Raw genomic sequence first — 461,373 nt, forward strand, 5'->3', positions numbered from 1 at the left:
GCACTGCGTCGCGGTCACGATGGCGATGGACATCACGTCGGCCGGGAAGGCCGGCCAGGGCTGATCCTCTAGCTTGGGCACGGCCCCGCCGAGATCCGACTTGATGCGCAACTCCTGCTCCGCCGGCACGACGAGGTGCTTGCCCTGCACCTCGGTGCGCACCCCGAGGCGGTCGAAGCCCAGGCGGATCGAGCGCAGGTGCTGGATGCCGGCATCCTCGATGACGAGCCGCGAGCGCGTCACCGCGGCCAGGCCGATGAACGAGCCGACCTCGATGTGGTCCGGCCCGATGCGGAAGCGGCCGCCGCGCAGCGGGCGGCCGCCCTCGATCGTGAGGAGGTTGGAGCCGATGCCCTCGATGCGCGCGCCGATGGCGATGAGCATCTCGCAGAGGTCCTGCACGTGCGGCTCGCAGGCCGCGTTGTGCAAGGTGGTCGTGCCCTTGGCGGCCACCGCGGCCATCACCGCGTTCTCGGTGCCGGTCACTGACGGTTCGTCGAGGAAGATGTCCGCACCCTTGAGTTGCTTGGCGCGGAACACGATGCGTTCCCCGAAGTCGTGGGTGGCCCCGAGGGCCTCGAGCGCAAGCACGTGCGTGTCGAGCCGCCGCCGCCCGATGACGTCGCCGCCGGGCGGGGCCAGCGTGACCTCGCCGCAACGCGCGAGCAACGGGCCGGCGAGCAGGATGGACGCCCGGATGCGCGCGCAGAGTTCCGGCGGGAGTGTGTCCCCGCGCACGGACTTGGCGTGGATGACGAGCGTGTTCGGCCCGGTCCAGTCGGCGGAGGCGCCGGCCGCCCGCACGAGGCTGAGCAGGCTTTCGATGTCCCGGATGCGCGGGACGTTCTCGAGCGTGACGGGCTCCGACGTGAGCAGCGCGGCGCAGACGATCGGGAGGGCGGCGTTCTTGTTGCCAGTGGGCGCGATGGCGCCGGCGAGGGGGCGGCCACCCTCGACGATGAACTGGGGCGTCGACATATGTGCGGGAATATATGCTTGACGAAGGAAGGGCGTCTGGAGACCATTCGGTATGCTTCTCCTGCAACTCGCCGCCGCAGCGGACACCGTGCTGGTCCGCCAGGTGAGCCCCGTGCGCACGGGCTTCGAACAGCTGGTGTTCGTGGCGTCGGGCCTGACGTCCGTCCTGACGCTGCTGCTGGTGCTCGCCGTGCTCCTCGCCCTCGTGGGGATGCGGCAGACGGCGATCGCCCTGCAGGCCAAGCTGGACGAGGTCCTCGGCGAGCTGCGCCCGATGACGCAGAACGTGAACGCGACGTCGGCGGACGTGCGGGAGGCCGCGGCGGCGGCGAAGGCGATGGTGCTCGAGAGCCGCGAGACGGTGGCGATGGCCAATGCGCGGGTGCGCGTCACGGTGGACGACCTCGCGGACCGCGTCGACGAGCTGAGCGAGATCCTCGCGAAGATCACGCGCGTGGCGACGCGCGTCGCCGGCATCGCCGGCACGGCAATCGGCGGGATCAAGGCGGGCGCACGCGTGTTCGGCATCGGCCGCAAGTCGAAGAAGAAGCAGCGGGCGGTGGACGCGGACGTGGAGTCCCGCCCGCGGCTGCGCCGTCGCCGCTGACCGCGCCACGCCGATGAACCGCAGGGCCGTGGGCATCGCGCTGGGCGCCGTGGCCCTGCTCGCGCTCTTCCCCACGGACGCGCTGGCCTGGACGCCCGGGACGCACGTGATGCTCGGCGAGGCGCTGTTGCGCTCCGCGGACCTGCTGCTCCCGACGGCGCTGGCGCAGCTGCTCAAGACGCATCCGTTCGAGTTCCTGTACGGCTCGATCGCGGCGGACACGAGCTTCGCCAAGCGCTACGCGCGCATCGGGCGCCACTGCCACTACTGGCACGTCGGCGACGAGATCCTCGACCGTGCGCGCGACGACGCGCTGCGCGCCTTCGGCTACGGCTACCTCGCGCACCTGGCCGCGGACGTGGTGGCGCACAATCACTTCGTACCGCACCAACTGGCGATCTCGAGCACCACGAGCGGCGCCGGGCACGCGTACTGGGAGGCGCGCTTCGAATCGGCGCTCGGGGAGCAATGGTCGCGGCGCGCGCGCGAAGTGATCCTTCTCGATCACTGGCAGGCGGACGACCATCTCGACCGCATCCTGTCGCCGACGATCTTCAGCACGTCGACCAACCGGCGGATCTTCCGCGGGATGGTGCACGCGTCGGACCTGTCGCCGTACCAGCGGATGCTCTCGCTGATGGCGACGAACAGTCGCTGGCCGTTGCGCGCGCCCTCGGTCACGGCGCACCTGGACCGCGCCTTCGACCACATCGTCGACCTGCTGGTGCGCGGCGCCGATGCCGACGCGCGGCGTGCCGACCCGAGCGGCGAGGAGGCGCTGCACGAGGCCAAGCGCATCCGACGCGGGGCGCTGGAGCGCGGCGGCGAGCGCGCCGCACGGAAGGACGCGGCGGACCGCTTCGCGCTTCCGCCCGCCGAGTTGCAGTGGGTGCGCCGGCTGCCGAAGCCGCTCTACGAGCCGCTGGCCGACGTCGCGAGCTGAGCCGGCGCCGACAGGCGCCCGCTACTCGAAGGCGCGCTGCAGCCCAGCGAAGGCGATGACGAGGCGCTTTCGCCCCACGGTCTCGTCGTCGAAGTCCACGGTGACCTTGGCGTCCTTCCCCGTCCCGCTGACCTCGGCGATGGTGCCCGATCCGAAGCGACCGTGCGCGACGCGCTCGCCGGGGACGAAGCGCGGCAAGTCCTGCGAGGCTTCCTCATCCGCGACGAAGCTCGGGATGTCCGCCTCGCGCGGCGACCACTCGGCCTTCGGGCTGCGCCTGACGAAGCGCGCGCCGCCCGCGCCCGCGCCCGCGGCGCTGTCGCCGCGCGGGCTGCGACGCCACGAGGGTTCGCGCGTCGGCGCCGCGAGGCGGGAAGTGGATCGCAGGCGGACCGTGCGGCGGTAATCGACCGTCGACTCATCGACCTGATCGAGCAGGCGCGAGCGACGCGACTGAAGAATCGTGCCGCCACGCAGCCGCTGGCGCGCCCAGCTCAGCACCAGCCGCTCGCCGGCGCGGGTGATGGCCACGTACAGCAGCCGCCGTTCCTCCTCCATCGCGTCTTCGCCACCCGCGTCGTCGTACTGATCGGCGAAGCGAATGAGCGGAAAGAGCCCATCCTCCAACCCCGTCACGAACACGAAACCGTACTCGAGCCCCTTGGCCGTGTGCACCGTCATCATCGTGACGGCGTCGGCATCGGGCCCGAGCTGGTCGAGTGCGGTGACGAGCGTCACGCCCTGCAGGAAGTGGTCGAGCGGGCGCTGGCCGACCTCACCGCCGTCTTCGATCACGACTTCGGCCGCGGAGCTCTTCAGTTCCTCGACGTTCGCAAGCCGTTCCAACCCCTCAGGACCATCCTTGCGCAGCGCCGCCGCATAGCCCGAGTGCTCGATGATCTCCGCCAGCAGCCGATCCACGCTCATATCGGTGGCGAGCGTGCGGAGTCGGTCGACGAGCGAGACGAAGACGTCGAGCGCTTCCTTCAGCGCCGGCCGGATGCCGGGCAGGAGCCCCTGCGCGGCGCGGCGGGACGTCTCGAGCAACGGTACCCCGGCCTGCGTCGCTTCCGCGGCGAGCAGCTCCACGCTGGTGTCGCCGATGCCGCGCTTCGGCGCGCTGATGGCACGGCGGAAGGCTTCGTCGTCCTGCGGGTTCGCGACCAGGCGGAGCCAGGCGATCAGGTCGCGAATCTCCTGACGGTCGTAGAAGCGTGTGGCGCCCACCAACCGATACGGCACGCCGGCGCGGCGCATCGCGTCTTCCATCCCGCGACTCTGCGCGTTGGTGCGGTAGAGCACCGCCGCGTCGGAATACCGGTGCCCGCTGCGTCTCCATTCCTGCATCGCCTCGGCCACGGCTTCCGCTTCGTCGCGGTCGTCTGCGGCCTCGAGCAGCACCACCGGTTCGCCGCCGTCGCGGGTGGCGCGCAGCGTCTTGCCCCGACGCGACAGGTTCGCCGAGATGACGGTGTTGGCGAGCTCGAGAATCCCCGCGGACGAGCGATAGTTCTCCTCGAGCCGCACGACCTTCGCGTTGGGATAGTCACGCTCGAAGTCGAGGATGTTGCGGATGTCCGCCCCACGCCAGCCGTAGATGGCCTGGTCGTCGTCCCCGACCACGGCGACGTTGCGGTGCTCGCCGGCGACGAGCCGCACGAACTCGTACTGCGCGCGGTTGGTGTCCTGGTACTCGTCCACGAGGACGTGCCGGAAGCGGCGCGCGAGCCGCAGGCGCACGTCCTCGTGCTCGCGCAGGATGCGCACCGGCAGCACGAGCAGGTCGTCGAAGCACACGGCGTTGGCCGCGCGGAGCGTCTCCTCGAGGTCGCGGTACACCTTGGCTGCCGCCTGGGCTTTGCCCGTGCGCGCCAGGTCCTCGAACTCGGCCACGCCGACCAGCGCATTCATCGCTGCGCTGATTTCGGCGGCGATGCCCTTGGGCTCGTACTCGTCCGTGGAGATGCCGTGCTTCTTCATCAGGCGCTTGATGACGCCGAGCAGGTCGTTCTGGTCGTAGATCGTGTACTCGGGCGTGCGCCCGACGAGCGCTGCGTTGGCGCGCAGCAGCCGCGCGCCGATGCCGTGGAAGGTCCCGATCCACATTCCCGTCGGCGCCTCGCCGAGCGCACGGCCCACGCGCTCGCGCATCTCGCCGGCGGCCTTGTTGGTGAACGTGACGGCGAGGATCTCCTGCGGCGCGATGCCGCGCTCGGCAATCAATCGCGCGATGCGCGCGGTGAGCACACGGGTCTTGCCGGAGCCCGCTCCGGCCACGACGAGCAGCGGGCCGTCCTCGTGTTCGACGGCGGCGCGCTGGGCGGGGTTGAGCGAGGGGAACGGCGAAGCGCCGTTCACCCGAGCCGCTCTCGGCCGAACACCGCCGCCAGTGCCGGCGGCAGGACCACTGAGCCGTCCGCCTGCTGGCCGTGCTCGAGCAGCGCGGCGATCACGCGCGGAAAGGCGAGGCCCGAGGCGTTGAGCGTGTGCACGAAGCGCGGCTTCTCGCCTGGCGCCGGACGGTAGCGGATGTTGGCGCGTCGGCCCTGGAAGTCGGTGAACAGCGAGCAGGACGACACCTCGAGCCACTTCCCGACCCCGGGCGCGAAGACTTCGAGGTCGTAGGTCTTGGCGCTGGCGAAGCCGGTGTCGCCGGCGGCGAGCAGCGCCACGCGGTACGGCAGGCCGAGGCGCTGAAGCACGGCCTCGGCGTGCGAGAGCAGCAGCTCGAGCTGCGCCTCACCGTCTTCCGGCGCGCAGTAGCGCACCAACTCGACCTTGTCGAACTCGTGCACGCGCAGCAGGCCGCGCGTGTCCTTGCCGGCCGAGCCCGCCTCTCGGCGGAAGCAGGGCGAGTACGCGCAGAGCGACTTCGGCAGCTCGTCCGCCGCGAGGATCTCGTCGCGGTAGAGGTTCGTGACCGGCACTTCGGCCGTCGGGATGAGGAAGAGGTCCTCGTCCCGCAGGGCGTACATATCGTCCTCGAACTTCGGCAGCTGGCCGGTGCCCGTCATCGTCGCGCGGTTGACGACGACCGGCACCCAGGTCTCCTCGTAGCCGAACTCGCCCGTGTGCAGGTCGAGCATCAGGTTCATCAGCGAGCGCACGAGGCGCGCGCCGGCCCCGCGGTACACGATGAATCCAGAACCCGAGACCTTCGCGCCGCGCGGCAGGTCGAAGAGCCCGAGCCGCTCGCCCAGCTCCCAGTGCGGCATCACACTCTCGGCGGCACGCGGGGTGCCCCAGCTGCGAACGATGACGTTGTGCGACTCGTCGCCGGCGGGGACGTCGGGGAGCGTGACGTTCGGGATGCCGAGCAGGAGCTCGTCGAGGCGCGACTGCGTGACCTCGAGCTGCGCTTCGAGCGCGGCAATCTCCTCGCCGATGACGCGCGCCGCGCCCTGGAGCTCGGTGGCGTCTTGCTTGGCCTTCTTGAGCCGGCCGACTTCCTGGGTGACGCGGTTGCGCTCGGCCTTGCGTTCCTCGACGCGCGTGATCGACGCACGGCGCGTGCGGTCCAAGGCCTCGGCCTCGTCGATCAGGGGACCGTAGAGGTCGAGCTTGTCGCGACGGCGCATCGCCTCGCGGAGCGCCGCGACATCGTCGCGGACGAACTTGGGATCGAGCACGGATTAGAAGCGCGGAATGCCGTCGGCGAACGACCGGAACCCGCAGTTCGGGTTAATGCGGGCGCTCATAAAGATCCGGCGGTCAGCGACGATGATCGACTCGGCGACGAACTTCCCGTACAGGACCTGCTGCGTGTTGAACGGACAGATGACCGAGGGGACCTGCAGCACGAAGGCCTGGCCGACCGTGACCTCGATCGTCGAGTCGGCGTTCCAGCCCGAGCGCGGGGCAGCCGTGATCGCTTGATACGAGACGCCCGGTACGTTGATGCCGATCGGCCGCGGTCCCGTGGGCGGGCTGACCACGGCACCCATCGGGAGAATCTGCAGCTTGCCCTCGGGCGTGATGTCGAAGGCGATGTCGAACGACCCTGACGGCTCGAGGCGCAGGGGCGAGTTGGCCGGCAGCGAGAACGCCGTCGGGAACGGCGGCGGCGTACCCGTGATCGCCCACACCGTGAACGTCGTGAGCACCACGGGCGAATCGGCCACGGGCGCGAAGGGGTCCGGGCCGCAGGCCGACAACGAGGCGCCACCAAGTGCCGCCGCGAGGACGGCGGCGCGCAGGGTCCGGCGGGAGGTCAGACGGGGAGTGTTCACGCCTGAAAGCTAGCGACCGCGCAGGCCACGTATCAAGCGATGGATGCTTGACTTGGATGACTCGGCACGTACACTTCGCTCGACCCCTTTCCGGAGCCTCGGTTGGCCACGATTCGTGACCTCGTAGCGACCCTTCGCCGCTTTGACGGCGTGACGGTAGCGGCCGTCCTCGGCCGCGACGGGCTGCTCATCGACAGCGACGCGAATGCCGGGGTGGACAGCGAGCAGGTGGCGGCCCACGTGCCGTCCATCCTGCAGTTCGCGGACGAACTGGGGACTGCGGCCGGCGCCGGTGCCCTGCAGACGGCGATTCTCGAGCATCTCGAGGCGACGGTGGTCGTGGCGGCGATGAGCGCCGAGGTGGTGTTGCTCGTGCTGGTGCGCCCCGATGCCAACATCGGCGCCCTCGTGTACGACATCCGGCGCCACCGCGCGGGCTTGGCCACGCTGGTCTGAGACGCGGACCGTGGCCGTCGCCGACGCCGCCGCCCGCACCCGGATCCTCGTCGCCGACGACGAGCCGCACATCGGCCGCATCATCAAGACCAAGCTCGAGCAGGGCCCATTCGCCGTGGACCTGGTCTACGATGGCGCCGAGGCGCTGGACGCGCTCGACCGCGGCCCGGACGTGGGGCTGCTGATCCTGGATTTGATGATGCCGCGCGTGTCCGGGCTCGAGGTGCTGGACCGTGTGCGGGCCGATGCGCGCTACGACCGCGTGCCCTGCCTCATCCTCACCGCGGCCGGACAAGACCATCAGGAGACGGACGCGCGCCGCCGCGGGGCCGATGAGTTTATGACCAAGCCTTTCAGCCCGAAGCGCCTCTTGGCGCGCGCCATCGAGCTGGTCGAGTCCGGTCGATGAGCGCCGCCCTCTTCGCCGTCGTGCTCGCCGGCGGCGTGGGGTCGCGTTTTTGGCCGCTGTCAACGCCGGAACGGCCCAAGCAGCTGCTCCCGCTCGTCGGCGACCGATCGATGCTGGAGGAGACCGTGGCGCGGCTCGACGGCCTCGTGCCGCGTGCACAGATCCTCATCCTCACCAGCGAGGCGCTCGCTCCGGCGGTGCACCGCACGCTCCCGTGGCTGGCCGAGGACCAAGTCCTGCAGGAGCCCCGCCCCGCCGGCACCGCCGCCGCCCTCGCTTGGGCCGCGCTCGAGGTGCGCCGCCGCGGGGACGCGGACACGGCGATGCTCTCCGTGCACGCCGACGCCGCCATCGGCAACGCCGCGCGCTTCCGCCAAGTGCTCGCGGAGGCCGTGGAGGCCGCGCGCCGCCACGACACGCTCGCCACCGTCGGCATCGTACCGACCGAGCCGAATCCGGGACTCGGGTACATCGAGCCGGGGCCGGCCCTGGACGCCGGCGCCTGGCGCGTGGCGCGCTTCCTCGAGAAGCCGGACCGCAGCACCGCCGAGCGACTCGTCGCGGCCGGCTGTCTCTGGAACTCAGGCATCTTCGCGTGGCGGGCACAGACGTTTCTCGACGAACTGCGGGCACACACACCAGAGTTGCACCCGGCGCTCGACGCCGCGCCGCGCGGCCGCATCGCCTTCTTTGACGCCGTGCGCCAGGCGGTGAGCGTGGATGTCGGCGTGCTGGAGCGCAGCAGCAAGGTGGCGGTGGTGCGCGGCGACTTCGGCTGGGACGATGTCGGCACCTGGGGTGCGCTCCGGCGGGTCCGAGCACGCGACGCGCACGGCAACGCGACGCACGGTGCGGTCTCGCTGGTGGAGGCGCAGGACAACGTGGTGCACGCCGAGTCCGGCCGCGTCGTGTTGTATGGCGTGAAGGACCTCGTGGTGGTGGTGCGTGACGGCCTGACACTGGTGACCACCGTCGACGCCGCCGATTCGCTCAAGACACTGCTCGACCAACTGCCCGCCGAGGTCCGCGACCACCGATGAACGGCTACGTCCTCTACGATGACGCGGCGGCGCGGGCCTTCGCCCCGTTCGCCCTGACGCGGCCCGCCGGTGAACTCCGGGCCGGCGCCGTGCTCACGCGCGAGCGCTGGTCGCAGGTGCTGCGCCAGCCGGTCCTCGGCTTCGTCGGCGCGGAGCACCTGCGCGACTTCACCGAGGTCGACGCGCCGCCAATGGCGACGGGGCACGTGTCGGCCGGTACTTGGCTCGTGAACGCGCGCTTCGCGCCGAGCCTGGCTGCGCCATCGCCGACGCCGGGCGTGTCCGTGCTGCGCTGCGCCGACCGCGTGGCGGCCGTGCGGCTCGTGCACGACCTCCCGCTGGTCGACCTCGGCGACGGCGAGCTGGACCTCGCCACGCTGGCAGACGGCGAGGCCGCGGAGGTCGAGGGTTGGTGGCTGGACCACGCCTGGGACCTCGTGGCCCTGCTCCCCGCGATGCTGAAAGCCGATGCGATTGCCCTGCTGCCCTCGGCGCCCGACGCCGGCGGCATCACGGTGATCGGTGATTATCTGGTGCACGTCGAGCCGGGGGCCCGCGTCGAGCCGTTCGTCGTCGCTGACACCAGCGGCGGACCGGTGCTGATTCGCGCCGGCGCGCAGGTGCACGCCTTCACGCGCTTTGTCGGCCCCTGCGTGGTCGGCGAGGAAAGCACGGTGCTCGGCGGCAAGCTCGCGACCGTGAGCGTGGGCCCGCAGGTGAAGGTGAGCGGCGAAATGAGCGTGACCATCGTGATCGGCCACGCCAACAAGGGGCACGACGGCTTCGTCGGCCACAGCGTGATCGGGCGCTGGGCCAACCTCGGCGCGGGCACCATCACCAGCAACCTCAAGAACTCCTACGGCGAAGTCTCGATGTGGACGCCGCAGGGTGTACGACGCACGGGGCAGCAGTTCCTGGGCAGCCTCATCGGCGACCACGCGAAGACGGGAATCGGGACGCGCCTCAGCACGGGCAGCGTCATCGGCGCGGGGGCGAACGTGTTCGGGTCGCGGATCCCGCCGCGGCACGTGCCGCCCTTCGCCTGGGGCGATGGTGACCCCTGGGAGACCTTCGCGCTTGACCGCTTTCTCACGGTGGCAGCGCGGGTGATGGCGCGTCGCGGGGCGCAGCTCGGCGAGCGCGGCGCGGCGCACTGGACCCGGCTCTTCGCGGCCCGCGACGGGTGGTGAAGGCCTGGTCGCTGGGTAGCGGGAGCCGCGGCAACGGCTTGGTCCTTGCCGCCGGCGACCGTGCAATCCTCGTGGATTGCGGCTTCGGCCCGCGCGCCATCGCGACGCGACTCAAGCGGCTCGGTCTCGTGCCGGAGATGATCGAGGCGCTGGTCATCACGCACGAGCACCAGGACCACGCCGACGGCGCGGCCAAGGCGCAGCACAAGTGGCGCTGGCCGGTGTATGCCAGCGCCGGCACGCACCGCGCGCTCCGGGAGATCCCGGGCAAGTACCGGGTGACGCTCTCGCCCGGGGCGGCGGTCGCGGCGGGGGCGTTCACCGTGGAATCCTGCGCCATCCCGCACGACGCGGCGGAACCGCTGGCGGTCGCGGTGACCGCGGCCAACGGCGCGCGCGTGGGCATCGCGCACGACCTCGGCGCGGTGCCGGCGCCGTTGGAGGCGCTGTTTGCGCGCTGCGATGCGCTCTGCCTTGAGGCGAACCACGACGTGGCGATGCTGCGCGATGGTCCGTACCCTCCCGCACTGCAGGCGCGCATCCGGGGTGGCCGCGGCCACATCAGCAACGCCGAGGCCGCGGCGCTGGCGCTGCGGCTCGCCCACCGCGGCCTGCAGGCGCTGGCCCTGCTGCACCTGAGCGAGACCAACAACACGCCGGCCCTGGCCGAGCGCACGGTCAACGAGGCGCTTCGGCGCGGTCGGCTGGCACTGGAGGCTCGCGCCGCCGCCGGGCGGACGCCCGCCCCGCTGTTCGCCCTGCGCGGCGCGGCACCGCAGGGCCAACTGACACTGGCGTTGTAGCACAGCATATTGTGGGTGGCGTCCGTAGCTGGGACGTCCGGCCGGCGCTCGACCCCACCCGCAGCCCTCGCTATGCACGATCGTATTTCCTGGCGCCACGATGCGCCCGCATCCGTCGTCGTGTTCCTCGTGGCGGTGCCGCTGTGCCTCGGCATCGCGCTCGCCTCCGGCGCCCCGCTGTTCTCCGGCATCATCGCGGGCATCGTCGGCGGCATCGTGGTGGGCACGATCTCCGACTCCCAGCTGATGGTCAGCGGGCCGGCCGCCGGGTTGACCGTCATCGTCCTGGCGGCGATCACCGAGCTCGGCGGGTTCGACACCTTCCTCGCGGCGGTGGTCATCGCCGGCGCGATGCAAGTGCTCTTCGGTGTGCTCCGGGCTGGCGTGATCGGCTACTACTTCCCGTCAGCCGTGATCAAGGGAATGCTGACGGCCATCGGCCTCATCCTCATCCTCAAGCAGATTCCCCACGCGCTCGGCTACGACGTGGACGCGATGCGCGACGATGCGTTCATGCAGTCCAGCGCCGAGTCGACGGTGACCGGGCTGGTGCAGGCGTTCCGGCAGCTGCAGTGGGGCGCCGTCATCGTCGCCGGCATCTCGTTGCCGCTGCTGTTCCTCTGGGGCAAGGGACCGCTGGCGCGGTTTCGCGAGGTGCCCGCGCCGCTGGTCGTGGTGCTGCTCGGACTGGTGCTGAACGCGCTCTACGGCGCGTTCGCTCCAGGGCTGGTGATTTCCGAGACACACCTGGTCTCGTTGCCGGTGCCCGACTCCGTCGGCGCGTTCTTCGGACAATTCGCATTCCCGCGCTGGAGCGGGATGTTTGAGCCGACCGTCTGGAAGGTCGCGGTGACCCTGGCGATCGTCGCGTCGCTCGAGAGCTTGCTCTCGTTGCAGGCCACCGACGATATGGATCCGTGGCATCGCGAGGCCTCGACGGACCGCGAGCTCCTGGCACAAGGCACGGGCAATATGGTGAGCGGGCTCATCGGCGGCCTGCCCATCACCGGCGTCATCGTGCGCTCGGCCACCAACATCTCGGCCGGCGCCAAGACGCGGTGGTCGGCCGTGCTGCACGGCGTGTGGTTGTTGGTGGCGGTGCTGGCCTTCCCGGGCTTGCTGAACCGCATCCCGCTGGCCGCACTCGCCGCGGTGCTCATCCACATCGGCTACAAGCTCGCGAGCCCGGCGCTGTTCCGCTCGGCGGTGGCGCGCGGACGCGCGTACGCGTTCTCGTTCGTGTTCACCGTGGTGGCGATCATCGCGACCGACCTGCTACGCGGCATCCTCGCGGGCCTGGCGGTGGGCGTCATCGTGATCCTGCGCGACCACGTGCAGAGCCCGCCGTACACGGAAGTCAGCGCGCCCGGCGCCGTGCTGCGGCGTCTGCAGCTGCACGACAACGTCAACTTCCTGCACAAGGCGGCGCTGGCCACGATGCTCGAGGCCCTGCCGCGCGGCTCGCGCGTCGAGCTCGACGCACGGCGCACGCGGCGGCTCGACGCCGACGTGCTCGAGGTGATCGGCAACTTCCGGCGCCTGGCGCCGCAGCGCGACATCGACCTCCGGCTGGTGGGCTTCCCTGCCCCGAACCAGCCGCCACAGTAACGGAGCGCAGCCCACGTGGAAACCTTCAAGAAACTGATCGCCAATAACCGTGCCTGGGCGGAAGAGATGCTCTCGCGCGACCCGGAGTTCTTCAGCCGGACGGAGGGCGGGCAGGAGCCGCACTTCCTGATGGTGGGTTGCTCGGACAGCCGCGTACCGCTGGAGAAGATGACCGGGGCGCTGCCGGGCGAGATGTTCGTGCACCGCAACATCGGCAACCAGGTGTGGAGCACGGACCTCAATATGCTGTCGGTGCTGGCGTACGCGGTGAACGTGCTGGACGTGCCGCACGTGATCGTCTGCGGGCACGACAACTGCGGCGCGCTGCGGGCCGCGATGGGACCGGCGTCGAACGGCGTGGTAGACCACTGGCTCAGCGACATCCGCAACACCATCCGCTGGCACCGCGACGAGCTCGATGCGCTCACCGATCCGAAGGTGAAGCTGGCGAAGCTTGCGGAGCTGAACGTGTTGCAGCAGCTCGGCATCCTCTCGCGCACGCCGGTGATCCGCGAGTGCTGGGAGCGCGGCAAGCGCCCGATGCTGCACGGCTGGGTCTACGACATCGCGTCGGGCCTGATCCGCGTGGTCGCCGAGGCGATCGACTCCCCCGAGAAGGCCGCCAGCGTCCTGCCCAATAACTGAGTCGCACGCCGATGGCGCAGGCGGCCGCCGCAGTGTCGGTGGCCGGAAGGACAAGAGGGGGGCAGACCATTGGTCCGCCCCCCTCCCGTCTCCCTTCGCCTTCTCCCTCGTCCTTAGTACATCCCGCCCATCCCGCCACCCGGCGCGGCCGGGGCGGGCTTGTCTTCCTTCTTCTCCACGATCAGGCACTCCGTGGTGAGGAGGAGCGAGGCGATCGACGCGGCGTTCTGCAGGGCCGTGCGGGTCACCTTGGTCGGGTCGATGACGCCGGCGAGGACGAGGTCCTCGTAGGTGTCAGAGAAGGCGTTGTAGCCGAAGTTCTTGTCCTTCGAGGCGCGGACCTTCTCGACGACGATCGAGCCTTCGCCGCCGGCGTTGGCGACGATCATGCGGATCGGCTCCTCGATCGCGCGACGGATGATCTCGACGCCGATCTGCTCGTCCTCGCCGAGCTTGACGCCCTTGAGCGCGGCCTGGGCGCGGATCAGCGCCACGCCGCCGCCCGGGACGATGCCCTCCTCGACGGCCGCGCGCGTCGCGTGCAGCGCGTCCTCGACGCGGGCCTTCTTCTCCTTCATCTCGCTCTCGGTCGCGGCACCGACGTTGATGACGGCCACGCCGCCCGCGAGCTTCGCCTTGCGCTCCTGGAGCTTCTCCTTGTCGTAGTCGCTCGTGGACTTCTCGATGGCGACCTCGATCTCCTTGATGCGGGCCTTGATCTTGTCGGCCTCACCGTGGCCGTCGATGACCGTGGTGTTGTCCTTGTCAATCACGATGCGCTTGGCGCGGCCCAGGTCCGTGAGGACCGTGTTCTCGAGCTTGAGGCCCATCTCCTCGGAGATCACGATGCCCTTGGTGAGCGTCGCGATGTCCTCGAGCATCGCCTTGCGGCGATCGCCGAAGCCCGGCGCCTTGACGGCGGCCACGCGCAGCGTGCCGCGGAGCTTGTTTACCACGAGCGTGGCCAGCGCCTCGCCCTCGATGTCCTCGGCGATGATGAGCAGCGGCTTGCCCGTCTGCGCGACCTTCTCGAGCACCGGGAGCAGGTCCTTCATCGAGGAGATCTTCTTGTCGTGGATCAGGATGTGGGCGTCCTCGAGGACGGCTTCCATCTTGTCCGGATCGGTGATGAAGTACGGCGAGAGATAGCCGCGGTCGAACTGCATCCCGTCGACCGTCTCCAGCGTCGTCTCGAGGCCCTTGGCCTCCTCTACCGTGATGACGCCGTCCTTGCCGACCTTCTCCATTGCATCGGCGATGAGGTTGCCGATCTCGGGGTCGTTGTTGGCCGAGATGCTGCCGACCTGCGCGATCTCCTTCTTGCCCGAGGTCGGGACCGAGAGCTTCTTGAGCTCGTCGACGATGGCACCCACGGCCTTGTCGATGCCGCGCTTGATCGCCATCGGGTTGGCGCCGGCCGTCACGTTCTTGAGGCCTTCGCGGAAGATCGCCTGCGCGAGCACCGTGGCGGTCGTGGTGCCGTCACCGGCCAGGTCGGAGGTCTTCGTCGCGACCTCCTTCACCATCTGGGCACCCATATTCTCGATCGGATCGACGAGCTCGACTTCCTTCGCGACCGTCACACCGTCCTTGGTGACCGTCGGGGCGCCAAACTTCTTGTCGATGACGACGTTGCGGCCCTTGGGGCCGAGGGTGACCTTCACCGCCTCGGCGAGCTGATCCACCCCGCGCTTCAGGGCGGCACGGGCATCAGTGTTGAAATGGAGTTCCTTCGCAGCCATATGAAGTCAGGTCCTCTGGTTAGTTGTTGACGATGGCGAGGATGTCGCTCTCGCGGAGGATCAGGTACTGCTCCCCGTCGATGGTCACCTCGGTGCCGGAGTACTTGCCGTAGAGCACCTTGTCGCCCGCCTTCACTTCCATCGGGACGCGCTTGCCGTCCTCGGTGCGGCCGGGGCCGACGGCGATCACTTCACCCTGCTGCGGCTTCTCCTTCGCCGTGTCCGGGATGTACAGCCCGCCGCGCATCGTTTCCGTCTCTTCGAGCGCCTTGACGACGACGCGATCGGCGAGCGGCGCGACCTTCTGGGCCGACGCAGTCTTTGCTGCCATAGATATCCGTCCTCCTGCTTGGTGTAGGTGGGTGGTTGTTGATTGCGCTGGCACTCACGGGCAGTGAGTGCTAACAACACCGGAAACTACCAGCAAGCGGCGTGCCAGTCAACTCGGCTCGCCATCTTGCCAAGCACGCATAAACCGTTGTTCCACAACACATTATGCGGTGGCGAGTAAGCCAGATTGGCGCGCTGGCTTGCCGAGTCGGCGAACGAGGTCGGCCGCTTTGGCGCCCGCAAGTTCGTCCCTGCTACATTCTCTCGGGATGACGCGAACAGCCGCCCTGCTCGGGATTCTCCTCATCGGTACGCTGGCCCAGCCGGCACTGCCGCAGGCGGCGACGATCACCGGTGGCGTGATCGACAGTGCCGGTCGCCAGCCGCTGAGCGGCGCGGTCATCCAGGTGTACGGCGAGGGCGAACTGCGGGGCCGAGGGCTCAGCGATGCGCAAGGCGAGTTCCGGATTCGCCCGTCGGGGCCGGTCGACGAGTTTCGCGTGGTGCGAATCGGATTTCGCCCGCAGACTCAGCGCCTCGCGGCACTCTCGGCGGCGTCCCTACGAGTGGAGTTCCAGATGCAGCGAATCCCCGCGTTCCTGGACCCGGTGCGGGTAGTCGCGGCACAATGCGGAGGGCGACGCGTTCGTGGCCCGTCACCGGTCGCCTTGATCGAGCAGGCACGCGCGGGGCTCCTGGCCACAATCGTCTCGCGCGAGCAGAATCCGGCGCGGATGGTCCGTATTCTGTACGAGCGGCACGGCACCAACCTGACGGGGCGCGGCGGTGCACAGCACGTACGCCTCGACACCGCGACCGCCGCAATCCGGTCGTTTTCCGCCGTCCACGACGCCGAAGGCTTCGTGCGTCGAGGATTCCTCGAGGAGATTGACGGCGAGCAGGTCTACTACGCCCCTGATGCCGAAGTCCTGCTGGCCGACGAGTTCGCCGCAGGCTACTGCTTCCACGTCGTGCCGCGGGTCCGAGACCGGCCCAATCAGGTGGGCCTGGGCTTCGACGCCGCGGACCGCCGCCGCGGACGCGTCGACGTCACCGGCGTCCTGTGGATCGACACCCTGGCGCGCGAACTCCGCGAGATCGAGTTCCGCTACGTGGGGCTCAACCGGTACTTCGAGCAACTGCGGCCCGGCGGCAACGTCGCCTTCCGAGCGCTCCCCAACGGGATGGTGGTGATCGACGACTGGTCGCTGACGCTGGTGGGAATGCAGACGGACTCCGTTGCCGACCAGGGCGCGCGCGGGCGCGCGACGACACGCGTCATCCTCGTCCGCAGCGGTGGCGTTCTTGCAGAGGCCGAATGGCGCGACGGCACGCGCTGGCGCGCGACGCTTCCGACGCTGGAGGGCCTGGCGCGGTGGGGCGACGGCCAGCCGGCCGCGGGCGTGCAGCTTTCCCTCCGGGGCACGCCGTTCGCCGCGCGCACGGACAGCGCCGGCGCATTCCGATTCGAGAACATCGTCCCCGGCCGTTACGAGATCCTCGCGATGGACGAGGAGCTCCTCGCCATCGGCCTGGCGACGCGCACGAGCGCGATTGTCGACGTCGGTGCCGCCGGACTCAGCACGGCACCCGTGATGGTGCCGAGGCGCGACGGAGAAGTGGCACAGCGCTGCCTTGAAGCCGGTGCACAGAACGTCAACAACAACTCGACGATGCTGCTCGCCCGCGCCCTGCACGACGATGGGACGCCGGTCGCCGGCGCGGAGTGGAACGTGCGGGTTGTCGACCACACCGGCTGGCGAGACGCCGCCACCGACGGGCTGACCGGTGGCGACGGGGTAATCCTGGTGTGCACGCGGCTGCTACGCGGTGCGGAGTTCGAGCTGACCGTGCGCGCGGCGGGCGACCTCACGAACGTACAGCGCGGTACGCTGACCCACCGCGCAACAGTCCTCGGCGTAGTCTTCCCGCGCCGCTAGCCAGCCGCCGCCTCAGCCGGCGGCGGTGAGCATCGCGTGCGCCATCCGCAGGCCGTGCAGCGTGAGGTCCGGGTCCACCAACTCGATCACCGGACAATGCGGCTGGATGACGGGCGCGAGCCCGCCCGTGGCCACGACTTTCGGGCGCCCGGGGTTCGGCCAGTCGGCAATGATGCGCTGCACGAGACCGGTGACAGCATCAGCGGCCCCGAACACGACGCCGGCGCGGATGCACTCCTCGGTGCGCGTGCCGATGACCTTCGCCGGCGCGGTCAACTCGGTAGCCGTCAGCTTCGCCGTGCGCCGGAACAGCGTCTCGGCGGAAGTCCGCACGCCCGGCTGGATCACGCCGCCGAGAAAGACGCCGTCCTTTGTGATGCAGTCGTAGGTGGTGGCGGTACCGAGGTCGACGACAATGCAGTCGCTCCGGTACAGCCGGCTGGCGGCGAGCGTGTTGATAATGCGATCGGCGCCCACCGTCAGCGGTTCATCCACGGCCAGCCTGATGCCCAGGGGCGACTTGGCGTCGATGATCACTGCCGGCGTCTCACAGATGCGCGAGGCGGCCTCGGCCAGGGACGGCGTCACGCCCGGCACCACGGACCCGATGGCCGCGCCGCGCAGCTTGGTCCCCGCGCGCCCCGACGCCTGCAGCAGGTTGTGCAGCAGCAGATGCACTTCGTCGGGCGTCCGGCCGGCCTCGGTTGTCACGCGCCAATGGGCGACGACGCGATCGCCCTCGGCCAGGCCGAGCGTGGTTTCGGTATTGCCGACGTCCGCGACGAGAAGCATTCGGGCGATCCTCAGGAGAGAAACTGCAGCGAGCCACTGCGATGCGCCGTGACCACGCCATTGGATTCTATCAGCACGGCGCCGTCGGCGGCGATGCCCTGCACCGTTCCGCGGGCTGGCGAGGTGACGGCCCGCCCCGCCGCGACGTCGCGGGCTTCGTAGGCGGCGAGCTCGGACGCCGACAACGGACCCGTCGCCGCGGCGGCGGCGCGCATCGCAGGCAACACTTCAGCCAGCACCTCGGGAGCAGACGCGTCAACCAACGCCGTGGCCTCGTGCGCCGACGGAACGACGAGGTTGATGCCGAAGCCGATGGCCACCCAATCCGGGCGCTGGTCGCGCCAGCGAGCCTCGATGAGCACACCGGCGAGCTTGCGGTCGCCGATGAAAAGGTCGTTGGGCCACTTGAGTCCGATGCCAGCGTCCGTCCAACGCTCCAGCACGGCCGCGAGGCGCAGTCCGACGCGCAGCGAGAGGACCTCGAGCGCCGCCGGGTCGTTGGGACGCTCGATCAGCGTGGCCCAGATGCCAGCCCGCGGCGCCGACTGCCAGCTATGCCCGCCGCGCCCCCGCCCCGCGCGCTGCTCCTCAGCGAGCACCAAGGTGCCCGGCGCCGCCCCGTCGGCCGCGAGGGCGTGCGCGAGGTCCATCGTCGAGGGCACGGATGCCTCCGCCAGCACGCGCGGCAGGTCGAGTCGGCGCGCCAGCGCCTCGGCCGACTCTCCGAACCAGCTCACCAGCCCCCGCGCGTCGCGATGAGGGCGAAGATCACCGCGGCCAGCGCAAAGCGGTACACGGCGAACACCGCGTAGCTGCGGCTGCGCACGAAGCGCAGGAGGACGGCGATGGCCACCCAGCTCGACGCCGCCGCAGCCGCGATGCCGACAACCAACGGGAGCGAGAGGCCCGTCTCGCGCAGCGCGTCGGGCACCTTGAAGATGGCCGCTGCGGAAATGATCGGCAGCGACATCAAGAAGGAGAACACCGCGGCCGAGCTGCGATCGAAGCCGAGGGCGCGGCCTGCCGTGATCGTCGCGCCGGAGCGCGAGACGCCGGGCACCAACGCCAAACACTGTGCGAGGCCGACCAAGAGCGCATCGCGCGCGGTCATCTGCTCTCGCGCCCGGGCAATGCCGGCCTTGGCGTCCACCGCCCAGAGCGCCGCGCCCATCACGACGAGCGCGATGGCCGTGATGATCGGGGCGCGGAAGGCCGTCTCGGCCAAGTCCTCGAGGGCGAGACCGGCGATGCCCGCGGGGATCGTCGCGATGACGATGAACAGCGCCTGCCGCGAGGCATCATCGACCGGCCGACGCTGGCGCAGGAGGGTGATCGCCCCGACCGCCAAGCGCAGCCACTCCGCGCGGAAGTACCAGACCAGCGCCACCAAGGTGCCGAGGTGCAGCGCCACATCGAAGGCCAGCCCGGCGGGTTGCCAGCCCAAGACCCAAGGCGTGAGCGAGAGGTGCGCGGAGCTGGAGACGGGGAGGAACTCGGTGAGTCCCTGCAGCGTACCGAGGACCAGCGCTTGCCAGACTGAGGGTTCGTGCATCGCAGAAAACTAGCGGTCGGCGCGTTTAGCGCAGGGCGGCGAGGGCGTCGGCGTAGATGGCCTCGTACTGCGCCACGATCTGCGCGGTGCTGAAGCGGGCCCGGGCATCTGCGGCGGCGGCCGCCGAGGCGGCTGCCCAACGCGTTGGCTCGAGCAGCGCGAGCGCGGCGCTGGCCATTCCCTCGACGTCGCCGAGGGGCAGCAGCGCGCCGGTGACGCCGTCGCGGACGACCTCGCTGACGCCGCCGACGTTCGAGCCCACGACGGGCACGCCCGACGCCAGCGCCTCGAGCGCACTGAGCCCGAAGGACTCCGTCTCCGACGGGAAGAGATACAGGTCGGCCGCCGCGAGTAGCGGCGCGACGTCGTCGATGCGTCCGAGGAAGCGCACCTTGTCGGCGACGCCCAGCGTGCGCGCCTCGTCCTCGGCGGCGCCGCGGTCCGGTCCGTCGCCGACCATCACCAGGGTGCAGGGGCGCTGCGCCAGTACCTTGGCGAAGATGCGCACGACGTCGCGCACTCGCTTCACGGGCCGGAAGTTGGAGATGTGCATCAACACCGGCGTGCCGCGTCCCAGCTCGGCGCGCAGGCCGTCGCCGTGCCTTGCGCGATCGAACTCAACGGGATCGACGAAGTTCGGCACGACGTCCACGCGACAGTTCTCGCAGCCGAAGGCCTTCACCGTCTCATCCTTGAGCCACCGCGACACGCTGGTGATGCGGTCCGAGCGCTCGATGCTGAATCGCGTGATGGCGTGATACGAGTGGTCCTGCCCGACGATGGTGATGTCCGTGCCGTGCAGCGTCGTGACGACGGGCAGGCGTCGCCCCTGCGTGGCCAGCATCTCCTTGGCGATCCAAGCGCTGGTCGCGTGCGGAATGGCGTAGTGCACGTGCAACAGGTCGAGGCCCTGCGAGAGCGCGACGTCGTGCATCCGCACCGCCAGCGCGAGGTCGTACGGTGGGTACTCGAAGAGCGGATAATTACCGATGTTGACTTCGTGGAAGCTCACGCGCGGCAGGAAGTGCGGCAGGCGGAACGGATGCTCATACGTGATGAAGTGCACCTCGTGTCCGCGCGCGGCCAAGGCAATGCCGAGTTCCGTGGCGACCGCGCCGGATCCGCCATAGGTGGGATAGCAGGTGATGCCGAGCTTCACGTGTTGCCCTCGTTGAACCAGCGTTCGCCTGCCTCGGCCGCATCCGGCGCCGTGGGGTCGAGCCGCGTGACCGGCCCGACACCCGCGAGTTGATTACGGAACCAAGTGCGCTGGCGTTTGGCGTACTGCCGCGTGCTGATCCGCAACGCATCCAGCGCTGCCTCGAGCGTCGCCGTACCGCGCACCACCTCACGAATCTCGCGGTAGCCGCAGGCGTTCCACGCGGGCGCGCCGTCCGGCACGGACGCGGCGAGGCGTTCCACCTCCGCGACCCACCCGGCATCGAGCATCGCGGCGCGACGCGCGTCGAGCCGGGCCGCGAGCGCGGGACCGGGGTCCACGATCAGCCAGCGTGCAGGCCTCGGCGGCGTCGCGCTCCCGCGCCGATGCCAATCGCTGAGGCGCTCGCCGGTCACCAGCCCGACCTCCGCGGCGCGCAGCAACTGGGCGCGCCCCAGCCCCGCGCGCTCCGGGTCGAGTCGCTCGACGAGCGAGCGCAGCGCGGGCGTCGCCATCGTCGCCAGCTCCGCCTGCACCTCGGCGCGGCGCTGCGGATCCATTGGCGGCTCATCGGCGAGCGGCTGGACCAAGGCTCGCAGCCATAGCCCCGTACCACCGACGATGAGACTCGGGCGCCCAGCGGCCGCGTCCTCCGCCAGCCACCCGGCGGCGGCCGACGCCCAGCGCGCCGCGTTCCATCGCTCAGTGGGGTCCGCGAGGTCCAGACCGGCGTGCGGCACCCTCGCGCGCTCGGCCGCCGAGGGCTTCGCGGTGCCGATGTCGAAGCCGCGGTAGATCTGCCGTGAGTCGGCGCTGATGAGGCGCGCGCCGTGCCGTGCCGCCAGCGCCAGCGCGAGGGCGGACTTCCCCGCCCCGGTCGGCCCGGCGATGATGCGCAGGTCAGCTGCGGCCGAATCGCCGGTCAATCTCGCCCCAGCCAAGCTGGAGGATCGTTGCGCGACCGTGCACGTCGTGCGCCGGCAACGTCGTCCGCGCGAGCGCCACGTACAGGGCGCGCATCTCGTCGAGCGCGAGCAGATCCCCGCCCTTCACGGCGGCCTTGCAGGCCACGGTGGCGATGAGCCGAGTATGGCGCGCGTGGGCACTGGGCTCGCGGTCGCCGGTGAGCGCGGCCAGCGTCTCGCGCAGGCAACGCTCCGCGTCGAAACGCGGATGTGGTGTCGGGACGGCGTGCACGAGCACCGACGAGCCGCCAAAGGACTCGCCCTCGAATCCCAGCCGTCCCAGCGCATCGCGCTCGGCCTCGAACACCTCCGCCTCGGACGGCGACAGATGCAGCGTCAGCGGGAACAGCAGGCGCTGGCTCGGCATCTGCCCGCCCTCGAAGGCGCCGAGAAAGCGCTCATACAGCACGCGCTCGTGGGCCGCGTGCTGGTCAATCAGCACCAAGGCGTCGGGGCGCTCGAAGGCGATATACGTGCGGTGGAACTGGAACAGCGGCGGCACGATGATCTCGTCATCGGCGCGACCGGCCGCCTCGACCGCAACGGCGGGAGACTCGGCGTCCTGCGGCGCGGCGTCGAAGAGCGGCGCCGGAGCCGTCGGCATCGCCTGCCGCAACGCTTCCACGCCCAGCGCACGTCCCAACGTAGGCTCCGACGGCACGCCGCGCACGATGCCCACCGCCGCGATGGCGTCCTCAGTGCCAAGCGCACGGCGTACAGCACGCTCCACGGCACGCTCGAGGTTCCAGCGGTCGCGGAAGCGCACCTCCGCCTTGGCCGGGTGCACGTTCACGTCCACGTCGCCGCCGGGCAGATCCAGTTGCAGCAGCAGCGACGGCCGCACGCCGGCCGGAATCGTCGAGCGATACGCCGCTTCGGCGGCGCGGATCACGCCGAGATCGCGCACCGCGCGGCCATTCACAGTGACCAGCGTGCGGCGCGTGCCGAGTCCCACGTCGCTGGGCCGTTCGGCCAAGCCGCTGATGCGGATGCTGCCCTGCACGTCCTCGACCGGCACCAGGCGGTCGGCGGCGTCGGCACCCCAGAGCGCCGCAACGCGATCGGCGAGCGTGCGCGCCGGCACCAACGCGAGCTGCTCCTTGCCGTCGTGCGTCAGCGTGAGGCGCACGTCGCGGCGCAGCAGCGCCACCGTGTGCAAGAGCTCGAGGATCGCGCGCCATTCCGACCTCGCGCCGCGCAAGAATTTCTGCCGTGCGGGCGTGTTGTAGAACAGCGACTCCACCGTCACCGTCGTGCCGCGTCGGCGTGCCGCGTCGGTGACGCCGCCGAGCGCACCACCGTGCACCTCCACCCGCGTCCCCGCGCCGTCGCCGGTGGCGGTCTCGATCGTCAGGCGCGAAACCGAGCCGATGGCCGGCAGGGCCTCGCCGCGGAAGCCGAAGCTGAGCACGCCGACCAAGTCCTCGGCATCGCGGATCTTGCTGGTGGCGTGACGCGCAATGGCCAGCTGGGCTTCGTCGCGCGTCATCCCGCCGCCGTCATCACTGATGCGGATCAACGCGCGTCCGCCCTCGCGGACGTCGATGTCCACCTGCGTGGCGCCGGCATCGAGGGCGTTCTCGACGAGTTCCTTCACCACCGACGCCGGGCGCTCCACGACCTCGCCGGCGGCGATGCGGTCGGCGACGTCAGGCGGCAGGATGGCGATGCGCGGCGCGGTCATCCCCGCAATCTCCGGGAGCGCGGGGCCGGAATCAATCGCGCGCCAGCGAGAGGACCCGCTCGGCCGGATACCAGCCCTCCCGTCCGCCGTCGAGATTGATGCGTAGCCACACACCCCGCCGCTCGACCACGCGGCCGACTTCGCCGGTGATCGGCATCGCCCCGGGGTCCGCACCGAGGGCCGGCAGGGCGCGCAGCGGCGTGGGCGAGGCGAGCACGACGAGGTCCCGCGCCTCGAGCGTGGCGTCCTGCCAGGCGCCGAAGGCGATGCAGGCCGCCCCGGGCAGCACCAGGAGCAACGGCCAGCGAGTCCGGCGGCGACGGCGCGCCGCGGCGCCGGCCCAGCCCCAGCCGGCAAACCACAGGAGCAAGCCCATCGCCAACACCGGCAATGCGGGCACTGGCAGGACGCGCGCCGCACCGCGGTGCTGTGGTGCGGGCACGCGAGCCAGCCACTCGCGCGCGTCGCCGTTGCGCGGATCGAGCCGCAGCGCGCGCTGCCAGCCGAGCACGGCGGTGGCCGTGTCGTGCGCCTGCCACGCGGCGGCGCCGAGGTTGTGCCACACGGCCGGGTCGCGGGGACTGCGCTCGGCGGCGGTGCGGAAGGCATCGCGTGCGCGCGCGTAGTCCGCCCCGACGTAGGCCGTGCGCCCGTCTGTGAAGGCCTGCAGCGTCTCGATATCTCCGCCCGGCGCGCAGGCACCGAGCGCAGCCGCGAGGAGCAACAGCGTCAGCACGCGCCGCCGCGCCTCGGCATCCACCTTGGCGAGGACAAGCTTCGCCTTGTCGAGCACGTCGCCGCCGGGCTTGCGGGAGTAGCCCTGCGCGTCGCAGGCATCGCGCAGCGCCTCGACTTCCCGCGCCGTCTCCTCCGTCACGCCCTCACGCCGGAGCGCGCTGGCCAGCGCCCCCGGATCGGTGTGCTCGGCGAGAGCCAGGCCGGTGCGCGCAAGCAAGGTGCGCTCGAGCATCGCACGAGCCGTTCGCGGCGGCTCGGTCCTGGCACGACGGCGTGGAATCAGCTGCGGCGCGACCCGCCACAGCAACCACGGCAGCGGCGCGAGCAACGCCAGCCAGGTGAGGAACACCGCAAACGGCAGTCGCGGGCTGCGGCTGCCAGCAAGGCTCGGGCGAATGGGCGGCGATGCGGTGTCCCCGCGCGCCGCTGCGCGCGGCGGGACTGCGACGAGCGCGCCCGCCCGCACGCTGACGGCCAGCGGCGCCGTGCGGACCGCCACATATCGGCGCTGCGCGGGGTCGAACACCGGGTAGGTCACGGCGGGCACCGTCTGCGGTCCGTCTTCGCGCGGCGTGACGAGCCAACTGAACTCCTTGGCCCCGCCGAACAGCGCCGGGGTCGAGTCGAGTCGGACGCGCTCGTCCTGCGCGACGACGTCAGCCCAGGGGATGCTCAGCGGCGGCCGCGGGAGCAGCGTGGCGTTTCCGCTGCCTTCAAGGCGCAACGTCAGCACGAACGGGTCGCCTACGCGCGGGGCCAGCTGGTCGCTGCGCAATTCCGCGCGCCACTGCCCCACCGCGCCCAGCCAGTCACTCGGGCGCCCGCGTGAGGGTGGATTGATGGCGACGAAGTGTACGCCGTCGGCCCGCAGCGTCCGGTCGTCCTCGCGGCTGAAGAAGCTGGCGCTCTGCGGCAGCGCGTAGGTCAGTCGCGCCGACCCCAGCGAGTAGCGTCCGGGCGTGAGGACGAACAGCGCCCGCCTGAACGTGTGCACCTCGACGTCCTCGGAGGCATCGCCGACGCGAGAGAGCGGCAGGTCGTAGGCCAGCATCGCCCGCGGTTCGGGCGGGACGAACTCCGGGTTGCGGCGCAGGCGCTGCCGCACCGCCGTCGGGATGCGCACGCTGAGCGTGTACGTCACCTGCTGGCCCACGTAGACCGTATCGGGCGCGACGCTGGCGCGGAACCCGACCCCGTCGGGGTTCTGCGCGTCGGCCGTCGCGACGGTGAGCAACGCGAGGGCAGCGATGGCTGTGGCGACGCGCATCACCAGTCCTTCTGTCCCGCCGAGCGGATCGGCGTGCCGCCGCGCTGGCGTCGCGCCTGCGTGTCGCGTTCTTCGCGGGCGGCGGCATCGAGCAGCGCCTCGGCCTGCTGCCGCGACATTGCGCTGGGCTGCGGCGGTGCGGGCTGCGGCGGCCCCTGCGGCGGCGAGTTCGTCGAAGAGCCACCGCCGCCGCCCGTGGGCGCGCGCAACGCAAGCTCGTAGTTCCATTGCGCGTCACGGTCGCCCGGCGTCTCGAGCAAGACCGTGCGGAAGGCACGCCGTGCGCTCTGCAGCGCGGCCGAGCGCGAGTCGCCATCGAGGCGCAGGCCACGCTTCAGATACGCCAAGCCAAGGTTGTAGCGCGCGCGGGTGCGCAGCGCGGGGTCGCCGGTGAACAGCGCGCGTTCGAGCGCCTCGACCGCGCCGTCGAGCGAGTCCGCGGCGAGCAAGGCGCTGCCGAGGTTGTAGAGCACGACGGGCCGGCGATCGCCGTCGGCGACGATACGGCGGTAGGCGCGGATCGCCTCGTCCACGCGTCCGGCGCGCTGCGCCTCAAGTGCTTCGCGCAGCGACGGCACCTGCGCGTGCAGCGTGGGGGCAGCGAACAGCAGCGCCAGCAACACCGCGACCGATGAGGAGCGGCGCAGGCGCAGCCACGACGGCCAGCGCGCGCCGTCGGCAAAGGCGGCATCGAGCAGGAGCAGCAGCAAGGCGACGAGAGCGAACCACTGGTAGCGCAAGGGGCGACTGAGCCGGATCGCCTCTTCGCGCGACGCCGTCTCCAGGCCCGCCAGCACGCGGCGGACGCGATTGCTCTTGTCGGTGGCATCGGCGGGCACGAACTCGCCTTCGGCGGCCTTGGCCAACGCCGAAAGGAACGTCGGGTCATAGCGCGTGATCACGATCTCCCCGTTCTCGTCGCGCTTCACGTCGGCGCCGCCGGTGCCTGGCAGCGGAATCGTACCGCCACCGGGAGTGCCGAAGCCGACGGTGATCAAGCTGATGCCAGCATCGCGCGCCTCGGCCGCGAGCACGAGGGCCTCTTGGTGGTCATCAAAGGCCTCGCCGTCGCTCATCACCACCAAGGCGCGGTCGGCATCACCGCGGCTCGCCATCAGGAGATCGATGCCTTGGCGCAGCGGCGGCGCGATCGCCGACCCCGCCTGCCCCACGATGTTCGGGCTGAGATTGTCGAGGAAGAGGTCGATGGCGCCGTCATCTGCCGTGAGCGGCGAGAGGATGTAGCTGCGCCCGGCGAAGCCGAGGAGCGCGAAGCGGTCGCCAGGGCTGCTGGCGCGCAGGCGCCGCACTTCCTGCTTCATTCGTTCGAGGCGGCTGGGGCGCTCGTCGTCCGCGAGCATCGAGAGCGAAAGATCAAGCGCGATGGCGACGTCTACGCCCTCGACTTGCAGCGTCTGCGTGGCACGCCCCCAGCGCGGGCCCGCCAGCGCGACACCCAACGCCAGCGCCGCCGCTCCCAGACGCCAGGCCCGTGCGGTCGGCACGAGCGCAGCCTCCGGCGGGGCCAAGCGCGCCAGCGCCTCGGGCGCACCGTAGCGCAGCAGTCGCGCACGCCGACGCGCGTGCCCCAGCCGCACCAGCGCGAACGCCAGCACCGCGACGGCAACGGCGGCCAGCAAGCCCCACGGCCGGTCCACGAAACGCATCACGGCAACGGCCCTCGGCGCCAAAGCAGGCCCAACTCCAGCAGCAACGCGAACATCGCGATGCCCAGCGGCCACAGGTACCAGTCGCGGAATCGCACGAGGCGCGCCTCGCGCATCGGAGCGCGCTCGAGCGCGTCGATCTGCTGATAAGTGCGACGCAGCGCCTCGGCGTCGCGCGCCCGCTGGTATCGGCCGCCGGTGGTGGCGGCGATGTCCTCGAGCAAGGCCTCGTCGATACGCACCGGTCGGTTCTCATACCGCAGGCCGAAGACGCCCCGCCCCACCGGCACCGGGGCCACACCTTCGCTGCCGATGCCTACCGTGTGCACGCGGATTCCCATCGCGGCGGCGGCCTGGGCCGCCGTGCGCGGGTCGATCGCGCCGCGGTTGTTCTCGCCGTCCGTGAGCAGGATGACCACGCGGGAGCGGCCGGCGGCATCGCGCAATCGGTTGGTCGCCGTGATGAGGGCCGTACCGATGGCCGTGCCGTCCTCCAGCTGCCCGGGCTGCAGGTTGTCCACCGCCGCCAGCACCACGGGGTAGTCGAGCGTCAACGGCACCTGCGTCAGCGCCTCGCCGGCGAAGGAGACGAGCCCCACCTGGTCGGTCTCGCGGGCGGCGATGAATTCCTTCGCCGTCTCCTTCGCCACCTGCAGGCGGTTGGCCGGCTGGAAGTCCTCGGCCAGCATCGAGCTCGAGATGTCCATCGCGAGCACGATGCTGATGCCGTCCCCGCGGAGCGTCTCGGTGCGCGCGCCGGTGCGCGGCCGTGCGACGGCCACCACGAGCGCCAGCAACGCCACCGCGCGCAGGAGTACCAGGGCGCGTGCCGTCCAGCGCCCGCGCCGTGGTCCCTCGGCGAGCAGCGCCGCGCGGGCGTGCACCAGCGCCGGCGGACGACGGCGACGGCGCCAGAGCATCCACCCGAGCACCGGGAGGAGCCCGAGCAGCGCCCAGGGCGCCGCGAAGGCGAGTCCGCCGACCGTCATCGGAGCCTCTTGCGACGAATGCGGGAGCTGCCCGCATCACGCGCGCTGCGTGCGCGCACGGCCTGCTCCAACTCCTCGATGATCGTCGCCGCTTCGATGCCTGCGCGCTCCGCGTCCGGTGCCGCGAGTGGCGCGCGGGCGTAGGCCACCGCTTCGGCCCGCTCGACCAGCGCCACCACCCGCTCCGGCAGGATCGGGAAGTCCTCCTGCGCGAGACGCTGCGCGAGCTCCGACGCGGTCAGCGACCGCGGAAGACTCGGCCAGCGCTCGGCGACGTAGCGGCGCAGCACCTCCACCTGGGCGATGAGGTGCCGCCCCGGTTCACCGGCGCTGAGCAGTTCCAGCTTGCGCACGTGGGCGAGCGCGTCGCGGGCACGGGCATACGCACCCGGATCGAGGGCCGCCTGCGCCTCGCGGTGTGCGCGCCAGCGGCGCCAGCCCCACCACGACACGGCCGCGAGCACGACGGCGGCGACCCACCAGCGCCAGGGCATCGTCGGTGCGTCGATGGGGGCGCGGGCCGGCCGCGGCGCGTGCGATGACGAATCGCGCGGCAACACGCTGTGGATGCGCAGTTCGCCGACGTTCACCGGGTAGCGCGTGAGGCGTCCGTCTCGCTCCACCGTGATGTCGCCGAAGTCGAGGGCCACGCGCCCCGTATCCCACGCGATCAGCCGGTACGTCGCGACCTCCAGGACGCCGTCGGACACCGGCTCCCGCCGCACGACACGCGGATCCAAGGGCTCGATGCGGCTGCCGGTGTCAGGCAGCACCGGAAAGCGGACCAAGGTGCCGCGCGGGGCGTTCACCCGCAGCTCGATCGTGATCGGCTCACCCACCGCCGGAAACTCCGGTGCCACGCGCGCGCTCACGGACGGCGCGCGCACGGGATCCGCGGCCCCCTGCAGGAGCAGGCCAAGGGCGAGCGCGGCGATCATCGGCGACGGGCCCGCGTCTCGCGTGCGCGGAAGAACTTCACCATCGCCTCGACGTAGCCCTGCTCGAGCGGCACGAGCACCTCGTCCACGCCAAGGCGCCGCAGCAGCGCCTGCCGCGCCTCACGTTCCTGACGGAGATGCGCCGCATAGCGCGCGCGCACGGTCGGATCGCTGGTATCGACCTCCGCCAGCGCGCCAGTCTCGGCATCGCGCAGGCGCGCCACGCCGACGTTCGGCAGCTCGCGCTCGCCGGGATCGTCGAGCACCACGGCGATGACGTCGTGCCGCCGCGCGAGGCGGGTGAGCGGTTGCTCGTAGTCCGGCGACACGAAATCCGAGACCACGAACACGATGCTGCGGTGCGGCAAGAGGCGGGCGGCATAGTCGCACGCCGCGCCGAGGTCGGTGCCGCGCTCCAGCGCCCGCGCCGCGAGCACGTCGCGCACGAGCCGCAGCGCGTGCCGGCGGCCCTTCTTGGGCGGCACCACGTGCTCCACGCGATCCGAATGCAGCAGCAGCCCGACGCGGTCGTTGTTGCGCGTGGCGGTGAGCGCGAACACCGCCGCCATCTCGGCGGCCATCCCGCGCTTGTCCTGCACGCCCGAACCGCCTCGGCTGGAGCCCGAACTGTCCACCAGCAGCAGCACGGTGAGCTCGCGCTCCTCGACGAAGCGCTTGACGAAGAGCTTGCGCATCCTCGCCGAGACGTTCCAGTCGATGGTGCGCACTTCGTCGCCCGGCTGGTACTCGCGCACCTCGGCGAACTCCATCCCCATCCCCTTGAAGACGGAATGGTACTCGCCGGTGAAGCGCGAGTTCACGAGGCCGCGCGTGCGCAGCTCGATGCGCCGCACCTGCCGCAGGACTTCCGGCGGCACGGCCGCACTGCGGCCGTGATCGGCCGCGGCGCGCGTCACGGGGCGGCGATGCGGTCGAGGATGCGCGTGATGACCGCGTCGCTCGAGACGTTCTCGGCCTCGGCCTCGAAGGTCATCAGGACGCGGTGCCGCAGCACGTCGGGCGCGATGGCCTTCACGTCATCCGGCGAGACGAAGTCACGGCCGCGCAGCCAAGCGTGGGCGCGGGCGGCCTGGGCCAGCGCGATCGTCGCGCGCGGGCTCGCGCCGTACTCCACCAGCGGCGCGATGTCGTCGAGCCCGGCCTCGCGCGGGACGCGCGTGGCGTGCACGAGGTTCACGATGTAGTCGACGAGGCGGTCGTCGAGATGCAGCGCGGCGATGGTCTTGCGGGCCGAGAGCAGCTCGGCGGGATCGGCCACCGCGTCCACGGGGATGTCCTCGCCCCCGGCCATCCGCCGCATAATCTCCCGCTCCTCGTCGCGCGTCGGATAGCCGACACGCAGCTTGAGCATAAAGCGGTCCACCTGCGCTTCCGGCAGCGGGTAGGTGCCTTCCTGTTCGATCGGATTCTGCGTGGCCAGCACGAGGAATGGCTCCTCGAGGACGAAGCTGGTCCCGCCGATCGTCACCTGCTTCTCCTGCATCGCCTCGAGCAGCGCCGCCTGCACCTTGGCCGGCGCGCGGTTGATCTCGTCGGCGAGCACGATGTTGGCGAAGATCGGCCCCGCCTTCACGGAGAACTGACCGGTGCCCTGGTCGAAGACCTGCGTGCCGATGACGTCGGCCGGCAGCAAGTCCGGCGTGAACTGGATGCGCGAGAAGCTCGTCCGCACCGTCTCGGCCAGCGTGCGCACCGTCAGCGTCTTGGCCAGGCCCGGTACGCCCTCGAGCAGCACGTGCCCGCCCGTGAGCAGGGCGATGAGCAGCCGTTCGACCATCTGCTGCTGGCCGACGACGCGCTGGGAGACCTGGTCGAGGATTGCCTTCGGGAGCGGAGAGGGTGCGGCCATCGGGATTGGTTCAGGTGTGGAGGAGCGCGTCGAGCAGGGTGCGCTCCTTGGTCGTCAACGTGCGAGTGGTACCCGCGGCGAGGCTGCCGAGTTGCACGGGACCGAAGGACGTGCGCACCAGGCGCAGCACCTCCAGTCCGACGTGCTCGCAGAGGCGGCGGACTTCGCGGGTGCGCCCTTCGCGGATGGTCAGCGTGAGATCCCAGGTGCGCGGCCGCTCGCCAGGCTCGACGGAGACGCTCTCCGGGCGCACCGGGCCGTCTTCCAGCTCCACGCCGGCACGGATCTCCGCCGCCGCGGCCTTCACCGAGCCGCGTACGGTGGCCACGTAGGTGCGCGGCACCTGCGAGCTGGGATGCGTCAGCGTGTGGGCCGCGTCGCCATCGGTGGTGAGGAGCAGCACGCCTTCGGTCATATAGTCCAGACGCCCGACGTACGTGAGGCCGGGCTCGTCCTTGACGAGGTCGAAGACGGTGCGGCGTCCTTGCGGATCGCTGCGGGTGGTCAGCACGCCGGCCGGCTTGTGGAGCACGAGCCACTTGGCCGATGCCGGCAACTCCACCGGCTTGCCGTCCACCGTGATGCGGTCACTGCCGGGCGTGACGGTCTGCCCGGTGCGGGCGACTTCGCCGTTGACGCGCACGCGCCCGGCCGTGACCAACTCCTCTGCCTTGCGCCGCGACGCGATGCCGGCGCGCGCCAGGGCACGCTGGATGCGCATCGCCTCGTGGGTCACGCGGCCGGCACGCCCTCAGTCGCCGCGGCCTCGACTGCCGGCTCGGTGGCCGGAGCCGCCGTAGCGCCGTCGATCTCGTCGACCGCCATCACCGGTGGCTGTCCGTCCTTGCGCAGGGCGATGGCGAGTTCGTCCACGCGCGGCAGTTCACCCAGGTGCCGCAGGGCGAACTGCTCGAGGAACATCGCCGTCGTGCCGTAGAGCAGCGGGCGTCCGAGCCCCTCGGCGCGGCCGACGACGTCGATGAGGCCGCGCTCGTGCAGCGACTTGATCACCGCGCCCACGTCCACGCCGCGGATCTCCGAGACTTCGGCGCGGCCGATCGGCTGCCGGTAGGCGATGATGGCCAGCGTCTCCAACGCCGCCGGTGAGAGCCGCTGCGGGCGCACCGCCATCTGCGCGCGCTCGATCGCCTCGGTGTACTCGGGGCGCGTCAGGACCTGCCAGCCGCCGCCGACTTCCACCAGCTCGACGCCGTGGCCGTCCACGTCATAGTGCTCGCGCAACTCGTCGAGCGCGCTCTGCACCGCAGCCGGCGAGGCCTCGGGGTCGAGTGCGGCAAGCTCGTCGGTCGCGATGGGGCGCGGGCTCGCGAAGAGCGCGGCCTCAAGCAGCTTCGCCAGCGGATTCACGGCGGATCTCCACGTCTGCAAACGGTCGGGGTTGGGTCAGGTGGACTTCGTTGCGCTTGCCCAGCTCGAGCAGGCCGAGCAGCGCGCTCAGCACCTCCCACGGCTCGGCGTCGTCGCGGACGAGTTCACGGAAGCGCAGGCGGGCGCGCAGGGCGAGGATGGCGCGCACGGTCTGCATCGCACCGTCCACGTCGAGGGCCCGCGGGATGACTTCGTGGATCGTCGGGCGCTTGGCGGCGCGCAGGACGCGGTCCACGGCGATGAGCAGGTCGCCCAGGGCCAGGGCCAACGGCGCCGGCGGCGGTGCCGCGGGCTGGCCGGTGTAGGTGCGCGCGAAGCGCGAGCGACGGTCCTCGCCCAGGCGCTCGAGCACGTCGACGACCTCGCGCATCTGCTGGTACTCCAGCAGGCGGCGGACGAGTTCGGCCCGCGGATCCTCCCACTCGTCGCCCTCGGCCTTCCGCGGCAGCAGCATCTGCGCCTTGATGCGGATGAGCCGTGCGGCCATCTCGAGGTACTCCGCCGCCTCGTTGAGCTGCAGCTCGTGCATCTTGCCGAGGAACTGCTCGCAGATGCGGGCGACTGGGATGTCGTAGATGTCGAGCTGCTCGTCGCGGATGAGCGAGAGGAGCAGGTCGAGCGGGCCGTTGAAGCCCGTCAGGTCAACGACGAAGGGGGTGCTGCCCTGGGCGTCGTTGGCGGGAGAAGTGAGCAATGGCGGCGCGGCGTGGGAGTGAGGCCCGTCACGGGCAGTCGCGGTCAAAGCTACACGCGAAGCGCCTCCGTTCCAAGCGTCCCATCGCTTGACGTAAGACCCGATGGCGACTACACTTCCGAGGCTATGGGAGGGCGCATCGGCCCTCCGCGACATCACATCTGCTAGAGAGTTTGGACCAGTGCCGAGAATCGCGTCCGCGAAGAAGAACCTGCGCAAGACCAAGACGGCGACCGCGCGCAACCGTGCGCAGCGTTCGACGCTCCGGACGGCGCTCAAGACGGCCAAGGCCGCCAGCGCGAGCCCGGCCGAGAAGCTCAAGGCCACGCAGCTGCTCGACCGTGCCGCCCGCAAGGGCCTGATTCATAAGAACGCCGCCGCGCGCCAGAAGTCGTCAATCGCGAAGGCGAAGTAAGCCGAAGCGTCGCTTCGAGGCACCACCCCGCTGCCTTCGGCTGCGGGGTGGTTTTGTTTGGAGACGGAAGACTGAAGACGGAAGAGAAGAGCGTACACTCCTTCCGTCTTCAGTCTTCCGTCCTGATCCCTAGAGCGCCGCCAACTCTCCGCCGCAGCGTTCGCAGTACCACTCCGTCGGGTAGTTCATCGAGCCGCACTCGGCGCACTTGAGGGTCTTGACAGCCTGCGTGGTGCGAGGCGTCGGGCGGCCGAGGGGGCCGGAGGCTTCTTCCTCATCCTCGGCATCGGCCGCTGGTGCGGTAGGCTCAGGCTCCGCTGCCTTGGCAACCGGTGTGGGCGCCGATGGCGCCTCGAGCGGAAGCGACGACTGCGCCGGCGGTTCCGGTGTGGGCGTCGGTTCGGGCGCCGTGGCGGGCGCAGGCTCAGGAACTGCGGCGGCGGCCGGCGGAGGCGGCGCGGGCGACGGCGGGATGCTCGGCGGAAGCTCCGGGTTCGCCGCCGGGGGCTCCTTCGCCTCCGCTGGCTGCGACACCGGCTTGCTGGCCCGCGGCGCAGGGACGCCAGAAGTGCTCGTGCGCCCGACCACCGAGTTCAAGAACGCGAGTTCGTCAAAGTTCGGGCCGCCCGCGATGCCGGCGGTGGTCGGACGCATCGGCGGAGCGCCGGGCACGCTCGCCTGCGGACGTGGCGGCGTGCCGCCTCGGGCCTCAGCCAGCAGCGCCCGCGTGCGCTCGGCTACCGTCTTCCGGGCGTCGCGTTCCTTCTCGGCCATACTGATGGCCGCGTTCATCGCCGTGAGCTTCTTCTGCGCTTCCTTCGGGTCCCACTCCTCGACTTCGGCGCGGATCTGGGCTTCGGCGCGCTCTTCCTCGAGAGCCACCAGCTTGGCCTCGACCTCGACTACCGCCGCCTCATCGTCCTCGAGCCCGCCCGACAGCGACTCCGCCTCGGCCGCGGCGCGCACCTGCGCGTCGGTCAGCTTGGTCAGGTACTCGTCGCGCAGGCGGTTGAAGACCTGTTCGGGCGTGGCCGCACGGCGCTCCTCGAGCTTGGCGAGGTGCGTCTCGTGCTTGCGCTTCTCGGCGATGAGCGCCTCAAGCGTCTCCAGCCGGGAGGAATCGGCCTTTCGCATCCGGTCGGGTGTCAGGGGTTAGTCCACTCGGTGGACGATCTTCCCGCCCACGATGGTACAAATCGCCTGACCCGTAAGGCGGTGCCCGCCATAGGGCGTGTTGCGGCCCTTCGACTTGAACTGCGCGGGGTCCACGACCCACTGCCGCTTGGGGTCGAAGACGGTCACGTCGGCGATGCTGCCCTGTACCAGCGTGCCGCCTGGCAGGTGCCAGATCTTCGCGGCCAGACAGCTCATCCGGTTCACCATATCGTTGAGCGACAGGATGCCCGTCTCGACGAGATAGGTGATGTTCACACCGAGCGCCGTCTCGAGCCCGACGATGCCGTTGGGCGCATCGGCGAACTCGCGTTCCTTCTCGTCGTAGTGGTGCGGTGCGTGGTCGGTCACGAGCAGGTCGATCGTGCCGTCCTTGAGGCCCTGCTGCAGCGCCTCGACGTCCGCCTTGGTGCGCAGCGGCGGATTCATCTTGGCGTTGGTGTTGTAGCCTTCCACCGCATCTTCGGTGAGGGAGATGTGGTGCGAACAGACTTCCGACGTGACGTTGATGCCCTGAGCCTTGCCCCAGCGCACCAAGTCCACCGAGCCCTTGGTGCTCAGGTGGCAGAGGTGCACGTGGCCACCGGTGCGCTTGGCGAGCAGGATGCAGCGCGCGACGTCGATCTCCTCGGCCTCGGGGGGAATGCCCTTGAGGCCCAGGCGCGCCGAGACGATGCCTTCGTTCATCGAGCCGCCGTGCGCCAGCGACATCACCTCGCAGTGCTCGACGATCGGCACGTTGAACGTGAGTGCGTACTCCATCGCGGTGCGCATCAGCTGCGTGTTCTCCACCGGCTTGCCGTCGTCGGAGAACGCGACCGCGCCGGCGGCGACCATCTCGCCGAACTCGGCGAGGGTCTCGCCCTGCTGGCCCACGGAGATGGCGCCGATGGGATACACGCGGGCGAAGCCTGCAGCCTCACCCTGCCGCTTCACGAAGCCCACCGTTGCCTGGTTGTCGGTCACCGGCTTGGTGTTGGGCATCGCGCAGACGGCCGTGAAGCCACCGGCCACGGCGGCGTGGGCACCGCTGGCGACGGTCTCGACGTCTTCCCTACCCGGCTCGCGCAGGTGGACGTGGACGTCGATGAGTCCTGGTGCGACGACGAGCCCCTTGGCGTCCACGACCGTCGCGCCCGCAGGCGCGGAGATCGAGCCGCCGCACTGGGCGACCTCGCCGTCCACGAGCAGCACATCGCCGACAGCGTCGAGGTGCTGCGAGGGGTCGATGATCCGCCCGCCCTTCACGAGTAGCGCGCTCACGCGGCACCTCCCTTGGCGACGTCAGCGAGCGCGGCCTTCTGGCCGGCGAGGAGATAGAGCACGGCCATACGCACGGCCACGCCGTTGGTCACTTGGTCGAGGATCACGGAGTGCGGCCCATCGGCGACGTCGGAGTCGATCTCGACGCCGCGATTCATCGGCCCGGGATGGAGGATGAGAAGGTCGCGCGGGGCCTTCTCGAGCCGCGCACGCGTGACGCCGAAGACGCGGTTGTACTCGCGCAGCGACGGGATGTAGCCGGCCTGCATCCGCTCGAGCTGCAGGCGCAGGACGTTGAGCGCGTCGGCCCACTCGATGGCCTGTTCGATGCGGCTGAACACCTGCACGCCCATTTCGCCGATGGCGTTGGGCAGCAGCGAGCGCGGGCCGCAGACGGCCACCTCGGCGCCCAGCGCCTTGAGGCCCCAGATGTTGCTGCGGGCCACGCGCGAGTGCAGCACGTCGCCACAGATGCAGACTCGCTTGCCCTCGAGCGTGCCGAAGCGCTGGCGCAGCGTGAGCAGGTCGAGCAGGCCCTGCGTGGGGTGCTCGTGCGTGCCGTCGCCGGCGTTGATGACGTTGCTCTCGATGCGTTCAGCCAAGAATCGTGCGGCGCCCGACGAGCCGTGGCGGATGACGACCATATCGATCTTCATCGCCTCGAGGTTCCGCGCCGTGTCCACGAGGGTCTCGCCCTTGGAGACGCTGGAGCCGGAGGCGGCCACGTTGACCGTGTCGGCGCTCATCCGCTTCTCGGCGAACTCGAACGAGATGCGCGTGCGGGTGGAGGCCTCAAAAAAGAGGTTCACGACCGTCATCCCGCGGAGGGTCGGAACCTTCTTGATCGCGCGCTCAGAGACTTCCCGGAGGGGCTCGGCGACGTCGAGGATGGTGCTGATTTGCTCACGGCTCAGGCCGGCGAGCCCGACCAGGTCCTTGCCGAGGAGGCTCACGGTCCACCTCCGACCATCGTGACCTCGTCCTTGCCGTCGAGTTCCGGCACCAGGACGTCGACGCGGCCGCCGGGCGGCACCGTCACCGTCTGCCCGACGACGTCAGCGTGGATGGGCAGCTCCCGGCCGCCGCGGTCCACGAGGACGGCGAGCATAATGCGCGAGGGGCGACCGAAGTCGGCGAGCTCGTCGAGCGCGGCGCGAATGGTGCGCCCCGTGAAGAGCACGTCGTCGACGATGACCACCGCCTGGCCCTCGAGCGCCTTCGGTAGGTGCGTCTGGCCGACCACCGGGCGCGGCCCGACGGTCTGCAGGTCATCGCGGTAGAGCGTGATGTCGAGGGCGCCGAGCGGGACCGAAGCGCCTTCGCGCTCCTGGATCACCTTGGCGATGCGCTCGGCGATCTGGACGCCACGGCGCTGGATGCCGACGAGGATGAGGCGGTCGGTGCCGGCATTTCGCTCGAGGATCTCGTCGGCCATACGCGAGATCGTGCGCGCGACGGCGCGCGCATCCAACAGGACCAAGGGGGCGGCGGGCATTCCCCCAAATATGCGCTCCCGACCGCAGTGGCGGGAGCGGCAACTGAGGATTACGCGGCCTGGTTGCGGCTCGGGCGCTCGCTACGCGCCATTGGGCAGCGGGCGAGGTACACCTTCTCGCGACCGGGGCCGAGCGCTTCGGGCTCCACGGGCCGGGAGATGCTCCCGATCAGCTGGCCGTGGGCGTCGAAGAGGTCGATTCGGGAGTCGGAGTTGCGCTTCACGTTGGTGGTCATAGGGTCTCCCCTGCGTTCACCGATATAGACACCGGGGACGCGGGAAAGGTTTGCGGGGCGTGTCACGGAACGCCCAGTGGCCGTGTCGCGGCTTGGCGAAGGTGGGCCGGCCTGCCGCCTGCCGTGGCGGGCGGCGGCGTTACGCGGTAGTGTCTCCTTGACCCCCGGCGCATTCCCACCACCGACCCCACCGTGCGACTTCGTGCTTCGTCCGCGCTCCTGGCAGTTGCCGTCCTGGCCTCGGCCTGCGCCACGCGCCGCACCTTGGTGAGCGCCGGCGCGTTCGAGGTGGTGCGCAAGTCCGATCCGAGCCGCCTGCTGTTTCAGCCGCACTATGAGTTCTGGCGCGTCGAGCGGGAGGCCCGGTCCGGCGCGAGAGTACTGCTCGGGGTGTGCCTGGCCCCGCAGTTCGTCACGGAATCGATGGGCCTGCCAGGCGACCCCGCGTGCTTTGCCCTGGCACCGGACGGATCCGCGCTCGTGTACTTCCACCGTCCAGAGATCGCTGGCGCGGCGGCCGCAATCCGCGGCAAGCCGTCGGGACTGTATCGCTCAGGCAGCGCAGGCGACTCGCTCGTGTATACGCGGAGCCAGATCGGCCAGCTGTTCAGTCGCGCGCCCGTGCCGGCGGCGGCAATGCGCGTCTCGTGGCACGCGCGCACCCCGAGCGCCGGCGGGGCGCGCTGCGGCCAGCGGCTGGTGGTGTTTGCCGCCGGCGGCGAGCAGGCCGAAGGGGAGCCGCAGCCTCGCTGTGCGCAGGACAGCGTCCCGCCGTCGCCCTGAGAGCACTGCAATCGCTGGCGGCGCCACAATGGTGGACGTACCTTCGCGACACCCTTCCCGGAGCGACCGGTGCGCCTGAGCCTCGTGCTTTCGTTCACGCTTCTCCTCTGCACCGCGCCAGTTGCGCTGGCCCAGCGCACCCCGGCCCCGTTCCGCAGCGCAGACGGTGACTTCGCGGTTCCGGTTCCACGCTACAACTTCGGCTATGCGCGGTCGGAGCGCGAGCGGATGCGCGAGGGCACCGCCGTGCACTTCCGCGGCGACGCGGGCGAGATGCACTACATCGAATCGCTGCGTGCGCCCCGCGGGTGGACGGCACCGACCGACTCGGCAGAGTTGGTGGAGTTCCTCTCGCAACGGCCGCGGGAGATCCATCGGACGAACCCCACGTCACGAGTGCTGGCAGAGCTGCCGATCGTGCTGGATGGTGCGCCTGCGATGCTCGTGGTGCTGGAGTTTCCGGAGGGCCACACGCTGATGGACCAGTCCACGCGCAAACGGCTCGACTCGGTGCGCGCGTTCGTCGCGTTCACGCGCAACGGCTACCTGTACTTGGTGGGCACCGAGCTCAACGGCGCGACGTCCCGACCACGCAGCGCCGAGCAGCACGCGACCCAGGGTGAGCAGGCGCTGCGGCGCTTCCTCGAGACGATGCGCTTCACCGCGCCGAGTCGCTAGCCGCCCAGAATGGCAACGTCCCGCGCAGCCAGGCGGCTGCGCGGGACGCGACGGACAGGGCGGGATTCGAACCCGCGATACGCTATTAACGTATACACGCTTTCCAGGCGTGCGCCTTCAACCACTCGGCCACCTGTCCCGGGCGGGCGTGCGAGGCACACCCCTGCAAACGACGACGCGCCGGGGTCGCCAGCGCGTCGGGTCCTACACGGACAGGGAGAGATTCGAACTCTCGATACCGTTGCCGGTATGCCGGTTTTCGAGACCGGTGCCTTCAGCCACTCGGCCACCTGTCCAGCAGACTGCGGAAGTTAGCGGGGCGCGGGGCTGGGTTCAACGGGTTGAGCGCGCCGAACCGATCCCGCGGAAGTCGACCCGGAGCCCGACGCTAGGCGCGATGGGTTGCTGGTAGAACCCGAGGATGAGGCCGGCCGCGTACGGCGTCCCCGTCTCGGGATCATCTCCCGAGGACCGCGCGAAGGTCAGCAGGTTCTGACCGATGAACGAGAGGGACATCCCGCCGAGACGCCCGTCGGATGCCTCCCAGCGCAGCCAGACTTCGCGCACCCGCACGAAACTCGCATCCTCGAGCGTCGAACCGAGGGAGATTGCGGCAGCTTGGTCTTCGAGTGACGTGTTCGGGTCGTAGCGCGCCTCACAGCGCTGCCCGCTACACAGGCCGGCGTCATTGCGGACGCGCACGTGACCAGCCTTCCCGTCGAGCGTGCCGCCGACGGACACGGGGCCTCGCACGGCCTCGAAGGTGGCGCCGTACAGACGGGTCGGTACCAGCGACCCGCGGTCGGCCACCTCCCAGTCCCCGAGCTCCGATGGCTCGACGACCCCATTCAAGTTCGCGTCGACGAAACTGCGACGGTGGACACTGATCTCGCCGAACGGGGACTGGGGGGCGATGCGCAGCGACACGTTCGGAACGCCGCCCGGGCCAAAGAGAATCATCGATGAAAACGTGCCGACGTGCTCGCTGCCTGCGACGGCCGCCCATACGGTCGAGGCTACGCGCGAGCGCTCGCCGATGCGTCGACTCAAGCGCAGCGCAATCTCCCCACCGCGCGTCGCGATGCCGCCCGCGCGCACGACATTCTCGGGCTGGCCAGGGAATCCGCCGAGCTCGTATCGAACCGCGTCCGAGACGTCGCGGCGGAACAGCCGGCCGGAGAGCAGCACCGCGTCGCTGAACCATCCGGCCTCAGCGCCGAGCTCGCGTTCGCGCGTCCGTTCGAATCCCGGAACCAGTAGCCCGGAGAACGTCGCCGTGCGACGCCCGAGGATGTGGAGTTCACCTTGTGGGTCCACTGCCTCGCCGTACGCCGTCCAGATGCCAAGTCGCGAGCGTGCGGCCCCCGACGGCGGCGACCAATCCCAGCGGAGGTCGGCGAACGGCAGGACGGCGGCCTCGTCCGGGGCGAAGCCGGCTTCGCGACGTACCCCCGCACCGCCGCTGACACCGCTGCGATCCACGAGTCGCGCCCCGAGTCGCTGCACGCTGCGATCCTGTGTCAGGCGCTGGCGGCTCTCGGAACCGAACGCCTCCCCAACGTCGGGATAGACATCCGTGCGAAACGAGTCCGCCTGCACGATGGAGTTCTGCAGGATGGATGCGAATGCCGTGAGGCCGATGCGACCGAGCTGTCGCTCCTCACGCGCCTCCAGCGACACGGTCCACGCGCGCCGCAGCGACTCGAAGTCGGCCTCGTAGACGGCGTCTCCACCGCCCGTCCAGGGCCACACGGCCGAGCGTGCGGCGTAGCGCGTGAGCCACTCGCCACTCGTATGCAGGGCCAGTGAGGTCGTCCGCGTCAAGGACACGCGTGTGCGACTTCCCACGCTCGACCGCCGACTGGCCCACGCCGGGGCCCACGCCACTTCCCGCGCGTAGGTGGTCTGCTGATCGAGGTTGGAGTCGGCATCGTAGGGCCCGTAGGTCGCCGCTCGGCGCAACGTCGAGTACTGCAGGAAGTCACCGCTGAACTGCTGGACGCGGAGGTCGAGCTCCGACTCCCAGCGCCCGCGCCGCGGCAAGGCCAGCGCGAGCGACACATCGTGCCGCGCGATGGCGGAGCCCATCGCGCCGGGATCGGATTCGGTGAGGCCGGACACTCGGCCCTGCAATCCGAACGGCAGTCCACCGGCCGCCGATGCGCCGGCGCGTACGCGCTGGCCGGCAGCGAACGGCGAACCTGTCGGGAACGGATTATGGGTCCACGTGCCCGTCGGGACGCAGTCGCCCGCGGCCTCGAGTTGCAGCGTGCAGTAGTACGTGCTGCCACCGCCACTGAGGTCCCCGGTACGCGTGCTGGCAGGGCGGATGGCCGTTCCCGCGCCCACGGTGCGCGCATCGGCAAACACGCGACCGGTCCACGCGCCACCGTGCGCACGATGCGTCGTCACGACGACGGCGCCTCGACTGGCACCAGGGTCCAGCGCCATCCCGCCTGCGGCACCGAGCACGACCTCGACGCTCGCGATTTCCTCGACCGGCAAATTCCAGTGATCCGCGAGCATCTGCCCATCCGGCCGCTCACCGATAAACTGCTGGTCATCGCGCATCAGCACGCCATCGACGATCAGCGCGGGTCGACCCGACCCGGAGAACCCGACACTCGAGCGCGCTGACACCTGTGCGCCGATTCCGGGCGCTCCAGTGAGATACGTGACGCTGAGCCCGGGCACCCGCGCGGCGAGCAGGTCAGCCAACGTACGCGCGCCGCTCGACGCTACGGCTGCGGAGTCGATGGTCAACCACGGAGACGTTTGCGCGGCGACTCGACCCGAGCCGTCGAGCGTGATCCACGCCGTAACGAGTAGGCAGTTGCGCAGCGCGCGATGGAAGGTCATCGGGGCGACTGGAATCGGGGGACGGTGCCGTGCATACCGACCGGCGTGGCGACCCGCAGAATCGGGCCGGGACCACGGCGCGTCAATCCCTAGGGCGACCTAGTCCCCTCGCCTGGCCCGGAAGAACTCTGTCAACAGCCGTGCCGCATCCTCCTCCCGTACCCCGCCCTGTACTTCCGGCCGATGGTTGAGCTTCGGATGTCGCAGCAGGTCGTGGATGGACCCGACCATCCCCGCCTTCTCGTCCCACGCGCCGAAAACCACGCGCGCCAGCCGCGTGTGCAGGATGGCGCCGGCGCACATCGCACAGGGCTCCAGCGTCACGTACAGCGTGGCCGAGGTGAGTCGCGTGTCGCCGATGGCGTAGGCCGCCGCCTTGAGCACACGCAGCTCGGCGTGCTGGGTCGCGTCCTTGCTCGCCACCATCGCGTTGCCGGCGCGAGCCATCACCTGACCGTTGTGCACGAGCACCGCGCCCACCGGGACTTCTCCCGTGCGCGCGGCCTTCTCAGCCTCGGCGAGCGCGAGGCCCATCCAATACGCGTCTTCCTCGGCGCGCGAGGAGAAGGTGACGGGTCCTGGGCTCGTCACGCGGCTGATTCGAACTTGAGGGCGCCGCCCTGCACCGTCGCGACGATCGTATCGCCGTCGTGGAACTTGCCCTCGAGCAGCTCAAGCGCGAGTGGATTCTGCACCAAGCGCTGGATGGCGCGCTTGAGCGGCCGCGCCCCGAAGGCGGGGTCGTAGCCCTCGGCGGCAATCAGCGCCTTGGCCTCGTCGCTCAGCTGTAGCGTGATCTTGCGGTCGGCCAGCAGGCGGTCCATCCGCGCGAGCTGCAAGCCGACGATGTGCCCGATCTGGTCGGCGCCGAGCGGACGGAAGATGATGATGTCGTCCACACGGTTGAGGAACTCGGGACGGAACTGCTGGCGCAGCGCCGCGGTGACCTGCGACTCCACCAAGGCCCAGTCGCTGCCGGCGTGCTCGAGGATCCAGGTGGAGCCCACGTTGCTCGTCATAATGATGACGACGTTGCGGAAGTCCACAGTCCGGCCCTGCGAGTCGGTGAGGCGGCCGTCGTCGAGGATCTGCAACAGGATGTTGAACACGTCCGGGTGCGCCTTCTCGATCTCGTCGAAGAGCACGACGCTGTACGGACGCCGGCGCACGGCCTCCGTGAGCTGGCCGCCTTCGTCGTAACCGACGTAGCCCGGCGGCGCGCCGACGAGACGGGAAACGGCGTGCTTCTCCATATACTCGGACATATCGATGCGCACCATCGCGTGCTCATCGTCAAACAGGAACTCGGCGAGCGCCTTGGCGGTCTCCGTCTTGCCGACGCCGGTGGGGCCGAGGAAGATGAACGAGCCGATCGGGCGATTGGGATCCTGCAGGCCGGCGCGCGAGCGGCGCACGGCGTTGGCCACGGCTTGCACGGCCTCGGTCTGCCCGACGACGCGCTTGGCGAGTTCCTGGTCCAGCTTGGCCAGGCGCTCGCGCTCGCCCTCGAGCATTCGCGACACCGGAATGCCCGTCCAGCGGGCGACGATCTCGGCGATGTCGTCGGCGCTGACTTCTTCCTTGAGATACCGCGCCTTGCCCGCCTGTTCGGCGAGGCGTGCCTCTACCTGCTTGAGCTCCTGCTCGAGCTTGGGAATCTGCCCGTACTGGATCTCGGCGGCCTTCTGCAGGTCGCCGCTGCGGGTGACCTGCTCGACCAGCGTGCGCGACTCCTCGATCTTGGCCTTGATGCGCCCGACCTCGCCGAGGGCCTCCTTCTCGAGCTGCCACTGCGCCTTCATCGCGGCGCTCTGTTCCTTGAGCTGGGCGAGTTGCTGTTCGATGCTGCCGCGGCGCTCGACGCTGGCAGCGTCCTTCTCCTTGGCCAGCGCCTGCCGCTCGATCTCCAGCTGCACGACCTTGCGCTCGACCTCATCGATCTCCTGCGGCAGCGAGTCGATCTCGATGCGCATCCGCGACGCGGCCTCGTCCATCAGGTCGATGGCCTTGTCGGGAAGGAAGCGGTCACCGATGTAGCGGTTGGAGAGCGTGGCCGCCGCGACGACGGCACCATCGGTGATGCGCACGCCGTGGTGCGACTCATAGCGCTCCTTCAAGCCGCGCAGAATGGCGATCGTGCTCTCGACCGTGGGTTCACCGACGAAGACCGGCTGAAAGCGACGCTCCAGCGCCGGGTCCTTCTCGACGTGCTTGCGGTACTCGTCCAGCGTGGTCGCGCCGACGACGCGCAGCTCGCCGCGGGCCAGCATCGGCTTGAGCATATTGCCGGCGTCCATCGCACCCTCGGCCTTGCCTGCCCCGACCAGCGTGTGCAGCTCGTCGATGAACACGACGAACTTGCCTTCGCTGGCGGTGATCTCCTTGAGCACGGCCTTGAGGCGTTCCTCGAATTCGCCGCGGAACTTGGCGCCGGCGATGAGCGCGCCCAGGTCCAGCGAGATGAGGCGCTTGTTGCGCAGCGACTCCGGCACATCGCCGTTGACGATGCGCTGCGCGAGGCCCTCGGCGATGGCCGTCTTGCCGACGCCGGGCTCGCCGATGAGCACGGGATTGTTCTTGGTGCGGCGCGAGAGCACCTGCATCACGCGGCGGACTTCCTCGTCGCGGCCGATGACCGGATCGAGCTTGCCCTTGCGCGCGTCCTCCGTGAGGTCGCGGGTGAACTTCTGCAGCGCTTGGTACTGGTTCTCGGGCGTCTGGTCGGTGACGCGATGCGAGCCGCGGACGCTCTCCAGCGCCTCCTCGAGCCCGGCCTTGGTGACCCGCTGCGCCTTGAGCAGGTTGGCGGTCTCGGATCCCTTGGCCGTGGCCAGACCCAGCAGCAGGTGTTCGGTGGAGACGTATTCGTCCCCGAGCCGCTTGGCCTCGGCTTCGGCGGCATCGAGCACGGCGCTGACCTCGCGCGCCAAGGTGGGCTGCGCGTCGCTCTGCTTGGGGTAGCGCGCGATTTCGCGCTCAGCCGCCTGCGTCAGCGCCGGAATCCCGACGCCCAGCTTCTGCAGGATGGGCACGACGATGCCTTCGTCCTGCCGAAGCAGTGCGAGCAGCAGGTGCGTGTCGTGGACCTGCGGATTGCCAGCCTGACGCGCGATGGTGACGGCGTCAGTGATGGCTTCGCTGGACTTTACGGTGAGGCGGTCGGGGTTGAGCATTTCGGGACGGATGACGGAGGACGGAAGCTACGAGACCTACTGGGAGACGCGAGGTGATCAACGTGCGAGCGCCTCCTGACTCCGCTTGTCGCAACTCCTACGCCTTTCAAGTTACGCCGTTTCGGCAGGTTGGGACGTCAGGCGCTCAGCCGCTCCCACGACTGGAATGCCTGGAAGGCACGTCCGTCGCCCAAGTGCTCCTCAAGAAACTCGCGTAGCAGGCGCTGATGCGCCTTGGCTGTGGGGATATCCTCTACAGGAATCTCCTGGCCGTGCATCCACCCGATGAGGGTCGTGCGCGCGCTCGCTGGCAGGGTGCGTGTACCGGGTACCAGCGTGCGGCAGGTCGCGCAGACGGCGCCGCCGCTGCGGTGCGCGAAGCGAACGTCCTCGTCTGGCCCGAGGTCCCGATGGCAGAGGGCGCAGGTCTCTAGCGTGGGCGCGAAGCCGAGTTCGGCGACGATGCGCCAGCCGACGGCGAGGGCTGCCGCCGTGACATCACTCTCAGCGCATGCGGTGAGCCGATCGAGCCCGTCTTGCAGGGCGTCGTGCACGCCCGCCGTGGCGTCGGTGCCGAAGCGCAGGCTGAGCTCGGCGAGCGCCGATGCGGCACCGAAGCGCTGCAGCGATCCAGCGAGCGCTGGCCGCGCCCGCTGTGCGTCGAACGCAACGAGGGTGTGCAGGTCCTTGCTCGGATGGATGAGCAGTTGCGCCGCGCCGCCCGTGAACAGGTCTAATCCTTGCCCGAAGCGACTCTTCGGCCGCTTCGCGCCCTTGGCGACCGCCGCCAGCACGCCCGCGTCCCGCGTGGCGAGCCGCACGATGCGGCTCGTCTCGCGATAGTCGAAGGCGTGGAGGACGATGGCCGCAGTCTCGATCACCACTCCAATCTAAGTCCCGCGTAGAGGATGCGGCCCGGGCTCTGGAACCCGGCGATCTGGGTGAAGCGCACGTTGGTCAGGTTGTCCGCCCGCAGCACGAGCCGCGCGTCGGCGCCCAAAGTGCGAGGCAAGCGCAGGTCGGCACCGAAGTCCAAGGTGGTGAAGCCGCCCAGCGTGACGACGCCGGCCGGGAAGGTCGCGAAGTCGCGATCCTCACGCTCGCCAGTGCGCACGACGAGCAGCGAGAACGTCCCGAGCCCCTCGACGCCGCGCCGCAGTTGCAGCGTCGTCACGTTGCTGGGTCTCCGCAGCAGGCACCCTCCGGCCACGAAGGTCGCACTCGCGGTGGTGTCGAAGCCCGCTTGTGCCACGCGCGTGCTGGTCCAGGTGTGCCCCAGCGACGACTCGATGCCTACGACGGCCGGCAACGAGAGCTCAACTTCGACACCGCCGGCATTCGCGGCCACGATGTTCTCGTAGTTCGGCTCGCCGAAGGGCACGGCGCCGTTGTACTGGATCAGGTTGCGGAATCGCTGCGCAAAGCCGGTGACGGAGAACCGCGCCCCGGTCGCGAGCGAGACGTCCACACCGAGGTCGGCGGAACGCGACTCCTCGGGCTTGAGGTCGGGATTCCCGACCACGAAGCCGCCGGCAAAGTTCTCGAAGAAGTTCGGGGCCTTGAAGGCCGTGCCGACCGAGGTGCGCACGCGCAAGCCATCCGACACGCGCCAGCCCGCGCCGGCACGCGCCGTCTGGAATCGGCCGAAGGCGGAGTTGTCGTCGAGGCGTGCGCCCACGGTGTAGGCGAGTCGCCCGACCTCGCCCTGCCCCTGCGCGTACAGCGCACGGTTCTCGCGGGCTGCACGGAGCTCATCGGGGAAGTCACCGAACTCGCTCTGGCTCACCGATGTCGTCCGCTCCTGGTCGCGTGCCCACTCGGCGCCGAACGTCACCGCGTGCGCGTCGCTGAGCCGCAGGATGCTGCGCGCGTCGGCCATCCGCCGCTTCACCGCCCCGCGCGCGTAGTAGCCGTAGAAGCCGAAGGTATCAGCGGGCGTGTCAGGGCCGTCGTTGGTGCGCGGAAGCAGGTCCATCCAGGTGTACTGGGCACGCGTCTCGAAGCGATCGGTCCAGCGGCGGCCGAGGTCCAGGCCGGCCAACACACGGTTCTCGGTGCGCTCGGCGTTGCGATCGTCGAGCTGCCCCGCCGAGCCCGTCGGATACTGGTACATCGAGTTGTTAAAGCGGCCGGTGACGCGCACATCCGTGCGCGCATCTGGCGTGAAGTCGAGCGCGCCGGAGACGCCGTCGTTGCGGTAGGCATTGTTGAACGCGAGGACTCCGTCCATCGCGTGACGGTCCGCTTGCAGCGTCCAGCCGAGCGCACGCGCCGAGCCGCTGGCGCCGAGCGACCCGCGCAGGGTGCCGAAGGACCCGCCACCGACCTCGCTGCGCAACCGCGTGGCGCCTGCGCCGCGTCGCGTGAAGATCTGTACGACGCCGGTCACGGCCTCGGAGCCATAGAGCACGCTGGCCGGGCCACGCACGACTTCGATGCGCTCGACGTCATCGAGCGTGAGGCGGCCGAGGTCGAGCGTGCCGCCCGGTTCGTTGATGGCGACGCCATCCACCAGTACGCGCACATAGTTGCCCTGGCCGCCGCGCAGGAAGATCGTGTGCTGCGAGCCGATTCCGGAGCTGCGGGCCATCGCGATGCCGGGGATGCGGCGCAGCGCATCGCCGACGTGCGTGACGCCTTCGGCGCGAAGTTGGTCGCCGCCGAGGACCGAGACGGTGGCGGTTTGGGCGGTGAGCGGCGTGGGGGTGCGGGTGGCGGTGATGATGAGGGGGGGGAGGGAGTCTTGTGCTTCGACTCTAGGGTGGATCGCAATCGTGAATGCGAGCGCGATCAGGCTGAGAGACGGGAGGCGGGAGGTGGACAGCACGGTTGGGAGAGGGGAGATGGGAGACGGTTGGGAGAGGGGAGATGGCGGGAGACGGGAGATGCGAGACGGGCGCGTTCCCGCTGGTTAGCGGGTGCCGCGGCCTCGGAGCGGGACGAGGACCGGCGCGCCGACCGCGGGGTCGCGGGAGACGACGAGGGGCCATTCGTAGACGCGTTCGAGCACTTCGCCGCGCATCACGTCGGCCGGTGTGCCGTCGGCGGCGACGCGGCCGCGGTGCATCAGCACGATGTGGTCGGCGAAGCGGGCGACGAGGTTCAGCTGGTGGCTGACGAGCAGGACCGCCTGCCCTGCGCGTGCGAGCGCGTCGAGGAGCTCGAAGACGGCCATCTCGTGGGCCACATCCAGGAACGTCGTCGGCTCATCGAGCACGAGCGCCCGCCCGCCCTGGGCCAGGGCGCGGGCGATGCGCACGCGCTGCCATTCACCGCCGGAGAGTTCGTCGGTGCGGCGCTCCGTGAATGCGGCGACGTCGGCGCGGACAATGGCGCGGTCGATGGCCTCGCGATCGGCGACGGCGCGGCCGGCAAAGGGGCCCCCGTGCGGATGCCGCCCCAGCGCGATGTAGTCCCGCACCGCGAGCGGGAACACCGGTTCTTCGCGCTGCGGCACGACAGCCATCACCGTGGCGATTGCGCGGCGCTCGAGATCGGCCAAGGTTGTACCGTCGAGCGCGATGCTGCCCCGCTCCAACGGAATGCGGCCGAGCAAGGCGCGCACGAGCGTGCTCTTGCCGCTGCCGTTGGGGCCGACGACGGCGGTGATGCGGCCGGCCGGACTCTCCAGCGAGACGCCCTGCACCGCTGGCGACGGCGCGCCGCGGTAGCGGATCACCACATCCTCGAAGCGAATCATCGCGCGCTCCGGAGTCGCCAGAGGAAGAACGGCACGCCGATGAGCGCGGTGACGGCGCCAAGCGGGAGCTCGGCCGGCCGCAACACCGTGCGCGCGGCGAGATCCGCGAGCACGACCAGCGCCGCGCCCGCCAGCGCCGCCGCCACGATGGTCTCGCGTGTGCTGCGCGCGCCGAGGGCGCGGGCGATGGCCGGCACGATGAGCCCGACGAAGCCGATCAAGCCGGCGCCAGCGACCGTCGCCGCGGCGAGTAGCGAGGCCGCGAAGTAAATGCGCCGCGTGACACGCTCCACCGGTAAACCCAGCGATGCGGCTGCTTCGTCGCCGAGCGCCAGCACGTCCACGTCGCGGGCCCAGAGGACGAGCAGCGCGACGCCAAGCGCTACGTACGCAGCGACCCAGCGCACGGAGCGCCACTGCGCGTCGCCGAGCGAGCCCATCATCCACCACAGTGCGCCTCGCACCGTGTTCTCGGGGGCGGTCGCGAGAGCGACCATAATCAGCGCCGTGCAGAACGCACCGACCACGACGCCGGCCATCAGCAGCACGCGCGGGTCGGCGTGGCCGGAGACGGCGCGGGCGACGAGCAGCACGACAATCACCGCGGCGACGGCGCCGGCGAAGGCCGCCAGCGGCAGCAACAAGGCAGAGGCGAGTCCGAGCGTCACGGCGAGCACCGCACCGGCGGCAGCACCGCCGGAGACGCCGAGTAAGTAGGGCTCCGCGAGCGGATTGCGCAGCGTGGCCTGCAGCGCCGCACCGCTCACGGCGAGCCCCGCCCCGACGGCGAGGCCCAGCGTGACGCGCGGCAACCGCAGTGTGCGCACGATGGCGACGTGCGTCTCGTCGCCGCTGCCGGCGAGCGCCTGCAGCACGTCGCCGAGCGGCATCGGCACGGCACCGCCAGCGATGCCCAACGCCGCCGCGACGACGACGGACGCGAGCAGCAGGGCCCAGATGCGCCAGGTCACGGGAGTCCTGCGCCAGGGTTGGGCAACGCGTCCACGAGCTCGCGTCGCAGGAAGCGCGCGGCCTCACCCATCCGCACACCGGGGCGCCCGACGATGGTCGTGTCGATGGCCACGACGCGGCCGGCGCGCACGGCTGGCACCACGCGCCACGCGGGGCTCGCCAGGATCTTGCGCGCATTGTTGGGGCCCGCGAGGATCACGTCCGGATTGCGGCGGGCGATTTCCTCAAGCGAGACCTGCGGCGACGGCGCGCTCAGGTCACCGAAGACGTTGGCTGCGCCGGCGACGTCCAGCAGCTCGCTGAGATAGCTGCCGCCGCCGATGGTGAGGATCGGCGCGTCCCAAACGTGCCAGTACGCGCGCAGCGGCTCGCTGGGCCGCGGCAGCGCGCGCACGGCATCCACGGACGCCTGCACCGAATCCGCCACGACGCGTCCGACAGCTTCGGCGCCGAGCGTCGCTGCGATCACCGGGAGGACGCGCTGCAGGTCGGCGATGCGATCCGTGCGATGCGTGAGCGTCGCGATGCCCGCTGCGTGCAACTGCCGCACCGCGACGCGGTTCATCTCGCTGGCGTAGAGCAGCACGAGGTCCGGGCGCTGGCCGAGGATGGCTTCGACGTTGGGGCCCATCCCCGCCCCGAGGTCGGGGATGGCGCGCGCGGCCTCGGGGTAGAGATCCCAGCTCGTGCGTCCGACGAGGCGGTCCCCCGCCCCGAGCGCGAAGAGCAGTTCGGTGGTGACCGGGTTCAGCGAGACCACGCGCTGCGCCGGCGCCGCGAGCCGCAGGGTGTCGCCGAAGTCATCGACGATCGCCTCACCACCGGCGGCGACTGATGTGCGCTCCCCTCCGCAGGCGAGGACCGCGAACAGCATCAGCGCAGCGGACCAACGAATGAGTCGAGACACGAAAATGGGCTCCGTTCCAGGTGAGGAAGGAGCCCTGCTGCACGTCGGCACGGTCCGGCCAATGGCAGACGGACCTACGCAAACGCCACGGACCCTCCCCCGAGGGTTGTTGCTGTGGCGCGAACGTGGGTCGTCTCCTGGCTCCGGGCCGTCTCACTCACCTTCCCGCATCCCGCAGGATGCAGTGGCTGTGCTCGAGTGGACGTCTGTTGATGCCCGTTACAGTGGCGGGGCCGCGCCGGCATTGCACCGGCTTCCGTGTCCCGCGTTCGCTCTTCAGTTGTTGGACGGAATCCTACGCGAGCCCGTCCTGCTTGGCAAGCACGGCGGTCAGGCGCCCCTTCAGCTGCGCGCGCTTGAGGTAGTGCTCGGCCTTCTGCGATTCCGTCGGCGCGTCGAGGCGTTCGAACGCCGCGTCGAGGGCGGCGATCTGCAGCGCCAGCGACTCGGGCGTCTCGGCCCGGTTGCGGGCGAAGGCACGCGGGCCGCCGCGCAGGAAGGCCATTCCCAAGCCCAGCAGCATCGCCGCGCCCACGGCCGTGAGGATGAACAGCAGCCGCAGCCTGCCCGCACTGCGCGGGCTCCCCGGCGCCGTCACCGTGATCTCCGTCGCTGCCACAATGTCCTGCGCGAGAAAGCGCTTGAAGGGCCGACCCTCGATCTGCACCGGATCGACCTCCACCAAGCCGCCGCCCACGGCCGTGCCGCGCGGATCCTCGACCAGGACTTCCATCACCGGCACGGCCTCCTCGAGCAGCACGCTCAACGAGGTCTGTGAGACGGGCAGGTCGTAGCTGAACGAGAACTGCTTGACGCCCGGCGCCAGCGGCGCCCACACGCGCACGCGACCATCATCGGCACGTACAGCTTCGGGTGAGATGTCGCCCTGCCCACCCTGCACTTGCGTGACGCCGGGGGGCAGCGCGACCTCGAAGGTCGGCCGCTGCCCCGCGCCCGCCACACGCGTGCGCGAGCTGTCGTTGCTGAGCTCGAACACCTCGATCACCGAGCGTCGCGGCTCGGTGGAATCGGGTGCGGTGAAGATCAGGTGGCGCCCGCGCACGGTGATCGGGATGGGCGCACTCGTGGTGTCGTACACCACCAGGTCGGCCATCCCGCCCTGCACCACGCGTTCGCGCGTGGGCGGGGTGAAGTACGCCACACCACCGCGCGAGGTGCTCACGAAGTACACGGCGTTGGTATCGCCGGTGGCGCGGTAGCGGAACGCGTACGATCCGTCGCCGCGCGTGCGCATCGAGTCGATGGGATTGGCCGCATCGACGCCGACGCGATGTAGCACCACCCATTCCCCCGACACCGGCAGCTGCGCATCCCCACGCCCGGGGCGCGTGATGCGACCGCCGAGCTGGCGATCGCCGCCCTGCGCCGCGAGGGCATCGGGGAGCAGCGTGAGCGCCGCGACGAGGGCGATGATGGCGGGCTTGGTGGTCATTCGATCACGGGATGAAACGTCCGAAGTCTTCGGGACGGAGCTGCGCCAGACGGCGCTGCAACTCCTCGGCGGAGAGATGATCGCCGTCGGCCGGCGACTCCGCCTGGCTGCCGGGTTCGTCGTCGTCGAGCAGATCATCGGCGACGAAGACCGGTGCGCCGAGGCGCAGGGCGATGGCAATGGCGTCCGACGGCCGTGCGTCCACCACGATGGTGCTGCCACCGCGCGTCAGGTGCAGCTCGGCGTGGAACGTGCCCTGCACCACGCGCGTGACCTGCACGCGGCGCAACAGGCCATCGAGGCCGCTGACAAGCGCGGCCGCGAGGTCGTGCGTCATCGGGCGTTCGCGCTTGACGTTGTTGAGGTGCGCCGCGATGGCCTCGGCCTCAGGCCGCCCGATCCAGATGGGGAGCACGCGGTTACCCGCGCGCTCCTCAAGGATGACCACGAAGGCCTGCGACTGGGCGTCGAGGCCGATGCGGCTGACGGTGACTTCCACCACGGCCGCGGCGCGGGCCTCAGCCCGCGCGCACAGCGCGCCGGAGGTCGGCCACCTTGTTGGTGCGCTCCCAGGTGAAGAGCGTGACCTTGCGGCCGAAGCGCTCCACCTTCTCCGAGCTGCGACCAAAGTGTCCGTACGCGGCGGTGGGACCGTAGATCGGCTTGCGGAGGTCCAGCGCCTCGATGATGCCCTTCGGCGTGAGGTCGAAGACCTCGTTCACGGCCTTCATAATCGCGCGCTCGTCCACCGCGTTGGTGCCGAAGGTGTCCACCATCACCGACACCGGCTTGGCGACGCCGATGGCGTAGGCCACCTGCACCTCGCACTTGGTGGCGAGCTTGGCGGCGACGACGTTCTTGGCCACCCAGCGTGCGGCGTAGGTCGCCGAGCGATCCACCTTGGACGGATCCTTGCCGGAGAAGGCGCCGCCGCCGTGCCGGCCCATTCCGCCGTAGGTGTCCACGATGATCTTGCGGCCAGTGAGGCCGGCATCGCCGTGCGGGCCGCCGATGACGAAGCGGCCGGTGGGGTTGATGTGCACCTTCATCTTCTTGGCCTGCAGCTCCTTCGGGATCACCTCGTCGATGATGTCCCGCTTCACCGCCTCGTGGATGGTCTTGTTCTTGACCGAGTCGGCGTGCTGCGTCGAGATGACGACGGTGTCCACCTCGACCGGGCGGCCGTCTTCATAGACCACCGAGACCTGCGACTTCGAGTCCGGACGCAGCCAGGGCAGCGTGCCGTCCTTGCGGCGGTCGGCGAGCACCTTCACCAGGCGATGCGAAAGCGTGATCGGCAGCGGCATCAGCTCCGGCGTCTCGTCGCAGGCAAAGCCGAACATCATCCCTTGGTCGCCGGCACCGCCGGTGTCCACGCCCACCGCGATGTCGTTGGACTGCTGCCCCAGCGCATTGAGCACACCGCAGGAGTACGCGTCGAATCCGATGCCCGCCTCGGTGTAGCCGATCTGCTCGATCGTGTCGCGCACGACCTTGCGCAGGTCGACCCACGCGTTGGTCGTCACCTCGCCGAAGATCGTGGCGAGGCCGGTGGTAACCATCGTCTCGCAGGCCACGCGCGAGCGCGGGTCCTGGGCCAGCATATGGTCGAGCACGGCATCGGAGATCTGGTCGGCGACCTTGTCGGGATGCCCTTCGGAAACGGACTCAGACGTGAACAGATGGCGGTGGAGCATACAAGGTTCTGGGCTGGGATAAGGAAACGGCCGGCACAGGGCCGGCCGCAAAGCAGGTGTAGCCGCGTGCTGAAGGTTAACGCGCCTAGCTGAGGCCGAGCAACCCGTCGAGCAGCTCCTCACCCAACTCGGCTTCGAGGTCTGCGCGCAGGATGGCTTCGGCCTCGCTTGCCGTGGCGGCGTCCACTGCCGCACGCGCGGCGCGGGCGGCTGCGGCCACGCTCACCCCACGCACGATGCGCTTGACCGCCGAGAGCCCCACCGCGGCCACGCTGAGCTGCCGGACGCCGAGGCCGATGAGGGCGTAGGCCATCATCGGCTGCGAGGCCATCTCGCCGCAGACGCTCACCGGCAGGCCAGCACCCTGCCCCACTTCCACCGTGCGCGCGATGAGGCGCAGGACGGCGGGATGCAGCGGCGTGAAGCGAGTCACCAGCGAGGCGTTGCCGCGGTCCACCGCCAGGGTGTACTGCACGAGGTCGTTGGTGCCGATGCTCAGGAAGGCGACATCCTGCACGAAGGTGTCGACGCAGACCGCGGCGGCGGGCGTCTCGACCATCACGCCCAACGGCACGTCCGCGCGGTGCGGCACCGCCTTGGCCGCGAGCTCGGCGGCCGCCTCCTGCATCAGGTAGCGCGCCTGCCGCACTTCATCCACCGCGACGACGAGCGGCAACATCACCTGCAGGTCGCCGTGCACGGCCGCCCGCATCAATGCCCGCAACTGCACCTTGAACAGTTCGGGCTCGTCGAGGCACATCCGGATGGCGCGCCAGCCCAGGAAGGGATTGGGCTCGTGCGGAAAGCCGCCGACCGGCAGCTTGTCGCCGCCTACGTCGTAGGTGCGAATCACTACCGGCTGCCCCGGGAAGGCCTCGACCACCTTGCGGTACGCGGCGTACTGCTCGTCCTCGGTGGGCATCGCGGTGCGACCGACGACGAGGAACTCGGTGCGCATCAGGCCAACGCCCTCGGCGCCGTGTCCGGCGGCGACGCCGGCTTCGTCAGGCAGGTCCACGTTGGCGCGCAGCGTGATGTGCGTGCCGTCGGTCGTGCGCGACTCGACGCCGACGAGCGTCGCCAACTCGGCCTGTGCCGCGGCCTCGCGCCGCGCGCGGTCGGCGAACTGCGAGAGCTCGGCGGCGGTGGGCTTCACCACGAGGCGGCCGTTGGTCCCGTCGAGGATGACGCGCTCGCCGGACTGGATGCGGCCCGTGGCGTCGATGAGCCCGACGACAGCCGGCAAACCGAGCGAGCGCGCGAGGATCGCCACGTGCGAGGTGCGCGTCCCGGCATCGGTGGCGATGCCGGCGATCGCACGACGGTCGAGCTGGATGGTGAGGCTGGGCGTGAGGTCGTGCGTGACGAGGATGGCGTTGGCGCCGGGCTCGAGGTCCACCGGGTCGTGGTCGGGGAGATCGAGCAGGATCGTCAGCAGGCGGATGTGCACGTCCACGAGATCGCCGACCCGCTCGCGCATCATCGGGTTGGTGCTGCGCCCGAAGTGGTCACGCCAGTCGAGCATCACGATGTCAAACGCCTTCTCGGCCGCCAGCTTCTTCTCCACCAGCGACTCGACCTGCTCGCGCAGGGAGGGATCCTCGAGGATGGAGATCTGCACGTCGAAGATCGCCGACTCGGCCTCACCGGCCTTCTCGGCGGCGCGGGACTTCACGGCGCGCAGGCGCTCGACGGCCTTGGCGCTGGCGGCGCGATAGCGGGCCAGTTCGTCGCTGACCTCGTGGTCGCCGAGCACACGGGCGTCCACGTCCGGCACCTCCCACCTGAGGAGGTGGGCGATGCCCACGACGATGCCCGGCGAGGCCGGGACGCCCGTAAGCGCGGCTGGCACCCTCAGTGCTCCCCGAAGCGCGAGGCGATGAGTTCCGCCAGTGCCTCGAGCGCGGCGGACGCGTCGTCGCCCTCGGCCTTGATGGTCACCGTCGACCCGCACTCGGCCGCCAGCATCATCACGCCCATAATGCTCTTGCCGTTCACCTCCAGCCCATCACGGCCCAGCGTGATGTGCGCGCCGAACTTCGTGGCGAGCTTCACGATCTCGGCGGCCGGGCGGGCGTGGATCCCGTTGGCATTCACGACCTCGACGTCACGTTGCAGCATCAGCGGACCACGGAGTAGAGGAGAAAGGCGGCGAGCACAAAGATGGCGAGACGCCAGCCCTCGTACTTGCCTTGGAGGCGGGTGACGATGACCGCACCGACAGCGACCGCCGCCAGCACCCCGCCCAGGAGGACGCGGCCCGGTCCCAGAATCTCTTTCGCGGCCACCGGAAGCGCGACCCCGGCCAGCAGGGCCAGGGCGCGCGCCACGTGCGGCGGCCCGTTGCGGAGGATGGGGTTGCCAAGCGCCTGCGCCATCCGCAGGCCCGCCTGCCACCCGGCGTGCAGGCCCCAGATCCGCAGGCCTAGGTGGCCGACATTGTAGGAAATCAGGAAGAGCAGGACGACTCCAGTCGGGGACATCCCCAATCCGAAGCCGAGCAGGGCGAGGGCCGAGCAGAACGGCAGCCACCCGGCCCAGACCAGCCGGTCGCCGACGGAGCCGAGCGGCCCGGGGGCGGCCACCCGGAAGCGGTCGATCTGCTCCGGTGGAGTGCCATCGAGCTCGGCGCGCACCAGCGCACCCACGGCCACCGAGGCGAGGTACGGGTGGGCGTTGAAGTAGCCGCTGTGCCGCAGCATCGCAGCGCGGTACGCCTCCCCGCCCCGCCCGCCGGGCAGTTGCCGTAGCGCCGGCTCCATCGCGAACGCGATGCCGTTGCCGAGCATCGTCTCGTAGTTCCAGACGCCTTGGATGCCGAGCAGGCGCACCAGGATTGCGGCGCGGGTGGACCAGGGCAGATGCGGCGCGTTCACCAGAGCCCTCCCGCAAGCGCAAAGCCGAGCACGAGTCCGCCGAGCAACCACCAGCGCGCGCCGGCGGTGGTGGACGTGACCTTCCAGACGGCGGCGAGGCCCACGGCCGAGGCAGCCGAGACAACCACGGCGCGCGAGAGCGTCCCGGGAAAGGTGAAGGTCTCGAGGATCGCGATGCGCAGCGGCGCGAACACCGCCAGCGCGGCGAAGGTCAGGATGCCACCGCGAATGAGGTCGGCGGTCATTCCGGCGAGCTGCAGCCCGATGACGGTGCGTCCGGATCCACGGGCGATGCCCGCCTGCTGCCGCCGCGCCCACTGCGCGTTCCAGCGTCGCAGCGCGATCATCGACAGCCCGCCGATCTGCGCGGTCACGAGGGCGGCCAGTGTCGCGATGGTCATCGCGGCCGGCGTGTTGTCCGGCGTGAGGGCGAAGAGCGCTCCGCCGACGACGGCGGCCGATCCCCACTCAGGATAGCGCGAGGCCCCGAAGGGCATCGACTCCAACGCGAAGAATTCCAGCGCGACGCCGACGACCAGACCGCGCAGCGGAAATCCCAGCATCGCCCCCGAGAGCGTGGCGGCGACGATGGGCCGCGAGATCATCGCCTGCGGGAAGCTGACCACGTCGAGCCCGAGCACCGCCCCGAGCACGGCGATGGGCACGAAGGGCAGCAGCTCCACCGCCAGTTCGGGCATCATCCGCTGCCGTCTCCGGTGAGGACCTGCTCCAGCGGGATCGGCGGCGCGGACGGCACGTCCTGCGCGCGCACCGTGACGCCACGCTCGGCCAGCGCGCGCAGCTCCGCCTCTTCGTCCGGCGTGAGGAACACGTAACGGAGGCGCGCCGTGCGCCCTTCCTTATGATGAATGCCGCCGATGGTCACGCAACGAATGTCCGGCACCTTGGCCTGCAGGGCCGCCATCGTCGCGATGTCGCCGGTGAGCAGCAGGCCGGCGCGCGCATCGGCGCGGTAGTCGGGGAGGCGGCGCGCGGCGCTCTCGACCGAGTCGAAGAACAGGTCCATCTCCGGCGGCACGCCCATCCGGTACAGCTCCTGTTCCCACTCCGAGTCCACGACGGCATCGTCCACCAACACGAGGAAGCCAAGATTGCAGGGCTGCCCCCACCCGACGACCACCTGGCCGTGGATCAGGCGGTCGTCGATGCGGAAGTGCTCAAGCGCCACGCGGCGGCTCCAGCGCGGCCAGCGCCTCTCGGCCCTTCGCGACGGCTTCCTCCACGCTGGCACCCATCGCGAAGGCGAGCAGCGTCGGCAAGGTGACGCCGGTGACGAGCGTGATGCCGGGCTCGAGCTTGGTCATTCGGCGCACGGTCATCGTGCAGCTGCCGGCGGGCAGGTCGGTGAAGACGACGGTGGCGCCGCTGGCGGCTAGCGCCTCGCGGATGGCGGCGTCGATGGCGGCGGGGGCGAGGCCGGTGTTGCTCACCGGCACGAACTGGTGCCCGAGCCCAGTGATCTGATCGACGGCGGCGATCAGGCCCTGTGCGAAGGTGGCGTGGCCCGCGACCACGGCCCGCGGTGCGTCACTCATCGTCGTCGAGCAGGTAGCGCTGCACGTCGGCCTTCTCGCGCAGGTGGCCCTTGAGGCGCTCGTTGAAAGTGTGCGCCGGATCCTCCCCGCTGTAGCGCAGCAGGTGGTTCATCGCGATGACCTCGGCCACGACCGTGATGTTCTTGCCGGGATTCAGCGGCACGGTGATGCGCGGGATCGGCACACCGAGGATCTCGGTGGTGACGGTGTCGAGCCCGGTACGCTCCACCGGCATCCCTTCCTTCCACTGCTGGAGGTGCACGATCACCTCGATGCGCTTCTGCTGGCGCACCGCGCGGATGCCGAAGATCGCGCGCACGTCGATCAAGCCGACGCCGCGGATCTCCATAAAGTGCCGCTGCAGCGGGTGGCCCGACGCGATGATGACATCGGCGCCCTTGCGGCGCGCGATGACGACGTCGTCGGCGACCAGCCGGTGCCCGCGCTCCACGAGGTCGAGCACGCACTCGCTCTTGCCGATGCCGCTCTGCCCGGTGAAGAGCAACCCCACGCCGTACACGTCGGCGAGCGATCCGTGCAGGTTGGTGGACGGCGCGAAGCTGTCCTCGAGGAAGGGCGCCAGGCGATGGTAGAAGTCCTGCGTCTTCAGCTGTGAACGCAGGATGGCGATGCCAGACTCGCTCGCCAGCTCAGCCATTCCCTCGGGGAGTTCCTGGCCCTTGGTCACCATCACGCAGGGAATCGGAAAGCCGAAGAAGGCCTTGAGATTGTTGCGACGCTCGGCCGGGCTGAGCGACTTGAGGTAACTGACTTCGGTCTCGCCGAGCACCTGGACGCGTTCGTGGACGAAGCGACCGGTGTAGCCGGCGAGGACGAGCCCCGGGCCCGACGCATCGTCGGTTTCAATGGGGCGCTCGAGCCCGGCGGCGCTGCCGAGCAGGTCGAGCTGCAGCTCGTCCTTGAGTCGCTCAAAGAGGGCGCCGACCGTCAACGTGGGCATCAGCTCAGACGCGCGGGGAACGCTTGCCGCCGGGCCGGCCGTGCGAGCGCTTCTCGCGCGAGGCCTGGGCGTTGACCTTGGCAATGGCGGCGGTGAGTGAGGGGCCGTAGAAGCGCCCTTCGCCCTTGCCCATCAGGTCCTTGTGCCTGGGTGCCCGCAGCGTGACGGTGATGCGGCGCGTCTTGCCGTCCTGCTCGAAGCGAATGATGCCTTCCACGATCCGCGGGATGCGCGCGGCCGCCCGTTCGACGGCGCGAAGGGCGCGCTTGCGCATATACGGCGAGACGTCCGCGTGATGCGAATGGATGACGATTTCCACTAGGCCGCTCCTCCCCCGTTGATCACCGAGAGCAGGTGCGCCTCCGTCTCGCGGGCGCATCGGTCCCAGGTGAAGGACTCCGCGAAGGCCCGTGCCTTCGCGCCCATCTGCACCACCATCGCGGGATCTGCCGCGAGGCGATCGTAGGCCGCCGCCATCGCCGCCACGTCGCCGTGCCGCACCAGGAACCCCGTCTCGCCGTGCCGCACCGACTCGCGGATGCCCGGCGAATCCGACGCCACCACCGGCGTCCCGCAGGCCTCCGCTTCCACGTTGGTCAGGCCCCACCCTTCCTTGGGCGACGCCAAGGACACCACCCAGGCGCGGCGCAGCAAGGCCAGCTTCTCTTCCTCGGTAACGAAGCCAAGAAAACGTACGCGCGCACCGAGGGCAAGCGAGTCCGCCAGGCGCTCCAGCGCCGGCCGATAGTCCCCCGCCCCGGCGATCTCCAGGATGGCATCGGGACGCGCCATCTTGGCGAAGGCCCGGATGACCAGGTCCACACCCTTGTACTTCTTAAGGCGGCCGAGATACGCGATGGTTGGCACGGGAGCCCGGACGCTAGCATCCGGCGTGTAGTAGTCGAAGCTCACGCCAGGCGGGATGACCCGCACCAGCCCGCGCGCGATGCCTCGCGCGACGAGGTCATCGGCCGTGCTCTCGCTGATGGCCTGGAACGGGACGCCGCGGTACATCCACGGGATGGGCCGCTCGGAGAGCCAGACGGCGCCGGCCAGGACGGGATTCAGTTCCTGGAATGCCGCGCCGCCGAACAGGTGCGGCACCACGACGACCGTGCGTTGCGGCCCGCTCCAGCGCGTGGTGAACAGCGGCATCTTGTTGATGTCCTCGTACAGCACGTCAAAGCCGCGATGGGCCAGGTGCCGCTCCCAGTAGCGGCGGGCGAGCAGCGCGAAGGTCTGCCGCGTCCCGACGCGATGGATCTCGACGCCGCCGCGCTGCCCGCGCACCGGGCAGCCGGGCCAACCACCGCAGAGTAGCACGACCTCGTGTCCCCAAGCCGCGAGGCGCTCGAGGATCTCGTGCAAGTGCGTCTCGGCGCCACCGCCGAGCGGATTGTCGAGGTCCTGCCAGTTGACCGCGACGAGCTTCAAGAGAGCTGACCCATCCGCCGGGCCAGCGCGTCGAGGACTCCGTTCACGAAGCGGGCGCTGGGCCCAGACCCAAAACGCTCGGCGAGCCGCACGCATTCCTGGATGACCACGCGCGGCGGCGTGCCGCCCTGCGTGAGCTCGGCGGCGCCCAGGCGCAGCACGCAGCGCTCGATGTGCCCGAGCCGCTCCAGCCGCCAGTTCGTGGTCACCTCGGCGAGCTCGGCGTCCATCGTGGGTTGGTCGGCGACGATGAGCTGGATGAGGCGCTCGGCGAACTCCCGCTCGTCGGGTGCGATGGCGAGGTCGTCCCACACGAGATGGGCGACGCGGGGCAATGGCGTGGATTCCTTGCGCACGTCCCAGGCGTACAGCGCCTGCAGGGCGCGCACGCGCCCACGGGTCTCGACGCGGGCCATCAGTCGTCCGCGCCGGCGGCGAGGTCGAGGCGGCCGAAAAGGTCGGCCATCTCGAGCGCGGCGAGTGCCGCGTCCCAGCCCTTGTTGCCGTGCGCACCGCCGGCGCGGGCCTCGGCCTGCGCCATCGTGTCCGTCGTCAGCACGCCCATCCCGATCGGCACGCCAAACTCGCCCTGCAGCAGCGCCAAGCCGCGGTTGGCCTCGCCCGCGACGAAGTCAAAGTGCGGCGTCTCGCCGCGGATGACCGCCCCGACGGCGACCGCGCAGTCGTAGCGCTCCGTCTGCAGCGCCTTCATCACGGCGGGCGGCAGCTCCCAGGCCCCCGGGACCCAGATGACGTCTACGTCATCGAGCTTGGCCCCGTGCTTGAGGCAGCACTCCAGCGCGCCGTCGGCGAGCTTCTGCGTGACGTGCTCGTTGAAGCGGCTGACGACGATGACCACCCGACGGCCCTCGGCCGTCGGCACCCCGATGAACTCCGGCATCAGACCGCCCGCAGGTGACCGAGCTTGGTGCGCTTGGTCTCGAGGTACTCGGCGTTCTCGCCGTTGGACGGCGAGATGATCGGCACGCGCTCGCCGAGCGTGAGGCCGTAGCCTTCGAGCCCGACGAGCTTCTTGGGATTGTTCGTGATCGGCCGGATGGAGTGCAGGCCGAGGTCGAGCAGGATCTGCGCACCGATGCCGTAGTTCCGCAGGTCAGGCGCGAAGCCCAGCTTTTCGTTGGCCTCGACCGTATCGGCGCCTTCGTCCTGCAACTGGTAGGCCTTGAGCTTGTTGAGCAGGCCGATGCCGCGGCCCTCTTGGTCGAGGTACACGATCACGCCCTTCCCCGCCTGCACGACGAGGCGCATCGCCTCGTGCAACTGCCAATGGCAGTCGCAGCGCAGGGAATGGAAGGTGTCGCCGGTGAGGCACTTGGAGTGCATCCGCACGAGCACGTCGTCGGCGCCAGCCACGTCGCCGTACACCAGCGCGACGTGCTCGCGCTGGTCGACGTCGTTCCGGTAGCCGACGAGGCGGAACTCCCCGTACTCGGTGGGCAGGCGAGCCTCGGCCTCGCGGTGCACGAGCCGCTCGTGCTGCAGGCGGTGGGCGACGAGCTGGGCCACGGTGATGAACGTGAGGCCGTGTTCCTTGGCGAAGGCCTCGAGGTCCACGCGCTTGGCGGTGGAGCCGTCGGCCTTGAGGATCTCGCAGATGACGCCGGCGGGCTGGAGCCCGGCGAGGCGCATCAGATCCACAGCCGCTTCGGTGTGACCGACGCGCTGGAGCACGCCGCCCTCACGCGCACGCAACGGATGCACGTGGCCGGGGCGACGCAGGTCCGAGGGGGCGCTCTTGGGGTCGGCGACGAGCCGGATGGTCGTGGCCTGGTCGCTGGCGCTGATGCCGGTGGTCACACCGTGGCGCGATGCGCCGTCTACGGTGACGGTGTAGGCCGTGCGCAGCGCATCGGTGTTCTCCGAGCCCATCATCTCGAGGTTCAGCGCGGTGACGCGCTCCGGGCTCAGCGCGACGCAGATCATCCCCTTGGCCTGCATCAGGAAGTTGACCATCGGCGGCGTGATGAACTCCGCCGCGCAGATGAGGTCGCCTTCATTCTCCCGGTCTTCGTCGTCGGCGACGACGATGAACTTGCCGGCCTTGAGGTCGTCAATGGCCTGCTCGATGGTCCCGAACATATTCACGTCTTGAGTAAGGGCGCCGCGAGGCGCTTGAGATGCTTGGCGAGGACGTCCGCCTCCAGATGAACCCGGCTCCCGGGCCGGAGGCTCCCGAGCGTGGTGTGTTGCAGGCTGTGGTCGATGACGCTCAGCCGCAACACGTTGGCGGCGGGCAGGTCCACGACCGTCAGGCTGACGCCGTCCACGGCGATGGAGCCGCGCGGCACGAGGAGTTCGTCCACCTCGTCCGGCACGCGCAGGTCGATGATGCAGGCGTCGTCACGGCGCTCGGCGGCAATCACCTCGCCCACGTCGTCCACGTGCCCCTGCACGATGTGGCCGCCGAGGCGGTCGCCGACGGCTAGCGCGCGCTCGAGGTTGAGTCGCGTACCCACCGTCCAGCTGCCGATAGTCGTGCGATCCAGTGTGGTGACGACCGCGGCGACGGTGAAGCGCCCGGGCGCGAACTCGCGCACCGTCAGGCAGGCGCCGTTGCAGGCGATGCTCTCGCCCAGCGTGAGTCCGTCGTAGGGCGCGGCGATCACAAGCTCACGCCCAGCCTCCGTGGTGGAGACTGCGACGACCTCGCCGACCGCTGTGATCAAGCCTGTGAACATCGAGCCCCGCAGGGTGGAATCAGCGGGATGCCGACGCGTAGACGGTAAGCCAATCGGTGCCGAGACGCTCCTCGTGCAGCACCGACCACGCGGCATCCCCCTCGGCTGGCGGCAGGACCTTCCCGACACCGGCGAGGGCGTCGGCCCCCAGTGGGACCGGCGTCCGAAAGATAACCAAGCGGTCGACGAAGTTCCCCTCGATGAGAGCCGTGGCCAGCCGGTCCCCCGGTTCGGCGAAGAGGTGCCGAACACCGCGGGCGCGCAGGGCCGCGAGGTGCGCGGCCAAGCCGTCGGCCACGCTGACCTCGACGCCGGCGGCGGTGAGCGCCGCCAGCCGCTGCGGGTCGGGCCGCTCGGCCAGCACCGCCACCGGCAGCTCGCGAGCCGTGCGCACCAGTTGCGAGGTCAGCGGCAGGCGGGCCTCGCGGTCCAGCACAAGGCGCTTGGGCGGCACCCGAGGCTCCGGCGCGTCGCGGACGGTGAGGGCGGGATTATCGGCCAAGACCGTGCCGATCCCGACGAGAATCGCATCGGCACCGGCACGCAGGTGATGCACGTGGCGGCGCGCCTCGGCGCCGGTCAGCCACTGCTGCCGCGCGCCGCCAGCGGGTGCAACGGCACCCTCGGCGGAGAGCGCGAGCTTGAGCGTGATGAAGGGGCGGTCCTGCCGGCGCGCGGCGAAGAGGAACGGCGCGTTGAGGTCCTCGGCGGCCGCAGTCTCCACGCCGACGGTGACTTCGATGCCGGCCGCCTGGAGCGCTTCGATGCCCCCGGCCGCGACGGGATTCGGATCACGCACGGCGACGATGACGCGCCGGACCTTGGCCTTGATCAACGCGTCCGTGCAGGGCGGCGTCTTGCCGTGATGCGCACAGGGTTCGAGCGTCACGTAGACGTCGGCGTCGCGCGCGCCCTTCTTGGGCAGCGCGGCAAGCGCTGCGGCTTCCGCGTGCGGCCCGCCGTAGCGCGCGTGCCAGCCTTCGGCGATGACCTGTCCATCGCGAACGACGACGGCGCCGACCATAGGGTTCGGCGCCGTCTGCCCCCAACCGCGCCGCGCCAAGTCGAGCGCGCGGCGCATATAGGCCGCGTCTTGCGCGGCGTCGGCTGGGGTCACGAGGTCAGCAGCGGTCAGAAGTTGATGCGGATACCGACGGTCCCGTACGTCCGCGAGGCATCGGCCGGCGTCGAGTAGTTGTTGTACGTCGGTGCGCTGCCACCGCTCACCTGGCCCACCTCACCCACGATCTTGATGAGGAAGAGGTTCAGCGCCACGGTGCCGTACATCGTGGTGCGCTCCATCGCCTGGTTGGCCGAGAACGAGCCGGTCTGGCTGCCGCCGTCGACCGACGCGGTGACGTCGGCGCCGAAGTCATACTTGTCGCGCCCGTAGCCGGCGCCGAGCTGGAGCAAGAAGAGATTCTTCTGCGCCGAGATGCGCCACGACGACGTCTTCACGCTCAGGTTGTTGATGGCCAGGTTGTCACCACCATCCGTGTATGCCTGGAGATCAAGCGTCGGCATATTGCGCCGCATATACGAGACGGCGATGCCCGGGAGCAGCGCAGACTGCTGGAGCAGCCCGACGCGGGCGCCAAGGCCGATTGCCAGCGAGCCGCCGGGCGCCGCAACGCTGAAGTCGCCCTCGGAAATCTCCGGCACGTAGGTCGCGCCGCCGATGAGATCGATGCCGCCGATGCGGGTGATGCCGAGATTGAAGCCCTTGGTCAAGCCGAGTGCGAAGTCCACCGTGGGCAATCCGACGATCTGGTCCTCAGTTTCATAGTCTTGCGCCGGCCCGACCGGTCCCGCCGCGAGGTCGTCGATCACCGGACGGCTGCCCATAATCGCGTTCGCGCGCAGCGCGATCGCGAAGTGCGGAAAGCCACCGAGGTTCGTTCCGATGCCCAGCGTGTGGCTACCGCCAACGAGGGAGGTGCCGAGTTGCGGGGCCATATACAGCAGGTAATCGCGGCCGACGGCGCAGGCGTTGCCGGCGTTCGCATCACCTGTGGTGCAACCCTGAGCAATCGCGGCGGACGGCGCAGAAAAGGTCAGCGCGGCAGCGGCGAACGAGGCAACGAGAATACGACGCATTGAGTTCAGCTCCGTGGCTAAACGAGGTGGACCCGCCCCGTACCGGGACGGATGTGGCCGATGGTCCAGTTTGCGACACCGGCCTGCGTTGCAACATCACGAATATAGGATGCACCGGCTGTGTCGGTAATCACAATCATCCCGATGCCCATATTGAAGGCGCGGTACATCTCCGCACGGTCAACCTGCCCGGCCTGCTCCAGTACCCTGAACAAGGGTGGAATGTCCCAACTGCCCGTGTCCACCACGGCGTCAAGATGTGACGGCAGGGCGCGGTCGAGATTGCCGGGGATTCCCCCGCCGGTGATGTGGGCCATCGCGTGAATGCGACCTAGCGCACCACCGAGCACCGGCAAGTAGGAGCGATGGACGGCCAACATCACGTCGGCGACGGTCTTGCCGCCGTGTTCGGGGAACGGATCGTGTGGCCCGAGCTTGAGGCGCTCGCTGATGATGCGCCGCGCCAACGAGTAGCCGTTGGTGTGGCAGCCGGTGGACGCGAGGCCGACGAGCACGTCGCCGTCCTTGACGCCCGCGCTGGTGATGACCTCGTCCTCTTCCACCCAGCCGACGATGAAGCCGGCCAAGTCATAGTCCGGCGGCGTGTACACGCCCGGCATCTCGGCGGTCTCGCCGCCGATGAGCGACGCGCCGTTCTCGCGGCAGCCTGCGCTGACGCCGGCCACGACGCCCTCCACCACCGACGGAATCAGCTTGCCGAACGCGACGTAATCCAAGAAGAACAGCGGCTTGGCGCCCTGCACCAGAATGTCGTTGACGCAGTGGTTGACCAGGCAGTGCCCGATCGTATCGTGGCGGTCCGCCTCGATGGCGGTCTTGATCTTGGTGCCCACGCCGTCGGCGCTGGCCACCAGCAGCGGCTGGCGCGCACCCTCCGGCACCCGGAACATCCCACCGAATCCACCGAAGGCACCGCGCGCGCCGGCCGTGAACGTGCTCTCGACCAGCTTCTTGATGCGGTGCTTCGAGTCGTCCGCGGCGTCGATGTCGACGCCGGCGCTCGCGTAGGTCAGCTTCTCGTCGGCGCTCACGCGTTCAGCGCCCGGTCGAAGGTGACCAATTGGTGGAACTCCCCGACGCGGCGCTCGATGTCGTCGGCGCTGACCTCCAGCAGCCGCTGGAGCGAGAAGCCCTCGACGACGAACGATCCCATCGCCGAGCCCACGACGACCGCGCGACGCATATTGGCCTCCGAGAGATCGCCCGTGCGAGCCAACCAGCCCATAAAGCCGCCGGCAAACGAATCGCCAGCCCCAGTCGGATCGAAGACGCTCTCCAGCGGGTACGCCGGCGCGAAGAACACGCTGCTCGCGGTGAACATAAACGCGCCGTGTTCCCCCTTCTTGATGAGCACGGTCTTAGGCCCGCGGGCGAGGATCCAGCGCGCCGCCTGCACGAGGTTGGCCTGCTCGGTGAGCTGCCGCGCCTCGGCGTCGTTGAGCGTGATGAGGTCCACCTTGCCGAGCAGGTCGAGCAGGTCCGCGCGGCGCGACTCGATCCAGAAGTTCATCGTGTCGCAAGCCACCAGCCTGGGCTTCTCGACCTGTCCGAGCACCTCGAGCTGCAGGCGCGGGTCGATGTTGGCGAGGAACACATACTCGGCCGAGCGGAACTGCGTGGGAATCTTGGGCCGGAAGTGCGAGAATACGCCGAGGCGCGTCTCCAGCGTCTCGGCGGAGTTGAGGTCGTGCCGGTAGCGACCGCGCCAGCGGAACGACTCGCCCTCGGCCGTCTCGAGGCCGGCGAAGTCGATGCCGCGGGCCTTCAGCGGCTCGAGCTTCTCCATCGGGTAGTCGCTGCCGACGACGCCGACAAGCTGCACCGGCGTCTGGTGCGAGGCCGAGGCGGCGAAGTAGTTGGCCGAGCCGCCGAGGACCTCGTCGGCTTTGCCGAAGGGAGTCTCAACGGAATCGAGGGCGACGCTACCGACAACGAGAACGGACATTGGACGGAAGACGGAGGACTTAAGACGGAGGACGGAAGGGAACGGCACCTGCCACGGCAACTGCAGCCGCACCTGCAACTGCGACCGCACCTACAACTGCGACCGCACCTACAACTGCGACCGCACCTACAACTGCGACCGCACCTACAAACCCAACCGCGCCTACCATCCCAACCGCAGCCGCAGGAAAACTACATCCTCTCCGGGGCGGCGATGCCGAGCAGGGCGAGGCCGTTGCTGAGCGTGATGCGCACCGCCTTGGCGAGGGCGAGGCGGGCCTGCATCACTTCCGGCGCCTCGCCGAGGACGTGGTGCTTGTGGTACCAGGTGTGCACGAGGCGCGCGGTTTCGAGCAGCCAGTTGGCCACGCGATGCGGCTCGAGGTTCTCGGCCGCCGTCGCCACGAAGGCCGGCCAGTCGAGGATCGCCTTCACCAGCTCGCGTTCCTCAGGCGTGTCGAGCGCGGCCCAGTTCACGCCGTCGCCGGTGATGGCGTTCACGTCCACCTCGCCGACGCGAAAGATGCCGCAGACGCGAGCGTGGGCCATCTGGATGTAATAGACCGGATTCTCTTCGCTCTGCGAACGCGCGAGGTCCACGTCGAACACCAGCTGGCTGTCGCCTTTGCGCATCAGGAAGAAGTACCGCACCGCATCGCGACCGACTTCGTCGATGAGGTCCCGCACGGTGACGTAGCTGCCGGCGCGCTTGGAGATCTTCACCTCCTCGCCACCTCGCACCACCGTGACCATCTGGTGCAGCACATACTCCGGATAGCCCTGCGGGATGCCCATCTCCAGCGCCTGCAGGCCGGCGCGCACGCGGGCCGTGGTGCCGTGATGATCCGCGCCCTGCACATTGACGGCGCGCGTGAAGCCGCGCTGGAACTTGGTCACGTGATAGGCGACGTCCGGAACGAAGTACGTGTAAGTGCCGTCGCGCTTGCGCATCACGCGGTCCTTGTCGTCCCCGTAGTCGGTGGTGCGCAGGTACAGCGCGCCATCGTCCTCGAAGGTGTGGCCCTTGGCCTGCAAGGCCGTGACGGTCTTTTCCACCAAGCCGTCGGTGTACAGCGAGCTCTCGAGGTAGTAGACGTCGAACTTCACGCCGAAGGCGCGCAGGTCGAGGTCCTGCTCCTTGCGCAGCTCGCGCACGGCCACCGTCTGCACCTGCGCGAGGTCGTCGCCGCGCGGATCATTCGGGAACTCGCGGGCGTAAGTCTCCGCGATGTCCTTGATGTACTCGCCGTGGTAGCCGCCCTCGGGAATCTCGAGCGGCTCTCCGGCGCGCTCACGCAGCCGTGCCTGCGTGCTCTTCGCCAGGTTGGCGATCTGCACACCGGCATCGTTGTAGTAGAACTCTCGCGTGACGTTCCAGCCCTGCGACTGCAGCAGCGCGGCGATCGAATCGCCCAGCGCGGCCTGCCGGCCGTGGCCGACGTGCAACGGGCCCGTGGGATTCGCCGAGACGAACTCCACGTTCGCGACCTTCCCCGCCCCGCCGGTGCCGCGGCCGTACTCGCTGCCCGCGGCGAGCACGCGGGCGAGTCCGCTCGCGAGGTCACCGGCGTCGAGCCGGAAGTTGATGAAGCCCGGGCCGGCGACGCTGATGTCCGACACCCCGGCTGCCTTGCGGTCCAGCGAAGCCACCAGTTGCTCGGCGATGTCGCGGGGCTTCTTGCCCAGCGGCTTGGCCAGCGTCATCGCGACGTTCGAGGCCCAGTCGCCGTGCGCGGGATCGCGCGGGCGTTCGAGCGCGACCTTGAGGTCGTCGGGGGCACCGAGCGAGACGGCGGCGCGCAGCAGCGCGTCGCGGAGGCGGTCCAGTTCGCTCACGAGGCGCTGCTCGCGCCGCCGCTGCCGGAACCGCCAGAGGTGGGGGACGACGGTGCGGCGCTCGCTGGCGCCGACGCCGGTGCCGCTGCAGGCGCGGGCGTCGCCGGTGTGCCACTGGGCTTCGCGGCACCGCCGCCCGACTTGTCCGTCGTGGCGCGCTGGTCCTTCTTGCCGTCCTTGCCGTAGTCGGTGATGTAGAAGCCGGAGCCCTTGAAGAGCAGGCCCGATCCCGCGCTCACGCGGCGCGTGGCCGCGGCCCCACAGCTGGGGCACGGAATCTCGGGCTTGGCATCACTGATCTTGAGGACGAAGTCCTCGGACTCGTGCCCCTCAGGGCAACGGTACTCGTACGTCGGCATCGGTGCGGAACAGGCGTAAGGTGTGGAGCCTGTTAAACTTAGCGGTCCCGCAGGAGGCGTTCAAGCCGCTGGGTGACGCGTTCGGGGAGCGTGAGCTCGTCGGCGATGGCCGCAATCTCCTCGGCTTCGCGCCAGACGGCCTCGAGCGCGGCAAGTTCGCCTTGCAGCGCGCGACGTTCGGTTTCCTCGTGGGCGGCCATCTCGAGGGCGAGGCGGATGGGCTTGTCGAGTTCGCCGAGCTGCCAGCTGCGCTCGAAACTCGTCGAGCGCCCGGACCACTTCACGCCGTCGATGAACATTCGCTCCGGCCCGCCTTTGGACTCGAGCCAGTGCACCGCCTCCTGCACCGTGCCCTTGAGGCCTCCGGAGGCATTGACCTCCGGTAGAATCGCGCGGAGCGCGTCGAGCGCTGCCGGGCCGCGGACGCGCCGCACCTTTTCCAGACTGCTGTCCTTGCCGAACATCTTGTGGCTTGGCCCGAAACCTCGGCGGTCCGGGACGCCGGGGCGACTCATTGCCTCGATGCTCCAGCCCGACGGAGAATCCGCGTCTGCCACGATCCGCGTGCTCCGGATATGGCCGCGCGTCAGGATGAATGGCCCGAACTCGTCCCGGTGACTGACCACGACCTTCCGGTCGTCGTACGAGTTCTTGAGCATCGAGTAGATGTTGAGCGGCATCGAGGCGACGCCACCAAAGGTGACGCCAAGCAACGGTCCCGCCGCGGCGTATCCCGCGAACGCTGCCGCACCAACGCCGAACCACATCGCGGTCCTCCGCCAGCGCGTGCTGAACCGCTCGCCGTAGCGCCACGCCGCGAACTCCGGCCGCAGTGGCTCGCCGATGCGGATCAGCTCGGTGCCGTCGCGCAGCCTGGCCAACCCGATGTGGTCGGTGGTGACCCGCATCCGGGCGTCGCGGTACAGCCGCTCCCCTTCCTCGATGGCCTCCCAGCGCGTCTCGAAGGGCGAGAGGTTCCACTGGCGGCAGGCCGGGCAGACGACCCACAGCCGGCCCTTCGCTTGGTCAAAGGCGAGACGACGCCCGACCGGGAAGTGCTCGAGGCATTCGTTGCGGCCGAGCGGCGCGTGGCAGAAGGTGCAGGTGGAGTACATCCCGCTACGCCGGCCGGTACTCTCCCCACACCCCGCGCAGCACATCGGAGATCTCCCCGACGGTCGCCCGCGCCTTCACCGCTGCGATGATCAGCGGCATCAACGGTTCGCGCGTCGCAGACTCCGAAGCGTAGGCCGGTGCCGCCGCCGCAATCGCATCCAGCGCCGCCCGCACGGCCGTCGCGTCGCGCACGGCCTTCACCTTGGCGAGCCGCTCGCGCTGGCCTTGCTCCAAGGCCGAGAAATCGGGCGCGGGAATGATCGGCGGCTCGGCGCCGTCGCCGAACTTGTTCACGCCGACGATCACGCGGCTGCCCTGCTCCACCGCGAGCTGGAACTCGTACGCCGACCGGCCAATCTCCTCTTGGAAGAACCGCGCGTCGATCGCCGCCGAGCTGCCGCCGAGCTCCTCGACCTGGCCGAGCAGCGCGAGGGCGCGGCGCTCGACCTCATCGGTGAGCGACTCCACATAGTAGCTGCCTGCCAGCGGGTCCACGGTCTGCGCGACGCCGCTCTCATACGCGGCGATTTGCTGCGTGCGCAGCGCCAGCGTCGCGGCCTCGGCGGTGGGAAGCGCCAGCGCCTCGTCGTAGCCGTTGGTGTGCAGCGACTGCGTGCCGCCGAGTGTGGCGGCCAAGGTCTGCACGGCGACGCGCACCACGTTGTTGAGCGGCTGCTGCGCCATCAGCGTGACGCCGCCGGTCTGCGTGTGGAATCGCAGCTTGCAGGAGGCATCGCTGGCGCCGTAGCGCTGGCGCATCAGCGTGGCCCACATCCGGCGCGCGGCGCGGAACTTGGCGACTTCCTCGAAGAGATCGTTGTGGCAGGCAAAGAAGAAGCTCAGCCGCGGCGCGAAGTCGTCCACCTTGAGGCCGGCGTCCACGGCGCGCTGCACGTAGGCGAGCGCGTTGGCGAAGGTGAAGGCCAACTCCTGCACCGCGGTGGCGCCGGCCTCGCGGATATGGTAGCCGGAGATGGAGATGGGATTCCAACTCGGCATCTCCGCGGCGCAGAACCGGAACGACTCGGCGATCAGCGCCAGCGAAGGCTCGGGCGGATAGATGTACGTCCCGCGCGCGATGTATTCCTTGAGGATGTCGTTCTGGATGGTGCCACTGAGCTTGGCCCGAGGAATGCCGCGCTCCTCGGCCACCACGACATACATCGCCAGCAGCACGCAGGCCGTGGCGTTGATGGTCATTGACGCCGAGACGCGGTCCAGCGGCAGGTCGGCGAGGAGCAGGTGCATATCCTCGACCGAATCGATGGCGACGCCCACGCGACCGACTTCGCCCAAGGCGCGCGGCGAGTCGGAGTCCAATCCCATCTGCGTGGGCAGGTCGAAGGCGGTGGAGATGCCGGTCTGCCCCGCCTCGAGCAGCAGCTTGAAGCGCGCGTTGGTCTCCTGCGCCGTCCCGAAGCCGGCATACTGGCGCATCGTCCAGAGCCGGCCACGGTACATCGTGGGCTGCACGCCGCGCGTGAACGGGAACTGCCCGGGATCGCCAAGCCGCGCGGTGTACGCCGCATCGGGCGTGGCCGGGCGGTACACGGGCGCGATCGGGATGCCGCTCGGGGAGAGCGCTTCCGCCGGCGCGGACTTCTTGTCGCTCACGTCGCTCACCCCTTGGCCAGCATCTCGGCCGCAATCTCCACGTCGGCCTTGGAGCCGACGAAGTACGGCGAGCGCTGATGCAGCTTGGTCGGCTGGACCTCGAGAATGCGACGCTGGCCATCGATGGCCGCGCCGCCGGCCTGCTCACAGATGAAGGCGAGAGGGTTGCACTCGTAGAGCAGGCGGAGCTTGCCGTCGGGGCTCTTCGTGTTGGCGGGATACGCAAAGAGACCGCCACCCAGCAAGTTGCGATGGAAGTCCGCCACCAGCGAGCCCACGTAGCGCACGTTCATCGACTGGCGCTTGCCGTCGAGCCCGCGGTAGCGGCGCATCAGGGCGCGCACCGGGTCGGACCAGTCCTGTTCATATGCATCGTTCACGCTGAGATACCGGCCGTGCTCCGGGATCCGCATATCGGGATGCGAGAGCAGGAACTCGCCGATCGAGGGGTCGAGCGTGAAGCCGTGCACGCCGCGGCCGGTGGTGTACACCAGCATCGTGCTCGAGCCGTAGATGACGTAGCCAGCCGCCACCTGCTTGAGGCCCGGCTGCAACGCGTCTTCCATCGTGGCGCGTTCCCCCTCGCTCACCTTCTTGAGCACCGAGAAGATCGTCCCCACCGGCACGTTCACGTCAATGTTGGACGATCCGTCGAGCGGGTCGAAGAGCAGCACGTACTTGCCGCGCTTGAACTTCTCGGGGATGTGGATGAGTTCCGGTTCCTCTTCGGACGCCATCGCGCAGAGGCGGCCGCCGTGGTCCAGCGCCTTCACGATGATGGTGTTGGCGATGACGTCGAGCTTCTGCTGGGCCTCGCCCTGCACGTTGTCGCTGCCCTGGGCGCCGAGGATGTCGACGAGGCCGGCCAGGCGCACCTTGCTGGCGATCATCTTGCTGGCCAGCGCGAGGTCGTAGAGGATGCCCGAGAGCTCACCGGTGGCGTCGGGGAAGCGACGCTCTTGTTCGATGATGTAGCGCTCGATGGTGACGACGGAGTAATCGGTGTGGTTGACCACGATCGGACGGATGACGGAGGACGGAGGCGACAGGCCGATTGAGTAAGGTCTCGCATCTCGTTGGCTACGGCAATGGCGAGAGCCTCTCCCGAATGCTCCAGCGGTGACCGGCAGCTTCCACCTCCAGGCGCTCGCCGTCGGTGCGGACGATCACGGTGCCGAGTTGGTCGGTGCGGAGGACAGTGGCACCCAGTGCCACGAAGCGTTGCATCACCTCGGCGGCCGGGTGGCCGTAGGTGTTGGCGGTGCCGACGGAGACCAGGGCGAGACGAGGCGAGACGGCCTCGACGAAGGCGGGCGTGCTGCTCGTGCGCGAGCCGTGGTGGCCGGCCTTGAGCACGTCGGCGCGCAGCGCGTCGGGGTCCTGCGCAAGCAGCCAGTCCTCCAGTCGGTGCTCGGCGTCGCCGGTGAGCAGGAACCTCCGGTTGCCGTAGCGCACGCGGAGCACGGTGCTGGCCTCGTTGGGATCGCTGAGCGCGACGGTCCACGCGGAGTCGGGCGCGAGGAAGTCGAAGTGCGCGCCGTCGATCTCCACGGACTCGCCGGGCCCGACGCGCTGCCAGCGGGCGCCGACATCGCGTGCGGCGCGCAGCATCTCGGCGTAGGGGCCGCTGCCGGCGACGAATGCGGCATCGCGCAACTCCGACGGACGCAGCGCACGTACGACGCTGGCCGCGCCGCCGACGTGGTCGGCGTGCGGATGCGTGAGCACGAACATCGCCAACGCCCCGCCCTGCCGACGCAGGTAGGGCACCACCGTGCTGCGGCCGGCGTCACCGCTGCGCCAGGTGCGACCGGCGTCGATGACGACCCAGCGGCCGCGGGGTGTGCGCACGGCGATGGCATCACCTTGGCCGACATCGAGCAAGTGGAGCTCGAGCGGCCCGGCTCCACCGAGGCGCGGATCAGGCACCCACACGAGGAGGCCCGCGAGCGCGACGGCGACGGTGGCCCACGGTGCCCAGTGCCGCGCCCAGGCCGCGGCCACCGCAGCGCCGACGGCCGCCGCCGCGATGCACGCCGCCACGAACGTCGGTGCGACGGTGATGGCCGCGAACGGCATCGCGGCGGATACACTGGCCACGGCATCAAGCGCACCAAGCAGCGGGGCGGCGGCATCGGCGACGAAGCGCCCGATGGCGTCACCGGGGACGAGCATCGCGAGAAACAAGGTCGGCTGCATCACGGCCACGACTGGGCCGGCGGCCAGGTTGCTCACCACACCCACGAGACTGAGCCGTCCGAAGTGCCAGGCCACCAAGGGCGCGGTCGCGGCCGTGGTGTAGAGGCCGACCATCACCTCGCCAAGCACGCGGGCGCGCCACCCGCGCCAACGCTCGGGCGTGAGGCGTCGCGCGGTGCGTCCGGCTGCCATCACGCCCGCGTAGCCGGCGACGGAGAGTTGCCATCCCAGTTCGAGCACCGTGCGCGGTTGCAGCAAGGGCGCCGTCGCCGCGAGAGCGAACAGCGCCCACGGTGAGGTCGGACGCTGCATCCAGCGCGTGCTGCTCACGGCCGCGAAGAGCGCCGCACTCCGTAGCGCGGCCGGCGGCGCGCCGATGGCCAGCACGTACAGCGCGACCAACACCACCGCCAGCGCGCGCCCGCCGCGCGGCGGCAGTCGTAGCGCTTCGACCAACAACAGCAGCGCCCCCGCGATGATGCCCACGTGGAGGCCCGAGATCGCCAGCACGTGCACGAGACCGGCATCGGTGAAACGTTCGCGCAGTTCCGGCGCCAGCCCCTGCGTGTCGGCGATGAGCAGCGCCCGGGCGAGACCCGCCCGCTCGCCAAAGCGTCGGTCGAGCGAGGCGGCCACGTGATTGCGCCAGCGCGCCAGGGGCCGCGGCCCGCGGCGCAGCTGAACCGTCCCGTCGCGCAGCAACAGGCCGCGCGGCCCGGCCGAGGGCTCCGCGCCGGTGACCATCACCACGCTGCCGGCGGGCGCCCTGCCCTGCCGCACCGCAATCGACACGCGAAGCACGCAGGCGTCGGTGACGAGCTTGGCGGTCGCGAAGCCCCCGGGCGCGGCCTCCCGCAGGAGGCGTACCTCCCAACTGCGCGCGGCACGGGCCTGCTCCAAGCAGGCGGCGTCGGCCGCACGCAGATCCGCCCCGAGCGTCAGGGCTGCGGCGCCGATCAAGCCCAACGCGGCAGCAACCGCCCACCGCGCAGCCAGCGCAAGGAGCGCAAGCCCGGCGAACGCCGAGAGCAGCGCCAGCGCGCCGGTCCACGCCGAGCCGCCGAGTCCGAGCGCCGTCCCCGCCGCCCAGACCACCGCCGCAATGAACACGAGGGGCATCGAGACGCATCCTGCCGTCTCCGACACCCCTCATCGCATCACGACACCGCCGTCAGTGCTCTCGCGACGCGCGCTACCCCGCCATCGGCAGCGGCTGCCGTTCCTGCACGGGGGTGCCGGTGAAGGTCGCGCCCGTCGTGCCGGTGAGCTCCACCGTGAGATAGCTGCCGATCAGTTCCGGACTGCCGGGCACGAGCACGGTCTTGAAGTCGCGCGAACGGGCCTGGTAGAGATCGCCGCCCTTGCGCGCCTCCTTCTCCACCAGCACCTCCATCCGCTCGCCGAGGCGCCCGAGGTTCTTCTCGCGCGAGATGCCGCGGATGGTCGCCAACAGCTCAGTGTAACGCGCATCGACCACCGCGTCCGGAATCGTCCACTCGGCCGGCATCCGCGTGGCGGGCGTGCCTTCGCGCGCGGAAAACTTGAACGTGAACGCGTCGTCGAAGCGCACCTCGCGGCAGAGCGAGAGCGTGTCGGCGAACTCGTCGTCGGTCTCGCCCGGAAAGCCGACGATGATGTCGGTGGTCAAGCCGAGGCCCGGCATCGCGGCGCGCAGGCGCGCCACGCAGTCGAGGTACTCCTCGCGCGAGTAGCGGCGCAGCATCCGCTTGAGCATCGAGGTGGAGCCGGACTGCATCGGCAGGTGCACGTGCTCGCAGACGGTCGGCGTCTCGGCCATCGCGGCGATCACGCGGTCCGAGAAGTCGTTGGGATGGGGACTGGTGTACCGCACGCGGCGAATGCCGTCCACACGACCCACCGCGCGCAGCAGGTCGGCGAAATCGTGCGTGCCGTCGTGGTAGGAGTTTACCGTCTGACCGAGCAGCACCACCTCGCTGATGCCGCGCTGCGCGACCTCGGCCGTCTCGCGGACGACGTCGGCCAGCTTGCGCGAACGCTCGGGGCCGCGCGTGGTCGGCACGATGCAGTAGGTGCAGCGGTAGTCGCAGCCGCGCTGCACCGGGATCCAGGCCTTCACGCCCTCAAAGCGCCGCGCCGAGAAGTCCTCGTAATGCTCTTCGAGGTCGAAGTCGGTGGCGCTGAAGCGTTCGCCGTTGCGCGCGCCGTCGATCAGCGCCGGCAGCGAACGGTAGCCGTCGGGGCCGACGACCAATTGCACGCGCGTGTCCGTCTCGAGCAGGCGAGGGCCGAGGCGCTGCGCCATACAGCCGGTGACGCCGAGGACGGCGCCGGGCTTCAGGTCACGCCGCAGCTCGCCGAGGCGGCCAAGGACGCGCTGCTCCGCGTTGTCGCGGATGGCACAGGTGTTGACCAGCACCACGTCGGCGCCGTTGGGCGAATCGACCGCGGCATAGCCCTCGGCCTCCAGCCGCCCGTACATCAGCTCGGAATCGCTGACGTTCATCTGGCAGCCGTAGGTCTCGATATAGACGGTCGGGGAGGTGGTGCCCATAGCCGGAAATCTAACCGCGCCGCTCAGGCCGCCGAACCCACGGGCAGCCAGATGGAGAACGTGCTGCCCTGCCCTTCGCTGCTGCGCACCCAGATCCGGCCGCCGTGGCGCTCCACGGCGACGCGGCAGAACGCGAGGCCGAGGCCGCTGGAGAACACCCGCGGCGCGTTGGGGACGCTGAGCTGGGTGAAGGGCGCGAAGATCGTGTCTTGGTATTCGTCCGGGATGCCCGGCCCATCGTCGCGCACGGTGAAGCAGATGCCGTCGGCGTCGCGGCGGGCACCCAAGGACAGCGTCACCGGCATCGGCGAGTGCGTGATGGCATTCTGGATGAGGTTCGAGAACACCCGCTTGAGGATGGCCTTGTCGCCGTGGAAGATTGGCGCGTCGTCGGCGACGTCGGTGCTGGCGGTGGTCTGCTCCTGGTGGAAGCGCAGGGCCCAGTCGAAGCTGAGCTCGGCGAGGAAGGCGGCCGGCGCGATGGGCTCCGGTGCCAGCACCAGGGGCGTGGCCTCGGCGCGATCGACATCGAGCAGGTTATGGATGAGCCCGAGCAGGTCCTCGGCCTTGCCTTCGACGTCCGAGAGGGCGCGGGCCGCGCGATCGCCCAGCGTGCCGAAGTCGCCGTCGCGCAGCATCTCGAGCGTCGCGAGCATCGAGGTGAGCGGCGTCTTGAGGTCGTGCACGACCATCCGCGTGAGGTCGTCGCGGGCCTTCTGCATTTCGCGCAGCCGGCGCAGTGATTCCTCGAGCGCGTCGGTGGCGCCCTTGAGCTTGAGCAGCGAGCGCACGCGCGCGCCGAGTACGTGGCGGTTCTGCGGTTTGACGAGGAAGTCATCGCCGCCGCACTCGATGGCCTTCAGGCGGTCGGCCGCGTCGTTGAGCGCGGAGACGAAGATCACCGGGATGCGCGCCGTGCGCGGGTCGCGCTTGAGGCGCCGGCAGACCTCGAAGCCGGCGTCGCGGTCGGGCACGCCGAGGGCGCCGGCGGGCATCGAGACGTCGAGGATGCAGAGGTCCGGTCGACGCTCGGTCGCGAGCGCGAGCGCCGCGGGCGCGTCGGCGGCGCGCAGCGTGCGAAGTCCGAGCGGCGCGAGCTGGTCCTCCAGCAACTCGACGTTGGCCTCGACGTCGTCGGCCAGGAGGACGCAGGCCGCGGGCTCCATCGCTTAAGGCCGGATGCCGAACCCGAGGCTGAAGAGCCAGGCGGTCTCGCTGGCGCCCGGCGTGCGTCGCGCCATCCGTTGGCCGCCGATGTCGATCTGCGAGCGCCCCCGCGAGAGCGGGAGGCCGATGCCGACGGCGAAGCCGCGTTCCGTGACGGCGCTGCCGTTCACGCCGAAGGGCAGCGTACGGTCGCGGAGGCCGGCACGGAAGACCGTGTTCGCGCCGAACAGCTTGGGGCCGAGCGCCTCGGCGCCGAGCGAAATCTCTGTCGCGTCGAAGACCGAGACCGAATCGCTGGCGAGACCCTCGAGGTCAGACCAGCGCGTCTGGTCGAGGCGCGCGTACATCGTGAAGCCGGGAATCCCGAAGTACGTGACGCCGATGCCAACGCGCCCAGGCACCGTGGCGGTGCTGAGTTCGCTACCCTCGAGTTCGAGGCGCATCTCCTGTCCCACGCGCGCCGACCCGGCGAGCACGAGCCCGCTGATCGGCTCAGCCGTCACGCCAAAGGACAGCGCCGACCCGCCGTAGCCGAAGGAATTGTTCTGCCCGATGCCGATGATGCCGGTCGTGTCGTCGAAGGTGCGGGAGTAGAGTGTGCGGTTCTCGCCAACCAGTGAGTGCAGGGCGAGGCCGACCTGGAGCTTCTGCGAGACCACATAGCCGAGGGCGATGCGGGCGTCGCTGACAGCCCCTTCGCTGCCGGACTGGAGGCGCGAGCGATACAGCGTGCCGTCGACGAGGACGCTATCGAAGATCTGGTTGCGCCAGGTACGGTCGAGCATCGTCGTGACGCCGACGGACCCGACGAACTTTCCGTAGGCGCCCGTCGCCTGGAAGGCCGGGAAGCGCATCACGGAGGCGTTAGAGCCCAGCGAGCCGACCCGCGTGTCGCGGAACTCAGGCTCGAAGCGCAGCATCACCGAGAACCGGTTGCTGCGCGTGAGGGCGGCCGGATTGACGGCCGAGTTGGGGTCGATCTCGGCGTTGGCGCCGGCGAGGCCGGCGGCCGCACCGGAGAGCCCGCCGAGCGGGTACCCCAGACCCTGCGTGCCGACGCTGCCCTGAGCGGAGAGCGGGGCGGCGAGCGTGAGGGCCGCGAAGGCGATGACGAGGTGGCGCATCACGGCTGCCCCAGGATGCCGGCTGGCACGTACGAGACGCGGAGCCGCGGGCGGAGGGCCGGGTCGGTAGCCGTCATCGAATGGAAGCGCAGGGCCGTCGGGGTTCCTCCTTCATCACTGATGCGCAAGATGATCGCCGTCGGCCGCGCCGCGGCCGTGTTGTTCGTGTTCCACAGGCGCACGAGTGGGTTCACGAGGATGCGCACATTGGAGCTGTCATTTGCGATGAGAAACGTGCTCTGCATATAGACACCGGCGCCTGACAAGATGGTCGCGGCGCGTCGGAGGTCCGTCACGACGCCGGTGGCTACCACGAGATGGCCGTCGAGTCGCAAGGTGTCGCTGCTGGAGGGACCGGTGACCGGATGCTGCGAGAGCTCCAGCTGGGCGCGCAGCACGCCGACCGAATCGGTGAGCCAGGCCGGGAGTTCGAAGCGCAGGTACGCGCGCGAGCCGGGCAGGCCGCCGACCGTGAACGTGTTGGGGACGATCTCACTGGTCGCCTGCACCACGATCTGATAGTCGGCAAGGTCGCTACCGAGCACCAGCGGCACCCTCGGGAACAGCGAGTTGGGCTGTGTCGTGAAACGCGTTCGGGCCAAGGTGTCGGGGTCGGCGATGGTATCCACCGCCGACGGCAGATACGTGAGCACCGGGCCATCGCCGGACTCGATCGGCCGCACGTTGAATTGCACCGAGCTAGCCGAGCGCACGCGGAAGCCGACGCGCAGACGGCGCTCCTCGGTATTGAGCAGCACACGGAGGTAGGCCGTGTCGATCGGCACCTGCACGCGCAGCGTGTCGGTGAAGGCCGTGTCGCCTTGGTAGGTGCCGAGGAAGCGACCCGGCGTGAACAGCGGCAGCACCGCCGAGGGAATCGTGTCCACGAGCGTCGAGTCGTACACGTCGTAGGCGTCGATGAACCACTGCGCCGGCGTCGGGACGTTGGTGGCCGTGAGGAACAGCGTCACGTACGCCGAGTCGATGTAGTCGATCTGGCTGAGCGTGTCGTCGTTGACGCGACGGAAGACGCGCGTGAGCGAGTCGTAGCGCACGACCATCCGCACGTCGAGCGTGTCCGGCCGGTCGGCGAGGAGCAGCGGATCCTCGCTACCCTGTAGCGGAAAGCCGACGAGATTGGTGTCGAAGACGATGGCGGGATTGATCACGGTGTCGCGGACCACGATCCCCTGCCCTGGGCAGAGCGTCGGGCAGGCGCCACCAGTCTGGAGGTCTTCGGAACAGGCGCCGAGCACCGCCGCGAGGGCGAGCGCCGCGAGGGACCAGGCAGTGCGGAAACGACGGGGCATCAGCGATGGAGCGAGGCGGGCGTGAACGGGATCGGCAACAGGTCGGCGAGCGACCACCGGGTCACCTGGCCCTTCGCGTCGATCGCGAGGACGGGCAAGCCGGGGTTGAACTCAGCGAGGGCCTGTCGGCAGATTCCACAGGGAGGAGTCGCCGCGGGAGCGTCGGTCGCGATGGCGACCGCCGTGAACTCCCGGTGTCCGGCGACGACGGCGGCACCGAGCGCGACGCGTTCCGCGCAGGTGCCGGCGGGATACGACGCATTCTCGACGTTACAGCCGTCCACGATGGTCCCGTCGGCGCAGAGCAGCGCGGCGCCGACGTGGAAGGACGAATACGGCGCGTAGGCGCGGGCCTTGGCGGCACGCGCGCGCTCCGTGAGGAGATGCTCCTGCGCCGCCGGCAGGCTCATCCGACGAGCTGCGGGCAGAACGAGGTACCGCGGCCGCGGTAGGCGACGCCCAGCCACTCGCCGACGCTGGCCCCGAGATCCGAGAAGGTCCGCCGGGCGCCCAGCGCCTGCGGACGCACGCGCGCGCCCAACGCCAGCAGCGGGACGTTCTCCCGGGCGTGGTCGGTGGACGGCGTGGTCGGGTCGTTACCGTGGTCGGCGGTGATGAACAGCAGGTCGTCCTCGCGGAGGGCGGCGATGAGGTCTGGCAGCGCGGCATCGAAGTCGCGCAGTGCTTGATGGAACCCCGGAACATCGTTCCGGTGCCCGAAGGCTTGATCGAAATCTACAAGGTTGGCGAACAACAACCCATCCGGGCCGGTCCTGAGCCAGTCGAGAATCCGGGCGATGCCCTCGGGGTTGCCGCTGGTATGCCCGCCCTCAAGGCCACGCCGCGCGAAGAGATCGTCCACCTTCCCCACCCCCGTGCGCGGGATGCCGGCAGCCATCAGCGCGTCGAGCAGGGTGTCCTCGGGAGGTGCGATCGAGTAATCGCGGCGGTTGCCCGTGCGCACCCAGCGCCCCGGCGTGCCCACGAAGGGCCGCGCGATCACTCGGCTCGGGTTGTGCGGCGCGACGAGCATCGCCCGCGCGGTCTCGCAGGCGGCGTAGAGTTCCTCGAGCGGGATCGTCTCCTCGTGCGCCGCCACCTGGAAGACGGAATCGGCGCTGGTATAGACGATCCACTTGCCGCTGGCCTGATGCTCGGCGCCGAAGTCCTCCAGCACCTTGGTGCCGCTGCCGACGACGTTGCCGATGACGCCACGCCCGGTGCGCTGCGCGAATTCCTCCAGCAGTTCCGGCGGGAAGCCGTTCGGGTACGTGGGGAACGGCCGCGCCAGATGCACGCCGGCAATCTCCCAGTGGCCGGTGGTGCTGTCCTTGCCGGCCGAGCGCGGCTCCATCAGGCCCCAGGCCCCGCGCGGCGCCACCGCAGGCGTCACACCCTGCAGCGGCTTGATGTTGCCGAGGCCCGCCGCCGCCAAGTTCGGGACCTGCAGCCCGCCCACTGCCCGAGCGAGGTTGCCCAGCGTGTCGGAGCCTTCGTCACCATAGGCCGCCACGTCGTGCGCCGCCCCGATGCCGACGCCATCCAAGACCAAGATGACCGCCCGATGTGCCATCACTGCGCTCCGGAATAGATCCGCTGCAGCCGCTGACGCAGCCCAGTGATCACTTCGTAGTTGGAAAACCCGCCCGTGGTCGCCACCGACTCGATGGTCAGCAGCGCCGCACCGTCGCGCCCCAGCAGCGTGAGCACGTCGCCCTCGCGTGCCTCCACCCCGGTGACGTCGAACATCGTCATATCCATCGTGACTGCGCCGGCCACCCGCACCTCTCGGCCGCCCAGCAGCCCCCGCCCCACATTACTCAGCAACCTCCGGTATCCGTCAGCGTAGCCGACGGCGATGGTTGCAATGGTGCGTGGTTCTGGCGCGGTCCAGAGGGCGTTGTAGCTCACGGTCTCCCCTGCGGCCACCTCGCGCAGTTCCAGTACCTTGGCGCGGATGTGCACCACGGGCTCGGGCTGGAGAATCGCACTGGACCCGCTGCCGATCCCGAACAGGAAGGCCCCGGGGCGGATGCAGTGCCAGGGCGAGGGCGTGCGCCGCGCGCTGGCCGCGCTGTTCTCGGTATGCAGCAATGCCGGCACGGCGGGCAACGAGCCCAGCGCATCGCGGAAACGCTGCTCCTGCCGTGCCACCGAGCCGTCGTCCGCCTCCGCCGAGTGGAAGTGCGTGAAGGCGCCCGCCGGCGGGCAGGCCCGCAGCGCGTCGGCCAGCTCGCCCACGCGGTCCCACGCGATACCGGCGCGGTGCATCCCCGTCTCGATCGCCAGGTGCCAATCGCCGCCGCCCAGCTCGGACCAGCGCTCGATGCTCGCCACAGACTCCAGCGAGGGCGTCAGGGCCGCCGCGCGCAGCCGCGGCAGGTCGGAGGGCAGCGTCGGAGTGAAGACGATGATCGGCCGGCTGAAGCCCGCGCCGCGTAGTTCCTCGCCCTCGACGATGGACGAGACGCCGTAGGCGATGGGATCGACGGCTTCCAGCGCCCCGACCACCGGCACGACGCCGAGGCCGTAGGCGTCGGCCTTCACCATCGGGAGCAGCCGCGCCTGGGAGTGTTTGGCCAGTGCCCGCGCGTTGCGCACGAGCGCGTCGAGGTCGACCTCGACCCACGCACGGGGCAGCGCATCCCGACTAGATTGGGTGGGCATCAGAATCCACAAGATACCCGGACCGCAAAACGCGATGCAAGACAAAGCCACGCTTGAAGATGCGCTCGCGATTATGCGCGACCTCCGCGCCCGCGACGCCTGGGATCGGGCCCAGACCCACGACTCCCTGCGGCCGTATCTGAACGAGGAGATGCACGAGCTGGACGACGCCCTCCGCGAGGGCGACGACCCAGCCATCTGCAGCGAGCTGGGCGACGTGCTGCTCCAGGTACTGTTCCACGCGGTGATCGCCGAGGAGCGCGGCGCGTTCTCGCCGGAGCACGTGGCTGGGTCGCTGGTGCGCAAGATGACCGTTCGCCACCCCTGGCTGTATGGCACAGACGCCGAGCGCACGCCTTGGGAGCAGATGAAGGCCAAGACGCGCCGCTCGCTGGCCGACGGCCTGCCGAGCGGCCTGCCGGCGCTGCACCGGGCACACCGCCTGCAGGAGCGCGCCGCCGGGGTGGGCTTCGATTGGCCGGACGTCGCCGGCCCGTTGGAGAAGGTGGCCGAGGAGCTGGAGGAGGTGAAGGCGCAGATCGCCAAGGACGGCGCGCAGTTCGACACGCACGGCGTCCCCAGCGCCGACGCCGCGCACGCGCGGCTTGAGGAGGAACTTGGCGACCTGCTCTTTGCGGTCGTGAACCTCTGCCGCAAGGCCGGCACGCATCCCGCGCTGGCCCTCGACCGCGCCAACGCCAAGTTCCAGCGCCGCTTCGAGGCGATCGAGCAGTTGGCGGCGGTGCGCAACATCGACGTGCGCACTGCTGGGCTCGAGGCGCTCGACAAGCTCTGGGACGAAGTGAAGGCCGGCGAGGCCAAGGCGTGAACGCGTTTGCATTCCGCACCGCCGACGAAGCCGGTGCCGCCCGACGCGGCTGGTTCGACACGCCCCACGGCGTAGTCGAGACGCCCGCGTTTATGCCGGTGGGCACGAACGCCACCGTGAAGGGCCTCAGCGTGCACGAGTTGGAAGAAACCGGCGCGCAGATGGTGCTCTCCAACGCGTACCATCTGTATCTCCGCCCCGGCGACAAAGCGGTGCGCGCGCTCGGCGGCCTGCACGCCTTCGCGCGCTGGAAGGGCCCGATGCTCACCGACTCCGGCGGCTTCCAGGTGTTTTCGCTGGCGCAGATGCGCAAGGTGCGGGAACAAGGCATCGAGTTCCAATCGCACCTCGACGGCAGCAAGCACGACTACACGCCCGAGGCCGTGATGCGCATCGAGCGCAACATCGGCGCGGACGTGATTATGCAGCTCGACGAGCTGATCGAAGGCAAGTCGGAGTTCGGGCCGAGCAAGGACGCGATGGAACGCTCGCTGCGTTGGCTGGAACGCTGTCGCGTGGAGTTCGAGCGGCTCGGGCGCGAGGGCCGCGAGCCGCTGACGCCGATCGACCTGCCGCCGGGCGCGCCCGCGCTGCACGGCGGCGACCTCGATGCCGAGCGCGCGGCACCGCCGCAGGCGCTGTTCCCCATCGTACAGGGCGGCATCCATCCGGAGCTGCGCCGTGCCAGCGTGCGCGGCATCCTGCAGACGGGCGATTGGCACGGCATCGCGATCGGTGGCCTCAGCGTGGGCGAGGCCAAGCCGGATATGTACGCGACGATTGCCGTCTGCGATCCCGAGCTGCCGCGCGACAAGCCGCGCTACCTGATGGGCGTGGGCTTCCCCGACGACCTCGTGGAAAGCGTGCGCCGTGGCGTGGACCTCTTCGACTGCGTGGTGCCCACGCGGATGGGCCGCCACGGCACGGCCTTCACGCCCGACGGCACGGTGCAGATCCGCCGGGCCGAGCATCGGTTCGACAAGCGGCCGCTGGTGGAGGGCTGCGACTGCCACAGCTGCACGCATTACGACCGGGCCTACCTGCGGCACCTCTTTGCCGCTGAGGAGATGCTTGGGCTGCGGCTGCTCTCGCTGCACAACGTGCACCATCTCGTCGGCCTGATGCGGCAGGCGCGCGTGGAATTGGCGGCGGGACGCTATGAGAGCTGGGCGACGGCGTATCTCGAGCGGTATCGGGCGCGGGGCGGGCGCAGCTGACGCAGGCGGCGTTGCTTGCCGCAGCGCCCGTCACTGCGCAGTTTGCTTCAATGCCGAAAGCCAGTCCCAACGACAAGCTGCTCGCCACGCTCGAGCAACGCTTCACCAAGCACGCCGCGCGTCACCCGGGCCTCGCGTGGGACGCGGTGCGCAAGCGCCTCGATGCCAACGCCGCCGCGCTCACCGCGCTCCGCGCGATGGAAGACACGGGCGGCGAGCCCGACGTGACCGGCGTCGACAAGAAGAGCGGCCGCATCACCTTCACCGATTGCTCACCCGAGAGCCCCGCCGGCCGCCGCAGCCTCTGCTACGACCGCGCCGCGCTCGACGCGCGCAAGGAAGCCAAGCCCAAGAGCTCGGCGCTCGACGTCGCTGCGAAGATCGGCATCCGCATCCTGTCCGAAGCCGAGTACCGCGCGCTGCAGACGCTCGGCGCCTTCGACCTCAAGACCTCGAGCTGGATCCTGACGCCGGCGCCCATTCGCAAGCTGGGCGGCGCGCTGTTCTGCGATCGCCGCTATGACCAGGTGTTCACGTATCACAACGGGGCGCAGTCGTACTATGCGGCGCGTGGGTTCCGGGGCGCGCTTGAGGTCTGATCGCGCCCTGCTCGCGGCGGTCGCGGCGACGTTACTCGCCTGCGGAGACGCGCACGAGCGTGCACCTTCGATTGCCACGTGGGTGCTGGACACGGCGGCGGTCGTTTCGATCGGCGGGTCGGAGGACGATGCAGTCGAGGTCACGTTCGAGCGCCTTACCGGCGCCACGCGCTTGCCGGACGGCCGGCTGCTCGCGACTGATCTAGGAGACGCACCGCTGCGGCGATTCACCGCCGATGGCCAGTATGAGCGCAGTCTCGCCCGTGCGGGCCGGGGTCCGGGAGAGATTATTTACCCTGCCGACCTGTTCCGCTGTGGGTCCGCCATCTTCACACACGACATCGACGGCCGCCGCGTCATCGAGTGGTCGATGGACGAGGGTGAGCCGCTACGCGAGTTCCGATTCGAGTTACCAGCCGGCCAGCAGGCCCCGTACATCTCAGCCTGCAACGCCAAGGGACGCTTCGCGCACTTGGGCTGGGGGATAATCGCGAGGCCGACGGCGGGCGCTCATCGGGATACTGTCCCCGTCTGGACGAACGTGACGGCCGATGGCGCTCCCCTGCTGCTCGACTCCGTGCCGGCATCGGACCGCTGGGGCCAAACGCACGAGGGTCGCGTCGTCGGGACGCGGCCGCTGCCCTTCGGGAGGCAACCGCACATTGCCGTGGGACGGCACCACGTGTTCATCGCCACGGGCGATACTACCTCGCTGCACCGTTACTCGTTTGACGGCGAGCGCCAGATGCTGACGTTCTCCGCCGCCCCGCCGGCCGCGGTCACGGCGGCGGACATCCGCGACCTCGTCGAACGGGAGGTCGCCGAGCGCGGAGCCTCGCGCCGCGCATCGCTCGAGCGCGAGTACGCGAGCATCGCCTATCCAGAACGACACGCGGCGGTGACGGGCTTGCTCGTGGACGTGGATGGACTCGTGTGGGTGCGCCGCTACGCCCCGCCCGATGCCGAGAGCGTCGAGTGGCTCGTGCTGCGCGACGACGGCGCCGTCATCGCGCGCGTGAGCGTGCCCCGCGCCTTCCAACCCTTCGAGATCGGCAGCGACTACCTGCTCGGCAAGCGCGTGGACATCGAGGCGGGCGTCCCGCTGCTGGAGCTGTACCGGCTGCGCCGCGGCGGATCGTAGCGCGTGGGCGCCTCAACGCGCACCTGACGCCGCGCGTTCTCGAGGATAAGCTTCGATGATGCACTTCTCCCAAGACGACGCCGACCGGCGACCCCGCCGCGCCCGGACAGCGCTGCTCGCAGTCACGGCGCTGCTGCTGCTGCTCGGCGCCTGTGCCGGACGCGGGTCGGCCATCGCGACCCCGGCGGCCTCGACGACCGCCGCTGGAGCGCCGCCGAGCCAGGGCGAAGATGCGCACGCCGGCCACGACGCCGACGCGCACGCCGGCCACGTGATGCACGATCTCCCGCCAGTCACGCTGCCCGCGGGTTCGCTGGTCACGGAAGCGGATGTGCGCTTTATGCAGATGATGATTGGCCATCACGCGCAGGCCGTCTATATGACGCGCCTCGCCGAGCACGCGGGCGCCAGCGACCGTGTGCTGAAGCTCGCGCAGAAGATCGACCTCTCGCAGGCCGGCGAGATCGCGCTGATGCAGGGCTGGCTGGTGGACTACGGCCAGCACGCGCCGGACACGGACTCGTGGCGACGGATGTCGATGCCCGGGATGCTCACCGCCGCACAGCTGGAGCAGCTCAGCGCCGCGCGCGGGCGTGACTTCGACCGATTGTTCCTGCGCCTGATGATCGCGCACCACGAAGGTGCGATCCAGATGGTCGCCGACCTGCTCAAGAGCCCGCGCGCCGGGCAGGAAGTAGACATCAACGTGCTCGCGAACGAAATCGAGGCCGCGCAACTGGCCGAGATCGAACTGATGTGGCAGATGCTGGCCGAGTTGCGATGACCCCCTCTATGGAGTGTTTCACGATGCGCGTGTTCGCCCTCGCTTCCCTTTCCGCGCTGGTGCTGGCCGCCGCGCCCCTCGCGGCGCAGACGTATCCCAGCGCGACGGATCCGCGCAACAACCTGAAGCCGGGCCTGCACGACGCCGGCATCGCGATCCAGGGGATGCGGCTCATCACGACGGCGCCGAAGCCGCCCGCGTTCGACTCGATCCGCGGCCTCACCTTCGTGAACTCGGATCTCGCCTTCCGCGGCAATCTCGTCTACCAAGGCAACTTCGCCGGCTTCGTCATCTATGACGTCTCGAATCCCGAGCGCCCGCAGATCCTGAGCACCGTTGAATGCATCACCTCGCAGGGCGACCCGAGCATCGTCGGCAACCTGCTGTTCGTCTCCGCCGAGGGCGCGGGCAACCGCAACGACTGCGCCAAGGGCGGCGTGCAGGACCCGGCCGACCATATGGCCGGCGTGCGCATCTACGACGTGAGCAACCCGCGCGCGCCGCGGCTCGTGAAGAACGTGCAGACCTGCAAGGGCTCGCACACGCACACGGTGATCCCGCACCCGACCGACCGCGGCACCATCTATATCTATGTGTCGGGCAGCCAGGGCGCGCGCCCGGAGACGGAGCTCGCCGGGTGCCGGAACGGCGCCGATCCGGCCGACGAGACGAACTCGCTGTATCGCCTCGACGTCATCAAGGTGCCGCTCGCCCGACCGCAGGACGCCGAGGTCGTGACCGGCGCGCGCATCTTCACCGGACTGGGCCCTGCCCCGGCCCGCGGTGGCCGCGCCCGCCCCGTGCGTGCCGCTGCCGGCGCCGACAGCGCCGAGATGGCGCAGATGCGGATGAACGGCCCGCGCAACTGCCACGACGTCACCGCCTACCCGGCGATGAACCTGCTGGCCGGCGCCTGCTCCAGCTACGGCATCCTGGTGGACATCTCCAATCCCGAGAAGCCGGTGCGCCTCGACGCCGTGGCGGACACGAACTTCTCGCTCTGGCACACGGCGGTGTTCAGCAACGACGGCAAGAAGGTCGTGTTCACTGACGAGTGGGGCGGCGGCACCTCACCCAACTGCCAGGCGCAGCATCCGCTGGAGATGGGCGGCAACACGACGCTGATGATCGGCGCCGACCGCCGGCTCACGCAACACGCCTACTTCAAGATCCCGACGGCGCAGACGCCACAGGAGAATTGCGTCTCGCACAACGGCGGACTCATCCCGGTGCCGGGCCGCGACATTATGGTCCAGGGTTGGTATCAGGGCGGCGTGAACGTCATCGACTTCACTGACCCCGACAAGCCGTTTGAGATCGCATTCTTCGACCGCGGTCCGGTGGATGCGGCGCCGGTCGAAGGGCAGGCTCGCGGTCGCGGAGCCATCGCCGGGTCCTGGGGCGCCTACTGGTACAATGGCCTCATCTACTCCGCCGAAATGGCGCGCGGACTCGACATCCTCGAGCTGTTGCCGAGCGAGCACCTCTCGGCGAACGAGCTGGCGGCAGCGAAGCTGGTGATGATGGAGGAGTACAATCCGCAGAGCCAGCCGAAGCTGGAGTGGCCGGCGGCGTTCCCTGTGGCGCGGAGCTTCCTCGACCAGCTCGCGCGCGGCAACGCACTGCCGGCGGCGCGACTCGCGGAACTCGCGAGCGCCATTGACGCAGCCGAGCGGATGACCGGCACGGCGCGGCGCGGCGCGCTCACGAACATCGTGACCAGCCTGCGACGCGACCTGGAAGGCTCAAGCGATGCCGCGCGTGTGCGTGGGCTGGCGGACGCGCTGCGCGGGTTGGCGATGGCGACGAACTAGCTCGTCGGTGGCGCCGGCGGCGCCGGGCGCGCACCGTGCGCGGTCTCGGCGTCGTACCGGCGCTGCCGCTCGTTGAGATCGTCGAGGAGTTGCCGCCCGACCTGGTTGGCGCGGTTGCCCAGCTCGTCGCAGGCCGAGCCCTGGAGGAACCGCAGGCGCTGGTAGATCTCCCGCGCGCCGTCGCGGGCGAGCTTGGCGTGTCCGACTTCGTGGTGGAAGAGCCGGTCGAACCACGACTCGTACCAGAGTCGCGTCGCCGCATCGGCACGGGCTGAGTCCGACAGCACCGGCAGGTCCACCTCGAGCGACACGGCGACGGTCAGCGTCTTGAACTGGCAGGAGGTCGCGCGCTCGTACTCGTAGTTCCAGCGCAGGCGCCAGCGCGTGTATCCTGCCCAGCGACGGCCATCCGCATCGGCGCGCCCCTGCTGGCCGATGACGGCCTGCGCGTCACGGATCGATCGCGCATCGAGCTGATACGTCGTCACGCGCGTCTCCACGCGCACCCCGGCAGGAATCGGGCGCAGGGACTCGTCCAAGCGGCGCTCGAGCAGTCTCACCGCCTCGGCGGCTGGAACCGCGCCCAGCGTGACGGCCACCGCTGCGGGTGGCGATTCGCGCGGTGCGGCGCAACCGGCGACCAAGAGGACGCCGAGCGCCGCGCCGCGCCGGCGGGCTACTCCCCGTAGGGGATCCAGATGTTCTTCACCTGCGTGGCCTCGCGCAGGAACTCACGTCCTTCGCCCTCGGCCACGGCATACCAGTCGGTGAGACCAGCGTGGCACCAGGTGCGCTTCATATTGTGGGCGCTGGCCAGCTCCACGGCCTTCACGCCCTCGCGCGTGCCCCAGTACCAGATGCCCTCCACGTCGTCGTGCTCGGCCAGCGTCTTGGCCAGCGCGTCCTTGCCGCCGGTGACGATGTTGATCACGCCGCCGGGCAGGTCGGAGCTCTCGAGCACCGTGTAGAGGTCGGTGGCCGAGAGCGGATGCGGCTCGCTGGGCAGGGCGACCACGGCATTGCCCGTGGCCACCAACGGCGCGACCGCTGAGATGAACCCGAGCAACGGCGCTTCGTTCGGCGCTGCGACCGCGACGACGCCGATCGGCTCGTTCATCTGCAGCGCCACGCCGCGGATCGGCACATTGTGCACCGCCCCGTCCCACTTGTCTGCCCAGGCCGCGTAGCTAAACAGCCGCGCCACGGCGGCCTCGACTTCACGCTTGGCCTGCGCCGCCGTCGCGCCGGTCTGCGCCCGCAACCGCGCCGCAAACTCGTCGCCGCGCGCAGCGAGGTTCTCGCCGATGTAGTAGAGGATCTGTGCGCGCAGATGGCCGGTGGACTTGCTCCAGCCCTTCGCAGCCGCGTGGGCGGCTTCGACGGCGTTGCGAAGATCCTTCCTGTTGCCTTCACCGACTTCTCCGAGCTTCTGGCCCTTCGGGCCAGTGACTTGGCGTGAGTAGCCGCTGTCGGGTCGCGCTTGCTTGCCAGCGATGAAGAGCTTGGGGGTGCGGTCGACTCCGTCACTGGACGTGAGACTTGAGACGTGAGACGTGGGAGCGCTGCGCTTCTCCACCGCTCGACGAACACTCACGTCCCCCGTCCCCCGTCTCACGTCTCGCTTCACATACTCATACATCCCTTCCCGCCCACCCTCGCGTCCAAACCCAGACTCCCGGTACCCCCCAAACCCCGCCGCCGCATCAAACAGATTCGTGGCGTTGATCCACACCACGCCCGCCTTGAGCTTGGGCGCGATATCCAGCGCGAGATTGATGTTTTCGCTCCACACGCTGGCCGCGAGCCCATACGGCGTGTTGTTCGCCAGCGCGACCGATTCTTCCGGCGTGCGGAAACTCATCGCGACGAGCACGGGGCCGAAGATCTCCACCTGCGCGATGGTGCTCGCGGGTTCCACGTTGGTGAACAGCGTCGGCGGATAGAAGCAACCGTTCTTCGGCACGCTCCAGCTGGGCTGCCACATCGTGGCGCCTTCGTCGCGGCCCTGCTTCACCAGCGCGGTGATGCGCTCCAACTGCTCGGGCGCGACGATGGCCCCCATATCCACGGCTTTATCGAGCGGCTTGCCAACTCGGAGCTTCTCCATCCGCGCGCGGATCTTCTCGATGAGGCGGTCGTGGATGCCCTCCTGCACCAGCAGGCGCGAGCCGGCGCAGCAGACCTGCCCTTGGTTGAACCAGATGGCGTCCACCACGCCCTCGACGACGGCGTCGAGGTCGGCGTCCTCGTACACGATGAACGGCGACTTGCCGCCGAGCTCGAGCGAGAGCTTCTTGCCGCTGCCGGCCGTGGCGCGGCGGATGATCTTGCCGACGTCCGTCGAGCCGGTAAACGCAATCTTGTCCACGCCCTTGTGCTCGACGATCGCTGCGCCCGTCTTGCCGTCGCCGGTGACGATGTTGAGCACGCCCGGCGGCAGCCCGGCCTCGTGCGCCAGCTCCGCGAAGAGCAGCGCGGAGAGCGGCGTGAACTCGGCGGGCTTCATCACGACTGTGTTCCCGGCGGCGAGCGCGGGCGCGACCTTCCACGCCAGCATCAGCAGCGGGAAGTTCCAGGGGATGATCTGCCCCACCACGCCCACCGAGCCGTAGCCGGCGAACTCCTGCTCCATCAACTGCGCCCAGCCGGCGTGATGGTAGAAGTGCCGCGCCACGAGCGGGATGTCCAGGTCGCGCGTCTCGCGGATGGACTTGCCGTTGTCCATCGACTCCACCACCGCGAGCAGGCGCGAATGCTTCTGCACCATCCGCGCCAGCGCGTACAGGTGCTTGGCGCGCTGATGCCCGCTGAGCTTGCTCCAGCTGCGATGCGCCTTGCGCGCCGCGGCGACGGCGGCGTCCACGTCCTTGGCCGTGCCCTGCGTGACCTTGGCGAGCACGTCCGTCGTGCTCGGATCGATGACCTCGAAGGTGCTGCCGGGCTTGGTCCAGGCCCCGTTCACGAAGTGCCCGAACTTGCTGCCGTGCTCGGCGAGCCAGGCGCGCGCCTCGGCGTCGCTCTCCGGCGCCGGGCCGTAGTCCATCGTCTTGAAGATCTCGGCGACTGTAGGCATCAGGGCATCGGATGGCGATGGGCCGCGGCGTAGCGCCCCGTGACGAAATGCTCGAGCTGGCGCTCGATATCGGTGAGCAACGCGCTGGCGCCGAAACGGAACAGGTCCGGCTCCAGCCAACGGTTGCCAAGTTCTTCCTTCATCAGCATCAGGTACTCGAGCGACTGCTTGGCCGTGCGGATGCCGCCGGCGGGCTTGTAGCCCACCTTGAAGCCGGTAGCGCGCTCGTACTCGCGGATCTGCCGCACCATCACCAGCGAGAACGGCAGCGTGGCGTTGGTGCCTTCCTTGCCCGTGCTGGTCTTGATGAAGTCCGCGCCGGCCTGCATCGCCACCCAACTCGCGCGCGCCACGTTCGTGAGCGTCGCGAGCTCGCCGGTGGCGAGGATGGCCTTGAGGTGCGCCTCGCCGCAGGCTTCGCGGAAGGCCTTCACCTCGTCGTAGAGCGCCTGCCAGTCGCCCGTCAGCACGTGCCGGCGCGTGATGACGATGTCGATCTCGCGCGCGCCGGCCTTCACGCTCTCGTGGATCTCCTCGACGCGCTGCTTGAAGGGCGAGAGCCCGGCCGGAAAGCCGGTGCTCACCGCCGCCACCGGAATGCCCGAGCCTTCGAGCGCTTCGACCGCCGTCGCCACCCACTGGTGGTACACGCAGACCGCGCCGACGGTGATGCCGAGCTCGGCCACGCCCAGCGCGTCCACGAGATCGTCGCGCAGCGGACGCTGCGCCTTGGCGCAGAGCCGCTTCACGTTGCTCGCGGTGTCGTCGCCGGAGAGCGTGGTGAGGTCCATCAGCGTGATGGCCTTGAGCAGCCAGGCCGCCTGCCACTGCTTCTTGACCGTGCGGCGCGTGGGAATGGTCGCCGAGCGGCGCTCGGCGGCGCTCTTGTTGACGCGGATGGCCCGCACGACGTCGAGGTCGAGCGGGCCGCCGGGATTGCGGGGGAGGTCGGAGGCGCTCACGTGATGGGCGGGACGGTGTCGCGCACGATTACGGATGCAGACGCGTCATCAGACGCGGGAAGGGGATGCACTCGCGGATGTGCGGCGTACCGCAAATCCACGCGATGGTACGCTCAAGCCCGAGCCCGAAGCCCGAGTGCACGAAGGTACCGTACTTGCGGAGGTCCAGATACCACGAGTACGCCTCCAGTGGCAACTGCTCCTCCTTGATGCGGTGCAGCAGCTTGTCGTAGTCGTCCTCGCGCTGCGAGCCGCCGATGATCTCGCCGTAGCCCTCGGGCGCGAGCATATCGTCGCAGAGCACCGTGCGCGGGTCGGCCGGGTTCTCCTTCATATAGAAGGCCTTGGCCTCCTTGGGGTAGTTGCAGATGAAGATCGGCGTCTCATAGTCCTCCACGAGCAGCGCCTCGTCCTCGGCCCCGAGGTCCTCGCCCCACTGCACCGCGCTGCCCTTCTTCTGCAGCGTGGCCACGGCGTCGGAGTAATCGATGCGCGGGAACGGCGCCTTCACCTTCTCCAGCTTGCTGACGTCTCGCTCCAACTCCTTGAGCGCCGGCATCTGCCGTTCCAGCACGCGCTGCACGAGGTAGGACACGAAGTCCTCCTGCAGGTCCATATTGGCGTGCGTGTCGTTGAAGGCCACCTCGGGCTCGATCATCCAGAACTCGGTGAGGTGCCGGCGCGTCTTGGACTTCTCGGCGCGGAACGTCGGGCCGAAGGTGTAGATCTTGCCGAAGGCCGCCGCCAACGCCTCGCCGTAGAGCTGGCCCGTCTGCGCGAGGTAGGCGTTGCCTTCGTCGAAGTACTCCGTCGCAAAGAGCCCCGAGCGCTCACCGATGGCCGCCGTCAGGATCGGCGTGTCGGTGCGCAGGAAGCCGCGGTCATAGAAGAAGTCGTGGATGGCCTGCTCGATCTCGTTGCGGATGCGCATAATCGCCACCTGGCGCGGCGTGCGCAGCCAGAAGTGGCGATTGTCGAGCAGGAAGTCGACGCCGTGTTCCTTGGGCTGGATCGGATAGTCGAGCGCGCTCGGCCCGATCACGCGCAGCTCCGTGACGCCGAGCTCCACTCCGCCCGGCGCACGGCCGTCGGCCTTCACTTCACCGGTGACGCTGAGCGAACATTCGAGCGTCAGCGACTGGAAGGCCTCCCAGGTCTCGGCGCTCACCTGCGGCTTGACCACGACGCATTGCAGGATGCCCGTGCCGTCGCGCATCGTGACGAAGGCGACCTTGCCGGAAGAGCGTGTGTGGGTAACCCATCCGCCGAGCGTGGCGGTCTGGCCAGCGAGGCCCGGAAGGTCGGAAATTCGAGTCGGCGGGGCGGTGCGAGTCATCCCTGTAAGCTACGATACCGCAATAGGATGGGAAAGCGGCACGCCCCGGCGGCTAGCGCAGTTGGGCGGAGAGTCCGATCCCGTAGCTCCAGTGTGCGAAATCGAATCCATACAGCGCCGTCTCGGTGCGCTGGACGTCGACGCGGACGGCCCAGGTCTGCCTAGTTCCGAAGAAGTAGCGCGCCCCCCCGCCGACCACGAGTCCACTGGCGCGCTCGTCCACATTATAGAGCTCGTCCTGCGAGTCCAAGTCCCAGAGGGAGATGCTTCCCCCCACCTTGAGGTAGGGCCAGAGCCGAGCCGAGACCCGGACGGGCACGACGGCGTTCAGCGAGCCGATGCAGAGCGAGAAGAAGCGTTCCGGCGTGACGAAGTTGGCGTACTCCGTGCCCCGGGCGCAGTTGGCATCGGCCTGCAGCCCCACCCAGCGGTGGAAGGAACGCTCGACCACCACGGCAAAGCGCGTGCCCCGGTCCTTGAGCGCCGAGGGGTTGAAGGTCGAGACGCCGATGTCCAGCCCCAGCATCCACTCCCCCCGCTCCGGCCCCGTGGCCGTTGGGATGTAGTTGGGCAGGTCCTCGGGGAACGGGAGACCCTCTTGGGCCTGGGCAGGAATGGCCAAGGCAACGATGGCGAGCGCGCTGAGGAGTCGCATAGGAAGATGATAGTGGACGGAAGACCGCGGGAGGAAGGCGCTGGCATTTAAGACCGGGACCCATCAGCTTGTAGCGCTATGTCAGGCACCCCGCAGCGTGTGGCCGCCGCCGAAGTCCCCTCCTCGTACCCCGCTGGAACCGTAGTTGCCACCGCTTCGCCCAACGTGGGCGTGCTCATCGAGGCCTCGCAGCGTCGCCTGGTCGCCGTGCGCGACATCGCCGCCGGCACGGAGATTTTCCGGCTGGTAGGGCGCGAGACGCGCGTGCCGACGCGCTACTCGATCCAAGTCGGGCCGGAGATGCACCTCGACTCCGACGACCTCGCCACCGACGCCGAGCGCATCCGCGAGCGGTACTGGATGTACCTGAACCATTCCTGCGAGCCCAGTGCCTGGGTGACGGGGCTGGCGGTGGTCGCGCTGAAGGACATCGCTGCCGGCGAGGGGGTAACCTTCGACTACAACGCGACGGAGTGGGATATGGCGGAGCCGTTTGACTGCCATTGCGGGAGCGAGTTGTGCGTGGGGCTCGTGCGGGGGTACCGGCATTTGGGCGCGACCGAACGGCAGCGCGTCGGGGCATACCTCTCGCCGTACCTCGCGCAGAACCTCGAGCCGTCGGTCACCCCGCCGCGCTGAGCACATCACGTAGCGCGGCTTCCAGGTCCGCCTGCGTGAATGGCTTCGCCAGCCTCCGTGCGGCGGCCGTGAGTCCATCCATCGCCGCCGGTGGCGTGTCGAGGTGCCCGCTTGCGATGACCACCGGCACCTCTGGCATCACCTCGCGTAGCCGTGCGAGAAAGGTCGGTCCATCCATTGTCGGCATATGCAGGTCAAGCACGACCGCGGCGAGTTCCGCGTGGTGCTGGGCGACGCACACCAAGCCCTCCGCGCCATCACCGGCCGTGAACGGAGTGAAACCGAGGGCGGCCAGCGCGGAAGACGCCGCGAGGCGGACCTTGGCATCGTCATCCACGACAAGCACCCCGCGCCCATCGCCGCGCAGTTCCGTTGCAGGGCGCGCCGCTGCGTTGGCGCTCGAGTCAGCGAGCGGGAAGAAGACGCGAAATGTGGTACCGTCGCCCACTTCCGAGTAGACGTGCACGAAACCGTTGTGGCTTCGTACGATGCCCAGCGATGTCGAGAGGCCGAGCCCCGTGCCCTTGTCCGGTCCCTTGGTCGTGAAGAACGGCTCGAAGATGCGCTCAAGGATGTCCGGGGCGATGCCATCGCCGCTGTCGCGCACGGCGATCGAGAGGAATCGGCCTGCGCGTCCGTCCACCACCGCGCTGGCGTAGGTCTCGTCGACGTCCACGACATCCGCCTCGATCGTGAGGCGCCCGCCGTCGGGCATCGCGTCACGCGCATTCACGCAGAGATTCAGGAGCACCTGGTGCAGTTGCGTCGGGTCGCCGTACAGCGCCGGGAGCTCACTGGCATAGCGAAATCGCGCATCGATCTCCTTGGGAAAGGTGCTCTGCACCATTCGTTCGAGCTGCCGCAGCACCTCCGCAGGCGCTACCGAGATGCGCTGGCCATCGGAGCCGCGGGCGAAGATCAGCAACTGCCGCACCAAGTCGATTGCGCGTTGGGTGCACTCCGCGATGGTCGCCAGGTCGTCGTCCGCGAGACTGCCAGACTCCCGGAGCATTTCCGTCGTAATCAGCACCGGGGCGAGGGCGTTATTCAGGTCGTGCGCGACGCCTCCGGCGAGCGTGCCAAGCGACTCCAGCCGCTGTGCGCGGCTCGCGACGCTCTGCGCCTTCACGCGCTCGGAGATGTCGATGGACAGGATGAACACACCTTCGGGAACGGGCTGCAGGCTCAGCTCAAACCACCCGGCAGAGCCGTCTGGGTAGACGAAGCGGTTCGTGATGGACTCCGGCCCTGCACCGGCGAGTACGCGTTGGATTGCCTGGAAGACCTCGCTGTGCTCGATACCGGGATATACCTCCGGCATCGTACGGCCCACTAGCTGTTCGCGCGACTGCCGCCCGTGGCGGACCACGGCATCGTTCACATACAGATAGCGCAGGTCGGGCCCGATAATCTGGCAGCCCTCCAGCATCCGGTCGAGCGTGCGGCGGCACACGGAGTCATCCAGCGCCAGCGCGACTCCGCTCGAATCCTGCGGTGCTGCTCGGGTAGGTTCCACGAGTTCGTCCGCCGGGGGAAGAGAATCGGTAGACTCTCGTCCAAAACTGCAATCGGGTCAGGACGGGCGCAATCTCGGGGATTCGTGACCCTATCGTATGGAGGACATTGCCCGCGACCGGCAAATATTGCTGTGTGCCGGCTAGGCCATCTCGTCCCCTGCGAACGGCGGCAGGAAGATCCAGAAACGGCTGCCCTGCCCCGGCGTGCTCTCCACCAGCGCCTGCCCGCCGGCCGAACGCACGACGCCGTGCACCACGGCGAGCCCGAGCCCCGTGCCCCGCGCCTCAGCCTTGGTCGTGAAGTAGGGCTCGAAGATGCGGCGGCGCAGGGACTCGTCCATTCCCACGCCGCTGTCGGCTACCTCCAACGCCACCCAGTCCCCGGCCGGGGCCCCGCTCGGGCGCATCGCGCTCGGCGTGAGGCGCTGCAGGCGCAGTGTCACCTCGCCCCGATCGGCGATGGCATCGCGGGCGTTGACCACGAGGTTCAACACCACCTGCGTGAACTGCGAGGGGTCGATCCACACCGGCGGGACGTCCCACACCACATCTATATGAAGAATGATGCGCTTGCCGAGCAGACGTCGTAGCAGCGGCTCCAGCTCGGCTACCGTCCGCGCCAGGTCCGCACGCCGCGGCTCCGACGCTGCCCCGCGGCTGAACGCCAGGAGTTGCGCCGCGAGGCCCCTGGCCCGTGCCGCCACCTTCAGCGCCTCGTCGAGGTCCTCGCGCACCGCACGCAGCTGCGGGTCCGCTTCCACGTGCCCCAAGCTTTCCTTGGCCAGTTCCGTAAACGAGATGATGGCCGTGAGCAGGTTGTTGAAGTCGTGGGCGACGCCGCCGGCCATCGTCCCGATGGTCTCCACGCGCTCGAGGTGGCGTGCACGCGCCTCGATGGCGCGGCGGTCCGAGGCGTCGGAGATGATGCCCTGCGCGCGCGGCGCGTTGCCCGCGGCATCGCGCTCGATCTCGCCGATGACCAGCACCCAGCGCTCGCCGCCGTCTGGCAAGATGATGCGATGCTCTAGCGTGTACTCGCTGCGGTCGGAACCGAGGATCTCGAGGAACACGCGCGCGACGAAAGCCGCGTCTTGCGGATGCAGCACCGCGAAGAGCTTCTCCAGCGAACCGTCCACTTCGTGCGGCGGGCGGCCGAGGATGGCGGCGCCGTTGGCGTCGAAGTGCAGGCGATCGCCGCGGACATCAAGCTCCCAGGTGCCCATCTTGCCCGCCTTGAGCGCGACGCCGAGCCGCGCCGTGCGCCGCGCCAGCACGTCCGCCATCTGCGATTGGCGCAAGCCGATCAGCACGCCGATCAGTGTCAGTGCGAGCACTGCCACCACACTGGCTGCCCGTGCGGCTCGGCGCTGCGGCGCGAGGACCGCGGTCCAGCCCCCGATCGGTGCCGCGCGCAGCGTCCAGTCACCGTCCGGCACCTGGACTCGCAGAATCTCCGGCTCGAGGCCCGCCACCAGCGTATCGCCGCCGAACCAGCGCCCCTGCCGGTCGCGCACTTCGAGGTACAGGCCCGTCCGCCGGTCCGGCAGGCCCGCCTCACGAACGATGCTCGGGACGTCGAGAATGATTGCTGAAAGATCCGGGAAGCCCAGTCGCCGTGCGAGGCGTCGCCGCACGAGCAGCCCGTCCCCGCCCTGGACCAGCACGATCGGGCCCGTAACCACCACCGAGTCGGTGCTCATCGCGCGGCGCACGTCGCCGGAGATCTCCTCGCGCGGATCCGCGAGCAGGTTGTAGCCCAGCGCGCGCTCATTGCCAGCGAGCGGCCAGGTGTCGACGATGACGCCGCGCTCGACGAACTGCAGCGCACGCACGCCCTCGGCGCTGAGGACGATGCCCTGCGCAAAGGTCGGGAACTCGGCGTCGAGCCGCGCACGCGTCGGCTGCGCTTCGGCAAAGCTGCGCAGGCCGTCGAGCAGGGCGACGCGGCGTTCGACGGCGGAGCGAAGTGCGGAGGCGGTGGGGCCCATCGTGCGGGCGACGGCGACGCGGGCTTCGGCCTCGAGGTGCGCGCCGTACCAGCGGTCGAAGGCGAGCACGGCGGCCGAGGCGGTGAGGAACGCGGCGGCAGCCCACCAGATGGGGAGGCGCACGCGGGACCGGCGGGGTCGGGCGAGGGGCTCAGGGGTTGCCGCCACGCTAGATGATGGGCGTGGGGGTGGGGGGGCGCTAGCCTCTCCGGCTCATCCCACCCGAAACAGCTCCAACGCCCGCCCATACTGCCGCCGCAGCACCTCTTGCATCCCCTGATGCTCCGGCCGCTTCAACTCCGGATCCGCCGCCAGCACCTGCACCGCCCCCTGCCGCGCCACCTCGCCGAGCTCCTCATCCCGCAGCGGGTCTGCCACCTTGAACATCGGCACCCCGCTCTGTCGTTCGCCGAATAGGTCGCCCATTCCACGCTGCTCGAGGTCGGCGCGCGCGATCGCAAACCCGTCATCCGTCTCGAGGAATGGCCGCAGCCGCTCGGCGGACTCCTCACCGACGTCGCCGAGCAGGATGCAATAGCTCTCCTCCGCCCCGCGGCCGACGCGGCCGCGCAACTGGTGCAACTGCGACAGCCCGAAGCGTTCGGGATGCTCGACGACCATCACGGTGGCGTTGGGCACGTCGATGCCGACCTCGATGACGGTGGTCGCGACGAGGAGGTCGAGCTGCCCGGCGGCGAAGGCGCGCATCACGGCATCCTTTTCCTCGGGCTTGCGCTTGCCGTGCAGCAAGGCGAGCCGGCGGCCCTTGAAGGGACCGTCTGACAGCTCCTCGAAGGCCTTGGTCGCGGCCTTGAGCGCGACCTTCTCGGACTCCTCGATGAGCGGGTACACGAGATACGCCTGCCGCCCCTGCTCGAGCTGCCGGTCCACGAAGGCCATCACCCGCGCGCGGGCGTTCTCGGGCCGCAGCGCGGTGGTCACGCTCTGGCGCCCGGGCGGGCGCTCGTCGAGGATGCTGACGTCGAGGTCGCCGTACATCGTCAGCGCCAGCGATCGCGGGATGGGCGTGGCGCTCATCAACAGGACGTCGGGCTTTGCGCGCGCGCCGCTGCGCTCCACGAGCGCACGGCGATGCTCGACGCCGAAGCGGTGCTGCTCGTCGATGATCGCGAGCCCGAGCTTGGCGAAGCCGGTGCCCTGCTCCTGCAGCGCGTGCGTGCCGATAGCAATCACCGGCTCCCCGCCCTCGAGCCGCGCGGCGGAGAGCTTGCGCTCCTTGGCACTCAGGCTTCCCGTGACGAGCACAGGCGTGATGCCCAATGGCGCAAGCAGCGCCGTGAAGGTGCGCGCGTGCTGCTCGGCGAGCAGTTCGGTGGGCGCCATCACGGCCACCTGGTAGCCGTTCTCCAGCGCGAGGAGCGCAGCGAACACGGCGACGACGGTCTTGCCGGAGCCGACATCGCCCTGCAGCAGGCGGTGCATCCGCTCCGGCGCGCACATATCGGCGACGATCTCGCGCACGGCGCGCACCTGCGCCTTGGTGAGTTCAAAGGGCAGCACCTCCCGGAAACGCGACGTCAGCTGCTTCTTGTTCACGAAGCAAATGCCGTCGCGCGCCTGCTTGGCCAAGTCGTGCGCGCGGCGCTGCAGCAAGTGCACGAAGAGCAGTTCCTCGTACGCGAGGCGGCCGCGGGCACGCAGCGCTTCCTCCACGGAGCTGGGCCGGTGCAGCGCGCGCAGCGCCTCGGGCAGGGGCGGCACGCCCGCCTCGGCGAGCAAGGCCGCGGGGAGGTACTCCCGCACCAGCGGCAGGAATGCGTCGAGGTGCTTCTCGATCAACTGCCGGATGAGCTTGAAGCTCAGCCCCTCGGTGGCGCGATACACGGCCAGCACGCGGCCGGCCGAGGTGGGGTCGCCCTCGGCGCCGAGGTTGACGAACTCGCGCGGGGCGAACTGGCGGCCGTGGTAGAAACGCACGGGGCCGCTGAGCAGGAGTTGGTCGTCCTTATGGATGCTGCGGTCCAGCCATGGCTGGCCGGGCCAGCTCACCTCGATCATCCCTGAGGCGTCCTTCACGACGGCCTGGAAGATCCGCAGGCCTTTGCGCGTGGGCAGGACGCCGGTGGAGATCACCGTGCCGATGATGGTGGCATCGTCCCCCACGCGCAGCTTGGCGATGGGCGTGACGGTGCTGGCATCCTCGTAGCGGAACGGGATGTGCAGCAGCAGGTCGCGCGCGGTGAAGATGTTGAGCCGCCTCAGCGCCTCGGCGCGGCGGGGGCCAACGCCGGTGAGGAACTCCACCGGCGTCTCGAGCGAGCGCCGCGGGCCTGCGGCGGCGGGGCTCATCCCGCGAGCAGCTCCCCGGCGAAGGCCGCGGCATCGAAGGGCAGGAGGTCCGCAACCTGCTCACCCAACCCGAGGAACTTCACGGGCACGTTCACGGCCTCGTGCACGGCGACGACAACACCCCCGCGCGCGGTGCCGTCGAGCTTGGTGACGATGAGTCCGGTGATGGGCACGGCCGCCGCGAACTGCTTGGCTTGCTGCACGGCGTTCTGGCCCACGGTGCCGTCGAGCACGAGCAGGGCCTCGTGCGGCGCGCCCTCGAGCCGCTTAGCGACCACGCGCTGCACCTTCTTGAGCTCGTCCATCAGGGCGGCGCTGGTGTGCAGGCGGCCGGCGGTGTCGATGATGATGACGTCCACGCCACGCGCGATGCCGGCGTCGATGCTCTGGAATGCGACCGCGGCGGGATCGGCGCCCGGCTGCGCCCCCACGAACTCGGCGCCCGTGCGCTCGGCCCACACCTTGAGCTGGTCGATGGCGCCGGCGCGGAAGGTGTCGCCGGCACCGAGCAGCACCGACTTCCCTTCCCCCCGCAGCTTGGCGGCCAACTTGCCGATGCTGGTCGTCTTGCCGGCGCCGTTCACGCCGAGCACGAGGATGACCGTGGGCTTGGCGGCGAGGGCGAGCGTGGCGTCGGCGTTGCCGGCGCGCAGGGCCTCGGTGATGAGCTCGGCGATGGCGGCGCGGAAGTCGTCGCTCGTACGGATCTTGCCCTGGGCGGCGCGGCGGCGGACTTCCTCGACGAGACGCATCGTGATGGGCACACCGAGGTCGGCTTCGAGCAGCGTCTGCTCGAGGCGCTCCAGCGTGAGGCCGTCCACGCCGCCGCGGGCGAGCACGCCGACGTCGGTGAGGGCGACTTCCTTGATGCGCTGCCAGAGCGAGCGCTTGCCGAGTAGGTTCGGGGCCATTCAGGTCAACAGGTAAGGGTCGGGCCGGCGCTCAGCGCCATCCCATCCTGCGGCGCAGCATCCATTCCGCGCTGAGCGCGAGCAGGGCCAGCGCGGCCAACCACCAGGCCCCGCGGGCTCGCGGGGCTGTGTCGCGGGCCGGACTGCTGCCCACCGGGCCGGCGGCGGCGTTCGGCGCGCGCGGCAGGAGTTCGCGTTGCAGTGCCGATGCCGATGCCGCCGATTCCGGCGCGGACGTCGGCGCCGCGACCCAGTCGAATATACTGCCCCAGAGGGCGTCGAATCCCTCGGCGGAGCTGCCACCGCGCGACTTCCAGCGCCAGGTGCCTGCGGCGGTGACGACGGCGCGCCGCGGACGCGCATCGTAGAGCGTGACGATGGCGCGCTCTTCACCGCGGCGCGCGCGGCGGGCCAGCAGCGTCGGGATCCCGCCGCGGGCGGAGGTGCCGACGCGCAGGGGCGGCAGCGCGTCCCAGGGCAGGTCGGCGAGGGCCGCCCGCAGCGGCGAGTCGCCGGCGCCGGTGGCGTAGTACTCGTCGCTGCCGTCCACCTGCGGCAATAGCACGAGCGGGCCGCGCGTGCGCGATATGGGCTGGCCAAAGTACGACGTGTCGCCGTGCAGCAGGACCAACGAGGCCGTCGCGAAGGCGCGCCGCACGGCCTCCTCTGGCACGGGGCGCAGGGCCTCGCCTTCGCGCCACTGGCCGGGCGCGACTCGCCAATAGGCGCGCAGCGCGCCGCGCTGGGTCTGCCGCAGCACGGCGAAGGCAAAGCGTGCGTCCTGATCCGGCGCGGTGCTGATGAGCGCCACCGAGGCAGTGCCGACCACCGCGAGCGGGCGGCTGAGCGTGTCGTTGGCCGGCTGACCGTCACCGGCGGAGAGCGCTGCCGTGAGGGCGAGACTGCCCTCGCCCGGCGGGAGGGCGCCGCGCAAGAGGAGTTCGCGCTCGCCGTAGGGCTCCAGCGGGTTGATGGCGACCTCGTGCAGCACGCGTCCGCCCAGCGTGACCGAGAGCCGGCGCGCAGCCGCGCTGGCCACGGCCCCAGCGCGCAGCGTCACGCGCAGCTCCAGCGTGTCGCCCACGAGCACCGAGGCCGGCGCGGCAAGCGCGGCGACGGCGAGGTCGGCGGCGTTATGCGCTGGCGGACGGATCAGCGCCGAACCGATCGGGAGATCGGCGAGGCGCTCGGGGTCATCGAGCTGAGCGTCGGTGACGATCAGCACCGGCCGCCCGAAGGCGCGCATCTGCTCCACCAGCGGCCCGATGCGTGAAGTTGAGTCCGTTGGGGAGTCTGGAGTCGCGCCACCGCGCAGCGCGCTGCCGAAGAGCAGGAGCGAATCGGCGCCGCTGCGGCGCAGGGAGTCGGCGATCGCGCGGGCCTGCTGCCAGGGGCTGGCGTCGAGCGCGGGCGCCCAACTGGCCGACACATCCAGCGCCACCCAAGGCGCCAGCGGCCTCCGGGCCGCCAAGGGCGCGTCGAAGAGCAGCGCCAGCAGCAGGATGGCGGCCAGCGCGCGCAGTGCGGCCAAGGGCAAGCGCGGCCGCCGCAGGCCGTAGGTGAGGCCAGCCAGCAGCGCGCCGAGCGCGAGGGCAAGGGCCCAGGAGAGCATCTATGGGGTGTGGATCAACGACGGCGCGCGGCGCCGGCGCTCAGTTGCCCAACGCGCGGACGATGCCCGCCGGCTGCTCAAGCGCGAACACCACCGCGTCGCGGGCGGCCTCAAAGCGGGCGAGGTCGCGGCCGGTGAGCGCCGGGCCGGCTTCGGCGTTGGCCAGGGCGCGGCGCGGGTCGCGGTGTACACCGCCGACGAGCACCTCGAAGTGCAGGTGCGGCGCGGTGGAGAGGCCCGTGGAGCCCACATAGGCGACGGTCTCGCCAATGCTGACGCGGCTGCCACGGCGGATGCCCGACGCGAAACCCCGCAGGTGCGCGTAGCGGGTGACCATCCCGTTGGGGTGCCGCAGTTCCAGGAGGTTGCCGTAGCCGCCGCGCACGCCGGCGAAGATCACCGTGCCGTCGCCGATGGCGCGCACCGGCGTGCCGGCGTTGGCCGCGTAGTCCATCCCCTGGTGCTGGCGCATCGTGCCGAGGATGGGGTGGCGGCGGTTGCCGAAGTTGCTGGAGATGCGGCGGAACTGCAGCGGGGCACGCAGGAAGGCAGCCGCGAGCGAGCGCCCGCGTTCGTCGTAGTAGCGCACGGCGCCGTCGTCCTTGACCACGCGGAAGGCCTGGATCTCGGTGCCCGCGCGCTGCAGGCCCGCCGCCAGCACGATGCCGATCTTCATCGTGCCGTCGGGCGCGATGTGGCGTTCGAAGAGCGCGCGGACCTGGTCGCCCTGCTGCAGCTCGCGCGACATATCGATCTTGTACTCGTAGATGTCGGCGATCACCCAGGCGAGCTCGTCGCGGGCGCGGCCGGTGATGACGCCGTCGCTGCCCTCGTAGATGGCGCCGTAGAGGTGCTCGCGCACCGTGCCACGCACGAGCACGGTGTCCACCTTCCAAGGCAGGATCTCCTCGGTGGCAGCCCAGTCGTCGCCGTCGCGGGCGAGGCGCACGATGCGGTCCACGCCGAGGCGGAAGCTGATCTCGCGCGGGCGTGCATCGGTCGTGTCGCCGCGCAGCTCGATGGGCATCCCGGCGGGGATGCGGCGCGGGTTCAGCGGCGTGGCGGCGCGGACGACCTTGGCCGCCTCGGCGGTCGAGAGTCCGCGGCGCGAGAGCAGGCCGGAGAGCGTCTCCCCGCGGCCGAGCGTGTCGTGCTCGGTCCAGGGCTGGAGGTCCGGCTCCTGCAACTGCGCCAGCAGCGCGCGCGGCGAGGCGAACTCGGGCGTGGGCAGGCGAAGCGCGGCGATCGCGAGTGCCGCGACCGCCGCGCCGAACAGGAGCCGCGTCGTGCGCGGGCTCAATCCATCTGTCTCCGGATGAACGTCGGGATCTCGAGGTCGCTGAGATCCTCCATCGGACGCGCCGCCGAGGGGCGTGGCTTGGCGGCCGGCACTGCGCCGCCGGCGTTGTTGGTGAGGCCCGCGCTGGCCGGCCGCGCGTTGCGCGCGGCATCCAGCGGAATCACCGGCGTGCTGCCCGAGGAGGCGCGGCTGCCGATGACCGGCTGCGACGCGGCGCGCCGGGCGAAGCCCGTCGCGATGACCGTCACGCGCACCTCGCCCTGCATCGCCGGCTCCGGCATCGCGCCGAAGATGATCTCGGCGTCGTCACCGACGGCGCTGCGCACCAGGTCGCTGATCGCCGTGTATTCGTCGAGCGAAGTGTCGAGGCCGGCCGTGATGTTGATGAGCACGCCACGGGCGCCGGCGATCGAGACGCTGTCGAGCAGCGGGCTCTCGATGGCCATCTTGGCCGCATCCACCGCGCGGTTGTCGCCGCGGCCGATGCCGGTGCCCATAATGGCCGAGCCGCCGTCCTTCATAATCGTGCGCACGTCGGCGAAGTCCACGTTGACGAGGCCGGCCTTCGTGATGATGCCGGAGATGCCGCCCGTGGCCTGCAGCAGCACTTCGTCCGCCTTCTTGAGCGCGTCCTGGAAGGGAATCCCCTTGCCCACCACCGCCAACAGGCGCTCGTTGGGCACGACGATCATCGTGTCCACGTGCTTGGCCATCTCGGCGATGCCCTCGTCGGCCTGGCGCATCCGCTTGCGGCCTTCGAAGAGGAAGGGCTTGGTGACGATGCCGACGGTGAGCGAGCCCTGTTCGCGGGCCAGCTCGCAGACGATCGGCGCGGCGCCGGTGCCGGTGCCGCCGCCCATACCGCAGGTGACGAACACGAGGTCCGCGCCGGCAATCGAGCGCGAGACTTCGTCGCGGTTCTCCTCGATCGCCTGACGCCCGATTTCCGGGCGGGCGCCGGCGCCGAGGCCACGCGTGAGCTTCTTGCCGATCTGGATCTTCACGTCCGACTTCGAATTCAGCAGCGCCTGGGCGTCGGTGTTCACCGAGATGAACTCCACGCCCTCGAGCTGCTCCTCGATCATTCGATTGACCGCATTGCCACCGCCGCCGCCGACGCCAACGACCTTCATCTTGGCGTGCTGGGCGTTGGGCTCTTCGAATTCGAATAGGGACATAAGTCGGATGACGGATGACGGAGGCCGGTCGGCGCTCACCGATCCCGGCGTACGCACGGAAATATAGCCGGACCGGCGCCCGGGTTACACGGGAATGACGACGCAGGGGGCGCGGGGAAACGCGGGTGCGGCCCGGGAGAGTCCACTTCGGGGTGGCGCCGCAAATATTTGTGATATACCGGAACGGCGGTCACCACAGAGGGCACAGAGAACGGCAACTGCTGTTTAACGCAGAGGCGCAGAGGTCGCAGAGAACTACAACTACAACGGCAACAGCTCTTAGGGGGTCCGAACCGAAATTTCGGTGCGGACCCCCTAAAAGCAGTTGCCGTTCTCAGCAGTTCTCTGCGTCCCTCTGCGCCTCTGCGTTCAAAAAGGCTGTGGCAGTTCTCTGTGCCCTCTGTGGTGAACCGCAGTTACGGGGACTAGAACCAATCCTGTAACCAGGTCTTGAACCGCTGCGCCATCGAATCCATACTCGGCCCGGACCCACTGAGACTGAGCCGGCGGCCCTTCCCCGCACTCCCCCCGAGGGCCACACGATGCGCCCCGTACTGGACGAGGCCGGTGACGGTGCTGAAGCGCGGGCTCTGGATGCTGTCGGCCAGGCCACCGAGGAGGTCGCCGGGGACGCCGATGCGCGCGCCCATCCCGAAGACGTCGCTGGCGAGCAGGTCGGTGCCCGGCTGCGCGGCCGCGCCGCCCGTCACGACGATGCCCGCCGCGAGGCGCGACACGAGATGGTGCTCCTCCAGGTCGCGCAGGACCATCTCGAAGATCTCCTGCGTGCGCTGGTGGATGATGTGCGCCAAGAGCTCGCGCGGGATCTCGCGGTCGCCCTGCGCGCCGGTGCTCGGCAGCTTGATGATCTCACCGGTCACCTTCACCAGCGGCTCGTAGGCGGCGCCGTACTGCTCCTTGAGGCGTTCGGCGTCGAGCGCCGTGACCCCGAGGCCGTGGACGATGTCGCTCGTGACGTTGAGGCCGCCGAAACCGATGGTGCCGAGGTGGCGGATCTTGCCCTCGTGGAAGACGGCGACGTCGGTGGTGCCGGCGCCGATCTCGACGAGCGCGACGCCCAGCTCCTTCTCCTCCTCGGTGAGCACGCTGAGTGCGCTGGCCAGCGGCTCGAGCACCAGCTCGCCCACACGGTAGCCCGCGCGCTCGACGGCCTTGCGCAGGTTCATCGCCGGCGAGGAGCCGATGGTGACGAGGTACATCTCGGTCTCGAGACGCGTGCCGATCATCCCGACCGGGTCGCGGACGCCCTGGTTCTTGTCGACCGTGTATTCCTGCGGGATCGCGTGGATGAGCTCGCGGTCCTGCGGGATGGCCTGCGCGCGGGCGACGGCGTTGGCGCGGTCCACGTCGGCGCGGGTGATCTCGTGGCCGGTCACCGACGCGATGCCGGTGGAGGTCATCGCCTGCACGTGCTCGCCGGCGATGCCGGCATAGACGGTCTCGACGCGGGCGCCGGCCATCCGCTCGGCGTCCTGCATCGCCTTGGTGATGGAGCGCTGCGTCTCCTCGATGTCGGCGACGACGCCCTTGCGCAGGCCGGTGGTGCGGGCCTGGCCGACGCCGAGGATGTTGACCGAAGGATGCTTGGGCAGGTCCCCCACGACCTCTGCGATGACCGCAGTGGTCTTGGCGGATCCGATATCGAGGCCGGCGACGAGACGGTCGAGGTTCATTGGCGCTGGAGGCGGACGATGACCTGGTCACGGAAACGCAGGTCGAGTTCGCGCGGGCGCCAGTTGCGGCGCGCCGCATCGAGCTCCACCGGGAGCACCTCGGCCAACCGCGCGGCGTGTACCGTGGAGTCGGCGAGGATCCGGAACTCGGGCAACTGCAGCAGCAGTTCCCCCCGCTCCGTGCGGCCCGCCTCGCTCACCCGAGCGAAGAGCGCCGGCTCCTCGACCTGCGTCTCCGCCAGGAGGCGGAGCAGTACGAGATCCTTCCGCGCGAGCACCGGCAGGTCCACATCCATCGTCGTGGGGTCCACCGGCAACGAATCACCATCGGCATCGGTGACGACGAGGCCGCGGGGCGTGGCGACCAGCGCCACGGGCGGATTCTCGGTCACGACGACGACGAGGGTGCCGGGGAGCTTCCGCCGGATGCGCACGCTGCGCACCTGCGGATGCTCCGCCACCCGCGCTTCGAGAGGGGAGACGTCGTCCCAGACGGACGCGAGCGTATCCACTCCTAACCGCGAAACGATTTCGTCGGGGGTGGCGTAACGGACGCCCTGCAGCTCCACACGTCGTACGCGGAAGAAATCCATCGAGCGCAGCACGGTGCGTCCCCAGAATGGGGAAGACACGAGCGCCAGCAGAATTGTGATGCGCGTGGCTGCCCGCAGCGCCCGGCGCCAGCGCGGGAGATCCGCGGGGTTCGGCGGGGCCGTGCGGGCGCCGTCCATCCGTCAGCCGGCCAGCACGGCCAGCAATTCCGGCCCAGTCCTGGTGATGTCCCCCGCCCCGACCGTGAGCACGACGTCGCCCTCGCGAAGCTCCGCCGAGATCGCGGCCGCCAGATCGCCGCGCGGCCCCATCCAACGCGGTGGCAGACCGCGGCGCGCCATTGCGTCGGCCACGAGCTGGCTGCTCACGCCCTCGATGGGCTTCTCGCGCGCCGGATAGATGTCGGCGAGGTACACCAAGTCCGCCACCGCCAACGCATCGCCGAAATCCGCAGCGAAGTCGCGCGTGCGCGAGAACAGGTGCGGTTGGAAGGCCACGACCAGGCGGCGGTTCGGAAAGGCCTCGCGCGCGGCGGTGAGCGTGGCGCGCAGTTCAGTGGGGTGATGCGCGTAGTCGTCCACGACGTCCACGCCCCGCTGCGTGCCGAGGCGCTCGAAGCGGCGCTCAACGCCGGCGAAGGCCTCGAGACCCGGCGCCATCTGCTCAACCGTCAGCGCCCAGGGCCCGATACCGCAGGCGAGCGCCGCGAGCGCGTTGAGCACGTTGTGCTGACCGGGCACGTTGAGGCGCACCTCGCCCAGCGCCTTGCCGTCGTAGCGCACCTTGAAGGCGCTGCCGCCGTGGACGGCGCGCAGGTCGTGCGCCACGAGGCGCGCATCGGGGCTGGCGATGCCGTAGCGAATCACCTCGGCGGTGGCCGGGCTCGGCAGGGCGTTGGCGCCGGGATCGTCGGCGCAGAGCACCACGTAGCGGGCGCGGCGCACGTACTCGCTGAACGTGGCGTGGATGTCCGCGAGGTCAGCGTAGATGTCGAGGTGATCGGCCTCGACGTTGGTGACGACGGCCACCGTGGGCCACAGCGCGAGGAAGGAGCGGTCGTACTCGTCCGCCTCCACCACGAAGAGCTCGTGCCCGCCCTCGCTGAGGTTGCCTCCCCAACTGCGTACGCGCGCGCCTACAACACCGGTAGGCTGCTTGCCGGCGGCGGCCAGCGCGGCGGTGGTCATCACCGTGGTGGTGCTCTTGCCGTGCGTGCCGGCCACGCCAATCAACGTGCCGCCCGCCGTGGCCTCGGCCAGCGCCTCGGCGCGGCGGATCACCGGGATGCCGGTGGCCTGTGCGGCGAGAAGCTCGGGATGGTCTTTGGGAACCGCACTCGTGACGACGAGTGCGCGGTGGCCGGCGAGGTGCGCGGGATCGTGACCAGCGTGCACGGGAATGCCGAGCGCGGCGACGTCTGCCGCGCCGGCGCTTTGCTGGTCACAGCCCGTGACCTGCGCGCCGCGACGGTGGCAGAGCTCGGCCAGCGCGCTCATCCCCGCCCCGGCGATTCCCATAAAGTGGACCGGCCGCGGATCTGCGGCATCGAGCAATGGCATCACTCAAAGATATGCGGCGATGTCGCGCGCGATCTCGGCCGCCGCCTGCGGGCGCCCGCGCGCCTTGGCCGCGTCGGCCATCGCGGCCAGCCTGGCTGGATCGCCGAACAGCTCCCCGAACTCGCGCGCCAGCCGCTCCGCCGAGAGCTCCGTCTGCGGCAGGCAGCGCGCGGCACCGGCCGACTCGAGCACGCGCGCGTTGGCCGTCTGGTGGTCGTTGGCGGCGCTGGGCAGCGGCACGATGACGCTGGGGATGCCCCAGGCGCAGAGTTCGCTGGTGCCCATCATCCCGCCGCGCACCAGCGCCGCGTCGGCTGCGGCGTAGGCCTCGGCGATCGGCGAGAGGTACGGCAACACGCGCACGTCGGCGCGATCGAACTGGCTGTACGAATCGAACTGCGCCTTGCCCGTGGCCCAAAGCACACAGAGTCCGGACGGAATGCCCTGCTCCACCCAGGACGCCACCGCTTGGTTCAATGCGCGGGCGCCCTGCGAGCCGCCGAAGACGAGGAGCACCTTGGCGTGTGCCGGGAATCCCCAGCGCGCGCGAGCCTCGGCCGCAGCCGGGCGGATATCCGGCGGCGGCTCGATGGGGTTGCCGCTGGCGCGCATCGTACCGCGCGCTGCGGAGAGGTAGCGCGCCGCCTCGGGGAAGCCGAGGAAGTTCTCTTGCGTCACGCGCGCGCCCCAGCGCGCCGTGATGCCGGGCACGGCATCACCGATATGTTGCACGGCGGGAATGCCGCGCCGCCAGGCCCAGAGCAGCGCCAGCCCGGCCGCGTAGCCGCCGGTCCCGACGACGAGCTTGGGCGGCCGTGTGCGCGCCGCGGCGTCGAGCTTACTCCACGAGGCCAACGCGCCACGCAGGGTCTGCCAGTTCTTCCAGACCTGCGGGCGGTACAGCGGGTGCAGGTCGAGCAACAGGTGCGGGAACTCAGTCGTCGGCAGCACGTCGCGCTCGATGCCGCGCAGCGCGCCCACGAAGAACGGCTGCACCTCCGGCCGCAGGCGCTGCAGCGCGCGCGCGATCGCCAGCCCGGGGTAGAGATGTCCCCCCGTGCCGCCGCCGCTGAACCAGACGTGCGTGGCGCTCATAGCGCGGAATCTCGCCGCATCAGACGATGCGGGCCACGGCTAGCGCCGCGCGGCCAGGGGATCCGTGGCGCGATCCCCGACCACCCGCTCGGCCACGCTGCCGATGTTCAGCAGGATGCCCGTCGTGACCAGCGTGAGCAGGATGTTGGAGCGGCCGTAGGAGATGAACGGCAGCGTGAGCCCCGTCGTCGGCAGCAGGCCGATCACGACGCCGATGTGCAGGTAGGCGGTCACCACCGTGGTGATGGTGATGCCCAGCGCCACGAGTTGCGTGAACGGCGTGCGCGCCTGCTTGGCGATGCGGAAGCCCAGCCAGGCCCAGAGCGCAAACAGGAGAATCACGCCGAACATCCCGACGAATCCCCACTCCTCGCCGATGTTGCTGCCGATGAAGTCGTTGTACGGCAGCGGCAGGAAGCCATACTGCTGGCGCCCCTGCCCGAAGCCCAGTCCCCAGAGCCCGCCCGAGCCCACGGCGATGAGCGACTGGTTGAGCTGGTAGTTGATCTCGGCCTCGGCGCCGGCGGCGCCGGTGAAGCCGAGCAGGCGGCGCATAATGTATTCGAGGCGGTTGATCTCGCTCCAGACGATCGGCAGCGCCAGCGCACCGAGGAACACGAAGTGGCCGATGCGCGCGCCGGCGGCGAAGAGCATCGCCCCCATCACCAGCGCGTAGAACAGCACCACCGAGAAGTCGGGCTGCAGCGCGCAGAGGATGCTGAGCCCCACGAGGATGATGCCGAAGGGCATCAGGCCCTTGGTGAGGCGGCGCAGGCCCTCGGCCCCGCCCTTCTTCACGATGAGCATCGCCGTCCAGATCACTACGGCAAGCTTGGCGAACTCCGACGGCTGGATGGAGCCGCCGAGCAGGAATCGGCGCGAGCCGTTGATGGGCGGCGCGAGACGCTCGAAGGGTCCCGGCAGCACCGTCATCAGCATCGTCGCGAAGGCCAGCGCCATCAGCGGCCAGGCGTAGTCGCGCCAACGCTCGGCGTCCCACTTGGCCAGCACGGCCAGCGCGACGATGCCAGCCGCGACGCCGGTGAGCTGGCGGTAGAGGAAGAACCAGCTCGGCCGCCCTTCCTGCACCGCCACGATGGCGCTGGCGGAGTAGAGCGTGGTGAGACCGAACACCAAGAGCACGGCGGTGATGACGAGCAGCACGCGTGCCTCGATCGTCATCCGCCAGCGCAGGCGCTCCTGCGACACCGCGCGCGAGCTGCGCTCCGGCGTGGCGCGGGTCCCGGCGGGCGAGAAGATGTCGCCGACGGCGGTCACGGCGCGATCGCCTGGCTGCGGAAGGTTTCGCCGCGCTCTTCGTAGTTGGCGAACATATCGAAGCTGGAGCAGGCAGGAGCGAGAAGGACGGCATCGCCCGGCGCCGCGAGGGCGCGCGCACGGGCGATGACTGCCTCAAATGACGATCCGGCCCGCTCGACGGGCACGTGGCCCGCGAGGTCGGCGGCCACCAGCGGCTCGGCCTCGCCGTAAGCCACGACGGCCTTGACTCGGCCGGCCATCGCCGGTAGCAGCGCGGTGTACGGCTCGCCTTTATGCTTGCCGCCGAGCAGCAGCACGGTGGGCCGCTCCATCGCTTCGATGGCCACGCGCGCGGCACCGATGTTGGTGGCCTTGGAGTCGTTGATCCACAGCACGCCGTCGCGCTCGCCGACAATCTCCAGCCGATGCGGCGGTGCGACGAAGCTGCTCAGCCCGTCGGCGATGGCGCGCAGGCCGGCGGCGTTGCGCGCCTCGGGGATGGCTGCGTACACGGCCAACGCGGCGGTGAGCGCATTGGCCACGTTGTGTGCACCCAGCAGCGGCAGCGCGTCGCGCGCGAGCAGGTCTTGGCCGGCGAGGACGAGCATCCGGCGCGCGGTGTCGTAAGAGGCGTCAGCGTCGGTGCGTTGCAGCGAGAAGGTCATCGCCTTGCCCCGCACCGCGGCCGTCCGTTGCATCACGGTGTCGTCGTCGAGGTTCACCACGCGCAGGCTCTGGCCATCGGCGTTGGCAAAGATCAGGTCTTTGTCGCGGTAGTAGCTCTCGAGGTCGGCGTAACGGTCGAGATGGTCCGGCGCGAGGTTCGTGAGCACGGCGACGGCCGGCTTGATGCCGGGCGTGTCGTGCAGCTGGAAGGAGCTGAGTTCGAGCGCCAGCCAGGCCGGCTGCTTCTCGCGCAGCGCAATCTCCGACACCGGCGTGCCGATGTTGCCCGCCGCCTCGGCCTCGAGACCAACAGCGCGCAGCACTTGCGCCACGAGCGCGGTGACCGTCGTCTTGCCGTTGGTGCCGGTGATGGCGACATAGCGCGTGGCGCCGAGGTGGGCGAGGCCGAGCTCGACCTCGCTGTACACCGGCCGGTCGGCGGCGCGCGCGGCCTTGAGCGGTGGCGCATCCGGAGGCACACCCGGGCTCACGACGACGCAGGCCGCGCGCGCGAGGCGCTGCAGGTCGTGCCCACCGAGCTCGACCTTGACGCCAACGTCGCGCAGGGCCGAGGCAGCGGCGGAGAGCGCCTCACCGCGTCCGGCATCCGAGGCGTACACGGGCAACTGCAGCGAGCGCAGCAGGCGCGCGGCGGCCACGCCACTGCGCCCGAGCCCGACGACCGCGACCTCCACCGAACTGCCCTGCCCCGCCTCCGTCATCTGGCGGAGCCGGGCCCGCATCCGCGCCCAGGTCTGCATCAGCGGATCTTCAGCGTCGAGAGCGCCAGAAAGGCGCAGAGGATCCCGATGATCCAGAACCGCACCACTACCTGCGTCTCGGGCCAGCCCTTGAGTTCGAAGTGGTGGTGGATGGGGGCGCGCAGGAACACGCGGTGCCGCTGCGCGTACTCCAGCCCGAATCGCCGCTTGCGCCACTTGAAGGCCGAGCGCTGGATGACCACCGAGACCGTCTCGGCGACGAACACGCCGCCGACGATCACCAGCAGGAACTCGCTCTTGAGCAGGATGGCGACCGCGCCGATGGAACCGCCCAGCGCCAGCGAGCCGGTATCGCCCATAAAGACCTCGGCCGGGTGCGCGTTGTACCACAGGAAGCCCACCGCCGCGCCGAACACCGCCGAGCAGAACACCGTCAGCTCGCCGGCGCCGCGCAGGTAGATCAGGCCGAGGTACTCGGTGGCGTCCACGCGGCCCATCACGTAGGCGAAGATCGCCATCGTCAGCATCGCGATGGCGATGAGGCCGGTGGCAAGCCCGTCGAGTCCGTCCGTGAGGTTCACCGCGTTGCTGAAGCCCGTCATCACGAAGGTGACGAAGGGCACGTAGAGCCAGGCGATGGTGGGGACGATGAGCACGTACTTGTAGAACGGCAGCGTCGTCGATGCGCCGGGCAACGAGTTGATCGGGTATTGCCAGAGGTAGTAGCCCAGCGCGAGGCCGATGGTCACCTGCCCCGCCAGCTTGTAGCGCTCCACCAGCCCGCGGTTCTCCCTGCCCTCGCGCTTCTGCTTGAGCTTGAGGTAGTCGTCGAGGAAGCCGATGGCGCCCATCAGCACGGTCACGCCGAGCGCCAGCCACACGTACTTGGAGCGCAACTGCATCCAGAGCAGCGTCGAGGTGACGACCGCCGAGAGGATGATGAGGCCGCCCATCGTCGGGGTCGTGCCCTTGCCGGCGTGCGAGTCGGGCGTGCCGGCCCGCACCACTTGATGCACCTGCATCGCGCGCAGGCGCGCGAGGATCCACGGCGCGACAACGAAGCACACCAGCAGCGAGGTGATGGCCGCGCCGGCCGCCCGGAACGAGATGTACCGGAAGATGTTGAACGCGCTCTCGTAGGTCGTGAGCGGCAGCAGGAACTCGTACAGCATTACGCGTGGGCCCAGGTGGTGAGGTGCGGCACGAGACGTTCCAGCGCGACGCCGCGCGAAGCCTTGAGCAGGATTGCGGCGTCGGGCGCCAGGCGCGGCTCCAGCAACGGCCAGAGATCGTCCACATCGCGCGCGACGAGGACGCGCTCGCCCGCGCCGGCAGCCCGCAGCGGCGCAGCGAACTCGCCCAAGCCGACGACCAGCTCCGCCCCGCTCGCCAACGCCGCCTCCGCCACCTCGCGGTGCGCCCGTTCGCTCGCGGCACCGAGTTCACGCATCGTGCCGAGCACTGCAACCCGTTGACGCCCCGCCCCGACATCCCGCAACAGCGCCAAGGCCGCTACCGCCGAGCCCGGATTGCTGTTGTAGCAGTCGTTCACCAAGAGCGCGCGGCCCAGCGGCGCCACCGCCGAGCGCATCGCGGGCTGCGGCATCGCGGCGATGCCCGCCGCCGCCTCGGACGCCGGCACGCCGAACTCCGCGGCTACCGCCATCGCCAAGGTCGCGTTGCGCAGGTTGTGCGCGCCGGGCAGCGGCACGCGCAGGCGCACGCCTTCGCACTCGGCCCAGCCCCGCCCGTCAGGCTCGAGGCCGTGCTTCGTGGCGCGATGGTCGCCGGCGTCGAGGCCTGCCGTCACGCAGCGGCCGGCGCGGCGCTGCGCCTCCGCCACCACCTCAGGCTCCTCGGCGGGCACCACCGCCAGCGGCACCTCGTCGCAGAGCGACATCTCCTCGGCCATCACGCCGGCCAGGTCGCCGAAGCCCTCGAGGTGTTCCTCTTGCACCGTCGTGATCACCGCGACGTCTGGCCGGATGATGGCGCGCAGCGCAGCGATCTCGCCCGGTTCATTCGTCCCGGCCTCGACCACCGCGAGATCGGCGTCATCGGGGAGCGCGAGCAGCGTCAGCGGCACGCCGATGCGGTTGTTCAGGTTGCCGGTGGTGGCGTGCACGGCATACACGCTGCCGAGCGCGGCGCGGAGGAGTTCCTTGGTGCTCGTCTTGCCGTTGGAGCCGCCCACCGCGATCACCGGCTTGGCCCAGGCGTCGCGGCGGTAGCGCGCGAGCTGGCCGAGGGCGACGAGCGTATCGGGGACTTCGAGCACCGGCACGCCGCCCAGCGGTGCGCGACGGGCGTCAGCGACGATGAGCGCCGAAGCCCCGGCAGCGAGGGCGGCTTCGAGATGGTCGTGCGCGTCGAAGCGTTCGCCGCGCAGGGCCACGAAGGCCGCACCCGCGGCAAGCGTGCGCGTATCGGTGGAGATGCCGGCGACGGGACGGGCGTCCAACTGCAGCGGCAGGTCGAGGGCGCGTACGAGGCGCTCGAGGGTCCAGAAGGCCATCAGGCGGGCGATCGGCGGAGGGTGGGCAGCAGCTCCCGCACGATAGCGGCCTCGTCAAACGGATACGAGGTCTGCCCGCGGATCTGGTACGTCTCGTGTCCCTTGCCGGCCAGCAACACCACATCGCGCTCGGGATCGGCCAGGGCCAACGCGTGCGCGATGGCGGCGCGGCGGTCCTCGATGCGGTCGTAGCTGCCCGGCGCCAGCGGCGCGCAGATGTCGTCAAGGATGCGCTCGGGATCCTCGGTGCGTGGGTTGTCGCTGGTGACGACGAGATGATCGGCACCGTCGCGCGCGGCGGTGGCCATCAGCGGACGCTTGCCGCGGTCGCGGTCGCCGCCGCAGCCGAACAGCACGATGAGCCGCCCGGGCGTGAACGGCCTCAGGGCTGCCAAGGCGCGCGTCAGCGCGTCCGGCGTGTGGGCGTAGTCGCGCAGCACGGTCGGGCGCTCGCCGAGCAGTTCCAGCCGGCCAGGCACCTGCGGCACCGTGGCGAGACGCGCCGCGACGGTATCAAACGGCACGCCCACCGCGATGGCTGCCGCTGCGGCGCCAAGCGCGTTGGCCACATTGAACTCGCCGATCAACGGCAGAGCCACCGGCCGCGACTGCTCGCCCTGCCGCAGCAGCCAGGCGCTGCCCCGCGGCGTGAAGCGCAGTTCCTCGGCGCGCAGGTCGGCCTCGGCGCGCATCCCGAAGCGCAGTGTTCGCGGTGCCGGCGGCAGCCCGCGCCACGCGGGGTCATCGCCGTTCACGACCGCGACGCCATCGTCGGCGAGCAGCCCCACCAGCCGCGCCTTGGCCGCGAGGTAGGCGTCCATCGTGCCGTGGTAGTCGAGATGGTCGCGCGTGAGGTTGGTGAACACCCCCGCCGCGAAGCGCAGCGCGCCGACGCGCTGCTGGTCCAGCGCGTGTGAACTGACTTCCATCGCCACGCGTCGCACGCCGGCGTCCACGAGCGCGCGCAGCAGGCGCTGCAGCTCGATCGGCCCCGGTGTGGTGAGGCCGGCGCCGCCCGGCAGCGGCTGACCATCGCCGAGCAGCACGCCCAGCGTGCCGATGCTGGCGGACGGCGCGTCGGGTGCGTCCAGCAGGTGGCGCAGCAGGCCGACGGTGGTCGTCTTGCCGTTGGTGCCCGTGACGCCGACCAGCGTGAGCTGGCGCGCGGGATCGCCGTAGTAGGCGGCGGCGAGCGTGGCCGCGGCCGCGCGCGTGTCGCTGACGAGGAGTGCGGGAAGGTCGGTCGTTGCATCCGCCGCGACGACGGCCAGCGCCGCGCCTGCAGCCGCCACCTGCGGCAGGAACTCGTGACCGTCGCGCGCACTGCCCCGCACCGCCACGAAGCATCCGGCCGCGACGACGGCCCGGCTGTCGTCCGTGAGTCCAGCCACGGACGCGGGCAGCGCGCCGCGCTCGCCGACCAAGAGACCCGCCGCCTGCAGCGCGTCGCGCAGGACGGCGCTTGGCGCGCTCATCGATTGTTCCCGAGCCGGACCACCGAGCCCGAGCGCAGGTAGGTGCCCGGGGCCGGCGACACGTCGCCGGCGCGCCCGCTCACGAGCTGCACGCGGAAGCCGGCGCGATGCAGTTCGCGCACGGCGCGGCGCGTCGGCAGGCCGCGCACGTCCGGCACCGGTCGCTCGCTGACGAGCGCGGCCGCCGGCTCCGGCGTGTTGCCGAGCTCCACCACGTACGCCGGTGCCGCGCGCGACTCGGCGGCCGCGGCCGTGGCCACGGCGCGCGCGCTGTCGGCGGCGGGGCGCAGGTCCGCTGCACGGCGGCGCGGTGCGGCCGCGAGGCGCGAGCGATCCAGCGACGCATCGCGCGCCGCGATGGCGGCTTCCAGCACCACCTTGCTCACCGGCGCGGCGACGCGACCGCCGTAGTACGAGGCACCACGCGGATTGTCGAGCTTCACGAGAATCACGTACTGCGGGTTGTCGGCCGGGAACAGGCCGACGAAGCTCGCCGTGTACGCGCCGGACTCGTAGCCGCGCCCGTCGGCGCTGGTGCGGCGGGCCGTGCCGGACTTTCCAGCGACTTCGAAGGTCGCCAAGTTCGCCGTCGTCGCCGTGCCGCCGGTAACGACATCGCGCAGCAGGTCGCGCATCACGAGCGCGGTACGCTCGCTCATCATCCGCCGGACCACGCGGCGCTCGGCGCGCCAGAGCGTCGTGCCCGACGCATCGCGCAGTTCCTGCACCAGATGCGGCTCCACCAGCACGCCGCCGTTGGCGAAGGCGGCGTAGGCCGCCGCCAGCTGCACCGGCGTGACCGACACCTCGTAGCCCATCGCCATCGAGGCCCGCGAGGTCCCCGACCAGCGCGACACCGGGTACAGCCGGCCCGGCGACTCACTGGGATACGGCAGGCCGGTGGTCGTGCCGAAGCCGGCGTCGCGCAGCGCCTCGTACTGCTCGCGCGCGCTCAGCCGCTCGTTGAATTGCACGATGCCGATGTTCGACGATTGCTGGATGACCTCGGCGAAGCTCATCGCGCGCGCCTTGTGCACGTCGCGGATGGTGCGCCCGTTGGCGCGCCACTCACCGTTGTAGGTGGGCACGGAATCCTGCAGGCGCACGCGGCCGCGCTCGAGCAAGGCTGCGGCGATGAACGGCTTGATCGTCGAGCCGGGTTCGTAGGGCTCGGTGAGTGCGGTGGCGCCGGTGGTGGCGGCGCCGGCGCGGCGGCTGGCCAACGCGCGGATCTCGCCACCGTGCGGGTCGAGGATGACGATGTCTCCCCCGCTGGCGTCCATCGAGCGCACCGCTTCGGCCAGCGCGCGCTCGGCGATGTCTTGCAGCCCTTGGTTCAGCGTCAGCACCACCGTGTTGCCTGGCAGCGGCGCGTTGCCGCGCACTTCCGGCGACTCGAGGCGGCGCCCGCGGCCGTCGCGCAGCAAGGCGCGCCGGCCCGACTGCCCGCGGAGGACCGAATCCAGCGCCGACTCGATGCCGCCCACGCCGTTGCCGTTCGGATCGATCGTCCCAAGCAGGCGGCGCAGTCCGTCAGTGGGTGGTGCGACGCGTTCGATGCTTTCGGTGGGATGCACGCCGCGCATCGCCAACACCTCGGCGACGTCGGTGCTCGCGTAGCGGCCCGGCAGTTCCACCCACTTGCGGCTGCGGTCGGTGGCGCGGCGCACGAACTCGGCCGGAACGCCGGCGCGGCGCAGGCCCTCGGTCAGTGCCTCCGGCTGCCGCACTTCGGAGGGCGCGACGGCGAGGCGCACGACGGCGCGGCTCTGCACCAGCACCGAGCCTGAGGCGTCGAGGATCGGCCCGCGCAGGGCCGGCAGCTCGACGTTGGCGACCTGCTGCACCTCGGCGCGCGCGCGCCAACGGTCCGTCTCGCGCAGCTGCACCCAGGCGGCGCGCCCGACGAGCGCCACCGCGAAGCACACGAAGGCGCCGTGCACGACGCCGACGCGGCTGACGTGGATCACCGGCGCGGCGTCGCCCGCTCGGGGCGCGGGATGATGATGACCAGGCTCTCGGGCGGGACGCGCATTCCGAGCTTCTCTTCGGCGATGGGGGCGAGCCGGGCCCGGCTCGAGGCGTCCCGGATCGCCCCTTCGAGGGCGGCTTCCTGGGCCTCCAGCGCGGTCCGGCGTTCTTCGAGTTCACGTAGCTGCCGAGCCTGGGCAATGCCGAGACTCCGCCTCCATATGACGCCTGTGGCCACCACAAAGAAACCGATCAGCGCGAGGAAGATGATGCTGCGGCCGCGCATCGTTCAGCCCTCCCCGCCGGCGCGGCGCCAGACGCGCAGGTGCGCACTGCGCGCGCGTGGGTTGAGCGCGACCTCTGCCTCGCCGGCGAGCACCGGCTTGCGCGTCAGCGTCTCCCCCAGCGCCACGCCGCCGCAGGTGCACATCGGCTGCCGCGGCGGGCAGGTGCAGGCCGTGCTCCATTCGCGGAACAGGTGCTTGACCACGCGATCTTCGCCCGAATGGTAGGCGATGACGGCCAGCACCCCGCCCGGCACCAGCCGATTGCGCAGCGTCACGAGGCCGGCGGCCAAGCCTTCCAGTTCCTCGTTGACGGCGATGCGCACGGCTTGGAACAGGCGCGCAAAGTCGCCAGGCCCTGAGCGCGGTCCGAGCACGGCGCGGATCGCGCCGACCAAGTCGTCGCTGGTCGCGAAGGGGCGCCGCTCGCGGCGATGTACGATCTCGCGCGCCAGCCGCCGCGCCTTGGGCTCGTCGCCGGCCGACTTGAACACGCCGGCGAGCGTGGCCTCGTCGCTGTCGTTGAGCCAATCCGCCGCGGTGACGGCGCCATTGGGATCCATCCGCATATCCAGCGCCACGCCTTCGCGGAACGAGAAGCCGCGCGCGTCGTCGTCGAGCTGGCGCGAGCTCACGCCAAGGTCGAGCAGGATGCCGTCGAAGGTCTCAGCTGCGAGCGCGGCGATGTCGTCGATGCGGTCGTGGTTGCCCTGCAGCGCGCGGAAGGCGCCGCTGTCGGCGAAGCGCGCGAGACGTTCGCTGGCGATGGCCAGGGCCTGTGGGTCGCGGTCGATGCCGGTGACGCGATGCCCGCGTTCGAGCAACGCCTCGGCGTGTCCGCCGCCGCCGAGCGTGCCGTCGAGCACCTGCGGCACGCCGTCGAGCGCGGCGCAAACTTCCGCGACGAGCACGGGTGCGTGCCACGCGCTGGCGTGCGAGCTGAGCTTGGCGTCGGAGGCGGAAGTCACGGGTGAAAGATGTCACAGCGGTGGCCAAACGACGAAGCCCGCCGTCGCGCGGAGGCGACGGCGGGCTTCGGCTGCCCGAGGGGAGGGCTTAGCGGCAGACCTGCGCGGTCAGTTGGCTGATGTAGGCCTGATACTCCGGAATGGACTGGAGCAGCTGGACCGCAGCCGCCTGGTTGAACGCCGCGCCCTGCGGCAGATAGATCTGGGCGTTCACCAAGGCCTGGTCCGCCTCCTTGGCCATATCGCAGCTGCGCGCCTGCCCGGCATTCGTCGCGAGTTGCGTCGCCAGCTGCACCGAGGTCAGGCCCACGAGGAACTTCACGCGCGTCTTCGTTTCGAGCGTCGCCGGCGCACGTTGACGCCGCGCGTCGGCTGGACCGACTTCGTCCGCAAGGGCCGCAACGCTATCGGCCCGCAACATCAGGGTCGATGCCTGCCGCATCAGCTCGAGATCCTTCGCCGCATCGCCACGCACGCGGTACCCGTTGCCGATCGACGACAGCAGCGTCGCGATCGCGTCCGCGTTGTCACCGGCCTCGGTCGCACTGTGCAAGGCGATGACCGCGCTGTCGTTCTGCTGCAGGCTGATATAAGCCTGCGCGATCTGCAGCCAGCCAGCCGGCTGGTACGGGTTGATCTCCAGCGCCTTGCGCGCCGCGGCGATCGAGCCCGGAATGTCACCCGCGCTGCGCAGCGCCTGCGCCTGGAACTGCCAGAGGCTGGCCTCGGCCGGGAACTTCGTCGTGCCGCGGCGCGCCGCGCCCGCCGCCAAGCGGTAGAGGCTGTCGGCCGCGGCGCGATCCGGACGGGCCTGCGCGCGCAGGGCCGTCGCCCGCGCCGAGTCCGGCGGCGTCGCCCGCGCCAGCGAGTCGGCCTGGCGCTCGAACGGCTCGGCCTTGGCGGCCTCCGCGTTCGCCGACGCCAGGTACAGCGCCGCCAATCGCGTGAAGAACTGGATATCCCCGACGGCTGTGTCGAGCTGGACCAGCTCCTCACCGGCGCGGATGGCCGGGATGTAGTCGCCGGCCGAGGCCAGGATGAGGAAGCGAAGCTTCAGCAGCCCGATGTCACCCGGGTTGTCCAGCACCGCCTGCTCCACGATGCGCTTGGCGACGTCGTACTGGCGGCTGGCGGCAAGGGCGTCCACGACGCGCTGCGCCAGCGAGGCGTTGTTCGGGTCCGCGGCGAGCAGGCGCACCAGATACTCGTTCGCCTTCTCCGTGTTGCCATCCGCTTGGTAGGCGTCGGCGGCCACGGCCAGCGCGTTGTACGAGTTCGGATCGAGCGCGAGGATCTCCTCGGCCAACGCGACCTTCGCGGCGTTCGGCGCTTCCTGCGCGATCAGCACGTTCAGCTTGCAGTAGCGGACCAGCGTCGCACCCGGGAAGGCGGCGATGCCCCTGTCGGCTTCGGCGATGGCTTGGTCATAGCGCTGGTTGCGCGCGTGATCCATACACCGCTTTTCCTGCGGCAGCTGGTCGCGGGCCTGGTTGAGCGTGCGAACCAGGTTGCGGGCGGCGCGGTCCGGGCGGTTGCCGAGGGCCGGCGCCAGCGGCTGGACCAAGCGCATATCGCGCGTGAGCACGAGCTGCGCATCGATACGGTACTGTCCGTCATCCTGCTGCACCACCGAGCCGCGCACGTACTCATCGGCACGCTGGAACTTGGCCAGCGCGTTCTCGTCGGAGCGCGCGAGCTGCTCGTTGGACGGATAGCCCGACTGCTCGAGCAGCTCGACCAGCCGTTCCTTCTCGATCACCCAGAGCACAGGGCCGGGGTAGGTGCGGATGAGCTCGTCGCGGAGCGCGTCCGAGGCCTGGGGCCCGGCGATCTTGTCCGCAGAACGGAACACCTGGACCGTCAGGAACGGCGTATCCGGACGGGGCGGGCGACGCTGGGCGTCAGCCGTACCGATCGCAACCGCGAGAAGCGCCGCCGCAGCGGCCAGGGGACGGAGATGGAACCGAACCGTCACAGGCGAATCCTCACAAGGTGTTGAAATTCCTATCCCAGCGGCTGTACCACGGTTCCGCGGGTTCCGGACCGGACCGTCACTTCATTAAACAGATGGGCGAAGAGGGACTCGAACCCCCGACACCCTGCGTGTAAGGCAGGTGCTCTAACCAACTGAGCTATTCGCCCAGCAAATCGGTTCCCGAGGCACCCGGGGGGCTACTTCAGGATGGCAATCGGAACCAGAATGCAGTACCCGACGACCAGCAGGATCGGAGCGATGGTATCCCCGCCCCGCCAAAGGTCCGCATAGCCCAGCAGCAGGCTCGCGGCCGACAACCCCCACCATACTGCCGGTCGGGAAAACGCCCCTCCGGCCGTTTCGACACGCTCTGACATAAGGTTGGGGAGTCTACGGCTCCCTAAGATGAGTGTCAACCAAGGCTTGGACTTGTTCACGAACCCTTAATGCGGCCGTCACTCTCGGGGTCCGAGGCCCCCTCCCCCAACAAGGCGGCTAGGGCGCTTTCCCGTTCCCTCGCTTCCTGCTGGCGGTCCGCCTCGCGCATCGCCTCCAGCCGCCGCCGCAGTCGCTGCCGACGCTGCCACCACATCGGGCCGAGCAGGATGGTCAGGAACAGCGTCAGCGCCGTGAGGTCGGCCGCTAAGGCTAGTACCCCGAACTGCCGCCGAATCCTCGACTTCCAGTGCCGCTCGAAGTCCAGGGACGACATCCCGTGGGCTCGGCGCAGCGCCCGCTCAAAGCTGCCCTCCGTGCGCCAGTGCCCGAGCAGCAGCCCGATGCCGCGCTGCGGATCCAGCGCGGCGAGTTCGGCCACCGCCCGGTGCGCCAGCGCGTACGAGCGCTGGGCCCGTTCGCTGCCGGCGTAGAACCCGGAGTCCAGCGCCGCGAGGCTGGGAAGGCCCCGCCACACGAGCCCGAAGCTCGTGGCCAACACCTGGTCGCGCCCCCACTCACCGGCGGCATAGGACGCGTAGCCTTCGTCGAACCAGCGCGGGATGCCCGGGCCGATCCCTTCGGTGAGCGCGAGATGTGCCAGCTCGTGGCGCAGCGTCACCAGCGGGTCGCCGCCGGCCGCCGCCGCGTTGCGGCCCTGCATCACGATGCGCTGCAGCGCCGGGAACGCGATGGCCGCGCCCCACTCGGGCGCCCCGCGCCCGATCCAGGCGCGGAATGTGGCGTCATCCGGCGCGATGAGCAGCAGCACATCGGCGCGCGGCCGCGGCAATCCCGGGAAGCTGTCGTTGGCCAGCGCCGCGCTGAGGTAGCTCTGCGCGAGCCGCGCCTCATTGGCGTAGTGCACCACGACGAAGCGGCCCTCGACGCGTACCGTCGCACCGGGCGGCAGGACCTCGCCGGGCTGCAACAGCGCCTCGAGGCGCGCCGCATCGCTCTGCGCGCCAATCGCGCGGGGCGCGACCGCCGGCGCCAGCGCGAGGCAGAGCCACGCGAGCGCCGCGCGCCAGCTCACGCCTTGGTCAGCTCGCCGCCGCCGTCCACCAGCGCCAGCGTCTCCGCGCACTTCTTGCCCCAGGGATTGAACTTGTTGGTCGCGTGCCCCTTCTGCCACGCGGCCCGCGCCTCGTCGCGCTCCTCGTTGAACCAGTGCGCGCGCCCCAACTCGTAATACGCCTCGATCAAGTTCGGCCCGAGGTTCAGCGTCTTCTGGAAGAAGGTCTGCGCATCCTCGTACATCTCGCGCTCGAGGTACACGAGCCCGAGGTAGAAGTGCGCGTACAGCGTGGCCTTGCGGTCGTTGTCCAGCCGGATGGCCTTCGACAGGTGCTCGATCGCCTCGCCGAAGATCTGCTTCTTGAGGCAGATGTAGCCCACGTTGATGCGCGCCAGCGCGTTGGCCGGCTCGCGCATCAGCACCTTCTGGAAGTTGAGCAGCGCATCGTCGTACTTCTCCTGCAGCATCTGCGCCCAGCCAAGCAAGGCCTCGCTCTGCGGGTCGCCCGGGGACAGTTCGATGGCCCGCAGCAACGCCTTCTCCGCGCCCTCGTAGTCCCCGAGCGAGAGCCGGCTCCAGCCCTTCTCGATGAACGTGCTGGCGCCGATATGGTCGGCGTGGACGACGGGCTTCTCCCCCTGGAACTCGGGCGCGGCCGGGCCGTCGGTGGCCTGCTGCGCCTTCCATTTGTCGACGAGCTGCTTGATGTCGTCCTTGAGCTGACTCAGGTCGGCGATCTGCGCTTCGAGTTCCTTGAAGAGGCCGACGATCTCGCCCTTGACGGCGGCGCGGTCGTTGGCGGCGACGCCGGCGTCGAGCCGCGCGTCGATGGTGGCATAGCGGGCCCTATAGCCCGCGAGGGTCTCACCGTCGGCCATCGAGGACCTCCTCCACGGCGGCCCGCAGCGCCAGCCGCTCCTGTGATGTCAGCAAGTGTTCGGTGGCGAGCAGGATATACAGCTCCTCGCCACGCCGGACGATGCCGTCCACGTAAGCTTTCGCGAGGCCGCGGTACACCGCGGGTGCAGGCTCGACTTGCCCCGCCTCCACAGTGGTCACTTCGTCCACCGTATCCACGATGAAGCCCACCGAGCCGTCAGCGCGGGCCAGCACGACGATGCGCGCCGCAGGTTCTGGCGTTGGCGCCGGCAGTCCCAGCCGCTCCCTGAGATCGAGCACCGGTACTAGGCGTTCGCCCACGACGATCACGCCCCGCAGCCACGCGGAGCTGTTGGGCAACTGCCGCGGCGTGGTGTAGCGCAGCACCCGCTCGACGCTGGCGACGTCGAGCGCGAAGCGCTCACCGGCGGCAGCGCAGGTGAGAATCGGGCGGCGGGTGTCGGCGGAGGTAGTCATCGGGGAAACTCTCGCAATGTAGCGACCACCGCCCGCGAGAGCGCAGTGGGATCCACCAACGCGGCCACCTCCGCGCCACGCTGGAGCAGGCCCTGCAGCACACCCACGCGGTCCGCGCCCGACGGCACTCCGCGCCGTTCGGCGCTGCTCGCATCCCAGATGTCCTGCGCATCGTCCACCCAGAGCGCCACGGCCGGCTCGCAGAGCACCAGCGCCACGCCCGCACCGCGTGCATCGCGCGCCGCACCGAGGAGCACCGCAGGGTCCAGCACGGGCAGGTGCGCGTCGCGCAACGCCACCTGCCCGGCGATACCATCGGGCGCGAGCGGCACCGGCTGCACCGCCGGCGCGTCCACCACCTCGCGCACGCTCTCCACCGGGAACGCGACGCGCTCCGCGCCGACGCGCGCCACCAGCACGCGGGTGAGCACGCTCACGCGCCCTTCTCCGCGCCGACGCGCGTGAGCGCGGCCTCGATCGCCACCGCCATCTGCGAGAGCGGCCACTCGTCCCCATCCGCGAGCAGGCTGCGCGCGTGTCCCGGCATTCCGTACACGGCGCTACTCAGGCGGTCCTGCACCAAGCCCCTGCCCCCGGCCGCCAAGATCGCGCGCAGCCCGTCGCTGCCGTCGCGCCCCATTCCGGTGAGCACCACCCCCACGGCGCGCGGGCCGAAGGTCCGTGCCACGCTCGCGAACAGCGGATCCGCCGCCGGGCGCACGCCGTGCACTGGGGCGGCATCGCTTAGGTGCAGGCGCGCCCCGCGGCCTTCGGCGGTCATCTCGAGATGCCGCCCGCCCGGTGCGATGTACACGTGGCCCGCGAGCAAGGGCTCGCCCGACTGCGCTTCGCGCACGGGCAGCACCGAGAGCTGATCGAGCCGCCGCGCCAATCCAGACGTGAATCCAGGCGGCATATGCTGCACGACGACGACTCCGGCGTTGCAGCCGGCGCTGAAGCCCGGAATCACCTCCGCCAACGCGCGCGGCCCACCGGTGGATGCCGCGATGGCCACGACCTCGGTGGCCGACGTGAGCTTTCGCGCGGTGCGGCGCTGGCCCCGCAGCACGGGGCGAGCCAACAGCGGCAAGCCCACATTCGCTGTGACGGCCGTGCGCAACGCCTCGCGCAGGCGCGGGGCCACCTGCGCCCACCCCTCGCTCGTCGCGTGCTCCGGCTTGCGCACGAACTCCACGGCACCGAGCTCGAAGGCACGGATCGTCAGGTCCACGTTGCCGCGCACGGTCGCGCCGCTGAGCATCACGACCGGCCGCGGGCACTCGCTCATTATGTAGCCCAGCGCGTGCAGGCCATCGAGGCCGGGCATCTCGATGTCCATCGTCACGAGGTCGGGATCCAGCGTGTGTACCAAGTGCAGCGCCTCGGCGCCGTCGCGCGCCACGCCTACGACCTCGAATCCGCCGAAGCCGTCGATGAGCTCGCGCACGACGCTGCTGAGCAGCGCCGAATCGTCCACGACGAGTACGCGCCTGCGCTCAGAGGACACGGATGCCCCCGCGCACGCTGCGCACTTCCAGCGCACCCGTGGCGACGTCGAAGCTCGCGGTGCGTCCGCTCGCCCCGCCCGTCTCCGCCGCGACGATGCCGATGCCCGCTGCCGCCACCGCCCGCCGCGCGGCCGCCACGTTGCGCTCGCCCACCTGCTGGCCGCCGCTGCCCAAGAGCGTACCGAACAGCGCGGCCCCGCCGGCGAGCTTGGCCTCGTACGGCCCCGGCGCGCCGGCGCGCTTGAGCGCGTCAATGAGCATCGGCACCGCCGTCGTCGCGAAGCGCGCCGCATTGCTCGCGTCGCGCGCGGCACTGGGGTCCGGCAGCAGGATATGCGCCATCCCGCCCACCATCCGCTGCCGGTCGTAGAGCGTCACCACCACGCAGCTGCCCAGCCCGACGGCCACCAGCCGCCCCGACCCGCGGGCCACCGCGAGATTCGCGATGCGCACGTGCTGCGTACTCACGCCACCTTCCGGAAGATGCGCTGGCGTTGGTCCACGGCCGTGAACAATCGCCGTGCGGGACCGAGCATCGTTTCCACCTTGCCCAGCACGAGGATGCCGTGCGGCACCAGCGTCTCGTGGAAGCGCTGGAAGATCCGCTCCTGTCCCTCGCGGTCGAGGTAGATGAGGAGGTTGCGGCACACGATCAAGTCACAGCGCTGCACCGGCGGCGTGTCGAGCAGCAGGTCGCGCCGCTGCACCTGCACCAGCGAGCGTAGCTCGGGCAGGGCGGTGAGCGGCGCCTCGCGCGTGAAGTAGCGCACGCGCAGGTCAAGCGGCATCTCCTGGAACGCGCTCTCGGGATACGTCGCCGCCGCAGCCGCGCGCAGTGACCCGGGGTCGATGTCCGTGCCGATCACCAGCGTCCGCTCGAGACGCCGCCGCGTACCGCTGCGCTCGGCGTGCCGGTGCAGCAACGCCGCCAGCGTGTAGAGTTCCTCGCCCGACGCGCAGCCCGCGCTCCACGCGGTGAAGCCGTTGCCGGCCGCCTCCCACAACGACGGCAGCACCGCGTCCGCCAGTGCATTCCAGACCTCGGCGTCCCGGTACAGCCGCGTGACGTTGATCGTGAGCACGTCCATCAACTGGTCGTACTCGGCGGCGTCGCCCGAAAGCAAGGCGGCGTACTCGCCGTAGCTCGCCACGCCGCGGGCACGCATCCGCACCGCCACGCGGCGGCGCAGGCAGCCGTCCTTGTAGTTGCCGCAGGCAAACCCGCGGTCGCGCGCCACTTGTTCGAGCAGCGCGCGGAAGCCGGCTTCGTCCTCCCCGGCCGCAGGCATCGTCATCCCCCGCGTAGGGCCGCGAGCTGCGTGCGCGCCTCAGGATGCGCGGGGTCCAGCACCAGCGCCTGCTCAAAGGCAGCGCGTGCCGCATCGGCATCACCGGTGTCCAGCCGCAACGCGCCCAGTCGCGCCCACACCTCGGGGCCTAATGTCTCGTGGTGGCGCACGGCGTGCGAGTAGGCGTCCATCGCGCCGGCGCGGTCGCCTTGCGCCAGGAGCAAGTCGCCGAGGTTACGGTGCAGCGGCGCGAGGCCGGGATCCTCCTGCAGGCCGCGCGTGATGGCGTGATGCGCCTCGTCCGCCCTCCCCAGCGCCATCAGCGCCACGGCGAGGTTGTTGTGCAGCGCCGCCGCGTGTGGATGCGCATCGCAACCTTCCTGAAGCAGCGCCACCGCCTTCTCGAGCTGCCCGGCCAAGGCCGCCGCCAGTGCCGCTTCGTGGAACCATACCGCCGAGGGCGCCCGCGTGCCGTACAGCGGACGAGCGTGCATAAAGTGCGCGTCGGCCTCGGCAAAGGCGCCACGGCGCAGCGCGAGTACGCCGAGCGAAAGGTGCACGCTCGGCTCCGCGTCCCCGCCCCGCGCCAGCGCCGTCTCGAGCGCCGCCTTGGCTTCGTCCTCACGCCCGAGCCGTTCGAGCGCCAACGCGAGATTGTGGTGCACCGAGGGCTTGGCGCCGCGCTGGCGCGCCGCCGCTTCCAGGTGCGTCAGGGCCTCGCTCCACTTGCCGAGGCGCAGGTGCGCCACGCCCAGCTGGAAGCGCGCGCCGAGGTCTTCGGGTCGCAGCTCCGTCACGCGACGGAACTCGCGCACGGCTTCGTCGAGCATTCCGGCGCGGAAGAACGCCACGCCCAAATTGCGATGCTCCTCGACGCGCACGTCGGCGGCCACGTCTTCCGGGGCCTTGGACCGCCCCACACGGTGCAGATAACCGGCCGTGGCGAGGCCGAACAACGCCTTGCCCACCTCGAACTCCACGAGGCCGCTGGCGTCCACCAACGCCGTGACGTCGGCGCGGCCGTCGATCAGCGGCAGGAGTGTCTGCTGCTCGGTCGTGAGCTTGGGCTCGCTCTCGGCGAGGCGGCGGCGGTCGAGCTCGAATACCACGTCAAAGGACGGAATCTTCTTCTCGATTAGGCTCCACTCGTCCACGCGCCGCGCGCCTTCGAGCAGCAGCGACTCCGGGTTGATGGCGACAAGGAAGTCCTGCTCGTCGGGCCGGATGTCGGACTCGAAGTTGAACGTGCCCTCGGCCCAGGTGAACAGGAAGAACACCGCTTCCTCGATCTGGATGCGGATCTGCGCGTGCAGCTGCTCGCGCGTGATCATCCCTTGGGCCACGAGCAGGTCGCCGAGCCGCTGGCCACGTGCCTTCGCCTGCAGGGCGATGGCTTCGTCGAGTTTCTCCTGGCTGAGCACGCCGCCCTTCACGAGGATGTCACCGAGGCGGTCGCGCCGGTTGACGATGCTCGCGTAGCTGATCTTGCCCTTGTCGAAGTAGATCGACCCGAAGTTCGAGCGATGCGTGACGGACAGGCAGCCGCTCTTCTTGCCCATCGAGAGCAGCTGCAGCACATCGGGCAGCGACGCTTCCTTGAGGGAGCCCTTGATCGCCATCTAGCGGTGCTCCTCGATCAAGCGTCCCGTGAGGTCGGCCCATTCCCAGACCACGCGCTCGCGGTCGAGAAAGGTGCGGTCGCCCGCGCTCGCGGCTGCGGCCGGCGGCGCCACCGTCGCGCTGGCGGCGGCACCGAGACCGAGCTCCTGACGCGCCAGCACTGCGTCGAGCGCAACGCCCAGCGCCTCGGCCGCGGCGGCGAGGCGGTTCACCACGCCGATGAGCTCGCGCACGCTGCGTACCGTCGGGTCGCAGATGACATCCAGCAGCTCCGGCGGCGCCGGACGCCCGAGGCCGGCGAGGAAGCGCGCCGCCAGCTTCTCGCGCAGCGGGCGGTCCGGCGGCTGGATCTCGGCGATGAGACCGCCTTCGAAGCGCGAGCGCAGACGCGCCGCCAGTTCGGGGATCTCCGACGGCAGGCGGTCGCTGGAGAGGATCACCTGCTTGCCGTCCTCGATCAGCGCATTGAACACGAAGAAGAACTCGTCCTGCGTGCGTTCCTTGCCGGCGAGGAACTGGATGTCGTCGATCACCAGCGCATCGGCGGCGCGGTAGCGGGCGCGCCAACGCTCGACCGTGCCCTGTTGGATGGCGATGATCAGTTCGTCCACGAGCGCCTGTGCGTGCACGCAGGCCACCGTCACCGCGCCGTCGCTGCGCGCGCCGATCGCGTTGCCGATGGCGTGCACCAAGTGCGTCTTGCCGACGCCGCTGGGGCCGGTGACGAGCAGCGGGTTGTAGCGCGTGCCCGGCTGTGCAATGACCGCATCCGCCGCGTGCACCGCGAGCTGGTTGGCCGAGCCGACGTCGAAGCCCTCGCGCGTGAAGCTCGGGTTGGGCCCGCCGGGCGGCATCTCGCCGCTCAGGGCCTTCTCGAGCAGTTCCTCGGCTTCGGCCAGGCGCTCCGGATCGCGGAACAGTTCGTGGCCGCCCAGCGCCGCGTCCACGGCCGTCGCCTCGCGCTCCAGCACGCGCAGGTGGTCCACGGCTTGCACATAGGTGGCGATCAGGCCCTGCACGTCCGGCTCGCGCGGCAGCGCCAGCGCCCGTTCCAGCACCGCCGTGCGGTAGCCCTCGCCCTTCCAGTACGCGACCACCTCGCGCAGGCGGACCTGCCAGGTCTCCACCTGCTCCTGCACCACCGCGGCCACGTCAGAGAGGAAGGACAGGAACTCGCCCGAGGGCCGCAGCGCGTCGGAGCCGCCCGATGGCGTCAGCGTCTTGCGCGCGCCGCCCGCGCCCATCGACTCCTGCGCGATCCACTGATTGAGCAGGCCCTGCAGTTCGCGCACGCTGGCGATGCCCCGCTCCGCAAGACGCTGCAGCGCGGCGTCGGGCACGTCGAGTTCGCGCTCGGCGATGGCCGCGCGCAGGATGGCCACGCGCGCCTCGAACTCCGGCAGGCTCACGTCCACCACCAGCCCACCGGCCATCCGCGAGATGAGGCGCTCGTCGACGTCGGCGATCTCGCTGGGCGGCCGGTCGCTGGCGCAGACGATCTGCCGATTGCCATCCTGCATCACGGTGAACAGGCGCAGCAACTCGGCCTGCATCTCGCGGCGGCCGGTGACGAACTGCAGGTCGTCGAGCAGCAGCAGGTCCACACGGCCGAGGCGATGCCCGAAGGCCGACGTCTCGCCCGCGCTCACGGCGGCGTGGTACTGCTCCGAGAACTCGTCGAGCGTGAGCGCCAGCACCTCGGCGCCGGGCTGCAACTGCTGCAGCAGGTGCGCCGTGGCCGTGAGGAGGTGCGTCTTGCCCAGGCCCGACCCGCCGTAGATGAACAGCGGGTTGTAGGTCGTGCCTGGCGCCTCGGCCACCGCACGCGCCGCCGCCGCCGCGAGGCGGTTGGACGCGCCGACGACCAGGCGTTCGAACGTGAGCCGGGGATCGAGCCGCATCCTAGCCGGTCCGCCCCGCGCTCAGCTTGCGCAGCACCTGCTCCGAGATGCCGCGCAGCGTCTCGAACACGCCAGCGCCGTGCAGCGCGTCGGCGGTGAACGACGGCACGCCGCGGAAGTTGATGGCGTCTTCGAGCTCCGGCACCGGCGTCCGCAACTCGGCCGGCAGGTCGATCTTGTTGTACTGGATCACCAGCGGCATCGTGCGCGCGTCCACGCCCTGCTCGGCGAGGTTCTCGTGCAGGTCCTGGAAGCTCTCGATGTTCTCCTGCAACTGCCGCGCCTGCGAATCGGCGACGAACACCACGCCGTCGGCGCCCTGCAGCACCAGCTTGCGCGTCGTCTGGTAGTACACCTGCCCCGGCACCGTGTAGAGCTGGAAGCGCGTGGTGAAGCCCGAGATCGTCCCGAGGTCGATCGGCAGGAAGTCGAAGAACAGCGTGCGGTCCGTCTGCGTCGCCAGCGAGACCATCTGGCCCTTGCGGTCCGTCGGCACCTGCCCGTGGATGTAGTGCAGGTTCGTCGTCTTGCCGGACCGTCCGGGCCCGTAATAGACGATCTTGCACGTGATCTCGCGCGTGGCGTAGTTGACGAGGCTCACGAGGCGGTCCCGCGAAGGTGGTCGATGGCCGGCATCAGCCCCTCCCGAAGAGCTGGGCGAGGTTGCGATTGAGGTCCTGCTCGAAGTTCTCCGCCAGCGCCGGGCTCGCGTCCGTCGCCGCCGGGGCCGCCGCGGCGATATCCGCGTACAGCTCCTTGAGGTACAGCTGCACGATGCCCAGCGAGCTCTCGGCGTCGAACACCGCCAGCACCAGCAGCCGCTGTGCCCCCGCCGGCACCTGCCCGAGATAAATCTGCCGCGCCTTGCCGGCGTAATGCAGGCCGGTGAACGGTTTGCCGTCCACCATCCCGCCCAAGTGCTCGGCCGAGGCGTTGATGGCCGCCGAGAGCGCGCAGGCCGTCTGCACATCCAGCGAGCGCTGGAAGCCCACCTGCGCCAGCACCTGCCCGCTCGAGTGCATCAGGACGGCGAGCTCCAGCCGCGCTTCGTCCACGAATCGCTTGAGCGGTGCATCCGCCCAGCCGATGGTCATCGTGTGGCGGATCATAGACTCCCCGCCGCCTTCAGCAGGTCCACGCGCAGCAGCCCGAAGTTGGCGCGCGTATCGGCCACCGCCACCACCACCAGGCCGTTGCGGCCCGCCGCGAGCACGCGGCCCCGCTCCGCCTCGAGGTCGCAGAAGCTCGTGCCGCCGAAGCCGGCGCTGGCCGCCGCCCGCGAGGCCTTGCGGAACAGCGACGCCGTGAGCGCCGCGAAGGCCGCCGTGTCCACGCCCACCTGCGCGGTCGCGTCGACCACGATGCCATCTTCCTCGGCGACCACGAGACAGGCCGTCACGCCACGATGCCGCGTCACGCTGGCGAGGATCGGAGCGAAGGCGCTCATCGTCCGCCTCCGAGCCATTGCGTCGCCACCTGCGCGCACTGGTCGAGCGTGCGGCGCACGAGTCCCAGCGGCGTCTCGCGCGGCGCCGCAATGAGCGTCACGCCGTCGCCCGTCGGCGCCATCACGACGGTGGCCGCCTCGGTCTCGATGGCGATGCGCGTCCACGCCCCGAGGCCGAAGTGCCGCATCGCGCGGTCGGCCTCGTCGCTCACGCCGGAGAGATGCGCGCCGATCACCGCGCCGAGGTCTTCGCCGTCGGCCGTGTGGTAGTGCCCCGCCACGACCAAACCGTCGGCATCGAGCAGCAGGGCCACCTGCCCCGTCTCGCCGAGGGACCCGTCGAACAATCCGCCCGCGGCTTCGGCGGCGCTGGCGGCAGCAGGTGCGGCGGTGAGCTGCTGCGACTCCGCACGTGCGACGTGTAGCGCTTCCCAGGCCGCTTCCAGCGCCGGGTCTCCGGGCGTCGCGGCGCGCGCCTTCGCGAGGTGCTGCTCGGCCTCGTCCCAACGCCCCTGGCGGTAGCAGAGGAATCCCATCCCGCGGTGCGCGGCGCCGAAGTCCGCCGCAATCGCCATCGACGCCTGCCACGCGCGCTCCGCGGTCGGCTCATCGCCCATCGCCAGCGCAATGCGCGCCACGAGGTCGTGCACGTCGGCGCGGTGCGCGTGGCGGTCCGCGCCCTTGCGGGCCACCCGCAGCGCGTTGGCGTACTCGCCGCGCGCCAGCAACTGCTCGGCCAGGGGCAGGAAGATCAAGCTCGACGGATCCGCCGCCAGCTGCTCGCTCATCGCCCGGATGTCAGTGCTCAACGGGCACCTCCCGCTCGAGCACTTCCAGCAGCCGTGTGGCCCCGACCACCGCATCGCGCAGGGCGGCGGCGGAGGGATACTGCGGCGTCGCCTCGATGAACGCGCTCCAGGTCGCGATGCCGTCGCTCAGGGCGCCGCGCCGGAAGTAGTCGGCGCCGCGGCGCAGCGCGCTCGGCAGCGCGTCGTGCGGCGTCTGGTGCGCGGCGCGCCGAGGCTCGCTCGGCAGGGCCACCGGCGTCACCTGCCGCGACGGCTGCCGCAGGATCACCACGCCCGTGCTCACGAGGCCGTACATCACGCGCGCCACGTCGAACTCGCTCATCGACACCGTCGCGGCGATCGTCCGCAGGTCCGTCTGCCCGTCGATCATCGCCAACACCTTCCACTCCTGCGGCAGCAGGTCCAGCAGGGCCGGATGGTCGGCGTCGCCCGGCGCGAGGTCGGGAATCACCGAGAGGTTCGGTACGCGGTCCGCGATGCGCGACCACTCGTCGATGCGGCGCGCCCCCTCCATCAGCAGCGACTCGGTGCCCAGCGGCGCCGAGGCATCGCGCAGCGCGTCGTCGCTCAGGCCTTCGGTGAACCGGAAGTGTCCTTCCGACCACGACATCAGCTCGAAGACGACGGCTTCAATCTGCAGGCGCATCTGCCGGTCCATCTCGCGCGAGGTCACGAGACCGAGGCTGACGAGGATCTCGCCGAAGCGCCGGCGGTCCCCCGTGTCCTGTGCCTCGCGGACGCGCGCGAGGTCGGCGTCCGTCAGGCGCCCCGAGCGCACCAACAGGTCGCCGATGCGATGCGGGTTGGACCTGATGCTGGCCGAAATCACCTTGCCGTTCTCGAACAGCACCACGCCCTCGTTGTCGCGCAGGGCCGACGTGACCGTGAGCGTGCCGGTCTTCCGGCTGAGATCGAGCAGCTGGAAGACGTCGTGGATGCCGAGTTCGCGGAGTGGGCCTTCGATTGCCATCAGACCTCCGCCTCGGGATCACTGCCTTCCAACCGCTGCTGCACCGCCCGCGCCTCGCGGAAGGCGCGGCGGGCGAACTCGCCCTGCGGCTCCAGCTCGGCCACGCGCCGGAAGCAGGCCACCGCCTCGCGGTAGCGTTCCTGTCGCGCCAACAGCAGGCCTTGGTGAAACACCGCGCCCACGTGCTCGGGATCGAAGCGCAGCACGCGCTGGAACGCAAAGGCTGCATCGTCGGGTCGGTCGAGGTCCAGCAAGAGTTCGCCCAGCGCCACCAGGCCGTCGAAGCTGTACGAATCGCGCTCGAGAAACTCGATGAGCAGGCGCAGCGCCTTATCCGGCGCCTCGAGCCGGCGGTGCAGCCCGGCCAGCGCCAAGGTCGCGTCTGCGTAGGTGGGCACGGCGTCGAGCGCGAGCAGCAGTTCGCGCTCCGCCTCAGAGAAATCCCCGCGCGTGATCAGCAGTTGCGCGAGGTCGTAGCGCACGGCCGCGAAGTCACCATCGATGGCGAGCGCGTGCCGATATGACGAGATTGCCGCGTCCACGTTGCCCATCGCCTTGAGCACGTTGCCGATGCCACGCAGCACCTCGGCGCGCCCGGGATCGGCGCGGCGGGCGCGGTCGAGCACCTCAAGCGCAGCTTCCGGATCGCCGCTCTCGAAGCGCGCCGTCGCCACGAGCAGCAGCGCGTCGACGTCCTGCGGCAACACCTCGAGCAATCGCGCGGCGGGCACTGCCGCGTCGCTGCCGCGCCCCAGCATCAACAGCGCCTGCGTCTCGCCACGCAGCGCCTCGGGATGGTCCGGCTGGGCGCGGCGCGCCGCCTCGAAGCGCTCCAGCGCGTCGCCCCAGGCACCCTGTCGGCCAAAGGCCTCGCCCAGCAGCACGTCACCGCGCGCGGCGTCGGCGCCGCGCTGCATCGCGCGCCGCACCTCGGCCATCGCGCGGTCCACCAGGCCCTTCGAGAGGAAGTCCTCCGCCAGGGCATAGGGATCGACGCCGGCTTCTGCGGCCGGTGCCGGCGTCTCGGGCGTCGGCTCCAACTGGCGGAAGATCGGCTCGAGGATACTGCTGTCGAACTCGAAGCTCTCCACCCCGCCGCTGAGCCGGTGTTCGCCGCCCAGCTCGGGTACGACCGTGAGGTCCACGTCCTCGAACTCGAGGTCGATGGCGAGCTGGAAGGTCTGCGGCGTGTAGTACGGGTCGATCTCCAGCGCGCGCTTGGTCTCGCGCAGCGCGCCGGCGTAGTCGCCGAGGCTCGTCAGCGTGAAGCTGAGGTTATAGTGCGCCTCGGCGTAGTCGGGCCGGATCTGGATGGCGCGCGCGTATGCCGTGCGCGCCTCGTCGAAGCGCCGCAGCTCGGCCAACACGAGGCCCACGCCGTTCCACGCCAGCGCTGACTCCGCGTCCGACTCCAGCGCCTGCCGGTAGGCCTCCAGCGCCAGTTGGAAACGCTTCGCACGCACCAACATCAACGCGAGGTTCAAGCGCGCCTTGGAGAAGCCTGGGCTCGCGTGCAGCGCCTCGCGGAATTCGTCGATCGCCTCCTCAGGCACGTTGGCGTGGAACAGCGCCACCGCGAGGTTGTTGCGTGCAATCGCGTACTGCGGATCGGCCGCAAGCGCCTGGCGATAGCTCTCCGCGGCGGCGGCGTGGTCACCGGTCTGGTGCAGCGCCACGCCGCGCTCGTTCCAGAGCTTCGGCGAATCAGCGCGCTCACCCAGCAGTTCGTCGTACAACCCGATGGCCGGCTGCGGTTCCTTGCGTAATAGGTGCAGCTCGGCCGTCGCCTGCACCACCAGCGCGCGGTCCTCCCCGTGCACCAACGCCAACTCGTACTCCTTCATCGCCTCGTCCAGCATCCCTTGCTGCCGGAACGCCTGCCCCAGCGTGTAGTGCGCCAGTGGCTCGCCTTCGGCGATCTGCATCTGCTGCTGCGACTTTCGCGCCTGCCGCCCCGGCACTAGTTGCTCGTACTTCTTGGGATCGTAGTCGTCGAGCGAGAGGTTGGCCTGCGCGCGCGAGAGCGCGGGATTCAGCTGTACCGCGCGCTTGCTGGCCTTCTGCGCCTCGTCGTGCTGCCCCATATCGCCGAGCACGAACGAGAGCAGGAAGTGCGCGTCCGGTTGGTCCGGGTTCAGCTGGATGGCGCGCTGCAGCGAGGTGAGCGCTTCGTCGAAGGCACCCTGGTTGTAGAGCACCTCACCGACGTAGAAGTGCAGCAGCCCGCTCTGCGGGTCCCGAAGGAGCGCCGTGCGGAACCAACTCAGCGCCACGCCGAGCCGTCCGACCGCCTTCTCGGCGAGACCGAGCTGGATCATTGTGCCGACGTCGCCAGGGCGCAGTGCGAGTAGCGCCTGAAACTCGGGGATGGCGTCTTCCGGCTGACCGAGCAGGGCGAAGGCGCGGCCGAGCTCCCAGCGCGTATCGCGGTCGTCCGGCCGCTGCCGCAGCCGTTCACGCAGCTCGGCCACGCGGCGGTCGTAGTAGCCGGTGTTGAAGTACGCGATCTCCAGGTTGCGCTGCGCGACCTGCATCTTCGGGTCGAGTTCGAGCGCCTGGGTGAAGGCGTCCACCGCCTCTTCGTAGAGGCCCTTGGTGAAGTACAGCACCCCAAGATTGTTGTGCGCCCCCGCGTCGGCCGGATCGATGCGGCGCGCGAAACCACGCAGGACCTCGCGGTCCCGCTGCGACACGGCGGCGGTGGACGGTCGGTTCACGCGACCCGGATGGCGGTGAGCATTGCGCGCAGGGAGACGGCGTCCGGCAGCAACAGGAAGAATCCGCGCAGCGGTGTCGCATCATTCTGCAGTTGGAACTCGCTCTCCACACAGAACACGTGCGAGGCACCCTCGGCCGTGGCGACGTACGTGGAGCTGAGCACCGCATCGCTCATATCGATCGCCAGCTCCGGCGGCGAGTTGAGGATGCGCATTCCGAGGAACTCGGCCAACGCGTTCAGGTACGCCGCCGAAAGGATGTTGCCCGCCTCCTTGAGCGCGCTCTCCTCGATCGCCCCCAGCGCGGTGACCTCGCGCCCGCCCATCATCAGGCCGGCGATGCGATGGGCAATCGGCTGCGGGAACACCAGCAGCGTGAGGCCCGTGAGATCGCCGGCGATGCGGATGGCCACCGCCGCCACCGGCTCCTCGCCCTCGGCGATCTGGTTTGGCACGTCCTCGATGGCTGCGACGTTGATCTGCGGCACCGAGATCATGATGCGCTGCCCGGTGATCTGGCTGAGCGCGGTGGCGGCGTGCCCCGCCCCGATATTCGCGACTTCGCGCAGCGCGTCGAGCGCCGCACGCGAGAGCGACCGTACGTCGTCCGGAGGATGCGTCACAGGAGACTCCCCACGTCCACGATGAGTGCCGGTGCCCCGTCCGCGAGGATCGTCGCGCCGCTGAACAGCGCGAGCCCGTCGCGAGCACCGTCGAACGCCTTCACCACGATGTCCTCCTGCGCCGTGAGTTCGTCTACCACCAGCGCCGCGCGCCGGTCACCCCGCTCAATCACCACGATCTCCTCGTCCAACGGGGTCTCGGCCTGCAGGTGCACTACCTCGCGCAGGCGCAGCAACGGCAAGACTTCGTCCCGCAGCACCAGCATCTCGCGGCCTTGGACCGGCCGTAGCACGGCCGTCCCGCGCTCCAGCGTCTCGCGCACGTGCGTCAGCGGCAGCGCGTAGCGCTCGGCACCCACGCGCGCCAAGAGCGCGCGGACGATCGCCAGCGTCACCGGCAGACGCAGCATCACCGTCGTGCCCGCGCCCGGCGTCGTGACGAGTTCCACTGACCCGCCCAGCGCACGCACGCGACTGATCACTGCGTCCACCCCCACGCCACGTCCGGACAGTGCCGTCACCGCCTCGCTGGTGCTGAAGCCCGGCTGTGCGATGCAGCGCAGCAGCGCGTCGTCGTCCAGCCGCTCCGTCTCCGTCGGCACGAGTCCGCGCTCGATCGCGCGCTGCAATACCTTGGCGCGGTCGATGCCGCGTCCGTCGTCACGCACCGTGATCACCACCGCGTTGCGGTCACGCTGCGCTGAGAGCGTGAGCCGTCCAGCTCGCGGCTTGCCTGCCGCCTCGCGGTCGGCCGGCGGCTCCAGACCGTGGTCCACCGCGTTGCGCAGCAGATGCACCACCGGCTCGCCGATCTCGTCGAGCACCGAGCGGTCGAGCTCGATCTCCTTTCCCTCGATCGCGAAAAGCACGTCCTTGCCCACCTGTCGCGCCACGTCGCGCACGAGGCGCGGAAAGCGATCGAACACCTGACCCACCGGCACCAGGCGGCTCGTCATCACTTCGGACTGCAGGTCCGCGATCAATCGCGTCGCATCGTCCATCGCCGCCGCCAGCGCCGCGTCAGCGGTGCCGCGCGTGAGCGCCTGCAAACGGCCGCGCACGATCACCAGCTCGCCGACGAGGTCCAGCAGCGCATCCAGCCGCGCCAGCTCGATACGCACGTGCCGCGCCCGCGGGGCTACGCCACGCTCGGCCGGCCCCAGCGTGTCGGCCACTCCGAGCACATCGCTGACGCGGCGCATCGGGTGCTCGCCGGTCTGCGCCGCCGCCTCGCCGGCCAGCTCCACGGTCACCGCGCGCGAGGGGCGCGCGTCCGCTCGCTCCTGCGCCGGCTCGCTTGGGCGCGCTTCGGCACGCGCCTCGGCGCGTTCCTCAACGCGTACCGTGGCCACATCGCCGGCGCTGCGCACCGCCTGCTCCAGTTCGGCCACACCCGCCGCGGTCTGCATCCGCACGCTGAAGGTCTGCGGTGACGTCGCCGCCTGCAGTTGCTCCGCAGACGGCACGCAGCCCAGCACCTCGCCCAGCGCGCGCAGCCGCTGCACCGCCATAAACGCGCGCACGCCCGGCAGTACCGCGGTCGGCTCCTGCACCACGTGCACCAAGGTGCCCGGGCCGTCGAGTGGATCGAGCGCCGCCGCCAGCAGCCGCACCGCCCCACTGGCGCGCATCACCGGGAACTCCGCCGTCGACCGCCCGCCCGCGATGTCGTGCAGACGCTCCAGCGCCTGCTGCATCGCCGGCGTCATCACCGCGCCGTCGCGGGAATGCTCAATGCCGTCCTCGAGCGCGTCAGCCGCGGCGAACAGCGCGTCCATCAGCTCGGCGCTCACGGACTGGTCCCCGTCGCGCACCTTGGAGAGCAGCGACTCCAGCTCGTGCGAGAACTCGGCGACGGCCACGTAGCCCATCGTCGCGCTCATTCCCTTGATCGTGTGCACACCGCGGAAAATCGCGTCCACGGCTTCGGCGGGGTCATCCCCCTGCTCGATCGCCAACAGCGCGCGATTGATGGCCGAGAGCTGTTCGCGGCTCTCGGTGCGGAACAGTTCGGCGTAACGCGAGGGATCCACGGGGCGGATCGGCGGGGCGCGACCGGGGCTTTAGCCCAGGACCCGCTGCACCGCCTCCAGCACGCGGCTCGGCTGGAAGGGCTTCACCACGAAGTCCTTGGCACCGGCCTGGATCGCCTCCACCACCAGCGACTGCTGTCCCATCGCGCTGCACATCAGGACCTTGGCGTTGGGATCGAACTGCGTGATTTCGCGCACCGCGTCGATGCCACCCATATCCGGCATCACGATGTCCATCGTGACGAGATCGGGACGCAGCGCCTTGTAGCGCTCCACCGCCTGTGTGCCGGTCTCGGCCTCACCGACGATCTCGAATCCCGCCTGCGTCAGGATGTCACCGACCATCGTGCGCATAAAGATCGCATCGTCGCAGATCAGCACCGTCGGAGCCACGCGTTCCTCCCTCAGAGTCCCAAGTGTCCGGCGTTCCGTGCGCTCACGCGTCGGCGAGTGCCGCGCGCTGCAGGGCCGCCACATCCATCACCAGCGCCGCGCCGTCGGGGAGCCGCACGAGGCCGCGCACCGCCCCCTGGGCCGACCGCGCTTCCTCCACGCCTTCCTCCGCCGCTGCGGCGCGAGCCACTCCGTCCACCGCATCCACCCGGAGCCCGAACCGACGCTCCGCTAGGTCCACGACCACCACCGGTCCCGACGCCGGCGCGCCACCCAGCCGCACCGCCAAGTCCATCACCGTCAACACCGTCCCACGCACATTCACCAGCCCAGCTATGAAAGACGGTGCGCCGGGCAGTCGCGTCACGCCCCGAACCGTCAGGACCTCCCGGGTGGACAGCAAAGGAATCGCCACCCGCTGGCCGCTCGCGCGCGCCACCAGGTACCGAGCCTCGTCCCCCTCCCCGTCCGCCCCGGCTTCCAACCCGGGGACGACCGGCAGGTCAGTCGGTTCCTCTATAGAAGCCAAAGTACTCCAGGGCATCGGGGTGGGCAAACAGCGACGGGTCCTCCGCCGCCCGGGCCAACGAGCGCCGGAGGTCCTCCGGTAGCGGGCAGCGCAGGTCCATCGGTGCCCCAGTGAGCGGATGTGTAAAGACGAGCCAGGCGGCGTGCAGGAAATGCCGCTTCGGCGGCAGGTCCAGCAGCCGCCGCCCTCCCCCGCCTCCGTAAGTATCGTCACCAGCCACCGGGTGGCCGATGCTCGTCAGGTGCACGCGAATCTGGTGCGTGCGCCCGCTGTGCAGGTCCGCCCGCAGCAGGTCCACCGCGTCGAAGCGCGCCAGGCGCGTAAAGTCCGTGCGCGCCGCCCGCCCGTCCTGACGCACCGCCATCCGCGTGCGGTCGTTCGGGTCCCGCGCGAGCGGCTTGTCGACGGTGATGCGGTCTTCGGTCAGGTGGCCCCAGGCCAGGCAGGCGTAGCGCCGCTTCACCGTGCGCGCCGCGATCTGCGCCGAGAGCGAACGATGGGCCCGGTCCGTCTTGGCGACGACCAGCAGTCCGCTGGTCTCTTTGTCGAGCCGGTGCACGAGGCCGGCGCGCTCGGCGCCGCCGCCTTCCGCCAACCCCTGCCCGCGCCCCATCAGCGCGTTCACCAGCGTCCCAGTCCAGTTCCCTGGCGCCGGATGCACGACCATCCCCGCCGGCTTGTCCACGACGACGAGGTCCTCGTCCTCGAACACGACCTGAATCGGGATCTGCTCGGGCACGACCTCGCGTCCGGGCGGCGTCGGAATCTCAACCACCAGTGCCTCGTGGCCTTCCACGCGGTGGCTCGCGCGCTGCACCGCGCCGTCGAGCGTGACCTTGCCGGTGGCGATGAGCGTCGCCGCCTGCGTGCGCGAGCACCCGCAGCGTCCGGCCACGACGAGATCCAGTCGCGCGCCGCGCTCGCCGCGCTCGAGCGTGAACGCGTGCCGCCCCGGCGTCAGGGGCTCGCGCACGTCAGGCCGAGGGATGGGCGTCGGCATCCGCCGCCGAGCCCGACGACGACGCCGCCTCGGCTTTGGCGCGGCGCTCGGCCGCGACGTCCTCGCGCCAGAGGATCACCGCCAGCGTGATCGCGCCGCAGCTCACCGCGATGTCCGCCACGTTGAAGGTCGGCCAGCGCCACGCGCCCACGCCGACGTCGATGAAGTCCACCACGCCGCGCGCCGAGCGCAGCCGATCCACGAGGTTCCCCACTGCCCCGCCCGCGATGCTCGCCAGCGCGATGACCCTGAGGCGCGCGTGCGGCGCGCTGCTGCGGTACATCGACCACAGCACCGCCAGGGCCACGAAGGTCAGGAGGACGAAGATCCAGCGCGACCACGGACCCAAGTGCAACCCAAAGGCCGCGCCCGGATTGTAGACCAGCGTCCACCGCAGGTACTCGCCGAGCACCGGGTGCGGCACGTGCACCGGTACCAGCCGGTCCACCGCCAGCAGCTTGGTGAACGCGTCGACAAGCACGATCCCGCCGACGATTCCCAGCACCCCGGCGGGGCCGAAGCCCCCCGGCTCACTTCTTCCCATCTTCCTCACGCTGCTTGCAGTCGATGCAGTACCGCGCGTGCGGCAGCGCATCGAGGCGATCGAAGCCCACCTCGCCGCCGCAGTTGTGGCACTTCCCGAATTCTTCGGGCGTGCGATACAGCCGCCGCAGCGCCTGGTCCACGTGCCACAGGAAGCGACCTTCCTTGGACGCGAAGAGGAACGCCTTCTCGCGCTCCATCGCGTCGGTGCCCTGGTCAGCCATATGGAACGAGTACGCCGAGAGATCGCCGTCGGCGCCTTGCGGCGTGTTGCCGAAGGTCTCGTCGTAGTGGCCGAGCTCCTTGAGCACGCGTCGGCGTTCCTCCATCAGGCGCTTCTCGAAGTACTGGATCTGCTTCTTCGGGAAGGGCTTGAACTTCTTCTCTCCGCCGGGAGTCGGGGTCGCCATATCAGCTGTCCTTGGAAAGGGCGATGTGGGCGGTCGGGCCGTCGAGATCCACCTCGGCGGTCGCCGGCCACGCGGGTACCGGAAGCGCGTCGGCGATGACGCAGTCCCGGGCCAACGTTTCGTTCGCGATCCACGAAAGATGCACGCGGAGCGCCTCCCGCACCTCCTGCGGGGCCGCCAGCGCGAGGCGGATCCGGTCGCTCACCGCCAGGCCGCTGTCCTTGCGCAGGCGCTGCACACGGCTTACGACTTCGCGCGCCATCCCTTCCGCGCGCAGCGCCGGCGTCACTGCCGGGTCCAGGGCGACCGACATCCCCTCGCCCTGTTGCACCACCAAGGACGTCGAGGCCTTGGCCGTGATCGTCACGCGCGACGCGTCGAGCTCGAGCGCGCCGTAGCCCGGCACCTCCACCGTCACCGCGCCACCCGATTCGATCTGCCGCAGCTGCGCCTGGTCGAGCGCCTCGACGATCGGCTTGGTCGCCTTCATCGCCGCACCCACCACCTTGCCGAGCACCGGGAAGTTCGCCTTGCCTTCGAGCCGCACCCAGTCCGCGGCGGAGTCGGCGAAGGTCACCTGCTTGAGATTGAGCTCGGCCGCCACCAGTGGCGCGATCATCGCGTGCCACTGCGGCGCGATGCCCGGCGTCACGCAGGTCATCGTGCCCAGCGGCTGGCGCACCTTGATGCCGGCCACCTCGCGCGCGGCGCGGCCAAGTCGGCACAGGATGCGCGCCGAATCCATCGCCTGGCGCAGCGCGAGCTGTTCGACCTGCCGCTCCGCCGCCTCGCGAGCCTCCGACGTCGGCCGCACGAAATCCGCGTGATGCACGGATTTACCCGTGAGCTCAAAATGAATCCAGTCGGAGATGAAGGGTGCGAATGGCGCCAGCAAACGAGAAGTCACAAGCAGGACTTCGTACAGCGTTGCGAATGCTGCCCGGTTGTCCGAACCGCCAACGTCGTAGAACCGGGACCTCGACAGTCGCACGTACCAGTTTGCGACACCCTCAGTGAAGAACTCGATCAGGATTCGCGCCGCCGCCGTGGCATCAAAGCGCAGCAACGCCTCGTTGACACTGAGTTCTACCTGCTCGAGTTCGGCGAGCACCCAGCGATCCAACACCGGACGCTCCGCCACCGCCGGATCCTGCGCCGACGGCTCCCAGCCGAAATTCGCGTACTGCGCGAAGATCCCCGAGTACACGTTGCGCAGCGTGACGAGAAAGCGCCCCGCCGTCTCGCGGATCACCGACTCGTCGAAGCGCCGCGGCACCCACACCTGCGAACTCGCCATCAGGAAGAGCCGCAGCGCATCCGCGCCGTGCTTCTCCATCACGCCGCGCGGATTCACCGTGTTCCCGCGCGACTTGGACATCTTCTGGCCATTGGCGTCCAAGACCAAGTCATTCACCACGACCGCGCGATAGGGAGCGGCTGGGGACGGAAGACTGAAGACGGAAGGCGCGCCCGCCAAAGCAGCCGACGCGTCACGCGAGCCAGCACCCGCGCTGTCGTTGCCGTTCCCTTGCAGCTTCCGTCTTCCGTCCAAGGCCCCAGAAGCGTTGCCCGGCAGTGCGTCCCCCAGCCCCGCCGCGATCGCCAGCAGCGAGTAGAACCACCCGCGCGTCTGGTCCACGCCTTCCGCGATGAAATCCGCCGGGTAGTACCGCGCCACCTGCTCGGCGCTGCCCGCCTGATGCGGATAGCCCCACTGCGCGAACGGCATCGAGCCCGAGTCGAACCAGGTGTCGATGACTTCCGGCACGCGCCGCATCGTGCCGGTGCCGCTGGGCGCCGGCCACGTGTACTGGTCGATGTGCGGCTTGTGCGGGTCGAAGTCCGCGGGCAGCGGCGTCCCCACCTTCGCCGCGAGCTCGGCGTACGACCCGATCACCTCCAGCTCGGTGGGATCCGCGTCGTTCACCCACACCGGCAGCGGCGTGCCCCAGTAGCGGTCGCGCGAGATCGCCCAGTCGATGTTGTTCTCCAGCCACGACCCGAAGCGCCCCGACCCGATCTCCGGCGGATTCCAGTTGACGGCCGCGTTGCGCGCCATCATCTCGTCCCGGTACGCCGTCGTGCGCACGAACCAACTGCCGCGCGCGTAATACAGCAGCGGCGTGCCGCAGCGCCAGCAATGCGGGTACGAGTGCAGGAACTTCTGCGCCTTCCACAGCTGGTCTCGACGCTCGAGCTCCTCGATGATCGCCGCGTCGGCGTCCTTCACGAACTTGCCGCCCACCAGCGGCATCTCCGCCGGGAACTCACCGCGTGCGTTCACCGGGTTCACGAAGGCCAAGCCGTGCCGCTGCCCTGCCGCGTAGTCGTCCGCGCCGAAGGCCGGCGCCATATGGACCACGCCCGAACCGTCATCGGCGGAGACGAACTCCTCGCCGACGATCACCTGCGTCCGCCCGTCGTCAGGATACTCCACCCAATCGAGCGGCCGCTTGTACGACATCCCCACCAGGTCTGCGCCCTTCAGCAGGGCCACCCGCTCCCAGCGGTCGGCGTAGTCCGCACCGAGCACCGCCGCGGCGCGCGCCTCGGCGAGAATGATCGTCCAATCCGAGACGTTCTTCTTTCGCAGCTCCACATAGTGCAGCTCCGGATGCACCGCCAGCGCGACGTTGGAGACGAGGGTCCAGGGGGTTGTGGTCCAGACGATGATGCGACGCCGGACTTGAGACGTGAGACTTGAGACGTGAGGGCCGTTCGCTCCCGTCTCAAGTCTCACGTCTCCCGTCAGATCCAGCGCCACATACACGCTCGGATCCTCCACATCCTCATATCCCTGCGCGAGCTCGTGCGAGGAAAGCGCCGTCCCACACCGCGCACAGTAGGGCAGGATCTTGTGCCCTTGATACAGCAGCCCCCGCGTGTGCAGCGTCTTCAGCGCCCACCACACGCTCTCCACGTACGCGTTCTCGTACGTGACATACGGATCGGCGTAGTCCAGCCAATAGCCCATCCGCTCCGAGACCTGCTCCCACTCGCCCTTGTAGGTCCACACGCTTTCGCGGCAGCGGCGATTGAACTCGCCCACGCCGATGCGTTCGATGTCCTGCTTGCCGCTGATGCCGAGCTGCTTCTCGACTTCGATCTCCACCGGCAAGCCGTGCGTATCCCAGCCAGCCTTGCGCGGCACGTGATGCCCGAGCATCGCGCGATGACGACAGAATAGGTCCTTCACCGTGCGCGCGAACACGTGATGGATGCCCGGCTTGCCGTTGGCCGTCGGCGGACCCTCGTAGAACACCCAAGCCGGCGCATCGGCGCGCTGCGCCTGCGCCGCGGCGAACACACCGTCGCGCGTCCAACGCGCCTGCACTTCCTGCTCCAGGGCGTCGGCCGTCAGGTCCGGCGCAATCGTGCGGAATCGCATCGGCGTCTTCGTCGTCATAGGCGCTCCACCACGCCACGCACCAGCGCGGTGAGCTTCGGCTCGGCCACCGCCGCCACTTCGAGAATCTTCCCCAGCGATGCCTCCTCCAGCGTCTCGGGCACGCAGGCGTCGGTGATGATCGACAGCCCCAGCACGCGCATCCCAAGCTGGCGCGCCACGATGACCTCAGGCACCGTGCTCATCCCCACCACGTCCGCGCCCATCGTGCGCAGCATCGCGTACTCGGCGCGCGTCTCGAGGTTCGGGCCCATCACCGCCGCGTACACGCCGCTGCGCAGCGTCGTCCCCTGCTCCGCCGCGACCGCCGCGGCCCGCGCGCGCAGCTCGGCGTCGTAGGCAGCCGACATATCCGGAAAGCGCGCACCCCATTCGGCGTGGTGCGGCCCCACCAGCGGGTTGTCGCCGAGCAGGTTGATGTGGTCGGCGATCGCCATCAAGTCACCGGGAGCCCAGTCGGCGCGGATGCCGCCGCAGGCGTTGCTGACCACCAGCGTCCGCGCGCCCAGCGCCTGCATCACCCGCACCGGCAGCGTCACCTGCTGCAGCGAGTAACCCTCGTAGCGGTGGAAGCGACCCTGCATCGCCACGACGCGCTTGCCCCCGAGCGTGCCGAGCAGCAGCCGGCCCGAATGCGATTCCACCGTCGACTCCGGGAACCCCGGGACGTCGCCGTAGGGAATGGCATCGGACACGGCGATGGCCGAGGCCAAGCCGCCGAGCCCGGTCCCGAGGATGATGGCCACTTCGGGCGCGATTACGCTGCGCGCGCGGATGGCATCCGCCGCGCGCGCGACGTCGGCGGGTGTCAGTGCCATCGTCGTCAACTCAGCCCTGCGCCGGCGGAGAGTCCAGCAGCGCGTCCGCCTCGGCGATGTGCCGCTCGGCGATGGCGCGCATCTGCGCCAGGTAGGCGCGGCGCGTACGGTCCAGCGATTCGATCTCCATCTGCAGTTGCGACAATTGCTGCCGCGACTCGGCGATAATCTGCTGCGCCGCCGCTTCGGCCTCGCGCCGCATCAATTCGCCCTCGCGCGCCGCCTGCTCCTTCACGTCCTCGCGCAGTTGCTGTGCCGAGACCAGCGCCTCATTGATGGCCTTATCGCGCTCGCGATAGTGTTTGAGCTGCTCGTGAAAGTTGCGCAGCTTGGTCTCGAGCTCGCTGTTCTGGCGCGTCAGGCGCTCCAGCTCCTCCGCGAGTTGCTCGCGGAACTGGTCCACGCGTTGGCGGTCGTAGCCGCGCATCGCGGAGCCGAAGTCATAGCGTCGCACGTCCACCGGCGTGAGGCGGAAGATGTCGTCGCCGCCCTCGAGATGCTCGCTCATCTAGTGCCTCGTCCCGAAGAGGATCGTGCCGAGGCGGACCAAGGTGGCCCCTTCCTCGACGGCGATCAGATAGTCCCCGCTCATTCCCATCGACAACTCGTCCGCCGGATGCCCGGCGGCCCGCAGCACGTCGCGAGCCTCTCGCGCCCCGCGGAACACCGCCCGCAGCACCGACTCCGGCGCGTCAAACGGCGCCATCGTCATCACGCCGCGCACGCGCAGGTTCGGCAGGCCTCGCAACCGCTCCGCCTCCGACGCCAGCGCAGCCGGCACATAGCCGCCCTTCGTGTCCTCGCCAGCCACATTCACTTGCACCAGCACATCGAGCGTGACGCCGAGCTTCGCCGCCATCGCCGCTGCCTCGTCGGCGAGCTTCGCGCGGTCCAGCGCGTGGAACAGCCGGAACTGCGGCAGCGCCTTCACCTTGTTGGTCTGCAGATGCCCAATCAGGTGCCAGGTCAGACCGGCAGGCATCGTGCCTGCTGCCCGTAGCGCCTCTTGCTTCGAGAGCGCTTCCTGCACCTTGTTCTCGCCGACGTCGTGGATGCCCGCGGCGGCAGCCGCGAGCACCGCCTCAGGGCCGTGCGTCTTGGTCACGGCAATCAGCCGGACCTCCTGCCCATGCCCCCCGCGCCGGATGGCACCCGCGATTTCACCGCGGATTTCGGCCACCCGTTCGTTGAGCCACGGAAAACCCATAACCGTTTGAAAATACTGAGGGTTATGGGTCCTCGGTAGGGAGCTTGACGTGACCCCCGGATCCTGGTCCAGTTATACTGGCGGTCCTCCACCGAAGAGGACCCATGCGAAGAGTCGATTCACGGAAGCGCCGATCGTGGGGTTCCTGCAGGAGCTCGAGGCGGGCGCCAAGCTTGCGGAGGTGTGCCGCCGGATCGGCGTGAGCGAGACGACGATCCACCACTGGCGCCGGAAGTACGGCGGCCTTCAGGTGAACGAGGCCCATCGGCTGAAGGCGATGGAAGAAGAAAACCGGCAGCCCAAGCGGATCGTCGCCGACCAGGCCCTGAACCTGCAGGTCGTGAAGGACCTGCCGGGAGAAAAGTGGTGATGCCCGAGCAGCGGCGGACGGCCGTCCACCACGTGCTGACCACCGCCGAGGTGTCGGAGCGCACGGTGTGCCGCTTCACCGGCTTCGCCCGGTCGACGCAGCGCTACGTGTCCGTGCGACCGTCCGACGCGGCGCTGGAGCTATCGGCAACTGACGCGGGTGCTCCGGCGCGAGGGCTGGCCGATCAACCGCAAGCGCGTCCAGCGCCTGTACCAGCAGGAGGGGTTGCAGGTGCGTCGCCGGCGGCGGAAGCGGCGCGCGGTGGTGCCGCGCGTCCCGGTGGCGGTGCCGACGCGCCCGAACCAGCGCTGGAGCATGGACTTCGTGCGCGACACGCTCGGCGGTGGTCGGGTGTTCCGATGCTTCACCCTCGTGGACGACTGCACACGGGAGTGCCCCGCAATCGAGGTCGACGTATCGCTCCCCGGGGAGCGCGTGGTGCGCGTGCTCGACCGCGTCGCGGCCGTGCGCGGGTATCCGCATGCGATCGTGTATGACAACGGTCTACATCCGCTGTCAAGAGTTGCGTAGGCACAGTGATGCCTTGGGCGCCCAGAAGGACGCCAGGAGAGGTGAAGCGCGACGGGCACACGACCCCCGGTGGACTTCCACGGAACACGAGTCCCCTGCTCACCATAGTGCGGTACGCAGCATCGTCGCGTAGCGACGCGACGCGCTCAGCAGTCTCAACACAGCATGAGGGCCCAGTGGAAGGCTCGAGCATTGTCTACGAGGTCGCAAGCGCCTCGACGGCACGGTTGATCGGAGTCGATTCACTGGGGACGTCGTGTTCGAAGTACGCGCGGTACGGCTGACCGGTCTTGACTACGGCATAGGCGATCCGTGCCATCTTCGCGGCGATGGCGGTGTAGGCCTTGCGCCGACGATCGGCGCTCTTGGGCGCCGTCGCCATGTAGCGCTCGAACTTGTCGCGCACGGAGTCCTCGCGACTGCGGACGGCGACGCGGCCGGCGAACCAGAAGGCGCAGCGCAGGCGGCTGTTGCCGCGCTTGGACAGCTGCTCCTGCCCCTTCGACTGGCCGGACTGCGCCTTGGCCAGGTCCAGGCCGCAGAACTTCAGGAACTGGCGGTGGTGGCCGAAGCGGCGGAGGTCGCCCCCCTCGGCGAGAATGGTGAGGGCGAAGACAGGTCCAATGCCTGGAATGGTCTGCAACAGCTGATAGTCGGGGTGGACGCCGAGCAGGTGGTCCGCCCACGCCTCGAGCGCCGCACGCTGCCGCGACAGGTCGAGAAAGGTTTGGAGACGCAGGCGGGCAGCCTGCACCGCGGGACTGTCCGGCGGCACGGGCAGGGCCAGCGAGCGCTGCGCCAGCTCATACACGCCACGCAGCCATGCCGCCTTCCCGACCTTGCGACCGGCGGGTTTCCACGCCGCCTCGAGGAACGCCTTCTCGGTGAGCGCCGTGATGTGCTGCGGCGTCGGGAAGGCCAGCAGGAGGCTGACAAACGCCTCACTGCGCGAGGTGCGCCAATAGCGTGCGAACTCCGGCCAGTAGAGCGGCAGGAAGTGCGTCAGCAGGCTATGCTGCACGCGCGTCCGCGCCAGGGTCACCTGCCAGTACGCCTTCGAGATTTCCTGTGCGTCGTGCCACCCGGCAACGAGCGGCTCGATGTAGCGCATCGTCATCCCCTGCTGCAGCACTTCCAGGATCACGCGTGCATCCTTCGCGTCGTTCTTGTCCCACGAGGAATAGCGCGCCTCTCGGTACCGAGCGCAGGTGAGCGACGCGACGAAGCGCACGTCGAAGCCGGCCTGGAGCAGTCGGTACGCCAGCGGCCGATGGTAGACGCCAGTCGGCTCCAGTCCCACTCGCACGGGCTGCGGCAACGACTGCAGGTGCGCCACGAGCCGTGACACCGCCGCCAGCGAGTTCTCCACGCGGCACCGCTCGTGTCGCGCGCCATGGGCGATCAGCACCTCGTGGGCGTCCTTGGCTACGTCGATTGCAACCCACGTGCCGGGAACGACATCTTCAGGGAAGGGATGGCCAGTCGTCATCGGTGCTCCTGGTGGTCGGGATACCATCCAGGATGCCGCCGCTTTGATCGGCTGGCCATCCTCCTTCCAGATGTACTACGGGCCCGAGTTCGTGAGCGCGGCGCTCGATGCGTGGGCCCATCGCCACCAGGTGGTGCTCGACTCCATGGACCCGGGGAAGCCGGTCCAGAACGCCTTCATCGAGAGCTTCAACGGGACGTTCCGGGACGAGTGCCTGAACGAGAGCTGGTTTGTCAACCTTGCCGATGCCCAACGGACGATCGAAGCGTGGCGCATCGACTACGAATGCGAGCGGCCGCACAGCCGGCTCAAGGACCGCACCCCGCGCGAGTTTGCGCTCGCGCTTGCCGATGCTACAACTTCGACCGCCCTGACCCCGGGACCGGCATAATCGCTGGTACAGAAAAGGGGGGCACGTCAAGCCAGTTAGTGGGTAGTGCTCGGATACAGCCTATGAGCGGTGCGCACCCAGTGAAAAAGCCGTCAGTCTTTATTGAGTCGATCTCTGATCGCCTGACGAAGCACGGCAACTGATGGTGCCCCAAGGAGCGTCCCATCGAGATAAACAGTTGGGGTAGCATTCACTCCTAGACGGCCGCCAACTTCGATGCCGCGATCGATGCGATCAAAACGAGCGGCACTATTCGCACATATAGCTATGCGTGAAGTGTCGGCAATCCCCGCTCGGCGTGCGAGTTCTCCCCAGCCGATTAAGCCGAGAGAATCCTGATGAGCAAACACGACATCAACGAATGTCGAAGCTGCGCCGAAAGAATCGGCGCACTCCATCGCCCTGGCCGCAGGAAGCGCGAAGCGGTGCATCTCCAGCGGGAAATGAACGAACGTCATGCCAACCGCACCAGGAAACTCAGCGGATACCTCGGACACTGCTCTATGGAAACTGCGACACGCGGGACATTCCAGGTCTGTGAATTCGACTAATCTCACGTGCGGCTCTACCTTGGCTTTAGCCAGTTCGATCCCTACATCTTCAAGCGCACGCCGCTCAGAGTCCGGCACGATCGAAACAGCAGGAACTGGCCCAGAGATCATGGAGCGGCGTGGTTGCCAAAACGCCATTTTTATAGCGGCAGCAGCCACCGCAAGGGCAGCGATAACGATTGAAAAGGACACTGCTCGATCAAGTGACTGGGACATTTGTATCGCTGTCTTAAAGAAGGAGGTTGGTAGGACCGACGTGTCCCGGTTGGCTGGTCGCAACAGGTGCTGCGACCAGCCAATGGACACTCACTGTTCGAAGCAGTGGATAGTGTAGTCGTACCACTGATCATCGATCCCAAGGCACGAGGCCGGAAAGCACGAACCGCCTCCGGGGTTGCAGACAGCAGTACCGGAGCACGAGTTCGCGCACCACCACGAACCACTTGAGGTCGTCGCCGCACTCAGCGACGAGACCAAGGCGCTGGATGCGGCAAGCGCAACAACTGTGATTGCCTGAAGCAACCGTTTTCGAGAACCCATTGTCTTCCTCCTTAGGTGGGTATACGCACTGCGACCCAATGTCGCGATAAATTTTATTGGCTATTGCAGGTCTTGGCAACATCAAAATAGTTTACAGTGACATGTTGTTGTACGTTTATACAGGAGGACGGATGAAACTGCTACAGCCCAATCTTCAACTCGTGCTCACGTTCCTCGCTGTATGGAGTTTTCCAGTACAAGCCATTGGCCAAACCACCAAACACATCCCGCCGCCCACCGCAGCACTCGATGAGACCTTCAGCGTCATCACCGCAATGGTGGAACTCGCCAGCGGGAAAGTCGTCTTGCTGGACCGAACGGAGCGCCGCATTGTCGTCGCCGACTTTGACACACAGCGAATTACCGAACCCATCCGCAACGGCTCAGGCCCAAACGAGGTCGCGTACGCGACACGACTCGTGGCCACACCCGGCGGCGGTGCGGCCGTGGCCGACGCAGAAAACGAGCGCCTGCTGCTCTTGGACGGAGCCGGAACCCCTTCAGGGTTCTGGCAAACCGGCACGGACGATGCGCTGATTCGCAGCACCATGCGACTCAGCGGCCATCCAGGTCAGGCGCGAACGGTGGTCTTGGAGCGCACTGACCGATCCGGCGTCTCGATTTTCCGGTGGGATCCGACCTCCGCCAACCTCACTCCGCTGCACCGACGAGCCAGTCGCCAAACACCACCAGTCGGCACCGCAGGAGGCCCTGCCGTCGGGCGGGCATCGGACAGAATCGTATCGCCATTCCCGACGTTGCCCGACCTCTGGATGGCCGATACCGCCGGATGGACATTCGTCGTGCAGTTGGCACCGTACCGCGCAATCGTCATCGCTCCGGATGGGCGCACCGTGGAAGGGCCGATTCAGACGGCACGACCGTATCGCATCGATGACGCGACAAAGCGCGCGACAACCGCTGAACTGGCCATCCAGCGCGCTGGCCAGATGAACGCCAGCACGGCATTCGAGTGGCCTGACATACTCCCGCCATTTCACACCGATCGTTTTCCTGCGTTGTTCATCGCCACGGATGGCACACTCTGGGTGCGCCGTACCACGCCAGCAACCGAACCGCCGCGCTTCGATGTATTCGACCGGACAGGCAACCTGAAGGGAATCGTGCGACTGCCTCACGGATACCGATTGGCGGCCTTGGGGCGCAGGCACGTCTACCTCGTATCGCGCGATTCGGACGGATCCGAGACCGTCCATCGAGCGCCCTTCAGTTTCTGATCTCGCGCTAGAAGAACCTCGGCGTCACCCGTGCCCGCACTACGGCCGGCAGCCCGTCTTCGTTGCGATCGAGGTACCACACCGCGTCGCCATCGGCTTCCATCCACGTCGCGCACCACGGCAACACCACGCGGCCGACAAGACGACCATCCGGATCGAACACCTCGTACGTGACGTTCTCGTCGCGGAACTGACGCGGTGGCGCGCGGTTCGGAACAGCCGCGTCGCGCTCCTCCAGAGGGATTTCTACCGACTGCACCGCCACACGCACCCAAATGCGACCGTCGCGGCCCACCGAAAGCCCCGCCACCGGCGGCTTGGTCGTCGGAATCGCCGGCCCATTCCACTGCCAGCCCGGATCTGTCATCCGCAAGTGAATCGACCCGGGTTTGCCGGAGGCTCCACTTCGTGAGAGGTTGGAGTCATGCCCGAACGTCCCCCATATTCGCCTGAGTTTCCGCGAACGCGCCATCCGGATGGTGCTGGACCAGGCCCCCGCCCACGGCTCGCAGGGGGCCGCCATCCGCTCGATCGCCGAGAAGATCGGCTGCCACACCGAGACGCTCCGGAACTGGATTCGCGAGCACGAGCGGAACACCGGCCAGCGGCCCGGGCCGACGACGGATGACGTCGCGCGCCTGAAGGAGCTCGAGCGCGAGAACCGCGAGCTCAAGCGCGCGAACGAGATTCTGAAGAAGACGTCGGCGTATTTCGCCTTGGCGGAGCTCGACCGCCGACCCAGCTGATGGTGGCCTTCATCGACGCGCACCGCGCGGCGTACGGAGTCGAGCCGATCTGCGCGGTGCTGCCGATCGCTCCGTCGACCTACTACGAGACGAAGGCGCGCGAGCGCGACCCGTCGCGCCTGCCGGCCCGCAGCCGCGCGGATGCGGCGCTCCGGCCGGAGCTCCAGCGCGTGTGGGCGGCGACGCGTGGGCGCTACGGGGCGCGCAAGGCATGGAAGCAGCTCCGCCGGGAGGGCCGCGTGGTGGCGCGCTGCACCGTGACGCGCGTCTTCAAGGCGATGGGCCTGCGCGGGGTGGTGCGCGGGCGCCGGGTCACGACGACCATTCCGGAGCCGGCGGCGCACCGGCCGCAGGATCTCGTGCAGCGCAACTTCACGGCGACGCGCCCGAACCAGCTGTGGGTGTCGGATCTCACGTACGTGCCGACGTGGCGCGGCTTTGTGTACGTGGCCTTCGTGACCGATGCCTACTCACGGCGCATCGTCGGCTGGCGGGCGACGGCGACCCTGCGCACGGACCTCGCGCTCGACGCGCTGGAGCAGGCGCTCTACGACCGGGCGCTCGATGGTCCGCTCGTGCACCACAGCGATCACGGCTCGCAGTACCTCGCGATCCGCTACACAGACCGACCTCTCGAGGCCGGCATCGAATCGAGCGTCGGCAGTCGCGGCGACGCGTACGACAACGCGCTGGCCGAGTCGACCAACGCGCCGTACAAGGCGGAGGTCATCTATCATCTCGGGCCGTGGAAGGGCCTGGAGGACGTGGAGTATGCGACGCTGGAGTAACAGCCAGCGGCTGATGCAGCCGCTGGGGGACATCCCGCCGGCGGAGTACGAAACTCAGTATTATCACACCCAGGCCGTGACTGCGGCCCTGGGACTCAGCTAACCGAGTCTCCGGGAATCCCGGGTCGATTCAATCCCCCGTCCCGAGGCGCCGTGACCGGACGATACGCATAGAGCGTCCCGCTGCTGTCCGTGCGGATCCCGTTGGAGGTACTGAACCCCGTCGGCACCGCCCAACTCGTCAGGAAGTCGCCGTCCGGCGAGAAGAATGACACGCGCCCGTTGCGCGCGCCCCACTGCGCGAGACGTCCGTCGCGCAGCACGACCATTCCATTGTTGGAATAGAACTCTCCCGGCCCGGCGCCCCGCCGGCCCACACGACGTTGCAGCGCACCCGTGGAGTCGAAGATCAGCAGCACCTGATTCGGCTGGTCGAAGACGTACAGTTCGCCGCTCGGCCCGACGTCAGACTCGCTGACCTCGGCGAAGAGCGTCGTGTCGTCCATCGCCGGCGCGATGCGCATTTCCTCCCGCACGCCTTGGACGCGGGCCGGCGCAACGCTGCCCGCCGTGCGCGCAATGATGGTGTCCGCGCGCGACGAGTCGAAGACGGTCACCAACCCCGCCCCGGCATCCGGCGCCGGCGCATCGGAGGTGCAGGCCGCAAGCATCACGGCCGTCGCGAGCAAGAGCGTTCGGAGCATCATTGAGTTCTCGGTGGGAGGCTGAACGTCAGACAGTCGCGAACGGCGAAACGTTGCCAAACGCGAAGGGAGAGCCCGACGTCGGGCTCTCCCTTCGCTCGATCACCTCGAGCAGTCGCTGACCTCCGCGCCTGTTCGCAACAATAGGTCAGGCCGGCGACGGCTCCGGCCCGCCAATCACCGGCGGCACGCGACGCGGCTCGGGTTCCTTGGCGGTGACCGGCGGGATCGCGGCGGCCGAGGGCGGCTCCTTGCGTGGCGGCAGGTCCTCGCCGCGCTCGAGGAACGCGATGTCCTCGCGTGTCAGCGTCTCGCGCTCGAGCAGTGCGTTGGCGATCGCATCCAGCAGCGGCCGATGCGTCGTCAGCGTATCCATCGCGCGGTTGTACGCCTCGTTGATCACGCGCGCGACCTCGTCGTCCACCTGCTGGGCCGTGCGCTCGGACACCTGGCGCCGCGAGTTGAGCTCGCGCCCGAGGAAGACTTCCTGCTCGTTGTCGCCGACGAGGATCGGGCCGATGGCGTCCGAGAGCCCCCACTGCGACACATAGCGCCGCGCGATGCCGGTGGCCTGCTGGATGTCGCTGGCGGCGCCGGTGGTCACGCGGTCGCGCCCGAAGACGATCTCCTCGGCCACGCGACCGCCGTAGGCCATCACGAGGCGCGCCTCCAGCTGCTCGCGCGTCACCGACACGCGGTCGTCTTCCGGCAACGTGAACGCGAGGCCCAACGCACGGCCACGCGGAACGATCGTCACCTTGTGCAGCGGGTCGTTGCCCTTCACGCGGATTGCGCAGACCGCGTGCCCGGCCTCGTGGAAGGCCGTGAGGCGACGCTCGTCTTCCTTCATCACCAGGGACTTCCGCTCGGCGCCGAGCATCACGCGATCCTTCGCGTTCTCGAAGTCCACCATATAGATCTTGTCGTGGTTGTTGCGGGCCGCGAGCAGCGCTGCCTCGTTCACGAGGTTGGCGAGGTCCGCGCCGGCCATCCCCGGCGTGCCACGCGCGAGGCGGTGGATGTCCACGTCCTCGGCCAACGGCTTGTTGCGCACGTGCACCTTGAGGATGCCTTCGCGTCCACGCAGGTCCGGCGCGTCCACCACGATCTGCCGATCGAAGCGGCCCGGGCGCAGCAGCGCCGGGTCCAGCACGTCCGGACGGTTCGTCGCGGCGATGAGGATGACGCCGTCGTTGGACTCGAAGCCGTCCATCTCCACGAGCAGTTGGTTCAGCGTCTGCTCGCGTTCGTCGTGCCCACCGCCCAAGCCGGCGCCGCGGTGGCGACCGACCGCGTCGATCTCGTCGATGAAGATGATGCAAGGCGCGTTCGCCTTGCCCTGCTCGAAGAGGTCGCGCACACGGCTCGCGCCGACGCCCACGAACATCTCCACGAAGTCGGAACCCGACATCGAGAAGAACGGACGCCCCGCCTCGCCAGCCACCGCCTTGGCGAGCAGCGTCTTGCCCGTGCCCGGCGGGCCCACGAGCAGCGCGCCCTTCGGCAGCCGACCGCCGAGCTTCGTGAACTTGGCCGGGTCCTTGAGGAACTCGATGATCTCGCGCAGCTCGACCTTGGCCTCGTCCGCACCGGCGACGTCGGCAAAGGTCACCTTCGGCGTGTCGCCTGAGAGCAGCTTGGCCTTCGACTTGCCGAACGAGAACGCCTTGTTACCGCCCGCCTGCATCTGGCGCAGCAAGAACACCCAGATGCCGATGATGATGATCCACGGCAGCATCTGCAGCAGGATCGCGCCCATCGACAGGCGCTGGTCCTCGGCCTTGATGAGCACCTGCTTGGCGTTCAGGCGCTCAATCTCGGTCTCCGAGTTGTGCACCGGGAACTTCGTCGAGAAGCGGCGCACCTCGCGGCCGTCGATCGACACGCGCGACTTGAACTCACCGTTGACCTCGCGCCCGCCGATGATCGTCACGCGCGAGATGTTGTCCGAGTTCAGCTGCTGCAGGTACGCCGAATAGTCGATCGGGGGCGACTGCTCGTTGCGCCCTGACGTCATCTGGAAGAAGACGAAGGGCACGAGGAACGCCAGGACCCACAGCGAGAGGGTCCGCGACGCGCGCCCGAACCCGCCGGGCTTCTGTTGAGGGGCATTCGCCATTGCTACTCCAGACTCGCTACGTAGGGGACGTGGCGGAAATCCTCCGCGTGGTCCAACCCGTAGCCTACGAGGAATTCGTGCGGGGCATCGAACCCGACGTACTTCACCGGGTGCGCGAGGTGCTCCGCGATGTGTTTGTGCAGGAGGGCACAGATCTCGAGCGACTTCGGCTTCCGGTCCCGCAGCAGGTCCACCAGCACCTGCAGCGTGCGGCCGGAATCCACGATGTCCTCGACCAGCAGGATGTGCTTCCCCTCCAGTTCCGTCTTCGGGTCATACACCAGCTGGACGTTCCCGGATGAAATCGTCCCCGCGCCGTAGCTCGAGGCCACCAGGAAGTCCACGTGCAGCGGCCGCCGGATCTCGCGGACCAGGTCCGCCAGGAAGACGAAGCTCCCCTTGAGCAGGCCGAGCACCAGCAGGTCGCCGTCTGGATAGGAAGCGGTGATTTCCTCCCCCAGTTCCCGAACGCGCGCGGCGATGGCCTGCTCGTCGAAGGCCACGCGCTTGACGGCGCGGCCCCGCAGCCGGGGATCGCCAGAGGCGGAGGTGCTGGTCATCTGCATCAATATAGAAGCCGAATCACGAAAGTGCTGGCCGTGCGCAGCACTTCTGCCCCTCCCGCGAGCTGGATCCGGCCCTTCGGCTTTGCCCCCGGCGCCCACTCGGCCACCCGGGCGATGCCGCGGCGATCCATCGTCACGCCGACCCGGGCGGCGAGCTCCGGCCACACCACCGCAGTCGCATCAACCGAGAGCGCCGCGAGCGGCTCGGCAGGCACCGCCACCGCCGAGGGCTCCGGATGTACCGGCAGCAGCACGGCGTCCACCCAGGCCGCGACCTCAGCGCGCAGCGCCGAAGCCCGCTTGGACAGCTCCCAGCACCAGTCGGAGAAGCCCGGCTGCGCACGCTCCAGCGCCGGCAGGATCTCGTGCCGTACGCGGTTCCGCGCGAAGGCCATCGAGCGGTTCGAGGGATCCTCGACGAACTGCAGTTTCCGCGCGGCTGCGTAGGCCGCGATGTCGCTTCGGCCGAGCGACAGGAAGGGACGACCGGCGCTGCCGAGCATTCCCGCTAAACCGCGCGCGCCGGCGTCCCGCAGGATGCGCAGCACCACCGTCTCGATCTGATCATCCCGCGTGTGAGCCGTCACCACCTCAGCACCGAGCTCGGCCGCCCAGGCCCGCAGAAACTGCAAGCGCGCTGCGCGCCAACTGGCTTCGTCGCTGGCCGCGCCCGGCGGCAACGCGCCCGTGACCGCCGGCAGCTCGAGCCTGAGGGCCGTCCGCTCCACCAGTTGCACCGCCTTCCGCGCCGCCGGTCCCGTGCCGTGGTCGAAACTGGCCACGCCGGCGATTTCCCCGCCCCGCCACGCGGCCATCGCGTCCAGAAGGACCATTGAATCGCGGCCGCCGCTGACCGCGAGCAGCCAACGGCCCGGCGGCAGTGCGTCGAGGGAACGGGCAACCCGCATCAGCGCTTCACTTTGCATCGGCACTCGGCTAAGATACTTCCCGACGTAGGTCTTCACCCCGGTCACACTCACGGAGCGACGACGTGGAACAGTCATTCGGCGGTCCCCTCGGCACCCTTTGGGCCGGTCTCGGGATGGGCGCCTACTATGTGGGTCTCACCTGGATCAACATCCTCCTCGGCTTCTTCCTGACGCCGCTGTTCCTGATTCCGCTCACGTGGATCCAGGACAAGCTGGCTGGCGCGAAGAAGGCCGATTGAAACGGCGCCCGACTGGGCGCGTAAGCACGGGGGGCGATGCCAAGCGGCGTCGCCCCCCGTACCTTTTGGTGGCACCCCCAACCGTCAGGAGTCCGCCGTGATGCTGTTCGGGATTATTCTCGTCGTCCTCGTCGTGGTCTTCATCTCCGTGTACAACGGGCTCATCGCCCTCCGGAACCAGACCGCGAACGCCCTCAAGCAGATCGACGTGCAGCTCAAGCGCCGTCACGACCTCATCCCCAACCTGATCAGCACCGTGCAGGGGGCGATGGACCACGAGCGCGAGACGCTCCAGGCCGTCGTCGAGGCGCGCAATACCGCCGTGAAGGCCGCCGCCGGGCTCGACCCGCAGCACGTGAAGGCCACCGCTGCCGCCGAGGCGCAGCTGACCGGCTCGCTGGGCCGCCTGCTTGCCGTCGTCGAAGCCTACCCCGACCTCAAGGCCAGCAACAATCTCAAGAGCCTGCAGGAGGAGCTCGCGAGCACCGAGAACAAGGTCAGCTTCTCGCGGCAGCTCTACAACGACACCGCCACGCAGTACAACACCAAGCAGCAGCAGTTCCCGGGCAATATGGTCGCCGGGTTCGCGGGCGCGTCGCCCGCCGAGCTGTGGGAAATCGAGGACGTGGCGGAGCGGGCGGTGCCCAAGGTCGAGTTTCGGCGGGGAGCCTAGGCCATAGTTGGGACGGACGACGGATGACGGATGCGCTCAGCGTCCGTCATCCGTCATTCGTCCCCTGTCGAGAGCCAAATGACCACTCCGCTCACCCTCAATCTCTTTGAGCAGCAAGCTGCCAACCGCCGGAAGTCCTGGTGGTTGGTGGTCAGCTTTCTCGCGTTCTTCCTGTGGCTCGGGCTCGGCGGCGACCTCGCGCTCTGGCTGTATACGCGCGACCTCGCGGCCGCCGGTGAGCAGGTCATCTACCAGCACCGATTTCCTTGGGGCGGCCTCGTCTTGGGGCTCGCGGCGTTCTTTCTGACCCTCGACATCCTCCGCAACGGCGGCAAGCGCGTGGTCAAGCAGATTGGGGCTGAGCCCCTGACCACCCCCAGGACCGACCAGGAGCGCCAGCTCATCAACGTGGTGGAGGAGATGAGCATCGCCGCCGGGCTGCCCAGGCCCAACATCTACATCGTGCAGGATGAGGACCCCAACGCCTTCGTGAGCGGCACCAAGCCCGGCGAGGCGCACCTCGCCGTGACCTCCGGGCTCCTCCGGGAGCTCAACCGGGACGAGCTGCAGGCTGTGGTCGCCCACGAGATGGGGCACGTGAAGAACGAGGACACCCGGCTGATGACCCTGATTGCCGGGCTCGGCGGCGCCATCCTGCTCATCCGGGACGCGATGATCCGGACCACCTTCCGGTCCGGCGGGGGCTCCTCCCGGCGGGGGAACGGCAAGGGCGGGAACCCGCTCGCTGTCGTGGTCTTGGTGCTTTGGGTTCTCTCCTGGATCTTGGCGCCCATCATCGTCCGGCTGATGGCGATGGCCGTGAGCCGCGGGCGGGAGTACCTGGCCGACGCGATGGCTGCCCAGTTCACCCGCAACCCGGCAGCTCTTGCCGATGCCTTAGCCAAGATCGAGGCGCACCACGCGCCGACCAAGAGCATCTCCCAAGGGGTCGCCCACCTGTGCATCGTGGACCCCATCGGGCGGGCAGCGAACGAGAAGCAGGGACGGCTGGCGGACCTGTTTGCGACGCACCCGCCGATGGCGATTCGGGTCTCGCGTCTCAGGGCGATGGCGTTTCAGGCGGCCTCGCGGCGAGACGCAGCCGTGTGACGAAATGGCACAAAGGACGCCGACGCCGGTGAACGGTGGCAGAACGGCGTCTAACGCCGTGCAGTCGGACTTCGGCTGGGGCGTGAGGACTCGGCAACATTCCCCTTGCGTGTTCGAACTTCGATACGCCTCCGACTGCACTGCTTGTTGATTCGAACAAATGTGACTGCCGATGCAACGCACAATCCAGCGACACCAAAATGCAGTGCACTATGCATACAATCGCAGCGCATTATATGTGACAATCGACGCTAAGGCAGCGTCGTAACTCTGCATCCAATAATGAATTGAAAAATGTCACCTAATTCTACACATCAAACAATGACTAAAGGCAGAGGAGTTCTGCACATCCGTGCTCGGCAACCACTCTTCAGTTGGTGATCCGCGTCGAAACGGGATTCTGTTGGCGAGTTGGTGGCCCGGCGATCTCCGTCTAGGGCCGAGTCCGAGGAGGTGCGCCCCCCGCGCTAACCTACCGTGCCATCAATAGCTCTACAGGCGATGACTCCGCCACTCATCAATCGCGTGCCATACTGGCACATTATTACGTGCGTTTCACGCGGCTAACAGACGGCGATTGAGGGCTCGGCGACAGCTAAGCCGGCCGCCTAGCGCAATCGCTCGCGAGCGACTTCTGCGGTCTTGGCATCGTTGGCACTAACGGCCATCCCGAGCATCCGTACCCAAACCGGGCGGGCCTCGGACACTCGGCCGGTCCGATCGAGAGCGGTCGCGAGCTGGTATGTTGCACCATAGTGGGTTGGGTTGCGCCGCAGGATCTCGCGGAATGGCACCATCGCGGCCGCTGCGCTGTCCTGGGCGTACATCAGGTGCAGGCCGCGCCGCATCAGCGCCGTCTGTGCGGCCGTGTCCGGCTCAGCGAGGCGAGCGCGAGCCCGCGCGACAACGCTCGAATCGCCAATCTGCTCCGCGATGGCTAGCATCTGTTCCCACCGCGCCCGCGCGTCAGAAACGAGCCCGGCGCTGTCCAAGGCGACCGCCAACTGATAGCTCGCCCCGAAGTGCGTGGGCGTACGGTCGAGCACCTCGCGGAAGCGTGGAAGCGCCCCGTAAGGGTCTGACTTCTGGTAGAGCAGTTCGACCCCCTGAGCCATCGCCACCGCATCGAGATCGACCTCAGGCTCACGGTCGGCGCCGCCACCGCAGGCGAACGTCAACAGGAGCAGCGAGACGAGGGCGGGACGCGGCGCGGGCAGGGCGATGGACATAAATCGAACCGGAGAGTAGGAAGGAAGCAGTCGATGTGAAATATATGGACGGGACAGGCGCTACGGACGGTCCCGGTGGTGCTTCGCGGTCGGCGATGAGAGGACGTCCAGCAGAACAGCGGCGAGCACTAGCTGAAACCCCACGATGATGGGCAGCGCCGCCACGAGGACCGTGCCGGCCGTAGCTGGCGTGCCGCTCGACACCGTCTCCAACCAGCGCACGGCTCCGAAGCTCGTGCCGAACAGCAGGAGGGGAATGCCGGCCACAGCGCAGACGGAGGCGACCCCGAAGTCCTCGATCACGTAACGCCAGTACAGCCGGCGCGCCAACCCTCGCACGAGGAGTGCCGGGAACGTGGCCAGCACCCTCGAAATGCGCAGCGAGCTGCGTTCATCACCGTACCGCGCGGGCATCGAGACGTCCGCCACCGCGGCCCGAAGGATGTTGAGCTCGATGAGCATGCTCGTCTCGAAGAAGTAGCGATCACTGATCCGGGCCAGATCGAGGCGGCGCAGCAGTCCGGCGCTGATCGCGGTAAACCCGTTGCTGACATCCAGCATATTCCAGTAGCCACACGCGCACTTGCTCGCGAACGTCAGCAGGGCGTTGCCGACAAGGCGCACGGTCGGCATCTGACGCAGGGCTGTGAGGTCCACGAAGCGGTTGCCCTTGGCGTAGTCGGCGGACGCATCGAGTAGCGGCGCCACGAGGGCGTCGAGGTCCTCCGCGCTCATTTGCCCGTCACCATCCATCTTCACGCAGATTCCGGCACCGCGCCTCATCGCCTCGGCGTACCCGGTCTTCACTGCTCCACCGACCCCGAGGTTGCGCGCGTGGCGCACGAGAATGACGCGAGGATCACCCAGGCCCTGTATGACCGCTGCCGAGGTATCCGGCGAGGCGTCGTCCACGCAGATGATGGTGCGGTATTGCTCGGGGATGGAACGGATGACCCCCGCGATGTGGCGTTCCACACGAAAACACGGGATGATGATCGCGACGGAAGCGTATGGATTCACGAAGCCAACTCCAGCGCACGGCCCGACGGCGGTATGGACACGGGAATGCAGGTCACGGGTTCGGATTCCGCCGCAGGACAATGGTGTGCTGCAGCGCCAACCAGCGGTCGATCGGCGCGAGCAGGCGCTCGGCCGCGACGAGAGCGCCGCCGAGAAACGAGGGAACGAGCTGGCGGAAGTTCACCCCGCCACTGAGAAGATACTGCAGGTGCGTGTGCGGACGCTCGTGGACAATCGCCAGCCCGGGGAACTCTGCCTCGAAAAGGGCCCGGTCGCGCTTGAACACGATATAGGACAGGGCCTGATTGGCGTCCGAGAAGGGGCCGGCGACCGCGCTGGACTCCCAGGTGGAGGCATCCATATCGAACCCCTCGCTCGCGTGCAGGCGCGGAAAGAGCCAGCGGGCAAACGGGCCGTAGTACGGCTCGATCAGGATCGCGCCGCCGCCGGGCACCAACACGCGATTCAACTCCTCGAAGAAGGCCCGCGGCGACTGCAGGTGGTGAAACGTGTTGATGGCGTACAGGGCCCGGAGGCTGCTGTCGCGAAACGGCATTTCCTCGCCCCGAAATACCAGTTGCACGAAGGGCAGTGGCTTGACGTCGCTCGTGATCACGTCCGGATAGTTCTCGCACATAAAGCCGGAGCCGCTGCCGATCTCGACGCGGAGGCCCTCGCCTGCGAGCAATCGGTCATCGAGCGCGCGGCATCGCCGATAGAACTCCCGGAAGAGCTGTTGCACCAACGGCTTCGCGAGCAAGACGCGTCGATGGGCCAGCGAGAACTCGGGACTATCCACATCCAGCGCGCGCACGCGCGGATCGAGCAGCAGGTCGCGGAGCGAGGCCGAAAGAGGCTTCCCTACCCTTGTCGTCATCGTCGGGGCCACCGGAGGTCGAGGGACGGATCCTGTCGCAAGGACTGCACGCTCGCGCACGCGTCGCGTACGTCCAGTCCGTACCGCGCGAGGTCCGGGGCCGTTGGCTCGTGCCGCAGCGCCAGCAGGCCAAGCAGGTTCTCCGCGCTCCACGGAATCGGCAAACCCACCCGCTCGCTAATCCGCAGCCCAACCAGCACCGCCGTCGCCGGTACAGGCACGAACCGCGCGCGCGCGCCTGACGCCGCGGCGAAGAGCGCCAAGAGCTGGCGAAGCGACTGCCCCGTCGCCTCTGCGATGCTGACCCGACCACGCACGCCACTGTCGAGCAAACGTGCGATCGCGTGAACCACATCGTCAATGTGCACCGTCTGCACGGCCTGGCGTCCGCCCCCAACGAGCGGGATGATCGGAAACGTCGCTGCCGCCCGCCAGAGCTGCAGGCCGAGACCGCCATCGGCGGCGAGCACCAAGCCGGGACGGATGACAAGATCCTGTGGTCCGGCGAACGCCGCTTCCAACTGATGCTTGCTCCGACCGTAGTACGACCGCGCATCCGCTCGCGCAGACAGACTGGAGAGGAAGACCGCCCGCCCCACTCGGGCACTGCGGGCGGCCCGGAGCACGCGCTCCGTGCCAAGCTCGTTGACGCGCCGAGCCAGCTCCGGCGCCATCGCGCGGGTCGCGTACGCCGCGTGAATCAGCACGTCAGCACCAGCAAAGGCGTCAACGTCAAGCGCGTCGGGAAGGTCAGCGAAATGGCAGGAGATGCCGGACGTGGAGAACGGGTAGCTGGCGGGCTTGCGCATCAGTGCGCGAACGGACCAGCCTTGGGAATTCAGATGGTCACAGAGATGACGACCGATCAGGCCCGACGCACCGGTGACGACGACGGTTCGCTGCAGTTCGCCCACCTCAGCGCCCCTGCCGCGCCAGCCGCGCACCCACGCGATCGGCGTTCGCCATAATGGTGAAGGTCAGCCCCTTGGCCGGCAGGTCCGGGAAGACGGACCCATCAACGATGTGCACCCGCTGCGTTCCGGAGAGTCGACCCTCGATGTCGGTGCTGAGCTCGCGTCCATCGCTGCGCATCGGAAGCGTCCCGGCGTAATGGATGCTGGAGCCGTTGCCCGGGCGGATGCGAGAGATGTGCCAACATCCGAGCGATCGAAAGCAGCCGAGCAGGCCGCGCTCGCGCCGGTCCATATCCCGCCGCTCGGCCTCGCTGTGCGAGTAGCGCACGCGCAGCGCATCGCCCGGCATACCCGCTTGGCGCTCCAGCGTGCAGTAGCGCTCGGCAGCGGGCGCATCGGCGTGGTTGATGGCAAGGATCGCGAACGCATCCAGCAGGAGTCGGATGGCGCGCAGGCCGTCGCGATAGCCCATCGGCGCCTCGCGCAGGAGTTTGAATGTCAGCAGTGATCGATACGAGTATACCTGCGTCTGGATCCGCGGCGCGGCGTCACCCTGCAGCGACGGGTGCCGGTAAAGTGACGCGAGCTGCGCGAGGCTGTGTCGGCGGTCAGGGGCGGCGCGGCCGAGCATACCCACGTTCACCGCGGGCGCATACGTGTACGGGTTGCAGAGCAGCGGCAGGCGCGCACCCGCAGGCGCGACCGAACGGAGAACGATGCGCGCGGTACCGAGTGTCCCCGCCGCGAGCACCAGCGTGCGGGCACGTAGCGAGTGGACGGTCCCGCTGGAAGTATCCTGGACATCCACCTCGACACCATCGGCGTCCTCGTGGAACCGCGTCACGAGGTGGCGATTCCGATACGTGAAGCGCGGCCCCACGGTCAGCTCTGCCAGGGTATACCGCGGGCGATAGACGCTTCGGTTCGCGTCGGACCAGAAGTCCATATCCCAATACGGGTGCGGACCACGCCCTCGATACTCCGTCGAGCAGACGGCGAGAGGAGGCCGCCCGAGCCGGAATCCGCGCGCCTGCAAGGCGGGGCGACGGCGCGCGTAACGTCGCAGCAGTTCGTGGGCGCCGGCATCGACCTCGAGCGGCGGCAGCGCCGCGGCGAGGTGCCCAAAGTCCGGCGTCAGATCATCGTCGGCCGCCGCGATGCCGATGCGATGCGCCACGGATTCGTAGTGTGGCGCCAGCGCGTTCAGCGACAACGGCCACGCGCGTAAGTCTTCTTCGTCAAAGCCAAAGGTGCCGGCCCCCCAGGCATTGCCAAGCCCACCGAGCGCAAGGCTCTCTGCCGCCACGAAGCCGTCAGCGAGGAGTGGGCTCAGCGCCGCCTCCGCCGCGAGCACATACTGTCGCGGTGGGGTGAGCTGGGCGCCAACTCGCGTGTGCCCGGTGGGAATGCCCTCAAACTCGTCGCCAAGGAAGTAGCGGTATTGATCCGCTTCCGTCTCCCGAATATTGCGGAACGCACGTGAGGGAACCCGCCCGTCATAGCGAGAATCCGTCTTGCCGACGTCGAGCATCAGCACCTCACGTCCGCCCTCGACCAGCGCCGTTGCGGCGTGGACCGCTGCCGGACCGGATCCGACGACGATGACGTCGTGGGTCATCGGCTACGCCAGCGGATGATGAGCGTCAGCGGCACGCCGACGAACACGCGAAGTGCGGCGGCGGCGGCGATGCCCGCGAGATGCACGAGCGTGGCCAGGCGCGAGGCCGGACGCGGGAGGAACTCGTGGGCAAACTCCGGACCGGCCTCGAGGATGGCCGTCATCAGAAGGACCTTTTGCCTGAGGCCATTCCCGTCAGGCAGCCAGGCGGCAGCCGCATCGAGCAACGGCAAGGACCAGGGATGCCCGAAGCCGAACGAGACGACGGCTGCCTCGACGCGGAGCGGCGGTGGCACGACGACGCGGTGCCCTTGCACGTAGCGCTGGACGAGGTGCGGCGGGCAGTCCGCATCGATGAGGTATCGCGTGAGCTGCCGTGCTTCGCGCTCAAGGCGGGCCTGGACTGCAGTTTCGCTCGTCGTCACCGGACTTCACTCGCGAGCCGGCTGCGAACCCACGCGAGGTTATTGCGCGCCAACTCGTTGTTGCGGTCGAGCGCCACCGCGCGCTCCAGCGGGGCGACGGCCTCGGCGAAGAAGCCGAGGCGACCGAGCGTCCACCCGAGGTTGCTGAAGGCCACGGCTTGCGACGGATCCCGGGCGACGGCGACACGATACGCCTGCGCGGCCTCAAGGTGCTGGTTCTGTTGGGTGAAGGACCACCCCAGTGCAAACCACCCCGCGTAGTCATCGGAGGCGGGCACGAGCGGCGTTCCACCGGAAGCATACACGCGCGAGAGGGCGTCACGCGAGGTCAGCGCGAGCGTCTCTCGGGCAAGTGCGGCCGCGTCGTCGCTTGCCCCGCACGCCTGTAAGGTCGCCATCAGCAAATGTCGCGAGTCGAGCCGGCCACCTCCGAGCGCAACGGAGCGACGTAGCGCGTCGATGGCGTCAGGGCCGCGGCCCGCGCGCACGAGATATCGACCGTAGAAGAAGTACGCACCCGGTTGCTCGGGCTCGAGCGCGATGGCGCGGCGAAAATGCGCTTCCGCCCCGAGCGTATCACCGAGCGCAACCGTCACGATCCCGAGGTTGGTTTCGAGGTACGAGTAGTTCGGCGTGATGGCCGCAGCGCGACGGAAGTGTCGCTGGGCCTCGACGTACCGGCCGCGCGACATCTGCGTCAGGCCGTAGTTCATCCAGGCCCGCGCGTTGCCCGGACTCTTGGCGACAGCGTCGGCCCAGAGGGTCTCGTCGGTAGTCCAGACGCGGTTGCGAATCGCGGTGCCCATCATATGGGCGCCAAGCACGGCAAGCCCGACGCCCGTGAGTATCGGTCTGGGCCAGCGCGTCGTTGGCCACCGCGTCACTACGCGCCGTATTCCTGTGGCGAGCGCGAAGACGGCGGCGGCGTTCAGGCCGATATATCCAAGGAAGGGTCGGTGATCGTTGGTGACCTCCGCGAGTGGTATGACAGTCGAGGTCGGCGCGATTCCAATCCAGAACCAGGCGAGTCCGAAGGCCACAACGCCCCAACCCGGCGTCCGCGAGGCGCGCCACATCCCGACGACGCTGGCCAGGAACAGGGCGAATCCGGCGACGGTGCGTGGATTCGCGCTCGAGGCGAACAGACGCAGGTCCGTATCCGCCGAGAGACCAATCGGGACGAAGTACAGGGCGACGTAGCGCACCCAGACCCAGGCGGACGTCGCGAGATACTGGAACCGGTTGCCCCCGCCATACGACTGGCCCGGTGGGTGCATCCCCTCGATGAAGAAGAGGAGTCCGACGGCGAGTGCGAATGCCGGGAGAGAGGACCGCAGGGTCGGAGAGAGGCCGCGCCAGCCGCGCCGGGTCAGCAGCGAGCCTAGCGATCGCCCTTCTTCAACGAACAGCTTGTAGCAGAGCAACAGCGGCGCGAAGACCACCGCGTGGTTCTTCGCCAACGCTCCCGCGGCCACCGGAATCAGGTAGAGGTGCCAGCGTCGCCACGTCGGTGCGACTTGGTACGCGAGGAATCCGCCGACGACCCCGAGCGCGGCGAGGAGCTCGGAGCGTGCCGAGATGTAGTTGCCGACCTGCGAGTTGGCGGTGTGCACGCAGAAGAGGAGGGCGGCGAAGAGCGCGGTCCACCTGTGTCGCGGGTCAGGACCCGAATGGCCGAATAATTGGCGGTAGAAGATCCACAGGAACACGCCCAGCAGTGCAAATAGCGACAACTGCGTCACGTGGTAGGTCCGCGTCGCGAGGCCGCCGGCGATCCAATAGTCCAGCGCTAGGGTCAGCGACGTCACTGGGCGGTAGACGGCGTTGGCCGGCAGACTGCTGAACGTGCCCGCATCGGAGAAGAACCGCGGCACGTTCGCGAGGTCGCGAATGAACAGGTTCTGCTCGATGACGTGCGCGTCGTCGAAGTGGAAGGCGTTGTCGAGCGAGTTTGCGTAGGCGGCGACAAAGACGCCTAGGGAGAGCAGGCAGGCTGCGGCGAACCTGGCATAGGGCCCTCGAGTCCAGGACCGAGAACGAGGCGGGTCAGTCGGGGAGAGGGACATCTGAGCCAATCCTAATCAGCTGGCGGGGGGACGGCATCTGCGTGCCGTGCTCGGGCACGAGCCGTACCGCAACTGTCGCGTTCATCCCCGCCCGCGCGGGCTTCGGGCCAGGCATCGCGACCTGCTCGTGGCAGGCAAACGCTGGCGAGAGCTGCTGCCGAGGTGGCCCAAGGACCTCCAGGATCTCTGGAGGTCCTTGGGCCACCCGTTGCGCATCACCGGAACTGCGTGATGATGATGACGCCCTGTCGTCCTGCGCCACCAGCCGCCTGTTGATTGTTCCCGATCGCCAGCGCGCCTGCACCGCCGGAACCGAACGCCGTGGCTGCGGCACCTGCGATGGTGGTGTTTCCCGTAGCGGCATACTGCCAGGCGCCCTTGGCACCGAGCCCGAAGAAGCTGCTGCCGCCGTCGCCACTCCCTGCAATGCCTGTGTTCGTGTTGCCGGCTCCGAGGCCACCGGTTCCACCTTGCATATTGAGGGCGCCACCGGTCGGAGTGCCGCCCGCGCCTCCGGCGCCACTGCCGTTGGTCGCCGGGCCAATGCCTTGGGCACCGCCGGCACACGTCATTCCAGCAATCGTGGTTGCGCCGCCGGCCCGACCATTCTGATTCGCACCCGCCGCTCCTCCGGCACCCCCGGCACCGACAGTGTAGGCGTACGACGCGGCAGGCGACGTAATCAGGACGCGCGCATAGCCGCCGCCACCGCCGCCGCCAGCGCCCGCGCCACGGCTCGCAGGTTGGCTGCGCGCGCCACCGCCGCCGCCGCCGCCGCCGACGCACTCGATGAGGAGGGCGCGAACGCCTGCAGGCACATTGAAGGTGCCGCCGCCGACGGTTGCGAGGACGGTCAATTCGCTCGGCATACCGAGGTTTGCCGCGAGTGCGTTGGCAGTGATGGTACCCGTGCCACTCGTGGTGAGTGAGGCTCCGGTACCCACCACCATCGCCGCAGTGGTATTCGTGGAACTCGTGATCGCGCTAAAGGTGCTGGGGCCGGTCGGACCCGTCGCGCCGACAGCACCCGTGGGTCCAGTTGCACCCGTGGCACCCGTCGCGCCAACGGCACCTGTGGCACCTGTGGCACCTGTCGGACCCTGCGCGCCTGTCGCCCCAGCGGCGCCCGTGGCACCCGTGGCACCCGTGGCACCCGTCGGACCAATCGCGCCGGTCGGACCAACGGCACCCGTCGCGCCAACGGCACCGGTCGCACCGGTCGGACCCTGCGCGCCTGTCGCGCCAACCGCGCCCGTGGCACCGACCGCACCCGTCGCACCAACGGCGCCGGTCGCACCGGTCGGACCCTGATTGCCCTGCGCGCCCGTCGCGCCAACCGCGCCCGTGGCACCGACCGCACCCGTGGCACCGGTGGCACCTGTGGCACCTGTGGCACCGGTCGGACCCTGGTCGCCCTGCGCGCCGGTGGCACCGACCGCGCCCGTGGCGCCAACCGCACCCGTCGCGCCAACGGCACCCGTCGCGCCAGCCGCACCCGTCGCGCCAACGGCACCCGTCGCACCAACGGCACCCGTCGCACCGACCGCACCCGTGGCACCGACCGCGCCCGTGGCGCCAACCGCACCCGTCGCGCCAACGGCACCCGTCGCACCGGTCGCACCGGTCGGACCCTGCGCGCCTGTCGCGCCAACCGCACCGGTGGCACCAATCGCGCCCGTCGCGCCAACCGCGCCCGTGGCACCGACCGCGCCCGTGGCACCGGTAGCACCCGTGGCACCGGTCGGACCCTGATCGCCCTGCGCACCGGTGGCACCAATCGCGCCCGTCGCGCCAACCGCGCCCGTGGCACCGACCGCACCCGTGGCACCGGTAGCACCCGTGGCACCGGTCGGACCCTGATCGCCCTGCGCACCGGTGGCACCAATCGCGCCCGTCGCGCCAACCGCGCCCGTGGCACCGACCGCACCCGTCGCACCGACCGCACCCGTCGCACCGACCGCACCCGTCGCACCGACCGCGCCCGTGGCACCGGTCGGACCCTGCTCACCCTGCGCGCCCGTCGCCCCAACGGCACCCGTCGCGCCAGCCGCACCCGTCGCGCCAACGGCACCCGTCGCACCGACCGCGCCCGTGGCACCGGTCGGACCCTGATCGCCCTGCGCACCGGTGGCACCAATCGCGCCCGTCGCGCCAACGGCACCCGTCGCACCGACCGCGCCCGTGGCACCGGTCGGACCCTGGTCGCCCTGCGCGCCAGTCGCGCCGGTGGCACCAGCAGCGCCCGTCGCGCCAGCCGCGCCCGTCGCACCAACGGCACCCGTGGCACCGACCGCGCCCGTGGCGCCAACCGCACCCGTCGCACCGGTCGGACCCTGGTCGCCCTGCGCGCCAGTCGCGCCGGTGGCACCAGCAGCGCCCGTCGCGCCAGCCGCGCCCGTCGCACCGACCGCACCCGTGGCACCAACCGCACCCGTCGCACCGACCGCACCCGTGGCACCGGTCGGACCCTGGTCGCCCTGCGCGCCAGTCGCGCCGGTGGCACCAGCAGCGCCCGTCGCGCCAGCCGCGCCCGTCGCACCAACGGCACCCGTCGCACCAACGGCACCCGTCGCGCCAACGGCGCCCGTGGCACCGACCGCGCCCGTGGCACCGGTCGGACCCTGATCGCCCTGCGCGCCCGTCGCACCAACGACACCCGTGGCACCGGTCGGACCCTGATCACCCTGCGCACCCGTCGCGCCCTGCGCGCCAGTCGCGCCGGTGGCACCAGCAGCGCCCGTCGCGCCACCCGCGCCCGTCGCACCGACCGCGCCGGTGGCACCGACCGCGCCCGTGGCACCGACCGCACCCGTCGCACCGGTCGCACCGGTCAGACCCTGATCGCCCTGCGCACCCGTCGCACCAACGGCACCCGTGGCACCGGTAGCACCCGTGGCACCGGTCGGACCCTGGTCGCCCTGCGCACCGGTGGCGCCAACGGCACCCGTGGCACCAACCGCGCCCGTGGCACCGGTGGCACCGGTCGGACCCTGATCGCCCTGCGCGCCCGTCGCGCCAACCGCACCCGTGGCACCGACCGCACCCGTGGCACCGGTCGGACCCTGATCGCCCTGCGCGCCGGTGGCACCGACCGCGCCCGTGGCGCCAACCGCACCCGTCGCGCCAACGGCACCCGTCGCGCCAACGGCACCCGTCGCACCGGTCGCACCGGTCGGACCCTGCGCGCCTGTCGCGCCAACCGCGCCCGTGGCACCGACCGCACCCGTCGCACCGACCGCGCCCGTGGCACCGGTCGGACCCTGCTCACCCTGCGCGCCCGTCGCCCCAACGGCACCCGTGGCACCAACCGCGCCCGTGGCACCGGTGGCACCGGTGGCACCGGTGGCACCGGTCGGACCCTGATCGCCCTGCGCACCGGTGGCACCAATCGCGCCCGTCGCGCCAGCCGCGCCCGTGGCACCGACCGCACCCGTGGCGCCGGTCGGACCCTGGTCGCCCTGCGCACCGGTGGCACCAATCGCGCCCGTCGCACCGACCGCGCCCGTGGCACCGGTCGGACCCTGGTCGCCCTGCGCGCCGGTCGCGCCGGTGGCACCAGCAGCGCCCGTCGCGCCAGCCGCGCCCGTCGCACCGACCGCGCCGGTGGCACCGACCGCGCCCGTGGCACCGACCGCGCCCGTGGCACCGACCGCACCCGTGGCACCAACGGCACCCGTCGCACCAACGGCACCCGTCGCGCCAACGGCGCCCGTGGCACCGACCGCGCCCGTGGCACCGACCGCACCGGTCGCACCGGTCGCACCGGTCGCACCGGTCAGACCCTGATCGCCCTGCGCACCCGTCGCACCCTGCGCACCGGTGGCACCAACCGCGCCCGTGGCACCGACCGCACCCGTCGCACCGACCGCACCCGTCGCACCGACCGCACCCGTGGCACCGACCGCACCCGTGGCACCGACCGCGCCCGTGGCACCGGTCGGACCCTGGTCGCCCTGCGCGCCAGTCGCGCCCTGCGCACCGGTGGCACCAGCAGCGCCAGCCGCACCGGTCGCACCAACGGCACCCGTGGCACCGACCGCACCCGTGGCGCCGGTCGGACCCTGGTCGCCCTGCGCACCCGTCGCGCCCTGCGCACCGGTGGCACCAACCGCGCCCGTGGCGCCAGCCGCACCGGTCGCACCGACCGCACCCGTGGCACCAACCGCACCCGTCGCACCAACGGCACCCGTCGCACCGACCGCGCCGGTGGCACCGACCGCGCCCGTGGCACCGGTCGGACCCTGGTCGCCCTGCGCGCCAGTCGCGCCGGTGGCACCAGCAGCGCCAGCCGCACCGGTCGCACCGGTCCCACCGGTCGCACCGGTCGCACCCTGGTCGCCCTGCGCGCCAGTCGCGCCCTGCGCACCGGTGACACCAGCTGCGCCCGTGGCGCCAGCAGCGCCCGTGGCACCAACGGCACCCGTCGCACCGACCGCACCCGTGGCACCGGTCGGACCCTGGTCGCCCTGCGCACCCGTCGCGCCCTGCGCACCGGTGGCACCAGCAGCGCCCGTCGCGCCAGCCGCACCGGTCGCACCAACCGCACCCGTGGCACCAACCGCACCCGTCGCACCGGTCGGTCCCTGGACGCCCTGCGCACCCGTGGCACCGGCTGCGCCCGTGGCACCCGTCGCGCCGGTCGGACCCTGATCGCCCTGCGCACCGGTGGCACCCGTCGCACCAACGGCACCCGTCGCACCGACCGCACCCGTCGCACCCGTCGCACCCGCATCTCCGCTACCGAGCACGCGCCAGGAAAACTCTACGTGGCTGGGAGCCAAGCACGTCGCGCGCAAGCCGGGAGCCTTAATGCGGTACACGGTACCAGTTGCAGGCACGTAGCACGCGACTAGGACGGAATCCGTTGGCGCACCCTGCGCTGCGGCGGGCTGTGCCAAGACAAGAGATGCGAGTCCCAGGATGCCCAAAGCCCACGCGTGGAAGCGTGAGCCGGCCCACCGGAGGAATGGCAGCGAATGCATCCGCGCGGAAACGTCAGAACTTTGGGGCAGGGTCATCACCGTATCGCCGGAATGTCGACTACGATCTCGAACAACTGGGCCGTCTCAACAAGCGCGAGGGAGAGCGCGGTAACGTCCGCGGCGTCTGCCCGATCGAGACTTCCCGACTCGGAAGCATAGTCAGTCAGCACGGAACGCAGCAGTCGCGTCCGAAAGCGCGCCGACCGAGCGTCGTTGCGAATCAGCGCTAGCTCAATCTCTTGAAGGTCATCGCTCACGCGAGCCCGAACGGGAGCGGCCACGATCCCCGCCACCAGCCGGGCACGCGCATCCTGCACCACCGGAAGCACGCGCGCCACCGCCGCCGCGTCCATCGGCCGCGGGGCCGTCGGACCGTCACCGCACGCGCCAATAGCCAGCAACGCGACCAAGGCCACGGCGGCGCGAGCGCGTACGCGCATACGAAGACCCGCGATCATCGGGCCACCGCGTTACTGCGCTGCACCACGTGGCCCACCGGCACCGCGACGCCCGCCACCAGGGCCCATCCCGAGTTCCGAACGTCAAGCGGCACCCCAATCGACGCGAGGCCTCGGACAAATCGTGCACCAAACTCAAACTGCGTCCGGCCGAGAGCCATCACGCCGCCCGCGCCCAGAATCATCCCGGCATCCCACGTGCGCGGGGCACCAAACCCACCATCGCAGGACTCCGACTCGCTCGTCGACCCCACCGAGAGCCGCACGTCGCAATCGAGCATGAACGCAACCACCGGCCCGCCGTAGACGACAGGAACAACCGACGGCAGCATCGGCAATCGCTGCGCAAGTTCGTATCGGGCCAGCAGCGGGAGTTCAATCCGGTTCATCGCCAGCACCACGGTGGTGACGCCAGCGGCAGACTGGCCTCCGCGCTGCACGAAACTCACACCGGTGCGAACACTCCAGCGCTCGGCCATCGTGCGCTCGACAAAGGTGCCGAACGTGGCCGCCGCTCGACCTTCATCGAACCCCGCCGTCTGCCCGGCAAGAAACGACAGACCGCCGCCGCTCTCCACTCCCGCGAACCAACGCGTGGCAGTGGTCAGCCCCTTGGGGCGCGTGCAGGCGTCCTGCTCCGCCATTTCCACGGCCGCCTCGGCGTCCGCGCGGGGAATCCGGAGCAGAATCGGCACCGTCGTCGTCGCACCGTGATCGCCACGGAACACCACATCGGCGGCGTCATAGATGCCACTTGGCGCGTCCGCCGGTACCACCAGCGTCAACCAAATGTTCGCTTCGGCCCCCCGCGCCAGCGCGGCGGCCTCGGGCACGACGTCGGCCCTACCGACCGGGTGCACGCTCACCGTCACCTTGCGGGCAGTGCGGTGCAACTCGGGAATCGGAATGGACAGTGTCACGCACTGGGTCGGCGCACAGGCAGCACTGGGTCGCGCCGAGGCCGTGACGGGTCCCACAAGCGCCGAAGCACGCTGTGGACCTGCGATGGTCGCGAATGCGACCAGCGCGAATAATCCGTGCACGACAACTTTGGCTTGCAGTCTCAGCATTTGCAGACGGGGCGAAGGCAGGCCGAACGCGTCAAGTGAACAGTTTCACGAACCAGCAACCCTCAAGAACGGATGCAGCGCACAAGTTCGCGACAGTACTGTCTTCCGCATCCGTATCACAACTCACACCAACATCTTACCACTCGAAATACCGCAATTTGGTACGCCTGCTCACAAAAGACACACTGACAATAAAATCGTCACTTACGCATCGCGACGGGAACCTAAACAGCCCTCCCCGCTGACGCAAAGGGCCTAGGTCACTTCGTGACACCTCTCTCCGTTGTTCACTCTCCGCTCACCCCACACGGGGCGACGTGCCCCGCGCCGGTTGTCTCCCGCCTCGGGCTCAGTATCCTTCCAGCGACCCCTTCAAGGACTTGTTCGTGATTCTGGGCGTGCCGCAGGAACGCGCCGGCACCGAGCGCCGGGTGGCCCTCATTCCCGAAAGCGTGGGCCGCCTCACGAAGGCCGGCGTCACTGTCCGCGTCGAACACGGCGCCGGTGCCGCCGCCGGCTTTCCAGACGCGGCATACGAGACGGCAGGCGCCGAGCTCAGCTCCGCAGCCGATGCCCTCGTCGCGGACTTGGTCTGCAAGGTGCAGAAGCCCACCGCCGCCGAGATCACGCAAATGCGCCAAGGGGCGCATCTCGTTTCACTGCTCGCGCCCTCGACCAGCGCCGGCACGATCGCCGCCCTCGAACAGCGCGGCGTCTCAGCCTTCGCGCTCGAGCTGGTGCCGCGCGTCACGCGCGCCCAATCAATGGACGTGCTCTCCTCGCAGGCCACGGTCGCGGGCTACAAGGCGGTGCTGATCGCGGCGTCGGCGTCGCCGAAGTTCCTGCCGATGCTCACGACGGCCGCGGGCACGATTGCCCCATCGAAGTGCTGCATTCTCGGCGCCGGCGTGGCGGGATTGCAGGCCATCGCCACGGCGCGGCGTTTGGGCGCGGTGGTGAGTGGCTTCGACATCCGGGCGGCGGCGGCGGAGCAGATTCGCTCACTGGGCGCGACGGTGGTCGCGCAGGACCTGATCGCCGCGGACAGCGAGACGGCGGGCGGATACGCGAAGGAGCAGTCCAAGGAACAGCAGGAAGCAATCCGGCAGGCGCTTCGCGACCACCTCAAAGGGATGGACATCGTCATCACGACGGCGCAGATCCCGGGCAGGGCGGCGCCGCGCCTGATCTCCACGGACACGGTGCGCACGATGGCCCCGGGCGCGATCATCGTGGACCTGGCAGCGGAGAGCGGCGGCAACTGCGAAGCCACGAAGGCCGGCGAGACAGTGGACGTCGCCGGCGTGCAGGTGATCGGCCCGGTGAACCTGCCGGCCTCGATGCCCTTCCACGCCTCGCAAATGCTCTCGCGCAACATCCTGACCTTCGTGCAGCACCTGCTCACCAAGGAAGGCACACTCAACGTGGACCGCGCTGACGAGATCACGGGCGCGATGCTGGTCACCGGGAGGTCCGCATAATGGAAGCCCTCATCGGCGGAATCGTCGTCTTCGTCCTGGCCACCTTCCTCGGCGCATCGCTGATCGGTCGCGTGCCGCCCACGCTGCACACGCCGCTGATGTCAGGGGCCAATGCGGTCTCGGGCATCACGATCGTCGGCGCAGTGCTGGTGGCCGGCGCGGGATTCGGCTGGCTCTCTGACGTACTCGGCTTCCTGGCCATCGTCTTCGCGATGATGAACGTGGCCGGCGGCTACGCGGTCACGGACCGGATGCTGCAGATGTTCCGCAAGGCCCCGACGGAGGACGCCAAGTGATCGCCCCGTGGCTGGTCCGCCTGCTCTACCTCGCGGCCGCGATCCTCTTCATCCTCGGCCTCAAGCGCCTGCAGTCACCGGACACGGCGCGCGTGGGCAACCGCATCTCGGCGACGGGAATGCTGCTGGCGATCATCGTGACGTTGCTGGACCGAAGCATCGTGGGGTACACGACGATCATCGCCGGCATCGTGGTGGGCGGCACGATAGGCCTGACGATGGCGCTGCGCGTGCAGATGACGGCGATGCCGCAGATGGTGGCGCTGCTCAACGGCTCCGGCGGCGGCGCCTCGCTGCTGGTGGCCACGGCGGAGTTCCTGCACGTGGAAGAACGCGGCGGGATGATGACCACGGACGCGAGCATCGCGACGATGCTGGGCGTGCTCATCGGCGCGGTGACGGTCACGGGCAGCATCGTCGCCTTCGCCAAGCTGCAGGAGCTGATCTCGGGTCGCGCGGTGGTCTTCGCCTTCCAGAAGACGCTCAACGCCCTGCTCTTCCTCACGGTGCTGGGGCTGGGCATTTGGCTGGTCGTGGACGGGAGCGCGCCGACGGCGGCCTTCTATACGGTCATCGGCATCGCCTTGCTGATGGGCATCCTGCTCACGATCCCGATCGGCGGCGCGGATATGCCGGTGGTGATCTCGGTGCTGAACTCGTACTCGGGCCTCGCCGCGGCGCTCACGGGCTTCGTGATCGGCAACGAGGTGCTGGTGGTCTCGGGCGCGCTGGTCGGCTCGAGCGGCATCATCCTCTCGCAGATTATGTGCAAGGCGATGAACCGCTCGCTGGCCAACGTGCTCTTCGGCGGCTTCGGCGCAACGGTCAGCGCCAGCGGCAAGAGCGCCGAGGGCCTGACGGTCAAGACGACGAACGTGGAAGAGGCGGCGCTGATGCTGGCGTATGCGCAGCAGGTGATCATCGTGCCGGGCTACGGCCTCGCGGTGGCGCAGGCGCAGCACCAGGTGCGCGAGCTGATGGACCTGGTGGAGAAGCGCGGCGGCACGGTGAAGTTCGCGATCCACCCGGTGGCCGGCCGTATGCCGGGCCATATGAACGTGCTGCTGGCCGAGGCGAACGTCCCGTATGACAAGCTCATCGATATGGACGAGATCAACCCGGAGTTCGAACGCACGGACGTGGCGTTGGTGATCGGCGCCAACGACGTGGTGAACCCGGCGGCACGCACTGACCAGTCGTCACCGATATTCGGGATGCCGATCCTCAATGCCGACCACGCGCGCCGCGTGATCGTGATGAAGCGCGGGATGAGCGCGGGCTTCGCGGGCATCGAGAACGAGCTGTTCTACAACGACAACACGCAGATGCTGTTCGGGAACGCGAAGGACACGTTGGTGAAGCTGGTGTCGGAGGTGAAGCAGGTGTAGGACGGATGACGGATGACGGATGCGTACTACTTGGCGTAGGTACGGCTGCGCCACTGGCGTGGGCGGCGCAGGGAGCTGAGGACCAGCCGTAGCGCGGCGAGTGGGTCCGCGAGTGGAGACAGCCACCACGTGAGGCCACGGCGTTCGTAGCTCGGGGCGAGCCCGAGCAGGAGCAGGAGGCGCGCGGTGAGCAGGGTGATGGTGCTTGCGGGAAGCACGGTTCTTGCCACTCCCTCTGGCATTCGTTGCCAATTCAAGTAGAGGGCAAGCGCCAGCGGCCACTGCAGGCCCTGCGCGAGCACCACGAATAGCGTGTCCCACACCTGGCGCAGCCTCGTCGTCGCGTCCTTGAGGTCCAGCGACCTTCCCCACTCGCGCCACATCTGCGCGATGCCGCTGTAGCTGCGCACGCGGTAGAGCCGCGAGCCATCGAGGAAGCCGACACGCACACCGCGGCCGGCAAGGAAGCGCACGAGGCTCACATCCTCGGCGAAGGAATCGCGCACGGGCTCATAGCCGCCGTTGGCGCGAATGACGTCGCGTCGCGCGAGGAAGCACTGGCCGTTCGCGAGCACGCGCTCGGGCGTGCCCCGCGGGTCGCCGACGGCGCCGGACCGATAGATGAGCGTGACGAGCAGCGCCGGCTGCAGCCAGCGCTCGGCGGCCGTTTGCCCATCGAAGCGCGGGGCAAAGGACACCACATCAAAACCCTCGCGCTGCGCGGCAGCCAGCACGGCGGCGGCACAGCCGGGAACGGCCTCGGTATCGGCATCCATTCCGAGCACCCAGGGCTGGCTGGCCTGCTCCGTGCCGTACTGCAGGGCCCAGGCCTTGCCAATCCAGCCGGGCGGCAGCGGCGGATCGGTGAGCAACCGGATGCGTGCGTCCTGCGCGGCGGCGGCGGCTACGAGTTCGCACGTGCCGTCGGTGGACCCAGAGTCGACGACGAGAATCTCGCGCAACGGCGCGCCCTGTGCCTGGAGCCCGCGCAGGCAGGGGGCGATACGCTGCGCCTCGTTCAACGTCGCAACGACGATCGTGAGACCTTCCCCGTCGAGGCCCTCCGGCCGCGGGGCCTCGGGCGGGCGGCGCGCTCGGCCTCCACTGAGCCGCCGGAGCAGCGTCAGCGCGAGCAGGGCCTGCAGCACGGCGAGGGCGGTCAGCATTCAGGGGTGAACGGCTGGCTGGCGCTGGGAGTTCACGCAGGCTCAAACCCTCCGCGGGCCCGCACTGTCGTATGGATGGACCGAAGGCACCTGTACCCTAACGACCCGACCAATGCCACGCACCGCACTCGCCCTGGCCGCCGCAGTTCTCGTGGCTCTCCCCTGCCGCGCCGACGCGCAGGCCGGCTCCGAACGGCACACCCTCAGCGGCGATCGCGTGGAGGTCTGGAACCTCGCCGGCCGCGCCGAGCTCGTCGCCGGCAGCGGACGCGAGGTGGTGGTGGAGCTGCGCCGCGGCGGCGCAGACGGCAGCCGCCTGACCGTCAATGCACGAAACGGGCGGCTGATCGTAGAGTACCCTGACCGCGACATCGTGTACGACAGCCCGGATGGGGGATTCCGTTCCGAAATCCGGGTGGACCGCAACTCCGACGGCACGTTCTCTGGCGGCTGGGGCAGCGACCGCGACGGCGGCTCCGTGCGCGTCCGCACCAGTGGCAGCGGCCTGCGCGCCCACGCCGACCTCCGCATCGCCGTGCCCGCCGGCCAGCGCGTACTCGTCGCCATCGGCCTCGGTGTGATTGAAGCGACCAACGTGAACGGCGACCTCGAGCTACGCACCCAGGCCTCGCGAATCCAGGGTAGCGGGCTCGGCGGCGCGCTCGTGGCCCGCACGGGCAGCGGCGGCATCGAGCTCGCCAACAGCGATATGAGCCGGCTTCAGGTCGCGACCGGTTCCGGCGGCCTGCGGCTAGACCGCGTGAAGTCTGGCGAGTTCAAGGCCAGCACGGGCTCCGGCCGCATCGAGGGCCGCGAGCTGACAGCCGATCGTTTTGAAGCCTCGACGGGCTCGGGCGGGATCGAAATCTTCGGACTCAACGGGCGCGACGTGCGTACCTCGACCGGCTCGGGTGGTATTCGCCTCGAGCTGGGACAACAGCCCGGCAGCATCACCGCCAGCGCGGGCTCCGGCGGCGTGACGCTGCGGCTGCCGGCCGGAGTGAGCGCGGAGGTGGACGCGCGCACCGGCTCGGGTCGCATCACCACCGACTTCCCCGTCACGATGGACGAGGTGCGGCGCAACAGCCTGCGCGGGCGGATCGGCAGCGGCGAGGGCGGCCGCATCCGCGTGACCACCGGATCCGGCGGGATTCGGCTTGAGCGGCACTGATTGCCGCATACGCTCCGGCCGTACCGGCCGTCGCACCCTGCAACTCAGGGCACGACGGCCGGTTTCACTTGGTCGAGCACAAAGGCATAGCGGAACGCGACCTCGCGATACCGTTCGTAGCGCCCCGATCCGCCGCCGTGCCCTGCCGACATCTGCATCCGCAGCAGCAAGGGATTCTGGTCCGTCTTCAACGCGCGGAGCTTGGCGACCCACTTGGTGGGCTCCCAATAGGCGACGCGTGAGTCGTAGAGCCCGCTGACGACGAGCATCGCGGGGTACGCCTTGCGTTCGACGTTGTCGTACGGCGAGTACGCGCGCATATAGCGGTACTCCTCGGGGACGTTGGGATTCCCCCACTGCAGCCATTCCTGCGCCGTGAGTGGAATGCTGGCGTCGAGCATCGTGTTGATCACGTCCACGAACGGCACGTCAGCGACGACGGCACGGAAGAGATCGGGGCGCATATTCGCGACCGCGCCCATCAAGAGGCCACCGGCGCTGCCTCCCTGGGCCACCAAGCGATCGCGAGACGTGTAGCCCTCGCGCACGAGATGCTCGGCGACGTCGATGAAGTCGGTGAACGTATTCATCTTCTTCAGCATCTTGCCGTCGTCGTACCACTGGCGACCCATCTCCTGGCCACCGCGGATGTGCGCGATGGCATAGGTGACGTCGCGGTCCACGAGCGAGAAGCGCAGCGAGCTGAAGGTCGGCTCCATCGTCGCGCCGTAAGAGCCGTAAGCATACAGCAGCAGCGGCCGCGAGCCGTCGCGCCGCAAATCGTTGCGGTACACCATCGAGACCGGCACGCGCGTCCCGTCGCGGGCCGTGGCGTAGGTCCGCTCCACACTGTACCGCGACGGATCGAAGCCGCCGAGCACTTCGTCGCGCTTGCGCAACTCGCGGCTGCGGGTGTCCATCTGGTAGTCGTACACCGAGGTGGGCGTCACCAGCGAGCTGTAGCTGAAGCGCAGCAGGTCGGTGTCGAACTCAGGGTTGCTGCCGGGAAACACGCCGTACGCCGTCTCCGGGAACGACACGTCGTGCGAGGTGCCGGCGGCGAGGTCGTGGACCACGAGGCGTCGCAGTCCATCGCGTCGTTCCATCACCACCAGGTGCCGCTTGAAGGCCATCACGCCTTCGACGAACGCCTCCGGGCGGTGGGGCAGCCACTCTTCCCAGCGCTCCGGCGCATCGAAGCGCGCACGCATCACCTTGAAGTTTGGCGCATCTTGGTTGGTGTAGATGTAGAACCAGCCGTCGCCGGGGACCACGTCGTACTCCAGCTCGGGTCGCCGACGCGCAATCACGCGCGGCGGCTCGATGGGCCGCGCCGCCGACACCACGTAGAACTCGGCCGAGGTGAACGACGAACTCCCGAAGACAATCCACTCCCCGCTGCGCGAGCGCGAGAGCGAGACGTTGAACATCACATCCGGCTCGTGGTACACGAGCACGTCCTGCTCGCGCGGCGTCCCGACGACGTGCCGCCAGACCTTGTCGCCGCGCTTGGCGGAATCGAAGGTCACGTAGAACAACGTGCGGTTGTCGTTGGCCCAGGCGAGGCCCCAGCTCAACTTCTCGAGCCGGTCCTCGAGCCATTCCCCGCTGCGCAGGTCACGCACGCGCAGGGCGAAGTCCTCGTAGCCGTTGGTATCCACCAGTGCGGCGAGGAGGTTGCCGTCGGGCGACACCTCGAGTCCGCCAAGTTCGTAGTACGCGTGTCCCTCGGCCTCGACGTTCTCGTCGAGGTAGATCTCCTCAGTTGCGTCGAGCGACCCACGCTTGCGCGCGTGAATGGGATACTGCTTGCCCTTCTCGGTGCGCGAGTAGTAGTACCAGCCGCCATCGCGCACGGGGACGCTGTCGTCGTCTTCCTTGATGCGCGCGACGATCTCGGCGTACAGCTGGTCCTCCAACGCCTTCGTGTGCGCGGTCATCGCGTCGGTGTACGCGTTCTCGCGCTCGAGGTACGGGATCGTCTCAGCGTGGTCGCGGTCGCGGAAGTAGGCGTAGTCGTCCACGCGGCGTTCGCCGTGGAGGACGGATTCCACCGGGATGCGTTTGGCCACCGGCGGCTGCGGCTTGGGTTGCGGAGCTTGGCTCATCAGGGGAAAGCTAGCCAACGCGACGAGCGCGACCGGCCGCAGGAGGAGTGTGGGCAGGTCGCGCATCGTCGTCAGGGGACAGCGGTGGTCAGTGCAGGATGCGCCTGATCCGACCGTCAGGCGTGACTTCGTGCGTCGGCAGGACCGGCGCTGGCAGGCGCAGCCCCTGGTCGCCGGGTGCCATCATCAGACTCGGCGACATCAGGGAGCCGCCCAGCAGCGAGTACTCGTCTGCTTGGTGCAGATCGACGCCGAAGCCGAGGTCGCCGAGTGCCTCGATCGTCATCGCCGAGAAGGGCTGGCGCGCGCCGGTGAGATAGCCCGTCATCAACTCGTGCTGGAAGATGCCCTCGCGCCAGTGCCCGTGGATGGTGCCCGCGCCGCAGCCCGGAATGCCGACGCAGTCCTCGATCGGGACGTGCGCGGCACAGGTCGTGGCGCCGCCGTGCCGATCGATGCAGGCATTGCGCGCCCGTGCGCCAAGGAAGCCCGGGTCCACGACCGCGCCGGTCCAGAGATTCAATGTCGGTTCGCGCCACGTGGTACCGATGCCAATTACGTGGAGCATCTCGTGCATAATCACGGCGCCAAGCGTCCCATTGGCCGCCATATTCGCGAGGTCTGCATCATCGAACCGCATTACGCCCACGGCCGTGAGCCGTGATGTGGAGCGCACCCAGCAAGGGCCGGCCGAGCCCAGCACGCCGCCGGGACCATCGATCGGCACGATGGCCGCGAAGATGATGATGCCGGCAGTGACTTCGTTGAGCGGTTGGTTGTCCGCACAGGCGATGTTAGCGGAAATCAACGTAGCTGGCAGCGGATTACGGATGACGGCCTTGATGCGCCGTTCCGCGCACTCAAACGCCGCTTGCACCGCTGCGCTCGGTGCGCCGGTATAGAATCGCACGCTCAGCGGGAAGCCCCCGGCCGGCGCGGCGCCACAGGCATCCACCGTCAGCGTGACGGTGTCAGCGACGGAGCCGTATGTGGCGATAATCTGCGTTGTGCCGAACACCCCGTTCGTCGTCGAAACGAGCCCGCCCTCGCTAACGCTCGCGATGGCTGGATTCGTTGACGTGAAGCTCGCGACGACGTCCATCCGGCCTCCGTCAAGGAGCACGGCGGCCGCGCCCAGCCGCTTCGAGTAGCCAGCCTTCACGAAGGGCTGTTGCGGGAGCACGTCGAGGCCGGCCAGGAGCGAGGGCGCGACCGAGACCAGCACGGAGTCTTGCAGCGCACCGGAGCTCCCCACGACCCACACGTCACGATTCTCGGAATCGATGAACGTGCGGCGCAGCAACTGCCCGTCGCTGGTGACACGCAGCTTGGATGTGTCACGAGACACCCACTCGACCAGGCGACCGGTCAACAGATTGTTCTGTGAATCACGTAGCTGTACCGCAAGGATTGGCGCGTCCGCGCCGGAGAGCGTGCCCGCTGGAGGCACGATAGTGAGACTCGTCGGGATGCTCGGCTGCACCGCAATCGCCGCGGTGCCCGACACCCCCTCCGACACTGCCGTGACCACCGTCGGCTTGTTGATGGCGCCCGTGTTGTACTTGGCCGTCACCAGGCCGCTGGCCGAGACGGTGAGCACGGTCGTGTCCAGCGCGCTCCAGGCGGTCGGCCGATCACCGAGGTTTCGGCCCTTGCTGTCGGTGAGCGTGGCGGTGAGCTGCAGCGCGGCACCGCTGGCAATGGAGGACGCGCCAGGACCGACGGTCACATTGGCCACCGTGGACGGCGGCTTGGTCGGTGACTCGCAGGCCACCCCGCCCAACACCAACGTCGCCGTCACCAGCCCACGAACCACCCGTCGCAGCTGCCGCATCCGTCACTCCACCCTGAAATGGGAATTCACCCTGTGACGCTACTGGCGCGCACCGCCCGTTCACAAGGGGGACAGGGTCCAACCCGCCGCTTCCCTTCCCCCCGCACGGGCAGGACATTACCCGATATGCCCTCGTCCCCCGGCACCCGCCTCCTCGCCCTCTGGCGCCGCCTGCGGCCCCTGCCCGGCGGTGAGTGGCTCTTCGCCAAGATCTTCGCCCGCACCGTGCCCTACTCGGGCTCGGTCAAACCCCGTATCCGCGTACTCGAACCCGGGCACGCGGAGGTGGAGATTCCGGACATCCGTGCCAACCGTCAGCACCTCGGGTCGGTGCACGCGATCGCCCTGATGAACGTCGCCGAGATGGCCAGCGGGCTGGCGATGATGTCCGGCCTGCCCGCAGGCGTCCGCGGCATCGTCACGACGCTCGCGATGACCTACCACAAGAAGGCCCGCGGCACCATCCGCGCCGTGAGCCGCGTCACTGTTCCGGTCGTCACCGAAGACCGGGACTTTGAGGTGATTGCGGAGTGCCTAGACCCCAGCGGGACCGTCGTCGCCACCGGGCGCGTGACCTGGCGCCTGGGGCCGGCGCGATGACCGACACGGCCTTCACCCGTCACACCGGCGTCCGCGTCCCGCTCATCTGCGGGCCGATGTACCCCTGCTCGAATCCGGAACTGGTCGCGGCCGTGAGCGAGGCCGGCGGCCTTGGCGTCGTGCAGCCGATCTCGCTGACATACGTTCACGGCTACGACTTCCGGGCCGGCCTGCGGCACATCCGCAGCCTGACCTCGCGGCCCATCGGCTTCAACGCGCTCATTGAAGGCAACAACAAGCTCTACCGCGAGCGGATGACGCAGTGGATCGACATCGCGCTTGAGGAGGGCGTGCGCTTCTTCCTCACCTCGCTGGGCAACCCGAAGTGGGTCTGTGAGCGGGTGCACGCGGCGGGCGGCGTGGTCTACCACGACGTGACCGAGCGGAAGTGGGCGCAGAAGGGTGTGGACGGCGGCGTGGACGGCCTCATCGCGGTCAACAACTTGGCGGGCGGGCACGCGGGCCGACTCTCGCCCGAAGCCTTGCTTGACGAACTCGCGCCCTTCGGCCTCCCGGTGGTCTCGGCCGGCGGTGTCGGCGATGCCGCGGAGTTCGCGCGCCACTTGACACTGGGCTACGCCGCGGTGCAACTCGGCACGCGCTTCATCGCCACCACCGAGTGCAAGGCCAGCGACGCCTACAAGCAGGCCATCCTCGATGCCACGGCCGACGATATCGTCCTCACCGAGCGCCTCACCGGCGTCCCGGTGGCGGTGATCCGCAACGCCTACATCGATCGGCTCGGGACCTCGGCCGGGTGGTTCGCGCGTTGGATGCTGCGGGGGCGCCGCCGCAAGCACTGGATGCGCACCTGGTACGCCCTGAGCTCGGTGCGCCGGCTCAAGCGCTCGCTGATGACCGATGACGTCCGCAGGGAATACTGGCAAGCCGGACGCTCCGTGTCCGGCATTCACGAGGTGAAGCCCGCGGGCGAGATCGTCCGCGAGTTCGCCGCCGCACTCGACTGACCGATGCGCCTGCTCGCAACCCTGCTGCTCTCGTCCACGCTGCTGGCCTCCGCACTCACGGCCCAGGAGGCCGAAGTGCCGAGCCTGCGCTGGCAGACCATCCGCACGGAACACTTTCGCATCCACTACGAGCCGGAGCTCGCCGAGTGGGCGCGGAAGCTCGCCGGCCAGATCGAGGGCGTGCGCACGGCGGTCGCGGCGCGCGTGGGCTACACGCCACCGCGCGTCATCGACATCATCGTCGAAGATCCGCTCAACGTACCCAACGGCTCGGCCTGGCCGTTGCTCACGTACCCGGCGATGCGCTTCTGGGCGACGCCGCCGGCGCCGACCAGCGGCTTGTCGAACCTCCGCGGCTGGGGCGAGGTGCTCGCCGTGCACGAATACGCGCACCTGGCGCACCTGCTGCGCCCGTCTCGGGCGCCGCTGGCGTTCCCGCTGGCCGTGCTGGGCGTGCTTCCGCTCGGACCGATCGTCGGATCGCCCGCGTGGGTAGTCGAAGGCTACGCGACACTGATCGAAGGTGAGCTCACTGGCGCTGGTCGCCCGAACAGCGCGCTGCGGGCCGGCGTGCTACGCACGCTTGCGCTCGAAGGCGAGTTGCCGGCGTATGCTGCGCTCGACAACACCAATCGGTTCAACGGCGGCGCGATGCGCTACCTCGTGGGCTCGGCGTACCTGGAATGGCTGCAGGCCGCGCGGGGCGACTCGGCATTGCCGCAGTTGTGGCGTCGGATGACGTCCCGCAGCGACCGTGAGTTTCCAGACGCGTTTACCGGCACCTTCGGCGAACCGCCGCAGGTGCTGTACGGGCGCTTCAGCGCCGAGGTCACGCAGCGCGCCTTCGCTGCGAAGACGGAGCTTGATGCGGTGCCCAATGCGCGCGGTGAGCTCACGCAGCGGTGGGGCCAGGCGTCGGGCGCGCCGGACATCTCTCCGAACGGCGAACGGCTCGTCATTCGCCGCGTCACGCCGAATGGCCCGGGCGGACCGATGCTGTACTCGCTGCTTCCGGACACGGCCGGCGTACGCCGCGATTCCACGCGCCTTGCCAAGCTCCTGAAGAAGGATCCTGAAGATGTCGCGCCGTACCAACCCTTCCCGCGCGCCTATCCACGCCTCGCGGTGCTCGGACCGGTCGGCGGCGTACCCTACGATGCCCCGCGGTTCTTCGCCGACGGCGATCGCGTGCTCGTGACGCGGCCCGTGCGCCTCCGCGACGGGCGGGCGCGCAGCGATCTCTTCGTCTGGAATACCGAGAACGGCAAGGTGCGCCGCGTGACGCGCGGGGCCGGCATCCAACTCGCGGATCCCACCCCCGACGGCCGCGAGGCGGTGGCGTTGCAGTGCGGCGCGGGTACCTGTTCGGTCGTCGTCGTGGACCTCAGCAGCGGCGCACAACACGTGCTGGCGGTCGGCGGCATCGACCGCGGCTACTCGGGCGTGCGCGTGTCGCCGGACGGTCGCTACGTCGCGACGGCGCGGCAGGATGGCGCGCGCTGGGATGTGTATGTGATCGAGCTCGCCACCGGGAGCGCACGGCGCGTGGGACCGCAGGACGGCGCTGCGCGTTACGCAGCGACCTGGGAGAGTGACAGCGCGCTGATCGTCGTGAGCGACGCCTCCGGCGTGCAGGGGCTCGAGCGGCTGTCACTCACCGGCGGCGCTGCTACCGCAGTCGCACAGACGCTCGGCGCCGCGATGCACCCGGAGGTCGGCCCCGACGGGCGCATCTGGTGGCTGGACCTGCACGCACGCGGCTGGGACCTGCGCAGCAGCGAGGCCGGTACGGCGCTCCCGGCGACCGCGCCGCTCGACGGCATCAACTTTCCGGCGACGCGACGTGTGAACGCCGCGCTCGCACAGGACTTTGTGGTGGCGCCCGTCGCCGCGCCGCAGGCGTACGGCGCTGGGCCGTGGGGCGCGATTCTCGTCGCGACCGGCACGAACTTCGCCGATGGCGAGACCTGGAGTCTCGGCGGCTCGTTCGGCGATCCGCTGGGCCGCGGCACCGTGCTCGCCCACGCGGGTGTCGGGCGATTTGGGGCGTGGAGCGGTGCGCGGGCCGCTTACACCTGGCGCGGCTGGCGTCCGGAACTGCAGTTGCAGGGCTTCACGACGGATTACCGGCCGTCGCAGCACGCGTTCCGCACCGGCCCGCTCGTCGATGTGCTCGATGCCACTTACGACGGCGGTAGCGCGAGCGTGACCCTGCGTCGTAGCGGGCGCTATGGACGCACGACGTATCGCGTGGGCGGAAGCGCCGGCAGCGTGCGCAACCCGACGCTCGCGACTGATGCCGTCGAGCGCCAGCTCGGCTTCGCGTCGCTGGCCGGCGACTACACGTTCACGCCTCGGTTGGGACGGCGCGCCCAGCTGCGCTACCAGTTGGACGTAAGCACCGGACGCACGGATGGCCGCGAGTGGCAACGCCGCGTCGCGGACATCACAGTCGGGATGTCCGTGCCCGCCGGCGGGGCGAACCTGCGACTGCGTGGCGGCGACGTGTCGAAGGAGGCGCAGTACTTTGAGCAGTTTGCCATCGGCGGCACGGCGTCGCCGTACGTGGATGCCGCCGTGCTCGCACAGCGCGTCGAGCATCCCGGGCTCGCCTTCGCGATCGCCGGCGGCACGCGGTATGGCATCGCCACACTCGAGACCGCGGGTCCGCTCCGTGCCTACCACGACTGGATCGCGGCCGGCACCGACGGCGTCTACGGACAGACCCTGCGCGTGCTCGGCCTCGAGTACGCGATGGCGATTCCGCGCATCACCGTGATGCGGGTCCCACCCGGGCATTTGCGTGCCGGCGTGAGCCACACGCTCAACGGGCAGTCTCGCAACGTGACCATCGGCTACCTCGGACTCTCGATCGCGCCCTGACTGGCGAGACACGCCGCGCGCTCAGCGTCGCGCGGCGATCTGCTTGTTGGCGATGCCCGGGCCGGGCCACCAGCGGTAGGTCATCACCGCGACGCGACCGGGCCGCACGGTCACCGTTCCCAGCAAGACGCTCTTGTCGCCGTGCGTGATCTCGATGGGATGCTCGCCGGCAGGCAAGCGCATCCGCGCAATCGTGATGCGGTCGGGCAGCAGTTGCCAGGCGCGCAGGTCGGGCTGGTCGACGACGGTCGAACCGACCGAGAGGGCACCCATCCCGAGCCCGAAGAAGAACTGGCCCCACTTGAAGCCCTTCTTCTTGTCGTCGTCATCGTCGTCCTTGAACGCGCCGCTGATGGCGCGGTCCGCGGCGCGCATCGCGGCGTAGCGCACCGCCGCGCGCGCGATCCCACGCGCGAGCTTAGCCGGCACCTCGGCGGCGAAGTCCGATGCCACCGATTCCGTGACGTCGGCCCGCAGCACCGGGAATTCCGCCGGATTGGTGCGCACCCCCAGCGGCACCGGACTGCGCGTGGGGTCGCCGAAGGTGGCCCAGTTCACCTCATAGGTGAGCCAGCCCACCTGCGTTCGGTTGAACGCCGGGTCGTAGGTTCGCTCGCGCACCCGGTTGGCAACCACCAGGCGATCGGCGTCGCGGCCGGTCGTCAGCGCCACGAGCTCGTTGTTGTCCGTGTACACGCCGAGCGTCTGCGGCTGCGGCCGGCCGACGAAACCGTCCTCGATGAGGACGACGACGTCCCCGCTATCGGCGCCCATCGGCAGCGTGTCACCGGGCAGCGAGCCGAGCAGCGCGGCAGCGTTGCGGTACGCGACGCGCGCGTCTTCGCGCTCGCCTGCCACCTCGAAGAGCACGCCGGTGATGTACCGCAGGGCGCCGGTGAGCTCCTTCGAGGCCTTCGGGCCGTTGTCCTGCTGCAAGAGCATCGCGAGGCGGCGCGCCTCGACGGCGGCTTCGTCGAACTCGTTGCGCGCGAGCCAGTTGAGCGCCCCGTAATACGGGATGAACAGGCGTTCGGTGGCGAGCGGGTAATACGGCAGCGCCGCATCCGACGTCACGAGCGAGACGGCGCCGGTCGAGACACGCTTGGTGTAGCGGTCCTCCACGAGGTCCCAGGCGCGATCCATACTCTTGGCGCCCTGCTCGTACTCGCCGGCGTGCAGCGAGATCACGCCGCGGTACAAGTGCCGCAACAGCGCGTCGGTGGGCGCGACCTGCTTGTCGCCCATCGCCGTCCAGGCCTGCTGGGCCCGTCCGTACATCAGGTGGTCGCGGATCGTCCACTCCGCGGCGATGCCCATCGGCCCGGCGCGCCACGCCGCGTTGGCGGCCGCGCACCCGCTCGTCCCGAGGACGAGCGCGAGCACGACCGCCAGCCTCACGCGGTGGGCACGCAGGGCTCCGGTGGCCATAGGCGGACTAGCGCGCCTGGCCCTGCAACACGATCACGCGCTGCTGCGCCAAGGCGATCGCCTCGGCCAGGCGCGCGTTGGCCTCACCCTGCGCCCGGATGCGCTCCAGTTCCATCGAGAGCAAGAAGCGCTGGTAGCGCATCAGCGCCTCCTGCGGACGCAGCTGCAGGTCGAGCAGGCGCGCCGCCTTGTACTCGATCTCCGGCTGATCGGGGTCGAGCACGCTGGCGCGGTCGTAGCGGTTGAGCGCCCCGGCCAGGTCGTTGGCGGCGACGAGATCGTCGCCTTCACGCACGAGCGCTTCCGCCTGCTGGCGGGCACGCGCCTGCGTCGTCTGGTCCTGCGGGTTGCTCGCGACCATAATGCCCTGCGGCCCGCGGCGGCTCACGACGGCGGCCGTGCCCCGATCGAGCTGGACGACCATCACCTGGCCCACGCGGTCGTACGGCGAGGCGTTCGGCGACGCCGGCACCATCGTGCCGAAGCCGTCGAAGCGACGCAGCACCCAGGCCTGCGGGCCGGTGCGCGACGCCGCCATCACCTGGTCCGGGTTCATCCCGAGCACGATTTCCCCGCGGCCGATGGCATCGCAGACGCCCGGCGCGCAGCCACGGATGGCCAGCGCGTACACGCTGTCTGCCGAGAAGCGGATGCGGGCGTAGTCCATCTGGGCCGCGTTCCCGGCAGCCGTCGGGTCCATCTGCGGGACCTGCGCGTTATTCGGAATCACCACCGGCTGGTCCACGCGCTGCGGATACGGCGCGCAGGCGCTGGCAAGGAGCATCACGCCGAACAGCAGCGTGAACAGCACCATCTGGGCCACGGGGAGCTCGCGCTCGCGCGCGGCGACCTTCACTGTGTTGCGACGCATATCGGGCTCCGGTTACGGCGTGAGGCGACGACGCTGGATGTACTTCTTGATCTTGTGCTGGCCCATCCACGTGCGGACGTTGGTCTCGAGGTCGAGCAGCGTGACGTCCACCTGATAGAAGACCACGCGCTCGCGGCCTTCCTGGTCCTCGATTGCCTGGACGTCGCCCTGCAGCATATAGCGGGCGCCCAGTTCTCGAGCCATCCGCGCGCGGGTCTCGGCCGAGGCGTTGGTCTGCTGGTCGGCGCGTTCGCCGCGCAGCTCTTCGCGCTCCTCGGCGCTGGCCACGAGCCGCACCACGCCGGTCTGGACGTACGCGCGCTCAAGGTCGCGGATGAAGGTGCCGATGGGGATGTGCTCCATCGTGCGGTTGCGGATCTGGCCGATGATGACCGCCGGCGGCGTACCGCCGTTGGCCGCGGCGTAATCGCGCGCCCAGGTCGCCTCGAGCGACTGCGCGATGAGGGCGTTGGCGACGAGGCGCGAATCGGCGTCGTTCCAGCGGCCCGAGAGGTCGGTGACGCTGTTGGGATCGATGCGTTCGACGCGCTTGATCGAGCAGCCGCTCACGGTGAGGACCGTGACGGCGAGCCCGGCGAGGATGGTGCGACTGCGGAGCATTGGCAACTCCAGAGGTGGATGGGACAGGTTCGATGGCGCTGCTCACTAATGGTACGCAAGCGGTGCGCCGAGTGGTGCTACACTGCCAAGTGATGACGTTCCAACGGGATAGGCAGAATGCCCTACGGCGTATGTCCTCCGCAGGTGACAGCGATTTGGGCCGGAATTGAGGACACTCGCGGCCTGGGCCGGCGGGCATAGGTTACCCCCTGAGGTTCCGCTGCGATTCCCCCTGTACCCGAGGTATTCCGTGACACCCGCCAAGTGGTTTCGCCCTACCGCGATTGTACTGGTCGTCTGGATGCTCGTCGGCATCGCCGCCTTGGTTGCCGACCTGCTGACCACCCCTGAACAGATTGCGGCAATGCCCGACGGGCAGCGACAACTGTACGAGGCGCGTCCGAGCTGGATGCTGGGGGTGTATGCCGTGGCCACCGTGAGCGGGCTCGTGGGTGCCATCTTGCTGGCGCGGCGGCATCGCGCGTCGGTCGCGGCGCTGGCACTGAGCCTGGCGGCCGTGACGGTCCAGTTCGGCTACACGCTCTGGGGCCTCGATGCCATCGGGCTGCTGGGACCGGCGATGGCGATTCCCTTCCCGATGTTCATCTTCTTGGTGGGGGCGTTCGCGCTGTGGGTGGCGATCAAGGCCAGGAACGAGGGCTGGCTGGCGTAGTCGGCGCAGACGGCCGTCCATCTGCATAGGTTTCCCCCCCATATGCGACTCTTCACCGCCCTTCTCTCCGCCGCGGCGCTCACGGCCGCACTCCTCGTGGGCGCTCGACCGGTCGGGCCCGTCCCGCCGCTGGGCCAGCTGATCTCGCCCAGCACCGGCATTTGGTCAGTGGTGCGCAGCGCCGAGCTGCCCCGCGAGCAGTCCGTGGCACTCGCCGGGCTCTCGGCCGCGGTTGACGTGCGCTACGACGACCGCGCCGTGCCGCACATCTTCGCGGCCAGCGAGGCCGACGCGGCCCGCGCGCTGGGGTGGGTGCACGCGCGCGACCGGTTGTTCCAGATGGAACTGGTGCAGCGCGCCGTCGCTGGGACCCTGACGGAACTGGTGGGCGCGCGCGCACTGCCCTTGGACCAGTCGGCGCGCCGGATCGCGCTGGCACAGGGCGCGATGGCCAAGTGGGAAGCCATTCCGGACGATTCCGACGTCAAGCGCGACGTGAAGGCGTATATGGAAGGACTCAACGCCTACATCGACGCGATGCGGCCGCAGGACCTGCCGCTGGAGTACCGGCTGCTCGGGCGCCGGCCACGGCGCTTCGAACCGCAGGACACCTACTACCTGCTGATCCGGATGTCGCAGACGCTGTCGTTCCAGCAATCGGAGCTGGCGTACCACGCGGTCGAGCAGTTGGTGGGCCGCGAGGCGGCTGACGCGCTCTTCTCGCCCAACGCGCCGATTCAGGAGCCGATCGAACCGGTAGCCGGCAGACGGCAGGCGCGGGTGGACAACGCGTGGCGCCTGCCTCCCCCCCGGCGCCCGGACTCGACCCGCGTGGCGATGGCCCGCGCCTTCGGCGAACTCGCCCAGTCGCTCACGCGCGGCGAGGCGGTCGTCGGGTCCAATAACTGGGCGGTGGCGCCGTCCCGGTCGGCGACGGGCGTCCCGCTGCTCGCGGGCGACCCGCACCTGGAACTGACGCTGCCGAGCATCTGGTATGAGGCGCACCTCGTGGTCCCGGGCGCGCTGGACGTGTACGGCGTCTCCCTGCCGCTCGCGCCGATCATCCCGATCGGTTTCAACCGCGAGATGGCCTGGACGATGACCAACACCGGCAATGACGTGGTGGACTTCTATCGCGAAGCGGTGGATGACTCGCTCACCCCCAAGCGCTACCGCCTCGACGGCGAGTGGCGCGACGTGACGACGCGCGTGGAGACCTACCGCAGCCCGCAGGGCGCGACGATCGCCGTGGACACGTTCTATGCGACGCACCGCGGGCCGCTGCTGCGCACCGCGCTCGGCTGGGTCTCGCAGCGCTGGACAGCGCGCGAGCCCTCGGACGAAGGCCACAACTTCCGCCAGGCGATGTCAGCGCGGAACGTGCGCGACTTCTACGCGCGAATGGAGAGCTACCAGACGCCGGCGCAGAATATGCTCACGGCCGACCGCGAGGGGAGCATCGGCATCCGCAGCACGGGGCGCTACCCGATTCGCCCGAACGGCCGCGGCGACCTCGCCTTCGACGGCAGCAGCAGCGCCAGCGACTGGACGGGCAATCAACCGATTTCGTGGTACCCGCAGTCGATTAATCCCGCTCAGGGCTACCTGGCCAGCGCCAACCAGCAGCCGATGGACCCGAGCGTGCGGCCCGGCTATCAGGGTAGCGACTGGCCGAGCCCGTGGCGGGCGATGCGCATCAACGCGCTGCTGCGGGCCGACGCGTCCGTGACGGTAGAGGATATGCGTCGCTTCCACACCGACCCGTACAGCGAGCTGACACCCTTCGTGCTCAGCGCGCTCGATGCGGCGCGCGCCACGGCGCGGGCCGCCGGCACCTGGACCGGTGACGACGAGGCGGCCTTCCTCTACTTGATGGACGGCGAGCCGGCCTTCACGCCAGACAATGGCTGGCCCGTGCTGTTCGCGGCGCTCGTGAACCGCATCACGGCGCTTACTTGGGACGAGTTGATTCCCCCAGGCGACGAACGCCGCGTGGCGACGCCGGGGCAGATGCCGCTCGTGATGCTGATGCGCGACGTCAAGAACGTGTGGTGGGACGACCGCCGCACACCGGACGTCGAAGACCGCGACGCCATCGTGCTGCGTGCCCTGCGTGAGGCGTGGACCAGCGCGCGGGGTGCGCACGGCAACGACCCGGCCGCGTGGCGCTGGGGCGCGGTGCGGCAGATCAACGTGCACCATCTGCTGCGGCTGCCGGGCTTCGGTCGCACGGGCCTAGAGGTCAACTCTGGGCCGGGCACGCTGTCGCCGTCAGACGGCAACGGCACGCACGGGGCGTCTTGGCGGTTTGTGGTCGAGCTGGGTCAGGAAGTACGCGGGTGGGGCACGTACCCCGGCGGCCAGTCGGGCAACCCGATCTCGCGTCGCTATACCGACCGCCTGGAGACCTGGCGCCGCGGCGAACTGAGTACGCTGCGCTTTCCGCGTACCCCCGATGCGCTCGCGGCGGACCAAACGCTGGCGCGCTTGACCTTCACTCCGGCGGGAGGGCGCGACTGATGCGCAACCCTGGACGTGGCATCTGGTTCGCGGCGCTGCTGCTCGCGCTCGCCCTCGGCACCTTCGCCTTCGACTGGCTGTCGGTACCGATCATCGCCGCTGCCTTCGCGTGGATCCGACGCGACGACGTCGCCGTGCCGCTGCTCAGTGCGGTGGCGGGCGCAGGCGCGTGGTCGCTGCTCCTCGCCTGGCAGGCGACGGCCGGCCCCGTAGGCGAAGTGGCGCGCGTGGTCGGTGAGGCGATGCAGGTGGGCGCGACGCCGCTCTTCGTGCTGACAATCGCCTACCCCGCGCTCCTGGCCGGTGCGGCCGCGGGCGTAGTGCGCGGCATCTCCGCGTCGCGCTGACGGATCAGGGCGCGCCGAGGAACAGCGGCGCGCCCGGTCCCGTCGGCAGGCGGAACCACACCCACAGCACCAGCATCAGGCTCCAGGCCAGGAAGTTCGCGATGGAGTACGGCAGCATCGTGGCCGTGAGCGTCCCGATGCCGGCCTTGGGCGCGTAGCGCTGCAGGAACATCAGCACCAGCGGAAAGTTGGAACTGAGCGGCGTGATGATGTTGGTCAGCGAGTCGCCGACGCGGTACGCCGTCTGCGTGAGTTCGGGCGAGTAGCCGAGCAGCATAAACATCGGCACCAGCACCGGACCGAGCATCGCCCACTTGGCTGACGACGAGCCGAGCAGCACGTTGATGATGCCGGTCATCGCGACCACGGCGATGAGCAGCGGAATGGGGCCAAGGTCGAGCGCGCGTAGGACACCCGCCCCCTGCACCGCCAGGAGCACGCCGAGGTTCGACCAGTTGAACAGGTTCACGAACTGGGCGATGAAGAAGATCACCACGATGTAGCCGGCGACCAGTTCCATATTCTTCTGCATCCCCTTGTACACGTCGCGGTCGCTGCGGATGCTGCCGGCGACGAGGCCGTACACGAGGCCGGGGATGAGCCCGAAGACGAAGATCCAGAAGACGAGGCTGCGCAGGAAGAGCGAGCCGATGAAGCCGGGGCGCGCAGGGTCGAGCAGGAAGCCGTCCTGCGGCAGCAGGCCCCAGAGCACCAGCGCCGCGAGCGCGACGACGCTCAGCAGCGCCCAGCCAAGACCGCGCCGCTGCGCGGCACTGAGCGGCTCGCTGCGCTCCGGCACGACGTCGCCATCGTACGCGCCGAGCCGCGGCTCGACGATGCGCTCGGTCACGAGCGTGCCGGTGATGGTCACGAGGAACACCGAGCTTGCGAGAAAGAAGTAGCTCGCCATCGGCGTCACGGTGTAGACCGGGTCGATGATGCGCGCCGCTTCTTGCGTGAGTCCCGCAAGGATGACGTCGGTGGGCGAGAGCAGCAGGTTGGCGGCGAACCCGCCGGACACACCAGAGAATGCCGCGGCCAGCCCGGCCAGCGGATTGCGCCCGACGGCGTGGAAGAGCGCCGCCGCGAGCGGGAGCAGCAGCACGTAGCCCACGTCACCCGCCGTGCTGGACGTGGCGCCGATGAAGACGACCACGAGCGTGAGCAGCCGTCGCGGAGTGGCTTCGACGATGACCCGCACGATGGCGCCGAGGAATCCGCTGTGCTCCGCCACCGACAGGCCGAGCAGGCAGACCAGCACCGGCCCGAACGGCGCGAAGTTCATAAAGTTCGGCAGAAGGCCCGCCATCAGGCGCTGAAAGCCCGCCACCGAGAGCAGGTTGACGGGCGCCAGCGTCTCGCCGGTGGTCGGATGCGGCACGGACACGCCGAGCGTGGCCAGGAACCACGACGTGACGACGACGACGGCACCGAGGATGACGAACAGCGATGCGGGATGCGGCAAGCGGTTGCCGACGCGCTCGACGGCGTCGAGTGCGCGCAGGAGCCGAGTCTTGGAGGCGGCGTCGCTCACGGCGTCTCCCGCGGCGTCACGCGCGCTGCGAAGGCGCGCACAAAGGCGCGGCAGAGCGCGCGCACCTCGCCGAAGCGACGCCCCTGCGCAAAGGCCGCCTCATCCATATAGAGGGCACGGTTGATCTCGAGCTGAATGCTATGCCGGCCTGCCGCCGGCGCGCCGAAGCTGCGCACGAGGTCGCCGCCCTGGTAGGGATCGTTGATGCGCACCTGCAGGCCTTGGGCGCGGAACCACTCAGCCACCCAGGCGGTGAGTTCGGGCGCGGCGGTGCTGCCGTGGCGGTCGCTGACGACGAGGTCCGGGCGTGCCGCACCGGCATCCACGTTCATCGCGTTGCCACGGGACTTCATTGAATGGCAGTTGAGGTGCCAAGCACCGCCGAAGCGCTCCTGCGCGCGCGCGCAGTGCTCGATGACCGCGCTGCGGTACGGGAGGTAGTAGTTGCTGATCCGCCGTTCGACCGCCGCGACGCTGAGCGGCGCGGCGTACATCGGTACGTTCGGCAGGGCGTTGCGACGGATGAGGCCCATCCCGCGCGCGCTGTATGCCGTGGGGCGCAGCGGTGCCGGCCACGGGGTCGCGAGCAGCTCGGGGTCGATGTCGTCCTCGGCGCGGTTCACGTCCACGTACGCGCGGGGGAAGGTGGCGGCGATCAGCGTCGCGCCTTCGTCCGGTGCGTCACCCCAGAGTTCGTCGACGAAGGCATCCCAGGTGGTGAGGATGGCCTCGCGGGGGGCGGACGGCGCAAAGTCGTCGGGCCACTGCATCCCGCTGTGAGGTGAATCCACGATGACCGGCACGGCGCGCCCGGCGGCGGCGCGGACGATCACCGGCGTCGTCACGGTTCGCGCGGGCGAGCCGTGGAGTCGAACCACGCGACCAATGCGTGGTTCGTCTTGAGTTCACCGCGCAACAAGGCCTCGACGAGTTGGTGCGTGATGCTCGCCGAGAGCGGTTGGTCGTAGGTGCCTCCCACCGTCGAGCCCGGCAGCTTGACGATGAGCGGGACGCGGCGGTCATCCGGCTCGTTGAGATAGTCCGGGCGGTAGCGCATCACGTGGTCGGAGACCAGCACGACGGCGGCCGAGTCCCACTGGCCGGCATCCTCCATCGCCTCGCGAATCTCGCCGAGCAGGTCGTCCGCGAGTGCGAGGTTGCCGAAGTAGCCGTCGGGCCCGTACGACGTGAGCGTGTAGTCTCCGGCTTCTTCATCCCAGATCCACGGCGTATGCGGCACGATCACGTGGAGGAACACGAGTCCGCGGCCACCCTGCACCGCCGCGCGCGCGAGGTCTTGGCGATGCTCCTCGACGATGTCGATCTGCCGGCGCCGCAGGTTGATGTACGGAATCAACGCCAAGGCTTGGTCCCACATCGTTGCGCCAAAGCTCGAGTGGCGGCCGCGCGCGCCCACCGTACGTGCGGGGTAGGTCGCGCAGCCATCGAGGTAGGTGAATATCCGGCAGTACGGGTGGTACCAGCCTGCAACCACCGCGACGCCACCGGCCTCCTTGGCGTCCTTGAGCAGGTTCGGCGCGGTCGACCAGGCCTGCGTGCTGCCGTCCTCGAGCGTCAGTTCGAGCTCCGAGGGGCCGACCGGCCGCGAATCACGCACCGGCACACCGGAGAGAATCTCGGGCACGGAGACCTTGGTGACCCACCCGGCCTGCTCGACGTTCGTCGCATCGAGGCCCTCGGCGCGCAGGCGGTCGAGAGCCGGGAGCTCGAGGTCGGCGGGACGTGCGTCGAACGCGAGGCGGCGCGACATCGCGTCCATCAGCAGGAGCACGACACGTGGGCCCTGCGCAGAGTCGCTGCGCGCGCCGACGGCCGGCACGCGGGCGGCCAAGGCGTCCGTCGGATTGACCTGCAGGATGGTCAGGAGCCCGCGTCCGAAGAACCACAGCGCCAGCGGTGCCAGCATCAGCACCGTGCCGCGGGCCAGCCGCAGGGTCCCAGTGGGCCACCGGCGGCTCGCCAACGCAATCAGCAGCAGCCCGAGCAGAGGGAGCAGCGCGTCGACGTACTTCGCGTCCAGCCACGGATTGATGATCGTGAAGACGCCTGGCGCCAAGAGCGGTCCGAAGGCATTGAACTGCAGCAAGAGCATCAGTGCAAAGCCGGCCACGATCACGCGGCGCCCCGGCGCGCCGAAGCGACGGGCCAGTGTCACCAGGCCGAGGAGGACGACGGACAGCAGCAGGATATTGAGCATCACCGCCGCCACGTCGGTGTTGGCGACGCTGCTGAAGTACGCGTCGGGCGTGGCCACCGCGAGCACCTCGCCCCAGAGCCGCAGGTGCAGCAGGTTCACGAGCGAGATCGCGAGGGCCGCATCCCGGCCGCTGGGAGCTTGCCAAGGAGCGAGCGTCATCGCGTGAACCGGAAGATGGTACGCCCAGTATCGCCGACCGGCTCGCGCCGAACGGCCCGCATCCCCAACTCGGCGAAGGCCGCCACGAAGCCATCCTCAGTGTAGCCATCGAAGATGTCTTCGCGCGCACTCAAGAGCCGCCGCACCTGCGGATCGCCCTTCGGCACCCACTCGATGATGACATCGCGCCCGAGTGCCGCGAGCATCGCCGCGACGCCAGGCAGCGGCACATTGTTGCCGATGGCCAAGTGGTGCACCAAGGCCAGCGCCAGCACGGCGTCAAACGGCCCACGCTCGGCGAGCGACGGCCACTCGCCGTGGGCCCAGCCCTGCGCCGGCGCCGGATTCGTCAGGTCTACCAGCAGCGGATGGATGCCCTGCTCTCCCGCCGCGCTGAGGCGCTGGAACCCGCGCTCGACGGCGACGGGATCTCCATCGGCAGCCACGACGAGGTCGGCACCCGCGTCCCGCGCCACGCGCGAGTACTCCCCGGCATTCGCGCCAAGGTCGAGGACGCGGCGCGCCGCCGCCTCGCGGATGCACGCTGCCACGATCGCCTGTTTGGACGCGCGACCCGCTGCGTCGTAGTTGTGTGACTCTTCGTAGGCACCCCACTCCGTGCCGGGCGGCTGCCAGCGCAGCCCCTCGATCGTCGCGCGCAGCGAGGCGATCACACCTTCGAGGCCGCGGCGCGAGACGCGGACCGTGGCGGTCGCCGACGCGGCGCTCCCGTCGGTGGGCGCGTGGCGCGCAATGCTGCGCGCGTGCAGATGCACGTGCATCGCGATCGCCGGCGAAAACCAACTGCCGCGCCCGAGCAGGCGCGACGCCAGGTCCAGGGGGATGCCATCGAGATACTGCCGCAGCAACGCCCCAAGGCGGACGTCCACACGCGCCTGCAACAGCAGCGGCGCCAGGAAGTGCTGGCAGAACTGCCGGTAGGCCACCCAGGGAGCCTCGTCGCGATACATCTCGAAGGAGAGCGTATCGAGAAACACGGGCGCCACGCCGCGAAACTGCACGTTGAAGGCACTGGCGTCCTTGAGGGACATTCCGTGCGCGAGGGCGAGTTCCTGCACGCGCAGCGTCAGCAACGCCGCCGCCTTGCGTTGCCCGAAGCACCACTCATACGGCAATGAGATGAACGGAATTCGTTCCGGCCGCAGCACAAAGGCCGCGCCGGGCGCCGCCGCTTCGCTCAGCGCGCATTCGTCGTGTGGCACGAGCAGGCCTTCGCGCAGCAAGGCGGCGTAGAGGCCCGACGTCGTCAGTTGCTGGTATTCGTGGCGGTACCGCTCCTGCACCTGCCGGAAGAGCACGCCCTCCTGCGTGAACAGGAATCCACTGGGGTCACGGAACGAACTGCCGATCCGCGACACGGCGGTGCTCACTTCTTGCCGCGCCGAAACACCTTGGCAAGGGCATCACGCACCGTGAGGCCCGCCCGCTTCATCGTCACGACCGCCCCCAGCACGCCGGCAATCACCGCCTGAAGGATCAGGGAGCCGGACATCGGGTCGAGATAGGCCAAGACGAGATCAGGGTGGTTCACAGGCATTCACCGAGTGAGGGACGAGCGAATATGGGATACATCCGCGGGGGCGGCAATAGACCGATGGGTCCGGCGTGACGGAAGTCACTACCAAGTGGCGCCGAACACCGCAAATGAGGCCCAGTACACCGGCGCCGCACTGCTGCGGCCGGCGTCGCGCAGGGCGACCATCGCGCGCCGCAACGCCTCCGGCGGAGGATGCACCTCCAGTTGCGCGATGAAGCCGGTCATCAGCTGCGTGGTTGCCTCGTCATCCACGTTCCAGAGGCTCATCACGACCTGTGACGACCCCGCATTGATGAACGAGCGGGCCACGCCGATGATGCCGCCGTCGTGGGCCGCACCGAGGCCCGTCTGACAGGCCGAGAGCACGGCCAGCCGGGCGCGCACGCGCTGAGCTTGGATGTCGCGCGCCGTGTAGCGGCCGTGGTTGCCCCCAACGGCCGCCAGCTGCAGGAAGCTCCCGTCCATCGGCTGCAGGTCTGAGGCGATACCGTGGGTCGCGAAGTACAGCAGCGACGCGTCGGCCACGCGACGGCGCACGGCGGCGGGCGTGGCGGCATCGCCCACCAGCGGAACCGCGCCGAGCCGCGCGGCGATGGCCTCAGCCTCGGTCCGCGCGCCGGGTAGCGGCGGCATCAGCCATTCGCCATCGTCCGGAAATGTCGGATCCCCCACGACAAGGGGATTCCCCGACGCGTCGGTGTAGTGGACGCGATGCCCAAGCTGCAGCACATCGCAGATGCTCGGCGCGATGACCACCGAGGCGTGGTCCACCACCTGGCCGCCGCGCGGATGCGGCAGCGCGGCAAAGGGTGTGGCCCCGATATCGAGCGCCGGGACGATTACGAGGTGCTGCGCCTGCCGCAGGGCCGCGTGCAGCGGACGCGGCAGCAGCAGCGCGGCCACGTCGCGCAGCGCCCGCTCCGTGGAGGGAGGCCGAGCGGCGGCGGCCGGCGCCGCCGGCACCACGCCGCGGCGCTGCGGGGTGCGGGGTGCCTGGAGCGCGTCCACGCGCATCGCCCGCCGGAGCGTCTCAAGGCGCGCGCTGCGATCACTGGCATCCGGCTCGATATGCCGCAACAGCCGTCCGTCTGCGGCGATCATCCAGGTGACGAGGGTGTCGCCGGCGGGGGCATACATCACCATCGCCGTGCCGGGCGCGAAGATTTCCTGCAGGGCGACGCGCAGTGCCCGGTAATTCGGCACCCCGATGAGCGTCCGCGTCATACTGCGCGTGGCCAGCACCTGCTCAAAGGCTTCCTTCCGGTCCTCGGCGGCCTGGTCGAAGGCCGCTTCCAACGTCGCCGATGGCATCGGTGCCGTGACGGCGCGTGCGGCCGTGAGCGGCGCGGCACGGCGCGCGGAGTCGGCCACGAGGTAATAGAGGTGACTGCGCTCCGATTCCATCGGCAGCGCCTCGGACGCGCCGCTGGCACCCCACTGCAGCAGCAGGAGGTCCGTCCCGATGCCGACAGTCGTCTGCCCGAGGACGCGCTCGGCGTCCGTGCTGAGGCTGCCATTCCACACCTCGGTGGCGTTGATGCCGACCAAGCGCCACACGCGGATCTGTGGTTGCGAGACCGATCCACCGCGTAACGCGATCCGCACCGGCGTTCCCGTGGGCACGGCATACACGCGGCTGCCGCCGGTGGTCGGAAGCGGAGTCCCTTGCAAGTCGGTGAGCACGAGACGCGGCGCGTCCGTCGCGGCGGCGGCAACGGCGGCGGCGGCCTGCCTCGCGTCCGCAGGGGTTGCAGGCGCCGCAGCGAGCAACAGGACGGCGCTGACGACGATGGTTGGGCGAAGTCGCATTGCGGGAAGGCTAGTGCCTGCGCGTCCCGACGCAACACGTGCGTCGGCGGACGCGGGGAGGGCACGCGGGCGTGCGCGATGCGGCACCGCAGGACAATCGAACGATGATGGCCCCACGCGGATGGAGTGACAGCATCGGGGCTCACCTTTACCAGGAGTTCCAATGCGTCACAGCTCGCGTATGCTGCTCGCGGCCCTCGCCGCCACCCTGCTCGCCAGCGCCCCGCGGCAGGCACGTGCGGATGGCACCGACGCCTACCTCTGCATCAAGAAGGCCAACGACTGGGCGAAGGAGGCGAAGGAGGACGCCAACTGGTACGAGAAGATGGCGATCGACACCGTGGCCTCGCTGATGATGGTCGCGTGCGTCGGTGAACTCGCCAAGTGACGCTGCGGTGACGGCAACCGCAAGGATTCGGTGCGACGTCTGGCCTGTCGGCACGTAGCTTCGCGGCCCAACCTCAACCCAAGGAGGCAGGTATGAAGAAGCTCGTGTTCGGCCTGGTGGGCGCGGTGATGCTGACGGCGGTGGCGGTGGAACCGCTGCTGGCCAACGAGACGGTCGCGGAGTGCCAGGATCGGGTCATTATGGACTGCGATGCGGCGCTCAAGGAGTCCAACTGGCTGGAGAAGGTCGCTGTCGGCATCGTCTGCACGGGACGGCTCATCGCCTGCGGCGGCGTCACCCTCCAGATCTAGCGTCCGGTGCGCGCCAGCCGAATCCTCGCACTCGTCGGCGGCGTCCTCACCCTCGGCTGGGCTGCGCAGTTCCTGCGCGGCCCAGCCGAGGGTCGAGGCGACCCCGCCACCGGGACCCTCGCCCCGTACGACTCCGCCATCGCCTCCGCGTGGGAGCCGGTGGCGACGCTCTCCGTCGATGCGATTGGCGGAGGTGCCGTGCAAGCGCTCGCCGAGCGCGGCGACACGCTACTCGTGCTGCAGGCTAACCAATGGACGATGCTCGTCGCCGGACAGGTCATCGGGACCTACGGCACGGCCGTCACGGGCGCGCCGGGCTTCCTTGCCCGGGCCGTGGGTATCGGCGTCACCCGCGACGCCATCCTAGTCCTCGACGGCGCACGTCATCGCCTTACCAGGTGGTCGCGGGCCGGCGAGATGCTCGACGCCCACGAGATGCAACCGACGGTCGGCCTCGGCAGCCAGCGGCACGGAATGGTCGTGGCCGATGACGTCGCGTACGTCCCCACCTACGTGATGGCGGAGGAAGGCGGCCGCTGGGACCTCGAGCGGTTGCGTGGCACCGCACACGATACGCTCATCGCCGGTCACGGCGTCGACCAGCCGGGCGCGGCGCACAATCAGCCTGTGGCCGCCCCGCTGCACGACGGGCGGCTGCTTGTGCTGGATGCCGCCAGTTGGCGGCTGCGCCTCTTTTCCGCGAGTGGCGGACTGGAGCGTGAGGGGCGCCGCGAAGACCCGCCCCACTACGCCATCCCCGCCGCTGCGCGCGTGAAGTTGCGTGCGCTGCTCGGACAGATGCCGCCGGCGCAACGTCGAGCGCTCGAGTTGCCTGCCGCACTCACGCCGATCGTCGCTGCGACCGCCGTGGGCGATTCCCTGCTGCTGACCGTCATCCGGACGCACGACGAGACCGCAATCGCCGAGCTGCTCCGCCTGGACGGCACGCCCCTGGCTCGCCTGTGGCGAGACCCTGACCCACATCGGATCTTCGCGCTCGACGGCGCCCTGTTCCGCGTCCGAGAGCGGGACGACGCGTTCATCGTCGAGCGCCAGCGCCTCGCATCCCGGAGCCGATGACTCCCCTGCTCTCCTGCCGCGACCTGGTGCACCGGTACGCGCGCGACCGCGCGCCCGCGCTCGACGGCGTCACGTTGGCCCTCGGCGACGGCATCGTCGGGCTCGTCGGCGCGAACGGTGCCGGCAAGAGCACCTTGCTGCGCTGCATCGCTGGCCTCGAACGCCACAGCAGCGGCCAACTCCTGGTGCGAGGGCTCCCCGCGCAGGCGTACCGCTTGCAACACGGCATCGGGAGCATCCCCGAGCGACCGTACTTTCCGAGCTACCTCACCGCAGCCGAGTTCCTCACCGGAATGCGCCAGCGCGCGGGCTCGCCCGTAGCCACCGAGCCCGAGCACGAACTTGCCGACTCGCTCGGTCTCGCGGAGATCGCCTCGTATCGCCTCGATGCGCTCTCGCTGGGCCAGTCGCGCCGGGTGGAACTGCTCGCGGCGTTGATCGGGGATCCCGACCTCGTGCTGCTCGACGAACCGACCAACGGACTCGACCCGATCGCGTTGGCGGCCCTGCGCCGCGGCATCCTCGCGTCACATCGGCCGGGTCGGCTCATCCTCGTGTCATCGCATCACCTCGACGAGCTCCAGCGCATCGTCCAGCGCGTGGTGCTGATGAGCGGCGGCAAGGTCTCTGCCGAACTGGATGCCGCCGCCCTTGGGGACGGCGGCGACGCCATCGAACGACACTTCCTCGCGCTGGAGACCTCCCGTGCTCGCTGATGCACCGTCAGCCGCCGCGATGCGGCTCCGCTGGCACCTGCGCCGCATCCGCTGGGCGGAGCCCGGCACACGCGGCTTGGCCATCCTCGGGATCGTCGCGATCCTGACCCTCTTCCCCTTCCAGCTGCTGTCGTCCGTGGAGAGCCGCAGCTACGTCGTCAGCGTCTCGCAGTACTTCGGGACCTTCGCCCTGAGCTTCCTCGTGCTCGAGCTCTCCGCGCAATCCGACGCCGTGGAGTACTGGCTGGCACTGCAGGGCAAGCGACCGAGCGAGTGGGCGTTGGAGCGCTGGGCCGCCAACCTCGCCTTCGCGTGCGCCGTCGTGCTCGTCTGGGTCACGCTGTCGGCCGCCGCGGCCCTCGCCTACGGAGACGCCAGCTTCGGCGACAGCGTCGGGTCCCTGACGACGCTCTGGTTGGTCCTGCTCCTCGCGTCCGCCGTGTTCTTCCTGCTCGGCGCCACCGGGACCAAGCAAGCGCAGGCGCTGGCGTTTCTCGTGGTGATCCTCACCGTGTTCGCGCCGATGTTCGTCCGTGTCCTACCGGCAGGGCTCAGCAGGGCGATCGAGACCGTGCTCCCGCCGCTGATGCGCTGCGCTGAGGTCACCGCAGCCCTCAAGTTGCGCGAGTGGAGCGCAGCCGTCAGCGGACTACTGCGCATCGGCACCTGGTGCGTCGCGGCGATGGGCCTCGGTGTGCTGCTGCTCGACCGGCGCGTGCCGCGCCCCTAGTCGCGCGCTCAGTCCTGTCCCGCCCGCACGGCCGGCGCGGCGACCGCGGCGACCGGGCCGGTCGAGACCGGAGCCGGCACACGATCAAGCCCCATCCGCTGCAACAGCACGCGCACGCGGGGGTTGTTCCGCACCGGATCGGCCAGGGGATGCACCGCCAGCTCCGTGATGAACCAGTCACGGTCCTCCACGGCCCGCGTGAGCGCCGCGATGGCGTCGTTGGTCTCGCCGAGCCCCATATGCACGACGGCCACCAGCGTCGGCGGCACGTAGGCTTCGACGGGGGCGCTGTCCATCTCGGCGAGGATGGCGCGGGCGGAGGCCCGGCGCCCCGACTCCGCCTCGGCGCGCGCAAGGATGGCGAGTACGCCGGGATGCCGCTGGGCCAGCCGGGCGGACTCGCGCGCCGAGACCGCCGCCTCCTGCGGACGATTCATCCCGAGCAGGATCATCGCCCGCCAGAGATGGTTGAACGCGAAGGTCGGCTCGAGTTCGATCGCACGATTGACCTGCGCCAAGGCCTCCTCATAGCGGCGGGCGAAATAGAGGATCTCCGCGAGCCCGAGCACGTTGATGGCGTTCAACGGATCCAGGCTCACGGCAGTTCGGGCGAGCAGAATCGCCGGGTCGTGACGACCCTGGACCGACTCGAGCTTGGCGTGGTCGAGCCACGGCTGCCACGCACTGGGACTCGCCCGTCGCGCCGCGCGCAGGTCGTCGCGCGCGCGGGCAAAGTTCCAGTTGGCGCGATGCTGCCATCGGCCTCGCGCCGCGAGCGCCTCCCCGAGATCCGGTCGTGCCGCCAGCGCGAGGTCGATGGCGTATCGCGCCGCCTCGTACCGAGGGGCGCCACGCACCATCCAGCGTCCGACGAGGGAGAGCTGGGCATCCGCGATCCCTGCCCACGCGAGCGCGAAGCTGCTGTCCTCCGCCGTGGCCTGCCCCAGCAGGACGAGCGAGCGCTGCAAGCCACTGAGCGTGCCGTCATTCCAGGCGTGACGCCCGCGCATATAGAGGTGCCAGGCTGAGTCGCTCTGCGTCCCGACTGCCCCGAGCCGCCGGCGTCCCCGCGCGCTCAGGGTGATGCTCATCGCCTCCGCGATGTCGAGCGCGGCGTCGAGCTGCGGTTGCAGGACCTCTTGGCCGTCCGCCGTGTAGTTGCGCGTCAGGAGCACGGTCTGCGTCCGCGCATCGACCAGCTGCGCCGAGATGCGCACGCCCTCCGCCTGGCGGTTGGCGCTGCATTGCACCAGCAGGTCGGCGTCGAGGTCGCGCCCGATGTCGCGGGCCGCCTTGGTGCTGCCTTTGTATCGCAGCACCGACAGCATATTGATCACGTGCAGGTTGGGCAACGTGGAGAGCTGCGCGATGACCTGCTCCGTGACGCCGTCGCTGAAGTACTCCTGCATCGGATCGCCGCTGTAGTTGGCGCAGGGGAGGACGGCGATGCTCAGCGGGCGATCGTTCCTCAGCAGGCTGTCGAAACCGCCCCCGGCATAGACAGCGGCCGCGACGACCGCGAGCGCGCCGACACCGATCGCCGCGCGCCGAACCGGGGAGGGAGCGGAAGACCTCGGCAGGGTGGCCGCGGTGTCCACATCGGTGAAGGCGTCCACGAATGCCGCGCAGCTCTCGAAACGCTCGCCAGGCGCCTTTGCCATCGCGCGCTGGAGCGCCGCGTCCATCACGGCGGGAATCTCCGGCAACAGCGCCGCCGCAGACGGCACCGGTGCCGTACAGTGCGCCACGACGAGGTCCGCGGCGTTATCGGCGACGAACGGCGCACGACCCGTCAGCGCCTCGAAGAGCACGCAGGCCAGCGAGTACTGGTCACTGGCCGGTCCGGCTGGCGCCGTCGCGGCCAACTGCTCCGGACTCGCGTACGTCGGCGTGCCGATGAAGCCGCCCGTGGTCTCCATTCCCGGCGGCGGCAGCGCGCCACTGCGCGCGATGCCGAAGTCCCCGAGCATCGCTCCACCGGGGGTCAGCATCAGGTTCTCCGGCTTCACGTCGCGATGCACCAACCCCTGCTCGTGCGCAAAGTGCAGGGCCGAACCGATTTCGTCGGCCAGGCGCCGCACCGCCGCAAACGGCAACGCGCCATCACGCACCAAGCGCTCGCGCAACGTCCCGCCCTGCAGCAAGGGCATCACGAAGTACAGCGTATGGCCTTCCACGCCGGCATCGTAGATGGGCACGATGTGCGGATGCACCAGCTTGGCGGCCACCGCGATCTCGCGCTGGAATCGGTCGGCGAGCGAGGCGCTGATCAACTCGGGGCGCATCACCTTCACCGCCACTTCGCGCTCTTGGCGCGTGTCCCAGGCCTCGAGGACGACGGCCATCCCCCCTACGCCGATCTCTCGGCGCAGCTGGTAGCGCTCGGAAAGAGCCGCGGGGATGCCGGGACGGGGACTGGTCACGCGCCTGAAGCTTAGGGCGCCACAGGAGGCGCCACCAGAGGAACCCGCAACCCACTCAGCCCACCGGCGAAGCCGCGCTCTGGAAACCGGGCATCGCCGAAGGTGACCGACACCGGCGCCCCGTTCGCGGAGTCCAGCCGTACCCAGGCGTAGCGCGCCCACACGAGGTAGTCCCGCACGTCCCGGTCCTCGGCCGCGCGCCGCACCAGCGGGTCATTCCACGGCCCCCGCGCGATGGTCGTGTCGCCGAAGCGCACCCGCGGTTCCCCCACCCACGACAGCGCGCCGATGTGGTACGCGTCGGACGTCACCGCAATCAGCTGCGCCGCCAGCGGGTTGCCCGGACGGGGTTGATACAGGATCTCACGCACATTGCCGAGTGCGACTCGCTCGGCCTCGACCAAGGCGAGGCGGTCGCCAGCGGCACTGACGGCCACCAGTACCGCGGGATACAGGAACGCGACCGCGGCGGCGAAGCGCACGGTCGCGATCGAGCGGCGCGCCCGCGCCAGGAGCAGTGTCAGTCCCAGCAGGGCCCACCAATAGGGGTCGATGATGAACACCGAGTCGCCGGCGAACCAGGTCTTGCTGAACGGCATCAGTACCCGCACCCCGTAGGTGTTGAGCCAATCGAGCAGCGGGTGGCTGAGCGTCCCCACGAGCGCGAGCGCGAAGGTCCAGCCGAGGCGCACCGGCGGCTTGGACGGGTTTCGCCGGCGTCGGACGGCCACGTCCCACAGCCACACGAGTAGCGTCACGACGATCGGCAGCAGTGTCAGGAACACCGGGCCGTGGGTCCAGCCGCGGCGGAACGCGATGCTACCGAAGCTGGTCTCCGTCCACACGGTGTAGATGTCGATATCCGGCGCGTTGGCTGCGAGCATCAGCGTCGCCGGCGCCAGGGGCGTCAGGCGATCGCCACCGGCGCGCGCCAGCACCGCGCCGGTCATCGTGTGCGTAATCGGATCCATAGCGCTGGAAGCTCGCCGCGCGCGCACGGCGTGGCAATCGCCGCGGCGGCGGGGTATGCTGAGGCACACCCGCCGAGCCTCCGATGCGCCGTCTCGTCCTCACCCTGCTCTGCCTCGCCGCCCTGCCCGCCGCGCTGTCGGCCCAGAGCGGCGCCCGCGTGCTCGTGTCGATCTCGCCGGAATTGCTCGTGCCCGCGGAAGGCGAGCTCATCGCCTGCGCGCGCCGCGGCGCGACGGACCAGTTTCGCGTGCAGAACCAGCCGATGGGCCGCTTTGCCCCGCGCACCGGCGAGACGGCGCCCGTGACCTGGGCGGTCACACTGGTGAACTCGGGGCGCTCGCTCACGATCTTGACGGAATCGGGCTACCGCCCGCGCGAGGTCGTGATCCTCAACGAGCGGCCGCGCGGGGACGGCGGGGTGCAGGAGAACGTGCGGGTGCGCTTTGGCACCGACGGGTCGGTGCAAGGCGGGCATCGCGCGGTGACGCCGCCGCGCCGCGATCCCGGGCCGGCGACCCCGCTCTCCAGCCCGCTCGACACGCTCGACGGACCGCAGCTCTACGCGCTGGCACGCGAACTGACCTTCCGCTGCGAGCGCGGCATCCTCGAACCCGTACCGCTCGGCAGCATCCAGGGGCAGATTCCCCCGCGCTGATCAGCGCCGGCGCGCGCCCTCGAGGATGGACCGCTCCACCGCGACATCGTCGTCCAACCGATCGCACATCAGGCTGCACAGCTGCAGCACGCCGTCATCGGCGAGTGCGTAGAGCACGAAGAGCCCGTCGCGCCGCCGCGTGACGAAGCCGCCCGCGTGCAGCTGCTGCAGATGCTTGCTCAAGTTGCCCTGCGCCAGCCCCGTCAGCTCCACCAGCTCGGTCACCGAGCGCTCCCCGTCCTCGAGCGCGTGGAGCACGGCGAGCCGCGCCGGCTCCGCCAGCGCACGGAACCGCGCCGCCACCAGCTCGAGGAGCTCGGGGGTGGCGGTCCGGGCCGGAGCCGCGCGCCGAGGGCTCACGCGCGCTTCACCTGCGTCGGCAAGAGCTTCACCACGATCAGGAAGAGCGCGCCCACGCCCAGCGCCGCCACGATTGCCGGCAGGTGCAGGACGTCCTGGACGGTGATGCGGCCGAAGTCCAGCACCGCAATCACCGGCGCGATGGCCACCGTGTACACCAGCGTGAACACGAGCGCGCCAACGATGCCACCGAGTAGCGCGAACCACGCGTCACGCCGCCCCTCGCCGATGCCCACAACGCAGGTGCCGGGGCAATACCCGCCAAGGCCGAAGCCGACGCCGAAGATCAACCCGCCGAGGAACACGCCGACCAGGTACGTCGGCCGGATCTCGAAGTGCAGGAGGTTGGGAATGAACAGGTTCAGCGTGTAGACCACGATCATCCCGACGGCGATGGTCGTCGCCATAAACTTGATGACGCCGATATTCTCGAGCCGGAGGTTCTGGAGGATCACCGCCGGGCTTGAGGCACGCACGCGCTGGATGAGCACGCCCATCGCGATGCCCACGAGGAGGCCGAAGAGGTTCTGCAGCATCACTGCCCCCCGGCGCGCAGCGCCTGGTAGAACTTGGCGGTCCCGATGCCGGTCGCGAAGACGCCGGCGGCGAACACGAATCCCGCGATGCTCAGCTGCATCATCCCGGAGATGATGAGGCCGCTGGTGCAGCCTCCAGCCAACCGTGCCCCGAACAAGATGAGGAAGCCGGCGAAGAAGGCCTCGGTGTAGCGTCGTCCGTTGCTGGCGTTCCCGACGTGCGGCAACTCCACCTTGGGCGCCTTCACGGCATCCTTGCGGGCTCCGAGGAAGCCGCCGATGAGCAGGCCGATGACGAGGAAGGTCTCCGGGCGCAGCAACGAACCCATCCGGACGAGGTACGGATTGGATGCCGCGTATGCCGGGTCCACCACACGCGCGACTTCGCCGATGAGCCGCGGGTAGGTGCCGGACACGCCAATCGGACCGAACAAGAGAATGCTCGCGGCGCCGACGAGGCCGAAGATGATCCCGAGCGACGCCCAATTCGGCAAGCCGCTGCGGGTGGGAGGATGCGCGCTGTGCATATCAGGGCCTCGTGGGAGAACGGTCGTCTGGAACGAAGCGATCACGCGCCGGCATCACGACGGCGCGCAGGGCAGCCGCGTCGAGGACGGCGCTGTCGGGAATCACGTGGTTGGCGGCCAGCAGGTACGCCGTGACGGCATAGGTCTCGTCGGCGCTGAGCGAGCCCGGGGTGTACAGGGGCATCGCGCGACGGATGTAGTCATAGAGCGTGGTCGCGTGCGACCAGTAGTTGCCGATCGTGCGCGGGATGCTCGGATCGCTGGCGAAGTCGAAGCCCTCGCCGCGCGGGTCGCGCCCGACGAGCGCCGGATACAGCGGCTCGAGCCCCTGCCCCTCGACGCCGTGGCAGGCGGCGCACTGCGCACGATAGATGGCAGCGCCGTCGCGCACGCTGCCGCGACCGGCCGGCAACTCGCGACCCTCGGGGCCAATGTCGGTGTCCCAGGCCGCGATCTGCGCCCGCGTCGCCGATGCACCGAGCGCGAAGTGCCCCCGGCGGTACTCCGCGACCGGCGGGTACGCGGCGGCGGCCACGCTGGAATCAGCGACGCGGTGCTCCGGCGCCGCATCCACACAGGCGATTGCCGCGACGAGCAGCGCAACGAGCACCGCGGCGCGAGGCGGCTTTTGCATCACGGGCCGCATCAGGTGTCTCCGTGAAAGGTCACCGCACCATCGCGCGCGACCTTCCACCCCACGATCTGGTTGAAGTGGTAATCCGTGCCCAGCCCACGCGCCTCGACGAGCGCGCGGCGCGTCGGTTGCACGAAGCCAGCCTCGTCGGTGGCTCGGCTGAGGATGATGTGCTCCCCGCCCTTCCACTCGAACATTCGCTGGAACCGCAGCGCCGCCTTGGGCAGCGAGAGTCCCGTGAACTCCGCGTCCTGCCAGCTGCGCCCGTTGTCGACGCTAATCTCGACTCGCGTCACGCGGCCGCGGCCGCTCCAGGCCAAGCCTAGGATCGGGTACCAGCCGCGCGAGGTCAAGCGCGCCGGATGCGACGGCGCGGTGATCACGGACTTCACGTCGTTCTCGAAGGTGAACTCGCGGGCCTTCGCGCCTGGTACGGGGTCGGTGTACTTGGCGGTCTCCCAGCGCGTGCGCCACGGGCGCGTACCGAGTTCGAGCCGGCGCAGCCACTTCACGTTGATGTTGCCCTCCCAGCCCGGCAGCACGAGGCGCAGCGGGAAGCCCTGCGCCGGCCGCAGCGGCTCGCCGTTCTGGCCCCACGCGATGAGCGCATCGTCCCAGGCCTTGGCCATCGGCACGGAGCGCGTCATCAAGCACGCGTCGCCGCCTTCGGCGAGGAACCACGTCGCCTCCGGCTTCGCCCCGACTTCGCGCAGCAGCGTCGCCAACGGCACGCCGGTCCACTCGGAGGTCGAGAGCATCCCGGCCACGCGCTGCGCCGTCATATCGGGCTGCGGATCGCGGAACGCGTGCCGGCCGTTCCCCGAACATTCAATGAAGTATGTGCGCGTCACCTGCGGGAATCGCTGCAGGTCCTCGAGCGTGAAGACCACCTCCCGCTCGACGAGGCCGTGGATCATCAGCCGGTGCTTGGCGGGGTCGATGACCGGGATTCCCGCGTGGTGTCGCTCGAAGTGCAGGTCCGCCGGTGTGAGCGGACCGCTGAGGTCCTGAAGCGGCGTCATCGAGGAGCCGACCGTCATCCCGGTATGTGGTCCGCGCACCGGCTTCACGAACGGCGAGCGTGCCCCGAGCGGACTGGTGGGCAGGCCTTGCAGCTTGGTCGGATCGGCTGGCACCTGCACGTCGGCGGGAGTCGCGGCCTGCGGCGGCGTGGACGCGCCGGCCGTCCCGACGGCGGCCGCGCCCAATGCCGTCGCCGTGCCAGCAATCATCTCTCGGCGCGTCAGCTTACGCGGCATCGCGGCACTCGGTGGGGGTGGAGTGCATCGCGATCAGCGGCTGCCGCGGATGCTGGCCGCGCGCGGCGGCACCGGAACGACGGCGCGCGAGGGCGTCGCGCGCGGCAGCAACGGCGGCGGCTTGTACGCGCGGTGGCCGCTGCGCAGGTCGTAGGGCACGTCCTTCGGGTTGCCGCCCACCGGCCAGTCTTCTTCTTTGGCCGGCGAGTCCGGACGCGGCTGGCCGTTGATGTAGGCGGCGAGGTCCCAGGCTTCCTGCTCGGTGAGCGAACCCGGATTGATCTGCGGCATATTGCGATAGATGAAGGCCGCCACTCGCTCGATGCGCGCCATCGACGCGCCGATCGAGTACGACTTGGGACCCCAGAGCGGCGGCAGTGGGCCCATCCCCTCGCCATTCGCGCCGTGGCAGGTGCTGCAGGTCTTCTCCACGTAGAGCTGCTTGCCGCGCACGGAATCCCCTTCGAGTTCCTGCGGCATCTTCGGCATCGCCGCGGTCGACATATGGTAGCCTGTCGGCACGCCCTCGGAGATGTACGCCATATAGGCGAGCAGGTCTTCCATCTCGCGGCTCTCCTTGGGCAGCGCGTTGCCGGCCAGCGAGCGCGTGAAGCAGTAGTTGATGCGGTCCGCGAGGTCGATCACCGCGCCGGTGCGCGTCATATACTGCGGGAAGCGCGCGTGCACGCCAGTCAGCGAACCGGCGCTGAGCTTGATGCCGTCGTCCTGGTGGCAGGACGTGCAGCGCAGGCCGGAGGTCGCGTACTGCGGCAGCGACTCCGGCGTGAAGCGCATCAGATAGAGTCCGCGGCGGATCGAAGCGCCCATCGAATCGTTCGGGATGTCGGCCTCGCGCTTCGGTTGCCAACTGGCCTCGGCGAACTGCACCGCCGCGCTGGCATCGGCGGGCGCAGGGGACTCGGCGCAGGCGGCGAGCGCGACCATCGCGGCAACGGCGGCCAGATGGACGGCGGGGAGGGACCGCGGCATCCTGAACTCCTCGAACGAAGGGGGGCGGAGGGCGTTCTGATTGAGCGTACTCCGATACAGTAATATTCGCACCAGTGACTCCGCAAGCACCGTGAGGGGTATTCCCCTACATCGAGCGGGAAGGCTCCCCGATACTCCGCGACGCGCCCGACGGCGAACGTACCCCCAGACGATTCCCTCACGCAGGAGGCCGTATGCTCAAGGTCAAGGACCTGATGACGCGCGACGTACTCACCCTCGCGCCGAACACGTCGATCCGCGAAGCGGCGGAGCAGCTCGCCACCGAGCACGTCAGCGGTGCACCCGTCGTGCGACTCGGCAAGATCATCGGGATGGTCAGCGCGCGGGACCTCCTCGACTTCATCGCCGCGTTGCCCGCCGACCCCGAGGCCGTCTCAGGTGGAATGGATCACGGCATCCTCGACGACCACACCGTCGACGAGGCAATGACGCCCGGCCCGCTCACGACGGTCTCGCCGGAGACGCCGGCCAGCCGCGCGGCCGAGGTGATGAAGGCGGAGCACATCCACCGCCTGCCCGTGGTCGAGGGCGACAAGCTGGTCGGCATCATCTCGACCACCGACCTCGTGAAGGCGGTCGCGGATCGGAAGCTCAGCTACCGCACCTTCGTGTTTCCCTGAGCGAAACGCCGCCGTACGACGACGGGAGGTGGCCTACCGTGGCCACCTCCCGTCCGTCGTCTCGCAGTTCACCCAAACATCGAACGCACGACGAACCCGACGTTCGCGGGACGCTCGGCGAGTCGGCGCATATACCAGCGGTACCAGGCCTCGCCGTAGCTGATCAAGGTCGCGACGGTCTCGCCCTCAGCGCGCAGCATCAACTGCTCGCGCTCACGGATGCCGTACAGCATATGGATCTCGTACGCGCCCGCGGCAACGCCAATCGCCCGCGCGCGCGCGATGATGCGCCGCAGCAAGGGGACGTCGTGCGTACCGAGAATCGGGATGCAGCTCCCGCGCTTGGCACCGTCGAGCATCTGCCCGGCGATCTCCTCATAGGCGCGGTCGGTGTCGGCCTTCTTGGGGAATGCCACGGCAGCCGGTTCGGCATACGCGCCTTTGACGAGACGAATGCTCGGCGAGAGCGGCAGCAGCGCCTCGACGTCCTTCGGCGTCCGGTACAGATACGCCTGCAGGGCGATGCCGGCCCGGGCGTGTCGCGCGCGAATCACGCGGTAGAGCTCCAGCGTCCGGTCCACGGTGCTGGAGTCTTCCATATCCAGCCACAGCGCCGAGCCAGTGGCCTCGGCCTTGTCCGCCAGCGCTGCGCAGTGCTCGGCGCAGCGCTCCATTGATTGGTCGAAGCCCAGCTGCGTCGGCTTGACGCTCACCTGCGCCGGCAAGCCGCGCGCGCGAATGGCATCGAAGAGTCCGAGGTAGTGGTCACGCACGGCATCCGCTTCGCGGATGTCCGTCAGCGCCTCGCCCAGCCGCGTGTAGAGGATGCTGCGCCCCGATTGCGCGATGCCGACCCCGGCGTCGAGACCATCGGCCATCGTCTCGCCCGGCATAAAGGCGCGCGTGGCGCGGCGCACTATGCGGCTGCGCGTCGCGATGCGGTTGAGCGTGTCGCTCTTGGCGGCGGCGAGGAGCAGCGAACGTCCGAGTCCCATCTAGCGGTTCGACCTCAGTTGCATTGGTAGTACTCCTTGTTGCCGGCCGTCACGAGCGGATAGCCGTTGCTGTTGCGGCTGATCACCAGCCGATACGGCTCGAAGGTGCGCCCATCGGCCGAGAGCATCAGGTTGCCGTTCTGAACGCGCCAGAATCCCTGCGACCCGTCGGTGCTGCGGCCGTAGTATGAGCCGTACTGGTTGTTGACTGCGCTCTCACGCTGCGAGCCGCTGGACACGCGCCCGTCGCGGCTGAACACGACGCGCTCCGTCGTCGTCGCGCCCATCTGCTGCGAATACTGCAAGTAGCACCACGGGCTCGAGAGCAGGAGCTGCGCGATCTGCTGGTCGGCCGGCGTGGTGCCGAGCGAAGCCGGCGTCCCGGCGGCCCCGCTGCCGCCCGCCCCTACCGAGGGGTTCGCGGGATTCGCCGGTGCAGCGGCTGCTCCGGGAGTCGCTGGTGTCGCTGGCGCTGATGGAGCCGCCGCCACCGCGCTGCTCCGAGTCAGCCGCAGTTCCTGCGCGCTACGCAGGTCCGGCAAGCCGGCGCTGTTGAGGTCGGCCAGCGCGAGTCCCAACGCTGCGCCCTGCCGCTCGCCGCCGATGAAGAGCGCACCCTCTCGCGCCCGCGCCGATCCATAGAAGCCGCCATCATCCGCGATCTCGGCCTCCACCGTGAACGTGGCGCCGTTGCCGCTCAACGTCCCAGTGACACGCCGCCCCTCTTGGCGGAGCACCAAGGTGATCTTGCTCCCGTTGGGCACAGCCGCTTCCCAAGTACCGGCGAAGTCCGCTGCCTGCGCGGCGGCCGGCGCCCCGGGCGCGGCCAACGCCAATCCAATGAGGGAACAGGTCAGCAGTCGTGCAGCCGGCAGGCGCATCGGAGGCTCCGGGTGAGGGCGCTCAATCATAGCGCCGCCGGGCGCAGTCCGCCCGTGCGCCGGGTCACGGCCCACCGAGCTCAGCCGACGCCGGGGATGCGCGTCAGCTCACGCAGCCGTGCCTCGAGCGCCGCTCGCTGCTCGTCGAGGCGCGCACGCTCCTCGGCGATGCGCGAGAGCACCTGGCTGCGCGCCGCATCAGCCGCAGAGCGCGCCTCGGCGACCTTGGTCTCCACCAATTGGTCCACGCGCGCGCGCACCTGCTGCTCGGCGCGACGCACCTCGTCTCCGAGCTGCGCCCGCAGCGCATTGGCCACCGCATCAGCGATGTTGGTGCGCACGCCCATCGTCGGCTTCCTGAGCGTGCCGCCGAGCACCGCTTCGATCTCCACTGAGTCCACGCGCGCCATCGCGCGCCACAGCGCGTCCTCGACCATCGCCGCACGCGCATCCGTCGGGCGCGCCCGCGTGCTGTCTCGCTCCCAGGCCACCCGCGGTGCACGCCACAACCAGCGGCCGCTCAGCGCCTCGCCGTTGCGCGTCAGGTTGAGCTGCGAAAGGCCGGTTCCGAGGCGCACCTGCCCTCCGAGCCCGCCGAGGGGGAAGTTGGGCAGCGTGATGCCGCTGAAGCGGGCACCCAGCGTGTCGCGCACCGGCTGCTGCCGATGATCGAACAAGCCGGCAACACGGACATCGCTCGGTCCAACCTGCCCTTCCGAACGCGACAGCGCAAAGGTCGTCGGCGCACCGAAGACCGCAGGCTGCGACGTGAGCCCGACAATCTGCGCCGAGTAGTTGCCAGCGCTGGCGCCTTCGCCGCCGAGCGTGAGCGAGAGTTCGCCCAGCCGCATCAGGAAGTTCGGATACACCGCTTCCTTCGGGAACAGCACCGTCGTGCCCGAGGCCCGCACGCGCGCGGGACCGGGCTGCGTCTGGCGCTGCAACCCGGGCGGCACGTAGCGCTCGGCCCGCTCCGCCCAGTACAGCACCGATCCCAGCTGTTCGGCGATGAGATCGCTGAACAGCTGCGGCCCGATGCTCGGGACCTCGAAGCTGGGCAGGCGCAGCAGCGAGCGCGCGTACGCATAGTCCGCGCTGCGCGCCGCCGGGATCGCCTGCAGACGGTCCTGCAAGCCGGCGGCGTTGCCGCGCGTCTCCGCTTCGAAGCCCCGGAGGCGGTCGTCAATCTGCCCGAGGTCGCGCAGCGTGCGACGCACGTCCGTGACAGCCTGGCGCGCGCCGGCGAGGCCCAAGGTGCGCAGGTTCGCGCTCGCCAGGCGGTCCGCCAGCGCCTTGGCGGAGTCGATGCTCGGGCGGGGATCGGCGGCCTGCAAGTCGGACAGCAGCTTGCTGCGCGCGGTGTCGGCGTAGGCGATCGCGTGCTGCGCCTCGCGCAGCGTGGCCAGGGAATCGGCCGAGATCGCTCCGACGTTCACCGACTGCGTCAGCGTCGAGAGCTCCAGCGGCGGGATCTTGATCTGCCGCTTGAAGTCCTCGATCACCTGCGAGGCCTCCTCGGCCTCCTTCGGCTTCCGCGGCACCGCGCCGGAGACCTTGCGCGGCGTACCGAAGCGGATGCCCCGAGCGGCGGCCGTATCAATCACCACCTTGCGTTCCAGCGCTGGCAGGAGCCCCACATCGAACACCAACGCCTCGACTTCGACGAGGTTGGTCATCGGCGCGCTCGGGTCCGTCACCTGCAGGCCCTCGAGCGCCACGGAGCCGTCGCGGAAGCCGACACGTGCGCGTGCCAAGTCCACCTTTGCGCCCACCGCCGCCGTGCCGGCGGACTCCACCGCCCACTTCACCGTGCGGTCGGCGAACACGAACGCCCACAATGCGATGAGCCCGAGCACGACGCTCAAGGGCAGCAGGGCCTTCCACCGGATATAGCTCATTGGGACGGCCATAGCGTGCGGTACATCCCCCAGAGCTTCGAGCCCTGCACCATCTGCACGACCTTCCACTTCTGCACGTGCGCGTACACGTCGGTCCGGTACCGCGCCACGAGCACACGGAACACGAAGAAGCTCGGTACCAGCAGCACCAGCCACGCGACCAGCGAGCCGATGACGATGCTGTTGTTCAGCCGTGCCAGCGCCACCACCGGCGTGTTGACCGCCCAGGTGAAGAACGGCGCCAGGGCATCATTCAGGAGCAGCGCCATCCCGAGGCGGTCAAACAGCGGATCGAGCGCGAAGCCCAGCGGGATCGCAATCGCCCAGCCAAGAAAGACGCCCGGGAACGACAGCGTCGTGAGCATCGCCACCGCCAGCACCACGAGGTTGTGCAGCGAGGCCAGCGGCGTGAGGCCGAAGCAGAGCCCGACGGCCATCCCCATCGCGACCTGCCCTGGGGTGCCGTCGGAGTTCAGCGCCTTGAACAGCGTATGGAGGAACTTGAGGACGAGCATCATAGATCCTGTATTCTACCCGCTGGCACTTTCCGGGTCCACGCGGGACGGCTAGCATCGTGGGATGCCGCGCCCTTCCGTGCGTCCCGCCCGCTTCGCCAGACTCGCCCGACTCGCACAACCCGCCGGACTGTCCGCCCTAGCCGTCGCGACCGTCATCGCGCTCCCGGCCTCCACCATCGCGCAGGTCCCCGCCCCACCGCTGTCGGCCGCCGACTCCGCTCTCGTCTACCGCGTGCTGGTCGCCGAAGACCGCCGGGACGGTGCGGCGCCTGCCCTCACCGAAGGCGCGGCCCACCGTGATGAACGCATCCGACGCATCGCCGAGCGCGCGCGGGCCCGGATTGCCGACTCGACGTTCGCGCAGCGCGACCTGCTCGGCGCACCGAGCGGGCGCCCGCTGCCCGTGTGGCCAGAGCCGGAGTGGGCGGGTCGCCTGCGGCAGCTCGGCGGGGCGGCGGGGGACTGTGCGCCGGTCATCGCCGCGTTCACCGACTCGGCGGTCCACGTACGGCTCCGCGCGTTCGTCGTGGTACGCCAGCGCACGAGCTGCCACAGCGACACCGAGGTCCGACGGCATCTCGCGTCGACCGTGGACGCGCTCCCAGCGTCCACAGAGAGCCGCCGCGTGCCCGCGGCGTCCTGGCACGAAGCCGCCGAGGCGCTGGTCTCGCTGGCCCGCATCGCGCCGACGGACGCGGCGGGGCATATCACTCGCGCCGCGGCGCACGCGCAGCCGCAGCTGCGCATCGCGGCAGCGCAGGCGGCGGCGCTGGCTCGCGACACCGTCACGCTGCTTCGCCTCGCCCGCGACCCCGACAACAATGTCAGCGAGGCGGCGATCGCAGGCCTCTCGCGCACGGTCGGTCACGCGGCAGACTCCGTGTACCTCTCGCGCCTCGGCACGTCGGCGGCGCAAGTGAGTCTCGCGGCCGCCACCGCGCTGCGCGGCTCGACGCACCCGGAGCTCGCGGCGCGCGCGCAGGCGGCGTTGCAGTCCTACGAGCGCCGCAGTTGGGCCTCCGAGCGGGACGTGCGCAACGCGCTCCGCACGCTGCTCGGCCAGCCGGCGCGTGAGCCCTGGCAACCGTGGAAGGACGAGCCGCTGCCACAGGACGTAGTCGCACTCGCGCTCGGTGCGGAGCGCTACATCGAGGTGACAATGTCGCGCCGGCACGGTGGGCGCAGCTTCGTCGTGGAACTCCGGGGCGACGTCGCGCCGATTATGGCCGCGCGGGTCTTGGCCAAGGTGCGCGCCGGCGGCTACAACGGCACGCGCTGGCACCGAGTGGAGAGCAACTTCGTGATCCAGGGCGGCGGCCCCGACGACAACGAGTACGTGGGCGGCGGGCGCTTCCTCGTGGACGAGCTGGGCACCATCGCACACCCGCGCGGCAGCGTGGGAATGAGCACGCGCGGGCACGACACCGGCGACACGCAGTGGTTCATCAACCTGCGCGACAACGCACGGCTGATGGGCGCCTACACGGTCTTCGGCGTCGTAGTGACCGGAATGGACGTGGTCGACGACGTGCTTGCCGGGGACGAGATGTACGTACTGCGCGAGGTCAGCGCGCCGGCGCGTCGAGGCCCGCCCTGACCTCCGCCAACAGGGCAACCAGACGGCGCTGATCGCCTTCGTCGGGGAGGCCACGGCTGACCAGCTGCGCCGTCTCCTTCACCAGCGTGTCCATCGCGTCGAGCAGCCGCAGTCCCTGCTCGGTGATCACACAATGCACCACCCGGCGGTCGCGGCCCGTGCGGAGGCGGGCCACGTGGCCCGCCTCCTCCAGCTTGTCCACCACCCGCGTGATGCCGGGTGCCTCTTCCACGAGTCGGTCGCGCACCGCCAACGTGGGGAGGCCGGCCGGCCCCGCGCCGCGCAGGATGCGCAGCACGTTGTACTGTGCCGGCGAGATGCCATACGGTTCCACGCGCTGGGAGATGGCCCGCCGGACCAACGAGGCGGTGCGCAGCAGCGCCACCACCGCCTCGTCGGCCAGCGTGTCAAACGGCTTCGATTGCTTGAGTTCGGCCTGCAGGGTGCGCGCGGGCATAGGCAGAAGCTAGAAGCGGACGGCGACGGTCGCCAACAGGGTGCGCGTGGCGATCGGGAACAGGAAGCGCTGGCCGCCGCTGGTGCGGCCGTCGGCGTAGGCATCGGCGTTGAGCAGGTTCTGGACCTGCACGCGCAGCGTCGACGCGCCAAGGTGCAGCGCGCCCCCCGCATCCGCCACCGTGAAGCCGGGCAGCATCAGCGCGCGGTTGCCATCGTTCGCCAAGTGCGATTCGCCGACGTGCCGCAGCGAGAGCATCAGCTCGACAGCATCGCGCGGCGCCCACGCCGCCTGCGCGTTGGCGATCACGGCCGGCGTCAGCAACGGGCGCACGTCCCGGAACGTCTCGGACGTCCGCTGGTTGGTGTACTCGGCAATGCGGGCCTGCAGCAGCATCGCGTTTGCGGTCACCAGCAACGACGGCTGCGCCTGCCAGCGCAGTTCGGACTCGACGCCGAGCCGCGTCGTCCGGCCGACGTTGCGACGCTGCTGCGCGCCGGTGACCGTCAGCTCGCCGATACGCGCGATCTCGTTGCTGAAGAACATTCCGAAGGCATTGACCGTTGCCTCGAGCGTCCCGCGGCGCCAGCGCGCCCCGAGCTCAACGTCGGTAAGGCGCTCCGGCTTCACCTGTGTCAGCGGCAGCAACTCAGCGGCCAAGTCGTCGGTGAGGTCATCCTCGCCGGCGAAGAGGTCGATGCGCGCGGGCTCGCGGCCCGCCTGCCCCACCGACGCAAAGAGCTCCAGCGTCGGGCGCGCACGCAGCGTGACGCCGAGCTTGGGATTCACGAACAGCCAGTCGATCGTGGGCTCGCCGAAGCTGGCTCCCGGCGTCGGCCGGTAGCGGAACGCGGCGCGGCGCACTTGGATGTCACCGGTCCAGTCCACCCGGCCGCGCGTGATGGTGCCCTTCACGAACGCCGACTGCTCCTGCTTGAAGCCCGTGTTATCGTAAATGCGGTTCTGCAGGTCGGGCTTGATGTGCAGGTAGTGATCGCGGCTGTAGCTGCTCGCGTGCGCGCCGGCCGCCACCGCGAAGCCTTCGCCGTCCCAGGTCACGGTCGAGAGCAAGCCGTACCACACGTGGTCCAGCCCGAAGCGCCAGAGCTCCGGGTCGCCGACGTCCACGTCGAACCAGCCACCGGCGCTGTTGCGGTACCCGGTCGTCGTGAGGCTGAGTCCGGGGCGCTGCACGCGCGTGTATTGCAGGCTCGCCATTTCCTGATGGAAGTCGTCCTTCTCGCCCGGCGACATCGGATTGAAGCGGCGGTCCGTTGCAAGCTGCGCGGTGCTGGCCGCCACGTAGGCGCTCTGCAGCTTGGAGCGACCCGCAAAGCCGGTGAACTTCAGGGCATCCCGCTCGCCGAACCAGCCGGCGCTGACGAAGCCCGACTGCGCCTCGTTGCCGGAGCGGATGCGGTAGCCCTCCGTCTCCTGGGCCGAGACGCGTCCGTAGGCGGCGAAGCCGTTCACGAGGCCGGTGGCGCCTTCGACGCTCACCCGCTGCGTGCCCCAGCTGCCACCGGTCAGCTGCCCCTCGGCGAACCGGGGCGTCGTGAGCAGCGGCATACTCTCGAAGTCGATGGAGCCGGCGAACGAGGCCGTGCCGAACGCACTCGAACCCACGCCGCGTTGCACGCGCACCGTGTGCATCGAGTTCATAAAGTCTGGCACGTTGGAGAAGTACAGGACCTGGTCTTCCGGATCGTTGAGCGGTACGCCGTCCACCGAGATGGCGAGGCGCGTCTGGTCCACGCCGCGCAGGCGGACGTTGCTGTAGCCGGAGAAGCCGCCGGCATCGGAGGCGGCGGTCACGCCGGTGACGGACTGCAGCGCCAAGGGCGCGTCCTGCCCCACGTAGCTCCGCTCGATGCTGGCGCGGTCCAGGGTGGTCTGCGACGTGGGTGCCGCGCCGCCCGCGCGCACGGCGCGGATGACGACGGATTCCAGCGTATCGCGTGGAACCGAATCGGTGGCGGGACGGCCCCCCTGTGCGCCGAGCGATGCGGCGGGCAGGGCGGCCACGAGGCCAAGTGCCGCAACGGCGGCGGTGATGCAACGACGGTCAAACGACATACTCGGTGTCCTCGAGGGAAAGAGGGCGCCGCAGTGACGGACCTCGCCGGGACGCCGGCACTCGTCGCGAAACGACGAAGGCCACGCGCACCCGGCGAGCGGGTGGCGTGGCCCAATGCAGCGGCGCACGACACTCGCCGCACTCCCTACGCCGGTCTAAACCGGGTCAGGTTCCAAGAGACTTTCTCAATCCCGCGGTCGCGGGATACCCCTGGCGGCTGTCCGAGAAGGAATAGCGCAACCGGACGCGGCGCGCCAGTGCGTGCGCCCGCGCGTGCGGCGGGGCGTGGCCCGTGCGTTCGGCGCACGCGGCGCGACTACGCCGCGTTCAGCGGCGCCTGCGGGGGCGTCGGACGCTCGACGGTGTGGCCTTCGTCGCCTTCCGGCAATCGTCCGGCCAAGAGCTCGCTGACGGGTCGCGTGGTCTCGAACTGCGCGAGCACGATGCGCAGGATGGCCGTGAGCGGCGCGGCGAGCAGCATCCCCACGACGCCCCAGAGCAGGCCCCAGAACACCAGTGCGGCGAGGATCGTCACCGGACTCAGGTTCAGGTTCTGGCCCATCAGCAGCGGGTCGATGCCGTTGCCGATGATCAGCTGCACCGCCATCGAGAGCACGAAAATCGCGATCACCGGCCCGAGCGTCGGGAACTGCACCAGCGCCACCGGAACCGGCAGCAGCGTGGCCACGATGCTGCCGAGGCTCGGGATGAAGTTCAGCACGAAGGTCAACACCGCGAAGACCAGCGCGAGCTCGAGTCCGAAGGCCGTGAGGATGATCCAGATGATCGCGCCGGTCGTCGCCGAGATGAGGAACTTGATGACGAGATAGCGACGGATGTCCCGATCGATCTGCCGGAACACCGGGTGCTTGATGAGTTGCCGCGTGCGCCCGAGGAGCAGGAAGATCACGAAGAGCATCACCAGCATCCCGTTCTGCACCAGCGAGACGGCCAGGCGCGGCGCGATCGTCAGCGCGCGCTCGAGCCGCAGGTCGTTGACGCCCGCAACGAGCGCGTCGCGAGTCATCGCCAAGCCGAGGCGGTCGAGCCAGGCGGTGACTTGCTGCGTGATCGCCAGCAAGCGCGTCTGGTACACGTCGGCCGACTCGATCAGCCCGCGCACCGAGGTCAGGAAGAGCAGCCCGACGAGGGCGATGGCCGCAGCGACGAGCAACATCACGAGGATCGTCGACAGCCAGCGCGGGATGTGGGCGCGGATCTCGAGGAAGTCCGCCACCGGCGACACCAGGTAGTACACGATCACCGCCAGCACCAACGGCACCAGCACCGGCCGGGTGAAGGCGAGGCCCACGGCGATCGCGATGCCCGCCAGCACCACCAGCGAGACGGTCATCAGCGTCGCCTGTTCGTCGTGAAGCGGATTGCGGAGGAGGGCCATAGGCGGAAAGTTGGGCGCGGGCCGAACGGGGGCAAGGGCCTAGGCGGCCGCCAGCTCCCGGCGCCGCTTCACGGCCTTGTACAGCTCCATCACCGCCAGCACGCTGAAGGCCAACGCCAGCGGGTACATCCACTGCACCGGCTGCAGCGGCTCGAGGCGCAGCAGCCGCTGCGTGAACGGCAGGTACGTGGCCGCCACGTGCAGCGACAATGCTGCCGCTACCCCGCCCACCAGCACCCAGTTCCGCGACAGCGGCACGCGGAACGCCGAGACCTGCTCCGAGCGGCAGTTGAACACGTGCACGTTCTGCATCAGCACGAACATCATCAGGAGCTGGTTGCGGGCGCTGGCTTCCGGCATCCCCATCGCCAGCAACGCGTACCAGTAGGCGGCCGTGACCGCCCCCATCGTGACGCCCGAGAGCACCACTTGGCGGATCATCTGGAAGTTGAAGATCCCCTCCGACGGCGGCCGTGGCGGACGCGCCATCGCGCCCGGTTCCCCGCCCTCGAACGCCAGCGCCACGTCCTGGATGCCATTGGTCACGAGGTTGAGCCACAGCAACTGCACCGCGAGCAGCGGCAGCGGCAGCCCCAGCAGCAGCGCGACGACGAACAGCAACACCTCGGCCGCCCCCATCGAGATCAGCAGGTACGTCACCTTCCGGATGTTGCCGTACGCGAACCGTCCTTCCTCCACGCCCGCCTCGATGGACGCGAAATTGTCGTCGGTGACGATCAGGGCCGCCGTGTCCTTGGTCACGTCGGAGCCGGACCCCATCGCGATGCCGATGTTGGCCCGCTTGAGCGCCGGCGCGTCGTTGACGCCGTCGCCCGTCACCGCCACGAAATGGCCTGCCGCCTGCATCGCCTCCACGATGTGCAGCTTCTGGAGGGGCGCGACGCGGGCGAACACGCGGCCGCCGGCCACCAGCGCGGCCACCCGGGCCTGATCCTGCTGCGCCTCCTGCAGCATCGTGCCGGTCACCACCTGCCCCTCGTGGTCGGCGATGCCGAGGTCCTGCGCAATCGCGAACGCGGTGCGCGGATGGTCCCCCGTCACCATCGCCACGCTGACGCCGGCCGCGCGGCACTGCGCCACGGCCACGCGCGCCTCGGGACGAGGCGGGTCGATCAAGCCGACGAGCCCCAACAGGACCAGCGGCGGCAACGTGCCGTCATCGAAGGGTGCGCCGGCATCGGACGCGAGGCGGCCGCGCGCCACCGCAATGAATCGCTCGCCCGCACCCGACATCGCGTCGGCCTGCGCCTCTACAGCTGCCGCGTCGAGCGGCACCAGCCCGTCCACCGTCTGCATATGTGTGCAGCGCGACAGCAAGCGCTCCATCGCACCCTTCACCGACACCTCGATGCCGGTGGCGTCCTGGTGGAACGCCGCCGCGTAGGCGCGCTCGGACTCGAAGGGAATCTCGCCAACGGCGCGCAGGCCCAGCGTCGCCGCCTCCGGCGTCACCGCCAGCTTGCGGCCCAACGCCAGCAGGGCCACATCGACTGCGTCCCCCTCGTACATCCACGCGTCGCCGTCCGGCTCGAGGCGCCCCTCATTGCAGCGCACCACCGCCTGCGCCAGGCGCTCCACGGCCGCGCGCTCGGACGCTGAGACCGCTGCGGCATCCCGATGCTCGACCTCACCGCTGGCGTTGTACCCCTCGCCGCTCACGTGCAGCGTGGCGCCACCCGGCAAGGCCAGCGAGCGCACCGTCTGGCGGTTCACCGTCAGCGTGCCCGTCTTGTCGCTGGCGATCATCGTGCAGCTGCCCAAGCCTTCCACCGCCGTGAGCTTGCGCACGATCACGCGTCGCCGGGCCATCCGGTTGGTCGCGATGCTGAGCGCCACCGTCACCGCCACCGGCAACCCCTCCGGAATCGCCGAGACCGCCAACGCCACCGCGAGGAAGAACACCTCCGACGGCGCCACGCCGCGCGAGAGCGCTACCGCCGCCATCCCCGCGCAGGCCGCGACCACGACGATGCTGATCTGCCGGGCGAAGACCTCCATCCGCTGCACCAACGGCGACTTGGACGCGGACTCTTCGGCCACGCTGCGCGCGATCTTCCCCACCTCAGTGGCCGTGCCCGTGGCGATCACCACGCCCGTGGCGCGACCCGTCAGCACGGTCGCACCGGCGAAGGCGTGGTTCCTGCGATCCCCGAGCGGCGCGTCGGCCGCCACCGCATCGGTGCGTTTGCGGATGGGGACCGACTCGCCGGTGAGAAAGGCTTCGTCCACGTCGAGTCCGCTCACCCGAAGGAGCCGCAGGTCGGCAGGGACCCGATTGCCGGACTCGAGGAGCACGATGTCGCCCGGCACCAGGTCCTCGGCGGGGATCTGCCGCTCGCGGCCGTCGCGCCGCACCCGGGCCTTCACCTGCAGCAAACCCTGCAGTGCCGCCGCGCTCTGCTCGGCCCGCCACTCCTGGAACGCGCCGAGCCCGGCGTTCAGCGCGACCACCACGAGGATGAAGCCGGCATCCACGAAGTCCTGCAGCACCAGCGCCACGGCCGCGGCGGCCAGCAGGATGTAGATGAGCGGGCTCAGGAACTGGTGCAGCACCACCTGGACGAGCGTGACCTTCGGTGGCGCCGGCAGGGTGTTTGCGCCGTAGCGCGCACGCCGCTCGGCGACCTCCGCCTCCGTCAGGCCGCGTTCATCGGGGTGCACGGTAGAACGAGTTGTTGATCAGCGAGTTGGCGTAGTGCTGCACATACGCCAGCAAGCGCAGCCCCAACTCCTCCTCGAGGGCGTCGGGCAGATCCGCTGCTTCATCCCCCGTGTGCTCGCCGCGGTACGCCAGCACGCGCTGCGACCCGCTCGGCATCCGCTCGAGCACGCCCTCGGGCCGCACGATCCAGTAGGTCTGGTCCGTGGTCAACACGGCCTCTCCGGGCTGCGAGGAGAACAGCGAGCGGCCGAAGCGCGGCACGCGCTCCGGCCGCACCCCCGCATAGTCGAGGATGGTCGGGAAGAGGTCCACGTGCTGCGTCACCCGATCCGTTTCCAGTGCCGGCAGGCGCCCCGCCGGGTGGTACAGCAGCGTCGGGACCATATAGCGTCCCAGCGGCGTGTCGTAGCGCGCCGAGCGCAGCGGCGGCGTGTGGTCTCCGGTGATCACGAAGAGCGTGTTCTCGAACCACGGCTGCGTACGCGCGGCCTCGAAGAATCGCCGCACCGCGAGGTCCACGTAGGCGACGCTCTGGTGGATCTCACGCGAACCCGCCGGGAGGCTAGCGGCGTACTGCGGCGGCACGCGGTACGGGTGGTGCGTGCTGATCGTGAACATCGTCGCGAACCACGGCTCCTGGAACGTGCCGACCTGCCGCACCGCGAACTGCAGGGCCTCCTCGTCGTAGAGGCCCCAGTGGCCGTCGAAGGCATCGTCACGCACGTCTTCGGGGAAGCGCTCCAGCGGATAGAAGTCGCGCACGCCCGACATCGCCGCGATTGCGTCGAAGTACATCGTGCCCTTCGGCGCGCCGTGGAAGAAGCTGGTGTGGTAACCGGCCTCCTCCAAGAAGTGGCCCAGCCCGAGCCACTGGTTGCCTTGGTACTCGCTCACGGCGATGCTGCGCCCCATATAGAGCGGCACGCCGAGCAGGATGCTGGGCAGCGCGTCCATCGAACGGCGCCCGTTGGCGAAGGACTGCGTGTAGAAGGCGCCGTGGCGGCTCAGCGAATCGAGAAAGGGAGTCAGCTCCGGCGCCTCGCGGTCGTCCCCGCCCCAGAACTCGGTACCGAAGCTCTCGAGGATCAACAACACGACGTTCTGGGCCTGCGGCAGCGGCGACGCCTGCATCCGCTCGGCGAAGCCGTAGGAGGTCGCCAACAGCGAATCGACGGCAGCATCGCTGGCAAAATGCTGCACCGGCGCCAGTTGCCGCTGCCGCGGCGACTGCAGCATCGTGAACGCCGAGTTCAGCGTGAGGATGCCGACCTCGTGCGAGCCGCTCTGGAAGGCGTGGATCGGATTGAGCGGCTTCTTCTGCGCGCCGCCACGCGCCGCGAGCACGGTCAGCGCCAGCACGGCGACGACGGCCGCGGCGCTCCGCAGCAGGCGGCGCGGCATCGGCGCCGCCATCTCCGATCGCTGCTGCGGATAGAACAGCACCAGCGCCACGAGCAAGCCGAGACCGAGCGCGGTGAGCCCCGCGAAGTTCAGGAACAGCTGGTCCGCCTGCGCCGTGGCTTCGCCCGACAGCGCCCACACGTCCATCGTCACCCGCGTGCCGGTGAACGGGTAGTAGCCGACGTCGCCCATATTGATCACCGTCGCCGCGCCGTTCACGGCCACGAACAGAGCCTTCAACGAGCGCTGGTACCACTGCCGCGCCAGCAGCGACGCCGGAACCAGCGAGAGCAGGATGAACGGGATGTTGCTGTATGCGATCGCCGAAGCGTCAAATCGCAGGCCGTGCACGAAGGCCATCGCCACATCGCTGCCGGCAGCCTTCGCGAAGCTCGCGCGGTGCTCGATGTAGAACACCAGCCGCACCGCCGTGTAGACGGCGGCCACGAGCGCCAGCCGCGCGAGGAGGATGCCCTCGGGCGACTGCAGCGCGGCAGAGAGGCGGCGGCGAATGGTTTGCACCTGTCCGCAATCTGCCCGCTCGGACGACGCGATTCAACGCTTCCGCGCCGCCCGAAACGATTCCTACGGCCTCAGCTGGCGCGGATGTACAGCGCGCCAGCCGCCCGCTGCGCGTGGAGCACCGCGAGCACGCCCGACGGTTGCAGCACCACGCCCGGCACCAGCGCGGCGATGGCGCGATCCTTGGCTTCCGCCGGCGGCACACCATCAACGCCTGCCATATGTCCGGCAATCACTGACAGCGCCAGGTCGCAGGCCAGGACCACGCCACCGCGCCGCATAAACTCGGGCAGCGCGAAGCTCACGTGCGGCTCGCCGAGGCCGTCCTGCACCCCGAGCAGCGCCGGGTTCCGCGTGGTCGGCTTGTCATCCACCGGATGCGTGGCCTTCGACAGTTCGGCAAGCCCATAGCGATCCCACGCCGACTGCCGCATCGCGAGGACGATCGCATTGTGGCGCAGCACGAGTGCCGTAGAGAACTCCGCCGCCGGGATGCCCATCAACTGCGAGTACTGCCCTTCCCAGATCGACGCACGCCACACGCCATAGCCGCTCTCGACCTCGGGAACATCGAACACCGTGCGCACGCGACCGCTGAGTCGAGCAGCCCACTGCATATCCCAGGTCGCGTCGCGCGATGCGTCGGCCGCGAGCGGCATCGCAGCGCCCAGTGTGTCCGGCATCGCGGCCAGCCCGAGGCCCACGCCACCGACGGCCATCGCACCGCTTGCCACCTTGCCGAGAAACTGCCTGCGATCGGTTTGCATCAGGTTCCCTTCCGGGTTGGGGGTTCGCACTAGATGCGCGATACCGCCCCGTCACCCGACAGGCCCACCGAAACGACAACGCGGCATCCGCCCCGGGGGGCCGACGCCGCGTCTGTGTGTCCGACATAGCTGGGGCGGGACTCGAACCCGCGACCCCGGCATTATGAGTGCCGTGCTCTAACCAGCTGAGCTACCCAGCCTTGGTACGAAAGCCCTGCAATCTACAAGGGGATTCCCCTCCGCTCAAACCCCTGGGAAACGACGAGGCGCCCCACGTGGAGGCGCCTCGGGTCCTGCAATAGCGGGGGCGGGATTTGAACCCGCGACCTTCGGGTTATGAGCCCGACGAGCTACCAGGCTGCTCCACCCCGCGGTAGTGGAAGGAAGATACGGGGACCGCGGCCGAAGTTCAAGCGGCAGCGCCAATGCGCAGCTGCCCCCGCGCCGATTGGCAGGCGCGGACTTCCCTCGCCCTCGCTCCAGCGCGACCTTTTCGCGGTCCCGTCACCCCGGATCCGATGACGCTCACCCGTCGCACCCTCCTGCAGTTGGCCGCACTCGCGGCCGTGCCGAGCGCCGCAGACGCCGAGCTGCCCGATGCCGACTGGATCCGCGCCGCCCAGGCTCGGCTCGCCGGCAGCCGGCCCCGCCCGCTGCCCGACGCCGACCGCGCGACAGTCGCCGCGATCGCCGACGCGATCATCCCGCGCACGGAGACGCCGGGCGCACTCGACGTCGGCGCGCCGGAGTTCATCGAACTGCTGCTCGCCGAGTGGGTTCCGGAAGCGGAGCGCGAGGCGTTCGCGAACGGCCTCGCTGAACTCGACGAGCGTGCCCGCGAGCTGCACGGGTCGGCCTGGCCCGGACTCAGCACCGAGGCCGCGACCGCAGAGATCGCGTGGGCCGAAGCGACCGTCGAGCAACCGAGCGCCGGCCAGCGCGCGCTGCGCCGCGTGAAGAGTTGGACCGTCCACGCCTGGATCACCAGCGAGGTCGTGCAGAAGACGGTGATCCGCACGAACATCACGCCGGGGCGCTACGAAGGCTGCGTGCCCCGTCCCGCCGTTGGAGGGCGCCGCTGATGCCACGCCAACAGCGACGCTACGATGCCATCGTCGTCGGATCGGGGATCTCCGGCGGCTGGGCGGCCAAGGAGCTGACCGAGCGCGGGATGCAGACGCTCGTGCTCGAGGCCGGCGGCCCGATCGACCCCGCGACGGACTACACGGAGCACGTGCAGTCGTACCAACTCCGCTACCGTGGCTTCGGCGACCGCAAGGCGCTGGAGCGCCACCAGCCGATCCAGCGCGAGTGCTACGCCTGCGACGAAGCGGGCTCCAAGTTCTTCGTGAACGACCACGAGAACCCGTACACCACGCCGGACGACGCGCCGTTCCGCTGGATCCGCGGCCGGCACGTGGGCGGCCGGTCGATTATGTGGGGGCGCCAGGTCTACCGCTGGAGCGACCTCGACTTCGAGGCCAACGCCCGCGACGGCCACGGCAACGACTGGCCGATCCGCTACGCCGACCTCGCCCCGTGGTACTCGCACGTCGAACGATTCATCGGCGTCTCCGGCGCCGCCGAAGGCCTCGACCAGCTGCCCGATGGCGAGTTCCTCCCGCCGATGCAGATGACCTGCGTCGAGCGCGACGCCCGCGAGAAGATCCTCGGCGCCTTCGGCGGCCAGCGCGTGATGACCATCGGCCGCGCCGCCGTGCTCACGCGCAACCACAACGGACGCGCCGCCTGCCACTACTGCGGGCCCTGCGAGCGCGGCTGCATCACGCACTCGTACTTCTCCTCCAACGGCTCCACGCTGCCCGCCGCCGCCGCGACCGGGCGCCTGACGCTGCGTCCGCATAGCGTCGTCGCCGAGGTGCTGCTCGATGCGCGCAGCGGCAAGGCGCGCGGCGTGCGGGTGATCGACGCCCGCACGATGCAGGAGACCGTCTACGAGGCACGCGTCATCTTCCTCTGCGCCTCGGCCTTCGAGTCCGTGCGCATCCTGATGCACTCGACGAGCGGCACGCATCCGCAGGGGATGGGCAACGCCAGCGGTACGCTCGGCAAGTACATAATGGACCACCATATGCTCTGGGGTGCCGGCGGCGTGATGCCGGGCTTCGAGGACCGCGTCACCGCCGGGCGTCGACCCAACGGCATCTACGTCGCACGCTTCCGCAACACGAAGGCGTCGCGGCCCAGCGCAGACTTCCTGCGCGGTTACGGGATGCAGGGCGGCTCGGGCCGTTCGGCATTCCGCGGCGCCGGCAGCGGACCGGAGTACAAGCAGCGCCTGCTCAACGAGCTCGGCCCGTGGACGCTCTCCATCAACGGATGGGGCGAGCAGTTGCCGAACGCGGCCAATCACCTCGCGCTGGACCCGACCGTCAAGGACAAGTGGGGCATCCCTGCCCTGCGCATCACCTGCAAGTGGGGCGACAACGAGCGCGCGATGATGCGCGATATGACCACCAGCGCCGTCGAGATGCTCGAAGCCGCCGGCGCCCGCGACATCTGGCAGAACCGGCCGGACGTGCCACCGGGGCTCTGCATCCACGAGATGGGCGGCGCACGGATGTCGCGCACGCCCGGTGACGGCGTACTCAACCGCGACAACCAGCTCTGGGAAGTGCCGAACGTGTTCGTGACCGATGGCGCCTGTATGGCCAGCAGCGCCTGCCAGAATCCCAGCATCACCTATATGGCGTTGACGGCGCGGGCCGCCGCCGGCGCCGTCGACAAGATCCGCCGAGGAGAGCTATGAGCGAGTCCCGCCGCAGCGCCATCACCAAGGGCCTGGGCGCGGTGGCGGCGCTGGCCGCCGCACCGGTGGCGTCACTGGCCGCCACCGACGGCGAGGCGCTGTCGCAGCAAACCGCGCGTCGCACGCCGCCGTACAAGCAGAGCGTCGCGCGCTGGTGCTTTGGGAATATGCCCCTGCCCGATCTCTGCTCCGAAGCCAAGCGCATCGGCCTCGATGGCATCGACCTGCTCAGCGAGAACGAGTGGGACGTCCCGCGGCAGCACGGTCTGGTATGCACCGTGGCCAACGGCCCCGGCCCCATCGCCGACGGATGGAACCGCCCCGATCTGCACGACCGGCTCGTTGCCGAGAGCGAGCGACTGCTGCCCTTGGTGGCGCGCGCTGGGATTGCACAGATGATCGTCTTCTCCGGAAACCGACGCGGGATGTCCGACGGCGAGGGCATCGCCAACTGCGTCGCCGGTCTGCGGCGCATCCTCCCCACGGCCGAACGCCTCGGCGTCACGCTCGTGATGGAAATGCTCAACAGCAAGGTGGACCACCGGGACTACCACGCCGACCGCACCGAATGGGCGGCCGAGGTCGCGAAGGGCCTCGGCTCAGAGCGCTTCAAGCTCCTCTACGACATCTACCATATGCAGATTATGGAAGGCGATGTCATCCGGACGATCGAGAAGCACAAAGCGATAATCGGGCACTACCACACCGCGGGAAACCCGGGCCGGCACGAGATCGACGGGACGCAGGAGTTGTTCTACCCGCGCATCGCGCAGGCCATCGCCGCCACCGGATTCACGGGCTTCGTCGCGCACGAGTTCATTCCGACCAGTGACCCGCTCGCCAAGCTGACGCAGGCGCATCGCATCTTCGCCTCGGTCTGAGGCCGGCCCTACTCCGGATCCGCGAACCGATAGAGGACTTCGCCGGGCTTCACCATCCCGAACTCCTCGCGGGCGATGCGTTCCTGGGTGGCGGGGTCGGTCTCGACCAATCGCTTGTAGACGACCAGCGAGTCCACGCGTCGTTGCAGCGAGTCGACGATGGCCTGTGACTCCGCGAGCTTGCGCTTCTGCGTGAAGAGGTCGGTGGTGCCGTACTCCCCGCCCTGCACCGCAAAGCTCAGCGCGGCGAGCGCCATCGCCGCCAGCACGACCCGGGTGGCGATCCACCCGGGGGTGCGTGGCGCGGACGGACCGCTAGGAGCGCTGCGGCGGCGAGGCGTCGCCATCGAATGTCAGCGTGCGGCGATCAGCCGTCGATGCCGTAGATGCCGCCGCCCGGATACTCGGCGTGCTGGCCCAGCTCCTGCTCGATGCGCAGCAACTGGTTGTACTTCGCGACGCGATCCGTGCGCGAGGCCGAGCCCGTCTTGATCTGACCGGCGTTCGTCGCCACGGCGAGGTCGGCGATGAAGGTGTCCTCGGTCTCGCCGGAGCGGTGCGAGATGATCGAGCGGTAGCCGTTGCGGTCCGCCATTTCGATGGTCTCGAGCGTCTCAGTCAGCGTCCCGATCTGGTTCACCTTCACGAGGATGGCGTTGGCCACGTCCTCTTCGATGCCGCGGGCGAGGAACTCGGTGTTGGTGACGAAGAGGTCGTCACCGACGAGCTGCACGCGGTCGCCGAGCGCTTCGGTGAGGCGGCCCCAACCCTCCCAGTCGCCTTCGGCCAGGCCGTCCTCGATCGACACGATCGGATACTTGCGCAGCCACTTGGCATACATCTCGATGATCTCGTCAGCCGTCTTGGTGCCGGCGCCGCTCTTCTTGAACGTGTACTTGCCCTTGGCGTAGAGCTCGCTGGCCGCGCAGTCGAGCGCCAACGCGATCTCGGCACCCGGCTGGTACCCGGCGGCCTCGATGGCCTCCATCACCACGTCGAGTGCTGCCTCGTCGCTCTTGAGGTCCGGCGCGAAGCCGCCTTCGTCGCCGACGCCAGTGGAGAGCTTGCGCTTCACCAGCACCTTCTTGAGCGCGTGGAAGACTTCCGTGCCCATCCGCAGCGCCTCGCTGAACGACTCGGCGCCCACGGGCACGATCATATACTCCTGGAAGTCCACCGTATTCGTCGCGTGGGCCCCGCCGTTCAGGATGTTCATCAACGGCACCGGCAGCGTGCGGGCCAGCGGGCCACCCAGATAGCGGTGCAGCGGCAGGTCCACCGACGCCGCGCCGGCACGGGCCGCCGCCATCGAGACCGCCAGCATCGCGTTGGCGCCGAGCTTGGACTTGTTCGGGGTACCGTCGAGCGCGAGCATCGCGCGGTCGATCGAGAGCTGGTCCACCACGTCCATCCCGATGAGTTCCGGTTCGATGAACCGGCTGACGTTCATCACCGCTTTTCGCACGCCCTTGCCGAGGTACCGCTTCGCATCGCCGTCGCGCAGCTCATTGGCTTCGTGCTCGCCGGTAGAGGCGCCGCTGGGCGACGCGGCGCGGCCGTAGGTGCCGTCCTCGAGGACGACTTCGGCTTCGACGGTGGGATTGCCACGGGAGTCGAGGATCTCGCGGGCGAGGACGGCAATGATCGTGGACATATGGTTCGAGACGGAAGACGGAAGACGGAAGACGGAAGGCGGGAGGCTGCTGCGGTATGGCGTGCTACGGACGGAATCTAGCGTCAAACCTCTCGCGGGACGCTGGGAACTCCATCAGGTCGCACCTGGGGAGACCCCGACGCCGTACTGCTCGGCGAGGCAGCGCCGCATCGCCTCGTGGGTGCGCTCGGCGAGGGCGTCGCGGTCGTCGTAGTTCATCCCGGCGGTCTCGATGGGCTCGAGGAAGTGTACGTGGATGGTGCCTGGAGTTACGCGAAACCGGCCCTTGGGCTGCACCTCGAGCTGGCCGTACACCACCACCGGGACGATCGGCGCCTGCGCTTGGATGGCGAGCACAAAGGGGCCCTTCTTGAACGGGCGAAGGGGGTACGCGTTGCCACGCGTGCCCTCGGGGTACACCGCGACCGAGGCGCCCATATCCACGCGCTTGGTGGCGAGGGTGTACGAGCCGAAGGCCGCCTTGCGGTTGCTCCGCTCGATCGGGACCATCCCGGCGGCCAACATCGCCTTGCCGAAGAGCGGGATGCGGAAGAGCTCGGCCTTGGCCACGAACTTCACCCAACGCAGCGTCGCGGCGATTACCAGCACATCGTAGTTCGCGACGTGGTTGACGGCGAAGATGTGCCGTGCCCCGAGCTTCCGCTCCGGGTTGTGCTGCACGATCCGCACACCGCTCACCCGGAGAGTGATGCGCGCCCAGAGGCGGGGCGCGATGTCGTACGGCGAGCCGATGCCGTCCTTGACGCGGAACAGCGCCGCCAGGAGCACCCACGAACCGAAGATGGCCGTGGACACCAGCAGCGAAACCAGCACCAGTGCCGCCCGCATCATCGCGTGAAATGGTCGTGCGCGCTCGGCAGTGCCGCGGGGCGACCACCACGCTCGGCGCGCACTTCGCCGGCGCCACGAGGCGCTTCGACGCGTCCGATGGCGGTCAGCGGCAGTCCGAGGTGCTCTGCGGAGAATCGCGCGACATCCATCGCCGCGGCCGCGATCAGCAGCTCGTACTCCTCGCCGCTGCGCAGCGCGTCGTCAGCGCTCGCACCGGCGATGCACGGGATCGCGTCGAGGTCGAGCACGCAGTCGACACCGCTGGCGGCCGCGAGATGCGCGACGTCGCCAGCGAGGCCGTCTGAGAGATCGATCGCCGCCGACGCGCCCTGTGCCGACAGCCAGAGCCCCGCGTCGAGGCGCGCGGCGGGGCGCGCAAAGCGCGCGCGGGCATCGGCGTCGGGAGAGTCACCGCGCTCCCACGCCGCCAGCGCGCGCCCGGGTCCGCCGAGCGTGCCCGTCACATAGAGCCGGTCACCGGGGCGCGCTCCGGCGCGCGAGAGCGGCCGTGCTGAGTGCCCGAGCACGGTGATGGCCAGCGCCAAGCGGTCCCCGTCCGTCACGTCCCCGCCGACGATCGGCGCCCCCGCACCCTGCGTGGCCGCGGCGATTCCTCCCGCGAGACCCGAGAGCTGGTCGCGCCAATCGCGCGGCACGGTCAGGGCCAGCAACACACCGAGCGGTGCGGCACCCATCGCCGCCAGATCGCTCAGCGCCGCCTGCGTCGCGCGCCAGCCGATCTCCTCGGGCGTCAGCCAGGCGCGGCGGAAGTGCACGTCCTCGACGGTCGCGTCGGTGCTCACGACGAGGCGCGAACCGGGCGGCAGGTCGAGGACGGCGCCGTCGTCGCCGACGCCCTCGGCGGCCGAGCCCCACTGTGCAAGCAAGGCGCGCACGGCGTCGAACTCCTTGCCGGGGCCCATCGTCAGGTGGCGATTCATCGGGCGTGTCCGGCCGCCGGCAATTCCGCGAGCACGTCTGCGGCCAGCGGCGGCGAGTCGAGCCGCCAGGCCTCGCGCAACGCGACGACCACATCCTCCAGCGACGTCCCGCGCACCGAACCCTGTGACGCCGCGAACTCACCGGCACGCCCGTGGATCCAGGCGCCGCTTGCCGCCGCGGCAAACGCGTCGCCCGTCTGCGCGAGCAGGGTCGCGACGATGCCCGCGAGCACGTCCCCGCTGCCCGCTGTGCCCAGTGTTGGACTGCCGCTCGCGCTCACCGCCACACGGCCGTCCGGCGAAGAGATGACGCTCGGCACGCCCTTGAGGATCACCGTCGCGCCAAGCTGCTTGGCCAGTTCAGTCCCAACCTCGAAGCGCGCCGCGCTGACAGTGGCCACGTCGCGACGCAACAGCCGGCCCGCTTCCACGGGATGCGGCGTGACGATCGCGGGACGCGCACCGAGCAATGAGCCCAAGGTGCGCGGCTCGCCTTCGAACACATTCAACGCGTCCGCGTCGAGCACCACCGGCCCCTGCCACTCCACCAGCAGGCGCTCAATGAGCGCTCGCGTCATCGCCGTCCGACCGAGTCCAGGACCGAGTAGCAGGCAGTGCGTCCAGCCGAGCACGCGGCCTTGGTCCTCGGCAGTCACCGGCCAGCGCGCGGCCATCGTCTCCGGCAGCGCCGCCTGCACCACCGGCACATTCGTGGGCGCCACCAACAACTGCACCATCCCGATCCCGCTGCGCATCGCGCCACGTGCGGCGAGCATCGGCGCGCCGGCCATTCCCTCGCCGCCGCCGACGACCGCGAGTCGGCGTCGTACACCCTTGTGCGCGTCCGCGGGAATCGGCGGAATCGCCGCACGCACGAAGGCTTCGTCCACCAGCGTCGGTGCGCCATCGCCAATCGCCGCGTGTTCGCCGAGCCCGATGTCCAGGCACGCGATCGCGCCGGCTTCGTCGCGGCGCAGCAGAAGGCCGCGTTTCACCGTCCCGAACGTGAGCGTGGCGTCGGCGCGCACGCAGCGGCCACCCGCCCCAGTGGTGGCATCAATGCCGCTCGGCGCATCCAGCGCGACGACTACGGCGCCATTCGCGCGGTGCTGCGCGATCAGTTCAAGATGCGGCCAGAACGATTCGCGCAGCTCGCCCGATGCGCCGGTGCCGAGCAAGCCATCCACGACGACCGCCGGCCGCGCAGGGTCGTGCGCCTCGGCCAGCCGTGGCCGCACGTCGCCCCTCGCGCGCGTGGCGTCGTTCGTGGACGGCGGAGCCGCTTCGACGACGCCGACGGGACAGCCCGCCGCCGCCAATACGCCCGCCACGACCCAGGCATCGCCACCGTTGTTGCCCGCGCCGGCGACGCACAGCGCCCCGTCGGTGCGGACGGCCGGATAGTGCGAGAGAATCCAGCGCGCGGCCGCGCCACCCGCGGCCTGCATCAACGCGTACGAGGGCGTGCCGGCGGCGATCGCCGCCGCGTCGCGCGCCGCCGCCTCGGCCGCCGTGGTGACGCGCACGGGCATCATCGCTGCGCGGCGGGCCGACGCCTCAGGCGTCGACGGGCGTCGTCCACGGGTAGGCGTGGTCGAACGCCTCGTGGAAGTCGAACGCCCCGATGAACTCGTCCTTGCTGTCCTGCGGCTGGCTCATCAGCAGGCCGGTATCGACTAGGGCAAAGACGATCTCGCCGATGTCGGTGGCGCTGTGCACGCCCCAGTGCTCGAGTACCGTGCGCGCCAGCACGCCGTAGCGCGCCAGCGCGAGGTCGCGGCAACCGTGCGCCAGTTCGCGGCCCGTGAGGTGGCGGCGCTCCGGCAACTGCTGCTGCACGTACTCCAGCGCCGCCAGCACGAACAGGTACGCGCGCTCGTCATACCGCGATTCGCGCAGGCGAATGCGGTCGAAGACTCCGTCGCGGAAGGCGAGTTCAGGCATCGCCGCTAAAGATACAGCGGAAAGTCGGCGGTCATCGCGTGCACTTCTTCCTTCACCGCCGCGAGCACCGACGCGTCGTCCGGCGCCGCGAGCACGCGGTCGATCAGCGCCGCGATGTGCACCATCTCCGTCTCGCGCATTCCGCGCGTGGTCACCGCCGGCGTGCCGATGCGGATGCCGCTGGTCACGAACGGCGACTGCGTCTCCTTGGGCACGGTGTTCTTGTTGACGGTGATGCCTGCCTTGTCCAGCGCCTGCTCGGCCAGCTTGCCGGTGAGCGTCGCGCCACGCGGCCGGAGGTCGCAGAGCATCAAGTGGTTGTCGGTGCCGCCGGAGACCACGTGCACCTTCCGGGCCATCAGTGCCTCGGCCAGCGCCTGCGCGTTGCGCACCACCTGCGTGCAGTACGTCTTGAACTCGGGGCGCAGCGCCTCGTAGAAGGCGACGGCCTTGGCCGCGATGACGTGCTCCAGCGGACCGCCCTGCGTCCCCGGAAACATCGCCTTATCGATGGTCTTCGCGTGTTCGGCCTTGCAGAGGATCAACCCGCCGCGCGGCCCGCGCAGCGTCTTGTGCGTGGTCGTCGTCACCACGTCGGCGTACGGAATCGGGCTCGGATACACGCCGGCAGCCGCGAGACCGGCGAAGTGCGCCATATCCACCATAAAGATCGCGCCGACTTCCTTCGCCGCCGCGGCGAACTGCTCGTAGTCGAGCACGCGCGAGTACGCCGAGTACCCAGCGATGATCAGCTTGGGCTTCTCGGCCCGCGCGATCTCGCGCATCCGCGCGTAGTCGATGATGCCGTTGTCGTCCACGCCGTAGTGCACGGCGCGGTAGTTGAGGCCGGAGAAGTTCACCGGCGAGCCGTGCGTGAGGTGGCCGCCCTGCGAGAGGTCGAGCCCCAGCACCGTGTCGCCGGGCTTGAGGAAGGCCAGATATACCGCGGCGTTGGCCGTCGCGCCGGAGTGCGGCTGCACGTTCGCGTGGTCGGCGCCGAAGAGCTGCTTGGCGCGGTCGATCGCCAGCTGCTCGACCTTATCCACGACCTCGCATCCGCCATAGTAGCGCTTGCCGGGCAGGCCTTCGGCATACTTGTTCGTCAGCGCCGAGCCCATCGCCTCGAGCACCGCCGGCGAGACGAAGTTCTCGCTGGCAATCAGCTCCAGCCCTTCGCTCTGCCGCTTGGTCTCCTCGGCGATCAGCGCCGCGATCTCGGGGTCGGTGCCGAGCAGCATCTGCCCCGGCAAGCGCCGGTCCCACGCGTTCCAGCCTGGCTTCACTTGTCCCCCGACGGTTCGTGGCCCGTGGCCTCGATCTTGTCCACCCGCTTCTGGTGTCGCCCGCCCTCGAAGGGCGTCTCCAGCCAGGTCTTGAGGATCTGCACGCCGTCCTCCTCGCTCACGAAGCGCGCCGGCAGGACGAGGACGTTGGCGTCGTTGTGCTGCCGCGCCAGCGCCGCGATCTCCGGCGCCCAGGCCACCGCCGCGCGCACGCCGTGGTGCCGGTTGGCCGCATAGCTCATCCCGAGCCCCGTGCCGCAGAGCAGCACGCCGCGCGTCGCCCTGCCCGTCTCCACCTGCTCGGCGAGCGGATGCGCGTAGTCCGGATAGTCGGTGGATGCCGGCGAATCCGTGCCGAGGTCTTCCACCTCATAACCCATTTCGCGAAGGGCGCGGCTCAGGTGCTGCTTGAGCTCGTACCCGGCGTGGTCCGAAGCGATCGGGATGCGCTCGGCCACTTCAGCTCTTCCGCGGCCACTGCGGCCAGGTGCGCATCATCCCGTGCACGGCGGCGATGCGCTGTTCGGCGAGCTTGTCGGCCGCCAGGTAGGTGAGCATCCCGTGGTCCTTGGCGATCTGATAGACGCCGAGCACCGTGTCGTAGATCTCGTCAGCCTTGCGCAACGCGCGCTCGCGCGACCACCCGGCCACCTCGCTGTACACGTTGATCACGCCACCGGCGTTGGCGACGAAGTCCGGCGTGTAGAAGATGCCGCGCTTCTCCAGCGCCTCGCCGTGCTTCTCCGGCTCGAGCAGCTGGTTGTTGGCACCACCGCAGACGATCTCCACCTTGAGCTTGGGGATGGTGTCGTCGTTGATGATCGCGCCGAGTGCGCAGGGCGCGAAGATGTCGGCCTTCTCGGCGTAGATGGCATCGCCCTCCACCGCCTTGGCACTGAACTCGTCGACGATCTTCTTGACCCGCTCGGGGCGGATGTCGGTGACGATCAACTTGGCGCCCACCGCCTTCAGCTCGCGGCAGAGATACGTGCCGACGTTGCCGAGGCCCTGCACCAGCACCGTCTTGCCCTCGAGCGACGCCGAGCCCCAGCGCTGCTTGGCCGAGGCCTCGATGGCGCGGAACACGCCGCGCGCCGTCACCGGCGACGGGTCGCCCGACTTGTTGGCGAGTCCCGCGACGTACTCCGTCTCCATATGCACGAAGTCCATATCGCTGGTGCTCGTCCCGACGTCCTCGGCCGTCACGTAGCGTCCGCCCAGCGACTCCACGAAGCGCCCGTGCGCCCGGAAGATCATCTCGCGATTCGTCGTGCGGTTGTCACCGATGATGACCGACTTGCCGCCGCCGAGGTTCAGGCCGGCGACGGCGTTCTTGTAGGTCATCCCGCGCGCGAGGCGTAGCGCGTCGACGATGGCTTCCTCGTCGGAGGCGTACTGCCAGAAACGCGTCCCGCCGAGCGCCGGCCCGAGCGTGGTGTCGTGGATGGCGATGATGCCGCGGTAGCCGGCACTCTCGTCGGCGCACAGGACGAGTTGCTCGTGGCCGAGCTTTGCAATCGTATCGAAGAGCTTCATGGTATTTGACGGATGACGGATGACGGATGCCAACTACGGGAACACAAAGGACGCTGCGGACGCACGGATGCTGACGCATCCGTCATCCGTCATCCGTCCAGTCTCACACACCGGCGCTGACCGCACGCCCGATCACAATGCGCTGCACCTCAGAAGTCCCTTCATAGATCTCCGTGACCTTCGCATCCCGGAAATACCTCTCCACCGGATACTCCTTCACGTAGCCGTAGCCGCCGAAGACCTGGATCGCCTGCGTCGTGACCCACATCGCCGTCTCCGACGCGAAGAGCTTGCACATCGAGGCCTCGGCGTCCACGGCGGCGCCGGAGTCCTTGGCGGCGGCGGTGGCGTGCAGCATCGTCCGCGCCGCCGTGATGCGCGTGGCCATATCGGCCAGCTTGAACTGTACGCCCTGGAACTCGGCGATCGGCTTGCCGAACTGCTTGCGCTCGTTGGCATAGGCCGCCGCCGCCTCGAAGGCCGCACGGGCGATGCCGATGGCCTGCGCCGCGATGCCGAGCCGGCCGTGCACCAGCGACTGCATCGCGTAGATGAAGCCCATCCCTTCCGCGCCGAGCATCCGGTCGCCGGACACGCGCATATTGTCGAAGGTCAGCGTGACCGTCGGCGAGGCGCGCATCCCAAGCTTGTCTTCCTTCTTGCCGACGTGGAAGCCCTCGAGGTCCGGCGTCAGGATGAAGGCCGAGATGCCCTTGGAGCGGCGATGCTGCTCCGGCGTATCGGTGCGGATCATCGCGATGACCACGCCCGCGTGCGTCCCGCTGGTGATCCAGGCCTTGGAGCCGTTGACGATCCAATCGTCGCCGTCGCGCACGGCCTGGCAGCGGATGGCCGAGGCGTCCGAGCCGGCATCGGCCTCGGAGAGCGCGAACGCACCGAGCATCTCGCCGCGCGCCAGCGGCGCGAGGAAGCGGCGTTTCTGCGCCTCGGTGCCGTGCGTGTTGAGCATCTGCGTCGGCAGCGAGTTGTGCACCGACATCATCACGCCCACGCTGGCATCCGCGGCGGCGATTTCCTCGAGCGCCATCAGGTAGCTCTTGGCATCGAGGCCAAGTCCGCCGTACTGCTCGGGCAGCAGCATTCCGAGGAAGCCGAGCTCGCCCAGTTTGCCCACCAGCGAGGGTTCGAAGTGCGCGTCGCGGTCCCACTTCGCCGCGTACGGCCGCAGGTGCTCGTCGGCGAAGGCGCGGGCGGTGTCGACGATCGCAGCCTGCTCCTCCGTCATCGCGACCAGTCCGCGATACATCGTTGCCTCGGTAGCCACGCCGGTCACCGACTCAGCTCGCGTAGGAGTAGAATCCGCGCCCGCTCTTCTTCCCGTACCAGCCGGCCGCCACGTACTTCTTGAGCAGCGGGCAGGGCCGGTACTTCGGGTCGCCGAGGCCCTCGTGCAGCACCTCAAGGATGGCCACACAGGTGTCGAGGCCGATGAAGTCGGCCAGCGTCAGCGGGCCCATCGGGTGGTTCATCCCCAGCTTCATCACCTGGTCCACCGCCTCCGGCGTGCCGACGCCTTCCATCACCGCGTACGCGGCCTCGTTGATCATCGGCATCAGGATGCGATTCGCGATGAAGCCCGGGAAGTCATTCGCTTCGACCGGCGTCTTGCCCAGGGCCTTCGAGAGTTCGATTGTCTTCGTGTTCGTCGCGTCGGAGGTGGCGAGGCCACGAATGACCTCCACCAACTGCATCACCGGCACGGGATTCATAAAGTGCATTCCGATCACGAGTTCCGGGCGCTTCGTCACGGCCGCAATCTCGGTGATGGAGATCGAGCTCGTGTTCGTCGTGAGGATCGCGCCGGCCGGCGCGAGGCGGTCGAGCTCGCGGAAGAGCTGGAACTTGAGGTCCTTGCGCTCGGTCGCCGCCTCGACGCAGACCGTCGCGTCCTTCACGGCGTCCAGCGAAGTCGACGTCTGGATGCGCGCCAACGCCGCCTTCGCGGCCTCGGCGTCCAACGCGCCCTTCTTCACCTGGCGCTCGAGGTTCTTCTCGATGGTCGCCTTGCCCTTGGCCAGGGCCTCGGCTGAGACGTCGATCAGGATGACAGCAAAGCCGCTGGTCGCGCAGACGTGGGCAATCCCGTTGCCCATCTGTCCGGCGCCGATGACGGCGAAGGTTTCGGCGGAGGTCGTAGCCATCCGTGAAAAATAGCGGATTCGCCCGTCATCCGTCATCCGTCCAGCTACACACGCTCCACCGAGAGCGCCACCGCATTGCCGCCTCCCAAACACAGCGTCGCCATCCCGGTCCGCTTGCCCTGCGCCGTGAGCGCGTGCAGCAGCGTCACGAGAATGCGCGCGCCCGACGCCCCGATGGGGTGCCCCAGCGCAATCGCGCCGCCGTGCACGTTGACGCGGTCCCAGGCCCAGCCGAGCCCGTCGCCGTCGGCCAGCGACTGCGAGGCGAAGGCCTCGTTGGCCTCGATGAGGTCGTAGTCGCCGATTTTCGCGCCCGTCTTCGCCATCAGGTTGTTCACCGCCACGATGGGCGCGAAGAACAGGTCCTGCGGATCGCCGCCGCCCGACGCGTAGCCGGTGATGCGGGCGAGGATCGGCAGGCCGTGCGCCTTCGCGTAGGCTTCGCTCGCGACGACGACGGCAGCCGCGCCGTCGTTGAGTCCCGGCGCGTTGCCCGCCGTCACCGTGAGCTCCTCGGGCTTCATATCCTTGGGCGCATCCTTGCCGAAGGCCGGCTTCAGCTTGGCCAGCACGTCGAGCGAGGTGTCCTTGCGCGGCCCCTCATCGGTGTCCACGACCACCGGCTTCTTGCCCGCGATCTCCACCGGCACGATCTCGCCCTTGAAGGCGCCGGATTCGATCGCCGCCACCGCCTTCTGGTGCGACTGCAGCGCGAACTCGTCCTGCCGCGCCCGCGTGATGCCGGCCTTCTTGGCCGTGTACTCGGCGTGGCCGCCCATATGGCGGTCGTAGAACGAGCACCACAGCCCGTCGTTGATGAGCAAGTCGGCCATCGTCTGCGCGCCGAACTTCACGCCGCTGCGCATCCCGCGCACGAGGTGCGGCGCGTTGCTCATCGACTCCATCCCGCCCGCCACCAGCAGTTGCTCGTCGCCAGCACGGATCGCCTGCGCCGCCTGCATCACCGCCTGCAGGCCAGAGCCGCACACCTTATTGATGGTGACCGCCGGTACGCTGCCGGGGATGCCCGCCTTGATCATCGCCTGCCGCGCCGGCGCCTGCCCCACCCCGCCCTGCAGCACGTTGCCCATAATCACCTCGCCGATCTGCGCGGCGTCGATGCCGGCACGCTTCACGGCTTCGCGGATGGCGATGGCGCCGAGTTCGGGCGCGCTCAGCGCGGAGAGGCCACCGAGGAAGCGGCCGATGGGCGTGCGGGTGGCGCTGACGAGGACTGGAGTTCTATCGAGCGACATAGACAGGAATCCTGACGGATGACGAATGACGGACGCTGGAACGGCAGAGGGGACGGTTGCGGCGCAGATGCCGAGGCATCCGTCATCCGTCATCCGTCCCCTACCAAACTAACCACTCGCTCAAACTGCGCTTACCTGTACCGCCTCGACGAGTTAAACCCCACCGTCGCACCGATGCTCGGCAGCAGCGCGATCACATTCGCCGCCGCCCAGCGCATCCCGGTGCTCATTCCCTCGCGGGGGCGCTCGGCGGGCCCGAGCAGCGCACGCGAGAGGCCCCACGCGGCGACGAAGCCCACGCCCGTCCCGAGGTAGGTGGCCGAGAAGTCGCCGGTCTGGTCGCCGATATTGCCGATGCCGTAGACCGTGCCCGCAGTGGCCAGTCCGGCAGCCGCGACGCCGCTGACGAGCCCGATGCGCCGGATGGTGACGTCGTTCTCGGCGCCCGCCAAGTCGCTGAGCCGCTCGCCGACGAAGCGACCAACGAGGAAACCGCCGATGCCGGCATAGGTCCCGGCCACGAGCTCACCGGTGACGCGGCCGGGGTTGAGCGGGGGCCGCGCCTGCTGCGCGGCCGCAGCGCCGGGCAGCACGAGGCCGAGGACGAGCGCGAGGCGGCGCATCATGCGGGGCCGGCCGCGGCCGGCGCCAGTGCGCGCGTGCGGATCTCGTCGGTGATGCGCGAGAGGAAGGCGTCCACCGAGACGACCTCTTGCTTCTTGCCGGCGCCGCGGACGCGCACGGCCACCTGTCCGGCTTCGGCCTCGCGCTTTCCGCACACCGCCATATAGGGGACCTTCATCATCTCGCCGTCCCGGATCCGATAGTTGAGGGTATCGCTGCGGTCGTCGCAGACCGCACGGACGCCCGCCGCACGAAGTTTCGCGGCCACGTCCGTGGCATACCCCGCCACGTCGTCGGAGATCGGCAGCACCCGGACCTGTTCCGGGGCCAGCCAGACCGGGAAGGCGCCGGCGAAGTGCTCGATGAGGATGGCGATGAAGCGCTCGAAGCTGCCGCTGACCGCGCGGTGGATCACCACCGGCCGATGGGCGGCGTTGTCCTCGCCGGTGTAGCTGAGGTCGAAGCGCTCGGGCGCATTGTAGTCGAGCTGGATGGTGCCCAGCTGCCACGCCCGGCCGATGGAGTCGGTCACGTCGAAGTCGATCTTCGGGCCGTAGAAGGCGCCATCGCCTTCCTTGAGCTCGTACGCCCGGCCGGTGCTCTCCAGCGCCGCGCGCAGCGCCGCCTCGGCACGGTCCCAGAGTTCGTCGGAGCCGATGCGCTGCTCCGGCCGCGTCGCGAACTTGAGCTTGGCCGTCAGGCCGAAGGTGTCGTAGTACGAGAGGATGAAGTCCATCAGGAACTTCACCTCGTCGGCGATCTGGTCCTCGCGCAGGTACACGTGGCAGTCGTCCTGCGCGAACTGCCGCACGCGCGTGAGGCCCGAGAGCGCGCCCGAGAGCTCGTTGCGGTGCAGCACGTCGAAGGTCACGAAGCGCTTCGGCAGCTCGCGGTACGAGTGCTTACTCGCGGCGTAGTACAGATGGTGCGAGGGGCAGTTCATCGGCTTGAGCGACATACTCAGCGCTTCGTCGGCGCTGGCGCCCGCCTCCGCCTGCTCCTTGTCCCAGACGAGGAACATATTCTCGCGGTACTTGCCCCAGTGCCCCGACTGCTCCCACAGCTTCTTGGTGTAGAGCAGCGGCGTCTTGATCTCGAGGAAGGCTTCCTGCTGCCGCTCGCGGACGAAGCCCTCGAGCGCGTTCCACATCGTCGTGCCGCGCGGGGTCCAGAACGCCGCACCGGGGGCGTGCGGGAAGAACTGGAACAGATCCAGTTGGCGGCCGAGCACGCGGTGGTCGCGCTTCTTGGCCTCCTCGAGGTTGTGCAGGTGCGACTCGAGCTCGTCCTTCTTGAAGAAGGCCGTGGCGTAGATGCGCTGCAGCATCTGCCGCTTCTCGTCGCCGCGCCAATAGGCACCGGCCGCGCTCAGCAGCTTGAAGTGCTTGAGGTACGAGGTGTCCGGCACGTGCGGCCCGCGGCACAGGTCCGTGAAGGGGCCGTCGGTGTAGGTCGAGATGACCTCGCTGGGGTCGGTGAAGTCGTCGAGACGCTCGAGCTTGAGCGGATCGTCGGCGAACACCTTCCGCGCCTCCTCCTGCGTGACCTCGGCGCGCACGAACGGATACTTCTCGGCGATCACCTTGTGCATCTCGGCTTCGAAGGCCGCGAGGTCTTCAGGTGTGAACGGCTTGGCGACCTCGAAGTCATAGTAGAAGCCGTCGTCGATGGCGGGGCCGAAGCCGATCTTGGCCTCCGGACGCAGGCGCCGCACCGCCGTCGCAAGGATGTGCGCACCCGAGTGCCGCAGCACCGCCAGCGCGCGCGGGTCCTTGTCGGTGAGCACCTGGAAGGCGCCGCCGCGCCGCAGGGGCGTCATCAGGTCCTGGATCTCGCCGTCCACGGCTACGGCGATGGCCGCCTTCAGCAGGCCGGGGCCGATGCTCGCCACCACCTCGCGGGCCAGCGTGCCCGGTGTCACTTCACGCGTCTTTCCGTCCGGCAGCGTGAGGACGATCTGCTCCGCCACCGCGCTCATCGCGGACTCCCGTCCAGCAGGGTCGGCACGCTGTGGCCGAAGCGCAGGGCCAACACCAGCCCCGTCCCCAAGGTCGCGGAGAACGCGAGCCAGAGGAGGACGGCGCGCCAGGACAGGCGCGGCGCGTCGGGCACGGCAGCAGAGGACTTGGGGGTACGCATCTAATGAAACGGCGGGAGGACGAGAGATACACCGCGATGCTTGCCGCATCGCGGTCAATCGGTCACGTTCAAGCTAGCGGTGGGCCCCCGCACCCGCCACGGATTCCCCTCTCACCATCGCCGACAATGCGCGTGATCGAAGTCGACGCCGAGGAACGCAGCGATCGCTGGCTGCTCTGGCTGCTGGCCGGGACGGCCATCGGCGTGACGGCCGGCGTCCTAGTCGCCGAGCGCTACAGCGGCCGCCGCCCGAGCACCAAGGGCCTCCTGCGCCGCCTCCGCAGCCTGGCCAAGCTGGCCGGTGCGCAGTGGGCACCGATGGTGGACGTCGCGCTCGAACTCAAGGAGATGTGGGAAGAGCGTCGAGCCGGCCGCCCCAGCGCCGGGCACGCGGCCAGCGAGGAGCACGACGACTTCGAGGACGACGTGGATGCGCTCGACCTCGAGGACGAGGACGAGTACGAGGAGGCTAGCCCGCCGTTCGCCGATCTCGAAGACGACGCCGAAGACGAAGAAGACGAAGAAGAAGACGACGACAACGACGATGGCGCAGACGACGAGGAAGAGGACGACGACTCCGAACTCGGCGCCCGCGTCCTCGAGGCCTTCGTGAACGACCCCGTGCTCGCGGAGCGACCGGTAGAGATCGAGGCCGATGACGACGCGGGGGAGATCCTGCTCTTCGGACAGGTGCGCAGCCCACGCGAGGTCTCGCACGCGGTGACCATCGCGCGCGGCGTGCCGGGCGTCCGGCGCGTCCGCCAGCGGCTCAGCGTCCGCGGACGGCGGTAGAAGCCGAGGGTGGGCGTGGGCTATCTTTCATAGATGCCCGAGACGCCCGCCCCCGCGCCTGACTTCCCCACCCACTTCGATTTCGCCGCCGCCGAACCCGCGCTGACCAGCGCCTGGGAAGCGGCCGGCCTGTTCAAGGCAGACGCCGACCGCACGACGCGCCTCGGCGGCGATCGCGATCCGTTCACCGTCCTCATCCCGCCGCCGAACGTGACGGCGGTGCTGCACGTCGGCCACGGTCTCAACAACACGGTGCAGGACGTGCTCATCCGCTGGCGCCGGATGGCCGGTGACGAGGCACTCTGGCTCCCCGGCACCGACCACGCCGGCATCGCCACGCAGAACGTCGTCGAGAAGCTCCTCGCCAAGGAAGGCAAGACGCGCTTCGACCTCGGCCGGGAGGCCTTCGTGAAGCGCACCGAGCAGTTCGTCGAGGAGACGGGCGGCATCATCCTGCAGCAGCTCAAGGCCATCGGCGCGTCGGCGGACTTCTCGCGCACGGCCTACACGCTCTCGCCGGGACTCTCGCACGCCGTGCGCGAGACCTTCGTCCGACTGTACGAAAAGGGTTTGGTCTACCGCGGTCACCGCGTCATCCACTGGTGCCCGCGTTGCCTCACCTCGCTCTCGGACGAAGAAGCCGAGTTCCACGACAGCGAAGGCGCGCTGCACCACATCCGCTACGCGCTGGCGGACAACGCCGCGCAGGGCATCACCATCGCGACGACGCGGCCCGAGACCATCCTCGCCGACGTCGCCATCGCCGTGCATCCCGACGACGAGCGCTACGCGGCGCTGGTGGGCAAGGAAGCGTGCATCCCGCTCACGGGCATCCGCATCCCCGTCATCGCCGACAGCTACGTGGAGAAGGACTTCGGCACCGGCGCGCTCAAAATCACGCCGGCGCACGACGCCAATGACTTCGAGGTCGGCAAGCGCCACGGGCTCGCGATGCCGGTGGTCATCACGCCCACCGGGAAGATCGGCGCGCTGAACTCGGACGATGCGCACCGCATCCCGTCGTCGCTGGACGGGCTCGACCGCTTCGAGGCGCGCAAGGCGATCGTGAAGCAGCTCGAGGCCGCTGGCGCGCTCGTCAAGGTGGAGCGGCACGCCAACGCCATCCGCCGCTGCTACCGCTGCGACACCGTCGTGGAGCCGCGGCTCTCGGACCAGTGGTTCGTGAAGATGGCGCCGCTGGCCGCCCCCGCCCTGCAGGCGGTGAAGGACGGCACCGTGCGCCTGCTCCCCGAGAAGTGGGAGAAGGTCTACATCAACTGGCTCGAGGGCATCCGCGACTGGAACATCTCGCGGCAGCTCTGGTGGGGCCATCGCGTCCCCGTGTGGACCTGCGCCAACGGACACAGCCAGGCCTACCGCGAGGACCCGCGCGCCTGCGCCAGTTGCGGCGACACCACGCTCGAGCAGGACCCCGACGTGCTCGACACCTGGTTCTCGTCCTGGCTCTGGCCGATCAGCACGATGGGCTGGCCGAACGAGAACCCCAAGGACCTGAAGGCCTTCTTCCCCAGCGACGTGCTCGTCACCGCGCCCGAGATCCTGTTCTTCTGGGTCGCGCGGATGATTATGTCGGGCTACGAGTTCGAGGGGCGCGCGCCCTTCCACACGGTGTACCTGCACGGCACGGTGCGCGATATGCAGCACCGCAAGATGTCCAAGTCGCTGGGTAACGGCATCGACCCGCTCGACGTGGTGGAACGCTACGGGGCCGACGCGTTGCGCTGGACGCTCATCCAGGGAATGGGCCTCGGCGTGGACGTGATGCTCGACCACACCGACCTCGACAAGTCGTTCGCGCCGGGTCGCAACTTCGCGACGAAGCTCTGGAACATCGGGCGCTTCCTGCTGCTGCAGGTCGGCGACGAACCCGTGGGCGCGCTTGCCGACGTCGAGGCCGCCGCGCTGCGACTGGAGGATCGTTGGATTCTCGGGCGGCTCGACGCCGCCATCGCCGAGTGCGATGCGGCGCTGGGCCCCGCGCGCCCCAGCGGTGCGCAGTGGCCGGAGCAGCAGCGCCAGCAGGGAATGCGCCTCGACGCCTACGCCGAGGCCGCGCGCCGCTTCGTGTGGAACGAGCTCGCGGACTGGTATGTGGAGGCCGTAAAGCCGCGACTCGCCCAGCCGGGCGCGGACCGCGAGGTCGCGCGCCGGGTATTGGTGCACGTGTTCGACCACGGCCTGCGCTTGCTGCACCCGATTATGCCCTTCGTGACGGAGTCGCTGTGGCAGCGGCTGCCGTCCCAGACCCCCGGCGCCTTCCTCGCCGTCGCCGCGTGGCCGCGCGCCCGCGCCGCGGGCGCCGATGCGGGCCTCACCTTCGACGCCGTACGCGAAGCCATCGACGCCATCCGCGGCTTGCGCGCCGAGTACGGCGTGCAACCGGGCACGCCGATCGTGGCGCACGTGGCGCAGGGCAGCGGCGACGCTGCGGCCCTCGACGCGCTGCTGGCCAGCCAGGCGCTGGTCAGCCGACTCGCGCGCTGCGAACTCCAGCGCGACGCCGCGCCGGCCGCCGCCGCCGCGCACGCCGTGCTCGGCAGCAAGCTCGAGCTCACGTTGCCACTCGCCGGAATGGTGGACCTCGCCAAGGAGCGCGCGCGCCTCGAAACTGAGCGCGCGGGTCTGGTCAAGCAGCTCGACGCGCTGCGTGGACGGCTCGGCAACGAGAAGTTCACCGCCAAGGCGCCGGCGGCCGTCGTCGAGGCCGAGCGGGCCAAGGAACGCGAGTGGGCGGCACGCGCCGCACAACTCGACCAGAAGATCGCGGAGCTCGCCAGCTGATGCAGGCCTCCGTGGCGCGACGCCTGTTCCTGCCCTGCGCCATTGCGGCGACGGCGGTGGGCATCGCCTGCGCCTCGCCGGGAATGCCGCCCGGCGGCCCGCCCGACACCGAGGTGCCGGAGCTGGTGCGCATCGTCCCGGACTCGAATGCGGTGAACGTGCGCGCGCCGGCGGTGCTGCTGCAGTTCGACGAAGTCGTCAACGAACGCTCCACGGGCACGGGGCCGGCCACGCCCGGCAGCACCAACTCGCTCACGACGGTGGTCACGCTCTCGCCGAGCGACGGCCGCGATCAAGTTACCTGGCGCCGCACGGCGCTGGAGATCCGCCCGCGCGGCGGCTTCCGCCCCAACACCGCGTACCGTGTCTCGATCCTACCCGGACTCGCCGACATCCGCGGCAACCGCCGCGAGGAGCCGATTGAGTTCGTCTTCTCCACCGGGCCGACGCTCGCCACGAGCGAGATCCACGGCGTGCTCTGGGATTGGACCACCGGCAAGGCGGCGATCGGCGCGCTGGTCGAGGCCTCGCGTCCGAGCGACTCGCTGTTCCGCTGGACTGCGCGCACCGATTCGCTGGGCCGGTTCCGCGTGCGCGACCTGACGCCCGGGGAGTATCGGCTGCGGGCCTGGGTGGACGCCAACAACGACCGGCAAATCTCGTTCCGCGAGATCTCAGACACCGCGCACGTCCAGCTCGCGGAGCGCGCGGAGCTCGATCTCTACGCCTTCGTGCGCGACACGCTGCCGCCACGCTTCGAGACCGTCGAGATGGTGGATTCCACGGCCATCCGCGTGCGCTTCGATCGCGGGATCCTGCTCGACTGGGACGGGCGCGGCGTCACGCTGCAGCGCGAAGACTCGTCGCACATCGAGGTCACGCAGGCCTTCGTGCCGGCGGCGCGCTTCGACTCGCTGCGCCGCGAGGCACGGGCCGCGGCCGACTCTGCCGAGCAGGCGGCGGGCGACACGACGGTGCTGGCCGCGGGTGATTCGCAACCCGCAGGGCGTCCCGCCGCGCTGGCCCCGGCGGCTGCCGCGACCGACACCGCCGCCGCGGACACGACCGCCGCGGACACCGCCGCGACCGATACCGTTCCCCGCCCCGTGTTCGGCCGCAGCGTGCCCGAGATGAGCTGGGTGCTCCCGCTCGACACGCCGCTCTCGCCGGGCGCGTATCGTCTGCGCGTCACGGGCGCCACGGGCCTCAACGGCCGCAGCGCCGACACCGACCGCGAGATCCGCGTACGCCCACCGCCGCCCCGTCCCGCCGCCGACAGCACAGCCGCAGACACTTCGGCCGCCCGCCGCGACACCACGCCACGCGCACCGGCTGCGGCGCGGCCCGCTCGGCCCACGCCGTGAGCGTCGCCACGCGGCCGGTGGCCTTCCTCGACCGCGACGGTACGCTCATCCGCGACGCGCACTACCTCCGCGACCCTGCGTTGGTGGAGCTGCTCGACGGCGTGCCCGCTGCCCTGCGCGCGCTCGCCGACGCCGGCTACGCCAGCGTTGTCGTTACGAACCAATCGGGTATCGCGCGCGGCTTGCTCTCGGAGCAAGACTACGTCACCGTCCGCGACCGGCTCGACGCACTGCTCGCCGGCGAGGGCGTGAGGCTCACGGCCAGCTATCACTGCCCGCACCACCCGGAACTCAGCGGCTCCTGTGACTGCCGGAAGCCGGGCACGCGCCTGCATCGCCTCGCGGCGGCGGAACACGGGCTCGACCTCGCCCGCGCCATCTACATCGGTGACCGCTGGCGCGATATCGCCCCCGCGCGCGAACTCGGCGGCGTCGGCATCTTGGTGCCGAGCCCGGACACGCCGCCGGACGAAATCGAGCGTGCGCGCACCGAGGCGCAGGTGGCGCCCTCGCTTCGCGACGCCGTCGCGCTCGTTCTCCCCCCCGCGGCGCGGTAAGTTCTCCCCGTGACGACGCCCCGTGCCCGACTCGCCGTACTCGCCTCCGGCAGCGGCAGCAACCTCCAGGCGATCCGCGACGATCTCGTCGCCCGTGGAGACGCCGCGCGCGTGGAGCTGGCGCTGGTGGTCTCGGACCGACGCGCTGCCGGTGCGCTCGACCGGGCCCGAGGCTGGAACGTCCCAGCGTTGCATCTGCCCCGCGAGCAGGACGCAACGCTTGACGGGCGGCTCGCCGAGCACGGCATCACGCTGGTCGCGTTAGCTGGATACCTGCGCCTCGTGCCCGCTGGCGTAGTGCAGCGCTTCCACGGCCGGATGCTGAACGTGCATCCCGCCCTGCTGCCGGCCTTCGGTGGACCGGGGATGTACGGCCGCCACGTGCACGAGGCGGTGATCGCGGCGGGCGCCCGCATCTCTGGCCCGACCGTGCACTTCGTGAGCGCCCAGTACGACGAGGGCGCAATCATCGCGCAGTGGCCGGTGCCGGTGCAGCCGGACGACAGCGCCGATACGCTCGCCGCGCGCGTGCTCGCCGCCGAGCATCGGCTCTACCCCTGGTGCGTCCACGCGGTCGCCGCGGGCGAGATCTCGCTCGGCGCCGATGGCCGCGTGCACGGCAGCATCCCATTCGACTTCGCACGCTTCGCCGCCGTCCCGGGCGAGCGTCACCCGTTCAACACCACCGCCTGATTTCCCGGACGTCTCGATGCCCGCTGCCCTGCTTTCCGTTTCCGACAAGACTGGCCTGGTGGAATTCGCCAGCGGCCTCCAGGCCCTCGGCTTCACGCTGCTCTCCACCGGTGGCACCGCAAAGGCGCTGCGCAGCGTCGGCCTCGCCGTCACCGACGTCAGCGACGTGACACAGTTCCCCGAGATGCTCGATGGACGCGTGAAGACGCTGCATCCGGCCGTGCACGGCGGTCTGCTCGCGCGCCGCGACCTTCCGGCGCATATGGCCGCCATCGCCGAGCACGGCATCGCGCCGATTGACCTCGTCTGCGTGAACCTCTACCCGTTCCGCGAGACGGCGGCGAAGAAGGGCCTCGCGCCCGAAGACGTAATCGAGCAGATCGACATCGGCGGTCCATCGATGCTGCGCTCGGCGGCCAAGAACTTCGCCGCCGTGACGGTGGTGGTGGACCCCGCCGACTACACCCGGGTGCTCGAGGCACTGACCAACGGCGGCGACGCGCTGGCGATGCGCCGCGAGCTGGCTGAGAAGGTGTATGCCCACACCGCGACCTACGATGCGGCGATTGCGTCGTGGTTCGCGGCGCAGCGGGGCGAGCGCTTCCCCGAACGGCTGGCAATGGGCTTCGAGCGCGCGCAGACGCTGCGCTATGGCGAGAATCCCGGGCAGGCGGCCGCCTTCTACGTGACGCAGCGCGACGAAGGCCTGGGCGCGCTGCGCCAGCACGGCGGCAAGGAGCTGAGCTTCAACAACCTGCTGGACCTCGAGGGGGCGATGCTCGCCATCGATCCCTTCGGCGGCGAGACCGCCTGCGCCATCATCAAGCACACAACGCCCTGCGGGCTCGCGACCGGTACCACGGCGCTCGAGGCCTACCAGAAGGCCTTGGCTTGCGACCCCGTCTCGGCGTTCGGCAGCGTCATCGCCTTCAGTGTGCCGGTGGACGAAGCGGCGGCACAGGCGGTGGCGTCGTTGTTCGTGGAGTGCCTGATCGCGCCGGCGTTCACACCCGAGGCGCTGACCATCCTCGGCGCCAAGAAGAACCTCCGCGTGCTCGAGGGCAGCGCCAAGATGAGCGCCAGCTCCCTCGACGTGAAGGGCGTGCGCGGCGGCGTGCTGGTGCAGGAGCGGATGACCGGCGCGCTCGACGACCGGGGCTGGCGCGTGATGACCAAGCGGCAGCCCAGCAGCGACGAGATGCGCGACCTGCTCTTCGCCTGGCGGGCCGTGGCCAGCGTGAAGTCCAACGCCATCGTGCTGGCCCGCGACGGCGCGACGATCGGCATCGGCGCCGGCCAGATGAGCCGCGTGGACGCCGCCTTCCTCGCGGTGCACAAGGCGCGCGCCGCCCAGCACGACCCCAAGGGCGCGGCCCTGGGCAGCGACGCCTTCTTCCCCTTCCGCGACGGCGTGGACCAAGCGGCCGCGGCCGGGGTACGCGCCATCGTCCAACCGGGCGGCTCGGTGCGCGACGACGAGGTCGTGGCCGCCGCCGACGAGCACGGCATCGCGATGGTGTTTACGGGGCAAAGGACGTTTAGGCACTAGCAGGACTGGAGACGGGGGACTTGAGACGTGAGACCGCATCTCAATTCTCAAGTCTCACGTCTCAAGTCTCCCGTCTCCAGCCTCCGCACCCTACCTTTGAAGATTCCCCAAAGCCCGACCAATGAGCGAGACCCTCGACTACCGCCCGTCCTACTTCGCCGCAGCCGTCGCGGCCGTGCTGACCTTCCTCCTGTACCTCATCACGCTCTCGCCCGAGACGGCGATGTGGGACACGAGCGAATACATCGCGGCGGCGTATACGCTGGGCCTGCCGCACCCGCCGGGGAACCCGTTCTTCGTGCTGGTCGGGCGCGTCTTCACCATCCTGCCGATCGCGCCCAACGTCGCGATGCGCGTGAACCTGCTGGCGGCGCTGTCCTCGGCGGTCTCGGCCGGGATGTGGTTCCTCATCACCGAGCGTGTGCTCGTGGGTTGGTTCGAGAAGCGCTGGCAGCGCGTGATGGGCGGTGCGCTGGCGGTGCTGATCGGCGCGACGGCGTTCACGGTGTGGAGCAACTCGGTGGTCAACGAGAAGGTCTACACCTTCTCGCTGGTGGGCCTGGCCGTCTGCGCGTGGCTGATCGTGCGCTGGTGCGACGAACCCGACGCCCCGGGCGCCAACAAGTTGCTGATCCTCGTGGCCTACCTCTGCGGCCTGGGCTATGCCAACCATATGGCCGGGATGCTCGTGGCCCCGGCGGCGCTGATCGCCGTGCTGTACCGCAAGCCGGCGGTGCTGATGCAATGGCGGCTGATCGCGGCCTGCGTCGGCGCGCTGATCCTCGGCGCGACGCCGTTCGCGACGCAGCCAATTCGTGCGGCACACAACCCGCCGATCAACGAAGGCGAGCCCACGGCCTGCCGTGAGGGCCTGAAGCTCTCGTGCACGCTCTCGAAGGGCACGTACACCGCCTTTATGTACAACTTCAACCGCGGGCAGTACGGCAAGCCCTCGGTGACGGAGCGGATGGCGCCGTTCACGGCGCAGGTCGGAATGTGGTGGCTGTACTTCAAGTGGCAGTGGGTGCGCGACGCCGCTGGCGAGCGTCCGGGCCTGCAGGGCGGATTGGCGGCCATTTTCCTCCTGCTCGGCATCATCGGCGGCTGGGTGCACTACCGACGCGACCCCCGAAGTTTCGCGTTCTTCGGGCCGCTGATGCTCACGCTCACGCTCGGACTCATCTACTACCTGAACTTCCGGTACGGTGCCTCCCAGTCGCCGGAACTCGGGATGAACGTGGACCGCGAGGTCCGCGACCGTGACTACTTCTATCTCTGGTCCTTCTCGGCCTGGTCCGTATGGGCCGCGCTGGGGCTGGTGTACGTGTGGGAGTCGATCGCGGTGGTCATCGGCCGCGAGCGCGTGACCGTCGGCAAGGAGAGCTACGACCTGCCGACCAACAGGGGCTGGGCGCTGGGCGCTCCGATCCTGCTCATCGCGTTCATCCCGCTGGTCGCCAACTGGACGGCCGCCTCGCGTGCCGGCCAGACCGACACCGCCGACGTCGCCATCGATATGCTCAACTCGGTGGAGCCCTACGGCATCCTCGTGACCGTCGGCGACAACGACACCTTCCCGCTCTGGTACGCGCAGGAAGTGCTCGGCATCCGCAAGGATGTCACCGTCGCCAACACCTCGCTGCTGAACACCGACTGGTACACGCGCCAACTCATCCGTCGCGAGGTCTTCGAGTATGACCAGGCCAACGGCCCGGCCGCGTTCCGCGACGGAGAGTGGACCAAGCCCGCAGGCCCGATCCTCAAGATGACGCTGGAGGACGCCGACCTCGTCCCGGTGTACCAGGAGCTGCGCACGCCGCAGCGCTTCACCAAGGGCGAGCTCGTCGCCACGCTGGAGCCGCAGGTGCTGTCGCGCGCCGACATCCTCGTGCTGCGGATGATTCTCGACAACGACCACCGGGCGGTGCACTTCAGCCGCACCTCCGGCGGGCTGGCCGAACAGCTCGGCCTTCGCGAGTACGTCGTGATTCAGGGGCACACGCGGAAGCTGTTGCCGCGGCGCGCGACCGAAACCGAGAGCATCGTCCGCGTGCCGGGAACCGGCTTGGTGGACGTCACGCGTTCCGCCGCGCTGTGGAACGAGTTCCGCGCGCCGGCCTCGCTGGCCAACCGCAGTATGTGGGTCGACCAGCCCAGCATCGGCCTGCCGGGCCTGGTCGTGAACACCGGCATCATCACGGCCGCGGCGATGGAGCGCGCCGGTCACGAGGCGGCGGCAGACTCGGTGAACGACCAAGTGCGTGCGATCGCGACGGCGATGGGCTTCGCGGACCTGGTGGCGCAGATGCAGGCGACGCGGCAGCCGCGCATCGCGCCGGGCTCGGATATGCTCCAGTCGTTCCCTGTGCCGGGGGCGGACAGCCCGGCCGGGCGGCGCCCCTAAGTTGGCTCGCTGACGCCCGCGGCGAGCGCGTCCACCCACGGACGCGCCGTCGCGAGCGTCTCGTGCACTTCCTCGAGGGCGATGCGCACGGCGGCGGCATCCTGCGCCGCCGCCGCGGCCTCCGCGTGCTCGCAGGCGGCGACCACATCCAGCACCCCCACCTGCTCCGCGCTGATGCGCAGCACGCGCGCGCCTTCGACGACGCTGTCGTACGCCCGCGAATCGGCAAGGCGGTCCAGCCAGGCCGCCTGCGCGGCAGCGAAGTCGCTGAAGGCGCCCATCATCCCGCGTAGCAGTTCGTCGCCACCCGCGGAACGGATGGCGCCGAGGGCGGGTTGGGAGTTGCGCGGGGGCTGGGGAAGGTCGGACACGGAGGGGCTCGCGGTGGCGGAACGGCGGGGCGTGCCTGTCTGATACGCGCCGCGACACGATTGCGATGAACCGCGCGGCAGGCAAGAGCCAGCTCGGCCCGAGGCTAGCCCAGCCCCTCACGGGCGTGTTAGGATGCACCCATCGGAGGGTTGGCAGAATGGCTATTGCAGCGGTCTTGAAAACCGCCGTCCGCAAGGACTTACAGGTTCGAATCCTGTACCCTCCGTTGCCTTGATTCACCCACAGCAAGCGGCGAGATTACGAGACTTCGGGGCGACCCGAGAGGAGACGTGGCCGAGAGGCTGAAGGCGGCGGTTTGCTAAACCGTTATACGGGGTTAAACCCGTATCGAGGGTTCGAATCCCTCCGTCTCCGTGGAAATCGGCCCGCATCGGATCTTGGTCCGGGCGGGCTGGTTTCGTTTCTGCGACTGGACGGATGACGGAGGACGGATGCCGACTCCGCGCGCTTCGTATGTAGCATCCGTCATCCGTCATCCGTCGAGAGTTCATCCGTCCTCGAACCGGCACCACGTGTCCACTCCGCGCCTCAGATTCGCCCCCAGCCCCACCGGCTACCTCCACGTCGGCGGTGCCCGCACCGCGCTCTTCAACTGGCTCCTCGCCCGCAAGCTCGGCGGCCAGTTCCTGCTGCGAGTCGAGGACACGGACAAGGCGCGCTCCACCGACGAGTCCACGCGCGCCATCTTCGAGGGCCTGCGCTGGCTGGGGCTCGACTGGGACGAAGAGGTGGTGTTTCAGGGGGCGAACCTCGAGCGGCACCGCGCCGATGCGCAGCGCCTGCTCGACGCCGGCAAGGCCTACCGCTGCTTCTGCACCACCGAGGAGCTGGCCGAGCGCCGGGCGGCCGCGGAGGCCGCCGGCGGCGCCTTCAGCTACGACCGTCGCTGCGACAAGCTGCCGCAGGACGAGATCGCGCGCCGCGTCGCCGCCGGAACGCCCTTCGTGCTGCGCTTCCGTGTGCCCGACGGCGAGACGGCTTGGGAGGACCTGGTCCACGGCCGCATCAGCTTCCCGAACAAGGACATCGACGACTTCGTCATCCTGCGCTCGGACGCCACGCCGATCTACAACCACGCCGTGGTCTCCGACGACATCGCGATGCGCATCACGCTGGTGATGCGCGGCGACGACCACATCTCCAACACGCCCAAGCAGATCCTGCTGTACGAGGCCCTCGGCGCGGCGCTGCCGCAGTTCGCGCACCTGCCGATGATCCACGGCACCGACGGCAAGAAGCTCTCCAAGCGCCACGGCGCCACGGCCGTCGGCGACTACCAGCACAAGGGCATCCTGCCGCAGGCGATGGTGAACTTCCTCGCCCTGCTCGGTTGGTCGCCGGGCGGGGACTTCGACGAAGTGATGACCCGCGAGCGGCTGGTCGAGGCCTTCAGCGCCGACGGCCTGCTCAAGAAGGCCGCGGTGTTCGATCCGGCCAAGCTGGAGTGGATGAACGGGCAGCACCTCGCGCGGATGCCGATCGCCGAAGCCGCGGCCTTGCTGCGCGGTCCGCTGGTGGCGGCCGGCCTCACCAGCGAGGACTGGCTCGACGCCAACGCGGCGTGGTACCACAAGCTGCTCGAGCTGCTGCGCGTGCGTGCGCGGCTCACCGATGAACTCGTGGCGCAGGCCAAGCCCTACTTCAGCGACGATTTCGCCTACGAGGCCGACGCCGTCGCCAAGCAGTGGAAGGACCCTGTCCTCGCGCAGTCGCTGCTCGAGGCCTGCGGCGACGCCCTGCGCGCGCTGGAGCCCTTCGACGAAGCGACGATGGAGCCGGCGATGCGCGCGCTCGCCGAGTCCAAGGGCGTCGGCGCGGGGAAACTCCTGCAGCCGCTGCGCGTGGCGTTGGTCGGGTCGGCGGCTTCGCCGGGCATCTTCGAGGTGATGGCCCTGCTCGGCCGCGAGCGCACGCTGGCGCGCATCGCCCGCGCGGTCGCGCATCTGGGTAGGTCCGCCGGCTAGGCCGATGGACGCCCCGCGTGCGCCGCTGACGGCGGTCGAGCAGGACGTCTGGCAGTTCCTGCTGGACCACCTGGCCCAACACTCGTTCCAGCCCAGCGTCCGCGAGATCGCGCGGCACTTCCGCATCCCGTCCACGCGGACGGTCTCGGACTTGATCGAGTCGCTGGAGCGCAAAGGTTACCTGCACCGCAGGCCCGGGCGGTCGCGCGGCGTGGTGCTCGCGGGCTTCGTCGGGGCTGGCGGCACGCAACCGGTGCCCGTGGTGCACTTCACGCTCAGCGGCGCGCCGGAGACCGAGCGGCATCTCACGCTGGACCGCGCGCTGGTGCCTTCGGCGGATGCGTACCTCGTGCGAGCCAACGCCGAGGAGGCACCGCGCCACGCGGTGCGCGAGGGCGACTTGCTCTTGGTCCTGCCGGAAGCGCGCGTGCCAGAGGAGAACCCGGTGGTGGCGCGGATCGGATCGCGCGTCCTCGTGCGCACCTTGGTCCGCCGCGGCACCACACTGTTGCTGCTCGCACCGGCGCCCGGGATGCGCGACATCGAGCTGCGCGACGAGGACGACTTCAGGATTCTCGGTCCGCTCGCGCTGGTGCTGCGGAGCACCGCCGCCGGCTCCGGCGACACCGCCGCGGACTGAGCGGGCTGCGCCGCCTCAGTCCGGCTGCGGGTCGCCGGCTTGCGGGGTCGGCCGCTGCTGCGCCTCGCGCTGGGCCTGGCGCTCCCGCTCGCGACGTTCGCGCAAGGCCTTCACCGCGCGGTCGAACTCATCGTCGCGCATCTGCCGTGCCGACTGCGTCTGGATCTCGGCTCGCATCGCATCCAGCCGGCGCGCCCGCTCCATCGCAATCGGATTCGCCTGCACGTTGTTCAGCGCGAACATCGAGAGCAGCGGCGTCGGGATGGAGAAGTTGCCCAGGCGGATCGCCTGCTGGTCCATTCCCCACTTCTTGCCGCCGAGGTCGAAGGTCCAGTCGCCCGGCCGCCGCGCGTCCTCCGGGTGGTAGCGCGCCAGGGAGTCGGCGTAGGCGAGGATGCTGCGCTCGAGCATCAGCCGCAGCGTGTCGGCGCGGGTCAGCGGGACGATCGGCGCGACGACCACGTCGCCGGGCTTCACCCAGAGGCGCTGGTCGGTGAACGTGGGCCGCAGGCCGCGGATCGGCCCACCGTCGCCGATGAGGTCGCCGTAGCCGCCGCCTGCGCCAGCATCGCGCGACGGTGCGGCCGGCACACCCGTGGGCGCCTCGGTCGGCGCGATGATCGGCGGCGGCGCCTCGGCGGGCGGCTCCTCGGTGATCGGCCGATTGTCACCGCCCGAGCGCGGGGCCTCACGATTGGCTTCGCCATCCGTCGGCAACTGCACCTCGAAGCGAATCACCTCGGGCACGATCGCTCGACCGCTGTCGTCGCGCAGCCAGTCGTAGGCCACGGGCACGAGGAAGGCCGGCACCACGATGCCGAGGAGCAGCAACTGCAGCACGAAGGCGGTCGCCGACGCACGGGGGTCGGCCGAGCGCCGCTTCGGCAGCAGGGAGACACCCTTCCTCGGCTTCACGCCTCGGCCACCACCGGATTGCGCACGCGGCTCCAGCCGACCACCTCGACCTCCACTTCGTCGCCGGGCTGCAGCGGCTTCACGCCGGCCGGCGTCCCCGTCGCGACTACGTCGCCGGGTTCGAGCGTCATCGACTGCGAGATGTACGACAGCAGCTCAGCGATCGGAAACACCATCTCGCTGGCCTGGCCGCGCTGGCACTCCTCGCCGTTCACGCGCGTCACCACCGTCAGCGCATTGAGGTCCACCGCGCCGCGGCGCTCCTCGCCGATCGGGCAGAAGGTGTCGGAGCCCTTCGCGCGCCACCACTGCGCGTCGGCCTTCTGCCAATCGCGCGCTGAGACGTCGTTTACCGCGACGATGCCGCGCACCGCGCGCGCGGCCTCCGCCGCACTCGCCTTCCGGAGCGTCGTGCCAATGACCACGCCGATCTCGCCCTCGAAGTCCACGCGGCCGGCATCGCGGGGCAGCACGATCGCGTCCCCGCTGGCGATCACCGTGGACGGTGGCTTCAGGAAGATGAGCGGGACCGTGGAGACCGCGTTGCCAAGCTCCTTGGCGTGCTCGCGATACGTGCGCCCCGCGCAGACGATCTTGGATGGGCGGCTCATCTAGGCAATGTACCCTCATAGAAGGCGCGGAGTTCGTCCCGGAGCATCGCCCAGGGGCCCTGCAGGCGCGTGGCGGGCGGCAGTCCCTCGGTGAGCCGGCGCCCGTAGCCCTTGGTCACCACGCGCGGATCGCAGATCACGACGGCACCGCGATCGGTGGCGGTGCGGATGAGCCGCCCGAAGCCCTGCTTGAGCCGCAGCGCCGCGTGCGGGATCATATACTCGGCGAAGGCGTCGCCGCCGGCAGCCTCGATGGCCTCGCACTGCGCCGCCGTCATCGGCTCGGTGGGCACGCGGAAGGGAATCTTCGCAATGACCATCCCGCGCAGCGCGCGACCGGGCACGTCGACGCCTTCCCAGAAGCTCGCGGTGCCGATGAGCACGGCATCGCCGTGCTCACGGAAGCGTCGCAGCAGTTCGTCGCGCGGCGCCTCGCCGTGCACGAGCAGCGGATGCGCCGCCTCGGCGCCGGCCGCGCGGAGCACCGCCGCCGCCTCGCGCACGTCACGATGGCTCGTGAACAGGACGAAGACGCCACCCCCCGCCGCCGCAATCACGTCCTGCGTCGCCTCGAGCGTGCGCTTCAGGTGCCCCGGTCCGTCGGCGTTTGGCGCCGGGAAGTCGCTAGGGATCAGCAGCATCGCCTGGCGCGGGTAGTCGAACGGCGACGCCAACGAGGCCGTCACCGGCTCGAGTTCTTCGTCGTCGAGCCCGAGCCGCCGCGTGATGAAGTCGAAGCCGTCGCCCACCGAGAGCGTGGCGCTGGTCACGATGGCCGTCTCGACGCGGCGGAAGAGGTCCTCGCGCAGGATCGGTGCGAGGTCCAACGGCACGGCCGTCGCGCCGACGTTGCGTTCGCTACCACGCAGTTCGAGCCAGCGCACGCGCGGCGCGCCGTCGCGGCCCGGCCGCAGCGCCGCGCGCAGCGCGTCGCTGGCCGTCTGCAGCCGCCGCGTCACGCCGCGCACTTCGTTGAGCAGCGGGGCCAGTTCCTCGGCCTTGGCCTCGTCGCTCTCCAAGCGGTCGCGCACCATCCGCAGGCCGTCGCCCAGCAGATCCACCTCAGCGAGCAGGTCGTCCAGCGCCACGCCGAGTCCCGCCTGCCACACCGGTTCGTCGTCAAAGCTGTCGGTGAGTCGCACCACCGATTCGCTGCGCCCGCGCATCCACTCGCCGAGCAAGTCGCAGAGTTCGGCACTCTTCGTGCGCGCCGTCTGCAGCGACGGGACGAGCCGGGCGCGGACGAGGTCGAGGCTCGCCACCGAGTACAGGTCCTTGCTCGAGGAGAGCTTCCGCTCCAGTGCCGGCAGCAATCCCTTGCCCCGCCGTTCGAGGCGCGAGAACAGGCGTTCGAGCCCGCGCCGTGAGACCTGCTGCCCCAAGTGCGCGGCCGCCGCATCCTCGAGGTGATGGCCTTCGTCGATCACCAGTCGCTTGTAGGCCGGCAACACCGCCGCCTCGTCCCAGCGTCCGGAGGCGCGCCGCACCGCGATGTCCGCCATCAGCAGGTGATGGTTCACGACGACCACATCCGCCTGCGCCGCGGCGCGCCGCGCCTTGAACACGAAGCAGGGATCGAAGTGCGGGCACTTGAGTCGCGTGCAGAGGTCGCCCTCGGCCGCGACTTCGTCCCACACCTCGCTGCGCGGCGGCACCGGCAAGTCCGCCAGCGAACCATCCTGCGTCTTCTCCGCCCAGTCCTCCAGCATCCCGAGGTCCGCCGAGGCGTCGTCTTCGAAGAGTACCGGCGCCTGGAGGCGCGCCTGCTCGAGGCGCTGCAGGCAGAGGTAGTTCTTCCACCCCTTGAGCAGCGCGAAGCGCACCGGCTGGTCCTTCAGCGCCTGCTTGAGGAACGGCAGGTCCTTGGCGGTAAGCTGTTCCTGCAGGGTGATGGTGTTGGTCGAGACCACCGTGCGCTCGCCGCTCTCGGCGGCCCAGCGCAGCGCCGGCACCAGGTACCCCAGCGACTTACCCACGCCCGTGCCGGCCTCGAGCAGACCGACGCCCCCGCGCGTGTAGAGCTGCGCGATCAAGCGCGCCATCTCGCGCTGGCTGGGGCGATCCTCGTAGCGGCCCAGCGTGGCGGCAATCGGTCCGCCGGGCCCGAGCGCGCCGGCGACGTCGCCGGGCTCCAGGTGAGCCGGCTCGGCCTGCCGCGGCACCTCGACGACCACGTACAGCCGCGAGGCGTCGTTGTCGGTGATGGCGAAGCCGATGCCGTCATCGTGCATCCGCGCGGCGACGGCGAGGTCGGCATCGCTCGGCTCCAGCAGGCCACTCGGATGGTTGTGCAGGAGCAGTTCGCCGCGATTGGCGAAGCCCGGCAGCGCGAGCACGCTGGCCACGTCACCGCGAGCCGCGACGCGGGCCGTCTGTATCACGCCGGCGTCATTGACGGTGCAGACGAAGCAGACCTCGCGGCCGCCGGCGAGGCGGATGGCCGAGCGAACGGCGGCGGCGGCGCCCGGGGCGAGGCGCCCGGTCTCGCCGCTCACGTCTTCAGCGGCCGCTTCCGTGCGGCGGGGAACAGCACGTTGTTGAGGATCAGCCGGTAGCCCGGCGAGTTGGGATGCAGCGCCAGGTCAGTCGGCGGCGCGCCGATGGCGTGCTGCGGATCCTCGGGGTCGTGCCCCCCTAGGTACGTGAACGTGCCGCGCCCGTAGCTGCCGTGGATGTACTTCACCCAGGGCGCGCCTTCCTCGTGCGCCAGGACGGTGATGCCGGGCTTGAGCGTGCGGCGCGTGAACGACGTCGTCACGCCGTAGTAGTCGCGCAGCACGTTGCGGTGGTTCTGCACCAGCATCGTGGCGACGGGGTCGAACTTGGCCGAGAAGCCGAAGAGCGTGAACGTCCCCAGCGGCTGACGGCGCGACGGCACGTTCACCTGGTGGCCGTCGATGTCGCTCATCGCGTTCACGCCGCCGCCGAACTCCAGCCGCGCGCCCTCGGTGGCGAAGGTGCGGTCCCAGCGCAGCTTCGTCTCCGCATCGGGATCCATCGGCGTGCCGTCGGTGCTCGCGCCGGCGATGTCCACTTGGAAGGCGGCGATCGCGAGTTCGATGGTCTCGGTGGCGCCGCACATCGCGAAGAGGAACCCGCCCCGCTCCACGAAGGCGCGCAGCCGGTCGGCCACGGTCTTCTTGAGCGTGGGGATGTCGGCAAGGTTGAAGCGCCGCGCCATCTGCAGGTCGCGCTCGCGCGCCTGCTGGAACCACGGCGCGTCGCGGAAGCCGAGGTACAGCTTGTGCTGCTGTCCCGTGAAGTCCTCGTGATGCAGATGAATCCAGTCAAACTGCGACAGGTCCGTGGAGAGGACGTCGTCGTCCCAGATGTTCGTGTACGGGATGCCGGCGTAGGTGAGCGCGAGCGTCACGGCGTCGTCCCAGGGCATCGCCTGCGGCGGCGAGTACACGGCGATGCGCGGCGCCTTGTCCAGCGGCACGGCGTCCATATTCCCGTCGGCGATCTCGCGCCGGATCGCGGCCACACGCCCTTCGTCGAGCGGCTCGAAGCTCACGCCCGCCAGCAAGGCCGAGCGCCGCAGGCCCGGCAGGTCCGGAATCAGGAAGCTGCCGCCGCGATAGTTGAGCAACCACTCGCTGCGCACGCCATCCGTCAGCGCACCGAAGGTCAGCCCATATGCCTTGAGGTGATTCGCCTGCGCGTCGTCCATCGGCACGAGCAGATGCTGCGCACGCAGCGGCAGCGCGGCGCAGATCGCCACGAACGCGAGAAGCAGAGCGCGCCTCATCGGCCGGCTCGGTCGGAAGGAAGGGCGTCGAGCTCGCGCCGCGCCTGCGGCACCAGCGCGCTGCCCGGATACTCCAGGATCACGTGTTCAAACTGCAACCGCGCGCCGCGCACGTCGCCGCGGCGCCGCAGGAGCCGTCCCCACTCCAGCCGCGCCTCAGGCGCCTCGGGCGCGGCGGCATAGCTCTCGGCCACGCGCGTCCACAGCGGCAGCGCCCGCGCATCGGCGCCGCGTGCGGTTTCCAGGCGCGCGGCCATCGTGACCAACAGCGACGAAGCATCCGCCAACGACTCCGCCGCCTGCGTGAAGTAGCGGACGGCCGCGGCGGTGTCACCGCGGGCCAACGCCAGGAAGGCATCGCCGGCCTGCGTCGACCGCTCCGCGCGCGTGCGCGAGAGCAGGGCCAGCGCGGCCACCGCTTCCGGCGCGGTGACATCGCCGAAACGCAGGCTGCGCCGCGCCGTCACGAGGTCGCCGTCGAACAGTGCCAGCCAGCCGCCCACGGCATCGTCCGCATCCAGTGGCGCCTCGGCGAGCGCGGCCCGCGCGCGCGCCACGTTGCCCGAGCGCACCCAGGCCCAGGCGATCGTCCGCTGGAATGCGCGCGCCTGCGCACCCAGTTGCGGCGCGGCCTCGGCGAGCACGCGTTCGGCTTCCTCGCCGCGTCCGAGCCGCGCGAGCGCCTCGAGCTCCACCCCGACCAGCTCCGGACGCATTGGCCCGCCCGGGCCACGTGCCGCGCGCACCAGGCGCAGCGCGACCTCGGGTTCGTTGGAGCGCATCGCGGCGACGGCACCGCGTTGCGCCGTGCCCACCAGCGGCTTCGCCCGATGCATCGCCACGAGCGCGTCGCGCGCCGCAGCCCAGGCCTGCACGCGCTCGGCCTCCTCGGCGAACTCTCCCCACACGAACACTGTCGTGTCGCTCGGCGGCAGCGCCTGCAGCACCTGCCAGCCCGTGAGCGGTGCACCCCAGCCGAGTTCCAGCAGCGCCATCGCCAGGCGAGCCCCAATCGGGGCATCGGACGTCACCAACGCTGCGCGCAGCGAATCGCGCTGCTCCACCGGCGCCGGCGAAAGCGAGAACACCGCCGCCGATTCGAAGTACGGCTGGTCACGCATCGTCTCGCGCCACGCTTCGGCGGCGGCGCTCCAGCGCCCCAATGCGGCGCGCATCTGCGCCGCCTCGAGCAGCAGTTCGCGCGTGCCGCCCAGCGTGGCGGTCGCTTCCTGCAACACCGAATCCGCGGCGGCCGCGCGACTGTTGTAGATGAGGATGCGGGCGTAGTCGCGGAACGGCGCGACGTCGCGCGGGCGCAGGGCACGCCACTCGCGGAACGCCGAGTCGGCCCGCTCATCGCGACCGAGTACCACCAAGGTGCGGAGTTGGGCGCCACGGAGCTGCGCGTCGGCGGGCGTCAGCGGGATCAGCGAATCCAGCAGCGGCACGAGGCGCGCTTCTTCACCCGTCATCGTGTACACGCGCTCCAACCCGAGCACGCCCGGCACCACGGCGCCGGCGTCGATGACCTCGATCCACGCGGCACGCGCCTGTTCGTAGCGCCCGCCGTTCTCGTGATCGATGGCGCGCGCGATTAGCGGCGCGGTGGGATTGCCCAGCGGGCGCTGCTGCGCCGGCAGCGACACCGCAGCGCTCAGCACCAGCGCAAGACCGATGACACCCCACCTCACGGAGTCCCCCCAGCGTTCAGGCGGCGGAAGTACTCGATCACCACGCGACGGTCCTCCGGGCTCAGCCCGCGCAACTCTTCCCAGGTCGGCACGCGATAGCGATCCGCCGCGGCGCCACTCGCACGGCCGTCCGGCGTGACGCGCGTAGACTCGCGCGCAGCCCGCGCCTCGCGCCGTTGGCTTTCGTCGCGCTGATCCTGCTCCAGCGAACGGCCGGCGTCGAGCATCCGGCGCAGCAACTGCTCCTGGCGCGCCTTGGTCGTCGGGTCCACGGCGCCTTGGTCCAGCGCCGCGGCCAGCGCGCGCGCTTCACGCGCCATCTCCTGCGCACGTCCGGTGGGGTCGGCGTCGCTGAGGTCGTCGAGCTGCCGCGCCACTTCGCGCTGCGATCGCGCCAGCTCGCGGGCCTGCGCGCGCGCGGCTTCGCCCTGCCCGTCACGCCCGTCCTGCGGTTGTCCAGTGGGCAGCAAGCTCTGCATCTGCGCGTTGAGTCCGCCCTGCTGCTGCGCCAGCTCCTGCATCTGCTTCAGCATCTCGGCCATCCCGGTGGCGCTGCGGCTGTCGGCCGCGCGCTCGCGATCACGCGTCAACTGCGCCGCCGCCTGCCGCAATGCATCCGCCGACTCCCGCATCGCCTGCTCGGTCTGGCCGCGCCGCCCTTCGGCCGCCTCGCGCGAGGCCTGCGCCGAGCGCTGCCGCGCGCGCTCCATCAACTCCCGCGAGCGCGGGGAGACCAGGGCCGAACGCCGTGACTCGTCCTCGAGGCGCTGCTGCGCGGCCTGCACGCCCTGCTGCAGCGCCGACTGTTGCGCACGCAGGCTGGCCTCGGTGTTGTCGGCGCGCGCCTGCTGCGCGAGCTGGTCCTGCTCGCGGGCGAGCTGCATCATCTCCTGCACCGACTGGTCCAGCGCCGAGGTCAGCTCGGCTTTCCACTCGCCGACTTGGCGCTCGCGGGCCTCGCCCAGCGCCTCGGCCGCGCGCTGCATCGCGTCCGAGGCCTGCTGCGCGTTGGCGGCGGCGTTGCGCGGGTCCTGCCCCGCCTGCTGCATCGCCTGCGCGGCGGCCTGCGCCTGCCGTGCGCCTTCGTTGGTCCGCTCGGCACCGGTCTGCGCGTTGGCCTGCTCCAGCCGCTGCGCCAACTGCTCGGCCTGCTCGGCCAGCGCCTTGGAGCGCTGCTGCATCGCCGCCGCTTCCTCCGGCGTCGGCGGACGCCGCTGCGCCGAGTCCGCGAGCGCCCGCTGCTCTTCGGCGAGTTCCTGGCCGCGGTCGGCGAGCGTCTGCATCTGGCCTTCGAGCGCCGCACGGCGCAGCATCTCGGCGCTGCGTTCGAGTTGCTCGCGCATCCGCTGCTGGGCCTGCGCCAGCTCCTGCAACGACTGCCGCGTGCGCGCGCCATCCAGTTGCTGCGTGGCCGACTCCAGGCGTTGCATCGCCGCCAGCATCTCCGGCGTCATCGCTTCGCGCATCAGGCGCTGGGCTTCCTGCAACTGCTGCTGCAACGCGGGATCCAGCGCACCTGCCTGCCGCAGCCGCTCCTCCAACTGCCGCGCCGCTTCCTCAAGGTTCTGCACCTGCTGCTGCAGCTCATGCTGCTGCTCGCCGATCTCTCGCGCACGCTCGGCGCCTTCGTAGCCCAGCGGCTCGCGCGGCTGGCCGGAGTTCGATTCACCCGCGCGCGGTTGCCCCGCCGGCACGCCCTGCTGCTGGCCTTGCTGCTGCGCCTGCTGCTGCGCCTGTCCGATCGGCGGCTGCTCACGCGCCGCCTCGGCGCCGCGCTCGCCGCGCGAACGCGCCTCGTTGGCCGTGCGCTCGGCCAGCGCGGCCTGGGCCTTCGCGGCCGCATCGGCGGCGGCGACTGCCTCGGCGGCCGCTTCATCGGCGGCCGTACGCGCCTGCTCCGCCGTCGGCACGCGCAGCAGCACCGGCGCGCTCACCGCGCGGCGTTCGCCCGGGGCCGCATCGCGCGCTACCAGCGTCACCTCGAGTCCATCGCCTGGCTGCAGCGCAAAGTCAGCCAGCGCCAGCACCGCACTGCCGCTCCACAGAGTCTCGCGCGGCGTGGCGAGTTCCCGCAGCTGCGGCGGCGCATCGGAATCCACGCGGCGCAGCCGCAGCGCGACCTCGGCCAGTCCGTAGTCATCCTGCGCAAGCAGCTCCAACGCGATGCTCGCATCAGCCGCCACGAAGCGCTCGCCTACCGGCGCAAGGATCTCCACGCGCGGCAGCGAGTCCTCCACGACGTCGATCTCCAGCGGCAGCGGCAGGTCCTCCACCACCTGCGCCGTGCCCAGCACCTCCCAGCGCCACTGCGCGCGCTGTCGCGGAATCAGCGCGCCGGCAAAGCGCACGCCGTTCACCGCCGGCAGTACCACGCGCGCGCCGTCGCTGACGAGCACCGCCGATTCCAGGGCCTGCGACGAGCGGCCCGTAATCTCGAGCCGCGTGCCCGCGGGCACACGCAACGGTTCGTCCGCCGGCAGCGATTCGTCGCCGCGGCCGAGGTACGCCGGGTAGCGGGCGCGGATGGCGACGTCACCGACGAAGGGGCGATCGACCACCGCGATGTCGACCGAATCCCGACCGGCGCGACCGTCCAGCGCGACGACGACGAGATCCGCCGAGACCGACGTGATCTCGATCGTCGCCGAGCCCGCGGCATCGACTTCGAGCCAGGTCTCCCGCCAGTCAGCACCGAGCGTGCGCCAGCGGACTTCGACCGCGCGGCGGCCCGGCGCGTCCACCGTGAGGCGCAGGTCCGCGCCGCGCGTGATACGCGTCGGCGCGTCAACGATCGCGAGCGGCCCCACGAGGTTGCCGCGCCAGGCGCCCAGCGGATTCAGCAGCGCGTGCCAGCCATCGGCACGGCGCGCGTACGACGTGGACGCCAGCAGCAGCACCTGCCCCAGCGCGACGACCGACAGCACCGCCGCGCGCTGCAAACGACGCCGCAGGCGCGGCGCCGGCCGCGACTCAGCCGCCGCCAGCGCCGCCGACGCCTGTGCCACCGCGAGGTCCGCGAACACACCGCTGCCTTCGACCTCGAGCACGCCCACCAGCGCGCCGCGCCGCAGGCCTTGCTCGCGCTCGATGGCCGCCGCCACCGCGCGCGGCTCCGCGCGCGCCGCCAGCCGACGCCGCAAGAAGCCACCCAATGCCACCGCCGCAGCGAGCGCAAGCACCCACGCCAGCAGCGGCAGAATGCGCGGCGCGATGAGCCAGCCGCCGTCGGCGAGCCACGCCGCCGCCGATGTCAGCGCGCCCACCAGCACCGTAAGCGGCAGCAGCGTGCCCGCCAACCACGCGCGCCGGCGCAGGCGCTGTACCTCGGCGTGCACCACGTGCAGCGAACTCATCGCCCCACTCCGCTGGTCACGGCGTAGACGAACAGGTTCACGCCCATTCGCAGCGCCTGCTCGTGCAGTTCGGGCGGATCGTCCGGATACGTGCCGACGTCCTCCCAGCCGTTCCCGAGGTCGGCTTCGTGCGTGTAGTACACAGCGAGGCGGTCGCCGATGAAGATCCCGAAGCCGCGCGGCGCCGCGCCGTCGTGCTCGTGGATCTTCGGGACGCCCTGCGGGAACGCGTACACGATGCGGTAGATCGGATGATCCAGCGGCACGTCCACGAGCTCGCGGTCCGGGAACACGCGGGCGATCTCGCGGCGGAACGCGGCGTCGAGGCCGTAGTTGTCGTCCGCGTGCAGGAAGCCGCCCTGCAGCAGGTAGGCGCGCAGCCGCTCGACTTCACGGTCGCTGAAGCGGATCTGGCCGTGCCCGGTCAGGTGCAGGAAGGGATGGTCCCAGAGCTTCTCGTCGGTGAGACGGACGCGCTGCTCCTGCGGCTCCACATCCAGCGTGGTGCGCGCGCGGATGGCGCGGATCAGGTTCGGCAGGCTCGAGGGATTCGCGTACCAGTCGTCGCCGTCGTACTGCAGGCGCGCGACGCTGAGGCGCACGGATTTCGCTGGCGCAGCTGAAGCATCGGCCGCGGCCATCGGCGCAGGAGCAGGCGCCGCCGCCAGCGCCGCCAGCGTCCCGAGCGCCAGCGCCCCGAGCGCCGCGAAGCGGAGCCCCCGCGTCCGTCGCATCACGCCTCGTGCGCCAGACGGTACGCGACGTTCCGCGACGCCCCCGCCGCGAGCAGCGCCTGCTGGATCTCGCGCGCGCCCTTGCCCGCCGCCCGCAGCTCGGCGGCGCGCGCGCGCAGGGCGCCTTCGTCTGGGGCGCCGTCCGGCGCCCCGTCCAGCACAATCACGATCTCGCCTCGCGGTTCGTGGTCTGCGTAGTACGCAGCGAGCTCGGCCACCGTTCCCCGCCGGAACTCCTCGTACTGCTTGGTCAGCTCGCGGGCGACCACCGTTGCCCGCTCGCCCGCCCCGGCCGCCGCCAGATCCGCCAACGTCGCCGCCAGCCGCGAGGGCGCCTCGTACAGCACCGCCGTGTGCGCCAGCGCCACCACCTCGCCCAGCACCCGCGTGCGCTCACCGCCCTTGCGCGGCAGGAAGCCGAAGAACGTGAATCGACCGGTCGCCAGTCCCGCGCCAGCCAGCGCCGCCAGCAGCGCCGAGGCACCCGGCACCGCCGAGACCTGCACGCCCGCCGCGATGGCGGCCTGCACAAGGCGAAGGCCCGGGTCGCTGAGCAGCGGCGTGCCCGCGTCGCTCACGAGGGCCAGCGACTCGCCCGCCACCAGGCGCGCCACGAGGCCGGGCGTCGCCTGCGCCTCGTTGTGCTCGTGGTAGGCGAGCAACGGCGTGCGGATCGCGAAGCGCTCGCAGAGCACGCGCGTGTGCCGCGTGTCCTCGGCCAGCACGGCCGCCACCTGCTGCAGGACCTCCACCGCCCGCGGGGTCATATCCCCGAGGTTGCCGATCGGCGTGCTGACGATGTACAGGGTCCCGGGAGTGGAGGCGCCGTCGGCGCTCACCACTTCACCTTCCACGGCAGGGCGTCGAACAGCCCGGCCGCCTGGAACACGTGCCGCCGCGAGGCGGTGAGGTCGTGCAGCACATCCTCGGGCGTGGTGTCGTCGGGCGCGGCGGCCCAGAGAATGTCGGCGATCCACGCCGCAATCGCCTTGGTCAGCGTCGCCGCATCGGTCACCGGATCCTTGAGCGTGGGCAGGTTGGGCGAGAAGCGCTCGAGCGTGCCGTGCTGCGCCACCAGCGCGCGGCGCGCACCTTCCGTCACCTCCGCCGCCGACGCCTTGCCGCCCTGCTGCAGCCGCGCAATCAGCGCACCGATCAACTCGCGGTACGCCTGGATGAGTGCCGGCGAGGCCTGCGCCGGCAGCGGTGGCGGAGGCGTCCACAGGCGCACCGTCGGCGGCGAAGCGAGCACGCGGCCCTCGAGCAGCGTGCGCAACAGCATCGTCACGTCGCCGGGGCGCGGATCCACGAAGTACCCGCGCGCGGGCCGGCCACCGGCCAGCGCCACGTAGTTCACCGCGCCGTCGGCGATGACTTCCAGCGCGCCGTCGTGCATCGTGCCGTCGAGATAGCCAAGCAACGCCGTCGCATCGGTGGGCACCAGTTCCCGCGGCAAGTGTTCCGGCTCGCCCACCTGCGTCGCGAACATCAGGTCGAGTTGCTCGTCGGTGGCTTCGTGGAAGCAGATGCTGCCGTACTCGGCGGCCGTGGGCACGCGACCGATCGCATCACTGATCGCCACCGGCACAAAGCGCCGGCCGTCGGTGCTCGAGGTGGCGTTCACCACTTCGCCGCCCTCCATATAGAGGACGATCAGTTCTTCCGGCATCCACACGGCCACGTAGCCGGACACCCGCGCCGACCGGTCGCGCTTGGCGTCCGTCAGCAGGTTGCGTAGATGCACGTACGCCAAGCGGGTCCGTTGCAGCAGGACCCGCTTGGCGGGGTATCGAATGGCGTCGCGGAGCGGGGGCATCCGGACGAGTCGGGACTCAGGCCGCGTGCTGCTCGAACTTCGCCGCCAACGCCGGCTTCGGCACGGCACCGATCACCTGGTCCACCAGCTTGCCGTCCTTGAAGAACAGCAGCGTGGGGATCGAGCGCACCTGGAAGCGCATCGCCGTCTTCTGGTTCGCGTCCACGTCCAGCTTGGTCACCTTCACGCGACCGGCGAACTCCTCGCTCAGTTGTTCGAGAATCGGGGCGATCATCCGGCAGGGACCGCACCACGTGGCCCAGAAATCCACCACGGCCAAGCCCTGGTGCTGCTCCACTTCGCTCGCGAACGACTCGTCCGTCACCGTCACCGTCTTCGACATCGGCTCTCTCTCCAGGGGTCGAGGCGCCGGTGCCAAGTGCCCGGACGCCATAGTAATGTTAGCGGCATTGGGTCCGAAGTGCGCCCCCTCCGGAATTGCCGATTATGTCCAGCCCGTTCCCGCGCGGCACCCGCATCTCCCACCTCGGCATCGCCGTCGAGTCACTCGAAGGCATCCTGCCGTTCTACCGCGACATCCTTGGGATGCCCGAGGTCCCGCTGGACGACGCCGACGGCGCACGCATCGCTGCCGTTGCCGCCGGTGACGCACTCGTGGAACTGCTGGAGCCGGAGAAATCCGACTCCCCCATCGGGAAGTTCCTCGCCAAGCGTGGGCCCGGCATCCATCACATTTGTTTCGCGGTGGACGATCTCGACGGAATGCTCGCGCGCTGCAAGGCTCACGGCATCCAGCTCATCGACGAGACGCCGCGCATCGGGGCCGAAGGCAAGCGCATCGCCTTCCTGCACCCCAAGTCCACCGCCGGCGTGCTGGTCGAGCTCTCCGAATACTGAGACGGGGGTGCCGCCCGTCGGCGGCACCCCCGTCTGGACAGCGCGTTCCGACGCCTCAGGGCACCGGACGCGTCACCGGCTCGGCATTGCAGATCTCGCGGGCCGGACGCAGGTCGATGTCCTCCACGAACCAGCGACCGCTGCGGGAGTTCTTCACCGTCGTAAAGGGAATCGTCGCGCTGCGGCTACCACGCACCGTCTCCACCCGGTGGATCACGCGGCCCGCCTCTCCCAACTGGGCCGCGCCGATGCGAGATTCATCGTGGCGCACGTGGCAGACGATGATCAGCAAGCGGCGCTCCAGCTCGGCCCGATCCACGCGGTCCCGCGTCAGCGACTCCTCGTTCCCCCACACCATCGACATCGCCTGCAGGTCCTGTCGGCGCGACGCTTCCACAAACAGCATCACGGCCTCGGTCGACGTCGCGCCCCCGGCAGTATTGGACGCCACCGCACGGGGACGGCACCCCAGGCTGCCCAGCACGAGTACCAACGCGATTCCCAGACGTCTCACGGCTTCAGCTCCCGATCTCGAGTAAGGTTCCGGTCCTAATGGTCCGACAACGGCTCTACATCAACATCGATCACGTCGCGACGCTGCGGCAGGCCCGACGGGCGGCATACCCCGATCCGGTCGCCGCGGCCCGCGTCTGCGAGGACGCCGGCGCCGATGGCATCACCGTGCACCTGCGTGAGGACCGTCGACATATCCAAGACGCAGATGTCGAGGCGCTCGCAACGGCGGCCCGCAGCCCCGTCAACCTGGAGATGGCCGCCACCACCGAGATGACCGCCATCGCCCTGCGCCTGAACCCGCATCAGGTCACCCTCGTCCCCGAGAAGCGCGAGGAGATCACCACCGAAGGCGGGCTGGACCTCTTCGCCGACCCCGCGCGCCTCGAGGCCACGCTCGCCGCACTCAGCACCGCCGGCATCCGCGCTTCGCTCTTCATTGACCCCGATCCGCGGCAGATCGCTCGCGCCGCCGAGCTCAAGGTGCCCGCCATCGAGCTGCACACCGGCCGCTACTGCCACCATCCGGAGGACCCGCAGCACCTCGCGGCCCTGCGTGCGGCAGCAACGCAGGCCGCGGGTCTCAGGCTCGCCGTGCACGCCGGCCACGGCCTCACGCTCGACAACGTCGGGCCGGTGGCCGCGATCCCCGAATGCGAGGAACTCAACATCGGCCACGCCATCGTCAGCCACGCCGTGTTCGTCGGGCTGGCCGAGGCCGTGCGCGCGATGCGTCGCGCGATGGACGCGGCGCGCCCCCGTTGACCCGCACCCACCCCTCGGCGCACCTTACCCGCCACTATATGGAGACGCGATGACCGGCGGGTTGCTCGACTTCTTCACCCTCGAGGCCAGCGAGTACGTCGAACAGCTCGACGGGCTCGTCTCGCGCGCGACGGCAGCTCCGCCGGACGGCGAGAGCTTCGTGCGCGCCGTACGGGCGCTGCGCGGCAGCGCGACGATGGCCAAGGTCACCGGCATCGCCAACCTGGCGCAGGCACTCGAACGCCTCGCCCGGCAGGTCGGCGCCGGCCAGCTCGCCTGGGACGCTGCCTCGCGGGGCGTGGCCATCAGCGCCATCGACGACACCAAGATCCTCATCCGCGGCGTGCGCAACTGGAGCGCCGCCGAGGACGCGCGCGTCGCGCAACGTGTCGCCGAGCTGGACCAGATCGCCCCACCGACCGCCGCGGCTGCACCCGCCGCAGTGGCCCCGGACTTCCTCGCCGGCGCCACCGCCGATGCCGCCGCCGCGCTGCTCGAGTACGCCGAGACGCCCGGCGCGCGCGAGCACTTTGACCGCGTGATGGACAAGGTGCGCGCCCTCCGCGGCGTCGCCGCCCTCAACGACCTGCCACCGCTCGGCGAAGTCGTCGACGCCGTAGACGCCGCCGCCAAGCCGATCGAACTCGGACGCGAGGATGCCACCGCCGAGCGCCGTCGCCTCTTCCGCACCGCCGCCCGCGTGCTGCTCGAGGGCGGCGATGCCGTGCGGCAGGGCCACGCGCCGCCGACCGACTCGCCCGCCCTGCAGGAGTTCACGCTCGCCGCCGCCGCGCTCAGCGGCGGTTCGGCGGACGGCGACGACGTCGTGCCCATCGCGGCGCTCCTGATGGATTCACCCGACGCGGTGCAGGCGGCGGGCAACCCGCCGACGACTGCGGCGCAGCGCTTCCGCCTTGAGGTCGTGAGCCAGGCCGAACACCTGCGGCGCCTCGTGCACGAAGGCCGCCGCGCCGCGGACGCCGCCACGCGCGAACGACTCGGCCGCGAGATGCGCAACGCGGTGCGCAACCTGGCCCGCGCCGCGCAGAGCTTCGCCGCGGTCGAGATCGCCAACTGCTTCCTCGCCGCCGAGCGCGGTGCCGCTGCGCTGGAACAGCCGGCCCTCGACGTGCTCGAGCGTGCCGCGATGCTGCTGAGCGCCGCCAACGCCGCGCCCGAGACAATGGCGGCGCAGTTCGTGGATCTCTCCGAGATGCTGAGCCGCGGCGTCACGCCGCTGCGCTCCGCCACCCCGCCGTCCTCGGCGGCGACCTTCGCGTCGCTCGGCCCGAGCACCGGCGGCGCCCCCTCCGGCGCGGCGCTCAAGTCGCTGCTGTCCCAGGGCCTCAGCGGGCTCTCGCCCCTGGGCACCGCGACCTTCGCCGAGCCGGTGGTCGGCGAGGAGGACGATGTAATCCCGATCGAGGACCTGCTCTTCCGCGGCAAGGACGCGCTGGCGCGGGCCATCGAACTCGGGGACGCGCTACGCTCCAGCGGCAACACCCCCGACGCCGCCACTCTCGCCGAGCTCTACGACCTGCTGCAGCTCGCGGCGGCGGAGTAGCCACGGTGCGCCTCGACTGGCGCGCCGTCCTCGGGATCGCGCTCAGCATCGCCCTGCTCTGGTTCACGCTGCGCGGCGTGCACCTGCGCGAAGTCTGGGAGATACTCGCGAGTTCCAACCTCGCGCTCTGGATTGCCTGCACCGTCACGGCCACCGCGATCTTTCCGCTGCGCGCTCGGCGCTGGCAGGCGATTCTCGCGCCGGTGGCCGGCCGCATCCCCTTCGCCCCGCTGTGGCACTCCACCGCCGTGGGGATGATGGTGAACAACGTGTTTCCCGCGCGCGCCGGTGAGTTGGCTCGCGCCTTCGCCCTCTCGCGCGAACGGCGCGAGGTGCGCTTCACGACGGCGTTCGCGTCGCTGGCCGTCGATCGGCTCTTCGACGGCGTCGTCGTGCTCGCGCTGATGCTGCTCGCGACGCTCGATTCGCGCTTCCCCGCCGACGCCACGATCCTCGGGGCCACGGCCTGGAGCATCGCCGCCACCGCCGGCCTCTTCCTCTCGGCTGTCTTCGTCGCACTCGCCGCGCTGGCCTACGCACCTGAGCAGATGCTGCGCCTCGTCGACCGCATCGCCGGTGCCATCGTGCCACGGCTTGCACCCAAGCTGCGCAGCCTGCTCGAGGGCTTCGCGGGCGGACTCGGCGTGTTCCGCGAACCAATGCTCGCGCTCGAGGTGCTCTGGTGGACGCTGCTGCACTGGCTCTGCAACGCGGCGGCGTTCTACCTGGGCTTCCTCGCGCTCGGCCTCGCCGCCCCGATGTCGGCCGCGCTCTTCGTGCAGGGCCTCATCGCCATCGGGGTCGCCCTGCCGTCGTCGCCGGGATTCTTCGGCCCCTTCGAGGCCGCGGGCACCGCCGGGCTCGGGCTCTACGGCATCCCCGCCGCCTCCGCCGTGAGCTGGGCCATTGGCTTCCACCTCCTGAGCTTCGTGCCCATCACCGTGCTCGGCGCCTGGTACTTCACACGGCTCAACCTGCATCTGCGCGACATCACCGCCGCGGAGAAGGAGCCCAGGCCGTGAGCGCCACCGCCGCGAGCGTCGAGGCGCAGGCCAAGCTCAACCTCCGGCTCTGCGTGCTGGCCCGCGAAGCCAGCGGCTACCATCAGCTGGAGTCGCTGTTCCTGCGCATCGAGCTGGCGGACACAGTCCGCGTCGCCACCGACACCAAGGCGCGCACGCTCTCCTGCCCCGGCGTGGATCTCGCCCCGGAACAGAATCTCGCGTATCGCGCGGCGATGGCCTTCACCGACGCCGCCGGCTGGCCCACTGGATTCGACATCGCCATCGAGAAGCGCATTCCCGCCGGCGGCGGACTCGGCGGCGGCAGCGCCGATGCCGGCGCGGTGCTTCGCGCACTCAACACGCTGGCGCCCAAGCCGCTCGGGGCCGCCACGCTGCAGACGCTGGCCCTGCAGCTCGGTGCCGACGTGCCCTTCCTCACCCTCGATGCGCCATTCGCCGTCGCCTGGGGACGCGGCGAGCGCCTGCTCGCGCTCAATCCGCTGCCCGGACGCGAGATCCTGCTCGCGCTCCCCGACTTCGGTGTCGAGACCAAGCAGGCCTTCGCCTGGTACGCCGCTGACAACGCCGAGCGGCCGCTGACCGCGCCGGCGCCGCTCTCGCTGGATGACCTCGACCGCTGGGACCGCATCGCCGAGCTGGCCGTCAACGACCTCGAGCCGGTGGTCACGGCGCGACATCCCGTCGTCGGCGACTGCGTGGCGCGGCTGCGCGAGGCCGGCGCGCGCATCGCACGGATGACAGGCAGCGGCTCCACGGCCTTCGGGATGTTCGACCGCCGCCACAGCCAGTCCCCGCAGATGCCCGCCGGCACGCGCCTCGTGCACACGCGCAGTTCCACCAGCGTCGCTGCGGTGAAGCTGCTGGACTGAGCGCAGCGCGCGGGGCGTTGCTCGCCCCACGCCACGGCCGTTAGTTTGCCTCTACGCCTGCTGCCCCTTCGTCCAATGGCAGGACATCGGTCTTTGGATCCGAGAATGGTGGTTCGAATCCACCAGGGGCAATGCTACCCTGCGAAGACCCCACCCTGCGGCCCCGCGAGCCATTCGGCCAGCGTCGGGGCCGCCGCGTCTTTTTGCGAGAGATCACGCGCCGGCAGCGGCCACGGAATCGCCAGCGCCGGATCGTCCCAACGGATGCCGCCTTCTCCGGCCGGCGTGTAGGGCGCGGAGCAGAGGTACTCCACATCCGTCTCGTCCTCGAGCGCCTGCATCCCGCGCGCGAATCCCGCCGGCGCGCAGACCCAGAGGTCGTCGCCCGGCACGGACTCGCGCCACCAGGCCTGCCCGCAGGTCGCCGAGTCGCGGCGGATGTCCACCGCCACCAGCAGCGCGCGTCCGCGGGCGACGCGCATACACTTGGCCATCGGCGGCTCCCACTGGAAGTGCAGGCCTCGCACCACGCCGGCCGCCGAGCGCAGCAGGTTCACCTGCGCCACGTCGGCCATCAAGCCGGCCGCGGCGAAGTCCGCGGCGCGGAAGAGCTCGCGCACCGAGCCGCGCGCATCGCGGTGCACGCGCGGGCGCGCCAGCACAAGGCCGGACAGCGGCGTGGGTTCGATCTCGAGTCGATTCATCGGGCGGATGCCATCAACGTATCGAGGTAGGCGTCCAATGCCACGTCCCAGCGGCGGCGAGTAAGGCCCAACGCCTGCTCGAGCTTGGAGCAATCGAGCACGGAGTACGAAGGCCGCTGCGCCGCCGCGGCCCACTCCGCGCTGCTCACGGGCGTCACGCCGTCGGGCATTCCGGCACGCGCGTACACGCGCTGCGCGACCTCGGCCCAGCTCGTCTCGCCGGCGTTCGTCGCGTGGAACAGCCCCGTCGCGCCACGGCCCATCAGCGCCCAAGTCCAGCTCGCGAGATCGTCCGCGTGCGTTGGCGCACCGCGTTGGTCGGCCACCACGCGCGACGCCTGCCCCGCCCGCGCGCGTTCCCACATCCGCCGCGGAAAGCAGCGCGGACCGTCGCCGAAGATCCAACTCGGTCGCAGCACCAAGGCCCCGATGTCGGCCCCCAGCAGCGCCGCGTCGCCGTCGGCCTTGCTCGCGCCATACACCGAGAGCGGCGCCGGCTGGTCGTCCTCGCGCCAAGCTGTGCTGCGCGCGCCGCCAAAGACGTAGTCGCTGCTGAAGTGAACCACGCGCGCGCCGTGCTCGCGCGCCAAGCGGGCGAGCGCCTGCGGCAACTCGGTGTTCAGCGCCCGCGCGCGAACCGGCTCGCGTTCGGCCGCATCGGTCGCCGTGTAGCCAACGGCGTTCAGGATCCACGCCGGCTTCGCGGCGGCCACTGCCTGTGCCAGCGCCGCGGCGTCAGTCACGTCGAGCGCCGCGTGCGACGGCGCCTCCACCTGCGCCGCAGCCGGCGCCGCGCGGCGTAGCGCGCTGCCGACCAGCCCGCTGCCGCCGAGGAGCAGGACCTTCACGCCGGCGGCAGGTACAGCGCCTGCGCCGCGCGCTGCGACTCATCCAGCACGCCGCGCCACCACGGCTCGTGATCGCGATACCAGCGCAGCGTCTCCGCCAGTCCGTCCGCGAAGGCCACGCGCGGGCGCCAGCCCGTCGCCGCGCGCAGGGCGCTGGCGTCCATCGCGTAGCGTCGGTCGTGCGCGGGCCGGTCGCGCACGTGTTGGATCAGACTCGCAGGCTTCCCCAGCGCCGCCAACACCGCCTGCACGACCTCGAGATTCGGCCGCTCGCCCTGCGCGCCGATGTTGAACACCCGTCCCTCACCGATGCCCGAGCTCGACACCGCCCACAGCGCCGACGCGTGATCGTCCACGTGCAGCCAGTCGCGCACCTGCTGGCCGTCGCCGTATACGGGCAACGGTTGGTCGGCCATCGCGCGCACGATCATCAGCGGGATGAGCTTCTCGGGAAACTGGAACGGCCCGTAGTTGTTGCTGCAGCGCGTGATGACAGCGTCGAGTCCGTAGGTGCGCGCCCAGGCCTGCACCAACAGATCCGACGCCGCCTTGCTCGCCGCATATGGCGAACTCGGCAGCAACGGATGCACTTCGGTGAACGCCGGATCGCCCGCGGCCAGTGAGCCGTACACTTCGTCGGTGGACACGTGCACGAATCGCCGCGGCCGCCCGGCGTCCTGCGCCGCGCGCAGCGCCTCGAGGATGCGCTGCGTGCCCGTCACGTTGGTGTCCACGAACACCGACGGCCCGAGAATCGACCGGTCCACGTGCGTCTCGGCGGCCAGGTGCCACACCGCATCGGCGGGAGGGAGGCTGCGCCCCTGCGCGTCCTGCGCGCGGCCGCCCAGCACCGACGAGAACACATCACCGTCGCGGATGTCCGCGTGCACGAAGAACAGCCGCCGCTCGTGCCCCTTCCCCGCCAGCGCCAAGCTCTGCGGGTGCGCGGCGTAGGTCATCGCGTCGTAGGCCACGACCGTGACCTCGGGGCGCTCGCGCAGCAACCAGGCCACCGTGTTGGTGCCGATGAATCCCGCCGCTCCGGTGACGAGGATCGTCTGCGGCGCCGGCGACGCACTCACGGAGCCTCCGTCGCCACGCGTCGCAGGTAGTCGCCGTACTCGCTGCTGCCCAGCGGCTCGGCCAGCGCGCGCAGTTGCTCCGACGAGATGAAGCCCATTCGGTACGCGACTTCCTCGGGGCAGCCGATCTTCATCCCCTGCCGCGTCTCGATCGCCTCCACGAAGCGCGCCGCCTCCTGCATCGCCGCCACCGTGCCGGTGTCGAGCCAAGCCATCCCGCGGTTGAGCAGCTCGAGGCGCAGCGCGCCCTGCGCCAGGTACGCGGCGTTCACGTCCGTGATCTCATACTCAGCGCGCGGCGACTTCTTGAGCGCGCGCGCGATGTCGAGCACGCGATTGTCGTAGCAGTACAGCCCGGTCACCGCGATCGAGGACTTCGGCTTGGCGGGCTTCTCTTCCAGCGAGACGATGCGTCCGTCGGCGCCGACCTCGGCCACCCCGTAACGCTCCGGGTCGCGCACCTTGTAGCCGAACACCGTCGCTCCGCCCTCGGCCGCCACCCGCGCCGTCACCGCGCGCAGCTGGTGCCCCAGCCCGGCGCCGAAGAACAGATTGTCGCCCAGCACCAGCGAGACCGGGTCGCGGCCGACGAAGTCGCGGCCGATGACGAAGGCTTGAGCCAGGCCCTCGGGCTCCGGCTGCAGCGCGTACGAGAGCTGCATCCCCCAGCCCGACCCATCGCCCAGCAGGGCCTCGAACATCGGGAGGTCGCGGGGAGTGGAGATCACCAGCACCTCGCGGATCCCCGCCAGCATCAGCACCGTGAGGGGATAGTAGACGAGGGGCTTGTCGTAGAGCGGCAGGAGCTGCTTGGAGACCACCCGCGTCATCGGCGCGAGGCGGGTCCCGGAGCCCCCGGCGAGGAGGATGCCTTTCATCGTGGCGGGAAGTGTAACTCCCCACCCCGACCCCCTGCCATTCAAGGCCGGTCGGCGGTAGCTTTCGAGGCTGTTCGGGAGCCCCTGCTCAGGCTCGCTATCTCCAGTCCCTTCCGCCTCTTACACCTCTCCGCCGATGGACGGACTCGCAGTCCCCGTACACGGCTTTCGCATCCTGACGGGCAACGCCAATCGCCCGCTGGCCGAAAGCATCGCGAAGACGCTCGACGTGGACCTGTGCAAGGCCACGGTGTCGCGCTTTGCGGACGGTGAGGTCTTCGTGCGGTTGGACGAGAACGTGCGCGGCGCGGACGTGTTCATCGTCCAGCCGACCAGCACGCCGGCCGAGAGTATTATGGAGCTCCTGCTCCTGGTGGACGCCGCCAAGCGCGCCTCCGCCGCCCGCATCACCTGCGTGATGCCCTACTACGGCTACGCCCGGCAGGACCGCAAGGACCAGCCCCGCGTGGCCATCGGCGCCAAGCTGATGGCGAATATGATCGCCCGCGCCGGCGCCGACCGCATCCTCGGGCTGGATTTCCACTTCCATCAGCTCCAGGGCTTCTTCGACATCCCCGTCGACCACCTCTACGCCGCGCCCGTCTTCACCGCACACTACCGGAAGAAGGGCCTCGTCGATCCGGTGGTCGTGGCGCCTGACGTCGGCTCGGCCAAGATGGCCCGCGGCTTCGCCAAGCGCCTCAACGCCTCGCTGGCCATCATCGACAAGCGTCGCCCCGTGGCCAACGTGGCCGAGGTCGTGAACGTCGTCGGTGAAGTCGAGGGCAAGGACTGCTTGCTGGCCGACGATATGATTGACACCGCCGGCACCGTGTCCGAGGCCGCCAAGGCCCTCAAGGACCTCGGCGCCCGCAACATTTACGTGTGCGCGACGCACGCGCTGCTCTCCGGCCCCGCCGTCGAGCGGCTCAGCAACGCGCCGATCACCGAGGTCGCCATCACGGACTCCATCTTGCTGCCCGAGTCCAAGCGCTTCCCCACGCTGACGATCCTGTCGGTGGGTGAGCTGATGGCGAAGGCGATTCGGTTCACGCACAGCGATCAGAGTGTGTCGTCACTCTTTGAATGAAGACTTGAGACGTGAGACTTGAGACGTGAGACTTGAGATGTGAGACGGGGACTTGGGACGTGGGAGCGTCCCGCCGCCGTCTGTTGGTGCAGGACCCATTCGTTAGGCTCGAGACCTCTCACGTCCCACGTCTCAAGTCTCACGTCCGGGAACCCAGGTCGACGCTGGTCCGGATTCGCCGGGAAACCACGTAGCGACCGAAACTTTCGCAGGAATCGTCCCAATGGCTACCGCCAATCTCTCCGCCAAGTCCCGCTCCACCACCGGCAAGGGTGTCGCCCGCAAGCTGCGCGCCGCCGGTGAAGTCCCCGCCGTCATCTACGGGCACGCCCGTGCGCCGCAGCCGCTGGCGCTCAACGCCCACGAGCTCGCGCTGCTCCTCGAGAAGGTGCCCTACCAGAGCACCGTCATCGAGCTCACCCTCGACGGCGGCAATGCCCGCACGCTGATCCGCGAGATCCAGCGCCATCCGTTCAAGAAGCAGATCCTCCACGTCGACTTCCAGGAACTGGTCGCCGGCGAGAAGGTCCACGTGAAGGTTCCGGTCCACCTCGTCGGCACCGCCGACGGCGTGCGCAACGGCGGCGGCCTGATCGACCACATCCTCCACGAGGTGGAGATTATGGTCGACCCCTCCGACATCCCGGGCCATCTCGATGTCGACATCACGTCGCTGACCATCGGCCACTCGATCCACGCCGGCGAGATCGTGCTGCCGGCCGGCATCGAGCTGCTCACGGACGAGGACGCCACGATCTGCGTCTGCGCCGCGCCGAAGGTTGCCGAGGAAGTGGCGGCCCCGGCCGCGGCTGATGCGCCGGCCGAGCCGGAGCTCATCCGCAAGGCCAAGGCCGACGAGGCCGAAGAGGCCAAGTAAGCCGAACCCGCCCGCGATCGCGTCCCGGCGATGAAGGTCATCCTCGGGCTCGGGAATCCCGGGCGGGAGTACGCCGGTACACGCCACAACGTCGGCTGGTGGGTCGTCGACCACCTCGCCGACGTGTGGCAGTTGGATCCCTGGCGCAAGGACGGCGAGGCGATGACCGCCTCGGGCACGGTGGGGCGCGTGAAGGTCCGGCTCGTGAAGCCGCAGACCTTTATGAACCTCTCCGGCCAGGTCCTCAGGCCCTGGCAGCGGCGCCCCTTCTGGGCCGCGGCCACCGACCTGATGGTCGTCGTGGACGAAGTGCAGTTGGAGACCGGCACCTATCGGTTCCGGGCCCGCGGCTCCAGTGGCGGGCATAACGGGCTCAAGAGCATCGAGCAGCAGCTCAAGAGCCAGGAGTACGCGCGGCTGCGGGTGGGCGTGGGCCCCACCGACCCGCAACGGCGCATCGGCGACCTCGCCGAGTATGTGTTGGATCAGTTCGGGAAGGCAGACGCGGAGCAGGTCCGCACGCTGCTGCCGACCTTCGAGGAGGCCCTGCGCCTCTGGACCACCGATGGCATCGAACGCACGATGAACGCGTTCAACCGTTAGGCGTCACCCACCTTCACACCACTCCCCCAATGATCGAGAATCTGACGACGTACGCGCTGGGCATCGGGATTGTCGGGCTCATCGCCTGCGTCCTGACGTACCAGGGCATCGTGCGCCAGTCCGCCGGCTCGCAGACGATGCGCGACCTCGCCGAGCAGATCCAGCTCGGCGCGATGGCCTTCCTCAAGCGCGAGTACACGGTCCTCCTGCCCTTCCTCGCCCTCGTCGCCGTGCTGCTCGGCCTCGCGGTGGGCTGGAACACCGCCATCGCCTACGTGATCGGCGGCCTCTGCTCCGTCGCCGCCGGCTGGGCCGGGATGACCTCGGCCACGCGCGCCAACGTCCGCACGTCGGAAGCGGCACGCGCCAACGGCCAGGCCGCGGCGCTGCGCGTCGCCTTCTCCGGCGGCGCCGTGATGGGCCTCGCCGTCGCCGCCCTCGGCCTCCTCGGCATCACCGCCCTCTTCATGATCCACAAGGGCCTGCTCTTCGGGGATTCCGGCTTCAAGGAGTTCGGCGAGATCATCTCCGGCTTCGCGATGGGCGCCAGCTCGATCGCCCTCTTCGCCCGCGTGGGCGGCGGCATCTACACCAAGGCCGCCGACGTCGGCGCCGACCTCGTCGGCAAGGTCGAGGCCGGCATCCCCGAGGACGACCCGCGCAACCCGGCCACCATCGCCGACAACGTCGGCGACAACGTCGGCGACGTCGCCGGCCTCGGCGCCGATATCTTCGAGTCGTATGTCGGCTCGGTGATCGCCACCGTCGCGCTCGCCGCGACCTCGCTGCTCATCCCCGACGAGAACCGCCTCGCCGCGGTGCTGCTGCCGGTGTCGTTCATCGGCGCCGGCCTCGTCGCCTCGCTCGTCGGCATCCTCGTGATGCGCGTGCTGGCCAAGGGCGACCCCGCCAACGCGCTGCGGATGGTCACCTTCATCTCCGCCGGCCTGTTCCTCGTCTTCGCCTACCTGCTCACCAAGGCGATGCCGCTGGGGATGATGGACAACGAGACCGGGCGCGTCCTGCCGGCGCTCGGACCGTTCTTCGCCGTGCTCGCCGGCACCGTCTCCGGCATCGCCATCGGCCTCGTGACCGAGTACTACACGGCCGCCGGCCCGGTGCGCCGCATCGCCGAGTCCTCCAAGACCGGCCCGGCCACCAACATCATCGCCGGCCTCGCCGTCGGGATGGAGTCCACCATCATCCCCGTGCTGCTCATCTGCGGCGCGATGTACGTCGCCGTGCAGTCGGCCGGCCTCTACGGCGTCGCCGTGGCGGCCGTCGGGATGCTCGCCACCGTCGGCGTCACGATGTCCGTCGACGCCTACGGCCCGATCGCCGACAACGCCGGTGGCATCAGCGAGATGAGCCACCTCGGCCCCGACGTCCGCAAGATCACCGACGGCCTCGACGCCCTCGGCAACACCACCGCCGCCATCGGCAAGGGCTTCGCCATCGGCTCCGCCGCGCTCACCGCGCTGGCGATGTTCTCGGCCTACGCCTCGGCTGTCGGCCTCAATCAGGTCGGCCTGAACCTCGTCGACCCGATGGTCGTCATCGGCCTCTTCATCGGCGGCGTGATGCCGTTCTTCGTCGGCGCGCAGACGATGACCGCCGTCGGTCGCGCGGCGCAGGGAATGGTGGAGGAAGTCCGCCGCCAGTTCCGCGAGATCCCCGGCCTGCTCGAGGGCAAGGAAGGCGTGAAGCCCGACTCCGCCCGCTGCGTGGACATCTCCACGACGGCCGCACTCAAGGAGATGATCATCCCCGGCGTCGCCTCCGTGCTGCTGCCGGTGATCGTCGGCAAGTTCTTCGGCGTGAAGGCCCTCGGCGGCCTGCTCGCCGGCGCGACCGTGACCGGCGTGATGATGGCGCTGTTTATGGCCAATGCCGGCGGCGCCTGGGACAACGCCAAGAAGGCCATCGAAGGCGGCCTGCACGGCGGCAAGGGCTCGGACACGCATAAGGCCGCGGTGGTGGGTGACACCGTGGGCGATCCGTTCAAGGATACGTCGGGACCGGCGATGAACATCCTGATCAAGCTGATGTCGGTGGTGAGCCTCGTGCTGGCGCCGTGGTTTATCGGGTAAGACGTGAGACTTGAGACGTGAGACGTGAGACTTGAGACGTGAGACTTGAGAGGGGGCGGCCAGTGCGGCTGCCCCCTCTCTCGTTCTCGCTCATCTTCTCTCTGCTTCGATTCGCTCAGCTGCGTGCTGCGGTCCTGCGCTTGGAGGGCGATGTTGAGGAGATTCGCTCGCGCACCCTGCGACCGAGGGCGTTCAGCATGGCTTGGATCTCACCGAGCCGCGCTTCAAGCACCGCGAAGGTCTTGAGGTCGATCGCCCCCAAGTCTTTGGCCAGCAGAAGGTGGTATTCGGCCTCTCTGGCGGAGGCGAGCGCGATGGTGAGGTGTCTGTTGAACTGCGCCTGCGAACCGAGGCCTGCGCCCTCGACGATGTTGGCTGGGATGGAGGAAATCGCCCGCCTCAGTTGATGCGCGAGTCCTGGAAACCGGCGCACCATCTGACCCTCGGTAATCGGGTACACGAGGAGCGTGAGAGCGTGCGCCTTCTCCCACACAGCGAGTCTGCGGAAGGGATGCATAGGAGAACACTGTGCTCCGAGGGCGTCACCGGAGCGTCATTCCCTCGCAGGCGATTACCTTTCGTGGCGCCTCTCAGGTCTCAAGTCTCACGTCTCAAGTCCTAATGCTCTCTCTCGGAATCGTCGGCCTCCCCAACGTCGGCAAAAGCAGCCTCTTCAACGCCCTCACCGCCGCCAAGGCCGAAGCCGCAAACTATCCCTTCTGCACCATCGACCCCAACGTCGGCGTCGTGAACGTCCCCGACCCGCGCCTGGAGCGGCTGGCGGAGATCGTGAAGCCGGAGCGTACGGTGCCGGCCGCGGTGCAGTTCGTGGACATCGCCGGCCTCGTGAAGGGCGCGAGCACGGGCGAAGGCCGCGGCAATGCCTTCCTCTCGAACATCCGCGAGACGGACGCGATCGTGCACGTCGTGCGCTGCTTCGACGACGAGGACGTGATCCACGTGGACGGCTCGGTGGACCCGGTGCGCGACCGCGCGACGATCGAGTTCGAACTCGCACTGGCGGACCTCGCGGTGGTGGAGAAGCGGCTCGACAAAGCCAAGCGCGCCGCCAAGACGGGCGACAAGGACGCGGCCGCCGAAGTTTCGTCGCTGGAGAAGGCGCACAAGCCGCTGGCCGACGGGCAGGCGCTCTGGCACGTCTCGCTCACGCCGGAAGACCGCGAGCGCCTGAAGGGCCTGCAGCTGCTCACGCTCAAGCCGATCCTCTACGCCGCCAACGTCACCGACGGCGAGCTCACCGGCGCCGAGGGCGCGCACGTGACGGCGCTGCGCGCCGCGATCGCCGCCGACCACGAGCCGGCGCAGGTGGTGACCTTCTCGGCCAAGATCGAGATGGAACTCGCCGAGCTGCCACCGGCCGACAAGCAGGAGTTCCTCGCCTCACTCGGCATCGAGAGCGCCGGCCTCGACCGGTTGATCCGCGGCGGCTACTCCCTGCTCGGCCTGCAGACCTACTTCACGGCGGGCGAGAAGGAAGTGCGTGCCTGGACGATCAAGCAGGGCGACACGGCGCCGAAGGCGGCGGGTGTGATCCACACGGACTTCGAGAAGGGCTTCATCCGCGCCGAGACGGTGAGCTTCGCGGACTTCGTGGCGCACGGCGGCTGGAAGGGCGCGCGCGAGAAGGGCGTGGCCCGTGCGGAAGGAAAGGAATACGTGATGCAGGACGGCGATGTCGTACTCTTCCGCTTCAACGTGTGAGTACTGGACGGATGACGGATGACGGATGCAAACTGCACCCTATGCATCCGTCATCCGCCCTCCGTCCCATCCTCGTAGCGACCGCACTCGCCGCCTCGAGCACCCTCGCCCTCGCCCAGCGCACTCCCTCCCCCGGCTCGCTCGACGCCGCGCGCGCCGCGGCCCAGCGGACGCCCGGCGACCTGGATGCCACCATCTGGCTCGGGCGCTTCATCGGCTACACCGGCGACTTCGAGCAGGCGGTGCGCATCTACACCGAGGCGCTGGCGACGCGGCCCGACGAGCCCTGGCTGCTGCGGCACCGCGGGCATCGCTACATCTCGATGCGGCAGTTCGACGCGGCGATCGGCGACCTCAGGCGCGCCTACGACCTGACCGTCGGCAAGGCGGACGTGGTGGAACCGGACGGGCAGCCGAACCCGCGCGGCATCCCGACGAGTTCGCTGCAGTCCAACATCCGCTACCACCTCGCCCTCGCGCACTTCCTGCGCTACGAGTTCGCCGAGGCGGCGCGGTATTGGGAGGAGGACGCCCGCGTCGCGCGCAACCTCGACCACCGCGTGGCCGCGACGTATTGGTGGGTGCTCTCACTCGCGCGCCAGCGTGATTCGGAGGCCGTGCAGGCGGCGCTCGCGCCCATCCGCGCGGATTGGGAGATCATCGAGAACGGCAGCTATCACCGCCTGCTGCTGTGGATGAAGGGCGAGATGACGGACGCGGAGCTGCGCGCGACGATGACGACGCCGCTGGAGCGGCAGACCATCGGCAACGGGATGGCGCAGTGGAACCAGGCGCGGGGGCGGCGGCAGTCGGCGGAGGACCTGGTGCGTGAAGTGCTGGCGACGGGCCCCTCGGCGAGCTTCGGCTATCTCGGCGCCGAAGCGCTGGGGCGCGAGCTGGGCATTAGATAGGGGACGGATGACGGAGGACGGATGCTGGACCATCCGTGTAGCATCCGTCCTCCGTCATCCGTCATCCGTCCTCCGTCATCCGTCATCAAACACGTGCATCCGAGGCCCAAACGTGTTAAGTTGCTTGGGTTGACGTGCCTCGCGCGCCCGTTCGTCGGCCTGATGGCGCCTCGCGCCGTGTGACGGCCCATCCTGTCGTGTGCCCCCATTGCGGCGCGCGGCCAAGATCGCCTCTCCACCTGGCTCTCGCGCCTCGGCGCGGAAGTCGCCGCCACGGGAGATTGCACGTCTGGAACCGACGCTGGCATCCCACCACGTCGCACCGGCCCCACGCCGGCGCGACATCCGCGTCCTCGGCACGGACCTCGACGGGACCTTTCTCGCCGGAAGCGACCGCGCCCGCAACGCCCTGATCGCGCATTTCCGCGACCACCCCGAACGGCGCCTGCTCTACGTGACGGGCCGTTCGGCGGCGAGCGTGCGCGCGCTCATCGCCGACGGCCTGCTGCCGCAGCCGGACGCGATGATCTGCGACGTCGGCGCCTTCGTCGTCACCGACGACGCGCCTGACGTGGCCGCCGAGCTGCTGGCCGAGATCCACGCCGCCTGGGGCGACTCGGGGGCACAGGCGCGCGCCGCATTGGCCGGACTCGCGGGCCTCAGGCTGCAGGAGGACTTCGGGCCGTACCGCGTCTCGTACTACTGCAACGATCCACGCATCGCGGCCGAGGCCGCCGCGCGCCTGGCCGACCTCGACTGCGACGTGCTCGCCTCCGGCGGCTGCTACCTCGACGTGCTCCCGCGCGGCATCAACAAGGGCACGACGCTCCGCCGCCTCGTGGCCGAGTGGGGCGCGCCGGGTGAGGCCGTACTCGCCGCCGGCGACAGCGCCAACGACCTCTCGATGTTCCACGCCGGCGTCTGCGCCGTCGCGGTCGGCAACTCCGACGCCGACTTGCTAGCCCAGATGCCGGCTGGCGATCACCTGCTGCGCGCCGATGGGCCCGGCTGCGACGGAATCCTCGAGGCCCTGGACGCCTTTGGCGTGGAGCTCCCCCGTGTCTGAACTTGTCGTCGTCTACCATCGCCAGCCCTTCGAACGCGCCATCGTCGACGGCGTGGAGACGCTGCGCAGTCACCGCAGTCCCAACGGCATCGTGCCGACGCTGCGCGGCTTCTTCCAGCACTTCGACCGCGGCACCTGGCTGGCGTGGACGGAGGTCGAAGCGGCCAAGGCGGGACGCATCGTCTCGCGCGAAGCCATCGCCTTCAGCGGCGAGGCCTACGATGTGGCGCAACTCGGCCTCACGCGCGAGCAGGTCACTTCGTTCTACAAGGTCACGTCCAAGGCGGCCCTGTGGCCGATCCTGCACAGCTTCGTGGATCGCTTTGACTACGACGCCGCCGACTGGGCGACCTTCCGCGAGGTGAACGAGCGCTTCGCCGAGGCCACCTGCGAGGTGGCGGAGCCAGGCGCCGTCGTCTGGCTGCACGACTACAACCTGTGGCTCGCGCCCAAGCTCATCCGCGCGCGGCGCCCGGACCTGCGCCTCGCGTTCTTCCACCACACGCCCTTCCCGGGCAGCGACGTCTTCGGCGTGCTCCCCTGGCGCACCGAGATCACCGAGAGCCTGCTCAGCTGCGACCGGGTGGGCTTCCACGTGCCGCGCTACACCGAGAACTTCGCGACCGTCGCGCGGGCCTTCGCCGGCGCGCGCGTGACCAAGCGCCAACCCGTCGCCGACCGGCTGCAGCCGGACGGCTGGGCGCTGCAGGAGACCTCCGTGGTCACCGAGCTGGAGTGGAACGGTCGCCGCATCCACGTGGACACGGTGCCGCTGGGCGTGAACGTGGACCGCATCACCGAGACCGTCGCGCAGGACGTCACGCAGCGGCGCGCCCGGGAGATCCGCGCCGGCTCGGGCGTCGAGACGCTGTGCTTCGCCGTCAGCCGTGCGGATTACACCAAGGGCACCGTCGAGCTGCTCGACGCCTTCGCGCGGTTGCTGGAGCGCCGCCCCGCGCTCATCGGCCACATCAAGCTCCACGTCGTCTGCGTGCCGCCGGCCCCGGGCATCCGCGTGTACGACGAGATCCAATCGGCCATCGAGCAGCGCGTCGGCAACATCAACGGCCGCTTCGCCACGCTCGACTGGGCGCCGGTGGTGCTCTTCGCGCAGCCCCTGCCCTTCGACGAACTGATGGCCTGGTACCTCGCCAGCGACATCTGCCTCGTGACGGCCCTGCGCGACGGACTCAACCTCGTCGCCAAGGAATTCATCGCCACCAAGCAGGGCCAGGACGGCCGGCTCGTGCTGTCGGAGTTCGCCGGCGCGGCCGTCGAGCTCGACGCGGCGGTGCTCACGCACCCCTACTCGGCGCGTTCGATGGACCGCGCGCTGGACGAGGCGCTGGACCTCTCGCCGGAAGACGAGCGGGCCCGCGCCGCACGGCTCTGGGACGTCACCCGCACGCACGACCTCGCGTGGTGGACGCGCGAGATGCTCGGCCGCCTCGGCATCGCCGACGATGCCGCGGCGACCAAGGCGCCCGCGGCCTAGAAGAACACGAGGACCGTCGCGACGACGGCCGCCGCCACGACCGACGCCCACACGCGGTAGTCGCGCCGCCACGGCGTACCGGGCGCCACCCGCGCGAGGGCCGGCGACCACAGCGTCACGTGGCCGGCCTCCGGCGTCTCACCGCCGCGCCGGGAGGCGGCCACGAGGGCGACGCTGCTCACGACGGCCAAGAGGAAGGCGTTCACCGTGAAGTGCAGCGGCCAGGCGCCGACGCGCGTGGCCACGAAGAGGGCGAGGCCCACCGCGTGGCCGGCGAGCAACGCCGGCATCGCCGCCTGGCGCGTCGCGCCGCGCCAGAGCACCCCGCCGATGAACACCACCGCCACCGGCGGCACCACGTAGGAGAACACCTCCTGCAGGTACGCGAAGATGCCCGGGAAGCGCGCGATCATCGGCGCCCAGGCGATCGCGAACACCATAAAGCCCAGCGTCGTCAACCGCGCGACGCGCAGCAGTCGCGCCGGCGGAAGCCCCCGCTCGTGCAGGGCCGCGAGGTCGTACACGACGATGGCCGAAGCCGCGTTGAGCGCCGAGTCGATCGTCGACATAATCGCCGCCATCACCGCGGCGATCACCAGGCCGCGCAGGCCCACCGGCAGGAGGTCCCGCGCCAGCGTCGGGAACACAGCATCGGCGCGCTCGAGGCCGGGCACGATGCCCAGCGCCATCGCACCCGGCAGGACCATAATGAACAGCGGCAGCACCTTGAGTCCCGCCGCCAACACCGCACCCCAGCGCGCGTGGTCCACCGAGCGCGCCGCGAGGAAGCGCTGCGTGATGTACTGGTTGGTGGTCCAGTAGTAGAGCCCGAGCACCGGCAGGCCGAGCAACAGGCCGGGCCACGGCAGGTTGGGGTCGTTGGCGGGGAGCACCAAGTGCAGGTGGTCGTCCGGCACCGCGGCCCGCACCGCCGACCACGAGAAGTCATAGTGCCCGAAGGCGGCCCAGGTAATCATCAGCGAGCCGACCAAGAGCACGCCCGCCTGCAGCGCATCGGTGAGCATCACCGCCTTGAGGCCGCCGGCGGCCGTGTACAGCCCGGCGAAGAGTCCCAGCGCGATGAGCGTCGGCCACAGCGGCAGCTGCGGCAGGAACACCGTCAGCACCAGCGCGCCGGCGTAGAGGCTGCCGGCGGTGTCCACCACCACCGAGAGAAAGACCATCACGCCGGCCACGTAGAGGCGGGCGCGGCGTCCGAAGCGCTGCTCCACGTAGTCCGGCAGCGTCAGGATGCGGGCGCGCAGGTACACCGGCACCAGCACCACGGCGGCGAAGAGCAGCACCAGCGCCGCCATCCATTCGTAGCTCGCCACCGCGATGCCGGAGGCGTAGGCGGCGCCGGCGAGGCCGATCAGCGTGGTGCTGGAGATGTTGGACGCGAACAGCGAGGTCCCGACGACCCCGAAGCCGAGCCCGCGTCCAGCAAGAAAGAGCGATTCCGCGTCCTGGGTGCCGCGACCGACTCGCAAGCCAATCCACGCCACCACCACGAGATAGAGGACGGGGAGCACGAGGTCCCAGTGCATCTCAGTGTCCGGGGTGAGGGGGTAGGCAGAGGGTAACCCCTGACGCGCCTGATAGGAACCCTTTCGCCGAACCTCACCCTTGACCCTAAGCTGTGTCCCCACTTAGGTTTCGAGGCTGTCCAATCACATCGCGGGCCCTTCGCCCGCCCCTCCGCCTGTGTCGGCAACCCACGGGTGGCGGAAACGACCAAAGGGAGGATTGCCACATTGTCTCGTGAATACGAGGCGGTGTACATCTTCGATTCTGCACTCGAAGACACCGCCATTGCCGAAAAGATCGAGAAGCATCACGGTCTGCTCGGCCTCGCTGCGCCTGCGACCCTCGATCACTGGGGCCGCCGCCAACTCGCCTACAAGATCAAGAACAAGGAAGCCGGCTACTACGTCGTCGCCCGCTTCTCCGCCGAGGGCAAGGTCCTGCCCGAGTTCGAGCGCGCGCTCAAGCTCGACGAAGGCGTGATCCGCTATCTCATTTCGGTGCACGAGCACGAGCTCGGCGCCCCGCCGATGACCGAAGAACAGCTCGCCGCGCGCCGGGAGCGCGATGGCGACGATGACGACGACGAGGAATAGCCAATGCGCCGCAATCGTAAGGTCTGCCCGGTCACCGAGGCCGGCATTCGCTTCATCGACTACAAGGACGAGCGCTTCCTCTCCCGCTTCGTGACGGACACCGGGAAGATCCTCCCGAGCCGCCTCAGCGGAGTGGACGCCCGTCACCAGCGCCAGCTGGCCAAGGCCATCAAGAAGGCCCGCTACCTGGCCCTGTTGCCGTACTCGCGCAGCCAGTCGGCGCAGCAGTAAGCCGACCGGCCGTGACGCAGGAGGAGGGCGCGGCACCGCCGCGCGAGCAAGGCTGGCGGGGCCCACTCCTCGCCTTCCTCGCCCTGCTGTTCCTACCGGGAGCGCCGCCGTTCGCGCTGCTGTTGCCGGTGGACCAGATCCTGCTTCTGCTGGCCCCCACGCTCGCCTTGGGCGCGGTGGTCGGATGGAGACGCGGGGGACGGTTGTCCCTCGCACTCGCCTGGACGGTGTTTGCCGCCTGGGTGCTGTGGGCGCCGGGAGCACAGACGCCGTTCGCGCTGATGGCGCGGGGGTGGGGCGTGATCCTGGCGGCGAGTTTCGCGGCGGTGCAGACGTTGGAGGTGGACTGGACCTTCCTCCCGCGGGCGCTGACGGCGATCCTCGCGGCGCTGGTGCTGGGCACGATGGCGGTCGTGATGACCGATGGCGGCCTGGCGGCGGCGAGTGAGGTGCTGACGGAGGAGTTCGCGCGACGTGGCGAGGAGATGCTCGCCGCCTGGCGCGAGTTCACCTCGCAGCCGCAGTGGCAGGAGCTGGTGAAGGAAAACGCCAGTGCCGACCAACTCGCGCTGCAGGTGGAGCGGCAGTTCACCGCGCTTCCCCCGGTGGCAGTGCGGTTGGCCCCGGCGCTGCTGGCGCTGGAGTCGTTGATGGTCCTCGCGCTGGGATGGGCGCTGTACCATCGCTTTGGACGGGTGCGGCTGGGACCGCCGCTCGCCGCCCTGCGGGACCTGCGGTTTCACGACGCCTTCGTCTGGGGGCTGATTGGGGGGCTGCTGGTGCTGGTGGTCCCGATGCCGGCGGCCGTCACGGCGCTCGGCCTCAACGCGCTCGTGTTCTTCAGTGCCTTGTTCGCGCTTCGCGGGCTCGGCGTGATGGTGTGGTTCTTGGCTCCAGGCCGATGGATGGCCATCGTCTGGTCCCTCGTGTTGGTGATGTTCTGGAGTGTCATCGCAGCGGTCGCCCTCGTCATCGGCGTGGGAGACATCTGGCTCGACTGGCGACGCCGGCCGCGGCCGCAATCCCAACGTTCGGAGTAGATATGGAAGTCATTCTTCGTCAGGCGGTGGACAACCTCGGGCATCCCGGGGACATCGTCGAAGTCTCGTCCGGCTACGCCCGCAACTTCCTGTTGCCGCGTGGCATCGCCTACGAGGCGACCGCCGGCAACAAGAAGCGCATCGCCCAGGAGAAGGAGCGCCTGGAGGCGGCCGAGAACGCCCGCCGCGACGCGGCCTCGGCCATCGCCAAGCGCCTCGAGGAAGTCTCGCTCACCTTCTCTGCCAAGGTCGGCGAGGAAGGCACGCTCTTCGGCTCCGTCACCTCGGCCGACATCCAGCACCAGCTGGAGGCCCAGGGCTTCAAGGAAGTCGAGAAGCGGATGATCGACCTGCACGAGCCGATCAAGGCGCTCGGCGTCTACAAGGTGGCCATCCGCCTGCACGCCGACGTGAAGCCCGAGATCAAGGTCTGGGTCATCAAGGGCTGAGCGCCCGCGCCACACGGCGTCACACGGGGGGCGGACCGTTCGCGGTCCGCCCCTTTCGCGTGCCGCTGGGCGGCCGGCCGGCCCGCTCGCCGGACAGCGGGAACCTTTCCTCCGCCCGCGGGTTCGCAGACACAATGCCGGTGCTACCTTTCGGAATGCCCCCAGCCGCACCCGACACGATGACCGCCGCCCGCCGCGCCGCCGAGATCCTGCTCGACAACAAGGCCCAGGACGTGGTCCTGCTGGACCTGCGTCCGGTCTCGGATATGACCGACTTCTTCATCGTCGCCAGCGGCACCTCGGACACCCACGTGCGCGCCACCGCCGGCCACGTCGTGGACACGCTCAAGAAGGAAGGCCTGCGCGTGCACTCGGTCGAGGGCCTCGAACAAGGCCGCTGGGTGCTCCTGGACTATGTGGACTTCGTCGTGCACGTCTTCCATCCGACGCTGCGCGCCTTCTACCAGCTCGAACGGCTCTGGGGGGATGCCCCGGCCGTGCCCGTCTCCGCCTGAGGCCGACGATGCGTCGCTGGCTCCTCTCCGCCGCCCTGCTGCTCCTCGCCGCTCCCCTGGTGACGCCGGCGCTCGACTCGCAGGGGATGTACTTCGGCCAGAACCAGGTGCAGTACCGCAAGCTGCGCTGGCAGGTGCTGCGCACGGCGCACTTCGACGTGCACTACTACCCGGAGCTCGCCGACGTCGCCGAGTACACGGGCCAGATGGCCGAGCGCTCCTACGAGCGCCTGCGCCGCGTGTTCAACCACCAGTTCCGCGAGCGCAAGCCGATCATCATCTACGGCTCGCGCAACGAGTTCGCGCAGAACAACGTCATCGGCGATCCGGGCGAAGGCACGCTCGGCGTCACCGATGCGCTGCGCCAGCGGAATATGTTCTTCTTCGTCGGCGATATGGGGCAGTCGGAGCACACGCTGACGCACGAGATGGTGCACGTGTTCCAGTTCGACATCTTCGCCCGCGGCCGCGCCGGCTCGGGCCTGCAGGCGCTGGCGCAGGTGCAGCCCCCGCTGTGGTTCATGGAGGGGATGGCCGAGTACCTCACCAACGGCCCCGGCCACAAGGCCACCGCCGCGGTGATGCGCGACGCCGCGCTCAACGGCAACATCCCCAGCGTCGAGCAGATGACGCGGCGGCCGGACCTGTTCTTCCCCTATCGCTTCGGCGAGTCGTTCTGGGAGTACGTGGCCGGCCGCTGGGGCGACGAGATCGTCGGCGAGATTATGAACGCCGCCGTCTCGCTGGGCATCGACCGCGCCTTCCGCCGCTACACCGGCACCGACCTCGAGGACCTCGGCGAGGAGTGGAAGGAAGAGATCCAGCGGAAGTACCTGCCGCAGGTGGCCGAGCTGACGCGCCCGCGGCGCTTCGCCCAGCCGATGCTCAACCAGCGCCGCACCGGCGGCCTCGTGCCGGTGTACGTCGCGCCCTCACTTTCGCCGGACGGCCGGCAGATCGCCTTCATCTCGCTGGGCTCGCTGCTGCGCGCCGAGGTCTTCCTCGACCTTTACATCGCCGACGCCAACACCGGCGAGCGCAAGGCGCGGCTCACCAAGAGCACGCTGAACCCGGAGATGGAGGAGCTGCGCTTCCTCTACTCGCAGGGCGCGTTCTCGCCGGACGGGCGCTACTTCGCGTTCACCGCCCAGCGCAAGGGCAAGGACGTGCTGTACATCCACGACGTGCGGCGCAACCGCACGCACCGGCGCATCGAGGCGGCGTCGCTGGTGGCGATGTTCAGCCCGACCTGGTCGCCGGACGGTCGGCGGCTGGTCTTCAGCGGCCTCGCCAGCGGCACCACCGACCTGTATATGGTCGACGTGGACGGCCGCAACCTGCGCCGGCTGACCGAGGACGTCTACGGCGACCTCCAGCCGCACTGGTCGCCGGACGGGCGCTACATCGCCTTCGCCAGCGAGCGCGGCCCGCAGTCCGACCTCGGCTCGCTGCGCTTCGGCGAATGGCAGATCAACCTGCTGGACCTCGAGAACAACCAGGTGCAGGTGCTGCCGAACCAGGACGGGAAGAACCTCAACCCGCAGTGGTCGCCGGACGGCAAGGCGGTGGCGTTCATCTCGGACCGCACCGGCATCGCGCAGCTGTTCCTGTATGAGATCGAGTCGCAGCAGCACTACCAGCTCACGAACTTCGTCGGCGGCGTCTCGTCGCTGACGGAGCACAGCCCGGCGATCACCTGGGCCCAGCAGGCGGACAAGCTGGCCTTCGTGTACCAGGACAACGGGCAGTTCGCGATCTGGAGCGTGACGGACCCGCGGGCGCTCAAGCGCGACCCCTTCGTGACGGCGACGACAATCATCGCCGCGGACGCCGATTCGGCGACGCGGGCGCGGCAGGCGCAGGCGGTGGCGGTCGCGGCGGCGCAGGCCGAAGCCGACAGCATCGCGGCGCGCGCCGCCCGCTCCACGGCGCCGACGCGCCGGCAGTCGGTGTACCTCAGCGCCGGCGGCTGGCGGCCCGGCAACGCGATGGTCAGCGGCGTCACCGGCGGCGTGTCGATCGCCGCGCTCAACGACTCGGCCGCGCTGGCCCTGCCCGACCCTGAAGGCTTCCGGAAGGCGCGCTACACCAGCAAGCTGAGCCCCGAGTACGTGGCGCGGCCGCAGGTGGGCTACGCGCAGGACAACTTCGGCCGCGGCGTGTTCGGCGGCACCGCCATCGTGCTCGCGGACCTCGTCGGCAACCGACGGCTGATGCTCGCCGGCGGCGTGAACGGCCGCGTGTCCGAGGCGCAGATCTTCGCGATGTACAGCGACTACAGCGCGCGCACGCAGTGGTCGGCCGCCGCGCAGCAGACGCCGTTCTTCTTCCTCACCGGCTTCAACCAGGAGCAGACGCCGGGTGGCGTGGTGCAGGAACAGGTCATCGCGCGCTTCATCGCCCGCTCGGTGATGGCCAACGCCTCGTACCCGCTCAACCGCTTCACGCGCTTCGAGTACGGCGCGCAGTTCAACAACATCGACCGCTCCCTGATGTACGTGCGGTCGTTCTTCGACCCCTTCTCGGGCTTCTCCAGCGGCTTCGTCATCGACCGCATCGAGAACGCGCCGTCGCTCAACTACGTCGCGCCCTACGTGGCCTTCGTCTCCGACAACGCGCTGATGGGTGCCACCGGCGGCATCTACGGCCGGCGCTGGCGCTTCCAGGTGGAACAGACGCAGGGCACGGTGAAGTGGACCACCTACTCGGCCGACTATCGCCGCTACGACGCCCTGCTCTTCAACTACCTCACCTTCGCGACGCGCTTCGCCGCCAACGTGAGCGTGGGCCCGGACGAAGAAGAGTTCCCCAAGTTCATCGGCCGGCCGGACTTCCTGCGCGGCTACGACCGCGAGCAGTTCGCGGGCAACGTCTGCGAGACCTCGGCCTCAGACCCCAGCGAGTGCGGCGCCGTGCAGTTGCTCGGCAGCCGCGTGTTCTACACCAACGCCGAGCTGCGCTTCCCGCTGGTGCGCCAGTTCACGCTCGGGCTGCTGCCGGTGTCCCTGCCGCCGGTGGACGGCTTGTTCTTCTTCGATATGGGCGCCTCCTGGTCGGCCGACCAGCGCCTGCACCCCAGGCGCCCGGACGACTACGACTTCACGCGGCAGCGCTACCCGCTCAAGAGCTACGGCTTCGGCATCCGGCTGAACCTCTTCAACATCGCACTCATCCGCTGGGACTACTCGGTGCCCCTCGACGGCCCCAACCGCGGCAACGGCTACTGGTTCTGGACGCTGGGGCAGTCGTTCTGAGCGCCGCCGCCGACTAGCTTTCGCGTGTGACCACGCGCTCCCGATTCCTGCTGCTCTGCACGGCCGCCGCCACGATCGCCTGTGGTGACGGCCGTGTGTCGTCCGGCGGCTCGTTTTCGTCCACCGGCCTCGACGCCGTGCTGCTCCGCGTCCCCCGCAGCGGCGGCATCGCCCGCGCACATCGCGTCGGCAGCGACAGCGTGCTCTTCTCCGCACGCGACCGCGCGCCGGCGCTCGACGGCATCCTCGACTTCGACGACTTCCTCGGCGTCGTGCTGCTGCGCGACGCCAACAGCCGCATCCTGAACCTCGACCTGCGCCTCGGCACGGTCACGATCCCCGGCGAGGAGCGCCTGCGCGGCACCGTCGTGGCCGAGGGCGCCGCCGCCTACGGACTCGACGCGCAGGGCCGCATCATCCGCGTGACGCCGTCGGTCACCTGGACCTGGCCGGTGCCCGGCGGCGCGACGTCGCTGGTCCCCACGCCCGACGGCTCGCTGATCGTGCTGCGCACCGATGGGGATGGTACCGAGTGGCGCCGCGTCATCCCGCCGGAGACGCGCGTGCTCGACTCCGCCCGCACCGCCCCGGTGCGGCTCGTCGAGCGCACACAGGCCGGCGACCGCGTCTGGGCCGTCACCAACGGCACGCTCATCTCGCTGCGCACCCGCGATCTCGGCCAGGCCTTTGAGATGTCCCTGCGCGACTCGGTCGTGGCACTGGCGCTCACGCCCAGCGGCGACCGCGTGTTCCTCGCTACCGACCAGCGCCGGCTGCGCGTCGTGGACCGCTACGCCGAGTCCGAGCGCAGCGCCATCGACCTGCCCGCACCCGTCAGCGCCCTGCGGATGGATCCCGACGGCCACTACCTGCTCGCCAAGGCGGCGAAGTCGGATTCAGTCTTCGTCATCTCGATCGGTACCTCGCGCGTGGTCAGCACCATCGCCAGCGCCTGGCGCGACGACCTGCCCTTCGTCACGCCCGCCGGCCGCATCCTCGTGGCCCGCGATCGCGACGTGGTGCTGGTGGACGCCGAGTCCTCGCGCGATCGTCAACGCTACGCTGGCGGCGCAGCCGACCAGTGGACGCTGGTGCGCTGGAACGGCTTCCGGCCGCGCGCCGTGGGCCTCGACCGGCCGGTGGAGTTCGAGGAGTACGCGCAGGACTCCGCCCGCGCCGACAGCGCCTTGGCGGCGATGATCCGCGGGCGCTACGGCGACATCACCGACATCGCGCGCGCGGCACCGCTGCCCGCGCAGTCGGCACCGACGCCAGCACAGCCCCAGCGCCCCGCTGCGGCGGGCGCCACCGGCCGCGGCACCTGGAACGTGTCCTTCGCCACGCTGCTCACCGCCGAGCGCGCCCAGGCCCTCGCCGACAGCATCATCGTGGACGGCCGCCGCGCCCGCGTGGTGCCCGGCCAGCGCGACGGCGTGCCCGTCTGGCGCGTGCTCCTCGGCCCCTTCGACACACGCCAGGCCGCCGAGCGCGCGGGGATGGCCTCGCGCCTCTCGTACTGGGTCTTCGAGGGCGCGCCGTGACGCCAAGCCCCGTTCCGTCCGCGGTCTGGACGGAGGAGGGGCGGCGCACGGCTCCCGCACTGGCCGACATCGCCGCAGCGCTGGTCATCGGCAGGGACCCCGAGGCGGCAGCCGCCGTCGCGCTGGGCATTGCCGCTGGCTGCGCCCACGAACGCCGTGTGGCCGTCGCCGACCTCGTGGGTGGCCTCCCCGCCCTGACGCCACTCGACGACCAGCCCGGCCTCCTCGAGTGCCTCCGCGACGGTGAACCCGTCTCGGGCATCGGGCAGCCCTGGGGCGAGGTGGAGGGCGTGTACCTGCTCCCTTCCGGCCGCGGCCCCATCGCCGAGCGCTGGGTGTTCGAGAGCGCCCGCTGGGAGCGACTCGTGGCCGGCTTCCGCGAGGTGGACGCGCTGCTCCTGCTCGTGGCGCCCGCGGCCGCGCCGGGGCTCTCCGAGCTGGTGGAGCGGGTGGACGGCGTCATCGCCGTGGACCTGCCGCCAGCCGAGGTCCGGGCCTGGCCGATTATTGCGACGGTGGACCACCCCGAGCCGGAGCTGCCGCCGATCGCGGTGACGCCGCGGCCCGGTGCGCAGGCGGCCGTGCCGGGCGCGCGGAACGGCGGACGCCGAGGCGGACGCCGCATTGGGCGCTGGGTCGTGGGTGGGCTGGCCCTCGTGATCGCGGCGACTGTCGCGTGGATGCGGGGGCCGGGCGCGTCTGGCACCGCCGGCGACGCGTCCGGCGACGCGGCGGTGGCCGAAGACTCGCTCGCGGGAGCCGCCGCCCCCGCAACCCCGCCCTCCGCCCCCGCCGCCCGCGAAGTGCGCCTCGGCCCGCCCGTCAACCCCGGCGACTCAGTTTCCGCTCGAAGATGGAGCGTCGAACTCGTAGCGGCGAATACCCCTGAGGGTGCAAATTCCCGACTGGTCTGGGAGGGCGATCCGCTGCCCGTGCCGACCATCGCGCCGGTGGTCCTGCGCGCGGGGTCGGCACCGTGGTACCGGGTGGTGGTGGGAGCGTGGGAATCCCGCGCCGACGCCGAGCGCTGGCTGCAGACGCAGCGCGCGCTCGGACTGATTCGCCCCGCGATGGGCCGCGTGCTGGAGACGCCGTTCGCGTTGCAGCTGGCAGCAGGGCCGCTGGACGAGGTCGAGACACGCAGGGCCGAATGGACAGGTGGGGAGGTACAGCCGTACCTCCTCCGGCAGGACGACGGACACGCCCGCGTGTTGGTGGGCGCCTTTGAGACGGCGAGCCAGGCGCTCTGGTTTGCCGCGACGTTGCGGGAACGCGGCCTCGAGCCGCAGCTCGCGTATCGAACCGGGAGAACGTTCTAAGTGCGGTTGACCAAGCTCGAGTTGCACGGCTTCAAGTCGTTTGCGGATCCGGTGTACCTGACCTTCGAGGCAGGTGCCACGGCCATCGTCGGCCCCAATGGCTGCGGCAAGTCCAACGTGTCCGATGCCGTGCGCTGGGTGCTCGGCGAGCAGCGCGCCCGCCTGCTCCGCGGCGGCAAGATGGAAGACGTGATCTTCCAGGGCTCCTCCGCCCGCCGCGCCACCAACGTCGCCGAGGTCTCGTTGCACTTCGAGAACTCCGACGGGATGCTGCCGGTGCCGTTCCAGGAAGTCGTCATCACGCGGCGCCTCTCGCGCAGCGGCGAGAGCGAGTACTTCTTGAACCGCGCGCCCTGCCGCCTGCGCGACATCCACGACCTCGTGCGCGGCACCGGACTCGGCGCCGATTCCGGCGTGGTGATCGAGAGCAAGATGATCGACGCCCTGCTCTCCGACCGCCCCGACGACCGTCGCGAGCTCTTCGAGGAAGCCGCCGGCGTCGGCCTGTACCGCGACCGCCGCCGCACCACCGAACGCCAGCTCGAGGCCACCAGCGCCGACCTCATCCGCATCGACGACCTCACGTCCGAGGTGCAGACGCAGGTGCGCTCGCTGCTGCGCCAGCGCAACAAGGCGGAGAAGCACGCCGGCATCAGCACGCGCCGCTTTGCGGTGGAGCTCACGCTGGCCTCGCGCGAGATGGCCTCGTGGCAGCAGGAACTCACCGACCTCGACGCCCGCCTCGGCGGTCTGCGCGAGGCCCTGCCTGCACGCCAGCAGGCCGTGCGCGACGCCGAAGTCGCCCGCGACCTCGCCCAGGCGGCCCGCGCCGCCGCCGAGACCGCGCGCCACGAGCGCGCCGCCGTCGCCGCGCAGGCGCGGCAGTCGGTGCTCGAGCTGCAGCAGGAACTCGCCGTCGCCGAAGAACGCCACCGCAACGCGCTCACGCGCCGCGAACGCGCGTTGCAGGAACGCTCCGAGGGCGCAGCCTTCGGCGATCGCCTGCAGGCCGAGTCCGAGGCCGCGCAGGCCGAGGAAGCGCAGTGCGCGCAGTCGCTGCACGATGCGCTCGAACTGCTCCGCACCAAGGTCACCGCCGAAGAAGAAGCCCGCGGTGCCGTCGCCACCGCGCGGCAGCACACCGACGCGGCCGACAAGGTCACGCGCGAGCTGCGCGATGCCGCCCGCCGCCTGGAACTCGAACGCGAGAACGCCGAGCGCGAACTTGCCGACGTGGCCCAGCGCTCCGCCGCGCTGGTGGCCGAGCACGAGGCGCTGTCGTCGCGGTTGAGCTTGGCCGAACGCGAACTCGCCGGCGCCGACGAACAACTGACGATGGCCCGCGAGGCCGCCGCGCAGGCCGAGGCCGCGCTGGAGCAGTCGCGCGCCGCCGCCCGTGAGGCCCGCGACCGCGAAGCCGCCGCCCGCGCCGACGTGCGTCGCGTCGAAGAAGAACACACCGCCCTGCAGGGCCGCCTCGCCGCGCTCGAAGGCCTCGAGCGCGAGCGCGTGGGCCTCGCACCGGCCGCCGCCAAGCTGCTGCGCGAGCGCGAGCGCTTCGGCAACGATGCCGTGCTCGGTCCGCTCTCGGACTTCATCGGCGCCGATGCGGCCGTGGCCGCGCAGATCGAGCGCTATCTGGGCCCCACCGTACACGCCGTCGTCGTGCGCGACCGCGCGGCCGCCGACGCCGTGCGCGCCTGGCACGCCGAGCAGAACCCCGGCGCGCTGCTGCTCCTGCCGCTCGACGCCCTGCAGTCCGGCGGCGAGGGCAGCGACCCCAGCGAACTCGCCGCGCGCGTGCGCGCCGAAGGCGCCGGTGGCAACTGGGTGCGCGCCCTGCTCGGCAAGGTGCGCGCCACCGCCGACGGCAATGGCTTCATTGACTCGCGTGGCGCCGTCTGGCTGCCCGCGCGAGACGCCGGCAGCGCCGGGCCGCTCACGCGCCGCGCCGAACTCGAAGAACTCCGTGCCTCCCTGGCCACGGTGGACGCCCGCCGCGCCGAGGTGCAGCAGCGCGCACAGGCCGTGCACGACGACGTGGTCCAGGCCGAAGCCGCCGCCGCGCACGCCGCCGATGCCGCAGCCGCCGCGCAGCAGTCGCTGGCGCAGGCCTCACAGCTGCGCTCCGAGCGCGACCGCGTGCGTGAGCGCGCCGCCCGCGAACTCGCCGATGCCGTCGCGCTGCAGGAGCGCCTCGCCGGCCGCCACACCGAACTCGGCGACCGCGTCAACGCGTCGTTGGCCAGCCAGGACGAGATCGTCCAGAAGCTCGTGGACGCCGACGAGGCCGCTAGCTCAGCTCGTGGCCTGCTCGGCACCGCCGAGCGTGCGCAGGACGAAGCCCGCGAAGCCCGCGCCGCGCAGCAGGTGGCGCACGCGCAGGCCGAGGCGCGCCGTCAGGTGGCCACCGAACGCCGCGAGCGCCTTGAGCGCGAGCGTGCCGCCGCGGCTGACCGCCTCGTGGCGCTGGAGCGTGAGATGCAGGCGCTGGCCGAGCAGGACGGGCAGCTCGAGCAGCAGATGGGCGTGTGGCAGCAGGAGCTCGAGGCGCGTCGTGCGTCGCAGGTGGAGGCCGACCAGGCCCTCGCCGGCGCCGAGCAGGCCGTGCGCGAGACGGAATCGGAGTTGCAGGCCGCCGTCGCCGCGCTCGACGCCGCGCGCGTGGACGCCGCCGGCGCCAACGACACGCTGCACGCCGCCGAGCTGCGCCACACCGAGCTCGCCGGCAAGCGCACCGCCATCCGCGAGCGCCTCGAAGCCGAGTGGCGTCGCCCGCTCGACGAGCTCTTCGCCACCTACGAGCCCGTCGAAGCCGACGACGACGCCCTGCGCATCGAGGCCGAGGACCTGCGCAAGCAGCTCGAGACCCTCGGCCCGGTGAACCCGCTGGCTATCGAGGAGCACGAGGAGGAGACCAAGCGCCTCGAGTTCCTCACCACGCAGCGCGCCGACCTCGTGGAGGCCCAGCAGAAGCTGACGCAGGCGATCAAGGAGATCGACGTCACGGCGCGGGACTTGTTCCTCGCGACCTTCGCGCAGGTGCGGGCGCACTTCCGCGAAATCTTTATGACGCTCTTCGGCGGCGGCGAGTGCGACCTGCGCTTGGAAGATCCGGAGCGGCCGCTGGACTGCGACATCGAGATCCACGCCAGCCCGCGCGGCAAGCGCACCCAGCGCATCCACCTGCTCTCGAGCGGGGAACGCGCGTTGGTGGCGCTGTCTTTGTTGTTCGGCATCTTCCTGACGAAGCCCAGCCCCTTCTGCTTGCTGGACGAAGTGGACGCGCCGCTGGACGACCAGAACATCGGGCGCTTCGTGCGGATGCTGAACGAGTTCAAGAAGAAGACGCAGTTCATCGTGATCACGCACAATCCGCGCACGACGACCGAGGCGGCCGATGCCGTCTACGGCGTGACGATGCAGGAGCCCGGTGTGTCGTCGCTGGTCTCCGTGCGGATGCGCGGCGGGCCGGCGGTGGACGCGACCGAGGCGGAACCGGCGGGCGCCGCGAGCCCCGCGTAAAGGAAACGAGCAGATGCTGGTGGTGATGAAGCAGGGCGCGACGCCCGAACAGATCGAGGCGGTGTGCCAGTGGATCCGCGAGCGCGGCTACACGCCGCAGCCGATGCCGGGCGCCCAGCGCACCGCCGTCGGCCTCGTGGGCAACGACGGACGCGTGGACGGTTCGCCGCTGGAGGACTTCCCCGGCGTCGCCGAGATCATCTACGTCTCCAATCCGTACAAGCAGGTCTCGCGCGAGTGGAAGGCCGAGACGACGATCGTCGAGATCGCGCCGGGCGTGCGCTTCGGCGCCAACGAGGTGCCGATTATCGCCGGGCCCTGCTCGGTGGAGAACGAGCAGCAGATCCTCACCGCCGCTCGGCAGGTGAAGGCCGCCGGTGCCGTGGCCCTGCGCGGCGGCGCCTTCAAGCCGCGTTCGTCGCCGTACTCCTTCCAGGGACTCGGCCTCGAGGGCCTCAAGCTGCTCGCCAAGGCCAAGCAGGAGACCGGCCTGCCCATCGTGACCGAAGCGATGGACGAAGAAGGCGCCGAGCTGGTCGCCGAGTACGCCGATATGATCCAGATCGGCGCGCGCAATATGCAGAACTACTCCCTGCTCAAGGTCGCCGGCAAGCTCAAGAAGCCCGTGCTGCTCAAGCGCGGGATGGCGGCGACGATCCAGGACCTGCTGCTCAGCGCCGAGTACCTGTTGGCTGAGGGCAACACGAATGTGGTGCTCTGCGAGCGCGGGTTGCGTTCGTTCGATACGACATCGCGCAACCTGTTCGACCTCACGGCGATTCCGGTCGTGCAGCAGCTCTCGCACCTGCCGATCGTCGCGGATCCGTCGCACGGTACCGGACGGCGAGATAAGGTCCTCGCGATGTCGCGCGCCGCGGTGGCCGCTGGCGCCGACGGTATCCTGATCGAAGTGCATCCGCAGCCCGAGAAGGCGATGAGCGACGGGGCGCAGTCGCAGACGCCGGAGCAATTCGGGGAGACTGTGGGGCAGCTCAGGCGCGTGGCGGAGGCGGTGGGGCGGAGGATAGCCGGGTAACGGCTTTCACCACAGAGAGCACAGAGGGCACAGAGAACAACCACTGCAAGTACTTGGGGGTCCGCACCGAACTATCGGTGCGGACCCCCAAAAAGCAGTTGCAGTTCTCTGTGTCCTCTGTGTCCTCTGTGGTGAACCGCAGTTCGGCTTACGCGCGCACAAAATTGATGGACTCGGCCCACCCCAAGCCGTAAATTACGGGATGACCGAGCGTAAGGACATTTGGGTGAAGGTGTTCAAGCTCGGCGACCCCGAGGCGGATATGCCGCCGCGTGGCCGCAATCACGACGAGCGCCTGCGGATGGTCCGCGAGCTCAGCGCGATGGGCTACCGCTGCGAGCTGAGCCCCGACTTTCGCGATATCGTCGCCGCGTTCCTGGACGAGGACGTGCAGTTCTTGCTCGTCGGCGCGCACGCACTCGCCATTCACGGCGTGCCGCGCGCCACCGGGGACCTCGACCTCTTCGTGGCGCGCACCGACGAGAACGCCACACGCGTCTGGCGTGCACTCGTCAAGTTCGGCGCACCGCTGGAGGCGCTCAAGATCGAGCGGGGTGACCTGCTCAAGTCGCACGCCGTGTTCCAGATCGGCCAGCCACCAAACCGCATTGATGTGATGACCGGCATCAGCGGCGTGGAGTTCGACGAAGCCTGGGCGCAGCGCGTCGTCGGCAACTTCGAAGGCCGCGAAGTCGGCTTCCTCTCCCGCGAGCACCTCATCAAGAACAAGTCGTCCACCGGACGGAACAAGGACCGCGGCGATCTGGATATGCTCGGCCCGCCGCTCGAAGACTGAGCGACGCCGCCGCGGCTCGCGCTACTCCGTCGCGAACACGTCCATCGGCGCGCGCGACTTCCTGAGCAGCTCCGCCGCCCGCACGACGACTGCGTCCTCACGCACCTGCCGCCGCTGTGCGTAGGGCACGCCCCAGCCCTGGCGCGCGATCTCGTTCCCGAAGTTGCGGTTCACGAAGGCCGTCGCGCCCTCGAAGGCGCCGGCGCTGACGCGCAGGCCCATCGCCCGTGCCCGCGCGAGCACCCGGGCGCGCCACTCCGGGCGCACCGTGAACGTCGAGTCGCGCACCAGGCCCGCCTGCACCAGCGCCCGCGCCTCCATCGTCAGCGCCTCGCGCCAGCGCGGCACGTCGGCCCCGAGCTCGGCCAGCAGGCGGCGCTCGCCCAGGTCCGGCAGGCTGTCGCCGGCGATGATGTCCGGCACGATGCCACCGCCGCCGTACACCCTCCGCCCCGAGGCCGTGCGGAACACCGGGCGCGCCGTGTCCGCGTCGGCCAGGCGCACTTCGTCCTCAGGCGCCATCTCCAGGTTGCGGCCCAGCGGCGTGAACCAGCGCGACTGCGTCAGCGAGATCGCCGCGCCGTTGCTCAGCTCGTACACCGCCTGCGCGCTGCCCTTGCCGTAGGTCACGCGGCCGAGGAGGACGGCGCGGTCGTGGTCCTGCAGCGCACCAGCGACGATCTCCGCCGCGCTGGCCGTGAAGCCATTCACCAGCACCGCGATCGGCATCCCCGCCCAGCGCTCGGCGGTCGAGTCCACATACACACGGTTGGCGTCGGCGATGCGGCCGCGCGTGGTCACGATCTGCCGGCCCGGCGGCAGGAAGAGATCCGCCACGCCGATGCCCTGCTCCAGCAGCCCGCCCGGGTTGCCGCGCATATCGATCACCAGCGAGCGCGCGCCCGCGGCACGCAGCGAATCCACCGTCGAGATCAGCTCCGCCTCGGTGGAGTCGCTGAAGGTCGTCACCGCCACGTAGCCCACGCCGCCGTCGAGCAGCACCGAGCGCGTGACCGCACGCACACGGATGTCCGCGCGCTCCAGCGTCACCGGGATGCGCGTGCCCTGCCCGCGCTCCACCACCAGCGCCACCGTGCTGCCCAGCGGACCGCGCAGCGCGTTGCGCGCTTCCGTCACCGTCCAGCCGCGCATCGACTTGCCATCCAGCTCTACGAGCCGGTCGCCCGTCTGCAGGCCGGCGCGTTCGCCCGGCGAGCCCGGCCGCGGCTGCGCCACCGTGATCCAGCCATCGAGCACGTCCACCTGCAGGCCCACGCCGCGGTAGGCATTCGACGCCGAGAGGCGCAGGCGCTCGTAGCGTTCCGGCGTGAGGTAGGCCGAGTTCGGGTCGCCCAGTTGGTCCAGCATCCCGGCGATCGCGCCCTGCCAGAGCTTCTCGTCGTCCACCGGCTCCACGTACGAGTCGCGCACCCGCTGCATCACGACGTCCAGCAGCGCCGCGCCTTCCTGCGAGCGGCGGGCCTCGCGGTCCAATGCGCGGCCGAGCAGCCAGGCGCCCGCCACCAGTGCGGCGGCGATGAGGGCCATCGGCGGGAGGACGCGGAAGCGGTTCACGAGCGGCCCCTACGGCGGCTGGTGCGGACTGGCTTCACATGCGCGATTCCGCCGGAGCGGTTGTTGACTGGCTTCACGCGCGCGCCCCCGCGCGTTGCAGCACTGCCGGGCAGTGCTCGGCGATTGCATCGCGCACCCGTTGCTCCACGATTTCTGGCGTGCCGGCTGCGTCTACCGCGACAATCTTGCCGCACTCCGGATGCGCCCGCTGCCACGTCGGCTCGGCGAACTGGTCGAAGGCCGCCGCGACGCGGTCGTGGAATCCCCGCTCCGCGCGTTCGAAGCGGTCCGCCTCGCCCCGCTTGTCCGCGCGGGCGAGGCCTTCCGAGACTGGCAGCCGCAGCAGCACCGTGAGGTCCGGCACCAGGCCCTGCGTGGCCAGCTCGTTCGCCGCGCGCAGCTCCCGCGAGGGCAGGCCGCGGCCGTGGATCTGGTAGGCGTAGGTCGAGAGCAGGAAGCGGTCCAGCAGGATGTGCTGTCCGGCGTCCAGGGCCGGCTTCACCACCGTGTGCACCAGTTGGGCGCGCGAGGCCACGAACAGCGTCGCCTCCGCGGCCGGTGCCAGCGGCAGGTCCGAGTGCAGCAGGATGTCGCGGATGCGGTCGCCCACCGGCGTGCCGCCCGGCTCGCGGTGGACCGCGTGGTTCACGCCGTCCGCCGTGAGGCGCGCCGAGAGACGCTGGAGCTGGGTCGACTTCCCCGCCCCCTCGCCGCCTTCGAAGACGACCAGCCGGCCGCGCACGTGTGTGGAGCTCAGCCCAGCGTGATGATCGGACTCGCGGCGCCCTTCTTGATGCCCTCGAGCATCCACTGGTTCACTTGCTGCATCACTTTGTCGAAGTTCTCGTTGGCCGCGATGAAGCGCTGGTAGAGCATATTCGACTGGACCGTGGAGAGCAGCTGGTCCAGCTCCTGCTCCATCGCCGGCGTCGGGGAGGAGCCCGCCTGGATCAGCGCTTCCGCGTCGCGGCGCAGCGTCTCCATCCGTTGGAGGGCCGCGACCACGTCTTTGTCCTCATTGAGGGCTTCGTTGGCGCGCTTGACCGCCTGGTACTCATTGCTCTGGCCGATCAGCCGGCCCAGTTCTACGGCTTTGTCGCTCAGCATCAGGTCTATCGCTCCTTGCGCCGGGCCAGCACGAAGCGCGGGCGTCCGGTCAGGTCGAGTCTGTGTTCGACGTCCGTGAATCGGGCGTCCGCTCGGACCGCCTCCACTGCCAGGTCGCAGCGTCGGCTGTCCACTTCCATTGCGAGCAATCCGCCCGGGAGCAGGATGTCTCCCGCCTGGCGGATGAGCTCGTTGATGACCGCCATCCCGTCGTCGTCGGCGAAGAGGGCCAGGTGCGGCTCCCAGTCGCGGACGTTGGCGGGCAGGTCGGCCGCTTCAGCCCGTGAAATATAGGGGGGGTTGGAGACCACGGCTTCAACCGTTTGACCCTGGACTGGGTCCAGCAGGTTGCCGAGTCGGAAGTCCAGTTTGGGGCGGTGGTCCTCGGGGATGGCGCTGAGGTTCTCTTGGGCTATTGCCAGGGCCTTTTCTGAGATGTCGGTGGCTAATACCCGCTCGAAGGTGGACTCGGCGGCGAGGGCCAGGGCGATGGCGCCTGATCCCGTTCCGACGTCGACGACGGTGCCCTTGCCGCCTCGCTGGGCGGCGATGACCAGATCGACGAGGAGCTCGGTTTCTGGGCGCGGGATGAGGGTGTCTTGGGTGACCCTCAGGGTCAGTTGGCGAAAGGGGGCTTTGCCGACGGCGTATTGGAGGGGCATCCCCTGTTTCAGCTTCGCTGCCGCCTGTTGGATGGCTTCGACTTGGGACTCGGAGAGCTCGAAGTCGGGGTTGGCGGAGGGCCAGAATTTCGGCTTGTCGAGGACCCAGGCGATGAGGTCGCGGGCGGTGGCCCGGGCGGGGGGGATGCCGGGGGGGACTAGGGCGGTGGCGAGGGAGGTGAGGAGGGGGGCTAAGGTGGGCATTGGGGGGAAGATACGCGAGTGCCGCGAGGACAAGCGACTCGCCGGTCTAGGCAGTCTTGGGGGCCTAGCCGAGGCTGATTGGTCTTGCGAGGCGCTCTGCGGAGGGTGAGTGTTGCGCGGGCCGCGCGCGCTTCTCTGCAGCCTAATCCACGTTAAGCGGACGAAGTGGTTCTTCGCGTAGGCAGCCGAGCCCGGACACCGTTGCACTCCTCACACAATCTCCTAGGCCAATGCGACTCATTATCGCGTATCTCACCGTATTCCTCGCCGCCCTGTTGTATGCGGTGTACGCCGATCTGGCCGAGCTCCTTCCCGCTTGGCTGAGCTCGCAGGCGAGCGCCTTCCGGTGCGTGATTGCCGGTGGTTTCGGCGGCCTACTGTATTTGACGCGAGCCATATACATCAATCGCGCCGTCAAGAAGCAGTGGGACTCCTCGTGGCACGTCTGGTACTATCTCCGCCCCGCCGCTTCACTGATGTCCGGGGGCGTCGCCTATCTCTTCCTTTCCGCGGGACTCTTGGTACTCGGTGCCGAAGCGCGAAGTGAAGGCGGTTCACTTGGCTTCACCGCGCTCGCGTTCATCGCCGGACTCAATGTTGATCGATTCATTGAGAAGGTTGAAGATCTCGCTCAAGCCGCTTGGGGCATCAAAAAGTCGCGCTCCTCATCGGACAGCACGAGCTCCCGCGAGTCGCAATGAGTGCCGTGCATCTTCTCAACGTCGGCCCTGGCGACTGCACCGTTATTCAGCATGCCAGTGGACGCGTGTCATTGCTAGATATTTGCTGTGCCAACGCTCAGCGCACCCACGCGCGCGTCAGCATGGCCAAGATCTTCGAATCAGTTGCGGCTGGCGGCAACTTTCGCATGTGCGACTCGAAGGAGCAGCCGCTCGACTACCTGCAACGATTGGGGGTGTCACGGATCTGGCGCTTCATCCTGTCTCATCCCGACATGGATCACATGGATGGTTTAGCGGCTTTGCTTGACAACATTAGCGTGCAGCATTTCTGGGATTCTGGTGTCAGGCGGGCCGCGCCAGATTTCGCTCCTGGCTCTCCTTACCTCCAGGCCGACTGGGACGCTTACGAGGCGCTGATTTCTGGTTCGGGCAGTAGCATGGGCGCGCCGGTACAAACATTGGAGGTACTTGCTGGGAACCGCTTTTCTTTCGCGAACGAGCCCCCAGACTCGCACGATGGCATTTACATTCTTGCACCCGACAAGAGCCTGCGGGATCAGGCGAGCGCGTCCGAAGACGTGAATGATGGCTCCTACGCTTTGCTCTATCGGAGCAACGGTGGACGCATCGTGCTGCCAGGAGATGCGTACGATGACACGTGGCGTCACGTCATCGACACTTACCGAACCGACGTGGCAGGGTGTGCCTTTCTTCTCGCACCACATCATGGTCGAGACTCCGCACGCTCATACGAGTATTTGGACGTCCTTCGCCCCGCTCTCACACTTATCGGCTGCGCCCCATCAGAGCACATTAACTACCACGCTTGGTACGATCGCGGCCTTGACTTCATCACGTCTAATCAGGCTGGCAACGTCGTTCTGCACACGGACAACGGACGCCTCAACGTCTTCATCGAGAATCGCAAGTTTGCCGCCAAGTACGTTGACGTAGACTCGACTCCAAAAGACGCTCTCGGGCACTATTTCATCGGCAGTATTTCGGATAGATAGCTGGCCGGTTTTGCGCGCCGCCGCTTAACGAAGCTTGCTGCCGACGAGCGCAGGTGCGGTAGCGGTTGTGGGGCCTCGCCTTCATCTTCTGTAAGGTTTGGCGAGGCCCCACAACCGCATCTTTCTGTGAAGCGGCGGCCCGCGTCAAGCCCCAGGTGCGTTGACGCTGTTGCACGACTCAGTTGTGCCTGCGCTGCTCGAGGTGCTGCTCATCCTTCTGTTCGCGCTCGCTCGTGAGGCCCGAGGCCTCGGCGCATTGGGGTCTGCGAAGGAATGGTGGCGCCAACTATGGGGCGGCTCTCACCTGCGGCCATAAAATGCGTCGCGCTCACCACTCCCGATTCAGTCATCTCGATCCCACGCAGGTCCTGCCCTTACCCAGCGATCATGCGGCGGACGCCGGCACGGGCTGCGGCGTCCGCAGGTGGCCCGCGTCGTACGCCCGCTGGTCCCGCCACATCGCATAGAGGATGCCCGCGAGCCGCCGCGCCAGCGCGACCGCCGCGATCTTCGTGCCGCGGCGATGCAGGATGCGCTGCGCCCACGCCCGCAACACCGCGGTGTCGCTTGACTTGGAGCGGAGGATGCGCCACGCCGCCTCGACCAGGAGATAGCGCGCGCGCCGGTTGCCCGCCTTCGTGATGTGGCCGAGTCGCCGCTTCTCGCCCGAGCTCCGCTCCCCGGGCACCAACCCGAGGAAGGCCTCGAACTGGTGCGCCGACGGGAACCGGCCGATGTCATCCGCGATCGCGACGATGCCGCTGGACGTCACCGGCCCGACGGCGGGGGCCGTCTGCAGCAGCGCGACGATCGGGTCCGTCCGCCCGAGCGCCGCGATGCGCGCGTCGGCGGCCGCGATCTGCACGTTCAGCGGCGCGAGGATCGCGACCAGCGGCGCGAGCTCGGCCGCCAGCTCCGGCGAGAGCGGGAGCGCGGTGAGTCGTTCGACAAACCACGCGGCCGTGCTGTTCGGCACGCGCAGGCCGTCGCGGCGCACGAGGGCCTTGGCGAGCGCGATGCACCGCGTGCGCGTCCGGACGAGCGCCTCGCGCACGGCAAGCTCGGCCCGCACGTGCCGCCGCGCCGCCGAGACGCGGTGCGCCGGACGATAGGCGCCGAGCCGGAGCGCGTCAGCCAGGGTCCGCGCATCGCGCTTGTCCGTCTTCACCCGGCGGCTGCGCGTGGCGTACATCGGCGCGAAGTTCGGGTCGGCGACGACGACCGCATGCCCGAGGGACTCGAGGTGGCACGCGACCCACTCGCTCTCGGTCGACGCCTCGACGAGGATGCGTGCGGGCGGACGCGCGCCCAGCACCGCGGTGAAGCGGTCGCGGCTCGTGACGATGCGTCGTTCGGTGACGCCGCCCTGCCCGTCGAGGATGCAGAGCTGGCTCTCGCGCTTGTGGAGATCGATGCCTATCATATCCATGGCGGCTGGCCTCCGCAGTGTGCCCCGTCGCGAGACGGCGAGCACGGTAGATGGTATGGGGCAGAACCTTGCACCCGTGGATGGGCGGAGGTCCAGCCGCCGCTTCATACCAACTATGGGAGCGCTCGCAGCAGAAGCGCACGTTACGCAGAGCCATCCGACTTCACACCGAGGGACGTGGTCGATGACGACGCTCATTGCTCGCAGATTTGTCCGCGACAGCACCGACTACCGAAGCGTCGTCGAGCTCGACGATGCTGCCCTCGTCGATGATGAGCTCACGTTTGCAGTGGCATGCGCGTTCCGCTCGCGCCCAAACGGAGACTGGATTGAGCGCGCCGTGCAAGGCACCCTGAACGCAGACCTCGAGGCCATCGACGTTAGCCTTGATGGGAGATTGATCGCTCGTGTACCACTCGCCCTACCTCTTCCCGACAGTCAGGACTTTCACGGCAACGACGTTGATCTCGCGCATGCAGACGGCGCCGTGGACGAGCACCTGGACGTGTCCGCAGTTGAGGAGTTCATCGGGCACATTCCGACCGATCCCATTGTCGGCTGCCTTGTGAAGGGCGCCGTCAGTACCACGATTGGACAGACGATTCGATGCTGGCACCGAACGAAGCCGCGCGCGCCCGTCTCGGCAAGGTCACACGTAAGGAGCGTTGGTGCTTGCCTCGCGGAGTATGGCATCCGGATGGCGCTGACTTTCGTCTACCGTGCCGGGCGCTGCGTTGCGTTCGGAGGTGCACGCTAGGTACGCACACGGCGTCCATAGGGTTCGTCTCCGGCCAGGGCATCGGCCCGCCTCGCAGAACAAGGGGTGTCGATGCGGTTTAGGAGGAGTATTACCCACGTTACAGACGCTATAGCTTCCTAATGTCCCTGACTGCACGGCATCCGCGATATCTCGATCACACAGGCGTGCCGCCCTCGGCTTCACCCATGTGTTGGTTCCTCTTCGTTGGCGCGTCGCTCCGGAAGGAGTGTGATGCACACTGCGGAAAGCTCGCCGCGCCGATCCATCGAGGCTGGCGGTGGGGTCGCTGCGTTACATCGGAATCGAAAGACTCACGCACTCCGGGCTCAACGACACAGTCGTGGCCCAATAGTAGGCCGCAACCTACACGTCACCAAGCAGAAGATCGAGATACGGCCCGTCCACGAGCCACCTGATGGGACGCTGTGTGAGCCCGTGATCCTGGAACAGAAAGCCATTCACTCCTAGGTACATCTCGGTTGGCCGCCGGCCTCGCCGTTGGACCGGCTCGGTTCCGACGATGAGTACGACTGGCTGTGGGGTATTCGCCTCGCCGCTTGCAGCCAGCGCTCTGTATGTCGACGCATCCGTTGGGCTCGGATGGGGGTCAGGTTCTGGGTGGCTGTGCCACTCCCCCAGGAAGTCGACGCAACCCTCGCTCGCCGAAGCGTGACGGTCTAGAAACGCCTGGCAGAACTCCCGATCACGGTTGAACGAATGTCGCGTGTGACGAGATTTCGGCCCGGGACCGCTTGCCGCTGTAACCACAAACGCATCGAGCCGAGAGTCCGAGAAGCCGACGAGAACCCCGCCGGTCTCTACTCCCGCCTTGCGCGCGACCTCAGTCTCGAACGTATGCCTCACGGATTCAAGTACGTAGAGGCGCGCAGCGAAAGGGGTCGGCGCGCTACGCCGGCTACTTCGACGGAATGGCAGCCAATGCACTGTCATACTCCGCCTGGTCTTCCTCCGAGAGCCCGCCACCCATCGCTTCGCCAGAACACACTGGGCACTCCGGATGCGGCCGGAACCCTCGTCGATCGATCGTCAACGGTGGAACCGGATACTTCGGATCAACGTCGCAGATCCGGTTGCCAGCGAAGACCCAGTGACTCTGATCATCCTCCAGCCGATCATGCACGACGTCGAGAGCCATCTCCACCACGATGTGCGCCGCCAGCGCGTTGGAATTGCCCGCACCTGGAAAGGCGGGGGTTGTGCAGCTCGCCTCGTAGAATGGCTCGCTGGTGCCAGCAGGCTGTCCGACATATCCCCACTCGCGCCTTCCATCGAGCTGCTCCTTCTCGAACAGACCGTTGCAGTACAAGCATGCCGTACGACCTGCGCGGTAGACAAATGCGCGAAGCACCTGTGCTTCGCCCATCAGCCAGGCGTGCAGAACAGGGATCGCACGTGGCGCACGACGCGCCAGGTCATCGATGTGCGAGTCCGCCGCTTTGATCGCCACGGTCGCGATCACGAGCGCCGGCACGGTTGATGGATCAAGAATCATTCGATCGAAAGAGCCATCAGCCTGCCTAGTACCCAACTGCGGTGACACTGCAACGTGGGGGTTCGTCTCCATCAGGACCTGACGAATCGCCCGCACCTTGGCCTTCCCGATATCGGGGAACCGGGCCTCATGCCTGATCACGTTGCCGGGTGACACCGAATCGGGATCAACCAGAACAACGTTTCCGGCCCCCATGGCCGCGAGGCTACGAGCCACCGTCGACCCGAGTGCCCCGACGCCAACGATCACGATTCTGGCTTCCGCTAGCGCTCTCGCCTGCTCGTTCGATGCGTATCGATTGCCAACTCGCCGCCGTAGATCCTCGGGGCGAACGAAATAGGACGGCACGCCCCGAAGCTCCACCTTCGACCAGAACTCGTGGCCAAGGAGCTTCGGGTTTCTGCGAACGTCCTTCCCCAACCTTGGCCACTCAAGGCTCACGACCAACCATTCGTAATCCGGACCGTGATCGCTCGCACCGCGGCGGCAACGTTTGAACTCGAGGACGATCGGAAGAAAACCTCGCTGGCGAGCATGCTTGTCGAGCACCTGGCCGGCCATGGCTCTCCACTGCTCTCGCTTGATGTCGAGGTGTGTATCCAAAACCTCCTCGAAGCCAGCCAAATCGTGGAAGGGCGTCGGTTCCGCCTCGATGCGAAACCAAAGTGCCTCGACGTTACCAAACCTGTTCGCATTGACGGTGTTCTGATCGAGCCGGAGTGATCGCCAGAACTTCGTATTCTCGTCGCGAACCACTGTTTCAGAGGTCTTGCCCCCCTTCCACCGCCGTTGCCCCGCGATTGCCAGACTCGGCTTCTCATCTGAATGCTTGTCCCATTCCAGCACGAGCGTGCCGTGCGAAGGCCCCCCGTGCTCAAGAGCATGACCGGGGATCAGGACCGTCCGAACAAATGCCGCTTCCGGTTCCAGATACGCCAGAAGTTCACCAGCGGGCACCTCGTTGGCGAAGACCCCACTGACGTAGCCGCGAAACCAGTCCTCAGCACCCTCGATCGCCCGCTCGATGCCGTGACCAACAACCCAGGGTTCGAGCTCCTCCTGCATATAGCAAAGTTCTCCCGAAGGACCCGCCTGGTGCCGTTGGCGGCGAATCGCGACGTCAGATGGGCGAACCGCCAGCTTGTCAAACGGATATGAGGGCGGATACGCGATCTCGACGTCAAATCCGTGCCAGGCAACTGGCCCCCCGGGTGCAGCCGCCTCCACGCGAATACGTCCGGACACGACAAGCTGGACTGGCCCGTGGTCCTCCCATCGGCGAAACCGCGGCTGGAATCCCCTCCTGACCGCCAACCTATGCTCTCGCAAGAACACGCCGGGCAAGCGGGTCCACCACGGCGCCGGAGTCGGTTCCGTGGCCGGGGCGGCACCGTTGGTGCCTGGTGCAGTCACCGCGCGTGAGTAGTCGGCCTACGCGGTTGGGCTCTTGTCGCCCAATCGCGTACGAGACACGATTGAAGCCGCAGCCGCCTTCGCCTGCCCACCCTTACCTCCCGAACCCTTCTCCTTGTCCGGGCCAGGCAGTTCGTACTTCGACTGAAAGACCGCATCGTCCATGGACCACGTCATCTTGCCGGCTTCGTCGATCGTAAGAACGACGGTCAGGTGCTTATCGGTCCTAAACGTGTTGGCCTCGGTCACGTGCTTCTTGTACAGCCTGAGTGCGTCGGCGTGGGGGTGACCGTGGCTGTTGTCGGCGCCAACGGAAATCACGAGGTGAGAGGGCGACATTGCCTCCATGTGCTCCTCCCACGACTCATCCTCTTCCTTCTTCTTCTTGAAGAACGTTCGCGACCCGTGGTGGCTGACCTGGAGGACGTCCACGCCCAAGAGGCCATCGCGATCGTAGTGCTTTGTGATGCTCTCCCAAGCACCCTTGTTTGTATCGCCGGTGATCATGACGCTCTTGCCGCCGAAGGAGACCTTCATCGCGATGCACTCGTTGTGGATCGCCTCGCGTTTTTCCTCTGACGCCTTGTCCTTGTCGAGCTTGACGTAGGAGCTGGGTCGGAAGATGTGAAAGCTTGCCCCGTCGATCTCGGCGAACGCATCGGCGCATGCGCACACCTTCTTCGCCTTGTCTCCGAGATCCTTGATCAGCCCCTGGAGCTCATCATAGTTCGGGTTTTCACCCTTCTCGCAGTCGAGCTCGTGTCCCGAGTGCCACATTTCGTCGATCTCGAAATCCTTCCGGAGATCGGCCACGCCGCAGATGTGGTCGTCGTGCGGGTGGGTGTTCACGAAATAGGCCAGCCTGCCTTTCTTTCCGCTCTTCGCGGGAAGCGTGTCGGAGAGGTAGTCGATGACGTTGATGCCTTTGTTCTTCCGATCGAGGTTGATGTCGACGACCATATGCTTGCCATTCGGCAGCACGATGTGCGTGCAATCACCCTGGCCGACGTTGAGGAACTTGAACTTGATCTCTTTCTTGGCGCTCATGCGAACCTCCCCTACGAATTTGGGGGTTGAGGTTGGGAGAAATCGGCGGTCAGTCACCGGCAAGCAGCCATGCGAGGCCTACAACCGCCGCGGCGACACCGGAGGCCTTCGCCAGTTGCGGACTTCGTCGGACACCCGTGGCAACATGAGCCACGAAGTGCTCGCAGTTGTTTCCGAACAGGTTGTAGCGCGGGGTCCGCAGAGCCTCGACGAGCCGCCGTCGCGCGCTCACCAAGTCGTGAATTCGACCGACCGACTCCCAAGGACCTGTTTGCGAAAGGGGCTGTGCCTGTAAACCGCTCGGAGGCTGATGGATGATCATCGGCTCCGCGCCGGGCGGCAACTGAAGACCGAGCATGTTGCCCACGTCGAGGATACCGAAGTGGAAGACGCCCTTGTCACGTCGAAACTGACGGACGACGAAGAGCCCAAGAGACGCGGCGGGTCGTGGTGCGTACGACACAGTTCTCACCCCTTGGGCGGGAATTTGTCGGGCCCGTAGCTGTTCTTCTCCCGGATCTGCCCGTTGCGCCCGTGGATGAAGTGCTCCGACTTCTGGTCTCGCGCAATCGAGCGGCCGGAGCGAGCGGCGGCGTCCTGGGTCCGGTGGGTCACTCCTGTCGGCTTACCGCCGACGCGGTTCACCCACCCGTTCCCAGCCGGATTCGGCGTCGTGTGAACGTCCTTCTTGGCCATAACCCTCCCTCCTGCGTTAGAGAAGCGCAGTCCGGATCGGGAGGGTCCTTCAGTCGCTGATCGGCGCTGAGTACACGCCGGTAAGTGCTTCGGTCGGTCCGGTCCGAGGAGCTGCTGCCTCGGTTGTGTTTCCCTCCACGCCTCGACGGTGGCGGGGGAGTAAATATAATTCATTCGCGAGTCTAGGCAAGCCCTATTCTGCCGAGGGAGTTGCCCGGCGCGTGCTTGGAAACAAGTTTCCCATATCGGCCTCCGAGCTGGACAACAATGTGATGTGGCAGTCCGTCCGCAACACCTCTCGACCTGGCCCCCCCCCTTTCAGCATGATCGACCGCTACGACCGCGTCGCACGCGTTTATCCGGCAATTCTGAGCTCGCTGCCGCTGCTCCTGCTCAACTACTTCCTTTTGCGGCTCCACCTCGGCCCGCTCCTCGACGATTTCGCAAAGGCGAAGTGGCCAGGTGGTATCGCAATCACAGTGGTCGCGATGTATCTCCTCGCGCAGGCCGCTCGGATCGTTGGCAAGGAGTTGTTCGAGGATACGGTTTTCGAGAACGAGACTCGGATGCCAACCACTGAGCTTCTCCTGCACGGCAATTCAGGCCTGTCAGCCGAACACCGCGCGCAGATTCATGTACGCCTCGCGCACGACTTCGACCTACACCCTTTCGGGCCTGATCGCGAGCGATTGGACGAACTCGGCGCTCGGAGGATATTGGTCGACTGCGTCCGCCAGATGCGAAGAAAAGTCGGCAACGGGCGTCTCCTCCTGAAGCACAACAGTGAGTACGGGTTCATTCGCAATCTGGCAGGTGGCGCGCTCCTCGCCTCCGTGATTAGTCTGGTCGACCTTGCTCTCTTCGGCTCTGTGTGGCCCAACACGCTCGCCTATTCGCTCTCGTTGGCGCTTGCGGTGTCCTACGTCATCGTTATGGCTTCTGCCCGGCCGCTGATGCGCCGGCTGGGGCATCGCTACGCTCTCGTGCTAATGCAGGAGTACCTCGGAACCTGAGGGGCCAAGCGAAATCGCACGACCGGAGGCCCTTCGCGGCACCTGATGGCCCTTAGCGCGTCCACGACACGCCGATCGCCACCGCTCCCGGCTGGAGCGCAATCGCCACGGTGACGCCCGTCCACCAGAGCAGTCAGCCCCACCGCCACGGACGTCGCAGCACCGACGCCTCAATCCAGCGCGCGTTCGGATTGATCGGCAAGCAAGACGGGAGGGAGGAGCCCCCTCTTCGATGCGGTTAGCATCCCAGCCGGTGTGCTCCGGCCCTTCGGTTCTCACGTCTCTCGTCCGAACGCTCCGTGCGCCACTGATACCCCGGAGAGCCACGTCTTCTGAAGGTCGGTAAGGCCGTCATCCGAGCGTGGCCTCGGTCGAACGCGCGTTGGAGTTGACGTGACCGAGTGCCTGCATGGGAGTGCTTCAATGCGCAGGTCAAGGTCGAGCGATTCCGGCTCGAGTACCATGCGGAGCACGTTCACAGCAGCCTGGGCGGCTTGACGTCGGCCGAGTACGTGGCTCGATTCACCCTGTCGGCTCCGGCCGAGCTCACCCGACTGTCAGCTAGAGACTTGACCTAACCTACGGTAGGGCGCGCTCATCGTCGCTGTGCTGCTACGAGCCTGCCCGCCGGCGACACAGTTGTGGGATGCCCTCGCCACTAGGAGAACCTGATGCCCATTCTTTCTCGCCTCACCGTCGCCGTTATCCTCGGCCTCTCGCTCGGAGTCAGCCGAGACCTCGAAGCGCAGCGCCGCTGTGTCAAGGGCAAGCCGTGCGGGAACACCTGCATCGCGCAGAACAGGACCTGCCACGTGAGCACACCGTCGGCGACCCCGTCTCCGTCACCGGCTCCTCGCACAGCGCCTGCAGCGCCGCCCGCTCGTACCGATAGTCAAGCGCCCGCGACGACCGGCCCGTGGGTCGCATCGCGCCGCGGATCGACGTATTACCGAAGCGGATGCACCGGCGGCAATCAGCTTGCGGCGCAGAACCGGATCTACTTCCGGACCGAGGAAGAGGCCCGTGCGGCCGGCTATCGGCGCTCAACACAGCGAGGTTGCTGATGGGTATGCAAACCTACATCGACCGCGACCGCGACTCTGGCATCCGTGCATATCAGCTAGGGCCTGGCTGGATCCACGTGCAATTCAAGGATGGAAGCGTGTATGAGTGGACCGACCGAAGCTGCGGGCACAGCAACATCGCGATGATGCATCGGCTCGCTGTCGCAGGCGACGGGCTGAATCGGTTCATCAACTTACACGTGAAGAAGACCTACAGCCGGAAGGTACGGTGACACGGAACTCAATGCCTTGGCGACGGCCACAGTGAATCACAACCCCCTCGCGGAAATGCTCGGAGCCGCCGCGACCTTCATACACCCCTGTCCTCGCAGCCTGGGCAGCGTGGTTCGGCACGAGACGCGCCGAACCACGTATCGATGGCAAAAGGCGCTGCAGCACCGTACGTGCTGGTACCGACGCATGCTTCACCACCTCGTTGAGTTCAAGAGTGCGGTGGCGAAGTACCCAACACGTCGAGCACCAAGCGACCACGAGCAGGAGCACTATTCCCGCGCAGTGCATCGCCTCATCCACTACTCCGGACTCTCGGCGCTGTATGCGGGACCGCCGACCCATGCAGCGGTCTGGGACCTGCGCTTCGCCTTGGAAGAGATCGAGGGACTGAAGCAGCTCATCGAGCCGGCAACTGAGCTTGAAGCGGCACTCAATGTCACTCAGCGCGCAATCGACCACGTATGCGGCGAGGGGCGCGCGCTCATCGGTATCCCCTCGCTGCCATCGAGTGCTACCGAATGAGCCTGAGCAACCTGCTATCCGGCATTCTCGGCGCTGTGCTTGGATCCCTCGCTTCGTTCTGCGCGGTACTCCTCGACCACAAGTTGCGCGCGCGGTCAGAACAGAAGCGTACGCTCAACAGCATTCTGCGGGAGATCGGGATAGTGCGGCGATCGCTGGAGCGCTGGATCGAGAAGCGACAGGGGGGCGTGAGCTGGAAGGAGGGCTGCCCCGCCGGCGTCCGTCCGTACCTGCAAGTCGCCGAACGGCTGCCGGTCGAAGTCTCGGAACTGCCGACTGCGGTGGGCCGGCAGATCGAAGCCGTTGAGCTCAAGCTGACAATCTTCTGCGCGGCGTGCACCGAGGAGTTTGAGCGGCGCCTAACGACAGAGAATCCGCTCGCGCACATCGCCGAGAACGAAGCCGGCATCCAGCGGGTGGTGCGGCTCGGAGAGCACGCCGTGGCCGCGATCCGACTCGCCGAGAAGACGTGCACCGAGCAGTGGGATGCGTGGCAGGTCCCGTTCTACAAGCGGCCAATCAGCCTTCGCGCAGAGGTGTCGAACTACCAAGGCCCGCGACGGCTGCCCGGGTACGACAATGACTGAGCGAGGACCGTCGAGACCGCCGCTCGGACACGGAAAATGAAGATCAGCCGCATAGAAGCAGAGCGCCATCTCACGAAGGTCATCGATGAGTACTTGCTGCGAGACCTAGCTCGCATGAACGAGAAGGATGGGCGAGGAGCTTGTGGGCCACCTGCCCCACAACGGGCCGCGTCGGGCATGCGCGCTCCGGGACCGGTGAGCAACGAGCATACGTCCGGCTCGGGCGCGGCCCGCCACCGTTCCGTTGCGCGGCGAGCCCGCTGGGCGCAACGTTCGCGACGAGGCACCGGCGTAACGAGGCTTGCTGCAGACTGGCGTCCACGGAGGTGCGCTGGGCGCGCTTCTCGTTGCAGCGCCCGTAGCAGAAGCTGACGCTTCTTTGACTCCTTGGCATCGACATGAAACCACTCTTCACCCTTCACGCCGGCGAGTACCTCGTGGGCTCACACATCGAGTCCACATTTCGCCGCGTCAACCTCTGGATCCCCGCCCGGGACACCGGCGTCGACCTGCTGGTCACCGATCGCCACAACCAGAAGACGCTCTCGCTTCAGGTGAAATTCTCCAAGGACTTCCTCGTCACGCACGCCGAGCCGGAGCTTCAGGGCCACCTGCAAGCGGTGGGCTGGTGGAGTCTCAACCGAGAGAAGCTCGCTGCCTCAAAGGCCGAGTTCTGGGTGCTGGTCCTCCAAGGCTTCGCTCACCAGTCCACTGACTGCGTTGTCATCCCGAGAGCGGCGCTGCTCCGATTCCTGACGCGGCTCCACGGGAAGACGGGGAACATCATTCAGACCTACATCACGGTCACTGCAGACGGGCGCTGCTACGAGAGCAGAGGTCTATCCAAGCGCGAGAGGCTCGGTATCGCTTCGAAGGTTTCGCCCATTCCAAAGGCACGCGACCTAACGCCGTGGCTCAACGACTGGACCCCCGTCAAGCGCCTGAACCGCTGAGGCTCGCTGCCGGAATCCGCCGCGCCAACAACTATGCCCCCAGTTCAAGTAGAGACCTCTCGCATCCGCCCCTTCCCCACCCCCCAAGCCTTCCAAACCTGGCTCTCCACCCACCACGCCTCCGCCCCAGAACTCTGGCTCCGCATCTATAAAAAGGACTCCGGCGTCCAAACCATCACCTACGCCGAAGCCCTCGACATCGCCCTCTGCTACGGCTGGATCGACGGCATCCGCAAGTCCTACGACGCCACCTCCTTCCTCCAACGCTTCACCCCGCGCCGCCCCAAGAGCGTCTGGAGCCAGGTCAACCGCGATCACATCGCGCGCCTTATCAAGGAGAAGCGGATGACCCCGCACGGCCTGAAGCAGGTCGAGGCCGCCAAGCAGGACGGCCGTTGGGACGCCGCCTACGCGCCCATCCGCGCGGCCACGCCGGGCAGCCTCCCCAAGGACCTGCGCGCCGCCATCAAGGCCAACGCCAAGGCCGAGCGCAGCTTCAAGACGCTCACCAAGATGAACATCTTCGCCCTCGCCTACCGCACCAACGCGATGCGCACGCCCGCCGGCCGCGAGCGCAAGATCGCCGCCCTGGTCGCAATGCTCGCCCGCGGCGAGACGATCACGCCGCAAGCCAAGCCGGCCGCCAAGAAGAAGTAGTCCGTCACGCAAGCAAGTCGGAGGTGGAATGGAGATCAGAATCGCCGGAACGCTTGTCGGCACCGACGCGGTAACCCACAACGCCGGGTCGCCGGGGTTCGGCCGCTATGATTCCGACACGATCGAAGTGTCGCCCTATTCGATTGCGTTCAGCGCGCAGGAGATCATCGAGGCGCTCGCGCTGCCCTACGACCAAGCCTGTCGGGAACTGAAGGAAGACGAGCGAGCCTACGGCGACACGTCGGACTTCACGGCGATCGGATACTGCGGGCTACCCGACGCGATCGCCAAACACCCCGATGCGCTGGCCGAGATCATCCGAGTGTATCTCCTCGAAGCGCTCTTCGAACACATCCTGCCCCCACGGAAGGGCTGGAAGTTCGTGCTCAACAGCGTCGATCGCATCGACGTCACGCCCGCCACGATCCTGCTCACCGGGCGCTGCTTCAGGCACATCGCCGGACCCGGCCTGCGGATGACCGGCACCTGATGCGCCGAGCCCGCTAGCAACGTCGGGCTGGGCCCAGCATCTCCCGCTCCAGGCGCCGGACTGGCCGACCTTGACATATTCCCATATGGGAATAGTTTTCCGCCCGTGCCACGCGCCGCCACCACCTCCGACGCCTTCAACGCCATCGCCGAGCCTCGGCGGCGCGCGATCCTCGACTTCCTCGCCGAGGATGAGCGCCCGGTCACGGACATCATCAAGCGCCTGCGCCTCGCCCAGCCCTCGGTCTCCAAGCACCTCGGCGTCCTGCGCCGCGTCGGCCTGGTCTCGCAGCGCCGCCACGGACGGCAGATCCTCTACCGCACGAATCCCGCGCAGCTCAAGGCGATCCACGACTGGACCCGCCGCTTCGAACGCTTCTGGACCACACAGCTCGACCGCATCAAGGACCGCGCCGAACGGCGCGCCGCCACGCCCTGACCACGAGGAACGCTCCCGATGTCACCGCTGCCCACCGCACTGGATGAAATGACGCTGGACTTCGCAAAGGAGACCCGCGTCCGCGCCTCACTCGACGACACCTTCGCCGCGCTCCTCGAGGAACTCGGCCCGGAGATGCTCGGAATGGCCGATGCGCCGATGCCGATGGTCCTCGAGGCCTTCCCCGGCGGCCGCTGGATGCGCGACCTCGGCGACGGCAACGGACACTGCTGGGGCAACGTCCAGGCCATCCGCCGGCCCACGCTGCTCGAGATCGCCGGCCCGATGATGATGTCCTTCGCGGTGGCCTCGAACCTCCAGTACCGCCTGCGCAGCGAGGGCGACGAGACGGTCCTCACCCTGCGCCACACGGCGCTGGGCCTGTTCCCGGAAGGCTACCGCGAGAACATCACCACCGGCTGGACGGCCATCTCCGAACGCGTGCAGCGCCGCTTCGCCGCCCGCAGCTGACTCACCTCACACCGATTCCCGATCAATGTCCCTCGCCGCACAGCTGGTCCAGGAGCTCGAGCAGGAAGCCGCCGTCACCCGCCGCGTCCTCGAGCGCGTCCCCAAAGACAAGTTCGACTGGGCGCCCGCCCCCAAGACGCGCACGCTCGGCCAACTCGCGATGCACATCGCCACCAACCCGGGCAGCACGATGGCCCTGGCCGCCGCGAACCCGTCGCATATGCCGGAGATGACGGACGCCACGCCACACTCACGCGCCCAGTTGCTGGCCGCGCTCGACGAAAGCGTCCTCGCCGCCAAGACCCTCCTCGCCCCGATGACGGACGCGCAGGTCACGGAGCGCTGGACGGTGCTGGCTGGGGGCAAGGAGGTCCTCGCGATGCCGCGCAACGCGTTCCTGCGCGCGGTGTTCCTGAACCACTGGTACCATCACCGCGGGCAACTCACGACGTACCTGCGGCTGCTGGGTGAGACGGTGCCGGCGATCTATGGGCCGAGTGCGGATGAGAATCCGTTTGCGTAGCTGACGAGTCCGACTGCGCTGCTGGGGGCTACTGCCGCGCGAAGAACGCCCACATCATCGCCGTGGCATCGGGGGTGGACGACACCCGGTCCGCCCCCACCCGTCGGCCGCTGCGCCCACCTGGCCAGGCGTGGCCGCCGTCCACGACAGCGTGCAGTTCCACCTCGCGCCCGCGCGGACAGGGCCAGCGGTAGGTGACGACATTCGCCACCGAATCGCGCTGCGGTTCGAGGCCGCAGCCGTTGGCCCGCGCCCAGTACACCCCCTGCTCCAACGACGGCCGGGCGTCGCGCCGCCAAGCGCCACGCCCCACGCCGCCCGGCGTACCGCCATCGAAGGGGACGCTCTCGTCCCGCATCCCGTTGAAGATGATGGCGCGCACCGGCGCCGCCGGCGGCGGCTCGTCGCCAAACAGTGTGCCCACCACGGGGGCGATCGCCGCCACCTTGTCCCCGAGACGGAGCGCGGCCACGTGGCTCATCATCCCGCCGTTCGACATCCCCGTGACGAACACGCGCCGAGGGTCCACGGCCTGAGTGGCGACGAGCGTGTCAATCAGCGCCCTGAGGAAGCCGACGTCGTCCACCTCGCGCTCCATCGCCGGGCCGCAGCAGTGCCGCGCGTTCCACGTAAGCAGCAGTTCGCGGCGCTCGCGGCGCGCGCTGCCGTTGGGATACGCCACCACGATCCCCTCGCGCTCCACCAGGGCGGTGAAGCCGGTCATCCGCTCCGCGTTCTCGGCGTTCCCGCCACCGCCGTGCAGGACGATGACCCGCGGGCGCATCGCGCCCGCGGCCGCCGGCGCGCGCGGGACGCGCACCTCGGCGCTCCGGGTGCGCGCGCCGACACGGAGTTCGTAGCGCTGGCTACGCTGCGCGCTCGCAGTATCGGGAACGGCGGCGAGCAGCGCCGCGACAAGCACGAGTGATCGCATTCGAGGAATATTGTCGCCGCCGACCGTCGCAGTCGAGGAGCCAACGCTGGCCGCCGCGAACCCGTCGTGAATGTCCGCGTTAGGCGGACTTCCGCGCGGGACGCTTACGGCCGACTGTCGCGAACGCTTCGCCGATCTTCGCGCCCGAGGCCCCTGATACGATTAGGGAGCGCACCAAGAGGTCGAGCGATACCGACCTGTCCGCCGCTTCCATCTTCGCCACGCGAGACTGGCTCGACCCCAGCGCCTCGGCAAGCTGCGTCTGGGTCCAGTGGCGCTCGACACGCGTCTCCTTCAGGACGCGGGCCAGTTCGGCGCGCACCGCGACCAGCGCCGCCTCCTCGTCCGTCAGCCCGAGAAAGTCCTGGGCGGTTCCGACCTTCCAGCCAGCCGCCTCCAGGCGCTGGCGCTTCTCCTTGCGCATTGGCTCCTCCCGTGGCCTCACGCGCTGTCGTAGCGCTTCAGCCGAGCCTTGCAGGTGTCAATCACGTGCTTGGGCGTCTGCCCCGTCTTCTTCGCGAACACGTCGAGGATCACCACAGCATCCTCGTCCAACCGATACACGATGCGCCACGTCACCGTCTCGTCGACGATGCGGAGCTCGTGGCACCGCGCCCGAGAAAGGCGGCGTCCTGACCTCGCCGTGCAGCCAGACCAACGGCTTGTCGTGAGGGGACACTGGCGGAAGGTTAATGTCAGGATTGGCATATGTCAATATCGACATAGCCGCGTAACGACGCTTGCGGGCGACGGAGCCGAGCACGAAGGCCGTGACAACATCGTCCCGGAGCGTCACCAGCGCGTCACGCAGCGGCTCGACGAATGCCACGGTCTTCAGCACGAGCTGATGCAGGTCCGAGAACACCGGCGATCGGGGATTCGACTGGTAGTGCTTCTGGTTTCCGCTCCGGATCCACGGCCGACGCGGCGGATAATCTGGGAGGTGCGAAAGCGCTCGTCGGGCTGCCCGAAGAGCAACGCCCGGAACGAGCCGCGGCCTACCGCGGCGTCCGCAGTATCGTGACCACCGCCAGCGCCGGCCCCGGACCCTTCCCCACCCCGGTGTGCCTAAGCAGAATCCGCGTATTCTGCCGCACCCTACACACGATCGTCTCGCTCGGCCCCCGACGGTCCGGCACGCAGATCAAATCCGCCGCGAGCTCCAGCGGCTGCGGCTCACTAGGCGCCGCCTTCGCGTCCACGGTGATGTGATACCAACCCGGCCGCAGCTCCCAGGCGCGCACCTGCCCGCGCGAGAGCCACACCGAATCGCTGAACACGCGCTCGCTCACTGACACGGTGCCGCGCAGCCGCTGCCCCGGCGCGGCATCGAAGCGCACCGTCGTGAGTCCGACTTCACGCGCCTGCACCGCCCCGCCCACCACGCGCGCGACGCTGGTGTCCTCCACTGAGACGGCAACCACGGCGATGGTGTCCACCCGGAGATTGTTCCGCTGCACCACAGCGCGGAACTGATACGCAGGCTCGCCGAGCGTGAGCTCAGCGAAGCCTTCGAGCAAACGCGCGGCGCGGATGGCCTCAGGCCCCGTCGAAGACGCCGCAGACGCCACGGGGGCGGCCGCCTCAGCGACCGCCCCCGCGCGCGAGGAGCCGGGCTCCCCGCAAGCCATCACCAACCCTGCGACTGCGACCAGCGCAGCCCTCACGCGTCCTCGGCCTTGGCGGGCGCAATCTCCTTGCCACCCTCGGCGCGCTTAGCCGCGGCCTGCAGCACGGACTGCACGTCGATGCCAAACGCGGAGCCGAGCCCTTCGAGCGTCTTGTACGCCGCGTTCACGCGCTGGTTGGCGGCGTTGCTGACGCCCTCGCCGGCGCCGCCGTCCATCACCACGAGGCGGTCGATCTCGATGCCCTTCACCGCACCCACGGCGGTCTCGAGCAACGCGGGCAGCTTCTCCGCCATAAACACGGCGAAGCCCTGGTCGCCGGCCTTTGTGATCTCGCCGTAGAGCATCCGCAGCACTTCGACCTGCGCCTTGCCGTTCTCGAGGATTGGCGCGGCGTCGGCGCGGGCGATGAGCTCGGCCGCCTTGCGCTGCGCCTCGGCGGGCTCGACGACGTCGGCGAGCAGCCGGCGCTTCTGCAGTTCGACGCGCTGGCTCTCGAGGTTCTGCTGCGCCTCGACCTCGGCGCGTTGCGCCTCCACCTGCGCGACGCGCTCGGTGGTCTCGGCCTGCTGGTTGAGCTGGGCCTGCTTCACGCGCAGCTCGTTGCGCGCGCTGGCGACGGCGATCTCGGCTTCGGCCTTGGCGACTTCGGCCACGCGCATCGCCTCGGCCTGGCGCTGCTTGGTCTCGGCTTCGTTCTCGGCTTCGGCGATCTGCGCGCTCTTGAGCACCTGCGCCGTCTTGGAACGGCCGACGGCGGCGAGGTAGCCGACTTCGTCCGTCACGTTCTGGATCTTGAGCGTGTCGAGCTGCAAGCCGAGCTTCTGGAGGTCCTGGTCGGCTTCGTCGAGCAACTGCGCGGCGAACTTCATCCGGTCCTCGTTCACTTCCTCGGGCGTCATCGTGGCGAGCACGCCGCGGAGGTTGGCGGAGAGGGTTTCCTTGGCCAGCTCCTCGATCTCCATCACGTTCTTGCCGAGCAGGCGCTCGACGCCGTTGTTGAACGTGGCCTCGGGCTCGGACGCGACCTTGATGTTGCCGACGGCCTGCACCGAGAGCGGAATGCCGCCCTTGGAGAAGGCGTTCTGCACGTTGAGCTCGATGGGGATCGTGGACAGCGGCATCCACGAGACGTGCTCGATGATGGGGATGCGCACCGTGCGCCCGCCGATGACGGCGCGGTAGCCGACGCTGCGCCCGTCGCCGAGCTGCCGGTTACGGCCGGTGATGACGGCGGCCGAGTTGGGCGGCACGAGGACGATGAGCGCCTTGATGGTGAGGACGAGGGCGAGCAGCGCACCGATGACGACGCCGGCAGCGATGAGCGGACCGATGAACGGACCAATAATCTGTTCCACGTGCGGACTCCTATTCGGGGGAAGCGGGGAGAGAGTCCTGCGATCCATTGTCGTACGGCGTCACGAGTGCGGTGCCGCGCTGCATCTCGACGACGATGACCTGCTGCCAACTGCGCGGCTCGCCCTGGGCGGGGTCGAAGGGCCGCGCGAGGAGTTCGAAGCTACGGTCGGCGCGGCTCACCAGCACCTTGCCCACGCCGCTCTCGCCGAAGGGCAGCACCACGCGCCCGGTGAGCCCGATGAACGTATCGTCGCTGCCGCGGTCGCCGGACTCGGTGCGCTTGAGGTAGCGGAAGGTGGCGTGCACGATCGCCGAGACGACGACACCGGCGCCCGCGGCGACGAGGGCCACGAGCGGTGCGGTGATGCCGTGCCAGGTGAGCGTGAGCGCCGCCCCGACACCGCCGAAGACGAAGGCGAAGTAGCTGACGCCGCGCAGCGAGAGCCAGCGCAGGGCCTCGACGTCGGCGACGCTGGTGGCGTCGGCGTCGGCGTCCCCACCGAGCAGGGAGAAGGCGAGCAGGCCCACGCCGAGGATCAGGGAGAAGACGTAGAGGGTCATCACGGCGGGTGACTCCGGAGGGGGACGGTTTACGGCTGCCTGTATTCTACGTCGGGTGCAGCGGGGGGTGTCAGGTTTGGCGGGGTGGTCAGAACTCGCTAGGTTCTTGCAATGCCCAAGAAGCACGCCCTCCCCGACGCATCGTCGAATCTGGCCGAGCCGCGGCGCCAAGCGCGCGGGGGGACACGCCAGCAGTCCACCGCTGAGCGGCACGCTGAGATGGAGCGTGCAGGACACGTCCACCCGGTTGAGGCCACCCCGAGCGGGACGCGATTCCCCTTGGGTGTCAGGCGGCCCGGGGCCCTCAAGCGCTTCCTTGAGGGGCGCGGCTGAGCGTCGCGACGCCCGTAGCGAGAGAGAGCCTGTAGCAACGGATGATGCTGGCCGCGTGATGCCGATGGCACCGATGCGGACGCAGCTCCCGAGGTTCCCCGGCACGAAATCGATGAAATCGACCGTGCTTGCGTAAACCTAACTGATAGGTTACAATATCGTGCCGACCGTGCTTCGTGCGAACGGATTTCGTGTCGCCATCTTTCCACCTGGGCGCGAGCACGGGCCGCCGCACGTGCACGTGTTTGTAGGAGGCGGCGAGGCCAAGATCCTCATTCCATTGATGGGTGAGGACCCGTTGGTGCGGTACGTGAGAGGGATGCGCGAAGATCTGGCGTGGGAGGCCTGTCGGTTGATCGCGCGTCACGACGAGTTTCTGCTTGCCAAGTGGAGAGAGTTGCACGATGCGTGACTCCTACAAGATCACCCCCGAGTTTCGTGCGCAGCTACGAGCAGCGCGCCGTTTCGATGCCGCCGAGCGTGCCGCTGGCCGCCGCGCGGTCAGCGCGTCATACGATCACGAGACTGGCCGCATTATGCTCGAACTGAGCAACGGCTCGGTGTTCGGCTTCGTTGCCTCGCGGTTCCCGACGCTCGCGGCGCTCTCGACCGAGGAACTTGCGAACGTCACCGTCAGTCCCGGTGGCACTGGACTGTTCTGGAATGACGACGTCGACCTCTCCGTCGCGGGGCTCCTCCTCGACGCGGTCGACCAGAGGGACAAGCGCTCCGAGCTCGCGAGGATGGCAGGGAGCACACGCAGCGCCGCAAAAGCCGCGGCCGCGCGCAAGAACGGAAAGAAAGGCGGCCGGCCGCGAAAGCGGCCGGCCGTAGCACGGGCAAAGTCGAAGTAGCGGTCCCAGCATTCCTTCAGCCGCCGCCGCGCTCTTCAATCAGCCGCCGTCCCCCGCCAGCCGCTCCTCGATATCCGCCAGGTGCAGCGCGTCCATCAACTCATCGAGCTTCCCGTCCATCACGCCGGCCAGATCGTGCGTCGTGTACCCGATGCGGTGATCCGTCACGCGTGACTGCGGATAGTTGTACGTGCGAATCTTCGCCGAGCGGTCACCAGTCGAGACCTGCGACTTCCGCATCCGCGAGCGCTCCGCCTCGGCCTCGGCGACCTTCATATCCAGCAGCCGCGAGCGCAGCACTTCCATCGCCTTGAGCTTGTTCTGCAACTGGCTCTTCTGATCCTGCTGCGAGACGACGAGGCCGGAGGGGATGTGCGTGATGCGCACGGCGGAGTCGGTGGTGTTCACGCTCTGCCCGCCGGGCCCGGAGGAGCGGAACACGTCGATGCGGAGGTCTTTGTCCTCGATCTTGAGGTCAATCTCCTCGGCCTCGGGCAGCACGGCGACGGTGGCGGCGCTGGTGTGGATGCGCCCCTGGGCCTCGGTGGCGGGCACGCGCTGCACGCGGTGCACGCCGCTCTCGAAGCGCAGGCCACCGAAGGCCTGCGGACCGCTGACCTTGAAGATGGCTTCCTTGATGCCGCCGAGCGTGCCGTCGCCCATCGAGATGATCTCGATGCGCCAGCCGCCGCGGCGCTCGATGTACCGGGTGTACATCCGGTAGAGGTCGGCGGCGAAGAGCGCGGCCTCGTCGCCGCCGGTGCCGGCGCGGATCTCGACGATGGCGTTGCGGTCGTGCAGCGGATCGGGCGGCACGAGGAGCGGGCGCAGGTCCAGCTCGGCGCGCTCGATGGCGGCGGTGAGCCGCTCGACCTCGTGCCGCGCCTCGGCGGCCATCTCGGGGTCGTCAAACGACAAGAGCTCGCGCGCCTGCGCGAGCTCGTCGTCCAGCTTCTCGAGGGCCCTGGCGCGCTCGACCACTTGGCCGAGCCGCTGGTGCTCCCGCCCGAGCGACGCCATCAACTTGGCGTCGCGGACGGTCTTGGGATCGAGAAGGTCGCGCTCGACTGCTTCGGCGCGCAGGAGCGCGTCGGCGAGCCGGTCGCGGATACTCAGGCGGTCGCCTTCCCGTACTTCTGACGGAAGCGCTCAACACGGCCAGCCGTGTCGATGAGCTTCTGCTTGCCGGTGAAGAACGGGTGGCAGGCCGCGCAGATGTCGGTATGGATCTCCGCGATGGTGGAGCGCGTCTGGAACGTGTTGCCGCAGGCGCAGCTCACCTTGGCGGTGGCGTAGGTCGGGTGGATTTCGGGCTTCATCGTTGCCTCAGGTACGGTTTGGAGCGAGCCAAGAAGAATAGCGGCCCTAGGGGGTAAAATGCAAGGTGACAAGGGTTTGAACGTTTGACAGCGCCCCCCGCGGGGGGTAGCTTCGCGACGGACAGCATTCTTATTACAGCAACACTCCCACCCGCTCTATGAACACGGCCGATTTTCTCGCTTCGGTTCCGCTCTTCAGGTCCCTCGGGCCCGAGGTCGCCGCATTCGCCCAACTGGCCCGCGAAAAGAGCTATCCCAAGGGCTCGGTGATCCTCTTCGAGGACGACCCGGGCGACTCGCTGTTCGTGGTGCGCGACGGCCGAGTGAAGGTCGTGCTCGTGGCCGAGGACGGCCGCGAGGTGATCCTGGGCATCCTGGGCGTGGGGGAGCACTTCGGCGAACTGGCCTTGATCGACGACCAGCCCCGCTCGGCCCACGTGGTGGCGATGGAAGACTCGACGCTGCTGGTGCTGCGCCGCGACGACTTCCGCCGCCGGGTGGAGCAGAGCCCGCAGGTGGCCTGGGCGCTGCTGCTCGAGCTCTCGCGCCGCCTGCGCCGCGCCGACGAAAAAATCGGCTCGCTGGTGCTGCTGGACGTGCCGGGCCGCATCGCCCGGGTGATCCTGGACGCCGCCGACGAGGCGGGCGGAGAGGTGATCGAGAAGCCGCTCACGCACCAGACCATCGCGCACGTAATCGGGGCCAGCCGCGAGACGGTGTCGCGCGCGATGCGTGAGTTCGTGGAGAGCGGCTGGATCAGCACCGAGAAGCGCCGCATCCGGATCACCGACCGAGGGGCGCTGGAGAAGCGCTCGCAGCAGCGCCTGTGAGGCCCTGTGACATTGGTCACGGGGGGGGCGTGACGCCTTTCCTTCACCTTGGGCCTAGCGAAGAGGCAGATTTGAGCGTGACTCGGGGGACGCGATGAGCTTGCGGGTGCGATTCTGGGGCACTCGCGGGTCGATTCCGACCCCTGGGGCCCAGACCGTGCGCTACGGGGGCAACACCCCCTGCGTAGAGGTCCGGACCGATGAAGGCTGGTTGATCATCCTGGACGCCGGGACGGGCATCCGGGAGCTGGGGCGGGACCTGCTGGGGCGGTCGAACGGCGCGCCGATCAAGGGGGACATCTTCCTGACGCACGCGCACTGGGACCACATCCAGGGGATTCCCTTCTTCGCGCCGATTTTCGGTCGAGGCAACCACTTCACGATCTGGGGTTCGGAATCGCTGGAGCGCAGCTTCGACAAAGTGTTGCGGGACCAGATGTCGCCCGTCGTCTTTCCGGTGAGCTTCGAGGAGCTGGACGCGACGATCGATTTCAAGGGACTGCCGGAAGGCTCCCCCACGGCTGGGCGGGGGTATGAGGTGACGGCCTTTGCGGTGCAGCACCCGGGCGGGGCGTTGGGTTACCGGTTCACTGAAACCGGAGGCTCGGGGGCCGCGCTGGTGTATGTGTCGGACAGTGAGCTTGCACCGCACCCGCGGTACGACTCGCCGGCCGATTGGCGGGATCGGATGGTGGCGTTCGTGCGCGGGGCGGCAGTCCTGATCCACGACACGACCTACACCACCGAGGAGTACGACCACCACCGCGGTTGGGGGCACTCGACCTACGCGGAGGCGGTGCAGTTGGCGCTGGATGCCGGGGTGCAGACCTTGGTGCTCTTTCACCACGAGCCCCGGCGGACGGATGACCAGCTCGACCAGCAACTGGCCGTGTGCCGGAAGCTGGTGCAGGACCGCGGGGCCACGCTGCAGGTGGTGGCGGCCGCGGAGGGCTTGACCCTGACTCTCTAACCTCCCCGGAGGCTGTGATGTTGAAGCAGATCGTGCGTACCACGGCGGTGCTCGCCCTCGCGGCGATGCCGCTCTTCGCCCAGGAGGACACGCGCCCGACCGTCGCGGTGCTGCCCTTCGTCAATAGCGCCATCGGCGACGCGCAGAACGAGCTGGCCCCGCTGTCCAAGGGCATCGCCGACCTGCTCATCATCGAGCTGGCGCAGAACACGGGCATCCGCCTCGTGGAGCGCGAGAACATCGAGGCCATCCTGCGCGAGCAGAACCTGGCCCGCGACGGCCGCGTGGACGACGCGACGGCCGCCCGCATCGGCCGCATCCTCGGTGCCAAGCACATCATCACGGGATCCTTCGTGACCGACCGCTCGGGCACGATGGTCGTGACGATCAAGTCCATCGACGTCGAGACCACGCGCATCGCGTGGACGCATATGGACCGCGACCGCACCGACAACTTCCTCGCGCTGGTGAGCAAGGTGGGCCAGGCGACCAACCGCGGCCTCAACCTGCCGGCCCTCACGCCGGCGGCGCGTCAGTCCAGCGAGGCCCGCAACCAGGCGCAGGCCCGCGTGCCCTTCCGCGCGGTGATGATGTACTCGCGTGCGATCAGCGCGCAGGACTCGGGCAATCGCCAGGAAGCGCTGACGCTGTTCAACCAGGTGGTCCGCGAGTTCCCGGACTTCGAGGACGCCAAGACCGCGCTGGGCCGCCTCCAGGGCGCCGGCGGTTGAGTCCTCACTGGCGAGCGTCACCGCTCGCAGGGTAACCTTGAGCCGCCGGCGCCCCCTCGGGGCACCGGCGGCTCTGGTTCCTCCCCTCCCCCGCACGTGAACCCACTCGTCCTGCTCCCCGAAGGGCGCGCCCTGCCCTCGCTGCCCACGCTCGGCGCCGACGCCGGTCTCGAGCTGCGCCGCGTCGCCGTGTTGCCGCAAGTGCACGATCTGCCGGCCGACCGCCCGGTGGTGGCCTTCGTGGACGCCGCGCTGGCCGCAGGCCGCTCGGCGCTGCTGTCTGCGCTGGCTGAACGCAGCGCGCTGGTGGGCATCGGGGAGGCCGGTGAGCGTGGCCCGTCAGGTACGTTGGCTGAAGCCGGGCTGATTGGCTGGCTGCCCGCCGATGCCGACACGTCGCTCGGGCGCGCGGTGCTGCAAGGCGCCCTGCGGCACGCCGCGGCGCTGGTGGCGGCCGCCCGCGCCTCCGAGGCGCAGCAGTCGTCGGCCTCCGACCTGCGCGAGCTCTCACGCGTCGGCGCGGCGCTGGCCACCGAGCGCGACCTCGACACGCTGCTGGGGATGATCCTGACGCAGGCGCGGCGCCTCTCGGACGCCGACGCCGGTTCGCTGTACCTCGTGGAGAAGGACGAGGCCGGCAACCCGGCCACGCTGCGCTTCAAGCTCTCGCAGAACACCACGCTGCCGGAGCTGCCGTTCAGCGAGTTCAGCATCCCGATCGACCACAGCTCGCTCTCCGGCTACGTGGCGGCCACCGGCGAGCGCCTGATGATCGGCGACGTGTACCTGCTGCCGGAGCACGTGAGCTACCGGCAGAACCGCTCTTTCGACGACAAGTTCGGCTACCGCACCAAGTCGATGCTGGTGCTGCCGATGTTCACGCTCAAGGATGAGATCATCGGCGTGCTGCAGTTGATCAACCGCAAGCGCGACTTCGCGACGGTGCTCTCGTCGGCCGCGGTGGTGGACCGCGAGGTGATCGCCTTCGACGAATACGTGACCGAGGTGGTCTCGGCGTTGGCGGCGCAGGCGGCGGTGGCGATCGAGAACTCACATTTGTACGAGGACATCGAGCGCTTGTTCGAAGGCTTCGTGACCGCGGCGGTGACGGCGATCGAGTCCCGCGACCCGACGACCTCGGGTCACTCCTTCCGCGTGGCGACGCTGACGACGGGGCTCGCCGAATCCGTGGACCGCGCCGGCGAGGGCCCCTACCGCGGCCTCACGTTCACCAAGGACCAACTGCGCGAGCTGCGCTACGCCGGCCTCTTGCACGACTTCGGCAAGGTGGGCGTGCGCGAGCAGGTGCTGGTGAAGCAGAAGAAGCTCTACGGCCACGACCTGGCCCTGCTCCGCTCGCGCTTCCAGTACCTGATGCAGCAGGCGGACCTCGAGTACGAACGCGAGCGCGCCGAGTACCTGGCCGAGCACGGGCAGGCCGACTACCTCGAGGCGACGGCGCGGCTGGAGGATTACCGGCGCGGGCAGCGCGACCGTCTGGCGCGCTGGCTGGACGCCATCGGCCGGGCCAACGAGCCGACGATCCTGCCCGAGGGCACCTTCCACGAGCTGGAGGAGATCCACCGGCAGACCTACGTGGACTTCGACGGCGTGGTGCGGCCGCTGCTCACCGACGACGAGCTGCGCTTCCTGACGATCAACAAGGGCAACCTCGATCCGCGCGAGCGCCAGGAGATCGAGTCGCACGTGACGCACACGTATCGCTTCCTGCAGCAGATCCCGTGGACGCGCGAACTGAAGGGCATCCCGGAGATCGCCTACGGGCACCACGAGAAGCTCAACGGGATGGGCTACCCGCGCGGCGTGGCGGAGCCGCAGATCCCGGTGCAGACGCGGATGATGACGATCGCGGACATCTACGACGCGCTGACGGCGACGGACCGTCCGTACAAGCGCGCGGTGCCGGTCGAGCGGGCGCTGGACATCCTGCACGCGGAGGCGAAGGGGGGGTTGGTGGATGCGCATCTGCTCGCGACGTTCACGGCGGCGCAGGTGTGGACGCGGGTGACGCCGTCGGAGGGGACGCGGCGGAGGAGCGGGTTGACGGGGCAGTTCCAGGTTCCCTGAACGGCGGTTCACCACAGAGGGCACAGAGAACTGCACACTGCCAACTGCCTTTCAACGCAGAGGCGCAGAGGGCGCAGAGAACTGCAACCACAAATGCTTGGGGGGTCCGCGCCGAATTATCGGTGCGGGCCCCCTAGTCTTTGTTGTTCTTGTTGCAGTTGTAATTCTAGTTCTAAGTGCAGTTCTCTGTGCCCTCTGTGCCCTCTGTGGTGAATAAGCAGTTACCCCCACCCACCACCACCCGGCGTACGGATCTCAAGGCAATCCCCGGGCCTCAGCTCTCTCCTGCACTTGGCGGGAAGGGGTTGGCCGTTAAGGAGATTCTGCCCGCGCGCTCCCTCTCCCCCACCTCCGGCGCCCTGGGGCGCACGGGTGCGGCGTTCGGTGAGGAGGGTGACGGTGCAGGCCTCGAGCACCCGGTAGCGCCGCAGCACCCCCTTTCCACCCCGGTGCTTCCCCTCTCCCCCGCTACCGGCGCGCAGCGCGTAGCGCTCGATCACGATCGGGTACGCGCGCTCGAGGCTCTCGATGGGGGTGTTGCGCGTGTTGCTCATCCCGACGTGCACGCCGCTGGGGCCGTGGCCGAGCGCGCTGGCGCCTTGGCCGCCGCCGAGCGTTTCGTAGAAGGTCCAGCCGGCGCCGCCGAAGGTGATGTTGTTCATCGTGCCCTGTCCCTGCGCGGGCACCTCCACGCCGGCGGCGGCGAGGGCCGCGAAGAGCAGGTCGGTGATGCGCTGGCTCATCTCGACGTTGCCGGCGGCCACGGCGGCGGGGCTGCGCGCGGCGAGGCAGCAATCGTCGGGCGTCACGATATGGATCGGGCGAGCGATGCCCTCGTTGGTCGGCACGTCGTCATCGAGCAGCGAGCGCAGCACGAACAGCGCCGCCGCCCGCGTCACCTGGATGGGGCAGTTCACGTTGCCCGCGACCATCGGCGAGGTGCCGGCGAAGTCCAGGTGCAGCGCCCCATCGCGCACCGCGAGCGCGACGCGCAGCGGCACCTCCGCATCACTCACGCCATCGCCTTCGAGCACATCCTCGGCGCTGGCTCGCGCACCCTCGAGCAGGCGCAGCCTTGCCACGGCGCGACGCTCAGCGTAATCGAGCAGCGCGGCTCCGGCATCCTCCACCGCGCTGAGTCCGTGCCGCGAGATGAGCGCGCGCCAGCCGTTGGCCCCGGCGGCGCAGGCGGCGCGCTGCGCGGCGAGGTCGCCGCGGCGCTCCTCCGGCGTGCGCACGTTGGCCAGCACCAGCGCGAGCAGTTCGTCGTCGGTGACGCCCTCGCGCACGAGCCGCACCGGCGGCAGCACGAGGCCCTCCTGCACGAGCTCCGTCGCGCCTTGGGGCATCGAACCGGGACTCATCCCACCGACGTCAGCGTGGTGCGCGCGCACCACGGCGTAGCCGGCCACGCGGCCCTCGTGCGCGATGGCCTCGACCATCGTGAGGTCCGGCAGGTGCGAGCCGCCCTGCCAGGGCGAGTTGAGCAGGAACACGTCGCCCGGGCGCGGACCGGCGGCGCGCACGGCGCGCACGGCCTCGGGTAGCGCGCCGAGGTGCACGGGGATGTGCGCGGCCTGCGCGACCATCCGGCCCTCGGCGTCGAACAAGGCGCAGCTCGCGTCGCGGCGCTCGCGGATATTGGGCGAGAGCGCGCCGCGGATGAGGACAGAGCCCATCTCTTCGGCGACGGTCGCGAAGGCGGAGGACCAGACGGCGAGGGTGAGGGCGTCGGTCATCGGGCGGCCTTGGGGCTTTGGTGCGAATTGTCGCTGACCGTTGCCACGGGCCGTAGCCGCCAGCCGCCGATTTCCATCGCCTCTGCTTTCCAACCCGCGGCAACAAATAGGGTCGCGTCGGGAAGCGCGATGGTCGCAGGGCCTTCGAGTACCGCCCCCACCGCCGGCCCGCCATCATCGACACGCTCCTCCGCGTTGTAGCCCGCGCGATCCGGATCGCGCGCGAGCGTGGCCTGCCGCGCGGGTTCGCCGAGCTCGTGGCGCAGCGCGACCATCTCCACCGGCACGTCGAGCGTGAAGCCGTAGCGGGACTGGTGGACCTGGGCAAAGCGCTGCGCGACCGCAACGCCATCGTCGCCAGTGAGGACCGGCACCTCCAGCTCGTGCCCCTGCCCGCGGTAGCGCACTCGCGCGAAGCTGCGATGCTGCGCCGCGCCGGGCGTGCGGCGGGCATCGCGCGGACGCGGGCCGAGCAGGCCGCGCGCCAACGCTTCCAACTGCGACCGCAGCCAGTCGGCGTCGATCGCCTCGCAGATGCGCAACACACTGGCCGCGCGCTCGTGGCGCTCGGGCGCGAGTGCGAGGCCCACCGCACTCAGCACACCGGCGAAGGGCGGCACGATGACCTCACGCATCTGCAACGCATCGGCCAGCGCGCAGGCGTGCAGCGGCCCACCGCCGCCGAAGGCCACCAGCGCGCAATCACGCGGGTCCACGCCGCGCTCCACGCTCACGCGCCGCAGCGCGCGCGCCATCTCGGCGTCGGCAATCGCGACGATGGCCTCGGCGGTGCGCTGCGCATCGCTGCCGAGAGACTCGGCCAGTGCGGCGATGGCCTTTTGCGCCGCCTCGACGTTGAGCGTGATGCCGCCGCTCATCGCGCGCGCAGTGATGCGGCCGAGCACGAGCTGTGCATCGGTGACGGTGGGTTCCGTGCCGCCGAGTCCGAAGGCCACGGGCCCGGGCCGCGCGCCGGCGCTGTGCGGCCCCACGCGCAGCGCACCGCCGTCGTCACGCCAGGCGATGCTGCCGCCGCCGGCGGAGACGGTCTCCACGAGCACGCGCGGCAGCGCGATGGGCACACCCGCGACGTCGCCACCGGCTTCGACCAAGGGTTCGCCGCCGAGGATGAGGCCGGCGTCGGCGCTGGTGCCGCCGATGTCGATGGTCAGCGCGTTCTGCAGGCCCAGCGCGCCAAGCACCGCTGCCGCGCCGACCACGCCACCGGCGGGGCCGGAGAGTGCCAGCGCGGCGGCGTGCTGCGCTGCCGTCTGTGCGGGCTGCATTCCCCCACCGCTGGTCATCACCGACGCGGCGGGGTGGCCGGCCTCGGCGAGCCGCGCCGAGAGCCGCTCGAGATAGCTGCGCACCGCCGGACGCGCGTAGGCCTCGGCCGACGCAGTGGAGATGCGCTCGAACTCGCGGATCTCCGGCAGCACCTCGGCGCTTGTGACGACTTCGAGCGAGGGCCGCGCCGCGCGCAGCGCCGACGCAATCGCCTGCTCGTGCGAGGCATCGGCGTAGCTGTGCAGCAGCGCGACGAGCACCACCTGCGGCTCGCGCGCGAGCACGTCGGCGACGACGCGGGCGATCTCGTCGGAGGTGAGGCTGCGCTCGACGCGCAGGCCTGGCGTCGCGGCAGCGGGCTTCGTGGTCGCAACCTTCCCGCTTGCAGACCTCGCGCGCACCGGCGACGCTGCCTCCGGCACGAGTCGCTCTCCGACGCCGACGATATCCGCGCGACTCACGAGAGGCGCTGGGTGGTGGCGCGACAAGTCGTAGAGCGCCGCGCGATCCTGCCGCCGCAACTCCAGCACATCCTCGGCGCCGGCCGTGGCGCAGAGCACCACGCGCGCGCCGCGCCGCTCGAGCAGGAGGTTCGTGACAACCGTCGTGCCGTGCACGATGGCTTCGACGCCGCGCAGTCCCGTGAGCGAGTTGACGACGCCTTCGCCTTGGTCGTTGGGCGTGGAGAGCACTTTGTGGGCGACGATGCGCCCGTCTGCGCTGAGGGCGGCGCGGTCGGTGAACGTGCCGCCCACGTCCACGCCGGCGCGCCAGCGCGGCTGGCTCAGGGGGCCGGCTCCGGCATCGGGCGCGTGTGCCGCCAGATGGCCACGGCGAGGCCCAGGTGCGCGGGCAGGAGGAACATCAGCGGGCCCGACATCCGCTGCGCGACGAAGGGCGCCACGAGCAGGGCCAGCAACGCCGAGCCCGTCACCACGCCCACCGTGATCAATGCCACGCGCGACATCTCGCCGCGCCACACCGCGCGCGTGCCCGTCACCGCCGCGACCAGCGCGAGCGGCGAGCAGAGCAGCAGCGTGTAGTTGCCGTACCAGAACACGTGCGCCGAGCCGACCCACATCAGCGCAATGACGCTGCCGATGAGTCCGGTGAGCCCGTAGAACAGCGCGGTCATCACGGCCGCGGGGATTCGGCGCTTGCGTCGCGCGGCGGCATTCAGCGGGATGAGCATCAGCGTCCAGATGCCGAGCACCGGCCCCAGCGCGCCGAGCGTGAGTCCGCGGCGCACTTCCGGCTCGGCCGGACGCTGCACCGGCGTGTGCAGCACGCGCTCGTTGATAACCAGCGGCATCGTGCCACCGTCCGGCGCGGGAATCGTGACCTCGCGCAGGAAATCGCGAAGGCGCATCGGGATGAACATCGCATCCCAGGCACTAAGCGGCGCGTCGGCGCGCGGCCCGAGCGCGAGCTCAATGCCGAGCTGCGAGTAGTACGTGGGTCCGGTGAGGCGGATGGACTCGTTGCGGTAGGTCCATTCCGTGCGGATGGGCTCGAAGCGGCGCCGCAGCGCCCCGCCGAGCACGTCGTCGACGGCATCGCGCAGGCGCGTGGAGCAGTTGTCGCGGAAGTAGTCGTAGCGGTAGTAGCGATTGGCTTCGAGCGCCTGCTCCGCCACCGCCGCCGCCAGCCGTTCGCGCTGCACCGGCGTGAGGTTGAGCTCCTGCTCCACCGCGCTGCGGTCGTGCGCGATGTAGAAGTCGATCAACGGCTGCGTGTGGAACGCTTCGACCCAATACTTGGTGTCGCCGGAGAGGAAGCGCCCGAGGAAGTTCGGCTGGTCGAAGTCGAACATCCCCCAGTTGTAGGCGATGTCGAGTCCGCGCGCGGGGTCGACGATGCGAAGCGCGTTGTGGCCGAAGCGTTCGAAGACGAGGTCGCCGGGGCCAAAAGTGAGGACGGTAATGCGGAGGTTCGAGGCTTGAGCGGACTGGGCGGATAGCGGACGGATGACGGATGACGGATGCAGGGCGAGCATAGCCACCAGCGCGAAGGCGACTCCCCGACGGAATCGGCAACGTGCGGCGGCACGCGTAAGTGCCGCGAGGCATCCGTCATCCGTCATCCGTCCCCGCTCCGGCCCCCAATGACGCTCCGAAATCACAATCGAATTTCCTTCGCCTCGTCCGCCGCCTTGTAAATCACGTCGAGCAGCTTGTACACGCGCAGTTGGTCCTTGGGCGGCTCATACTTGCTCTCGCCGCGCACGACGGACATAAAGTGCGCCAGCTCGGACCGATAGCTCTGGATGGTCACCGAGTCGCGCTGCGAGGCGCCGCTGGGGGAGACGTCGACGGCGTTGCCGTGCAGCTCCTTCGTGATGCGCAGCGGCGAGAGACGAGCCGAGCCCTGCGTGCCGATGACCTCGAACCACCAGCGGTCTTCGTCGCTCACATAGTTCCAGCGCGTATCTACCGTCACGCTGAAACCGCCCTGGCACTCGATCATCACGACGGCGGCGTCCTCGACGGCATTGGCGCCGCGGGCCCGCTCCATCGCCGCGCTCACGCGGGTGACGCGCGGGAAGTCCGTGAGCCAGCCGGCGAGGTCGAGCAGCGGGAGGCCGAGTTCGAGGAAGGCTCCGCCGCCCGCTTCCGCGCGGCGCTGACGCCACGGGGCCGTCGGGCCGCGGCGACGATACGCGCCGGCGCGCACGGCCATCAGCTTGCCGAGCTCGCCGCCACGCAGGAACGCATCGAGCGTCTGCGCATCGTGCCGAAAGCGATGGTTGTTGGCCACGGCCACGGTGCGACCCGCCTTCTCCGCGGCCGTCAACAGCCGCTCGACGCCGCGCGCGTTGAGCGCGAAGGGTCGCTCCACGAGCACGTGCAGCCCCGCCTTCAGCGCCGAGAGCACGTGCACCTCGTGCAGGTGGTTCGGCGAGCAGATCACGAGGGCGTCCAAACCCTCGACCTCAAGCAGCTCCTCGATGTCCGTACACCAGTTCTTGACGCCGAAGCGCTGGGCGATGCCGCGGGCCTTGGCGGCATCGTTGTCGCAGAGGGCGGCGATCTCGGCGCCGCGCATCTTGCCGAGCACCGGCAGGTGCGCTGTCTGGGCGATGGCACCGAGGCCGAGGACGCCGAAGCGGATGGGGCCGGACTTCGTGCTGATCGGAGGCACGGGAGACGTGGGCTACAGGGCGGGAGTCGGACCGATGGTCGTGCCGGGAAAATACGTGCGGAGGATGCTGCGGGCACTCTGGCCGGCGCGTGCGCGGCCAATCGCCCCCCACTGGCACATCCCGACGCCGTGTCCGAATCCGTTCCCCTGGATCACGACGCGGACCAGGCCAGCGGGTCCGTCCTCCGGTGCTACTGAAAAATAGGAACTGGGCAACGGCTCGCCACCGGCGCGCAGCACGCCGCGGGCGTCGTTGCCCCGCACGTCGAAGGTCCCGCGGGCGGTGCGCAGCTCCACGATGCGCACGCGGCCGCTGGGAAAGCGCTCGGCCACGCGCAGGCGCTCGACGGCGCCGGGCCCACCCGGGGGCACCGGAGTGTAGGCCGCGAGGTAGCGGGCCACGGCCTGGTCCAGCTCGGTCTTGGCGATGCTCCGCTCCCAATAGAAGCGCGGCGCGATGTCGCAGTAGTAGCGCTCCCCGCGTCCGGGCACGCGGTCGCTCACCCGCACGAGGTAGGGCTCGCCTGTGCCCTGCCAGGCCTCCTGCGCGTTGGCCGTCTCGCCACCGCAGACCGAGGAGTAGGGCGCGGTGATCACCCGCGAGCCATAGCGCAGCACGAGGCCGCGGGTGGCGCGCACGGCGGCCGAGGCGTTGGGGCGCTCGACGTCGGCACCGCCGTAGACTTGGTCGGAGGTCGTCGGGACCATATCGAAGTGCTCGCTGCGGCCGCGGCCGGCGCGCGAATTCACGAGTCTCGCCACCGTGTATGAGCGCGCGGCGATGGCCTGCGCCTCGAGCGCCGCGCGCTCAGCGGCTGGACGCTCCCCCAGCTCCAGCGGTACCACGCCGAGCAGGTAGTCCTCGAGGCCCACGTAGTTGACCACGAGCACACCCGAGTCGGTGGGCACCGTGCGCAACGTGCCGCGGTAGCGCTTGCCGGCGAACTGCACGAGGTCGCCGCCTCGCGGCGTGAGCTGGGTGGGCGCCTGCGCGCGCGGCACGACCGCCAGCGCGACACGGACCATCGGTTGGCGGCCACCGGCGCGGGGCCCGCTCGGCACGCAGGCGAGGGTGGCGGCGAGCGCGAGCAGCAGCGTCGCGCCGGCGCGCCGCATCACCGTCCGAAGCTCCCCGTCGTGGGGCTCGATGCCGCGAGACCCATCATCGGCAGCGCGCGGCTGCGTGCAGCAGGTTGCGATGACGGCGGCGCAAGCAGCACTCGGCGGAACGTCGCCTCGAAGTCATAGTCGTCCACGACCGCCTGCACTTCCACCTCGATGATGCTGCCGGCCGCGGCGTCCGTCGCGACCCAGGTGACGCCGTCGATGTCATCGGCCTGCCAGGGGAGACGGGCGCGCGCCGGTTCGTCGGCCGTGGCGGCCGCCTCGACCAACGCCGGCACCACGCTGCCGATGCGGGACTCGTAGCGTTCGGCCGTGATGTGGCGCTGCAGTTCCTGCACGATCTCCAGGCGCCGCAGCTTCTCGCCCTCGGGGACGTCGTCGTGCAGCTCCGCGCCGCGGGTGCCCTCCTGCGGTGAGTAGGTGAACACGCCCACGCGCTCGAACTGGATCTCCTGCAGGAACTCCACCAGCTGTCGGAAGTCCGCTTCCGTCTCGCCCGGGAAGCCGACGATGCAGGTCGTGCGGATGGCCACGCCCGGCACCGCCTCGCGGAAGCGAGCGACCTTGTCGCGAATCGTGCGCTGGCGCTCGGGACGCCGCATCCGTTCCAGCACGGCATCGCTGGCGTGCTGGATGGGCATATCGAGGTACGGCAGGATGCGCGGGTTGTTCGCGATGACCTCGAGCAGGCGCGGCGTGATGCCGGCCGAGTAGAGGTACATATTGCGGATCCACGGGATGGACGTCTCGCGCAGCAGCGCCTCGAGCAGCTCGGGCAGGCGCACCGACTGCTCGCGCAGGTCGCGGCCATAGTGCGCGAGGTCCTGCGCCACGAGGTTCACCTCGCGGGCGCCCTGCAGCTCGAGCAACTGCGCTTCCTTGACCACGTCGTCCGGCGCGAAGCTGCGGTGCTTGCCGCGCATCAACGGGATGGCGCAGAAGGCACAGCCGTGGTCGCAGCCTTCGCTGACCTTGAGGTAGCGCACGAAGGGCGTGCCGCCGGCGTGCACGCGAAGCCCCGGATGCGCGACGACCGGATCGCCGAGCAGGCCGCGCTCGCGCAGCCTGGGCACGAGCTGCTCCATCTCCGAGGCGCCGAGGAAGAGGTCGACTTCCGGCAAGGCGTCCACGAGCTCGTCCTTGTGCCGCTCCACCATACAGCCCACGGCGACCACCGCCTGCGCCGCACCCGCGCCCTTCAGGCGTCCGGCGGCAACGATGGCGTCGATGCTCTCGGCCTTGGCGGCGTCGATGAAGCCGCAGGTGTTGACGATGACCAGCTCCGCCTGCTCGGCGTCGTGCACCTGCTCCGCCCCGTGGTCGAGCAGCTGCGCGAGATAGCGTTCGGAATCGACGGTGTTCTTGTCGCAGCCGAGCGTGACGAGCTTGACTCTCACCGGTAGTTGCCGAAGGAGAGCGAGACCTTGAAGTCCTGGGTGCGGAGGAAGGCGATCACCGCCTGCAGCTCATCGCGGTCCGGCGCGGACACGCGCACCGTGTCGCCCTGGATGCTGGCCTGCACCTTCTTGAACTTCTGCTCCTTGATGGCGGCGACGACCTTCTTGCAGGTGTCGCCGTCGAGGGCCTGCTTGAGCTTGATGTCGCGGTGCCAGGTGTCGCCGCCGCCCGGCGTGGGCTCACCGGCATCGAGATTCGCCACCGGCACGCCGCGCTTGATGAGCTTGGACTGCACGATGTCCCACATCGCGCGCAGCCGCATATCGGTGTCGGAGGAGAGCTTCACGAGGCCTTCGGCGCGCTTGAACTCCACGGTCGCCAGCTTGGCGTCCTTGAAGTCGTAGCGCTGCGCGATCTCCTTGGACGCCTGGTTGACGGCGTTGTCGACTTCCTGGAGGTCGACGGAGGTGGTGATGTCGAATGATGCGTCTTTGGCCATATCGCTGGACGGATGACGGATGACGGATGCTGAGGGCATCGGTCCGACCCGAAATCTCGCCGATTTCGGCTGGGCGGGCTACCGCCATACGCGAATGGCGCGCCGGAGCCAAGCCCGAGCGCGCCACCCTGTGCATCCGTCCTCCGTCATCCGTCCCGTGTTCACTCTCCTAGATACGACTCGAGCGCGCGGGCCCGTGAGACGTGACGGAGCCGACTGAGTGCCTTCTCCTTGATCTGCCTCACCCGCTCCCGCGTGATGTTCAGCACCGCACCGATCTGCTCCAGCGTCATCGGCTCGGAGCCGTCGAGCCCGAAGTACAGGCGCAGGATCTTGGCCTCGCGCTCCTTGAGGCCGGCGAGGGCTTCGTGCACCGAGTCGGCGAGGGCCTTCTCGAAGGTCTCCTCGTCGGGCGAGGCGCTCTCGATGTCGGGAATGTAGTCGAGCAGGCGGCTGTCCTCGCCCGGCGACATCGGCGCGTCGAGCGAGAGATGGGTCTGCGAGATCGCCATCGTCTTGGCGACCTCCTCCTCGGTGATCTCCATTCCCTCGGCGATCTCGGCGTGCGTGGCCTCGCGGCCGAGCTCCTGCAGCAGCGCCGAGGCGCGCTTGCCGATCTTGTGCAGCGTCCCGGCGCGGTTCAGCGGCACGCGGACGATGCGGCCCTGCTCGGCCAGCGCCTGCAGGATGGCCTGGCGGATCCACCACACCGCGTACGAGATGAACTTGATGCCCTTGGTTTCGTCGAACTTATGCGCGGCGCGGATGAGGCCGAGGTTGCCCTCGTTGATGAGGTCCGAGAGGGCCACGCCTTGGTTCTGGTACTTCTTGGCGACGCTGACGACGAAGCGCAGGTTGCTGCGCACGAGCGTGTCGAGGGCCTCTTGGTCGTTCTTGCGGATGCGCTGGGCGAGGCTGACCTCCTCCTCGCGCGAAATCAGCGGATAGATGCTGATGTCCCGCAGGTATTGGTCGAGCGAACCTTCGTCGAAGCGAGGCTTCTTGTGCGACGCGCCAGCCATCGAGTCTCCCGGGGTGATGCGCTGCTTCGGGGTCGGGCAGAATGTGCAGACGGTGCGCGGCGGAGGGAAGCGCCCCGCCGCGACCGCGGTCAGTGAATCAAGTCGCCGAGGCGCTGCCAGCGCACGCGGGTGAGCCAGTCGAGCGCCTTGCCGCTGTCGGGTTCGTAGCTGTAGTACACGAAGATCGGACTGCCGCGCATCAGCGAATCCGGCACGAAGCCCCAATAGCGGCTGTCGAGCGAGTTGTCACGATTGTCGCCGAGCACGAAGTAGTGCCGCCCGGGGACGACCAGCGGTCCCCAATCATTGCGCGTCGGGTGATATCCGCGCAGGTCGGCGGCGGGCGCGAGATAGTCGCGCTGCCAGCGGAAGTCGTCGCTGGAAATTTCGCGCGTCACCGGCGAGCGCTGCGCGTAGGGCTCCGGCAGCTCCTCGCCGTTGCGCCAGAGGACGCCGGCCCGCATCTCGAGCGTGTCCTGCGGCAGGCCGACGAGGCGCTTCACGAAGTGCTTGTTGCGATCCTCGGGCCACTGGAACACGACCACGTCGCCCAGCGCCGGCTCGCGCACCGCCGGCAGATGCTTGCGGATGAACGGCACCTCGGCGCCGTACACGAGCTTGTTGACGAGCAGGAAGTCGCCGACGAGCAGCGTGCCTTCCATCGAGCCGCTGGGGATCTTGAACGCCTCGACGAAGAAGGCGCGCACCAGCAGGAAGAGGATGATGGCCAACTGCAGCGACTTCGCCCATTCCCAGCCCGCCCGCAGCACGCTGAAGCGGCGCGGGGGGGCGGCGGGAGCCTGGTCGGGGACAGCCAAGGGGTGCGACTCGGACGCGCCTGCTGGCGGCGGCGCGGCGTCGGGTTCCCCTAGCGGTCTGGTTGGGTCGGCCATTCGGTCCCTCTTGCGGGGTCAATCTCAGGTTACCCGGGGGTGGGGCTGGCGGGCAAGTCGGGCAAATCGCGAGATGGGAGAGGGGGAGGGGGGTGACGGCGGGGAGACGGGAGAGGAGGCAGGACGGGGGAGACGCAAGACGGCCTTACTTCTCACCGCCCTTCTTCCCACCCCTCTCCCAACCCTTTTCCCCACCCTTCTCCACGCCCTTCTCCCCGCCCTTCTCCCCGCCCCTCAGTAATTGTCGATCTGGGCGCGCTGCAGGGAGCCCGAGTAGTCCACGTAGCCGACCTTCGTCTCCGAATAGAACTCATACACCTCCCAGCCGCCTTCGCGGTGGCCGTTGCCCGTTGCCTTTACCCCGCCGAAGGGCAAATGCGCCTCGGCGCCGATGGTCGGGGCGTTCACGTAGGTGATGCCGTTATCCAGGTGCTGCAGGGCCTGGAAGGCCAGGTTCACGTCCTGCGTGTAGAGCGAGCTCGAGAGGCCGTACTTCACGCCATTGTTCACCTTGAAGGCCTCGGCGGCATCCTTCACCCGGATCACGCTGAGCACGGGGCCGAAGATCTCCTCCTGCTCCAGCCGGCTGCCGGGCTTCACGCCAGTGAAGATGGTGGGCTCGAAGAAAAAGCCGTTGCCCAGCCCCGCGCCGGTGGCGCGGCGGCCGCCGAGCGCGAGCGTCGCGCCCTCGCTGAGACCGATCTCCACGTAGCGCTCCACCTTGGACACGCTCTCGGCGTGGATGAGCGGGCCCACGTCGGTGCCGGGCTTGCGGCCGTCGCCGAGCTTCAGGGCCTTGGCGCGCTCGACCAGCATCGCGACGAACCTGTCGTGAATGCCGTCCTGCAGGATGAGGCGGCTGGTGGCGGTGCAACGCTGGCCGGTGGTGCCGAAGGCGCCCCAGAGCACGCCGTCGAGCGCGAGGTCGAGCTTGGCGTCGTCGAGGACGATCTGCGCGTTCTTGCCGCCCATCTCCAGCGAGAGCCGCTTGTGCAGGCGCCCGCAGGTCTCGCCGACCTTGCTGCCGGTGTCGGTGGAGCCGGTGAACGACACCAGCGCCACGTCCGGATGCTCGACGATCGCCGCGCCGGCCACTCCGTCGCCGTGCACGAGCTGGATCACCTCGGGCGGCAGGCCCGCTTCCAGCAGGATCTCGACGAACACGTGCCCGGTGTGCGGCACGTCCTCGCCGGGCTTGAAGACGACGGCGTTCCCGCAGACCAGCGCCGGGAAGATCTTCCAGGTGGGAATGGCGAGCGGGAAGTTGAACGGCGTGATGATGCCCGCGACGCCGATCGGGCGACGATAGCTCATCGCCCACTTGTCCTTGAGCTCGCTGGGCACGGTGTGGCCGAAGAGCCGGCGCCCCTCGGTAGCGGCGTAGAAGGCGGTGTCGATGCCTTCCTGCACGTCGCCGCGGGTCTCGGCCAGCGGCTTGCCCATCTCGCGGGTCATCAGATCTGCAAGCTCTTCCTTGCGCGCCGTGAGGATGTCGCCGACGCGGCGCAGCACATCGCCGCGTGCGGGGGCCGGCGTGCGCTTCCAAAGCTCGAACCCGCGCTGCGCCGAGGCGACCGCGGCCGCGACATCGTTGGCCGCCGAGAGCGGGAACTTGCCGATGACGTCCGTGGTATCGGCAGGATTGACGTTGTCGCGATACTTGCCGGTGGACGGCTCGACCCACGCCCCGGCGATGTAATTGAGAAAGGTCTTCATAGCTCGCAATCTAACCCCGCAATGACCGTCACTCTCCGCCCTGCCCTGCCCGCCGACCTCCCGCTGCTCAAGCGCTGGGACGAGGATCCGGCCGTGCTGGAGTCCGACCCCAACGACGATTGGCACTGGGCAGACGAGCTCGCGAAGTCACCGCCCTGGCGCGAGCAGCTCATCATCGAGCACGACGGCGTCCCGGTGGGCTTCGTCCAGATCATCGACCCCGCCGAGGAGGACAGCCACTACTGGGGCGACTGCGGGCCGAACCTGCGCGCGGTGGACATCTGGATCGGCGAGCCCGCGCATCGCGGCGGCGGCGTGGGCACGCAGGCGATGCGACTCGCGATCGCACGCTGCTTCGCCGCCGAGGACGTGACCGCGATCGTCATTGACCCGCTCGCGACGAACACCGCCGCGATCCGCTTCTACGAACGGCTCGGCTTCAGGTTCGTGGAGCGCCGGCTGTTCGGGGAGGATGATTGCTTTGTGATGCGGCTTGAAGACGGAAGACTGAAGACGGAAGAGTGAAGGGACGGATGCGACGCACCCGGTAGTTCCCTTCCGTCTTCAGTCTTCCGTCTCAGCCCCTCACTCGCAGGTCCAGGTTGCCGGATGCTCCACCGTCGGCTTCGCATAGCCCACGCGCGGGAGCACGTCGAGTGCGGCGAGGATGAGGCCCCAGAGCACGAGCAGCAGCGACAGCACGTGTGCGCGGCCGGCGCGGTGGCGGAAGGTCCAGATGGCGCTCCAGCCGCCGGCGACGATGACGCCGCCCACCGCGGCCAGATAGCCACCCAGTCCCCAGCCGCAACGATTGGCGTAAGGCCAGAAGACGATGCCCACGGCGACGGCGACGGCGAGCGTGAGGCGGGCGTACACGCCGAAGCCCGTGGTCGCGGGCGGCAGTCCGAGACCGCCCGCCAGCGGCGCGGACGCACTCGGCGCCCCGGCACCCGGCGCGGGTGCGGCCGCAGGAGCCGCGGCCGGACGTGCCGGCGGCGGCTGGTTCGCGGCCTTCGCCATCTCGGCGTCGATCTTGCGCAGCTCGGCGTCCCAATCGCGCTCGCTCATCCCGGCTCCCGCGCCAGCCCGTGGCGCTCCAGCTTCTTGTAGAGGTTGGACCGCGGCATATCGATCGCCCGGGCCGTCTCGGCCACGTTCCACTCGTGCGCGCGGAGCTTGGCCTCGAGATACGCACGCTCGGCGGCCAGCTTGAACTCCTCGTACGTGGCGTACTGCTCGAAGGTGCCGAGGGCGGCGTCGGGGCCCTCGCTGGCCCGGGCGCCGACGAGGCGGTCCGCGTCGCCGCGGGTGATGCGCGGGCCGACGGCGAGGATCAACAGCCGCTCCACGGTGTTGCGCAGCTCGCGCACGTTGCCGGGCCAGTCCAGCGCAGCCAGCCGCTCCATCGCGGCGGGGTCCACGGGGCGCGGCGGCAGGCCGCTCTCCACCGAGAGGCGATCGAGAAAGTGCTGGACCAGCATCGGGATGTCCTCGCGGCGCTCGCGCAGCGCCGGCACCTGCATCGGCACCACGTTGAGCCGGTAGAACAGGTCCTCACGGAAGCGGCCGGCCGCGATCTCCTCCTCCAACTGCTTGTTGGTGGCCGCGAGCACGCGCACGTCCACCTTGCTCACCTTGCTGCCGCCGATGCGCGTGACCTCGCCCTCCTGCAGCACGCGCAGCACCTTGGCCTGCGCCGCCATCGACATATCGCCGATCTCGTCGAGGAACAGCGTGCCGCCGTCGGCCTGCTCGAACTTGCCGGCGCGGTCCTGCACCGCCCCGGTGAACGAGCCCTTCATATGGCCGAAGAGTTCGCTCTCGATGAGTTCCGAGGGAATGGCGGCGCAGTTCACCTCGATGAACGGCTTCTTGGCCCGCGGCGACTGCACGTGCAGGGCCCGCGCCACCAGTTCCTTGCCGGTGCCGTTCTCGCCGGTGATGAGCACGCGCGCCGGCGTCGGCGCCACGCGCGCGATCTGCGCCACCAGGGCGCGGATGCTCGGGCTCGCGCCCACGATCTCGCCGTGCTTCTCCACCGACTGCCGCAGCCGGTCGTTCTCCTCGCGCAGGTCGAGGTGCCCGATGGCGTTGCGCAGCGTGACGAGGATGCGGTCGGTGTCGAGCGGCTTCTCGAGGATGTCATACGCGCCGAGGTGCGTGGCGCCGACGGCGTCCTGGATGGTCGCGTGACCCGAGATCATCACGACGACGGCGCTGGGATCGGCGGCGCGGATGCGCTTGAGCGTCTCGAGGCCGTCGATGCCCTCCATCTTCACGTCGAGGAAGGTGAGCTGCGGCTTCCACTGCTCGTAGGCGGCGATGCCGTCGTAGCCGCTGGCCACCGCCTTCACCTCGTAGCCCTCGAACTCCAGCAGTTGCGCCAGCGCGCCGCGGATGCCGGGCTCGTCGTCCACGATGAGGACGCGGCGGCTCACAGCCACTGTTGCACCATCGGCGGCAGGTGCGGCTTCACCTTGGGAATCCAGAGGTCCTTGGTGGCGTAGCCCACGGCGCCCGCGAGGATGAGGATGATGGCGCAGCCGATGCGCCCGATGAGCCCGAAGAACATCACGCCGCTCCTTGCACGCCGGCCAACACGTTGAGGGCGCCCGAGCGGAACCCTCGAGGATCGATCTCCACTGCCGTGAACCCGGCCTCGCGCAGCGCCGCCTCCACCGCCGCGCGCTTGGGCTCCGCGTTCCACTCCGCCAGGACCTCGCGCGCGAATTCCACCTTCGCGGTCTCGCCGAAATGGCGCACCCGCAGGTCACCCTCCACACCGAGGGCGCGCAGCGCGGACTCGGCGCGTTCCACCATTCGCAGCCGCTCGGGCGTCACCGCCGTGCCGTACGGCAGTCGCGACGAGAGGCAGGGCGAACTCGGCTGCGCCCAGGTCGGGATGCCGCGGGCGCGGCTCAGGGCACGAATGTCGTCCTTGCTGAAACCGAGCGCGGCCAGCGGCGAGTGTACCTCGCGCTCACGGGCCGCCTGCGCGCCCGGGCGATGGTCGTGCAGGTCGTCGGCGTTGCTGCCGTCGACGACGGCGGCGAGCCCGCGCTCAGCGGCAATCGGCAGCAGCCGTGACCACAGCTCGCGCTTGCAGAAGTAGCAGCGGTTGGTGGGATTGGCGGCGTACTGCGGGTCGTTCATCTCGTCGGTGTCCACCTCGAGCACCGGCACGCCGAAACGATCTGCCACGGCGCGCGCCGTGGCCCACTGCGCCGCCGGATACGAGGCGCTGCGCCCGATCACCGCCAGCGTGCGCTCGGCGCCGAGCGCATCCACGGCCACGCAGGCGAGGTATGCGGAGTCCACGCCGCCCGAGAAGCCCACCAACACCGAGCCCTGCGCGCGCAGCCACGCCAGCAGGGCGTCTTCCTTCGCGCGCTGGGCGGCGGTCGGGGCCGCCGCGTCGGGCGACCCAGCATCGATGGGCGAATCGATCTCGGGCATCACCGAGGAATACTACCCGACTCCTCGCGCTCCGGGGCCGTCGAGAGCGCGGGCACGGGTTGCAGCGACGCTCCCGGCCGATACGCCGGCCCGCGGACGGCGCGCCCGGGCTTGGCGCCCGTGTGGTTCCCGTTCCTCCACACCGGCACGCCGTTCACGATGGTGTAGAGCACGCCCGTGCTCACCTGGTGCGGGCGCTCGAAGGTGGCGCGGTCGTTGATCGTGGCCGGATTGAACACGACGACGTCGGCGAAGAAGCCCGGCGCCAGCAGGCCGCGCTCCTGGATGCCCAGGCGGCGCGCCGTGGACCAAGTCATCTTGCGGACTGCCTCCTCCAGCGGAATCACGCCCTGGTCGCGCACGTACAGCCCGAGCACCCGCGTGAAGGTGCCGTAGGAGCGCGGGTGTACGAGGCCCGATGCCGCGCGCGGGTTCGGACCGCCGGCATCGGAGCCGATCTTCATCCACGGCTGGCGCAGGTTGAGCTGCACGTTGTACTCGTCCATCAGGAAGTAGATCGTCTCCACGCGCGCACGCTCGGAACGGATGAGCGTGAAGGCGGTCTCGATCCAATCTTCCCCGCGCGCCGCCGCGATCTGCGACAGCCGCTGCCCCGAGTAGCGCCGCAGCGAGTCCGTGCCGAGCCGCTGGATGAGCACGCCCTCCGGGCCGGCCAGCGCACAGAGATTCTCCCAGGCCGAGGTGGGCTGCTCGATCTCGGCGCGGATGCGCGCCCGCTCGGTGGGGTTGGCGAGGCGCGTGTAGAGCTGCGCGCCTTGGGCGAAGGGCGGGATGCACGAGGTCAGCCCCGTCGCCGCCGCCACATACGGATACATATTCGCTTCGATGTCGAGCCCCGTGGCGCGGGCGTCCTCGATGCGCGCGATGCTCTCCGGCCCCTTGTTCCAGTTGCGACGGCCGGCCGCCTTCAGGTGCCAGATCTCCACGCGCACGCCGGCTTCGCGGCCGATGCGGATGGCTTCGTCGAGCCCGTCGAGCAGTCCATCGCCTTCGGAGCGCAGGTGCGTGACGTAGAGGCCGTCGTATTCCGCCATCGCCTTGGAGACTTCGATCAGCTCGTCCGGGCCGGCGAAGGTGCCCGGGGCGTAGATGAGCGCCGTGCCCATTCCGAAGGCTCCGTCGAGCATCGCACGCTGCAAGGCTCCCTGCATCTCGCGCACCGCCGCGGCGGGCGCGGGGCCGGTACGCGTGCTCATTCCGTACTGGCGGATCGTATGCCCGCCCACGAAGGCCCCGACGTTCACCGACGTGCGGCGGCGTTCCATCGCCTCGAGGAAGTTCCCGAAGCCGTTGGGCTGCGAGAAGCGGCGGGCCAGCGAGTCCGGCCGCGTGCCGATGTTGCGTGGGTTCAGCGGCGCGTAGGTCGTGCCCTCGCCGATGATCTCGGTGGTGACGCCCTGCGAGACCTTGGCGATGAGCCGCGTGTCGCCGTAGAGGAAGTACCAGCCGCTCTGCCCGAGGATGTCGATGAAGCCCGGCGCGATCACCAAGCCGGTCGCGTCGATGGTGTCCTTCGCGACGCGGTCGGAGAGCAGGCCAGCCGGCGCGACCATCGCGATGCGGTCGCCGCGGATGGCGAGGTCGCCGTAGAACGACGGGCCGCCCGAGCCATCGACGAGGCGGCCGTTGAGGATCAGGATGTCGTAGGGTGGGATCGCGTCCTGCGCGCCGAGCGAGGGCGCCAGCAGGGCTGCAGCAAGGAGAGTCCGAATGAGGCGTGCGGCAGTGTTTTGCACGCGAGAAACCTACGCACCTCACCCACCTTGTTGGGAGTCACCCCGGAACAACAGCGCCTCGGCCACCGCGCTGGTCGTGATGTCGGCGTCGCCATCGAGGTCGGCCACGGTGCGTGCCACCCGCAGCGCGCGGTGGAAGGACCGCGCCGAGAGCCGCAACCGCTCCGCCGCCTCGGCCAGCAGCGAGCGTGCCTCGCCCACGAGACGCCCGTGCTGTTGCAGCCATCGCCCCGGCGCCTCGCCGTTCATCCGTACGCCGGGCAGCGCGGCGTAGCGCTCCGCCTGACGCGCGCGCGCCACCAGCACCCGCTGCCGAATCCGCGCACTGGTCTCCTCGGCCGCCATCGCGCCCAGCGAGGCCAGGGCCACCGCGCCGATGCGCACGTGCAGGTCGATTCGGTCCGCCAGCGGGCCGGAGAGCCGCGCGCGGTAGCGTTGGATCTCCGCCGCGGCGCAGCGGCAGCGGGCCGTCGGTTCGCCGTCGTGCCCGCAGGGACAGGGATTGGCCGCACCGACGAGCAGGAAGCGCGCGGGGAACGAGACGCCCTGTGCCGCGCGCACGATGGTCACGCGGGCATCTTCGATCGGCTGGCGCATCGCGTCGAGCACGTAGCGCGGGAGTTCGAGCAGTTCGTCGAGGAAGAGCACGCCGCGGTGCGCGAGGGAGACTTCGCCCGGACGAGGCCCGGGCCCGCCGCCGATGAGACCCGGCAGCGAAATGGTGTGGTGCGGCGCGCGGAACGGCGGCACGCGCGTGGGCGGCCGGTCGGTCGGCAGGATGCCGCCGACACTGTGCACAGCCACCACCTCGAGCAACGCGTCGTCGTCCAGCGGCGGCAGGATGCTCGGGAGGCGGCGCGCGAGCATCGTCTTGCCGGCGCCGGGCGGACCAATCAGCAGCAGGTTGTGCCCGCCCGCGGCGGCGATCTCCAGCGCCCGCTTGGCCACGGGCTGCCCGACCACCTCGCTGAAGCAGGTCTCCGGCGCGTGCGGCGCCGCCTCCAGCGGCAGCGCGGCCTGGGGCAGCGTGCCGCGTCGCAACTGCGCCACCAGCGTCGCCAGCGAATCGCAGGGCGCGAGGCGCACGCCTCGCAGCAAGGCCGCCTCGGCCGCGTTGGCAGCGGGCAACACCAAGGCCCGCGCGCCGGAGTCTCGCGCCGCCTGCGCCAGCGGCAAGGCGCCGCGGATGGCACGGATGCTGCCGTCCAGCCCGAGTTCGCCGACGCAGAGCAGCCCGTCCACGGCAGAGGCCTCGAGCTGACCGCTCGCGACGAGCGCGCCCAACGCCACTGGCAGGTCGAAGGCCGTACCGTCCTTGCGCACATCGGCCGGCGAGAGGTTCACGGTCCAGCGCCGCGGCGGCAGTTGCAGCCCCGCGTTGGCCAGCGCCGCACCGACGCGTTCGCGCGCTTCCTTCACGCTGCCGCTGGGCAGCCCGACCATCGTCCACCCGGGCAGGCCGGACGCGGCGTCGACCTCGACCGTGACGGGATAGGCATCGACGCCGAGCACGGCGGCAGAGCGGATGGCTGCGAGCATTGGCCGAGGATGCGCGCAGAGGCGGCGGCGCTCGCCATCCTGCGATTTCCCCGTGCATCCTGCGATTTCCGTGCTTAGCTTCTGGACGATGCCCCGGCCGCTCTCCGTCCCCCTCGCCCTGATCCTCATCCTCGCCGCTACGCCGCCGCTCTTCGCGCAGGTGCGGCGACCTCCCCCCGAGGAGCGCGAACGGGCGGCGGCGCGACAGGCGGCGCTGGCCGCTGGCACCTTCGTGGCCGAGCGCATCGACCGCGAGCCGCTGCCCCAGACCGACGAGGTCGTGGATGATGAGGGCACCACCTACATCATCGAGTTCGACCGGCTGGTGCTCTCACTGCGCGACGACCGGCGCTTTCGCGCGTCCGTACGGTATCGCCGCACGCTGTACTCCGCCGATCCGCGCGGCCGCAGCCGCCGCATTCCGTTGCAGACGATGACCGTCACCGGCACCTACGCCGTGATCGACAGCGAGATTCTCTTCAATCCAGACCCCAGCGAAGAGACGCGCGGGCTGCGAATGCTTGCGGGCAGGGTCGTCGGCCCGCGCGAGATTTCCCTGCCCTTTCAGTACCGCAACGGCACTCGCCAGCGTGATCGAACGCTGGTGATGCGCCGCGACGACAACATCCTCTGACGCCCGTGCGCTTCGCCCCGACCCTCTCGCTGCTGCTCGTTGCGTGTTCCGCGGGCACGCGCGCCACCGCCCCGGCGCCCGACGCCGTCCCGCCGTTCACCGCCGGCGTGGTTCCCGATTCCTTCGTCGTGCGCCTCGCCACGTCGCAGGGAGAGGTCGATGCGATGATCCGTCGCGCCTGGGCACCCCACGGCGCCGACCGCTTCTATGAACTCGTCTCCGTCGGTTTCTACGACCGCGCGCGCTTCTTCCGCACGCTGCGCGGCTTCGTGACGCAGTTCGGCCTCGCGGCCGACTCGGCCACCAACGCCGAGTGGCGCGGCAAGCGCATCCCGGACGACTCCGTGCTGCAGAGCAACCGGCGCGGCACGCTGGTGTACGCCGCGGGCGGCCCCAACACGCGCACCACACAGCTCTTCATCAACCTGCGCGACAACGCGCGCCTCGACGCGATGGGCTTCGCCCCAATCGGCGAAGTCGTACGCGGCATCGAGGCCGTGGACGCCTTCTACACGGGCTACGGTGACGGCCCGCAGGGGCCGCAGCAGGACAGCATCGCGCGCGGGGGCGAGCGCTATCTCGCCGCGAACTTTCCGCGGCTCGATCGGATTGAGACGGCACGTGTCGTGCGGGCCTGGTTCCCGCCCGCTGCTGCCGCCTCTCAATCCGACCGATGACCGACCTCGGCTTCACGCATCGCTGGGACCCGCGTCCCGGCAGCCCGCACACGCTGTTGCTGCTCCACGGCACCGGCGGCGACGAGAACGACCTCGTCCCGCTCGGCGACCTGATCGACCGCGAGGCCAACCTGCTCTCCCCCCGCGGGCAAGTGCTGGAGCACGGGATGCCGCGCTTCTTCCGTCGGCTCGCCGAGGGCGTCTTCGATATGGACGACCTCAAGGCGCGCACGCAGGGCCTCGGTGATTTCGTGCAGGCGGCCAGCGCCGAGTACGGATTCCCGACCGACGGCGTCACGGCGGTGGGCTTCTCCAATGGGGCCAACATCGCGGCCGCGTTGCTGCTGCTCCGGCCTGGCCTCGTGCGTCAGGCGGTGCTGCTCCGCGCGATGGTGCCGCTGGAGCCCGAGCCGCTGCCAGACCTCAGCGGCACGCGCGTATTCATCGCCGCCGGCGAGCAGGATCCGATCATCCCGCCGAGCAACAGCCAGCGGCTGGCCGAGTTGCTGCAGTCTGCCGGCGCCGACGTGACGCTCCACTGGAGCCCCGTCGGCCACCAGCTCACGCGCGCTGACGTTGACGCGTCCCGCGCTTGGCTGCTTGCTCCCGCTGACGCGCCTCGAACGCGCTGACTGGCTCCATAATCGAGCCGCGGCACTTGTCGGTGCCGCAGAGGCACTTGTAGCGCTGTTCGTCCTCGTCGGTTTCGTCGCCGCTGCGCTCGTAGCCATAGTCGTAGTGCAGTTCCTCGCCGGCTGCGATGTCGCGGATGGCCGAGATCCACACGCGGCCGCGCACGATCTCGGCCTCGCAGTTGGGGTCGCAGGAGTGATTGATGTACCGCGACTCGTTGCCGTCGTAGGTGGCGTCGATCACCGTGCGCGACGAGATCGTGAAGAGGAACGTGTGGTGCTCGTCCATCGACTCGTCGTCATAGCGACGGTCGGCCTCCTCGTGCGTGATGCGCTCCCCGACGTATTCGATGAGACGCTCACCCTTGGCGATGGAACGCAGGGCAAAGGCGCCCCGACCGGCGATCACGGAATCGCGGATCTCGAATGCAAGATTCTGGTTGGACATAGCCTAGGAATCTAAACGGCTGCCGCCGCGGATTCAGCGGATCAGGGCACCCGAAAGCTCGAGGCCCACGTACCAGTTGCGTCCCGGTGCCGGCTCGAGCACACGGCCGAAGGAGCCGTTGAGCGTCACCGCGCCGACGTAGGACGCGCCGAGGGCGTTCTGCACGCTCACGAAGGGCTCGGCCCGCCAGCCGAGCCAACGCGTCTGCGTGGACGCGCGCAGGTTCAGCTGACCGTCGCCCCAGCCACGTACACGCAGCGTGTTGCGGTCATCAGCGAACATCCGCGACTGCACCGTGTGGTCCGCATCCAGCGCCCACGCGCCAAACTGCATCCGCGCGCCGAGCCGGATGAAGCGGTCGGGCACGCCGGCCAACCGGTTGCCGTCCAGCGTGTCGGTGGTGGTTGGCGTCAACGGGAGGATGTAGTTCACGAAGCGGTAGTCGGCCGCCGTGAACGCTCCCTGCAACTCGAGCCACTGCGCGGCGCGCGCCGTCACGCCCAGTTCGGCGCCGCGGCTGCGCGTACGCCCGGCATTGCGGAAGAAGGCGCGGCCAGTCGTCTCGAGGTACTGCACGATGGCGTCCTCGGCATCCACTTGGAACAGCGAGGCCTCATAGCCGATGCGACGCCCGAGGTGCCCGCGCGCGCCGAACTCCATCGTGCGCAGCCGCTGCGGTCCCAGCTCGGGGTTGAAGCCGCCCTGCCCGTCCGGACGCACCTGCAACTCGGTGGTCGTCGGCGTCTCGAAGGCCGTGGACACGTTCGCGTAGGGCGCAAACGCATCGGACGCGCGCCACACCACGCCGATGTGGCCGGTGGTGGCGGTCATCAAGCGGCTGCCGGTGTTGTCGTTGCCGTCGCTGAGGAAGTTGTCCTTCACCGAAAAGTTCAAACGATCCCAGCGCGTGCCCACGCTCGCCGTGACGCGCGGGTGCGGGTCCCACTGCAACTGCGCAAAGGGGCCGAGACTGGTCACGATTTCGTTCTGGTTGAGCAGCAGCGTGTCCTCGGGCGCAGTCGGGCGCCCGCCGGTGGCCGCTTGGTTGCGACGCACGTCGAAACTGCGCTGCAGATCCAGCCCAACGGCCAACCGCGCCGTCTCGCCAAGACGCTGGCTGGCATCCAGCCGCGCGCCGGTGACGCGGCGGTCGAGCGTCGAGAAGGTCCCGCGCGGCGACGTGGCCGCGGTCGGCGCACCCGGCGGCGGCACTGCCAGCGCATTGTCCACGAAGCGCCGCTGCCCGAACAGCGCCGCGCTCCACTCGCGGCGCTCGCCTGCCCCGCGCAACCGCATCGACAGGTAGCGCTGCGAGACCTCGCGACTGGCCCCGCGGTTCCGGTTGGCCAGCGCCGCGGTATCGGGATTCAGCGCGTACTCCGCCGCCGTCAGCGCACCGGGATTCAGCGCGTGCGGCGTCTCCGCTGCGCCAGCGCGCAGTTGCAGCGTCATCGAGGGCGAGAGGGCGTGATCCAGTGCCGAGAGCAGTTGGCGCGTGTCGGCCGAGCTGTATTGCCTGAAGCCGTCCAGCGTCGTCCGCGATGCGCTCACCATCCCGACGGAGTTGCCCGCCCGCCCGGCCACCCGCGCCTGCGTCTTCTGCAAGCCGAAGCTGCCGCTGGTCTGCCGCAGCGTGAGGCCCAGCGGCGTTGGCGCGCTCAAGTCGGTGGTAAACGCGATCACGCCACCGGAGCCGTTTCCATAGAGCGACGATGCCGAGCCACGCAGTACCTCGACCTTGGCGACGGCGCCGAGGTCCACGTTCGTGAGCTGGCTCTGGCCGTCGGGGAGGGACTGCGGAATGCCGTCGAGCAGCACCTTCACGCCGCGCAGGCCGAAGTTGGCGCGGCTGCCGGCCCCGCGAATCGAGACGCGCTGGTCCAACGCGAAGTTATAGCGGTTGGCGACGACGACGCCGGGGATGTTCGCCAGCGCCTCGTCGATGCCCACCGTCGCCTGGCCGCGGCGGACCTGCTCCGTGCTCTGCATCCCCACGGCCCACGGGACCCGATCGAGCGTCGCGTCACCACGAGTCACGTCCACGCGCACGGTGGCCAGCCGCTGGACGCGGGTGGAGTCGGCGAGGGAATCGGCCGGCGGTGCCCCCTGCCCGGAGGCGACGGCGGGAGCAAGCAGGAGGGCAACGCAGCAGGCTTTCATCTGGGGCATACCGAAGGGTAACGAACGGACCGTCCGGACCGCTGGCACAAGTGTTGACGGAACGTGGTCCCGGCGGCACAATGTCCAAGACCCCCGCCCCGTGTCCCGCATGGCCGCTCTCGGCAACGACGTGCCGCAGAACCCGATCGTTCAAGCACTTGAGCGCTGGCGCCGGGTGCTGTCGGGCGCCGTGGCGGTCATCGCGGTTCTCGTCATCGCCGCGTTCGTCCTCGAGCGCAGCACGACGCGCTGGGTCACGCACTCGGGCAATGTGCTGCGGCTCGCAACGACGGCGCAGCGCGAGATCTGGGTAGCCGAGGCCGCCGTGCGCGCGCTGCTGTTGCGTCCCGAGGTGGACTCCGCCGAGGCCCTGCGTCGTGTGGCGCGAGTGGACATTGCGCAGTCGATGCTGCGTGCCCTGCGGGACTCCGTGGCCGACCAGCCCGACCAGCTCGCCCGCGTGGACAGCATCCTCATCGGGCTCGACCGCTGGAACCGGAGTTTCGTCGTGCCCGTGCGCGAAGGCGGGATCCTGAGCCGGACCCTCGCGCTCGAAGGCACGCTGGCCTTCGACCAACTCGCGCACCCCTTCGAGAACCTAATCGAGGTTGAGGCCGACCTGCGCGTCGAGCGCTTCCGGCGCCAGGGCGAGATGCTGTGGACCGCGTTCGTGATCTGCCTGCTCGCGCTCGCCGTCGCATTCGTCGCCGGGCGACGGTTGACTGCCGGCCTCGCCGAGAAAGCCCGCCTTGCCGCCGAGCACCAGCAGACCATCGAAGAACAAGCCGCCGAACTCGAGCAACAGACTGCCGTGCTCGAGGAGCAGGCCGGACAGCTTGAGGAGCAAGCCGCGGCGCTGGAAGAGAAGGTCGCCGAGCAGGAGGCGACGCTGGCGCTCCTGGACGAAACGTCGCGTTTCCTCGATTCCGCCATCGAGAGTTCGCCCTATGGCATCGCGTTCTACGACCGGCAACTGCGCTTCCAGCGCATCAACGGCGCCCTGGCCGCGATTAACGGCTACCCCGCCGCGGAGCACATCGGCAAGAGCATCGAACAGATCATCCCGGCGCTGGCCCCGACCATCAGGCCCCACCTCGAGCGCGTGACGAACAGCGGCATCGCCGAGACGGACGTGGTGGTCGAGGGCACCACCGCCGCGCACCCCGATGTGCCGCGGCGCTGGCTCTGCACCTACTACCCCATCCGCGCACCCGGACTGCCGGCGGTGGGCGTCGGCTGCATCGTGATGGACGTGACCGAGCAACATCGCCTCGAACAGCAGTTGCGGCAGGCGCAAAAGCTGGAGGCCGTCGGACGCTTGGCCGGCGGCATCGCGCACGACTTCAACAATGTGCTCACGGTGATCCAGAGCTACGCCGAAGTGCTGGCCTTCGAGCTGGAAGAGGATGGCAAGGGCCGCGAGGAAGTGGACGCCATCCGCGCCGCCGCCGACCGGGCCGCGGGCCTCGCGCGTCAACTGCTGGCCTTCAGCCGCCGCGACGTCATCATCCCCCGCGACGTGGACCTGCGCGAGGTCATCCTCGGGATGCAACTCATCTTGCGGCGGCTGGTGCCGCCGTCAGTCGAACTCACCCTCGACCTCGCCGACGAAGACCTCGTGGTGCGGATGGACGCCGGGCAGCTCGAGCAGGTGCTGATGAACCTCGCCATCAACGCCGTCGACGCGATGCCCGTCGGCGGTGCCCTGCGCATCCGCACCGCAGCCGGCACGCCGGCCGACGACGGCGTGCGCACCGCCCTGCTCGCGGTGGAAGATTCCGGCACGGGAATGACGCCCGAGGTGATCGAACGGCTCTTCGAACCCTTCTTCACGACCAAGCCCGCCGGTCGCGGCACCGGACTCGGCCTCGCGACGACCTACGCGATCATCACTGAGGCGGGCGGTAAGATCAGCGTCAGCAGCAAGATGGGCTCGGGCAGCCGCTTCGACGTGTTGCTGCCACGGACGCAGGGGACGGATGCACGCGAACGCCGCAAGAGCCCCGTGCGGGGATTCGATGTGCCCGGCGGCAGCGAGCGCATCCTGCTGGCCGAGGATGAACCCGCCATTCGCACCGCCATCTCGCGCATCCTCCGCGCGGCCGGCTACGACGTGCTCGAAGCCTCCAACGGCGGCGAGGCCCTGCGCCTCGCTGACGCGGAGTCCCGCCCGATTCACCTGTTGCTCTCAGACGTGATGATGCCTGGCGTCGGCGGCAAGGAACTCGTGCAGCGCCTCGGGGCCGTCCGTCCCGAGGTGCGCATCGTGATGATGTCAGGCTACACAGATGACGACGCGTTGCGCGCCGACCTCGGTGCCGCGCGCTATGCCTTCCTGCAGAAGCCCTTTACGGCGCGGGACGTGCTGCTCGCGGTGCGGACCGCGCTCGACACAGACTAGCGGGCCGGCGCCGCACCGCGCGGCCGGTCCCGAAAGACCGCGCCCAGTCGGCGCAGCAGGCGCGCGAAGCGCGAGTTGGCCCGCCGTTCCTCACGCGTCACGCGGCGCACCACGTCGCGCCACGCCGCGCGCATCGCCTCGGCGTCCCGGAAGCGCTCGCCGGGATCCGGCGAGAGCGCGCGCTGCAGCCACTCCGCGAGGTCGTCCGGAAAGGCGTCCAGGTCCACGCGTCCGGCCAGCTGCGCCGCGAGGATCGCGCGTCCGTCCTCGCCGGCGAAGGGCACCTTGCCCGAGAGCGCGAAGATGACGATGCCCGCCACCGCGAACAGGTCCGTGGCCACGCCCTGCTCCTCACCGAGCAGTTGCTCGGGCGCCGCGAAGTTCGGCGTGCCGGAGGCGCCGGCGAGCTCGCCGCCCAGCGCGTTGGCGATGCCGAAGTCGGCGATCCGCCAACGACGGTAGCGGTCGATCAGGATGTTCTCGGGCTTGAGGTCGCGGTGGATGATGCCCGCGCCGTGGGCCACCGCGAGCCCGTCGAGCACCGCGTCAACCTGCGGCGCGATCTCCGCGAACGGGCGCGGCCCCGAGCGCTTCACCAGGTCGGCGACCGAGCCCTCGTCCTCGAGCTCCATTATGTACCAGTTCACGTCGCCCTTCTGGTCCCAGGCGAAGATCGGCACGATCGCCGGATGCTGCAGTTGCGCCGCGAGCTGCGCCTCGCGGCGGAAGCGCGCGACGGCCTTGGCGTTCCGCGCCACGCTGGGGTGCAGCATCTTGAGCGCCACCTCGCGCTCCAGCGAGAGGTCGCGCACGCGCCAGACCGAGCCGTAGGTGCCCTGCCCCAGTGGCGCGAGCACCTCGTAGTCGTCGCCGGTGGCCCAGCGCAGGCGGTCCTCCTCGCTCACGGCCGTGTGCTCGCCGCTGGCCTGCTCCGTGCCTGGGAACGCCAGCGACGCCGTGCCGGAGATGCGCTCAATACGCCGCAGCATTCCCGCCACGGAGCCGAATCGCTCCGCCGGATCCTCCGCCAGCATCCGGTCCACGAGTTCCGCCACCGTGGCCGGCGTGTCCGGCCGCGCGAAGCGCACCGGCGGCGTCGCGCCGGCCACGGGGATCTCCCCTGTCAGCAACGAGAACGCCAGCGCGCCCAACTGCCACTGGTCGGCCGCCGCACTCGGCGTCCAGCGCCCCTTCCATTCCGGGGCGTAGGGGCACCACGCAGGGTCCGGCACGATGCCCAGCGGCCGCTCCTCGGCGGGTACGGCCCACTGCCAGCCCAAGAGCCATACGCGGCCCGTAGGGGTGAAGTACACCGAGCCCGGCGCGATCGCGCCGTGCTGGCCGCCGGAGTCGTGCAGGTAGGCCAGCGTCGAGCCGATCGCCCGCAGCATTCGCAGCGCGAAGGGCACCGTCTCGTGATGCGCCGTGCGCCGCAGGCGCTCGAGGATCGTCTCGCCCGTGATCCAGCGGCGCAGGTAGCCCGGCCCGCGACGGCTCCCGGGATGCATCTGCCAGAAGTGATACGTCGTCGGGATGCTGGGATGGTTCCGCTGCGCGAGATGCTTGGCCTCGCTGAACAGCCACGCGTGATGCGAGGGGTCGGGTGCCGTCACCAGGGCTAGCGAGCGGCCCAGCGAATCGATGACCTCGTGGGCGTAGCGATGCGGCGTATAGACGCCACCGATGCCCCAACGCCAGTCGGGCGGAAGCTGCCAGTCCGCGAGGTGCGGCGGAATGCCGGTCGTGTGCCGGGCGGGAAGGGCCTGTTCAGCGGTCTGCATCGCGCTCGGAAGATACTCAGCCCGGTTCTGCCGGAGCCAATCGCACCGTCAGTTGCGCCCCGCCGCCCGGGCGGTTCTCGGCCTCGATGCTCCCGCCCCACGAATCGATCAGGCGTCGGCTGATGGCCAAGCCGAGCCCGCTACCGCTGGTGCGGGTGGAGAAGTGCGGATCGAAGATGCGCGCGACCAGGTGCGGCGGGATGCCGCTGCCGTCGTCGAGCACCCGCAGCAGCGCACCCCCACCCACCCCCGCCGCAACCTGCAACGTCACCCGGCGCGCACCGGCGAGCCGCGCGTTCTCGAGCAGGTTGAGCAACACCTCGCGCAGCTCGCGACCCCGCGCGGCGGCCCACAGCGTGCCGGCGGGAATCTCTCCCACCCACTCCAGCTCCGCCTGCCCCATACGCTCCAGCTCCAGCACGTCGCGGGCGATTGCGGCAACGTCCACGGATTCAGGCGGCAGTTCCCGTTCGGGCGCCGTCCCGTAGCGACTGAAGGCCCGCGCGATCTCATCAAGGCGGTCGATCTCCGCCAGGATTCGCGCCGTGTTCAGCTCCAGCACCTGGTCAAAGTCCACCCGGCTGTCGTGACGGGCCCGGCGCAGGTGCTGCATTCCGAGACGCATCGGCGTCAACGGGTTCTTGATTTCGTGCGCCACCTGCCGCGCCATCTCACCCCAAGCCAGCACGCGTTCCGCCCGCGCCACCTCGGTCACGTCGTCAAGCGTCACCACCAATCGCGTCGATCCGGGCGCGAGCCGCGTGAGGCGCACGCTGAGCCGTCGCCCGCCGAACTCCGCCTCGAACGCCGCATCCTCGCGCGCCTCGCTGCGGAAGTCGGCCAACGCTGCGCCGAGCAGCCTGCGCACCGCCTCCGGCAAGCGCGACCCCACCGGCAGCGGTACGCCGAGCAGCAGTTCCGCCGTGGGGTTGGAGAATGTCAGGCGGTCGCCCTCGTCCACGGCAAGCACGCCCGAGGCGACGCTGCGGAGCGTCGCCGCCAGCCGGCGCTCGGCGGTCTCCAGCGCCTCGCGGCTCTCGGCAAGGTCAGACGTCATCGTACGGAACGCCCGGAACACCGGCGCAAACTCCAGCGGCGGATCCTCGCGCAACGGCGGCACCGCGCCCCCGCGCGCCAGCGCCAACGCCGCGCCCTGCAACTCGCGGATCGGCCGCGAGAGCTGCCGCGACGCCGCCCCGCTGGCCCAGAGCGCGCCGAGCGCGCCCAGCGCCAACGCGAAGAGCAAGAAGGCCGTGAGGTCGTTTCGGCGCCGATCGAGCAGACGGTCATCCAGCCGCGCCGGCGCCGCCAGCACGTACTGCACGCCGGCCGTGTCGAGCGCGGCGCGGTACCCCAGCCGCACCGACGCGGAGCCGACCGTGGCCCCGCTCCCGGCGGTGTTCTCGTCCACCTCGGCCATCGCCATCACCACCGTCGGCGGCAGCAGACGGCCGATCGGGGCAAGGGCGTCGAGCAGCGGGTCACTCGTCCCCACCAGCATCCCGCCAGCGTACAGAAAGAGCGGCGTCTCGAAGCGCTGCGCCGATTCCGCGAGCCGCACCGACTCCGCCGAAGCACCGACCGCGCGCAGCGTCTCGCGCACGAGCAGGTCGCGCGCCTGGCGGTCATCGGCATTCAGACGGCCGAAGGACCACAGGCCAAACAGAAGCGACGGTACGAGGAAGCAGACGAACAGCGCCGCCGAGAGCCGTGCGCGGTAGCTCGCGAACAGGGCGCGCCGCCGGCGGCGCCACCAGCGCGGCAACGCCCCCTCTGCGGCGACGATCAGTACCCAGATGCCGCCGAGTACCGCGAGATCGACCAACACCAGCAGCACGCCGCGTGTGATCAGTGCATCGAACGACCGCAGGTCCACCACCGCGTGGAGCCGGCGCGTCATTCCCCCCAGGCTCGGCGTCTGCCAATCGCCGTGCAGTTCGCTGCCGGTGCGCGACCACACGCCGCGTCCGCCCATTGCCGCCGCCAGTCCCTCGCGCGAGGCGTCACCGATTCGCAACTCGTATGGCGGTTCCGGCGCCGGTGGCGGCGCGAAGCCGAGAAATGCGCCAAAGGGATCCTGCGCCACGAGCCGCGAGCGCGGCGCCACCACCACCGTCGTCACGCTGCCGTCCGCGTGCGGCACGGCTAGCACCAGGTGCACACCGGGATTGCCCTCCGCCTCCGAGAACAGCGGCACGTTGCGAATCCGCGCCTCGGCCGCGACGAGGTTCAGCCCCGGCGTCACACCCGCCGACCGCCCGACGGTCAGCTCCGCCAGCAGGCGCCCATCCGGCCCCCAGGTCGAAATCTCCGTCGGATACTCGGCGCGAGCGAGATCTGTCCGTGCCAGTTGCGAGAGCAGTTCCACGCGCGACCGCGCCGCCCGCACCGGGTCCAGCGCCTCGGTGAACCGGTCGAGCAGCGTCGCCGCCGCCGGGTCCGACCGCTGCAGGCCCTGCACGTCGCGGACCGCGAGATCCACGCGCTCGCGCACCGCCGAGAACCACGTGAGCGTCGTCGCACCGCAGGCGGCCACCAGCGCCACCGGCAGGACGATGCCTCGCGCGCGTCGCGTGATTGCCAACGCCGCAATCGCCGAGGCCCACAGCGCCGTGTACGCGCCCGGGAACCGGCCGGGCGCCTCCAGCAGCACCGGCGCCAGCGCTGCGGCGGCCACGGCGAGGGTCGGCGCTCCCCAGACGGGAAGGCCGCGGTCGCGTCCGAGCGCGCTCTGGCCTGCGGTGACGCCAAGCAGCAGCACCGTCACCGACGCGAGGAACAGCGTGACCTGCCACGAGAGCCAGAGCTCCGTCGGCACGCCAATGCTCGGCACCTGCACTCCGCCTGCGAGCTCGCGCAGCAGGAAGGGCCCCAGGCCCGCGATGACGACCACAGCCACCGCGCCCTGCGCGCGCGTCATCAGTCGCGGACGGGCACGCCGCAGGGTCAGGAGCGCGAGGAGCAGCAGCGCCGATGTCACCGCCAGCGAGGCGGCGTTGGCCGTGAACGGCCCACCCGAGCGCACGTGGTAGAAGGTGGGGTCGAACCAGCGGCTCAGGTTCGAGAACACGCTCAGCGGAAGCACGATCGGCACCGCCGCGTTCGCCGCCAACGCCAGGAATCGCGGCCGCAGTCCGAGGTCACGGCGCCAGGCCATCGCCACCAACGCCAGCATCATTGCCGCCAGCGCCAGTCCGGCCCACGGCAGCACGCGCTCCCACGCGCGGTCGTGGAGGGCTTCGATGGACGGCGTCACCGCGCGCGTCGCGAGAATCGGTACCCCGCCCAAGCTCAGCAGCGCGGCGTCACCGACCGCCGCAGCGGCCTCCGGAGGGCCGAACTCGAACCCGAGCACGCCGTGCGCTGCCGCCACCTCCGCCGCGATGCTGTTCGTCAGGGCATCCGCCGGCGCTTCGGCGTGGATAACGCTCGTAGCCACCGCGAGCGCGTTCCCGCGCTGCTCGACCGCGTAGGCCACGAGGTAGAACGACGTGCCGATCATCCCGCTGGCCGTCGGCAGGGAGTCCAAGGCGAGGACCAAACGCCCGCTCCACGCCTCGGGTGCCCCGTTGCGGGCGAGAATCACCGCACGCCGCCCATCGGCTGGCACGAGGCCGCCAAGCGCGGCAAAGGCCGCCTCGCCTGCCGGTGCGTCGAGCGCCGCGCGGGCGATGCGGCGGAGTTCCTCGCCTTCGGCGCGTGCCGCATCGGCGAGCCCGATGGCGGCAGCGCGCGCCAGCGCATCTCGGATAGCAGGCCCCTCGGCGCGCAGGCGCGTGGTCCGCAGGTGGAAGCCCATCGCGGCCACCACAAGCACGGCCGCCGAGACCGCAAAGGCGATGCGGCGCAGCGCCGCGAGCCGGCCGACCCGTGCGAGCGGCACCGCCAATCCGAGTACGCCGGCGAGAAGTGCCAGCGCCAGCGGCATCGAGGGACTGCGCAGCCACACGGCCGCCGCGACCGTCAGGACGGCTGCACCCCACAGCCACGCTTCGCCGCGCCGGGCGGCAGTGCGCGGCGTCATCGCGGGCGGCGGTGGCAGGCGTTCTCGCTCACGCGGGGATTATACCCGCTCCGCAGGCCCCGGGCAGGTACTGATTATAGATTGCGCGCGATGCGGTTGCTGCTCGCCCTCTCGCTTGCGCTCCTGGCCCTGCCCCTCGGTGCCCAAGTCACGGTCCTCGACGAGGGGACCTTTTCGCATCTCGTCAACGGCGTCCGCGCGGGGCGAGAAGACTTCAGCATCCGCGCGGCGCGCGCGGCGCCCGGCGCCACCTTCGTGGCCCAGGCCAACGTGCTCGCCGGCGAGCGCCGCCGGACGGTGGTGCTGAATGCCGACTCGCTTGGGGGCCCGGTGCGCTTCCAGCTCGAGCTCCGCGAGGCGAACCAGGTGGTGAGCAACGTCTCCGGCGACCGTCAACGGATGGTGTGGTCCGGACGTATTCTCACGGCCACCCGAGAGTCGGCACGGGAGGTTCGGCTGACCGATGGGTCCTTCCTCGCAGAGCCCGGCGTGGTACACCAGCTGTGGTTCGTGCTGCGGTTTGGACAGGGGCGAGCCATCGAGCTGTTCTCGCCAAGCGGCCTCTCGCTGGAGAGCGTCCGCTTGGCGTCGGCCGGTCCGGACAGCGTTCAGGTGGCCGGCCGGGCCCTCGCGGCAACCCGCTGGACCCTGCTCCGCACGTCCGACGACGCCGTGGCGTGGGAATTCTGGGCCGACCGATCCGGCCGCATCCTGCGCGCCCGGCATCCTGCCTCGGGACTCGAGGCGCTCAGGGACGATCCACCCGCTGAAACCACTGGTCGCTAGCGGGCGTACACCCCGCTAGTGCACGTCACCAAATCCTGACAAGGAATCCGTTGATGCGTCTGCTTCTGACCCTCCTCTGCCTGGCCGTGGCCTCGCTGCCCGCGCAGGCGCAGTCCGCGCCGCCGACCACCCTGACGCTGGATCAGGCCCTCGAGATCGCGGCCAAGAACAACCCGGTGTACCAGCAGTCCGTGCTGGGCCGCCGCCGCGCCCAGGCCCAGGTCCGCACCGCCTACGGCCAGTTCCTCCCCAGCGCCGACGGGTCCTTCGGCCTCGGTTTCCGCGAGGGCCGTCCCCAGAACTTCGGCGGCATCAACCTCGGCGCCACCTCGGACATCCTCTCGTCCAGCTGGAACCTCAGCGCCAGCCAGCGCCTCTCCTGGAACACGTTCAACCGCATCAAGCAGGCCAATGCCTCGCTCGATGCCGCGGACGCTGAAGTCGATGCGGCGCGGTTCAACCTCGGCGCGCAGGTGACGCAGCAGTTCCTGCTCGCCCTCCAGACCCAGGCCCGCGCCGCGCTCCAGGACACGCTTGTCCTGCAGCAGCGCCTGCAGCTCGAACTGGCCAACGCCCGCGCCGGCGTCGGTGCCCTCACCTCGCTCGACGTCAAGCGCGCCGAGGTGGGCCTCGGTCAGCAGGAAGTGGCCGCCCTGCGCGCCCGCAACGCCGCCGACGTCGCCAAGCTGCAGCTCTTCCAGCAGCTCGGCGTGGCGATGCCGATGGCCACCGCGCTCGTGGCCGACCTGCAGGTCAGCGCCCCGACCTTCACCGCCGACGAACTGCTCGACGCGGCTCGCCAGGGCAATCCGTCCCTGCAGGCCGTGAAGGCCCGCGAGGTGGCCTCGGCCGCCGCGCTGCGGTCGGCGCGCGGCGACTACACGCCGACCCTGGGCTTCAACGCCAGCGTCAGCGCGTTCACACAGAAGTTGGTGGACCTGCCGGCGACGGCCACGCCGGAGCAGCGCGCCGAGAACGCGCGCTATCCGTTTGACTTCACGCGCAACCCGTACAATCTGTCGGTCGGGCTGTCGATTCCGATCTTTGATGGCCTCGGGCGTGAGTCGCGGCTGCAGGAAGCCGGCGCCGCGCGCGAAGAGGCGGCCTACAACGTGCGCCGCCAGGAGCTGCAGCTGACGGCCGACGTGACGTCGGCCTACGTGACGCTGGTCGCGGCCCACCGGGCGGTGGAGCTGCAGCAGCGCACGGCCGCCACCGCGCGCGAGGCGCTGGACCTGGCCCAGGAGCGGTACCGCGTCGGCGCCAACACCTTCGTGGACCTGACCACGGCGCGCGCCGAGTACGAGCGCGCGGAGACGGACCGCATTGATGCGGTGTACGAATTCCACCGGGCGTTCGCGGCGCTGGAAGGCGCCGTCGGCCGCTCGCTTCGCTGATCCCCTGAGGACGCAATGACCAAGAAGACCAAGATCGGAATCGCTGTAGGCGTCCTCGTGGCCGTCGTCGCCGTGGTGGCGTCCGGCGCCGCGAAGGGCCGGAACAAGGGCACGCTGGTGCGCGTCGAGGCCGTGGAGGCCCGCGACCTCGTGTCCTCGGTCACCGCGAGCGGGCAGGTGCTGCCGACGCGCAAGGCCGATCTCTCCGCCGACATCACCGGCCGCATCACGCGCATCGCCATCAAGGAAGGCGACAACGTGCGCGAGGGGCAGTTCCTGCTGCAGATCGACCCGCAGCAGTTCGAGGCCCAGGTGCAGCGTGCCGAGGCGTCGCTGGCCAACGCCCGCGCGGGCTTGGCGCAGGCCCGGGCCAATGAGCTGCAGGCGCGGCGCAACTTCGAGCGCCAGGCCGAGATCCGGAAGACCAACGCCGCGTTGGTGTCCGAGGCCGAGCTCGAGCAGCTCGAGACGCAGTACGAGGTGAATCAGGCGCTCGTGGTCGCGGCGCAGGAGAACGTGAAGCAGGCCGAGGCGTCGCTGACGGACGCGCGCTGGCAGCTCTCGCGGACCAACATCTACGCCCCGATGACCGGCAAGGTGACCCGCCTCAACGTCGAGGTCGGCGAGACCGCGATTATGGGTACGCTGAACCGCGACGCCGCAATCCTGATGACGATCTCGGATATGTCGATGCTCGAGACCAAGGTGAAGGTGGACGAGACGGACGTCTCGCGCATTCACGTCGGGGACTCGGCCGTCGTCCAAATCGATGCCTTCCCCGACACGACCTTCATCGGCCGCGTCGTGGAGATCTCCAACAGCTCGGTGCGCCGTGCCGCGACCGGCACGACGGACCAGGCCATCGACTATGAGGTGACGGTGCGCATCCTCAACGCGCCGCCCGAGACCCGCCCGGACTTCAGTTCCACCGCCAAGATCGTGACGGATACGCGCACGCAGGTGCTGTCCATCCCGATCATCGCGCTGACCGTGCGCGAGAACGAACAGTTGCAGTCCAATGACGGTCCGGCCAACGCGGCCCAGTCGACGCAGCCGCAGATCGGTCGGCGCGACGTCGAGGGCGTGTTCGTGATCGACGCCGACAACAAAGTCAGCTTCCGGCCCGTAAAGGTCGGGATCGCCGGCGAGAAGCACTTCGAGGTGCTGTCCGGCCTCGAGCCCGGCACGCGCATCGTCGCGGGCACGTACCAGGCGATCCGCGAGTTGAAGGACGGGCAGCTCATCCGCGAGCAGCCCGCCGCCACTACCCCGACCAAGACGCCGTAAGGAGCCCCGGTGAATACCGACCACGACGAGATCCCACTCAGTACGACCGCCGAACGCCAGGCCGTCGTCACCTCCGCAGGCGATGCCCCGGGCAAGGAGTGGGTGATCGTCACCCGCGGCCTCAAGCGCGAGTACGATATGGGCGGCGAGATCGTGCGCGCGCTGCGCGGCGTGGACTTGGCCGTGAAGCGCAACGAGTACGTCGCCATTATGGGACCGTCCGGCTCCGGCAAGTCGACGCTGATGAACATCGTCGGCTGCCTCGACACGCCGAACGCCGGCGAGTACTGGCTCAACGGCCAGCTCGTCTCGACGATGAAGGACGACGAGCTCGCCCGCGTGCGCAACAAGGAGATCGGCTTCGTCTTCCAGACCTTCAACCTGCTGCCCCGCGCCTCGGCGCTGCACAACGTGGAGCTGCCGCTGGTCTACGCGGGTGTCTCGGCCTCGGAGCGCCGGGAGCGCGCGATGGAGGCGCTCACCAAGGTGCAGCTCGGCGAGCGCGTGCATCACCGCCCCAACGAACTCTCCGGCGGCCAGCGCCAGCGCGTGGCCATCGCGCGCGCGCTGGTGAACCGCCCGTCGATCCTGCTGGCTGACGAGCCCACCGGCAACCTCGACTCGCAGACGTCGGAAGAGATTATGCGCGTCTTCGAGCACCTGGCCGACACCGGCCAGACGGTGATTATGGTGACGCACGAGCCCGACATCGCCGCGCACGCGCGTCGCGTCGTGGTGCTGCGCGACGGCCAGATCGCCAGCGACGAACGTCGGGCGGCGTTCACCGAGAAGCTCGGCATCTCGCTCGGCTGACCCGGAGTCGCCCCGTGCCGCTCCTCGAGGCCGTGCGCCTCGCCCTCGCGACCATCCGGGTGCAGAAGCTCAAGAGCTTCTTCACCCTGGCGGGCGTGTGCATCGGCGTGATGTTCCTCATCACGGTGGTGAGCATCATCGAGGGAATGGGGCGCTATATGAAGGACGACCTCGTGGGCAAGCTCATCGCGGTCAATTCCTTCGAGCTGCGGCGCTTCCCGAACATCAATATGGGCGAGAGTTCGCCGGCCACCTGGGATGAATACCGGCGCCGGCCGCGGCTCTACATCTCGGACCTGCTGCCGGTGGTGGAGGCCCTGCCCGAGGGCACACGCTGGGCGCAGGAGTCGGATGCCAACGTGCGCCTGGTCAGCCGCTACGCGCGGCCGCGCGCCGCCGAGGCCATCGGCATCGACGGTGACTGGTTCGCGATCAAGAACCTCGCCCTGCGCGACGGCCGGGAGTTCACGGCGCAGGAGATGACCAACGGCGAGAACGTGCTGATCATCGGGCCGGACGTGGTGGACCGTGTGTTCCCCGGCGTGGACCCCATCGGCCGCGAAGTGCGCATCGGCACCACGCCCTACCGGGTCATCGGCATCACCGAGTCGCGCGGCAGCGCCTTCGGCATCTCGTTCGACAACTTCGTCATCGCCCCCTGGCGCTCGCCCATCCGCAAGCTGCTCAACCCCGCCCCGCAGATGATCGACGCGGTCATCATCCAGGCGGAGAACCAGGCCGTGATGATGGAGGCGCAGGAGCGGGTGCGCAGCGTGATGCGCACCACCCGCAAGCTGCGGCCCAGCCAGAAGGACAACTTCTCGATGCAGACCTCCGACTCGGCGCTGGAGTTCTGGAACAAGATCGAGGGCTACCTGATCGTCGCCGGCGTGGCCTTGCCGGCCATCGGACTGGTCGTGGGCGCGATCGTGATTATGAACATTATGCTCGTGGCCGTCGCCGAGCGGACGCGGGAGATCGGGATCCGCAAGGCGCTGGGCGCCAAGCGGCGCGACATCCTCGCGCAGTTCCTCGTGGAGTCGGCGACGCTGAGCACCGTCGGCGCGATGCTGGGCATCGCGATGGGCATCGGTTTCGCGCAGGCCATCGCGGCGGTGACGCCGCTGCCGGCCAGCGTGGCGCCCTGGAGCATCATCGTGGGGGTGAGCGTCGGGATGGGCGTGGGCATCGTGTCGGGCGTGTATCCGGCCAGCCGCGCCTCGCGGCTGGACCCGGTTGTCGCCCTGCGACAGGAGTAGCGGATGAGCCTCTCCTCGAAGGTGTACAACCTCACCGAAGGGGTGCGCATCGCCGTCGAGAGCATCGTCGGCAACAAGGTGCGCGCCTTCCTGACGATTCTGGGTGTGGCGGTGGGCGTGTTCGTGGTCGTGGTGATCTCGGCGGCGATCCACGGCATCAACACGAGCGTCACCAAGGAGTTCGAGGCGACCGGGCCGACGACGTTCTTCGTGTCGCGCTATCCGATTTCCTTCGAGGCCTGCGACGGCACCGAGGACACCTGCAAATGGCTGCGCAACCCCCCCATCACCTGGGACGAGGTCGCGCGCCTCGCGGCGCTGGACGATGCCGCCGCCGTCGGCGTGCGGATGGACTGGACGGGCGCGTTCAAGTACCGCGACCAGTTGCTGCCCGCGGCGCAGATCGAGGCGTACACGGCCAACTGGAGCCAGTTCGGTGCGCCGGAGATGCTCCCGGGCGGGCGGGTGTTCACCGAGCAGGAGTTCCGCTCGGCCGCACGGGTGATCGTGCTGAACACCACGGCAGCGGAGCGCCTCTTCGGCGAGTCTGATCCGCTGGACAAGATGATGACGGTGAACGGCAACCAGTTCCAGGTCATCGGCGTCTACAAGGACAAGGCCAGCTTCCTCACGGGCGCCGATCGCGCCAAGGGCGTGATGCCGGTGACCACGCTGCAGCGGGCGCTGAACGTGCGGCGCGGGGATATGGGCTTGGTGGTCAAGCCGCGCGGGGCGGTGGCGCGCGATGACCTCGTGGACCAGGTGACCGCGACACTGCGTGGCGCACGGGGCCTGCGCCCCAGCGAGGAGTCGAACTTCTCAATCATCACCCAGGACAAGCTGATGGAGACCTGGGGGCGCATCACCACAGCGTTCTTCGCCGTGATGATCGCGCTCTCGGCGGTGGGCCTGATCGTCGGCGGCGTCGGGGTGGTGGCGATTATGATGATTTCGGTCACCGAGCGCACCCGTGAGATTGGCGTGCGCAAAGCGCTGGGCGCGACGCGGCTGACGATCCTCTGGCAGTTCCTGATCGAAGCGGTCACGCTCACGGGCATCGGGGCCGGCATCGGGCTCGCCGGCGGCTGGGCGGTGTCGTTCCTGATCCGCAGCGGCACGAGCATCGAGGCCGCGATCCCGCCGGGCGCGGCCGTCGCCGCCCTGCTCGCGAGCGCCGTGACCGGCATCGTGTTCGGGATGGTGCCGGCCTTCCGCGCCGCGCGGCTGGATCCCGTCGAAGCGCTCCGCCACGAGTAGCGAATGCCCTTCTTCGAAGCGGTCCGGCTGGCCTTGCAGACCATCCGCGTACAGAAGCTCAAGAGCTTCTTCACGCTCATCGGCGTGATGATCGGCGTGATGTTCCTGATTGCGGTGGTGAGCATCGTCGAGGGGATGAGCGACTACGTCGAGAATGACTTCGCCGCCAAGATCATCGGCGTGAACACCTTCGACGTGCGACGCTGGCCGAACTTCACGCCCAACGAGTCGGACGACGAGTGGCGGGCCTACCTGCGCCGGCCGCGCGTGTTCCAGCCCGAGGCGGACGTGGTGGCCGAGGCGCTGGGTCCGTCGTTCCGCATCGCGCGCGTGAACGAGACCTTCCTGCAGGCCTTCGTGACCGGCGTGCGGCCGCAGAGCGTGCAGGCGATCGCCACCGACGAGAGCTACTTCGAGATCAAGAAGTTCGGCATTTCGAGCGGCCGCGCGTTCAACGCGCAGGATGTGGCCGCGGGCGCCAAGGTGGTCGTGATCGGGGACGAGCTGGCCAAGTACTACTGGCCGGGCCTCGACCCCATCGACCGCGAGATGCGGATCGCCGGCCAGACCTACCGCGTCATCGGCGTGATCGAGCCCCAGGGCTCGGTGTTCGGCTTCTCGATGGACCGGATGGCGATCGCGCCGTTCTCGACGCCGCTGTCGCGGGCCATCCGCCCGCGCGGCGACCTCGGCCGCATCACCGTGCAGGCGACCAGCCGCGAGATCCTCGACGACGGAATGGAGTCGGTGCGCGAGGCCCTGCGCGGCTTCCGCCGCCTCGGCCCGGCCGATGGAGATAACTTCGCGCTCGAGACCTCCGACGCGGCGCTCGGGTTCTTCGATGCGCTCAAGGGCAAGCTGATCCTGTTCGGCACGGCCCTGCCGGCCATCGGCCTCGTCGTGGGCGCGATGGTGATTATGAACATTATGCTCGTGGCGGTGGCCGAACGCACGCGCGAGATCGGCGTGCGCAAGGCGCTCGGCGCGCGGCGGCGCGACATCATCTCGCAGTTCCTCGTCGAGGCGGCGACGCTGTCGGTGATCGGCGCCGCCATCGGCGCGCTGATGGGCATCGCCATCGCGCAACTGATCGCGGCGGTCACGCCCCTGCCCGCCTCGGTCGCGCCGTGGTCGCTGGTGATGGCGCTGGTGGTCGGCGCGGGCGTGGGCATCGTCGCCGGCATCTATCCCGCCAGCCGCGCGGCGCGGCTGGATCCCATCGCCGCCCTGCGCCAGGAGTAGCCGATGCGTCTCTGGGACCGTTTGGCGATGACCTTCGAGGGCGTGCTGATGGCCCTCGAGTCGCTCAAGGCGAACAAGGTGCGTGCCGCGCTGACCATCTCGGGCGTTGCCGTCGGCGTGTTCGTCGTCGTCGCGATGGGCGCGACGGTGCACGGCATCCGCAACTCCTTCCAGTCTGATATGGACGAGTTCGGCACGGCCACCTTCCAGATCCGCCGCCGCAACCCGGGCTTCAGCAACTGCAACCCGACGACGGACTGCCCCGACCGCCGGAATCCGGGCGTGTCGCTCGCCGAGTGGCGCGCCGTGCGGCAACTGCCGGAGGTGGAGAGCGCAATGGCCTGGCTCTTCGGCGGCGGCACGGTGACGTATCGCGACCGCATCGTCAAGAACGTGGGATACGACGCGCAGAGCACGGAATGGATCCGCACGGACCAGGCGGACATCGCGCCCGGCCGGACGTTCACCGAGTCGGAGCACGACGCGGCGGCGCTGGTGACGCTGGTGAACGCGAAGCTGGCCGAGGAACTCTTTGGCGACTCCGACCCGATCGGCAAGGAGATCGACCTGTCGGGCACGCGCTTCACGGTGATCGGCGTCTACCATACCAAGGCGGGCTTCCTGAAGTCGCTGGACGGTCGCGGCCCGGACACGCCCCGGATGGTCCTCCCGATGATGACGGCGTACCGCCGCCTCGGCGTCTGGCGCAACTCGATGATGGTGATGGTGAAGCCGCAGGCCACGGTGAGCCGCGACGACGCGATGGACGCGGTGACGGCGACGCTACGCGGGATGCGCGGCCTGCGCCCCAGCCAGCCCAACACGTTCTACCTGGTCGGACAGGACAAGATGATGGAGACCTTCGACCAGCTCTTCGGTGCGATCTTTATGGTCGGCCTCGGGCTCTCGGCCGTGGGCCTGCTGGTGGGTGGCGTCGGCGTGGTGGCCATTATGATGATCTCGGTCACGGAACGCACGCGGGAGATCGGCGTGCGCAAGGCGCTGGGCGCGACGCGCGGCATCATCCTCTGGCAGTTCCTGGTCGAGGCGGCGACGCTGACGACGCTGGGCGCGACAATCGGCCTCGTGCTGGGCGGCGGGCTGGCCTGGGTGATCCGCGCCAATTCGACCATCCCCGCGACGATCCCCCTCGGCGCCATCGTCGCGTCGCTGCTCGGCGCCGCGATGACCGGCATCGTGTTCGGGATGCTTCCGGCGTCGCGGGCGTCGCGGCTGGACCCGGTCGAGGCACTGCGGCACGAGTAGCGCGTGCCGCCGCCCCTCGCGGTGGCGGCGTAGGCGTAGCATCCTTCGAGGGTGCGCCTTCTCTCACGATGCCCTGCGCGTCCGATGTGCGCGGTCGCTGTTGCCGCAGTGCTCGCGGCCGCCTGCTCCGACGGCGTGGCACGCCCGGCCATCGGCTTCACCTACAACTGGGGTGACTCCCCACTTGAGCGATTCGTGGAGCACGCGCTCAATGACGGAGTGCGGCCGCGCGACTCCCTGCGCCTGGTGTTCGAGTCGCGGGGCGGTTGGCAGCAGTACGGCAGTTCCACGATGGCGGCCGAGGTGCGGCGCGCGAGCCTGATCGCGGCCGACTCGGAGGTGCTGGCCGTGATCGGGCCGGGTGGCAGTCGCGAAGCCCTGCAGGTGGCCCCCATCTACGCCGAAGCCGGTGTGGCGATGATCGTCCCGACGGGGACCAGTCGACTGCTCGCCGGCGCGGGCGACCACGTGCTCCGGTTGGCCCCAGACGATTCGGTGCAGGGCGAGTTCATCGCGGCCTTCGCCGACACGGCTCTGGGCGCGAAGTCATTGGCCGTCTTTCACGTGCCCGACGAATATGGCATCGGATTGGCGGCCGGGACGGCATCGACCGCGGCCGCCCGCGGGCTGCAGATCCTCGTGCGCACGCCGATCGCCTTGGTGCGAGCCTGCGGCGATCGCGGGGATGGTGATGCCTACTATGCGCGACTCGCCACCGATCTGGCGCGCCGCGGACGTCCGGACGCCGTGGTGCTGGCGATGCGCACGGTCGAGGCCGGATGCCTCGCCACTGCGCTGCGGGCCCGCTGGCCTGGCATCGTCTTGATCGCCGGTGACGGGGTGTATCTCGACACGCCGCTGTTCAACAGCGCCGGCACGGCCGTCGACGGGATGTACCTCGTGGCGTTCTGGCATCCGGAGATCCCGTCGGCGCGGGCCCGGGAGTTCGCGGTGGAGTACCGGCGGGTGACCGGCCGCGAACCGCGCCACGGCGATGCCGTGTTCGTGGACGGCGCGCTGTTGGTCGCGCAAGCCATCCGCGGCGGCGCACGCTCGCGGCCCGCGCTGCTGCGCGCGCTGCGCGAGACCGGGACGCGGCGTCCGGCCTTTGAGGGCTACAGTGGCACGATCAGCTTCGCGTCGGACGCGCGGCGCCCGCTGTGGATGACGCGCATCGTCGGCCGCGGCTCCGTCCTGCTCGCCGGCCGATGAGCCGGCCGCGGCGGGCGCTGCCGCTCCGCGTCCTCCTGTCGCTGTTCGCGGCGACCACAGTCGTGTACGTCACCATCGTCGCGGCGCAGCTCATCCGGACGATCGTGCCGCTGGCCCAGGACCTGCGTGGCCGGTCGCGGGACCTGCTCGACGATCACGACCGGGTGTCGGCCAGCCTGGTTGCGCTGCACGAGGCGCGGCGGCAGCTCGCGCGCCTGGCGCCGCCGCTCGTGCCCGGCGCCGAGCCCCTGCCCGACCGCGACCGGCTGCGCGACTCGCTGTTGGCCTTGCTCGACCGCAGCGCCTCCATGCGGGCCAGCATCGACCGCGCGGACGTCCCGCTCGAGATGCGCCTGCTGCTCGCCGACGCAGTCGGTGCGGAGGCGGCGATTGCGGTGACGCTGCTCGAGGCCGAGCGCGCCATCGCGGTGAACCAGCCGCAGGCGGCCGTCGTGGCGTTCCGGGCGTCGGGGATCCTCTCGGACTCCGCCCGCAGCCTCCTCTCGCGCGCGCAGCGCGTGGCCATCGCGCACACGCTGGAACGCCAGGAAGGCCTGGCCGCCGAGCTGACGGAGCTCGAGCGATTCTCGCTGGCGTTCGCGCTGCTGGGCACGGTGTTGCTCGTGATCGGGGTGTGGATTGCGCGCACGCGGGTCTACCTCCCGGTGCAGGCGATGGCACGGGCCGTCCAGCGTGTGTCGTCGGGCGACCTCGATGCCGACGTCCGGGTGACGCACGACGACGAGCTGGGCCAGCTCGGCCAGCACCTCAACGAGATGACGGCGGTGCTGCGGGAGCGGGCCGCGGACGAGACCCGACGCCGGGAGAACCTGACTGAGCGCTTCGGGCGCATCCTCGACTCCTCCGCCAGCGCGATCTGCGTGTTCGACGGGACGAGCCTGCAGGTGGTACTGGCCAACCGCGGCGCGTCTGAGATCTTCGGGTGCAGTGCCGACGCGCTGCGACAGCGGCGCCTGTCCGACCTACTCGGGGGACTCTCGCCGGAGCGCCTCGAGGCCCTGCTGTCCGAATTGCAGGGCCCGGAGGCCCCGCGCGTCCTGCTGACAACGTGGCTGACGCGCGCCGACGGCCGTCTGCGCGCCGCCGAGGTCGCGCTGCAGGCCTCGCGGGACGAGGATGCCAGCGTGATCGTGCTGGTCGCCGAGGATGCGGCGGCGCGGGAGCAGATGCGCGACTTCGACGCGCGCCTGCGAGAGTTCGCGCTCGAGCACGAGCGGGCAATCGGCCGCGGCGACGTGGTCGGGACGATGCGGCTCCTCACCGCCTTCGTCTGCGACACGCTGGACGCGGACCGCTGCGGCGTGTGGCGGGTCGGCGGAGGCGGCGCCGAGGCCGTCGCCGTGTTCGACGCCGTCAGCGGCGCGCACCGCGACGACCTGCCGCTCGACGCTGGCTCCGACGGACCGGAGACCTATCGCTGCGCCATCCGCGTCGGCGGCCGCGAGACGGCGATGCTGGCCGTCCGCCGCGATAGCCGCGCCTTCTCGATGGACGAACGCAGCTTTGTGGGCGCGGTGGCGGATCTCGCCGTGCGCACCTTCGAGGCCGCGGCGCGCAGCACGCTCGAGCAGGCGCTGGCCCGTGCGCACCGGATGGACTCGATCGGCCAACTGGCCGGCGGCGTGGCGCACGACTTCAACAACCTGCTGACGGCGATTCTCGGGAACCTCGAGGCCAGCCGCGCCGGGCTGGAGCGGGGCTCCGAGCTCGACGTCGCGCTGGGGGAGGCGGAACACGCGGCCCTGCGCGCCGCCGATCTCACGCGCCAGCTGCTGACCTTCGCGCGGCAGCAGGTGGTAGAAACGCGCGCCGTGCGGGTGGAATCACGCGTCAGTGACGCCGAAGCGATGCTCCGGCGTCTCGTCGGGCCCGAGCGCGCGTTGCGCCTCGCACTGGAACCGCCCGTCGGCAGCGTGCGGCTGGGATCCGGGCAGCTGGAGCAGATCCTCGTCAACCTGGTCGTGAATGCGCGCGACGCGACGCCGGCCGGCGGCGCGATCGACATCGAGGCCCGCCGTCGCACGCTCAGCGAGGCCGAGCTGGTGCAGTTCCCGGGACTGCAGGCCGGGGAGCACGTGGAGCTCGTGGTGCGCGACACGGGGGTCGGGATGGACCAGGCCACCCTGGAGCGGGTGTTCGAGCCGTTCTTCACCACCAAGGGGGTCGGCGCGGGCACCGGCCTCGGCCTCGCGGTGTGCTACGGCATCGTCCGCAACGCGGGGGGCGTGATCTCCGCCACGAGCACGCCCGGAGCGGGCACGACCTTCCGCATCCTGCTGCCCAGCACCCCGGAGCGGGACTCGCCGCGGCCCGGGTCGGCGACGACGGCCGAGACGCGCGGCGTGACCGTGCTGGTGGCGGAGGACGAACCCGCCATCCGTGCGCTGGTCTCGCGGATGCTGGCCGCTCGCGGGTTCCGCGTGCTGACCGCCGCCGATGGCGACGAGGCCCTCGGCGTCGCGTCGCGCGAGCCGGGTCCGATCGAGCTGCTCGTCACGGACGTGGTGATGCCCCGCCTCGGCGGCGTGGAGCTGGCGCGCGGCCTGCGGGCCATCCGGCCGGACGTCCGGATCCTGTTTATGTCGGGCTACGCGGCCACGGCGCCGATCGAGGACGGCGAGTTCGGGGATGCCGCCTTCCTCGCCAAGCCCTTCAACACGCAGGAACTGCTGCGGCGGGTGCAGGAGCTGCTGCGTGGCGACACCGAATCCGCACGCGCGACACCCCACTAGATTTCGGGCGTGCGCCCTTCGGACGTCGTCGGCATCGCCGTCGCGCAGATTCGCGGGAATCCCCTGCGGACCTTCTTCACGCTGCTCGGGATCATCGTCTCCGTCGCGTTCCTGATTGCGGTGGTGGCGATCATCCAGGGAATGAACGCGTACGTGAAGGAAAACATCGCCGACGCGATGGTCGGGACGAACGCGTTTCAGGTACGCCGCACGCCGATCCAGGTGGGACTGATCGACGACGAGTTGATGGCGCGCATCCGCCGGCGCCCGGTGATCTCTCCCGAGGACGCCGAGGCCGTGCGCGCGGCGCTGCCGGAGGCGATCGCCGTGTCACGGCAATCGGGCTGGCCGACGCCGATCACCGAGGTCTTCTGGCGCGGCCGTTCGGTGGGCGGCATCCTGATCTTCGGCATCACGCCCGAGTTCCAAGTCGTGCAGGACTATCGGGTCCGCGCCGGTCGCCCGATCTCGCCGGTGGACGTGTCGCAGCGGATGAACTCGGTGGTGCTCGGCACCGAGCTCGCGGAGAAGCTCTTCGAGACGGTGGACCCGATCGGCCAGGAAGTGCGCCTCGCCGGCGAGCGCTTCGTCGTGGTGGGCGTCAACGAGCCCAAGGGCCGCGTGCTCGGCCAGTCCTTCGACGCCTACGTGCTGATCCCGATTTCGCGCTTCGAGATGCGCTTCGGGCGGCGGCTGACGACGACGATCTCGGTGAAGGCGTCGGACACGTCGGACGTGGACGGGATGATGGCGCGCGCCGAAGAGGCGATGCGCGTGGCGCACGGCCTGCGCCCGGGCCAGGAGAACGACTTCTCGATCGAGACCTCCGAGGCCTTGGTGGCCTTCTGGAAGAGCCTGACGCAGATCCTGTTCGCGGTGATCCCGGCGGTGGTCGCCATCGGCATCGTCGTCGGCGGCATCGTGATCATGAACATTATGCTGATGGCGGTGAACGAGCGGACGCGCGAGATCGGCATCCGCAAGGCCGTCGGCGCGCGCGCGCGGGACATCGAGCGGCAGTTCTTGGTGGAGACGGTAATGCTCTCGGCGTTGGGCGGCGTGATCGGCGTGCTGGCGGGCTGGGCCTTCGCGTTCCTGATCTCGGTGGTGTCGCCGCTGCCGGCGCGCATCACCTGGTGGTCGGTGGCGGTGGCGCTCGGGCTCGGGGCGGGCATCGGCGTGGTCTTCGGCGTGTACCCGGCGCGGCGCGCGGCGCGACTGGATCCGGTGACGGCGATGCGGGCGGAATGATGCGGCGCCTCCTGCGGTACCTCGAGCAGTACAAGGAGAATCTCGCCATTGCGATGGAGACGCTACGCGTGGCCAAGCTGCGCAGTGCGTTGACGATTCTCGGAGTGGTCATCGGCGTGGCGACCGTGATGACGATGGCCTCGCTGGTGGAAGGCCTGCGCGCGCAGATCATCCGCACGGTGGAGATTGCCGGCCCGACGACCTTCTATGTGCTCAAGGTCTACTCCAGCACGCCGATCAATCCGCAGAACCCGCCGGCGTATGTGCGCATCCGGCCGGACCTGACCATCGACGAGGCCGAGCTGATCGCGCGGTTGCCTGAGGTAGCGTACGCGTCGATCTGGGGGCAGACGGTGCAACGGCTCTCCGTCGGCGGCGAGCGCACGCAACCGACGGCCATCTTCGGCGCGGATGCCGGCTACCCGTTGGTGCAGGGCGGTGAGCTCAGCGCCGGACGCTGGTTCACACGCAACGAGATCCTGGGCGGCGCGGCGGTGGTCGTCCTCGACGAGGCGAAGGCGCGGCAGCTCTTCGGCCGCGCCAACCCGCTCGGCAAGACGGTCCGCGTCGGGAGCCGACCGATGGAGGTGATCGGGCTGTACCAGCCGCCGGAGAATATCTTCGCGCCGCAGGGTTCCGAGACGGGTGCGATCATCCCATTCCGCCTCCTGGACGTGCAGTTCGAGATCGACCGGACGAATGCGCTCTGGATCCCAGTGCGGCCGCGCAGCGGCGTCAGCGTGGAGGCGGCGCAGGAGGCGGTGACGATCGCGCTACGCGAGCACCGGCGCCTGCGGCCGGCGCAGCGCAACAGCTTCGATCTCGTCACGCAGGACCAGATCCTCGATGTGTTCAACCAGCTGACGGGCGTGTTCTTCGTGGTGATGCTGGTGCTAGCGTCGGTGGCCCTGCTGGTGGGCGGCATCGGCGTGATGGCCATTATGATGGTCTCGGTCACCGACCGGACGCGAGAGATCGGCATCCGGAAGGCGCTGGGCGCGACCCGCGGCGACATCGCGGTGCAGTTCTTGATCGAAGCCGCCACGCTCACAGGCATCGGGGGCGCGGTCGGCATTGCGGTGGGACTCGGCACGGGCCAACTGGTGACGCGACTACTGGGCATCGAGGCGTCACCGCCCTTGGCCTACACGCTCGTGGCCGTCGTGGTCTCGGTGGGGATTGGCGTGGTGTTCGGCGTCCTGCCGGCGCGGCGGGCGGCACGTCTCGATCCAATCGAAGCGCTGCGCTACGAGTAGCGGCAGGCAGAACGGGCGGCAACCCGATAGCTTTCAGCAGCGCCGCGGACTGCGGCGCGCAGCCGAGCGCGAACACCGCGCTCCTTCAGTCTTCCGCTTTCCGCCATTTTGTCTTCATTCGCTACGCTCGGCCTCGCCGACCCGCTCCTCCGCGCCGCCGCCGACCTCGGCTGGACCAAGCCGACCCCCATCCAAATCGACGCCATCCCTCCCGCCCGCGACGGGCGTGACGTGCTCGCCTGCGCCCAGACGGGCTCCGGCAAGACGGGGGGCTTCCTGCTGCCGTTGCTGCACCGTCTGCTAGCCAACCCCACGCGCGCCACGCGCGCGCTGGTGCTGACACCGACACGCGAGCTGGCGGCGCAGGTGCACGCCGACCTCGTGGACCTCGCCAAGTTCACCTCCCTGCGCGCCGCGCCTGTGTTCGGGGGCGTCGGGATGGGCCCTCAGGAGACGGCCTTCCGGCAGAAGGTGGACGTCATCATCGCCACGCCGGGACGCCTGCTCGACCATCTCGGACAGCCCGGCAAGTACGTCGATTTCTCGACGCTCGAGGTGCTCGTGCTCGACGAAGCCGACCGGATGCTCGATATGGGCTTCCTGCCGGCCATCAAGCAGGTGCTGCGGCAGATCCCGACCAAGCGGCAGACGCTGTTCTTCAGCGCCACGCTGCCGGCGCCGATCGTCGAGCTCTCCAAGCAGATGCTGCAGGATCCGGCGCGCCTCAACGTGGAGCGCGTGGCCAAGCCGGCGGCGAAGATCGAGCAGGCGGTGTGGCCGGTGAAGGAGGCGCTCAAGCCGGACCTGTTCCTCGCGTTGCTGCGAGCCAACGTCATCGGCAACGTGATCTGCTTCACGCGCACCAAGCATCGCTCCAACCGGCTCGCCGAGATCCTCACGAAGGCCGGCGTGCCCAACGCCCGCATCCACGGCAACCGCTCGCAGGCACAGCGCACCGAGGCCCTGGCCCACTTCAAGGACGGCAAGATCCGCGTGCTCGTGGCGACAGACATCGTCGCCCGCGGCATCGACGTCGAGGCGCTGGAGCACGTGGTGAACTTCGACGTGCCGCACGTGCCGGAGGACTACATCCACCGCGTGGGCCGCACCGCGCGCGCCGAAGCGACGGGCGAGGCCTTCACCCTGGTCTCACCGGAGGAAGAAGCCGACCTGCGGCAGATCGAGAAGGCCATCCACAAAAAGCTGGCGCGGCGCACGCTCGAGGGCTTTGACTACAACCACGTGCCGGTGGAGCGCTTCGAGGTGCCGCTCGCCGAGCGCATCGCGGCGATCCGGGCGCGCAAGAAGGAAGAGCGGGAACGGGCGAAGGCCAAGTTGGAGCGAAAGGCGGTCGGGGCTACAGGACGGAAGACGGATGACGGAAGTGGCGCAGCACCCAAGCGGCGGCGACGTCGGGGAGGCTCAGGCCGCGGTGGCTCTGGGCGCGGGCCCGGTGGCGGGTCGTCCGGCGGGAACCCGTACCGCGACTAGCGGCTCCGCGGGGGAAGAGGAAAGGGGCGCGAGTCTATTCGACTCGCGCCCCTTCCGTCTTAAGTCTTCCGTCTTCCGTCTCTATTGCCTACACGCCGCCCGCGGATCCGGCTTGGGTCCATCCAAGCGTGGGCGCTGCGCGCGGTTGGCCAGCTCCAGCGTCACGTCGTGCACCAGCATCGCGATGCGCGCCATCTTCGGATAATCGATGTACTGCGGCTCGTCCGTGACTTGGTGGTAGTCGGGGTGCAGGCCGGTGTGGAAGAACGTCACCGGCACGCCGTAGCGCGCGTACATCGCGTGGTCGGAGCGGCAGTAGATGCGCTCGGGGTGGCCGTCGGCGTCGAAGCTGTAGTCGAACGTGAACGGCTGCGGCTGCCGCGCGTTGACGGCTTCGACGAGATCGCCGAGCTCTCGCGAGAGACGGCGCGAGCCGACGAGCTGGATGTAGTCGGGGCCACCGCCGGCGATGTCGTCGGCGCCGCCGCGGCCGACCATATCCATATTCAGCTGCGCGACGATGGAATCCAGCGGCACCGTCGGGTTTGCGGTGTAGTGATCCGCGCCGCGCAGGCCAATTTCCTCGGCGGCGTGCCAGACGAAGAGGATCGAGCGCTTCGGCTTCACCGGCATCGCCGCCAGGGCTTCGGCGAGTTCGAGCATCACCACCGTGCCCGAACCGTCGTCGTCGGCACCGTTCTTGATGGAATCCGAGCGCGCCGGGCGCAGGGCGCGCAGCGAGTCGACGTTCACGCGCACCTGGGCGAGCTGCTGCGGTGAGGGGCGCCGCGCGCCGGTGGCGCGGGCCACCCGCTCGCGGGCGAAGTTGAACGCGCGCAGCGAATCGTGGTCCACGCCGCGAGAGACCAGCGGATCGTGGTCGGTGTGCGAACCCAGCGCCACGTACTGCCCGCGCAGCGTGGCATCGCTCCCCGGCAGCACCGCGACGACGTTGCGCGCTGCCGCCTGCGTGACGTCATAGCGCAGCGCGAGGCCGGCGCGACGCCCTGCTCCGGCGATGAGCGCGTCGACCATCTCCTGCGAGGCGATCAAGGTCGGCGGGAGCTCCGGACCGCTGAGTTCACGACCCATCACGAGCGAAGGTTGGCTGAGCTGCGCCCGTGCCGGTGCCGCGAGCTGCTCCCAGGCCGGCACCACGACCGCGGCCGCGCCGGCGAAGCGCGCGCCGGGCCCCACGGCCAGGAAGCGCTGGTCCAGCTGCAGCAGATTCGGATTCGGCCGCAACACCACGATGTTGCCTCGCGCTTCATCCGCGCTGATCCAGGTGCTGGAGTCGCCGTGGACGCCGCCGACGACCACCGTGGCCGCCTCGGTCAGGCGGGGCTGGCCGCCGCGCGCCACCATCGGCGCGAAGTCGGTGCCGAGCGTGAAGCTGCGGGCGCCGACTAGCACGCGGGAGCCGGCGGCAAAGCCACGGCTCGTCATCGGCAGGTCTTGGAAGTAGCCGCCGTTCTCGCCGGCCGGCTGGAGGCCGAGCCGACGCATCTCGTCGGCGATGTACTGCGTGACCTTGAGGTGGCCTTCGGAGCCGGTGGGGCGACCGCCCATCGAGTCGTCGGCGACGCGGTAGAGTCGCGTCATCAGGTCAGCCGCGCTGATCGGCGCCGAGGTCGGACGGGGGGCCAGCGTCATCGGCAGGGGTTGCTGGGCCCCGAGGGCCACAGGCAAGGCCAGCAACGCCGCGAGCGCAGGGCGCGCGGCAATTCGGACTGCGGACATCAGGTCTCCGGTGGGGGTCGGATGGGACCGCACGACTTCCTTAAGCTAACGCGGAGCGCCTGCCGGACGTTTATCCCACGGCGGGCGCGTGGGCGCCCCAATCACCCTCGGAGGCACGATGCGGGCGTTGCGCGCAGGACTCGGCTTGGCAGCATTGCTGGTAGTGGCACCCCTCGGCGCGCAGCAGGGTCCGCCTGGCGGCCGCGGAATGGGTGGCGACCCGGCAGCGATGCAGGCGCGCCAGAACGAGATGCTGTTCCGTGGCATCACGCTGACGGCCGAGCAGCAGGCCAAGGTCGACTCGATCCAGACGGCGAGCCGCGCCCGCCAGCAGGAGCTGATGCAAGGCGGCGGGATGCGCGACCCGGAGACGCGGACCAAGATGCAGGAGCAGCGGCAGGCGATGATGGCGGCCGTGCGCGGCGTGCTGACGCCGGCGCAGCAGGCCACCTTCGACCAGAACGTGGCGAGTATGCCGGCGATGCAGGGCGCTGGGCGACCGCCGGAGGCGTAGCGCCGGAGGCGTAGCGCCGGAGGCGTAGCGCCGGACGGCGCGCCAGCCTACGCCCCGAGCGGGCGCGGGTCGCTCGCCAGGATTGCGTAGAGGTCGAGGTCACGGGGGACGCCGTCGCGCCAGACCATCGCGCGCACGCGTCCCTCGTACTGCATTCCCAGCTTGCGCATCACGGCGCCGGAGGAGGGATTTTCCACGTAGTGGTGCGCATCCACGCGGTAGAGGCCCAGCGTGTCGAAGGCGTACGAGACGAATGCGCGCGCGGCCTCGGTCGCGAGGCCGTTCCCCCAGCGGTCCTGCGCGATCCAGTAGCCGAGCTCGGCGCGGCGGTGGGCCGCGGTGATCGTAAGGCCGGCGCCCCCGACCAGCCGGCCGCCGTGCCGCTCCGTGACGGCCCAGTGCATCGCCTTGCCGGCGGCGTGCCGTTCGGGCAGCATCGCGAGGAACTCGGCGGCGCGTTCCGGTGGATACGGATGCGGTACGCGCAGCGTGCCGTCGGCGACGGCTTTCACGCCCAGCTCGCGCACGAGGGCCGGGGCGTCGTCATCGCGGAAGGGCCGCAGGACAAGACGCGCGGTCTCGATGGTCGGTACGGCAGGCAGGGGCTGCATTGCGGACACGGGGTGATGGGCTTCGGCGCGCATTCTATATGGTATACGCAGGCCGTCGCCGCTACCCGACACGCCCCAGAGGGCCCAGATTAGGAGCGATGAGCGCCCCCGTGGACATCCTGGCCATCGCCGCGCACCGCGATGACGTCGAACTCACCTGCGGCGGCGTGCTCGTGAAGCACGCGTGGCGCGGCCATCGCACCGGCATCATCGACCTCACGGCAGGCGAGATGGGGACCAGGGGCTCGGCCGAGCTGCGGGGCAAGGAAGCCGCCGCCGCCGCTGACGTGCTCGGCGTGGCCCTGCGCGAGAACCTCGGGCTCCCCGATGCCGGGATCACCAACACACCCGAGACGCGCCTGGCGCTGGCCCGCCGGATTCGCGAGCTGCGCCCGCAGGTGGTCATCGCCCCCGCCCCGCGCGGTCGGCACCCGGACCACCGCGTCGCCTCCCAGCTCATCCGCGACGCTTGCTTCCTGGCCGGCCTGACCAAGCTCGACGCCTCGCCGCCGCATCGCCCCAGGAAGGTCCTCCACGCGATCGCCTACCGCGAGGACCACGTGAAGCCGACGTTCGTCGTGGACATCAGCAAGGAGTTCGATACCAAGCTCGAGGCCATCAAGTGCTACGCCTCGCAGTTTGACGGCGCCACCTGGGCGGGCGAGGTGTATCCGAACGGCGAGCCGCTGTACGATATGGTCCGGCACCAAGCCGCACATTACGGCTCGCTGATCCGCACGCAGTACGGCGAACCGTTCTTCACCTACGAAACCACCCGCGCGGACGACCTCCTCGCGCTCGAGGTATCCACGTTTTGAGCAAGTCCGAGATCTCCTACCCGACCTATCTCGAGCTGGACTCGCTGCTGAAGCTGCAGCGTCCGCAGAGCCAGCCCGAGCATCCGGACGAACTGATCTTCATCGTCGTGCACCAGGCCAGCGAGCTGTGGTTCAAGGTCATCCTGCACGAGTTCGACCAGCTCATCGCGCGGCTGGAGGCCTTCGACGTGGCGGGGTCGCTGACGTCGATGCAGCGCATCAACACGCTCGTCGAGCTGGTCTCGCACGAGCTCAGCGCCCTCGACACGCTGCCGCCGCAGCGCTTTGCGCAGTTCCGCGGCTACCTCGGCAGTTCCAGCGGCTCGCAGAGTGCGCAGTTCCGCGCCATCGAGGCCACGAGCGGCCTGCGCGAAGCCCACTTCATGGCCGCCCTCAAGGAGCACGGTGAGATCCCGGCGGTGGTGCAGCGTGCGCTCGACCGCCCGACGCTGCAGGACCTCTACCTCAAGCTGCTCGCGCACGAAGGCGTCACGCTGGACCAGGTGTACGCCGAGCCCAGGCACGCGATGCTGCATATGCTCGCGGAGTCGTTCCTCGCGTACGAGCAGGGCTTCGGGCGCTGGCGCTTCCTTCACGTGCAGATGGTGGAGCGCATCATCGGCCCGGACACCGGCGGCACAGGCGGCACGCTCGGCTCCAAGTACCTGATGAAGACGGTGGGCCAGCGCTTCTTCCCGGAGCTTTGGGCGCTGCGCGCGCGGCTCTACGGGCGCCCCGGCTGATCGGCGCGTGACCGAGCCGAGCGGTCCACTGGACGCGCGCGCACTGCGCGACATCTCCATCGCGTTCGACGCGGCCACCCCGCCCTGGCCCGGCGACACGCCTTTCTCCTGTGGCTGGGCCTGGGCGATGGCCGATGGTGCCAGCGTGAACGTCTCGAAGTGGGAGACCAGCCCGCACGTGGGGACGCACGCCGACGCGCCGCTCCACGTGATGCGTGATGGCGACGGCGCGGACCGCCTGCCGCTGGAGCCGTTCATCGGGCCCTGCGGCGTGGCCGATGTCCGCGACCTGCGCGGCGACATCACGCTGGCGCAATTGAAGGCCGGCGGCTGGCGGCCGGGCACGCGGCGCCTCTTGCTGCGCACCGGGCAGTCCACGGCTGACGGGTCCTTCCCGGTGGAGTGGCCGGTGCTGGCGTCCGACACCGCACGGGCGCTGGTGCAGGACGGTCTCATCCTGCTCGGCGTGGATGCGCCCAGCGTCGATGCGCGGGAGAGCAAGGCGTTGGAGATTCACCACGCGCTGTTCGGAGCACGATGCTACGTGCTCGAGAACCTCGACCTCCGCGGCGTGCACGCGGGGGCCTACCAACTGCTCGCGCCTCCGCTCAAGGTCGGCGGCTGCGACGCGGCGCCGGTGCGGGCGTTCCTGCGCGCGCTGCGGTAGCGCGATTCCTCGCGGATCCGCGAAACGCCTCGCGGCGCGGCGTCCGACAGCGGTCCTCGGGCATCCCGCGTAAGCTAGGGGATGGCGCCCACTGCGCCTGCTGCTGGCTCCGAACCCCGACCACCCGATGATGCGCCTCCTGACCCGCACGCTCGTTCGCGCCGCCGTTGTCGTGGCCGCCGCCCCCGCCCTGCTGCTCGCGCAGGCGGGCGATCCCTGGACCATCTTGCGCGCCGAGTCGTGGCAGAAGCCCGCCGCGCACATCGAGCGGATGGTGATGACGCCGCGCACGGACATCTCGTTTGACGCGATGAGCCCGGACGGGCGCTTCGCGATGCGCCTGACGGGCCCGGGGCGCGGCGCCATCGCCCAATACGGCGCGCCGCACCTCTGGCTCGGCGGCCTGCAGGTCGACCACCTCGCCAACCGGGCGCGGGCGCTCACCACCGCCCAGCACACGGGCATCTCGCTGGCGGATCCGCGCACTGGGCAGGTGCGTGCGCTGCAGACGCCCGCGGGCGAGCGCGTGAGCGGCGCGGTATGGTCGCCGGACGGCAGCAAGATCGCCTTCCTCGGACACACGGCGACGGCGACGCACCTGTACGTGGCGGACGTGCGCACGGGCCGCTTTACGCGCCTGACGCGCACGCCGTTGCTCGCGACCTTGGTGACCGAGCCGCGCTTCACGCCGGATGGCCGGCACTTGATCGTGGTGCTGCCGCCGGCCAACCGCGGCCCGGTGCCGGTGCGCGGGAATGCCGGCGTGGCCGACGGACCGCAGGTGCGCTTCACCGAGAGCATCAAGAAGCCGCAGCGGGTGCACTTCTCCCTGCTCGAGGATCCGCACGACAAGAACCTCTACACCTACTACACCCGCGGCCAGTTGGCCTTGGTGGATGTCAGCTCCGGCAACACGCGCAGCGTCGGTGCGCCGGGACTCATCCGCAGCGCCGACGCCTCGCCCGACGGGCGCTACCTGCGCGTGACGCGCACGGTGGAGCCGTTCTCCTACATCGTGCCGCACAACCAGTTCGGCACGGTGACGGAGCTCTGGGACGCCACCGGCCGCGTGATCGCGACGCTGGCCACGCAGCCGCTGCGCGAAGGCGCCATTGACGACGACGCACCGCGCGGGCCGGCGGCGCCGGACACGAGCCGACGCAACTTCGCGTGGCATCCGGAAGGCGGGCTCACCTACCTTCGCACCACGCTGGGCAGCGACAATCGCGCCAACGGCGTGCGCTGGATGCACTGGAAGGCGCCCTTTGGCGAGGGGGACACGGCGTTGGTCTTTGCCGGTAGCGCACGCTTCACGTCGGCGGCCTGGGGGAGCCAGCCGGGCACGATCTTCGTGAATGACAGCGGCGCGGTGGCGGCGCTGCGCCTTGCCGACCTGACCAAGAAGTACCCGTTGGGCCGCGGCGTGACCCTGCCGGGCGGCGGCTTCGGTGGCTTCGGCGGCGGTGGCTTCGGTGGTGGCGCGCAGATGGATACCGTCGGCACGGGCGGCGCCCTGCAGACCACGCGCGCCGCTGACGGCGGGATGCGCGTGCAGATGAGCCGTGACGGCAGCGGCGTGTACGTGAGCGGCGTGCGGCGCTACGGCAACGAGTGGCACCGGCGCGCGCCGCGTCCGTGGCTGGACCGCATCAACATCGAGGACGCGTCGCGCCGACGGCTGCTCGACTCGCCGGCCGACGTGTACGAGAGCTTCGTGACGGCCCTCGACGCCGACTTCACGCAGGTGGTCGTGACGCGGCAGTCGGCGACGATGATCGAGGACGCCTATCTGCGCGACCTTGGCGCCAACACCGAGCGCAAGCTCACCGCGGCGGTGGACGTCGGCCCCGAGATCACCGGCGCCGTGCGCAAGCGCGTGCAGGTGACGCGTCCCCGCGACGGGACCGACATCTGGGTGGACGTCGTGCTGCCGCGCGGCTGGCAGCCCGGCCGGCGGATGCCGGGCGTGATCTGGTTCTACCCGCGCGAGTATGCCACGGTCGAGGCCTACCAGCGCTCCAAGTGGAACACCAACATCAACAGCTTCCCTGCCGTGCCGCCGCTGCGCCCCGCCAGCTCCACCGAGTTGTGGGTGGCCGGGGGCTACGCCCTCATCACGCCGGACATCCCGATCTTCGGCGATAGCGGCCGGATGAATGACAACTACGTGCGCGACCTCACCGAGAACCTCGCCGCGGTCGTGAACGCGATGGTAGACTCCGGCTTCGTGGACCGCAACCAGATGGGCATCGGCGGCCACAGCTACGGCGCGTTCAGCACGGTGAACGCAATGACGCGGATGGACATCTTCAAGGCCGGCATCGCCGGCGACGGGATGTACAACCGCACGCTGACGCCCTTCGGCTTCCAGAGCGAGCGCCGCAACTTCTGGGAGGCGCAGTCGATGTACCTCGACCTCTCGGCCCTGCTGCGCGCCGACCAGCTCTCGGGCGCCCTGCTGCTCTACCACGCCACCGAGGACCAGAACGTCGGCACGCATCCGATGTCGTCCATCAAGATGCACCAGGCGCTGCAGGGCCTGGGCAAGACCTCGGCGCTCTTTATGTACCCGTACGAGGACCACAGCGTGGCCACCTACGAGAGCGACCTCGATATGTGGGCGCGCTGGATCGCCTGGTTTGACGTCTACGTGAAGGCCGGCGGCACCGCGCGCTGAGCCGCTGGGGTATCTTTGGGTATGCGCCTGCGTTCCCTGATGCTCGTCCTGACCGTCGCCGCCGGGTGTCGCCCGGCGGCGACGGTCGCGTCATCCCCCGCTGCACCGGCGGCCGTCACCATCCAACCCGGCGTGCCGGGGCAGGCCGGACGCGTGCTCAGCGCCGAGCAGGCCGACGCCCTCCCGCAGCCGAAGCACACGGCGGCCGACGTGGCGTTTATGACGGGGATGATCCCCCATCACGAACAGGCCCTGGTGATGACGGCGCTGGTGGCCGAGCGGACCGAGGCGCGTGACGTGCGGCTCGTGGCGCAGCGCATCGCGCTCTCGCAGTCGGACGAGATCACCCTGATGAAGACCTGGCTGCGCCAGCGCGGCGAACCGGTGCCGGGCGAGGGCGCACACGCCGGCCACGAGATGCACGCAGGGCACCTGATGCCCGGGATGCTCAACGCCGCCGAGCTGGACACGCTGCGCAACAGTCGCGGCGTGGAGTTCGAGAAGCACTTCCTGCGGTATATGATCAAGCATCACGAGGGGGCCGTCGCGATGGTGGCCCAGCTCTTCCGTTCCCAGGGTGGCGGGCAGCAGTCCGAGATTTACGCCTTCGCCGCCGACGTGGACGCCGACCAGCAGATGGAGATCGAGCGGATGCTCCGACTCCTCGCGGCGCGCCCCTAGCCTGTCTCTCTCCCGAGGGTCTCTCCCAATGCCGCAGTCGTCACTCCGCCGCGCCGCCGTCGCGCTGGCCTTCGCCGTGTTCGCGCCCATCGTCGGCGCACAGGAACCCGCCGCCGGGGGGCGTGAACTCACGCCCCCGCCGCTGCGCTACGACCCCAACGATCCGCGCATCGGATTGAAGCCCGGATATATGGACGCCGGCGAAGCCATCAGCGGGCTGACCAAGCTCGCGAGCGTCCCGCGCCCGGCCGGGTTCTTCAATCCGGCGCAGGTGGGTGATGGTGGGTTCTCCAACACCGACCTCGCCTTCCGCGGCAACTTGCTCTTCCAGGGCAACTATCACGGCTTCCAGGCCTTCGACGTCAGCGACCCGCGCAACCCGCAGCTGCGGCTCTCGGTGGTCTGCCCCGGCGGCCAAGGCGACGTCTCGGTGTACGGCAACCTCGTCTTTATGAGCGTCGAGCAGACGCGCGGCCGCCTCGACTGCGGCACCACGGGCGTCGAGGACACCGTCAGCGCGGAACGCTTCCGCGGCGTGCGGATCTTCGACATCTCCGATATGCAGAACCCGCGCCAGGTGGCGCTGGTGCAGACCTGCCGCGGCTCGCACACGCACACGCTGGTCACGCACCCGCGCGATCGGGAGCGCATCTGGGTGTACGTGAGCGGCACCAGCTCGGTGCGTCCGGGCGAAGAGTTGGCCGGCTGCGTGCGCGCCGCCGACGATGCCAACACGTCGCTGTTCCGCATCGAGGTCATCGAAGTCCCGCTGGCGCGGCCGCAGGACGCGCGCGTGGTGAATATGCCCCGCGTGTTCGCCGACGCCTCCGGGCGCCCCGGCGGTCTCTGGCAGGGCGGCAACCACGGCCCCGGCACGCAGACCTCGCGCATCACCAACCAGTGCCACGACATCACGGCCTATCCCGCCATCGGCCTGGCCGCCGGCGCCTGCTCCGGCAACGGCATCCTGCTCGACATCAGCGACCCGGCCAACCCGCGCCGCATCGACGAAGTCATCGACCCGAACTTCGCCTACTGGCACTCGGCCACGTTCAACAACGATGGTTCGACCGTGATCTTCACCGACGAGTGGGGCGGCGGACGCGGTGCGCGCTGCCGCGCCACCGACCCCGCCACCTGGGGCGCGAACGCCATCTTCGGCGTGCGCGATCGCAAGATGACGCTGCAGGGCTACTACAAGCTGCCCGTGCCGCAGACCGACACCGAGAACTGCGTGGCGCACAACGGTTCGCTGGTGCCCGTCCCCGGCCGTGACCTCAAGGTGCAGGCCTGGTACCAAGGCGGGCTCTCGCTCTTCGACTTCACCGATCCCACGGCCGCCAAGGAGGTCGCGTTCTTCGACCGCGGCCCAATCTCGGCCACCGACCTCATCACCGGCGGCTACTGGTCCGTGTACTGGTACAACGGACGCATCTACGGCGCCGAGATCGAGCGCGGCATCGACGTCTTCGAACTCGCCCCGGGGCCGAACCTCTCGGTGAACGAAATCGAAGCGGCCAAGCTCGTGCGCTTCGACGAGTTCAACGCGCAGCTGCAGCCCAAGTTCGAGTGGCCGATGGCGTACCCGGTCGCCCGCGCCTACGTGGATCAGCTCGAGCGCGGTGCAGCCCTCGAAGCTGGCCGGGTCACGGCGCTACGCGAGCTGATGACCCGCGGCGAGACGGGCCGCGGCGCGCAGCGCACGCAGGCGCTGGAGCAGTATGTGCGCGTCGCCGAGCAACTGGAGCGCGACGCGGGCACGGCGCGGCCGATCGACGCCCGCCGGATGCGGGCGCTGGCGACGACGCTGCGTGGGCTGCAGGCAGCGCGCTAACGAATCCTATGTCCCCTGCATTGCAGTCCGTGGGTCGCTGGTCATTGCTGCCGTTCGCGCTCGCGGCGCTCGCCGCCTGTGGGTCCAAGGCCGAGAGCGCGGAACTCCCGGGAGAGCGTGTGCGGAACCTCGAGGCGGGGGACTCCCTGCCCCGCCTCGAGCGCCCTGCCGGGTTTGCCGGGACCTTGCCCTGCGCCGACTGCCCTGGCATCGAGACCTGGTTGCAACTGAACCCGGACGGTTCGTATCGCCTGCGCGAGCGTTGGCTGGATCGCAGTGCGGCGGCGCGCCTGCGCGTCGGGCGCTGGACCATCTCGCGCGACTCCATCCCGCAGGTGGCGCTGCTGGGCAGCGACAGTACGCCGCGGCGCTTCGCGATGACCGGCGCGCTCACTTTGCGGGAACTGGCGCAGGACGGCTCGGCGATCGAGAGCCAACTGCCGCTGGACCTCGCGCGCGTGTCGCTGCCGGCCGACTGGAACGCTTCACTCCAGATGCGCGGCGAGTTTCGCTATTTCGCCGACGCGGCGACGATCGTCGCCTGCGACGGCGGGATGCAGTACCCGGTCGCCGGGGACTCGGCGTTCATCCGGCTGCAACGGGCGTACGTGCAGGAGAACCTCGGCACGCTCTCGGCGATCCTCGTGGATGCCAGCGGCCGTCTCGAGGTCCGCCCCGGAATGGAGGAGGGCACGCGCGCTGAGACCTTCGTCGTGGATTCGTTCCGCGTCGTCGATCGCAAGGCGCCCTGCAATGCCACCACCGTGCACGCGCTGCTCGCCATCGGCGACTGGCAGCTCGGCGCGCTCGACGGCGTGGCGCTGGGCGACGTGCCGCGCGAGCAGCAGCCGACGCTGCGCTTCGTGCTCAGCGAATCGACGATGTTCGGCAACGCCGGGTGCAATCGCTTCACCGGGCGGGCGGTGCTGCGCGGAGCCGCGTTGATGCCTGCAGCGCCGGCCGTGACCAAGCGAGCCTGCGCCGACGAGGCGACGACTCGGCGCGAGTTGCGTTACACTGAGGTGCTGGGAGCCGGCGGCTGGTTCCGACTCGACGGTGCGGAACTCGTGCTCTCCCGAGGCGGCACCGAAGTGGCGCGCTTCTGGCGCCGCTAGCCGCATTCCCGTGCCCCGGGGGCCCTGATGCGATGGTCGTGGCCGATTGGACGATTGGCGGGTATTCCGCTCCGCGTCCATATCACGTTCCCGATGCTGCTGGCGTGGATCGCCCTCGTCCGGTGGCGCGCCGACGGGCACGTCGTCGGCGCTGCATCGCTCGTGGTGCTGGTGCTGACGGTCTTCGCGATTGTCGTGCTCCACGAACTCGGGCACGCCTTGGTCGCCCGGCGGTACGGAATCCGGACGCGAGACATCACGCTGCTGCCAATCGGCGGCCTGGCGCGTCTCGAGCGCATTCCACGCGAGCCGCGCCAGGAACTGCTCATCGCGCTGGCCGGCCCAGCCGTAAACGTCGTTCTCGCTGCCGCGCTCGCGCTCGTCCTCGCCGTGTCCGGCACTCTCGGTTCCGTGGCTGACGCGCTGGCCTTGCTGACAACCGACCTGTCGCTCGATTGGCATTCGTTCGCGATGCGGCTGCTCGCCATCAACGTGTGGTTGGTGGCGTTCAATATGCTCCCGGCGTTCCCGATGGACGGTGGCCGCGTGCTGCGCGCCCTGCTCACGATGTACACGCGGGACCACGCGAAGGCGACGGTGGCAGCGGCGGCACTCGGCCGCGGCTTTGCCGTGCTCTTCGGCTTCGCCGGGCTCTTCGTGCTCAACAGCCCGGTACTGGTGCTCATCGCCGTCTTCGTCTGGCTTGCCGGCGCGGGCGAGGCCGCGACCGCACAGGCCCACGCAGCCTTCGAAGGGCAGTCGCTCGAGGCGATGTTGATCACCGAGTTGCGCACGTTGCGCCGCGACGAACCGCTGTCCCGCGCCGCCCAGCTGCTCATCGACGGGTTCCAAGCCGACTTCCCCGTTCTCGACGGAGACGTGCTGGTGGGGATGCTTTCACGTAGCGACCTCGTACGCGGACTCTCCACGCACGGCCCGGACGGGCGGGTGGAGCAGGCGATGCGGCGCGACGGGCCCGCACTTGACGCGAGCACGGCGCCTGAGGACGCGCTCCTCAGGCTCGCGTCATCGCGCGCCACTGCGATCCCAGTGTTGCGCCAGGGACGCTTGATCGGACTGCTCACGACGGAGAATGTGATGGAGTTCCTGATGCTGCGCCGGATTTCCAGCGGCAGACCTGCACCCTGATGCCGCGATCGACTTCTACGACGGGGCCCGGGATTGCCTTCCTCGGCACCGGTTTGCTCGGCGCGGCGTTCGTCGAGGCCGCGTGCGGGCGTGGCGATTCCGTCACCGTGTGGAACCGCACCGCCAGCAAGGCCGAGGCGCTCACGCGCTTCGGCGCGCGGGTCGCGGCCACGCCGGCGGACGCCGTGCGCGGGGCGGAACGCGTGCACCTCGTGCTCCAGGACGACGCGTCGGTGAACGAGGTGATCGCGGCGCTGCGAGCGGGCCTCGCCCCGGACGCGGTCATCCTCGACCACACCACCACCCGCCCCGACCTCACCGCTGAGCGCGCGGCGCGCTTGGCCGACGAGGGGCTGCACTACCTGCACTGTCCCGTGTTCATCGGTCCGGCGGCGGCGCGCGAGTCGCAGGGGACGATAATGGTCTCGGGCCCATCGACCCTGTTCGAGCACGTGAAGCCGGCGCTGGCACGGCAGGCGGCGCGCGTCGAATACTTCGGCGAGCGCGCCGACCTCGCCGCCGGTTACAAGCTCATCGGCAACGCGATGCTCCTCGCCATCGCCGGCGTGGTCGCCGACAGCTTCACGGTGGCGGCGGGCGCGGGCATCACGGCGAAGGACGCGCTGAAGCTGCTGGAGTTCTTCGACCCGGGGCGCGTCGTGCACGGACGCGGCAAGAAGATGGCCGCCGGAGATTTCAGCGCGAGCTTCGAGCTCACGATGGCACACAAGGACATCCGGCTGATGATCGAGACCGCCGGCGACCGGCCACTGGCGACGTTGCCGGGCATCCTCGCGCGGATGGAGACGCTGATCACCGAGGGACGCGGCCACGACGACGTGGGCGTGCTCGCGGCCGACGCCGTGGAGCGCTAGCGCGGGAGCGTCGCCACCGGCGGCTGAATCACCCGCGGAATCTCAAACTTGAACATCTGCTCGGCGAGCTGACGCACCGGTCGGTCGCCGACCAGCGCGGGCCGGAATCGCATCCGGGGCAGCGCCTCGCGCACCGCGCGGTCGAAGGCGCCGGCGGTCGACTCGATGGTCAGGATCGTCGCGAGATCCACGCGCCCGGTGGAATCGACGACGAAGCGCACGATGACGTAGCCCTCGATGCCGCGCTCCTCGAGCTCCTTCGGATACACGGGCGCCGCACTGGATGGGTCGCGCACCGCAGCGGAGTCCACCTCGAGCACCTGGTACGCGTTGGCGAGCAAGGCGTTCATCGCGGCGATCTCGGCCTCGGAATCCATAGAGGTCGCCTCGAGGTCCTCGCCGCTCGCGCTCGCCTCGGTTTCCGTCGGCGATCCCGCGCGCCGAGCGCCGAAGGCGCTCTCGTCTGTCGCCACGGCCGTGCCGCCGTCACCCGAGGCGGGATCGAAGCGCAGCTGCGCCTGCGCCGGGGCCGGCGAGGTCGGGGGCGGCACGAGGAACGTGAGCCCCTGCGGGAGCGGCGGCATCTCCGACGGCTCGGTGCCGCGCGCGACCGACCCCACCGCGGTCGCCACGACCACGGCGGCGTGCGCGAGGACGCTCACGGCCGTGCCGACCGGGTCGAAGCTCGGGGTCGAGGAGAGGCGGGTCGGATTGATGCGCACGGGGACGGGTCAGGCCTCTTTCACTATACACGGGCTCGCGGGACCACGGGGGCTGAGCGGGGACGAACCGCAGGTACGACAGGTCGAGCCGTCATTGCTATACCCCGGGACCGCGCCGTGGCGCCACGCCGCCGCTAGAACCCTGCCAGCGCCTGCTGCGCCTGGGGCGAGGTGTTGCTGTCGAGATTCCCCGCAATGGCGACGATGCTGACGTCCCCTGCGTGCGCGTCGTGATCTCCATCCGTCTTCCTCCCTGAGGATGCTCCTGCACAGCATCGTCCAGCCGCTTGGTCAGGACGACGACGTTGTGGTCGCCGTCGCGGCGGTAGCGGACGTCGTCCACCAGCCGCCGTACTATACTATGAATGCCGAGCCCACCGATCGGCCGGTCCTCTACCGAGAGCGTCGTGTCCGGCGCCGCCCGGGCGAGGGGGTCAAAGGCCGCGCCGCAGGTGTACCGAGAGGCCGCGCGTCGCCGCGAAGTCGGCGAAGGCCGTGTTGGCGCGCGCCACCTCCTGCAGATCCGCGGCAAGCGTCAATCGGAAGCCGTCCGGCATCGTCCCCCTCCGTGGTCGCTCAATGACAGCCCCGCAGGGGCGGTCTGTCAACTGCCCTAGCTGTAAAGGCTCAGGAGGTTGTTCACAGGGCGTAGCGGCACCAAGCTGGGGTTGTCGAGACACTCAACCGGCAACGCCAGAGGCCCTATGAACACCCACAAGAGTGCACGATTGACGCCCTACTTGCGACGGGAGGCCTGCCGACGCGTGTGGACCGGCACCCGCGTGAGCGATGCTGCGCGCGCGCGGCGTGCAGATCGAGGCCGCGCTGCACCCGGCGCGGCAGGTCTCGGGCGACTTCTATCGATGCCTTCCAGCTCGCGCCCTCCGGCAACCTCGTGCTCGTCGTCGGCGACGTCTGCGACAAAGGCGTAGGCGCAGCGCTCTTTAGGGCGCTGTTCCGCAGCCTCATCCGGGCCTCGACCGATCCCGTTGGCGGCGGCGCCATCCAGATGATCGGCGGGCGGCGCACCTTGGTGATGCAGTCGCTCGAGGCGGCGTCGCTGACGGACCTGCTCACGCGTGTCGCCGGCTTCACCAACAACTACATCGCACGGCTGCACGGGCGCACCAATATGTTCGCGCCGTGTTTATGGCCGTGCTGGATCCCGAGTACGGCCGGCTCGACTATCTCAATGCCGGCCACGAGCCCGCACTGATTCTCGCGCCGGACGGCTCGGCGCAGGAGCTGCGGCCCACAGGCCCCGCGCTCGGGATGATGCCGGACGTCCCCTTCACGACCGGCGGCGGCACGCTGGAGAGCGGGCACACGCTGCTCGCGTTCACCGACGGCTTGGTGGAAACGCGCAGCCCCTCGGGCGAGGCCTTCGGCAACGCACGCTTGCGCGAGATGCTGCGCGGACTCGCCGGCAGCGCGGCGCCGGAACTCGTGGCTGGCGTGGTGGATGGACTCAAGGCCTTCGGACGACAGGCAGAACCGCACGATGACTTCACGATGCTGGCGGTCACGCGTGACTAGGCCGAGCGCATTGCTCTGCGTCCCGCAAGGACTTGCGATTTCGGTGGCGTCTGAACAAAGGGACCGTCCGGTGTCCTGGGCATCGTCGAACCCGGCGGCTGTGACGATCACGGCAGACGGTCTCGTGGAGCACCTCCGACGCGAGGGACGATTGCCACGGTCAGCAGTGCCGGCCTCGTCAGTGCCGCGCCACGAACGAGGGCACCGCAACGATCACCGCGACGGTGACGCAAGCAGCGGACAACGCGCCCGGCGACACGGCTCCCGACGGTGGCGGGTGAACCCGTCGTCGCCTCGATCCTGATGGGCGGCGAGCAGGGCTTCCGTGGCCGTCACGCCTTGCCCCACGGCCACGCAGGCCGAATCTTTCCTCGTCGCGCAGGTCCCCCATCCCGAGTGGAGTCACAATGGCGATTCTGATGGCCGTCATCGGCGGCCTGGGCATCTTTATGCTCGGGATGAAGCATATGTCCGAGGGGATGCAGGCCGTCGCGGGCAATTCGCTGCGGCGGATGATCTCCCTCGTGACGACCAATCGCTTCCTCGCCACGGCCACTGGCGCCGGTGTCACGACGCTCGTCCAGTCGTCGTCGGTCACGACGGTTATCGTCGTCGGCCTGGTCAACGCCGGGCTGATGCAGCTGCAGCAGGCCATCGGCGTGATCTTCGGCGCCAACATCGGCACGACGATCACCGGCTGGATCCTGGTGCTCAACATCGGCAAGTACGGCCTGCCGATCCTCGGCGCCGCGGCGCTGGTGTACCTCTTCGCCCGCCGCGACCGCACGCGCTTCATCGCGATGGCGCTGATGGGAATGGGGATGGTCTTCTTCGGCCTCGAGCTGATGAAGAACGGCTTCGCGCCGGTGAAGGATATGCCGGTGTTTATGGAGGCCTTCCAGTGGTTCGAGGCCGACAGCTACGCCGGCATCTACAAGGCCGTGTTCGTGGGCTGCGTGCTCACTCTCATCGTCCAGAGCTCGAGTGCCACGCTCGGCATCACCATCGGCCTCGCCGCCACCGGGGTGATCCCCTTCCAGACGGCGGCCGCCCTCGTGCTGGGCGAGAACATCGGCACCACGATCACCATCGTGCTCGCCTCGTTCGGGGCCAACACCAACGCCAAGCGCGCCGCGCTGGCGCACGTGCTGTTCAACCTCATCGGCGCGTTCTGGATCACGCTGGTGTTCCCCTGGTACATCAAGCTCGTGGCCGGCACCGTGGCCGCGGTGCACGGCGCCGACCCGCTGACGCTCACGCTGGCTTCCGGCGTGAACCCGGTGGAGTTCGCTACCGTCGTCACGGCAGCCATCGCGCTGACGCACAGCGGATTCAACATCGTCAACACCGCCGTCTTCCTGCCCTTCATCAAGCCCTACACGCGGATGCTCGAGCGGCTGGTGCCGGACCCACGGCTGAAGGAAGTCGCGCGGCTGACGCGCATCGACGCCGGCACCGTGGCCTCGCCCGTCCTCGGGCTGGAGCAGAGCCGCGGCGAGGTGATCCAGATGGCGCAGGGCACGCTCAAGATGATGGAATGGATCCGCCAGCTCGGCTTCCACGGGCCCTGGGACGAGCTGCTGGTGCGCAAGACCTTCCACCGCGAGGAAGTGCTCGACAACGTGCAGCGCGAGGTCGTGGCGTTCCTGACCTCCACGCTCGACAGCACGATGCCCCAGATGGTCGCCGAGGAAGGCCGCCAGCAACTGCGCATCGCCCACGAGTATGAGTCGGTCTCCGACCGCGCCGCCAGCATCCTGCGCGCCTTCGCACAATTGCGGCAGCAACGACTGGAACTGCGCTCCGACCAGCAGGAGGACTTGCAGCAGCTGCACGCGGCGGTCACCACCTTCCTGCAAGAGGTGTCCGAGGCGTACGGCGAGCGCACGACAATCGGCGGCGCCAATGCGCGCAGTCACGCCGAGTCAATCGACCGACTCGTGCGGATGCTCAGCGATCGGCAACTCCAGCGGATGATCGACGGGCCGATCGATCCGGGGCTGAGCCTGGTCTACACGGGCCTCATCACCGACTACTCACGCATCCGCTCGCACGTGCGCAACATCCACGACGCGATGGCGGGCGGCGGGGTGCCGGAGTAGGCGGCGCGCCTACAGCCAGGACGCCGGCGTCTCGGAACCGCGCCAGCGCCTGAGGATGCGCTGGAAGAACATATTGTTCGGCACGCGCAGCGTCCGGTCCTCACCGACGCCGGCGCCGACTTCCTGCAGCGTCGTGTAGATCAAGTTGATGTCGGTGACGCGGCCCTTGAGCCCCGGCTTCTCGCCGTTCTCGAGGATTTCGACGTGGTCGCCGAGCCGGAAGGGCTCCGTCGAGAAGATGAGCATCGAGCAGAAGATGTTGGAGAGCACGCTCCACGCGGCGAAGAACGCGACCGCACCGACCGCGGCGAAGCCGCTGAAAATCGTCCAGAGCACCGTGCCGGAGACGCCGAGCCGCTCGAGGATGAGCAGCAGCGCACCGCCCTTGATGAGCCAGCTCACGGCGCGCCGCGCGCCGGGCAGGGCGCCAGGCGGCAGGTCGTAGCCCTCACCCACGCGACTGATCAGCCGGTGGAGGAGGCGCTGCAGCAGGATCGCCACCAGCACGATGATCGCCACCTGCGCGAGGAGCAGGAGGGGCGCGGTGCCTTGGATGAACCAGTCGGGGAGTCGGTCTCGCATCGGGAGGCGGGCTGGAGACGCAGGGGGCCGATGCCGGCCACACGAAGCGAAAGCTAATACCTTGGACGGCCCACGCCGACGCTGCCGCGCCGCAGCGGTTGCCGTAGGGCCGAGCGCGGTCCAGATTGGCGTGAACCGGACCACCGTACCCCTCGTGACGAGGTATCGTGGATTCACGCGCCCGACTCACCGACGCTCTTGGCGCCGCGTACCGTGTCCAGCACGAGCTCGGCGGCGGCGGGATGTCGCACGTCTTCGTCGCAGACGAAGTTGCGCTGGGGCGACGTGTCGTCATCAAGATGCTATCACCGGAGCTCGCGAGCGACATCTCGGTCGATCGCTTTCGCCGTGAGATCGCGCTGGCCGCCCGGCTCCAGCATCCGTACATCGTGCCGCTGCTCGCCGCCGGCGATGCCGACGGCACGCCGTGGTACACGATGCCCCTCGTGACGGGCGAGACATTGCGCGAGCGCCTGGCCCGCGCGCCGATTCCGACCCACGAGGCCGCGCGAATCATCCGCGACATCGCCAGCGCCCTGGCCTACGCGCACGACCAAGGCGTGGTCCACCGCGATATCAAGCCCGAGAACGTGCTGCTCACGGACGGCGGCGCGCTGGTGACGGATTTCGGGGTCGCCAAGGCGCTGGCGGCGTCGAACCGCAGCGCAGAATTGCCGCTCACGACCGTCGGACTGGCCGTCGGCACGCCGGCGTATATGGCGCCTGAGCAGGCGCTCGGAGATCCCGGCAGCGACCACCGCATCGACCTCTATGCACTCGGCGTGGTTGCGTACGAGATGCTCACCGGTCACCACCCGTTTGGGGAGCGCACCCCGCAGGGCCTGCTTGCCGCCCACGTGTCGGAGCAGCCCGCGGACCTGCGCCACACGCACCCGGGCATTCCAACTGAGCTCAGCGAGACCGTGATGCGCTGCCTCGAGAAGGATCCCGCCCAGCGCTTGTCTTCCGCACGCGAGGCCACTGCCGCTGCAGAGCGCACGGCACACGCGGTCCCGCGTGCCGCCTCCGCGGAGCCGTCGCGGCGACGTCCCCTGCGCACCGCGTTGTCACTGGCCACGCTCGCGGCGATCCTTGGGCTGGCGGCCGTCTATGCCGCGCGAAGCGCGGGGAATGACCGATCGACGCGCATCGCCGTGCTGCCGTTCACCGACCTCACCGGAGACAGTGCGTTGACGCGCATCGGCGAGAGCGCCGCGCACACGCTCACCTCGGGCATCAGCCAGGTGGAGGCCGGACGCGCCGTGCACACGCTCGCCGTGATGGCCGCGCTCGCCGCCGCCACCGCAACCGACGACCTCGTGCAGCTCGTCGCGCGGCGCACGGGGGCGACGCTCGTCGTACACGGGAACGTCACGCGCGCTGAGGACTCCGTCCGCATCGAGGCCACGCTCAGCGACAGTCGACGGGCACGGGTACTGCGAACCTTCGGTCCCTTCTCCGGCCCACTGCACGATCCGACCCCCGCGCTCATCGAGCTGCGCGATCGCCTGGCCGGCGCCCTCGCGATGTCGGGCGTCCAGCGCGCCTCGCTGGCCAGCACCGCCGCGCCCCTCTTTCCGTCACAGCAGGCCTTTATGGAGGGCATCGAGCGCGTCGTGCGAGGCCTGCCTGGCGCATCGGACTTCTTCGCCCGTGCCGTGGAGTTGGATTCCACGTTCGTGCAGGCCTACCTCTACCTCACGCAGTCGTATATCGCAGCCCGGGACTTCGACCGCATCGGGTCGCTGGTCGCGCGGTTGGATGCGATGCGCGGGTCACTCTCCCGCAGCGACCGGCTCCGCGTCGACCTCCTGGCGGCGCTCCAGTCGCAGGACGCCGCGCGCGTCGAACGCCTCCTGTCGCAGTTGATCGCGATCGATTCGCTGCCCGGCGAGATCTTCCAGCGCGCGGCCCTCCAACTCCGGACGCTCCGCGCAAGCGAGGCCGTGGAGGGATTGCGCGCCGTGGACGACGTATTGTCGCGCAACGGCTGGACGTTCGTCGCAACCGAAATCGCCGTGGCGCAACACCTGCTCGGCAACGACGCGGCGGCGGTGCAACGACTGGAACTGGCCCGGCGCACGTGGCCCGCGGAGCGCTCGTTGCTGGGCAACCTGTTGATGGCACTTGCCGGCCGAGGGGACGGCCCCCGCGCTATCGCCTTGGCCGACACGATGCTCGCGACGTGGACCGCTGAGCCCACGTTCGTCGGCGATGTCCTCATCGCGGCCTCGGAATTCGAAGCGCACGGAACTCCGCAGCTCGCTGCCGCTCTGACCCGGCGCCTCCGGAGCGCTGTCGACCGGGAGTCGTCCGGCGTGCCCGATACGGTACTGGTTCCCTACGTCCTCTCGTATCTCGTTGACGGCACAGGCGATTCGGCCCAGCTGCTGCGCCCTCGGCTGCTGGCGAACCCGACGACCCCCTCGCGAACGGCGCTCGCGGGCATCCTCGCCGCGCAAGCCGGCGATCACGCCGACGCGCTCGAGTGCGACTCCGTCTTGGCGACGTTGGACGAGCCCGTTGCGCTGTACCTGCGAGGGGCACTGCGCGCGTATCTGGGCGACGACGACCTCGCGCTCCAGCTGCTGCGACAGTCCGTGCCGCGCGGGCTCAACCTGCGGTACACACATTCAACCACCTGGTACAGGCCGCTCCGAGGCCTGCCCGACTTCCGCGACGTCGTGCGCGTGCGGTGACGCCGCGCGTCAGCGCGGCGCACCCAGCACGTGCCAGCTCGCCCCCGCCCGCAGGAACGATCGCGACGCCTCGGCGTCGCTGCGGCGCGACGATACCCGCATCGTGAAGCGCTCGCCCACCGACACATCGAGGCCAAGCGCGAGGAAGAACTGGTACGGCCCGTCGAAGGGAACGTGGAGGAGCGGCATCGGCGTCTCGGGTGGCGGGACGCCCGAACTTAGCTCCGCTCGAGCCCGGGCGAGTCGGGCAATCGCCCTAGCCGACGCGGCAGTCCATCGACGCTGGCCTGCCGCGGTGCAACGCCGTAGTCTCCGGGTATGTCACGGGACGCCCGCCGAGAGGACACCGCGCCGCTGACCGTCGATGTCGTCGAGTCGCCGGCCCTGAGCCCGCGTGGCTTGGCCGAACTGCACGCGCTCTGCAACCTGGCTTACGACGAGACGCTCGAGCAGTACTTCGTGGATATCGGCCCGGGCCTGCACTGGATCGGGCGCGTCGCCGGACGCGCGGTGGCGCACACGATGCTCGTCACCCGCTGGCTGCAGCAGGGGTCCGGAGCGCCGATGCGCACGGCGTTCGTCGAGCTGGTCGCGACCCACCCGGCGCACCAGGGCCGCGGCTACGCCAGCGCGCTGATGCGCGCGATGCGGCCGCAGATCGAGCCCTTCGAGATCGGTGCCCTGACGCCGACCGTTCCGGAGTTCTACGCCCGCTTGGGCTGGGAACACTGGCACGGGCCGCTGGGCGTGCGTGTCGGCGACGGCATCGAGCCGTCGCCGGGCGAGATCCTGATGTTCCTGCGCACGCCACACACGCCGTCGTGGGTGGACCCCCAGGCGCCGCTCTCGATCGAATGGCGGCCAGGCGAGGTGTGGTAGACAGACCGCGCGATTCCCTCGCGCGAGGTCATCCGGTATCGTCATCGCGATGCCCCGACTCCCGCTCCTCGCCCTGGCAGCGGCGGCGATCATCGCCGCAACCATCCTGCTCACGCTGGCGCTCCGGCGCGCCCTCGCCGCCCGCCGCCTCGCCGCGCAGATGCAGCTCGCGGCCTCCGGCGAGCACGCCGCCGAGCGCTTCCTCGTCGCCGCGGGGTTCACCATCGTCGCACGCCAGCACACGCTGCGCGCCACGATGCACATCAACGGCCGCGTCGCCGAGTACGACGTCCGCGCCGATTTCCTCGTCGAGCGCAGCACGCCAGGAGGCCCGGAGCTGGCACTCGTCGAGGTGAAGACCGGCGACGCCGCCGACCCCCGCACACCGGCCACGCGCCGCCAATTGCGCGAATACGCCGCGCTCTACGACATCGACCGCCTCTACCTGTTCGACGCCTCCGCCAACCGCCTACACGAGATCGAGTTCCCCTGCTGAGCGGCGCGAATTCGGTGCCCGGACGCCGTCGCCGAACAGGGTCCGACGGGCCTATATTTCAGCCCGTATGCCCCCCAACCCGATCTACCTCGACCACGCCGCCACCACCCCGGTCCGCCCGGAGGTCCTGGAGGCGATGACGCCCTTCTTCGGGCCCCGCTTCGGCAACCCGTCCTCGACCCACCGTTGGGGCCGCGAAGCCCGCGCCGCACTCGACGAGGCCCGCGAGCGCGTGGCACGCTGCCTTGGCGCCGCCCCGGACGAGATCTGCTTCACCTCCGGCGGCACCGAAGCCGACAACCTCGCGGTGCTCGGCGGCTGGCGCATCCTCAAGGCCCAGGGCAAGCGCGCCGTGGTGACCAGCCCCATCGAGCACAAGGCGGTCCTGCAAGCAGTGCACCAAGCGGCCAAGGAAGGCGCCGAGGAGCGGCTGCTGCAGGTGCGCGCCGATGGCACCGTGGACCTCGACGACGCCAAGGCGCAGATCCGCGCCGGCGAGACCGCGCTGGTCTCGGTGATGTGGATCAACAATGAGACGGGCGTCATCCAGCCGATCGATGAACTCGTCGCGCTGACGAAGGCAGCCGGCGCCGTGTTCCACACCGATGCGGTGCAGGCCTTCGGGAAGGTCGAGGTCAACGCGGCCAAGTTGCCCTTCGACTTCGTGAGCGTCTCCGGCCACAAGCTCGGCGCTCCCAAGGGCATCGGAGCGTTCTTCATCCGCCGCGGCACGCCGCTGGAACCGCTGTTCTTCGGCGGTTCGCAGGACCGCGGGCGTCGCCCGGGCACCGAGAACGTCGCATCGGCCGTCGGACTCGCCCGGGCGATGGAACTCGCCAACGCCGAGCGCGAGGCGCATTGGCGCGAGCTCGAGGCAATGCGCGATCGCCTTGAGGCGAAGCTGCTGGAGCGCATCCCCGACGCCGTCGTGCACGGCCGTGGCGCCAAGCGTGCCCCGCACGTGCTCAACGTCTCGGTGCCGGGTACGGACTCTGAGTCGCTGCTGATGGCGCTCGACCTCCAGGGCGTCGCCTGCTCCTCGGGTTCGGCCTGCCAGAGCGGGAGCGTCACGCCGTCGCACGTGCTCTCGGCGATGGGCGTGCGGGCCGATATCGCCGCGGCGGCCATCCGGATGAGCTTCGGGTCGCTGAATGCCGCCGAGGACGTGGACCGCGTGGCGGAGCTGTTCCCCGCCCTGATCGCCAAGGCGCGGGGCCTCAGCGGCGTCGCGTGAACCTGCGGGTTCGTCGCGAGGGCTCCAGCGCCCAAGCGGGTATATTCCGATGATGCCCGCCCCTCGCCCCCGCGTCCTCGCCGCAATGAGCGGCGGCGTCGACTCCTCCGTCGCCGCTGCCCTCCTCGTGCGCCAGGGCTACGACGTGGTCGGCGTCACGATGAAGCTGTTCTCCGACGGCGGCGACCTCCCGGATCGCCCCTGCTGCTCGCTCGACAGCGTGAACGACGCGCGACGCGTCTGCGAGTCGCTGGGCATCCCGCACTACGTGCTCAATCTCCAGGACGCCTTCGGGCGCGACGTGGTGCAGGACTTCGTCGCCGAGTATGCCGCGGGCCGCACACCGATCCCCTGCGTGCGCTGCAACACGTTTACGAAGTTCCGCGACCTGCTCGCCAAGGCCGATGCGATCGAGGCGCCGTTCATCGCCACCGGCCACTACGCGCGCATCGTGGACGGGCAGCTCGCCCGCGGCGTGGACGACAACAAGGACCAGACGTACTTCCTCTGGGGCATCGAGCGCGACGTCCTCTCCCGCCTGATCCTGCCGGTGGGGCATCTCACCAAGCCGGAGACGCGCGCCGTCGCGCGTGAGCTGGGCCTACTCACGGCCGAGAAGCCGGAAAGCCACGAGATTTGCTTCGTGCCTGATGGCGATTACGTGAAGGTGCTCGAGCGCGAGCTGCCCGCCGACGCCCCGGCGCTCACCCCCGGGCCGATCCTCACGATGGACGGCCGCATCGTCGGTGAACACGAGGGCTTCGCCCGCTTCACCATCGGGCAGCGCCGCCGCCTGCCCAGCGGCAGCAAGGAGCCGATGTTCGTGGTCGCGCTTCGCCCGGAGGAGCGCGCCGTGGTCATCGGGCCGCGTGAGGCCCTGCTCGGACGCGGTCTGACGGCCACAGAGGCCAATTGGCTCGTGAACGCGGTGCCGACCGCAGACACCGACGTCCTCGTGCGCATCCGTCACCGCGCCACGCCCGTGCCCGGCACACTGCTGCGTGCCGATGCCTCGGGCTTCGAGGTCGCGCTCGCGGAGCCAGCCTACGCCATCGCACCGGGCCAGAGCGTCGTGCTGTACGACGCAGCCGGCGTCGTGCTCGGCGGCGGCATTATCGCCGCAAGCCGGCGTGTTCTTCCCATCCAAGCGGCATAACCACAAGGAGCTATCGCAATGATCACACGCAAGGCATCCGCCAAGTGGACCGGCGAACTCAAGACGGGCAAGGGCACGGTCAAGCTCGGCAGCGGCGCCTTTGAGGGCGCGTACTCGTTCGGCACGCGCTTCGAAGGTGCGCCCGGCACGAATCCCGAGGAACTCCTCGGCGCCGCGCACGCGGGTTGCTTCTCGATGGCGCTCAACCTCGGCATCTCCCAGGCTGGTTTCGCCGCCGAGTATGTGGACACGACGGCCGAGGTGCAGATGGACAAGGTCAACGACAAGATGACCATCGTCGGCGTGACGCTCACCACGACGGCCAAGGTGCCGGGGCTCTCGGCGGAGAAGTTCCAGGAGTTGGCGGAGGCGACGAAGGTCAACTGCATCGTCAGTCGGGCGCTGAGCGTGCCGATGACGTTGGTGGCCACGCTGGCGCGCTAGTACTCCAGCCCCGCCGCCTTCGCGAACTGCTCCATCAGCTTCCGCTGCTCGGCCGTCAGCGACTCGGGCACCACGACCTGGATCTCGACGATGAGATCCCCGCGCGTACCGTCCTTCTCGATTCCCTGCCCGCGCACGCGGAAACGCTTCCCGCTCGGCGTGCCGCCGGGCAACGTGATGGTGACGGTCTTCTCGTCGAGCGTCTCGACCTTCACCTTGGAGCCCAGCGCGGCCTGCGCGAGGTTCACCGGCGCGCGCACGATCACGTCGAGCCCGTCGCGGCTGTAGTCGGGGTCGTCCTTCACCTGGAAGGTGATGACGATGTCCCCGTTGGGACCGCCGCGCACGCCTCGACCGCCCTGGCCCTTGAGGCGAATCTTGCCGCCGCTCTCGGTACCACCGGGCACGGTGATGAGCAGCTTCTTGGAACTGCGCACCGAGCCCGCACCGCTGCAGGCGGCGCACTTCTCGGTGGGGACGCTGCCCCGCCCCACGCAGGCCGGACAGGGCCGCACCTGCGCGAAGCCGCCGCGCCCGAAGCTGATCTCACCGCGGCCGCCGCACTCGCTGCAGGGCTGGAGCTTGGCTCCCTTGGCCGCGCCGCTGCCGCCGCAGGTGCCGCACTCTTCATTCACCTCAAGCGTGATCGGCACCTTGCCGCCTAGCGCCGCGACGCGGAACGGCACTTCGAGCGTCGTCTCCACGCTCTGCCCTTTCTCGGGGCCGCTGGGGCGCTGCTGGCGCCCGCCGCCGAAGATCGACCCGAACAGGTCGCCGAAGCCGCCGAGCCCGCCGATATCGAAGTCTTCCATCCGGGGGCCGCCCTGCGCGGAGCCCGCGCCTGGCCGCGCGCCGCCGGCACGCGGGCCGCGAGCGGTAAACGGATCGAATGCACCGAGCCGGCGCATCTCGTCGTACTGCTTCCGCTTCTCCGCGTCACCGAGCACGTTGTGCGCCTCGGAAATCTCCTTGAAGCGCTCAGCCGCCTTGGCATCGCCCGGATTGGCGTCCGGGTGATACTGCTTGGCCAGCCGCCGATACTGCTTCTTGATCTCGTCGGCGCTGGCCGAGGCGTTGACGCCGAGGACGGCGTAGAAGTCCTTCTGGGCCATCACCCATTCCACTGCTTCACGACGACGCGCGCCGGACGAAGCAGTGTGCCGTTGAGGAGGTAGCCCACCTGATAGACTTGCGCCACCATCTCGTCTTCGTCGGCGCTCGCGGCGGGCATTGTGGTGATGGCCTCGTGCTTGCTCGGATCAAACCGCGCGTCCACCGGATTCACGACCTCGAGCCCGTGACCGGCCAGCGACTTGAGGAGCTTCTTCTCCACCATCTCGATGCCCTCGATCACCTGCTGGGCGGCGGTGCCCTCGGGCGTCATATGGGCCACACGGCCGAGGTCGTCGAGCGTCTCGAGCAGGCCCTTCATTACGGCGCCCATCCCACGGTGCTCGGCGTCCTGACGGTCGCGCACGGCCCGTTTGCGGAAGTTCTCGAACTCGGCATAGAGGCGCAGGTACTTGTCCTGCTGCTCGGCGAGGGCGCGCCGCGCGTCGGCGAGGGGGTCCGCAGAGGCGTCGTCGGCGCCGGCGTTCTCGGCGGCGGCCTGCTCGGCGGCGGCATCGGCGGCGGCCGCACGGGCCTCGGCGGCCGCCGCGTCGGCGAGGTCGTCCATTCCAGGGGTGCGTGGGTCTGTCATAGGGGGAAAGTTCGCCGTTTCCGCTCCCCTACGGCAGTGTACGGGCCGCGTTTCGGGCCGGCAGGGCTAGTCGCAGATGGCAGCGAAGAAGGCCGTCAGGTCGATCTCTAGGGCCGCTGCGGCCCCTTCGGGCAGCCACCGCAGCTGCTCGAACAGGATTTCCGGCGAGGCATCGCCCGGCTGCCAGCGTTCGACCAAGCGGGCGTCGAGGTCCACGATCCAGTACTCCGCTACCCCGGCCCGTTGGTAGAACCGGCGCTTGGTCACGCGGTCGTAGCGCGCCGTAGAAGGCGAAAGGACCTCGATGGCGAGCGCGAGGCCGGCGACGTCCGTCCAATTGCGGAACTTGTTGACGCCGTCCCGCAGCGTCGCGACGAACAGGTCTGGCTGGACCAGAGAATCCGCCTCGAGCTCGATATCGGCAGGGGACCAGAGGAAGACGCCGAGCTGGTGCGCATCCACATACGCGTGCAGCCGAAGGAATACCTCTCTGATAGCGAGCTGATGCTGACCCCGCGGCGCCGGCGTCACCAGCAACTCCCCATCCACGCACTCATAGCGGTTGCCGTCGTCTGGCAACGCGCGCACATCAGCAGCGGTCCAGTAGCGATCCGCGAGGGCAGGCATAGCCATAGGGTACGCTCGGCCGAGGGAAAAAGTAAAGAGGGCACGGACCCAAACTGCGGCCCTGCCCTCCAGGTGAATCATCGCGCGATTGCCGAGCCTACCGCCGACTCACCCGAGCGCCCGACGCAGCAGGTTGAGCGCCGCCTGGGCCGAGCGCTGTCGCATCTCGTGTCGGTCGCCGATAGTCGTCGTGCGCACGCTGCGGACTTCACCGCGCACATCCACCGCGAGACAAACTGTGCCCACCGGCTTCTCGGGCGTCCCGCCACCCGGCCCCGCCACACCCGTAATGCTCACGCCAACGTCCACGCCGAAGCGCGCGCGCACGCCGGCGGCCATCTCGCGTGCAGTCTCTTCACTCACCGCTCCGTGCGCCGCGAGCGTGGACTCCTGCACGCCGAGTTCGCGCACCTTCACCGCATTGGCGTAGGCGATGGTCCCGCCGTCGACGACGTCGCTGGAGCCCGGAATCGCGGTGAGGCGCATCCCGAGCATCCCGCCGGTGCAACTCTCGGCCACGGCGATGCGCATCGTGCGCGCGCGCAGCGCCTGCAGGACGACGGCGGCGAGGTCGTCCTCATCGGCGCCGTACACCCAGAGTCCGACCTTCGCCCTGATGGCCGCGTCGGCCGCATCGAGCAGCTCCACGGCGCGTGCCTCCGGCTCGTCCCAGACGCTCAGGCGCAGGTCCACGCCCTCCCAGCCCGGCAGGTAGGCCAGGCGCGTGCCGAGCGGATCCTTGGCGAGCTCCGCCAGTTCGTCGGCCAGCTTGCTCTCGGCGATGCCCGTCGTGCGCAGCGTCCGCGAGCGCACCACCAGCGCCGCCGCCGCACCGCGGCGCGCGAGCAATCGCGGCATCAGCTGCTCGCGTGCCATTCCGCGGAACTCGCGCGGCACGCCGGGCAGCATCGCGCACCAGCGGCCCTGGTCGTCCTCGAGCCAGATGCCGGGCGCCGAGCCGTGGTCGTTGCGGAGGATCTCGGCGCCGCTAGGAATCAGTGCCTGGTTGCGATTGGCGGCGGGGAGTTCCCCGGGCCAGCCTCGCTTGGCCCAACGTTCCTTGAGATCCTGCAGGATGCCTTCGTCGAGCGTCATCCCGCGCCCGAAGAGCTCGGCGATGCTGGGCTTGGTGAGATCGTCGGCGGTGGGCCCGAGCCCGCCGCTGGTAATCACCGCCCCGGTGCGTTCGAGCGCCACGCGCACGGCGTCGGCGATCTCCTCAGGCCCGTCCCCGACGGTGGCGCGATGCACCACGCGGATGCCCTGCGCCGCAGCCTCGCGGGCGAAGTACGCGGAGTTGGTGTCGACCGTATAGCCGAGCAACAGCTCGTTGCCGATACTGACGAGTTCAACGTCCACTGACGAAGACGCTGCGGTGCCGCACGAGGTAGTCCCCGAGGGAGATCAGCGTGAGGGCCAGCGCCACCAGCATCGCGACCGACCCGATCGTGCCGATGAGGCGCGCGAGGAGATCCGCCGTCGGGAGGCCCCAGTACTGCTGACGGTCGATGAATAGCTTGAGGCCGAACCAGAAGAACGACGCGCCCATCCAGGTATACTGGAACCCGGCCTTCCACTTGCCCAGCGGCTGCGCCGCAATGACCACGCCCCGCGCCTGCGCGAAGCCGCGGAACCAAGTCATAAACACCTCGCGCGCGACGATCGGCACCAACACCCACCAGGGGAAGAAGATCGGCCCCATCCCGAAGGCGACGAAGTAGTACTGCGAACGCTCCGCCACGACGGGCAACACGCGCAGCAGCGGATCGTGGGCCGGGGCCTGCAACAGGAACATCGGCACGAAGCAACCCACGAGCAGCAGCTTGTCGGCGAGCGGGTCGAGCACCTTGCCGAGGTCGGTGATGAGGCCGCGCGCGCGGGCGATCTTGCCGTCGATGTGGTCGCTGATCGCGGTGACGAGGTACAGCGCGAAGGCAAAGAAGCGCAGCCCTACCGACTCCACGAAGGGCAGCAGCGCCAAGAACGGCGTCGCCACGATGCGCGCCGCGGAGATGAGGTTAGGGAGGTTCACGGCCGCTCCGCGGCTACGCGAGCGTCTTCAGGACCAGCTTGGACACGGCCTTGAGCGTGTCGAACACCCCGTCACCGGTGACGGCCACGGCCTCGAAGAAGTGCGCCCGCTCCACCCACACACCGTCGGCGTTCTGCTCGATGACGTTCTCGCCGGGACGGAACTGGTTGGGCGTGACCTTCTGCCGCTCGGGTTCGACCACTTCCCAACCGGGATTGAGCGTCGCCTGGAGTTCGTCCAGCGGCGCAGCGTTCGGCAGGTCGCGCTTGTTGTACTGGATGATGAACGGCATCTTCGTCAGGTCGTACCCGTACTCGGCCATATTGTCGTACAGGTTCTGCATCGCCTCGAGGTTGGCTTCCATTCGCTCGACCTGCGAGTCGGCGACGAAGACGATGCCGTCCACGCCCTTGAGGATCAGCTTGCGCGAGGCGTTGTAATAGACCTGGCCCGGCACCGTGTAGAGGTGGAAGCGGGTCTTGAAGCCGCGGATGGTGCCGAGGTCCACGGGCAGGAAGTCGAAGAACAGCGTGCGTTCCGTCTCCGTCGCCAGCGAGATGAGCTTGCCGCGGGTGTCCGGCTTCACCTTGCCGTACACGTGCTCGAGGTTGGTCGTCTTGCCGCCGAGGCCGGGGCCGTAGTAGACGATCTTGCAGTTGATCTCGCGCGAGGCGTAGTTGATCATCGACATAGTCTGTTCTCCTTAGCCGAACAGCTGGTCGATTTCATCGTCAGCACCGGCCAGGAGGCCAGGCTGCTGCGCGCCGGTCTTGCCGCGCTGGAACACCTCGTGGAACAGCTTCGTCAGCTCGCTCACCGTGTCCTTGATCTTGAGGCGCACGAGGCCGAGCGTCGTGCGGTTGTCGAAGAGCGCCACGAGGATCACGCGGCGAGCCACGTCGGCGAGGTACATCGATTCCTTCTCGCCTTGGTGGAACAGCGAATTGAAGTCGGTCTCGCCGATGAGCTGGGCCAACTGGTCGTTGGCCGAGAAGTCGGCCGCCGTGAGCGTCGCGAAGGCCGTGGGGTCGAAGTTCGGCTGCTCGCCGACGGTCGCCACCAGCTGGCCCGAGCGGTCCACCAACAGCGCGCAACGCGCGTTGGTCTCGCCCAGGAACTTCTGCAACGCCTTGGTGATGGCGCCGAAGTCCTCTTCCGTGAATGACCAGCTTGCCGACCCGACCGCCATTGACCCGTCCTATGCGAGGGCGTTCTCGAAGCGAACCAAGAGGCGCCGCGCACGACGCCGTAACACCGGATTTTGCTCCCAACCAAGGTACTCGCGCAACAGCAGGATGGAATCTGCCGACGGCCGCCCGCTGACCCATCCCAGCGCCGCCAGCCGCTTCAGCGGCCGCGGCGAGTACAGGGCCTCCTTGTGGCGCCCCTGCTCCCGCGTCCACCAGGCGTAGCCGGCCGCCGCGCCCAGCAGCAGCCCAGCCACGAAGGCTGGCCCGCGCCCGCTCACATCGCCCGCCGGGCCGCCAGGGCCTGGACGATGGTCACGCCATCCGCGTACTCCAGGTCCCCGCCAATCGGCAGACCCCGCGCCAGCCGGCTCACCGTCGCGCCGCTGGCCCGGAGCTGCTCCTGAACATACAGCGCGGTCGCCTCGCCTTCGAGCTTGGGATTTGTGGCCAAGATCACTTCCGAGACCCCACCCGCCGCCACGCGACGGACCAGGGCCTCGACCGCGAGGTCGTCCGGGCCCACGCCGTCCAAGGGCGACAGGCGTCCACCCAGCACGTGGTACTGGCCGCGGTACTCGCCCGTGCGCTCAATAGCCGGGATGTCCGAGGCCTCCTCGACGACGCAGATCACGCTGCGGTCCCGCCGCGGATCGGCGCAGAGCGCGCAGGGGCTCTCTTCGGTGAGGTTCCCGCAGGTCGTGCAGGGCCGCACCTTTTCGATGAGGGCCAGCACCGCCGTCGACAGTCGCCGCCCCTGCTCCGCCGGCTGGCGCAGCAGATGATAGGTCAGCCGCAAGGCCGACTTCCGACCGATGGTCGGCAGCCGCGACAGCTCGGTCACGAGATCGTCGATGGCCGACACGCGTCGCTCAGAACGGGAGCTTGAAGGGCAGGCCGCCGAGGCCGAGACCGCCGGCGGCCGCCTTCATTTCCGACTCGGCCAGCTCGCGGCCCTTCCGCTGGGCCTCCTGCACCGCCACGGCGAGCAGGTCCTCGAGCATCTCCACGTCGGCCGGATTTACGACCGACGGGTCGATGGAGATGCGCTTGACCGTGCCTTTGCCGTCGGCCTCGACCTTCACCATCCCGCCGCCGGCGGTGCCGGTAACGGTGAGCGCGGCGAGCTTCTCTTGCACTTCCTGCAGCTTGCCCGTCATCTGCTGGGCCTGCTGCAGCATCTTCATAAAGTCGGTCATCTCAATCGAGCAGTTCGAGGTCGAGGGCATCTGCCGCCGCGGCGAGCAGCGGGCTCTGCTTGCGCAGCATCGCCATCCGGTCGGCCTTCACGGCCCCTTCGCTGAGCCGACGCGGCGCGGCGTCCGCGTCGGCGGCGTGCACGTTGAGCCGCGAGACAGTCTCGAAGCGGCGCCGCACGGCCGCGAGGATGGCCGACTCCTGCTGGACGATGAGCTCGGCCTGTGCGGCGTCATCCACCGTCAGCGTGACCACGCCGCTGGCGGTGACGGCCGTGGGCGTGGCGTGACCGAGCGCCGCCGCGAGCAGCGCACGGCCGTCACGGACGACGCCGTCCACGATGCCCTCCCAATGCTCGACGAGCCGGTTGATCTCTAGCGGCATCGACGCGGGCTTGGCGGGCGGAGCGTCGGCGACGGCCACGCTAGGTGCGTTGCCGGGCGGGCGCTCACGCACGGCCGCTGGCGGACGCGTGGGCACGGCCTCGGCCGCAGGACCGCTGAGGCGTTGGCTGGGAGCCGGCTCCCGGGCCACCGGCGGCGCGCTGGGGGCGGCGGCCCGCATCGGGGCGCGCTCGACGCCGCTGCCGCCACCGCCGCCACCGGCCGCGCCTCCGCGCGCGGACGGCGACGCGCCTTCGCCACCGCCGCGGAGCAGCTCCTCGATGCTGACCGTGCGGTCCAGCAGGGCGCAACGCACGAGCAGGGTCTCGAAGAGCATCTGCTGCTGTCCGGAGCGCTTGAGGTGCGGCTCGATCTCCACGAGGAGCGAGAGCATTCGGAGCAAGTCGCCGGCCACGAAGTGCTTGGCCCGCTTGGGCAGCTCCTCGCGCAGCCGGTCGGAGACCTCGGGCAGCTGCCCGCCGAGCACCACGGCCAGCTGCGCGCGCAGCAACTCGGCGAACTCGCTGAGCAGCACGGTGAAGTCCACGCCGTGGTCGGCGAGGCGCGCCACGGCGGCGAAGACCTCGCCGGGGCGGCGTTCGATGATGAGATCGAGCAGCGCGAGATGCTCATCCTCGGGCACGAGGCCGAGGGCGTCACGCACGCGCTGCGCGGTGACCGCGCCGTCGCCCAGCGAGAGCACCTGGTCCGTGAGCGAGAGCGCGTCGCGCATCGAGCCGTCGGCGGCGCGGGCCAACATCGCCAACGCGTCCGACTCGGCGCTGATCTGCTCCTGTTCCAGCACCGCGCTGAGGCGCGCGCGGACGTCGGCTGGGCCGATGCGCTTGAGGTCGAAGCGCTGCACGCGCGAGAGCACCGGCGCGGCGGCTTGCTGGATCTTCTGCGGCTCGGTGGTGGCGAAGACGAACACCACGCGCGGCGGCGGCTCCTCGAGGATCTTGAGCAACGCATTCCAGGCCTCGCGTGTGAGCATATGCGCCTCGTCGATGATGTAGACCTTGTAACGGTCCTCACCGGAGGGGGCGTACATCGCGCGCTCGCGCAGGTCGCGGGCGTCGTCCACGCCCCGGTTGGAGGCGGCGTCGATCTCGACGACGTCGAGCGAGGCGCCGCCGCCCCAGACGCGGGCGCAGGAGGGGCACTCGCCGCAGGGTTCTCGGTCCTCGCGGCGCCGCTCGCAGTTGAGCGCCATTGCCAGCACGCGGGCGAGGGTGGTCTTGCCCGTGCCGCGGGGCCCGCAGAAGAGGTAGGCGTGGGCGATTCGGTCCGTCAGGATCGCGTTCCGCAGGGTGTTCGCGACGTGCGACTGCACGGCCACGTCGGCGAACTTCCGGGGGCGATACTTCCGCGCGAGGGCGAGCGACATAGGCGGTGAATTTACGCTACGGGGCGGGGTTCTGCACGAAGACTGCTGTTCACCACAGAGGACACAGAGGGCACAGAGAACTGCAACGGCGAACCGCTCTTAACGCAGAGACGCAGAGGGGCGCAGAAAACTACAACTGCTTTTTGGGGGGCTCGCGCCGATAGGTCGGTGCAAGCCCCCAAAGAAGAAGCAGTTGCAGTCGCCGTGCTCTGCGCCCTCTGCGTCTCTGCGTTGAACCGGCAGTGGCAGTTCTCTGTGTCCTCTGTGCCCTCTGTGGTGAAAAAAAACGCGCGAGGAGCAAGCCGAACCGGCTGCTCTCTCGCGCGAGTGTCCCAGGTCTGACGAGGCGACGACGACGTCACGTACCGTTGCTGCCTTTCGGCCCTGGCGGGGTTGGCGGGCCGAAGCCCCCCGGGACCTGGAACACCCGAAAGATACGCCCGCCGAGGCGCTGGCGGCACCCCGTGGGCCCGCGCCGACCCCCTAGCCGCGCGGTGGCGCCCCGCGCCCCGCCGGCCCCGTGTGCCGCAACGCGGCCTCCGTGCGGTTCTTCACGCCCAGCTTCTGATAGAGGTGCTGGACGTGGAACTTCACCGTGTTCTCCGACAGCGAGAGCCGCGCCGCGATCTGCACGTTGGTCAGGCCCTCGGCCAGCAGGGCCCAGACTTCGCGCTCACGAGCGGTGAGGTCCGTTCCGCCGCCGCGCGTCGTGCGCGCCTCCAGCCAGCGCCGCGCCGCCTGCGGGAACACCAACTGCCCCTCCACCACCTGCCGGATGGCGCTCAACGTCTGCTGCGGGCTCGCCGTCTTGAGCGCGAGGCCCTCGGCGCCCGATTCCAGCACCGAGCGGATCGTCTCGCCGTCGTGGTAAGCCGTCAGTACCAGCACGCGCGGCGCCTCGGGCATCGCCCGCAGCTCGCCGATGATCTCGGTGGCACGCAGGCCCCCGAGCTCGTAGTCGAGCACGACGACCTCGGGCGTGTGACGGCGCACCAGCGCGACGACCTCGGCACCGTCCGTGGTGGCGCCCACGACCTGCATATCGCGCTCGCTGTCGAGCAACGCACGCAGGCCCTCGAGCACGATGCCGTGGTCGTCGGCGAGCACGATGCTGATCTGTCGGTCGTGGGTCACGAGTCGGCGGGGACGGTCACGGTGAGTGTGGTGCCTTTGCCGGGAACGGAGGTAATGGCGAAATGGCCGCCGAGCATCGCGACCCGGTCCTGGATGCCGCGCAAGCCGAAGTGCCCGCCCTCGACGCCGACGTCGGCCTCGCGCGCGAGCACCGACGACGAATCGAAGCCCCGGCCGTCGTCGGTGACGATCATCCGCAGATCGTTGTCCACGCGCTCGACGGTCACGGCCTGCCGTGTGGCCATCGCGTGCCGATGCCCGTTGGCCAGCGCCTCCTGCAGGATGCGGTACAGGGCGATCTTCACCGGCAACGAGCACTCGCCCAGCGATTCCTCGAACGAGCACTCCACCGCCTGATCGGTCATCGCCTCGTGCTGCACGGTGAGGCCCTCGAGGATGGCTTCGAGCGGGCGGCGCTCGAATCCCGGCGGGCGGAACACGCCGATGAGCGTGCGGATCTCTCCCAGCGCGCGCTCGAGCAGCGCCGCCGCTTGGCCGGCGCGTCGTGCCGCATCCGGCTGCGCCGCCAGATCGCGCTCCAGCAGCTGCAGGTGCGAGACGGCCGCGAAGATGTCCTGCACCGGGCCATCGTGCATATCGAGCACGATGCGTTGCAGCTCCCGCTCGCCCGCGGCCAGCAGGCGCCGCGACGCGGCGGCGCCCTCACTCACGCGAGGACCTCCTGCAAGCGCTCCGTCGCCGTGGCCAGCGCGGCATCGTCGATATCGAGGTGCAGCACCGCACGGATGCGCGTGGCGTTCCACGCGCTGATGAGCACGCCGGCACTTTTCGCGCGTGCCACCACGTCGGCCGCGGGCAGTCGCGCGGGGAGGTCCACCATCACGATGTTGGTGTCCGGCGGGACGACCTGGAGTTCCGGGTTCGCCGCGAGGCCAGCGGCCAAGGCCTGCGCACGGCGATGATCGTCGCCGAGGCGCGGCAGGTTGTGCTCGAGGCCATAGAGCGCCGCCGCCGCGAGGATGCCCGACTGCCGCATCCCGCCGCCAAAGCGCTTGCGCACCTCCCACGCACGGGCCATCGCCTGCTCGCCGCCGACGAGCACCGCGCCCACCGGCGCGCCCAGGCCCTTGGAGAACGACACCATCACGGTCTCGGCGCAGGCGGCGAAGTCCGCCAGCGAGGTGCCCGTGGCCACGTGCGCGTTCCAGAGGCGCGCGCCGTCCAAGTGCATCGCGAGTCCCGCCGCGTCGGCCACGGCGCGGATCGCGCGCAGCTTCTCCAGCGAACTCACCATCCCGCCGGCGCCATTGTGCGTGTTCTCGGCACACACCAGCGAGGCGCGCGGCGCGTGGGGCGAGGCCGGCCGCAGCATCGCGCGCAGGGCCTCGGGCTCGAGGACCGGTGCGCCGCTGACGACGCGCGGCTGCAGTCCCACTAGGCCGGCGGTGCCAGCCAGTTCCCAGTTCACGATGTGCGAGTCGTCGTGCACGAACACTTCAGTGCCGCGTTCGCCCAGCAGCCACAGGGCTGTTTGGTTGGCCATCGTCCCCGTCGGGAAGAACAGGCCGCGCGCCTTGCCGAGCAGCGCGGCCACCGTGGACTCGAGGCGCAGGACGGTGGGGTCGCCATCGAGGACGTCGTCGCCGACGAGCGCGTCGGCCATCGCGCGACGCATTCCGGCGGAGGGTTGGGTGACGGTGTCGGAGCGGAGGTCGATCACGTGGGAAGACGGAGGACGGAAGACGGAGGACGGAAGCGACGGCACCCGCAGCCGCTAGGGTCAGTCGGCGACGGGGAGGGTCTGCGCTTCCGCAGCGCGGGCCTGCAATTGCTCCTGCGTTGCGGCGGCGACTTCTGCGCCCACGACGAAGATCAGCGCGGCGTAGTAGGTCCAGAACACTACTACGATGAGCGCGCCAAGCGTTCCGGAGTAGACCGACGCCGGCGGGTAGGCGCTCACCACCTTGCCGAAGACCACGCGGGCGACCTCGAACAGCAGCGTCGCGGTGACGGCACCGGCGATGGTCGGGACGAGCGGGGTCTTTCGCTTGGGCAGCCAGTGGTACAGCAGGCCGAAGAGGAGCACGACCACGGCCAACGCGATGAGGCGGCCCACGAGCAGTTCCACGCCGCCCAGCAGGTCTTGGCGCACGCCCAGTTCAATCAGCGCCTTTCCGACGCGCCCGCTGCCGAAGGTGAGAAACGAGGTCAGGCCCACCCAGAGCACCATCAAGATGACGGTGAAGCCGGAGAGGCTCAGGTCCCAGAGCAGGCCGTGGAACACCGTGCGGTCGCGGTCGTGATTGAAGACGATTCCCATCACGCTGCGCAGGGACCCGAAGAGCCGCGCCGAGAACCAGAAGAAGAGGATGGTGCCGCCGATGCCGAAGACGGCGCGGGTACGCTGCACGTCGGCGAGCACCGGGTCGAGCATCGCGCCGCCGACGCCGAGGCCGGCGGGGAGCACACGCTCGAGCACGCCTTGGGCGATGCGTGTCGCGGCATCCGGTGACTCGCCGAGGAGATAGCCGAGTGCCGCCGCCAGCATCAAGACAAAGGGGACGCCGGCGAGGAGGATGTTGAAGGCCACCCCGCCGGCGAGAAACCCTACGTTGTCGTCAAGGACGTCGCCGAGAACCCGCCGGACGACGCCAAGGATATTGCGAATCAGACGCCGTCGTCCTCTCCGTCGGTAGCCTCGCGGTGGCGCGCGAGGCGCTCCTCGAGTGCGGCGCGGGCGTCGCGCGCGGCCGAACGGCCCTGACGGGACAGGTCGTCCACCACTCCGCGTCCGGTCTCGGCCAGGTCTCGGGCCTTGCGCTTCACCTTGCGAGCGCCGCGCCGGATATCGGCACGGGTCTCGTCTCCCGTCTGCGGGGCGAAGAGCAGGGCCAGCCCCGCTCCTACCGCCGCCCCGAGGAGGAACAGGCCGACGCCTCCGCCAGCGCTCCCGCGTCGCTCGATCACCACTGCCGGTTCGCCGTGCTCAGACATCGTGCCTCCTCGGGTGCAGGGTCAGGGTCAGCCTTCCACGAAGACCAGGAAGCGCGAGGTGCGCCAGAAGGTCGTCGGGTCCGTGATGCGGATCGTGCCCTTGAACTTGCCGTCCGCGGGCGCCGCGTCCAGTCCCGTCACGTCATTCGGCGAGACGATCCGGTACGTCTTGTTCGGATCCGGCAGGACGATCTCGCGCAGTTCGCGGCGGTCGGAGGCCGTAAAGTCCCCGGCGTCCAGCGTCCGCGAGAGAATGGTCGTGCGGCCGATTCCGAGCATTCCGCCCCGGCGGACGATGACGCCGCGGTTGATGAGGTCGTCCTGGCGGCCGGCCACCCAGTACACAGTGTTCTGCTCGACCGTCAGTGCATCCTTATCGGCACGCAGCGCGGCACCCTCGGCCGCCAACTGCTGGTTGGCCTCGCGCAGCTGCGCGTTCTGGGCCGTCAGGCCGGTCACCTGCTCCACGAGCGCGGCCACTTCCTGGCGCTGCTGGTCCACGAGCGTCTGGAAGGCCGCCACCGTGCTGTCGTAGCGACGGCTGAGGTCGCTGTTGCCGGCCGTCAGTGCCGCGATGCGGCGGCGGCTCTGCGCCATCCGGTCCTCGGCCTCCTTCACGCGATTCGTCAGCTCCGTCACGCGGTCCAGCAGCTGCGCGCGCGCCTGCGACGGCGTCAGCGTCTCCATCTCGCCGGTGCGGGACTGGACGGGCTGGCCCGAGCGGACCTTGTCGATCTCGCCATTCACTTCGGAGATGAAGCGCTGCGTGGCGACGACTTCCGACAGCAGCGAGTCCTTCTCGGACGAGAGCGCGGCCGCCTGCGCCATCTGGCGGTCATACTCGGACTTCGACACACAGGCCGACGCAACGATGGCGACGGCGGCGAGAGCTACGATCTTGCGCATTGGGTGTTCCTCAGTGGGGGAGTTCTGGACCCGTCCGGTTCACTCACCCGCATCCGGGTCATCCGGCGCCGCTTCCACGGCAGGGCCGACCCCAGGGGCCGGACGCTCAATCGCCGGTCCTTTGACGTACCTCAGCACCCCCTCAGCTGTTCCACCAACTGCCAAATTCTCGAACAGGAACCCGAACTTGGCATCGTAAGCCGTTGCCAGTTTGTCCTTTACGTCGGCCGGCAGATCCCAGAGCTGACGCTTGAACGGCCCGAGTGCCTTCTTGCGGGTCTTGTAGAAGAACTGCTCATCGGTGTCGCCCGCCTTCCGCTCCTCCGCCGCGTTGACGCGCAGCCAGGCGTAGATCTCCTCGCGCAGCGCAGCCGGGAGGTGATCGTAGAGCATATTCTGGAAGCCGGTCGCCAGATGAATCTCGGCCGTCTGGGTGCGCGGGAAGTGGAAGAACGCGCTGTCTGGCAGCGTCGAGGCCCCGTGCTGCACCGCCCCGCTCAGGCCGTACTTCTCGCGGGCCACGCGCGAGAGGTCCTCGAGCGTCTTGAAGTCCAGGGCCACGTCGGCGATGGAACCGTCGGCGAGCACCACGCCGCCGTGCGACGTGCCCGACTGCACCGAGATTTTGCTCAGCCCCACCGCGCCCGGCGCCTTGGCGGCCAGCGTGCGGTTGTAGCCGTCCATAAACGCCTCGAGCTCGGGCACGGTGGAGTTCTCCGTGCCCACCTCGCCGATCTCGCCACCCAGCGAGATGGTGACCCCCTTGGGCTCCAGCGAGCGCACGTACTGCGTCAGGTCGACGCCGACCTCGAAGTTGAGCCGCTGTTGGGCGTCGAGGGTGGCGTGGGAGAGATCGACCAGCGTGGAGGTGTCGAGGTCGATGTTGTAGAAGCCGGCGCTGATGGCCTCGAGCGCGAGCTGCTTCACCGCCCCGACCTCAGCGGCCGCGTCCACCTTGTACTTCTTGGCGTTCACCTGGAAGTGGTCGCCCTGGATGAACACCGGCCCGCGATGTCCCTCGCGCAGGGCGGCCGCGAGCATCACCGCCACGTACTCGGCGGGGCGCTGCTCGGTGTAGGCGATCTCCGAGCGGGCGATCTCGAGGATGAAGGCGCCGCCGTTCACGCGCCTGGCGGTGCGGAAGATGCTGCGGGCGGTGTCGTAGGACGCGCCGCGCACGTTGATGGCGGGCACCGTCACCGGCGGCACATCGCCGCGGCCGCGCGCCATATAGAAGTCGTGGATGGAGGCCGAGTAGGTGCCGACGGCGCGGCCGCATTCCCAGATGGCCCAGCGTGCCCAGTCCTGCTCGTCGGGGCTGCCGAAGACGGCGAGGCGGACGAGGGCGTCCATCATCGGGCCGGCGAGGGCGGCCTCATCTCTCAGCGTGAGCTTGCCGTTGGCAATCGCGGCGGCGGCGCCGAGGGTCTGCGTGACGTGGGCGGGAACCTTGGACATCGGACGAGAGACTGGGTGTGAGGCGCGGCCTCTGGTGGCGCGCGGAGTGACCGGCTTCGGTTGGGCGGGCGCGTGGGGCGCCCAGCCATCAAATCTCGCGTGATTTCCGGGTGGAGGCAACGACAATTCACCACAGAGGGCACAGAGGGCACAGAGCACTGCCACTGCCACTGCCACTGCCGGTGCAACGCAGGGACGCCGAGAACGGCAACCGCTTTTTCAACGCAGAGACGCAGAGGGCGCAGAGAACTGCAACCGTAACTGCAAATTCTTTGGGGGCCCGCACCGAGCTATCGGTGCGAACCCCCAAGGAAAGCAGTTGTAGTTCTCTGCGTACTCTGCGCCTCTGCGTTCAAAGCAGTTTGATTCAGCAGTTCGACTTAGCAGTCTGCGGTTGCCGTTCTCTGTGCCCTCTGTGCCCTCTGTGGTGACCCGCCGTTCAGAGCACCCAATCGGGATCGGAGAGCGGCAACGCTTCCCACACGGCGCGCATCTGCTGCCAGTCGGGGTGCCCGAACTGGTAGTACGTCAGCTGCTTCCCGAGTTCGACGCCGGGCTGGTCGAGCGGATCCACTCCGTAGAGTTGCCCCGCATAGACGGTCGCGAGTTCGAAGAACATAAAGAGCCCGCCGAGGTGCCACTCGTCGACGCGCGTGACGCGCAGCGTCATCGTGGGACGGCCTCCCTGCGCCAGCGCCCCCGCCGTGGCCCGACACTCCGCGCGCAGCAACTCGGCGAAGCTGTGGTCCTTCAGGTACGCGAGCTCCGCGGGATCACCGCTGCCGTGCGGAATCGCCACGTCCGAGGGGTGCTCTTCGACGTCGACGAAGGTCACCGTCTTGTCGCACGGACCCTCCATAAAGAGCTGGACCTGAGCGTGTTGGTCCGTCGCGCCGACGGCCGCGATGGGCGTGGGGCCCACGTGCGCGCCAGACGGCGTGCGCTTGCCCAGCGACTCGGCCCAGAGCTGCACGAACCAGGGCCCGAGGTCGCGCAACGCGTCTGAGTAAGGCATCAGGACGTGCATCGCCTGTCCAGCGTCCTGCTGGGCACGCCACTGCAGCGCCGCGAAGGCGAGCGCCGGGTCCTCGCGCAGGCTCGCCCCTTGGCAGCGGTCGCGCATCGCGACGGCACCGGCGACCAGCGCGGCGATGTCGAGCCCGAGCAGCGCGGCCGGCAGCGTGCCTACGGGTGAGAGCACGCTGAAGCGTCCGCCGACGTTGGGCGGCACCACGAAGGTCGGGATGCCTTCGGCGTCGGCCACGCGGCGCAGGGCACCCTTCTCCGGGTCGGTGATGAACGCGAGGTGTTCGCGCAGCGGCAAGCCGGCCGCGCGGAGCCGATCGCGCACGAGCAGATACTGCGCCATCGTCTCGGCCGTGCTGCCGGACTTGGAGATCACCAGCACCCGGGTGCGCGGCAGGTTCACCAGGTCCAGCAGGCCGGCGACGCTCCGCGGATCCACATTGTCGAGCACGTGCAGCCGCGGCCGCCCGTTGCGCTGCGCCGAGCTGCGGGCGTTCCAGTCGCGCGGCAGCAGCGCCGTGCGCAGGCAGACGGCGCCGAGCGCCGATCCGCCGATGCCGAGCACGACCACGTCGTCCAAGCCGGGACGCGCGCTGCTCGCCCAGTCGCTCACGCGCTGTCGCTCGGTTGCCTGCGCCTCGAGTTCGCGGAAGCCCAGGACGCCACGGGCGGCCATCGCCTGCGCGCCGGCGACCGCGGACTGCAGGCGCGGTGCAAGCGCGCTCAGCGCGTCCGCGTCCGGACCGCTCGGCACGGCGGCACGCAGCATCCCGCTCACATCCAGACGAATCGTCACGAACCGAACTCCACGGAGAGGCCGTCGTAGGCCGGTTGAATGTCGTCGGGCAGCGCGGCGGCCAGCGCGGCGTGGGACGTCTCGTGGGTCAGGTGGGTGAAGTAGCACCGCCGGGCGCCGACTCGACGTGCGGCGTCCACCGCTTCTCCGATCGAGAAGTGCGTGGGATGCGAGGTCCGGAACAGCGCATTGAGCACCAGGACCTCGGCGCCCCTGAGCGCCACGACCGCCTCGTCCGTGAGCTCCTTGGCGTCGGTGACATAGGCCAGCGGCCCGATGCGGTAGCCGAACACGCGCACGCGGCCGTGTGGCAGCGCCACGGCGGTGACGTCGAGGTGCCCGATGCGCGTCGGCACACCCGGCGCAAGCGCTTGCGCGAAACCCTCGGGCTTGCTGGTGCCGGGGAGCGGCTTCATCGCGGCATCGAAGATGTACGAGAAGCGCCTGGTGAGGCCGTCCAGCGTCTCCTTGGGGCCGTACATCGGCAACGCGCCGTCGCGGCGCACCGAAATGGCCCGGATGTCGTCGATGCCGTGCGTGTGGTCGGCGTGCTCGTGCGTGAAGAGCACCGCGTCGAGGCGATCGATGCCGGCCGCAATCAGCTGCAGACGCAGCTCGGGCGGCGTATCGATGAGCAGGCGCAGGCCGGCGTCTTCCACCACGGCGCCGACACGCGTGCGCTTGTCGCGCGGGTCCTCGGAGCGGCACACGGCACAGGCGCAGCCGATCTGCGGCACGCCGAAGCTCGTCCCCGTCCCGAGGAAGGTCAGCTTCACACCGTCTCCACCTTCAGCTGGTTCGTCGTGCCCGGAACATCGAAGGGCACGCCGGCCGTGATCACCACGCGCTCGCCCGGCACGGCGATCCCGTGCTTCACCAAGAGCTCACGGGCCAGCGCCGTCATCTGTGTGTAGGTGTCGCAGTGCGGCACGAGGAAGGGCGTCACGCCCCAGGTCATCGCGAGCTGGTTGTAGGTGCGGATGTTGTCCGTGAGCACGACGATGCGCACGTTCGGCCGTCGTGCCGCGACGATGCGGGCGCTGAAGCCGCTCTTGGTGAAGACGACGATGGTCTGCGCGCCGAGCAGGCGCACCGCCGTCACGCTGGCCGAGGCGATGGTCTCCTCGACCGTCGCCGTGCCGGGCTTGAGGCGGTCGATGCCCTGCCCGCGCTCCACCGGCGCCTGCTCGGCGGCGGTCGCGATGCGCCGCATCGCCTGCACCGCCAGCACCGGATGCAGGCCCGCGGCGGTCTCGGCCGACAGCATCACCGCGTCGGTGCCGTCGAGGATGGCGTTCGCGACGTCGCTGGCCTCGGCCCGCGTCGGGCGCGGGTTCTGGATCATCGACTCCAGCATCTGCGTGGCGGTGATCACCGGCCGGCCGTAGCGGTTGGCCAGCCCGATGATGCGCTTCTGCTGCAGCGGCACCTGCTCGAAGGGCAATTCGACGCCGAGGTCGCCGCGGGCCACCATCACCGCGTCGGTGGCCTTGAGGATGGCTTCGATGCGCTCCAGCGCCGAGTCCTTCTCGATCTTGGCGACGACGAGCATCCCCTTGGGTAGCATCGCCTTGAGTTCGGCGATGTCCTCGGCCCGGCGCACGAAGCTCAGCGCGAGGTAGTCGAGGTCCTGCTCGATGGCGAACTGAATATCCTCGCGGTCCTTGTCGGTGATGCTCGGCGCGGAGACATCGATGCCGGGGAGATTCATCCCCTTGTTGCTCTTGAGCAGGCCGCCGTAGCGCACCTTCGCGTGGACGCGCGGGGCGTCAACCTTCGTCACCTCGAGTGCCAGGAGGCCGTCGTCGACGAGAATCGTGCCCCCGACCATTACGTCGGCCGCGAGCGCGTCGTAGGTGATGGGAATCTCCCCCGCCCCGCACGCGTCTTCCGGCGCGAGCACCAGCGTCTGGCCTTCCTCGATGGTGATGGCCTCGGCCAGCGCACCGATACGGATGCGCGGGCCCTGCAGGTCGCCGAGGATGGCGATGGGCTTGCCGAGGTCCTGCGCGATGCCGCGGATGTTCTCGACCGTGCGCGCGTGCTGCTCGTGCGCGCCGTGCGAGAAGTTGAGGCGGGCGACGTTCATCCCCGCGTGGATCAGCCGGCGGATGACATCGGGCGACGCGGAAGCCGGCCCGATAGTCGCGACGATCTTGGTGACGCCGGTGGAGGGGGTGCCCGCGGGGGGAGTGGTCACGGGATCAGCGGCCGGTAGCGGCCGCGTGACCGAGCGCGGCCGTCTTCTGTTCGATGCCGGCGATCAGCGTATCGAACGAGGTCTGGAACGAGGCCAGCCCCTCGGTCAGGAGGCGGTCAGTGACGGCATCAAGGTCGATGCCCACCGTGCCAAGTTCGGCGAGCAGGGAATCTGCCTCGGCGAGCCCCACGTCCACCGTCCGCTTGGTCACGCCGTGGTCACGATATGCCTCGAGCGTGTTCGGCGGCATCGTGTTGACCGTATCGGGCCCGATCAGCTCCTCGACGTAGATGGTGTCGCGGTAGGCCGGGTTCTTGGTGCTGGTGCTGGCCCAGAGCGGGCGCTGCACCTGCGCGCCGAGCGCGGCGAGGCGAGCCCAGCGCTCGCCGCTGAACTTGCGGGTGAAGAGCGCGTAGGCGCGCTTGGCGTTGGCGATGGCCGCCTTGCCCTTGAGTGCAGTGGCGCGGTCGGCCGCGAGTGTGCCGGCCTTCACCTGCGCGTCGAGGGCGGCGTCGATGGCCGAGTCCACGCGGCTGACGAAGAACGAGGCGACGCTGGCGACGTGTCCCAGCGGCTGGCCAGCGGCGGCGCGACGCTCGAGGCCCGCGAGGTAGGCGTCGATCACGCGCTCGTGCGCGGCGACGGCGAAGAGCAGCGTGACGTTCACGTTGAGTCCGTCGCCGATGAGCTGCTCAAGCGCGAGGCAGCCCTCATCGGTGCCTGGGACCTTGATCATCACGTTGGGGCGGTCCACGGTCTGCCAGAGGCGGTGCGCCTCGGCGACGGTGGCCTTGGCATCGTGCGCGGCCCCGGGCGACACCTCGATGGACACGAAGCCGTCACGCTGCTTCGAGGCATCGTACACTGGGCGGAAGACGTCGCAGGCGGTGCGCACGTCGTCGGTCTCGACCAGTTCGAAGAGCTCCCACGCGGTCTTGCCGGGCGCGGCGGCCTTCAGCTGCGCATCGTAGGCCGTGCCCGAGGCCAGGGCCTTTTCGAAGATCGTCGGGTTGGAGGTCATCCCCGTGAGCGCATCGTCGCGCAGGCGGCGGGCGAGCGTGTCGCCCTGCAGGAGGGCGCGGTCGATGAAGTCGAGCCAGATGGACTGGCCGGCGGCGTGGAGGGCGTGGAGGGGCGTCGGAGCGGACATCGGCACGGGACAGGGAGTGGGGGAGGCGAGCCGTCAATTTACCATCCTGCCGGGGTGAATGGCGCGAAACGCCGCCGCGCGTCAGCTTTCGTGCCGATGCCTTTCGCTCCTGACCGATGCGCCTGAACGATCCGCCGTCCGGCCCCAGCGGTGCCGTCCGCCGCGCCTGGTGGTGGCGCCGCCTGCCCCTCACGGCGCAATTAGCGGCGATTGGGATGGTCGTGGCACTCGCGTGGTTTCTCACCGCCCGCCTCGCGGCCGACATCGTGGCAGCCGAGGTGCGGTCACGCGCCGAGCAGTTGGACCGCCTGCACCTCGCCGAGGTCGCTGCCGTGCGGATGCTGGGCTCGCTGAATGGGATGTCGGCGGCGGTACGTGGCTTCGTCGTCTCCGGCGATGAAGCGCACGGCGTGCGGTATGAAGCCGCACGGCGCTCGTTCGAGGCCGACGCGAGCGTCGTCGCCGACCAGGTTGCACAGGACCTGAACGTCGTGCGCCGCCTGCAGCGGATGCGGGTGCAGATTGCGCTGTACGACCAAGAGATTGCGTCACCCAACTTCGAGGTGCGGCGGCGGCAGGGCTTCAACGCCTTTGGCCCAGGCACGCCGGGCCTCGCCCGCGTCGAACGAGGCGCAAACGTGATCGACGCCCTGCGCACCGAACACGCACGGATGCTGCGCCTGGTGCGCGAGAACCTGACGGCGCTGGAGGCCGAAATCGAGACGGCCACCGCACGGAACGAGTGGGAGAGTTTCCTCATCCGCGCGGCAGCGGTGATGGTCTTCCTGCTGGCGCTGACGCTGATGATGCGCCTGCTGTCCTACGCCTTGAATCAAGTCGTGCGCGCCGCCGAGGCCTTGGATGCCGGCCGCTACGAGGATGCGCGGCTGCCCAACCACCACAAGGCGCCCAATGCCGAGATGGCGCGACTGGCGCTGACCTTCGATCGCCTCGCGCAGAGCATCGCCATCCGCGAGCGGCAACTGCAGGAGGACATCGAGAAGCTCAAGGAGCTTGAGCGGCTCAAGGCCGACTTCGTGTCCACGGTGAGCCACGAGTTGCGGACGCCGCTGACGTCAATGCGCGGCGCCCTCGGCCTCCTGCTCGGTGGTGCCGGCGGCGAGCTGAGCCCGAAGGGCCGCGAGCTCCTGCGCATCGCCCTGACCAACACCGACCGCCTCATCCGGCTCATCAACGACATTCTCGACATCGAGAAGATGGACGCTGGCCACGTACAGATCCGGCGCGACCGCGTACGGCTGCGTCCGCTGCTCGAGACGACGATCGCCGGCCTCGACGGACTCTCGCGCGACACCGGTGTCCCCCTGGTCCTGCACGAGATGGAAGAGGTCGAGCTGATCGGCGACTCCGACCGCCTCATCCAGGTCTTCACCAACCTGATCTCCAACGCCGTCAAGTTCTCGCCCAAGGGCGAGCCGGTGGAAGTCTCGGCCACGCTGGAACCCGAGGGGGTGCGCATCGGGGTGCGCGACCACGGCCCGGGCATCGCGCCCGAGTTCCAGTCTCGCATCTTCGGCCGCTTCCAGCAGGCCGGCGGGGCGGCCTCGCGCCAGAGCGGTGGCACCGGCCTCGGACTCAGCATCGCCAAGGCCATCACCGAGTTGCACGGCGGCCGCATCGGCTTCGAGAACGTCGAGGACGGCGGCACGCGGTTCGGCGTGGTGCTGCCCATCGCGCCGGAGCCGGAGAGCGTCGAGGATCGGCGACCGGCCGTGCTGGTGGTCGAGGACGACGACTCGATGCGCGAGGTGCTCTGCACGCTCTTCGAACCCTTCGCCCACGCCATCGCCGCCCGCGACGCCGCCGAAGCGATGCGTGGTCTCGGCCGCTTCCCCGTGAAGGTCGTCGTGGTCGACCACGGGTTGCCCGGAATGGACGGCCTGGCGTTGGCCCGGCGTCTGCGCGCCGATCCGCGCTATCGCGGGCTTCCCGTCCTCTTGTACTCGGCGACGGAGTTTGGCGTGAAGGACCTCAAGGACTCCGGCATCCGCATCGGCGACGCCTTCGTGAAGACGCGCGACTCCGAGCAGTCGCTGCTCGAACGCGTCAAGCGCGAGTTGCAGGGCTGAGCGACACTCAGGCCGGCTTCTTTGTGCCGAAGCCCTCGCGCGTCATCTTGCCCCAACTCTCCACGCCGCGCAGGTGCTTCCAGAAGGACTGCAGCCGAAAGAACACCGTCATCTGCCGGTAGCCGAGCCCTTCAACGACGGCAAAGCCGAGCAGCTTCCAGAAATCGCGACGCCGGCGGTAACGCTTGAACGAGAACTCCTCGAGCAGGACGGCCCAGATGGACAGGATGGTGCCGTAACCAATCGCGACCAAGAAGAACAGCAGCGCGAAGCCGAAGTCCACGGCCCCCAGCGCCAAGCCGAGCGCGAGGGCCAGCCAGCCGCACAGTTCGACCAACGGCGCGATGAGTTCGCCGAAGACGTAGAACGGCACTGCCAGCATCCCGACCGGCCCGTAGCGCGGGTTGAAGAGCATCGTGCGATGCGCCCACAACGTACCGATGAGGCCGCGATGCCAACGCTCGCGCTGCCGCCCAAGTACGCGGGCCGACGCCGGCACTTCGGTCCACGCCACCGGATCGGGAATGAAGGGCAGCGTCGCCTCGATTCGATGCTCCTTCAGGTAGCGGTGCAGACGTACGACGAGGTCCATATCCTCAGTGACGTTGCCCGTCTTGTATCCCCCGATCGCCAGCAGATACTTCTTTCGGAACAAGCCGAAAGCGCCGGAGATGATGAGGTTGCCGCCGAGGTGGTTCCAACCAAGGCGGCCGAAGAGAAACGCACGCAGGTACTCGACAACCTGGCAGCCGACCATCCAGCGACTGCTCACCCGCGCCTCGGTGACGCGGCCCATCTCCACGGTGCAGTCGTTGGCAACGCGGATGGTGCCGCCCACCGCGGCGACATTGGCGCCGAGGAGGAAGGGGCGGGCCAAGCGCATCAGTGCGTCAGGCTCGATCAGCGTGTCGGCGTCGACCGCGACGACGAACGGGTGCCGCGCCGCGTTCATCGCGGCATTGAGGGAGTCGGCCTTGCCGCCGTTCTCCTTGTCGATGACGAGCAAGCGCGCGAAGCGCCGCGAGCGGTAGTAGCCGCGCACCGCCTGCGTGCGGATCGACACCGGGAACGCCGGCGGCACCTCGTACAGGTCGAACTCCCGCATCAGGGCCTGCATCGTGGCGTCCTTGGAGCCGTCGTTGACCACCACGACCTCGAGGTTGGGATACTCGAGGGTGAGGAAACTCAGCAGGCTGGAGCCGATCGTGACCTCCTCGTTGTAGGCCGGCACCAGCAGTGACAGGGGCGGGAGTGCGTCGGAGGCGAGCAGGCGCTGCAGGTGTTCGTCCGCCGCGAGGCGCCAGTGGCTCCAAAGCTCGGGAATCGAGAGGAGCAAGAGTACCGCATAGGCGGTGCTGAGCAGCAGCAGGTACACGAGCGCCGCGTGGTCACCCCACCACAGCAGGGTGCGTGCCGCGTCGAGCCAGTCGAGGCCGGTCATCCCTGCCCCATCTCCAACAAGGCGCCGTCGGAGAGGCCGCTGACCATCGTGGCCATATCGCGGGCGAAGCGGTCGCTGCCCTCACGCGCGGCGCGCAGCGCGGCGCGGCCCCGCTCCCCGAGTTGCGCCAGCGCCAACGCGGCGTGCAGGCGCACCTGCCAGACCGGATCGCCGACCAGGGGCGCGAGCAACGGCGTGGCACCGGCGGCGCCGAGTTCGCCGAGCGAACGCGCGGCGGCGGCACGCACCGTGGGATCGTGGTCGGCCACCAGGGCCGCCAAGGCGCGCGCCGCGTCGGGCCCGGCAAAGCGGCCCAACGCTCGAGCCACGCTGCGCCGCACGAAGGCCGAGGGATGCGCGACGTGGGTCAGCGAGGCATCGAGTGAGCGCGGATCGTCCAGCGAGGCCGCCAGCGTCACCCACGCCGCCACCTCGGCGGCCTCCGTGCCGTGGCGGATGCGCAACGCCAGCGGCACCGCCGCTTCCGCCGCCGACTGCCGGAGCACGCCCGTGAGATAGCCGCGCACCACTTTCGGCATCTCGAAGATGTCATCCATCACCTGGCCGTAGAGCGCCGCGTCGGCGACGCGCGGCAGCGCCGTCGCGGCCGCGATCTGCACGGCCGGATGCCGGTCGCCCAGCAGTTCCCGCACCGCGTGGCGGTCCCTCGTGGTCCCGACGATGGAGAGCGCGCGGGCGGCCTCGAGGCGCCGCCACCAGAAGCGCGAGCGACGACGGCGCATCGCCAGCTGCATCCAGGGCTCGCCGCGCAGCGCGACCGCCAGCTCGTTGCGCTGGGCTGCAGGGATGGTCTCCCGCGCCAGCAAGGACACATACCCCACCGCCGTGCCGCGCGGCAGGTTGCGCAGCGCCCGCACCACCGGCTCCGGGTGCGCACCGGCCACAATCCAGTCGCGGAGGGGCGCGGCCAACGCCGTCTTGCCGGCGATGAAGGCACCGCGGCGGGCGCGGTCGTACTGCCGCCGGATGACGACGAAAGCGAGTAGCAGGCTCAGGAACACCAACTGCACCACGCCGACCACGCCAAGGACGACTTGGGCGGTCACTCCGGGGTACCCCGCGCCCGCCAGCCAGTAATCTTGGCCATCAACACGCGCAGGCTCACCGGTTTGGCGAGATAGTCTAGCGCGCCAGCCCGGATGGCGCGGAGCTGGTCCGCCTCCGACGCGTGCACGGATATAAACACCACACGGAACACGCCCGGACGCTCCACCCGCAATCGTTCGTGCAGCGAGAATCCATCGAGCCCTGGAAGGTCCACGTCCATCAGCACGATTGGCGAGCGGCCGCGCACGCGCATCGTGCGCAGGCCCTCCAGCGCGGCCGGGCCGTTCGGATAGCGCACCCACGTGAGGCCACGCGCCGCAAGGGCGAAGGTGACGAGGTCGGCCAGGGCCGCATCGTCCTCCACGACGATGACGTCCGGCGCGATACCGGTGTCCGCCGGGTCCCAGCGCCGCACGTACTCGCCGTTGTCGCGCGCGGCCAGCCACGCCTCCTCGGCCAAGCCCGCCAAGCGCAACGCCGACGGGTCGGCGCCGGGCAACAGCTCCACGACGCCAGCGCTCCACGGCACGAGGTCGGCCCTCGAGGCCTCGGCGTACGGCTCGAGGCGCGCCAGCGCGACGGCCGCCTTCATCGGGAAGAGGAACATCGCCGCCGTCTCGTCGCGGAAGCCGGCCTGCACACGCTCGCTCGAGAGCGCTGAGGCCAAGAGTCGCAGCTCGCGGTGCCAGAGGGCGGCACGCTGCACGCCGTCGGGGGGATCGAGCGGACGTAGCACAGCGACTGCCATCGGCTGGGCCAGAGCCGCAGCGGCAACGAGCGCTTCGTCGAAGGCACGGACCGCGCGCTGCGGCAGCGGGAGCCGCGTCCCGGGATGGATGCCGCGCGAGAGCTGCTTCTGCCGCGCCGCCTCGAGCAGGCGCTCGATGCGCCGTAGCAACTCCTCGGCCACGACGGGCTTTGACTGGAAGTCATCGGCACCCGCGACGAACGCTGCGGTCCGGGTGTCCACGTCCGTGGAACCGGACACCAACATCAATGGCAGGTCACGGAAGCGGTCGTCCGTCTTGAGCTCGCGCGTCACGACGAGGCCGTTCACGCCGGGAAGCCCGATGTCGAGCAGCACCAGCGCCGGCTGCACCTCTTCGATGGTCTCGGCGATCTGGCGCGCGTCCGTCCGCGCCTCGACGAACATCCCTTGTCGCTCCGTCATCGCGCGCAGCACCGCGATCATATCCTCGTCGTCGTCCACGATCAGCAGCGTGACACCCACCAGGCCGGCGCGCGTCGCCAAGGACTCGGCCATCAACAGAATTTCGCGTGCGTCCGTGGAGGATTCCAGCAACCGTGCGCCTGCGGCACGGGGCGCCACCTGACCGTCAGGGCCACGCAGCAAGAGGAGAGGCACACCCTCAGGCACCGACAGCGGTACGTGGGCCCCGGCGATGACGATTGTCGGCGGCGTCGCCTCAAAGACCGCGCCCACACCCAGCGCCGTGACCTGCTCCACGGCGTAGCCGCGGTGCATCGCCTCCGCGACGATGGCGGGACCAGCGGCGTCCGGCACCTCAACCAAGAGCACGCGGTGCTCCGGTGCCTTGTCGGCGGCGGACTCGGGTTCCGCCGCGCCCTCCGGTTTGAGCGAGGCCGCGAGCGCCCGCACGAACTGGCGCACGATTCCCGCGCGCCGGTCCCGGTCGAGCGCCGGGTCGCCCGCCCACTTGACCGCGACCGGTTCCAGTGCGCCTGCGAGGCGGCTGGCCTCGTGAAACCCGTAGCTGCCGGCCGTCCCGTGCACCCGGTGCAGTTCGCGCCGCAGCGCGTCCACGACCTCCGGCGCGGCCGGGTCGCGCAATAGCTGCTCGGCAAGTTCCGAAAACGCCGTCAGCGTGTTCCCGCTCGTCGCGAGATACTTCTCGCGCAACTCGGCGAGCACGGCATTGAGATCGGCGGAACCGGCCATCGGAGGGGGAGAAGGGTCGGGGCTGCGCCGGGCTTGGCACTGGGAATTATCGCGCACGGAGGCGGCCGAGGACAGCCCGATGTCAGAACGTGTTGCGCCGGTTGCGAGTGTAGCGGTCGCTGAGCGACATTGCGCCGATGCGACTTCTTTGCGCCGACGACGAACCGGACATCCGGACCATCCTGGAGCTCGCCCTCGGGCTGGAACCCCGCATCGAGGCCGAGATCCTGCCCTCAGGTGCCGAACTGCTCCGGCGAGTGAAGGACCACAAGCCGGATGCCATTCTGCTCGACGCGATGATGCCGGAACTGGACGGCTACGAGACCTGCCGCCGCCTCAAGGCCGACCCGGAGACGGCACATATCCCGGTCGTCTTCCTCACCGCCCGTGCCCAGCGCGGAGAACAGGATACCGCGCTTGAGGTCGGCGCGGTGGCCTGCCTGACCAAGCCGTTTGACCCGCTCACGCTCGCCGGCGAGCTTCTCGTCACCCTCGGACAGTAGGCGGATGCAGCCGCGCGCGCGCTTCGTGGTACTGTTGGCGCTTGGCACGATGGCCCTGCTCGCCGCGCGCGCCGCAGGTAGGGCGTCCCCAGAACGGACCGTGGACTGCGACATTGCCGCCGCGAATCTGGTCATCGATAGCGGGTGGACCCACTGGCGGAACGGCGACGTGGCCGCTGCGGAAGGCGCGTTTCGCCGAGGGGTCTCCTTCTGCCGCGAAGCCCGACGCGCCTGGACGGGACTCGGCTACGTTGCGCTGCGGCGCGACCTCGTCGACCTCGCGATCGCGCGCTTCGACACCGCTTTCGCGGTTGATAGCGTCCGCGACACCGACGAAGCCATCGGGCTCGGCCTCGCGACCTTCCGCGCCGGACAACTGGCCCGCGCCCGCGCCGCATTCCTCCTCGCCGATTCGCTCGCGCCCGGCGATTCCGTGGTCCGCGACTACCTGCAGCGCATTCCCGCACCGGTCGACGCAGCGGCGCTACCGCCGCGCCCGCGGCCGACGCAGCGGCAACTCGCGGCGCGCACCGGGCGGCGCATCTTCGAGATCCCCGACGGTCGCGGCGGCTGGCGACCGTTCTGGATGAAGGCGGTCAATCTCGGGGCTGCCCTGCCGGGCAAGCACCCCGCCGAGTTCCCGCCAGACGACGGCACCTACGACGCGTGGATCCGCGACCTCGCCGAACTCGGTGCCAACAGCGTGCGCGCCTATACCGTCCACCCACCGCACTTCTACCGCGCGCTGCGCGAGTGGAACCTCGCGCACCCGGATTCCGCGCTCTGGCTGGTACACGGCGTGTGGACGGAACTGCCGCCCGGCGAACACGAGGAGGACTACGACGACCCGCAGTGGCACGCGGCGTTCCTCGCGGAGATGCGCGACGTGGTGGACCTCATTCACGGGCACGCGGCGATCCCGCATCGGCCGGGCCACGCGAGCGGGATGTACGAAGCCGACGTCTCGCCCTGGACGTTGGGCTACATCCTCGGTCGCGAGTGGGAACCGTATTCCGTCCAAGCCTATGCGGCGCGGCATCCCACACGCACGAGCTACCGCGGGCGCTACGTCACTGTGGACGGCGGCAACGCGGTGGACGTGTGGTTGGCCAGCGTCGCCGACTCGATGGTTGCCTACGAGACGGCGCGCTGGAACACCCAGCGACCACTCGCCTACACCAACTGGCCGACGCTCGACCCCCTGCACCACCCCACCGAGTCCAGTCGCGCCGAAGAATCCGAGTGGCTCCGGCGCCGCGGTGAGCGCGTTCCGGAGGCGTCCCGAGAGTATGACAACGACGTCATCGCGCTCGACGCGATGCGGATGCACGCGACGCCGGAGTTCGCGGCCGGGCTGTTCGCCTCGTACCACGCCTATCCGTACTATCCAGACTTCCTCGTGCTCGACCCCGGCTACGCGCAGGCGCGCAGCCCGGAGGGACCGTCGCACTACTTCGGCTACCTGCGCGAGCTCATTGAACACCACGGCGAAATGCCAGTCGTGATTTCGGAGTACGGCGTACCAAGCAGCCGCGGCAATGCGCACCTGCAACCGCAGGGCTGGCATCACGGCGGGCACGACGAGCGTGCGCAGGCGGAGATCAATGCGCGACTCACCCGCGACATCGCCGCCAGCGGCGCAGCGGGCGTGGGGCTGTTCGCGCTCATCGACGAGTGGTTCAAGAAGAACTGGCTGGTGATCGACTTCGAGCAGCCGCTGGAGCGCAATCGACTGTGGCTCAATGCGCTGGACGCGGAGCAGCACTACGGCCTCATCGCGATGCGAGCGGGCCACCGGGATTCGGCCATCGTGATTGACGGGATGCGCGACGACTGGGCGGGGCGCGCACCGCTCTACACGCGCCAGGCCGGCACCAGCGACTCCCATCCGGCGCGGCGACTCGACGCACTCTGGGTCGCGCACGATGAGGCCTACGTGTACCTGCGCCTCGACGTCGGCACCGTGGATTGGGGCAGCGCACGCTACCTCATCGGGATCGATACCTACGACCGCGCGCGGGGTGACACGCGGATGCCGTACACAGGGAAGACGAGCCCCGTGGGACTGGAGTTCGTGCTGGACCTCGCTGGTCCGGATGCCTCACGCCTCCTCGTGGACCCTCCGTACAACCTGTATCGTTTCGCGGCCATCCCCGGTACACGGCCCATCGAATTCCAGTCCGTGTACAACCGGCCGTTCGAGACTCACGCCAACACCGACGGGCGCTACGACACCGTGTGGGTCACGCCCAACCGCCGCACCATCGGACGCGACGGCCGCGTCTTCCCGGCACAGCGCATCGAGCGCAATCTGCTGCGACACGCACGGCAGACTGAGACCTCGCTCGCCGACTGGTATGCCGACAGCGCCACCGGCACGATTGAGATCCGTCTGCCCTGGGGCTTGCTGCACGTGATGGATCCCTCGTCGCACCACGTGCTCTTCGGTGTGGACGGCAGCGACCCGGCGGGCCGGGGCACCGATGGATTCCGCTTCGTCGTGCAGTCGTACAATCCTGCCTCGCCCCGCGCGGTACGGACCGGGGAGTTGCTGCCTGCCGCTGCAGCCGGCACCGGGTTCGCGGCGCCGCCCACCTGGCGTTGGCCCGCGTGGGAGTCACCGCGATGGCACGCCGAGCGCAAGCCGGCCTTCGCCGCGATGCAGGAGGCCTTCCGGGCCATTCCCGAGTCGGGCCCGAAGCCATAGGCGGGGCGGCGTGACCGCCGCCTCGCGTCAGAAGGTCCAGCGCCCCCCGAGGGTCGCAGCGCCGTAGCGGTAGTCGCTCGCGGTGATGGCACCGGCGCCGGCAACGTTCGCGTAGGTCAGGCCGACCAGAACCTCGCGGCCAGGCGCAGCACGGTAGCCAACGCGCATCGTCGCCCGCGGCACAACCGCGTGCTCGAGCGGCGAGTTCTCGAAACCAACAAGCTGGCTGGCCAGCCCGACATCGCCGACGAGCAGGAGCCCCAGCTCGGCCGTGCGCTCGCGAGACACCGACAGTTCCGTCGTGGCCCACCGCTGCGGTGCAAAGAACACGCCGAATTGCGGCTGGGACCACGAGGCCTCGCGATGCGTCAGCGCCAGGCCGGTACCGCGGCGCGGTGTCCACCGGAGTGTGGTCGTCACGGTCGTGCGCGAGACGTCCTGGCTAACGCCCGCGCCCTCGACCTGCCCGAGGGATCCGGCAAGACCCACCTGCACCCTCGGCCGCAGCGCATAAGCGGCGTCCACATCGACCACGTTGAACATCATCTCGCGCTGCGCGGTCGCACGCACTTCGTCGAAGGGCTCGCGCGACGCGCCGCCTGAGAGCCGCAGCCCGCGGCGCGGCGATCCGCTCGCGCGCAGCGCGCCGCGCAGCCTTGTGCCCCCGGCGCCGAGCGCAGCGGGATACTGCACCACCCCGAACTCGGCGCGCGTGGCCACACCGCGATTCGCCAGTCGGCCAGCGACGAAGGCCGTCACTCCGGGCATCACGAGAGCACCGCCGTCGGACACGCTGGCCTCACGCAGCCGCGCCGCGACGCCAACGCGACTGTTCCCCCAGCCTGCGGCATCCACGGTCACTTCGCGGTGCCAGAGCGTGTTGTCTTCGGAGTCCTTGGCGCCGACGACGGTCCACGCGACTGCAGGGCGCCGCTCCGTGCGCACCCAAGCCATCTGCTCCTGCGCTCCACGATGCCCCGGCTCAATCGCCAGTGCTCGGGCCAGCGCCGCCTCCGCCGCACGCGCATCGCCGCGCCAACGACGGAACTGCCCGAGCAGCATCCAGGCCTCGGCGTCATCCGCGCGGCGGCTCAGCCAATCCTCGAGGCCGCGCTCGGCGTCGGGAATTCGATCGCTCCAGGCCAAGGCCTGCGCGCGGCCGACGACGGCGTCGCGGTAGTCGGCATCGCGCACGAGGACACTGTCGTACTGGGCCAGGGATTCGGGAAACCGCGAGGCCCAGGCCGACGTGCGTGCCAGCGCCACGCGACCCTCGAGGTCGCCGGGCTCGAGCCGCACGTAGAGGCGGTGCGCCGCGAGTGCCGGCTCGAATCGGTTGGCCCAGGCGTGGAGTAACGCCACGCGGAAGAGCACGCGCGTGGAGTACGCCGAGTCGCTGCGCACGACGGCGTCGTAGGCGGCGAAGGCGGCACGATGATCGTCACGCGCCCAGGCCGAATCGCCCTGCGCGATGCGCGCCTCGAGCGCCGCCCGCGTGGGCTCCTGCTGCGCGGCGGCGACGCTCGCCCAGACCAGAAGGGCCAGCCCCGCCGCCGCGCCCCGCATCACTTGGCGGCCCAGTCGACCGCCAGTTCGAGGCGGCCCCAGCTGATGTTGAGCACGCCGCGCGCCGACTGCGCATCCGCCGGCACGATCGCGATCTGCAGCGACTCCTGCACCTCCGCACGCTGCCGCGCGCGCATCGGCACCCGGACCAGATCCTTGGACGCGTCGTACTCGGTGCCCCACTGGCCGGTGTTGTTGTTGATGATCAGGAAGTACTGCCCGCTCTGACGGATCGTGTAGAGCGAGTAGGCGCCGGCCGGCACGTCGCGGCCGCCGATGACCAAGTCGGCCTCGGTGCGCAGCGTCGTCGAGGTGTTGGCGCCGGTACGCCACACCGTGCCGTCAGCGGCGAGTTCCGAGGGCACGTCGCGGCCGCGCGCGTGCGGCTGGCCGTAATCGATGACGACGTTCTTGGGCGTCGGCGCTGGCTGGCCCTGCACACGGGGCGTGCTGAGCGGCATCGTGACCGTGGCGCGGGTGCTGAGCGGGGCGCGCAGGCCGGACTGCTGGGCCGCGAGCGGCGCCGCCACGAGGGCGGACAGGGCGAGAACGAGGACCTTTCGCATCGTGAGTGATCGTCGAGAGTGAGGAAGAACGGCCCCTCAGCGGGACCACGTGAGGGTTAAGATACCCCCGAGTCCGGAACCCGACCAACGGGACCGTCGCCACGTCTCCTCCAGCCCTCCACGCCCGCGATGCTCAAGTCCGCCCCCGATCACCACGACGCCGAGCTGGTCCTGCGGCTCTACGAACTCCGCCGAGACCCCGTGATGCGCGAGTCCCGCGACAGCATCAACGCCCAGTTCCTGCCGCGCAGTTTCGATGACGTCTCCGCCATCGCCAAGGCCGACCATCCGCTCAACAGAGCGTACCGCCAGGTCTCGACCTATTGGGAGATGGCGTATGGCCTCATCAAGCACGGCACGCTCAACGCCGACCTCGCGATGGAAAGCAACGGCGAGGGGATGCTGCTGCTCGCGAAGGTCTGGCCCTTCCTCGAGCGGATCCGCGCCGAGCTGAACCCGCGCGCCTTCCGCAACGCCGAGTGGGTGGCGACCCAGACGGAAGCAGGGCGCTACGTGTTCGGCATCTTCCAAGCTCGGGTCGAGAAGCAGCGGAACGGCTAGCTCGTCCAGCGGACGTCCGGAATTGGTGGAACTCTTCTAGATATTGTGGGTATATGTCCAGCTTAATAGCAGGACAAGTGTGCAAATAGCTTGACAACTACTTCACCTGTCTACAAATTCCGGTATGCCATCGTCCAATGGGCACCACCCCGTCCGAATCGTCTCGCAGCGCACCGGCCTCACGCCGGACGTGCTGCGGGCCTGGGAACGCCGCTACGGCGCGGTGTCCCCGATTCGCTCGCCGGGCGGGCAGCGCCACTACAGCGACGCGGACATCGAACGGCTCTCGCTGCTTTCGCGCGCCTCGCGGGCGGGGCGACAGATCGGCCAGCTGGTGCCGCTACCCAACGAGGAGCTGCAGCGGCTCATCGAGAGCGATGAGCGCCAGTCGCGCGAGCGCGTAGGCATCGGGCCGGACCAGCCGGCGGTGGAATCCTTTCTCTCGTCTGCCTTGATGGCCGTCGAGGAGTTCGATGCCCCGCGGCTCGAGCAGACGCTGCGCGCGGCGGTGCTCCGGATGCCGAGCGAGGACGTCCTCGACCAAGTCATCGGGCCCCTGCTCTTCACCGTGGGCTCGCTGTGGCACCAAGGATTGCTGCGGCCGGCCAACGAACACCTGGCGACCTCCACCATCCGACGCGTGCTGGTGTGGATGTCGGACCTGACGGTGCCTGACACGCACGCACCGGTGATCATCGTCGGCACACCGGCGAGCCAGCTGCACGAACTCGGCGCGATGCTGGCGGCGACCACCGCCGCCAGTTGCGGCTGGCGCGTGGCGTATCTCGGGCCCAACCTGCCGGCAGATGAACTCGCGCGGGCGGTTCAGTTCGCCAAGGCGCGGGCCCTCGCGCTGTCGATTGTGTATCCCACGGACGACCCCGAGCTGCCCGGCGAACTTCGTGCGCTCCGCGCTGCGCTTCCAACCGGCGTGGGCCTCGTCATCGGCGGGAGCGGCGCGGCGCACTACGCCGACGCGATCCGCGAGATCGGCGCGCACCAACTCGCCTCTCTCGCGGGGCTCCGGCAGTGGCTACGCCAGCACGGCGTCAGCGCAACGGCTGGTCGAGCGCTTCGATAGTCGCCGTGGATGGCGCGCGCTCCCGCTGGAGCCGCGCCGCCACCCGCTCGGCCTGTGCCATCGCCCGCAGGATGTTTTCGCCGGCCAGCTTCCGTAGCTCGGCCTCGCTCCAGCCGCGCCGCGAGAGCTCGGCAAACAGCGCGGGATACGTCGAGACGTCCTCGAGCCCGCGCACGACCTCGTCAATGCCGTCGAAGTCGCCGCCGACGCCCACGTGGTCCACGCCGGCGACGCGCTTGATGTGATCGATGTGATCGGCCACCTGCGCCAGCGTGGCGCCGGGCGTGCGGCTCACGAACCCCGGCACGAAGGTGACCATCACCACGCCGCCGTTCTGCGGCAGGCGGCGCAGGATGTCGTCCGGCACATTGCGCGTGTGATTCGCGATCGCGAAGGCGTTGGCGTGCGACCAGATCACCGGCGCCTCGCTCACGTCGAGCGCCGCAGCCATCGTCGCCGCCGAGGTGTGCGAGAGATCCACCAGCATCCCGAGCCGGTTCATCTCGCGGACGACCTCGCGGCCGAATGCCGTCAGCCCGCCGTGCCGTGGGTTAGGCACGTGCGCGTCGGCCCAGTCGAGGTGCACGTTGTGCGTCAGCGTCATATAGCGCACGCCCATCGCATAGTAGGCGCGGAGCGCGCCGAGCGAGTTCTCGATGGCGTGTCCGCCCTCCATCCCCATCACCGAGCCGATCCGGCCGCGGGCGAAGGCGTCACGGAAGCCCTGCGCCGTGAGGATGGGCTCGAGTACGTCCGGGTACTTGGCGAAGACGCGCTGCGCGATGTCGATCTGCTCCAGTTGCACGCGGGCGTAGCCCATCGCCTTGATCGCATCGCCACCGGGGATGTACACGGACCAGAACTGGCCGCCCAGCATCCCGGCGCGCAGGCGCGCGATGTCCGTGTGCCCGACCGTGCGCGTGCGCAGGTCGTAGCGCTCCACGTCGTGCGGCGCGTCGCGGAACTCGCGGATGGCCCAGGGAAGGTCGTTGTGGCCGTCGATCAGCGGCGTGCTGCGCAGGACGCGCATCGCGCGCTCGAGGTGCGGGTCGGCGGTGGGAGCGGCAGGGCGGGCCTGGGCGCAGGCCAGCGCAGGGGCGGCGATCAGAGCCGCGACGAGGGCAGGATGAAGGCGCATCCATCCAATATAGAAGGGGCGCGGCCGGTGGCCGCGCCCCTTCGTCCCGCCGACGCCGCATCGTCCTACTTGGCCGGCTTCACACCGCAGGTGTTGATGCCCAGTAGCGAGTAGAGCGGGCAGAAGCCCATCGCGGCGGTGGCGAGCGGAATCAGGCCCAGCCAGCCCCAGGGCGTCTGCGGACCCACGAACACGATGGAGATCAGCCCGATGCCGAGGAGGGCGCGAAGGGCACGGTCGGCGGTGCCTGCATTGGTCTTGAACATCTGCAACTCCTGCGTGAGAGGGGAACGCGTGGCGCGTCTGACGTACGATGCGCCCCCCTGCGCCGCTGCGCCGTCGGCGGGATGCCGCGACCGCTGCGCGGGAAACCCTCACGTCGCGCGGCGGTATATTCCGTCGGTCCCGCGACCCTGCGGGTATGCCCTGACTCCAGCCCCAGTACGGATGCCCATCCTCTCGCTTCGTTCCTGGCCGGCGCTCGGCGCGGTCCTCCTCGCCTCCGCCTTCACCCCGACGCTCGCGGCCCAGCAGCCGCAGGCGGCCAAGCCGACCATCGCACGCGTCGTCGTGCTGCCCGTCCAGCGCACGGTTGCGGCTGGCGATACCCTGCGCTTCACCGCCGAGGCGCGTGATGCGTCCGGCAAGGTCGTGGAAGGCGTGAACTTCCGCTGGGCCCAGACGGGCGCGCACTTCGAAGGCTCGATGTCACAGACCGGCCTCGTCACCGCCGGCTCGACGGGCATCCTGCCGGCTGCGGTGGTGGCGATCCTGCCGGGCGAGCAGCCGGTAGTGGAGCGCTTCGAAGTGCGGATGGTCCCTGGCCCGGCCGCGCGCATCGCCATCACACCGACGCCACAGCGGCTCGTGACGGGCCAGCGCATCCGGCTGAACGCCGAGGTGACCTCGGCCATCGGCGACCGACGCGAGGACCGGGTGACGTGGAGTTCGTCCAGCCCGCGCATCGCGACGGTCAACGAGGTGGGGATGGTGACTGCGGTGGCCGCCGGGCGCACGACGCTCACGGCGCGTGCCGGCGATGTCACCGAGGCGATCGGCGTCGAGGTGCTCGCCACCGCCGCCGCCTCGCTCAGCGTCGAACCGGGGCTCAGCGATGCGCGGACGGGTGATGTCATCCGCTTCCGCGCCGTCGCGCGCGACGCGCAGGGCCGCGAGATCGCGGGCGTCACGCCGGTGTGGAGCTTCGCCCCCGGCCAAGGGATGATCGACAGCGACGGGGCCTTCGTCGGCTACGAGGCCGGCAGCTACACGATCACGGCCTCGCTGGGCAACCGCTCGGCCGATGCCGTGGTGACGCTCACGCGCCGCGACGTGCGCCGCCCGCTGACGGTGGTAGGCCGCCTGCCGCGCACGCGCTTCAACACCGAGGAAGTCTGGCTGCATCCCAACGGCGAGGTCGCGTACCTCGGCTCCGGCGGCGGCGGCGACGTGCTCTACGCCATCGACATCAGCAATCCGGCCAGCCCGGTGGTCACCGACTCCATCGTCGCCAACACGCGCCGCGTGAACGACGTGATGACCACGCCCGACGGCAAGTACCTCGTCTTCACACGCGAGGGTGCGGCCGACCGGCGCAACGGCGTCGTATTCGCGTCGCTCGAGGATCCGCGGCATCCCAAGGTCATCAGCGAGTTCACGCAGGGCGTCACCGCCGGCGTGCACTCGAGCTTCATCTATAAGGACCCGCGCTACGGGCAGCACGTGTTCCTCACCAACGACGGCACCGGCGCGCTACACGTGCTCAACATCGACGACCCGCACCAGCCGCGCGAGGTCGCGCAGTGGAAGACCGAGAACCGTCCCGACGCGGGGCGCACGCTGCACGACATCGACGTGCAGGACGGCCTGCTCTACGGCTCGTGGTGGAATGACGGGCTGGTGATCCTGGATGTCGGCAACGGCATCAAGGGTGGCACGCCGAGCAATCCGGTGATGGTCTCGCAGTTCAAGTACGACCTGAACGCGCTGTACCGGGACGTGGAGGCCAGCGGCGGCCCCGGCTTCATCCGCGGCACGCACACAGCCTGGCGCCACCGCAACTACGTGTTCATCGCGGACGAGGTGTTCCCGGCGAGCGGCGTGCGCGGCGCGAAGGATGCGGCCGCTGGTCGGGCCTACGGGCGCCTGCAGGTGGTCGACGTGAGCGACATCGAGCAGCCGAAGTCCGTGGCCTGGTACGAGCCGGAGTTCGGCGGTGTGCACAATGTGTGGGTTGCCGGCGATTCGCTGTATATCGGCGCGTACAACGCCGGCTTCCGCGTGTTCGACGTGAGCGGCGAGCTCAAGGGCGACCTGCGCGCGCAGGGCCGCGAGATCGGGCATCTCAACACGGCCGATATGGACGGGCGCACGCGCAACAGCGCGATGACCTGGGGCGTGGTGGTGCGCGACGGTTTGGCTTACGTGAACGATATGAACAACGGCCTGTGGATCGTGCGCATCGAGCCCAAGACGGGCGTGGTGCCGTGACGCCAGGCGCGACGCGTCGCGGGATGGGTGTAGGGCGCAGGGCCGCGTTGGGCGTCCTCGTCGTGGGCGCGCTCACCTCGGCGTTCTCGTGTCGGCGGGTCGACAGGGCGCGCGTCGCCCCGCGCGTGCTCAGCGACCCAGCGCCGCCCGCGCCGCCGACGCGCGAGTACGAGGCCATCGTCGTCTCCGAGTCGGTGGACGAGATCGCACGCATCCGCTTCGGCGCGCAGGGCGCGCGCGTCGAGAAGGTCGTGCCGGTGGGGATGAGCCTCATCGACCCCGACGGGCCGCACGGCGTGGCGCTGAGCCCCGACGGCGCGCACTACTTCGTGACCACAGCGCACGGGCTGCCCGGCGGCTCGCTGTGGAAGTTCCGCAGCAGCGACGACGAGCCGGTCGGACGCGCGGTGCTCGGACCCTTTCCGGCGACGGCACAGGTCAGCCCCGATGGCTTCTTCGCGTGGGTGGTGAACTTCAACCTGCACGGGGAGATGGTCCCATCGAGCGTCTCGGTGGTGGAGACCGGTGAGATGATCGAGGTGGCGCGCATCCCCACCTGCACGATGCCGCACGGCTCGCGGCTCAATGCGACGGGCACGCGGCACTACTCGGCCTGTATGATGGACGAGGTGCTCGTCGAGATCGACGCACAGGCGTTCGCCGTGCACCGCCACTTCTTCCTGACCGCCGGCCAGGAGATCGGGATGGCCGGCGCCCCGCCTCAGCGCGGCGCGGGCGGCCACGGCGCGCACGGCGGACACGACGGCGGCGGGCACGGGATGGAGCCGCCGGCGCCCGGCGACGTGAGCTGCTCCCCGACTTGGGCGCAGCCCTCACCCGACGGCACGCGCGTCTGGGTGGCCTGCAACAAGAGCAGCGACATCGTGGAGATCGACGTCGCGCGCTGGACGCTGCTGCGGCGCATCCCGGCCGGTGACGGCGTGTACAATCTCGCCGTCACGCACGACGGCTCGCGGCTCATCGCCACCAACAAGCGCGGCCAGAGCGTGAGCGTGTTTGACGCAGCGAGCGGCCGCGAGCTCGTGCGCATCCCGACGACGCGGCGCGTGGTCCACGGGGCGGCGATCTCGGCCGACGATCGCTACGCGTTCATCACGAACGAGGGCGTGGGGTCGGAGCGGAGCACGGTGGACATCATCGACCTGCGCGCGCTGCGCCGCGTGGCCAGCGTCGAGGTGGGACAGCAGGCCGGCGGCATCGACGTCCTGCGCTGAACACCTGGGCTCCGACTACTTTCCGAGCTTCTTCGCGGCCTCGCGCCGGGCGAAAGAGTTGGGCGGATTGTTCCCCGACGCCATCGCGAGGGCCCGCTCGTACTGCGCCTTGGCGCGATCCGCCTCTCCGGCCCGTTCGTACGCGAGGCCGAGGAGGTATCGCAGCTGCGGATCGCGGTCGTTGCCGGGGATTGCCGTCGCGCGCTCCATCTCGCGCACCGCGAGCGCCGTCTGGCCGGTGTAGAGCGCGATGTAGCCCGGCAGGTACTGGAAGAAGCGCTCCTGCTGCCGCGCCAAGCTCGAATCCACCGCGACCATCGCGTCCAGCGACGCACGGGCGCCGGTCAGATAGCGCTGCGCCGCCGCCGCGTCCCCGCGCAGGGCCGAGAGCCGTGCCATCGCGTGGTTGAGGCGGAAGTCCCACAGCACGCGCGGATTCTCGCGCGGCTCGGGCTGCATGTTGCCAAGTTCACTGCCGCGCCGATACATCCGCTCCGCCTCGTCGAGCGCGCCCGCGTCGGCGCAGATGCGCGCCGCCTCGTTGGCCATCTCGCCCTGCTGGTAGAACGCGTCCTGCGGTACGCTGGCCTCGCGGGTCTTGTGATACGCGATGACCATCTCCTCGTAGCGCACGGCCAGCGCGCAATCACCGTCGAAGCCGGCAGAGCGCGCCATCGAACGCTGCGCGGCGGCGCGTGCGCGCGGCGAGTCCGCGGCGTCGATCATCTGCTGATAGATGCGACGCGCCTCCGCGTGGCGCCCGGCCTCGTGGAGGCGCATCGCCTCCTGCATCTGGGGATTGCCGCCGCCCTGAGCGGCGAGACCGATCGGTGCGAGCAGCAGCGCGACGGTTGCCGCCAAGGATATGCAGCGAGGGGAAACTGGCATCGCGATGCCCTCCGGTAGGGGTGTTCCGAAGTATAGGCTCGCGCGCCGGTGGCTGCGACCCTTTCCGATAGCGAGCGCGGGGCGTGTCCTCTCGGACCCGCCCCGCGCCGTGCCTCACGCCGACTGCCGCGGCGGCCGACTAGTACCGGTAGTGATCCGGCTTGTACGGCCCGTCCACCGACACGCCGATGTACGCGGCCTGCTTCTCCGTGAGCTTCGTCAGCTTCACGCCCAGCTTATCGAGGTGCAGGCGCGCCACCTTCTCGTCGAGCTTCTTGGGCAGCACGTACACCTGCTTGGCGTCATACTTGGTGCCCGACACCGTCGGCTTGCCCTGCGCCGCGAGGTGCAGGTCGATCTGCGCCACCACCTGGTTCGTGAACGAGCAGCTCATCACGAACGACGGGTGCCCGGTCGCGCAGCCGAGGTTGAGCAGCCGGCCTTCGGCCAGGATCAGCACCGAGTGGCCATCCGGGAAGATCCACTCGTCGAACTGCGGCTTGATGTTGTTGCGCTTGATGCCGGGGTACTTCTTGAGCCCGGCCATATCGATCTCGTTGTCAAAGTGGCCGATGTTCCCCACGATGGCCTTGTCCTTCATCTTGGCCATATGCTCCACCGTGATGATGTCGGCGTTGCCGGTCGCGGTGATGAAGATGTCGGCGGTGCTGACCACATCCTCGAGCGTCGCGACCTGGTAGCCTTCCATCGCCGCCTGCAGCGCGCAGATGGGATCGATCTCGACGATGATCACGCGCGCGCCCTGGCCCTTGAAGGCCTGCGCTGAGCCCTTGCCGACGTCACCGTAGCCGAGCACGACAGCGACCTTGCCGGCCAGCATCACGTCCGACGCGCGGAGGATGCCGTCGGTGAGCGAGTGCCGGCAGCCGTAGAGGTTGTCGAACTTGCTCTTGGTCACCGAGTCGTTGACGTTGATCGCCGGGAAGAGGAGCTTGCCCGCCTGCATCATCTCATAGAGGCGATGCACGCCGGTGGTGGTCTCCTCGGAGACGCCCTTGATGGCCTTGCCGACGTTCGTCCAGCGCTTCGGGTCTTCCTTGATGGTCTTGCTCAGCAGACCGAGGATGACGCCCCACTCTTCGGGCTCGTTGGCGGCGTCGAAGGCCGGCACCTTGCCGGCGGCCTCGTACTCGGTGCCCTTGTGGATGAGCAGCGTGGCGTCGCCGCCATCATCCAGGAGCAAGTTCGGGCCGCTGCCGTCGGGCCACATCAGGGCCTGGTCGGTGCACCACCAGTACTCCTCGAGCGTCTCGCCCTTCCAGGCGAACACCGGCGTGCCGCGTGGCTGCTCGATCGAGCCATCCTTGCCGACGACCACCGCCGCCGCGGCGTGGTCCTGCGTGGAGAAGATGTTGCAGCTCACCCAGCGCACGTCCGCGCCGAGTTCGACCAGCGTCTCGATGAGCACGGCGGTCTGGATGGTCATATGCAGCGAGCCCATGATCTTGGCGCCCGCGAGCGGCTTCTTGCCCTTGTACTCGGCGCGCAGCGCCATCAGGCCGGGCATCTCGTACTCGGCGAGGCGGATTTCCTGGCGGCCCCAGTCGGCGAGGGTGATGTCGGCGACCTTGAATGGGGGGCGGTTGGCCTTCGCGGACGCGTCGAAGGGATGGAGCTGGGGTGCGGTGGCAGTCATTGTGTGCTCTCTTGGGACGGAAGACGGATGACGGAAGCTAACGACAACTACACGGTGAGAACTGCGGTGAACAGCGTTGGGCCCTTCGTGGCGGCACTGGGCGGGAGCGCGTGCATTCGTACTGCCGCGAAGCCGGCGGCGGCTGACCACTCCTTGACCTGCTCGGCGTCGAAGCCGAGCCAGACGTGGCCCATCGTCTGACGATACTCCGCGCGATCGTGCGGGAGCATATCCACGAGCAGGAGCTTGCCGCGCGGCTTCAGTGCGCGCCGGATGCCGGCGAGGACGGCGGCCGGGTCGGCGACGTAGTGCAACACGAGCGAGAGCACGGCGACATCGAGCGTGCCGGCATCGATTGGAAGCTCCTCGATGCTACCGGAGCGGATCTCGACGTTGGGCAGCGAGGCGAGGCGCGCCTTTGCCGCCTTGAGCATCGCGGACGACTCGTCCACCGCGATTACCTGGCGCACGAACGGCGCGAGCACCTCGGCGAGCTGGCCGGTGCCGCAACCGAGGTCGGCGACGACGGCATCGTCATCGAGAAGGCCGACCAGCGCGTAGAGTTCGGTACGCGCGCCGAAGAGCTCGGCGCGCAGCTTGTCCCACTGGGCCGCCGAGCTCGCGAAGAACTGCTGCGACCGCGTGTGGCGGTCGGCGAGCACGCCCTTCACGCGCTGGGTGTCGCGGGCGGCCGCAGGCAGACCCTCGGCTTCGTCGCGCACCGAAGCCCACAGCTTGCGCGTGCCGGCGTCCAGCGCCTTGGCGTCGAGGCGATAGCGATTGCTGGTTCCGTCCTCCCGCGCCACGAGCCAGCCGGCGTCGGCCAGCACCTTGAGATGGCGGCTGACCGTGGACTGCGGCAGCTGCAGCACGGCGCGCAGCTCGGACACCGTCAGCTCGTGGCGCTCCAGCAGCAGGAGCAACCGCGAGCGGATGGGGTCGGCCAGGGCCGAGAGGCGGTCAAAGAGGAGAGGTCGCTTCATCCGTATATCCGGATGAAAGGTTAACCACTGAAACCCGCCGGGGCAACCGTGGACGGGGTCAGACCCGGACCGCAGCGAAGAAGGCCTGGAGTCGCCGCGGGCTCAGCGCTCCCAGTTCGCGCACGCCCGAGCAGATATCCACCCCGAAGGGGCGCACCTTTGTGATGGCCTCGGCGACGTTCTCGGCGTGCAGTCCGCCGGCCAACCAGACGGGGACGTCCACCGACTCGACGATCGCGCGGCTCAGCGTCCAGTCGTGCGTGCGCCCGGTGCCGCCCAGCTCCTTCACGGCTGCATCGGGATTCCCGGAGTCGAGCAGGATCTCGTCGACGAGCGGCGCGACCGCCACCGCCTCGGCCACGTCCTCACGCCCGCGCACGTGGATCACCTGGACGATCTTGGCGTGCGGCGCACCGCTGCGGATCGCGGCATACATCGAGTGCGGAACCTTGTCGACGAGCTGCAGGCGCACCCCGTCGATCCCGCGCGCCTGTTCGCAAATGCGCAGCGGACTCCGCTGCGACGTGAGCACGAAGATCCAGGCCTTCCCGAAGGCCCAGCGCGCGATTCGCCGCATCTCGTGGTCCGTGATGACCCCCGGACCACTGGGCATCTTGGTGACGAGACCGATGGCGTCGGCCCCGTGGGCGAGCGCGAGCTCGGCTTCCACTTCGTCGGCGATGCAGCAGATCTTCACTCGCGTCACGCACGGCGCTCCAGCGCGGCGGTGCTGTCGTGCAGGACCTCCCCCACCCAGCAATGCATCCCGACGCCGACGAGCCCGGCCTGCGCGAATCGCCGCGCGTACTGCGCTGCGCTTCGATTGTGCCAACCGATACGGTCGCCTTCGATCGCATCGTCGGTGGTGTACGCCTCGAGAAAGGCCACCCCGCCGAGGAGTTCGGCCACCGCGGCAAGGCCCGGGCCCAACTCGGCGTCCGGCACGTACTGCAGCACGTCGCAGACGACGATCAAGTCGTAGGGCCCGTCGAGGTCCATCGTCGCCAGCGACCCGAAGCTCCCGGCGCGGATGTCGCGGCTCCGGCCGAAGCGCTCGACGACGTATTCGCTAGACTCGACGCCGGTGTAGCGGAGGCTGGGGCGTTCGCGCCGCAGGTGCTCGCGCCAGGCGCCTTCGCCGCAGCCCACGTCCAGCACCGTGCGCACCGGCCGCTCCAGCAGGGCTTCGGCCACGCCGAGCGTCAGGCGCACCTTCCGCGCGACGGCAGCGGGCGTGATGACCCGCCGCTCCGGGTCGTGGTACCACTGTTCGAAGTAGGCTTGGTCGTAGCGCTTGGACATTGCGTAGCGGAGGTGGACTCGGCGGAAGCTACTCTCCGCTCTGCCGCGGCCGAACTCACACCGCGTTGAGCACGCCGCAGCCGAGCTGCTGCGCGTGGCAGGTCGCGAACACCCCGGTGGGCATCTTGTAGATGCCGGGGATGAGGTTGTCGTTCACGAGCTGCACAGCGTCCTGCCGCGGAATGCTCCGGGCCCGCGCGAAGCGGCCGGCGTAGTTGCGCAGGGCGAGGTCGCAGGCGAGCACGACCACGCCGCGCGAAATGAGCGTATCTAGCGCGCCGTCCGGCCAGGTCAGGGCGTGCTGTGCACCGGCCGGCACATTGATGAACGGATTGCGCTTGGTCGGCTCGCCGGTGACCGGATCCTTGAGCTTGGTCTCCTCCGCGAGCATCCCGTCCGCCCACAGCGCGTCGGTCATCACCATTGGCACGGCCGAGTGCCGGATGATGAGCACGGCACTGACGTCGCGGTCGCTGAGGCCGTACACGTCCTTGTAGCCCTGCAGGAACGAGCGCGCCTGGTGCAGGCAGACACCTTCCGAGACCTCGTGTGCGTCGAAGGCCATCTTGTGGCGGCCGGTCACGCGCTCGGTCCAGGACATATCCCAGGTGCCCTGCACGGCCGGTTGCGGCTCGGCGGCACCCAGCGGCGCGGCGGCAAGCGTGCCGGCAGCGAGAACGGAGGCACGGCGAAGAAAATCGCGACGCTGGGTCATTGCTCGGGGCTCGGGTCAGGGGTGGGCGCCTGCTGGAGGCTAGCGGCCTCGCGGTCCTCGCGCCACAGGGCGAGCGCCAGCAGGATGGCGCCGGCGCTCACGCCGATGTCCGCGACATTGAAGGTCCAGAAGCGCCAAGACGCCGTGCCAAGATCGATGAAGTCCACCACGCCCTTGGTATGGCGCAGCCGATCCACGAGGTTGCCGAGCGCCCCGGCGGAGACCAAGCCGAGCGCAAGGGGGATGGCCCGAGCGCTGCGCGGCGTCTGCCGCATCATCACGAAAAGGTAGGTGACCATCCCGATCGCGACGATGCTGAAGAACGGGCGCGACAGACCGCCCACGTTGAGGTTCATCGCCGCGCCCGTATTGTAGGTCAGCGTCCAGCGCAGCAGGTTGCCGGCCACTTCGACCGGGGTGTGCAGCAGCAGCGTCGCCTCGGCCCAGCGCTTCGTGATGATGTCAAGCGCCAAGACGAAACCGAGCGAGCCGAAGTACAGGCGATCGCGCGGCCCGCGCTCGGGGGCGATGGGGGACTGCGTGTCAGGTGTCGTCATAGGAAGTTGGACGCGCCGTGCGCGACCCTCCTAACTTACCCCGCGTGCCCGTGAAGGTGTACGCGTGGCGCCGCTCCCTCGCCCCCTCCCTGCCCTTGCGCGACGC

The 461,373-nt window shown here is 69.6% G+C and carries 422 protein-coding genes, 8 tRNA genes, 1 other RNA gene, 1 pseudogene, 2 riboswitches and 1 other annotated feature (2 of these 435 only partly in view); of the genes and pseudogenes, 149 read left to right on the plus strand and 283 right to left on the minus strand.

Translation table 11 applies throughout. The annotated features are described in order from the left end of the window. On the minus strand, positions 1-978 hold the 5' portion of the coding sequence (gene murA / locus KF689_07140) for a UDP-N-acetylglucosamine 1-carboxyvinyltransferase (GenBank protein MBX3133142.1). 309 nt of this gene lie to the left of the window's left edge; 978 of the gene's 1,287 nt are visible here — the first part of the coding sequence; its start codon is at positions 976-978; the stop codon falls past the left edge of the window. A gap of 52 nt (positions 979-1,030) precedes the next feature. Between murA and KF689_07145 the strand changes: the two genes are divergently transcribed. Both KF689_07145 and KF689_07150 read left to right on the plus strand, forming a co-directional pair. Beyond that, entirely contained in the window at positions 1,031-1,585 is a 555-nt protein-coding gene (locus KF689_07145) for a hypothetical protein (protein ID MBX3133143.1), read from the plus strand. Positions 1,586-1,598: 13 nt separating this feature from the next. Further along, positions 1,599-2,528: a zinc dependent phospholipase C family protein gene (locus KF689_07150; protein MBX3133144.1), complete on the plus strand. Its 930-nt coding sequence runs from the start codon at positions 1,599-1,601 to the stop codon at positions 2,526-2,528. A gap of 21 nt (positions 2,529-2,549) precedes the next feature. On the opposite strand, the gene KF689_07155 is transcribed toward KF689_07150, so the two are convergent. From KF689_07155 to KF689_07165, 3 genes are read right to left on the minus strand one after another with little or no spacing between them, the layout of a single operon-like run. Continuing rightward, positions 2,550-4,886 (minus strand): UvrD-helicase domain-containing protein, encoded by a 2,337-nt coding sequence (locus KF689_07155; GenBank protein ID MBX3133145.1) that lies wholly within the window; start codon positions 4,884-4,886, stop codon positions 2,550-2,552. Further along, a complete protein-coding gene (gene serS / locus KF689_07160; GenBank protein ID MBX3133146.1) occupies positions 4,883-6,157 on the minus strand; it encodes a serine--tRNA ligase in 1,275 nt (424 codons plus the stop codon). Before serS ends, KF689_07155 begins: the two co-directional genes overlap by 4 nt. Before the next feature lie 3 nt (positions 6,158-6,160). Beyond that, positions 6,161-6,757: a hypothetical protein gene (locus KF689_07165; GenBank protein ID MBX3133147.1), complete on the minus strand. Its 597-nt coding sequence runs from the start codon at positions 6,755-6,757 to the stop codon at positions 6,161-6,163. 102 nt (positions 6,758-6,859) lie between these two features. Between KF689_07165 and KF689_07170 the strand changes: the two genes are divergently transcribed. The 7 genes from KF689_07170 (at position 6,860) to KF689_07200 (ending at position 12,908) form a co-directional block, all read left to right on the plus strand. Then, positions 6,860-7,213: a roadblock/LC7 domain-containing protein gene (locus KF689_07170; GenBank protein ID MBX3133148.1), complete on the plus strand. Its 354-nt coding sequence runs from the start codon at positions 6,860-6,862 to the stop codon at positions 7,211-7,213. Positions 7,214-7,223: 10 nt separating this feature from the next. Further along, the gene (locus KF689_07175) at positions 7,224-7,622 is read left to right on the plus strand and encodes a response regulator transcription factor (GenBank protein MBX3133149.1); all 399 of its coding nucleotides are present in this window, start codon (positions 7,224-7,226) and stop codon (positions 7,620-7,622) included. Further along, positions 7,619-8,662 (plus strand): mannose-1-phosphate guanylyltransferase, encoded by a 1,044-nt coding sequence (locus KF689_07180; GenBank protein ID MBX3133150.1) that lies wholly within the window; start codon positions 7,619-7,621, stop codon positions 8,660-8,662. The genes KF689_07175 and KF689_07180 overlap by 4 nt, the downstream gene beginning before the upstream one ends. Then, entirely contained in the window at positions 8,659-9,852 is a 1,194-nt protein-coding gene (locus tag KF689_07185) for a hypothetical protein (protein ID MBX3133151.1), read from the plus strand. The genes KF689_07180 and KF689_07185 overlap by 4 nt, the downstream gene beginning before the upstream one ends. Then, positions 9,849-10,655, plus strand: coding sequence for an MBL fold metallo-hydrolase (locus KF689_07190; GenBank protein ID MBX3133152.1), 807 nt, complete (start codon positions 9,849-9,851; stop codon positions 10,653-10,655). Before KF689_07185 ends, KF689_07190 begins: the two co-directional genes overlap by 4 nt. 72 nt (positions 10,656-10,727) lie before the next feature. Next, positions 10,728-12,263, plus strand: a complete 1,536-nt coding sequence (locus KF689_07195; protein ID MBX3133153.1) for a SulP family inorganic anion transporter — start codon at positions 10,728-10,730, stop codon at positions 12,261-12,263. A gap of 15 nt (positions 12,264-12,278) precedes the next feature. Continuing rightward, positions 12,279-12,908, plus strand: coding sequence for a carbonic anhydrase (locus KF689_07200; protein ID MBX3133154.1), 630 nt, complete (start codon positions 12,279-12,281; stop codon positions 12,906-12,908). A gap of 113 nt (positions 12,909-13,021) precedes the next feature. Here the strand turns inward: KF689_07200 and groL are convergent, their stop codons facing one another. Further along, entirely contained in the window at positions 13,022-14,650 is a 1,629-nt protein-coding gene (gene groL / locus KF689_07205) for a chaperonin GroEL (protein MBX3133155.1), read from the minus strand. Between the two features lie 19 nt (positions 14,651-14,669). Continuing rightward, the gene (groES, locus tag KF689_07210; GenBank protein MBX3133156.1) at positions 14,670-14,981 is read right to left on the minus strand and encodes a co-chaperone GroES; all 312 of its coding nucleotides are present in this window, start codon (positions 14,979-14,981) and stop codon (positions 14,670-14,672) included. 268 nt (positions 14,982-15,249) lie between these two features. On the opposite strand from groES, the gene KF689_07215 reads away from it, so the two are divergent. After that, positions 15,250-16,920: a hypothetical protein gene (locus tag KF689_07215; protein MBX3133157.1), complete on the plus strand. Its 1,671-nt coding sequence runs from the start codon at positions 15,250-15,252 to the stop codon at positions 16,918-16,920. Between the two features lie 12 nt (positions 16,921-16,932). On the opposite strand, the gene KF689_07220 is transcribed toward KF689_07215, so the two are convergent. The 15 genes from KF689_07220 to KF689_07290 are packed head-to-tail and all read right to left on the minus strand — an operon-like array spanning position 16,933 to position 32,624. After that, positions 16,933-17,712 (minus strand): type III pantothenate kinase, encoded by a 780-nt coding sequence (locus KF689_07220; protein MBX3133158.1) that lies wholly within the window; start codon positions 17,710-17,712, stop codon positions 16,933-16,935. A gap of 11 nt (positions 17,713-17,723) precedes the next feature. After that, complete coding sequence (locus KF689_07225; protein MBX3133159.1) at positions 17,724-18,449, minus strand: biotin--[acetyl-CoA-carboxylase] ligase; 726 nt, start codon at positions 18,447-18,449, stop codon at positions 17,724-17,726. Continuing rightward, positions 18,446-19,264 (minus strand): undecaprenyl-diphosphate phosphatase, encoded by an 819-nt coding sequence (locus tag KF689_07230; protein MBX3133160.1) that lies wholly within the window; start codon positions 19,262-19,264, stop codon positions 18,446-18,448. The genes KF689_07225 and KF689_07230 overlap by 4 nt, the downstream gene beginning before the upstream one ends. A gap of 25 nt (positions 19,265-19,289) precedes the next feature. Next, positions 19,290-20,423, minus strand: a complete 1,134-nt coding sequence (bshA, locus tag KF689_07235) for an N-acetyl-alpha-D-glucosaminyl L-malate synthase BshA (GenBank protein MBX3133161.1) — start codon at positions 20,421-20,423, stop codon at positions 19,290-19,292. After that, the gene (gene miaA, locus KF689_07240; protein ID MBX3133162.1) at positions 20,420-21,349 is read right to left on the minus strand and encodes a tRNA (adenosine(37)-N6)-dimethylallyltransferase MiaA; all 930 of its coding nucleotides are present in this window, start codon (positions 21,347-21,349) and stop codon (positions 20,420-20,422) included. The genes bshA and miaA overlap by 4 nt, the downstream gene beginning before the upstream one ends. After that, positions 21,324-23,072, minus strand: coding sequence for a DNA mismatch repair endonuclease MutL (mutL, locus tag KF689_07245; protein MBX3133163.1), 1,749 nt, complete (start codon positions 23,070-23,072; stop codon positions 21,324-21,326). The genes miaA and mutL overlap by 26 nt, the downstream gene beginning before the upstream one ends. A gap of 31 nt (positions 23,073-23,103) precedes the next feature. Continuing rightward, a complete protein-coding gene (locus KF689_07250) occupies positions 23,104-25,077 on the minus strand; it encodes a BatD family protein (protein ID MBX3133164.1) in 1,974 nt (657 codons plus the stop codon). After that, positions 25,077-26,747 (minus strand): VWA domain-containing protein, encoded by a 1,671-nt coding sequence (locus KF689_07255; GenBank protein ID MBX3133165.1) that lies wholly within the window; start codon positions 26,745-26,747, stop codon positions 25,077-25,079. Before KF689_07255 ends, KF689_07250 begins: the two co-directional genes overlap by 1 nt. Continuing rightward, a complete protein-coding gene (locus KF689_07260) occupies positions 26,744-27,733 on the minus strand; it encodes a VWA domain-containing protein (protein ID MBX3133166.1) in 990 nt (329 codons plus the stop codon). The genes KF689_07255 and KF689_07260 overlap by 4 nt, the downstream gene beginning before the upstream one ends. Further along, a complete protein-coding gene (locus KF689_07265; GenBank protein ID MBX3133167.1) occupies positions 27,730-28,671 on the minus strand; it encodes a hypothetical protein in 942 nt (313 codons plus the stop codon). The genes KF689_07260 and KF689_07265 overlap by 4 nt, the downstream gene beginning before the upstream one ends. Then, positions 28,668-29,549 carry a DUF58 domain-containing protein gene (locus KF689_07270; GenBank protein ID MBX3133168.1) on the minus strand — a complete coding sequence of 294 codons (882 nt, stop codon included), beginning with the start codon at positions 29,547-29,549 and terminating at the stop codon, positions 28,668-28,670. The genes KF689_07265 and KF689_07270 overlap by 4 nt, the downstream gene beginning before the upstream one ends. A 35-nt stretch (positions 29,550-29,584) precedes the next feature. After that, positions 29,585-30,541 (minus strand): MoxR family ATPase, encoded by a 957-nt coding sequence (locus KF689_07275; GenBank protein ID MBX3133169.1) that lies wholly within the window; start codon positions 30,539-30,541, stop codon positions 29,585-29,587. 10 nt (positions 30,542-30,551) lie between these two features. Continuing rightward, complete coding sequence (locus KF689_07280; GenBank protein MBX3133170.1) at positions 30,552-31,277, minus strand: rRNA pseudouridine synthase; 726 nt, start codon at positions 31,275-31,277, stop codon at positions 30,552-30,554. Beyond that, positions 31,274-31,909, minus strand: coding sequence for an SMC-Scp complex subunit ScpB (scpB, locus tag KF689_07285; GenBank protein ID MBX3133171.1), 636 nt, complete (start codon positions 31,907-31,909; stop codon positions 31,274-31,276). The genes KF689_07280 and scpB overlap by 4 nt, the downstream gene beginning before the upstream one ends. Then, positions 31,884-32,624, minus strand: a complete 741-nt coding sequence (locus KF689_07290) for a segregation/condensation protein A (GenBank protein MBX3133172.1) — start codon at positions 32,622-32,624, stop codon at positions 31,884-31,886. The genes scpB and KF689_07290 overlap by 26 nt, the downstream gene beginning before the upstream one ends. A gap of 103 nt (positions 32,625-32,727) precedes the next feature. Here KF689_07290 and rpsT point away from each other — a divergent pair, with 103 nt between their 5' ends. After that, positions 32,728-33,039 (plus strand): 30S ribosomal protein S20, encoded by a 312-nt coding sequence (gene rpsT, locus KF689_07295; protein MBX3133173.1) that lies wholly within the window; start codon positions 32,728-32,730, stop codon positions 33,037-33,039. A 129-nt stretch (positions 33,040-33,168) separates the two neighbouring features. Here the strand turns inward: rpsT and KF689_07300 are convergent, their stop codons facing one another. Genes KF689_07300 through KF689_07320 form a run of 5 tightly spaced genes read right to left on the minus strand, consistent with a single transcriptional unit; the run spans position 33,169 to position 37,206 of the window. Continuing rightward, positions 33,169-34,173: a hypothetical protein gene (locus KF689_07300; protein MBX3133174.1), complete on the minus strand. Its 1,005-nt coding sequence runs from the start codon at positions 34,171-34,173 to the stop codon at positions 33,169-33,171. 18 nt (positions 34,174-34,191) lie between these two features. Further along, on the minus strand, positions 34,192-35,475 hold the full coding sequence (locus tag KF689_07305; protein ID MBX3133175.1) for a dihydroorotase: 1,284 nt from the start codon (positions 35,473-35,475) through the stop codon (positions 34,192-34,194). Next, on the minus strand, positions 35,472-36,428 hold the full coding sequence (locus tag KF689_07310; protein ID MBX3133176.1) for an aspartate carbamoyltransferase catalytic subunit: 957 nt from the start codon (positions 36,426-36,428) through the stop codon (positions 35,472-35,474). The genes KF689_07305 and KF689_07310 overlap by 4 nt, the downstream gene beginning before the upstream one ends. Beyond that, positions 36,425-36,970 (minus strand): bifunctional pyr operon transcriptional regulator/uracil phosphoribosyltransferase PyrR, encoded by a 546-nt coding sequence (gene pyrR / locus KF689_07315; protein MBX3133177.1) that lies wholly within the window; start codon positions 36,968-36,970, stop codon positions 36,425-36,427. The genes KF689_07310 and pyrR overlap by 4 nt, the downstream gene beginning before the upstream one ends. Before the next feature lie 50 nt (positions 36,971-37,020). Further along, positions 37,021-37,206: a hypothetical protein gene (locus KF689_07320; protein ID MBX3133178.1), complete on the minus strand. Its 186-nt coding sequence runs from the start codon at positions 37,204-37,206 to the stop codon at positions 37,021-37,023. 192 nt (positions 37,207-37,398) lie between these two features. Between KF689_07320 and KF689_07325 the strand changes: the two genes are divergently transcribed. After that, positions 37,399-37,989: a hypothetical protein gene (locus KF689_07325; GenBank protein MBX3133179.1), complete on the plus strand. Its 591-nt coding sequence runs from the start codon at positions 37,399-37,401 to the stop codon at positions 37,987-37,989. Between the two features lie 69 nt (positions 37,990-38,058). Continuing rightward, positions 38,059-38,667 (plus strand): hypothetical protein, encoded by a 609-nt coding sequence (locus KF689_07330; protein MBX3133180.1) that lies wholly within the window; start codon positions 38,059-38,061, stop codon positions 38,665-38,667. Positions 38,668-38,718: 51 nt separating this feature from the next. Here KF689_07330 and KF689_07335 read toward each other — a convergent pair. From KF689_07335 to alr, 43 genes are all read right to left on the minus strand, one after another. Then, positions 38,719-38,806: transfer RNA gene (locus KF689_07335), tRNA-Ser, on the minus strand. A gap of 70 nt (positions 38,807-38,876) precedes the next feature. Then, positions 38,877-38,963: transfer RNA gene (locus tag KF689_07340), tRNA-Ser, on the minus strand. Positions 38,964-39,000: 37 nt separating this feature from the next. Then, on the minus strand, positions 39,001-41,526 hold the full coding sequence (locus KF689_07345) for a TonB-dependent receptor plug domain-containing protein (protein ID MBX3133181.1): 2,526 nt from the start codon (positions 41,524-41,526) through the stop codon (positions 39,001-39,003). A gap of 99 nt (positions 41,527-41,625) precedes the next feature. Further along, positions 41,626-42,060 (minus strand): tRNA adenosine(34) deaminase TadA, encoded by a 435-nt coding sequence (gene tadA, locus KF689_07350; protein MBX3133182.1) that lies wholly within the window; start codon positions 42,058-42,060, stop codon positions 41,626-41,628. Positions 42,061-42,113: 53 nt separating this feature from the next. Next, the gene (gene clpB / locus KF689_07355; protein ID MBX3133183.1) at positions 42,114-44,699 is read right to left on the minus strand and encodes an ATP-dependent chaperone ClpB; all 2,586 of its coding nucleotides are present in this window, start codon (positions 44,697-44,699) and stop codon (positions 42,114-42,116) included. 137 nt (positions 44,700-44,836) lie between these two features. Beyond that, complete coding sequence (recO, locus tag KF689_07360; protein ID MBX3133184.1) at positions 44,837-45,580, minus strand: DNA repair protein RecO; 744 nt, start codon at positions 45,578-45,580, stop codon at positions 44,837-44,839. Continuing rightward, positions 45,577-47,526 carry a TonB-dependent receptor gene (locus tag KF689_07365; protein MBX3133185.1) on the minus strand — a complete coding sequence of 650 codons (1,950 nt, stop codon included), beginning with the start codon at positions 47,524-47,526 and terminating at the stop codon, positions 45,577-45,579. Before KF689_07365 ends, recO begins: the two co-directional genes overlap by 4 nt. Before the next feature lie 84 nt (positions 47,527-47,610). Then, positions 47,611-48,399 carry an ABC transporter ATP-binding protein gene (locus tag KF689_07370; GenBank protein MBX3133186.1) on the minus strand — a complete coding sequence of 263 codons (789 nt, stop codon included), beginning with the start codon at positions 48,397-48,399 and terminating at the stop codon, positions 47,611-47,613. Further along, positions 48,396-49,370 (minus strand): iron ABC transporter permease, encoded by a 975-nt coding sequence (locus tag KF689_07375; GenBank protein ID MBX3133187.1) that lies wholly within the window; start codon positions 49,368-49,370, stop codon positions 48,396-48,398. The genes KF689_07370 and KF689_07375 overlap by 4 nt, the downstream gene beginning before the upstream one ends. After that, the gene (locus tag KF689_07380) at positions 49,367-50,278 is read right to left on the minus strand and encodes an ABC transporter substrate-binding protein (GenBank protein ID MBX3133188.1); all 912 of its coding nucleotides are present in this window, start codon (positions 50,276-50,278) and stop codon (positions 49,367-49,369) included. The genes KF689_07375 and KF689_07380 overlap by 4 nt, the downstream gene beginning before the upstream one ends. Positions 50,279-50,410: 132 nt before the next feature. Then, a riboswitch (cobalamin riboswitch) is annotated at positions 50,411-50,536 on the minus strand. A 37-nt stretch (positions 50,537-50,573) separates the two neighbouring features. Then, the gene (locus tag KF689_07385; protein ID MBX3133189.1) at positions 50,574-51,731 is read right to left on the minus strand and encodes a hypothetical protein; all 1,158 of its coding nucleotides are present in this window, start codon (positions 51,729-51,731) and stop codon (positions 50,574-50,576) included. 4 nt (positions 51,732-51,735) lie between these two features. Then, positions 51,736-52,230, minus strand: coding sequence for a bifunctional nuclease family protein (locus KF689_07390; GenBank protein ID MBX3133190.1), 495 nt, complete (start codon positions 52,228-52,230; stop codon positions 51,736-51,738). A 19-nt stretch (positions 52,231-52,249) separates the two neighbouring features. Then, positions 52,250-53,428 carry a methionine adenosyltransferase gene (metK, locus tag KF689_07395; protein MBX3133191.1) on the minus strand — a complete coding sequence of 393 codons (1,179 nt, stop codon included), beginning with the start codon at positions 53,426-53,428 and terminating at the stop codon, positions 52,250-52,252. A gap of 85 nt (positions 53,429-53,513) precedes the next feature. Beyond that, positions 53,514-55,280 carry a phosphoenolpyruvate--protein phosphotransferase gene (gene ptsP / locus KF689_07400; GenBank protein ID MBX3133192.1) on the minus strand — a complete coding sequence of 589 codons (1,767 nt, stop codon included), beginning with the start codon at positions 55,278-55,280 and terminating at the stop codon, positions 53,514-53,516. A 2-nt stretch (positions 55,281-55,282) separates the two neighbouring features. Continuing rightward, positions 55,283-55,549: an HPr family phosphocarrier protein gene (locus KF689_07405; protein ID MBX3133193.1), complete on the minus strand. Its 267-nt coding sequence runs from the start codon at positions 55,547-55,549 to the stop codon at positions 55,283-55,285. After that, positions 55,549-56,304, minus strand: coding sequence for a PTS system mannose/fructose/sorbose family transporter subunit IID (locus tag KF689_07410; GenBank protein MBX3133194.1), 756 nt, complete (start codon positions 56,302-56,304; stop codon positions 55,549-55,551). Before KF689_07410 ends, KF689_07405 begins: the two co-directional genes overlap by 1 nt. Further along, on the minus strand, positions 56,301-57,005 hold the full coding sequence (locus KF689_07415) for a PTS sugar transporter subunit IIC (protein ID MBX3133195.1): 705 nt from the start codon (positions 57,003-57,005) through the stop codon (positions 56,301-56,303). The genes KF689_07410 and KF689_07415 overlap by 4 nt, the downstream gene beginning before the upstream one ends. After that, positions 57,002-57,493 (minus strand): PTS sugar transporter subunit IIB, encoded by a 492-nt coding sequence (locus KF689_07420; protein ID MBX3133196.1) that lies wholly within the window; start codon positions 57,491-57,493, stop codon positions 57,002-57,004. Before KF689_07420 ends, KF689_07415 begins: the two co-directional genes overlap by 4 nt. Further along, positions 57,483-57,860, minus strand: coding sequence for a hypothetical protein (locus KF689_07425; protein ID MBX3133197.1), 378 nt, complete (start codon positions 57,858-57,860; stop codon positions 57,483-57,485). Before KF689_07425 ends, KF689_07420 begins: the two co-directional genes overlap by 11 nt. After that, positions 57,853-58,821: an HPr(Ser) kinase/phosphatase gene (gene hprK / locus KF689_07430; GenBank protein MBX3133198.1), complete on the minus strand. Its 969-nt coding sequence runs from the start codon at positions 58,819-58,821 to the stop codon at positions 57,853-57,855. Before hprK ends, KF689_07425 begins: the two co-directional genes overlap by 8 nt. Before the next feature lie 4 nt (positions 58,822-58,825). Then, positions 58,826-59,140, minus strand: coding sequence for a hypothetical protein (locus tag KF689_07435; GenBank protein MBX3133199.1), 315 nt, complete (start codon positions 59,138-59,140; stop codon positions 58,826-58,828). Then, complete coding sequence (locus tag KF689_07440) at positions 59,140-60,255, minus strand: glycosyltransferase family 4 protein (GenBank protein ID MBX3133200.1); 1,116 nt, start codon at positions 60,253-60,255, stop codon at positions 59,140-59,142. The genes KF689_07435 and KF689_07440 overlap by 1 nt, the downstream gene beginning before the upstream one ends. Then, on the minus strand, positions 60,252-60,671 hold the full coding sequence (nusB, locus tag KF689_07445) for a transcription antitermination factor NusB (GenBank protein MBX3133201.1): 420 nt from the start codon (positions 60,669-60,671) through the stop codon (positions 60,252-60,254). Before nusB ends, KF689_07440 begins: the two co-directional genes overlap by 4 nt. Beyond that, on the minus strand, positions 60,671-61,156 hold the full coding sequence (locus tag KF689_07450; GenBank protein MBX3133202.1) for a 6,7-dimethyl-8-ribityllumazine synthase: 486 nt from the start codon (positions 61,154-61,156) through the stop codon (positions 60,671-60,673). Before KF689_07450 ends, nusB begins: the two co-directional genes overlap by 1 nt. Continuing rightward, positions 61,156-62,355, minus strand: coding sequence for a bifunctional 3,4-dihydroxy-2-butanone-4-phosphate synthase/GTP cyclohydrolase II (locus KF689_07455; protein ID MBX3133203.1), 1,200 nt, complete (start codon positions 62,353-62,355; stop codon positions 61,156-61,158). The genes KF689_07450 and KF689_07455 overlap by 1 nt, the downstream gene beginning before the upstream one ends. Before the next feature lie 2 nt (positions 62,356-62,357). Further along, on the minus strand, positions 62,358-62,954 hold the full coding sequence (locus KF689_07460; protein MBX3133204.1) for a riboflavin synthase: 597 nt from the start codon (positions 62,952-62,954) through the stop codon (positions 62,358-62,360). 19 nt (positions 62,955-62,973) lie between these two features. Further along, a complete protein-coding gene (ribD, locus tag KF689_07465) occupies positions 62,974-64,071 on the minus strand; it encodes a bifunctional diaminohydroxyphosphoribosylaminopyrimidine deaminase/5-amino-6-(5-phosphoribosylamino)uracil reductase RibD (GenBank protein ID MBX3133205.1) in 1,098 nt (365 codons plus the stop codon). A 14-nt stretch (positions 64,072-64,085) separates the two neighbouring features. After that, positions 64,086-65,051, minus strand: a complete 966-nt coding sequence (locus KF689_07470) for a hypothetical protein (protein MBX3133206.1) — start codon at positions 65,049-65,051, stop codon at positions 64,086-64,088. A gap of 17 nt (positions 65,052-65,068) precedes the next feature. Next, on the minus strand, positions 65,069-66,103 hold the full coding sequence (purM, locus tag KF689_07475; protein MBX3133207.1) for a phosphoribosylformylglycinamidine cyclo-ligase: 1,035 nt from the start codon (positions 66,101-66,103) through the stop codon (positions 65,069-65,071). Next, a complete protein-coding gene (locus tag KF689_07480; GenBank protein MBX3133208.1) occupies positions 66,100-67,017 on the minus strand; it encodes a bifunctional hydroxymethylpyrimidine kinase/phosphomethylpyrimidine kinase in 918 nt (305 codons plus the stop codon). The genes purM and KF689_07480 overlap by 4 nt, the downstream gene beginning before the upstream one ends. Before the next feature lie 191 nt (positions 67,018-67,208). After that, a complete protein-coding gene (locus KF689_07485; protein ID MBX3133209.1) occupies positions 67,209-68,852 on the minus strand; it encodes an arginine--tRNA ligase in 1,644 nt (547 codons plus the stop codon). Next, positions 68,849-69,211, minus strand: coding sequence for a hypothetical protein (locus KF689_07490; GenBank protein ID MBX3133210.1), 363 nt, complete (start codon positions 69,209-69,211; stop codon positions 68,849-68,851). Before KF689_07490 ends, KF689_07485 begins: the two co-directional genes overlap by 4 nt. Before the next feature lie 38 nt (positions 69,212-69,249). Beyond that, complete coding sequence (locus KF689_07495) at positions 69,250-70,326, minus strand: hypothetical protein (GenBank protein MBX3133211.1); 1,077 nt, start codon at positions 70,324-70,326, stop codon at positions 69,250-69,252. A gap of 4 nt (positions 70,327-70,330) precedes the next feature. After that, positions 70,331-71,941, minus strand: a complete 1,611-nt coding sequence (locus tag KF689_07500; GenBank protein ID MBX3133212.1) for a methylmalonyl-CoA mutase — start codon at positions 71,939-71,941, stop codon at positions 70,331-70,333. Positions 71,942-71,946: 5 nt separating this feature from the next. Beyond that, the gene (gene fbp / locus KF689_07505; protein ID MBX3133213.1) at positions 71,947-72,957 is read right to left on the minus strand and encodes a class 1 fructose-bisphosphatase; all 1,011 of its coding nucleotides are present in this window, start codon (positions 72,955-72,957) and stop codon (positions 71,947-71,949) included. 64 nt (positions 72,958-73,021) lie between these two features. Further along, positions 73,022-75,259: a DNA internalization-related competence protein ComEC/Rec2 gene (locus KF689_07510; GenBank protein ID MBX3133214.1), complete on the minus strand. Its 2,238-nt coding sequence runs from the start codon at positions 75,257-75,259 to the stop codon at positions 73,022-73,024. 73 nt (positions 75,260-75,332) lie between these two features. Continuing rightward, on the minus strand, positions 75,333-76,673 hold the full coding sequence (gene miaB / locus KF689_07515; protein MBX3133215.1) for a tRNA (N6-isopentenyl adenosine(37)-C2)-methylthiotransferase MiaB: 1,341 nt from the start codon (positions 76,671-76,673) through the stop codon (positions 75,333-75,335). 23 nt (positions 76,674-76,696) lie between these two features. Beyond that, positions 76,697-77,839: a response regulator gene (locus KF689_07520; GenBank protein MBX3133216.1), complete on the minus strand. Its 1,143-nt coding sequence runs from the start codon at positions 77,837-77,839 to the stop codon at positions 76,697-76,699. A gap of 3 nt (positions 77,840-77,842) precedes the next feature. After that, positions 77,843-78,964, minus strand: coding sequence for a hypothetical protein (locus KF689_07525; protein MBX3133217.1), 1,122 nt, complete (start codon positions 78,962-78,964; stop codon positions 77,843-77,845). Further along, positions 78,964-80,274, minus strand: a complete 1,311-nt coding sequence (locus KF689_07530) for a hypothetical protein (protein ID MBX3133218.1) — start codon at positions 80,272-80,274, stop codon at positions 78,964-78,966. Before KF689_07530 ends, KF689_07525 begins: the two co-directional genes overlap by 1 nt. Beyond that, positions 80,274-80,684, minus strand: coding sequence for a cytidine deaminase (cdd, locus tag KF689_07535; GenBank protein MBX3133219.1), 411 nt, complete (start codon positions 80,682-80,684; stop codon positions 80,274-80,276). Before cdd ends, KF689_07530 begins: the two co-directional genes overlap by 1 nt. Beyond that, positions 80,681-81,847, minus strand: a complete 1,167-nt coding sequence (locus tag KF689_07540; GenBank protein MBX3133220.1) for a phosphopentomutase — start codon at positions 81,845-81,847, stop codon at positions 80,681-80,683. The genes cdd and KF689_07540 overlap by 4 nt, the downstream gene beginning before the upstream one ends. Continuing rightward, positions 81,847-82,941 carry an alanine racemase gene (gene alr / locus KF689_07545; protein ID MBX3133221.1) on the minus strand — a complete coding sequence of 365 codons (1,095 nt, stop codon included), beginning with the start codon at positions 82,939-82,941 and terminating at the stop codon, positions 81,847-81,849. Before alr ends, KF689_07540 begins: the two co-directional genes overlap by 1 nt. Positions 82,942-82,975: 34 nt before the next feature. Here alr and mazG point away from each other — a divergent pair, with 34 nt between their 5' ends. Genes mazG through KF689_07575 form a run of 6 tightly spaced genes read left to right on the plus strand, consistent with a single transcriptional unit; the run spans position 82,976 to position 89,325 of the window. Beyond that, entirely contained in the window at positions 82,976-83,770 is a 795-nt protein-coding gene (mazG, locus tag KF689_07550; protein ID MBX3133222.1) for a nucleoside triphosphate pyrophosphohydrolase, read from the plus strand. Next, positions 83,767-84,987 (plus strand): queuine tRNA-ribosyltransferase, encoded by a 1,221-nt coding sequence (locus KF689_07555; protein MBX3133223.1) that lies wholly within the window; start codon positions 83,767-83,769, stop codon positions 84,985-84,987. Before mazG ends, KF689_07555 begins: the two co-directional genes overlap by 4 nt. Before the next feature lie 50 nt (positions 84,988-85,037). Beyond that, a complete protein-coding gene (locus KF689_07560; protein ID MBX3133224.1) occupies positions 85,038-85,586 on the plus strand; it encodes a DUF4256 domain-containing protein in 549 nt (182 codons plus the stop codon). Next, complete coding sequence (locus KF689_07565) at positions 85,576-86,727, plus strand: hypothetical protein (GenBank protein MBX3133225.1); 1,152 nt, start codon at positions 85,576-85,578, stop codon at positions 86,725-86,727. Before KF689_07560 ends, KF689_07565 begins: the two co-directional genes overlap by 11 nt. A gap of 55 nt (positions 86,728-86,782) precedes the next feature. Further along, positions 86,783-87,511: a DUF305 domain-containing protein gene (locus KF689_07570; GenBank protein ID MBX3133226.1), complete on the plus strand. Its 729-nt coding sequence runs from the start codon at positions 86,783-86,785 to the stop codon at positions 87,509-87,511. Positions 87,512-87,519: 8 nt separating this feature from the next. Beyond that, positions 87,520-89,325, plus strand: coding sequence for a hypothetical protein (locus tag KF689_07575; GenBank protein MBX3133227.1), 1,806 nt, complete (start codon positions 87,520-87,522; stop codon positions 89,323-89,325). Here KF689_07575 and KF689_07580 read toward each other — a convergent pair. The 5 genes from KF689_07580 to KF689_07600 all read right to left on the minus strand — a co-directional run bounded on the left by KF689_07580 (position 89,322) and on the right by KF689_07600 (position 95,351). Next, on the minus strand, positions 89,322-89,924 hold the full coding sequence (locus tag KF689_07580) for a DUF922 domain-containing protein (GenBank protein MBX3133228.1): 603 nt from the start codon (positions 89,922-89,924) through the stop codon (positions 89,322-89,324). The genes KF689_07575 and KF689_07580 overlap by 4 nt on opposite strands. A gap of 77 nt (positions 89,925-90,001) precedes the next feature. Continuing rightward, complete coding sequence (locus KF689_07585) at positions 90,002-92,398, minus strand: aldehyde dehydrogenase family protein (GenBank protein ID MBX3133229.1); 2,397 nt, start codon at positions 92,396-92,398, stop codon at positions 90,002-90,004. Continuing rightward, positions 92,398-93,360 carry a deoxyribose-phosphate aldolase gene (gene deoC / locus KF689_07590; GenBank protein MBX3133230.1) on the minus strand — a complete coding sequence of 321 codons (963 nt, stop codon included), beginning with the start codon at positions 93,358-93,360 and terminating at the stop codon, positions 92,398-92,400. Before deoC ends, KF689_07585 begins: the two co-directional genes overlap by 1 nt. Positions 93,361-93,388: 28 nt before the next feature. After that, entirely contained in the window at positions 93,389-94,696 is a 1,308-nt protein-coding gene (gene asnS, locus KF689_07595) for an asparagine--tRNA ligase (protein ID MBX3133231.1), read from the minus strand. Between the two features lie 52 nt (positions 94,697-94,748). Next, positions 94,749-95,351: an outer membrane beta-barrel protein gene (locus KF689_07600; protein MBX3133232.1), complete on the minus strand. Its 603-nt coding sequence runs from the start codon at positions 95,349-95,351 to the stop codon at positions 94,749-94,751. A 78-nt stretch (positions 95,352-95,429) separates the two neighbouring features. Between KF689_07600 and KF689_07605 the strand changes: the two genes are divergently transcribed. Then, entirely contained in the window at positions 95,430-95,990 is a 561-nt protein-coding gene (locus KF689_07605) for an SET domain-containing protein-lysine N-methyltransferase (GenBank protein ID MBX3133233.1), read from the plus strand. Here the strand turns inward: KF689_07605 and KF689_07610 are convergent. The 47 genes from KF689_07610 to KF689_07840 form a co-directional block, all read right to left on the minus strand. Continuing rightward, entirely contained in the window at positions 95,974-97,506 is a 1,533-nt protein-coding gene (locus KF689_07610) for a PAS domain-containing protein (protein MBX3133234.1), read from the minus strand. The two genes, KF689_07605 and KF689_07610, sit on opposite strands and share 17 nt — an antisense overlap. A gap of 141 nt (positions 97,507-97,647) precedes the next feature. Next, the gene (locus tag KF689_07615; GenBank protein ID MBX3133235.1) at positions 97,648-99,618 is read right to left on the minus strand and encodes a PAS domain-containing protein; all 1,971 of its coding nucleotides are present in this window, start codon (positions 99,616-99,618) and stop codon (positions 97,648-97,650) included. A 90-nt stretch (positions 99,619-99,708) separates the two neighbouring features. Beyond that, positions 99,709-101,805, minus strand: coding sequence for an ATP-dependent DNA helicase RecG (recG, locus tag KF689_07620; GenBank protein ID MBX3133236.1), 2,097 nt, complete (start codon positions 101,803-101,805; stop codon positions 99,709-99,711). Further along, positions 101,802-102,716, minus strand: a complete 915-nt coding sequence (gene ftsY, locus KF689_07625; GenBank protein MBX3133237.1) for a signal recognition particle-docking protein FtsY — start codon at positions 102,714-102,716, stop codon at positions 101,802-101,804. Before ftsY ends, recG begins: the two co-directional genes overlap by 4 nt. Before the next feature lie 31 nt (positions 102,717-102,747). Beyond that, positions 102,748-104,328, minus strand: coding sequence for a nucleotidyltransferase domain-containing protein (locus KF689_07630; protein MBX3133238.1), 1,581 nt, complete (start codon positions 104,326-104,328; stop codon positions 102,748-102,750). A 40-nt stretch (positions 104,329-104,368) separates the two neighbouring features. Beyond that, positions 104,369-105,628 (minus strand): M23 family metallopeptidase, encoded by a 1,260-nt coding sequence (locus KF689_07635; protein MBX3133239.1) that lies wholly within the window; start codon positions 105,626-105,628, stop codon positions 104,369-104,371. Further along, complete coding sequence (gene ftsZ, locus KF689_07640) at positions 105,625-106,806, minus strand: cell division protein FtsZ (GenBank protein ID MBX3133240.1); 1,182 nt, start codon at positions 106,804-106,806, stop codon at positions 105,625-105,627. The genes KF689_07635 and ftsZ overlap by 4 nt, the downstream gene beginning before the upstream one ends. Before the next feature lie 425 nt (positions 106,807-107,231). Then, positions 107,232-108,500 carry a cell division protein FtsA gene (gene ftsA / locus KF689_07645; protein MBX3133241.1) on the minus strand — a complete coding sequence of 423 codons (1,269 nt, stop codon included), beginning with the start codon at positions 108,498-108,500 and terminating at the stop codon, positions 107,232-107,234. Then, positions 108,497-109,231, minus strand: a complete 735-nt coding sequence (locus KF689_07650) for an FtsQ-type POTRA domain-containing protein (GenBank protein MBX3133242.1) — start codon at positions 109,229-109,231, stop codon at positions 108,497-108,499. Before KF689_07650 ends, ftsA begins: the two co-directional genes overlap by 4 nt. A 3-nt stretch (positions 109,232-109,234) precedes the next feature. Further along, a complete protein-coding gene (gene murC, locus KF689_07655) occupies positions 109,235-110,611 on the minus strand; it encodes a UDP-N-acetylmuramate--L-alanine ligase (protein MBX3133243.1) in 1,377 nt (458 codons plus the stop codon). Between the two features lie 3 nt (positions 110,612-110,614). Next, positions 110,615-111,706 carry a UDP-N-acetylglucosamine--N-acetylmuramyl-(pentapeptide) pyrophosphoryl-undecaprenol N-acetylglucosamine transferase gene (locus tag KF689_07660; GenBank protein MBX3133244.1) on the minus strand — a complete coding sequence of 364 codons (1,092 nt, stop codon included), beginning with the start codon at positions 111,704-111,706 and terminating at the stop codon, positions 110,615-110,617. A gap of 39 nt (positions 111,707-111,745) precedes the next feature. Then, positions 111,746-112,984, minus strand: a complete 1,239-nt coding sequence (locus KF689_07665) for a cell division protein FtsW (protein MBX3133245.1) — start codon at positions 112,982-112,984, stop codon at positions 111,746-111,748. Further along, positions 112,981-114,393, minus strand: coding sequence for a UDP-N-acetylmuramoyl-L-alanine--D-glutamate ligase (gene murD / locus KF689_07670; GenBank protein ID MBX3133246.1), 1,413 nt, complete (start codon positions 114,391-114,393; stop codon positions 112,981-112,983). The genes KF689_07665 and murD overlap by 4 nt, the downstream gene beginning before the upstream one ends. Further along, entirely contained in the window at positions 114,393-115,526 is a 1,134-nt protein-coding gene (gene mraY / locus KF689_07675) for a phospho-N-acetylmuramoyl-pentapeptide-transferase (GenBank protein MBX3133247.1), read from the minus strand. The genes murD and mraY overlap by 1 nt, the downstream gene beginning before the upstream one ends. Continuing rightward, positions 115,526-116,869, minus strand: coding sequence for a UDP-N-acetylmuramoyl-tripeptide--D-alanyl-D-alanine ligase (locus KF689_07680; GenBank protein ID MBX3133248.1), 1,344 nt, complete (start codon positions 116,867-116,869; stop codon positions 115,526-115,528). The genes mraY and KF689_07680 overlap by 1 nt, the downstream gene beginning before the upstream one ends. Next, complete coding sequence (locus tag KF689_07685) at positions 116,869-118,344, minus strand: UDP-N-acetylmuramoyl-L-alanyl-D-glutamate--2,6-diaminopimelate ligase (GenBank protein ID MBX3133249.1); 1,476 nt, start codon at positions 118,342-118,344, stop codon at positions 116,869-116,871. The genes KF689_07680 and KF689_07685 overlap by 1 nt, the downstream gene beginning before the upstream one ends. Next, positions 118,341-120,314, minus strand: a complete 1,974-nt coding sequence (locus KF689_07690) for a hypothetical protein (GenBank protein ID MBX3133250.1) — start codon at positions 120,312-120,314, stop codon at positions 118,341-118,343. Before KF689_07690 ends, KF689_07685 begins: the two co-directional genes overlap by 4 nt. Next, positions 120,311-120,601, minus strand: coding sequence for a cell division protein FtsL (locus KF689_07695; protein MBX3133251.1), 291 nt, complete (start codon positions 120,599-120,601; stop codon positions 120,311-120,313). The genes KF689_07690 and KF689_07695 overlap by 4 nt, the downstream gene beginning before the upstream one ends. 3 nt (positions 120,602-120,604) lie before the next feature. Beyond that, on the minus strand, positions 120,605-121,567 hold the full coding sequence (gene rsmH, locus KF689_07700; protein MBX3133252.1) for a 16S rRNA (cytosine(1402)-N(4))-methyltransferase RsmH: 963 nt from the start codon (positions 121,565-121,567) through the stop codon (positions 120,605-120,607). A gap of 88 nt (positions 121,568-121,655) precedes the next feature. Beyond that, positions 121,656-123,542: a hypothetical protein gene (locus KF689_07705; GenBank protein MBX3133253.1), complete on the minus strand. Its 1,887-nt coding sequence runs from the start codon at positions 123,540-123,542 to the stop codon at positions 121,656-121,658. Between the two features lie 93 nt (positions 123,543-123,635). Continuing rightward, positions 123,636-123,709 (minus strand) — tRNA-Val (locus tag KF689_07710). 266 nt (positions 123,710-123,975) lie between these two features. Continuing rightward, complete coding sequence (locus KF689_07715) at positions 123,976-125,013, minus strand: hypothetical protein (protein MBX3133254.1); 1,038 nt, start codon at positions 125,011-125,013, stop codon at positions 123,976-123,978. Continuing rightward, entirely contained in the window at positions 125,010-125,873 is an 864-nt protein-coding gene (locus tag KF689_07720; protein MBX3133255.1) for a tetratricopeptide repeat protein, read from the minus strand. Before KF689_07720 ends, KF689_07715 begins: the two co-directional genes overlap by 4 nt. Further along, a complete protein-coding gene (locus tag KF689_07725) occupies positions 125,860-126,351 on the minus strand; it encodes a purine-binding chemotaxis protein CheW (protein ID MBX3133256.1) in 492 nt (163 codons plus the stop codon). The genes KF689_07720 and KF689_07725 overlap by 14 nt, the downstream gene beginning before the upstream one ends. After that, positions 126,348-126,788, minus strand: coding sequence for a chemotaxis protein CheW (locus tag KF689_07730; protein ID MBX3133257.1), 441 nt, complete (start codon positions 126,786-126,788; stop codon positions 126,348-126,350). The genes KF689_07725 and KF689_07730 overlap by 4 nt, the downstream gene beginning before the upstream one ends. Then, a complete protein-coding gene (gene cheB, locus KF689_07735; protein MBX3133258.1) occupies positions 126,785-127,858 on the minus strand; it encodes a chemotaxis-specific protein-glutamate methyltransferase CheB in 1,074 nt (357 codons plus the stop codon). Before cheB ends, KF689_07730 begins: the two co-directional genes overlap by 4 nt. Beyond that, positions 127,848-128,327 carry a chemotaxis protein CheD gene (locus tag KF689_07740; protein MBX3133259.1) on the minus strand — a complete coding sequence of 160 codons (480 nt, stop codon included), beginning with the start codon at positions 128,325-128,327 and terminating at the stop codon, positions 127,848-127,850. The genes cheB and KF689_07740 overlap by 11 nt, the downstream gene beginning before the upstream one ends. Next, the gene (locus tag KF689_07745) at positions 128,324-129,154 is read right to left on the minus strand and encodes a protein-glutamate O-methyltransferase CheR (protein ID MBX3133260.1); all 831 of its coding nucleotides are present in this window, start codon (positions 129,152-129,154) and stop codon (positions 128,324-128,326) included. The genes KF689_07740 and KF689_07745 overlap by 4 nt, the downstream gene beginning before the upstream one ends. After that, positions 129,151-130,767: a DUF4388 domain-containing protein gene (locus KF689_07750; GenBank protein ID MBX3133261.1), complete on the minus strand. Its 1,617-nt coding sequence runs from the start codon at positions 130,765-130,767 to the stop codon at positions 129,151-129,153. Before KF689_07750 ends, KF689_07745 begins: the two co-directional genes overlap by 4 nt. After that, positions 130,768-132,669: an ATP-binding protein gene (locus KF689_07755; protein MBX3133262.1), complete on the minus strand. Its 1,902-nt coding sequence runs from the start codon at positions 132,667-132,669 to the stop codon at positions 130,768-130,770. It lies immediately after the preceding gene. A gap of 1 nt (position 132,670) precedes the next feature. Continuing rightward, complete coding sequence (locus tag KF689_07760) at positions 132,671-133,270, minus strand: GTPase domain-containing protein (GenBank protein ID MBX3133263.1); 600 nt, start codon at positions 133,268-133,270, stop codon at positions 132,671-132,673. A 34-nt stretch (positions 133,271-133,304) separates the two neighbouring features. After that, entirely contained in the window at positions 133,305-133,778 is a 474-nt protein-coding gene (locus tag KF689_07765) for a hypothetical protein (protein ID MBX3133264.1), read from the minus strand. Then, on the minus strand, positions 133,775-134,116 hold the full coding sequence (locus KF689_07770; protein ID MBX3133265.1) for a roadblock/LC7 domain-containing protein: 342 nt from the start codon (positions 134,114-134,116) through the stop codon (positions 133,775-133,777). The genes KF689_07765 and KF689_07770 overlap by 4 nt, the downstream gene beginning before the upstream one ends. Then, complete coding sequence (locus KF689_07775) at positions 134,113-134,925, minus strand: tetratricopeptide repeat protein (GenBank protein MBX3133266.1); 813 nt, start codon at positions 134,923-134,925, stop codon at positions 134,113-134,115. Before KF689_07775 ends, KF689_07770 begins: the two co-directional genes overlap by 4 nt. After that, positions 134,915-135,895, minus strand: coding sequence for a DUF4388 domain-containing protein (locus KF689_07780; protein MBX3133267.1), 981 nt, complete (start codon positions 135,893-135,895; stop codon positions 134,915-134,917). Before KF689_07780 ends, KF689_07775 begins: the two co-directional genes overlap by 11 nt. Then, positions 135,895-138,612: a tetratricopeptide repeat protein gene (locus KF689_07785; protein MBX3133268.1), complete on the minus strand. Its 2,718-nt coding sequence runs from the start codon at positions 138,610-138,612 to the stop codon at positions 135,895-135,897. The genes KF689_07780 and KF689_07785 overlap by 1 nt, the downstream gene beginning before the upstream one ends. Next, on the minus strand, positions 138,609-139,235 hold the full coding sequence (locus KF689_07790; GenBank protein ID MBX3133269.1) for a chemotaxis protein CheC: 627 nt from the start codon (positions 139,233-139,235) through the stop codon (positions 138,609-138,611). The genes KF689_07785 and KF689_07790 overlap by 4 nt, the downstream gene beginning before the upstream one ends. After that, positions 139,232-141,268, minus strand: coding sequence for a chemotaxis protein CheA (locus KF689_07795; GenBank protein MBX3133270.1), 2,037 nt, complete (start codon positions 141,266-141,268; stop codon positions 139,232-139,234). The genes KF689_07790 and KF689_07795 overlap by 4 nt, the downstream gene beginning before the upstream one ends. A gap of 30 nt (positions 141,269-141,298) precedes the next feature. Continuing rightward, on the minus strand, positions 141,299-141,661 hold the full coding sequence (locus tag KF689_07800; protein MBX3133271.1) for a response regulator: 363 nt from the start codon (positions 141,659-141,661) through the stop codon (positions 141,299-141,301). 43 nt (positions 141,662-141,704) lie between these two features. Next, a complete protein-coding gene (locus KF689_07805; protein ID MBX3133272.1) occupies positions 141,705-142,205 on the minus strand; it encodes a chemotaxis protein CheW in 501 nt (166 codons plus the stop codon). Continuing rightward, positions 142,165-143,163 (minus strand): RluA family pseudouridine synthase, encoded by a 999-nt coding sequence (locus KF689_07810; GenBank protein ID MBX3133273.1) that lies wholly within the window; start codon positions 143,161-143,163, stop codon positions 142,165-142,167. Before KF689_07810 ends, KF689_07805 begins: the two co-directional genes overlap by 41 nt. A gap of 1 nt (position 143,164) precedes the next feature. Next, on the minus strand, positions 143,165-143,734 hold the full coding sequence (gene lspA, locus KF689_07815) for a signal peptidase II (protein ID MBX3133274.1): 570 nt from the start codon (positions 143,732-143,734) through the stop codon (positions 143,165-143,167). Then, positions 143,721-144,143 (minus strand): TraR/DksA family transcriptional regulator, encoded by a 423-nt coding sequence (locus KF689_07820; GenBank protein ID MBX3133275.1) that lies wholly within the window; start codon positions 144,141-144,143, stop codon positions 143,721-143,723. The genes lspA (KF689_07815) and KF689_07820 overlap by 14 nt, the downstream gene beginning before the upstream one ends. Position 144,144: 1 nt before the next feature. After that, positions 144,145-147,549, minus strand: a complete 3,405-nt coding sequence (gene ileS / locus KF689_07825) for an isoleucine--tRNA ligase (GenBank protein MBX3133276.1) — start codon at positions 147,547-147,549, stop codon at positions 144,145-144,147. Continuing rightward, positions 147,546-148,367: a purine-nucleoside phosphorylase gene (locus KF689_07830; protein ID MBX3133277.1), complete on the minus strand. Its 822-nt coding sequence runs from the start codon at positions 148,365-148,367 to the stop codon at positions 147,546-147,548. The genes ileS and KF689_07830 overlap by 4 nt, the downstream gene beginning before the upstream one ends. A 10-nt stretch (positions 148,368-148,377) precedes the next feature. Beyond that, positions 148,378-148,875, minus strand: coding sequence for a DivIVA domain-containing protein (locus KF689_07835; protein ID MBX3133278.1), 498 nt, complete (start codon positions 148,873-148,875; stop codon positions 148,378-148,380). Beyond that, positions 148,876-149,574, minus strand: a complete 699-nt coding sequence (locus KF689_07840) for a YggS family pyridoxal phosphate-dependent enzyme (protein MBX3133279.1) — start codon at positions 149,572-149,574, stop codon at positions 148,876-148,878. 136 nt (positions 149,575-149,710) lie between these two features. Between KF689_07840 and KF689_07845 the strand changes: the two genes are divergently transcribed. Both KF689_07845 and KF689_07850 read left to right on the plus strand, forming a co-directional pair. After that, a complete protein-coding gene (locus KF689_07845) occupies positions 149,711-149,944 on the plus strand; it encodes a transposase (protein ID MBX3133280.1) in 234 nt (77 codons plus the stop codon). A gap of 159 nt (positions 149,945-150,103) precedes the next feature. After that, positions 150,104-150,475, plus strand: a complete 372-nt coding sequence (locus tag KF689_07850) for a transposase (GenBank protein ID MBX3133281.1) — start codon at positions 150,104-150,106, stop codon at positions 150,473-150,475. Between the two features lie 196 nt (positions 150,476-150,671). Here the strand turns inward: KF689_07850 and KF689_07855 are convergent, their stop codons facing one another. Beyond that, complete coding sequence (locus KF689_07855; protein MBX3133282.1) at positions 150,672-151,964, minus strand: IS110 family transposase; 1,293 nt, start codon at positions 151,962-151,964, stop codon at positions 150,672-150,674. A 43-nt stretch (positions 151,965-152,007) separates the two neighbouring features. Here KF689_07855 and KF689_07860 point away from each other — a divergent pair, with 43 nt between their 5' ends. After that, complete coding sequence (locus KF689_07860) at positions 152,008-152,355, plus strand: integrase core domain-containing protein (GenBank protein MBX3133283.1); 348 nt, start codon at positions 152,008-152,010, stop codon at positions 152,353-152,355. A 92-nt stretch (positions 152,356-152,447) separates the two neighbouring features. Here KF689_07860 and KF689_07865 read toward each other — a convergent pair whose 3' ends face one another. Continuing rightward, on the minus strand, positions 152,448-153,098 hold the full coding sequence (locus KF689_07865) for a thioredoxin domain-containing protein (GenBank protein ID MBX3133284.1): 651 nt from the start codon (positions 153,096-153,098) through the stop codon (positions 152,448-152,450). A gap of 479 nt (positions 153,099-153,577) precedes the next feature. On the opposite strand from KF689_07865, the gene KF689_07870 reads away from it, so the two are divergent. Then, positions 153,578-154,684 carry a hypothetical protein gene (locus tag KF689_07870; protein MBX3133285.1) on the plus strand — a complete coding sequence of 369 codons (1,107 nt, stop codon included), beginning with the start codon at positions 153,578-153,580 and terminating at the stop codon, positions 154,682-154,684. Between the two features lie 7 nt (positions 154,685-154,691). Here KF689_07870 and KF689_07875 read toward each other — a convergent pair whose 3' ends face one another. Further along, the gene (locus KF689_07875; GenBank protein MBX3133286.1) at positions 154,692-155,051 is read right to left on the minus strand and encodes a hypothetical protein; all 360 of its coding nucleotides are present in this window, start codon (positions 155,049-155,051) and stop codon (positions 154,692-154,694) included. A 109-nt stretch (positions 155,052-155,160) separates the two neighbouring features. On the opposite strand from KF689_07875, the pseudogene KF689_07880 reads away from it, so the two are divergent. Then, positions 155,161-156,321: pseudogene (locus KF689_07880) on the plus strand (IS3 family transposase). Beyond that, positions 155,388-155,504: a sequence feature (AL1L pseudoknot), on the plus strand. (Overlaps the previous pseudogene by 117 nt.) Here KF689_07880 and KF689_07885 read toward each other — a convergent pair. The 4 genes from KF689_07885 to tilS form a co-directional block, all read right to left on the minus strand. Then, the gene (locus KF689_07885; protein MBX3133287.1) at positions 156,314-156,925 is read right to left on the minus strand and encodes a 6-bladed beta-propeller; all 612 of its coding nucleotides are present in this window, start codon (positions 156,923-156,925) and stop codon (positions 156,314-156,316) included. The pseudogene KF689_07880 and the gene KF689_07885 sit on opposite strands and share 8 nt — an antisense overlap. A 145-nt stretch (positions 156,926-157,070) precedes the next feature. After that, positions 157,071-159,041, minus strand: coding sequence for an ATP-dependent zinc metalloprotease FtsH (ftsH, locus tag KF689_07890; protein ID MBX3133288.1), 1,971 nt, complete (start codon positions 159,039-159,041; stop codon positions 157,071-157,073). A 2-nt stretch (positions 159,042-159,043) separates the two neighbouring features. After that, positions 159,044-159,601, minus strand: a complete 558-nt coding sequence (gene hpt / locus KF689_07895) for a hypoxanthine phosphoribosyltransferase (protein MBX3133289.1) — start codon at positions 159,599-159,601, stop codon at positions 159,044-159,046. A gap of 5 nt (positions 159,602-159,606) precedes the next feature. Continuing rightward, positions 159,607-160,515, minus strand: coding sequence for a tRNA lysidine(34) synthetase TilS (tilS, locus tag KF689_07900; protein ID MBX3133290.1), 909 nt, complete (start codon positions 160,513-160,515; stop codon positions 159,607-159,609). Between the two features lie 83 nt (positions 160,516-160,598). On the opposite strand from tilS, the gene KF689_07905 reads away from it, so the two are divergent. From KF689_07905 to KF689_07915, 3 genes are all read left to right on the plus strand, one after another. Beyond that, positions 160,599-160,775, plus strand: coding sequence for a hypothetical protein (locus tag KF689_07905; protein ID MBX3133291.1), 177 nt, complete (start codon positions 160,599-160,601; stop codon positions 160,773-160,775). A 100-nt stretch (positions 160,776-160,875) separates the two neighbouring features. Next, positions 160,876-161,448, plus strand: a complete 573-nt coding sequence (locus KF689_07910; protein MBX3133292.1) for a LemA family protein — start codon at positions 160,876-160,878, stop codon at positions 161,446-161,448. Positions 161,449-161,526: 78 nt separating this feature from the next. After that, a complete protein-coding gene (locus tag KF689_07915) occupies positions 161,527-162,558 on the plus strand; it encodes a M48 family metallopeptidase (GenBank protein MBX3133293.1) in 1,032 nt (343 codons plus the stop codon). A gap of 608 nt (positions 162,559-163,166) precedes the next feature. Here the strand turns inward: KF689_07915 and KF689_07920 are convergent. The 10 genes from KF689_07920 to KF689_07965 all read right to left on the minus strand — a co-directional run bounded on the left by KF689_07920 (position 163,167) and on the right by KF689_07965 (position 177,067). Beyond that, on the minus strand, positions 163,167-163,787 hold the full coding sequence (locus KF689_07920) for a hypothetical protein (GenBank protein ID MBX3133294.1): 621 nt from the start codon (positions 163,785-163,787) through the stop codon (positions 163,167-163,169). 60 nt (positions 163,788-163,847) lie between these two features. Then, positions 163,848-164,807: a glycosyltransferase family 2 protein gene (locus KF689_07925; protein MBX3133295.1), complete on the minus strand. Its 960-nt coding sequence runs from the start codon at positions 164,805-164,807 to the stop codon at positions 163,848-163,850. Between the two features lie 52 nt (positions 164,808-164,859). Further along, entirely contained in the window at positions 164,860-165,684 is an 825-nt protein-coding gene (locus KF689_07930; protein ID MBX3133296.1) for a class I SAM-dependent methyltransferase, read from the minus strand. Further along, positions 165,681-166,628 carry an NAD-dependent epimerase/dehydratase family protein gene (locus KF689_07935; protein MBX3133297.1) on the minus strand — a complete coding sequence of 316 codons (948 nt, stop codon included), beginning with the start codon at positions 166,626-166,628 and terminating at the stop codon, positions 165,681-165,683. Before KF689_07935 ends, KF689_07930 begins: the two co-directional genes overlap by 4 nt. Continuing rightward, positions 166,600-168,216, minus strand: coding sequence for a GMC family oxidoreductase (locus KF689_07940; GenBank protein ID MBX3133298.1), 1,617 nt, complete (start codon positions 168,214-168,216; stop codon positions 166,600-166,602). The genes KF689_07935 and KF689_07940 overlap by 29 nt, the downstream gene beginning before the upstream one ends. Then, the gene (locus KF689_07945) at positions 168,213-168,641 is read right to left on the minus strand and encodes a hypothetical protein (GenBank protein MBX3133299.1); all 429 of its coding nucleotides are present in this window, start codon (positions 168,639-168,641) and stop codon (positions 168,213-168,215) included. The genes KF689_07940 and KF689_07945 overlap by 4 nt, the downstream gene beginning before the upstream one ends. Next, a complete protein-coding gene (locus KF689_07950; protein ID MBX3133300.1) occupies positions 168,638-170,707 on the minus strand; it encodes a tetratricopeptide repeat protein in 2,070 nt (689 codons plus the stop codon). The genes KF689_07945 and KF689_07950 overlap by 4 nt, the downstream gene beginning before the upstream one ends. 215 nt (positions 170,708-170,922) lie before the next feature. Continuing rightward, a complete protein-coding gene (locus KF689_07955) occupies positions 170,923-175,455 on the minus strand; it encodes a hypothetical protein (protein MBX3133301.1) in 4,533 nt (1,510 codons plus the stop codon). A gap of 269 nt (positions 175,456-175,724) precedes the next feature. Next, entirely contained in the window at positions 175,725-176,129 is a 405-nt protein-coding gene (locus KF689_07960; GenBank protein MBX3133302.1) for a hypothetical protein, read from the minus strand. Positions 176,130-176,143: 14 nt separating this feature from the next. Beyond that, entirely contained in the window at positions 176,144-177,067 is a 924-nt protein-coding gene (locus KF689_07965; protein ID MBX3133303.1) for a PorT family protein, read from the minus strand. Positions 177,068-177,597: 530 nt separating this feature from the next. Between KF689_07965 and KF689_07970 the strand changes: the two genes are divergently transcribed. The 3 genes from KF689_07970 to KF689_07980 are packed head-to-tail and all read left to right on the plus strand — an operon-like array spanning position 177,598 to position 180,382. Next, positions 177,598-178,698, plus strand: a complete 1,101-nt coding sequence (locus KF689_07970) for an NAD(P) transhydrogenase subunit alpha (protein ID MBX3133304.1) — start codon at positions 177,598-177,600, stop codon at positions 178,696-178,698. After that, a complete protein-coding gene (locus KF689_07975) occupies positions 178,698-178,994 on the plus strand; it encodes an NAD(P) transhydrogenase subunit alpha (GenBank protein ID MBX3133305.1) in 297 nt (98 codons plus the stop codon). Before KF689_07970 ends, KF689_07975 begins: the two co-directional genes overlap by 1 nt. Next, on the plus strand, positions 178,991-180,382 hold the full coding sequence (locus KF689_07980; protein MBX3133306.1) for an NAD(P)(+) transhydrogenase (Re/Si-specific) subunit beta: 1,392 nt from the start codon (positions 178,991-178,993) through the stop codon (positions 180,380-180,382). Before KF689_07975 ends, KF689_07980 begins: the two co-directional genes overlap by 4 nt. 26 nt (positions 180,383-180,408) lie before the next feature. Here the strand turns inward: KF689_07980 and KF689_07985 are convergent, their stop codons facing one another. Next, positions 180,409-181,548 (minus strand): glycosyltransferase, encoded by a 1,140-nt coding sequence (locus tag KF689_07985; GenBank protein ID MBX3133307.1) that lies wholly within the window; start codon positions 181,546-181,548, stop codon positions 180,409-180,411. A gap of 112 nt (positions 181,549-181,660) precedes the next feature. Between KF689_07985 and KF689_07990 the strand changes: the two genes are divergently transcribed. Then, positions 181,661-182,719, plus strand: a complete 1,059-nt coding sequence (locus KF689_07990) for a DUF4097 family beta strand repeat protein (protein MBX3133308.1) — start codon at positions 181,661-181,663, stop codon at positions 182,717-182,719. Positions 182,720-182,763: 44 nt separating this feature from the next. On the opposite strand, the gene KF689_07995 is transcribed toward KF689_07990, so the two are convergent. Further along, the gene (locus KF689_07995) at positions 182,764-184,827 is read right to left on the minus strand and encodes a S9 family peptidase (protein MBX3133309.1); all 2,064 of its coding nucleotides are present in this window, start codon (positions 184,825-184,827) and stop codon (positions 182,764-182,766) included. 88 nt (positions 184,828-184,915) lie between these two features. Further along, positions 184,916-186,661, minus strand: a complete 1,746-nt coding sequence (locus KF689_08000) for a hypothetical protein (GenBank protein ID MBX3133310.1) — start codon at positions 186,659-186,661, stop codon at positions 184,916-184,918. A gap of 126 nt (positions 186,662-186,787) precedes the next feature. On the opposite strand from KF689_08000, the gene KF689_08005 reads away from it, so the two are divergent. From KF689_08005 to KF689_08015, 3 genes are read left to right on the plus strand one after another with little or no spacing between them, the layout of a single operon-like run. Then, positions 186,788-187,261, plus strand: a complete 474-nt coding sequence (locus tag KF689_08005; protein MBX3133311.1) for a DUF4442 domain-containing protein — start codon at positions 186,788-186,790, stop codon at positions 187,259-187,261. Further along, complete coding sequence (locus KF689_08010; protein ID MBX3133312.1) at positions 187,258-188,229, plus strand: nitronate monooxygenase; 972 nt, start codon at positions 187,258-187,260, stop codon at positions 188,227-188,229. Before KF689_08005 ends, KF689_08010 begins: the two co-directional genes overlap by 4 nt. A gap of 3 nt (positions 188,230-188,232) precedes the next feature. Beyond that, on the plus strand, positions 188,233-191,112 hold the full coding sequence (locus KF689_08015) for a hypothetical protein (GenBank protein MBX3133313.1): 2,880 nt from the start codon (positions 188,233-188,235) through the stop codon (positions 191,110-191,112). A 21-nt stretch (positions 191,113-191,133) separates the two neighbouring features. On the opposite strand, the gene KF689_08020 is transcribed toward KF689_08015, so the two are convergent. The 3 genes from KF689_08020 to KF689_08030 are packed head-to-tail and all read right to left on the minus strand — an operon-like array spanning position 191,134 to position 194,032. Beyond that, positions 191,134-192,540 (minus strand): hypothetical protein, encoded by a 1,407-nt coding sequence (locus tag KF689_08020; GenBank protein MBX3133314.1) that lies wholly within the window; start codon positions 192,538-192,540, stop codon positions 191,134-191,136. A 7-nt stretch (positions 192,541-192,547) separates the two neighbouring features. Continuing rightward, positions 192,548-193,411, minus strand: coding sequence for a hypothetical protein (locus KF689_08025; protein ID MBX3133315.1), 864 nt, complete (start codon positions 193,409-193,411; stop codon positions 192,548-192,550). A 12-nt stretch (positions 193,412-193,423) separates the two neighbouring features. Continuing rightward, on the minus strand, positions 193,424-194,032 hold the full coding sequence (locus tag KF689_08030) for a penicillin-binding protein activator LpoB (protein ID MBX3133316.1): 609 nt from the start codon (positions 194,030-194,032) through the stop codon (positions 193,424-193,426). A 250-nt stretch (positions 194,033-194,282) separates the two neighbouring features. Here KF689_08030 and KF689_08035 point away from each other — a divergent pair, with 250 nt between their 5' ends. Genes KF689_08035 through KF689_08045 form a run of 3 tightly spaced genes read left to right on the plus strand, consistent with a single transcriptional unit; the run spans position 194,283 to position 197,572 of the window. After that, positions 194,283-194,705 carry a hypothetical protein gene (locus KF689_08035; protein MBX3133317.1) on the plus strand — a complete coding sequence of 141 codons (423 nt, stop codon included), beginning with the start codon at positions 194,283-194,285 and terminating at the stop codon, positions 194,703-194,705. A 42-nt stretch (positions 194,706-194,747) separates the two neighbouring features. Next, complete coding sequence (locus tag KF689_08040; protein ID MBX3133318.1) at positions 194,748-197,225, plus strand: penicillin acylase family protein; 2,478 nt, start codon at positions 194,748-194,750, stop codon at positions 197,223-197,225. Further along, positions 197,225-197,572 (plus strand): hypothetical protein, encoded by a 348-nt coding sequence (locus tag KF689_08045; protein ID MBX3133319.1) that lies wholly within the window; start codon positions 197,225-197,227, stop codon positions 197,570-197,572. The genes KF689_08040 and KF689_08045 overlap by 1 nt, the downstream gene beginning before the upstream one ends. A gap of 4 nt (positions 197,573-197,576) precedes the next feature. On the opposite strand, the gene KF689_08050 is transcribed toward KF689_08045, so the two are convergent. The 5 genes from KF689_08050 to KF689_08070 all read right to left on the minus strand — a co-directional run bounded on the left by KF689_08050 (position 197,577) and on the right by KF689_08070 (position 204,850). Beyond that, positions 197,577-199,106, minus strand: a complete 1,530-nt coding sequence (locus KF689_08050; GenBank protein ID MBX3133320.1) for an AbgT family transporter — start codon at positions 199,104-199,106, stop codon at positions 197,577-197,579. Further along, entirely contained in the window at positions 199,103-199,984 is an 882-nt protein-coding gene (locus KF689_08055; GenBank protein MBX3133321.1) for an N-formylglutamate amidohydrolase, read from the minus strand. Before KF689_08055 ends, KF689_08050 begins: the two co-directional genes overlap by 4 nt. Next, positions 199,948-201,483, minus strand: coding sequence for a sulfatase-like hydrolase/transferase (locus KF689_08060; protein ID MBX3133322.1), 1,536 nt, complete (start codon positions 201,481-201,483; stop codon positions 199,948-199,950). Before KF689_08060 ends, KF689_08055 begins: the two co-directional genes overlap by 37 nt. Continuing rightward, positions 201,480-202,874: a class I SAM-dependent methyltransferase gene (locus KF689_08065; protein MBX3133323.1), complete on the minus strand. Its 1,395-nt coding sequence runs from the start codon at positions 202,872-202,874 to the stop codon at positions 201,480-201,482. Before KF689_08065 ends, KF689_08060 begins: the two co-directional genes overlap by 4 nt. 248 nt (positions 202,875-203,122) lie before the next feature. Next, a complete protein-coding gene (locus tag KF689_08070) occupies positions 203,123-204,850 on the minus strand; it encodes a CHAT domain-containing protein (protein MBX3133324.1) in 1,728 nt (575 codons plus the stop codon). Between the two features lie 163 nt (positions 204,851-205,013). Here KF689_08070 and KF689_08075 point away from each other — a divergent pair, with 163 nt between their 5' ends. The 5 genes from KF689_08075 (at position 205,014) to KF689_08095 (ending at position 208,075) form a co-directional block, all read left to right on the plus strand. Beyond that, positions 205,014-205,238 (plus strand): hypothetical protein, encoded by a 225-nt coding sequence (locus KF689_08075; protein ID MBX3133325.1) that lies wholly within the window; start codon positions 205,014-205,016, stop codon positions 205,236-205,238. Between the two features lie 92 nt (positions 205,239-205,330). Beyond that, a complete protein-coding gene (locus tag KF689_08080) occupies positions 205,331-205,549 on the plus strand; it encodes a hypothetical protein (GenBank protein ID MBX3133326.1) in 219 nt (72 codons plus the stop codon). A 6-nt stretch (positions 205,550-205,555) separates the two neighbouring features. Continuing rightward, on the plus strand, positions 205,556-206,629 hold the full coding sequence (locus KF689_08085; protein ID MBX3133327.1) for a hypothetical protein: 1,074 nt from the start codon (positions 205,556-205,558) through the stop codon (positions 206,627-206,629). Then, positions 206,626-207,345 carry an ABC transporter ATP-binding protein gene (locus KF689_08090; protein MBX3133328.1) on the plus strand — a complete coding sequence of 240 codons (720 nt, stop codon included), beginning with the start codon at positions 206,626-206,628 and terminating at the stop codon, positions 207,343-207,345. The genes KF689_08085 and KF689_08090 overlap by 4 nt, the downstream gene beginning before the upstream one ends. Then, positions 207,335-208,075, plus strand: coding sequence for a hypothetical protein (locus KF689_08095; protein MBX3133329.1), 741 nt, complete (start codon positions 207,335-207,337; stop codon positions 208,073-208,075). Before KF689_08090 ends, KF689_08095 begins: the two co-directional genes overlap by 11 nt. A gap of 8 nt (positions 208,076-208,083) precedes the next feature. On the opposite strand, the gene KF689_08100 is transcribed toward KF689_08095, so the two are convergent. Beyond that, complete coding sequence (locus KF689_08100) at positions 208,084-210,498, minus strand: protein kinase (GenBank protein MBX3133330.1); 2,415 nt, start codon at positions 210,496-210,498, stop codon at positions 208,084-208,086. 11 nt (positions 210,499-210,509) lie between these two features. Next, entirely contained in the window at positions 210,510-211,469 is a 960-nt protein-coding gene (locus KF689_08105) for a metal-dependent hydrolase (GenBank protein ID MBX3133331.1), read from the minus strand. A gap of 83 nt (positions 211,470-211,552) precedes the next feature. On the opposite strand from KF689_08105, the gene KF689_08110 reads away from it, so the two are divergent. Continuing rightward, the gene (locus KF689_08110; protein ID MBX3133332.1) at positions 211,553-212,125 is read left to right on the plus strand and encodes a hypothetical protein; all 573 of its coding nucleotides are present in this window, start codon (positions 211,553-211,555) and stop codon (positions 212,123-212,125) included. On the opposite strand, the gene KF689_08115 is transcribed toward KF689_08110, so the two are convergent. The 6 genes from KF689_08115 to KF689_08140 are packed head-to-tail and all read right to left on the minus strand — an operon-like array spanning position 212,126 to position 216,431. Next, positions 212,126-212,485: a winged helix-turn-helix transcriptional regulator gene (locus tag KF689_08115; protein ID MBX3133333.1), complete on the minus strand. Its 360-nt coding sequence runs from the start codon at positions 212,483-212,485 to the stop codon at positions 212,126-212,128. Continuing rightward, a complete protein-coding gene (locus KF689_08120; GenBank protein MBX3133334.1) occupies positions 212,482-213,021 on the minus strand; it encodes a YeeE/YedE family protein in 540 nt (179 codons plus the stop codon). Before KF689_08120 ends, KF689_08115 begins: the two co-directional genes overlap by 4 nt. Continuing rightward, positions 213,021-213,548: a YeeE/YedE family protein gene (locus KF689_08125; protein MBX3133335.1), complete on the minus strand. Its 528-nt coding sequence runs from the start codon at positions 213,546-213,548 to the stop codon at positions 213,021-213,023. Before KF689_08125 ends, KF689_08120 begins: the two co-directional genes overlap by 1 nt. Before the next feature lies 1 nt (position 213,549). Continuing rightward, positions 213,550-214,182: a cytochrome c gene (locus KF689_08130; GenBank protein MBX3133336.1), complete on the minus strand. Its 633-nt coding sequence runs from the start codon at positions 214,180-214,182 to the stop codon at positions 213,550-213,552. Between the two features lie 11 nt (positions 214,183-214,193). Further along, entirely contained in the window at positions 214,194-215,441 is a 1,248-nt protein-coding gene (gene soxC, locus KF689_08135) for a sulfite dehydrogenase (GenBank protein ID MBX3133337.1), read from the minus strand. A 33-nt stretch (positions 215,442-215,474) separates the two neighbouring features. After that, positions 215,475-216,431: a c-type cytochrome gene (locus tag KF689_08140; GenBank protein ID MBX3133338.1), complete on the minus strand. Its 957-nt coding sequence runs from the start codon at positions 216,429-216,431 to the stop codon at positions 215,475-215,477. A gap of 194 nt (positions 216,432-216,625) precedes the next feature. Between KF689_08140 and KF689_08145 the strand changes: the two genes are divergently transcribed. Then, positions 216,626-217,072 carry a CBS domain-containing protein gene (locus KF689_08145; protein ID MBX3133339.1) on the plus strand — a complete coding sequence of 149 codons (447 nt, stop codon included), beginning with the start codon at positions 216,626-216,628 and terminating at the stop codon, positions 217,070-217,072. A gap of 68 nt (positions 217,073-217,140) precedes the next feature. Here KF689_08145 and KF689_08150 read toward each other — a convergent pair whose 3' ends face one another. From KF689_08150 to KF689_08165, 4 genes are all read right to left on the minus strand, one after another. Next, complete coding sequence (locus tag KF689_08150; GenBank protein MBX3133340.1) at positions 217,141-218,067, minus strand: proline dehydrogenase family protein; 927 nt, start codon at positions 218,065-218,067, stop codon at positions 217,141-217,143. A gap of 14 nt (positions 218,068-218,081) precedes the next feature. After that, positions 218,082-218,948 carry a hypothetical protein gene (locus KF689_08155; GenBank protein ID MBX3133341.1) on the minus strand — a complete coding sequence of 289 codons (867 nt, stop codon included), beginning with the start codon at positions 218,946-218,948 and terminating at the stop codon, positions 218,082-218,084. Between the two features lie 80 nt (positions 218,949-219,028). After that, positions 219,029-220,846, minus strand: coding sequence for a TIGR03545 family protein (locus tag KF689_08160; GenBank protein MBX3133342.1), 1,818 nt, complete (start codon positions 220,844-220,846; stop codon positions 219,029-219,031). Beyond that, entirely contained in the window at positions 220,843-221,364 is a 522-nt protein-coding gene (locus KF689_08165; protein ID MBX3133343.1) for a TIGR03546 family protein, read from the minus strand. The genes KF689_08160 and KF689_08165 overlap by 4 nt, the downstream gene beginning before the upstream one ends. A 61-nt stretch (positions 221,365-221,425) precedes the next feature. On the opposite strand from KF689_08165, the gene KF689_08170 reads away from it, so the two are divergent. After that, the gene (locus KF689_08170; GenBank protein MBX3133344.1) at positions 221,426-222,961 is read left to right on the plus strand and encodes a peptidylprolyl isomerase; all 1,536 of its coding nucleotides are present in this window, start codon (positions 221,426-221,428) and stop codon (positions 222,959-222,961) included. Here KF689_08170 and KF689_08175 read toward each other — a convergent pair. From KF689_08175 to KF689_08210, 8 genes are all read right to left on the minus strand, one after another. After that, positions 222,930-223,418, minus strand: a complete 489-nt coding sequence (locus KF689_08175; GenBank protein ID MBX3133345.1) for a MarR family transcriptional regulator — start codon at positions 223,416-223,418, stop codon at positions 222,930-222,932. The two genes, KF689_08170 and KF689_08175, sit on opposite strands and share 32 nt — an antisense overlap. Positions 223,419-223,427: 9 nt before the next feature. After that, on the minus strand, positions 223,428-225,494 hold the full coding sequence (locus KF689_08180) for a TonB-dependent receptor (protein MBX3133346.1): 2,067 nt from the start codon (positions 225,492-225,494) through the stop codon (positions 223,428-223,430). Between the two features lie 125 nt (positions 225,495-225,619). Further along, positions 225,620-225,717, minus strand: a riboswitch (TPP riboswitch). 94 nt (positions 225,718-225,811) lie between these two features. Continuing rightward, the gene (locus KF689_08185) at positions 225,812-226,894 is read right to left on the minus strand and encodes an AI-2E family transporter (protein ID MBX3133347.1); all 1,083 of its coding nucleotides are present in this window, start codon (positions 226,892-226,894) and stop codon (positions 225,812-225,814) included. 39 nt (positions 226,895-226,933) lie between these two features. Further along, positions 226,934-229,576, minus strand: coding sequence for an HAD-IC family P-type ATPase (locus KF689_08190; GenBank protein MBX3133348.1), 2,643 nt, complete (start codon positions 229,574-229,576; stop codon positions 226,934-226,936). Then, on the minus strand, positions 229,563-231,500 hold the full coding sequence (locus tag KF689_08195; GenBank protein ID MBX3133349.1) for an LTA synthase family protein: 1,938 nt from the start codon (positions 231,498-231,500) through the stop codon (positions 229,563-229,565). The genes KF689_08190 and KF689_08195 overlap by 14 nt, the downstream gene beginning before the upstream one ends. A gap of 71 nt (positions 231,501-231,571) precedes the next feature. Then, entirely contained in the window at positions 231,572-232,267 is a 696-nt protein-coding gene (locus KF689_08200) for a hypothetical protein (protein MBX3133350.1), read from the minus strand. A 126-nt stretch (positions 232,268-232,393) separates the two neighbouring features. Continuing rightward, a tRNA-Met gene (locus KF689_08205) sits at positions 232,394-232,467 on the minus strand. Positions 232,468-232,566: 99 nt separating this feature from the next. Beyond that, a tRNA-Met gene (locus tag KF689_08210) sits at positions 232,567-232,640 on the minus strand. A 145-nt stretch (positions 232,641-232,785) separates the two neighbouring features. Here KF689_08210 and KF689_08215 point away from each other — a divergent pair. From KF689_08215 to KF689_08225, 3 genes are read left to right on the plus strand one after another with little or no spacing between them, the layout of a single operon-like run. Further along, positions 232,786-233,349: a gluconate 2-dehydrogenase subunit 3 family protein gene (locus tag KF689_08215; protein MBX3133351.1), complete on the plus strand. Its 564-nt coding sequence runs from the start codon at positions 232,786-232,788 to the stop codon at positions 233,347-233,349. Then, positions 233,349-235,037 carry a GMC family oxidoreductase gene (locus KF689_08220; GenBank protein ID MBX3133352.1) on the plus strand — a complete coding sequence of 563 codons (1,689 nt, stop codon included), beginning with the start codon at positions 233,349-233,351 and terminating at the stop codon, positions 235,035-235,037. The genes KF689_08215 and KF689_08220 overlap by 1 nt, the downstream gene beginning before the upstream one ends. Next, positions 235,034-235,918 (plus strand): TIM barrel protein, encoded by an 885-nt coding sequence (locus KF689_08225; protein ID MBX3133353.1) that lies wholly within the window; start codon positions 235,034-235,036, stop codon positions 235,916-235,918. Before KF689_08220 ends, KF689_08225 begins: the two co-directional genes overlap by 4 nt. An 8-nt stretch (positions 235,919-235,926) precedes the next feature. On the opposite strand, the gene KF689_08230 is transcribed toward KF689_08225, so the two are convergent. The 15 genes from KF689_08230 to KF689_08300 all read right to left on the minus strand — a co-directional run bounded on the left by KF689_08230 (position 235,927) and on the right by KF689_08300 (position 250,309). Next, complete coding sequence (locus KF689_08230; protein MBX3133354.1) at positions 235,927-236,265, minus strand: septum formation initiator family protein; 339 nt, start codon at positions 236,263-236,265, stop codon at positions 235,927-235,929. Positions 236,266-236,285: 20 nt separating this feature from the next. Then, positions 236,286-237,572, minus strand: a complete 1,287-nt coding sequence (eno, locus tag KF689_08235; GenBank protein ID MBX3133355.1) for a phosphopyruvate hydratase — start codon at positions 237,570-237,572, stop codon at positions 236,286-236,288. Between the two features lie 114 nt (positions 237,573-237,686). Next, positions 237,687-238,424 (minus strand): 1-acyl-sn-glycerol-3-phosphate acyltransferase, encoded by a 738-nt coding sequence (locus KF689_08240; protein MBX3133356.1) that lies wholly within the window; start codon positions 238,422-238,424, stop codon positions 237,687-237,689. Continuing rightward, entirely contained in the window at positions 238,421-239,365 is a 945-nt protein-coding gene (gene thiL / locus KF689_08245; protein MBX3133357.1) for a thiamine-phosphate kinase, read from the minus strand. The genes KF689_08240 and thiL overlap by 4 nt, the downstream gene beginning before the upstream one ends. Then, positions 239,362-240,897: an NAD(P)H-hydrate dehydratase gene (locus KF689_08250; protein MBX3133358.1), complete on the minus strand. Its 1,536-nt coding sequence runs from the start codon at positions 240,895-240,897 to the stop codon at positions 239,362-239,364. Before KF689_08250 ends, thiL begins: the two co-directional genes overlap by 4 nt. 25 nt (positions 240,898-240,922) lie before the next feature. Continuing rightward, positions 240,923-241,309, minus strand: coding sequence for a hypothetical protein (locus KF689_08255; GenBank protein ID MBX3133359.1), 387 nt, complete (start codon positions 241,307-241,309; stop codon positions 240,923-240,925). 5 nt (positions 241,310-241,314) lie between these two features. Continuing rightward, positions 241,315-242,547 (minus strand): serine hydroxymethyltransferase, encoded by a 1,233-nt coding sequence (locus tag KF689_08260; protein ID MBX3133360.1) that lies wholly within the window; start codon positions 242,545-242,547, stop codon positions 241,315-241,317. 41 nt (positions 242,548-242,588) lie between these two features. After that, positions 242,589-243,038: a ribose 5-phosphate isomerase B gene (gene rpiB / locus KF689_08265; GenBank protein ID MBX3133361.1), complete on the minus strand. Its 450-nt coding sequence runs from the start codon at positions 243,036-243,038 to the stop codon at positions 242,589-242,591. Positions 243,039-243,051: 13 nt separating this feature from the next. Further along, the gene (locus KF689_08270; protein MBX3133362.1) at positions 243,052-244,128 is read right to left on the minus strand and encodes a Glu/Leu/Phe/Val dehydrogenase; all 1,077 of its coding nucleotides are present in this window, start codon (positions 244,126-244,128) and stop codon (positions 243,052-243,054) included. Positions 244,129-244,231: 103 nt separating this feature from the next. Beyond that, positions 244,232-245,395 carry an acyl-CoA dehydrogenase family protein gene (locus KF689_08275; protein MBX3133363.1) on the minus strand — a complete coding sequence of 388 codons (1,164 nt, stop codon included), beginning with the start codon at positions 245,393-245,395 and terminating at the stop codon, positions 244,232-244,234. A gap of 31 nt (positions 245,396-245,426) precedes the next feature. Then, a complete protein-coding gene (locus KF689_08280; GenBank protein ID MBX3133364.1) occupies positions 245,427-246,290 on the minus strand; it encodes a 3-hydroxybutyryl-CoA dehydrogenase in 864 nt (287 codons plus the stop codon). Between the two features lie 44 nt (positions 246,291-246,334). Further along, positions 246,335-247,546: an acetyl-CoA C-acyltransferase gene (locus tag KF689_08285; GenBank protein ID MBX3133365.1), complete on the minus strand. Its 1,212-nt coding sequence runs from the start codon at positions 247,544-247,546 to the stop codon at positions 246,335-246,337. 131 nt (positions 247,547-247,677) lie between these two features. Then, positions 247,678-248,172 (minus strand): hypothetical protein, encoded by a 495-nt coding sequence (locus tag KF689_08290; GenBank protein ID MBX3133366.1) that lies wholly within the window; start codon positions 248,170-248,172, stop codon positions 247,678-247,680. Then, positions 248,169-250,148, minus strand: a complete 1,980-nt coding sequence (gene thrS, locus KF689_08295; protein ID MBX3133367.1) for a threonine--tRNA ligase — start codon at positions 250,146-250,148, stop codon at positions 248,169-248,171. Before thrS ends, KF689_08290 begins: the two co-directional genes overlap by 4 nt. Next, positions 250,145-250,309 carry a hypothetical protein gene (locus KF689_08300; GenBank protein MBX3133368.1) on the minus strand — a complete coding sequence of 55 codons (165 nt, stop codon included), beginning with the start codon at positions 250,307-250,309 and terminating at the stop codon, positions 250,145-250,147. The genes thrS and KF689_08300 overlap by 4 nt, the downstream gene beginning before the upstream one ends. 126 nt (positions 250,310-250,435) lie before the next feature. On the opposite strand from KF689_08300, the gene KF689_08305 reads away from it, so the two are divergent. The 7 genes from KF689_08305 (at position 250,436) to KF689_08335 (ending at position 260,470) form a co-directional block, all read left to right on the plus strand. Next, positions 250,436-251,101 carry a BON domain-containing protein gene (locus KF689_08305; protein ID MBX3133369.1) on the plus strand — a complete coding sequence of 222 codons (666 nt, stop codon included), beginning with the start codon at positions 250,436-250,438 and terminating at the stop codon, positions 251,099-251,101. A 33-nt stretch (positions 251,102-251,134) separates the two neighbouring features. Next, entirely contained in the window at positions 251,135-253,903 is a 2,769-nt protein-coding gene (locus tag KF689_08310) for a valine--tRNA ligase (protein MBX3133370.1), read from the plus strand. After that, a complete protein-coding gene (locus KF689_08315) occupies positions 253,903-255,267 on the plus strand; it encodes an Ig-like domain-containing protein (protein ID MBX3133371.1) in 1,365 nt (454 codons plus the stop codon). The genes KF689_08310 and KF689_08315 overlap by 1 nt, the downstream gene beginning before the upstream one ends. After that, positions 255,264-255,824 (plus strand): HAD family hydrolase, encoded by a 561-nt coding sequence (locus KF689_08320; protein MBX3133372.1) that lies wholly within the window; start codon positions 255,264-255,266, stop codon positions 255,822-255,824. The genes KF689_08315 and KF689_08320 overlap by 4 nt, the downstream gene beginning before the upstream one ends. A gap of 9 nt (positions 255,825-255,833) precedes the next feature. After that, the gene (gene purN / locus KF689_08325; GenBank protein ID MBX3133373.1) at positions 255,834-256,517 is read left to right on the plus strand and encodes a phosphoribosylglycinamide formyltransferase; all 684 of its coding nucleotides are present in this window, start codon (positions 255,834-255,836) and stop codon (positions 256,515-256,517) included. A gap of 16 nt (positions 256,518-256,533) precedes the next feature. After that, complete coding sequence (purH, locus tag KF689_08330; protein MBX3133374.1) at positions 256,534-258,066, plus strand: bifunctional phosphoribosylaminoimidazolecarboxamide formyltransferase/IMP cyclohydrolase; 1,533 nt, start codon at positions 256,534-256,536, stop codon at positions 258,064-258,066. A 121-nt stretch (positions 258,067-258,187) separates the two neighbouring features. After that, on the plus strand, positions 258,188-260,470 hold the full coding sequence (locus tag KF689_08335; GenBank protein ID MBX3133375.1) for a DUF2723 domain-containing protein: 2,283 nt from the start codon (positions 258,188-258,190) through the stop codon (positions 260,468-260,470). Here KF689_08335 and KF689_08340 read toward each other — a convergent pair. Continuing rightward, a complete protein-coding gene (locus KF689_08340; GenBank protein MBX3133376.1) occupies positions 260,467-260,841 on the minus strand; it encodes a hypothetical protein in 375 nt (124 codons plus the stop codon). The genes KF689_08335 and KF689_08340 overlap by 4 nt on opposite strands. A gap of 144 nt (positions 260,842-260,985) precedes the next feature. Here KF689_08340 and KF689_08345 point away from each other — a divergent pair. The 4 genes from KF689_08345 (at position 260,986) to KF689_08360 (ending at position 263,467) form a co-directional block, all read left to right on the plus strand. Further along, positions 260,986-261,068 (plus strand) — tRNA-Ser (locus tag KF689_08345). 58 nt (positions 261,069-261,126) lie between these two features. Further along, positions 261,127-261,217 (plus strand) — tRNA-Ser (locus KF689_08350). A 158-nt stretch (positions 261,218-261,375) separates the two neighbouring features. Then, complete coding sequence (locus KF689_08355; protein ID MBX3133377.1) at positions 261,376-262,827, plus strand: glutamate--tRNA ligase; 1,452 nt, start codon at positions 261,376-261,378, stop codon at positions 262,825-262,827. Between the two features lie 4 nt (positions 262,828-262,831). Beyond that, entirely contained in the window at positions 262,832-263,467 is a 636-nt protein-coding gene (locus KF689_08360; protein MBX3133378.1) for a hypothetical protein, read from the plus strand. A gap of 15 nt (positions 263,468-263,482) precedes the next feature. On the opposite strand, the gene KF689_08365 is transcribed toward KF689_08360, so the two are convergent. The 10 genes from KF689_08365 to trxA are packed head-to-tail and all read right to left on the minus strand — an operon-like array spanning position 263,483 to position 276,681. Beyond that, entirely contained in the window at positions 263,483-264,382 is a 900-nt protein-coding gene (locus tag KF689_08365) for a hypothetical protein (GenBank protein ID MBX3133379.1), read from the minus strand. Beyond that, positions 264,379-264,993 (minus strand): fumarylacetoacetate hydrolase family protein, encoded by a 615-nt coding sequence (locus KF689_08370; GenBank protein ID MBX3133380.1) that lies wholly within the window; start codon positions 264,991-264,993, stop codon positions 264,379-264,381. The genes KF689_08365 and KF689_08370 overlap by 4 nt, the downstream gene beginning before the upstream one ends. Continuing rightward, positions 264,990-267,488, minus strand: coding sequence for a hypothetical protein (locus KF689_08375; protein ID MBX3133381.1), 2,499 nt, complete (start codon positions 267,486-267,488; stop codon positions 264,990-264,992). The genes KF689_08370 and KF689_08375 overlap by 4 nt, the downstream gene beginning before the upstream one ends. After that, positions 267,485-268,744, minus strand: a complete 1,260-nt coding sequence (locus tag KF689_08380) for a hypothetical protein (protein MBX3133382.1) — start codon at positions 268,742-268,744, stop codon at positions 267,485-267,487. The genes KF689_08375 and KF689_08380 overlap by 4 nt, the downstream gene beginning before the upstream one ends. Next, the gene (locus KF689_08385) at positions 268,741-270,435 is read right to left on the minus strand and encodes a hypothetical protein (protein ID MBX3133383.1); all 1,695 of its coding nucleotides are present in this window, start codon (positions 270,433-270,435) and stop codon (positions 268,741-268,743) included. The genes KF689_08380 and KF689_08385 overlap by 4 nt, the downstream gene beginning before the upstream one ends. Next, positions 270,432-273,788: a hypothetical protein gene (locus KF689_08390; protein MBX3133384.1), complete on the minus strand. Its 3,357-nt coding sequence runs from the start codon at positions 273,786-273,788 to the stop codon at positions 270,432-270,434. Before KF689_08390 ends, KF689_08385 begins: the two co-directional genes overlap by 4 nt. Beyond that, positions 273,785-274,522: a DUF4159 domain-containing protein gene (locus KF689_08395; protein MBX3133385.1), complete on the minus strand. Its 738-nt coding sequence runs from the start codon at positions 274,520-274,522 to the stop codon at positions 273,785-273,787. The genes KF689_08390 and KF689_08395 overlap by 4 nt, the downstream gene beginning before the upstream one ends. Further along, on the minus strand, positions 274,522-275,361 hold the full coding sequence (gene rsmI / locus KF689_08400; GenBank protein MBX3133386.1) for a 16S rRNA (cytidine(1402)-2'-O)-methyltransferase: 840 nt from the start codon (positions 275,359-275,361) through the stop codon (positions 274,522-274,524). Before rsmI ends, KF689_08395 begins: the two co-directional genes overlap by 1 nt. After that, on the minus strand, positions 275,358-276,338 hold the full coding sequence (locus KF689_08405) for a hypothetical protein (protein ID MBX3133387.1): 981 nt from the start codon (positions 276,336-276,338) through the stop codon (positions 275,358-275,360). Before KF689_08405 ends, rsmI begins: the two co-directional genes overlap by 4 nt. A gap of 16 nt (positions 276,339-276,354) precedes the next feature. Then, positions 276,355-276,681: a thioredoxin gene (gene trxA, locus KF689_08410; GenBank protein ID MBX3133388.1), complete on the minus strand. Its 327-nt coding sequence runs from the start codon at positions 276,679-276,681 to the stop codon at positions 276,355-276,357. A 104-nt stretch (positions 276,682-276,785) separates the two neighbouring features. Between trxA and mce the strand changes: the two genes are divergently transcribed. After that, complete coding sequence (gene mce / locus KF689_08415; GenBank protein MBX3133389.1) at positions 276,786-277,196, plus strand: methylmalonyl-CoA epimerase; 411 nt, start codon at positions 276,786-276,788, stop codon at positions 277,194-277,196. Positions 277,197-277,251: 55 nt separating this feature from the next. Here mce and KF689_08420 read toward each other — a convergent pair whose 3' ends face one another. Next, positions 277,252-277,710 carry a hypothetical protein gene (locus tag KF689_08420; protein ID MBX3133390.1) on the minus strand — a complete coding sequence of 153 codons (459 nt, stop codon included), beginning with the start codon at positions 277,708-277,710 and terminating at the stop codon, positions 277,252-277,254. Positions 277,711-277,748: 38 nt separating this feature from the next. On the opposite strand from KF689_08420, the gene KF689_08425 reads away from it, so the two are divergent. From KF689_08425 to KF689_08445, 5 genes are all read left to right on the plus strand, one after another. Further along, on the plus strand, positions 277,749-278,474 hold the full coding sequence (locus KF689_08425; protein MBX3133391.1) for a pyridoxine 5'-phosphate synthase: 726 nt from the start codon (positions 277,749-277,751) through the stop codon (positions 278,472-278,474). A gap of 49 nt (positions 278,475-278,523) precedes the next feature. Further along, complete coding sequence (locus KF689_08430; GenBank protein MBX3133392.1) at positions 278,524-280,038, plus strand: Hpt domain-containing protein; 1,515 nt, start codon at positions 278,524-278,526, stop codon at positions 280,036-280,038. A gap of 5 nt (positions 280,039-280,043) precedes the next feature. Next, complete coding sequence (locus tag KF689_08435; GenBank protein ID MBX3133393.1) at positions 280,044-281,060, plus strand: flippase-like domain-containing protein; 1,017 nt, start codon at positions 280,044-280,046, stop codon at positions 281,058-281,060. Then, complete coding sequence (ispE, locus tag KF689_08440; protein MBX3133394.1) at positions 281,057-281,932, plus strand: 4-(cytidine 5'-diphospho)-2-C-methyl-D-erythritol kinase; 876 nt, start codon at positions 281,057-281,059, stop codon at positions 281,930-281,932. Before KF689_08435 ends, ispE begins: the two co-directional genes overlap by 4 nt. Before the next feature lie 61 nt (positions 281,933-281,993). Continuing rightward, positions 281,994-282,064 (plus strand) — tRNA-Gln (locus tag KF689_08445). 2 nt (positions 282,065-282,066) lie between these two features. Here KF689_08445 and KF689_08450 read toward each other — a convergent pair. From KF689_08450 to rfbA, 4 genes are read right to left on the minus strand one after another with little or no spacing between them, the layout of a single operon-like run. Further along, on the minus strand, positions 282,067-282,636 hold the full coding sequence (locus tag KF689_08450) for a dTDP-4-dehydrorhamnose 3,5-epimerase family protein (GenBank protein MBX3133395.1): 570 nt from the start codon (positions 282,634-282,636) through the stop codon (positions 282,067-282,069). Next, entirely contained in the window at positions 282,633-283,484 is an 852-nt protein-coding gene (rfbD, locus tag KF689_08455) for a dTDP-4-dehydrorhamnose reductase (protein MBX3133396.1), read from the minus strand. The genes KF689_08450 and rfbD overlap by 4 nt, the downstream gene beginning before the upstream one ends. Then, positions 283,481-284,566, minus strand: coding sequence for a dTDP-glucose 4,6-dehydratase (gene rfbB, locus KF689_08460; protein ID MBX3133397.1), 1,086 nt, complete (start codon positions 284,564-284,566; stop codon positions 283,481-283,483). Before rfbB ends, rfbD begins: the two co-directional genes overlap by 4 nt. Continuing rightward, positions 284,563-285,444 (minus strand): glucose-1-phosphate thymidylyltransferase RfbA, encoded by an 882-nt coding sequence (gene rfbA / locus KF689_08465; protein MBX3133398.1) that lies wholly within the window; start codon positions 285,442-285,444, stop codon positions 284,563-284,565. Before rfbA ends, rfbB begins: the two co-directional genes overlap by 4 nt. Before the next feature lie 136 nt (positions 285,445-285,580). Between rfbA and KF689_08470 the strand changes: the two genes are divergently transcribed. The 4 genes from KF689_08470 to KF689_08485 all read left to right on the plus strand — a co-directional run bounded on the left by KF689_08470 (position 285,581) and on the right by KF689_08485 (position 290,104). Continuing rightward, complete coding sequence (locus KF689_08470; protein MBX3133399.1) at positions 285,581-286,534, plus strand: ribose-phosphate pyrophosphokinase; 954 nt, start codon at positions 285,581-285,583, stop codon at positions 286,532-286,534. Between the two features lie 223 nt (positions 286,535-286,757). Beyond that, positions 286,758-287,411: a 50S ribosomal protein L25/general stress protein Ctc gene (locus KF689_08475; GenBank protein ID MBX3133400.1), complete on the plus strand. Its 654-nt coding sequence runs from the start codon at positions 286,758-286,760 to the stop codon at positions 287,409-287,411. Between the two features lie 30 nt (positions 287,412-287,441). Then, the gene (gene pth, locus KF689_08480; protein MBX3133401.1) at positions 287,442-288,014 is read left to right on the plus strand and encodes an aminoacyl-tRNA hydrolase; all 573 of its coding nucleotides are present in this window, start codon (positions 287,442-287,444) and stop codon (positions 288,012-288,014) included. Between the two features lie 29 nt (positions 288,015-288,043). Then, positions 288,044-290,104, plus strand: a complete 2,061-nt coding sequence (locus tag KF689_08485; GenBank protein ID MBX3133402.1) for a sodium-translocating pyrophosphatase — start codon at positions 288,044-288,046, stop codon at positions 290,102-290,104. A gap of 115 nt (positions 290,105-290,219) precedes the next feature. On the opposite strand, the gene KF689_08490 is transcribed toward KF689_08485, so the two are convergent. Then, positions 290,220-290,621 carry a four helix bundle protein gene (locus KF689_08490; GenBank protein ID MBX3133403.1) on the minus strand — a complete coding sequence of 134 codons (402 nt, stop codon included), beginning with the start codon at positions 290,619-290,621 and terminating at the stop codon, positions 290,220-290,222. 104 nt (positions 290,622-290,725) lie between these two features. Between KF689_08490 and ychF the strand changes: the two genes are divergently transcribed. The 4 genes from ychF (at position 290,726) to ggpS (ending at position 295,298) form a co-directional block, all read left to right on the plus strand. Beyond that, a complete protein-coding gene (gene ychF / locus KF689_08495; GenBank protein MBX3133404.1) occupies positions 290,726-291,826 on the plus strand; it encodes a redox-regulated ATPase YchF in 1,101 nt (366 codons plus the stop codon). Between the two features lie 41 nt (positions 291,827-291,867). Continuing rightward, positions 291,868-292,737 (plus strand): hypothetical protein, encoded by an 870-nt coding sequence (locus KF689_08500; protein ID MBX3133405.1) that lies wholly within the window; start codon positions 291,868-291,870, stop codon positions 292,735-292,737. Positions 292,738-292,936: 199 nt separating this feature from the next. Next, entirely contained in the window at positions 292,937-293,803 is an 867-nt protein-coding gene (locus tag KF689_08505; protein MBX3133406.1) for an HAD hydrolase family protein, read from the plus strand. Further along, on the plus strand, positions 293,796-295,298 hold the full coding sequence (ggpS, locus tag KF689_08510) for a glucosylglycerol-phosphate synthase (GenBank protein ID MBX3133407.1): 1,503 nt from the start codon (positions 293,796-293,798) through the stop codon (positions 295,296-295,298). Before KF689_08505 ends, ggpS begins: the two co-directional genes overlap by 8 nt. On the opposite strand, the gene KF689_08515 is transcribed toward ggpS, so the two are convergent. Continuing rightward, positions 295,295-296,845 (minus strand): sodium/solute symporter, encoded by a 1,551-nt coding sequence (locus KF689_08515; protein ID MBX3133408.1) that lies wholly within the window; start codon positions 296,843-296,845, stop codon positions 295,295-295,297. The genes ggpS and KF689_08515 overlap by 4 nt on opposite strands. A gap of 207 nt (positions 296,846-297,052) precedes the next feature. Between KF689_08515 and rpsF the strand changes: the two genes are divergently transcribed. From rpsF to KF689_08570, 11 genes are all read left to right on the plus strand, one after another. Further along, a complete protein-coding gene (rpsF, locus tag KF689_08520) occupies positions 297,053-297,418 on the plus strand; it encodes a 30S ribosomal protein S6 (GenBank protein ID MBX3133409.1) in 366 nt (121 codons plus the stop codon). A gap of 3 nt (positions 297,419-297,421) precedes the next feature. Next, entirely contained in the window at positions 297,422-297,649 is a 228-nt protein-coding gene (gene rpsR / locus KF689_08525; protein MBX3133410.1) for a 30S ribosomal protein S18, read from the plus strand. An 11-nt stretch (positions 297,650-297,660) separates the two neighbouring features. Beyond that, the gene (locus KF689_08530) at positions 297,661-298,689 is read left to right on the plus strand and encodes a DUF2232 domain-containing protein (GenBank protein ID MBX3133411.1); all 1,029 of its coding nucleotides are present in this window, start codon (positions 297,661-297,663) and stop codon (positions 298,687-298,689) included. Between the two features lie 2 nt (positions 298,690-298,691). After that, positions 298,692-299,138: a 50S ribosomal protein L9 gene (gene rplI / locus KF689_08535; protein ID MBX3133412.1), complete on the plus strand. Its 447-nt coding sequence runs from the start codon at positions 298,692-298,694 to the stop codon at positions 299,136-299,138. A 155-nt stretch (positions 299,139-299,293) separates the two neighbouring features. Continuing rightward, positions 299,294-299,653, plus strand: a complete 360-nt coding sequence (gene rsfS / locus KF689_08540; protein ID MBX3133413.1) for a ribosome silencing factor — start codon at positions 299,294-299,296, stop codon at positions 299,651-299,653. An 8-nt stretch (positions 299,654-299,661) separates the two neighbouring features. Further along, entirely contained in the window at positions 299,662-302,907 is a 3,246-nt protein-coding gene (locus tag KF689_08545) for a PD40 domain-containing protein (protein ID MBX3133414.1), read from the plus strand. Between the two features lie 26 nt (positions 302,908-302,933). Further along, a complete protein-coding gene (locus KF689_08550; GenBank protein MBX3133415.1) occupies positions 302,934-304,448 on the plus strand; it encodes an SPOR domain-containing protein in 1,515 nt (504 codons plus the stop codon). After that, entirely contained in the window at positions 304,445-305,767 is a 1,323-nt protein-coding gene (locus KF689_08555) for an SPOR domain-containing protein (protein ID MBX3133416.1), read from the plus strand. Before KF689_08550 ends, KF689_08555 begins: the two co-directional genes overlap by 4 nt. Then, a complete protein-coding gene (locus tag KF689_08560; GenBank protein ID MBX3133417.1) occupies positions 305,768-309,292 on the plus strand; it encodes an AAA family ATPase in 3,525 nt (1,174 codons plus the stop codon). 13 nt (positions 309,293-309,305) lie between these two features. Next, on the plus strand, positions 309,306-310,328 hold the full coding sequence (gene aroF / locus KF689_08565) for a 3-deoxy-7-phosphoheptulonate synthase (protein ID MBX3133418.1): 1,023 nt from the start codon (positions 309,306-309,308) through the stop codon (positions 310,326-310,328). Positions 310,329-310,530: 202 nt separating this feature from the next. Further along, on the plus strand, positions 310,531-311,124 hold the full coding sequence (locus KF689_08570; GenBank protein ID MBX3133419.1) for a hypothetical protein: 594 nt from the start codon (positions 310,531-310,533) through the stop codon (positions 311,122-311,124). Between the two features lie 21 nt (positions 311,125-311,145). On the opposite strand, the gene KF689_08575 is transcribed toward KF689_08570, so the two are convergent. The 4 genes from KF689_08575 to prmC form a co-directional block, all read right to left on the minus strand. Continuing rightward, on the minus strand, positions 311,146-312,699 hold the full coding sequence (locus KF689_08575; protein MBX3133420.1) for a S41 family peptidase: 1,554 nt from the start codon (positions 312,697-312,699) through the stop codon (positions 311,146-311,148). A gap of 73 nt (positions 312,700-312,772) precedes the next feature. Beyond that, the gene (gene tmk, locus KF689_08580) at positions 312,773-313,441 is read right to left on the minus strand and encodes a dTMP kinase (protein ID MBX3133421.1); all 669 of its coding nucleotides are present in this window, start codon (positions 313,439-313,441) and stop codon (positions 312,773-312,775) included. A gap of 11 nt (positions 313,442-313,452) precedes the next feature. Next, a complete protein-coding gene (locus tag KF689_08585; protein ID MBX3133422.1) occupies positions 313,453-313,806 on the minus strand; it encodes a YlbF family regulator in 354 nt (117 codons plus the stop codon). Between the two features lie 5 nt (positions 313,807-313,811). Further along, positions 313,812-314,672 (minus strand): peptide chain release factor N(5)-glutamine methyltransferase, encoded by an 861-nt coding sequence (gene prmC / locus KF689_08590; protein MBX3133423.1) that lies wholly within the window; start codon positions 314,670-314,672, stop codon positions 313,812-313,814. 230 nt (positions 314,673-314,902) lie between these two features. Here prmC and KF689_08595 point away from each other — a divergent pair, with 230 nt between their 5' ends. After that, positions 314,903-315,373 carry a hypothetical protein gene (locus KF689_08595; GenBank protein MBX3133424.1) on the plus strand — a complete coding sequence of 157 codons (471 nt, stop codon included), beginning with the start codon at positions 314,903-314,905 and terminating at the stop codon, positions 315,371-315,373. Continuing rightward, positions 315,370-316,368: a hypothetical protein gene (locus KF689_08600; GenBank protein MBX3133425.1), complete on the plus strand. Its 999-nt coding sequence runs from the start codon at positions 315,370-315,372 to the stop codon at positions 316,366-316,368. Before KF689_08595 ends, KF689_08600 begins: the two co-directional genes overlap by 4 nt. Positions 316,369-316,753: 385 nt before the next feature. Here the strand turns inward: KF689_08600 and KF689_08605 are convergent, their stop codons facing one another. Next, on the minus strand, positions 316,754-317,791 hold the full coding sequence (locus KF689_08605; protein ID MBX3133426.1) for an IS110 family transposase: 1,038 nt from the start codon (positions 317,789-317,791) through the stop codon (positions 316,754-316,756). A 190-nt stretch (positions 317,792-317,981) separates the two neighbouring features. Here KF689_08605 and KF689_08610 point away from each other — a divergent pair, with 190 nt between their 5' ends. Then, positions 317,982-318,554 (plus strand): hypothetical protein, encoded by a 573-nt coding sequence (locus KF689_08610; GenBank protein ID MBX3133427.1) that lies wholly within the window; start codon positions 317,982-317,984, stop codon positions 318,552-318,554. 366 nt (positions 318,555-318,920) lie between these two features. On the opposite strand, the gene KF689_08615 is transcribed toward KF689_08610, so the two are convergent. From KF689_08615 to KF689_08635, 5 genes are all read right to left on the minus strand, one after another. Further along, positions 318,921-319,421, minus strand: a complete 501-nt coding sequence (locus tag KF689_08615; GenBank protein MBX3133428.1) for a Mov34/MPN/PAD-1 family protein — start codon at positions 319,419-319,421, stop codon at positions 318,921-318,923. A 52-nt stretch (positions 319,422-319,473) separates the two neighbouring features. Continuing rightward, the gene (locus KF689_08620) at positions 319,474-321,135 is read right to left on the minus strand and encodes a ThiF family adenylyltransferase (protein ID MBX3133429.1); all 1,662 of its coding nucleotides are present in this window, start codon (positions 321,133-321,135) and stop codon (positions 319,474-319,476) included. Positions 321,136-321,501: 366 nt separating this feature from the next. After that, positions 321,502-322,530, minus strand: a complete 1,029-nt coding sequence (locus KF689_08625) for a hypothetical protein (protein ID MBX3133430.1) — start codon at positions 322,528-322,530, stop codon at positions 321,502-321,504. 49 nt (positions 322,531-322,579) lie between these two features. Further along, complete coding sequence (locus tag KF689_08630; protein ID MBX3133431.1) at positions 322,580-322,993, minus strand: hypothetical protein; 414 nt, start codon at positions 322,991-322,993, stop codon at positions 322,580-322,582. A 5-nt stretch (positions 322,994-322,998) separates the two neighbouring features. Continuing rightward, positions 322,999-323,226, minus strand: coding sequence for a DUF2188 domain-containing protein (locus tag KF689_08635; protein ID MBX3133432.1), 228 nt, complete (start codon positions 323,224-323,226; stop codon positions 322,999-323,001). 323 nt (positions 323,227-323,549) lie between these two features. Between KF689_08635 and KF689_08640 the strand changes: the two genes are divergently transcribed. The 10 genes from KF689_08640 (at position 323,550) to KF689_08685 (ending at position 330,178) form a co-directional block, all read left to right on the plus strand. Further along, on the plus strand, positions 323,550-324,239 hold the full coding sequence (locus tag KF689_08640; protein MBX3133433.1) for a hypothetical protein: 690 nt from the start codon (positions 323,550-323,552) through the stop codon (positions 324,237-324,239). Positions 324,240-325,302: 1,063 nt separating this feature from the next. Continuing rightward, positions 325,303-325,536, plus strand: coding sequence for a hypothetical protein (locus tag KF689_08645; protein MBX3133434.1), 234 nt, complete (start codon positions 325,303-325,305; stop codon positions 325,534-325,536). Between the two features lie 283 nt (positions 325,537-325,819). Continuing rightward, on the plus strand, positions 325,820-326,059 hold the full coding sequence (locus KF689_08650; protein MBX3133435.1) for a hypothetical protein: 240 nt from the start codon (positions 325,820-325,822) through the stop codon (positions 326,057-326,059). A 143-nt stretch (positions 326,060-326,202) separates the two neighbouring features. Next, a complete protein-coding gene (locus KF689_08655) occupies positions 326,203-326,646 on the plus strand; it encodes a hypothetical protein (GenBank protein MBX3133436.1) in 444 nt (147 codons plus the stop codon). A gap of 398 nt (positions 326,647-327,044) precedes the next feature. Continuing rightward, on the plus strand, positions 327,045-327,599 hold the full coding sequence (locus tag KF689_08660; GenBank protein ID MBX3133437.1) for a hypothetical protein: 555 nt from the start codon (positions 327,045-327,047) through the stop codon (positions 327,597-327,599). Between the two features lie 33 nt (positions 327,600-327,632). Beyond that, positions 327,633-328,256, plus strand: a complete 624-nt coding sequence (locus tag KF689_08665) for a YdeI/OmpD-associated family protein (GenBank protein ID MBX3133438.1) — start codon at positions 327,633-327,635, stop codon at positions 328,254-328,256. Between the two features lie 28 nt (positions 328,257-328,284). Further along, positions 328,285-328,746: a hypothetical protein gene (locus tag KF689_08670; protein ID MBX3133439.1), complete on the plus strand. Its 462-nt coding sequence runs from the start codon at positions 328,285-328,287 to the stop codon at positions 328,744-328,746. A gap of 105 nt (positions 328,747-328,851) precedes the next feature. Further along, positions 328,852-329,184, plus strand: a complete 333-nt coding sequence (locus tag KF689_08675) for a winged helix-turn-helix transcriptional regulator (GenBank protein ID MBX3133440.1) — start codon at positions 328,852-328,854, stop codon at positions 329,182-329,184. A gap of 18 nt (positions 329,185-329,202) precedes the next feature. Further along, a complete protein-coding gene (locus tag KF689_08680) occupies positions 329,203-329,655 on the plus strand; it encodes an SRPBCC domain-containing protein (GenBank protein ID MBX3133441.1) in 453 nt (150 codons plus the stop codon). 25 nt (positions 329,656-329,680) lie between these two features. Beyond that, complete coding sequence (locus KF689_08685) at positions 329,681-330,178, plus strand: DinB family protein (protein ID MBX3133442.1); 498 nt, start codon at positions 329,681-329,683, stop codon at positions 330,176-330,178. Between the two features lie 28 nt (positions 330,179-330,206). Here the strand turns inward: KF689_08685 and KF689_08690 are convergent, their stop codons facing one another. From KF689_08690 to KF689_08715, 6 genes are all read right to left on the minus strand, one after another. Continuing rightward, positions 330,207-331,112, minus strand: a complete 906-nt coding sequence (locus tag KF689_08690) for a prolyl oligopeptidase family serine peptidase (protein ID MBX3133443.1) — start codon at positions 331,110-331,112, stop codon at positions 330,207-330,209. A gap of 79 nt (positions 331,113-331,191) precedes the next feature. Next, positions 331,192-331,536, minus strand: coding sequence for an XRE family transcriptional regulator (locus KF689_08695; protein ID MBX3133444.1), 345 nt, complete (start codon positions 331,534-331,536; stop codon positions 331,192-331,194). Between the two features lie 17 nt (positions 331,537-331,553). Further along, complete coding sequence (locus tag KF689_08700) at positions 331,554-331,691, minus strand: type II toxin-antitoxin system RelE/ParE family toxin (protein MBX3133445.1); 138 nt, start codon at positions 331,689-331,691, stop codon at positions 331,554-331,556. A 419-nt stretch (positions 331,692-332,110) separates the two neighbouring features. After that, positions 332,111-332,779 carry a hypothetical protein gene (locus KF689_08705; GenBank protein ID MBX3133446.1) on the minus strand — a complete coding sequence of 223 codons (669 nt, stop codon included), beginning with the start codon at positions 332,777-332,779 and terminating at the stop codon, positions 332,111-332,113. Continuing rightward, on the minus strand, positions 332,776-334,098 hold the full coding sequence (locus KF689_08710) for a hypothetical protein (GenBank protein ID MBX3133447.1): 1,323 nt from the start codon (positions 334,096-334,098) through the stop codon (positions 332,776-332,778). The genes KF689_08705 and KF689_08710 overlap by 4 nt, the downstream gene beginning before the upstream one ends. A gap of 10 nt (positions 334,099-334,108) precedes the next feature. Further along, positions 334,109-334,660 carry a hypothetical protein gene (locus tag KF689_08715; protein ID MBX3133448.1) on the minus strand — a complete coding sequence of 184 codons (552 nt, stop codon included), beginning with the start codon at positions 334,658-334,660 and terminating at the stop codon, positions 334,109-334,111. Between the two features lie 493 nt (positions 334,661-335,153). Between KF689_08715 and KF689_08720 the strand changes: the two genes are divergently transcribed. Both KF689_08720 and KF689_08725 read left to right on the plus strand, forming a co-directional pair. Further along, entirely contained in the window at positions 335,154-335,405 is a 252-nt protein-coding gene (locus KF689_08720; GenBank protein ID MBX3133449.1) for a DUF4160 domain-containing protein, read from the plus strand. Then, on the plus strand, positions 335,398-335,847 hold the full coding sequence (locus tag KF689_08725; protein ID MBX3133450.1) for a DUF2442 domain-containing protein: 450 nt from the start codon (positions 335,398-335,400) through the stop codon (positions 335,845-335,847). The genes KF689_08720 and KF689_08725 overlap by 8 nt, the downstream gene beginning before the upstream one ends. A 39-nt stretch (positions 335,848-335,886) precedes the next feature. On the opposite strand, the gene prfA is transcribed toward KF689_08725, so the two are convergent. Together prfA and rpmE are read right to left on the minus strand one after the other, a co-directional pair. Then, positions 335,887-336,963: a peptide chain release factor 1 gene (prfA, locus tag KF689_08730; GenBank protein ID MBX3133451.1), complete on the minus strand. Its 1,077-nt coding sequence runs from the start codon at positions 336,961-336,963 to the stop codon at positions 335,887-335,889. Next, a complete protein-coding gene (gene rpmE / locus KF689_08735) occupies positions 336,960-337,166 on the minus strand; it encodes a 50S ribosomal protein L31 (GenBank protein ID MBX3133452.1) in 207 nt (68 codons plus the stop codon). Before rpmE ends, prfA begins: the two co-directional genes overlap by 4 nt. A gap of 158 nt (positions 337,167-337,324) precedes the next feature. Between rpmE and KF689_08740 the strand changes: the two genes are divergently transcribed. From KF689_08740 to KF689_08755, 4 genes are all read left to right on the plus strand, one after another. Then, positions 337,325-337,996: a Crp/Fnr family transcriptional regulator gene (locus KF689_08740; protein MBX3133453.1), complete on the plus strand. Its 672-nt coding sequence runs from the start codon at positions 337,325-337,327 to the stop codon at positions 337,994-337,996. A gap of 106 nt (positions 337,997-338,102) precedes the next feature. Then, entirely contained in the window at positions 338,103-338,966 is an 864-nt protein-coding gene (locus tag KF689_08745; protein ID MBX3133454.1) for an MBL fold metallo-hydrolase, read from the plus strand. A gap of 17 nt (positions 338,967-338,983) precedes the next feature. Beyond that, positions 338,984-339,697, plus strand: a complete 714-nt coding sequence (locus KF689_08750; GenBank protein MBX3133455.1) for a hypothetical protein — start codon at positions 338,984-338,986, stop codon at positions 339,695-339,697. Between the two features lie 96 nt (positions 339,698-339,793). Next, positions 339,794-341,785: a GAF domain-containing protein gene (locus KF689_08755; GenBank protein MBX3133456.1), complete on the plus strand. Its 1,992-nt coding sequence runs from the start codon at positions 339,794-339,796 to the stop codon at positions 341,783-341,785. Between the two features lie 221 nt (positions 341,786-342,006). Here the strand turns inward: KF689_08755 and KF689_08760 are convergent, their stop codons facing one another. The 10 genes from KF689_08760 to KF689_08805 form a co-directional block, all read right to left on the minus strand. After that, entirely contained in the window at positions 342,007-343,524 is a 1,518-nt protein-coding gene (locus KF689_08760; protein MBX3133457.1) for a hydantoinase B/oxoprolinase family protein, read from the minus strand. Beyond that, positions 343,521-345,566: a hydantoinase/oxoprolinase family protein gene (locus KF689_08765; GenBank protein MBX3133458.1), complete on the minus strand. Its 2,046-nt coding sequence runs from the start codon at positions 345,564-345,566 to the stop codon at positions 343,521-343,523. Before KF689_08765 ends, KF689_08760 begins: the two co-directional genes overlap by 4 nt. Positions 345,567-345,595: 29 nt before the next feature. Then, positions 345,596-346,813, minus strand: a complete 1,218-nt coding sequence (locus KF689_08770; protein ID MBX3133459.1) for a DUF4105 domain-containing protein — start codon at positions 346,811-346,813, stop codon at positions 345,596-345,598. 116 nt (positions 346,814-346,929) lie between these two features. Continuing rightward, positions 346,930-347,952 carry a Gfo/Idh/MocA family oxidoreductase gene (locus KF689_08775; GenBank protein MBX3133460.1) on the minus strand — a complete coding sequence of 341 codons (1,023 nt, stop codon included), beginning with the start codon at positions 347,950-347,952 and terminating at the stop codon, positions 346,930-346,932. A gap of 12 nt (positions 347,953-347,964) precedes the next feature. After that, on the minus strand, positions 347,965-349,071 hold the full coding sequence (locus tag KF689_08780; GenBank protein MBX3133461.1) for a SpoIID/LytB domain-containing protein: 1,107 nt from the start codon (positions 349,069-349,071) through the stop codon (positions 347,965-347,967). After that, positions 349,068-350,474 carry a 30S ribosomal protein S12 methylthiotransferase RimO gene (gene rimO / locus KF689_08785; protein ID MBX3133462.1) on the minus strand — a complete coding sequence of 469 codons (1,407 nt, stop codon included), beginning with the start codon at positions 350,472-350,474 and terminating at the stop codon, positions 349,068-349,070. Before rimO ends, KF689_08780 begins: the two co-directional genes overlap by 4 nt. Continuing rightward, positions 350,471-351,013, minus strand: a complete 543-nt coding sequence (locus tag KF689_08790) for a YajQ family cyclic di-GMP-binding protein (protein MBX3133463.1) — start codon at positions 351,011-351,013, stop codon at positions 350,471-350,473. Before KF689_08790 ends, rimO begins: the two co-directional genes overlap by 4 nt. Positions 351,014-351,135: 122 nt before the next feature. After that, on the minus strand, positions 351,136-351,996 hold the full coding sequence (locus KF689_08795; protein MBX3133464.1) for a sigma-70 family RNA polymerase sigma factor: 861 nt from the start codon (positions 351,994-351,996) through the stop codon (positions 351,136-351,138). Between the two features lie 89 nt (positions 351,997-352,085). Next, entirely contained in the window at positions 352,086-352,814 is a 729-nt protein-coding gene (lepB, locus tag KF689_08800; GenBank protein ID MBX3133465.1) for a signal peptidase I, read from the minus strand. 309 nt (positions 352,815-353,123) lie between these two features. Beyond that, positions 353,124-354,605: an aldehyde dehydrogenase family protein gene (locus tag KF689_08805; protein ID MBX3133466.1), complete on the minus strand. Its 1,482-nt coding sequence runs from the start codon at positions 354,603-354,605 to the stop codon at positions 353,124-353,126. A gap of 21 nt (positions 354,606-354,626) precedes the next feature. Between KF689_08805 and KF689_08810 the strand changes: the two genes are divergently transcribed. Next, positions 354,627-355,130 (plus strand): acetyltransferase, encoded by a 504-nt coding sequence (locus KF689_08810; protein ID MBX3133467.1) that lies wholly within the window; start codon positions 354,627-354,629, stop codon positions 355,128-355,130. Between the two features lie 60 nt (positions 355,131-355,190). Here KF689_08810 and KF689_08815 read toward each other — a convergent pair whose 3' ends face one another. From KF689_08815 to KF689_08840, 6 genes are read right to left on the minus strand one after another with little or no spacing between them, the layout of a single operon-like run. Beyond that, positions 355,191-355,673, minus strand: coding sequence for a hypothetical protein (locus KF689_08815; GenBank protein ID MBX3133468.1), 483 nt, complete (start codon positions 355,671-355,673; stop codon positions 355,191-355,193). Beyond that, positions 355,670-357,043, minus strand: a complete 1,374-nt coding sequence (locus KF689_08820) for a sigma-54-dependent Fis family transcriptional regulator (GenBank protein MBX3133469.1) — start codon at positions 357,041-357,043, stop codon at positions 355,670-355,672. The genes KF689_08815 and KF689_08820 overlap by 4 nt, the downstream gene beginning before the upstream one ends. Continuing rightward, a complete protein-coding gene (locus KF689_08825) occupies positions 357,040-357,177 on the minus strand; it encodes a hypothetical protein (protein MBX3133470.1) in 138 nt (45 codons plus the stop codon). The genes KF689_08820 and KF689_08825 overlap by 4 nt, the downstream gene beginning before the upstream one ends. Next, on the minus strand, positions 357,177-358,061 hold the full coding sequence (gene larE, locus KF689_08830; GenBank protein MBX3133471.1) for an ATP-dependent sacrificial sulfur transferase LarE: 885 nt from the start codon (positions 358,059-358,061) through the stop codon (positions 357,177-357,179). The genes KF689_08825 and larE overlap by 1 nt, the downstream gene beginning before the upstream one ends. Continuing rightward, complete coding sequence (locus KF689_08835) at positions 358,061-359,818, minus strand: D-aminoacylase (GenBank protein ID MBX3133472.1); 1,758 nt, start codon at positions 359,816-359,818, stop codon at positions 358,061-358,063. Before KF689_08835 ends, larE begins: the two co-directional genes overlap by 1 nt. Before the next feature lie 18 nt (positions 359,819-359,836). Beyond that, entirely contained in the window at positions 359,837-361,357 is a 1,521-nt protein-coding gene (locus KF689_08840; protein MBX3133473.1) for a YifB family Mg chelatase-like AAA ATPase, read from the minus strand. An 88-nt stretch (positions 361,358-361,445) separates the two neighbouring features. Between KF689_08840 and KF689_08845 the strand changes: the two genes are divergently transcribed. From KF689_08845 to KF689_08855, 3 genes are read left to right on the plus strand one after another with little or no spacing between them, the layout of a single operon-like run. Next, positions 361,446-361,991 (plus strand): hypothetical protein, encoded by a 546-nt coding sequence (locus KF689_08845; protein MBX3133474.1) that lies wholly within the window; start codon positions 361,446-361,448, stop codon positions 361,989-361,991. 5 nt (positions 361,992-361,996) lie between these two features. Then, positions 361,997-362,668, plus strand: coding sequence for a peptidylprolyl isomerase (locus KF689_08850; GenBank protein ID MBX3133475.1), 672 nt, complete (start codon positions 361,997-361,999; stop codon positions 362,666-362,668). Further along, positions 362,665-363,300 (plus strand): alpha/beta hydrolase, encoded by a 636-nt coding sequence (locus KF689_08855; protein MBX3133476.1) that lies wholly within the window; start codon positions 362,665-362,667, stop codon positions 363,298-363,300. Before KF689_08850 ends, KF689_08855 begins: the two co-directional genes overlap by 4 nt. On the opposite strand, the gene KF689_08860 is transcribed toward KF689_08855, so the two are convergent. Further along, positions 363,230-363,721, minus strand: coding sequence for an SET domain-containing protein-lysine N-methyltransferase (locus KF689_08860; GenBank protein ID MBX3133477.1), 492 nt, complete (start codon positions 363,719-363,721; stop codon positions 363,230-363,232). The two genes, KF689_08855 and KF689_08860, sit on opposite strands and share 71 nt — an antisense overlap. A 60-nt stretch (positions 363,722-363,781) precedes the next feature. Further along, positions 363,782-365,917 carry a TonB-dependent receptor gene (locus KF689_08865; GenBank protein ID MBX3133478.1) on the minus strand — a complete coding sequence of 712 codons (2,136 nt, stop codon included), beginning with the start codon at positions 365,915-365,917 and terminating at the stop codon, positions 363,782-363,784. A gap of 100 nt (positions 365,918-366,017) precedes the next feature. On the opposite strand from KF689_08865, the gene KF689_08870 reads away from it, so the two are divergent. Next, a complete protein-coding gene (locus tag KF689_08870) occupies positions 366,018-368,309 on the plus strand; it encodes a response regulator (protein ID MBX3133479.1) in 2,292 nt (763 codons plus the stop codon). Here the strand turns inward: KF689_08870 and KF689_08875 are convergent. Both KF689_08875 and KF689_08880 read right to left on the minus strand, forming a co-directional pair. Next, positions 368,306-370,090 (minus strand): protein kinase, encoded by a 1,785-nt coding sequence (locus KF689_08875; protein MBX3133480.1) that lies wholly within the window; start codon positions 370,088-370,090, stop codon positions 368,306-368,308. The genes KF689_08870 and KF689_08875 overlap by 4 nt on opposite strands. Before the next feature lie 16 nt (positions 370,091-370,106). Beyond that, on the minus strand, positions 370,107-374,114 hold the full coding sequence (locus KF689_08880; protein MBX3133481.1) for a PAS domain-containing protein: 4,008 nt from the start codon (positions 374,112-374,114) through the stop codon (positions 370,107-370,109). Positions 374,115-374,204: 90 nt separating this feature from the next. Here KF689_08880 and KF689_08885 point away from each other — a divergent pair, with 90 nt between their 5' ends. The 13 genes from KF689_08885 (at position 374,205) to KF689_08945 (ending at position 391,384) form a co-directional block, all read left to right on the plus strand. After that, the gene (locus KF689_08885) at positions 374,205-374,900 is read left to right on the plus strand and encodes a hypothetical protein (GenBank protein MBX3133482.1); all 696 of its coding nucleotides are present in this window, start codon (positions 374,205-374,207) and stop codon (positions 374,898-374,900) included. A 53-nt stretch (positions 374,901-374,953) separates the two neighbouring features. Beyond that, positions 374,954-376,297: a TolC family protein gene (locus tag KF689_08890; protein ID MBX3133483.1), complete on the plus strand. Its 1,344-nt coding sequence runs from the start codon at positions 374,954-374,956 to the stop codon at positions 376,295-376,297. Positions 376,298-376,312: 15 nt separating this feature from the next. Next, positions 376,313-377,584, plus strand: a complete 1,272-nt coding sequence (locus tag KF689_08895; GenBank protein ID MBX3133484.1) for an efflux RND transporter periplasmic adaptor subunit — start codon at positions 376,313-376,315, stop codon at positions 377,582-377,584. Positions 377,585-377,614: 30 nt separating this feature from the next. After that, the gene (locus KF689_08900; GenBank protein ID MBX3133485.1) at positions 377,615-378,397 is read left to right on the plus strand and encodes an ABC transporter ATP-binding protein; all 783 of its coding nucleotides are present in this window, start codon (positions 377,615-377,617) and stop codon (positions 378,395-378,397) included. Positions 378,398-378,411: 14 nt separating this feature from the next. After that, complete coding sequence (locus KF689_08905) at positions 378,412-379,656, plus strand: ABC transporter permease (protein MBX3133486.1); 1,245 nt, start codon at positions 378,412-378,414, stop codon at positions 379,654-379,656. 3 nt (positions 379,657-379,659) lie between these two features. Beyond that, positions 379,660-380,913, plus strand: coding sequence for an ABC transporter permease (locus KF689_08910; protein MBX3133487.1), 1,254 nt, complete (start codon positions 379,660-379,662; stop codon positions 380,911-380,913). 3 nt (positions 380,914-380,916) lie between these two features. Continuing rightward, the gene (locus KF689_08915; protein ID MBX3133488.1) at positions 380,917-382,155 is read left to right on the plus strand and encodes an ABC transporter permease; all 1,239 of its coding nucleotides are present in this window, start codon (positions 380,917-380,919) and stop codon (positions 382,153-382,155) included. 3 nt (positions 382,156-382,158) lie between these two features. Next, positions 382,159-383,421 carry an ABC transporter permease gene (locus KF689_08920; GenBank protein ID MBX3133489.1) on the plus strand — a complete coding sequence of 421 codons (1,263 nt, stop codon included), beginning with the start codon at positions 382,159-382,161 and terminating at the stop codon, positions 383,419-383,421. 84 nt (positions 383,422-383,505) lie between these two features. After that, positions 383,506-384,633: an ABC transporter substrate-binding protein gene (locus KF689_08925; GenBank protein ID MBX3133490.1), complete on the plus strand. Its 1,128-nt coding sequence runs from the start codon at positions 383,506-383,508 to the stop codon at positions 384,631-384,633. Beyond that, complete coding sequence (locus KF689_08930; protein MBX3133491.1) at positions 384,630-387,386, plus strand: response regulator; 2,757 nt, start codon at positions 384,630-384,632, stop codon at positions 387,384-387,386. The genes KF689_08925 and KF689_08930 overlap by 4 nt, the downstream gene beginning before the upstream one ends. Positions 387,387-387,395: 9 nt before the next feature. Continuing rightward, entirely contained in the window at positions 387,396-388,637 is a 1,242-nt protein-coding gene (locus KF689_08935) for an ABC transporter permease (protein ID MBX3133492.1), read from the plus strand. Further along, entirely contained in the window at positions 388,634-389,893 is a 1,260-nt protein-coding gene (locus tag KF689_08940; protein MBX3133493.1) for an ABC transporter permease, read from the plus strand. Before KF689_08935 ends, KF689_08940 begins: the two co-directional genes overlap by 4 nt. Positions 389,894-389,998: 105 nt before the next feature. Next, positions 389,999-391,384: a DEAD/DEAH box helicase gene (locus KF689_08945; GenBank protein ID MBX3133494.1), complete on the plus strand. Its 1,386-nt coding sequence runs from the start codon at positions 389,999-390,001 to the stop codon at positions 391,382-391,384. A gap of 81 nt (positions 391,385-391,465) precedes the next feature. Here KF689_08945 and KF689_08950 read toward each other — a convergent pair whose 3' ends face one another. Next, a complete protein-coding gene (locus KF689_08950; GenBank protein MBX3133495.1) occupies positions 391,466-393,124 on the minus strand; it encodes a M20/M25/M40 family metallo-hydrolase in 1,659 nt (552 codons plus the stop codon). 118 nt (positions 393,125-393,242) lie between these two features. On the opposite strand from KF689_08950, the gene KF689_08955 reads away from it, so the two are divergent. After that, positions 393,243-393,638, plus strand: a complete 396-nt coding sequence (locus tag KF689_08955; GenBank protein MBX3133496.1) for a hypothetical protein — start codon at positions 393,243-393,245, stop codon at positions 393,636-393,638. A gap of 47 nt (positions 393,639-393,685) precedes the next feature. Here KF689_08955 and KF689_08960 read toward each other — a convergent pair whose 3' ends face one another. Next, the gene (locus KF689_08960) at positions 393,686-394,282 is read right to left on the minus strand and encodes a GNAT family N-acetyltransferase (protein MBX3133497.1); all 597 of its coding nucleotides are present in this window, start codon (positions 394,280-394,282) and stop codon (positions 393,686-393,688) included. 65 nt (positions 394,283-394,347) lie between these two features. Between KF689_08960 and bshB1 the strand changes: the two genes are divergently transcribed. From bshB1 to KF689_09005, 9 genes are all read left to right on the plus strand, one after another. Beyond that, positions 394,348-395,067: a bacillithiol biosynthesis deacetylase BshB1 gene (gene bshB1, locus KF689_08965; protein ID MBX3133498.1), complete on the plus strand. Its 720-nt coding sequence runs from the start codon at positions 394,348-394,350 to the stop codon at positions 395,065-395,067. Beyond that, positions 395,064-395,810: a hypothetical protein gene (locus KF689_08970; protein ID MBX3133499.1), complete on the plus strand. Its 747-nt coding sequence runs from the start codon at positions 395,064-395,066 to the stop codon at positions 395,808-395,810. The genes bshB1 and KF689_08970 overlap by 4 nt, the downstream gene beginning before the upstream one ends. 7 nt (positions 395,811-395,817) lie before the next feature. Beyond that, entirely contained in the window at positions 395,818-396,477 is a 660-nt protein-coding gene (locus KF689_08975; protein ID MBX3133500.1) for a cyclase family protein, read from the plus strand. Positions 396,478-396,607: 130 nt separating this feature from the next. Continuing rightward, the gene (locus KF689_08980) at positions 396,608-399,154 is read left to right on the plus strand and encodes a prolyl oligopeptidase family serine peptidase (GenBank protein MBX3133501.1); all 2,547 of its coding nucleotides are present in this window, start codon (positions 396,608-396,610) and stop codon (positions 399,152-399,154) included. Between the two features lie 21 nt (positions 399,155-399,175). Then, a complete protein-coding gene (locus tag KF689_08985) occupies positions 399,176-399,835 on the plus strand; it encodes a DUF305 domain-containing protein (protein MBX3133502.1) in 660 nt (219 codons plus the stop codon). Positions 399,836-399,863: 28 nt separating this feature from the next. After that, the gene (locus KF689_08990) at positions 399,864-401,669 is read left to right on the plus strand and encodes a hypothetical protein (protein ID MBX3133503.1); all 1,806 of its coding nucleotides are present in this window, start codon (positions 399,864-399,866) and stop codon (positions 401,667-401,669) included. Positions 401,670-401,698: 29 nt separating this feature from the next. After that, entirely contained in the window at positions 401,699-402,784 is a 1,086-nt protein-coding gene (locus KF689_08995; protein MBX3133504.1) for a copper resistance protein NlpE N-terminal domain-containing protein, read from the plus strand. 54 nt (positions 402,785-402,838) lie between these two features. Continuing rightward, positions 402,839-403,933 (plus strand): site-2 protease family protein, encoded by a 1,095-nt coding sequence (locus tag KF689_09000; protein MBX3133505.1) that lies wholly within the window; start codon positions 402,839-402,841, stop codon positions 403,931-403,933. Beyond that, positions 403,933-404,808 (plus strand): NAD(P)-dependent oxidoreductase, encoded by an 876-nt coding sequence (locus tag KF689_09005; GenBank protein MBX3133506.1) that lies wholly within the window; start codon positions 403,933-403,935, stop codon positions 404,806-404,808. Before KF689_09000 ends, KF689_09005 begins: the two co-directional genes overlap by 1 nt. Here the strand turns inward: KF689_09005 and KF689_09010 are convergent. Together KF689_09010 and KF689_09015 are read right to left on the minus strand one after the other, a co-directional pair. Beyond that, positions 404,805-405,530 (minus strand): energy transducer TonB, encoded by a 726-nt coding sequence (locus KF689_09010; protein MBX3133507.1) that lies wholly within the window; start codon positions 405,528-405,530, stop codon positions 404,805-404,807. The genes KF689_09005 and KF689_09010 overlap by 4 nt on opposite strands. Positions 405,531-405,627: 97 nt before the next feature. Next, positions 405,628-406,062, minus strand: a complete 435-nt coding sequence (locus KF689_09015; protein ID MBX3133508.1) for an ATP-binding protein — start codon at positions 406,060-406,062, stop codon at positions 405,628-405,630. 363 nt (positions 406,063-406,425) lie between these two features. On the opposite strand from KF689_09015, the gene KF689_09020 reads away from it, so the two are divergent. The 3 genes from KF689_09020 to KF689_09030 all read left to right on the plus strand — a co-directional run bounded on the left by KF689_09020 (position 406,426) and on the right by KF689_09030 (position 409,168). Further along, a complete protein-coding gene (locus tag KF689_09020; protein MBX3133509.1) occupies positions 406,426-406,746 on the plus strand; it encodes a SpoIIE family protein phosphatase in 321 nt (106 codons plus the stop codon). Beyond that, positions 406,680-407,066 (plus strand): serine/threonine-protein phosphatase, encoded by a 387-nt coding sequence (locus KF689_09025; GenBank protein ID MBX3133510.1) that lies wholly within the window; start codon positions 406,680-406,682, stop codon positions 407,064-407,066. Before KF689_09020 ends, KF689_09025 begins: the two co-directional genes overlap by 67 nt. Positions 407,067-407,473: 407 nt before the next feature. Beyond that, positions 407,474-409,168 (plus strand): Na/Pi cotransporter family protein, encoded by a 1,695-nt coding sequence (locus KF689_09030; GenBank protein ID MBX3133511.1) that lies wholly within the window; start codon positions 407,474-407,476, stop codon positions 409,166-409,168. A 9-nt stretch (positions 409,169-409,177) separates the two neighbouring features. On the opposite strand, the gene KF689_09035 is transcribed toward KF689_09030, so the two are convergent. After that, a complete protein-coding gene (locus tag KF689_09035; protein ID MBX3133512.1) occupies positions 409,178-409,750 on the minus strand; it encodes a mechanosensitive ion channel family protein in 573 nt (190 codons plus the stop codon). A gap of 167 nt (positions 409,751-409,917) precedes the next feature. Between KF689_09035 and KF689_09040 the strand changes: the two genes are divergently transcribed. After that, positions 409,918-412,449 (plus strand): protein kinase, encoded by a 2,532-nt coding sequence (locus tag KF689_09040; GenBank protein ID MBX3133513.1) that lies wholly within the window; start codon positions 409,918-409,920, stop codon positions 412,447-412,449. A 9-nt stretch (positions 412,450-412,458) separates the two neighbouring features. Here KF689_09040 and KF689_09045 read toward each other — a convergent pair whose 3' ends face one another. Beyond that, positions 412,459-412,638 carry a hypothetical protein gene (locus KF689_09045; GenBank protein ID MBX3133514.1) on the minus strand — a complete coding sequence of 60 codons (180 nt, stop codon included), beginning with the start codon at positions 412,636-412,638 and terminating at the stop codon, positions 412,459-412,461. A gap of 129 nt (positions 412,639-412,767) precedes the next feature. Here KF689_09045 and KF689_09050 point away from each other — a divergent pair, with 129 nt between their 5' ends. The 5 genes from KF689_09050 (at position 412,768) to KF689_09070 (ending at position 416,658) form a co-directional block, all read left to right on the plus strand. Beyond that, positions 412,768-413,328 (plus strand): GNAT family N-acetyltransferase, encoded by a 561-nt coding sequence (locus KF689_09050; protein ID MBX3133515.1) that lies wholly within the window; start codon positions 412,768-412,770, stop codon positions 413,326-413,328. Between the two features lie 49 nt (positions 413,329-413,377). Next, positions 413,378-413,824 (plus strand): hypothetical protein, encoded by a 447-nt coding sequence (locus KF689_09055; protein MBX3133516.1) that lies wholly within the window; start codon positions 413,378-413,380, stop codon positions 413,822-413,824. 67 nt (positions 413,825-413,891) lie between these two features. Continuing rightward, entirely contained in the window at positions 413,892-415,058 is a 1,167-nt protein-coding gene (locus KF689_09060) for a cysteine desulfurase (protein ID MBX3133517.1), read from the plus strand. Positions 415,059-415,110: 52 nt separating this feature from the next. Next, positions 415,111-416,214 (plus strand): tRNA 2-thiouridine(34) synthase MnmA, encoded by a 1,104-nt coding sequence (gene mnmA, locus KF689_09065; protein ID MBX3133518.1) that lies wholly within the window; start codon positions 415,111-415,113, stop codon positions 416,212-416,214. Positions 416,215-416,232: 18 nt separating this feature from the next. Beyond that, positions 416,233-416,658, plus strand: a complete 426-nt coding sequence (locus tag KF689_09070; GenBank protein MBX3133519.1) for an OsmC family protein — start codon at positions 416,233-416,235, stop codon at positions 416,656-416,658. On the opposite strand, the gene KF689_09075 is transcribed toward KF689_09070, so the two are convergent. From KF689_09075 to tal, 23 genes are all read right to left on the minus strand, one after another. Beyond that, positions 416,655-417,770 (minus strand): J domain-containing protein, encoded by a 1,116-nt coding sequence (locus tag KF689_09075; protein ID MBX3133520.1) that lies wholly within the window; start codon positions 417,768-417,770, stop codon positions 416,655-416,657. The two genes, KF689_09070 and KF689_09075, sit on opposite strands and share 4 nt — an antisense overlap. Then, positions 417,770-418,360 (minus strand): nucleotide exchange factor GrpE, encoded by a 591-nt coding sequence (locus KF689_09080; GenBank protein MBX3133521.1) that lies wholly within the window; start codon positions 418,358-418,360, stop codon positions 417,770-417,772. Before KF689_09080 ends, KF689_09075 begins: the two co-directional genes overlap by 1 nt. 66 nt (positions 418,361-418,426) lie before the next feature. Further along, positions 418,427-418,987 (minus strand): Uma2 family endonuclease, encoded by a 561-nt coding sequence (locus KF689_09085; protein MBX3133522.1) that lies wholly within the window; start codon positions 418,985-418,987, stop codon positions 418,427-418,429. A 108-nt stretch (positions 418,988-419,095) separates the two neighbouring features. Beyond that, entirely contained in the window at positions 419,096-420,346 is a 1,251-nt protein-coding gene (locus KF689_09090; GenBank protein MBX3133523.1) for a competence/damage-inducible protein A, read from the minus strand. After that, a complete protein-coding gene (locus tag KF689_09095; protein ID MBX3133524.1) occupies positions 420,336-421,019 on the minus strand; it encodes a CDP-alcohol phosphatidyltransferase family protein in 684 nt (227 codons plus the stop codon). The genes KF689_09090 and KF689_09095 overlap by 11 nt, the downstream gene beginning before the upstream one ends. A 13-nt stretch (positions 421,020-421,032) precedes the next feature. After that, a complete protein-coding gene (locus KF689_09100) occupies positions 421,033-421,710 on the minus strand; it encodes a GTPase domain-containing protein (GenBank protein MBX3133525.1) in 678 nt (225 codons plus the stop codon). Positions 421,711-421,722: 12 nt separating this feature from the next. After that, positions 421,723-422,208, minus strand: coding sequence for a roadblock/LC7 domain-containing protein (locus tag KF689_09105; protein MBX3133526.1), 486 nt, complete (start codon positions 422,206-422,208; stop codon positions 421,723-421,725). 9 nt (positions 422,209-422,217) lie between these two features. Then, the gene (locus KF689_09110; GenBank protein ID MBX3133527.1) at positions 422,218-422,487 is read right to left on the minus strand and encodes a hypothetical protein; all 270 of its coding nucleotides are present in this window, start codon (positions 422,485-422,487) and stop codon (positions 422,218-422,220) included. Beyond that, positions 422,484-423,071: a recombination mediator RecR gene (gene recR / locus KF689_09115; protein MBX3133528.1), complete on the minus strand. Its 588-nt coding sequence runs from the start codon at positions 423,069-423,071 to the stop codon at positions 422,484-422,486. The genes KF689_09110 and recR overlap by 4 nt, the downstream gene beginning before the upstream one ends. 7 nt (positions 423,072-423,078) lie before the next feature. Further along, on the minus strand, positions 423,079-423,393 hold the full coding sequence (locus KF689_09120) for a YbaB/EbfC family nucleoid-associated protein (GenBank protein MBX3133529.1): 315 nt from the start codon (positions 423,391-423,393) through the stop codon (positions 423,079-423,081). A gap of 13 nt (positions 423,394-423,406) precedes the next feature. Continuing rightward, complete coding sequence (gene dnaX / locus KF689_09125) at positions 423,407-425,173, minus strand: DNA polymerase III subunit gamma/tau (protein ID MBX3133530.1); 1,767 nt, start codon at positions 425,171-425,173, stop codon at positions 423,407-423,409. A 328-nt stretch (positions 425,174-425,501) separates the two neighbouring features. Then, positions 425,502-425,596, minus strand: an RNA gene (ffs, locus tag KF689_09130) — signal recognition particle sRNA small type. Positions 425,597-425,656: 60 nt separating this feature from the next. Beyond that, positions 425,657-426,307 carry a response regulator transcription factor gene (locus tag KF689_09135; protein MBX3133531.1) on the minus strand — a complete coding sequence of 217 codons (651 nt, stop codon included), beginning with the start codon at positions 426,305-426,307 and terminating at the stop codon, positions 425,657-425,659. Beyond that, complete coding sequence (locus KF689_09140; GenBank protein ID MBX3133532.1) at positions 426,304-426,978, minus strand: hypothetical protein; 675 nt, start codon at positions 426,976-426,978, stop codon at positions 426,304-426,306. The genes KF689_09135 and KF689_09140 overlap by 4 nt, the downstream gene beginning before the upstream one ends. Next, on the minus strand, positions 426,975-427,988 hold the full coding sequence (locus KF689_09145) for an aminotransferase class I/II-fold pyridoxal phosphate-dependent enzyme (protein MBX3133533.1): 1,014 nt from the start codon (positions 427,986-427,988) through the stop codon (positions 426,975-426,977). Before KF689_09145 ends, KF689_09140 begins: the two co-directional genes overlap by 4 nt. 60 nt (positions 427,989-428,048) lie before the next feature. Continuing rightward, positions 428,049-428,858, minus strand: a complete 810-nt coding sequence (locus KF689_09150; GenBank protein ID MBX3133534.1) for a YihY/virulence factor BrkB family protein — start codon at positions 428,856-428,858, stop codon at positions 428,049-428,051. A gap of 77 nt (positions 428,859-428,935) precedes the next feature. Then, positions 428,936-429,262: a YtxH domain-containing protein gene (locus tag KF689_09155; GenBank protein ID MBX3133535.1), complete on the minus strand. Its 327-nt coding sequence runs from the start codon at positions 429,260-429,262 to the stop codon at positions 428,936-428,938. 27 nt (positions 429,263-429,289) lie between these two features. Next, the gene (locus KF689_09160) at positions 429,290-430,168 is read right to left on the minus strand and encodes a hypothetical protein (GenBank protein MBX3133536.1); all 879 of its coding nucleotides are present in this window, start codon (positions 430,166-430,168) and stop codon (positions 429,290-429,292) included. Positions 430,169-430,207: 39 nt separating this feature from the next. Next, positions 430,208-431,626: an aldolase gene (locus tag KF689_09165; protein MBX3133537.1), complete on the minus strand. Its 1,419-nt coding sequence runs from the start codon at positions 431,624-431,626 to the stop codon at positions 430,208-430,210. A 439-nt stretch (positions 431,627-432,065) separates the two neighbouring features. Continuing rightward, entirely contained in the window at positions 432,066-433,448 is a 1,383-nt protein-coding gene (locus KF689_09170) for a glucose-6-phosphate isomerase (protein MBX3133538.1), read from the minus strand. Further along, a complete protein-coding gene (locus KF689_09175) occupies positions 433,445-434,224 on the minus strand; it encodes an MBL fold metallo-hydrolase (GenBank protein ID MBX3133539.1) in 780 nt (259 codons plus the stop codon). The genes KF689_09170 and KF689_09175 overlap by 4 nt, the downstream gene beginning before the upstream one ends. Continuing rightward, positions 434,221-435,648 carry a pyruvate kinase gene (gene pyk, locus KF689_09180; GenBank protein MBX3133540.1) on the minus strand — a complete coding sequence of 476 codons (1,428 nt, stop codon included), beginning with the start codon at positions 435,646-435,648 and terminating at the stop codon, positions 434,221-434,223. The genes KF689_09175 and pyk overlap by 4 nt, the downstream gene beginning before the upstream one ends. A 4-nt stretch (positions 435,649-435,652) precedes the next feature. Next, positions 435,653-436,798: a transaldolase gene (gene tal, locus KF689_09185; protein ID MBX3133541.1), complete on the minus strand. Its 1,146-nt coding sequence runs from the start codon at positions 436,796-436,798 to the stop codon at positions 435,653-435,655. Between the two features lie 116 nt (positions 436,799-436,914). On the opposite strand from tal, the gene KF689_09190 reads away from it, so the two are divergent. Further along, a complete protein-coding gene (locus tag KF689_09190; GenBank protein ID MBX3133542.1) occupies positions 436,915-438,888 on the plus strand; it encodes a response regulator in 1,974 nt (657 codons plus the stop codon). 7 nt (positions 438,889-438,895) lie between these two features. Here KF689_09190 and KF689_09195 read toward each other — a convergent pair whose 3' ends face one another. Genes KF689_09195 through KF689_09205 form a run of 3 tightly spaced genes read right to left on the minus strand, consistent with a single transcriptional unit; the run spans position 438,896 to position 443,318 of the window. Continuing rightward, positions 438,896-440,329 (minus strand): glycosyltransferase family 2 protein, encoded by a 1,434-nt coding sequence (locus tag KF689_09195; GenBank protein MBX3133543.1) that lies wholly within the window; start codon positions 440,327-440,329, stop codon positions 438,896-438,898. Then, entirely contained in the window at positions 440,326-441,396 is a 1,071-nt protein-coding gene (locus KF689_09200; protein MBX3133544.1) for a HEAT repeat domain-containing protein, read from the minus strand. The genes KF689_09195 and KF689_09200 overlap by 4 nt, the downstream gene beginning before the upstream one ends. Then, on the minus strand, positions 441,393-443,318 hold the full coding sequence (locus KF689_09205; GenBank protein MBX3133545.1) for a response regulator: 1,926 nt from the start codon (positions 443,316-443,318) through the stop codon (positions 441,393-441,395). The genes KF689_09200 and KF689_09205 overlap by 4 nt, the downstream gene beginning before the upstream one ends. Before the next feature lie 137 nt (positions 443,319-443,455). Here KF689_09205 and KF689_09210 point away from each other — a divergent pair, with 137 nt between their 5' ends. Together KF689_09210 and KF689_09215 are read left to right on the plus strand one after the other, a co-directional pair. Next, positions 443,456-443,821 (plus strand): response regulator, encoded by a 366-nt coding sequence (locus KF689_09210; GenBank protein ID MBX3133546.1) that lies wholly within the window; start codon positions 443,456-443,458, stop codon positions 443,819-443,821. A 4-nt stretch (positions 443,822-443,825) separates the two neighbouring features. Next, complete coding sequence (locus KF689_09215) at positions 443,826-446,528, plus strand: hypothetical protein (protein ID MBX3133547.1); 2,703 nt, start codon at positions 443,826-443,828, stop codon at positions 446,526-446,528. 27 nt (positions 446,529-446,555) lie between these two features. Here the strand turns inward: KF689_09215 and KF689_09220 are convergent, their stop codons facing one another. Then, the gene (locus KF689_09220) at positions 446,556-448,097 is read right to left on the minus strand and encodes a hypothetical protein (protein MBX3133548.1); all 1,542 of its coding nucleotides are present in this window, start codon (positions 448,095-448,097) and stop codon (positions 446,556-446,558) included. Then, a complete protein-coding gene (locus tag KF689_09225; protein MBX3133549.1) occupies positions 448,094-448,660 on the minus strand; it encodes a DUF2911 domain-containing protein in 567 nt (188 codons plus the stop codon). Before KF689_09225 ends, KF689_09220 begins: the two co-directional genes overlap by 4 nt. Positions 448,661-448,789: 129 nt before the next feature. Between KF689_09225 and KF689_09230 the strand changes: the two genes are divergently transcribed. Further along, positions 448,790-449,221, plus strand: coding sequence for a hypothetical protein (locus KF689_09230; protein MBX3133550.1), 432 nt, complete (start codon positions 448,790-448,792; stop codon positions 449,219-449,221). 124 nt (positions 449,222-449,345) lie between these two features. Then, entirely contained in the window at positions 449,346-450,302 is a 957-nt protein-coding gene (locus KF689_09235; GenBank protein MBX3133551.1) for a MerR family transcriptional regulator, read from the plus strand. Here the strand turns inward: KF689_09235 and KF689_09240 are convergent. Continuing rightward, a complete protein-coding gene (locus KF689_09240; protein MBX3133552.1) occupies positions 450,271-451,332 on the minus strand; it encodes a dipeptidase in 1,062 nt (353 codons plus the stop codon). The genes KF689_09235 and KF689_09240 overlap by 32 nt on opposite strands. Positions 451,333-451,505: 173 nt before the next feature. Next, a complete protein-coding gene (locus tag KF689_09245; GenBank protein MBX3133553.1) occupies positions 451,506-451,706 on the minus strand; it encodes a DUF2892 domain-containing protein in 201 nt (66 codons plus the stop codon). Positions 451,707-451,887: 181 nt separating this feature from the next. Between KF689_09245 and KF689_09250 the strand changes: the two genes are divergently transcribed. Together KF689_09250 and KF689_09255 are read left to right on the plus strand one after the other, a co-directional pair. Continuing rightward, positions 451,888-453,930 (plus strand): Ig-like domain-containing protein, encoded by a 2,043-nt coding sequence (locus KF689_09250; protein ID MBX3133554.1) that lies wholly within the window; start codon positions 451,888-451,890, stop codon positions 453,928-453,930. A gap of 47 nt (positions 453,931-453,977) precedes the next feature. After that, complete coding sequence (locus KF689_09255) at positions 453,978-455,165, plus strand: hypothetical protein (GenBank protein MBX3133555.1); 1,188 nt, start codon at positions 453,978-453,980, stop codon at positions 455,163-455,165. A gap of 15 nt (positions 455,166-455,180) precedes the next feature. Here KF689_09255 and KF689_09260 read toward each other — a convergent pair whose 3' ends face one another. The 7 genes from KF689_09260 to lspA (KF689_09290) form a co-directional block, all read right to left on the minus strand. After that, positions 455,181-456,053, minus strand: coding sequence for a hypothetical protein (locus KF689_09260; GenBank protein MBX3133556.1), 873 nt, complete (start codon positions 456,051-456,053; stop codon positions 455,181-455,183). A 139-nt stretch (positions 456,054-456,192) separates the two neighbouring features. Further along, positions 456,193-457,710: an adenosylhomocysteinase gene (gene ahcY / locus KF689_09265; protein ID MBX3133557.1), complete on the minus strand. Its 1,518-nt coding sequence runs from the start codon at positions 457,708-457,710 to the stop codon at positions 456,193-456,195. Between the two features lie 47 nt (positions 457,711-457,757). Then, positions 457,758-458,693, minus strand: coding sequence for an ArsR family transcriptional regulator (locus tag KF689_09270; protein MBX3133558.1), 936 nt, complete (start codon positions 458,691-458,693; stop codon positions 457,758-457,760). Positions 458,694-458,751: 58 nt separating this feature from the next. Continuing rightward, positions 458,752-459,399 (minus strand): phosphoribosylanthranilate isomerase, encoded by a 648-nt coding sequence (locus KF689_09275; protein ID MBX3133559.1) that lies wholly within the window; start codon positions 459,397-459,399, stop codon positions 458,752-458,754. Continuing rightward, on the minus strand, positions 459,396-459,995 hold the full coding sequence (locus tag KF689_09280) for a class I SAM-dependent methyltransferase (protein MBX3133560.1): 600 nt from the start codon (positions 459,993-459,995) through the stop codon (positions 459,396-459,398). Before KF689_09280 ends, KF689_09275 begins: the two co-directional genes overlap by 4 nt. A gap of 55 nt (positions 459,996-460,050) precedes the next feature. Then, the gene (locus KF689_09285) at positions 460,051-460,710 is read right to left on the minus strand and encodes a hypothetical protein (protein MBX3133561.1); all 660 of its coding nucleotides are present in this window, start codon (positions 460,708-460,710) and stop codon (positions 460,051-460,053) included. After that, a complete protein-coding gene (gene lspA / locus KF689_09290; protein MBX3133562.1) occupies positions 460,707-461,267 on the minus strand; it encodes a signal peptidase II in 561 nt (186 codons plus the stop codon). Before lspA (KF689_09290) ends, KF689_09285 begins: the two co-directional genes overlap by 4 nt. A gap of 44 nt (positions 461,268-461,311) precedes the next feature. On the opposite strand from lspA (KF689_09290), the gene hrpB reads away from it, so the two are divergent. Continuing rightward, positions 461,312-461,373: the 5' portion of an ATP-dependent helicase HrpB gene (gene hrpB / locus KF689_09295; GenBank protein MBX3133563.1), read on the plus strand. The gene runs 2,494 nt beyond the window's last position; the window shows 62 of its 2,556 coding nt (coding positions 1-62); the start codon lies at positions 461,312-461,314; the stop codon falls past the right edge of the window.

It is taken from the genome of Gemmatimonadaceae bacterium (assembly GCA_019637355.1).
Lineage (GTDB): Bacteria > Gemmatimonadota > Gemmatimonadetes > Gemmatimonadales > Gemmatimonadaceae > Pseudogemmatithrix.

What these genes read in the sequence shown, in the direction of transcription:
- groES (MBX3133156.1), bottom strand. Translation starts at nt 14,981, where the DNA reads ATGGCAGCAAAGACTGCGTCGGCCCAGAAGGTCGCGCCGCTCGCCGAT.
- KF689_07455 (MBX3133203.1), bottom strand. Translation starts at nt 62,355, where the DNA reads ATGTTCGGGACCATCGAGCAGGCCATTGACGACCTCAAGGCCGGCAAG.
- KF689_07985 (MBX3133307.1), bottom strand. Translation starts at nt 181,548, where the DNA reads ATGCTGACCGCCCTCGCCGTGCTGCAGGCCCTGCTCGCGCTGACGCTG.
- KF689_08635 (MBX3133432.1), bottom strand. Translation starts at nt 323,226, where the DNA reads ATGGCCAAGAAGGACGTTCACACGACGCCGAATCCGGCTGGGAACGGG.
- KF689_08960 (MBX3133497.1), bottom strand. Translation starts at nt 394,282, where the DNA reads ATGCGCGCCGAAGCCCATCACCCCGTGTCCGCAATGCAGCCCCTGCCT.
- KF689_09045 (MBX3133514.1), bottom strand. Translation starts at nt 412,638, where the DNA reads ATGCCGCTCCTCCACGTTCCCTTCGACGGGCCGTACCAGTTCTTCCTC.
- KF689_07520 (MBX3133216.1), bottom strand. Translation starts at nt 77,839, where the DNA reads ATGGAGCCCGCGGCCTGCGTCCTCCTGGCCGACGACGTCGAGGCCAAC.
- KF689_07650 (MBX3133242.1), bottom strand. Translation starts at nt 109,231, where the DNA reads ATGGACGGCGCCCGCACGGCCCCGCCGAACCCCGCGGATCTCCCGCGC.
- KF689_07230 (MBX3133160.1), bottom strand. Translation starts at nt 19,264, where the DNA reads ATGCACGAACCCTCAGTCTGGCAAGCGCTGGTCCTCGGTACGCTGCAG.
- KF689_09005 (MBX3133506.1), top strand. Translation starts at nt 403,933, where the DNA reads ATGCCGCGATCGACTTCTACGACGGGGCCCGGGATTGCCTTCCTCGGC.
- KF689_07300 (MBX3133174.1), bottom strand. Translation starts at nt 34,173, where the DNA reads ATGCGAAAGGCCGATTCCTCCCGGCTGGAGACGCTTGAGGCGCTCATC.
- KF689_09050 (MBX3133515.1), top strand. Translation starts at nt 412,768, where the DNA reads ATGTCACGGGACGCCCGCCGAGAGGACACCGCGCCGCTGACCGTCGAT.
- KF689_08185 (MBX3133347.1), bottom strand. Translation starts at nt 226,894, where the DNA reads ATGGCCCTCCTCCGCAATCCGCTTCACGACGAACAGGCGACGCTGATG.
- KF689_08005 (MBX3133311.1), top strand. Translation starts at nt 186,788, where the DNA reads ATGCCCTCGTCCCCCGGCACCCGCCTCCTCGCCCTCTGGCGCCGCCTG.
- KF689_08370 (MBX3133380.1), bottom strand. Translation starts at nt 264,993, where the DNA reads ATGAGCCGCCCATCCAAGATCGTCTGCGCGGGGCGCACGTATCGCGAG.
- KF689_07570 (MBX3133226.1), top strand. Translation starts at nt 86,783, where the DNA reads ATGATGCACTTCTCCCAAGACGACGCCGACCGGCGACCCCGCCGCGCC.
- ftsA (MBX3133241.1), bottom strand. Translation starts at nt 108,500, where the DNA reads ATGAACCTCGACCGTCTCGTCGCCGGCCTCGATATCGGATCCGCCAAG.
- KF689_08250 (MBX3133358.1), bottom strand. Translation starts at nt 240,897, where the DNA reads ATGCCCGTGCGCGTCACCACGGCGGCCGAGGCGGCGGCGCGCGACGCG.
- KF689_08270 (MBX3133362.1), bottom strand. Translation starts at nt 244,128, where the DNA reads ATGAAGCTCTTCGATACGATTGCAAAGCTCGGCCACGAGCAACTCGTC.
- KF689_08070 (MBX3133324.1), bottom strand. Translation starts at nt 204,850, where the DNA reads ATGCGACTTCGCCCAACCATCGTCGTCAGCGCCGTCCTGTTGCTCGCT.
- ahcY (MBX3133557.1), bottom strand. Translation starts at nt 457,710, where the DNA reads ATGACTGCCACCGCACCCCAGCTCCATCCCTTCGACGCGTCCGCGAAG.
- KF689_08025 (MBX3133315.1), bottom strand. Translation starts at nt 193,411, where the DNA reads ATGCGTCGCAACACAGTGAAGGTCGCCGCGCGCGAGCGCGAGCTCCCC.
- KF689_07805 (MBX3133272.1), bottom strand. Translation starts at nt 142,205, where the DNA reads ATGCCCTGGAGTACTTTGGCTTCTATAGAGGAACCGACTGACCTGCCG.
- KF689_08140 (MBX3133338.1), bottom strand. Translation starts at nt 216,431, where the DNA reads ATGCCGCGGTCCCTCCCCGCCGTCCATCTGGCCGCCGTTGCCGCGATG.
- KF689_08225 (MBX3133353.1), top strand. Translation starts at nt 235,034, where the DNA reads ATGAGCGAGTCCCGCCGCAGCGCCATCACCAAGGGCCTGGGCGCGGTG.
- mraY (MBX3133247.1), bottom strand. Translation starts at nt 115,526, where the DNA reads ATGCTGTACGAGTTCCTGCTGCCGCTCACGACCTACGAGAGCGCGTTC.
- KF689_09230 (MBX3133550.1), top strand. Translation starts at nt 448,790, where the DNA reads ATGCTCAAGTCCGCCCCCGATCACCACGACGCCGAGCTGGTCCTGCGG.
- KF689_07765 (MBX3133264.1), bottom strand. Translation starts at nt 133,778, where the DNA reads ATGATCCGCCACACGATGACCATCGGCTGGGCGGATGCACCGCTCAAG.
- KF689_08875 (MBX3133480.1), bottom strand. Translation starts at nt 370,090, where the DNA reads ATGCAGACCGCTGAACAGGCCCTTCCCGCCCGGCACACGACCGGCATT.
- KF689_09165 (MBX3133537.1), bottom strand. Translation starts at nt 431,626, where the DNA reads ATGTCCAAGGTTCCCGCCCACGTCACGCAGACCCTCGGCGCCGCCGCC.
- KF689_08155 (MBX3133341.1), bottom strand. Translation starts at nt 218,948, where the DNA reads ATGCGCCTGCCGGCTGCACGACTGCTGACCTGTTCCCTCATTGGATTG.
- KF689_07960 (MBX3133302.1), bottom strand. Translation starts at nt 176,129, where the DNA reads ATGCGCGTACGCGCTCGCGCCGCCGTGGCCTTGGTCGCGTTGCTGGCT.
- KF689_09225 (MBX3133549.1), bottom strand. Translation starts at nt 448,660, where the DNA reads ATGCGAAAGGTCCTCGTTCTCGCCCTGTCCGCCCTCGTGGCGGCGCCG.
- KF689_08335 (MBX3133375.1), top strand. Translation starts at nt 258,188, where the DNA reads ATGAGCGAGACCCTCGACTACCGCCCGTCCTACTTCGCCGCAGCCGTC.
- nusB (MBX3133201.1), bottom strand. Translation starts at nt 60,671, where the DNA reads ATGGCCCGCGTCGAGACCCGTGGGCGCGTGCGCGCCCTGCAGGCGCTG.
- KF689_07990 (MBX3133308.1), top strand. Translation starts at nt 181,661, where the DNA reads ATGCCACGCACCGCACTCGCCCTGGCCGCCGCAGTTCTCGTGGCTCTC.
- thiL (MBX3133357.1), bottom strand. Translation starts at nt 239,365, where the DNA reads ATGAATCGCCACCTGACGATGGGCCCCGGCAAGGAGTTCGACGCCGTG.
- KF689_08285 (MBX3133365.1), bottom strand. Translation starts at nt 247,546, where the DNA reads ATGTCGCTCGATAGAACTCCAGTCCTCGTCAGCGCCACCCGCACGCCC.
- KF689_08625 (MBX3133430.1), bottom strand. Translation starts at nt 322,530, where the DNA reads ATGAGCGCCAAGAAAGAGATCAAGTTCAAGTTCCTCAACGTCGGCCAG.
- hprK (MBX3133198.1), bottom strand. Translation starts at nt 58,821, where the DNA reads ATGCCCACGTTGACGGTCGGCGCCCTCTTTGAGCGACTCAAGGACGAG.
- KF689_07875 (MBX3133286.1), bottom strand. Translation starts at nt 155,051, where the DNA reads ATGACAGATCCGGGCTGGCAGTGGAATGGGCCGGCGATTCCGACGACC.
- KF689_08080 (MBX3133326.1), top strand. Translation starts at nt 205,331, where the DNA reads ATGAAGAAGCTCGTGTTCGGCCTGGTGGGCGCGGTGATGCTGACGGCG.
- KF689_07840 (MBX3133279.1), bottom strand. Translation starts at nt 149,574, where the DNA reads ATGGGTTTTCCGTGGCTCAACGAACGGGTGGCCGAAATCCGCGGTGAA.
- thrS (MBX3133367.1), bottom strand. Translation starts at nt 250,148, where the DNA reads ATGAGCGCGGTGGCGGAGCAGATCGTCCTCACGCTGCCGGACGGAAAG.
- KF689_07195 (MBX3133153.1), top strand. Translation starts at nt 10,728, where the DNA reads ATGCACGATCGTATTTCCTGGCGCCACGATGCGCCCGCATCCGTCGTC.
- KF689_08815 (MBX3133468.1), bottom strand. Translation starts at nt 355,673, where the DNA reads ATGAGCGAGCGCGATTGGGACGCCGAGCTGCGCAAGATCGACGCCGAG.
- KF689_08120 (MBX3133334.1), bottom strand. Translation starts at nt 213,021, where the DNA reads ATGCTGCAGAACCTCTTCGGCCTCCTCGTGGGCATCGCGATGGGCGTG.
- KF689_08090 (MBX3133328.1), top strand. Translation starts at nt 206,626, where the DNA reads ATGACTCCCCTGCTCTCCTGCCGCGACCTGGTGCACCGGTACGCGCGC.
- KF689_08950 (MBX3133495.1), bottom strand. Translation starts at nt 393,124, where the DNA reads ATGTCCGCAGTCCGAATTGCCGCGCGCCCTGCGCTCGCGGCGTTGCTG.
- KF689_07995 (MBX3133309.1), bottom strand. Translation starts at nt 184,827, where the DNA reads ATGAGCCAAGCTCCGCAACCCAAGCCGCAGCCGCCGGTGGCCAAACGC.
- KF689_07830 (MBX3133277.1), bottom strand. Translation starts at nt 148,367, where the DNA reads ATGGCACTGACACCCGCCGACGTCGCGCGCGCGGCGGATGCCATCCGC.
- KF689_08645 (MBX3133434.1), top strand. Translation starts at nt 325,303, where the DNA reads ATGGGTATGCAAACCTACATCGACCGCGACCGCGACTCTGGCATCCGT.
- KF689_08380 (MBX3133382.1), bottom strand. Translation starts at nt 268,744, where the DNA reads ATGAGGCGCGCTCTGCTTCTCGCGTTCGTGGCGATCTGCGCCGCGCTG.
- KF689_08450 (MBX3133395.1), bottom strand. Translation starts at nt 282,636, where the DNA reads ATGAATCGACTCGAGATCGAACCCACGCCGCTGTCCGGCCTTGTGCTG.
- KF689_08220 (MBX3133352.1), top strand. Translation starts at nt 233,349, where the DNA reads ATGCCACGCCAACAGCGACGCTACGATGCCATCGTCGTCGGATCGGGG.
- KF689_08605 (MBX3133426.1), bottom strand. Translation starts at nt 317,791, where the DNA reads ATGATAGGCATCGATCTCCACAAGCGCGAGAGCCAGCTCTGCATCCTC.
- KF689_08165 (MBX3133343.1), bottom strand. Translation starts at nt 221,364, where the DNA reads ATGATGCTCGTCCTCAAGTTCCTCCATACGCTGTTCAAGGCGCTGAAC.
- KF689_09060 (MBX3133517.1), top strand. Translation starts at nt 413,892, where the DNA reads ATGCCCCCCAACCCGATCTACCTCGACCACGCCGCCACCACCCCGGTC.
- KF689_08230 (MBX3133354.1), bottom strand. Translation starts at nt 236,265, where the DNA reads ATGGCGACGCCTCGCCGCCGCAGCGCTCCTAGCGGTCCGTCCGCGCCA.
- KF689_08585 (MBX3133422.1), bottom strand. Translation starts at nt 313,806, where the DNA reads ATGCTGAGCGACAAAGCCGTAGAACTGGGCCGGCTGATCGGCCAGAGC.
- KF689_09025 (MBX3133510.1), top strand. Translation starts at nt 406,680, where the DNA reads ATGGCCGTGCTGGATCCCGAGTACGGCCGGCTCGACTATCTCAATGCC.
- KF689_08955 (MBX3133496.1), top strand. Translation starts at nt 393,243, where the DNA reads ATGCGGGCGTTGCGCGCAGGACTCGGCTTGGCAGCATTGCTGGTAGTG.
- KF689_08680 (MBX3133441.1), top strand. Translation starts at nt 329,203, where the DNA reads ATGTCACCGCTGCCCACCGCACTGGATGAAATGACGCTGGACTTCGCA.
- KF689_07425 (MBX3133197.1), bottom strand. Translation starts at nt 57,860, where the DNA reads ATGAGTGACGCACCGCGGGCCGTGGTCGCGGGCCACGCCACCTTCGCA.
- KF689_08010 (MBX3133312.1), top strand. Translation starts at nt 187,258, where the DNA reads ATGACCGACACGGCCTTCACCCGTCACACCGGCGTCCGCGTCCCGCTC.
- dnaX (MBX3133530.1), bottom strand. Translation starts at nt 425,173, where the DNA reads ATGTCGCTCGCCCTCGCGCGGAAGTATCGCCCCCGGAAGTTCGCCGAC.
- KF689_08920 (MBX3133489.1), top strand. Translation starts at nt 382,159, where the DNA reads ATGCGTCTCTGGGACCGTTTGGCGATGACCTTCGAGGGCGTGCTGATG.
- KF689_09055 (MBX3133516.1), top strand. Translation starts at nt 413,378, where the DNA reads ATGCCCCGACTCCCGCTCCTCGCCCTGGCAGCGGCGGCGATCATCGCC.
- KF689_08870 (MBX3133479.1), top strand. Translation starts at nt 366,018, where the DNA reads ATGGCCGCTCTCGGCAACGACGTGCCGCAGAACCCGATCGTTCAAGCA.
- KF689_07180 (MBX3133150.1), top strand. Translation starts at nt 7,619, where the DNA reads ATGAGCGCCGCCCTCTTCGCCGTCGTGCTCGCCGGCGGCGTGGGGTCG.
- KF689_09195 (MBX3133543.1), bottom strand. Translation starts at nt 440,329, where the DNA reads ATGACCGGCCTCGACTGGCTCGACGCGGCACGCACCCTGCTGTGGTGG.
- KF689_08825 (MBX3133470.1), bottom strand. Translation starts at nt 357,177, where the DNA reads ATGTTCTTCGGGCTCATCGGGCGCATCGGCTGCGCCATCATCCTCATC.
- KF689_07145 (MBX3133143.1), top strand. Translation starts at nt 1,031, where the DNA reads ATGCTTCTCCTGCAACTCGCCGCCGCAGCGGACACCGTGCTGGTCCGC.
- groL (MBX3133155.1), bottom strand. Translation starts at nt 14,650, where the DNA reads ATGGCTGCGAAGGAACTCCATTTCAACACTGATGCCCGTGCCGCCCTG.
- bshB1 (MBX3133498.1), top strand. Translation starts at nt 394,348, where the DNA reads ATGAGCGCCCCCGTGGACATCCTGGCCATCGCCGCGCACCGCGATGAC.
- KF689_07920 (MBX3133294.1), bottom strand. Translation starts at nt 163,787, where the DNA reads ATGTCCATCGCCCTGCCCGCGCCGCGTCCCGCCCTCGTCTCGCTGCTC.
- KF689_08110 (MBX3133332.1), top strand. Translation starts at nt 211,553, where the DNA reads ATGCGCCGTCTCGTCCTCACCCTGCTCTGCCTCGCCGCCCTGCCCGCC.
- KF689_07560 (MBX3133224.1), top strand. Translation starts at nt 85,038, where the DNA reads ATGCCGAAAGCCAGTCCCAACGACAAGCTGCTCGCCACGCTCGAGCAA.
- larE (MBX3133471.1), bottom strand. Translation starts at nt 358,061, where the DNA reads ATGCCCGAGATCGATTCGCCCATCGATGCTGGGTCGCCCGACGCGGCG.
- KF689_08845 (MBX3133474.1), top strand. Translation starts at nt 361,446, where the DNA reads ATGCCCCGGCCGCTCTCCGTCCCCCTCGCCCTGATCCTCATCCTCGCC.
- KF689_09285 (MBX3133561.1), bottom strand. Translation starts at nt 460,710, where the DNA reads ATGACCCAGCGTCGCGATTTTCTTCGCCGTGCCTCCGTTCTCGCTGCC.
- KF689_09030 (MBX3133511.1), top strand. Translation starts at nt 407,474, where the DNA reads ATGGCGATTCTGATGGCCGTCATCGGCGGCCTGGGCATCTTTATGCTC.
- KF689_08045 (MBX3133319.1), top strand. Translation starts at nt 197,225, where the DNA reads ATGCGCAACCCTGGACGTGGCATCTGGTTCGCGGCGCTGCTGCTCGCG.
- KF689_07415 (MBX3133195.1), bottom strand. Translation starts at nt 57,005, where the DNA reads ATGATGCCCGAACTGGCGGTGGAGCTGCTGCCCTTCGTGCCCATCGCC.
- KF689_07750 (MBX3133261.1), bottom strand. Translation starts at nt 130,767, where the DNA reads ATGGCGATCAAGGGCTCCCTCAAGGAAGCGTCGCTGCCCGATGTGCTG.
- KF689_08940 (MBX3133493.1), top strand. Translation starts at nt 388,634, where the DNA reads ATGATGCGGCGCCTCCTGCGGTACCTCGAGCAGTACAAGGAGAATCTC.
- tilS (MBX3133290.1), bottom strand. Translation starts at nt 160,515, where the DNA reads ATGCGGGTTGCCCGTTCCCTCGACGCACTGCCGCCGGGCCGTTGGCTG.
- KF689_09105 (MBX3133526.1), bottom strand. Translation starts at nt 422,208, where the DNA reads ATGGCGGTCGGGTCGGCAAGCTGGTCATTCACGGAAGAGGACTTCGGC.
- KF689_08150 (MBX3133340.1), bottom strand. Translation starts at nt 218,067, where the DNA reads ATGGGACTCGGACGTTCGCTGCTCCTCGCCGCCGCCAAGAGCGACACG.
- clpB (MBX3133183.1), bottom strand. Translation starts at nt 44,699, where the DNA reads ATGCTCAACCCCGACCGCCTCACCGTAAAGTCCAGCGAAGCCATCACT.
- aroF (MBX3133418.1), top strand. Translation starts at nt 309,306, where the DNA reads ATGCTGGTGGTGATGAAGCAGGGCGCGACGCCCGAACAGATCGAGGCG.
- KF689_07605 (MBX3133233.1), top strand. Translation starts at nt 95,430, where the DNA reads ATGTCAGGCACCCCGCAGCGTGTGGCCGCCGCCGAAGTCCCCTCCTCG.
- KF689_07460 (MBX3133204.1), bottom strand. Translation starts at nt 62,954, where the DNA reads ATGTTCACAGGCTTGATCACAGCGGTCGGCGAGGTCGTCGCAGTCTCC.
- KF689_07855 (MBX3133282.1), bottom strand. Translation starts at nt 151,964, where the DNA reads ATGACGACTGGCCATCCCTTCCCTGAAGATGTCGTTCCCGGCACGTGG.
- KF689_08075 (MBX3133325.1), top strand. Translation starts at nt 205,014, where the DNA reads ATGCGTCACAGCTCGCGTATGCTGCTCGCGGCCCTCGCCGCCACCCTG.
- KF689_08545 (MBX3133414.1), top strand. Translation starts at nt 299,662, where the DNA reads ATGCGTCGCTGGCTCCTCTCCGCCGCCCTGCTGCTCCTCGCCGCTCCC.
- KF689_07820 (MBX3133275.1), bottom strand. Translation starts at nt 144,143, where the DNA reads ATGGCGACCCCGACTCCCGGCGGAGAGAAGAAGTTCAAGCCCTTCCCG.
- KF689_08215 (MBX3133351.1), top strand. Translation starts at nt 232,786, where the DNA reads ATGACGCTCACCCGTCGCACCCTCCTGCAGTTGGCCGCACTCGCGGCC.
- KF689_08470 (MBX3133399.1), top strand. Translation starts at nt 285,581, where the DNA reads ATGGACGGACTCGCAGTCCCCGTACACGGCTTTCGCATCCTGACGGGC.
- KF689_09100 (MBX3133525.1), bottom strand. Translation starts at nt 421,710, where the DNA reads ATGTCGATGATCAACTACGCCTCGCGCGAGATCAACTGCAAGATCGTC.
- KF689_07770 (MBX3133265.1), bottom strand. Translation starts at nt 134,116, where the DNA reads ATGAGCGCCTTCGCTCCGATCCTCGCCAGCGTGACGCGGCATCGTGGC.
- pth (MBX3133401.1), top strand. Translation starts at nt 287,442, where the DNA reads ATGAAGGTCATCCTCGGGCTCGGGAATCCCGGGCGGGAGTACGCCGGT.
- KF689_09080 (MBX3133521.1), bottom strand. Translation starts at nt 418,360, where the DNA reads ATGACAGACCCACGCACCCCTGGAATGGACGACCTCGCCGACGCGGCG.
- KF689_07755 (MBX3133262.1), bottom strand. Translation starts at nt 132,669, where the DNA reads ATGCGGCTCGATCCCCGGCTCACGTTCGAACGCCTGGTCGTCGGCGCG.
- KF689_08890 (MBX3133483.1), top strand. Translation starts at nt 374,954, where the DNA reads ATGCGTCTGCTTCTGACCCTCCTCTGCCTGGCCGTGGCCTCGCTGCCC.
- KF689_09120 (MBX3133529.1), bottom strand. Translation starts at nt 423,393, where the DNA reads ATGAAGATGCTGCAGCAGGCCCAGCAGATGACGGGCAAGCTGCAGGAA.
- ftsY (MBX3133237.1), bottom strand. Translation starts at nt 102,716, where the DNA reads ATGGCCCCGAACCTACTCGGCAAGCGCTCGCTCTGGCAGCGCATCAAG.
- KF689_08805 (MBX3133466.1), bottom strand. Translation starts at nt 354,605, where the DNA reads ATGAAGACCTTTCTCAATTACATCGCCGGGGCGTGGGTCGAGCCGTCC.
- rsfS (MBX3133413.1), top strand. Translation starts at nt 299,294, where the DNA reads ATGCCCCCAGCCGCACCCGACACGATGACCGCCGCCCGCCGCGCCGCC.
- KF689_09160 (MBX3133536.1), bottom strand. Translation starts at nt 430,168, where the DNA reads ATGCGCAAGATCGTAGCTCTCGCCGCCGTCGCCATCGTTGCGTCGGCC.
- KF689_08660 (MBX3133437.1), top strand. Translation starts at nt 327,045, where the DNA reads ATGAAACCACTCTTCACCCTTCACGCCGGCGAGTACCTCGTGGGCTCA.
- rplI (MBX3133412.1), top strand. Translation starts at nt 298,692, where the DNA reads ATGGAAGTCATTCTTCGTCAGGCGGTGGACAACCTCGGGCATCCCGGG.
- KF689_08125 (MBX3133335.1), bottom strand. Translation starts at nt 213,548, where the DNA reads ATGCACAGCGCGCATCCTCCCACCCGCAGCGGCTTGCCGAATTGGGCG.
- KF689_08610 (MBX3133427.1), top strand. Translation starts at nt 317,982, where the DNA reads ATGACGACGCTCATTGCTCGCAGATTTGTCCGCGACAGCACCGACTAC.
- KF689_09270 (MBX3133558.1), bottom strand. Translation starts at nt 458,693, where the DNA reads ATGAAGCGACCTCTCCTCTTTGACCGCCTCTCGGCCCTGGCCGACCCC.
- KF689_07835 (MBX3133278.1), bottom strand. Translation starts at nt 148,875, where the DNA reads ATGAGCGAGCATCTCGAGGGCGGCGACGACATCTTCCGCCTCACGCCG.
- purH (MBX3133374.1), top strand. Translation starts at nt 256,534, where the DNA reads ATGCCCGCTGCCCTGCTTTCCGTTTCCGACAAGACTGGCCTGGTGGAA.
- KF689_08200 (MBX3133350.1), bottom strand. Translation starts at nt 232,267, where the DNA reads ATGCAAACCGATCGCAGGCAGTTTCTCGGCAAGGTGGCAAGCGGTGCG.
- KF689_08040 (MBX3133318.1), top strand. Translation starts at nt 194,748, where the DNA reads ATGCGACTCTTCACCGCCCTTCTCTCCGCCGCGGCGCTCACGGCCGCA.
- alr (MBX3133221.1), bottom strand. Translation starts at nt 82,941, where the DNA reads ATGCCCACCCAATCTAGTCGGGATGCGCTGCCCCGTGCGTGGGTCGAG.
- KF689_08130 (MBX3133336.1), bottom strand. Translation starts at nt 214,182, where the DNA reads ATGCAAAAGCCGCCTCGCGCCGCGGTGCTCGTTGCGCTGCTCGTCGCG.
- lspA (MBX3133562.1), bottom strand. Translation starts at nt 461,267, where the DNA reads ATGACGACACCTGACACGCAGTCCCCCATCGCCCCCGAGCGCGGGCCG.
- KF689_07250 (MBX3133164.1), bottom strand. Translation starts at nt 25,077, where the DNA reads ATGCGCGTCGCCACAGCCATCGCTGCCCTCGCGTTGCTCACCGTCGCG.
- KF689_08260 (MBX3133360.1), bottom strand. Translation starts at nt 242,547, where the DNA reads ATGCTGCTCGGCACCGACCCCGAGATCGCGGCGCTGATCGCCGAGGAG.
- KF689_07490 (MBX3133210.1), bottom strand. Translation starts at nt 69,211, where the DNA reads ATGCCGACGTACGAGTACCGTTGCCCTGAGGGGCACGAGTCCGAGGAC.
- KF689_09215 (MBX3133547.1), top strand. Translation starts at nt 443,826, where the DNA reads ATGCAGCCGCGCGCGCGCTTCGTGGTACTGTTGGCGCTTGGCACGATG.
- KF689_09210 (MBX3133546.1), top strand. Translation starts at nt 443,456, where the DNA reads ATGCGACTTCTTTGCGCCGACGACGAACCGGACATCCGGACCATCCTG.
- KF689_08310 (MBX3133370.1), top strand. Translation starts at nt 251,135, where the DNA reads ATGCCCGAGACGCCCGCCCCCGCGCCTGACTTCCCCACCCACTTCGAT.
- metK (MBX3133191.1), bottom strand. Translation starts at nt 53,428, where the DNA reads ATGCTCCACCGCCATCTGTTCACGTCTGAGTCCGTTTCCGAAGGGCAT.
- KF689_08170 (MBX3133344.1), top strand. Translation starts at nt 221,426, where the DNA reads ATGCCGCGCCCTTCCGTGCGTCCCGCCCGCTTCGCCAGACTCGCCCGA.
- KF689_07630 (MBX3133238.1), bottom strand. Translation starts at nt 104,328, where the DNA reads ATGCTCTCCTGGGCCCTTGCCCTCGCGCTCGGCGCGCTGCTGGCTGGC.
- eno (MBX3133355.1), bottom strand. Translation starts at nt 237,572, where the DNA reads ATGTCCACGATCATTGCCGTCCTCGCCCGCGAGATCCTCGACTCCCGT.
- KF689_07780 (MBX3133267.1), bottom strand. Translation starts at nt 135,895, where the DNA reads ATGGCAATCGAAGGCCCACTCCGCGAACTCGGCATCCACGACGTCTTC.
- KF689_08865 (MBX3133478.1), bottom strand. Translation starts at nt 365,917, where the DNA reads ATGCCCCAGATGAAAGCCTGCTGCGTTGCCCTCCTGCTTGCTCCCGCC.
- KF689_08240 (MBX3133356.1), bottom strand. Translation starts at nt 238,424, where the DNA reads ATGATGCGGGCGGCACTGGTGCTGGTTTCGCTGCTGGTGTCCACGGCC.
- KF689_07600 (MBX3133232.1), bottom strand. Translation starts at nt 95,351, where the DNA reads ATGCGACTCCTCAGCGCGCTCGCCATCGTTGCCTTGGCCATTCCTGCC.
- KF689_08790 (MBX3133463.1), bottom strand. Translation starts at nt 351,013, where the DNA reads ATGCCCTCAGCATCCGTCATCCGTCATCCGTCCAGCGATATGGCCAAA.
- KF689_08915 (MBX3133488.1), top strand. Translation starts at nt 380,917, where the DNA reads ATGCCCTTCTTCGAAGCGGTCCGGCTGGCCTTGCAGACCATCCGCGTA.
- KF689_08500 (MBX3133405.1), top strand. Translation starts at nt 291,868, where the DNA reads ATGCATCCGTCATCCGCCCTCCGTCCCATCCTCGTAGCGACCGCACTC.
- KF689_07940 (MBX3133298.1), bottom strand. Translation starts at nt 168,216, where the DNA reads ATGACCCACGACGTCATCGTCGTCGGATCCGGTCCGGCAGCGGTCCAC.
- KF689_07510 (MBX3133214.1), bottom strand. Translation starts at nt 75,259, where the DNA reads ATGCCCCTCGTGTTCATTGCGGCGGTGGTCTGGGCGGCGGGGACGGCG.
- KF689_08430 (MBX3133392.1), top strand. Translation starts at nt 278,524, where the DNA reads ATGACCGGCGGGTTGCTCGACTTCTTCACCCTCGAGGCCAGCGAGTAC.
- KF689_08315 (MBX3133371.1), top strand. Translation starts at nt 253,903, where the DNA reads ATGCAGGCCTCCGTGGCGCGACGCCTGTTCCTGCCCTGCGCCATTGCG.
- KF689_08690 (MBX3133443.1), bottom strand. Translation starts at nt 331,112, where the DNA reads ATGCGATCACTCGTGCTTGTCGCGGCGCTGCTCGCCGCCGTTCCCGAT.
- KF689_08570 (MBX3133419.1), top strand. Translation starts at nt 310,531, where the DNA reads ATGACCGAGCGTAAGGACATTTGGGTGAAGGTGTTCAAGCTCGGCGAC.
- KF689_09070 (MBX3133519.1), top strand. Translation starts at nt 416,233, where the DNA reads ATGATCACACGCAAGGCATCCGCCAAGTGGACCGGCGAACTCAAGACG.
- mnmA (MBX3133518.1), top strand. Translation starts at nt 415,111, where the DNA reads ATGCCCGCCCCTCGCCCCCGCGTCCTCGCCGCAATGAGCGGCGGCGTC.
- KF689_08280 (MBX3133364.1), bottom strand. Translation starts at nt 246,290, where the DNA reads ATGGCTACGACCTCCGCCGAAACCTTCGCCGTCATCGGCGCCGGACAG.
- KF689_08015 (MBX3133313.1), top strand. Translation starts at nt 188,233, where the DNA reads ATGCGCCTGCTCGCAACCCTGCTGCTCTCGTCCACGCTGCTGGCCTCC.
- KF689_07575 (MBX3133227.1), top strand. Translation starts at nt 87,520, where the DNA reads ATGGAGTGTTTCACGATGCGCGTGTTCGCCCTCGCTTCCCTTTCCGCG.
- KF689_08020 (MBX3133314.1), bottom strand. Translation starts at nt 192,540, where the DNA reads ATGGCCACCGGAGCCCTGCGTGCCCACCGCGTGAGGCTGGCGGTCGTG.
- murC (MBX3133243.1), bottom strand. Translation starts at nt 110,611, where the DNA reads ATGCCATTGCTCGATGCCGCAGATCCGCGGCCGGTCCACTTTATGGGA.
- KF689_07495 (MBX3133211.1), bottom strand. Translation starts at nt 70,326, where the DNA reads ATGTACTCCACCTGCACCTTCTGCCACGCGCCGCTCGGCCGCAACGAA.
- KF689_07320 (MBX3133178.1), bottom strand. Translation starts at nt 37,206, where the DNA reads ATGACCACCAACGTGAAGCGCAACTCCGACTCCCGAATCGACCTCTTC.
- KF689_07885 (MBX3133287.1), bottom strand. Translation starts at nt 156,925, where the DNA reads ATGATGCTCCGAACGCTCTTGCTCGCGACGGCCGTGATGCTTGCGGCC.
- KF689_07660 (MBX3133244.1), bottom strand. Translation starts at nt 111,706, where the DNA reads ATGAGCGCCACGCACGTCTGGTTCAGCGGCGGCGGCACGGGGGGACAT.
- KF689_08175 (MBX3133345.1), bottom strand. Translation starts at nt 223,418, where the DNA reads ATGCCCGCGCGCACCCTGCAGGCCGAACTCAAGCAATCGAAGCCGTTT.
- ychF (MBX3133404.1), top strand. Translation starts at nt 290,726, where the DNA reads ATGCTCTCTCTCGGAATCGTCGGCCTCCCCAACGTCGGCAAAAGCAGC.
- KF689_07370 (MBX3133186.1), bottom strand. Translation starts at nt 48,399, where the DNA reads ATGATTCGCTTCGAGGATGTGGTGATCCGCTACCGCGGCGCGCCGTCG.
- KF689_08750 (MBX3133455.1), top strand. Translation starts at nt 338,984, where the DNA reads ATGTTGAAGCAGATCGTGCGTACCACGGCGGTGCTCGCCCTCGCGGCG.
- KF689_09190 (MBX3133542.1), top strand. Translation starts at nt 436,915, where the DNA reads ATGCGCCTGAACGATCCGCCGTCCGGCCCCAGCGGTGCCGTCCGCCGC.
- KF689_08275 (MBX3133363.1), bottom strand. Translation starts at nt 245,395, where the DNA reads ATGTATCGCGGACTGGTCGCGATGACGGAGGAGCAGGCTGCGATCGTC.
- KF689_08595 (MBX3133424.1), top strand. Translation starts at nt 314,903, where the DNA reads ATGCGACTCATTATCGCGTATCTCACCGTATTCCTCGCCGCCCTGTTG.
- KF689_09155 (MBX3133535.1), bottom strand. Translation starts at nt 429,262, where the DNA reads ATGTCTGAGCACGGCGAACCGGCAGTGGTGATCGAGCGACGCGGGAGC.
- KF689_07745 (MBX3133260.1), bottom strand. Translation starts at nt 129,154, where the DNA reads ATGACGATGCCTGCGGCCGGGGAGGACGAAGCCGGCTTCCGCGCGCTG.
- KF689_07275 (MBX3133169.1), bottom strand. Translation starts at nt 30,541, where the DNA reads ATGGCCGCACCCTCTCCGCTCCCGAAGGCAATCCTCGACCAGGTCTCC.
- rfbA (MBX3133398.1), bottom strand. Translation starts at nt 285,444, where the DNA reads ATGAAAGGCATCCTCCTCGCCGGGGGCTCCGGGACCCGCCTCGCGCCG.
- ileS (MBX3133276.1), bottom strand. Translation starts at nt 147,549, where the DNA reads ATGACGACGAAGACGCCGATGCGATTCCGCACGATTGCGCCGGACCTG.
- KF689_07215 (MBX3133157.1), top strand. Translation starts at nt 15,250, where the DNA reads ATGACGCGAACAGCCGCCCTGCTCGGGATTCTCCTCATCGGTACGCTG.
- KF689_07530 (MBX3133218.1), bottom strand. Translation starts at nt 80,274, where the DNA reads ATGCCCCGTCGTTTCCGCACTGCCTGGTCCCTCGCGGCGCTCGCCCTC.
- mazG (MBX3133222.1), top strand. Translation starts at nt 82,976, where the DNA reads ATGCAAGACAAAGCCACGCTTGAAGATGCGCTCGCGATTATGCGCGAC.
- KF689_07470 (MBX3133206.1), bottom strand. Translation starts at nt 65,051, where the DNA reads ATGCGTCGTATTCTCGTTGCCTCGTTCGCCGCTGCCGCGCTGACCTTT.
- hpt (MBX3133289.1), bottom strand. Translation starts at nt 159,601, where the DNA reads ATGACCAGCACCTCCGCCTCTGGCGATCCCCGGCTGCGGGGCCGCGCC.
- KF689_07405 (MBX3133193.1), bottom strand. Translation starts at nt 55,549, where the DNA reads ATGCTGCAACGTGACGTCGAGGTCGTGAATGCCAACGGGATCCACGCC.
- KF689_08390 (MBX3133384.1), bottom strand. Translation starts at nt 273,788, where the DNA reads ATGAGTTCGCTGCACGTGGTGCACGCCGAGGTACAGCGCCTGCGCCGG.
- KF689_07725 (MBX3133256.1), bottom strand. Translation starts at nt 126,351, where the DNA reads ATGACTACCTCCGCCGACACCCGCCGCCCGATTCTCACCTGCGCTGCC.
- murD (MBX3133246.1), bottom strand. Translation starts at nt 114,393, where the DNA reads ATGCAGACCTGGGCGCGGATGCGGGCCCGGCTCCGCCAGATGACGGAG.
- KF689_07260 (MBX3133166.1), bottom strand. Translation starts at nt 27,733, where the DNA reads ATGACGGTCGGCGGACTCGCCTTCGCGGCGCCCTGGGCGCTGCTCGGG.
- KF689_07915 (MBX3133293.1), top strand. Translation starts at nt 161,527, where the DNA reads ATGACCACTCCGCTCACCCTCAATCTCTTTGAGCAGCAAGCTGCCAAC.
- KF689_08485 (MBX3133402.1), top strand. Translation starts at nt 288,044, where the DNA reads ATGATCGAGAATCTGACGACGTACGCGCTGGGCATCGGGATTGTCGGG.
- KF689_09250 (MBX3133554.1), top strand. Translation starts at nt 451,888, where the DNA reads ATGCCCATCCTCTCGCTTCGTTCCTGGCCGGCGCTCGGCGCGGTCCTC.
- KF689_08515 (MBX3133408.1), bottom strand. Translation starts at nt 296,845, where the DNA reads ATGCACTGGGACCTCGTGCTCCCCGTCCTCTATCTCGTGGTGGTGGCG.
- KF689_09245 (MBX3133553.1), bottom strand. Translation starts at nt 451,706, where the DNA reads ATGTTCAAGACCAATGCAGGCACCGCCGACCGTGCCCTTCGCGCCCTC.
- KF689_08640 (MBX3133433.1), top strand. Translation starts at nt 323,550, where the DNA reads ATGATCGACCGCTACGACCGCGTCGCACGCGTTTATCCGGCAATTCTG.
- KF689_07480 (MBX3133208.1), bottom strand. Translation starts at nt 67,017, where the DNA reads ATGTCCGTTCTCGTTGTCGGTAGCGTCGCCCTCGATTCCGTTGAGACT.
- pyrR (MBX3133177.1), bottom strand. Translation starts at nt 36,970, where the DNA reads ATGCCCGCCGCCCCCTTGGTCCTGTTGGATGCGCGCGCCGTCGCGCGC.
- KF689_08290 (MBX3133366.1), bottom strand. Translation starts at nt 248,172, where the DNA reads ATGATGCGCCGCCTCGCGCTCGTCCTCGGCCTCGTGCTGCCCGGCGCT.
- KF689_07685 (MBX3133249.1), bottom strand. Translation starts at nt 118,344, where the DNA reads ATGAGCGCGCCAAGCGCCGTCCTGCGCGACGCGCTGCAGGCGGCGGGT.
- KF689_07950 (MBX3133300.1), bottom strand. Translation starts at nt 170,707, where the DNA reads ATGTCCCTCTCCCCGACTGACCCGCCTCGTTCTCGGTCCTGGACTCGA.
- KF689_07695 (MBX3133251.1), bottom strand. Translation starts at nt 120,601, where the DNA reads ATGCGCGGCCGCAGCATCATCTTCCTCGCGCTGATCGGTTTCTTTGTG.
- KF689_08600 (MBX3133425.1), top strand. Translation starts at nt 315,370, where the DNA reads ATGAGTGCCGTGCATCTTCTCAACGTCGGCCCTGGCGACTGCACCGTT.
- KF689_07870 (MBX3133285.1), top strand. Translation starts at nt 153,578, where the DNA reads ATGAAACTGCTACAGCCCAATCTTCAACTCGTGCTCACGTTCCTCGCT.
- KF689_08985 (MBX3133502.1), top strand. Translation starts at nt 399,176, where the DNA reads ATGCGCCTGCGTTCCCTGATGCTCGTCCTGACCGTCGCCGCCGGGTGT.
- KF689_08795 (MBX3133464.1), bottom strand. Translation starts at nt 351,996, where the DNA reads ATGGCTGGCGCGTCGCACAAGAAGCCTCGCTTCGACGAAGGTTCGCTC.
- KF689_08425 (MBX3133391.1), top strand. Translation starts at nt 277,749, where the DNA reads ATGGTCCGACAACGGCTCTACATCAACATCGATCACGTCGCGACGCTG.
- KF689_08895 (MBX3133484.1), top strand. Translation starts at nt 376,313, where the DNA reads ATGACCAAGAAGACCAAGATCGGAATCGCTGTAGGCGTCCTCGTGGCC.
- KF689_08715 (MBX3133448.1), bottom strand. Translation starts at nt 334,660, where the DNA reads ATGACCCTCTACGTCTTCTCCCTGATCCTCGGCGTGGGCCTGCTCGCC.
- KF689_08305 (MBX3133369.1), top strand. Translation starts at nt 250,436, where the DNA reads ATGCGCGTGATCGAAGTCGACGCCGAGGAACGCAGCGATCGCTGGCTG.
- KF689_09240 (MBX3133552.1), bottom strand. Translation starts at nt 451,332, where the DNA reads ATGCGCGTCCTGCGCAGCACGCCGCTGATCGACGGCCACAACGACCTT.
- KF689_08105 (MBX3133331.1), bottom strand. Translation starts at nt 211,469, where the DNA reads ATGGATCCGATTACGCACACGATGACCGGCGCGGTGCTGGCGCGCGCC.
- KF689_08880 (MBX3133481.1), bottom strand. Translation starts at nt 374,114, where the DNA reads ATGACGCCGCGCACTGCCGCCCGGCGCGGCGAAGCGTGGCTGTGGGGT.
- KF689_08255 (MBX3133359.1), bottom strand. Translation starts at nt 241,309, where the DNA reads ATGCCTGAACTCGCCTTCCGCGACGGAGTCTTCGACCGCATTCGCCTG.
- KF689_08760 (MBX3133457.1), bottom strand. Translation starts at nt 343,524, where the DNA reads ATGACCGACGCCCTCACCCTCGCCGTCTGGTCCTCCGCCTTCGCGACC.
- KF689_07450 (MBX3133202.1), bottom strand. Translation starts at nt 61,156, where the DNA reads ATGCCGGAGTTCATCGGGGTGCCGACGGCCGAGGGCCGTCGGGTGGTC.
- KF689_08725 (MBX3133450.1), top strand. Translation starts at nt 335,398, where the DNA reads ATGCGTGACTCCTACAAGATCACCCCCGAGTTTCGTGCGCAGCTACGA.
- KF689_08740 (MBX3133453.1), top strand. Translation starts at nt 337,325, where the DNA reads ATGAACACGGCCGATTTTCTCGCTTCGGTTCCGCTCTTCAGGTCCCTC.
- KF689_09235 (MBX3133551.1), top strand. Translation starts at nt 449,346, where the DNA reads ATGCCATCGTCCAATGGGCACCACCCCGTCCGAATCGTCTCGCAGCGC.
- mce (MBX3133389.1), top strand. Translation starts at nt 276,786, where the DNA reads ATGTCCAGCCCGTTCCCGCGCGGCACCCGCATCTCCCACCTCGGCATC.
- cdd (MBX3133219.1), bottom strand. Translation starts at nt 80,684, where the DNA reads ATGAGCCTGCCGGCGGCGCAGGAGCATCTCCTCACGGAGCGCGCGCGT.
- KF689_07930 (MBX3133296.1), bottom strand. Translation starts at nt 165,684, where the DNA reads ATGACGACAAGGGTAGGGAAGCCTCTTTCGGCCTCGCTCCGCGACCTG.
- KF689_07265 (MBX3133167.1), bottom strand. Translation starts at nt 28,671, where the DNA reads ATGATCGCCGCGCTCGCCCTTGGCCTGCTCCTGCAGGGGGCCGCGGAT.
- KF689_08060 (MBX3133322.1), bottom strand. Translation starts at nt 201,483, where the DNA reads ATGACGCTCGCTCCTTGGCAAGCTCCCAGCGGCCGGGATGCGGCCCTC.
- KF689_07525 (MBX3133217.1), bottom strand. Translation starts at nt 78,964, where the DNA reads ATGCGCCACCTCGTCATCGCCTTCGCGGCCCTCACGCTCGCCGCCCCG.
- KF689_07720 (MBX3133255.1), bottom strand. Translation starts at nt 125,873, where the DNA reads ATGGCCGACGGTGAGACCCTCGCGGGCTATAGGGCCCGCTATGCCACC.
- lspA (MBX3133274.1), bottom strand. Translation starts at nt 143,734, where the DNA reads ATGGGAAGAAGTGAGCCGGGGGGCTTCGGCCCCGCCGGGGTGCTGGGA.
- KF689_08685 (MBX3133442.1), top strand. Translation starts at nt 329,681, where the DNA reads ATGTCCCTCGCCGCACAGCTGGTCCAGGAGCTCGAGCAGGAAGCCGCC.
- KF689_08665 (MBX3133438.1), top strand. Translation starts at nt 327,633, where the DNA reads ATGCCCCCAGTTCAAGTAGAGACCTCTCGCATCCGCCCCTTCCCCACC.
- recG (MBX3133236.1), bottom strand. Translation starts at nt 101,805, where the DNA reads ATGAGCCCCGCCGCCGCAGGCCCGCGGCGCTCGCTCGAGACGCCGGTG.
- KF689_08990 (MBX3133503.1), top strand. Translation starts at nt 399,864, where the DNA reads ATGCCGCAGTCGTCACTCCGCCGCGCCGCCGTCGCGCTGGCCTTCGCC.
- KF689_07185 (MBX3133151.1), top strand. Translation starts at nt 8,659, where the DNA reads ATGAACGGCTACGTCCTCTACGATGACGCGGCGGCGCGGGCCTTCGCC.
- KF689_08925 (MBX3133490.1), top strand. Translation starts at nt 383,506, where the DNA reads ATGTGCGCGGTCGCTGTTGCCGCAGTGCTCGCGGCCGCCTGCTCCGAC.
- KF689_08395 (MBX3133385.1), bottom strand. Translation starts at nt 274,522, where the DNA reads ATGCGACGGACGCGGGGGCTCCGCTTCGCGGCGCTCGGGGCGCTGGCG.
- KF689_07385 (MBX3133189.1), bottom strand. Translation starts at nt 51,731, where the DNA reads ATGACCACCAAGCCCGCCATCATCGCCCTCGTCGCGGCGCTCACGCTG.
- KF689_08475 (MBX3133400.1), top strand. Translation starts at nt 286,758, where the DNA reads ATGGCTACCGCCAATCTCTCCGCCAAGTCCCGCTCCACCACCGGCAAG.
- rpsR (MBX3133410.1), top strand. Translation starts at nt 297,422, where the DNA reads ATGCGCCGCAATCGTAAGGTCTGCCCGGTCACCGAGGCCGGCATTCGC.
- KF689_08910 (MBX3133487.1), top strand. Translation starts at nt 379,660, where the DNA reads ATGAGCCTCTCCTCGAAGGTGTACAACCTCACCGAAGGGGTGCGCATC.
- KF689_08160 (MBX3133342.1), bottom strand. Translation starts at nt 220,846, where the DNA reads ATGAGCTATATCCGGTGGAAGGCCCTGCTGCCCTTGAGCGTCGTGCTC.
- KF689_08405 (MBX3133387.1), bottom strand. Translation starts at nt 276,338, where the DNA reads ATGCCCCCGCTCCGCGACGCCATTCGATACCCCGCCAAGCGGGTCCTG.
- rpmE (MBX3133452.1), bottom strand. Translation starts at nt 337,166, where the DNA reads ATGAAGCCCGAAATCCACCCGACCTACGCCACCGCCAAGGTGAGCTGC.
- KF689_08885 (MBX3133482.1), top strand. Translation starts at nt 374,205, where the DNA reads ATGCGGTTGCTGCTCGCCCTCTCGCTTGCGCTCCTGGCCCTGCCCCTC.
- KF689_08620 (MBX3133429.1), bottom strand. Translation starts at nt 321,135, where the DNA reads ATGCAGGAGGAGCTCGAACCCTGGGTTGTTGGTCACGGCATCGAGCGG.
- KF689_08145 (MBX3133339.1), top strand. Translation starts at nt 216,626, where the DNA reads ATGCTCAAGGTCAAGGACCTGATGACGCGCGACGTACTCACCCTCGCG.
- tal (MBX3133541.1), bottom strand. Translation starts at nt 436,798, where the DNA reads ATGTCCGCTCCGACGCCCCTCCACGCCCTCCACGCCGCCGGCCAGTCC.
- KF689_07975 (MBX3133305.1), top strand. Translation starts at nt 178,698, where the DNA reads ATGGAAGCCCTCATCGGCGGAATCGTCGTCTTCGTCCTGGCCACCTTC.
- ftsZ (MBX3133240.1), bottom strand. Translation starts at nt 106,806, where the DNA reads ATGTCCCTATTCGAATTCGAAGAGCCCAACGCCCAGCACGCCAAGATG.
- miaB (MBX3133215.1), bottom strand. Translation starts at nt 76,673, where the DNA reads ATGGGCACCACCTCCCCGACCGTCTATATCGAGACCTACGGCTGCCAG.
- KF689_07585 (MBX3133229.1), bottom strand. Translation starts at nt 92,398, where the DNA reads ATGCCTACAGTCGCCGAGATCTTCAAGACGATGGACTACGGCCCGGCG.
- KF689_07220 (MBX3133158.1), bottom strand. Translation starts at nt 17,712, where the DNA reads ATGCTTCTCGTCGCGGACGTCGGCAATACCGAAACCACGCTCGGCCTG.
- KF689_09260 (MBX3133556.1), bottom strand. Translation starts at nt 456,053, where the DNA reads ATGCCAGTTTCCCCTCGCTGCATATCCTTGGCGGCAACCGTCGCGCTG.
- KF689_08980 (MBX3133501.1), top strand. Translation starts at nt 396,608, where the DNA reads ATGCGCCTCCTGACCCGCACGCTCGTTCGCGCCGCCGTTGTCGTGGCC.
- KF689_08670 (MBX3133439.1), top strand. Translation starts at nt 328,285, where the DNA reads ATGGAGATCAGAATCGCCGGAACGCTTGTCGGCACCGACGCGGTAACC.
- KF689_08180 (MBX3133346.1), bottom strand. Translation starts at nt 225,494, where the DNA reads ATGTCGTTTGACCGTCGTTGCATCACCGCCGCCGTTGCGGCACTTGGC.
- KF689_07345 (MBX3133181.1), bottom strand. Translation starts at nt 41,526, where the DNA reads ATGACCTTCCATCGCGCGCTGCGCAACTGCCTACTCGTTACGGCGTGG.
- KF689_07150 (MBX3133144.1), top strand. Translation starts at nt 1,599, where the DNA reads ATGAACCGCAGGGCCGTGGGCATCGCGCTGGGCGCCGTGGCCCTGCTC.
- tadA (MBX3133182.1), bottom strand. Translation starts at nt 42,060, where the DNA reads ATGGGCCTCGCGCTCGCCGAGGCTGAGAAGGCCGCGCGCACGGGAGAA.
- KF689_09075 (MBX3133520.1), bottom strand. Translation starts at nt 417,770, where the DNA reads ATGGCCCAGAAGGACTTCTACGCCGTCCTCGGCGTCAACGCCTCGGCC.
- KF689_08030 (MBX3133316.1), bottom strand. Translation starts at nt 194,032, where the DNA reads ATGCTCCGCAGTCGCACCATCCTCGCCGGGCTCGCCGTCACGGTCCTC.
- KF689_08490 (MBX3133403.1), bottom strand. Translation starts at nt 290,621, where the DNA reads ATGCATCCCTTCCGCAGACTCGCTGTGTGGGAGAAGGCGCACGCTCTC.
- KF689_08000 (MBX3133310.1), bottom strand. Translation starts at nt 186,661, where the DNA reads ATGCGGCAGCTGCGACGGGTGGTTCGTGGGCTGGTGACGGCGACGTTG.
- KF689_09205 (MBX3133545.1), bottom strand. Translation starts at nt 443,318, where the DNA reads ATGGCCGGTTCCGCCGATCTCAATGCCGTGCTCGCCGAGTTGCGCGAG.
- KF689_08300 (MBX3133368.1), bottom strand. Translation starts at nt 250,309, where the DNA reads ATGCGTACCCCCAAGTCCTCTGCTGCCGTGCCCGACGCGCCGCGCCTG.
- ftsH (MBX3133288.1), bottom strand. Translation starts at nt 159,041, where the DNA reads ATGGCGAATGCCCCTCAACAGAAGCCCGGCGGGTTCGGGCGCGCGTCG.
- KF689_07540 (MBX3133220.1), bottom strand. Translation starts at nt 81,847, where the DNA reads ATGGCACATCGGGCGGTCATCTTGGTCTTGGATGGCGTCGGCATCGGG.
- mutL (MBX3133163.1), bottom strand. Translation starts at nt 23,072, where the DNA reads ATGACCGCGCCGCGCATCGCCATCCTGCCGCCTGACGTCGCCGACCGC.
- KF689_08930 (MBX3133491.1), top strand. Translation starts at nt 384,630, where the DNA reads ATGAGCCGGCCGCGGCGGGCGCTGCCGCTCCGCGTCCTCCTGTCGCTG.
- asnS (MBX3133231.1), bottom strand. Translation starts at nt 94,696, where the DNA reads ATGACTCGCACCGCCCCGCCGACTCGAATTTCCGACCTTCCGGGCCTC.
- rpsT (MBX3133173.1), top strand. Translation starts at nt 32,728, where the DNA reads ATGGCGACTACACTTCCGAGGCTATGGGAGGGCGCATCGGCCCTCCGC.
- KF689_08855 (MBX3133476.1), top strand. Translation starts at nt 362,665, where the DNA reads ATGACCGACCTCGGCTTCACGCATCGCTGGGACCCGCGTCCCGGCAGC.
- soxC (MBX3133337.1), bottom strand. Translation starts at nt 215,441, where the DNA reads ATGCCGCGTAAGCTGACGCGCCGAGAGATGATTGCTGGCACGGCGACG.
- KF689_09035 (MBX3133512.1), bottom strand. Translation starts at nt 409,750, where the DNA reads ATGCGAGACCGACTCCCCGACTGGTTCATCCAAGGCACCGCGCCCCTC.
- KF689_09085 (MBX3133522.1), bottom strand. Translation starts at nt 418,987, where the DNA reads ATGCCTGCCCTCGCGGATCGCTACTGGACCGCTGCTGATGTGCGCGCG.
- trxA (MBX3133388.1), bottom strand. Translation starts at nt 276,681, where the DNA reads ATGTCGAAGACGGTGACGGTGACGGACGAGTCGTTCGCGAGCGAAGTG.
- KF689_08695 (MBX3133444.1), bottom strand. Translation starts at nt 331,536, where the DNA reads ATGCGCAAGGAGAAGCGCCAGCGCCTGGAGGCGGCTGGCTGGAAGGTC.
- KF689_08360 (MBX3133378.1), top strand. Translation starts at nt 262,832, where the DNA reads ATGGACGCCCCGCGTGCGCCGCTGACGGCGGTCGAGCAGGACGTCTGG.
- KF689_08840 (MBX3133473.1), bottom strand. Translation starts at nt 361,357, where the DNA reads ATGCTCGCAGCCATCCGCTCTGCCGCCGTGCTCGGCGTCGATGCCTAT.
- KF689_09280 (MBX3133560.1), bottom strand. Translation starts at nt 459,995, where the DNA reads ATGTCCAAGCGCTACGACCAAGCCTACTTCGAACAGTGGTACCACGAC.
- KF689_07680 (MBX3133248.1), bottom strand. Translation starts at nt 116,869, where the DNA reads ATGGCCTTCTGGACCCTCGAGCGCCTCGTACGCGCCCTCGACCTGCCG.
- KF689_07910 (MBX3133292.1), top strand. Translation starts at nt 160,876, where the DNA reads ATGCTGTTCGGGATTATTCTCGTCGTCCTCGTCGTGGTCTTCATCTCC.
- KF689_08810 (MBX3133467.1), top strand. Translation starts at nt 354,627, where the DNA reads ATGACCGTCACTCTCCGCCCTGCCCTGCCCGCCGACCTCCCGCTGCTC.
- prmC (MBX3133423.1), bottom strand. Translation starts at nt 314,672, where the DNA reads ATGCCCACCTTAGCCCCCCTCCTCACCTCCCTCGCCACCGCCCTAGTC.